The organism is Paenibacillus sp. FSL E2-0177 (genome assembly GCF_037992975.1).
Lineage (GTDB): Bacteria > Bacillota > Bacilli > Paenibacillales > Paenibacillaceae > Paenibacillus_AQ > Paenibacillus_AQ odorifer.
The window spans coordinates 576,716-1,038,088 of the sequence record NZ_CP150307.1 but is presented as its reverse complement, the minus strand read 5'-3'; the positions used below and the strand labels follow the sequence as shown (position 1 = coordinate 1,038,088).

385 protein-coding genes, 15 tRNA genes, 6 rRNA genes, 1 pseudogene and 8 riboswitches (2 of these 415 only partly in view) are annotated in these 461,373 nt (G+C 45.5%); of the genes and pseudogenes, 82 read left to right on the top strand and 325 right to left on the bottom strand.

What is annotated here, in order from left to right; all coding sequences use genetic code 11:
- Window positions 1-769 carry the 5' portion of an ABC transporter permease subunit gene (locus tag MHI25_RS04630; protein ID WP_305953532.1) on the bottom strand. The gene continues 176 nt to the left of window position 1, outside the view, so the window shows 769 of its 945 coding nt (coding positions 1-769); its start codon is at window positions 767-769; its stop codon lies beyond the left edge, outside the window.
- Window positions 770-1,411: 642 nt separating this feature from the next.
- Between MHI25_RS04630 and bglX the strand changes: the two genes are divergently transcribed.
- The 4 genes from bglX to MHI25_RS04610 all read left to right on the top strand — a co-directional run bounded on the left by bglX (window position 1,412) and on the right by MHI25_RS04610 (window position 6,531).
- Entirely contained in the window at window positions 1,412-3,571 is a 2,160-nt protein-coding gene (gene bglX, locus MHI25_RS04625) for a beta-glucosidase BglX (RefSeq protein WP_340395051.1), read from the top strand.
- A 116-nt stretch (window positions 3,572-3,687) separates the two neighbouring features.
- Window positions 3,688-4,656, top strand: coding sequence for a metallophosphoesterase family protein (locus tag MHI25_RS04620; RefSeq protein WP_076302802.1), 969 nt, complete (start codon window positions 3,688-3,690; stop codon window positions 4,654-4,656).
- A gap of 186 nt (window positions 4,657-4,842) precedes the next feature.
- Window positions 4,843-5,595 (top strand): 3'-5' exonuclease, encoded by a 753-nt coding sequence (locus tag MHI25_RS04615; RefSeq protein WP_036686897.1) that lies wholly within the window; start codon window positions 4,843-4,845, stop codon window positions 5,593-5,595.
- Window positions 5,596-5,778: 183 nt separating this feature from the next.
- Window positions 5,779-6,531, top strand: coding sequence for a MerR family transcriptional regulator (locus MHI25_RS04610; protein ID WP_076187440.1), 753 nt, complete (start codon window positions 5,779-5,781; stop codon window positions 6,529-6,531).
- 84 nt (window positions 6,532-6,615) lie between these two features.
- On the opposite strand, the gene aroD is transcribed toward MHI25_RS04610, so the two are convergent.
- Both aroD and rbsK read right to left on the bottom strand, forming a co-directional pair.
- Window positions 6,616-7,380 (bottom strand): type I 3-dehydroquinate dehydratase, encoded by a 765-nt coding sequence (gene aroD, locus MHI25_RS04605; protein ID WP_076130672.1) that lies wholly within the window; start codon window positions 7,378-7,380, stop codon window positions 6,616-6,618.
- Between the two features lie 61 nt (window positions 7,381-7,441).
- The gene (gene rbsK / locus MHI25_RS04600) at window positions 7,442-8,371 is read right to left on the bottom strand and encodes a ribokinase (RefSeq protein ID WP_218641460.1); all 930 of its coding nucleotides are present in this window, start codon (window positions 8,369-8,371) and stop codon (window positions 7,442-7,444) included.
- Between the two features lie 256 nt (window positions 8,372-8,627).
- Between rbsK and glgP the strand changes: the two genes are divergently transcribed.
- Window positions 8,628-10,244 carry an alpha-glucan family phosphorylase gene (glgP, locus tag MHI25_RS04595; RefSeq protein ID WP_076130674.1) on the top strand — a complete coding sequence of 539 codons (1,617 nt, stop codon included), beginning with the start codon at window positions 8,628-8,630 and terminating at the stop codon, window positions 10,242-10,244.
- A 262-nt stretch (window positions 10,245-10,506) separates the two neighbouring features.
- A complete protein-coding gene (gene katA, locus MHI25_RS04590; protein ID WP_340395050.1) occupies window positions 10,507-11,964 on the top strand; it encodes a catalase KatA in 1,458 nt (485 codons plus the stop codon).
- 151 nt (window positions 11,965-12,115) lie between these two features.
- Here the strand turns inward: katA and MHI25_RS04585 are convergent, their stop codons facing one another.
- Window positions 12,116-12,310 (bottom strand): sporulation protein Cse60, encoded by a 195-nt coding sequence (locus MHI25_RS04585; protein WP_036686883.1) that lies wholly within the window; start codon window positions 12,308-12,310, stop codon window positions 12,116-12,118.
- 396 nt (window positions 12,311-12,706) lie between these two features.
- On the opposite strand from MHI25_RS04585, the gene MHI25_RS04580 reads away from it, so the two are divergent.
- Entirely contained in the window at window positions 12,707-13,162 is a 456-nt protein-coding gene (locus MHI25_RS04580; protein WP_036686880.1) for a GreA/GreB family elongation factor, read from the top strand.
- Window positions 13,163-13,231: 69 nt separating this feature from the next.
- Here the strand turns inward: MHI25_RS04580 and MHI25_RS04575 are convergent, their stop codons facing one another.
- The 19 genes from MHI25_RS04575 to MHI25_RS04485 all read right to left on the bottom strand — a co-directional run bounded on the left by MHI25_RS04575 (window position 13,232) and on the right by MHI25_RS04485 (window position 20,228).
- Window positions 13,232-13,696, bottom strand: a complete 465-nt coding sequence (locus tag MHI25_RS04575; RefSeq protein ID WP_076279888.1) for a YdeI/OmpD-associated family protein — start codon at window positions 13,694-13,696, stop codon at window positions 13,232-13,234.
- A gap of 101 nt (window positions 13,697-13,797) precedes the next feature.
- Window positions 13,798-13,868: transfer RNA gene (locus MHI25_RS04570), tRNA-Gly, on the bottom strand.
- Window positions 13,869-13,880: 12 nt separating this feature from the next.
- A tRNA-Pro gene (locus MHI25_RS04565) sits at window positions 13,881-13,954 on the bottom strand.
- A 32-nt stretch (window positions 13,955-13,986) separates the two neighbouring features.
- Window positions 13,987-14,063, bottom strand: a tRNA-Arg gene (locus tag MHI25_RS04560).
- Between the two features lie 10 nt (window positions 14,064-14,073).
- Window positions 14,074-14,148, bottom strand: a tRNA-Gly gene (locus MHI25_RS04555).
- A 7-nt stretch (window positions 14,149-14,155) separates the two neighbouring features.
- Window positions 14,156-14,240 (bottom strand) — tRNA-Leu (locus MHI25_RS04550).
- Between the two features lie 15 nt (window positions 14,241-14,255).
- A tRNA-Lys gene (locus tag MHI25_RS04545) sits at window positions 14,256-14,331 on the bottom strand.
- Between the two features lie 7 nt (window positions 14,332-14,338).
- Window positions 14,339-14,413 (bottom strand) — tRNA-Gln (locus MHI25_RS04540).
- A 16-nt stretch (window positions 14,414-14,429) separates the two neighbouring features.
- A tRNA-Asp gene (locus MHI25_RS04535) sits at window positions 14,430-14,507 on the bottom strand.
- A 25-nt stretch (window positions 14,508-14,532) separates the two neighbouring features.
- Window positions 14,533-14,609, bottom strand: a tRNA-Met gene (locus MHI25_RS04530).
- A 71-nt stretch (window positions 14,610-14,680) separates the two neighbouring features.
- A tRNA-Met gene (locus MHI25_RS04525) sits at window positions 14,681-14,757 on the bottom strand.
- Between the two features lie 15 nt (window positions 14,758-14,772).
- A tRNA-Val gene (locus tag MHI25_RS04520) sits at window positions 14,773-14,848 on the bottom strand.
- 6 nt (window positions 14,849-14,854) lie between these two features.
- Window positions 14,855-14,926, bottom strand: a tRNA-Glu gene (locus MHI25_RS04515).
- A gap of 16 nt (window positions 14,927-14,942) precedes the next feature.
- Window positions 14,943-15,035, bottom strand: a tRNA-Ser gene (locus tag MHI25_RS04510).
- Between the two features lie 5 nt (window positions 15,036-15,040).
- Window positions 15,041-15,116: transfer RNA gene (locus MHI25_RS04505), tRNA-Asn, on the bottom strand.
- Between the two features lie 3 nt (window positions 15,117-15,119).
- Window positions 15,120-15,196 (bottom strand) — tRNA-Ile (locus MHI25_RS04500).
- A gap of 57 nt (window positions 15,197-15,253) precedes the next feature.
- A 5S ribosomal RNA gene (gene rrf / locus MHI25_RS04495) occupies window positions 15,254-15,370 on the bottom strand.
- A gap of 142 nt (window positions 15,371-15,512) precedes the next feature.
- Window positions 15,513-18,438: ribosomal RNA gene (locus tag MHI25_RS04490) — 23S ribosomal RNA — on the bottom strand.
- A 232-nt stretch (window positions 18,439-18,670) separates the two neighbouring features.
- A 16S ribosomal RNA gene (locus MHI25_RS04485) occupies window positions 18,671-20,228 on the bottom strand.
- The 16S, 23S and 5S rRNA genes sit together here with 15 tRNA genes alongside, the layout of an rRNA operon.
- Window positions 20,229-20,700: 472 nt before the next feature.
- Between MHI25_RS04485 and MHI25_RS04480 the strand changes: the two genes are divergently transcribed.
- Entirely contained in the window at window positions 20,701-20,988 is a 288-nt protein-coding gene (locus MHI25_RS04480; RefSeq protein WP_076302934.1) for a hypothetical protein, read from the top strand.
- Between the two features lie 44 nt (window positions 20,989-21,032).
- On the opposite strand, the gene MHI25_RS04475 is transcribed toward MHI25_RS04480, so the two are convergent.
- The 12 genes from MHI25_RS04475 to MHI25_RS04420 all read right to left on the bottom strand — a co-directional run bounded on the left by MHI25_RS04475 (window position 21,033) and on the right by MHI25_RS04420 (window position 51,222).
- Window positions 21,033-23,780 carry an alpha-mannosidase gene (locus tag MHI25_RS04475; RefSeq protein WP_076130107.1) on the bottom strand — a complete coding sequence of 916 codons (2,748 nt, stop codon included), beginning with the start codon at window positions 23,778-23,780 and terminating at the stop codon, window positions 21,033-21,035.
- Between the two features lie 21 nt (window positions 23,781-23,801).
- Window positions 23,802-27,020, bottom strand: coding sequence for an alpha-amylase family protein (locus MHI25_RS04470; RefSeq protein ID WP_340395049.1), 3,219 nt, complete (start codon window positions 27,018-27,020; stop codon window positions 23,802-23,804).
- The gene (locus tag MHI25_RS04465; protein WP_076130111.1) at window positions 26,960-28,279 is read right to left on the bottom strand and encodes a glycoside hydrolase family 125 protein; all 1,320 of its coding nucleotides are present in this window, start codon (window positions 28,277-28,279) and stop codon (window positions 26,960-26,962) included. The genes MHI25_RS04470 and MHI25_RS04465 overlap by 61 nt, the downstream gene beginning before the upstream one ends.
- 36 nt (window positions 28,280-28,315) lie before the next feature.
- Window positions 28,316-31,474, bottom strand: a complete 3,159-nt coding sequence (locus MHI25_RS04460; protein ID WP_340395048.1) for an alpha-mannosidase — start codon at window positions 31,472-31,474, stop codon at window positions 28,316-28,318.
- A 4-nt stretch (window positions 31,475-31,478) separates the two neighbouring features.
- Complete coding sequence (locus tag MHI25_RS04455) at window positions 31,479-33,773, bottom strand: glycoside hydrolase family 3 N-terminal domain-containing protein (protein ID WP_076130104.1); 2,295 nt, start codon at window positions 33,771-33,773, stop codon at window positions 31,479-31,481.
- The gene (locus MHI25_RS04450) at window positions 33,770-34,693 is read right to left on the bottom strand and encodes a carbohydrate ABC transporter permease (protein WP_036684927.1); all 924 of its coding nucleotides are present in this window, start codon (window positions 34,691-34,693) and stop codon (window positions 33,770-33,772) included. The genes MHI25_RS04455 and MHI25_RS04450 overlap by 4 nt, the downstream gene beginning before the upstream one ends.
- A gap of 24 nt (window positions 34,694-34,717) precedes the next feature.
- The gene (locus tag MHI25_RS04445) at window positions 34,718-35,647 is read right to left on the bottom strand and encodes an ABC transporter permease subunit (protein ID WP_036684959.1); all 930 of its coding nucleotides are present in this window, start codon (window positions 35,645-35,647) and stop codon (window positions 34,718-34,720) included.
- A 100-nt stretch (window positions 35,648-35,747) separates the two neighbouring features.
- On the bottom strand, window positions 35,748-37,250 hold the full coding sequence (locus tag MHI25_RS04440) for an ABC transporter substrate-binding protein (RefSeq protein WP_340395047.1): 1,503 nt from the start codon (window positions 37,248-37,250) through the stop codon (window positions 35,748-35,750).
- Between the two features lie 175 nt (window positions 37,251-37,425).
- The gene (locus tag MHI25_RS04435) at window positions 37,426-38,946 is read right to left on the bottom strand and encodes a response regulator transcription factor (protein ID WP_076105357.1); all 1,521 of its coding nucleotides are present in this window, start codon (window positions 38,944-38,946) and stop codon (window positions 37,426-37,428) included.
- Window positions 38,939-40,762: a sensor histidine kinase gene (locus MHI25_RS04430; protein WP_076208103.1), complete on the bottom strand. Its 1,824-nt coding sequence runs from the start codon at window positions 40,760-40,762 to the stop codon at window positions 38,939-38,941. The genes MHI25_RS04435 and MHI25_RS04430 overlap by 8 nt, the downstream gene beginning before the upstream one ends.
- A gap of 178 nt (window positions 40,763-40,940) precedes the next feature.
- Window positions 40,941-45,995 carry an S-layer homology domain-containing protein gene (locus MHI25_RS04425; protein ID WP_340395046.1) on the bottom strand — a complete coding sequence of 1,685 codons (5,055 nt, stop codon included), beginning with the start codon at window positions 45,993-45,995 and terminating at the stop codon, window positions 40,941-40,943.
- Window positions 45,996-46,839: 844 nt separating this feature from the next.
- Window positions 46,840-51,222 carry an S-layer homology domain-containing protein gene (locus tag MHI25_RS04420; protein WP_340395045.1) on the bottom strand — a complete coding sequence of 1,461 codons (4,383 nt, stop codon included), beginning with the start codon at window positions 51,220-51,222 and terminating at the stop codon, window positions 46,840-46,842.
- A gap of 168 nt (window positions 51,223-51,390) precedes the next feature.
- Here MHI25_RS04420 and MHI25_RS04415 point away from each other — a divergent pair, with 168 nt between their 5' ends.
- Complete coding sequence (locus MHI25_RS04415; RefSeq protein ID WP_051491363.1) at window positions 51,391-51,516, top strand: DUF4023 domain-containing protein; 126 nt, start codon at window positions 51,391-51,393, stop codon at window positions 51,514-51,516.
- A gap of 98 nt (window positions 51,517-51,614) precedes the next feature.
- Here the strand turns inward: MHI25_RS04415 and MHI25_RS04410 are convergent, their stop codons facing one another.
- Both MHI25_RS04410 and MHI25_RS04405 read right to left on the bottom strand, forming a co-directional pair.
- Entirely contained in the window at window positions 51,615-52,319 is a 705-nt protein-coding gene (locus tag MHI25_RS04410) for a hypothetical protein (RefSeq protein ID WP_076130101.1), read from the bottom strand.
- A gap of 186 nt (window positions 52,320-52,505) precedes the next feature.
- The gene (locus tag MHI25_RS04405) at window positions 52,506-53,027 is read right to left on the bottom strand and encodes a GNAT family N-acetyltransferase (protein WP_036684918.1); all 522 of its coding nucleotides are present in this window, start codon (window positions 53,025-53,027) and stop codon (window positions 52,506-52,508) included.
- 169 nt (window positions 53,028-53,196) lie between these two features.
- Here MHI25_RS04405 and MHI25_RS04400 point away from each other — a divergent pair, with 169 nt between their 5' ends.
- Complete coding sequence (locus MHI25_RS04400) at window positions 53,197-54,792, top strand: AMP-binding protein (protein WP_036684916.1); 1,596 nt, start codon at window positions 53,197-53,199, stop codon at window positions 54,790-54,792.
- A 91-nt stretch (window positions 54,793-54,883) separates the two neighbouring features.
- On the opposite strand, the gene MHI25_RS04395 is transcribed toward MHI25_RS04400, so the two are convergent.
- Entirely contained in the window at window positions 54,884-55,462 is a 579-nt protein-coding gene (locus MHI25_RS04395; RefSeq protein WP_076305196.1) for an SMI1/KNR4 family protein, read from the bottom strand.
- An 11-nt stretch (window positions 55,463-55,473) separates the two neighbouring features.
- Window positions 55,474-55,911, bottom strand: a complete 438-nt coding sequence (locus tag MHI25_RS04390; RefSeq protein ID WP_076185079.1) for a HEAT repeat domain-containing protein — start codon at window positions 55,909-55,911, stop codon at window positions 55,474-55,476.
- A gap of 227 nt (window positions 55,912-56,138) precedes the next feature.
- Between MHI25_RS04390 and MHI25_RS04385 the strand changes: the two genes are divergently transcribed.
- The 3 genes from MHI25_RS04385 to MHI25_RS04375 are packed head-to-tail and all read left to right on the top strand — an operon-like array spanning window position 56,139 to window position 59,191.
- Window positions 56,139-56,639 carry a DUF4358 domain-containing protein gene (locus tag MHI25_RS04385; protein WP_036684911.1) on the top strand — a complete coding sequence of 167 codons (501 nt, stop codon included), beginning with the start codon at window positions 56,139-56,141 and terminating at the stop codon, window positions 56,637-56,639.
- Window positions 56,640-56,645: 6 nt separating this feature from the next.
- The gene (locus MHI25_RS04380) at window positions 56,646-58,031 is read left to right on the top strand and encodes an MBOAT family O-acyltransferase (protein ID WP_280753828.1); all 1,386 of its coding nucleotides are present in this window, start codon (window positions 56,646-56,648) and stop codon (window positions 58,029-58,031) included.
- 20 nt (window positions 58,032-58,051) lie between these two features.
- Window positions 58,052-59,191 (top strand): DHHW family protein, encoded by a 1,140-nt coding sequence (locus MHI25_RS04375; protein ID WP_076305194.1) that lies wholly within the window; start codon window positions 58,052-58,054, stop codon window positions 59,189-59,191.
- Between the two features lie 171 nt (window positions 59,192-59,362).
- Here the strand turns inward: MHI25_RS04375 and MHI25_RS04370 are convergent, their stop codons facing one another.
- The 7 genes from MHI25_RS04370 to MHI25_RS04340 form a co-directional block, all read right to left on the bottom strand.
- Window positions 59,363-60,772: a HAMP domain-containing sensor histidine kinase gene (locus MHI25_RS04370; protein ID WP_340395044.1), complete on the bottom strand. Its 1,410-nt coding sequence runs from the start codon at window positions 60,770-60,772 to the stop codon at window positions 59,363-59,365.
- Complete coding sequence (locus MHI25_RS04365; protein ID WP_076130096.1) at window positions 60,756-61,403, bottom strand: response regulator transcription factor; 648 nt, start codon at window positions 61,401-61,403, stop codon at window positions 60,756-60,758. The genes MHI25_RS04370 and MHI25_RS04365 overlap by 17 nt, the downstream gene beginning before the upstream one ends.
- 84 nt (window positions 61,404-61,487) lie before the next feature.
- Window positions 61,488-62,765, bottom strand: a complete 1,278-nt coding sequence (locus tag MHI25_RS04360; protein WP_340395043.1) for a cellulase family glycosylhydrolase — start codon at window positions 62,763-62,765, stop codon at window positions 61,488-61,490.
- A gap of 136 nt (window positions 62,766-62,901) precedes the next feature.
- Window positions 62,902-63,837 (bottom strand): catalase family peroxidase, encoded by a 936-nt coding sequence (locus tag MHI25_RS04355; RefSeq protein ID WP_340395042.1) that lies wholly within the window; start codon window positions 63,835-63,837, stop codon window positions 62,902-62,904.
- 64 nt (window positions 63,838-63,901) lie between these two features.
- Entirely contained in the window at window positions 63,902-64,231 is a 330-nt protein-coding gene (locus MHI25_RS04350; protein WP_340395041.1) for a hypothetical protein, read from the bottom strand.
- Between the two features lie 157 nt (window positions 64,232-64,388).
- Window positions 64,389-65,762 carry a Dyp-type peroxidase gene (locus MHI25_RS04345; protein ID WP_340395040.1) on the bottom strand — a complete coding sequence of 458 codons (1,374 nt, stop codon included), beginning with the start codon at window positions 65,760-65,762 and terminating at the stop codon, window positions 64,389-64,391.
- A gap of 240 nt (window positions 65,763-66,002) precedes the next feature.
- A complete protein-coding gene (locus MHI25_RS04340) occupies window positions 66,003-66,557 on the bottom strand; it encodes a hypothetical protein (protein ID WP_280753824.1) in 555 nt (184 codons plus the stop codon).
- A gap of 173 nt (window positions 66,558-66,730) precedes the next feature.
- Here MHI25_RS04340 and MHI25_RS04335 point away from each other — a divergent pair, with 173 nt between their 5' ends.
- Entirely contained in the window at window positions 66,731-66,949 is a 219-nt protein-coding gene (locus MHI25_RS04335) for a hypothetical protein (protein ID WP_076185085.1), read from the top strand.
- Window positions 66,950-67,028: 79 nt separating this feature from the next.
- Here MHI25_RS04335 and gshAB read toward each other — a convergent pair whose 3' ends face one another.
- Together gshAB and MHI25_RS04325 are read right to left on the bottom strand one after the other, a co-directional pair.
- Window positions 67,029-69,359 carry a bifunctional glutamate--cysteine ligase GshA/glutathione synthetase GshB gene (gshAB, locus tag MHI25_RS04330; RefSeq protein ID WP_340395039.1) on the bottom strand — a complete coding sequence of 777 codons (2,331 nt, stop codon included), beginning with the start codon at window positions 69,357-69,359 and terminating at the stop codon, window positions 67,029-67,031.
- A gap of 19 nt (window positions 69,360-69,378) precedes the next feature.
- Window positions 69,379-70,752, bottom strand: a complete 1,374-nt coding sequence (locus MHI25_RS04325; RefSeq protein WP_340395038.1) for an MATE family efflux transporter — start codon at window positions 70,750-70,752, stop codon at window positions 69,379-69,381.
- 298 nt (window positions 70,753-71,050) lie between these two features.
- On the opposite strand from MHI25_RS04325, the gene MHI25_RS04320 reads away from it, so the two are divergent.
- Both MHI25_RS04320 and MHI25_RS04315 read left to right on the top strand, forming a co-directional pair.
- Entirely contained in the window at window positions 71,051-71,956 is a 906-nt protein-coding gene (locus MHI25_RS04320) for a winged helix-turn-helix domain-containing protein (protein ID WP_340395037.1), read from the top strand.
- Between the two features lie 75 nt (window positions 71,957-72,031).
- Entirely contained in the window at window positions 72,032-73,306 is a 1,275-nt protein-coding gene (locus MHI25_RS04315; protein WP_340395036.1) for an MFS transporter, read from the top strand.
- Between the two features lie 318 nt (window positions 73,307-73,624).
- Here MHI25_RS04315 and MHI25_RS04310 read toward each other — a convergent pair whose 3' ends face one another.
- The 5 genes from MHI25_RS04310 to MHI25_RS04290 all read right to left on the bottom strand — a co-directional run bounded on the left by MHI25_RS04310 (window position 73,625) and on the right by MHI25_RS04290 (window position 82,620).
- Entirely contained in the window at window positions 73,625-74,353 is a 729-nt protein-coding gene (locus tag MHI25_RS04310) for an ECF transporter S component (protein ID WP_340395035.1), read from the bottom strand.
- Window positions 74,335-76,005: an energy-coupling factor transporter ATPase gene (locus MHI25_RS04305; RefSeq protein WP_340395034.1), complete on the bottom strand. Its 1,671-nt coding sequence runs from the start codon at window positions 76,003-76,005 to the stop codon at window positions 74,335-74,337. The genes MHI25_RS04310 and MHI25_RS04305 overlap by 19 nt, the downstream gene beginning before the upstream one ends.
- Window positions 75,978-76,868, bottom strand: a complete 891-nt coding sequence (locus MHI25_RS04300; protein ID WP_076130087.1) for an energy-coupling factor transporter transmembrane component T — start codon at window positions 76,866-76,868, stop codon at window positions 75,978-75,980. Before MHI25_RS04300 ends, MHI25_RS04305 begins: the two co-directional genes overlap by 28 nt.
- Window positions 76,868-77,857: a DUF4430 domain-containing protein gene (locus tag MHI25_RS04295; protein ID WP_340395033.1), complete on the bottom strand. Its 990-nt coding sequence runs from the start codon at window positions 77,855-77,857 to the stop codon at window positions 76,868-76,870. Before MHI25_RS04295 ends, MHI25_RS04300 begins: the two co-directional genes overlap by 1 nt.
- Before the next feature lie 71 nt (window positions 77,858-77,928).
- Window positions 77,929-82,620: an S-layer homology domain-containing protein gene (locus tag MHI25_RS04290; protein WP_340395032.1), complete on the bottom strand. Its 4,692-nt coding sequence runs from the start codon at window positions 82,618-82,620 to the stop codon at window positions 77,929-77,931.
- Between the two features lie 162 nt (window positions 82,621-82,782).
- Window positions 82,783-82,984, bottom strand: a riboswitch (cobalamin riboswitch).
- A 341-nt stretch (window positions 82,985-83,325) separates the two neighbouring features.
- Between MHI25_RS04290 and MHI25_RS04285 the strand changes: the two genes are divergently transcribed.
- On the top strand, window positions 83,326-85,047 hold the full coding sequence (locus MHI25_RS04285) for a cellulase family glycosylhydrolase (RefSeq protein ID WP_340393360.1): 1,722 nt from the start codon (window positions 83,326-83,328) through the stop codon (window positions 85,045-85,047).
- A 69-nt stretch (window positions 85,048-85,116) separates the two neighbouring features.
- Here the strand turns inward: MHI25_RS04285 and MHI25_RS04280 are convergent, their stop codons facing one another.
- From MHI25_RS04280 to MHI25_RS04245, 8 genes are all read right to left on the bottom strand, one after another.
- Window positions 85,117-85,410 (bottom strand): transposase, encoded by a 294-nt coding sequence (locus tag MHI25_RS04280; RefSeq protein WP_076310523.1) that lies wholly within the window; start codon window positions 85,408-85,410, stop codon window positions 85,117-85,119.
- 21 nt (window positions 85,411-85,431) lie between these two features.
- On the bottom strand, window positions 85,432-86,013 hold the full coding sequence (locus tag MHI25_RS04275) for a hypothetical protein (RefSeq protein WP_076305183.1): 582 nt from the start codon (window positions 86,011-86,013) through the stop codon (window positions 85,432-85,434).
- A gap of 192 nt (window positions 86,014-86,205) precedes the next feature.
- Window positions 86,206-87,156, bottom strand: a complete 951-nt coding sequence (gene arcC, locus MHI25_RS04270) for a carbamate kinase (RefSeq protein WP_076128616.1) — start codon at window positions 87,154-87,156, stop codon at window positions 86,206-86,208.
- Window positions 87,157-87,192: 36 nt separating this feature from the next.
- Window positions 87,193-88,458, bottom strand: coding sequence for a tetratricopeptide repeat protein (locus MHI25_RS04265; RefSeq protein WP_340393359.1), 1,266 nt, complete (start codon window positions 88,456-88,458; stop codon window positions 87,193-87,195).
- A 34-nt stretch (window positions 88,459-88,492) separates the two neighbouring features.
- On the bottom strand, window positions 88,493-90,034 hold the full coding sequence (locus tag MHI25_RS04260) for a hypothetical protein (RefSeq protein ID WP_036684876.1): 1,542 nt from the start codon (window positions 90,032-90,034) through the stop codon (window positions 88,493-88,495).
- A gap of 89 nt (window positions 90,035-90,123) precedes the next feature.
- Window positions 90,124-91,554, bottom strand: a complete 1,431-nt coding sequence (locus tag MHI25_RS04255) for a DUF1116 domain-containing protein (RefSeq protein WP_076302917.1) — start codon at window positions 91,552-91,554, stop codon at window positions 90,124-90,126.
- 1 nt (window position 91,555) lies between these two features.
- A complete protein-coding gene (gene fdrA / locus MHI25_RS04250; RefSeq protein ID WP_076302916.1) occupies window positions 91,556-93,100 on the bottom strand; it encodes an acyl-CoA synthetase FdrA in 1,545 nt (514 codons plus the stop codon).
- Window positions 93,101-93,103: 3 nt separating this feature from the next.
- A complete protein-coding gene (locus MHI25_RS04245) occupies window positions 93,104-93,814 on the bottom strand; it encodes a DUF2877 domain-containing protein (RefSeq protein WP_340395031.1) in 711 nt (236 codons plus the stop codon).
- A 541-nt stretch (window positions 93,815-94,355) separates the two neighbouring features.
- On the opposite strand from MHI25_RS04245, the gene MHI25_RS04240 reads away from it, so the two are divergent.
- Complete coding sequence (locus tag MHI25_RS04240; protein ID WP_076305179.1) at window positions 94,356-96,053, top strand: PucR family transcriptional regulator; 1,698 nt, start codon at window positions 94,356-94,358, stop codon at window positions 96,051-96,053.
- A 58-nt stretch (window positions 96,054-96,111) separates the two neighbouring features.
- Here the strand turns inward: MHI25_RS04240 and MHI25_RS04235 are convergent, their stop codons facing one another.
- From MHI25_RS04235 to MHI25_RS04200, 8 genes are all read right to left on the bottom strand, one after another.
- Window positions 96,112-96,768 (bottom strand): SprT family zinc-dependent metalloprotease, encoded by a 657-nt coding sequence (locus MHI25_RS04235; RefSeq protein WP_038574107.1) that lies wholly within the window; start codon window positions 96,766-96,768, stop codon window positions 96,112-96,114.
- 80 nt (window positions 96,769-96,848) lie between these two features.
- Window positions 96,849-98,222, bottom strand: a complete 1,374-nt coding sequence (locus tag MHI25_RS04230) for a hypothetical protein (RefSeq protein WP_340395030.1) — start codon at window positions 98,220-98,222, stop codon at window positions 96,849-96,851.
- Between the two features lie 165 nt (window positions 98,223-98,387).
- A complete protein-coding gene (locus tag MHI25_RS04225; RefSeq protein WP_340011932.1) occupies window positions 98,388-100,295 on the bottom strand; it encodes a flagellin in 1,908 nt (635 codons plus the stop codon).
- 203 nt (window positions 100,296-100,498) lie between these two features.
- Complete coding sequence (gene bshB2 / locus MHI25_RS04220) at window positions 100,499-101,152, bottom strand: bacillithiol biosynthesis deacetylase BshB2 (protein ID WP_038574105.1); 654 nt, start codon at window positions 101,150-101,152, stop codon at window positions 100,499-100,501.
- A 23-nt stretch (window positions 101,153-101,175) separates the two neighbouring features.
- Window positions 101,176-101,520 carry a YojF family protein gene (locus MHI25_RS04215; protein ID WP_076128602.1) on the bottom strand — a complete coding sequence of 115 codons (345 nt, stop codon included), beginning with the start codon at window positions 101,518-101,520 and terminating at the stop codon, window positions 101,176-101,178.
- A gap of 233 nt (window positions 101,521-101,753) precedes the next feature.
- A complete protein-coding gene (locus MHI25_RS04210) occupies window positions 101,754-103,634 on the bottom strand; it encodes a PAS domain S-box protein (RefSeq protein ID WP_076276980.1) in 1,881 nt (626 codons plus the stop codon).
- Window positions 103,635-103,747: 113 nt separating this feature from the next.
- Window positions 103,748-105,445, bottom strand: coding sequence for a hypothetical protein (locus MHI25_RS04205; protein WP_340395029.1), 1,698 nt, complete (start codon window positions 105,443-105,445; stop codon window positions 103,748-103,750).
- A 240-nt stretch (window positions 105,446-105,685) separates the two neighbouring features.
- A complete protein-coding gene (locus MHI25_RS04200) occupies window positions 105,686-106,135 on the bottom strand; it encodes a VOC family protein (protein WP_076185108.1) in 450 nt (149 codons plus the stop codon).
- Window positions 106,136-106,235: 100 nt separating this feature from the next.
- On the opposite strand from MHI25_RS04200, the gene MHI25_RS04195 reads away from it, so the two are divergent.
- A complete protein-coding gene (locus MHI25_RS04195; protein WP_340395028.1) occupies window positions 106,236-107,174 on the top strand; it encodes a YafY family protein in 939 nt (312 codons plus the stop codon).
- A 44-nt stretch (window positions 107,175-107,218) separates the two neighbouring features.
- Here the strand turns inward: MHI25_RS04195 and MHI25_RS04190 are convergent, their stop codons facing one another.
- A complete protein-coding gene (locus tag MHI25_RS04190) occupies window positions 107,219-107,656 on the bottom strand; it encodes an Lrp/AsnC family transcriptional regulator (RefSeq protein WP_076185110.1) in 438 nt (145 codons plus the stop codon).
- A gap of 138 nt (window positions 107,657-107,794) precedes the next feature.
- Between MHI25_RS04190 and MHI25_RS04185 the strand changes: the two genes are divergently transcribed.
- The 3 genes from MHI25_RS04185 to MHI25_RS04175 all read left to right on the top strand — a co-directional run bounded on the left by MHI25_RS04185 (window position 107,795) and on the right by MHI25_RS04175 (window position 110,276).
- Entirely contained in the window at window positions 107,795-108,379 is a 585-nt protein-coding gene (locus MHI25_RS04185; RefSeq protein ID WP_076185111.1) for a carbonic anhydrase, read from the top strand.
- Between the two features lie 39 nt (window positions 108,380-108,418).
- On the top strand, window positions 108,419-108,862 hold the full coding sequence (gene cynS, locus MHI25_RS04180) for a cyanase (RefSeq protein WP_076302909.1): 444 nt from the start codon (window positions 108,419-108,421) through the stop codon (window positions 108,860-108,862).
- Window positions 108,863-108,962: 100 nt separating this feature from the next.
- Window positions 108,963-110,276: a purine/pyrimidine permease gene (locus MHI25_RS04175; RefSeq protein ID WP_076302908.1), complete on the top strand. Its 1,314-nt coding sequence runs from the start codon at window positions 108,963-108,965 to the stop codon at window positions 110,274-110,276.
- A 2-nt stretch (window positions 110,277-110,278) separates the two neighbouring features.
- On the opposite strand, the gene MHI25_RS04170 is transcribed toward MHI25_RS04175, so the two are convergent.
- Window positions 110,279-110,953 carry a winged helix DNA-binding protein gene (locus MHI25_RS04170; protein WP_340395027.1) on the bottom strand — a complete coding sequence of 225 codons (675 nt, stop codon included), beginning with the start codon at window positions 110,951-110,953 and terminating at the stop codon, window positions 110,279-110,281.
- Between the two features lie 168 nt (window positions 110,954-111,121).
- On the opposite strand from MHI25_RS04170, the gene MHI25_RS04165 reads away from it, so the two are divergent.
- On the top strand, window positions 111,122-111,745 hold the full coding sequence (locus MHI25_RS04165) for an NAD(P)H-dependent oxidoreductase (RefSeq protein WP_340395026.1): 624 nt from the start codon (window positions 111,122-111,124) through the stop codon (window positions 111,743-111,745).
- A 20-nt stretch (window positions 111,746-111,765) separates the two neighbouring features.
- Here the strand turns inward: MHI25_RS04165 and MHI25_RS04160 are convergent, their stop codons facing one another.
- Genes MHI25_RS04160 through lpdA form a run of 3 tightly spaced genes read right to left on the bottom strand, consistent with a single transcriptional unit; the run spans window position 111,766 to window position 114,921 of the window.
- Window positions 111,766-112,917, bottom strand: coding sequence for an ABC transporter permease (locus MHI25_RS04160; RefSeq protein ID WP_339189579.1), 1,152 nt, complete (start codon window positions 112,915-112,917; stop codon window positions 111,766-111,768).
- Complete coding sequence (locus tag MHI25_RS04155; protein ID WP_076128586.1) at window positions 112,901-113,530, bottom strand: HlyD family efflux transporter periplasmic adaptor subunit; 630 nt, start codon at window positions 113,528-113,530, stop codon at window positions 112,901-112,903. The genes MHI25_RS04160 and MHI25_RS04155 overlap by 17 nt, the downstream gene beginning before the upstream one ends.
- Window positions 113,527-114,921, bottom strand: coding sequence for a dihydrolipoyl dehydrogenase (gene lpdA / locus MHI25_RS04150; RefSeq protein WP_340395025.1), 1,395 nt, complete (start codon window positions 114,919-114,921; stop codon window positions 113,527-113,529). The genes MHI25_RS04155 and lpdA overlap by 4 nt, the downstream gene beginning before the upstream one ends.
- A 193-nt stretch (window positions 114,922-115,114) precedes the next feature.
- Between lpdA and MHI25_RS04145 the strand changes: the two genes are divergently transcribed.
- Window positions 115,115-115,681, top strand: a complete 567-nt coding sequence (locus MHI25_RS04145; protein ID WP_340395024.1) for a TetR/AcrR family transcriptional regulator — start codon at window positions 115,115-115,117, stop codon at window positions 115,679-115,681.
- A gap of 44 nt (window positions 115,682-115,725) precedes the next feature.
- Here MHI25_RS04145 and MHI25_RS04140 read toward each other — a convergent pair whose 3' ends face one another.
- Window positions 115,726-116,568: an aldo/keto reductase gene (locus MHI25_RS04140; RefSeq protein ID WP_076308493.1), complete on the bottom strand. Its 843-nt coding sequence runs from the start codon at window positions 116,566-116,568 to the stop codon at window positions 115,726-115,728.
- Between the two features lie 223 nt (window positions 116,569-116,791).
- Here MHI25_RS04140 and MHI25_RS04135 point away from each other — a divergent pair, with 223 nt between their 5' ends.
- Complete coding sequence (locus MHI25_RS04135) at window positions 116,792-117,781, top strand: DUF4003 family protein (RefSeq protein WP_076308492.1); 990 nt, start codon at window positions 116,792-116,794, stop codon at window positions 117,779-117,781.
- Window positions 117,782-117,806: 25 nt separating this feature from the next.
- A complete protein-coding gene (locus MHI25_RS04130) occupies window positions 117,807-118,253 on the top strand; it encodes a GNAT family N-acetyltransferase (RefSeq protein ID WP_340395023.1) in 447 nt (148 codons plus the stop codon).
- A 163-nt stretch (window positions 118,254-118,416) separates the two neighbouring features.
- Here the strand turns inward: MHI25_RS04130 and MHI25_RS04125 are convergent, their stop codons facing one another.
- From MHI25_RS04125 to MHI25_RS04115, 3 genes are all read right to left on the bottom strand, one after another.
- Window positions 118,417-118,740: a hypothetical protein gene (locus MHI25_RS04125; protein WP_340395022.1), complete on the bottom strand. Its 324-nt coding sequence runs from the start codon at window positions 118,738-118,740 to the stop codon at window positions 118,417-118,419.
- 416 nt (window positions 118,741-119,156) lie between these two features.
- A complete protein-coding gene (locus MHI25_RS04120) occupies window positions 119,157-121,802 on the bottom strand; it encodes an FtsX-like permease family protein (protein WP_340395021.1) in 2,646 nt (881 codons plus the stop codon).
- 13 nt (window positions 121,803-121,815) lie between these two features.
- Entirely contained in the window at window positions 121,816-122,517 is a 702-nt protein-coding gene (locus MHI25_RS04115) for an ABC transporter ATP-binding protein (RefSeq protein ID WP_036684849.1), read from the bottom strand.
- Window positions 122,518-122,755: 238 nt separating this feature from the next.
- On the opposite strand from MHI25_RS04115, the gene MHI25_RS04110 reads away from it, so the two are divergent.
- Window positions 122,756-124,567, top strand: coding sequence for an ABC transporter ATP-binding protein (locus MHI25_RS04110; RefSeq protein WP_256717556.1), 1,812 nt, complete (start codon window positions 122,756-122,758; stop codon window positions 124,565-124,567).
- Window positions 124,554-126,329 (top strand): ABC transporter ATP-binding protein, encoded by a 1,776-nt coding sequence (locus tag MHI25_RS04105; protein ID WP_036684845.1) that lies wholly within the window; start codon window positions 124,554-124,556, stop codon window positions 126,327-126,329. Before MHI25_RS04110 ends, MHI25_RS04105 begins: the two co-directional genes overlap by 14 nt.
- Before the next feature lie 81 nt (window positions 126,330-126,410).
- Here the strand turns inward: MHI25_RS04105 and MHI25_RS04100 are convergent, their stop codons facing one another.
- The 7 genes from MHI25_RS04100 to MHI25_RS04070 all read right to left on the bottom strand — a co-directional run bounded on the left by MHI25_RS04100 (window position 126,411) and on the right by MHI25_RS04070 (window position 135,632).
- On the bottom strand, window positions 126,411-129,776 hold the full coding sequence (locus MHI25_RS04100; RefSeq protein WP_340395020.1) for a HEAT repeat domain-containing protein: 3,366 nt from the start codon (window positions 129,774-129,776) through the stop codon (window positions 126,411-126,413).
- A gap of 175 nt (window positions 129,777-129,951) precedes the next feature.
- Entirely contained in the window at window positions 129,952-130,704 is a 753-nt protein-coding gene (yaaA, locus tag MHI25_RS04095) for a peroxide stress protein YaaA (RefSeq protein ID WP_340395019.1), read from the bottom strand.
- Between the two features lie 96 nt (window positions 130,705-130,800).
- On the bottom strand, window positions 130,801-131,049 hold the full coding sequence (locus tag MHI25_RS04090; RefSeq protein WP_340395018.1) for a hypothetical protein: 249 nt from the start codon (window positions 131,047-131,049) through the stop codon (window positions 130,801-130,803).
- 31 nt (window positions 131,050-131,080) lie between these two features.
- Window positions 131,081-132,637 carry a glycosyltransferase family 39 protein gene (locus tag MHI25_RS04085; RefSeq protein WP_340395017.1) on the bottom strand — a complete coding sequence of 519 codons (1,557 nt, stop codon included), beginning with the start codon at window positions 132,635-132,637 and terminating at the stop codon, window positions 131,081-131,083.
- Between the two features lie 672 nt (window positions 132,638-133,309).
- Window positions 133,310-134,179 carry an aminoglycoside phosphotransferase family protein gene (locus MHI25_RS04080; RefSeq protein WP_076190100.1) on the bottom strand — a complete coding sequence of 290 codons (870 nt, stop codon included), beginning with the start codon at window positions 134,177-134,179 and terminating at the stop codon, window positions 133,310-133,312.
- 34 nt (window positions 134,180-134,213) lie between these two features.
- Window positions 134,214-134,603: a VOC family protein gene (locus MHI25_RS04075; RefSeq protein ID WP_076190099.1), complete on the bottom strand. Its 390-nt coding sequence runs from the start codon at window positions 134,601-134,603 to the stop codon at window positions 134,214-134,216.
- A 141-nt stretch (window positions 134,604-134,744) separates the two neighbouring features.
- Window positions 134,745-135,632, bottom strand: a complete 888-nt coding sequence (locus MHI25_RS04070; RefSeq protein ID WP_254847754.1) for a hypothetical protein — start codon at window positions 135,630-135,632, stop codon at window positions 134,745-134,747.
- Between the two features lie 483 nt (window positions 135,633-136,115).
- Between MHI25_RS04070 and MHI25_RS04065 the strand changes: the two genes are divergently transcribed.
- Window positions 136,116-137,639 (top strand): flavocytochrome c, encoded by a 1,524-nt coding sequence (locus MHI25_RS04065; RefSeq protein ID WP_340395016.1) that lies wholly within the window; start codon window positions 136,116-136,118, stop codon window positions 137,637-137,639.
- Window positions 137,640-137,721: 82 nt separating this feature from the next.
- Here the strand turns inward: MHI25_RS04065 and gnpA are convergent, their stop codons facing one another.
- Together gnpA and MHI25_RS04055 are read right to left on the bottom strand one after the other, a co-directional pair.
- Window positions 137,722-139,884, bottom strand: a complete 2,163-nt coding sequence (gnpA, locus tag MHI25_RS04060) for a 1,3-beta-galactosyl-N-acetylhexosamine phosphorylase (RefSeq protein ID WP_076279450.1) — start codon at window positions 139,882-139,884, stop codon at window positions 137,722-137,724.
- A 12-nt stretch (window positions 139,885-139,896) separates the two neighbouring features.
- A complete protein-coding gene (locus MHI25_RS04055; protein WP_076128555.1) occupies window positions 139,897-140,916 on the bottom strand; it encodes a glycoside hydrolase family 88 protein in 1,020 nt (339 codons plus the stop codon).
- Window positions 140,917-141,338: 422 nt separating this feature from the next.
- Here MHI25_RS04055 and MHI25_RS04050 point away from each other — a divergent pair, with 422 nt between their 5' ends.
- Window positions 141,339-142,280 carry an AraC family transcriptional regulator gene (locus MHI25_RS04050; RefSeq protein WP_076279451.1) on the top strand — a complete coding sequence of 314 codons (942 nt, stop codon included), beginning with the start codon at window positions 141,339-141,341 and terminating at the stop codon, window positions 142,278-142,280.
- 14 nt (window positions 142,281-142,294) lie between these two features.
- Here the strand turns inward: MHI25_RS04050 and MHI25_RS04045 are convergent, their stop codons facing one another.
- From MHI25_RS04045 to MHI25_RS04030, 4 genes are all read right to left on the bottom strand, one after another.
- Complete coding sequence (locus tag MHI25_RS04045; protein WP_076305253.1) at window positions 142,295-143,053, bottom strand: hypothetical protein; 759 nt, start codon at window positions 143,051-143,053, stop codon at window positions 142,295-142,297.
- Between the two features lie 252 nt (window positions 143,054-143,305).
- Window positions 143,306-144,028, bottom strand: a complete 723-nt coding sequence (locus MHI25_RS04040) for an MBL fold metallo-hydrolase (protein ID WP_340395015.1) — start codon at window positions 144,026-144,028, stop codon at window positions 143,306-143,308.
- 113 nt (window positions 144,029-144,141) lie between these two features.
- On the bottom strand, window positions 144,142-144,711 hold the full coding sequence (locus tag MHI25_RS04035) for a hypothetical protein (protein ID WP_076185132.1): 570 nt from the start codon (window positions 144,709-144,711) through the stop codon (window positions 144,142-144,144).
- A complete protein-coding gene (locus MHI25_RS04030) occupies window positions 144,693-145,058 on the bottom strand; it encodes a helix-turn-helix domain-containing protein (protein WP_076128545.1) in 366 nt (121 codons plus the stop codon). Before MHI25_RS04030 ends, MHI25_RS04035 begins: the two co-directional genes overlap by 19 nt.
- Window positions 145,059-145,249: 191 nt before the next feature.
- Here MHI25_RS04030 and MHI25_RS04025 point away from each other — a divergent pair, with 191 nt between their 5' ends.
- Window positions 145,250-145,783 carry an NAD(P)H-dependent oxidoreductase gene (locus MHI25_RS04025; RefSeq protein ID WP_340395014.1) on the top strand — a complete coding sequence of 178 codons (534 nt, stop codon included), beginning with the start codon at window positions 145,250-145,252 and terminating at the stop codon, window positions 145,781-145,783.
- Between the two features lie 73 nt (window positions 145,784-145,856).
- Here the strand turns inward: MHI25_RS04025 and MHI25_RS04020 are convergent, their stop codons facing one another.
- Together MHI25_RS04020 and MHI25_RS04015 are read right to left on the bottom strand one after the other, a co-directional pair.
- On the bottom strand, window positions 145,857-147,023 hold the full coding sequence (locus MHI25_RS04020; protein WP_076185135.1) for a DUF4317 domain-containing protein: 1,167 nt from the start codon (window positions 147,021-147,023) through the stop codon (window positions 145,857-145,859).
- Between the two features lie 202 nt (window positions 147,024-147,225).
- Window positions 147,226-148,758 (bottom strand): MFS transporter, encoded by a 1,533-nt coding sequence (locus tag MHI25_RS04015; protein WP_076128539.1) that lies wholly within the window; start codon window positions 148,756-148,758, stop codon window positions 147,226-147,228.
- Window positions 148,759-149,007: 249 nt separating this feature from the next.
- Here MHI25_RS04015 and MHI25_RS04010 point away from each other — a divergent pair, with 249 nt between their 5' ends.
- Complete coding sequence (locus MHI25_RS04010; RefSeq protein WP_076128537.1) at window positions 149,008-149,460, top strand: Lrp/AsnC family transcriptional regulator; 453 nt, start codon at window positions 149,008-149,010, stop codon at window positions 149,458-149,460.
- A 151-nt stretch (window positions 149,461-149,611) separates the two neighbouring features.
- On the opposite strand, the gene MHI25_RS04005 is transcribed toward MHI25_RS04010, so the two are convergent.
- Window positions 149,612-150,736, bottom strand: coding sequence for an FAD-binding oxidoreductase (locus MHI25_RS04005; protein ID WP_340395013.1), 1,125 nt, complete (start codon window positions 150,734-150,736; stop codon window positions 149,612-149,614).
- Window positions 150,737-150,905: 169 nt separating this feature from the next.
- Here MHI25_RS04005 and MHI25_RS04000 point away from each other — a divergent pair, with 169 nt between their 5' ends.
- Both MHI25_RS04000 and MHI25_RS03995 read left to right on the top strand, forming a co-directional pair.
- Complete coding sequence (locus MHI25_RS04000; RefSeq protein ID WP_076219489.1) at window positions 150,906-152,093, top strand: ABC transporter permease; 1,188 nt, start codon at window positions 150,906-150,908, stop codon at window positions 152,091-152,093.
- 46 nt (window positions 152,094-152,139) lie between these two features.
- Window positions 152,140-152,679, top strand: coding sequence for a helix-turn-helix transcriptional regulator (locus tag MHI25_RS03995; protein ID WP_076128531.1), 540 nt, complete (start codon window positions 152,140-152,142; stop codon window positions 152,677-152,679).
- Window positions 152,680-152,758: 79 nt separating this feature from the next.
- Here the strand turns inward: MHI25_RS03995 and MHI25_RS03990 are convergent, their stop codons facing one another.
- The 17 genes from MHI25_RS03990 to MHI25_RS03910 all read right to left on the bottom strand — a co-directional run bounded on the left by MHI25_RS03990 (window position 152,759) and on the right by MHI25_RS03910 (window position 171,298).
- Window positions 152,759-153,745 (bottom strand): iron ABC transporter permease, encoded by a 987-nt coding sequence (locus MHI25_RS03990; protein WP_162164281.1) that lies wholly within the window; start codon window positions 153,743-153,745, stop codon window positions 152,759-152,761.
- Entirely contained in the window at window positions 153,745-154,785 is a 1,041-nt protein-coding gene (locus tag MHI25_RS03985) for an iron ABC transporter permease (protein WP_340395012.1), read from the bottom strand. Before MHI25_RS03985 ends, MHI25_RS03990 begins: the two co-directional genes overlap by 1 nt.
- Window positions 154,786-154,855: 70 nt before the next feature.
- A complete protein-coding gene (locus MHI25_RS03980) occupies window positions 154,856-155,677 on the bottom strand; it encodes an alpha/beta hydrolase-fold protein (RefSeq protein WP_340393331.1) in 822 nt (273 codons plus the stop codon).
- Window positions 155,674-156,690: an ABC transporter substrate-binding protein gene (locus MHI25_RS03975; RefSeq protein WP_340395011.1), complete on the bottom strand. Its 1,017-nt coding sequence runs from the start codon at window positions 156,688-156,690 to the stop codon at window positions 155,674-155,676. The genes MHI25_RS03980 and MHI25_RS03975 overlap by 4 nt, the downstream gene beginning before the upstream one ends.
- 112 nt (window positions 156,691-156,802) lie before the next feature.
- A complete protein-coding gene (locus tag MHI25_RS03970; protein WP_340395010.1) occupies window positions 156,803-157,915 on the bottom strand; it encodes a helix-turn-helix domain-containing protein in 1,113 nt (370 codons plus the stop codon).
- A 212-nt stretch (window positions 157,916-158,127) separates the two neighbouring features.
- Window positions 158,128-158,985, bottom strand: a complete 858-nt coding sequence (locus tag MHI25_RS03965) for a hypothetical protein (RefSeq protein ID WP_340395009.1) — start codon at window positions 158,983-158,985, stop codon at window positions 158,128-158,130.
- Window positions 158,978-159,556 (bottom strand): sigma-70 family RNA polymerase sigma factor, encoded by a 579-nt coding sequence (locus MHI25_RS03960; protein WP_081383426.1) that lies wholly within the window; start codon window positions 159,554-159,556, stop codon window positions 158,978-158,980. The genes MHI25_RS03965 and MHI25_RS03960 overlap by 8 nt, the downstream gene beginning before the upstream one ends.
- Before the next feature lie 282 nt (window positions 159,557-159,838).
- Window positions 159,839-160,372: an NADPH-dependent FMN reductase gene (gene ssuE, locus MHI25_RS03955; RefSeq protein WP_312148557.1), complete on the bottom strand. Its 534-nt coding sequence runs from the start codon at window positions 160,370-160,372 to the stop codon at window positions 159,839-159,841.
- Window positions 160,372-161,730 (bottom strand): LLM class flavin-dependent oxidoreductase, encoded by a 1,359-nt coding sequence (locus MHI25_RS03950; protein ID WP_340395008.1) that lies wholly within the window; start codon window positions 161,728-161,730, stop codon window positions 160,372-160,374. Before MHI25_RS03950 ends, ssuE begins: the two co-directional genes overlap by 1 nt.
- Window positions 161,731-161,868: 138 nt before the next feature.
- Window positions 161,869-162,876, bottom strand: a complete 1,008-nt coding sequence (locus MHI25_RS03945) for an ABC transporter substrate-binding protein (RefSeq protein WP_340395007.1) — start codon at window positions 162,874-162,876, stop codon at window positions 161,869-161,871.
- Window positions 162,877-163,029: 153 nt separating this feature from the next.
- Complete coding sequence (locus MHI25_RS03940; protein WP_340395656.1) at window positions 163,030-163,800, bottom strand: ABC transporter permease; 771 nt, start codon at window positions 163,798-163,800, stop codon at window positions 163,030-163,032.
- Between the two features lie 75 nt (window positions 163,801-163,875).
- Complete coding sequence (locus MHI25_RS03935; RefSeq protein ID WP_081387204.1) at window positions 163,876-164,685, bottom strand: ABC transporter ATP-binding protein; 810 nt, start codon at window positions 164,683-164,685, stop codon at window positions 163,876-163,878.
- Between the two features lie 263 nt (window positions 164,686-164,948).
- Window positions 164,949-167,363 (bottom strand): restriction endonuclease-like protein, encoded by a 2,415-nt coding sequence (locus MHI25_RS03930; protein ID WP_340395006.1) that lies wholly within the window; start codon window positions 167,361-167,363, stop codon window positions 164,949-164,951.
- Complete coding sequence (locus tag MHI25_RS03925; RefSeq protein WP_340395005.1) at window positions 167,335-169,593, bottom strand: DUF3578 domain-containing protein; 2,259 nt, start codon at window positions 169,591-169,593, stop codon at window positions 167,335-167,337. The genes MHI25_RS03930 and MHI25_RS03925 overlap by 29 nt, the downstream gene beginning before the upstream one ends.
- 50 nt (window positions 169,594-169,643) lie before the next feature.
- On the bottom strand, window positions 169,644-169,967 hold the full coding sequence (locus MHI25_RS03920; RefSeq protein WP_094877046.1) for a nucleoside triphosphate pyrophosphohydrolase: 324 nt from the start codon (window positions 169,965-169,967) through the stop codon (window positions 169,644-169,646).
- Between the two features lie 5 nt (window positions 169,968-169,972).
- Complete coding sequence (locus tag MHI25_RS03915; protein WP_340395004.1) at window positions 169,973-170,659, bottom strand: nuclease-related domain-containing protein; 687 nt, start codon at window positions 170,657-170,659, stop codon at window positions 169,973-169,975.
- 141 nt (window positions 170,660-170,800) lie between these two features.
- Window positions 170,801-171,298: a hypothetical protein gene (locus MHI25_RS03910; RefSeq protein ID WP_340395003.1), complete on the bottom strand. Its 498-nt coding sequence runs from the start codon at window positions 171,296-171,298 to the stop codon at window positions 170,801-170,803.
- A gap of 151 nt (window positions 171,299-171,449) precedes the next feature.
- On the opposite strand from MHI25_RS03910, the gene MHI25_RS03905 reads away from it, so the two are divergent.
- Window positions 171,450-171,698: a helix-turn-helix transcriptional regulator gene (locus tag MHI25_RS03905; RefSeq protein WP_340395002.1), complete on the top strand. Its 249-nt coding sequence runs from the start codon at window positions 171,450-171,452 to the stop codon at window positions 171,696-171,698.
- A gap of 93 nt (window positions 171,699-171,791) precedes the next feature.
- On the opposite strand, the gene MHI25_RS03900 is transcribed toward MHI25_RS03905, so the two are convergent.
- The 14 genes and pseudogenes from MHI25_RS03900 to MHI25_RS03835 all read right to left on the bottom strand — a co-directional run bounded on the left by MHI25_RS03900 (window position 171,792) and on the right by MHI25_RS03835 (window position 191,850).
- Complete coding sequence (locus MHI25_RS03900; RefSeq protein ID WP_340395001.1) at window positions 171,792-174,875, bottom strand: HsdR family type I site-specific deoxyribonuclease; 3,084 nt, start codon at window positions 174,873-174,875, stop codon at window positions 171,792-171,794.
- Between the two features lie 15 nt (window positions 174,876-174,890).
- The gene (locus MHI25_RS03895) at window positions 174,891-176,096 is read right to left on the bottom strand and encodes a restriction endonuclease subunit S (RefSeq protein WP_340395000.1); all 1,206 of its coding nucleotides are present in this window, start codon (window positions 176,094-176,096) and stop codon (window positions 174,891-174,893) included.
- Window positions 176,096-178,660, bottom strand: a complete 2,565-nt coding sequence (locus MHI25_RS03890) for a type I restriction-modification system subunit M (RefSeq protein ID WP_340394999.1) — start codon at window positions 178,658-178,660, stop codon at window positions 176,096-176,098. Before MHI25_RS03890 ends, MHI25_RS03895 begins: the two co-directional genes overlap by 1 nt.
- A 261-nt stretch (window positions 178,661-178,921) precedes the next feature.
- Window positions 178,922-179,968 (bottom strand): restriction endonuclease, encoded by a 1,047-nt coding sequence (locus tag MHI25_RS03885; protein WP_340394998.1) that lies wholly within the window; start codon window positions 179,966-179,968, stop codon window positions 178,922-178,924.
- Window positions 179,955-182,060, bottom strand: a complete 2,106-nt coding sequence (locus MHI25_RS03880; RefSeq protein ID WP_340394997.1) for an AAA family ATPase — start codon at window positions 182,058-182,060, stop codon at window positions 179,955-179,957. Before MHI25_RS03880 ends, MHI25_RS03885 begins: the two co-directional genes overlap by 14 nt.
- 167 nt (window positions 182,061-182,227) lie before the next feature.
- Window positions 182,228-183,562: a hypothetical protein gene (locus tag MHI25_RS03875; RefSeq protein ID WP_340394996.1), complete on the bottom strand. Its 1,335-nt coding sequence runs from the start codon at window positions 183,560-183,562 to the stop codon at window positions 182,228-182,230.
- A 106-nt stretch (window positions 183,563-183,668) separates the two neighbouring features.
- Entirely contained in the window at window positions 183,669-184,196 is a 528-nt protein-coding gene (locus MHI25_RS03870; RefSeq protein ID WP_094877054.1) for a hypothetical protein, read from the bottom strand.
- 19 nt (window positions 184,197-184,215) lie between these two features.
- A complete protein-coding gene (locus MHI25_RS03865; RefSeq protein ID WP_094877055.1) occupies window positions 184,216-184,545 on the bottom strand; it encodes a MazG-like family protein in 330 nt (109 codons plus the stop codon).
- A 364-nt stretch (window positions 184,546-184,909) separates the two neighbouring features.
- The gene (locus MHI25_RS03860) at window positions 184,910-186,475 is read right to left on the bottom strand and encodes a limonene hydroxylase (protein WP_340394995.1); all 1,566 of its coding nucleotides are present in this window, start codon (window positions 186,473-186,475) and stop codon (window positions 184,910-184,912) included.
- A gap of 553 nt (window positions 186,476-187,028) precedes the next feature.
- Window positions 187,029-188,414 (bottom strand): thioether cross-link-forming SCIFF peptide maturase, encoded by a 1,386-nt coding sequence (gene scfB / locus MHI25_RS03855; protein ID WP_340394994.1) that lies wholly within the window; start codon window positions 188,412-188,414, stop codon window positions 187,029-187,031.
- Window positions 188,415-188,536: 122 nt separating this feature from the next.
- Window positions 188,537-188,686 (bottom strand): six-cysteine ranthipeptide SCIFF, encoded by a 150-nt coding sequence (scfA, locus tag MHI25_RS03850; protein ID WP_076098734.1) that lies wholly within the window; start codon window positions 188,684-188,686, stop codon window positions 188,537-188,539.
- Window positions 188,687-189,076: 390 nt separating this feature from the next.
- Window positions 189,077-189,454, bottom strand: a pseudogene (locus MHI25_RS03845) (hypothetical protein); the annotation flags it as partial.
- A 52-nt stretch (window positions 189,455-189,506) separates the two neighbouring features.
- On the bottom strand, window positions 189,507-190,289 hold the full coding sequence (locus MHI25_RS03840; RefSeq protein WP_076128491.1) for a response regulator: 783 nt from the start codon (window positions 190,287-190,289) through the stop codon (window positions 189,507-189,509).
- The gene (locus MHI25_RS03835) at window positions 190,264-191,850 is read right to left on the bottom strand and encodes a histidine kinase (protein WP_076128489.1); all 1,587 of its coding nucleotides are present in this window, start codon (window positions 191,848-191,850) and stop codon (window positions 190,264-190,266) included. Before MHI25_RS03835 ends, MHI25_RS03840 begins: the two co-directional genes overlap by 26 nt.
- Before the next feature lie 272 nt (window positions 191,851-192,122).
- Here MHI25_RS03835 and MHI25_RS03830 point away from each other — a divergent pair, with 272 nt between their 5' ends.
- Entirely contained in the window at window positions 192,123-193,913 is a 1,791-nt protein-coding gene (locus MHI25_RS03830; RefSeq protein ID WP_340394993.1) for a flavocytochrome c, read from the top strand.
- An 828-nt stretch (window positions 193,914-194,741) separates the two neighbouring features.
- Here the strand turns inward: MHI25_RS03830 and rlmD are convergent.
- From rlmD to MHI25_RS03810, 4 genes are all read right to left on the bottom strand, one after another.
- The gene (gene rlmD, locus MHI25_RS03825; protein ID WP_340394992.1) at window positions 194,742-196,307 is read right to left on the bottom strand and encodes a 23S rRNA (uracil(1939)-C(5))-methyltransferase RlmD; all 1,566 of its coding nucleotides are present in this window, start codon (window positions 196,305-196,307) and stop codon (window positions 194,742-194,744) included.
- A 64-nt stretch (window positions 196,308-196,371) separates the two neighbouring features.
- Entirely contained in the window at window positions 196,372-197,262 is an 891-nt protein-coding gene (locus tag MHI25_RS03820; RefSeq protein ID WP_036680719.1) for a diacylglycerol kinase, read from the bottom strand.
- Window positions 197,263-197,492: 230 nt separating this feature from the next.
- On the bottom strand, window positions 197,493-198,263 hold the full coding sequence (locus tag MHI25_RS03815) for a CbiX/SirB N-terminal domain-containing protein (protein ID WP_340394991.1): 771 nt from the start codon (window positions 198,261-198,263) through the stop codon (window positions 197,493-197,495).
- A 3-nt stretch (window positions 198,264-198,266) separates the two neighbouring features.
- A complete protein-coding gene (locus MHI25_RS03810; RefSeq protein WP_019913624.1) occupies window positions 198,267-198,557 on the bottom strand; it encodes a YerC/YecD family TrpR-related protein in 291 nt (96 codons plus the stop codon).
- A 429-nt stretch (window positions 198,558-198,986) separates the two neighbouring features.
- Between MHI25_RS03810 and MHI25_RS03805 the strand changes: the two genes are divergently transcribed.
- Window positions 198,987-199,547, top strand: coding sequence for a hypothetical protein (locus MHI25_RS03805; protein WP_038568686.1), 561 nt, complete (start codon window positions 198,987-198,989; stop codon window positions 199,545-199,547).
- Window positions 199,548-199,629: 82 nt separating this feature from the next.
- Here the strand turns inward: MHI25_RS03805 and corA are convergent, their stop codons facing one another.
- Entirely contained in the window at window positions 199,630-200,589 is a 960-nt protein-coding gene (gene corA / locus MHI25_RS03800) for a magnesium/cobalt transporter CorA (RefSeq protein ID WP_076136897.1), read from the bottom strand.
- Between the two features lie 458 nt (window positions 200,590-201,047).
- On the opposite strand from corA, the gene MHI25_RS03795 reads away from it, so the two are divergent.
- A complete protein-coding gene (locus MHI25_RS03795) occupies window positions 201,048-201,344 on the top strand; it encodes a hypothetical protein (RefSeq protein ID WP_340394990.1) in 297 nt (98 codons plus the stop codon).
- Window positions 201,345-201,733: 389 nt separating this feature from the next.
- Here the strand turns inward: MHI25_RS03795 and MHI25_RS03790 are convergent, their stop codons facing one another.
- The 8 genes from MHI25_RS03790 to MHI25_RS03755 form a co-directional block, all read right to left on the bottom strand.
- On the bottom strand, window positions 201,734-202,126 hold the full coding sequence (locus tag MHI25_RS03790; RefSeq protein WP_340394989.1) for a hypothetical protein: 393 nt from the start codon (window positions 202,124-202,126) through the stop codon (window positions 201,734-201,736).
- An 81-nt stretch (window positions 202,127-202,207) separates the two neighbouring features.
- Entirely contained in the window at window positions 202,208-203,200 is a 993-nt protein-coding gene (locus MHI25_RS03785) for an inorganic phosphate transporter (RefSeq protein ID WP_036686873.1), read from the bottom strand.
- A gap of 13 nt (window positions 203,201-203,213) precedes the next feature.
- Window positions 203,214-203,831 carry a DUF47 family protein gene (locus tag MHI25_RS03780; RefSeq protein ID WP_036686871.1) on the bottom strand — a complete coding sequence of 206 codons (618 nt, stop codon included), beginning with the start codon at window positions 203,829-203,831 and terminating at the stop codon, window positions 203,214-203,216.
- 202 nt (window positions 203,832-204,033) lie between these two features.
- Entirely contained in the window at window positions 204,034-205,131 is a 1,098-nt protein-coding gene (locus MHI25_RS03775) for a DUF3048 domain-containing protein (protein WP_076104156.1), read from the bottom strand.
- A gap of 204 nt (window positions 205,132-205,335) precedes the next feature.
- The gene (locus tag MHI25_RS03770) at window positions 205,336-206,112 is read right to left on the bottom strand and encodes a class III extradiol ring-cleavage dioxygenase (protein ID WP_340394988.1); all 777 of its coding nucleotides are present in this window, start codon (window positions 206,110-206,112) and stop codon (window positions 205,336-205,338) included.
- 85 nt (window positions 206,113-206,197) lie between these two features.
- Complete coding sequence (locus tag MHI25_RS03765; protein ID WP_076195105.1) at window positions 206,198-207,028, bottom strand: alpha/beta fold hydrolase; 831 nt, start codon at window positions 207,026-207,028, stop codon at window positions 206,198-206,200.
- Window positions 207,029-207,130: 102 nt separating this feature from the next.
- Window positions 207,131-207,487 (bottom strand): hypothetical protein, encoded by a 357-nt coding sequence (locus MHI25_RS03760; RefSeq protein ID WP_340394987.1) that lies wholly within the window; start codon window positions 207,485-207,487, stop codon window positions 207,131-207,133.
- Between the two features lie 397 nt (window positions 207,488-207,884).
- On the bottom strand, window positions 207,885-208,085 hold the full coding sequence (locus MHI25_RS03755; protein WP_036680885.1) for a hypothetical protein: 201 nt from the start codon (window positions 208,083-208,085) through the stop codon (window positions 207,885-207,887).
- Between the two features lie 198 nt (window positions 208,086-208,283).
- On the opposite strand from MHI25_RS03755, the gene MHI25_RS03750 reads away from it, so the two are divergent.
- The gene (locus MHI25_RS03750; RefSeq protein WP_340395655.1) at window positions 208,284-208,931 is read left to right on the top strand and encodes a DUF1129 family protein; all 648 of its coding nucleotides are present in this window, start codon (window positions 208,284-208,286) and stop codon (window positions 208,929-208,931) included.
- A 50-nt stretch (window positions 208,932-208,981) separates the two neighbouring features.
- Window positions 208,982-209,920: a hypothetical protein gene (locus tag MHI25_RS03745; protein WP_340011895.1), complete on the top strand. Its 939-nt coding sequence runs from the start codon at window positions 208,982-208,984 to the stop codon at window positions 209,918-209,920.
- An 87-nt stretch (window positions 209,921-210,007) separates the two neighbouring features.
- Here MHI25_RS03745 and ilvA read toward each other — a convergent pair whose 3' ends face one another.
- The 18 genes from ilvA to MHI25_RS03655 form a co-directional block, all read right to left on the bottom strand.
- Entirely contained in the window at window positions 210,008-211,270 is a 1,263-nt protein-coding gene (gene ilvA, locus MHI25_RS03740; protein ID WP_076104158.1) for a threonine ammonia-lyase IlvA, read from the bottom strand.
- 158 nt (window positions 211,271-211,428) lie between these two features.
- Complete coding sequence (locus MHI25_RS03735) at window positions 211,429-212,724, bottom strand: SEC-C metal-binding domain-containing protein (protein WP_076128473.1); 1,296 nt, start codon at window positions 212,722-212,724, stop codon at window positions 211,429-211,431.
- Between the two features lie 287 nt (window positions 212,725-213,011).
- Window positions 213,012-214,277, bottom strand: coding sequence for a phosphoribosylamine--glycine ligase (gene purD, locus MHI25_RS03730; protein WP_076142419.1), 1,266 nt, complete (start codon window positions 214,275-214,277; stop codon window positions 213,012-213,014).
- A 23-nt stretch (window positions 214,278-214,300) separates the two neighbouring features.
- Window positions 214,301-215,848 (bottom strand): bifunctional phosphoribosylaminoimidazolecarboxamide formyltransferase/IMP cyclohydrolase, encoded by a 1,548-nt coding sequence (purH, locus tag MHI25_RS03725; RefSeq protein WP_076279485.1) that lies wholly within the window; start codon window positions 215,846-215,848, stop codon window positions 214,301-214,303.
- Between the two features lie 206 nt (window positions 215,849-216,054).
- Window positions 216,055-216,672: a phosphoribosylglycinamide formyltransferase gene (purN, locus tag MHI25_RS03720; RefSeq protein ID WP_076128467.1), complete on the bottom strand. Its 618-nt coding sequence runs from the start codon at window positions 216,670-216,672 to the stop codon at window positions 216,055-216,057.
- Window positions 216,672-217,712, bottom strand: coding sequence for a phosphoribosylformylglycinamidine cyclo-ligase (gene purM / locus MHI25_RS03715; protein ID WP_340394986.1), 1,041 nt, complete (start codon window positions 217,710-217,712; stop codon window positions 216,672-216,674). Before purM ends, purN begins: the two co-directional genes overlap by 1 nt.
- A 380-nt stretch (window positions 217,713-218,092) precedes the next feature.
- Window positions 218,093-219,589: an amidophosphoribosyltransferase gene (gene purF, locus MHI25_RS03710; RefSeq protein ID WP_036680905.1), complete on the bottom strand. Its 1,497-nt coding sequence runs from the start codon at window positions 219,587-219,589 to the stop codon at window positions 218,093-218,095.
- Entirely contained in the window at window positions 219,574-221,820 is a 2,247-nt protein-coding gene (purL, locus tag MHI25_RS03705) for a phosphoribosylformylglycinamidine synthase subunit PurL (protein ID WP_038568661.1), read from the bottom strand. Before purL ends, purF begins: the two co-directional genes overlap by 16 nt.
- Window positions 221,798-222,487, bottom strand: a complete 690-nt coding sequence (gene purQ / locus MHI25_RS03700; RefSeq protein WP_340394985.1) for a phosphoribosylformylglycinamidine synthase subunit PurQ — start codon at window positions 222,485-222,487, stop codon at window positions 221,798-221,800. Before purQ ends, purL begins: the two co-directional genes overlap by 23 nt.
- A gap of 5 nt (window positions 222,488-222,492) precedes the next feature.
- Entirely contained in the window at window positions 222,493-222,738 is a 246-nt protein-coding gene (purS, locus tag MHI25_RS03695; protein ID WP_036680912.1) for a phosphoribosylformylglycinamidine synthase subunit PurS, read from the bottom strand.
- 124 nt (window positions 222,739-222,862) lie between these two features.
- Entirely contained in the window at window positions 222,863-223,753 is an 891-nt protein-coding gene (locus MHI25_RS03690; RefSeq protein ID WP_076279486.1) for a phosphoribosylaminoimidazolesuccinocarboxamide synthase, read from the bottom strand.
- Window positions 223,754-224,237: 484 nt separating this feature from the next.
- On the bottom strand, window positions 224,238-225,533 hold the full coding sequence (gene purB / locus MHI25_RS03685; RefSeq protein WP_036680917.1) for an adenylosuccinate lyase: 1,296 nt from the start codon (window positions 225,531-225,533) through the stop codon (window positions 224,238-224,240).
- 5 nt (window positions 225,534-225,538) lie between these two features.
- Complete coding sequence (purK, locus tag MHI25_RS03680; protein ID WP_076302861.1) at window positions 225,539-226,771, bottom strand: 5-(carboxyamino)imidazole ribonucleotide synthase; 1,233 nt, start codon at window positions 226,769-226,771, stop codon at window positions 225,539-225,541.
- Window positions 226,768-227,253 (bottom strand): 5-(carboxyamino)imidazole ribonucleotide mutase, encoded by a 486-nt coding sequence (gene purE, locus MHI25_RS03675; protein ID WP_036680920.1) that lies wholly within the window; start codon window positions 227,251-227,253, stop codon window positions 226,768-226,770. The genes purK and purE overlap by 4 nt, the downstream gene beginning before the upstream one ends.
- 305 nt (window positions 227,254-227,558) lie before the next feature.
- Window positions 227,559-227,660: riboswitch (purine riboswitch) on the bottom strand.
- Between the two features lie 233 nt (window positions 227,661-227,893).
- Window positions 227,894-228,328, bottom strand: a complete 435-nt coding sequence (locus tag MHI25_RS03670) for a universal stress protein (protein WP_036680923.1) — start codon at window positions 228,326-228,328, stop codon at window positions 227,894-227,896.
- A 40-nt stretch (window positions 228,329-228,368) separates the two neighbouring features.
- The gene (locus MHI25_RS03665; protein ID WP_036680925.1) at window positions 228,369-228,632 is read right to left on the bottom strand and encodes a DUF1294 domain-containing protein; all 264 of its coding nucleotides are present in this window, start codon (window positions 228,630-228,632) and stop codon (window positions 228,369-228,371) included.
- Between the two features lie 91 nt (window positions 228,633-228,723).
- Window positions 228,724-229,947 (bottom strand): MFS transporter, encoded by a 1,224-nt coding sequence (locus tag MHI25_RS03660; RefSeq protein WP_081387999.1) that lies wholly within the window; start codon window positions 229,945-229,947, stop codon window positions 228,724-228,726.
- A gap of 161 nt (window positions 229,948-230,108) precedes the next feature.
- Window positions 230,109-232,244 carry a DNA topoisomerase 3 gene (locus tag MHI25_RS03655; RefSeq protein WP_076305626.1) on the bottom strand — a complete coding sequence of 712 codons (2,136 nt, stop codon included), beginning with the start codon at window positions 232,242-232,244 and terminating at the stop codon, window positions 230,109-230,111.
- A 127-nt stretch (window positions 232,245-232,371) separates the two neighbouring features.
- Here MHI25_RS03655 and tsaA point away from each other — a divergent pair, with 127 nt between their 5' ends.
- The gene (gene tsaA, locus MHI25_RS03650; protein WP_340394984.1) at window positions 232,372-232,818 is read left to right on the top strand and encodes a tRNA (N6-threonylcarbamoyladenosine(37)-N6)-methyltransferase TrmO; all 447 of its coding nucleotides are present in this window, start codon (window positions 232,372-232,374) and stop codon (window positions 232,816-232,818) included.
- 50 nt (window positions 232,819-232,868) lie between these two features.
- Entirely contained in the window at window positions 232,869-233,786 is a 918-nt protein-coding gene (locus MHI25_RS03645) for an AraC family transcriptional regulator (RefSeq protein ID WP_340394983.1), read from the top strand.
- 106 nt (window positions 233,787-233,892) lie between these two features.
- Here MHI25_RS03645 and MHI25_RS03640 read toward each other — a convergent pair whose 3' ends face one another.
- The 18 genes from MHI25_RS03640 to MHI25_RS03555 all read right to left on the bottom strand — a co-directional run bounded on the left by MHI25_RS03640 (window position 233,893) and on the right by MHI25_RS03555 (window position 259,304).
- Entirely contained in the window at window positions 233,893-235,080 is a 1,188-nt protein-coding gene (locus MHI25_RS03640; RefSeq protein WP_076128451.1) for a DUF4179 domain-containing protein, read from the bottom strand.
- Complete coding sequence (locus MHI25_RS03635; protein WP_076128449.1) at window positions 235,055-235,642, bottom strand: RNA polymerase sigma factor; 588 nt, start codon at window positions 235,640-235,642, stop codon at window positions 235,055-235,057. The genes MHI25_RS03640 and MHI25_RS03635 overlap by 26 nt, the downstream gene beginning before the upstream one ends.
- Window positions 235,643-235,837: 195 nt before the next feature.
- Window positions 235,838-236,590 (bottom strand): acyl-ACP thioesterase domain-containing protein, encoded by a 753-nt coding sequence (locus tag MHI25_RS03630; protein ID WP_340394982.1) that lies wholly within the window; start codon window positions 236,588-236,590, stop codon window positions 235,838-235,840.
- A gap of 238 nt (window positions 236,591-236,828) precedes the next feature.
- Window positions 236,829-236,945, bottom strand: a 5S ribosomal RNA gene (gene rrf / locus MHI25_RS03625).
- 128 nt (window positions 236,946-237,073) lie between these two features.
- Window positions 237,074-240,000, bottom strand: a 23S ribosomal RNA gene (locus tag MHI25_RS03620).
- Between the two features lie 233 nt (window positions 240,001-240,233).
- A 16S ribosomal RNA gene (locus MHI25_RS03615) occupies window positions 240,234-241,791 on the bottom strand.
- A gap of 367 nt (window positions 241,792-242,158) precedes the next feature.
- Window positions 242,159-242,968 carry a transglutaminase-like domain-containing protein gene (locus tag MHI25_RS03610; RefSeq protein WP_081387329.1) on the bottom strand — a complete coding sequence of 270 codons (810 nt, stop codon included), beginning with the start codon at window positions 242,966-242,968 and terminating at the stop codon, window positions 242,159-242,161.
- Between the two features lie 13 nt (window positions 242,969-242,981).
- A riboswitch (cyclic di-GMP riboswitch) is annotated at window positions 242,982-243,062 on the bottom strand.
- Between the two features lie 74 nt (window positions 243,063-243,136).
- Window positions 243,137-243,219: riboswitch (cyclic di-GMP riboswitch) on the bottom strand.
- A gap of 119 nt (window positions 243,220-243,338) precedes the next feature.
- Complete coding sequence (locus MHI25_RS03605) at window positions 243,339-243,998, bottom strand: class D sortase (protein WP_280753245.1); 660 nt, start codon at window positions 243,996-243,998, stop codon at window positions 243,339-243,341.
- A 102-nt stretch (window positions 243,999-244,100) separates the two neighbouring features.
- Window positions 244,101-244,508, bottom strand: coding sequence for a GtrA family protein (locus MHI25_RS03600; protein WP_076130538.1), 408 nt, complete (start codon window positions 244,506-244,508; stop codon window positions 244,101-244,103).
- Window positions 244,495-245,475 carry a glycosyltransferase family 2 protein gene (locus MHI25_RS03595; RefSeq protein WP_038568643.1) on the bottom strand — a complete coding sequence of 327 codons (981 nt, stop codon included), beginning with the start codon at window positions 245,473-245,475 and terminating at the stop codon, window positions 244,495-244,497. The genes MHI25_RS03600 and MHI25_RS03595 overlap by 14 nt, the downstream gene beginning before the upstream one ends.
- A 97-nt stretch (window positions 245,476-245,572) precedes the next feature.
- Window positions 245,573-247,351 carry a phospholipid carrier-dependent glycosyltransferase gene (locus tag MHI25_RS03590; protein ID WP_340394981.1) on the bottom strand — a complete coding sequence of 593 codons (1,779 nt, stop codon included), beginning with the start codon at window positions 247,349-247,351 and terminating at the stop codon, window positions 245,573-245,575.
- Window positions 247,341-249,596, bottom strand: a complete 2,256-nt coding sequence (locus MHI25_RS03585; RefSeq protein WP_340394980.1) for a glycosyltransferase 87 family protein — start codon at window positions 249,594-249,596, stop codon at window positions 247,341-247,343. The genes MHI25_RS03590 and MHI25_RS03585 overlap by 11 nt, the downstream gene beginning before the upstream one ends.
- 400 nt (window positions 249,597-249,996) lie before the next feature.
- Window positions 249,997-251,397, bottom strand: a complete 1,401-nt coding sequence (locus tag MHI25_RS03580) for an NCS2 family permease (protein ID WP_036679893.1) — start codon at window positions 251,395-251,397, stop codon at window positions 249,997-249,999.
- 122 nt (window positions 251,398-251,519) lie between these two features.
- Window positions 251,520-251,619, bottom strand: a riboswitch (purine riboswitch).
- A gap of 202 nt (window positions 251,620-251,821) precedes the next feature.
- On the bottom strand, window positions 251,822-252,286 hold the full coding sequence (locus MHI25_RS03575; protein WP_076106071.1) for a hypothetical protein: 465 nt from the start codon (window positions 252,284-252,286) through the stop codon (window positions 251,822-251,824).
- 144 nt (window positions 252,287-252,430) lie between these two features.
- Entirely contained in the window at window positions 252,431-253,969 is a 1,539-nt protein-coding gene (guaA, locus tag MHI25_RS03570) for a glutamine-hydrolyzing GMP synthase (RefSeq protein WP_076101410.1), read from the bottom strand.
- Window positions 253,970-254,131: 162 nt separating this feature from the next.
- Entirely contained in the window at window positions 254,132-256,471 is a 2,340-nt protein-coding gene (locus MHI25_RS03565; RefSeq protein WP_340394979.1) for a transglutaminase domain-containing protein, read from the bottom strand.
- Complete coding sequence (locus tag MHI25_RS03560; protein WP_076310655.1) at window positions 256,440-257,798, bottom strand: DUF58 domain-containing protein; 1,359 nt, start codon at window positions 257,796-257,798, stop codon at window positions 256,440-256,442. Before MHI25_RS03560 ends, MHI25_RS03565 begins: the two co-directional genes overlap by 32 nt.
- 132 nt (window positions 257,799-257,930) lie before the next feature.
- On the bottom strand, window positions 257,931-259,304 hold the full coding sequence (locus MHI25_RS03555; RefSeq protein WP_339171146.1) for a polysaccharide deacetylase family protein: 1,374 nt from the start codon (window positions 259,302-259,304) through the stop codon (window positions 257,931-257,933).
- A 107-nt stretch (window positions 259,305-259,411) separates the two neighbouring features.
- On the opposite strand from MHI25_RS03555, the gene MHI25_RS03550 reads away from it, so the two are divergent.
- Entirely contained in the window at window positions 259,412-260,080 is a 669-nt protein-coding gene (locus MHI25_RS03550; RefSeq protein ID WP_076106058.1) for a DedA family protein, read from the top strand.
- Window positions 260,081-260,094: 14 nt separating this feature from the next.
- Here the strand turns inward: MHI25_RS03550 and MHI25_RS03545 are convergent, their stop codons facing one another.
- Window positions 260,095-261,357 (bottom strand): MFS transporter, encoded by a 1,263-nt coding sequence (locus MHI25_RS03545; protein WP_340394978.1) that lies wholly within the window; start codon window positions 261,355-261,357, stop codon window positions 260,095-260,097.
- Window positions 261,358-261,507: 150 nt separating this feature from the next.
- Here MHI25_RS03545 and MHI25_RS03540 point away from each other — a divergent pair, with 150 nt between their 5' ends.
- On the top strand, window positions 261,508-262,449 hold the full coding sequence (locus tag MHI25_RS03540; protein ID WP_076130530.1) for a YafY family protein: 942 nt from the start codon (window positions 261,508-261,510) through the stop codon (window positions 262,447-262,449).
- 95 nt (window positions 262,450-262,544) lie between these two features.
- Window positions 262,545-262,850: a zinc ribbon domain-containing protein gene (locus tag MHI25_RS03535; RefSeq protein ID WP_052096752.1), complete on the top strand. Its 306-nt coding sequence runs from the start codon at window positions 262,545-262,547 to the stop codon at window positions 262,848-262,850.
- Between the two features lie 84 nt (window positions 262,851-262,934).
- Here the strand turns inward: MHI25_RS03535 and MHI25_RS03530 are convergent, their stop codons facing one another.
- From MHI25_RS03530 to bcp, 4 genes are all read right to left on the bottom strand, one after another.
- Window positions 262,935-264,446 carry a DHA2 family efflux MFS transporter permease subunit gene (locus tag MHI25_RS03530; protein WP_076106051.1) on the bottom strand — a complete coding sequence of 504 codons (1,512 nt, stop codon included), beginning with the start codon at window positions 264,444-264,446 and terminating at the stop codon, window positions 262,935-262,937.
- Window positions 264,443-264,895: a MarR family transcriptional regulator gene (locus MHI25_RS03525; protein ID WP_340394977.1), complete on the bottom strand. Its 453-nt coding sequence runs from the start codon at window positions 264,893-264,895 to the stop codon at window positions 264,443-264,445. The genes MHI25_RS03530 and MHI25_RS03525 overlap by 4 nt, the downstream gene beginning before the upstream one ends.
- A 216-nt stretch (window positions 264,896-265,111) precedes the next feature.
- On the bottom strand, window positions 265,112-269,395 hold the full coding sequence (locus tag MHI25_RS03520) for an acyl-CoA dehydratase activase-related protein (protein WP_340395654.1): 4,284 nt from the start codon (window positions 269,393-269,395) through the stop codon (window positions 265,112-265,114).
- A 123-nt stretch (window positions 269,396-269,518) separates the two neighbouring features.
- Window positions 269,519-269,986, bottom strand: coding sequence for a thioredoxin-dependent thiol peroxidase (gene bcp, locus MHI25_RS03515; protein WP_076186308.1), 468 nt, complete (start codon window positions 269,984-269,986; stop codon window positions 269,519-269,521).
- Between the two features lie 105 nt (window positions 269,987-270,091).
- Between bcp and MHI25_RS03510 the strand changes: the two genes are divergently transcribed.
- Together MHI25_RS03510 and MHI25_RS03505 are read left to right on the top strand one after the other, a co-directional pair.
- The gene (locus tag MHI25_RS03510) at window positions 270,092-271,138 is read left to right on the top strand and encodes an LCP family protein (RefSeq protein WP_076307387.1); all 1,047 of its coding nucleotides are present in this window, start codon (window positions 270,092-270,094) and stop codon (window positions 271,136-271,138) included.
- 124 nt (window positions 271,139-271,262) lie between these two features.
- Window positions 271,263-272,579: a glutamate-1-semialdehyde 2,1-aminomutase gene (locus MHI25_RS03505; RefSeq protein WP_076186305.1), complete on the top strand. Its 1,317-nt coding sequence runs from the start codon at window positions 271,263-271,265 to the stop codon at window positions 272,577-272,579.
- 566 nt (window positions 272,580-273,145) lie between these two features.
- Here MHI25_RS03505 and MHI25_RS03500 read toward each other — a convergent pair.
- The 9 genes from MHI25_RS03500 to MHI25_RS03460 form a co-directional block, all read right to left on the bottom strand.
- Window positions 273,146-273,766, bottom strand: a complete 621-nt coding sequence (locus MHI25_RS03500) for a hypothetical protein (RefSeq protein WP_076220196.1) — start codon at window positions 273,764-273,766, stop codon at window positions 273,146-273,148.
- A 172-nt stretch (window positions 273,767-273,938) separates the two neighbouring features.
- Window positions 273,939-274,490 (bottom strand): peptide deformylase, encoded by a 552-nt coding sequence (def, locus tag MHI25_RS03495; RefSeq protein ID WP_036679906.1) that lies wholly within the window; start codon window positions 274,488-274,490, stop codon window positions 273,939-273,941.
- A gap of 101 nt (window positions 274,491-274,591) precedes the next feature.
- Window positions 274,592-275,884: a stalk domain-containing protein gene (locus tag MHI25_RS03490; RefSeq protein WP_340394976.1), complete on the bottom strand. Its 1,293-nt coding sequence runs from the start codon at window positions 275,882-275,884 to the stop codon at window positions 274,592-274,594.
- Between the two features lie 105 nt (window positions 275,885-275,989).
- Entirely contained in the window at window positions 275,990-276,247 is a 258-nt protein-coding gene (locus MHI25_RS03485) for a hypothetical protein (protein ID WP_076303431.1), read from the bottom strand.
- 15 nt (window positions 276,248-276,262) lie between these two features.
- The gene (locus MHI25_RS03480; protein WP_036679857.1) at window positions 276,263-277,147 is read right to left on the bottom strand and encodes an inositol monophosphatase family protein; all 885 of its coding nucleotides are present in this window, start codon (window positions 277,145-277,147) and stop codon (window positions 276,263-276,265) included.
- Between the two features lie 268 nt (window positions 277,148-277,415).
- On the bottom strand, window positions 277,416-278,423 hold the full coding sequence (uvsE, locus tag MHI25_RS03475) for a UV DNA damage repair endonuclease UvsE (RefSeq protein ID WP_339281634.1): 1,008 nt from the start codon (window positions 278,421-278,423) through the stop codon (window positions 277,416-277,418).
- On the bottom strand, window positions 278,420-278,737 hold the full coding sequence (locus MHI25_RS03470) for a hypothetical protein (RefSeq protein ID WP_036679853.1): 318 nt from the start codon (window positions 278,735-278,737) through the stop codon (window positions 278,420-278,422). Before MHI25_RS03470 ends, uvsE begins: the two co-directional genes overlap by 4 nt.
- Window positions 278,738-278,782: 45 nt before the next feature.
- Entirely contained in the window at window positions 278,783-279,874 is a 1,092-nt protein-coding gene (locus MHI25_RS03465; protein WP_076130522.1) for a D-alanine--D-alanine ligase, read from the bottom strand.
- Between the two features lie 20 nt (window positions 279,875-279,894).
- Window positions 279,895-280,929, bottom strand: coding sequence for an amidase domain-containing protein (locus MHI25_RS03460; RefSeq protein WP_340395653.1), 1,035 nt, complete (start codon window positions 280,927-280,929; stop codon window positions 279,895-279,897).
- A 451-nt stretch (window positions 280,930-281,380) separates the two neighbouring features.
- Between MHI25_RS03460 and acnA the strand changes: the two genes are divergently transcribed.
- Window positions 281,381-284,122, top strand: a complete 2,742-nt coding sequence (gene acnA, locus MHI25_RS03455) for an aconitate hydratase AcnA (protein ID WP_038568617.1) — start codon at window positions 281,381-281,383, stop codon at window positions 284,120-284,122.
- 1,652 nt (window positions 284,123-285,774) lie between these two features.
- Here the strand turns inward: acnA and MHI25_RS03450 are convergent.
- Entirely contained in the window at window positions 285,775-286,518 is a 744-nt protein-coding gene (locus tag MHI25_RS03450; protein WP_076124389.1) for an IclR family transcriptional regulator, read from the bottom strand.
- A gap of 296 nt (window positions 286,519-286,814) precedes the next feature.
- On the opposite strand from MHI25_RS03450, the gene MHI25_RS03445 reads away from it, so the two are divergent.
- The gene (locus tag MHI25_RS03445; protein ID WP_340394975.1) at window positions 286,815-287,855 is read left to right on the top strand and encodes an alpha/beta hydrolase; all 1,041 of its coding nucleotides are present in this window, start codon (window positions 286,815-286,817) and stop codon (window positions 287,853-287,855) included.
- Here MHI25_RS03445 and MHI25_RS03440 read toward each other — a convergent pair whose 3' ends face one another.
- On the bottom strand, window positions 287,856-289,232 hold the full coding sequence (locus MHI25_RS03440; RefSeq protein WP_076193774.1) for an MATE family efflux transporter: 1,377 nt from the start codon (window positions 289,230-289,232) through the stop codon (window positions 287,856-287,858).
- Window positions 289,233-289,487: 255 nt separating this feature from the next.
- On the opposite strand from MHI25_RS03440, the gene MHI25_RS03435 reads away from it, so the two are divergent.
- Window positions 289,488-290,666, top strand: coding sequence for a Fe-Mn family superoxide dismutase (locus MHI25_RS03435; RefSeq protein WP_076138416.1), 1,179 nt, complete (start codon window positions 289,488-289,490; stop codon window positions 290,664-290,666).
- A 118-nt stretch (window positions 290,667-290,784) separates the two neighbouring features.
- Here the strand turns inward: MHI25_RS03435 and folE are convergent, their stop codons facing one another.
- From folE to MHI25_RS03410, 5 genes are all read right to left on the bottom strand, one after another.
- On the bottom strand, window positions 290,785-291,378 hold the full coding sequence (folE, locus tag MHI25_RS03430) for a GTP cyclohydrolase I FolE (protein ID WP_036676830.1): 594 nt from the start codon (window positions 291,376-291,378) through the stop codon (window positions 290,785-290,787).
- Window positions 291,379-291,423: 45 nt separating this feature from the next.
- Complete coding sequence (locus MHI25_RS03425) at window positions 291,424-291,675, bottom strand: YneF family protein (RefSeq protein ID WP_036676828.1); 252 nt, start codon at window positions 291,673-291,675, stop codon at window positions 291,424-291,426.
- Window positions 291,676-291,777: 102 nt separating this feature from the next.
- Complete coding sequence (gene queG / locus MHI25_RS03420) at window positions 291,778-293,001, bottom strand: tRNA epoxyqueuosine(34) reductase QueG (RefSeq protein ID WP_340394974.1); 1,224 nt, start codon at window positions 292,999-293,001, stop codon at window positions 291,778-291,780.
- A gap of 35 nt (window positions 293,002-293,036) precedes the next feature.
- Window positions 293,037-293,645, bottom strand: a complete 609-nt coding sequence (gene lepB / locus MHI25_RS03415) for a signal peptidase I (RefSeq protein ID WP_076101394.1) — start codon at window positions 293,643-293,645, stop codon at window positions 293,037-293,039.
- 190 nt (window positions 293,646-293,835) lie between these two features.
- Complete coding sequence (locus tag MHI25_RS03410; protein ID WP_036676822.1) at window positions 293,836-294,255, bottom strand: GNAT family N-acetyltransferase; 420 nt, start codon at window positions 294,253-294,255, stop codon at window positions 293,836-293,838.
- 482 nt (window positions 294,256-294,737) lie between these two features.
- Between MHI25_RS03410 and MHI25_RS03405 the strand changes: the two genes are divergently transcribed.
- Complete coding sequence (locus tag MHI25_RS03405; protein ID WP_036676820.1) at window positions 294,738-295,346, top strand: superoxide dismutase; 609 nt, start codon at window positions 294,738-294,740, stop codon at window positions 295,344-295,346.
- A 758-nt stretch (window positions 295,347-296,104) separates the two neighbouring features.
- On the opposite strand, the gene mutY is transcribed toward MHI25_RS03405, so the two are convergent.
- Complete coding sequence (mutY, locus tag MHI25_RS03400; RefSeq protein ID WP_339189413.1) at window positions 296,105-297,388, bottom strand: A/G-specific adenine glycosylase; 1,284 nt, start codon at window positions 297,386-297,388, stop codon at window positions 296,105-296,107.
- 37 nt (window positions 297,389-297,425) lie between these two features.
- Window positions 297,426-297,824, bottom strand: a complete 399-nt coding sequence (acpS, locus tag MHI25_RS03395; protein WP_076186292.1) for a holo-ACP synthase — start codon at window positions 297,822-297,824, stop codon at window positions 297,426-297,428.
- 209 nt (window positions 297,825-298,033) lie between these two features.
- On the opposite strand from acpS, the gene MHI25_RS03390 reads away from it, so the two are divergent.
- On the top strand, window positions 298,034-298,861 hold the full coding sequence (locus MHI25_RS03390) for an alpha/beta fold hydrolase (protein ID WP_036676817.1): 828 nt from the start codon (window positions 298,034-298,036) through the stop codon (window positions 298,859-298,861).
- A gap of 95 nt (window positions 298,862-298,956) precedes the next feature.
- Here MHI25_RS03390 and nadE read toward each other — a convergent pair whose 3' ends face one another.
- From nadE to MHI25_RS03375, 3 genes are all read right to left on the bottom strand, one after another.
- A complete protein-coding gene (nadE, locus tag MHI25_RS03385) occupies window positions 298,957-299,766 on the bottom strand; it encodes an ammonia-dependent NAD(+) synthetase (RefSeq protein ID WP_076124401.1) in 810 nt (269 codons plus the stop codon).
- A 168-nt stretch (window positions 299,767-299,934) separates the two neighbouring features.
- Window positions 299,935-300,369, bottom strand: a complete 435-nt coding sequence (locus MHI25_RS03380; protein ID WP_036676813.1) for a BrxA/BrxB family bacilliredoxin — start codon at window positions 300,367-300,369, stop codon at window positions 299,935-299,937.
- 120 nt (window positions 300,370-300,489) lie between these two features.
- Entirely contained in the window at window positions 300,490-301,992 is a 1,503-nt protein-coding gene (locus MHI25_RS03375; protein WP_081393520.1) for an ATP-binding protein, read from the bottom strand.
- A 394-nt stretch (window positions 301,993-302,386) separates the two neighbouring features.
- Here MHI25_RS03375 and MHI25_RS03370 point away from each other — a divergent pair, with 394 nt between their 5' ends.
- A complete protein-coding gene (locus MHI25_RS03370; protein ID WP_340393286.1) occupies window positions 302,387-303,655 on the top strand; it encodes an NAD(P)/FAD-dependent oxidoreductase in 1,269 nt (422 codons plus the stop codon).
- 449 nt (window positions 303,656-304,104) lie between these two features.
- Here MHI25_RS03370 and MHI25_RS03365 read toward each other — a convergent pair whose 3' ends face one another.
- The 3 genes from MHI25_RS03365 to MHI25_RS03355 form a co-directional block, all read right to left on the bottom strand.
- The gene (locus MHI25_RS03365; protein ID WP_339281631.1) at window positions 304,105-305,364 is read right to left on the bottom strand and encodes an ABC transporter permease; all 1,260 of its coding nucleotides are present in this window, start codon (window positions 305,362-305,364) and stop codon (window positions 304,105-304,107) included.
- On the bottom strand, window positions 305,361-306,101 hold the full coding sequence (locus tag MHI25_RS03360; RefSeq protein WP_036676805.1) for an ABC transporter ATP-binding protein: 741 nt from the start codon (window positions 306,099-306,101) through the stop codon (window positions 305,361-305,363). The genes MHI25_RS03365 and MHI25_RS03360 overlap by 4 nt, the downstream gene beginning before the upstream one ends.
- 160 nt (window positions 306,102-306,261) lie before the next feature.
- Window positions 306,262-307,605: an MFS transporter gene (locus MHI25_RS03355; protein WP_340394973.1), complete on the bottom strand. Its 1,344-nt coding sequence runs from the start codon at window positions 307,603-307,605 to the stop codon at window positions 306,262-306,264.
- Between the two features lie 349 nt (window positions 307,606-307,954).
- On the opposite strand from MHI25_RS03355, the gene MHI25_RS03350 reads away from it, so the two are divergent.
- Both MHI25_RS03350 and MHI25_RS03345 read left to right on the top strand, forming a co-directional pair.
- Entirely contained in the window at window positions 307,955-308,422 is a 468-nt protein-coding gene (locus MHI25_RS03350) for a MarR family transcriptional regulator (RefSeq protein WP_036676802.1), read from the top strand.
- A gap of 242 nt (window positions 308,423-308,664) precedes the next feature.
- Window positions 308,665-308,895: a hypothetical protein gene (locus tag MHI25_RS03345; RefSeq protein ID WP_339246232.1), complete on the top strand. Its 231-nt coding sequence runs from the start codon at window positions 308,665-308,667 to the stop codon at window positions 308,893-308,895.
- 579 nt (window positions 308,896-309,474) lie between these two features.
- Here MHI25_RS03345 and MHI25_RS03340 read toward each other — a convergent pair.
- The 3 genes from MHI25_RS03340 to MHI25_RS03330 form a co-directional block, all read right to left on the bottom strand.
- A complete protein-coding gene (locus tag MHI25_RS03340) occupies window positions 309,475-310,983 on the bottom strand; it encodes an MDR family MFS transporter (protein ID WP_076124409.1) in 1,509 nt (502 codons plus the stop codon).
- A 30-nt stretch (window positions 310,984-311,013) separates the two neighbouring features.
- Complete coding sequence (locus MHI25_RS03335; RefSeq protein ID WP_340394972.1) at window positions 311,014-311,568, bottom strand: GNAT family protein; 555 nt, start codon at window positions 311,566-311,568, stop codon at window positions 311,014-311,016.
- 184 nt (window positions 311,569-311,752) lie between these two features.
- A complete protein-coding gene (locus tag MHI25_RS03330) occupies window positions 311,753-312,034 on the bottom strand; it encodes a hypothetical protein (protein WP_036676794.1) in 282 nt (93 codons plus the stop codon).
- A 228-nt stretch (window positions 312,035-312,262) separates the two neighbouring features.
- Here MHI25_RS03330 and MHI25_RS03325 point away from each other — a divergent pair, with 228 nt between their 5' ends.
- A complete protein-coding gene (locus tag MHI25_RS03325) occupies window positions 312,263-312,742 on the top strand; it encodes a GAF domain-containing protein (protein ID WP_036676791.1) in 480 nt (159 codons plus the stop codon).
- A gap of 81 nt (window positions 312,743-312,823) precedes the next feature.
- Here MHI25_RS03325 and MHI25_RS03320 read toward each other — a convergent pair whose 3' ends face one another.
- From MHI25_RS03320 to MHI25_RS03310, 3 genes are all read right to left on the bottom strand, one after another.
- Entirely contained in the window at window positions 312,824-315,256 is a 2,433-nt protein-coding gene (locus MHI25_RS03320) for a glycogen/starch/alpha-glucan phosphorylase (protein ID WP_036676789.1), read from the bottom strand.
- Between the two features lie 100 nt (window positions 315,257-315,356).
- A complete protein-coding gene (gene glgD / locus MHI25_RS03315; RefSeq protein ID WP_036676786.1) occupies window positions 315,357-316,460 on the bottom strand; it encodes a glucose-1-phosphate adenylyltransferase subunit GlgD in 1,104 nt (367 codons plus the stop codon).
- Window positions 316,461-316,582: 122 nt separating this feature from the next.
- The gene (locus MHI25_RS03310) at window positions 316,583-317,746 is read right to left on the bottom strand and encodes a glucose-1-phosphate adenylyltransferase (protein WP_038568594.1); all 1,164 of its coding nucleotides are present in this window, start codon (window positions 317,744-317,746) and stop codon (window positions 316,583-316,585) included.
- A gap of 475 nt (window positions 317,747-318,221) precedes the next feature.
- Here MHI25_RS03310 and MHI25_RS03305 point away from each other — a divergent pair, with 475 nt between their 5' ends.
- The 3 genes from MHI25_RS03305 to MHI25_RS03295 all read left to right on the top strand — a co-directional run bounded on the left by MHI25_RS03305 (window position 318,222) and on the right by MHI25_RS03295 (window position 321,180).
- Complete coding sequence (locus MHI25_RS03305; protein ID WP_038568592.1) at window positions 318,222-318,905, top strand: response regulator transcription factor; 684 nt, start codon at window positions 318,222-318,224, stop codon at window positions 318,903-318,905.
- Window positions 318,902-320,485 carry a HAMP domain-containing sensor histidine kinase gene (locus MHI25_RS03300; protein ID WP_076186276.1) on the top strand — a complete coding sequence of 528 codons (1,584 nt, stop codon included), beginning with the start codon at window positions 318,902-318,904 and terminating at the stop codon, window positions 320,483-320,485. The genes MHI25_RS03305 and MHI25_RS03300 overlap by 4 nt, the downstream gene beginning before the upstream one ends.
- 128 nt (window positions 320,486-320,613) lie before the next feature.
- Window positions 320,614-321,180: an FAD-dependent oxidoreductase gene (locus MHI25_RS03295; protein WP_076124415.1), complete on the top strand. Its 567-nt coding sequence runs from the start codon at window positions 320,614-320,616 to the stop codon at window positions 321,178-321,180.
- Window positions 321,181-321,570: 390 nt separating this feature from the next.
- Here MHI25_RS03295 and galU read toward each other — a convergent pair whose 3' ends face one another.
- From galU to MHI25_RS03210, 17 genes are all read right to left on the bottom strand, one after another.
- Window positions 321,571-322,491, bottom strand: coding sequence for a UTP--glucose-1-phosphate uridylyltransferase GalU (gene galU, locus MHI25_RS03290; RefSeq protein ID WP_175619984.1), 921 nt, complete (start codon window positions 322,489-322,491; stop codon window positions 321,571-321,573).
- An 18-nt stretch (window positions 322,492-322,509) separates the two neighbouring features.
- Window positions 322,510-323,496, bottom strand: coding sequence for a glycosyltransferase family 2 protein (locus MHI25_RS03285; RefSeq protein WP_340394971.1), 987 nt, complete (start codon window positions 323,494-323,496; stop codon window positions 322,510-322,512).
- 78 nt (window positions 323,497-323,574) lie between these two features.
- Window positions 323,575-325,704 carry a glycosyltransferase family 39 protein gene (locus MHI25_RS03280; protein ID WP_340394970.1) on the bottom strand — a complete coding sequence of 710 codons (2,130 nt, stop codon included), beginning with the start codon at window positions 325,702-325,704 and terminating at the stop codon, window positions 323,575-323,577.
- A 206-nt stretch (window positions 325,705-325,910) separates the two neighbouring features.
- Window positions 325,911-326,456, bottom strand: a complete 546-nt coding sequence (locus MHI25_RS03275; RefSeq protein WP_076186269.1) for a DUF1697 domain-containing protein — start codon at window positions 326,454-326,456, stop codon at window positions 325,911-325,913.
- 28 nt (window positions 326,457-326,484) lie between these two features.
- Window positions 326,485-327,303 (bottom strand): aminoglycoside phosphotransferase family protein, encoded by an 819-nt coding sequence (locus tag MHI25_RS03270; RefSeq protein ID WP_076186267.1) that lies wholly within the window; start codon window positions 327,301-327,303, stop codon window positions 326,485-326,487.
- 14 nt (window positions 327,304-327,317) lie between these two features.
- Window positions 327,318-327,614, bottom strand: coding sequence for an antibiotic biosynthesis monooxygenase (locus tag MHI25_RS03265; protein WP_036676767.1), 297 nt, complete (start codon window positions 327,612-327,614; stop codon window positions 327,318-327,320).
- Between the two features lie 21 nt (window positions 327,615-327,635).
- Window positions 327,636-328,259: a hypothetical protein gene (locus tag MHI25_RS03260; RefSeq protein ID WP_076138393.1), complete on the bottom strand. Its 624-nt coding sequence runs from the start codon at window positions 328,257-328,259 to the stop codon at window positions 327,636-327,638.
- Between the two features lie 23 nt (window positions 328,260-328,282).
- Entirely contained in the window at window positions 328,283-328,801 is a 519-nt protein-coding gene (locus MHI25_RS03255; protein ID WP_076186261.1) for a DJ-1/PfpI family protein, read from the bottom strand.
- A gap of 240 nt (window positions 328,802-329,041) precedes the next feature.
- Window positions 329,042-330,154: an endospore germination permease gene (locus MHI25_RS03250; protein ID WP_340394969.1), complete on the bottom strand. Its 1,113-nt coding sequence runs from the start codon at window positions 330,152-330,154 to the stop codon at window positions 329,042-329,044.
- A gap of 240 nt (window positions 330,155-330,394) precedes the next feature.
- The gene (locus MHI25_RS03245) at window positions 330,395-331,552 is read right to left on the bottom strand and encodes a Ger(x)C family spore germination protein (protein ID WP_076220460.1); all 1,158 of its coding nucleotides are present in this window, start codon (window positions 331,550-331,552) and stop codon (window positions 330,395-330,397) included.
- Window positions 331,549-333,099: a spore germination protein gene (locus tag MHI25_RS03240; protein ID WP_340394968.1), complete on the bottom strand. Its 1,551-nt coding sequence runs from the start codon at window positions 333,097-333,099 to the stop codon at window positions 331,549-331,551. The genes MHI25_RS03245 and MHI25_RS03240 overlap by 4 nt, the downstream gene beginning before the upstream one ends.
- Window positions 333,100-334,314: 1,215 nt before the next feature.
- Complete coding sequence (locus MHI25_RS03235; protein WP_340394967.1) at window positions 334,315-340,695, bottom strand: S-layer homology domain-containing protein; 6,381 nt, start codon at window positions 340,693-340,695, stop codon at window positions 334,315-334,317.
- Between the two features lie 19 nt (window positions 340,696-340,714).
- The gene (locus tag MHI25_RS03230; RefSeq protein WP_081383335.1) at window positions 340,715-341,593 is read right to left on the bottom strand and encodes a carbohydrate ABC transporter permease; all 879 of its coding nucleotides are present in this window, start codon (window positions 341,591-341,593) and stop codon (window positions 340,715-340,717) included.
- Window positions 341,593-342,570, bottom strand: a complete 978-nt coding sequence (locus MHI25_RS03225; protein ID WP_081387232.1) for a sugar ABC transporter permease — start codon at window positions 342,568-342,570, stop codon at window positions 341,593-341,595. Before MHI25_RS03225 ends, MHI25_RS03230 begins: the two co-directional genes overlap by 1 nt.
- A gap of 34 nt (window positions 342,571-342,604) precedes the next feature.
- The gene (locus MHI25_RS03220; protein WP_076220201.1) at window positions 342,605-344,005 is read right to left on the bottom strand and encodes an extracellular solute-binding protein; all 1,401 of its coding nucleotides are present in this window, start codon (window positions 344,003-344,005) and stop codon (window positions 342,605-342,607) included.
- 93 nt (window positions 344,006-344,098) lie between these two features.
- Window positions 344,099-346,513, bottom strand: coding sequence for a hypothetical protein (locus MHI25_RS03215; RefSeq protein ID WP_340394966.1), 2,415 nt, complete (start codon window positions 346,511-346,513; stop codon window positions 344,099-344,101).
- A gap of 67 nt (window positions 346,514-346,580) precedes the next feature.
- Window positions 346,581-347,633 (bottom strand): LacI family DNA-binding transcriptional regulator, encoded by a 1,053-nt coding sequence (locus MHI25_RS03210; protein WP_076193723.1) that lies wholly within the window; start codon window positions 347,631-347,633, stop codon window positions 346,581-346,583.
- A 215-nt stretch (window positions 347,634-347,848) separates the two neighbouring features.
- Here MHI25_RS03210 and MHI25_RS03205 point away from each other — a divergent pair, with 215 nt between their 5' ends.
- On the top strand, window positions 347,849-348,166 hold the full coding sequence (locus MHI25_RS03205) for an MGMT family protein (protein ID WP_076124439.1): 318 nt from the start codon (window positions 347,849-347,851) through the stop codon (window positions 348,164-348,166).
- On the opposite strand, the gene MHI25_RS03200 is transcribed toward MHI25_RS03205, so the two are convergent.
- From MHI25_RS03200 to MHI25_RS03165, 8 genes are all read right to left on the bottom strand, one after another.
- On the bottom strand, window positions 348,163-348,858 hold the full coding sequence (locus MHI25_RS03200; RefSeq protein WP_038568569.1) for a DUF1361 domain-containing protein: 696 nt from the start codon (window positions 348,856-348,858) through the stop codon (window positions 348,163-348,165). The genes MHI25_RS03205 and MHI25_RS03200 overlap by 4 nt on opposite strands.
- Before the next feature lie 150 nt (window positions 348,859-349,008).
- Window positions 349,009-350,772, bottom strand: coding sequence for a SulP family inorganic anion transporter (locus MHI25_RS03195; RefSeq protein WP_076185164.1), 1,764 nt, complete (start codon window positions 350,770-350,772; stop codon window positions 349,009-349,011).
- Window positions 350,773-350,879: 107 nt separating this feature from the next.
- Window positions 350,880-351,206: a metalloregulator ArsR/SmtB family transcription factor gene (locus MHI25_RS03190; protein ID WP_036676741.1), complete on the bottom strand. Its 327-nt coding sequence runs from the start codon at window positions 351,204-351,206 to the stop codon at window positions 350,880-350,882.
- A gap of 74 nt (window positions 351,207-351,280) precedes the next feature.
- Window positions 351,281-351,658 carry a hypothetical protein gene (locus MHI25_RS03185; protein ID WP_076185165.1) on the bottom strand — a complete coding sequence of 126 codons (378 nt, stop codon included), beginning with the start codon at window positions 351,656-351,658 and terminating at the stop codon, window positions 351,281-351,283.
- A gap of 62 nt (window positions 351,659-351,720) precedes the next feature.
- Window positions 351,721-353,289: a phospholipase D-like domain-containing protein gene (locus MHI25_RS03180; protein WP_340394965.1), complete on the bottom strand. Its 1,569-nt coding sequence runs from the start codon at window positions 353,287-353,289 to the stop codon at window positions 351,721-351,723.
- Between the two features lie 175 nt (window positions 353,290-353,464).
- Window positions 353,465-353,758, bottom strand: a complete 294-nt coding sequence (locus MHI25_RS03175) for a putative quinol monooxygenase (protein ID WP_036676736.1) — start codon at window positions 353,756-353,758, stop codon at window positions 353,465-353,467.
- Between the two features lie 58 nt (window positions 353,759-353,816).
- The gene (locus MHI25_RS03170; RefSeq protein ID WP_076101373.1) at window positions 353,817-354,452 is read right to left on the bottom strand and encodes a nitroreductase family protein; all 636 of its coding nucleotides are present in this window, start codon (window positions 354,450-354,452) and stop codon (window positions 353,817-353,819) included.
- Window positions 354,453-354,485: 33 nt separating this feature from the next.
- On the bottom strand, window positions 354,486-354,914 hold the full coding sequence (locus MHI25_RS03165; protein ID WP_076304354.1) for a MarR family transcriptional regulator: 429 nt from the start codon (window positions 354,912-354,914) through the stop codon (window positions 354,486-354,488).
- 164 nt (window positions 354,915-355,078) lie between these two features.
- Between MHI25_RS03165 and MHI25_RS03160 the strand changes: the two genes are divergently transcribed.
- Entirely contained in the window at window positions 355,079-355,858 is a 780-nt protein-coding gene (locus MHI25_RS03160; protein WP_340394964.1) for a carbon-nitrogen family hydrolase, read from the top strand.
- A gap of 102 nt (window positions 355,859-355,960) precedes the next feature.
- Here the strand turns inward: MHI25_RS03160 and MHI25_RS03155 are convergent, their stop codons facing one another.
- Window positions 355,961-356,854: a hypothetical protein gene (locus MHI25_RS03155; protein ID WP_340394963.1), complete on the bottom strand. Its 894-nt coding sequence runs from the start codon at window positions 356,852-356,854 to the stop codon at window positions 355,961-355,963.
- Window positions 356,855-357,093: 239 nt separating this feature from the next.
- On the opposite strand from MHI25_RS03155, the gene MHI25_RS03150 reads away from it, so the two are divergent.
- Window positions 357,094-357,981, top strand: coding sequence for a CHAD domain-containing protein (locus MHI25_RS03150; RefSeq protein WP_076124450.1), 888 nt, complete (start codon window positions 357,094-357,096; stop codon window positions 357,979-357,981).
- 28 nt (window positions 357,982-358,009) lie between these two features.
- Here the strand turns inward: MHI25_RS03150 and MHI25_RS03145 are convergent, their stop codons facing one another.
- From MHI25_RS03145 to MHI25_RS03115, 7 genes are all read right to left on the bottom strand, one after another.
- Window positions 358,010-359,221 carry a Ger(x)C family spore germination protein gene (locus MHI25_RS03145; protein WP_340394962.1) on the bottom strand — a complete coding sequence of 404 codons (1,212 nt, stop codon included), beginning with the start codon at window positions 359,219-359,221 and terminating at the stop codon, window positions 358,010-358,012.
- Window positions 359,218-360,309 carry a GerAB/ArcD/ProY family transporter gene (locus tag MHI25_RS03140; RefSeq protein WP_076179795.1) on the bottom strand — a complete coding sequence of 364 codons (1,092 nt, stop codon included), beginning with the start codon at window positions 360,307-360,309 and terminating at the stop codon, window positions 359,218-359,220. The genes MHI25_RS03145 and MHI25_RS03140 overlap by 4 nt, the downstream gene beginning before the upstream one ends.
- Before the next feature lie 27 nt (window positions 360,310-360,336).
- The gene (locus tag MHI25_RS03135) at window positions 360,337-362,085 is read right to left on the bottom strand and encodes a spore germination protein (RefSeq protein WP_139330149.1); all 1,749 of its coding nucleotides are present in this window, start codon (window positions 362,083-362,085) and stop codon (window positions 360,337-360,339) included.
- Window positions 362,086-362,196: 111 nt separating this feature from the next.
- Window positions 362,197-362,523 carry a thioredoxin domain-containing protein gene (locus tag MHI25_RS03130; RefSeq protein ID WP_076124458.1) on the bottom strand — a complete coding sequence of 109 codons (327 nt, stop codon included), beginning with the start codon at window positions 362,521-362,523 and terminating at the stop codon, window positions 362,197-362,199.
- A 37-nt stretch (window positions 362,524-362,560) separates the two neighbouring features.
- Window positions 362,561-362,953: a MerR family transcriptional regulator gene (locus MHI25_RS03125; RefSeq protein WP_340394961.1), complete on the bottom strand. Its 393-nt coding sequence runs from the start codon at window positions 362,951-362,953 to the stop codon at window positions 362,561-362,563.
- A 145-nt stretch (window positions 362,954-363,098) separates the two neighbouring features.
- Window positions 363,099-363,734: a ThuA domain-containing protein gene (locus MHI25_RS03120; RefSeq protein ID WP_280753273.1), complete on the bottom strand. Its 636-nt coding sequence runs from the start codon at window positions 363,732-363,734 to the stop codon at window positions 363,099-363,101.
- 49 nt (window positions 363,735-363,783) lie between these two features.
- Window positions 363,784-364,506, bottom strand: a complete 723-nt coding sequence (locus MHI25_RS03115) for an SDR family NAD(P)-dependent oxidoreductase (RefSeq protein ID WP_076306878.1) — start codon at window positions 364,504-364,506, stop codon at window positions 363,784-363,786.
- A 228-nt stretch (window positions 364,507-364,734) separates the two neighbouring features.
- On the opposite strand from MHI25_RS03115, the gene ytxJ reads away from it, so the two are divergent.
- Window positions 364,735-365,061: a bacillithiol system redox-active protein YtxJ gene (gene ytxJ / locus MHI25_RS03110; RefSeq protein ID WP_042123836.1), complete on the top strand. Its 327-nt coding sequence runs from the start codon at window positions 364,735-364,737 to the stop codon at window positions 365,059-365,061.
- The gene (locus MHI25_RS03105; protein WP_076124465.1) at window positions 365,058-365,297 is read left to right on the top strand and encodes a glutaredoxin family protein; all 240 of its coding nucleotides are present in this window, start codon (window positions 365,058-365,060) and stop codon (window positions 365,295-365,297) included. The genes ytxJ and MHI25_RS03105 overlap by 4 nt, the downstream gene beginning before the upstream one ends.
- A gap of 99 nt (window positions 365,298-365,396) precedes the next feature.
- Here the strand turns inward: MHI25_RS03105 and MHI25_RS03100 are convergent, their stop codons facing one another.
- The 5 genes from MHI25_RS03100 to MHI25_RS03080 all read right to left on the bottom strand — a co-directional run bounded on the left by MHI25_RS03100 (window position 365,397) and on the right by MHI25_RS03080 (window position 372,849).
- Window positions 365,397-367,721 carry a histidine kinase gene (locus MHI25_RS03100; protein ID WP_340394960.1) on the bottom strand — a complete coding sequence of 775 codons (2,325 nt, stop codon included), beginning with the start codon at window positions 367,719-367,721 and terminating at the stop codon, window positions 365,397-365,399.
- 104 nt (window positions 367,722-367,825) lie between these two features.
- The gene (kdpC, locus tag MHI25_RS03095) at window positions 367,826-368,434 is read right to left on the bottom strand and encodes a potassium-transporting ATPase subunit KdpC (RefSeq protein ID WP_340395652.1); all 609 of its coding nucleotides are present in this window, start codon (window positions 368,432-368,434) and stop codon (window positions 367,826-367,828) included.
- Between the two features lie 55 nt (window positions 368,435-368,489).
- Window positions 368,490-370,523, bottom strand: coding sequence for a potassium-transporting ATPase subunit KdpB (gene kdpB, locus MHI25_RS03090; protein WP_076138246.1), 2,034 nt, complete (start codon window positions 370,521-370,523; stop codon window positions 368,490-368,492).
- A 16-nt stretch (window positions 370,524-370,539) separates the two neighbouring features.
- On the bottom strand, window positions 370,540-372,216 hold the full coding sequence (gene kdpA, locus MHI25_RS03085; protein WP_076141854.1) for a potassium-transporting ATPase subunit KdpA: 1,677 nt from the start codon (window positions 372,214-372,216) through the stop codon (window positions 370,540-370,542).
- Window positions 372,217-372,432: 216 nt separating this feature from the next.
- A complete protein-coding gene (locus tag MHI25_RS03080; protein ID WP_076124472.1) occupies window positions 372,433-372,849 on the bottom strand; it encodes a hypothetical protein in 417 nt (138 codons plus the stop codon).
- Window positions 372,850-373,100: 251 nt separating this feature from the next.
- A riboswitch (cyclic di-AMP (ydaO/yuaA leader) is annotated at window positions 373,101-373,290 on the bottom strand.
- Between the two features lie 419 nt (window positions 373,291-373,709).
- Window positions 373,710-373,874, top strand: a riboswitch (cyclic di-AMP (ydaO/yuaA leader).
- 68 nt (window positions 373,875-373,942) lie between these two features.
- On the opposite strand from MHI25_RS03080, the gene MHI25_RS03075 reads away from it, so the two are divergent.
- The 3 genes from MHI25_RS03075 to MHI25_RS03065 all read left to right on the top strand — a co-directional run bounded on the left by MHI25_RS03075 (window position 373,943) and on the right by MHI25_RS03065 (window position 375,526).
- On the top strand, window positions 373,943-374,497 hold the full coding sequence (locus MHI25_RS03075; RefSeq protein WP_076124474.1) for a hypothetical protein: 555 nt from the start codon (window positions 373,943-373,945) through the stop codon (window positions 374,495-374,497).
- Window positions 374,498-374,511: 14 nt separating this feature from the next.
- Window positions 374,512-375,033: a hypothetical protein gene (locus MHI25_RS03070; RefSeq protein ID WP_051490930.1), complete on the top strand. Its 522-nt coding sequence runs from the start codon at window positions 374,512-374,514 to the stop codon at window positions 375,031-375,033.
- Window positions 375,034-375,166: 133 nt separating this feature from the next.
- On the top strand, window positions 375,167-375,526 hold the full coding sequence (locus MHI25_RS03065) for a hypothetical protein (RefSeq protein ID WP_340394959.1): 360 nt from the start codon (window positions 375,167-375,169) through the stop codon (window positions 375,524-375,526).
- Between the two features lie 585 nt (window positions 375,527-376,111).
- On the opposite strand, the gene MHI25_RS03060 is transcribed toward MHI25_RS03065, so the two are convergent.
- From MHI25_RS03060 to MHI25_RS03035, 6 genes are all read right to left on the bottom strand, one after another.
- The gene (locus MHI25_RS03060) at window positions 376,112-376,300 is read right to left on the bottom strand and encodes a hypothetical protein (RefSeq protein WP_076124477.1); all 189 of its coding nucleotides are present in this window, start codon (window positions 376,298-376,300) and stop codon (window positions 376,112-376,114) included.
- Window positions 376,301-376,334: 34 nt separating this feature from the next.
- Window positions 376,335-377,615, bottom strand: coding sequence for an ABC transporter permease (locus MHI25_RS03055; RefSeq protein WP_076124479.1), 1,281 nt, complete (start codon window positions 377,613-377,615; stop codon window positions 376,335-376,337).
- On the bottom strand, window positions 377,608-378,510 hold the full coding sequence (locus MHI25_RS03050) for an ATP-binding cassette domain-containing protein (protein ID WP_036676693.1): 903 nt from the start codon (window positions 378,508-378,510) through the stop codon (window positions 377,608-377,610). Before MHI25_RS03050 ends, MHI25_RS03055 begins: the two co-directional genes overlap by 8 nt.
- A 4-nt stretch (window positions 378,511-378,514) precedes the next feature.
- Complete coding sequence (locus MHI25_RS03045; RefSeq protein ID WP_340394958.1) at window positions 378,515-379,444, bottom strand: ABC transporter ATP-binding protein; 930 nt, start codon at window positions 379,442-379,444, stop codon at window positions 378,515-378,517.
- 18 nt (window positions 379,445-379,462) lie between these two features.
- The gene (locus MHI25_RS03040; protein ID WP_076185182.1) at window positions 379,463-379,858 is read right to left on the bottom strand and encodes a GntR family transcriptional regulator; all 396 of its coding nucleotides are present in this window, start codon (window positions 379,856-379,858) and stop codon (window positions 379,463-379,465) included.
- Between the two features lie 61 nt (window positions 379,859-379,919).
- Window positions 379,920-380,648, bottom strand: coding sequence for a hypothetical protein (locus tag MHI25_RS03035; RefSeq protein ID WP_076185183.1), 729 nt, complete (start codon window positions 380,646-380,648; stop codon window positions 379,920-379,922).
- Window positions 380,649-381,030: 382 nt separating this feature from the next.
- Here MHI25_RS03035 and MHI25_RS03030 point away from each other — a divergent pair, with 382 nt between their 5' ends.
- The gene (locus tag MHI25_RS03030; RefSeq protein WP_340394957.1) at window positions 381,031-381,171 is read left to right on the top strand and encodes a hypothetical protein; all 141 of its coding nucleotides are present in this window, start codon (window positions 381,031-381,033) and stop codon (window positions 381,169-381,171) included.
- Window positions 381,172-381,736: 565 nt separating this feature from the next.
- Here MHI25_RS03030 and MHI25_RS03025 read toward each other — a convergent pair.
- The 7 genes from MHI25_RS03025 to MHI25_RS02995 form a co-directional block, all read right to left on the bottom strand.
- Complete coding sequence (locus MHI25_RS03025) at window positions 381,737-382,201, bottom strand: DUF420 domain-containing protein (RefSeq protein WP_076124485.1); 465 nt, start codon at window positions 382,199-382,201, stop codon at window positions 381,737-381,739.
- A 26-nt stretch (window positions 382,202-382,227) separates the two neighbouring features.
- A complete protein-coding gene (ctaG, locus tag MHI25_RS03020; RefSeq protein WP_076124487.1) occupies window positions 382,228-383,148 on the bottom strand; it encodes a cytochrome c oxidase assembly factor CtaG in 921 nt (306 codons plus the stop codon).
- A gap of 85 nt (window positions 383,149-383,233) precedes the next feature.
- Window positions 383,234-383,560, bottom strand: a complete 327-nt coding sequence (locus MHI25_RS03015) for a cytochrome C oxidase subunit IV family protein (protein WP_036682505.1) — start codon at window positions 383,558-383,560, stop codon at window positions 383,234-383,236.
- 5 nt (window positions 383,561-383,565) lie between these two features.
- Entirely contained in the window at window positions 383,566-384,192 is a 627-nt protein-coding gene (locus MHI25_RS03010) for a cytochrome (ubi)quinol oxidase subunit III (RefSeq protein WP_038568531.1), read from the bottom strand.
- Window positions 384,189-386,036, bottom strand: coding sequence for a cytochrome c oxidase subunit I (gene ctaD / locus MHI25_RS03005; protein WP_076124740.1), 1,848 nt, complete (start codon window positions 386,034-386,036; stop codon window positions 384,189-384,191). Before ctaD ends, MHI25_RS03010 begins: the two co-directional genes overlap by 4 nt.
- 126 nt (window positions 386,037-386,162) lie before the next feature.
- Complete coding sequence (gene coxB, locus MHI25_RS03000) at window positions 386,163-387,209, bottom strand: cytochrome c oxidase subunit II (protein WP_076124488.1); 1,047 nt, start codon at window positions 387,207-387,209, stop codon at window positions 386,163-386,165.
- 403 nt (window positions 387,210-387,612) lie between these two features.
- Entirely contained in the window at window positions 387,613-387,801 is a 189-nt protein-coding gene (locus MHI25_RS02995; protein WP_019913840.1) for a hypothetical protein, read from the bottom strand.
- Between the two features lie 48 nt (window positions 387,802-387,849).
- Between MHI25_RS02995 and MHI25_RS02990 the strand changes: the two genes are divergently transcribed.
- From MHI25_RS02990 to MHI25_RS02975, 4 genes are all read left to right on the top strand, one after another.
- Window positions 387,850-387,981 (top strand): hypothetical protein, encoded by a 132-nt coding sequence (locus MHI25_RS02990; protein ID WP_340394956.1) that lies wholly within the window; start codon window positions 387,850-387,852, stop codon window positions 387,979-387,981.
- Between the two features lie 313 nt (window positions 387,982-388,294).
- A complete protein-coding gene (locus MHI25_RS02985; RefSeq protein ID WP_340394955.1) occupies window positions 388,295-389,260 on the top strand; it encodes a serine hydrolase in 966 nt (321 codons plus the stop codon).
- Between the two features lie 93 nt (window positions 389,261-389,353).
- Window positions 389,354-389,692 carry a membrane protein gene (locus MHI25_RS02980; RefSeq protein ID WP_036682511.1) on the top strand — a complete coding sequence of 113 codons (339 nt, stop codon included), beginning with the start codon at window positions 389,354-389,356 and terminating at the stop codon, window positions 389,690-389,692.
- 110 nt (window positions 389,693-389,802) lie between these two features.
- Window positions 389,803-390,759: a diacylglycerol kinase family protein gene (locus MHI25_RS02975; protein ID WP_340394954.1), complete on the top strand. Its 957-nt coding sequence runs from the start codon at window positions 389,803-389,805 to the stop codon at window positions 390,757-390,759.
- A 113-nt stretch (window positions 390,760-390,872) separates the two neighbouring features.
- On the opposite strand, the gene MHI25_RS02970 is transcribed toward MHI25_RS02975, so the two are convergent.
- Genes MHI25_RS02970 through MHI25_RS02955 form a run of 4 tightly spaced genes read right to left on the bottom strand, consistent with a single transcriptional unit; the run spans window position 390,873 to window position 393,487 of the window.
- Window positions 390,873-391,466, bottom strand: coding sequence for a xanthine phosphoribosyltransferase (locus MHI25_RS02970; RefSeq protein WP_076101352.1), 594 nt, complete (start codon window positions 391,464-391,466; stop codon window positions 390,873-390,875).
- A gap of 42 nt (window positions 391,467-391,508) precedes the next feature.
- Window positions 391,509-391,811: a hypothetical protein gene (locus MHI25_RS02965; protein WP_038568522.1), complete on the bottom strand. Its 303-nt coding sequence runs from the start codon at window positions 391,809-391,811 to the stop codon at window positions 391,509-391,511.
- 25 nt (window positions 391,812-391,836) lie between these two features.
- Window positions 391,837-392,655 carry a TrmB family transcriptional regulator gene (locus MHI25_RS02960; RefSeq protein ID WP_076124492.1) on the bottom strand — a complete coding sequence of 273 codons (819 nt, stop codon included), beginning with the start codon at window positions 392,653-392,655 and terminating at the stop codon, window positions 391,837-391,839.
- 40 nt (window positions 392,656-392,695) lie between these two features.
- Window positions 392,696-393,487, bottom strand: coding sequence for a zinc ribbon domain-containing protein (locus MHI25_RS02955; RefSeq protein ID WP_076193702.1), 792 nt, complete (start codon window positions 393,485-393,487; stop codon window positions 392,696-392,698).
- Between the two features lie 204 nt (window positions 393,488-393,691).
- Between MHI25_RS02955 and MHI25_RS02950 the strand changes: the two genes are divergently transcribed.
- Window positions 393,692-394,420, top strand: a complete 729-nt coding sequence (locus MHI25_RS02950; RefSeq protein WP_076218890.1) for a GTP pyrophosphokinase family protein — start codon at window positions 393,692-393,694, stop codon at window positions 394,418-394,420.
- A gap of 364 nt (window positions 394,421-394,784) precedes the next feature.
- Here MHI25_RS02950 and MHI25_RS02945 read toward each other — a convergent pair whose 3' ends face one another.
- From MHI25_RS02945 to MHI25_RS02935, 3 genes are all read right to left on the bottom strand, one after another.
- On the bottom strand, window positions 394,785-395,936 hold the full coding sequence (locus MHI25_RS02945; protein ID WP_340394953.1) for a hypothetical protein: 1,152 nt from the start codon (window positions 395,934-395,936) through the stop codon (window positions 394,785-394,787).
- Window positions 395,937-396,077: 141 nt separating this feature from the next.
- Window positions 396,078-396,869, bottom strand: a complete 792-nt coding sequence (locus MHI25_RS02940) for a hypothetical protein (RefSeq protein ID WP_076124497.1) — start codon at window positions 396,867-396,869, stop codon at window positions 396,078-396,080.
- Between the two features lie 33 nt (window positions 396,870-396,902).
- Window positions 396,903-399,998 carry a DEAD/DEAH box helicase gene (locus tag MHI25_RS02935; protein ID WP_339246155.1) on the bottom strand — a complete coding sequence of 1,032 codons (3,096 nt, stop codon included), beginning with the start codon at window positions 399,996-399,998 and terminating at the stop codon, window positions 396,903-396,905.
- A 463-nt stretch (window positions 399,999-400,461) separates the two neighbouring features.
- On the opposite strand from MHI25_RS02935, the gene MHI25_RS02930 reads away from it, so the two are divergent.
- Complete coding sequence (locus MHI25_RS02930) at window positions 400,462-401,229, top strand: TspO/MBR family protein (RefSeq protein ID WP_340394952.1); 768 nt, start codon at window positions 400,462-400,464, stop codon at window positions 401,227-401,229.
- A gap of 93 nt (window positions 401,230-401,322) precedes the next feature.
- On the opposite strand, the gene MHI25_RS02925 is transcribed toward MHI25_RS02930, so the two are convergent.
- The 5 genes from MHI25_RS02925 to MHI25_RS02905 all read right to left on the bottom strand — a co-directional run bounded on the left by MHI25_RS02925 (window position 401,323) and on the right by MHI25_RS02905 (window position 405,637).
- Window positions 401,323-401,703, bottom strand: a complete 381-nt coding sequence (locus MHI25_RS02925; protein ID WP_036682524.1) for a RidA family protein — start codon at window positions 401,701-401,703, stop codon at window positions 401,323-401,325.
- A 93-nt stretch (window positions 401,704-401,796) separates the two neighbouring features.
- Window positions 401,797-402,462: an oxidoreductase gene (locus MHI25_RS02920; RefSeq protein ID WP_340394951.1), complete on the bottom strand. Its 666-nt coding sequence runs from the start codon at window positions 402,460-402,462 to the stop codon at window positions 401,797-401,799.
- Window positions 402,463-402,481: 19 nt separating this feature from the next.
- Window positions 402,482-403,747 (bottom strand): MFS transporter, encoded by a 1,266-nt coding sequence (locus MHI25_RS02915; RefSeq protein ID WP_036682545.1) that lies wholly within the window; start codon window positions 403,745-403,747, stop codon window positions 402,482-402,484.
- A gap of 104 nt (window positions 403,748-403,851) precedes the next feature.
- Window positions 403,852-405,264, bottom strand: a complete 1,413-nt coding sequence (locus tag MHI25_RS02910) for an ATP-binding protein (RefSeq protein ID WP_076179738.1) — start codon at window positions 405,262-405,264, stop codon at window positions 403,852-403,854.
- A gap of 169 nt (window positions 405,265-405,433) precedes the next feature.
- The gene (locus tag MHI25_RS02905; RefSeq protein WP_036682530.1) at window positions 405,434-405,637 is read right to left on the bottom strand and encodes a CsbD family protein; all 204 of its coding nucleotides are present in this window, start codon (window positions 405,635-405,637) and stop codon (window positions 405,434-405,436) included.
- A 460-nt stretch (window positions 405,638-406,097) separates the two neighbouring features.
- Here MHI25_RS02905 and MHI25_RS02900 point away from each other — a divergent pair, with 460 nt between their 5' ends.
- The 4 genes from MHI25_RS02900 (at window position 406,098) to MHI25_RS02885 (ending at window position 410,612) form a co-directional block, all read left to right on the top strand.
- The gene (locus MHI25_RS02900; protein WP_076124505.1) at window positions 406,098-406,991 is read left to right on the top strand and encodes an FMN-binding protein; all 894 of its coding nucleotides are present in this window, start codon (window positions 406,098-406,100) and stop codon (window positions 406,989-406,991) included.
- Window positions 406,992-407,039: 48 nt separating this feature from the next.
- Window positions 407,040-408,920 carry an FAD-dependent oxidoreductase gene (locus tag MHI25_RS02895; RefSeq protein WP_076179739.1) on the top strand — a complete coding sequence of 627 codons (1,881 nt, stop codon included), beginning with the start codon at window positions 407,040-407,042 and terminating at the stop codon, window positions 408,918-408,920.
- A gap of 245 nt (window positions 408,921-409,165) precedes the next feature.
- Window positions 409,166-409,615, top strand: a complete 450-nt coding sequence (locus MHI25_RS02890) for a hypothetical protein (RefSeq protein WP_076124508.1) — start codon at window positions 409,166-409,168, stop codon at window positions 409,613-409,615.
- Window positions 409,616-409,631: 16 nt separating this feature from the next.
- Complete coding sequence (locus MHI25_RS02885) at window positions 409,632-410,612, top strand: polyprenyl synthetase family protein (RefSeq protein ID WP_076124510.1); 981 nt, start codon at window positions 409,632-409,634, stop codon at window positions 410,610-410,612.
- A 569-nt stretch (window positions 410,613-411,181) separates the two neighbouring features.
- On the opposite strand, the gene MHI25_RS02880 is transcribed toward MHI25_RS02885, so the two are convergent.
- The 10 genes from MHI25_RS02880 to MHI25_RS02835 form a co-directional block, all read right to left on the bottom strand.
- Window positions 411,182-412,066 (bottom strand): UbiA-like polyprenyltransferase, encoded by an 885-nt coding sequence (locus tag MHI25_RS02880; protein ID WP_076179740.1) that lies wholly within the window; start codon window positions 412,064-412,066, stop codon window positions 411,182-411,184.
- Window positions 412,067-412,104: 38 nt separating this feature from the next.
- Window positions 412,105-413,391, bottom strand: coding sequence for an aspartate aminotransferase family protein (locus MHI25_RS02875; protein WP_076307930.1), 1,287 nt, complete (start codon window positions 413,389-413,391; stop codon window positions 412,105-412,107).
- A gap of 97 nt (window positions 413,392-413,488) precedes the next feature.
- Entirely contained in the window at window positions 413,489-415,414 is a 1,926-nt protein-coding gene (locus MHI25_RS02870; RefSeq protein ID WP_076220114.1) for a U32 family peptidase, read from the bottom strand.
- 43 nt (window positions 415,415-415,457) lie between these two features.
- Window positions 415,458-416,249, bottom strand: coding sequence for an energy-coupling factor transporter transmembrane component T (locus MHI25_RS02865; protein ID WP_076138201.1), 792 nt, complete (start codon window positions 416,247-416,249; stop codon window positions 415,458-415,460).
- On the bottom strand, window positions 416,242-417,144 hold the full coding sequence (locus MHI25_RS02860; RefSeq protein ID WP_340394950.1) for an energy-coupling factor transporter ATPase: 903 nt from the start codon (window positions 417,142-417,144) through the stop codon (window positions 416,242-416,244). Before MHI25_RS02860 ends, MHI25_RS02865 begins: the two co-directional genes overlap by 8 nt.
- Window positions 417,135-417,989 (bottom strand): ATP-binding cassette domain-containing protein, encoded by an 855-nt coding sequence (locus tag MHI25_RS02855; RefSeq protein ID WP_339246140.1) that lies wholly within the window; start codon window positions 417,987-417,989, stop codon window positions 417,135-417,137. The genes MHI25_RS02860 and MHI25_RS02855 overlap by 10 nt, the downstream gene beginning before the upstream one ends.
- Before the next feature lie 29 nt (window positions 417,990-418,018).
- On the bottom strand, window positions 418,019-418,576 hold the full coding sequence (locus tag MHI25_RS02850; protein WP_076124520.1) for a Gx transporter family protein: 558 nt from the start codon (window positions 418,574-418,576) through the stop codon (window positions 418,019-418,021).
- On the bottom strand, window positions 418,560-418,949 hold the full coding sequence (locus MHI25_RS02845) for a NusG domain II-containing protein (protein WP_340394949.1): 390 nt from the start codon (window positions 418,947-418,949) through the stop codon (window positions 418,560-418,562). Before MHI25_RS02845 ends, MHI25_RS02850 begins: the two co-directional genes overlap by 17 nt.
- Window positions 418,950-419,768: 819 nt before the next feature.
- Window positions 419,769-420,704: an alpha/beta hydrolase gene (locus MHI25_RS02840; protein ID WP_340394948.1), complete on the bottom strand. Its 936-nt coding sequence runs from the start codon at window positions 420,702-420,704 to the stop codon at window positions 419,769-419,771.
- 146 nt (window positions 420,705-420,850) lie between these two features.
- The gene (locus tag MHI25_RS02835; RefSeq protein ID WP_340394947.1) at window positions 420,851-423,154 is read right to left on the bottom strand and encodes a choice-of-anchor A family protein; all 2,304 of its coding nucleotides are present in this window, start codon (window positions 423,152-423,154) and stop codon (window positions 420,851-420,853) included.
- A 108-nt stretch (window positions 423,155-423,262) separates the two neighbouring features.
- A riboswitch (cyclic di-GMP riboswitch) is annotated at window positions 423,263-423,353 on the bottom strand.
- Window positions 423,354-423,743: 390 nt separating this feature from the next.
- Between MHI25_RS02835 and MHI25_RS02830 the strand changes: the two genes are divergently transcribed.
- Window positions 423,744-424,241 (top strand): hypothetical protein, encoded by a 498-nt coding sequence (locus MHI25_RS02830; RefSeq protein WP_340394946.1) that lies wholly within the window; start codon window positions 423,744-423,746, stop codon window positions 424,239-424,241.
- Between the two features lie 198 nt (window positions 424,242-424,439).
- Here the strand turns inward: MHI25_RS02830 and MHI25_RS02825 are convergent, their stop codons facing one another.
- Complete coding sequence (locus MHI25_RS02825) at window positions 424,440-424,853, bottom strand: ASCH domain-containing protein (RefSeq protein ID WP_339246134.1); 414 nt, start codon at window positions 424,851-424,853, stop codon at window positions 424,440-424,442.
- 351 nt (window positions 424,854-425,204) lie between these two features.
- Here MHI25_RS02825 and MHI25_RS02820 point away from each other — a divergent pair, with 351 nt between their 5' ends.
- On the top strand, window positions 425,205-425,561 hold the full coding sequence (locus MHI25_RS02820; RefSeq protein ID WP_340394945.1) for a DUF3221 domain-containing protein: 357 nt from the start codon (window positions 425,205-425,207) through the stop codon (window positions 425,559-425,561).
- Window positions 425,562-425,865: 304 nt separating this feature from the next.
- Window positions 425,866-426,081 carry a hypothetical protein gene (locus tag MHI25_RS02815; protein WP_339246131.1) on the top strand — a complete coding sequence of 72 codons (216 nt, stop codon included), beginning with the start codon at window positions 425,866-425,868 and terminating at the stop codon, window positions 426,079-426,081.
- A 275-nt stretch (window positions 426,082-426,356) separates the two neighbouring features.
- On the opposite strand, the gene MHI25_RS02810 is transcribed toward MHI25_RS02815, so the two are convergent.
- The 6 genes from MHI25_RS02810 to MHI25_RS02785 all read right to left on the bottom strand — a co-directional run bounded on the left by MHI25_RS02810 (window position 426,357) and on the right by MHI25_RS02785 (window position 429,479).
- The gene (locus MHI25_RS02810) at window positions 426,357-427,160 is read right to left on the bottom strand and encodes an undecaprenyl-diphosphate phosphatase (protein ID WP_076138271.1); all 804 of its coding nucleotides are present in this window, start codon (window positions 427,158-427,160) and stop codon (window positions 426,357-426,359) included.
- Window positions 427,161-427,359: 199 nt separating this feature from the next.
- Window positions 427,360-427,539 (bottom strand): hypothetical protein, encoded by a 180-nt coding sequence (locus MHI25_RS02805; protein WP_340394944.1) that lies wholly within the window; start codon window positions 427,537-427,539, stop codon window positions 427,360-427,362.
- Window positions 427,540-427,979: 440 nt separating this feature from the next.
- On the bottom strand, window positions 427,980-428,147 hold the full coding sequence (locus tag MHI25_RS02800; RefSeq protein ID WP_175617348.1) for a hypothetical protein: 168 nt from the start codon (window positions 428,145-428,147) through the stop codon (window positions 427,980-427,982).
- Between the two features lie 428 nt (window positions 428,148-428,575).
- On the bottom strand, window positions 428,576-428,827 hold the full coding sequence (locus MHI25_RS02795) for a hypothetical protein (protein ID WP_340394943.1): 252 nt from the start codon (window positions 428,825-428,827) through the stop codon (window positions 428,576-428,578).
- A gap of 125 nt (window positions 428,828-428,952) precedes the next feature.
- A complete protein-coding gene (locus MHI25_RS02790; RefSeq protein WP_340394942.1) occupies window positions 428,953-429,249 on the bottom strand; it encodes a hypothetical protein in 297 nt (98 codons plus the stop codon).
- Between the two features lie 101 nt (window positions 429,250-429,350).
- Entirely contained in the window at window positions 429,351-429,479 is a 129-nt protein-coding gene (locus MHI25_RS02785) for a hypothetical protein (RefSeq protein ID WP_256715247.1), read from the bottom strand.
- Window positions 429,480-429,596: 117 nt separating this feature from the next.
- Between MHI25_RS02785 and MHI25_RS02780 the strand changes: the two genes are divergently transcribed.
- Window positions 429,597-429,818: a helix-turn-helix transcriptional regulator gene (locus MHI25_RS02780; protein WP_340394941.1), complete on the top strand. Its 222-nt coding sequence runs from the start codon at window positions 429,597-429,599 to the stop codon at window positions 429,816-429,818.
- A 150-nt stretch (window positions 429,819-429,968) separates the two neighbouring features.
- Here MHI25_RS02780 and MHI25_RS02775 read toward each other — a convergent pair whose 3' ends face one another.
- From MHI25_RS02775 to MHI25_RS02600, 36 genes are all read right to left on the bottom strand, one after another.
- On the bottom strand, window positions 429,969-431,231 hold the full coding sequence (locus tag MHI25_RS02775) for a DNA polymerase IV (RefSeq protein ID WP_340394940.1): 1,263 nt from the start codon (window positions 431,229-431,231) through the stop codon (window positions 429,969-429,971).
- A complete protein-coding gene (locus tag MHI25_RS02770; RefSeq protein WP_340394939.1) occupies window positions 431,224-431,421 on the bottom strand; it encodes a hypothetical protein in 198 nt (65 codons plus the stop codon). The genes MHI25_RS02775 and MHI25_RS02770 overlap by 8 nt, the downstream gene beginning before the upstream one ends.
- A gap of 93 nt (window positions 431,422-431,514) precedes the next feature.
- Window positions 431,515-432,399, bottom strand: coding sequence for a hypothetical protein (locus tag MHI25_RS02765; RefSeq protein ID WP_340394938.1), 885 nt, complete (start codon window positions 432,397-432,399; stop codon window positions 431,515-431,517).
- A gap of 148 nt (window positions 432,400-432,547) precedes the next feature.
- Complete coding sequence (locus MHI25_RS02760; protein ID WP_340394937.1) at window positions 432,548-432,826, bottom strand: holin; 279 nt, start codon at window positions 432,824-432,826, stop codon at window positions 432,548-432,550.
- Window positions 432,827-432,839: 13 nt separating this feature from the next.
- Window positions 432,840-433,757, bottom strand: a complete 918-nt coding sequence (locus tag MHI25_RS02755; RefSeq protein WP_340394936.1) for an N-acetylmuramoyl-L-alanine amidase — start codon at window positions 433,755-433,757, stop codon at window positions 432,840-432,842.
- Complete coding sequence (locus tag MHI25_RS02750; protein ID WP_340394935.1) at window positions 433,758-434,045, bottom strand: hemolysin XhlA family protein; 288 nt, start codon at window positions 434,043-434,045, stop codon at window positions 433,758-433,760.
- Window positions 434,046-434,168: 123 nt separating this feature from the next.
- Window positions 434,169-434,756 (bottom strand): hypothetical protein, encoded by a 588-nt coding sequence (locus MHI25_RS02745; RefSeq protein WP_340394934.1) that lies wholly within the window; start codon window positions 434,754-434,756, stop codon window positions 434,169-434,171.
- Between the two features lie 41 nt (window positions 434,757-434,797).
- Window positions 434,798-435,673, bottom strand: coding sequence for a hypothetical protein (locus MHI25_RS02740; RefSeq protein ID WP_340394933.1), 876 nt, complete (start codon window positions 435,671-435,673; stop codon window positions 434,798-434,800).
- 3 nt (window positions 435,674-435,676) lie between these two features.
- Window positions 435,677-438,910, bottom strand: a complete 3,234-nt coding sequence (locus MHI25_RS02735; RefSeq protein WP_340394932.1) for a pyocin knob domain-containing protein — start codon at window positions 438,908-438,910, stop codon at window positions 435,677-435,679.
- Window positions 438,900-439,223, bottom strand: coding sequence for a hypothetical protein (locus MHI25_RS02730; RefSeq protein ID WP_340394931.1), 324 nt, complete (start codon window positions 439,221-439,223; stop codon window positions 438,900-438,902). Before MHI25_RS02730 ends, MHI25_RS02735 begins: the two co-directional genes overlap by 11 nt.
- The gene (locus MHI25_RS02725; RefSeq protein ID WP_340394930.1) at window positions 439,223-439,768 is read right to left on the bottom strand and encodes a hypothetical protein; all 546 of its coding nucleotides are present in this window, start codon (window positions 439,766-439,768) and stop codon (window positions 439,223-439,225) included. Before MHI25_RS02725 ends, MHI25_RS02730 begins: the two co-directional genes overlap by 1 nt.
- Window positions 439,765-440,595, bottom strand: coding sequence for a baseplate J/gp47 family protein (locus MHI25_RS02720; RefSeq protein ID WP_340394929.1), 831 nt, complete (start codon window positions 440,593-440,595; stop codon window positions 439,765-439,767). The genes MHI25_RS02725 and MHI25_RS02720 overlap by 4 nt, the downstream gene beginning before the upstream one ends.
- Window positions 440,592-441,029: a DUF2634 domain-containing protein gene (locus tag MHI25_RS02715; RefSeq protein ID WP_256715244.1), complete on the bottom strand. Its 438-nt coding sequence runs from the start codon at window positions 441,027-441,029 to the stop codon at window positions 440,592-440,594. Before MHI25_RS02715 ends, MHI25_RS02720 begins: the two co-directional genes overlap by 4 nt.
- On the bottom strand, window positions 441,019-441,360 hold the full coding sequence (locus tag MHI25_RS02710; RefSeq protein ID WP_076138588.1) for a hypothetical protein: 342 nt from the start codon (window positions 441,358-441,360) through the stop codon (window positions 441,019-441,021). The genes MHI25_RS02715 and MHI25_RS02710 overlap by 11 nt, the downstream gene beginning before the upstream one ends.
- Window positions 441,361-441,362: 2 nt before the next feature.
- Window positions 441,363-442,343: a hypothetical protein gene (locus MHI25_RS02705; RefSeq protein WP_340394928.1), complete on the bottom strand. Its 981-nt coding sequence runs from the start codon at window positions 442,341-442,343 to the stop codon at window positions 441,363-441,365.
- 14 nt (window positions 442,344-442,357) lie between these two features.
- Complete coding sequence (locus tag MHI25_RS02700) at window positions 442,358-443,008, bottom strand: hypothetical protein (protein ID WP_340394927.1); 651 nt, start codon at window positions 443,006-443,008, stop codon at window positions 442,358-442,360.
- A gap of 2 nt (window positions 443,009-443,010) precedes the next feature.
- On the bottom strand, window positions 443,011-447,204 hold the full coding sequence (locus tag MHI25_RS02695; RefSeq protein ID WP_340394926.1) for a hypothetical protein: 4,194 nt from the start codon (window positions 447,202-447,204) through the stop codon (window positions 443,011-443,013).
- A gap of 179 nt (window positions 447,205-447,383) precedes the next feature.
- On the bottom strand, window positions 447,384-447,794 hold the full coding sequence (locus MHI25_RS02690) for a hypothetical protein (protein WP_340394925.1): 411 nt from the start codon (window positions 447,792-447,794) through the stop codon (window positions 447,384-447,386).
- Window positions 447,795-447,856: 62 nt separating this feature from the next.
- Window positions 447,857-448,300 carry a phage tail tube protein gene (locus MHI25_RS02685; protein WP_060622117.1) on the bottom strand — a complete coding sequence of 148 codons (444 nt, stop codon included), beginning with the start codon at window positions 448,298-448,300 and terminating at the stop codon, window positions 447,857-447,859.
- 3 nt (window positions 448,301-448,303) lie between these two features.
- Window positions 448,304-449,656: a phage tail sheath subtilisin-like domain-containing protein gene (locus MHI25_RS02680; protein WP_340394924.1), complete on the bottom strand. Its 1,353-nt coding sequence runs from the start codon at window positions 449,654-449,656 to the stop codon at window positions 448,304-448,306.
- Window positions 449,637-449,882: a hypothetical protein gene (locus MHI25_RS02675; RefSeq protein ID WP_340394923.1), complete on the bottom strand. Its 246-nt coding sequence runs from the start codon at window positions 449,880-449,882 to the stop codon at window positions 449,637-449,639. The genes MHI25_RS02680 and MHI25_RS02675 overlap by 20 nt, the downstream gene beginning before the upstream one ends.
- 101 nt (window positions 449,883-449,983) lie before the next feature.
- Window positions 449,984-450,238: a hypothetical protein gene (locus tag MHI25_RS02670; RefSeq protein WP_340394922.1), complete on the bottom strand. Its 255-nt coding sequence runs from the start codon at window positions 450,236-450,238 to the stop codon at window positions 449,984-449,986.
- Window positions 450,239-450,343: 105 nt separating this feature from the next.
- Window positions 450,344-450,820: a hypothetical protein gene (locus MHI25_RS02665; protein ID WP_340394921.1), complete on the bottom strand. Its 477-nt coding sequence runs from the start codon at window positions 450,818-450,820 to the stop codon at window positions 450,344-450,346.
- Entirely contained in the window at window positions 450,817-451,305 is a 489-nt protein-coding gene (locus MHI25_RS02660; RefSeq protein ID WP_340395651.1) for an HK97 gp10 family phage protein, read from the bottom strand. The genes MHI25_RS02665 and MHI25_RS02660 overlap by 4 nt, the downstream gene beginning before the upstream one ends.
- A complete protein-coding gene (locus tag MHI25_RS02655) occupies window positions 451,298-451,624 on the bottom strand; it encodes a hypothetical protein (protein ID WP_340394920.1) in 327 nt (108 codons plus the stop codon). Before MHI25_RS02655 ends, MHI25_RS02660 begins: the two co-directional genes overlap by 8 nt.
- The gene (locus MHI25_RS02650; protein ID WP_340394919.1) at window positions 451,621-452,007 is read right to left on the bottom strand and encodes a hypothetical protein; all 387 of its coding nucleotides are present in this window, start codon (window positions 452,005-452,007) and stop codon (window positions 451,621-451,623) included. The genes MHI25_RS02655 and MHI25_RS02650 overlap by 4 nt, the downstream gene beginning before the upstream one ends.
- Window positions 451,985-452,290, bottom strand: coding sequence for a Rho termination factor N-terminal domain-containing protein (locus tag MHI25_RS02645; RefSeq protein ID WP_340394918.1), 306 nt, complete (start codon window positions 452,288-452,290; stop codon window positions 451,985-451,987). Before MHI25_RS02645 ends, MHI25_RS02650 begins: the two co-directional genes overlap by 23 nt.
- Complete coding sequence (locus MHI25_RS02640; RefSeq protein ID WP_340394917.1) at window positions 452,290-453,237, bottom strand: major capsid protein; 948 nt, start codon at window positions 453,235-453,237, stop codon at window positions 452,290-452,292. The genes MHI25_RS02645 and MHI25_RS02640 overlap by 1 nt, the downstream gene beginning before the upstream one ends.
- Window positions 453,238-453,258: 21 nt before the next feature.
- Window positions 453,259-454,482 carry an XkdF-like putative serine protease domain-containing protein gene (locus MHI25_RS02635; RefSeq protein WP_340394916.1) on the bottom strand — a complete coding sequence of 408 codons (1,224 nt, stop codon included), beginning with the start codon at window positions 454,480-454,482 and terminating at the stop codon, window positions 453,259-453,261.
- Between the two features lie 26 nt (window positions 454,483-454,508).
- Complete coding sequence (locus MHI25_RS02630; protein WP_340394915.1) at window positions 454,509-455,339, bottom strand: hypothetical protein; 831 nt, start codon at window positions 455,337-455,339, stop codon at window positions 454,509-454,511.
- Window positions 455,332-456,810 (bottom strand): phage portal protein, encoded by a 1,479-nt coding sequence (locus tag MHI25_RS02625; protein ID WP_340394914.1) that lies wholly within the window; start codon window positions 456,808-456,810, stop codon window positions 455,332-455,334. The genes MHI25_RS02630 and MHI25_RS02625 overlap by 8 nt, the downstream gene beginning before the upstream one ends.
- Window positions 456,811-456,813: 3 nt before the next feature.
- A complete protein-coding gene (locus MHI25_RS02620) occupies window positions 456,814-458,508 on the bottom strand; it encodes a DNA packaging protein (RefSeq protein WP_340394913.1) in 1,695 nt (564 codons plus the stop codon).
- Window positions 458,502-459,380, bottom strand: coding sequence for a phage terminase small subunit-related protein (locus MHI25_RS02615; protein WP_340394912.1), 879 nt, complete (start codon window positions 459,378-459,380; stop codon window positions 458,502-458,504). Before MHI25_RS02615 ends, MHI25_RS02620 begins: the two co-directional genes overlap by 7 nt.
- Window positions 459,381-459,751: 371 nt before the next feature.
- Entirely contained in the window at window positions 459,752-459,961 is a 210-nt protein-coding gene (locus tag MHI25_RS02610; RefSeq protein ID WP_076220554.1) for a hypothetical protein, read from the bottom strand.
- Window positions 459,962-460,092: 131 nt separating this feature from the next.
- Complete coding sequence (locus MHI25_RS02605; RefSeq protein WP_340394911.1) at window positions 460,093-461,130, bottom strand: DNA cytosine methyltransferase; 1,038 nt, start codon at window positions 461,128-461,130, stop codon at window positions 460,093-460,095.
- On the bottom strand, window positions 461,127-461,373 hold the 3' portion of the coding sequence (locus tag MHI25_RS02600; RefSeq protein ID WP_340394910.1) for a transcriptional regulator. 290 nt of this gene lie beyond the right edge of the window; the window shows 247 of its 537 coding nt (coding positions 291-537); the start codon falls outside the window, past its right edge; the stop codon is at window positions 461,127-461,129. Before MHI25_RS02600 ends, MHI25_RS02605 begins: the two co-directional genes overlap by 4 nt.

The following is a 461,373-nucleotide window of genomic DNA, read 5'->3' as shown; positions in this document are numbered from 1 at the left end:
CAGAGTTCGTACCGATCAGATTATAGAAAAGGTCAAAGGATCCCTTGAGAATTCCACCCATACCGAACAGTAGAAGCAGAATAAAGGTTGGCTTCAGAATCGGCAAGGTCATATAACGGATTCGCTGCCAGGTAGTCGCTCCATCCATATAAGCAGCCTCGTACAGATCATGATTAATCCCTGTGATCGTTGCCAGATAAACAATCATTCCATATCCGGTACCCGCCCAGATCTTGAAAGCCACAATAATATATTTCCAGATGCCCGGATCGGAATAGAACTCGTAACGGTCTAGCCCCATTCCAGTTAACATCGTATTGATAAACCCGGAATTGAAATTGAATATATTGTAGGCAAACACACCGACGATAACCATGGAGATGAAATTCGGTAACAGGATAACGGATTGTGATATTTTTTTGAACCACTTGCCTGAGATCTCAGACAACATAATGGCAAATACTATTTGAATGATATTACCTAAAGCCAGGAAGACGATATTATAGAGCAGCGTATTCTTGGTAATATTCCATAGATCCCCATTTTGAACCAGAAACTCAAAGTTCTTAAGGCCGATAAAGTTACTTCCAAAAATCCCCTTATTGAGCTTGTAATCTACAAATGCGACGTAAGCTCCAGGCATTACAGCATAGTGAAAGATAACGAAATATACGATTACAGGCAGCAACATTAGAAAAAGAACTTTGTTCTTAATGACTTCCCGAACAATGTTTCCACCCACAAGCTTCAGCCTCGCCAAAGTGCCCACCTCCAATTTGAAAGATGCATTCAGTCACATGCATAAATTACCTTCCTTTCTTGTCCAGCAGCCAGAATAAAAACAGTTTGCCCAACCTTCATAAAAAAGTGTATCGAGCGTTGTAGAAACGTTTCCAGTGTTTCTGTAAAACTCTCTGTGTGAGAAGCATACTCCCAAAATGTATGCGCTGTCAATTCATTTTATTTTTGAATTACAAGTACTAAAGTTACATATTTCACGTAAAAAAATATAAATTAGCTGTTTTTCTAAAGGCGATTGACTTTTTTTGGTGTTCAGACTAATATCGAGGTGTATCGTTTGTGGAAACGTTTTTATTCTTTTCTTTCATAGGCATGTCAGTCTCCATATGTAACATCTTAATGATGCAATCCTCTTCTAATTTAATTCATGTCTCATCCTGTATCCGAAGAGAGAAATGCTATGATTTTCACAACAATTGAACCTGATTATAGCTCAGGCCCATTCCGCATCTCGGAGCTGTGTGCCAGGAGAGTTAACGGTTCACTCCCATCCTTATCGCCTATCTAACGTAAGTTTTGCTAATAAAATCATGCTTACGCTGCCTGGCGGGGAACTACACATCTATTTAACAAACTAACTTTCAATGCGCTCACGAGGAAGGAGTTAACCATGACTAAAACGTTTATCCAAGATCTTGTGAACGATATGACCCTGGACGAAAAGCTGGCCCAATTAACCCAGCTAGGTCCTCACTATTGGGGTTTGGACGATACCGTGGATTTAACCGGACCATTTAAGGAACTGAACATTAAGCCGCAGGTAATGGAGAGCATCGGAAGTGTTCTGAACGGTATTGGAGCCCGGAATGTAATCGAGCAACAGACCCGACATTTGCAAACCAGCCGACAAAAGATTCCTCTGCTCTTCATGGCGGATGTCATTCACGGCTACCGGACCATCCTCCCGATTCCGCTGGCCATGGGCAGCAGCTTTGACCTTGAAGCCTGTGAAAGGTTTGCTGAAATCGCCGCCAAGGAGAGTGCGGCTGCCGGCATTCACGTCACCTTCTCGCCTATGACTGATCTCGTACGCGACCCGCGCTGGGGACGTGTCATGGAGACATCTGGTGAGGATCCCTATCTGAATGCCCGTGTCACCGAAAGTATGGTGCGGGGTTATCAGGGCAAGGACCTAAAAGAAAAAGGACGCATCGCCGCCTGTGTGAAGCACTTCGCTGGTTATGGTGCTCCCGAAGGCGGACGGGAATACAACACGGTGGATATGTCTTCCGGCGTATTGCGTGAGTTCTACCTGCCAGCCTATAAGGCTGCCGTAGATGCTGGTGTGGCCATGGTGATGGCCGCATTTAATACCATTGACCGTATCCCGGCAAGTGGTAATTCCGAGCTTCTTCGCGGGATTTTACGGGAAGAATGGGGCTTCAACGGCGTTACCATCGCCGATTTCAATTCCGTTAATGAGCTGATTCCCCATGGCGCCGCGATAGATGGCCGTGAGGCAGCCGAGAAAAGTCTGGCTGCTGGGCTGGATATTGAGATGATGTCCACTCACTATCTAAACCACGGCGCTGCTCTGGTCGAGGAAGGAAAGCTTGATATCGCCTTGATCGATGAAGCTGTTATCCGGGTGCTTGAGCTCAAGGACGCGCTTGGCTTGTTCGATAATCCATTTAAGGATGCAGATCCGCTGGTGGATGAGGCTCCGAAACCTATCGCGGAGCATCTGCAGGCCGCACGGGAGCTTGGAGCTAGCTCAGTTGTACTGCTCAAAAACGACAATGATGCTTTGCCCCTTAAACGTGGCATGAAGATTGGTCTGGCTGGTCCTTTCGCCACCTCCATTCATGTGCTGGGCGGTTGGGCCGGGACAGAAAAAGATCCGGCTGTATCACTCTACACCGGCATTTCGCAAAAAACATCTGCCGAAAATATTTTTACGGCCATGACTGGTGAGCTGGGAAGCATGCTTGAGGGTGTTTTTGATGTGAAGGATGAAATTGAAGACGCCTACCAGGCGCTGAAGGATTGTGATGTAATTCTCGCCGCTGTCGGTGAGAACCAGCAGGATACCGGGGAAGGCGGAAGCAAATCCAATCTCCGCCTATCAGCCAATCAGGAGAAGCTGATCTGCCGTCTGAAGGATACCGGAAAAAAGGTAGTCACCATTGTATTCAGCGGCAGACCACTGGAGCTGAAACCCGTTCTTGATGCCAGCGACGCTCTGCTGCAGGCTTGGTTTCTGGGTACAGAGTCAGGAAATTCGCTGGCCGATGTGCTGTTCGGAGATTATAATCCTTCCGGACGTTTATCGATGAGCTTCCCCTACTCGGTTGGGCAAATTCCTGTCTATTACAATGCTTATCAAACGGGACGTCCTTATGATCCTATGTATCCTAATGTGCGTTACGTGACCCGTTATCTGGACTGCCCGAATGACCCGCTGTTCTGTTTTGGTTATGGCCTGAGCTATTCCAAGTTTGCTTACAACAGCTTCAATGTTGAAGCTGCGGATCGGGTGGTTGCCTCCATTGAAGTAGAGAATACTTCGGACATCGCCGGCAAGGAAACCGTTCAGCTCTACATCCACGACGTCAGCGCAAGTGTCGTGCGCCCGGTCAAGGAACTGAAAGGCTTCCAGCAGATTACACTCGCACCGCATGAGAAACAGGTGGTTTCCTTCGAAATCACCAGAGAAATGTTAATGTTCTACGGAAAAGACGATCAGTTGGTCTTCGAGCCTGGGGAATATGATATTATGATCGGTAGAAACTCTGGAGATCATTGCACTCAGCGGATCTGGATCGGCTGACCTGCGTATAGCTATGCTTCTAACGACGTCAGCCCTTATTGCCCTCTTGGCGCAATGAGGGGTTGGCGCCTCCACAGCTTGCTATTCAATATTCGATAGTAAGGGAGATTATTCTAATGAGACACAGTTTATCATTTCAGCAAGATGGCACTTTTAAAATCGTACAATTTACCGATCTGCACTGGATGGATGGAAGAGCTGAGGATCAGCTTACCGAGGCACTGATGGAACGCATTCTGGATGCGGAACAACCTGATCTTGTGGTTTTCACGGGAGATCTTATTTACACGGGTCCTGTATCACCGGGAAACAAGGCATGCGAGCACCCCGCACAAGCTTTTCGTGAGGCTGTCGCTGCCGTGGAGAGATCCGGCATCCCTTGGACCTTTGTATTTGGCAACCATGACACAGAAACTCTGATTTCAAAGAGTGAACTGATGCAAATTGCCCTGGAACATCCCCACTGCCTGACCGAAGCCGGTCCAGAAGAGCTGGAAGGCTCGGGCAATTACACTCTTGAAATTAAAGATCAGGAAGACCACTCGGCTGCTATTTTGTATTTTCTGGACTCTGGCGGCTACTCCGAGTATGAGGATATCCCGGGCTACAATTGGATTGGGCGGAATCAGATCAACTGGCTGACGGCTGAATCTGCGCGGCTGAATCCGAAGACTGCTGAGAACAGGCTGCCTGCCTTGGCTTTCTTCCATATTCCAATTCCCGAATATCGGGATGTCTGGTCTACACAAGTCTGTCATGGGCATAAGTTTGAGCGTGTATGCTCACCTGAGGTGAACTCGGGCTTATTCTCAGCTTTGCTGGAAATGGGTGATGTGCTTGGCACCTTCTGCGGACATGACCATATCAACGATTTTAGCGGCAACCTGTATGGCATACGTCTTTCTTATGGCCGTGCTACCGGCTACAATACTTATGGAAAAGAAGGCTTTATGCGGGGAGCACGCGTCATCGAACTGGTCAAAGGCACTCAAGACTTCAATACCTGGCTTCGTCTTGATGACGGATCCGTTATAAATGAACAGCCGATTCATATGCCTGAACCTGCTGCCGATTCAGGACATTAATCTTTTATAGGATTAAATTTTAATAGTGATTAAATGAACCAGTGCGCAGATGTTACGCTGGTTCATTTTTTTGTGCAAATATTAGCTTGTCTCCATATTCCCCATTACATCACTTTTTTTGTTAAAATAGAGAAGTCGACGTATTAAGCACTACAGCGTCAGTCATGGAAACGGAGGCAAGTACCTGTGGATTATATTATTCTGGACATCGAATTCAACGGCCGTAAGTTTGCCAGCGAGCACCCTATGGAGGTCATTGAGATTGGAGCCGTCCGGTTAGACTCTTCACTGCAGTATAAGGATGAATTTTCTTCCTTGATCAAACCTATATATTTCTCCACCCTGAATTCCTTTATTAAGAAAAAAACGGGTATCCCTCAAGAGGAAATCGACATTGCCGCCCGCTTCCCCAAAGTCATCACTGCTTTTAGAGAGTGGCTTGATCTAAGTACAGACGGAGTTCTGCTGCTTACCTGGGGTGGCGAAGACATGAAGCGAATCATTCAGGATGTGCGCATGCACAAGATGGACGAATCCTACTGGATGTCCGCTACGTATTTCGATTTGCTCAAAGGAGTTCTTCGTGCGCGTGGTCTTAGCAATGATGTCAGCGTGGAAAGCGCGATGGCATTGTTTGAGCTTGAGCCTACTGGATCTGCACACCGGGCGCTGGATGATGCACGGATGACGTCAGAGATCTTCCGCGCCGTGTTTAAGGATCTGGATTTTGAGCGTTCACAGCATTACGTAGATACCTTCTCCAATGCCAAAGAACGCAAAACAGTTAAGGTAGCCATTAAGGCTATGACCTCACAAAAAATTGTACCTACCTGGGACCTTGTCGTTGAACACTACTTCTCAGACAAAGCAACCCTTGCGGACCCTCGTAAGCTGGAGGAATTGCACAATTATTTCACAGCACAGATGGGCCATAAATAAATTCAAGCAGCAAAGCTCAACATAGCTCAACATTATAGACTTATTCATAGCAGCGGCAGACTTCCCCATGATCATTCAGAGGGTAGCTGCCGCTGTTTTGGATATGCTAAAAAAACCATTTGACCTTCACGTTACGTAAAGGTGTACATTTGATTTGTAGGAGGTGATACTACGGAATACACAGTGCAGAAGCTCGCAGAGTTAGCTGGAATCAGCACACGGACCCTGCGCTACTACGATGAGTTTGGCATTCTTAAGCCGGCGAGAATCAACTCTTCGGGGTATCGTATCTATGGCCGTACCGAAGTAGATCTACTACAGCAAATTTTATTTTATCGGGAGCTTGGCTTAAGTCTGGAACGTATCAAGGCTATTATGACAGAGCCCTCATTCGACGGAGCCAAAGCGCTGCGGGAGCATCATGACAAGCTACTGGAAAAAAGACAGCAATTAGATCTATTAATCGCTAACGTCGAAAAGACGCTGGCTCAAAAAGAAGGGAGAATTACCATGAGTGATACTGAAAAATTCGAAGGCTTTAAACAAAAGCTGGTAGATGACAACGAAAAGAAATATGGCCAAGAAATAAGGGAGAAATACGGAGATGACACCATTAATCAATCCAACCAAAAGCTTAAAGGAATGACAGAAGATCAATATGCCGCTATACAACAGCTTGAGGAAGAGATGTTCGAAACACTCTTGCAAGCAATGGAGCATGGAGATCCTGCCAGTGTATTAGCGCAAAAAAGTGCAGACCTACACCGTGAGTGGCTCTCCTTCTACTGGAATTCCTATTCCAAAGAAGCTCATGCTGGTGTTGCACAATTGTATGTTGATGATGAACGTTTTACCGAATACTATGACAAACGCCGCCCTGGACTCGCTGCGTTTCTAAGAGATGCCGTACATGTATATACGGGAAAAAATGCGTAAGCGCACGAACAATATTTTAAAATAGAAAAAGGCATCCGGATACTCCGGATGCCTTTTTTTTGAGGCAATAGCAATCAGCAGAAATCACAGACTGCGGTGCAGCAGCGACAATGTATTCCGAAGCTCAGCGACAGCTACCTGGCCAGGTGCAGAAGGTTTATGTGCAGCTCCGAAGGTAAGCGCTGAACCAAAAACTTCACCTGCCAAACGGCTGATCACCCCGGCTCCCGCCATAGACATCGTTATAATCGGACGGTCTGCATATTTTTCCTTCATGATGTGTGTAGCTTCCAGCAAAGTTAGCACATCGCCTGCATCTTGGGGCATAACGGCAATTTTGGGCAAATCCCCGCCAAGCTCCTGCGCCTTGCACAACCGTGAGATGATCTCCTCTTTAGGAGGTGTACCCTGAAAATCATGATTTGAAATAATGACAGACACGTTATGAGCATGAGCAGCTTCGACCAGTAGCTTTACATCCTGCTCATCATTAAATAGTTCAACATCTATTATATCTACTAGACCGCTCTCGGCAGCAGCTTTATTCAGTGCTGTGTAATATTCCGTGCTGACTTGCTTCTCTCCGCCTTCTTTTGCACTCCGAAAAGTAAAAATAAGCGGCAGATCTGGAATCACAGAACAGATTTCGCTTAGTGCGTTCTTTACAGCTGCAACGTCTTCCACTTCAGCAAAAAAATCCGTCCGCCACTCCACCAAATCAGGTTGCAGTACTTTCAGCGCTTCCGCTTCCTGCTTCAGCTCAGACAAGGTCGCTCCAATTAGCGGAACACATATCTTAGGGATTCCTTCGCCGATGATCACATTTTTAACGGTTACTGTTCTGCTCATTATTTAAGCTCCTTATCCTATCTCATCTAGTATAGATCTTGAATATCCTGTACTGTCTATTCTACAGCGATTTACGTTTTAGAAACTGCTCGACCTCGGACAACTGCGGCAATGAAGGGATCGCCCCTTCTTTCCCTACAGCCAATGCACCTACAGCATTAGCGAAGCTCACGGCTTCCTCCAAGGTCTTCCCTAAGACCAGCTGCTGGGCTAATGCGCCATTAAATGAGTCACCGGCAGCAACTGTATCTACCGCCTTTACCGGGAAACCTGGAACAGCCTTGGCACCTTCAGCATTCACAATCAGGGCACCTTTTGAACCCAAGGTTACAATTACGTTCTGTACTCCTTTTTGCAGCAAAATACGGGCTGCCTGCTCAGCAGTCTCTGCGCTATCCACAGTCATTCCGGACAAAATCCCGGCTTCCGTCTCATTAGGTGTCAGGTAAGATACCTGAGCCAGCATCTCATCCTTTAGCACTCTAGCTGGTGCAGGATTAAGGATGACCGGAATCCCCTTACGATGGGCAATCGCAATCGCCTGCTCACTCATCGCCAGATCCATTTCAAGCTGCAGCACAATGATCTTAGCCTGGCTAATCACAGCCTCCAATGCCTGAATATCCTCTACCGTAAGCTCAATATTCGCTCCAGGTACCACGATAATCCGATTTTCTCCATCTTCTTCAATAACGATTGAGGCGACTCCTGTTGCCTCATGTTCACTTACAGAAATATGCTCTATATGAATGCCTTCATTCCTGATAATCTCCAGCATTTCGCTACCAAAGGTATCTTTTCCAACTCTTCCGATCATACTAACCTCTGCACCCAGACGTGCTGCGGCAACGGCCTGATTTGCCCCTTTTCCGCCAGGAGATAGAGCAAAGGCTTGTCCAATCAGGGTTTCTCCTGCATTTGGTGACCGGTTTGTACGTACCACCATATCCATATTCAAGCTTCCAATCACAACTATATCCAACTTAGACACCACCATTAATTATTTCTTCAATCTCTTTATCTTAGGGGCTTCTTTAAACTTTATCAATCAATTCCGCTCAATTGGATTCAAAATGGTTGTTTTCACCAAATTGACGTTATGCTTTTATTCATCGAGTGTGCTAGAATAGTGGTGCAATCGCTTCCACAATGATTGCCTGCACTATTTTGAGCAAACGTTTGCACCTAAGATAATGCCCGCAGCTTCACTGCAATTTAATCTAATCCGTGATTAGGAGGCTTATCAAGTGAACGAACAAAAATTACCGTCAGTCGCTTATTTTAGTATGGAGTACGGGCTGCATTCCGATTTCAAAATGTATGCCGGAGGTCTGGGCATTCTTGCCGGAGACTACATCAAGGGTGCAAAAGATATCAACGCCCCTATCATCCCTATTGGGCTGAAGTGGAAACAAGGTTACACGGACCAAAAGATTGATGCCAATGGCAATCCGTACGACTCCTATCACAATTATGTTTATGAGTTTCTTGAAGATACAGGGGTTAAGGTAACTGTTAAAGTCCGAAAAACCGATGTGGTATGCAAAGTATGGAAAACTGATTATTTTGGCAACAGCACATTGTATTTACTGGATACGGATATTCCCGAGAATAATGATGCCTGGATCACAGGCCAATTGTACGGCTGGTTCGGCGAAGAACGGATCGCACAAGAGATCGTACTTGGGATTGGTGGAGTCAAAGCTATGCGTGCACTGCAAATCCCTATTGATGTCTATCACTTCAATGAGGGTCATGCGGCTCTAGCGGCTATCGAGCTAATCCGTGAAAAAATGTCCGGAGGCCATACCTTCGAAGAAGCGTGGAAAGCTACTCGCGAAGAAGTCGTATTCACTACCCACACACCAATCAAAGAAGGCAACGAAACCCATCCTCTCGACCGACTTGAGTATATGAGTGCGTTCAACGGCTTAACCCGTGACCAGATGGAGCGGATCGGCGGCGAGCCATTTAATATGACGGTTGCAGGTTTAAGGCTATCACGTATCTCCAACGCAGTAGCCCAGCTACACGCCGATACGGCTAATAAAATGTGGAAGGAAGTAGCCGGAAGATCAGAAATTATAGGCATTACTAATGCCATCCATACTCCTACCTGGGTAGATGATAGAATGACGCAAGCCTACGAACAGGATGGAGACTTATGGGCAGTGCATAAAGAGATCAAGGGCGAACTGATCCAGTTCATCAAAGAACGTTCCGGCATTAGCTTAAATGCTGACAATTTACTCATCGGCTTCTCACGCAGAGCAGCTCCATATAAACGAAGCGACCTGATCTTCTCACAGCCAGAAATTATCGAACCTTATCTGGAGTCTGGAAAGATACAAATTGTATTCTCCGGCAAAGCGCACCCACTCGATGATAACGGTAAAAAAATCGTCAGTAACCTAGTAGCGATGATGAAAAAGTATCCAAAGAGTGTTGTGTTCCTCGAGAATTACGATATGACGATTGGCGCCCAGCTGACGCGCGGTGCTGATATTTGGCTCAACAATCCACGCAGACCATTGGAAGCCAGCGGCACCTCCGGGATGAAAGCAGCTATGAACGGTGTATTGAACTGTTCTATTCTGGATGGCTGGTGGCCGGAAGCCTGCATCGATGGTGAGAATGGCTGGCAGATTGGAGACGGCTTCGAAACTACAGACTTTGAGGTGCTGGATAAGCATGATAGTGATGCACTGTACGACACCTTATTGAAACGTGTGCTCCCAACCTTTTACGAGAATCGTGAACAGTGGGTACAAATGATGAAAAAGAGTATCGAAACCACCCGTACGGAGTTTGCCACCAAAAGAATGTTAGATGAATATTACAACAGAATGTACATTAAAGCCTAAGTACAAGAACCGAATATCTTCTATATCAAAAAATGCAGCGCACCCCTTCAGTGATGGTAGGGATGCGCTGTTTCTTTTTTAATTCTGCTAAGTAATTAATCACTTTGTCTATCATATATATCTGAATGTGCCAACGATGTATTGACGATTACCACATATTGTAATGAGTCAATTATTTAAAAAGTGTTGCAATTTCTCTAAAAAACATTAATATAGAACTTATACTAAATCTAAAATCAAATCTCATGAGGTGATTCTATTAATGAGCTCCAATAATAATAATCTTACAACCAGCTGGGGTGCTCCAGTAGGCGACAATCAGAATTCAATGACAGCCGGTGACCGCGGTTCCACTTTACTGCAAGATGTCCATTTGCTTGAGAAATTAGCCCACTTTAACAGAGAACGTGTTCCTGAACGTGTCGTTCATGCTAAAGGTGCTGGCGCTCACGGGTATTTTGAAGTTACAAAAGATCTAACCCAATACACAAAAGCTAACTTTTTGTCTGAAGTAGGCAAACGTACACCGTTGTTCATTCGTTTTTCTACTGTAGCTGGTGAATTAGGTTCTGCTGATACCGTACGTGACCCTCGTGGATTTGCCGTGAAGTTCTATACTGAAGAAGGAAACTATGATCTCGTAGGTAACAATACGCCTGTATTCTTCGTTCGTGATGCGATTAAATTCCCGGACTTTATTCATACACAGAAACGTGATCCACAGACACATCTGAAGAACCCGAATGCTGTATGGGACTTCTGGTCTTTATCGCCTGAATCTTTGCATCAGGTAACGATTTTGATGTCGGATCGCGGAATTCCAGCTACACTGAGACATATGCATGGGTTCGGTAGCCATACCTTCAAGTGGGTAAATGCCGAGGGCAATGCAGTCTGGGTGAAATACCATTTCAAAACAGAACAAGGCATTAAGAATCTAGATGCAGACCTTGCTGCCAAAATCGCTGGGGAAAACCCGGATTATCATACAGAGGACTTGTTTAATGCTATTGATAAAGGAGATTTCCCTGCTTGGAAGCTCTACGTGCAAATTATGCCAATCGAGGATGCGAAGACTTACCGTTTTGATCCATTTGATGTAACAAAGGTCTGGTCGCAAAAAGATTATCCGTTAATCGAGGTTGGCCGTATGGTATTGGATCGCAATCCGGAGAACTACTTCGCTGAAGTAGAACAAGTTACATTCTCCCCCGGCTCTTTCGTTCCTGGTATTGAAGCTTCGCCGGATAAATTGCTACAAGGCCGTCTGTTCGCTTATGGTGATGCACACCGTCACCGGGTTGGTCCCAACCATAACAGTTTACCTATCAACCGTCCAAAAGTAGAAGTGAAGAACTATCAACGTGATGGTGGTATGGCCTTGGGCAACAATGGCGGTTCCGGTGCCTATTACGAGCCTAACAGCTTAGGAGGACCTAAAGAATCACCGCAGCATAAAACATCGCCGTTCGAAGTCTCTGGTTATGCGGATAGTGTCTCCTACAATAGTGACGATCACTATACACAACCAGGTGACTTGTACCGTCTAATGTCTGAAGAAGAACGTACCCGTCTAGTTCAAAATATCGTTGGCGCTATGACTCCTGTTGAAAGTAACGATATCAAACGTCTCCAGATTGAGCATTTCTTTAAAGCTGATCCAGACTTGGGACAGCGTATCGCATCCGGTTTGGGTTTATCTGTACCAGACGGAATGTAAGATTGTAAATGCACTTATAAACTAAAGAGGACCTTTGCCCGTAGATGGGAAAGGTCCTCTTTTTGCTAATTAGCTGAAAACATAATAAATGATGACAATCACAACGCCCAGCGTGGAGACAATGGATAGACATGAAAAAAACGTGTTCCAGTTATTGCCTTTCATTTGTCTTATACACGACCAGTATAGTGGTTCTTTGGTGCTCTGCCCCATCACGTGATGATTTAACTACCGAACCGTAACAGATATTCACAATCTGTTCCTCCCGTAGTCCTGCCAGGAACTCATTAGCTTTATTCTCTGCATAAGAATTGTCAGCATCTACAAACTCTTTAACTTGAATCATCCTGATCTCCTCCTTTAATAAATTAAGTAGTTATTTTATAGTTCTGGAATCTATATGTGAACTCAACGAAATGTACATGGCGTATCACTCCCCAGGTAACAATTAATGTAAAAATATCTTCAAAATACAGTATAGGCATTTCGCAGTTTTCTACGAAATGCCTATGCATCAGCCTATCATAGCACCCAAGTATGTAATAGTCAAAGGTTTTCATTACAATATTTAGAAGGTTTTAATTCCCCTTTTAAAATGGATTGGATTTACAAATAGAAGCTGGTATACTGATCAGAAGGTCTCCATTGGGGGACCTCTATTTGTATAGGAGGGATTTTAAGATGGCAACACACCATAACAGGTTTACAAGGAATGTGCTACTTAGAGGGGGTGAAATCTACTATGAACCATAGTCTTATCTATGAAGGCTCACGGACACAGCTGCTTCAGCAGCTTATCTATTTTGATGAGGAAAAAATCGCATTTCTAAATCAGTACTTTCCGGTACGGAGCAAGGATAGAAGCAACGCTGAAACGCTGTTATCCCGTTATTGCTCCGAGCTGGAACAATTACTAACTGAGTTCAATGGTGAAGATTTAAATTCACAGGTCTTTATCGGAAGTCAGCTGCAGCTTCGTTACTTGGACGATAATACTACAGATATCTATACCATCGTATTTCCTAACCAAGCAGAACCTAACGATAACAAGATTTCTATGTTGTCACCTATAGGCATGCAGCTGCTGCTGGCTGAGCTCGGCAGTACTTGTCAGCTAGCGATTCCTTCAGGTCAACTAGAGGTGAAGATCGAAAGCATTAAGTTCGTGAATAATGGTGAAGTAGGCGTTCTTATATAAGGACGATCCCTTATATACCCACTACAGCAGCGTCCCTTTCCAGATATTAAGGAGGAGGACGCTGTTCTATTATTTAAGCCTCAAACCTTCTTCCAGCTTATTAACTGACTTCTGGATCCTTGCTGCTCTGGTTTCCGGTCTTTTCGCCCCTTCGATCCAGCTCACATATTCCTTCCGATAGGAATAAGCCAAGCTGTTATAATATACCTCTGCCTGCTCATTGCTGCTTAGTGCGTCCAGAAAATCTTCTGGAGCTTCTATCTCTCGCAATTGATGATCTTGTTCCATTGTCACCCGAACTATATCTCCAGGTTGAGCATGGGCTAAGTCTCGCAGTTCTTTTTTCACGACCATAAAATGTTTCCCATTACCATGCGGCATGAGTGTTCCTCTATAGGGAATGTCATTCAGGCTTCCTTTAACTTGTATCCTTGATTTAGTTTCATATATTTGTTCAGCGTCAAAAGGAACCGTAAGATATGTCCAACTCCCATTCGTATCTGGTCTGACTAACCTTGCTTCAAATTCAAACATTGGCCCCTCCTCAAATAAAATCTCTAGTTCCTATTGTATCCATACGTGCTTAACTATACAAAAAAACACCCGCCTAATACCGGCAGGTGTCTCTCTTTATAAGCGGGTGATGGGAATCGAACCCACGCTATCAGCTTGGAAGGCTGAAGTTCTACCATTGAACTACACCCGCAAAGGTATAAAATCGGGATGACACGATTTGAACATGCGACCCCCTGGTCCCAAACCAGGTGCTCTACCAAGCTGAGCTACATCCCGTTAACAATACTATAACTGCTTAGTAATAAAAATGGCGCGCCCTGAGAGATTCGAACTCCCGGCCTTTTGATTCGTAGTCAAACGCTCTATCCAGCTGAGCTAAGGGCGCAAAATCTATATGGAGCGGACGACGGGAATCGAACCCGCGACCCTCGCCTTGGCAAGGCGATGCTCTACCGCTGAGCCACGTCCGCAAAAACATGGTGCGCGTGAAGGGACTCGAACCCCCACGTCGTGAAACGCCAGATCCTAAGTCTGGTGCGTCTGCCAATTCCGCCACACGCGCACACTTAAAAAAAAATGGTGAGCCATGAAGGACTCGAACCTTCGACACCCTGATTAAAAGTCAGGTGCTCTACCAACTGAGCTAATGGCTCTCATAAATGGCTGGGGATATAGGATTTGAACCTATGCATGACGGAGTCAAAGTCCGTTGCCTTACCGCTTGGCTAATCCCCAATAATAATTAACTAAATGGCGGAACCGACGGGATTCGAACCCGCGATCTCCTGCGTGACAGGCAGGCATGTTAGGCCAACTACACCACGGTTCCATAGACATAATGCATAAGTGTAAATTGGTTGCGGGGGCAGGATTTGAACCTGCGGCCTTCGGGTTATGAGCCCGACGAGCTACCGGGCTGCTCCACCCCGCGTCATTAATAAGTATATACTATTCATTTTCACCATACCAGCTTATCCCTAAACATAATGTATAAGAGTAAATTGGTTGCGGGGGCAGGACTTGAACCTGCGACCTTCGGGTTATGAGCCCGACGAGCTACCGGGCTGCTCCACCCCGCGTCAGTGAAAATAATATGGTGGAGGCTGAGGGGATCGAACCCCCGACCCTCTGCTTGTAAGGCAGATGCTCTCCCAGCTGAGCTAAGCCTCCATGATATGACCCGTATGGGATTCGAACCCATGTTACCTCCGTGAAAGGGAGGTGTCTTAACCCCTTGACCAACGGGCCATGCTAATAATTTTTATGGCGGAGAGAGAGGGATTCGAACCCTCGAGACGCTTGTGGCGCCTACACGATTTCCAATCGTGCTCCTTCGGCCAAACTCGGACACCTCTCCATAAATGGCTCCCCGAACAGGACTCGAACCTGTGACAACTCGATTAACAGTCGAGTGCTCTACCAACTGAGCTATCAGGGAATATGGTGGGCCTTAGTGGACTCGAACCACCGACCTCACCCTTATCAGGGGTGCGCTCTAACCAGCTGAGCTAAAGGCCCTTCTAAGACATATTAATATTAAGGGCAAAAAAAATACCACGGGTAATGTGGTTGTCCGCTTGGCGGCGTCCTACTCTCCCAGGACCCTTCGGTCCAAGTACCATCGGCGCTGGAGGGCTTAACGGTCGTGTTCGGGATGGGTACGTGTGGAACCCCTCCGCTATCGCCACCAAACGGGCATTTACAGCGTAAATGCTCAGGCTTAATCGCCTGAAAACTGAATCCGAAACGAATTTGCGTTTGCCCTTCTTACGGGGCCCCCGGAAAGTATTCGGAATTAGCTTCGCAGCTTCTTCTTCACTTTTTGGGGTATTTTTAGGATAAGCCCTCGACCGATTAGTATTGGTCAGCTCCATGCATTGCTGCACTTCCACCTCCAACCTATCTACCTCGTCGTCTTCAAGGGGTCTTACTAATTGGGAAATCTCATCTTGAGGGGGGCTTCACGCTTAGATGCTTTCAGCGCTTATCCCGTCCGTACGTAGCTACCCAGCCATGCTCCTGGCGGAACAACTGGTGCACCAGCGGTACGTCCATCCCGGTCCTCTCGTACTAAGGACAGCTCCTCTCAAATTTCCTGCGCCCACGACAGATAGGGACCGAACTGTCTCACGACGTTCTGAACCCAGCTCGCGTACCGCTTTAATGGGCGAACAGCCCAACCCTTGGGACCTACTTCAGCCCCAGGATGCGATGAGCCGACATCGAGGTGCCAAACCTCCCCGTCGATGTGGACTCTTGGGGGAGATAAGCCTGTTATCCCCAGGGTAGCTTTTATCCGTTGAGCGATGGCCCTTCCATGCGGTACCACCGGATCACTAAGTCCGACTTTCGTCCCTGCTCGACTTGTAGGTCTCGCAGTCAAGCTCCCTTATGCCTTTGCACTCTGCGAATGATTTCCAACCATTCTGAGGGAACCTTGGAACGCCTCCGTTACTCTTTAGGAGGCGACCGCCCCAGTCAAACTGCCCGCCTGACACGGTCCCCGTACCCGATAAGGGTACTAGGTTAGAACCTAGATACGATCAGGGTGGTATCCCAACGGCGCCTCCACCGAAGCTTGCGCTCCGATTTCTACGGCTCCCACCTATCCTGTACAGATCGTACCCAAATTCAATATCAAGCTGCAGTAAAGCTCCATGGGGTCTTTCCGTCTTGTCGCGGGTAACCTGCATCTTCACAGGTATTAAAATTTCACCGGATCTCTCGTTGAGACAGCGCCCAAGTCGTTACGCCATTCGTGCGGGTCAGAATTTACCTGACAAGGAATTTCGCTACCTTAGGACCGTTATAGTTACGGCCGCCGTTTACTGGGGCTTCGGTTCATAGCTTCGGGTTACCCCTAACCACTCCCCTTAACCTTCCAGCACCGGGCAGGCGTCAGCCCGTATACTTCGCCTTGCGGCTTCGCACAGACCTGTGTTTTTGCTAAACAGTCGCTTGGGCCTTTTCACTGCGGCCCCCTCGTGCTATTCACACTACCGGGGCACCCCTTCTCCCGAAGTTACGGGGTCATTTTGCCGAGTTCCTTAACGAGAGTTCTTCCGCGCGCCTTAGAATTCTCTTCTCGCCTACCTGTGTCGGTTTGCGGTACGGGCACCTTCTCCTGGCTAGAGGCTTTTCTTGGCAGTGTGAGATCATGACCTTCGCTACTATAATTTTCGCTCCCCATCACAGCCCAGCCTTAATGATGTGCGGATTTGCCTACACATCAGCCTCACTGCTTAGACGGACATCCATCAGTCCGCGTCACTACCCTCCTGCGTCACCCCATCGCTCATAGCGGATTACGGTGGTACAGTAATTTCAAACTGTTGTCCTTCGACTACGCCTTTCGGCCTCGCCTTAGGTCCCGACTTACCCTGAGCGGACGAGCCTTCCTCAGGAAACCTTGGGCTTTCGGCGGATCAGATTCTCACTGATCTTTTCGTTACTCATACCGGCATTCTCACTTGTGTAGTGTCCAGCGCTCTTTTCAGTACACCTTCAACCCCTACACAACGCTCCCCTACCCCAGATGCAAAGCATCTAGCCATAGCTTCGGTGGTGTGTTTAGCCCCGTTACATTTTCGGCGCAGAGTCACTCGACCAGTGAGCTATTACGCACTCTTTCAATGGTGGCTGCTTCTAAGCCAACATCCTGGTTGTCTGTGCAACTCCACATCCTTTCCCACTTAACACACACTTGGGGACCTTAGCTGATGGTCTGGGCTGTTTCCCTTTTGACAATGGATCTTAGCACTCACTGTCTGACTCCCGGCAATAAGTATATGGCATTCGGAGTTTGACTGAGCTTGGTAATCCTTGCGGACCCCGCACCCAATCAGTGCTCTACCTCCACTACTCTTATACCGAGGCTAGCCCTAAAGCTATTTCGGGGAGAACCAGCTATCTCCGAGTTCGATTGGAATTTCTCCGCTACCCCCACCTCATCCCCGCACTTTTCAACGTACGTGGGTTCGGGCCTCCAGTGCGTGTTACCGCACCTTCACCCTGGACAGGGGTAGATCACACGGTTTCGGGTCTACGTCCACATACTAAGTCGCCCTATTCAGACTCGCTTTCGCTGCGGCTCCACCTTCTCGGCTTAACCTTGCATGTTAAACGTAACTCGCCGGTTCATTCTACAAAAGGCACGCCATCACCCATAGATCGGGCTCTGACTTTTTGTAAGCACACGGTTTCAGGTTCTATTTCACTCCCCTTCCGGGGTGCTTTTCACCTTTCCCTCACGGTACTGTTTCACTATCGGTCGCCAGGTAGTATTTAGCCTTAGCAGATGGTCCTGCTGGATTCATACGGGGTTTCACGTGCCCCGCACTACTCGGGATCCGTCTCGGAGAGAACACAGTTTAGGCTACAGGGCTTTTACCTCTATCGCGGGCCTTTCCAGACCTCTTCACCTACCATATTCCTTTGTAACTCCATGTGAGACGTCCCACAACCCCTAAGAGCAAGCTCTTAGGTTTAGGCTGTTCCGCGTTCGCTCGCCGCTACTGACGGAATCACTATTGTTTTCTCTTCCTCAGGGTACTTAGATGTTTCAGTTCCCCTGGTCTGCCTCTACATTTCCTATGTATTCAGAAATGAGTAACTGCGAATTACCACAGCTGGGTTTCCCCATTCGGACACCCCCGGATCAAAGCTTGCTTACAGCTCCCCGAGGCAGTTTCGTTGTTCGCCACGTCCTTCGTCGGCTCCTGGCGCCTAGGCATCCTCCGTGTGCTCTTATTAGCTTAACCTTGATTTTTCCAAAGAAAAATCTCACTAATAACATTTACTTGTTTACACAAGTTGCTAAAAGATGTTCTAAAACGCAAATTCGTTTCGGTATCCAGTTTTCAAGGATCAAGTCTTACTTGAGAGCTTAAACTCTCAAAACTGAGCAACGAGTGAGTAACAGGCCTAAACCTGAGTTTTGGAAGTTAAACTTCCGATTTGAATGTTCTCATTGCAGAGAACGATTCTCCATAGAAAGGAGGTGATCCAGCCGCACCTTCCGATACGGCTACCTTGTTACGACTTCACCCCAATCATCTACCCCACCTTCGGCGGCTGGCTCCCTTGCGGGTTACCCCACCGACTTCGGGTGTTGTAAACTCTCGTGGTGTGACGGGCGGTGTGTACAAGACCCGGGAACGTATTCACCGCGGCATGCTGATCCGCGATTACTAGCAATTCCGACTTCATGCAGGCGAGTTGCAGCCTGCAATCCGAACTGAGACCGGCTTTGATGGGATTGGCTCCACCTCGCGGCTTCGCTTCCCGTTGTACCGGCCATTGTAGTACGTGTGTAGCCCAGGTCATAAGGGGCATGATGATTTGACGTCATCCCCACCTTCCTCCGGTTTGTCACCGGCAGTCACTCTAGAGTGCCCAGCATTACCTGCTGGCAACTAAAGTTAAGGGTTGCGCTCGTTGCGGGACTTAACCCAACATCTCACGACACGAGCTGACGACAACCATGCACCACCTGTCTCCTCTGTCCCGAAGGCCGCCGCTATCTCTAGCGGATTCAGAGGGATGTCAAGACCTGGTAAGGTTCTTCGCGTTGCTTCGAATTAAACCACATACTCCACTGCTTGTGCGGGTCCCCGTCAATTCCTTTGAGTTTCAGTCTTGCGACCGTACTCCCCAGGCGGAGTGCTTACTGTGTTAACTTCGGCACCAAGGGTATCGAAACCCCTAACACCTAGCACTCATCGTTTACGGCGTGGACTACCAGGGTATCTAATCCTGTTTGCTCCCCACGCTTTCGCGCCTCAGCGTCAGTTACAGCCCAGAAAGTCGCCTTCGCCACTGGTGTTCCTCCACATATCTACGCATTTCACCGCTACACGTGGAATTCCACTTTCCTCTTCTGTACTCAAGCCACCCAGTTTCCAGTGCGACCTCAGGTTGAGCCCAAGGTTTAAACACCAGACTTAAATAGCCGCCTGCGCGCGCTTTACGCCCAATAATTCCGGACAACGCTTGCCCCCTACGTATTACCGCGGCTGCTGGCACGTAGTTAGCCGGGGCTTTCTTCTCAGGTACCGTCACTCCGGTAACAGTTACTCTACCGGACGTTCTTCCCTGGCAACAGAGCTTTACGATCCGAAAACCTTCATCACTCACGCGGCGTTGCTCCGTCAGGCTTTCGCCCATTGCGGAAGATTCCCTACTGCTGCCTCCCGTAGGAGTCTGGGCCGTGTCTCAGTCCCAGTGTGGCCGTTCACCCTCTCAGGTCGGCTACGCATCGTCGCCTTGGTGGGCCGTTACCCCACCAACTAGCTAATGCGCCGCAGGCCCATCCCTCAGTGACAGATTGCTCCGTCTTTCATTCTTCTCTCAGGAGAAAAAAGAAATTATCCGGTATTAGCTACCGTTTCCGGTAGTTATCCCAGTCTGAAGGGCAGGTTGCCTACGTGTTACTCACCCGTCCGCCGCTAAGTTATTTTGAAAGCAAGCTTTCAAAATAACTCCGCTCGACTTGCATGTATTAGGCACGCCGCCAGCGTTCGTCCTGAGCCAGGATCAAACTCTCCAATTAGTATTGAAAAGAGCGATATGCTCATTTTGAAACATCTGACGAGAAAATTAATTCTCTAATTTTGGATTTCACTTGCGTGATTTCCTACTCACTCGTTGTTCAGTTTTCAAAGATCAAGTTCTCGTTGGCGCCGTTTAATGTCTCAGCAGCAACTCTTATACTATATCATGTTCGGCTATTTAATGTCAAGCTCTTTTTTCAACTTCTTTTTCGAGCTCGGCATGTGTACTTCTTGGCCGGACTTAGAATATATCATGTATAGAGATTCATTGCAAGCTTTATTTAAAAAAACTAAACACATACTTCTCCGCAATTGTATCGCAACCGTATTCCCCTTTTCCGCGTCTATCTATTTAACATCAGAGCCCCTTCATACATAGGTATCAATTCCATTATTTTTTGGCAAAGAGGTGATTCATATAAAGACCTTGCATGATCTCTAGCTTCCCTCTAAAAGGAGGTTGGAGAATCAATGAGCAGAAGTGTGAAAAAGCAACCCGTGTGCAGCGACCAACAGAAAGATGGTTCATCATGGGCTAAAAAACAAGCCAATAAAGCCGTCCGCCGTTACCCTGGCGACATCCCTAAAGGGAAATGGTATCAGAAACTGTATAACAGCTGGAACATTTGCGACTACAGCTTTTACCAAACTAAACAGCAGGCGATTCATGAATGGGAAACAAACAATTGGATCCAGATGAGATTCCCCTCCCGCCAAGAGGCCATTCAAGATTGGCACAAGTCTTATAGAAGAAAGTAAATCAAAAGATGCCCCGGCAGGGAAGCCCCGGGACATCTTTTTACTTAGAAGCTTAATTTCGCACCTACAGTTACAATCTCAGATGGTCCGACCTCTAAGTGGTGAACCGAAGACGTTGCTCCTTGTAAAGCAGGGTTAGGCTGCTCTAAGATATTGCTTTTAAATAAATACTCTTGAGGACTGTTCACTTTCAGTTGCAACTCTGTCTGCTGAGCGGACATATTGTACCAACGCAAAAACAAGTCGCCGGAAGCTCCGTTCATTTTCATGGATGAGAAGGCCATGTTGTCTCCCTCCCAAACCAATGGGGTATATCCAGAGTTCAACTTCCCGCTATGCAGGCCGGTCTGACATACCGTCCAAGGAGTCTGGAATTGATAGGCCTCTGTAAATGCCCGTTGTTCACTTCCCTCACCAGAATGAGGAATCAGCTCCAGTTGTGCTGTGTATTCGCCCAGGCACTGAGCTTCCGGAGTTGGGAACCAGCCCCAATCCCCCAATTCCCCTACGCTGCGTAGCAAGGTGACGGCAATAGTATTGCGTCCATCCCGCAGAACCTCATATTCGTTCAATCCCTGGTTGGCTACCGTAAGTCCTACATTGCCATTGCTGACATCGACAAAGGATTGCTGATGTTGAGTGTTGCTCGGATTTGCCCATTCTGGTGCCGGATTATTGTCCCGTGTAGCCACTTCAAACATAGAATCCACACGATGCACATCGGTAGACAGATCGGTCGGGAACAGCATTCGTATCCGGTGATCCTTGGCTTGGTTATTAATTGTGGATTCAATATGCACACCTTTGCCTTCCCGCTCCAGCGATACGACGGTACGAAGCTTCAAAACCACCGTATTTACACTCCGCTGCGCTTTACGCTCAGGATAATACACAAGTGCACGCTGTTCCGCCTCCAAGGTGTCATCCGCCGAAGCCGGAATCTCCCAATCTATTCGGATCTCAATGGCCGCACGGAAGGGAGAGTCTTCAATCACCTTAATAACTGCAGGCTGGCCTTTGGTCGTCAGCGCTTGTTCACCTTCTGGCTGCTTGTACATGTATTCATTGCCTACGTCTCCGGTATTCTCGTAAATCCCCAACTCACGATAAGTGGTACCGCTATGCTTATCCAATAACGTAAATGAACCATCCTCAGCAACAACTACCTTGAGAGATGCATTCTCCAAGCTGCGCTCTCCTTCTATTAAAGAGCTTCCCTGAGCGGATTCCGTAGTTGATTGTACCCAAGCGTAAGTACAAAGCCCAAGTGCAGGCACATTGCGTGCTTCAAAAGTAAGTCTCACTTTGCGGCACATATACGGCTGACGGAATTGGTCATCAGGCAGATCATAACCAAAGTTTAAACCCAGATCTTCCACTGTAGACGCTAATTCCTCCCCTGTGTGATCGACGAGAATCCTGCCGGACAAATCAACAGCCAGCATTCTGCGGGCGGTCTCATCCAAAGGATAACCCTCGCGCAGATATAACCGTTCAGCATCCAGCTCTATAGTTACCGTTCCCGTACGCTTCCACCCCGTGGTATTCATCACTATAAAAGGAACTGCATCTTCCCCGTATGCGGAAAAGCCAGAAGTCTCCACTTGATCTGCGATAAACTTAGCACTGTCATCTATGATGCTCTCAGCAACATGCCGGCTTTTATCAAAACGAGTTACCATCTCACGATGCACTTCATCCACACTACAACCACAGATACTGTCATGCGGATGGTTCTGCATCAGCGTCTTCCAGGCATAGGTGAATAGATGGTGCGGGTAGTCCTGTCCGGACAGGCGGGCGATGGAGGCCAGCGGCTCGGCTACTTTTTCCAAAAGAGTCTGGCCCAGCTGGTTCATCTGCTTCAAATAAACCCGGGCTGAGGCTGTGTTCACTAAGGTGCCCCATCCGTCAGTACGCTGGCTGCGCAGTTCCCCTGTAACGGTGGAGAGCTCCCGCTGACCCGAGGATAATTGCTGATCCAAGGCTTGCAGATAGTCCGGGAAATTTGAATGCACGAACTTCACTTCAGGGTATAGCTTTTCGGCGGTGCGGATAGCTTCCGGCAAATCCAATTGCAGAGGCTGGTGGTCGCACCCGTTCATGAACAATAACTCCCCCGTTGAAGCATACTTCTCTGCATCCGCAAGCTTACGGTCCCAGAATTCCCGAGCCGCACCTTCCTCAACAGGAACTTCATTGCCGTTAGAATACCAGTTGGCAAATAGGATACCGAGAATTTTGGATCCATCCGGCCCTTCCCAGATCAGCTCGGAGAAAGAGGACTCATAACCTGCATCCGATACAGTGTTGTTAAATCCCGTAGGCTTCACCCCGCGTCCAAAAAAAGCATTCGTAATCCCTGACTGCAACATCAGCTGCGGAGTCTGTCCGACCAATCCAAACGTATCGGGAAAATAGCCGATTTTGGAAGGCTCGCCGTATTTCTCGGCATCCTGATGGCCGATCTGCATATTCCGCACATTTGCCTCGCCGCTCGTCAGGAACGCATCCTGCAAAATGTACCAAGGTCCAATCAAGATTCGCCCATCCCGGATATACTTCTCCAGCTTCTCTTTGTTCTCTGGCCGAACCTGAAGATAATCCTCCAGAATAATGGTTTGCCCATCGAGGTAAAAACTGCGGAAGGCGGAATCTCCGTCCAGCTTCGCAAGCAGTGCATCCACCAGCTGAACCAGACGGACGTGGTGTTTCTCATAGGGCAAATACCATTCACGGTCCCAGTGAGTATGGGACACGATATGGGCTGTTTTGGTTGTTGTGTGGGTCATCTGTGTGTACACCTCAGTTCTTCAGCATTTATTAAGCGTAATGTTAACCTCTTCAGGTCTGTAGACAGCTACCAGCTTGCCCGCTGAATCAGCTGCAAACAACACCGAACGTTCTTTCTCCAGTAAAAATGAGTAATGAGCTCCAGTTGCAGGATCTTTTATTTCAAGTTCGGCATCCCAGGCGTATTCAGATACGAAGATATACAATGAACCTTCTGCAAAAGCAAGCTTTCGCCCGTACACACCTGGCAGGTCTCCACCGCTGATCCATTCCAGCCCGGTTTCGATACCTGCGGCTTGTGCAGCATATTGGTAGAGCGCGGCGATCGGCTCGTCGCGGTCATTCAGTTCTAAAGGTAGCGGGCACCAGATCAGGCGACCTGTGCCAAGCTGGCGTTCGATGAGGTGATCACCCACACCACCTGAGCTAGACGAATCAACATCTGCATTTGCTGGCGTTTCTTTGACTAGCTCCGCGATTCGCTTCTGTCCATAGGACACCGCAAACTTGCGTCCGTTCAATAGAAGCTGCTCCTCACGGCGCATGTTACCAAGTTTACGGGCTCCTACTATTGCGTCCATACGATCCGAAGGCTGCCAATACGCATCAACCCCCAATGCTCCAGTAATGAGCAGAACGGCACCTGTACGCTCCACTATGTCCAGCAATTGCTGAAGGGCGTCATTATCCAGATTGTGCACACTCGGCAGGAGAATCAACTTAGCCGGCTCTGCCTCCAGCGGAGCCAGATCGTATTCCGATACGGCGCGGAAAGGCAAATGAAGCTGATAAGATAAGATCCGCGTCAGGCGGGTAGTCGCATCATAGGCGAGCTTCCGGTTAGAGAAGTCATTAGAGTAAGGGAAAACCACGGCAATCTCTTCCAGCTTCCGCCCGTCAAATAATCCCCCGGCTTCGCCGATGAACCGCCCAAAATCATAAGACACATCCGCTTCCGGCTTCTCAGTCCCATCGGCCCGCAGCGCACCGATCTGTGATTCATTGGCATTATCCATATAAAAGTTCGTGTTCCAGATCCATTGCACAGCCCCGGCACCTCCAGAAGCAAACGCATAGGCATATTTGCGCTCCAGCATGGCCCGCAATTCTTCCTCACTGTGTTTAGCCCGTCCGTCTGGCGTCTCTACGTACATGATGCCGGTCTCCTGAATGAGGTTCGGTTTATGATGGGTTTTGGCAAAAATTCCATCCCAGAGCAGATTGTCATTCAACCACCAGCTGTGAACAGTGGTGTAATCGACATCGCGCTCATAAAAGAACGGCGATGGCCGTTGGGCACCTAAAGCCTCATCCTGCCCTACGGTCACTAAATGATCTGGGCAGAGTTCCTTGATAGTCCCGCTAAGCTCCCTTGCCCATACGTTGTGCATGTCCATGGAGAACAGGCAGTAGTCGAGCCAACGTGTGCCGCGCTTCCCGGAATGAATATCCTGCACACTAAAGTTAATCTCTTCTCGCTCAGGAGGTTGTGCAGCCGCAAAATCCGGCAATTCCAGCGGCGTCATATTCCAGCGCTCTTGCAGCAAAGTTATATCACCATGGCGTTCTTCCAGCCAAGCAGAGAAAGCAGCGTGTTCATATTTATCTCGCGCCGAGCTCGGTCCGTCCGAGAAAATCCGCGGCGGATCGAACATTGACGGTTCATTGATCAAATCCCAATCCACATGGGTTGTCGTGCGATGCCGTGCGATGATGGAGCGGATGAACCGTTTTTGCGCTTCTACACTGCGCGGATCGAGATAAGGATTCGTCCCTTCCCAAGTCTCCGGCGTAAAGGAGAAGAACGTAAAGGTAACCTGCAGCTCATGCCGCTTAGCAGTCAGTAGAAAAGCATCAATCGCCCGCAGCACTTCTTCCGAGGCGTGACCGTCTACCTGCATAATATTCCGGTAGGCTGTCCAGATGCCGGTACGAATCCAGTTGATGCCTGCCTTCCGCATCTGTGCCATATCCCGATTCCAGACATCAGCATTTGGCAGGAATAGAAACTTCCGCGCTACGTCAGAGGTCATATAAGTCATGCCGACAACAGGTAAAGGCTGACCGTCTTTGATAAAATAATCTCTTCCCGCCTTAATCGGTTCCCCCTGCGATAACAGGCCCACGTCATATCCCCAAAAGCCTTGACGCAACATCCGCACTTCGCCTTCTTCCGATACAGCATGGCAAGAAAGATGATACAGGCCAGGTTGAATTTCTACAGCAAGCGGTACACGTAGGAAGTTCAGCTCGCGACTGACCTCAAGCTTGCACTCGTGAGTGAAACATGGGATAGACTCCCCGTCTTTGCTCAGAGTGATGTTCAGGGTCCACTGCGCTGATGTCGGTGACGATTGGCTACGGTTTAGCCGCTGACCCTGCAAAAACAGCAGCGGCCGCTCGCCTTCTTCATAAGAAGCATAGTTAGGCTTCAGCCACAGCTCTGTTACTCCCCGAGCGGCAAAAGTTGCCCAGCGGGTTAATGCTTCCGTTCCGCCTTGATTCCAGAAATCAGGCGTAAGCGGTTGGCCGATGAAGATCCAGCGGCCACCGGCAAAAGGCCCGCCGATATGCTCCCACAGCACTGCTGGAGCTGAAACTTCCCGCCCGGCGGCGGTAATGCCCTTAAGCAGCGGGTAGATCCGCGTGTCCATGGGTCCACTGGAACCCATCTGCTCCGGCAGGTCACTGCTTTTAGTGACATGCGGCACCAGGTTCCAGGTATCCGACAGGGCCAGCAGCTGCTCATCGCCTACGAAGAGCGGAATGTCTCTAAGCGCGACATGCTGCTGTATGCGATCTGCGCTGCTCACCTGCAGCGCTTCATGGATATGCAGCTGGCGGTGATAGGCAGTCTGCTCAGCTTCGACCCGCCACTCTTCAGCGACTAGGCGGACTGGATGCTTAAACGGGGCACCGCCAATGCTGATCAAGCTGCCGCCTCTGCTCAAATAGGCGACGATGGAAGGCCAAGCCTCCTTCGGGAAGTACGGAGCATGGAAGCTAACGAAGCAGTCCCCGGCCTTGGCGCTGTCCAGCGTTTCGGCCAGCTGTGCTGCATGAACAGGAGGGGCAGTATGATGTATTCCTATAGACTGCACCTGTTCCGCTGTCAGTCCGCCCGCTGCGGTATACCCGGGAAAAGACGGGTCCGCGAACAGGATGATACGGCCCCCGCTCACAGAATACCTTCCTTCATCGCCCGATAGACAAGCTGCGAGAACAAACTGTTCGACCATGCAAACCAGCTGCGGGTAAATACACTAGGATCATCCACATGGAAGCCTTCATGCATATATCCGGTTCCAGCATCCGTACTTTCCAGCATCGCAATCAGTTCCAGCTTCTCTTCGGCAGTCTGAGCCGTAATGCCCTGCATAGACAACGCCATATGCCAGATATAGTTCTCCGGAGTGTGCGGGCTGCCGATCCCTTTGGCAGCTGTGCCTTCATAATAGAACGGATTTTCTTTGCTCAATGCGAAACGTCTGGTGTTCTGGTAGATGGGATCATCCGCCGAAGCGTAACCCAGATACGGAATGGAGATCAGTCCGGGCGTTCCCGCATCGTCCATCAGGCAGTAATTGCCGAAGCCGTCGGTCTCATAAGCATAAATCGGACCAAACTCCGGATGGCGATAAATGCCGTAGAGCTTGATGCCATGATCCACTTCAAATTCCAGCTCTTTAAGTTCAGCTAGGAATTCTAGGTCGCGGAAGACCCACTCCGCGAATTCCTGCATCTGGCGCAGCGCGACAACAGCGAACATATTGCCAGGAATGTTGTAGTGGAAATCACAGGCATCATCGCTGGACCGGAAGCCCGACCAGATCATTCCGGTATAGTTCACCGGCATACCGAGACCGCTATTGCGCAGAGAATCTTCCGGAATGCCGTTATTGCGGCTGAACCGGTACGGAGACTGCTCGAAATGCCGCTGCTCTCTTTTGAACAAATCGAAAATCTGGCGCATGGCCGACTTGAACCCAGCGTCGAAGAAATCAGTCAGGCCCGTCTCTTTCCAGTAGGTATAAGCGAGGCGCACAACAAAACATAACGAATCAATCTCAAATTTACGCTCCCACACCCATGGCGACATCTCGGTCACATCCGTAGTGTTCCAGTGCCAGTCATTGGCCGACTCGTTAAATGCATTGGCGTAAGGATCGATATGAATATATTGAATATGGCGTTTGATAAGACCGCCGATAATGCGCTGGAGATCGGGATCGTTTTTGGCCAGAGGCACGTATTGAATTACCTGCTCCACTGAATCACGCAGCCAGGAGGCCGGAATATCGCCGGTAATCACAAAGGTGGTTCCGTCATCCAGCAGTTTAGTCGTCGTCTCCAGCGTATTCGGAAAACAGTTCTTGAACAGCTGCAACAGCTTCGGGCGATGTGCCAGCTTCTCCTCTGCTTCGGCAAGTACTTCTTGTACGGCCTGCGGCAGCGGCAGCTGGGGCATTGCTATTTTGGGTAATCGGAATTGTTCCAAGTGAGATATGCTCCTTTGCATCTGTGATGTGATTATTTAATTTCTGATGTAAATTGTTTTGATCTCGTAAGGGGCAAAGTGAAGTTCCAATTCACCGCCAGCCGTATGTTCGATCAATTCCAGCTGCTCTTCCAGAGCATTGGACAGGTAGACGCTCTGAACTGGATACTGCCATTTGAGCTGAACCCGCTCGCGGCCTCCCGAGGATTCGTAGAAACGGAGAACAGTCCCCTGCCCGTCCTCGGATGGCTTAATCGTATCCAGCACCACATGTTCACCCGAGAATCCAATAAATGAGCCTGTTGGTGGCAGCTGCCCCTGTGTTGAAAAAGCGGCAAAAGTATACAGCTCATGATTTAGCTCTGCTGCACGACGAACAGTATGAGCCTCCCGCCAATCCCCACGGTGCGGATATAGCGAATAGGTGAAGTCGTGCTCGCCGAGATCCGCAGTAACATCCGGCCATTTCGGCGCGCGCAGGAGCGACAAGCGAATGGTACTGCCTTGGATGTCATAGCCGTATTTACAATCATTCAGCAGACTGACGCCATATCCACGTTCGGATATATCGGCAAAACGGTGCCCGCAAACCTCATACTGCGCCTGCTCCCAGCTGGTGTTGCGGTGGGTCGGACGTTCCAGCGCACCAAATGGAATCTCGTAAGTCGCCTTATCCGCGACAACATCAATCGGAAACCCTACCTTAAGCAGCTTATGGGCTTCGTTCCAGCTTACATGCGTCTGGAAATCAATCCGGGGATTATGGTAATGTAGAATCATATCCTGAGTAATCTCGGATTGGCCCAGCTTCCAGCGGAAGCGCAAAATATCCTGCACCGCACCAGTGCGGATCACTCCCTTTTCTATAAGTTCAGCCTCCCCGGCGGGTTGGGCTTCATAACGGTTGTCAATGTCCCAGGCATCCCAAAGCGTCGGACGGTCGTGGAAAAAGTGGAAGCGGTTCGCCGGCTCACCGGATTTTACGATCTCCCGGTTTCCTTTTTTATCAAAAAGACTGGTGATTTCTCCCCGCTCGTTAAAGGTAATACGATAATAGTCCGTCTCCCAACGGTCGCCGAAGGGAACAACTCCTATAGCTGTTTGATTATGTTCAGCAGCGGCAGATTCTGCATTATTTTCAACGGATGTGTTCTGAGACAGATCACGAATCCAGATCGTTTTGTAACCAAAGGCTGGAATCTCCGGAACGAGAACCGAGACACCAGAAACTGCTGTCTCCTCCGTCAGGACATCTGCTTCCAGCAGTACGTTATCCTCGCCATACACCGCAAAGTTTCCGCTAGCGACTCCTTCTTCATTGAGGGCAAGTTCGACCACGGCATCCCGCATCCAACCCAAACCATTAAAAACAATGTAAGGTGTACCCTCGCCTGACGTGTTAATGTTCCCGGCCAATGCCGCAAGCCCCGGCTGAAGCGCATCACGGCCAAGCTCAAATACCTCTGCGTATTCCTTCTCCGAGGTCTCGTAAGCTTCGGTAATCGCCGAGCCCGGAATAATATCATGGAACTGGTTCAACAAAATCAGCTTCCAGCCCTGATGCAGCTGCCCGGCAACTACGGCATGTTGCTCCGTGTCCAGCTGCGGCGAAGCTAATGTCTGCCACAGCTCCGCTTCACGGTACAACACTTCCGCCTTGCGGTTGTTCCGCTTGTTGCGGCCGTGCGTAGTGTAGGTGCCGCGGTGCAGCTCCAGATACAGATCGCCCCGCCACTGCGGCAGCTGCGGCTGACAGCGTGTAATGCCTGCGAAGAAATCCGCGGCATTACTGTATTTACTCTCCGGCTGGCCGACCATTAGCTCGGCACGCTGGATATATTCCAGCATCTCGCGGGTGACCCCGCCGCCGCCGTCACCATGCCCATAGAGCAGCATCTGCTCATTATGTTTATCTTTTTCGCGGAAGGACTGATAGTGTTCATGCACATCTTTGGGCAGCGTATTCTCATTGACCCCATGATTCAGGTAAGACAACATCGGCGTGCCGTCAATGCCGACCCAATGGAACAGATCGTAAGGGAAGACATTTGTGTCATTCCAGCCCAGCTTGGTGGTCATAAAATATTTGATGCCACCATGCTGCAGAATCTGCGGCAGAGAAGCGCAGTAGCCGAAGGTATCCGGCAGCCACTCAATCTGCGAGGTGCGCCCGAACTCTTCGAGATAAAAGCGTTGACCATATAGCATTTGCCGCATCAACGATTCTCCGCTCGGAATGTTCAGATCCGGTTCGATCCACATCCCACCGACCAGTTCCCAGCGTCCTTCACGGATGCGTGCCTTGACCTTCTCATAGAGTACCGGGTCATTGTCTTTCAAATATTCGAACAGCAGCGGCTGGCTCTGCGCATATTGATAGTCAGGATATTCGTCCATCAGGGCATTCACCGTCGAGAACGTCCGGCTCGTCTTGCGCACGGTCTCGCGCGCAGGCCACAGCCAGGCAATATCGATATGGGACTGGCCCACCATGTGGATTGTTCCTTCGGCATGACCGCCGATCTCCCCGACTCTGCCCCGCAGCTTCTGCTCGATTCGCGAAATCTCACCACCCTCGCGCATCTCCTGCGTGGTAAGGCCAACGAATTGATCCATTGCCACATACAAAGCTTCCAGCATCCGCTTACGGCGCTGGTCCTGCTCAGGCAGCAGAATTGCCGAATCGCGAATCACTACTGCCGTGTACATTAGACTCTGCACAGGTCTATTCACCAGCACCAGCTGGCTGTGGATCATCCGAATCGGCGGCTGGATCACCGCCTGTTGATTTAATGGGTCCACCGGCTCGGGGACCGGATCGAAGAGTTCGATTTCCAGGTCCAACGGACGGCCAGATGGATCACCTGTCAGGGTCACAAAGGTATGATTGCGGTCAAGTCCTTGCCGCGATTCACCGTTCACCCGCAGCAGCCCTTCCCCACCTGAAGCAAAAATCAGCCCGATGTGGCCCGGCAGCCAGTTAGCCGGAATCTCCAAAGTACGGCGGAAGAAATAGGTCGTTCCTTGCACACTCGGGAACAGATCATAATTGCTGCCATCCTTATAAGGCTGCAGCTTGTCATACTGTCCCGGCAATTGATACACCGAGGACAGAATCTCCCAATCGCGCAATTCCTGCACCTCTAGCCATTGCTGCTCGGAGAGCTCGCGGATGAAGCGTTTAATGCGTTCCATGTCTTTACCCCCTCACCGTCAAATCGGTGCTCAGTGTATCATTTACATGCTTACCCACCAGCACTTTAAACGCTCCTGGCTCTACAACAGGTCTTAAATCCGGTCCGATATATTGCAATTGCTCCGACCCTACCGTGAACAACACGGTTTGCTTCTCACCCGGAGCCAACTTGATTTTGTCAAAAGCCTTCAATTCCCTAGCAGGACGGGTGACCTTACTGGCGACATCGGAAATATACAGTTGCACCACCTCTGCGCCCTCACGGTCTCCTGTATTCTGAACGTCCACGGAAACTGTAGCCGTCTCCCCAGCCGCAATTACTTCCGGCTCCACCTTCAACCCGGAGTACGTAAATTCAGTGTAGCTAAGCCCGAAGCCGAACGGATATTGAGGCTGGGAATCGGCCTCCAGATATCTTTTGCCACGGGAACGTTTACCGTTGTAATAGACCGGGAGCTGGCCCACATGCTTCGGCACGGATACAGTCAGCTTCCCGGACGGGTTCACATCGCCGAACAGGATATCCGCAACAGCGTGCCCGCCTTCTTGGCCTGGATACCAGGCTTCCAGAATGGCATGTACATGCTCGTCAATCCAAGGCTCACTCACCGGACGGCCGTTAATATAAACAACGATCACAGGTTTGCCGAGCTGATGAACCTGCTGGATCAGTTCCAGCTGCACTCCCGACAGGGTCAATGACACCCGGTCAATGCCTTCGCCGCAGTCCATATCATTCCAGGCATTCTCCGTCACCTTGGACGCGCCTGTCTTAAGATCAATACTGCCTTCCCCGAAATCGCGTGCACTGGAGCCGCCGACGACCATAACAACGGTATCGGCCTGCTCTGCACAAGCGAGCGCGGCTTCAAAACCTTCGCGCGAATCGCCTTTGATCCGGCAGCCCGGTGCATAGAGCACCCGCTCCGGCTCTGCAGCCAGCTTGCTGCGGATGCCGCTGAGCACGGTCGCTACCTTAGCCGGAGGCTGCGGTGAGGTATAATCGCCGAGCTGGTTATACCCGGCATCGGCGTTAGGGCCAATGACGGCGATCGTGCCGGCGGTCTTGGACAATGGCAGCACACCTGCTTCATTTTTCAGCAGGATGATGCTCTCGCCCGCCACTTGCCGGGCCAGCTCTTGATGCGCTTTGCTGCCGATGACGCGTTCAGCCGCATCGGGATCAGCGAATGGCTGCTCGAACAGGCCCAGCCTGAACTTGAGCGTCAGCACACGGCGGACCGCACGATCCAGCAGTGCCGGGTCCAGCTTGCCTTCACGAACGGCATCCACCAGGTATTTGCCGTACATCTCTCCGGACATCTCCATGTCGATGCCGGCTTCCAGTGACTGCACTGCTGCATCCATGCCATCTTCAGCCACATCATGGCCAGAGGCCAGCATCTCTATAGCTCCGCAGTCGGTAATGATTAGACCCTCAAATCCCCAAGCTTCGCGGAGTATATCCTCTAGTAGCTCTGTATTTGTCGTGCAAGGCACGCCGTCTATTTCGTTATAAGCAGGCATAATGGAGACTGCACCCGCTTCGACCGCTTTTTTGAAGGGCAGCAGATCCACTTCCAGCAGTTCACGCCAGCCCATGTGCACAGGTCCGGCATTCCGGCCGCCTTCTGAGCTGCCGTATCCCACAAAATGCTTCAGCGTAGCCCCCACGCTGCCGCCGCTCTGCAAGGATTCCCCCTGCAGACCTTCAACAGCCGCAACCGCCATCTCGCTGATCAGGTAAGCGTCCTCGCCGAAGCACTCCTCGGTGCGGCCCCAGCGGGGATCGCGCACCACATCCAGCACCGGCGAATACGTAACCGCGCCGCCCTGACTGCGTGTCTCCAGCGCTACGGCGCGGCAGACCTCACGATACAGCTCTACATTCCAGGAGCTGCCGAGCGACAGGGGCACCGGGAATACGGTGGCCCCGATCGCCATGTGGCCATGCGAGCATTCCTCGCCGATCAATACCGGAATGCCCAGCCGCGAATGCTCCAGCACATACCGCTGGAGCGTATTCACCGCTTCCGCACCTTCACGCGGAGACAGGCCAGTAGCCAGCGTCACGCCGGTCCACGGGTCAGCGCGCAACATCCCGTAAAGCGAGCCCACGCCGCCCCCGGCAACCTTCTCCTTGAAGCTTTCTGTCAAGGTCATCTTACCGTCTCTATGTTCATAGGCCTGCCAGCCAAAAGGCTGAATCAGCTGACCGGCCTTCTCTTCCAAAGTCATCAGTCCGAGCAGATGCTCCGCCCGTTCTTCAGCAGGTAAATTCGGGTTTGTATAACTCATTCCTTAACAGCCCCTACGGTAAGACCTTGAATGAAATAACGCTGGAAGAACGGATAGGCAAAAATAATCGGTCCTGTCGCCAGCACGACCATCGCCATCCGCGATGTATCCTGCGGCATGGAGCGAAGAGCTTCCAGACTGAGCGAACTGTTCTGGGAGTTCTGCAAAATAAACTGCATACTGGTCTCGATCCGCATCAGCATCGATTGCAGCGGGACTAAATTCGGGTTGTCGATGTACAGCAGCGCATTGAACCAGTCATTCCAATAGCCGAGGGTGCTGAACAAAGCAATCGTAGCCAGACCGGGCAGTGATAAAGGCAACACCAATTTCAGGAAGATACGGAACTCGCCCGCCCCGTCGATTTTGCCGGATTCGATAATGGCATCAGGCACACTCGTGCTGTAGAAGGTGCGCAGAATCATAATGTAAAAAGCATTCACCGCCAGCGGCAAAATCAGCGCCCAGATCGTATCCTTCAGGCTTAGAAACTGCGTAACGATAATATAAGTCGGCACAAGTCCACCGTTGAACAGCATGGTAAAAAACGCGAAGAACGAGAAAAAATTGCGGTAACGGAAGCTTTTCCGGGAAATGGCATACGCATAAAAAGCGATAAACAAAAGGCTGATAATCGTCCCTATCACCGTTACAAAAATCGTCACACCATAAGAACGCAGCAGCATATCTCCGGATTCAAACACATAACGGTATGCGCCGAGACTCCATTTTGCCGGAATCAGCTTATAGCCATCCCGCGCCAGCGCCACCTCATCGGTGAAGGAGATGATCACGACGAACAGAAACGGAAACACGCACAGAAACGCAAAGATGCCGGCTATCAGATTAAAAGTGATATTCCAGGGCGTCGAGAGATGGTGGAAATCACGTTCTTTTTTAGTCTTAGTAATGGAAGACATATGGTCCACTCCTTTCATGAGGTTCTAGAACAAAGCGCTATCCTTGTTGTATTTGCGGACAATATAGTTAGAGGTCATCACTAGCGTAAAGCCGACAACCGATTGATACAGACCTGCGGCAGTGCTCATACCAATCTCACCCGTTGTTTTGAGGCCTTGATAGACATAGGTATCAATAACATTCGTGACACTGTAGAGCGTACCGGAATTACGAGGCACCTGGTAAAAGAGACCGAAGTCGGCGTAGAAGATTTTACCGATGGCCAGCAGGGTCATGATCGTGATAATTGGACTCAGCAACGGCAGTGTAATATTGCGAATCTGTTGGAACTTACTAGCTCCGTCGATCATCGCCGCTTCATACAGCGACTTGTCGATCCCCATAATAGCTGCGAGATAAACTACGCTATTGTAACCAACCGCTTTCCACAGATAGACTAAGATCAGGATGAACGGCCAGTAGGCTTTTTCCGAATACCACTGAATTGACTCTGCGCCAAAAAAGCCCATGATCTGGTTCAGCATCCCGCGTTCGGAGCTCAGGAAACTAAATGCAAAATAGCCGACAACGACCCATGACAGGAAGTAGGGCAGGAACATGCCGGTCTGATACACTTTGGCCAGCTTCTTGTTCACAATCTCGGACAGCACAATCGCCATCAGAACCGACAAGATCAAGCCAAGCAGGATAAATGCTCCATTGTAGAGCAAGGTGTTGCGGGTAATAATGTACGCGTCATTGGTGGTGAACAAAAACTTGAAGTTGTCTAGCCCCACCCATTTGCTGTTGATAATACTCGCCCAGAAGCCATCGCGGCTAAAGCGGTATTCCTTGAATGCAATAATCGTCCCTATCATCGGCAGGTAAGAGAAAAAGAGAAACCAAAGCGCACCTGGTAAAACCATGAGCAGCATAATCTTGTTATTCATAATATTTTTTATAAATCCGCTGATTGTCTTCACACTTAGATCCCTCCTGTATGTCCTTATATTTCAAAAAAAGACCGGGTCCAGAGGCCACGCCCCTGCCCCGATCTTCTCTTACGTTGATGTTTTACTTGTTGTTGGACGCTTTCCAGGCATCAATTTGCGATTGCGCTTCAGCGATAATTTTGTCCAAACCAGCTGCCTTGAATTTCTCAATAGCTTTCGGTAGATACTCGTCAGGATCAACGGTTCCAGTCATCAGTGGTGACCAGTATTCTTCTTTTACGTTCTGAACCGCAGCGATTTCAGTGGTCACCTTGGAAGTGTCGAAGTTAAAACCAAGCAGCGGTGCATTCACACCGGATTCATTAAACTTTTTGAACTCTTCCCATTTGTTCTCAGGGTCACCCTCGTTCAAATAGTTGATCATGATATTGCCCAGCGAGAAGGTTGGCATGTCATAGTTCTTGGATTCGTCCAGGTTCTTCATGGAATTCTCACCAGTCTTCTCGTAGTGCACGCCTTCGATTCCGGAGTCAATCATGTTGCGCAGCACCGGATCGGTGTTGAGCAGGTTCAGGAACTCCATCGCTTTCTCCGGATATGCGGAGTTAGCCGAGATGGCTTGCATCGAACCCATAACGGACCAGTTGTAAATGTAAGGTTTGCCAGCTGGCGTGGAAACTACAGGATAGCCGTAGCTTGCCGACCACAGATTATCCGCCATCGGCTGGGTAGCCGCACGATCCATGAACCAGTTCGAAGATTTATAGAGATCATCCACCGAAGTTGTAGTTGCTACTTCCGGCGAGATATAACCTGCCTTGTAATATTTGCGAACGGTTTCAAGAGTACTTTTGAGTTCAGGTGTTTCCAGAATGTTCACGATCTTGTAATCCTTTGTGTCCATATAAACAGCCATTGGCATCTTTTCAATGATGTAATCGAACGGCAGTACTGGCATGAAATCCTTCACCATAGCGTAAGGCGTGATGCCCGGTTCATTCTCTTTGATCGTCTTCAGCAGTGGTTCAATGCTTTCCATTGTGTTCACCCCGGAAATGTCGAGGTTATATTTGTCGAGCAGCTCTTTATTAAAGCGCCAAACTTCTTGCGCCGGAAGCTCTTTGTTGGCAGGTACGGCATAATTATGTCCATCTACCTTGGAGCCTTCCAGGAACGCCGGATCAATGGTGTCTACGATGCCTTTTCCATATTCATTAAGCAGGCTGTCCAATTCCATAAAAGCGCCTTTGCGGGCATTTTGCACATAATCGAACGCCCAGGAACACGTAAAGAGAATGTCCATGGGTTCGCCAGCGGCTACTTTGACCTGCATTTTTTGTGTATAATCGCCAAAATCAATCATATTCATCTTCAGGGTGACATTTATCTTCTCTTTAGTGTACTTATTGACTTCTTCCACGACACGGTCCAGATCCTTCTGCGGTCCGCCGATCGTGTACCAGATCAGTTCGACCGGTTTCTCGGATGATGCACCGTCGCCGCCCGCTCCTGAACTGTTAGTTGCGGCGTAGTTTGAATCGCCGCCACATGCGCTGAGCGCAAGCGAGAATGCCATAAGTGATGTCAGTAACAGGGAAAACCTTTTTCTTTTGTTGTTGCCCATTCCTGTATAACCTCCCCTTTGTTTACCTCAAGATCGCTGGCCTAATCCGGAATTAAACCAGCAGCTTTCTCCTTCAAGGACTATCTTTACTGTAATTTATGAAAGCATTTTCAAACAGAAGCTAAACTAAATAAATCATGTAGAAAATAAAGAAAAAGCTTGCAGCGGGGGTCCGCTAGACAAGCCCTTTGTACTCCGTAGGAGATATCCCGACATGCTTCTTAAATTGTTTGTAAAAATAGCCGGTCTCCCAATAGCCTACTTTGAGAGCGATTTCATGAACTTTAAGTGAGGTATTCCGCAGCAGCTCCTTTGCCTTCTCAATCCGGTATTTATTGATATATTCGGTGAACGACTCATTCACCTCTTTATGGAACAGCTGTCCCAAATACACCGGGTGAATATGGTATTGGGCACCGAGGGTCTTCAGTGACACATCTTCATTGTAGGACTCATGGATATAATTCAGCACCTGCTGCACGACTGGACTCTTTACGTCCCGAACTAAGGCGTCTACCGTAATGGTAGCGGCTTCCTGAATAATCTGAGTCAGTTCATTTATGGAAACTGTAGAGCGAATGAGGCCAAAACCGTCTGCGAAAAGCTCCGGTTCTTCCACATGACGAATCTCCTGCAGCTGCATCTTGAAGCGGATCAACCATTCCATGGCAATGCCTTGCAGCAGCACAGGTGTAATCCCCTCCATCCGCCGCAGCTGCTCAAAATGATCCTGGATCCGCACCAGCAGCGCTTCCTTATCCTTCGCCATAATCAGCTTGAGATCATCTTCCCAATTCAGCGGCATGCCTTGGACGGCAACCTCATGCCTGTCCTGAACTTCCTCATAATGCAGCAAATTCCGCTCTGGAAACAGCATGAAATATTCCTGAGTCATCTTTGCATGGGCATAACTCTGAGCCGCCGCCTCCTCCATCTCCTCCACCGTTCCTACGGACAGACGCATTGGCGGACCGCCAGTTAGGGATAACAGCAGCTGCGCATGAAGCCTTTCCACCGCTTCTTTACCCTGCTGATACTCACTAAGCAGATGCAGCAGCACGGTATCTCCATCCATATCCCGGAATGCAATCAAAGACGGGTTACCGCCTACAACCTCTTCCACCGCCTGAAATAGCTCGGCAGCGTCCTGTTCAGGGCGAAGCAGGGCTACCTGCACCAGCGGCTTATCTAGTCTAAGTCCCAGAAAATCAGTCCGTTCACTGAATTCCTTAGGCCCAATCTGGCACCGCAGCCAGCGGTACATCACATTATCGCGCAGAATGGAAATACTATGCGCATTGAATTGACTCTCTTGACGGGAGACACCCAGCTTCTCGGCGGCAGTCACTAATGTTGCCCGGAACTCTTGCAAATTAATAGGCTTGAGCAGATAATTTTCAATGCCGAGCGCCATTCCTTCCTTAAGATAACCGAACTCATCATAGCCGCTGAGGATAACAACTTTGATCTCCGGCTGAATCTCCCGTACGGCCCGGATCAGATCCAGCCCGTTCATCAGCGGCATGGAAATATCCGTAATCAGAATATCCGCTGGAACAAACCGCAACGACTCTAGCGCTTCCTGTCCGTTCTCGGCGTGGCCGACAATCTCCATCCCCAGTGCTGCCCAATCCACAATGTCATATAATCCTTCGATAATAAAAGGCTCGTCGTCCACAATGAAAATTTTATACATGGTTTGGATCATCCTCTCCCAGATCGGGAAAATACACAGTCACGGTTGTGCCGGTACCCGCTTCGCTTTGTAATTCAATGCCATACTCACTGCCATAAAGCAGCTTCAAACGTTCATGAATACTGCGCAGGCCGAATGATTCCGATTGTTCATCTGGCTGCAAAAGACCTTCTTTGAGCTGGACCAATCTGTCCGGCGCAATCCCCCGCCCATTGTCTGTAACTACCGCACGCAAATATTGGCCATCCTTGGCCACAGCCACACTGATGTGATTATCATTCTTGTCCACGCGCATCCCATGTAGAATGTAGTTTTCAATGATAGGCTGCAGCGACATTTTGAGTACAACTCTTCCGGTAAGCTCTTTCCCGCATTCCATTGTATAAGAGAATTTATCCTTATAACGGATGCGGAACAGCTCCAGATATAAACGGCAGGCCTCTAGTTCATCCTTCATCGTATGCTTGGGTTTCTGGTGAACATAGCTTTTGAACAACACCGACAAGCTGTAGATCATCTCCCCGACATCTGAAGCTCCTTGAGAGATTGCCCTCATTCGGATCACCTCCAAGGTATTGTAGAGAAAATGCGGGTTTACCCTGGCTTCAAGCGCGGCGATTTCGGTATGTTTTTGCTTGATTTCAGCCTTGAACACACGGTCTATATGAAGATTCAGCTCATCCAGCATATCGTTGAAGCTCTTGGAGATCTGCCCCAGCTCGTCTTCTCTGACATCGGTAATCCGGGCATCCAGGTCACCGTTTTTCACTTTGCGGGTGAACTTGATAATTTTATGAGTCCGTCTGGCAAAATTATTGATAAATAAAGTGGGTGTAATAATCGCAAACAACAGGCAGATCAAGCAGATAATGAAGATCATGTTCCGCAATCCCCTATAAGTGGCGGCTAATTCCTGCTTAGGTACAGCACTCAACACAGTAAATCCGCCTTGGGTGTGAGTCTGCTTAGTAATGATCATCCCGCCGACTTCTTCACCATCTGTATAGGCAGAATTCATCTGCTCGGGATAAGGATAGCGCTTTCCATAATAGGTGCCCGAGGTATCAAATAACACATCCCCATCCGCTGCCAGCACCAGAATCTTTCCCTTGAAGTCATCCTTATAATTGCCCATACTCCCCCAGACCTCGCTGGCATCAAAATAGACTAGAAGCTGACCAATGTTGCGAAGTGATATCTTGTTATTGACCGGGGTACGAACCGTAAACATCGGCCCCTCCGGAGATGAGATCGCCTGACTGACCCAAGTGTTTGGAGCGGTGACACTGCCTTCCTCCTCCAGATACAGCGCATCCGGTACGAAAGAGTGGGCTGCATTAGTGGAAATAATCTGAAATTTGCCTTGGTCATTATAGACATACAGCTGCTGTTCAGCTGCACTGTAGAGCATTAAACTGCGGATATCAGGATCATCTTCAACTTGATTGCGAAAAAACTGCACGGTATCCGTCGTAGCATTACTTTCGTTGAAATAGCGGTCCAGCCGGTACCTCACGTAATCTTCATACGGATGCTCCAGCAAATACGACGTATTAGCAGTCAGCTCCGTGTCCCGGTACACGTCCCGCATCATAGACTGTACAGAGTCATATTTCTGCTCAATATAGCTGTTGATGCTCTCCACGGTACGTTTCTGAATCTCCATCTGCCGCTGCACTACAGCCTGAGACATGAGCAAGAACATCAGGTAGGAGAAGGTGATAATGGTGACCACGGCAATGACTGAGAAGAGCAGGATGATTTTCATAAACAGATTATTCTTCAGATACTTTCTGTACAATTTCCCCGGAAACATCAGCAACCTCCTACAGCAGGGGGAAGACTAAGCTTCGCTGCTTGTAATTATGAATAAAGTATAGCACGAGGTGCTTCCTGCCTGTGGCTGGTAAAAGCTTGCAATCCTCCGCCAAGCAAAGACAGTCTGCCCATGGAGCAAAGGGCTCCTTGGGCAGACCGTGATGAGGCTATATAATCTACCGGATGTAATTCAAGATGAACTGCGCAGCCTCGGCACGGGTCGCCAAGCCACCGGGAACAAACTTCCCGTCCGTGCGGCCATTCACCAGACCCAGTGATGAAGCAGCATTCACGCTGTCTGCCGCCCAGGCTGCTACCTCACCGGAATCGGTGAATGTTGCCGGGGCTGATGACTGAAGCGCTCCATGCTCCAGTACATAGGCACGCATTAGCATAGTGACAATCTCCTGGCGGCTGATGTTCGCACTCGGATCGAAGTGCTCAGCAGTGCGTCCACCTACAATACCTGCCCGGACCAGACGCGCCAGGTCCTGCTCATACCAGACACCAGAAGACACATCACTAAATTTCAATTCCGCCTGATCTTGCAGTCCCAGCACGCCAGCCAGCAGCTTCACAAATTCCGCTCTTGTAATCCTGCGGGCGGGTTCAAATCCATTTTCGGAAGTGCCTTGTACCAGATGTTTAGCCGCCAGCTGGCGGATAGTGTCCGCAGCCCAGTGAGTAGACGGAACATCAGCGAAGGATTTATTGTACTCCAGCACAGCCAGCCTGCCTGTTCCGCTAAACTCCCCTTGCAGGAAGCCATTCGCGTACACTCCGCCGAGATAGGTAAGCGAACCTCCTTCAGCAATAGCATATAAACCAAGAAAATTAGTATTATAATCCGTATTTGCTGCATTCCATTGTAAGGTTACTGGTTTGCTGAAGCTTGGAAGACGGCTAGATGTGCCATTCCCCGCGATGATGCTCAGATCAAACGTCATACCTGTACCCCGCAAGACCACCCCACGCTCTGCTTTCAGTGTGCTCATGTTCAAAGTCTCCGGGCTGAGCTTCACCAGAATCTTGCCGCCTGAAGCTTGGGCTTCATTAAGCAGAGCCTTCAATTGCACCAGCAATTCCGGCGCAATACCAAGTATGGTTCCCGAGGCAGCCAATTCAAGTTGATGGATCCCTAGCAATTCACCTGCATTCACAGGCAGCTCGATAGCTGTAACGCCTGCCGGCACATTTACCGTCACTTTGCCGTTCTCAGTAGATGTACTGAGTGCACTTGCTGGAACTGTCAAAGTTGTGCTAGTAGGACTTGGAAGCGGCGTTGCTGTCGCTGCCGGAGTCGTTCCACCAGTTCCCGTACCTGTCCCTGGAGCCGATGTCGGCTGCGGTGTAGATACAGGAGTATTGTGGACCTTGAAATTAATAATTCCGCTCTTTTGAACAGCCGTATAAGGGTGACCATTCAGTATTTTGGTGTTGGTGACTACGGCCGTGTACTCGCCGCTGTCTGTTTCTTTTGCAGAAGGAATCGTATAATTACGCTCCACAGCACCTTCAATGGCCTGCCCGTCTTTCAACCATTGGTAGCTTAACTCGCCATAAACTGCAGAAGCTACTACGGCAAAAGACACCTTATCACCTACAACTGCCGGATTCTTATCTACACTATTAGAGGTGATAATTGGCGCATCGGGTGCCGGATGTACTGTCACCGTAAGTTCATTACCGGTTCTTGTTGAAGGCTCCGTTCCCTCTTTTCCAGTCAGAACCACACGGAACTGCGTACCGCTGTCTGTTTCAGAAGCAGTAAATGCGTATACCGCCGAAGTCACGCTCTCCGCCACAGTCCATTCCTCTGCGGTTGCTGCCTTCGTCTCCCAGCGAACCGATTCCACATCCCCGCGGATCTGTACGAACAGCTTCACTTCTTCACCAGTAATGACATCAAGTGCAGACGGAAGATCGGTTATGAAATCAGGCGCTTCCCATGGTGCTTCAGCCGGAGTTAAGTTAATTGTGTACTCTGCTTCACTGCTGTCACCAGATTCATTGGTGACGATGACCTTGTACTTATTGCCATCCATCCCGGTAGTCAAAGCAGGGATAGTATAGGAGGCGGACACTCCCAACGCATCTCCATAACCGCTGCCTGTGTCCGCATACCAGGCATAAGTCAGCTGCCCAGCGCCAATGGCAACTGCCGTTAGTGTCGCGGACGTATTTTCACGGAAGGAGCCTTCCCCTACGATCTGCACCTTTGGAGCTTGCAAGGCCCACTTCGCTTGCAAGTTCAGCTCACCGGTTATTAGATCTTCGGCAAAATTCCATCTTCGCGCATCTTCTCCTTCTCCAATGTACCAGCCTTCCAGGTCATAACCCTCTCTGGCAATGCCTGTAGGCTCCATCAGCAAAGTGCCATACACAGCCTCGGCCACAGTATTTGCTGGTTCACCCCCATTAGCATCAAAGAGAACGGGATAGCTTCCTTTCAGATAGACAGGTTTGGAGCGGTTGCCTGCATAATCCTCCATCACCACATGCACAACTTTTGCCGACGAGGTGAAGCTTAAGCTCGCCTTAGTTGTCCGTCCACGGATAATCATCGGCTTATTGCCAGAGCTATACGTTGTGGCAAAAGATTTTGCATTCCCATCCTCATACACATACATATACCGCCAGTCTCTGGTATTCGGCATCGGCAGATTCAGCTTACCGTCCGTCCAGGACCATTCTTCCGCGTAAGGTTCCGCAACCGTGTCGATGAACTGGCCGCTGACCGAGACTGGATCGGTGTTGCCTGCGGTAACGGTGACAATGTAATCATCGCCGTTTACCGGCATCCCCGTGAACAGCGCAGTGCTTGCACCTGCCGGGACAACCACTTGCTGTGACACCGGTTCGGATGTCGTAATCCAATTCAAAGACTGCACTCGAACGGTAATGTCACCGGAAGCTTGGGCGGAGTTCGTCCAGTTCACAGTCAACTCCCCGTCCGCGCTTGAATCCACCTTCACTCCGGAAACCGCCGCATCCAGATCAAAAGCCAGCGTTGCCGCTTCACCCTCCACTCCATCCGCACCCACTGCAACCACTTTAAGGGTTCCGGATTTCACCGGGAGATGCTTCAGGTAGAACACCTCATCGTATTTGCCGCCCATAAATACATCATTCACGTACACATTATATTGCTTGATCTTAGTGTAATCGGGATCTAGCTTCCACTTCACAACCATCTCACCTGTATCTGTAAAAGCTTCCGCAACTGCTAATTCCGCAGGAGCTGTGGGCTTTACGGCAGACCCGTCATAAACGCGCAGCTGTCCGACGTTCATCTGGTAGGTGGACGCTGTTCCTTGCCCGGGATCGAAGACCAGTCCAAGGGCTGCAATATTATGACCCGCGTATGCACTGAGGTCCAGCTCCTTTGTCAACCAACCGTCCGAGTGCTGACCACTGTTTGGAACAGCGACCTCTACGACGGTATTCGGATCATCAGCCAGGATGAGTCCTACTGCCATCGCCGAAGCATCTGTGGCAGATGGCTTGTTGAAGCTGATCGACAGCTTGGAGTTGCCATTGACCCCCAGCTCTGTTTTGTACAGACGCAAGAAGTTCTTCGCATTCAGATTGCCGTTCACCACCAGTGAACTGCCACCGTTATACGCACCGATCTGCTCATAGTTGTAACGGTTTGTACTCGCAAGGTTGTACTCCGGTCCATAATCAAAATCTACAGTAAGCTTATTGCCAGCAGTATCCTGCCACCACTGCCAAGTCACTGGAATATCCTGCAGGCTCATATTAGACCACTCATCCGGGTTCGATACTTCACCGTTCACGGAATAGGACAAGCCCTGTCCAGTGTTAAAATTGGTGTAAAAGTTCTTGTCCTTAATTACCGAACGCTCCGCAATGACGGACGAGATTCCCGGCCAGTAACGGTTGTCGGCATAAACATCGGCAACGGTATTGGTTGCCGATTTGACCGTATTCTTAGGGTCCACGTTCGGGCCTGACCACCATAGCTGCTCACGCAGTTTTGTCATCCATTGGTAGTCATTTTCGGATCTGTGCGAGACCGGGTAAGACAGGTTCATGTCCTCATCCAGACCGGCATGAACAAAGTCCGCACCGAGTGTAGCCAAGCTGAGCCGTGGCAAGCCATTGCTGTCCAGCTTGTTCATCAACGCTGTTCCGTTAACGGACTTGAACCGGTCACGGCCTGCTTCCAGCCCTGCAAAACCAACTTCAAACAAGTTGTAGCTTGTTCCCAGACTGGCATTCAGATTGCTTAAGTAACTAGCCGCGTTGGTAATCTGTGTATTGCCAGCCCCGTAGTCGAAGAAAAACGAATTGGAGACGGGTTCCTTGGTGCTTTTATCCACTAAAAAGGAGATATTGGTATCATTAATCGTCCGGGCGAACGTATTAGCACCGGTATTGGTGTTCAGCGAGTCGTACCACTGTACATACAGGCCGCCCTCTTGCAGCACCTTCATAAACGCGATGTAATCGGGGATATCCTGGGTCGCTACATTCGGATTCATCTCTTCCTGATTTACAAAATAACCGTCAAACCCGAAATACCCGGCCATCTCGATCAGTTTATCCGCCACCGGAAAATTACCATTCTCATCTTTAACTATCATTTGTTTGTACGTCTGCTGTCCACGGTCATTATTGGAAAAAAAGATCCCCGCCAATGACAACACGCCGTTCTTATGCGCTGCATCGGTGTAGGTAGGGTTCGGGATGTTCAGCATGCCGAATTCGAACCATTTTTGCTGCCAGTCCTTCTGGGCCAATTCATCATAATATTCCGGCGGGGTATACGCAGTCGCTGTACCATGCCAGTAGGAGTAGTAATCGATATATTGCCAAAAGTTAAAATGATACTGCGCAAACTTGTTCGTATACGGCGCGTTCTCAATAAAAGCATTCCCGTAGTCGCCAGCAACGTTGATCATCTGTGTATCTGCGCTAAGCGCTGGGTTAGCTTGGGTTGCAGCAAATGGGGCATTCCGCTTCTGCAGCGGCACCCGCGATCTCAACAGCTCTGCATCCGGATCGGTTGCCGGACTCCAGTTCGCAATATGGCTGCTCGTATATCCATGTACATTAGGCTGATTGGCACCCGGCGCACTGTCTCCTGTAAAAGGCCACGTATCGCCGGCGTAAGCCGTTAGGGGAAGTCCTGAAACTAGCAAAGCTGCCGCCAGAACAGCTGATGTCAGCTTACGACGCGCCTTTTTACCGGTGTGAAGGTTCATTTTCCACTCTCCTCGTCCTGTAGTTGTTTCGGTTACTCTCATCCATGAAGCGTAATGTGTCTCACTATGTCGCCGAACAGCAAGTAGATTACTTCTGTTGTCCCGTCCCTCTGCTGCTCCTACTCTCTTCTGCCTACAGATTCTGTATCCAACCACATTCGTGCAAGCACATTCTGTATTCAACCCCGATCGTGCAAGCGCATTCAATTTTGTCGGCAACCCTCCTGCCTTACTTTGATTAGTCCACCCTAATCTAACCCAGATCTTTCCTTACAAATAGCCGCAAAATTAAAGATATGCTGGATAAATTAAAGATTATCGTGCTATCAGGGCTCGATATCCTGGCAATGAGTGGGTCGTTAAACATATGTTGGTTGAAAATATAAAGAGGATGAAGGAGCGTGGTCTCTTTTGCCTCTTATCTCCGCCACTCCGCCGCATTCACTCATTTCAAAGGCATTTTTGCCTCTCTTTTACGCCACTCCGCCATATTCACTCCAATCAGAGGCACTTTTGCCTCTCATATCCGCCAATCGCCGCATTCGCTCATTTCAAAGGCATTTTTGCCTCTCTTTCACGCCCATCCGCCGTATTCGCTCAAATCAAAGGCACTTTTGCCTCTCTTTCGCACCACTCCTCCGAATTCACTCATTTCAAAGGCACTTTTGCCTCTCTTTCACGCTAATCCGCCGCAATCGCTCATTTCAGAGGCACTTTTGCCTCTCTTTTACGCCGCACCACCGTATCGCCGCCTCCCTCACACTACCCAGCTACGAAAAAAAGATTGCCTCTCCGTCATCAACGATGACCTTGAGGCAATCTTTTTTCAAACCATCCGATTTAGTTACTTTCCTTGCTTCTCCAGCAGGTTCAGAATGATTGTTACTGCTTCGGCCCGGGACGCTACCTGGTTTGGTGCGAAACGATTTTGTCCTATGCCATTCACAATGCCCGCTTCTGCTGCTGCCGCAATATATGGTACTGCCCATGCGGGTACATCCTTAGCATCATTGAAGGTTAAGGTCGCTTTTGGATCTACTGTAATACCCAGAGCCCTAACAACCATAACTGCTAATTCAGTGCGAGTAAGCTCCTGCGTAGGACGGAAGGTACCATCATCATAGCCGCTGATAATTTGCAAAGCTACTGCCTGAGCTACAAAGGACTTGGCCCATGCCGGAATCTTCGCTGAATCTTTAAAGCTTGAAGTGCTACCACTGTCCGGCAATTGCAGGGCACGAGCCAGCATAGTGATAAATTCAACCCGATTTACTTTCTGATTAGGACGGAAAGTATTATCCGGATAACCGCTAACGAAGCCCCCTGCTACTGCTTTCTCAATAGCCGCTGCTGCCCAATGGCTGCCAGTATCCGTCAATGATGGTTTGACTACTGGTGTTGCAGTTGGTGTAGGCACCGTTGTTGGTGCTGGTGTAGCTGTTGGTGCTACTGTTGGCGTTGGCGTTGCTGTCGGTTTTGTTGTTGCCACTGGTCCTGTTGATGATCCTGTTGTTGGTGCTGTCGTTGGCGCCGTTGTCGGTTCCGTTGTCGGCGCTGTTGTTGGTTCCGTTGTCGGCGCTGTTGTTGGTTCCGTTGTCGGCGCTGTTGTTGGTTCCGTTGTCGGCGTTGTTGTCGGTTCTGGTGTTGGGTTTACTTCAGGATCTGCTTCCTTAATAATACCGAACTCTTCCAGAACGTATGGTTTAGCATCATTAATATTCTGATCGATCTCATAAGATACAGCTGTTAATTTGCCAGCATCTACAGTAATACCTACAAAGGTCTGAACTTGACCGCGTTTGGGACGCGTAGCATCACTTGGGTCCGGTCCGTATTTAGCTGCTGTATTCTCATTTGCTACTTCGAAGAGATTATAATACGCATCTCCCAATTCTGGTTTCATGTTCTTGTAGTAAACCTTCGCTCCCGCTGTAGCTGGGATCAGATAGATCGTTCCATCTGGATTTACTGTGTACTCTACAGTTTGACCATTGAAGCTTTCCTTGATCTTCACTGTGTCTGCCGCAGTTCCATCAGCTTTAATTGGCTTGGTCCGGGCATAAATATGGTCGTGGCCTTGAAGAACTAAGTCAATGCCCAGTTCAGCCATCATTGGAGCAACCTTCGCTCTTTCTCCATTTGTACCCATAATGTCTTTGTCAGTAGCATGGTTAGAGGTTGTGTATGGACCTTTATGCATAGCTACGATAATCCATTTCGCACCAGCAGCTTTCGCTGCTTTTACGTCAGCCTTCATCCAATCCAACTGTGCTTGGCTGAAGTTAGCAAATTCATCGGAATTCTCATTTGTATTCAGGACTACAAAGTGAGCATTACTGTAATCATAGGAATAATAAGCTCCCGTTTCTGTTGCAGAGCCCGGTGCTTCCTTAATATTGTAGTGCTCATAGAAGGCATTTGCCTTATCCTCATGATTCCCTGCCACTGGCACGATTGTCGTGTTAAGCAGGGTGTCTTGCGAATGACCAAGCAGCCAATTCCATTGGGATTCATTAGTTCCGGTATCCACGATATCTCCGTTAATCGCCACAAACTCAGCATTCGGGAACGTCGTAAGTGCTTTTGCCATCGTTTCACCGGAAAGAATCGCTTCATCTTCGGTCTTAGCCTGTGTATCAGCCAAATCGATAAAAGTAAATGCTCCTGTCTTAGCGGCAGTTTCAAAAGTTCCCACTGCACTCCACAGGCCTAGTGCTTTATCCCCTACACGGAAGTAGTATTTTGTATCAGCTTTCAGGCCAGAAGCTTCCGCTTTATGAACTAATTCATCCTTTGAATTTCTGGAAACCGCCGAACGTCCTGTAAACTCAGCAGCCTTAGCAAAGTCTGGAGTAACGCCCGTATTTTCTACAACCTGCAGATCGTTTCCAGTAGACTTCAACGCTGTGTACCAAGTGAAGCCTTTTGCACTCACTGGGTCGCCATTAAAGGTAACTGTAACTTTTTTAATCGAATCCGTTGAAGCGATAGCAGCTTCTGAATTTGTTCTGTCACTTACAGCTTTGATAACAAATTGATAGGTTTGGTTTGGATTAGTATTTTCTACAGTGTAAGTATAAGAGGCTTTACCTTCTTCATTAGGAACACTGACCGTCCAATTTGCCGATACCAGATCATTTTGCTCATAAATACGATATCCAGACACTGGTGCACCGGAAGCTGGCGCATCCCAAGTCAACGTTATTTTACCACCATCTGCTGCAGTAGCCTTTGCATTTTGCACAGGTTTAACTGCTACTTCCGATTTATGAATGCTGTAGTTATCATACAAGTCTGTAGAACCACCAGTTGTTGTGGTGTAGGCTTCGTAAGAAAGCTCATCATTCGTTACCGTCATCCCCGTGAACATTTCCTTACCAGGCTGTCCGTATTTAGCTGCAAACGGGAATGTTCCTGAAGCTACGTTGTATTTCTTGTTGCCCGCTGCATTTGTAATCAGGTATAAAGTACCCTTAGGATCAGTTACTACTCCGTTTGAGTCCGGAACAATATCCGTCAATGGCTTGTTGTTGTACATCTGATAACTTCTAGCAAAGGTGTGGTCATGCCCGCCAATTACCATGTCAATGCCAAGCTCGTCAAATACCTTCGTTAATTGCGCTCTGTAAAAAAGTACATCTGTATCATTGGTGTGATTGGCAACGGAATAAGGAGATTTATGCAGAAGCACAACCTTCCATTTCTGATTGCTTTTTGCCGCTTCGCTACGAAGCCACTCCACTTGTTTATTGTAAATTTCGTTATTCTCAAGATTCGAGCTTGCACCATAATATTCTGTATTAATTACCATAAAGTGTGCTGAACCGTAGTCAAAAGAATATACAGAACCATCAGGTTTCGCACCTGTATTCGATACGTTCGGCAAATTAAAATGAGAGCTATAATTGCTATAATTTTTACTTTCATGGTTGCCTACCAAAGGAACCAACGGAATATTCGCTAAAATATCCTTAGGCTTATTGAAAAACCATCCCCATTGCTCCTCAATATCACCGTTATCCACCAAATCACCAGAATTCAGGATAAACTCACTTTCCGGGAATTTAGCTAATCCTTCTTGAAGGGTATGATTCCAGATATCAAAATCTTCTTCAGTTGTTCCTTGGGAATCCGTTGTATATAAGAATTTATAAGCCTGATTACTGGAGCCTTCTGTCTTAAAAGTTCCTACGTCGCTCCAGTTATCAGCTTGTCCATCCCCAGCACGGTAAGCATATTCCGTTCCCGGCTGCAGATGATCCGCTATTACCTTATGGCTGGTTAGCACAACTGGTTTTTTAGCTGATTTATCCGCTTTTGTCATATACACACTAGTTGTAACGGATGTCCCTTCATAAGATTGAGCGCCTGCCGCAGGAAACTGGCCATTCTCCAATTTAGAAGCTTCTACTACTTCCAGTTTGGTGCCAGTCACACTTTCAGGTGCATACCAGTTGAATCCCATACTAGTCTGCGGGTTGCCATTAAAAGTAATTGCGATAGAATCAGGCTTCCCAACTCCAGGTTCTACTGTCTCCACTACAGGATAAGCAATCAGGCTCATATCCCAATAAAGGTCAGAGCTAGTGTCGCCCGTCTGGTGAACTTCAGCTGAAAGCTCATTACTTCCATCCTTCAGATTGGCTTTTACGATTTCCGTTAGGTCAACCTTTGTATACTCATTTGGATCACTGCCATTAGTTGTACTAAGTGTCTGATAGTCGATTTCACCAGCTGGCATAGCCTCGCGGTAGATTTCTGCACCATTCAGATACAGCACTACTCCGTCATCAAATGCAAAATTACCTAATACTTTATCCGATTTCGTAATTTCTTCCTTATTCACAGTTACATTTGTCCGGAAATAGGAAGTACGATATTTCTTCTTTTTATCCGTGCCGTAGCTTATATTTGTATTCAGAGCACCAAATTGCTTGCTGCTGACTCCGGCCCCAGAATCTTTATAACCAAGCGGCGCTTGGCCTGATGCCCATGTAGAATCATCGTAAACAGACCGCCATACCGAACCTTGATCCGTTCCGTTATCTAGATATTTCCATGTAGAATTGCCCGCCAGTAGTGTTATTGGCTCTAGCGTTTGTAATTGCAGTAATCCAGCATCCTCATTGCTGTCTTCTGCAAAAGCTGGCATTCCTGTAAATGTAAGTCCCAGTACCATAACGAAGGCTAGTGTCATGGATACTGCTTGTTTTAATAACCTGTTCATAATCAGTCTCCCTTACTGTTATTATGAAATGCTTGCATCCATTCATAGTAACTACTAAATATTTTCACAATGTACGGATTGATCCACTAGTTTGTAAAAACGGCTTGTGTATTTAATCAGGCAAAAGTGGTTACAGTAACGGCAAGGTTATGATCAAGGAGGACAAACATGGACGATACTCAGGCTTTTGTAGACAAAGTACACGACACCCAGAAGAAAGCAGAAAAGAACAAACAGAATCACGGTAAAGGAACACCAAGCCAAAAGCTGCCTAATAAACAGCACAGTAAATAGAACACGCCTACACGAAAACAAAAAAAGCAGCAAGCCCTCCCGGATCGGAGTGACTTGCTGCTTTACTTTTTGTATATTGAGCTTTGCTTTTAAAGGAGTTATTTACTCCATTTCACCACATTCACGGCTACCTTCTCTAATTGTGCCTTGCTCAAAGCCTTGTCTGGAGAACTAATCGTCACAAAACGATCATCCAGTTTATAGGTCAAAAACAATGAATCGCTGGTAGGGCTGTACCACTTAGCTTCTGTACCATTGGAAAGCTTTACGGTATCGCCTTTGTAATCATAGGAGTAGTCACGTGGAGAAACGTTCACCCTCATATGGTCGAACAAAAAGTACACTCCATCTTCAGAGCTAGCTGCTTTTTGAAAAGCATCTCCACTCACCATTTGTGCTGGTGCATAAACCGTTTTAAACCCATCGAAATTTGCAAAAGCTTTAGAAATTTGTTCTTTTTGAGCGTTGCTGTACTGTACTGGTGTTAATGTATCTTTATCCGGCACCACAGTTCCAGTACCCAGAATGACCTGATTCGCTGCCGCATCAAAAGTCACTGGCACCTTCAACACATCAGCCAAGGCACGTACAGGAAGATAGGTTGTATTGTTATAAGTAATCGGAGCTAATGTGTTACCTTTATTATCAACAGGCGTATAAGCTGCACCATTCACTTTAAATCCAATGCTGTGATTGAGGTATGCGGTGATTTTTTGCAGCTTAGTTCCTGCGTACACACCAGCCGAACCTGTAATTGCCATCCCAAATACCATCGTTGCTATAATGAACTTTTTACTTTTCATATGTTATGCCTCCTTAGAAGATCAATCTCGGTTTTTACTTTAGCTCAAGTTTTAAAGGAATATGTCTCTAAGTTGTATTTAACTTGTACCCAATTTGTAAAGAAACTATTCATCTGGAGCTCTGGTTTGTATAAGAAAAACAGCAACCCGCTTATCCCATAAGGATTTAACGGATTGCTGAGGGCTTTAACCTTGATACGGAGTTGTAACCTTATACACTTCTGAATATAAAATTTCTCTATAAAGTTGGAATTCTTCTTCATCAACAGGGTTAGGGTAAGTCATAATTAAGAGTGGTAAATCTTCATTTCCTTCACGCAAAGGAGGCTGCACATAATCGTAAGGGTTCAAATGAAAGCCCAGCCGCTCATAAAAGCCGATTCTCCGCTGCTCCATTTCACCCAGTGGCCGCTCAACTTCCAAAAGGACAGGCTTGTTAGATAGACTGATGTATTCAGTCATCAGCTTTTTGCCAATTCCTCCACCTCTGATGCTCGGGTCGACTGCTATATGTTCTACAAAACGAAAGCCGGGAAACTCCCAGCAGGCCATAAAAGCAACAATTTTACCCTCAGAATTCATCTCGGTAATGAGACGATAATCTGGAACGTCCAATAACTCCTGTTGTCCCTCAAAGGTTCTGATCTCAGAAGTAGGAAATGAGGCTTCCATAATAGCGAATATTTCATCAAAAGTTGTGTGATTCATAACATAAGTTCTCACTTTCTGGATTTGTGGTCTATTATAAGTTTACCTTACACATATTATCTTAACCCGAAATTCATTAAGAACTCAAGGTACTAGTACCTGGTACTAGGATAACGTGATATACTAAATAGAACAGTTATACACATCTTGTTTGATATAGGAGAGGTTCATATTGGATAATCAGCAATGGATCGCACCTGAGTTCTACAATCTCACTTCGGAAATGGAAAGCCATGCTCCTGAGAAGATTGCGCTTAAGTGGTTAAATGAGCAAGGAGATTATGAGGAAATTACTTACGGTGAATTACGCAAACAAGCTAACCGGCTGGCCGGAGGACTTGCGAAGCTTGGGCTGCAACAAGGGGATCGTGTTCTTGTTATGGTTCCACGCCGCATCATCGCTTATGTCATCTATTTAGCTTGTCTGAAACAAGGACTTGCCATCATTCCATCCTCAGAAATGCTGCGTGCCAAAGATTTATCCTACCGCCTGCGCCATTCTGAAGCCAGAGCCGTTATTGCTTGGTCCGAAGTAACCGGGGAAGTTAATAAAATCTCAGAGGATCTTCCTGCTCTCGATTACCGTCTTTCCGTATCTGGCAGCTCAGACGAACTCGGTGAAGGCTGGCTGGATCTAGAAAGTCTGATGGTTGGACAACCAGATACCTTCACAGCAGTCGCAAGCCGCCGGGATGATATGGCTATTCTCGCTTACACCTCAGGTACTACCGGCAACCCTAAAGCGGTCGTTCATAGTCATGGCTGGGGTTATGCTCACTTGCGGATCACCTCACCTCAATGGCTGGATATTCAAGGATCTGACACCGTCTGGGCAACAGCAGCTCCCGGCTGGCAAAAATGGATCTGGAGTCCCTTCTTAACCGTTCTTGGCAACGGAGCTACAGGTTTTGTATATAGTGGATCCTTTCATCCCAAAAAATATTTGCAGCTATTGCAGGATCACAAAATTCAAGTATTGTGCTGCACCCCAACGGAATATCGTCTAATGGCTAAAACAGAAGACTTAGGTCGTTACGACTTGTCTACCCTGCGATGTGCAGTATCTGCCGGAGAGCCATTAAATCAAGAGGTCATTAACACCTTTCAGCGTGAATTCGATATCACGATCCGTGATGGGTACGGCCAGACGGAGAGCACACTGATTATCGGAACACTCAAAGATACTCCAATACGCATTGGTTCTATGGGTAAATCAATCGCACCCGGCTTAGTCGAGGTTGTGGACGAAGACGGTAAGCCACTGCCTGCTGGAGTGGTTGGTGATATTGCAGTACATTTGAGTATGCCAGCCCTGTTCCACACTTATTACAAAGATCCCGGTAGAAAAGAAAGCTCCACACACGGCGAATTCTTCATAACCGGCGACCGGGCAAAGAAGGATGAAGATGGTTATTTCTGGTTCGAGGGTCGTGGAGATGACATCATCATTAGCTCAGGTTACACTATCGGTCCTTTCGAGGTAGAAGAAGCATTGATGAAGCATGCCTCCGTCAAGGAATGTGCGGTCGTAGCCAGTCCAGACGAGATCCGTGGGCACATTGTTAAAGCATTTATCGTGCTCAAGGATGAGATTGTTGGTTCACCAGAGCTTGTAAAAGAGCTGCAATCCCATGTTAAAGAGTGGACAGCCCCTTATAAATATCCGCGCAAAATCGAGTTTATTCAGGATCTTCCGAAGACGACCTCCGGTAAAATACGGCGAGTAGAGCTTCGTGAGCAGGAGAACCAGGCTGCGCAGGAATAAACATAGCCATATAAAATTCACCTTATTAAAAAATAAACAAGAGCAGCAATCCATAATGGACTGCTGCTCTTGTTTATTTGGCATCAGGCCGTTACTCGGACCAATATTTCGCATCCGGGTTCAGTGCCGCACCAACTTCGCCTTCTAATACTAAATCGCAATCGAGGTAGCCCTCTTCATCCAGGAAATAAACCTCCTGCTTGTAGAACTCGCATAAGGTCTCTAGGAATTTATCAGGCGAATCATACATCACAATTAAATCGCCGAAATCATGGAGCAGGTCACATACCTGTTCCACACCCTCAGCAGACTTATAATAACAAATGAAATCACTGCCATAGTTCGTTAAGATAGGCAAGATAACTCCATCAGGATGTTGACCTTTTTCCTCCAATATCCCAGCTAATACCTTCATCTCCTCTTCATATTCATCCATATGAATCAGGCGGTACCCTGGAATAAATTCGATAAGGCTTGGTTCCTCTTCCTCACTGCTTGTCCCTGAGACAGTGCTATAAATAGCTTTCAGCAGTTCAGGAGTCTCCGGCAAAACAGCCGTTATCTTTGCTTCGTTATCACCCTTGCCCAAGCTGGCAATATAATCAGGGCGTAATTCTGCGGACAGCTTAAGGTATTCTTGAAATTGTTCTGTCAATTTATTGGTGTGCATATTGTCATCCTTTACTTATTTGCGGAAGTCCACATCTTCATCAGCCACGTATCGAAGTCAGCGCCTTTTTCACCTTCATAAGCGTCGTACACGTCAACTCTCATCTTCTTTAGCTTCTCTTTGAAGTCCTCGTAAGAATGATCTCTTGGCAGGCTCTTTTTAATTCTCAGCAGGATCTTGGATACGCCTTTAACTAGTTCAGGCTTGTTCTTCGATGGCACCTTAACGTCTTCACCAAAAGCCTTCAGCTTAAGGTAAGCAGCTTCTTGAACTGTATATACAGGATCGCTCTCCATTAAACGCGTCAGGATATCGATAATTTGTTTGTGGTTGGTCTGTCCCAGCTCTTCAACTGCTTCTAGACGCGCTCTCCAATCCGCAGAGCGGTTGGCAGCTTTCTTTAATTCCTCATAATTCTCCGGTAGTTCATTGTTCATTTCTTCGATCATTCCGTTCAATCCCCTTCTATTAAAAACTATCTATCTTACAGTAACAGTATAACCAACCATTGCGCAAGCTAAGAGAGGAAGATCTTTGCATGAATTCATGTGAATATCATATTTCCGCAAAAATATGGGTAAAGTATCCGGAGTAAGTACCCAGCGCAACATTCTATCGACTATATACGTTAGTAACTAGAGAAATTCAGACAATACATCAAGGAGAGTGACCTAAGTTGAAAAAGCATACCTTCATGCTAGCGTTAACCATTGTACTAAGTGTGGTGCTTGGCGCCTGTTCCAGCAACAACAGTAACAATGGAGCTGCCATTGAAACGAATCTAACTGCAAAAGAAATGGTCGATCAAATGCTGAGCAAAGTAGAGCAGCCATCTTTAATGGAGCTTGATGCGGCTACAGTTGAACAGCTATATCATCTGAACCCAGAATTGCTTGAAGATTATAGCATTAGAATGCCTATGATGAATGTGAAGACTAACGAAATCGCCGTTCTGAAAGTTAAAGATGTAAAAGATATGACTACTGTTGAGGATGCCATCAAAGCGCGTGCAACAGATGTTCAAAAACAATTCGAAACCTATCTGCCTGATCAATACGAAAATGCCAAGAACTATAAACTTATTAAAAAGGGTAACTATTTCCTGTTCGTTATTGCTGATCCTGCGGATCAAGATAAACTCGTAGCAGACTTCGATACTTACTTCACAGAAAAATAAATAACCATGGTATTCAGCAGCCTACTTTTCCTATTCCTATTCCTGCCGGCTGTCCTAGCGCTCTATTATGTTTCGCCCTGGCGAATCAAAAACCTCATATTGTTTTTAAGCAGCCTGTTTTTTTATGCTTGGGGCGAACCTGTCTACATTGTAATCATGTTGCTGTCCACCATTACAGATTACAGCTTTGGTCTACTTCTCAGCAGACCAAAGCTGACTGCGGTGCAGCGCAAGTGGATTGTGGTTAGTTCCGTCATTATTAATCTAGGCTTATTGTCGTATTTTAAATACGCAGATTTTCTCATCCAAAATATAAATGGACTCCTCGGTACACATATTCCTTTAACGGATTTACCTTTACCTATTGGGATTTCATTTTATACTTTTCAATCCATGTCCTACATTATTGACGTCTATAGAGGAACTACGAAAGCACAACGCAATTGGATTGATTTCGGTACATTTGTAGCCCTGTTTCCACAGTTAGTAGCAGGTCCGATTGTTCAATATAACACCATTGCCGGGCAACTACGTGAACGTACGGTCGATATCCCCATGTTCGCAGAAGGTGTACGGAGATTCATAATCGGATTAGCCAAAAAAGTACTGCTCGCCAACAACATCGGTCTGCTCTGGCACACCATATCCAGCTCCAATCTAGATTCCCTGCCTGCTTTTACCGCTTGGCTTGGGGTTATTGCGTTTGCTTTTCAGATCTATTTTGACTTCAGCGGGTATTCGGATATGGCTATTGGTCTCGGTCTCATGTTCGGCTTCCGCTTTAATGAGAACTTCAACAAACCTTATATCTCTCAGAGTATTACTGACTTTTGGCGAAGATGGCATATTTCCCTTAGCAGTTGGTTTCGTGACTATGTCTACATCCCGCTTGGAGGCAACCGCCAGGGGTTAGGCGTTCAAGTGCGCAACATCCTCATCGTATGGCTGCTCACGGGTATCTGGCACGGGGCCAGCTGGAATTTTCTGCTCTGGGGATTATACTTCGGGGTCATTCTTATCTTTGAAAAATGGTGGGGATTAAAGCTATTAAGCCGCCTCCCCCGTTGGACAAGACATTTATATGCTGTAGTACTTATACTCATCGGATGGGTCTTGTTCGCTTTTGAAGAACTTCCTCTGGTCATTGGCTACTTACAAGCGATGCTTGGCTTTAATGGACAGCCGTTATGGAATAACACCACTTTATACTTCACTTACACGAACGCAATTCTACTCGTGGTGTTAACCTTTGCCTCTACACCTGTGAAAATCTCCAAGCGGATAGATTCTAGATCGGTTCCTGCTCTTGTTTGGTATGGCGTGTTATTTTTCCTATCTGTTGCCTACTTAGTAGATGCAACCTTTAATCCATTTTTATATTTCCGGTTCTAACCATTAGGGGGTGATTGTTTATGAAGCAGAAGACGGATCGAATCCTGGTTGGGGGATTTGTTGCAACGTTATTTCTGGTCGCTATCCTCTTTTTCTTACTGCCTGTTCAGCGTTTCTCTGAGCTTGAGAACCGGTATTTGCAAAAGGCCCCCCATCTGACATGGGACAATTTATTATCCCATACCTATGCGGAAGAGGCCGAAAGCTTTGTAACTGATCATTTTCCATTTCGGGCCAAATGGGTATGGGTGAAATCGGCGGTGGAACAGATGAGGCTACAGCAAGAGAATAACGGAATCTATAAAGGAAAAGACGGCTATCTTTTCGAAAAATTCGCAGCACCTGATTACACTAAAGTTCAGCAATATGCAGCAGCTGTGAAACGCTTTGCCGATAACAATCCCGATGCAAACACCACTTTCTTATTGGCACCTACATCGGTTGGCTTGTACAAGGAACGTCTACCCTGGTTAGCTCCTGTCTACTCGCAAGCTGAGGTGAATCAAACAATAGCTAAGGATGTAGGAGATAGCCTTACTTTTATAAATGGATTTGATGTTCTTAGCCCACATGCCGCAGAACCCATTTACTATCGGACCGACCATCACTGGACAACCTACGGTGCCTACTTAGCTTATGTAGCCTATGCTCAAAGCATGGGCTGGCAGCCTCTGTCCCAGAGCGAATACCAGATTCAGACTGTGAGTAATTCATTTCTCGGAAGCTATCATACCCGGGGGCAATTTATCGGGGTCACACCTGATTCCATTCAAATGTACAAACCTAATCATGAGGTATCCACCCAAATGTACATTCAAGATACCGGTGAGACTTTAAAAAGTATGTATGACCTAAGTTATCTGGAGAAAAAGGATAAGTACTCTTATTTCTTAGGGGGCGTACATGCGCTAATGAAAATCACCAGCCAGCTTGATCCAACAACGGTCAAACAGAAAAAGCTGCTCGTCATCAAGGACTCTTATGCACATAGCGTTATTCCTTTCCTGACTCAGCATGTGCCTGAAATCCATGTGATCGATATCCGTTATTATAATGGAAACATCAGTGATTATATGGCTCAAAATGATATCAAGGATGTCTTGCTGCTTTTTAATACGGCTACTTTTATTGATAATGCGGCGCTATTGAAGTTAAATTAAAGGCACTCAGGGAATAGGTGTTGTGCGTAACTGCGGGAATGTTGGACTTTCGGTCGCTGTTGTCTCCAGATGTTTTTGATTTTACCGCTATCAGCGGATAACATCCGGAGACAGCTTATGCTTCCGATGCGAGCTTTCCTTCGGAAAGCTTTCAGGCGAACGCTAACGCTCCTACTGTTCCAAAATTCCCTCCTTAACTTCAAACCAAATACTAAAACTAATATATGAGTCCTCTAATCTGGACTCGTATTTCAGATCGTTTTTAGCAAGTATCTCCGCGACGATGGACAGGCCAAGTCCAGTACCGGAGATTTCTTTATTTCGAGACTCTTCAATTACATAGAATGGGTCCCAGATATACGCTAAATGTTCCGTTTTCAGGCGAGTGGTTTTATTGGAGATCGTAAATTTTAATGTACGCGTAGTGTCACTCCGTAGTTTTATTTCAAAAAAATCCTCTTCACCATATTTAATGGCATTACTAATTAAGTTGTTGAATACTATCTCGATTTGGCTGATATCTTCTTCAACGATAGAGGATTCAAGCGAATGAAAGTCGCTCATTAAGGTTATGTTTTTATTTTTTAACGTAATATTATAATGTGAGATCACTTTTAGCAGAAGCTCTTTAAGATCAAAAGGCTCTTTATGCACTTCTGACTTCTGGATCTTGGACAATTTAATTAAATAATCCACCATATCCGACGTATACTTCACTTGCTCCAAAATGATATCCGTATACGTGCCATCATCCAGACCGTCCTGAATGCCAATCGTATAGGCTTGGATTAAGGATAATGGTGTTTTCACTTCATGCGAAATGCTTGAGATAAGGGTATTTAAACTTTGATTTTTCTCCTCTAATTTGGCATGGGTGCTCTTTAGACGCTGACTCATCTGATTGATGCTTTTCGAGAGCTCTTCGATTTCATCCCCCGTTTGAATCGTCACTTGTTTAAAATCGAGATTGGATATATCCTTCGCGACATCCTGTAATTGTTCTAACGGTGTAATGATCTTTTTTGAAAAATAAGCCACTAACAGCAAACTGATAATAATCCCCAGTAGAATGGAGTAAAAGCTGAATTGATTTACGAGGGTCAAGGCATCTGTATTGTGCACAACCACAGTTCCTATGAGGATTAGACTGCTATCCTGCTCGTATATTTTCGTTAACAGACTCGATTTCAATTTGCCCTGATTAAATAAAAGATTAACCGTGTTGCCTTGTTTTACTTTTTGTAATACCTCATCTGTGATCCAAAATTTATTAAGTGCCACCTTATCTTTAAACAACGCAAATTGAATATTTTCGTTAATTTCTGCTGTACTTCCACTGTTTTCAACCCTAACAATCGTTACGTTATTATTGTTCTCGATCCTGCTTTCATTTTCCATGAGTTGATCCAAACGGAGATCCTTTACTTCGTCATAAATGGTGTTGATCTTGGTTTTCATTTTGTATAGGTAATAATCTGCTGTGAAATAGTTGTGCAGGAAATAAGACGTACCAAAAACAATCAGCAAAATAATGCTCACCATGATCAATAACTTCGTACTTATTTTATGAATTTTTATCATGGAAGCTGTACCCCATTCCCCTATGCGTGATCACGTGGTCAGCCCCAATTTTATCGCGCAGCCTCTTAATATGCGTATCTACCGTTCTTTCTTCGCCCAGATAATCCATTCCCCAAACCGCAGACAATAAGGCATCTCTGGATAAAATACGTCCTTTATGCTCATACAGGAAGGTTAGCAATTCAAATTCTTTTTTATATAACGCCAGTTCGGCCCCATTCTTGTACACTTTCTTCCGCTCAAAATCGATTTCTAAATCCCTAATCGCAGCCACTTTTTCAGTGCCTAGCATTTTTTTAATTCTAAGCATCAAAATCCTTGGGTCGAATGGTTTTCTTATATATTCATCTGCTCCTATATCCAAGGCACTGAATTCATCATCATGGGAAGACCTTGCGGTCAGCATTACAACTTTAGCCAAACTAACCTTCTTGATTTCATTACAAACCTCAAGCCCGTTTCGCTTAGGCATCATCCAATCCAGCACCACCAGATCGATCCTATTCGAAAAAAAGAGCTCAAGCGCCTCTTCACCATCCGCTGCTGTCCAAACGTTATAGCCTTCTTTTTCAAAATAAGTCTTCAATATAGTGGTCATATGTTTCTCATCATCCGCAATTAAAATATTCAAAGTAGATTCTCCTTCCTATAATTATCAGAAGAAAAAGGCGAAATCCTTTACAGGTTTCACCTTTTCATATATTTTCATGCTACGTTATTGCAACTTCTCTACACCTAATCCCTTCGTCAGTACGTTCCATATCGGGTTATCGACCGTCTTTCGATCAGGCTGTTCACCCTTCTCTATCGCTTCCCAATACTCCCAGGTTGGAGGCTCAGTGCCAAGTTCATAATCCATGCCATCCCAAGTATCCTCCCGGAACGCATAAAACGCCCAGTGCCAGCCGTAATCATCAAAAATCGAGATTAAATCAGCCAAGTATTGATCTGCACCTTTTACAAGCCGGTTCGTGCCAAATTCTTCAGCGACAATACGATTAGCAGGGATGTTATTTTTTTCTGCCCACTGTGCGATAGGTTCTAGAAAATCCTTTAAGGCTTTCTTATTGAATGCTTTTTCCGTCTTCTCCTCACCTACTTTAACTGTTCCAGGATATTCATAGGTTAAGCCTTTTTTCTTATTTTGGCTGGTGAGTTCGTAGGGTTCGTACATATGAAAAGCATATAATACATTCGCATCATCGATGGGTTTCAAATATTTAAAGGCCCATGGTGTAGCATACAGACCAGAATTGACGATAATAGGGGTTTCCGTATCTACGGTTCGAATCGCTGTCACAATAGTCTCATATAAAAGATTCAAATCCGCCGGAGTATTCTCCACTGAGCTATACCATTCGTTGTAATCCTCTGTCCAGAAATCATTAAATCCAGTAGCTTGTTCAGGATGTGGCTCATTAATAAGATTATAGCCGACCACCGCAGGATGATCTTTTAATCTTTCCGCAAGATCCTTCCAAAATGTTGCCGCTTGTTCATGATAACTGAAATCCTTCCAGATTCGATCATCATTTGTATAATTATTAAACTGCCGCCACCGATCGCCGGGCAAACTAAGGACTGTCAGCACTACTTTTGAACCCCGCGCCTCGGCTGCATCCAAGTCTGCTTTTAACGCTGTAAAATCATCCTCAACAAGCCCCTCGTATTTATCTGCATTCCCTATTAAAAAGTCTTTATCTGGATTAGCATCCGGTTGATCGTTAAACAGGAAATCACTATCTTTTGCCCATTTATCTGGCGCAAGTCTAATGAACTCTATATTATTTTCTTTCGCTGCATCATAATTTTCGGGTATAGATTTGGAATTCATGAAATTTGTTCCTTTACGCTGTTGATCCCAGAAAGCGATCTTCTCATTGACCTCTTTCTTTACCTCCTTCTCCGGTTCAAGATTTGCTTGTGGTATTGCTGCACTGCATCCTACGACTGCCAACAAAATCAATACGATAAATCCTTTAAACTTCTTCATTCTCTCACCTCGTAACCTATCGTAGCCAATCTCTGTTACAAGAGTGTCACAAGACACACCTAAAAAGACTGCCCTAAGGATGTCGGCAGACATTCTAGGACAGCCCGATCATATTCATAGAATATAAAATAAATGCTTACTGATTAGTACTTCGACGGGAATGTGACTCCGCATAGGCATCATGTCGAAAGTTCAGAATAGGATCTTCAGAGCATTCAATGCCGGCAGGTACAACTGTCGGATCGAAGACGTACTCTTGAGCCTTCTCGTCTGCCACGCCGGTGATCGACAAATGGCCGACAACAATCCGTTCCCGGTCTTCAGGCCAAGCAGACGTCGGGTCATCCGTAGGATCTCCCTCCTGTCCGAGGATTACTGTCAATTGAAACGCCACAGGACCTTTGGACAGTCTCTCGATTAGTTCATCCTCCAAATAATCGGGAGATCGATTCTCCACCTCTTCCTGGGCCAGAAAGTGCAGACCCGCTTCCGGTTCCCACTCATATTTAATAGCCCGCCGCTCGCCAGCAGCATTGGTGAAGTAATAGGCATGAATGGAATGATAAAGGTTGGTTGCAAAACTGAGTGGCGGTTGCAGCATTTTCACGGCTTGAAGCCCAGCCCGGCTTTCCGAATACTTCTCCATGACGGCTTTGAATTTGTCTGCAATGGTCGCTCCCTCAAACGAATTTTCTTTAATTGTACGTAAGATATTAATAAAGGATTGCGGTGTTTTGGCAAAAAAGATCGGCAATGTAATTGTCACCAAACTTGTCACGCCCCCATCAGGCAATACAAACTGAACCGTCATTCCTTTTGCAGGCGAAAAAACATCAGGGATGGACGGATTAGTCGAGCTATTGGAGAAGCGTACAAGAGCTTGCACCTCATGATTTTGCAAATGTGGCGCTGTTGTCAAAGGACCCGCTTGGCCGTTAGGGGTGAACACCGCCTGGTAGACAACACCTTTGGCGTGCGCGCGTCGATACCCCGGATATTTGCCTGCTACCTCCTCAATGGAGTTTACCGCTTCTTCTGCGAGTTCAGACGACACTAATTTATTATTGTTCATTTTCGTTCACCTCTTTGTAATTTATCAGGAAGGAAAAGGGGACAAAGCCCCCTTTTCTAGTTATTTAGCTTTGTGATGCGTCAAGCAAGTCGTTCCAGGCCTTCGTAATTCGCTGTCCGCGCCAAATATCTCTGACCGTGGCATCGGGATAAGCACTGTACCAGCCGGATGCAGTGATCTGATGATTGGCGATGAAGTCTTTCGCTTCCGAAGATTCAATTCCCGGAAAATCCTTCACTTCATTAAACATGTTATTCAACAACTCTGGAATTTCAGTTCCAAAATCATCGATATAACTATCCCAATCTCCATCATAAGCCGTCGCGAACAACAGCCGCGTGTCGTTATCAAAGATTACGAAGCGCATGTCGTGAACGGTCGCGATCTTCGCCATCGTTTCGGCTTGTCTTGATGCACTTTTTTTCAGCTTCTCACGGAGACGATCCGCCCCACCTTCTTTAAGCGGCGCAATGATGGTAAGCTCAGATATTTCACCTTCCCGCAGGCCGGCACGTCCAGCGCTTGTAATCGGATTAGTCTGATCTTGTCCTCTAACATGTTAATTCCTCCTTAGATATATGTTGATCCAACTCTGCCATCCACCGTAATGCAGTCATACTGGGAACAAAGAAATACTCCCCGCCTTTGGTGATTGAAAAACTTGGAATTTCTTTCATCCGGTGGCGAATAGGTTTGTCCGGAATGGTAAACATCCCTTCCCCCTCATTCTTACTGGTAATAGGGTCTTTCTCGGTTGACATGCCCGCGAAATTGCCTCCATTTAACCAATCGCTCTTGATAAACTCGAATTGGCGGGACAACGAGCTGCATATACCTGCAAAAATAAGGCCTCTATCCTGACCATCATCCTCCATTACACCTTTTGGCAGTATAGGGCCATACATCGTTGACCGCCGGAGCAACCGGTGAATGTTCACATTAACAACCGAATCCTGCAAGCTGTCTCGGGGAAATGCACGACGGATATGCGAGCTTACCGGACATTTCAACCCTTTATGATCATCCCCATACGTAAATGCGTTCCGTCGGCTGACATCTTCGCCCAGTGCCGGATCATCTGCTTCAGGAGCCAGACTTAAAGGGGCTCCGCTCGGCCATCTTCCTACCATTTTAGCGGCCAAAAGTTCTTCCTCTTCCCGATTATCCGCATGCTCCCGCAAATAACGACGGAAAGTCGCGACCCTCATATGCAATTTACGGAAACTGAGGTAACTTCCATTGTGGCCAAGTTCTGCCGGCTGTGGTCCCTGTGTTATAGTGCCGGATTCATTTAAATGCCCGAACAGGAATTCACCGGCTTTAATCTCCGCTTCCTGCCCCACCGCATTGGGTATATGGTTTCCTTCGATTCTCGGATTGCTGATTCCATCCATGAAGCCCAGATGAGTACGTCCGTCAGGATTCATTCCGACATCCAGCTGGTAAACGACGGATACACCATTCAGTTCGCAGTGGATTCGATGGGCCGCTTCTTCTGCTTGAAGCAGCGCTTCTTTGGTGGGCGCGAACAGAGCAAGCGCCACATCGACTTTGTCAGTACCCAGCGGGTCTTCCCAGTGCTCCGGGCTGCTTTCGTTTACATCCCCTAGCTTAGCTGCCCGGGCAGCCATGCCCTCCCGGAACTCCAGGTCGAAGCTGTTGAGTGACTCCTTGGGAATCCCCAGCTTCTGGAGTCCTTGATAGGTAAAACCAACGTTGACCCAAGCACCTTCGTGAGGATTATTCCACTGTCCGGCCGACGTCACTTCGTCGAGAAGCCGCTTCAGCATCACTTTCCCGTCCTGTTGATGATCGATAGACAGCAATACATAGGTTCCTACGTAGGGGGTAGGCCGTTCTTGTAAGACGATTCCTTGAATGTCATCATAATTCAGTTCTTCCGTTTCTGTACCTATGACGCTCACTCCTCCCTCGTCTTAAAGTTGTTTTCATAATATTAAAAACGGGTATTCTCTCATCCGTCTCTCGATCTAATTAAACTTAGCCCTAAATGGTTAATCAGGTTAACAGTCCTCCCCAACTAGACAATAACGGTACATTGTCTAAAAAATAGACACATCGTTAGATTTGTCTAAAATCGAGACAAAAAAAGAGATATTCCAAAACCGGACCGGCTTTAGAACATCTCTTATCTTCGACTAACCTCACAAATCATATTCATAGTTATCAAACTTGCCATCTGATGCGAAGACATATTCGCAGCTGTTCTCACCCCATCTAGCTATAACACTAAAGACGCGACCCGAAGTGGGAATATCACTGGTGGATGCTGGAGGGTTCACAAATTCATAATTCCCTTCGACGAGTGTTACAGGAACTTCTACAATTGGAAGCTGCGATTCATCAAAGCTCTCAGTTAGATAGGCCATCTTTACTGTGACTTCACTCGGTGCGTAATCTCCAAAGTCGACCTGCAGTTTCTCCCCTGGTTTCAAACGATGCAGCCCCGTTAGAAGCGTAGGTTCACTATGCCAAGCCGTATAGTAAAAGGAAGCCCGATCATAGTCCGCTCCATTCCAGCTCGTCTTTAGAATGACATAATTCTCTATAGCATCTGTACTATTCTCATGTGTAATGATAAGGGGCGATGGCTCAGCAGGGCTTTTGAAAGAGCTCTCGGATTTACTCATTATTCCTCCGCGTTCCCCAAGTACCACCGCACCAATGATAACTACTGCCAACAGCATCAATGAAATCAATAATATCCTTTTAGACTTATTCCTATGTTTGATAATAGCTCACGCCTTTCCTTAAACTTCTAAGCCTTCTTCCATTTAACACTTGATCATCAAGCCATGCAAGTAGGTAGCTGATGAATTATATAGCAAATCCAAGAGTTAACTCTCCTTCTATCATATTCTATTTCTATGAGGTGAATATAATCATTTTCACCACGACATTTGGGGTTGCGATCAGCAGAGAAAATGAAGCTTTCGGTTTTACAGCAGTAGATATTCCACCACCAGCGGCTGTCGCAACAGGTCAAATTCAGTACACAGCAGAGATCTTCACAAATACAGCTGCAACAGATCCCTTTAATAATGTCCAAGCCAGAAACTTTAGTGGCGTTGCAGCTGTGGGTAACTCCTAACATGAACATGTAGTGGGTGGGAAGCGAATTACCCCTTTAAAAACAGAAGCTCAACCAAAGGTACTGGTTGAGCTTCTGTTTATTCCCCAAATAATAGATCTAGAATCCGTTCATCCGCCTTTCGGTTCTTCCCTTTATAAGGATAACAATGAATATGAATCGCTGGATTAAAGTTAATCTCAATAACGCTATAGTTGGTATCATTGGCTTCTTCCTTGATGTCATCAATCATCATATCCACTCCACAAAAAGTGGCGCCCGCAGCTTTAGCCGCTTGAATCGCCAGAGCCTTATAACTTTCTGGGATCTCATCCGTAAAATCCAGGCTGTCACCACCCGTGCTAATATTAGAGTTCTCCCGAAGATAGATGACTTCGTTTAATGGAGGAATATCACTCCAAGCCTGAGCGTGGTTGTTCAAGAACATCGCTTCTGCTTCACCGATCTGAATTTTCTCAAGTGGAGTCTTGTACCCACGACCTCTTAACGGATCCTTATTCTTCTCGTGCACCAGTTGTTCAATCGTATGTACACCATCTCCAATCACATTTGCAGGAACCCGGTGCAATACTCCGACTACTTCATCACCCATGACAAGAAAACGATATTCTTTACCCGTCATGAATTCCTCTAGTAGCACTGTTCGATCAAACTCGAAGGCGATTTCGAAGGCTTTTTGATAATCTTCTTTAGAGAAGTCGTCTGTAAAAATAGTAATGCCGAGTCCAAAATTGGTTGATTTGGGCTTAATCACAATAGCCTTGTTACGGTAAGTGCCATGCGCATTCATTGCCTCTTCCAGATTTCGAAAAGCTTCTCCTGCGGGAACACGAATGACTTGCTGTTTAAGAACTTCTTTCGTAACGATCTTATTCTCCATGATTAATACCGTACTATAAGAATCAAGGGAGGTCTTCGTAGCTTGCTTAATATATTCTTTATGATCACCTTGCGTAAGAACTACAAAGTTCTCTTCCCGATCGATCAATTGAAACTTAATACCACGTTTAACCGCTGCCTTCAAAAGAAGCTGTGTAGATAGCTCCAGATCCTCATATCCCACAAAACGGTATCCATTCGCAAGACTTTTCTTAGCATATTGTTTAGCTTTATTCAGATGGTATTGTACAAAAGAGGATTGTTGAACTTCCGACTTCACAATAGCTGCAAAACTCCGGTCTGGCTCTACAATTTTATTCTTAGCTCCATGCAATACGTTCAAAAACACTTCATTCTCCGGGTTCAACAGTTGGATCATATCCTGCATCTCATGAATACAAGTTAATGCCTGCTGCTCCATCGTTGTACATGAATCCCCGTAATCATGCAAACATCCCTTTATTCCTTCCATGATTAGTTGATCATGATTAAGATTCGCCATTTTCTGATCCTCTACTCCGAACGGTTCGTCCTCCTTCAGCAGCATATACAGGATAAATAGATGAATGAAAATCATCGTTTCTTTGCCGATTCCTATTTTGTAGAGTGGATTCAGATCAATAAACCGAAGCTCCAAATAAGCTATCCCATCTTGCATCAGTTCCTCTAAAGGATGTTTGCCTCTTACTGTCTTCACTCTAACCGGACTATAAAACTCTTTTACACTTAATAATTCTTCCGATTCGATCAAAGCTTGTAAATCATGAACATAATCCTTTAACGAAGCAAAAGATACATAAAGAGGTTTTTCATTTCGATACCCACATTCGCTATTCCGCAGTGAATTCATATTCTGATAATAAAAGCTTTTGTCGTCATCTGTTTCCCCGCGAGCTACACATTGTTCCATATAAGTCTTATCAAAAACAGGGCTGGCGCCTGTTAAATAGATAAGAAGCCAACGGTACCGCAATAGGTTACGGGCTATTTTTAAGTAGATAGTGTCTTTGAATTCTTTAAAGCTCACCTGCTGATCTGCTATGTCATGAAGCTGTCTCAGAAATTGTTCATCAAAAGAGAAATTGTAATGGATTCCGCTCAGCAATTGTCTTTTGCGACCGTATTTGTCTGCTAGCTGATGTCTGTATTCATCCTCAATCGGATTACCCATCTTGGCAATGGGGATGTCCTGATCATTCGGTAGCCTCGGAGGATTACTACTTGGCCACAGATATTCTTCCTTGAGCTCAAGCGACACAATATCCTGCAGCGCCTCCAGAAAGTTATAAGTCTCATCAATAGAATCAAAAGAGGGGGTGACCATTTCAATTTGACTCTCTGAGAAGTCGGTTTGAATATACGGGTTCTCCATTTTGTTGCCAAAAGCTTTAGGATGTGGTGTCAGCGCAAGTCTTCCCTCTGGATCCACTCTGACATTTTCTTTTTCCAGTCCAAATTCGCCGTGAAAAAGCTCCTTATTCAAATGGTTATCCCTTAGAAGCTCTATGAGTTTACGATTTAATAAAGCCATTTCAACGATCATCCTTTGCTTAGTAGTTTATCTGCTGTTTGTTCATTTTGAATAAAGATCTATTAAACCAGAATACAAGAATAACCCCTTTAAACACACTGCTTAGAGCAATCGACATCCACACCCCATTCAAGCCAAAAGGTTCGGATAAAATCAAGGCTAGTGGAATTCGCAGTGCAGTAAATATAATACTGAAGATTGGCGGGATATGAGTTTGGCCAATGCCGTTAAAAGCACCTACAGTCATCAATTCCATACACATAAATAATTGTGAGTAGCCAATGATGCGCATATAATCAGTGCCTAATTCCAGGCTTGTCTGATCTGATAAAAACAAGGAAAATAGCTGCTGCGGGAACGCAATAAATATTAGCGATATGATCACGCCAAAGATGGAGGTTAAGATCAAAGCCTTACGATATCCCTGCCCTATACGGTCCAATCGGCGTGCTCCATAATTTTGACCAAAAAAGGCAGCAATAGCTCCCTGTAGTCCTCCAATAGTCATATAAGAAATAGATTCAATTTGAATCCCTACTTTTTGCACCGCAATCGCATCCGCCCCAAAACGTACAATGATCTTAGCAATGACGATCGATATGAGCGTAAAGGTGACCCGTTGGATTGTGATCGGAAGTCCCATACGGATTACTTCTTTCATTTGACGACTGTCCCATGCTGATGTGTTCGAAATGATTTCTGACTTTCTTGTCTTTATGATAAAAAGAGCCGTAACTAAGATGTTCGCTGTCAATGTTGCCGTGGCTGCCCCCGCTACTCCCCAACCTTCAAAACTGCCCCAGCCAAAAATTAAAAATGGATCAAGGACGATATTAACCATAAGACCAACGGAGTAGATCTGAAACGGTTGTTTACTATTTCCCATCGAGTTTAAGAGTGTGGCAAACAGAGTATTTACGATGGAAAATACCGTCCCGAAGATCGAAATCACTAAAAATTGTCGTGCCATCCGTTCAACTTCATCACTTCCAAGATCAAAAAAACCAATCAACTGATTGTTGGTCAACAGAACTAAACTCATATAGAGAAGTCCTAATAAAATAGACATCGCAAACCCGTTTTTCATATAAGATTTAGCCTTCTCTATCTGGCCAGATCCCATACAAAACGCAACCTTAATCCCTGTACCGATCGTAATCATAGTCGACAATGCAATCGCTAGATTAATGAAAAAACTCGCCGTGCCAATCGCGGCAACAGGACCACTTCCCAATCTTCCAACCCAAATCATATCGACGAGGCCATAGGTTGTGGAGATGAAATTCGTCGCAATAATGGGAAGCGTTAATTTCATTAAGGTAGGCATAATAGGACCCTGAGTCAAATCATTCATGCCCTGAAATTCCTTCAAATCTAAAAACACCTTCTTCATCTGATTTTCAGATTTATTATATAACCAAACACTTATATAATCAATTTATTATATTTGAGCAATCTACTCAGAACTCCTAAAAAGTATATAAATTGTGTAGACATCAAAAGACAGTTCCTAGTGCACAAAATGTGCCCAACGGAACTGTCTTTTTTTCGTAATTAAAATTTCTTTTGTTTTTCAGTCGAAAAGCTATTGAAAATGGAATATTGTTCGTTTACAATAAAACCAATAAAAAGTTCTATAATTATAGAACTAATTAATGTTTCAGTAACCTAACCAAAGGATGGAGAAGCTCATGGAATATAAAGTAGAAGTCGATTTTGCCCCCATGTATGAATGTGTGAACAGTATGACTGCTTTTCTAAGCAAGCAGAACCATACTGCTATGGATTCCGGTAAGCTCTGGGTACGTGAAGTCCAAGCAAGATTTGCCCCGATGTTGCTTCGTAAAATGCAAGAGGTCGTTAAGAAACTTGATGATTTCAGTTTGGCTCCCTACATTTGGTCTTCACCGGGCGAGCGTTCGGTAGACGGCTTTTTGAATTGGTTCGATGGTTTATCTTCGGGTGAACTGTATGAAATATCTGGACGTTTCGGCCAATCGGTTCCCTCTAATCTTTCCGAGCTAAGGGACACTGCCTCTGACATCCTGCGCGAATGGAACGCGGGTTACTTCAATGGAATCGACCCTAATATCCTCAAAGGGCTTGAACAGGAAGCCGAGGCAAGACGAACGACACTGAATGGGAACAATGATATGGAAGTCTTTGAAGCAGCAACCGATGGAATGCGCCTCTATCCAACCGAACGTCTGAAGCAGGTCATTATCATTCCGCAATATCATGCCCGCCCACTGGTCACCACCTCTATGTTTGATGAATTCGTGTTCACTAGCTACTCTTGTGATGTTCTCCCTCCGGAAGCTGGCCGGCCTGCTCCAGCACTACTTCGCCTTACCCGGGCACTCTCGGATGAGACGCGGCTGTATATCCTTCGTCTGCTTACAGGCAAGCAGTTGAATTTCACGGAAATCGTGCGGGAAGTCGGACTTTCTAAAAGTACAATCCACTACCATCTGATCGCGCTGCGCGCAGCAGGGCTGGTCATTGTCCATACCAACGTTAAAAGCACATCGTACAGCCTGCGATTGGAAGCCTTAAATGGGCTACCGCAGCAGATTGGGTCGTATTTGGAGAATTAAGCATAAACGCTTTAAGCGTCCTTATAAGGACGCTAAGCGTATATGCGAGAAAAATAAGAAAGGAGCGAACAGGCTATGATAAAACGCAGCTATTATGGTTTACTCTCAACCATAACTTTAAGTGCTTTTGGGGATGCTTTTGGCTTGTTGGCTATGGAATGGCTCGTCTATGAGCTGACGGGTTCCAAACTAGCGATGGGAGCACTCGCGCTCAGCTCCGGCATACCTGAGCTGCTGCTGCGCTTGCTGGGCTCGCCGCTGTCCGACCGACTCCACCGGGTACGCTTTATGGCCTGCTTGGCAGCCATTCGCCTGCTGGCTATAGCATTACCGCTTGGCATGGGTCTGGCTGGCCAACTGCAGCTGTGGCATCTGTTTGTCGCCGCTGGTCTCAGCGGAGCCTGCGCCGCCCTGTTCATGCCAACAGCCATGGCTGTTATCCCCGGCGTTGCCGATAGCCGGAAGCTGGTGCGGGCTTTTGCTATCATCGATGGCAGCAAAAGTGCAGCAGTCTTGCTGGGCCCCGCCCTGGCTGGGGCGTTGACCGCTGCCAGTGGAGCGCTGCCAGCCCTTAGCATCAACATGTTATGTTACGTTGCGGCCATCACTACCTTGCTGTGCCTGCAGAAGCTACCCAAGCCCTCTCCAGCTCCAGGCCGTTTCTCCATTACCGTCTACGTTCGCGAAATTGCTGAGGGCTTTACCTTCTATAAACAGTTCCCCGCCATGCTTACGATAATGATGATGGCCTCTATTAGTAATCTAAGCTCAATTGCCGTCTGGACCATGATGGTTCCTTTTGTACGCGAAGTGCTCCACCGTGATGCGACGACGATGGGCACACTTAGTACAGTTTTCGCACTTGGAACCTTAGTCGGGCTAAGCGTCATTTCCATGATAGGGGAAATTAAAAAGAGGCGGTTTGTCATGCTCGGAAGTCTGGGGACCATCGGTTTAGTTACAACATTATGGGGGTTATTTCCTAGTTTTTCTTTTGCTCTCGCCGCCGTATTCGCCACCGGAACGATAGGTCCCTTCTTCGGCTCCTTAAGCTCTTCACTCCATGGACGTCTGGTTCCGAGCAATCTGCAAGGAAGAGTCAACTCCATCCGTTTTTTAATCGGTGGCGGTTTACAGCCTTTTGGTGCTTTTGCCGGCGCCGCGATTGCTGAACTCTATGGTGTGCCTGCGCTTTTTGTCATCGCCGGCTTGCTTCCAATGCTCTGCGCCAGCGCAGCCTTGCTGCTCCCCGGACTCAAAACACTGGACGGCGACCTCTCCACACTTGAAGCCACTCATAGGCAGCCCGATGCCGGGGTTCCCCCGCACAAAGTTGTTGCTGAACGTTAAGTGAATCAAAAAAACAGGCGATACCGGATACCGGAACATCGCCTGTTTTTATAAGTTTTCACCTAGGAGCATCGCTACTAGGTATATTCTCTTTTCAGTGGCTTGTCACAGTGGCCTGATTCGTAGCCACTAGTTCCCCTCCCCCTTCCGCTAAAAACTGAAGCGGGAGGCGCTGAGCCTTTAGTTTGTATTTGTGTTTGTGTGTTGGTGTTTTGGAATTCGCGCTGATAGCAGCGGAGAGAACGGACTGATTGTGGAAAAGCGGAGCGTCCGCCAGCGTAAAAAGCGCACAAACCTCCAAAAGCTAATACCAAGAACCTAAGGCTCAATCAACCCATATTTCGTTTTTATCCGATCCAACTTCTCAATCATAGGATTAGCAATAAAAAACAAAAACACCACCGTCGAGATCGCATGCACCATATCAAACCAAAAACCTGAAATATAAGTGGTCATTAAAGCCGGCCATGAGAACTCTGAAGTGAACATCATCAGCGAGCCTATATTGATAATGCCTCCGTATACGAAAAACGTCGCTAAGCCTCCGAATATACACAGCGACAGCTTATTCTTTTTAAGCAGACCCTTCTTGAAGAAAATGCCCGCCAGGAAGCCAATGATGCCAAAACAAAACATTTGCCAAGGCGTCCAAGGCCCCTGCCCAAAGAAGAAATTCGAGACAAAGCCTGCAACAGCGCCAACCAGAAACCCTGCCTCCGCACCCAAGCTTACCCCTGCGATGATGACAATAGCAACCACTGGCTTAAACTGCGGCAACATAAAAAAGGCTGCGCGTCCCGCCACGGCAATGGCTGCTAACACCGCTATAACGATCAGCTCCCTCGCCTGCGGCTTCCGGTTCTCGAATACCATCGCAAAAGGAATCATCGTATAGATAACAATTAATAGACTGATAAAATAATACTTCCGATCATTTAGCATAAAGATGCCTAATAAAATCGTAGCTGGAATGACTATGAGGATTAGTAGTGCCGCTAATAAAGTTCGACGACTCAAACGACGATCCGTTATCTGCTTCTTTGACATAAATCAATCACACCCTCTATCGTTACTCCCTCATTCCATACATGACGCGCCATACGGTTGGCGGCCGTTGTATAGAAGCTGTTTCCCGCAAAAAACTTCTGTGCTTCATTCGTAGTGATGATACTTCCATCAAAAAACATGGCGCAGACCTCAGCGTATTTGGCACAAAATTCAACATCATGCGAGACCATTACAATAGTAACGCCTTCGGCATTGAGCTTTTGCAGGAATACGGCTAGCTTCTCTTTGAAGGGTCCATCCAGTCCTTTGGTCGGTTCATCCAACAGCAGAATCTTTGGTTCTAACAAAAGCACCTTCGCCAACGCTGCACGCTGTTGTTCTCCCCCGCTGAGATCATACGGATGCATGGAGAGGAGATGTTCCAGTTCTGCGAACTTTACCACAGCTTCAACTCTGGCGGTTTTTTCTTCCTTCGTCAAAGAGAGCTGGGATAACATTTCATATAAATCTAGCTCGACTGTTTTTTTCACAAATAAGGTTTGCGGATTTTGCGGGAGGATGCCCAGATTGTTAGTAAACAACGCTTTGGCATTCATCTTCGCAGGGTTGTTCCCACCGATTAGAACTTTCCCTCTGTATGGCTGAAGGATCCCGCTCATCAGCGACAGCGTCGATGTCTTCCCTGTTCCATTCCCGCCAACAATACAATAAAATTGCCCTTGCTTCACTTCAAACGACAAATCTTTAATGATATCCGGTCCATTTTTATCATATTTAAACCATACGTCCTTAAACTTTATGACTACAGGGCCGGCCTCTTTCGTGCTAGGCTGAGTTTCTGCCATCGTTGCAGGAGTCTTACCCTTTAGAAAAGCATCCAACCATTGGCGCCCTTCCTTCACAGTCACAGGCCACGCTAAGTCATGATCTACTCCTGCAACAATCTGCATCGGTGAGGGCATGGACAGAAACATCGGATGGTTCAGCTTACTTAAAGCCTCGCCCACCTTTTGCGGGGTATCATCGGCGATCACAACTCCCTCATTCAGCACAATCAACCGATCTGTAAGCGGAAGAACATCCTCTAGACGATGCTCGGTCATGATCACGGTTGTTCCCAGCTCACGATTTATTTTTTTGACCGTCTCCAGAAAATCGGAAGCCGCAATAGGATCTAGCTGGGAGGTAGGCTCATCGAGGATTAGAATCGAGGGATGCATAGCCATTATGGAGGCTAAGTTAAGCAGCTGCTTCTGGCCGCCTGATAACTCAGTCACACTTTTATGAAACCAGGTCTGGATCCCAAAAAAACTGGCCATTTCCGCCACACGCAGACGAATAGTAGAATGATCATACCCCAAACTCTCCAGCCCAAAGGCAAGCTCATGCCATACTTTATCTGTCACTATTTGATTGTCCGGACTTTGGAGTACATAACCAATTTCCGCTGCCTGCGTTCTTTGATCGATCTCCTCTACAGGTTGACCCTTATAATAAATTGCCCCTTGGCGATTGCCATGTGGGGTTAGAATTGTTTTCAGTTGTCTAAGCAGAGTGCTTTTGCCACAGCCTGACTTTCCACAAATAGTAATGAAGTCTCCACTTTCAATCGTTAGATTAATATTCGAAAGAGCCACTTGCTCTTGTTCAGGAAAAGTAAAGCTTAGTTCTTCGATTCGATAGATTTCCATTTCATTGCCTCCACCATATTGATGAGCACTGGGATCATACATAACGCAAAATAAGCGATATATATAAGAATACTAAAAGGCGTAATTGCGCTCGCTTTAATCGACGGATAGAATCTCATGGTGTTCTCACCCATCACTGCCCCTACGGCTACCAGCGCAATTAAGCCTGTCATGATCAAGAGGGCTACTTTGTCTCGGGCATCTAACCGAAAGATAGAAAAGCTTGTACGGCCCGGCAATCCATACCCTCTCGATCTCATGGAATCCGCTGTCTCAATCGCATTTTCCAAAGCCCAGGTGGTCATAATGGAGAGGATCGTAATGCCATTCCGCGCACGCGCGAGGAGATTTCCCTGTGAGACATCCCGGCCTATACATTTTTGAGCATTAGAAATCACCTTGATTTGCGCTAAATATCTAGGAACAAAACGAAGCACCATCGAAAAAATCAACGACAGTGCCGGCAGTATTTTTCCGAATATATAAATAAACTTATCCGAGGTCATCACGACGTTATAACAGGAGAACCAAATAATTACCGTCACAAACATACACGCCGCTGCCACGCCATAAAGAATCGATTCCTTCGTAATAGGGTTCCCGTTGTTTAAATAGAACAAGATCGTTACCCCTTGGTGATTAAAAACAGGATTCATCACTGCCATAAATAGCAAAAAAGGAATCATGTAAAGCAGATTAAATCGGATGCCCTTTTTTCCTTTTAACATAATTGAGTAGGCTACAGCACTAATAAGGGCAATCACTTGAAATATAGGATGCATGAACACCATGCTAAACAGTAATACAACAACAAAATATAGAAAATTCACAAACGGATGAAAGGTAGAAAAGCTATCCTTCATTATTTCTGAGCTCCTCCTGTGGCTACATAACCACCCACATCTCGACCTAGATCACAAGTGTATACCCAATCAATGACATCGCCATCTTTGAGAACATAGCGGCTACTGCCGTAGTTAGGGAACCAGCCATTTACTTTGTACATCCATCCACTGAGCTCTCCAGCATCGAATTCATACAGATTATTTATACCTTCAATATAATTACTGTTATAGATCGGCGTCATACTGAATTCCATATGGATTTTATTCTTTTTCATTTCTCTTAGTAAAACATCAAACACAGACTCACCTTCATAAAAAGTTACCTTCTGCGCTTTATAAATGATACCATCTGCCGGCAATACTTCAAGCTTATCCTGATTAAAAATATCCATGTTATCTAAAATTGTTGCCGCTGAGACGGACAAGGTAGCCGTTAATTGCTTCTTCTTATCTACCGTTGCATCTTGCCATTCCACTGGTTTAGGTTTCCCGCTTGGCACTGGATCGGTAAGAAATTTATCCTTTTTCGGTTCCTGCTTGGTTTCTGTTGTCGCTACTTTTGAATCAGGTTTTGTTACGGGTTTTGCCGTCGCTTTCGTTTCCGGCACGGACGTTTTAGCCGCTTTCGGCATTGCGGTCGGTTGCTTCGTTGCAGCAGGTTTTGTTGTTGCGACCGGTGTTACAACTTCTGTTGGTGCTGCAGTTCCTGTTGGTGTTACAGCTTCCGTTGGTGTTGCCGATTCATTTGGTTTTAGGGTTTCAATGGGCTTAGCTGTTTCACTTGGCGTAGCTGACGGTGTTATCTCTGTTGTCTCGGTAGCGATTGCCTCAGTGGGTTCAACATCATCATTTGTTGCGGAAGCAGTGTTCTCTGGCTCTATAACCTGTGTCTCAACGCTACTATTTGCGACCTTGTTTGGGCTCTTCTGGTAATCCCCGCCCCAAAAGAAGGCGATAGCCAATACACCTATGATTAGTATCGCGGTTAACCATTTCTTCTTGTTCATTTCTCTAGTCCCACCTTAAATAATAAGCAAGGGTATACACGCTACCCTTGCTTATCTCTCTAAATAAAATTCTATTTGACGTCAGTCATATCATAAAGACGTGTCTGGCCATTAACGAGCCGATCATAGGAAACCAGTGCATACATCGCCTGATCCGTAGCCATAAGATCTACTTCTCCTGGTTGCGCGCCTCCATTGCCTACTCCACCCTGCTTCACGTGATAAAAGCCACCTTCAGGTGCAGCAAAACTAAGCAATGCGTCTACTGCGGAATGTCCATTTTTAATAAATCTGGAATCCTTATGCGGGTCAATACCAAGGCCAGTTAAAGCTACAATCACCTGAGCGATGCTTTCGGAATTTGTAGATTCCCAGCTTGCAAAACCACCGTCTGCAGTCTGTGTTTTGGATAACCAAGCAATCCCCCGGTCCACAGCAGCTGTTACTTTGGCGTTGGTTTTGTAATAAGGCGTTAAGCCTTGAATGACCATCCCCGTGATATCTGGATCAGCCGCTGTAGCATTACTGCCTAGTGCCCATCCACCACCGCTGATCTCTCTGCCCAAAATATAATCAATGAGCCTCTCTCTAGTCGTCTGCGTCTTTACATCCTTAACCACTGGAATGTCGTAATGATTACTGTCCAGTGCAATGAGAGCAAACACAGGTCCGTTAATACCTTGCTTAATTACAGTATCAAAATCCGCGAGCGGTTCCAGTAGGTTATAACCCGCCACTTTATCAATATTTTTGTTGATTGAAGTTAATGCCAAAATAACTCTATCATATTCCGTATATTTTACGCTATGCAGCTTCCCAGCTTTTTCTTTAAGAGTTGCTTCTACATTCGCGTAGTACTTAGTGTAATAACTATCTGGAACCTTCACGCCTGAACGAGCCAGCCCGAACACTGTCCAGTCCCCGCCAACCGAGGAGATAACCGGGTTTGTTACTGTTTTTTGCAAAAAGGCAGCTGTGTTCTGAATATAAGAACTAACTGCTTTATTCTGAATAGTCGGACTAACCACTTTGTTCCCACTCTTATAATCATGGGTTCTAGTAGCTACAACAGCCGCCATTTCTCTAGTTACAAGCTCTTTAGGTTTAAATTGATTATCATCACCTAACATCAAACCAGTCGCAACAACGGTCTCTACATCTGCTTTGGCCCATGCCGATACGGTGTTGATATCTTTAATCGCTGTTCCTGGCTTCGTCGCCGGGATGGCCAATGCTCTGACGATAATTGCTGCCATCTGCTCACGAGTAATCTTGTCATTTGGCTTAAATTCATTATTAAAGCCTGTGATTAGACCTGCCTTATGCGCAGCATTCACATATGGATAGAACCAATCACCTAGAGCGACATCCTTATAGGTAATACCTTTATCACTCTTAATATCAAGTTCTAATGCAGAAACAAGAATCTTAGTGAACTCCGCTCTTGTGATATAAGCTTTCGGATTCACCTGACCATTATTACCTTGGATATATCCTTTTACTGTAGCTGTTTCAATCGCTGAATAAGCCCAGGAAGAGATCTTATCAGCATCTGTATACAGTTGTTTAATATCATTTGTCTGGTTAGGATCCTTAGGAGTCACTGTTGGAGATGGACTCACATTTGGATCAACGCCGGCTTCCGGATTAGTTCCCCCACCAGGAGCAGGAGCAGGAGTAGCACCAGGCTTAGGCGTTGGGGTTGGGGTTGGGCTCATAGTTGGTATCGGTGCATTTAGATCCACACCCAAATTCGTAGTATAACGCCACTGAATTCTGTCCCCGGAACTTAGGTCATATGAAGATGCTCCATAATTAGGATATTTCCCATTCACATTATACATCCATCCACTGCCGCTGCCATGGTCAAATTCCCCATCACCAGCTATGGATTCAACATATACACTTCCAAAGTCACTGTTCCAGGAATCTCTATAGTCGATACCGCGGCTATCCAGCACTCTTTTTAGTACAGACCACACTGTGTCACCAGATTGGAGCTCTACCTGTACAGATGGAACAACATATCCCTTATTAATCGTAAGCTTATCCACGGACAGGATTACATATGGTTTCGATGGAGTGGTTCCGCCACCATTGTTGCCGCCATTGTTGCCGCCATTTCCTTCACCATTTCCGCTACCACCGTCGCCATTACCATTACCACCGTCGCCGCCAGGTGTTTGTACTGCACTGGAAGCATACGCAATGTAGTCAGTGAAGTGATTGGTTTTTACAATTAAGTCATTTCCACTATCATAGGCATACTCAGACTTACCGCTTGCAAAACCTAAGTCATCACTTGCAAATTTTTGAATGGCATGAGGGGTGCCATTTTGAATATAAGCAGCTTCTTTTCCTTTAAGGTCCTTAAAGGTTAACGTAATAAATTGACTGAATTCTACTCTTGCACTACCACCCATGGAAAATGCTTGAAGAATGTTATCAAGCTTCTTGTCCCCAGGAATAATCTGATTCACACTATCTTTTAGTGCAGATTCTGCACCGGTTAAAGCTGAAATCAGTTCAATCGCAGAGGCATCCCCACTTGTAACTTTTGCACCCTTAGGAATGACTACAGATACGTTACCTTTTATGGCCTCTATCTGAGGAAGGTCGCTGTTACTTGGTAAATTGACACTAACCTTCGATTGATTTTCTTCCGAAATAGCTACTGTGATTTCTTTGTTGCTATCTCCAGTGCTGATCGGAACGATATAATCATTAGCGTCATTTGGGATTTCAACTTTCGGGTTCTCCCCAGAAGGTAACGGAAGTTCTTTCGGACCCTCTGGTTGCCCAGGCCCCGGTTCTTCTGGTTGTTCCAGTTGCACATCATTCATATCAAAGAGACGGTTGCTATGATTGATCAGACGATCATAGGACACAAGTGCATACGTACCTTGGTCCGTTGCCATATTGTCTACTTTGCCTGTGAGGATATGCTTAAATCCACCCTCAGGTGCAGCAAAGCTAAGTAATGCATCAATAAGCGAATTTCCACTTTTAACAAATCTAGCGTCCGTGTGCGGATCTACGCCTACACCAGTTAAGGCTACAATTACCTGCGAGATACTCTCGCTGCTAGTGCTTCCCCAGCTTGTAAATCCGCCTTGATTGTTTTGGTTATCGGACAGCCATTGGATGGCCCGATCCACGGCGGCTTTTACATCATCACGGGATGCATAATAAGGTGCAAGAGCTTGCATCGCCATCGCAGTCATATCGACATCGGCTTTAGTTACGCCTAATGCCCAGCCACCAGCTTCTGCTGTACCTTTTTTAACCTCTTTATCTAAAATATACTGAACTAGTTTTTCTCTTGTGGTCTGTTCTGTAACTCCATCAACTACAGGAATCTCATAGTTATGGCTATCTAGCGCAATCAGAGCAAAAATCGGACCATTATTGCCTTGCTTTTGGATATATTGATAATCAGCGAGTGCTTTTCTCAGATCATATCCCGCAACATTTGTGATATCTTTTCCGATAGAGGTAAGTCCTAATATTGCTCTGGAATTCTCTGTGCTTTTATTGGCGTCGAGTTTTCCATCCTCTTTAATGATTGATGCTATTTTCGTTGCTACATTGTTGTAATAAAGATCGTAATAACCGTTAGGTACTGTATAGTTCGCCCGGGCCAGAGAAAGGATTGACCATTCTCCACTGCCAGTTCCAAACGTTGGATTCTTTACAGTATTTAAAATATAAGCAAGGTTTTTATCTAACTGTTGTTTGACGGCAACTGTAGTTTCCAGTTTGTAAGTAACCTGATAAGTTACATTTGTTTTGTTTCCAGCTCCGTCAAGAGCCGTTACAGTAATTGCATTACTGCCTGAATTCAGAGTAGCTTTGTACTCCCCATTTGCAGGTGATAAAGTAACTCCATTCAGCTTCACTTCTGGAGTAATGTCACTATATACATTGTCTGTGACAGCTACTTTGAAGCTTATTTCTTTATTGGATACTTCCTGTTTATCTTGTATGCCACTTACTGTAATAACAGGGGGTTCTATGTCTAATGCATTATTAAGACCGACAAGCGCATGATCTACACTTATTTGAGAGCTTGCCATGTTTTCGAGCACGGAATAGGCTTCATAAACTGCCGATTGCACTACTGGTCTGTCCAAAATAGTTTCTTTATTAGGGGCACTGTTAATCTCGGCGATTTCCGCAGTTAAAGCATCCTTATTGGCAAGTTGAACTGGGATTTCCCCCCAGCCGCCAAGATCAGAACCATAGCCATAAGTGGTGAACTGAGTTCGAATGATGTCACCGTCTTGAGGCTTATAATCGGTCATCCCAAACGGAGGAAACACATTATTTACTGCATACATCCAACCCGACATGGAGGTGTAGTCAAACTGACTTAACCACTCTGAGTCTGCTTTAGTGCCGACTGTATTCCCATCGGCTGAAATCATATCTAAAATATATTGTGGAATATTGACTTCGCTTCTGCCACTATCTTTAACTTCTGATAAATAAAAACCACTATCTATATTTCCTAAATATCTATAATTCCCATCACCTAGCGCACGTGTTATTAAAGATGCGCCATTATCGCCTTCATAAATCGGAACTTTAATAGGTTCCTTAATATACCCTTGGCCTAAGGTGAATTTCTCCACGGATACAGATACATACCCTTTAAGGGTAGAGCTTGCTCCATCTGCTTGAGCCGGGATTACACTTGTAGAGAATGTCGTAATAAATACAGCTACAATAAGTAACCACGCTAAAAACTTATTTTTCTTCATTTTTCCATAACCCTTCCCTTCATACCTATGATAAAAAACAGAATAAACTTTCTCATAACCACAAAAAAACCACTCAACATAAACGTCAAGAGGTTAAGATAGTGAACCACAATAATAGCTGGCAAACACTATTCAAGCACCTCTCTATCGATCGTAGAGTTTGATGGTGTAACAGAAAAAGGCAGATATTCTGGCTCAAGTATCATCACCCTTGCTGCCTTCCCAGTTTCCCAGTGGCATTTTGCAAGGACTCCTCTTTCACAGCGGCGGGACCGCGCGGGATTCACACCCGCTTTCCATTTAACCAATCTATGATTGTACTTCCGCAACATTCATAGTTGGCACCTATTTCTAATTTTAAATTTTCATGCTTCATCATATCTAATATATATGCTTTTGTCATGTTATATTTCTTTTTTGTATAACGGGCAGCTAGAGATAATCCTATTGAATAACCAATTTCTACGAGTAGGGTTATTCAAATAATTTCTTTATCCAACTGTGGGGTAAATTAATTTAAATCACTAATTCTTATATGAATTTACCACAAATTAGTAAGGTACTCGCTAAGTGTATTCTATGTTAGGGTATATTCAGAAAGCGTTTACAAAATAAAACTGGAGGTGTTTGTGTTCATCTAACCACCGAGTACAGCGTCAAAGCCAGGTCCAAGCATCCTAAATTTATCTCACAAAGGAGAATTCAATGACTACGCGAATCCAGAAATCCTTCTTATCATTGACACTTGTCACCGCTCTTCTGCTCTCTCTGTTCTCATCCATGGCCGCAGCTGCAACTAAGGACGAGCAACAAGCTAAGGCAGCGCCAAAGAGTAAGATCCAATCCTATGTAGACGAAATGCAGCCCGGATGGAACCTTGGCAATACTTTAGATGCTACAGGTGAGGATGAAACCTCCTGGGGCAATCCACGTGTGACCCAAGATCTTATTAAAAAGATCGCCGCTCAAGGCTATAAAAGCATTCGGATTCCTGTGACCTGGGATACTCACATGGGTGCGGCACCAGACTATACCCTAGAAAAGGCCTACCTCGACCGTGTGGAAGAAGTTGTCGGCTGGGCACTGGACGCCAAGCTTTATGTCATGATTAATGTCCATCATGATTCCTGGCTATGGGTAAGCCATATGGAAGAAAAACACGATGAAACGCTGGCGCGTTATGATGCAGCCTGGACTCAAATTGCCGATCGCTTCAAGGACAAATCCGATAAGCTGATGTTCGAGAGCATAAATGAGCCTCGGTTCACCGATGGTGGAAGCACAGACGAAGCAAAAATGGAGCAAATGCTTACTGAACTTAATAACTCTTTCTATCAAATCGTGCGGAAATCCGGTGGGAAAAACGACCTCCGCCCACTTGTATTACCTTCATTAGAGTCTTCACCTACGCAAACAAGAATGGATCATCTCTATAAGACGATTACGGCTCTGAACGATCCAAATATTATTGCGACCGTTCACTTCTATGGCTTCTGGCCTTTTAGTGTGAACATTGCCGGCTACACCACGTTTGAAAAAGATACAAAAAACGATATCACTCAAACTTTTGATAACGTTTACAATACATTTGTAGCTAAAGGCATCCCTGTCATCGTCGGCGAATTTGGTTTATTAGGTTTCGATAAAGACACGGGTGTGATTGAACAGGGCGAGAAGCTTAAATTCTTTGAGTATCTGACTTATTATTTGAAAGAAAAGAAAATGACTTCCATGCTCTGGGATAACGGGCAGCATTTCAACCGTAAAACTTATAAGTGGTCTGATCCTGAACTCCACAATGTATTAATGTCTGGTCTGAAGGAGCGTTCCTCCAGCACCGAAAGCGATTTGGTCTACCTAAAAAAAGGTGCACAAATCAAAGATACCAAGGTTAAGCTGAACCTGAACGGAAATAAGCTAACCACCATTAGTGCCAACGGAAAGTATCTGACCAAAGGTAAAGATTACACCTTAAATGGTGAGGAGCTCATCCTCAAAGCCAGCCAACTTAAAAAGCTCACAGCTTCCCAAAAATACGGTGAAAATGCCGTGCTGACTCTGAAATTCAACAAGGGTGTTGCGTGGAGACTTAAGGTGATTGTGTATGACACAGCTAAATTAAGCGATGCAAAAGGCACGACTGAATCCTTTGCCATTCCGACCACCTTTAATGGTAACCAGCTTGCCACAATGGAAGCTGTATATACCGCTGGTGGCAATGCAGGTCCGCAGGACTGGACTCCATTTAAGGAATTCGGCAATACCTTCTCACCTTCTTATAACACTAAAGAAATCAAGCTGCTTCCCGCGTTCTTTAAAGATGTTAAAGACGGCGAGGTAATCCTGAAGTTCCACTTCTGGAATGGTGATATCATCACCTACAAGATCACGAAGAGCGGAACAAACGTTGTAGGAAAGTCCTCTTAACCCCCCGTCCTGTTAACAACACAAATAGGGGTGTCCTTCGCAGGAACATCCCTATTTGTATTGCACCGATCACATATAAACCTCGTCATACGAAATTATCATCAACCGATAAATTAAATAAACGCCAAGATAGGCTCCGGTAATAAGAAACATTGGATTTAAAAATATCGCATGGATCGAGGTCATAAATACAGCATGATCTCTTAATATTTCGTAAATTGCCAAGGCAGAAATATTTCCAAAGATAATCGTACTTAAGATCGAAACAACATTAAAAACCATACGCCACTTTATCGATTTCCCCTGTAACATCAGCATAACAATGGGAACAAGAATACTACCAAGTACGATTAGAAATTTCATCCAGCTCACCTCGGTAATTTTTTAATCGTCCAGTTCCACACTTTCGATTTGTCCGTCTGCATTTACCGTCCACTCGATTTCAACGCCATTGTTCAATCCGAGCTTGTCTTCATCTTCAATGACTATATGATCAGGAATCGTTAAGGTTTGCTCTTTACCGCCCTCCACTTGAACAGTAACCTGTTTACCCTTAACCGCAGTGATCCTTCCGTCATATTCAATCTGCTGCAAAACAATCTTTTGATTCGGATCTGTGATGGTGACCCGCTTGCCTCCGTCAGTTAGCAGCTCAACCTTTTTATGATAGTTATCTTTTAACGAAACCTCCTTGATAACTCTCTGAATGCTAACCCCCTCTGGAAGTTTCCCAGTATTTGAGCCGGGTGACGCAGATGTTAGGGGTTGTTCTGTTGCGTTATTCGTAGGTACAGGTGTAGTTGCTTCTGCAGAAGGTGCTGCGGTTTCTACTTGAGCTGTTGGAGTAGGCACTTGAGTCTCATCCGCTGCTTTAGTGCAACCACTTAGCAATACCGTACATGCACAAATACAACAAAGAATTGTAGCCCTGGTAAAACGTTGTGTTGTTCCTTTATTCGATATCATCTTTTACCCCCGCATTTTAATGTATTTTTTTCTCTATAGTGGACATAGTTTTACCTCTTATCTTCCTTTTATTCACCAGAATATGGCCATCTGAAAGCAACAGTTAGATAACAATTCATGAATATGTCAAAAAACCGCCCTGATTTAGATCAGTGGCGGTCTCCATGAAATGATGAGATAAATTAGATCCTATTAATTTACAATATGTGTGCCAGCCTGTTGGCTCATCGCAGCTTTCATATTTTCCGGATTGGTAATGATAACTCTGCGTCCCTCTTTTTTCAAAAAGCCAAGACTTGCTTCAATTTTAGGCTGCATACTGCCAGCAGGAAAATGACCCTGCTCCGCATATACCAACATTTCTGCCGCTGTAACTTCTTCAAGAGCCTTCTGCTCAGGCGTACCGAAATTCACACATACCTGAGGAACTCCTGTTGTAATGATAAGAGATTCTGCATCGATCTGTTCGGCCAGCAGACTTGTAGCAAAGTCTTTGTCAATGACTGCATCGATACCTTCGTAGGTATTATTTTCGGTTTTGATCACAGGAATCCCGCCTCCGCCAACAGCGATTACCACATAACCCGTCTCAATGAGTGATTTAATGACGTCTTTTTCAACGATATCAATCGGCTTAGGCGATGGAACAACACGGCGGTAACCTCGTCCTGAATCCTCAATGATGACCCAATCTGGCTTGGCACGCTTCATCTCCTCTGCTTGCTCAAGCGTGAAGAAGGAGCCCACTGGTTTCGAGGGAGACTGAAAATTCGGATCATTTTTGCTAACCTCGACCTGAGTAATGACTGTGGCAACCTTTTTGTCTAATCTGCGATGAATGAATTCATTTGTTAAGGCCTGCTGAATTAAATAGCCTATGCCCCCTTGCGTGCCCGCCACGCAATTGACCAGCGGAGTAACATCCATTCCAGTGACTTCCGAAGCCACCTCGCTTCGTCTCAGCTCGAATCCAACCTGTGGACCGTTGCCGTGAGTAACCACCACATCGTTGCCTGCTTGCACCAGATCAGCGATATTCACAGCAATTTCACGTACTGCCTCAGACTGATCCTCTATAGAATCGCGGCCATTGTCTTTCACCAATGAATTACCGCCAATGGCTACAACTATAAATTTACTCATTCCATTCCTCCTGACGGATCAGTTGATCCTCATTTATTAGCGTTTAAGGGCCAGCTGAAATTGTTCCTTCGCGGAGTGAAAATCCGGATTGGCAGGATTATAGCTGATAGCAATATCTATTTCTTGAATGGCCATTTCATGATCACCAAGTAAACCAAGTGACTGTGCCTTATGATGATGATATAAAGGATTGCTCGGATCGTTAGCAATTGCGTTCTCAATCGCCTCAACTGCCTCTTGATGCCGGCCAAGTGATCTCAAGCTGTTCGCCTTATGAAACGAGAAATCATACCGTTCAGGCTGCTGTTCCAGAAGCTGATCCATAACTTTAACCGCTTCCTCATGCCTGCCCAACTCTCTTAAATAATTGGATTTATGATAGCGGAAGAAGCTTTCGCCAGGATCGCGTTCTATCGCTTTGTCATACTCTGCTAACGCTTGCTCGGATCGCTTCATCATTCGGTAGGCATTTGCGGTATAGAAATAGAAATCAAGGTCATCCGGTTCGATAGTAAGTGCCTGTTGATAGGCTGCCAAAGCTTCCTCATATCTCCCGAGTTCCCCTAAGAAGTATCCTTTATAGTAATAGAAGTCTGAATTATTACTGTCCTCTTGCATTGCATGTTCCATAACCAAACTTGCTTTCAGGAAATCCTCTGCCCGAGCTAGCTCTTGAGCGCTTTGAATACTTGGATGAATCGTTAGCTTTTCTTGATTGAGAATACGGATGACCCTCTCCTGTCCCAGCTCTTCTGCATGCTGCAACGATGATTTGCCGTCACGATCCGGCAATTGAACATCCGCTCCAGCATCCACCAACAACTGAATAATATCAGAGTATAAACGGCCACCATTCCCGAGAATTACTGCCTCCAACAAGGCAGACCATCCCAGATTGTTCATATGGTTAACTGCAACGCCTGCTTCCAAGCATTTCTGAACAGTTCTTAGATACCCCTTCTCGCTGGAAGGAAGCAGTGTAGTTCCCCCAAAACGATTTACACTGGTTGTATCCGCACCTGCGGCAAGAGTTAAAGACAGAATCTCATGGAATCCATTGGCACCGGCACACAGGTAGGGTGATAACATAGTGATATCTCTTGCATTCACGTCACTGCCTGCTTCAATCAGCTTTTGAGCGAGAGGAATATGATTTTTTTGCGTTGCCGCCATCAGCGCAGTACGACCACTGGCATCCTTATGATGAACATCGACACCACGAGCTAAAAGCTGTTCTACGGCAGCTAAATCCCCGCGATCCGCTGCTTGAATTAAATCTTCTGACAGAGTTTGATTAGTCATGGCTCTAGCTCTCCTATTTCTTTTTATCAATTATTTATTCGGATTGCAGCTTGTTCGCTGGGTCACGAAGGTCTGAAAAATGCTTATAAACAAATAATCCTGCAACCATCAAATAGGCGTATACGAACGGCATAAGTGAAGCTTGAGCAAATCCAACAGTCGGCGCGTGAATGATCCCAAATAAAGATAGGCCAGACGCGATTACAGCAAAGACAGCAGCCCGCAGTGGTTTATTCAGGATAGAGAAAATAGTGATGGAGCCCCAAATCAAGCTGCTAAGCGGTGCACCATTTCCTAAATGCATCAGGCCGTTGTAATAAACCCCTTTACTTAATAAGAGATCAATCCCCACCTTAGAAGCCGAAGTTTCAGCCGCATTAAAAATGTTGTTCGCAAGCGTTAAAGCCCAGTTAGCAATCCATGGGAACAAGGTGATAAAGATAACGGGCACTTCATTTTTAGGTGTCTCTCGAACCACCTGATTCGCCGTAACGACCCCGACATAGACCAGAATCGGAACAATCGCCACAACAGGTATGATAGACAACAGCAGTGCCCCTATACCAAAGAGACAAATAATTAACATGGAGAAACCAGAAGCTATGGTATAACCAAGTCCAGCCCCAATAGATTTCCAGCCTGCATGACCAATGTACACAGTTACCGGGAACGGATTACCTGTAAAAGCACCAATACTTGAAGCAACCCCGTTCGTTAGCATGACGTTACGAGTGTTATAAGGATCTCCCGCAGCATGTGCGCTCTCAATATTTTCAAGGTCAAAAATATAATTCGCCAGTCCCAATGGAATTGCAGAAGCCAGGTATGGCAAGGCATGCGGAATCCCTTGAATTAAGCTGGTAATATGCACCTCAGGTGGATTAAACCCCAGTGTTGAAAGAGCCGTTGTGATCGCTTCTGGATTCTGCAAGCCGAATATCCAAGCCAGCGCGGTTCCTGCAATCAGCAGCAGGAATCCTGTAGGAATTTTTTTGAATATCGGCGATTTGCCAAACCAGTTAATAAAGATGATCACAAGTACAACAAAAGCAACCACTGGTGTTTCGAAGGATTGCAGCATCGGGTTCATGGCCAGCAATAACAATCCAAGTCCAGATAAACAAGATAAAAGTACGGTTCTTGGAATAACCTTACGCAGCACATCTCCCAGAAATGAGCCGACAATAAGGATCAAAGCTTCGAACAGGCACCATACGAGACCAATTTGCAGCGCAAATGATGCATCATTGGTTTCTCTAAATACGGGAATTAACACTAGAAAAGTTACCGTAAAAATCGATGGAGCACTAGGTCCTGAAGGTAATGCGGTTATATCCGTTCGGCCTGTTTTTTTGGCTAGCTGATATCCAAACCAGCCATAAGCAATACTTGCGATAAAAATCGCGAGTCCAAACGCAGGAACGACTCTGCCGTAAACCATACCTTCCGGAAATCCTACTACAAAAATTAACAATGAAATCATCGTAAGCAGATTGGTTAAATTGTTAGCAAGCAGCCCGAAAAACGCGGCCCAATCTCCCTTTTTCCAGAACATCTTCATAAATACTTGATCCATAATAAATCTCCCCCTAGATCGTTAGCGCTTACATACCAATGGCTTATGAAGCCCTCAGGCCCTTGAATAGGCCTGAAGGGCGGGTGGTTCTATGAATGCATGCTCTGGCTAAAAGCGAGAATGGCTTGCTCGAAACACTCGATTGGAGGATGAGTGATTCCGGCTCCAATCATTCCGATGCCTGGATCCTTATGGGCAATAGCCGTGTTGATCACTGGCATAATGCTGGTTTGACCCACTTTACGAATATCGATTCCAGTAGGAATTCCGCGGAAGTTCAACAAAGGAATCGTCACATTTGGATTCTCCGTCGTAGTAATTTCCTTCATTTTCACAGAATAGTTCATGGCATCATCTACGGTTCCCCCAACTAATGCTACAATCGCCGGCGCGGTTGCCATGGCGAAGCCACCTATACCATACGTTTCGGTAATCGCACTGTCACCGATATCGAGTCCCGAATCTTCCGGCTTATACCCTGCAAACATCGGTCCGACAACCTTTTGCGCAGGGCCGGTAAACCAGGTATTGCCTGGCATTCCACTGACACGAATACCGAATTCCACGCCATTGCGAGCCATCGTTGTTACGATGGTGCTATGCTCGATGCCATGGGCAGCATCAAGCGCACATTTACAAAGAGCCATCCAGGTTGGTCCGGAGAAATAATCACTCATTGCCACAAAATCGAACACTTCGATTTTCTGCTCATTAGTAAAATCCGTTCTCAGGATAAGCGGCGTTAATGCCTGAATCAAAAGAGTCGTTCCAGCGTTGTTGCGGTTATGGCATTCATCTCCCATATGGAGCGCCTGTGATAACATGAGCCGCAGATCAATGCCGTTCTCAGAGAACTTCATCGCCTCACGCAGCATCGGTCCAAGCACATCTCTCATCCAGATCAAACGGGCAACGACCGTTTCATCGTTTGCACCCATCCGCAAGATTTTCGACAGTTGCTCACTAAGGTTCGTATAAGCGATGTTGCCATACGTTTTATTCTCTACAATGTGCATGAACATAGAGGCTGAGGTTACCCCTGCCATGGACCCCACACAATTATGCTCGTGACAAGGGGAGAACGTAATCTCACCTGATGCCGCTAGTTCGGCAGCTTCATTCAGATCCTTCGCCAAGCCCTCAAAGACCAAAGCGCCGGTAACTGCACCTTTCATGGGACCACTCATCTTATCCCAGGTAATCGGAGGCCCTGCATGTAATATCGTAGTCTTAGTCATCCCTGGTACGACATTGATCGCTTGATCAAAACCAACCAATACCGGTTGTGAATTCACGATTCGCTCTACAGCCAGCTTGTTGGCAGCCTCAATCTTTGCAGCAATCCCCTCTTGCTCTAACGCATCCAGTGCGGCAATTAATTCGGGCTTACCTCCACCAGGTGGCTTCCATTCCAGATGGGTTACGTTGCCTTTTTGCTTCAGGATATCATCCTTGAACATTTCTAGGCCGACATTGATAACGTGAAGTTCACTCTTAAATAACTCATTGATTCTGCTCATGTTATACTCCCTTCTCTACAAAACCTCTGGCAAGAAGTCCTGCATTCGTATTACTGCTTGCATAGGTAACGCCCGCGGATACCAGCTTATCAAGCTGTTCTTGGACGAAAGGTGTATCCAGATCGGTTCCAAGTACATAGCCGACAATCTCCAAATGTCTGCCTTCTTGTTCCGCTGCTTGCTTAGCCTCAATAATTGCAGGCACCATAACACCTACTGGATCCTCATGCGATCCATAGCCTAATACAAAATCCATAATGATCACGCCCACCGCCGGGTCCTTTGCTTCCTGCTTGAATCTGGCAATCCGTGAAGAAGGATCAATCATCGGATGTGGTTTGCCGTTAGTGAACCCATCATCCCCAAAGTCAATAAACGTATGCGCTTGGCTGATATGGATATCACCCAGCTGATATTCCGGATCTTTTGGAATATTGCTATAGACATCGTCGTATTTCTCCATCGCTAGATACATTGCTTCATCACATAAAGTACCGCCGCAGAATAACCCACGAATATACTTCTGTTCTGGCTTCAGCTTGACCTTAATCTCCTCAATCAGCGGAAGGTTTAGCGGATGCTTGTCAATTTGACTCTCATCAATGCCGGATAGAATTACCGCCTTTAGCGCGGCCTCTTTGGTTGTTTTGGCAAAATGTCCACCTGCTTCCAGAACAGCTTCCTCCGTTCCTCCGATAAAGCAGACCACGACAGGCTTATGCATATTTTTGATTTCATTCAGCACTTTTTGTTCCACACTTTTGGCGGGTGGCTTGGAAATCAACACAATGACCTTAGTGGCTTCGTCTTCGTTAAGCGCTTTCATCGCATCAAGCATCATTACTCCGCCGACACGTTCACTTAGGTCTCTGCCGCCTGTGCCAATCAACTGTGAGATGCCTCCGCCAAAATCGTGAATCCGCACGCTGATTTCCTGACTTCCTGTGCCGGATGCACCCACGATGCCGATATTGCCTTTACGAACCTTATTGGCAAAACATAAGGCCATATTTCCAATGATCGCGGTTCCGCAATCCGGCCCCATCATCAGCAATCCACGCTCATGTGCTATTTTTTTTAATTCAATTTCGTCTTCTACGCTTACGTTGTCACTGAACATCATGACATGTAGATTATTCTCCAGCGCTTTTCTTGCTTCTCTGGCTGCAAACGCTCCGTTGACTGAAATCACTGCAAGATTAGCTGCTGTCATATTCTTCACTGCCGACTCAATTGTTGGATATTTAAGCTCTGTACCGCCAACTGCACTATCTTTTTTAATAAACAGCTCTTCGATTGCTTCAAAGGCAACTTCAGCCAGCTCAGGGGATGCTGCTTTGATTACGATCATCAGGTCACTATTCTTAGCTTCCTCTAGCTCAGGGGTTATCAGCCCTACATTCGCTAATACCTCTTTATTCATTTGAGTAGCCATTGCGATAAAAGCTTGTTCGACACCCTCTATTTGATTCGCTTTGGTCGACAACGACATGAGCGAGACGGAATCAAAGTATGTGTTTCTTTTAATTACTATTTTAGTCGACATATCTTACCTCCAACGTTGTTCTAGATTAAGATTCAAACCGCTAATGATCCCCAAGGCAATATCTGTTCCGGAAGAAGAACCTATATCCAGCACTGCCGATAAGCCAAGAAGCATATTTTCCTTACTCTCATACATGAGCGAATGCAGCATCTGACCCATTGACTCTCTCACCTGACCCCAAGCCGCTTTTTTCAGAGCCATATAGCTTATTTCATTCGTTAATTCAGCTGCTTCGTTCACGACTTCCCTGCACCACGGCTGATATTTACTAATAGGACTCTGAGGCAGATGGATCACAGCAAACAATCCAACTAAAAAATCATCTCCCGACGGAGTCAGCCCTGGGCCTAATCCCATTAGTCGAATTGCATAATGAGTAGCCTCTTCCATGCTGTCATTCGCCAAGGCATTCAGAAGACCTGAAGATCGCTCTTCCAGCAGCCGCATCGTTTCTCTCTCAAAGCTGCTAGAACCCGCAAACTGCTTTATACCGCCTGGTTTTCCATAGCTATTGATATAAGCCCTTGCCGCAGCCAAATTATCTCTTAGCGTCTTTAGTTCTATTGGAAAAATAGATAATGAGCTCTGCCAAACTGTCAGTTCCTTGATCGATATTGAAAGCTTAGTGCCGATATATAATTGATCATTCTCCGCAAAAACTTCATCTCCCACAACCAGTCCAAGAACCGAAAAACTACTAACCTCTGTAATCAAAGTATTAGGCGCATTATCTACCCTACTGCTCGCAATGGTATATAATTCATCAGTTGCCTTGCACCTTACATTTATCGTCCGCTCAAATATGCTGTGTACATTTCCGAAAAATCTTGATTCTCGAATCCGATAAAAGAACGCGCTATCACTGGATATCCCAGCTTTTAAATAAGAGGTACACTTGCTCTGAGAATGCTCCGTTTGATCGCCCCCTTGAGAAGGAAGTAGATAATGGTTTGGTCACTTACTGTCAGGTTATCCTATATAGAAAGCGTTCTCATAAAAAAACCTTAACGGTTGATGATGAATGATAGAAGATGTTACACTCAGTTCATAAAATTCCAAGAATGATGAAGATTGAGCTGCTTTCTGTGTGAAAAAGGATATTTTTGTGAAATATATCACAGTTTAACGGATAAACGTTACCTGACACCCTTATTGTAGTCCTCCGTACACTGGGGGTCATCATACAAGAACACTAAAAACAACAAGTAATCACTATGCACATTGCACAATGGGCGAAGATGAGAGGTGTGAATTGATGCTAACGATAAAAGATATCTTACAAATCAAATCCATCGAAGGCATAAAGATCGTTGCGGGGCATTCTGGTCTAAACAATCAAATCTCCGTAGTTAATATCATCGAGAATCCGGACGTATTTGACTGGCTGACCTCGAACGAGCTGCTTTTATCCACCGGATATATCTTCAAAGACAGCACGGAGCTGCAGAACAAATTCATTCATGAGCTGGTGGAGAATAACTGTGCAGGACTCTGCATCAAAATGAAGCGATATTTCGATGCTATCCCGCAGAATATGATCGAGCTTGCTGATAAGCATGGACTCCCGCTACTGGAGCTCCCTTTTGAATACACCTTGTCCAGAGTCATTGCGATCATTAACGAAAAGACCAACGCGGATTACGATGCAGTGAACCGACGCTCGCTCGACCTTCATAATGCGCTGTTCAAAATCGCACTCGAAGGAGGCGGTATTGAGCAAATATCGGCGGAATTGTCCGACACGATCCATAACCCTGTTCTTATATTAGATAGAGACTGGAACCTACTCTGCTATACAGATCATAAGGATAACCCATCTCCACTTCAGGAATTCCTGCCACTGGTGAAGAACAGGCCAGTTTTTCCACCAGAGTTCACGGTAGCTTTCCCAAAGTATATTACTGAAATCAAAAAATCCATCAAACGCACCTACTATTCTCAGGGACAGCCGTACAAGTGCTGCATTATGCCGGTTTCTGTATCCAGTAACGCATACGCGTATATCGTCGTTCTGCAAACGGTACGCAAGCTGGTTGAATTTGACTACACCGCGTTAGAGCATGTATCCACGATGCTTGCACTGGACCGGATCAAAGCCAAGGAAATCGAAGAGGTAAAGCATAAAATTAGGCAGGACTTCTTCGACGACTTATTAGCTGGCAATATTACTTCAACAGAAACACTGCATTCCCTATCTGCTATGCATGGGCTTAAAGTTAACTATGCGTATTACTGTACAGTTATCCATATTGAAGCTACACAGCTGGAAAACTACACGGACATGGTTTATAGAAAATACGAAATGGAGCATATGGTCAAAAAATGTGTCAATTTGATCTATGGCTTGTCCAGTAATGCAGGTGGAGAGCTAATCTGTTACTATCGCAATCAGCAAATCATCATCTTGATCGGAAAAAATGAAAATAAACCGCCAATTTCCGTAAGCGATACGAAAGCCTTTGCTCAAGAGGTGCTGCAGTTGCTGGCTCAGGAAATGACTAAAAATCATTTTCTCATCGGCATTGGCAGTCAGTATAAGACACTTGCTTCGCTCCATCGAAGCTTCTTCGAGGCCCAGGAAGCTATGCGGCTCATGCAGCGGTTTAATAAAGACAGCCGGAGCATTGCTCACTTCGAGGATTATTCTGTCTATCATTTTTTGGATTCCAATATTAAGCCTACGGAAATGGAGACATTCTTTAACAAAGTTCTGGGAGGCATCCATGAACATGACCAGACGATGAACACGAGATTCATGTCTACCTTGGAGTACTATTTTATGTACAATCAGAATGTAACCGAAGCCGCCAAAGCGATGTTTATTCACCGCAACACCTTTATTTACCGGATTGATAAAATCAAAGATTTGCTAAATATAGATCTGAAAAACTCAGATGAGTTATTCGAGATTCAACTGGCACTTAACCTCTATCGATTGCTGCAAAGGGGTTAAAATAACGAAGGGTATTCCCGGCAACCATTACTCTAGTTGCACTGGAATACCCTTTTTTTCATAACGTCATAGCCCGTCCATATCTTGCTAAATATTCTTCCTTCTCCTTATAATCCGGCATTAGGCTTCCAACCCGTCGCCAAAAGGAGCGATCATGGTTCATATGCAGCAAATGACATAACTCATGAATGATCACATAATCGATAACCTCCACGGGAGCCATGGCCAGACGATAGTTAAAGGTTAGCTTTTTATCGGAGCTGCAGCTTCCCCATTTGGTCCTGGACTCTACAATCTCGATACTCTTAGGTTTTACTCTAAGCTGCGTCTGGTACCTAGTGATCCGCTCTCCTATAAGCTTCTTGCAGCTAGAGAAGTAGAACTTTTTCAGCTTTAACTGAAGTTGTTCTTCACTTAGCTCCGCTGTCTCTATAAGCTCATGCAGAGAATAATATTTGCCTAGATACAGGAACTTTCCTTCATCTTCGTACGCTCTGATCATCTTTGGCGTTTCACGAGCCGCTTCGAGACTTTGCAGCTTCTCCACAATCATTTTTCCATTACGCTCAACCACACTTTTAATCGTCTCTTCAGATGTTTTCTTAGGTACCTTGAGTGTTATGCGCCCTGACGAATCTATATGAATGGAGATTTTTTTTCCGTTTCCATATTGAACATTAAACTCGATCACCTGATTGTCGTAATCAATCTTCATACCCACCATCGTTTCTATAAGATTATTCGCAATAAAAAAGAAGAACGCACCTAGGCGTTCTCCTATTTTAACACGATTCCTCAATACACCGGATATCCCGCTACAAACATTGCCAAGTACAGTATACTACCCACAACAGATATAACAGTGAGTGCAACATCCTTCGGCTTTTCATTAGTGAGCGCAACGGCAGCAAAAGCTAGCGGAAAGGCAACAAGCAAATAACGCGGGGCTGACAGCAGCCAGGTAGCTCCCACTACGAAAGCAAAATACACGATAAAATAAGCAGTGTAGGATGGCCGTAGTTTTCTTGCTCCCATTAACATGATAATTAGTGCTGAGAATATAGCGATTAAATTAGGCAGCCACATGCCGAGAAAAGAACGGCTATCTCCACTTTTAAAGGTGCCCACCGCATATTCCATCTGATATCTTACGGTATCGAAAAAGAGATAGAACTGCTGTGACCAATGCTCCCTCTGGTAAATACTGAACTGAAAAGCATTTCCCGTAACATAATAGTTGATGTAAAGATAAGCCAGCAAACCCATCGATATGATAGCAAGACAGCCAATGGCGGTGGTCAGTTTATATATAAACGCTTTTTTATCTAGTAATTTATAATTCCCGATAAGTTCCCGTGCAAATTCAATCGCAACCGGTACAATCAACAGCACCCCTGGAGAACGCGTATACGCTGCAAGTGCACCGCATAAACATCCGATGAGCCATTCTTTTTTTCTCACAAAATATAAACACAACAGCGATAAGGCCAGAAATAGAGATTCGGTCATAGGAATAAAGAAAAAGAACGCAGCCGGAAATATAAAAATATACTTTACTACTCGCATAGCACTCTTTCGATGCATGTCTAGTGCGGCAAGCTCATAGGCGACCAAGGCAGCAACAAGCGAGCAAATATTAGAAACGATGAATCCAGCGACGAGATAATTCCCTACAAATACCTGAACTACTTTAATTAGATTTGGAAAAAAAGGAAAAAACACAATATGGTATTTCGGATCTCCCTCCGTCACATACCAATTCTCCGCGATGCCCAAATAATGTGAAGCGTCGATCCCCGATATATGCCAGGTCTCAGCTATTTTGCTAAACAAACCACCGGAATAGCCATTCTGTATGATCAAAAATATATACCCGATAATCATAAGCAAGACCCTACTAGCCACAACCCAGCCGATAATATATAGCCAAGCCTGCTTTCTGTCCCGTATTTTATTTTCCAGAGTTACTTCAGGTGCTGGATTTGTCAGAACAAAATCTGTCAAAACAGGTATAGTGCGGAGTCCCAATAATACAAAAAGTACGAAACAGGCCACGGAAGCAAGGGTACCCATCATAGACCAACTAGTGGTCGAGTTTACCCAGAAAATAGCCGTCACCATCATAATGAACATGAAGATGAAGGAAATGATTTTGTCGTGCTTTTTCATTTGAACCTCCAAAGATAAATTCTTACAATAATCTAGTTAAAAAAGGAAAATATTACGCATAGAAATATAATAGTCTCTGGAAATTTTTTTGTAAATCATTTCTTAGATCATCATAGATTCTAAAAAAAGCCTATGCACTGAAATGCATAGACTGTATGTATAGCCCTATTTTAACAACTCTAACACGCCTTGAGGCTGTTGATTAGCTTGAGCCAACATCGCTTGCGATGCTTGAGATAAGACATTGTATTTGGTAAGCTTCATCATTTCCTTTGCCATATCCGCATCTCTTATTCGTGATTCAGCTGCTGTTAAGTTTACTTCGTAATTGGTTAGGTTATTATGGATATGTTCTAATGCATTTTGATACGCGCCGTACATTGAACGCCTGGATGAAACGGTATTTATAGCTTTGTCTATTTTCGAAATCGCTAATTCGGCACCTTGTCTAGTTGAAAGATCTATATCCGCAATTCCCAGAGCAGTAGTTCTAGCATCTGTTAATTTAACAGCGAAGTTATTCCCAGAGTTTGCTCCCACCTGAAGATTTACTGTTTTGTAATCATATGTGGTACCAGGGTTTGATCCGTAAGATACATTGAAATTGGTTATCCCAGTTGTAGTTGAAAAAGTGTAACTTCCGTCATCATTACTAATAATGTTATTTAGTCTATCCGTAGAGCCCCCACCATTTAGATTAACATTAGCCAATTCATTACCCTGTGGATCAAAGATGGAAAGACGATAATTATTATCTACTATTCCTCCAACGATGTAATTCCCATCTTTCATTTCTGTAATGCTTGTAAGTTGACTGGAGTTGGAAGTTTCATTTGAGATATTCTTCTCCCACAATACGTTTCCACTACTGTCTAGTTTATAGATTAATCCACTAGTTTTAGTAGAGTCGTTATAAGAACCAACAATTATGGCCCCTCCATCACTGGTTGCGATGGCCCGGTAACCTTCATCATCCCCAGCAGCACCGACTCGTGTGTCCCATAACGGATTTAAGTTACTATCATATTTCACAACCCAGCTTGACTTATCGGTATAAGAACCGTTTAGTTGGAGACTTGATGAACCAATAGCCAAATAACCGCCGTCAGCAGTTTCAATAATAGAATTAAATTCTTCGCTTCCATAGCCAACAGGATTGGATTGTGAAGAACCCACTATCGAGGTGGATTGTTGCACACCACTACTATTAAATTTAGCCATAAGGCCATCCCAATTTTGAATACCGGAACCCGTCCCTGCCACAATAAAGGAACCGTCACTAGTCTCAATTACTTCATTCCCCATAATGGAGTAGACACCAGATACCCCTGTACTCCACTGCTCATTCAAATTCGCATCCCATTTAATTATATTTATCCTTTGATCGGAAATTGCCCCTGCTGAGAAATCATTTCCTAATAAAATATAACCACCATCACTAGATTCCTTAATACTATACACATCCATATTAGGAATTGCTTGTGACCAAACCAGATTACCCATACTATCTAATTTGAAGGGATTATTACCGGGAATTCTTATTCCGACGTAACCTCCATCTGAAGTCTTAGATAAATCTCTGGCAGGTATGTTAGCGGTCCAGTTCGTACTTATATTGCCCTGTACTGGGGTAATATTCGTGTTTACTTCGAGGTCATTATTCAATAAATGAATTCCATTAAATTGAGTGTTATTAGCAATATCATTTATCCCAAGCTTTATCTGCTCAACTTCTTTTTGAATCAATGTTCGATCAAAATTTGTTAAGGTATCATTTGAAGCCTGTATTGCAAGCTCCCGTAATCTTAGCAGATTAGGATCTTGTATAGTTCCAAGTCCACTCTCAGCAGTCTGAATTAGTGAAATACCATCCTGTGTATTCCTTGCTGCCTGAGACAATCCACGAATCTGTGCTCTCATTTTCTCAGAAATTGCTAATCCTGCAGCATCATCTGCCGCTATATTTATCCGAAGTCCAGAAGATAACCTCTCTAGTGAACTTGTAATAGATTTATTATTTTTATTTAATCTGTTCAAACTATTTAAAGACGTGATGTTGTGACCGATTCGCATTTAATCACCTTTCAATTGTTAGTATCTTCTATATCGGATAGTCCTTAGTAATTTTTTAGGTCAAATTACCCGTGTCTTAAGGCCTCGCCTTAAATTCCCACCGTCCCCCGCTGAAAAGTTGAATATTCACATACAAAAACGGCGATCTATCACCGGTTAAGCACCGACAACAGATCACCGCTAAAATTCTGACTAGATCATTATCATTCAAACGGATAAATCCAGAAATGTTCTGTTCCAAAACGAGCTTGGATCTCTTTATCATTTAAAGGTTTGCTGCCCAACAGCTCAGCAGCTTGGAATTGGGAACGATGCGCCTGAATGGACGCCATCTTGTGCTTGAGGAAATCTCTCACATCATTGATAACCTTTGGCTCCCCAATCTCTACAATATTATTAGCAAAAGCTATACAGTGAACAGGAGGTCTTTCTTCCTTCGGAAGTCTTGCAACGGTTCGGATCACTGCGGCTCCAGTAGCATCGTGATCAGGATGAACGCTGTACCCAGGATAGAAAGTGATGATCAGCGAAGGTTTAAGCTCTTTCAAGAGCGCATCAATCTGCCCATCGAGCAAGACTTGATCTTCGAATTCTATCGTCTTGTCGTGAAAACCAAGCATTCTTAAATCCTGTATGCCAATAGCCTCGCAGGATTCCTCCAGCTCCTTCTTACGTATTTCCGGGAGGGTTACCCGATTCGCAAAGGGCGGGATGCCCATATTTCGGCCCATTTCTCCAAGCGTTAGGCATGCGTAGGTAACTTGGGTCCCATTTTGTATATGTTTGGCAAGGGTACCTGATATACCGAAGGCCTCATCATCCGGATGTGGCAAAATAACAAGAATATGTTTTTCCACAGAACTCTTCATCTCCTCTTCCATTAGAACGGCTCTCGGCTTAATTGTAACGATACGATCAGTTTGCCTTGAGCATCATGTCCAGCCATAATCAATCTGCCTGTCTCACTCTCTTCATAGTGAGTTAGCCCTTCCGAGTAAACCCAGCCCTGCGACATTTTTAAGCCGACCCGATAAGGACCGTTGCCGGAAATCGAACCATGGGAATATCGAATAACAGCATTGGTAATAAAAGTAGCGGCTGGATGCTTCGAACTATCTAAATGGGCAGCGTAGGCTCCCGTTGTCATCTCAAGATGGATATACAGATCCTGATCTTTAAGCAGGTCGATCCTATCTTGTACTTCTGATTGATTGATTAGCTGCAATGTTGCGCCTCCGTCTCTGACTGAATATATACATACAAAAAATAAGATCCATACCTTATAGAAGGACGGATCTGTTATATGATAAGCGGGTCCGTATTTCTTTTCAAAGTATAACGTGCAATGCTATGTAATTCAATGGATAGAGCGATCCCCTCCAAGTGTAACAGTAATGGACTGGCTTTTTACTGTTCACCTGAAGGGGATAATATCACTGAGAGGTTATGCTGTTTATATTAGATCACAAACTGATCTAACATCTTTATGATGACTTCACGCTTTACAGGCTTGCTGATATACTCGTCCATTCCGGCAGCTAGACAATTTTCACGGTCACCCTTCAAAGCATTAGCCGTGACCGCGATGATGGGCGGACATTTCTCTTGATGCTCATCTCTTAACATCTTCATAGCCTCTATACCGTTCATAATGGGCATGTGAAGATCCAATAAAATAAGATCAAAGGGTTCTTTCCGTGCTGCTTCAACCGCATCTATGCCGTTTGTGACGGCGATAACACTGTGACCCATTTTTTCGAGTATTTTGGTCAGCACTAGCGCATTGATAGAGTTGTCTTCAGCAAGTAAAATTCTTGCCTCACGTGCGGTATGAAGCTTGTTAATGTTAGCCTCTTGGCTAGGAATTACCACTGATTTCTTGGGCCTGATTGTGAAGGTAACCGACGTACCGCTCTTGCCGTCACTCTCCGCATAGATCTCACCACCCATCATTTCGACAATTCTGCGGCTGATGGCAAGGCCAAGACCCGTGCCTTCATGTCTCCGCATCATAAAGCTATCCACCTGCTCAAACGGTTCAAAAATATCAGTAAGCCGATCAGGATCAATTCCAATGCCAGTATCGGTTACCGTAAAGGCCAGCAGGAAGGGATCATCCTTTACAAGCCTCACTTTTACCGATATGCTGCCCGCGGGTGTGAATTTCACAGCATTCCCTAGCAGGTTCAAGAACACCTGCTTCAAGCGTTCCTCGTCACCGTAAATAAAGTCAGGAACATCATGATTTATGATGCTGGTGAGCTCCAGATGTTTTTGTTCAGCTTTTATTGCAATAACAGAAAAGCTGTCCTTGAGGCAAGTTCGCAGATCGAATGTATCCTCTTGTAGCTCGCTGCGGCCTGCCTCAATTTTTGAAAGATCAAGAATATCATTGATTATATTGAGCAGGATTCCTCCGCTTTTGCGAATGATTTCTACATATTCACGTTGTTCTTCATTAAGCTCTGTTTCAAGCAGAATATCAGTCATGCCTATCACCCCGTTCATGGGAGTGCGAATTTCATGACTCATCATAGCCAGGAACTCACTTTTAGCTCTATTCGTGGACTCTGCGGCTTCCTTAGCTAGCGACAATTGCCTTTGCTCGGAAATGTCCTTGCATATAAGATAAAATCCGATATTATGATTGTTCACATAAATAGGTGCAATACTGGTGAGCACTTCAACGACTTCGCTGTCCTTAGTGACAAGCTTATTGATATACTGCTCAACTGTATTATCGTAAAGGGCTCTTTCCAGAATGCGCTGGACATTCTCTTCTCCAATCAGACTCGCAAGCTTCATCCCGATCAACTCGGACTCGATGGCATAGCCCGTTATCTTTTCCGCCATACTATTGGTATTAATGATTCGACCATCAAGGTCAAAAGAAATGACGGCGTCATGGTTATATTTTTTAAGCGACGTATACCGTTCAACAGACTCCTGAAGGCGTTGCTCGGATTCCTTTTGCTTTGTAATGTTAACGATTTGGCAAATGAAGTATGCTGGCTGGTTCGACTCGTCGCTGAATAGGTGGAGCGTGAGCTGTCCCCAAATATAATCTCCATTTTTTGTGATAAACTGCTTTTCCATCTGCACTTCTGTTTCCTCACCCAAAACTGCTTTTAAATCATGAAGGTTGCCGAAATCCTCGGGGTGAGAAAGGTCTTCTAACCGCATACCCTCAAACTCTTCAGTGGAATAACCAAAAGTCTGCTCAAAGGCCGGGTTTACGGTCAGAATCAAACCATTTGGCGATAAAAGGGCGATCCCAAAGGAGGCGTGATTAATCACCTGTTGGTTGAATTGTTCCTGGTTTAGATTTACGCGATGCATAGCGACCTCCATGGGATGATGTAATTTTTGCGTGAAAAAATAGACCTTCTATTTAGAAGGTCCTATTTATAGCTTATAGTCTAATTTACCCACTTTGTTGTTAATTGAATCCGTTAATTTAACGGGATCGAATAGAACACTCTGGATCCTTTATTGTTCGTATACCAAATGATTTTGTCTCCACTAATAATAGGACTGCACTCTGATAAGGCAAAATGCTTGATCGTTTGGATGTCGCTAGTAGCTTTTCCCGCTCCATCTATAAGAACATATTTCAGATCACCCGGATGATTCTCTTTATCAAACTCCTGCCACAGCACCATCATTTTGTCGTCTGTGATTTTTACTAGCTTAGGGATGGACGCGATCAGGTTCGTGCCTACATATTTAGCCAAGGTAATGTGATTCACCGAATTACTGCTCAGGTTGGACTTGGGCAACACACTAAGCATGACATCCCTTTGGTCCGTTTCTAAACCCACCATCTCAAAAGATGTATACTCTTTGACTAGGGAATGATCTACCGAATTCATAGCGACTATATAGTTCGCCGGGGACATCTCAAATCCGCCTATAGAAACACCCGTCGCGTTCGCTCCGATTTTGCCGGGAATATTAAATAAATCCACTTCGTTATAACTGGCTCCGTCTCCTTTATTCAGAACAATCGAACGGGGATAAGCGTCGCCATGATCGACTAGAACATGCGCAGTACCATCAAACAATACATATTGGTCAAAAGAGTGACTGACATGATTCTTCTGGAATCTTCCCAGATCATTGGTCACGGTCATGGTTTTAGTATTTACAATAATGGTAAGCTGGGATTGATGATTTAATTTATCTTCTGTCGTGTATCTTGTACGTGAGGTGTGAAATACAAGCGTATCTCCAGCCTCAGCCATACTACCGGAGCCTGAATCAAACGGGCTAACGGTATAGCTCTCCCCACCCTTTATGGAGACACTGTCTACTCTATTGAAACTTTTATCATAACGGACAATACGAATGACTTCCTTGCTATCATTCTCTTCGCGGTTCTCTTGGCCAAAAGCAATATAGTTATACTTCTCCCCACTAAAGAAGCCACCAAACACCGGAAGCTCAAAAGGAATGCTCTTATTGCCTGTTAGTTCGTACTTCTCATTGTACGTTTCAATCGTAAACTCTTTGTTCGCCTCAATAACACTTACAGTCCCATCCTTATTATTCACAAGATAAGAAGAGGCCGTACTTTTCCATCTAGGAAAATAAGAAGATTCCGCATTACTCTCAGCTACAGCCGCCGTCTTTACCCGGTAAGCATGATCTGGGATTGTGGAGAATAACGATATGCGATCAGACTGAACGTCAAATTCAATATCGAACGGAATTTTACCCGCCAAATCTCTCAACTGAAAATAATTGTTATCATCAATATTGTACGCCGTAATAGACTGCAACTGTCCATTGACCAACACCTTAGAATTTGAAAGCGTAGCTGCATAATTTCTATTGCGGCTATAATAGTTACTTGTTGTTTTCTTTTCGGGCGTATAAGCTTGTCCAGTTATGATCTCAATCGCATTGTTCGCTTTATTCCAAGTGATATCAAACTGGCTGCTCGTTCCCGAGAAATACTCTGCCAAATCGCGTAGTCTGAAATAATTGTTATTCGATATGTTGAACCCATTCAGGTTCCGCTGTTCTCCATCAAAATATGTACTGCTCTCGGTTACCTTAGCCTTCACCGTACTGCTCGCAAAGGTTGTAGTGCCGAGCGCTGGTATAACCAGTAATACAATTAGCAAAACACTAAAAATCCTCTTCATCCGTCTTTCCTCCATTAGATATAATCATTAGCTATTATATTTATCGGTAATTTGCTGTGCCGCCTTAATTTTGAAATGAACGTAAAAAGCACAATCTGCATAGTCTCGCGATCTGCGTTCTATCGTTTGGTTGGGACAACCCGTTTCTCAAGAAAAAAGCCGGCCAAACTCAGGACAATACACCTGAAATTTAGTCGGCTGAATATTAAACTTAGTTTGTTTTAGAAGCAGGAAGCTTTTTTAATGTAATCTTTCATCAAACATGAGTTGGATTTGAATACCAAAGGGATCTTCAATGATACCGTAGGCTTTGCTAAACACATTGCTGGATAAAGGAGCAATAATTTTCACGCGCTCGTCTGTGATTAAGCTTTTATAAAAACCTTCAATCCCCTCTAAGTCAGCACTTTGAATACATAATGAAGTGTTATTGCCCACTGTATATTTCTCATTCGTATTCATTGTATCTTCTGCTATCATTATTTTTGTTTTTCCGATTAACAGGACAGAGTGAGTAATATAATCCTTATTTTCATCCGTAAGCTGTATGGAGCTGTCACGCTCTGCTAGTTGTTGATAGGTAACACGTAACAATTCATCTGCATCAAAATGCTTCTTGTAAAATTCTATAGCTTCCTTAGCTCTTCCATTCATCGATAAAAAAATAGCTACTTCTAGGGTTGTACTCATAGTATAAATCTCTCCTTTTTATATATTTGATATCTGGCCTTAAACTTATTATCCTATATAAAGGCATCAAAACATGACACCTTTATAAGGAGTTTTATATATGAAAAAATCAGAACGGTTAAATGACATGATGAGGTACTTAAACAATCGAGAATTCTTTAATTTAAGTGATCTCATGGATAAATACGCTATTTCAAAAAGTACAGCTCTACGCGATATTAGTTCATTAGAACAATTAGGTATGCCTATTTTCGCGGAACATGGAAGACACGGACGTTATGGACTTTTAAAAAACAGATTGTTATCCCCTATTATTTTCACGATAGATGAAGTCTATGCGCTGTATTTTGCCATGCTGACATTAGAATCTTATCAATCTACACCCTTTCATTTAAGTGTTAACAAGCTAAACGAAAAGTTTGAGCACTGTCTATCGAGTACACAAATCAACCAGATTCACAAAATGAAAAAGGTCCTGCAATTCGAAATGTATCAGCATAAGCATGTCAGCCGTTTTTTAGATAAAATCCTAGCAAGTATTCTAAATGAGAGTGCCTGTAACATTGAATATACAAAAGAAAACCAAACAAAAAGCTACCCTGTTCAATTCTTTAGGATTTCCGCTAAGTTTGGTCAATGGTATGCCACTGGAATAGAGCTTACGACGAATACATATAGAGTTTTTAGATGTGATCGAATAACCTTCATTGAAGAAAAGGAAAACAAAACTCGTTATTCTATAGAAGAACTTCTTAGTCGTTCATTAGAAATCTATCAGTCTGCGAAAAGTATTGACTTTGAAGTTGGGATTGCGGAACAAGCAAAGGATATTTTTTATAAAGAACATTATCCTTCTATGGAAATAGAGGTGGGTCCGAAAACAGTCATTAAGGGATTCTATAATCCAGGTGAAGAGGATTTCTTGGCTAATTATTTTATGCGATATGGTCATGCTGTTACATCCGTGAAACCTGAAGCCTTAAAACAAATGATTCAGAATAGAATAGAGAATCTCTTACATCATTATCAAAAATTATAAATTGGAAAAAAAAGAGGGGTCTACGCCCCTCTTTTTTGTATGGATTAAGATTTTATTTTTCCGATGGATAGACTCACTCGATAATTCCCATGATTCAAAAGTTGAGCCAGAAATGCCTCAAGCTCCTCATTAGAAGCAAAATGTCCGGTTAATACATAACATCCTTCTCCGCTAATTCGATGCACTTCGGTAATAGCATCCTCTGCCATCACGAACTTCTGAAATAAAGGATGATTGGCTGATTCCACAAAAAATGTAATAAAGGCTGTGATAGACAGACCTAGCTTTGCTTTATTAGTAACGATCGTATATTGCTCGATAACCCCCAAATCTTCTAAACGCCTAATGCGATTTCCGACCGCTTGGCCGGTCATATGTATCTTTTGGCCAATGTCCTTCCACTGAATTCTGGAGTTTTCTCTTAGTAATGCTAGTATCGCAAAATCGATATGATCAAAAATAAAAATCAATCCTTTCGTCATGAAAGCAAATGGACATATAGCGTTTCGCCAACTTATTCAGCATTTAAGCATGAATATCTATACTTAGTTATATCCTGATTCACTAGTTAGTAGCCATTGAAACAGTGATAACTAAAACACTTCAAAGGAGGCCCAAGAATGCTATTACAAGAAATTTTGGAGTATAACGATCAGTTCGTAGAAGACAAGGAGTATCTACCTTATGAGGGAACGAAATTCCCTAAAAAACGCATGATTGTCGTAACATGCATGGATGCTCGACTGATTGAGCTGCTGCCTAAAGCCCTAAACATACACAATGGGGATGCCAAAGTCATCAAAACAGCAGGTGGAACGATTACCCATGCATTTGGAAGCATCATGCGCAGTATCGTAACGGCTGTCTACGAACTGAATGCGGAAGAAATTTATATCATCGGTCACCACAATTGTGGCATGAGTCAAAGCAACCCTGAAGGAACACTTCAAAAAATAATGGATCGCGGAGTCGCGACACCAGAAATTCTTTCTTCACTTGAATATGCAGGTATCGATCTTCATAAATGGTTGTTCGGCTTTACGAATGTCGTAGATTCGATTAGAGGAAACATAGATCTGGTGCGTAATCATCCGCTCATTCCGAAAGAGGTAGCTGTTCATGGTCTGGTGATTGCACCAGACACTGGTAAACTCGATCTGATTGTAAATGGATATGAACAAGTAACAGGCCACGACAAGCACTAAGCGATACTCATTATACTAAACTAAAGGGAGCAATGAAATATGAATAGAAAAGAAGCGACACAACAGATATTGGACGCTAAATTTGCAAAAGGATTAACTTGGGGCGAAATCGCAAAGGTAAGCGAGCATTCAGAGAGCTGGGTTGTAACTGCACTGTTGGGTCAAGCAACAATGACACGTAATGAAGCAGATAAAATGGGGGAATTGCTTGAACTCGACGAACAAGTGGTTCAAGCGCTCGCACAAATCCCACACCGTGGTGATGTCATCGATATGCCGCCTACAGATCCAGGATTGTATCGCCTATACGAAATGCTGCTTGTATACGGTCCAACGATTAGAGAACTTGTTTTAGAGAAGCTTGGCGAAGGTATCATGAGCGCAATCGATTTCCAATTCGACGTACAAAAGCAAGAAGATCCGAACGGTGACCGCATCATTCTGACGATGAACGGAAAGTTTTTGCCATATCGCAAATGGTAATAGATTAATAAGCAAGCCACCTTTTAACGATTTCAAATCGAAAGGTGGCTTTCATTTTCCGTATAGATTGTAAAGTTAACAATAGTAAAGGTGAGTTGATATGGAGAATAAACGCGTTACTAATAGTCTCAGTACTGTACAATGGTTTATTTTTTTGCTAGCCAATGCAGTGGCTCTGCCCATTGTCATTGGAGGTATTTTTCAATTGTCGTTTGAACAAATTTCAACCTTAATGCAGCGGACGTTTTTCGTTGTAGGAATCAGTTCGTTTATTCAGGGGTGCTTCGGACATAAATACCCTATTGCAGATGGACCTGCGGGATCATGGGTAAGTATCTTTGTCATATTAGGCAACTTAGCCTTCATTCAAGGGCAAGATCAGATGCATACATTACAAATTCTAGAAGGAGGATTAATCGTAGCCGGTCTTCTTCTCTTCGTATTAGGAACTACAGGGCTAGTTTATAGGCTTCAATTTTTATTTACACCCTTAGTTTCAGGTTCATTTTTGTTCATTCTCTCCTTGCAATTAAGCGGTGTATTAGTCAAGGGCATGCTTGGATTACAGGGAACAAGCGCCGAACCAGATGTTATGGCAGCACTCATATCCTTTTTTATTTTTGGACTTGTTATTTTTCTCTCTATTAAAGGAAGAGGATGGATTAGTAGTTACGCCGTACTGATTGGAATCGGCTTGGGTTCGGGACTATTTGCAGCATTGGGGAAAGTGAGGCTAACATTTACAGCTTCAACTCCCGTCTTGAAGTTCCCTCAAATTTTTGCTTGGGGAGTACCTCAATTCGATCTAGGGATCGTGATTACCTCACTGTTGTTTACGTTTTTGTTAGTATCCAATACAATTTCTTCTATTTCCGCTGTAAAACAAGTAGTTCTGGTTGTACCGAAAGATGAAAAAACAGCATTAAGTCGAGGGATTTGGACGGGAGGGATCTCTCATATACTAGCCGCCCTATTCTCAACGATAGGCGTTGTTCCATTGCCAGCCTCGGCGGGCTTTATGAAATTAACGGGGCAAAAGCGAATTCGGCCATTTCTTATGGCCTGTCTGTTACTAACCGTTATCGCGCTTATGCCGTCCGTTGTCAATGTGCTAGCGTTACTTCCAGCGCCAGTAGCCAGTGCAGCACTTCTAGCTACTTTTGTACAAATCGTAGGGATTGCATTCCAATCCTTGTTGCGGGAACAGCTTGATCATCGCCGATTAACGATACTAGGAATAACGTTGTTGGTGAGCATCGGACTTATGTTTTTGCCTCCAGCGGTATTTCAGAGTCTTCCTTCCACACTTCGATATATTTGCAGTAATGGTCTGCTTGTCGGCACTATACTGGCCATGCTTTTAGAGCAATTGTGGAAGGGTGAAAAGAAAATAAGCCATTATCAAAAAATATAAAGCTAATCAAAAGGGGTGAAAAACATAGCTTGGAGAACTGCCTTAGCCTTTTTGAGGTTACGCGTATCCAGTTGGTTAAGCATGTCTACGATTTGACTCATTTCATCGTTTTTCATTGCCTCAAGAGATTCTCCAGTGTTTAATAGTTCTTCTTCAGCAACCGATTCCGAATGAACCCATGACGCTTCCAAAGTATCCTCGAAGGCTTGGATTATAAATAACAATTCATCTGTGTTATATCTCTGTAGAAACCGGTTTATCCCTTTATTCATCTGCTTATGTAGGGCTAAATGCAAATCGAATATTTCTTTACCTAGAGGTGTTGTAAGAAACAGCACTTCTTTTTTATTATCGGGGAGAAACTCCGTGCGAATAATTTCTTGTTGCACTAATTTTCTAGTGATTTTGGACACGCTGCCTTTCGGAATTCCGAATTGCTTCGAAATGGTAGTGCCATTCACCGGCTCAAGCTGTCCAATCGCATCTATTACATGCAGCATCATGACTGTGGAGTCTTGGAGGAAATCAATGATAAGGGGGTTACTGCAGTTCTGAATCAACCATTCCTTCTCTTCATCATCCTCCGATTGAAATCGCTTTTGTAGTTGGGGAATCATCTCTATCATTTTTTTTATCAAAATATCCTTATTAGGTAAGTTCTCGAAAGAATGCGTCACTGTTAAGTCTCCTCGTAAATTCATCTTATGCACATTTTAACAAGACACAGATCATAAATAAAGTTTCCTAGAAATAATATTGACAACAAGGAAACTTAAAACGTATTATTGTTTCCATGGTTAATATTTTATTTCAAGGAAACAATAATACGAAAAGAAGGTATTTATATGAATGTCTTACTTATTTTTGATCATCCATACGGAGCAACAGCGTCCGAGAATGTCCCCCATCAGCGAAGCTATTCCGCAGCCTTATTAGCCTCCGTAATGCGAGGTCTCACCATCAAAGGCCATACGATTGATCTTATCGATCTGCATGCCGATGGATTTGATCCCGTCATGTCGCACGAAGAACTCACTGCTTGGCGGCAAAAGAGAACCCCCGACCCGCTAGTCGCCAATTATCAGCAGCGTCTTATAGCAGCGGATCATATTGTCTTCATTTTCCCTATATGGTGGGAAGCCATGCCCGCTCTTACCAAAGGTTTCCTTGATAAGGTATTCGCAAAAGGCATTGTCTACGAAGAAACTAAACCTGGGCGGCCCTTCAAATGCTTACTCCCGAATATTAAAGGAGTGTCCCTGCTGACCGTAATGAACACGCCCGACTTCTTTTATCGTTGGATTTTTGGCAACCCCATCACCAAAATTCTATTTAGAGGCACCTTCCGCAAAATGGGAATACGGAAGAACCTCCGTTGGTATAATTATGCCGGGATGTCAGATCGCAGCTTAGAAGAGCGGGTGAAGCATCTTGATAAAACAGAACAACGGTTTGCACGACTGGACTAAACTAGACTAGATCAAATTACTCAAGCGCTGACTGATTCTGAGAACTGAATCTCTGGTTTCTTCATCTCCCTAAGCACCAGCAATCCAATGAATAAGGATACAACGCCGATAATCATCAGCAGCGCCCCCAGCTCCTGACTGTAGGCTGTTAGCGCCCCATCCCGAAAAGCCATTCCACGTATGAGGCGATTAAGCCAGTTCATAGGTAATACCCATGCGGAAATTTGAAAAAACTCTGGAAAGGCAAGTGGACTCAGCTGGATTCCAGTAGCAAGAAACGACGGATACAACACGAAATTGGTTCGTAAATTAACTTTGGATACATCTTTGGCAGTATAACCAATCAACAGACCCATAAGCGACAAGGCAAAGGCATATACAAACAGTGGAATAATAAACAGATAAGGCGCTGCTTCAAAGCGCATTCCCCCCACCTGCTTTAATAAGCCATAACATAGGAGCAGCGAAATAGTGGTCAAAACAGCGTAAGGTACACTGCGAACCCAAATCTGCCAAGGAGACTTCCCGTTTGCAAAGAGTTTCCCCTCCTGCCGCAACCGAGGGACAATTGAACCCGCTGCGCTTGTTGTAATCATCAGCACCACAATATTCACAAATCCAATGACCATAAAACCCACATAACTTGTGGTCGGGTTAAACAACATCCGCTGCTGGAGAGATAACGGAGAAGCAAGCCCTTTAGAGGTTTCGGCATCCATCCCCTTTTGGAGGAACCGGGTCATAGAAAGAGTCACATTTTCCGTCTGGATGACTTCCTGAATCGCAGTCCGGATGCTGGTTAACCCTGATGGCATTGTATTATCCATTAAGATGCCAATATTCGTTGATATCCCCTGCTGCTGATGTTGCCCCAACTCTTTGGGAAGCATGATGACCGCTACAGCCTGCTCATTTGCTAGTAACGTCTCTGGGTTCAGGCGGCTGGAGTACACATTTGTTACGTTCATATATGGAGAGGCATTTATCTTTGAGATCAGCTGTCGTGAATACGAACTGTGATCCTCATCAATGACAACAACATGCGATTCGCTGATTTGGTTCTTCGAGAACATTAAGCCAAAAAATAGGGCCGCAATAAGCGGACCTATAAAAATCAGGCGTAAATACTTACTGCCCGCCACGTACTTCCATTCGTCAATCAGTGACTTCATCGAGCTTCACCTCCGCTGTCATCCCCGGAAGCAAATCAGCATTCCCATCCATAGTTACACGGACAAGAAACATGCTTAAATCGGCTTGCCCTTTTTCACGTGACATACGTAAGCTCGCAAATTGAGGCGCAGCTGCGATAGATGTAATTACACCTGTCACCTCCGTTGGGTGCTCCAAATATGGAAAATGAACGCCAATACTTTGATTCACCTCTAGCTTTTGGATTTCACTTTCTTGTATGTAGAGATCTGTATAAAAGCTGTTTTTTTGCAAAACCGCCATTGGCATTCCTAGCTGGACTAGATCCCCCGGCTTTACAATAATCTTGTTGACTGATCCGTCCTCCGGCGCAACTACATCCGTTTCTCCTTCAGCAGATTTAACCTTAAACAGCACCTCTCCCTGTTTTATAGAATCACCTGCAGCCACACCGACCTCGACAATTGACCCTGGACTATTCTGATAAAATATTGTCTTCTGCTCCGCATCCAGAATCCCTTGTTTCCTGCTCTCAGCCTGACTGACTGCATCCTTTCCTTTTACAGCAAGAAGCGCCCCTCCAACAATCAGCACAATCGCAATTCCTATATATAGCCCTGCTTTTATCTTCATTTTCCACTCTCTTTCATCACCATTTTTTTAACTGCATTTTCAGCAGCCTCCATAATTACTTCTCCCAATGTGGGATGAGGGTGAATGGTCATCCCCAAGTCCTCCACAGTGGCTCCCATCTCAATAGCAAGAGCAAGCTCCGACACGAGTGTGGATGCCTCTACTCCAACGATTTGCGCACCCACTACGACTCCTGAATTTAGGTCCGCTACAAGCTTGACGAAACCTTCCGTCTCCCTCAAGGCCAAGGCTCTTCCGTTAATCCCAAAGGAGGATTTGCCAATAACCAGCGAAATGCCTCTTGCCTTTGCTTCTGTTTCACTTAAGCCGACACTGGCCAGCTCTGGGTGCGAAAAAACAACGAGCGGGATGGCTCGATAATCAACTTCGGAGGAGAGACCTGCAATGGCCTCTGCCGCAATCTTTGCTTCGTACGATGCCTTATGAGCGAGAGTCGGGCCTGCCGTAATATCTCCAATTGCAAAAATATGCGGGATAGCTGTTCTGCACTGTTCGTCCGTCGCAATCAATCCCCTACTCGTCACTGGCAAGCCTATGCGATCTAGTCCTAAATTGCCGTCTGTATTTGGTTTTCTGCCCACAGTAACTAACACATATTCCGCTGTAACATGCTGCTGTTCCTGATTTTTTAAATAATGCAGTGTAATGGTATCTGCACTCTCTACTACGTTCACAGCTGTCGCTCCGGTAATAATCTTCATGCCATCGGCTTTCAGCTGCTTTCCAACAGGGCTCACAAGCTCCGCCTCAAATCCAGGCAGCACTTGTTCTCCCCCTTCCAGAATCGTTACCTTTGTTCCGAATTTGGCATACATCTGCCCCAGCTCGACACCAATATAGCCCCCACCTATAACTACTAGGCTAGTTGGAATCTCAGGGAGCGACAGCGCTTCTGTGGAAGACAAAATACGTCCGCCAACAGGAAAGGCTGGCAGCTCAATCGGACGAGATCCTGTAGCCAGGATAGCGTTTTTAAAGGATAAGGTTTGCTCCTGTCCAGACTGACTGATGATAGCTGTATGTTCATCCACCAAGCTAGCCTCTCCTTCGAAAATGCTCACCCCAGCAGTCTTTAATAAATAACTGACTCCACCTGCCTGCTTATTCACAACTCCTTGTTTAAAATCCTGAGCATTTTTAAAAGATGCTGACGCATCTGCAAAATTGAACGGTCTGAGCAAATTATAGCGATGTGATTCAGCAATTAATGCTTTGGATGGGATACATCCAACATGTGTGCAGACTCCGCCAAGCTGGTTGCGTTCAACAATCGCTGTTTTCAACCCAAGCTGTGCAGATCGCAGCGCCGCCACATAACCTCCCGGACCTGATCCAATGACCAATGTTTCTACGGCTTCAAGCTTACTCATCTCCTGATACCTCCTGTTGAACTTTTTAAAATATGATGATCGTAATATATTATTACCATCATATTTTAAAACAGTCAATAACCTTACCTCGCCTTTCACGAGCTAACTTTCTCAGAATCGCTAAATTGACAGGCTTTATTATGACGCCTATAATATTTTAAAAGTAGAACTATGAAGCTGTGGAGTGATTACAATGCCGTACCCCAAAGGTCATAAAATAAAAGTGCGAAATAAAATCGTTGAAAGTGCTGCTCAGGCTTTTCGCACCAAAGGTATTCACGATGTAAGCGTTCCGTTCATTATGAAGGGGGCCGGATTAACTCATGGGGGGTTTTATTCCCATTTTGACAACAAAGAACAGCTTGTCGCGGAAGCCTGCCGGTATGCCATCAGCGATACCATCGCACTTCTGCAGAAGGTCGCTGACCAGGAAGAGCAGAACCCCAAAATCAATGCTGTCATTGATTATTATTTAAGTCCGTATCACCGCGACAAAATGGAGATGGGCTGCATTATTCCTGCCCTTTCTAGCGAAATATCCCGTTCCTCAGAAGAAGTTCGGCAGGTATTCACGCAGGAACTGGAGCGGATGATTGCTTTTATCTCTAATCTGGCGGGAATTGACGCGTCCAAAGGTAGTGCACTGTTCAGTACTATGGTTGGCTCCCTTGTTCTTGCACGTACGGTTAAAGATCCTGAACTGAGCGACAACCTACTCTCGTCTGGCAAACAGTATGCCAAAGCGATAGTAAGAGCCTAATATAAAAAAACACGCCAATAAATGGCGTGTTGTAGTTAAATTTATTAAAATTCTTCATACGATGCGGGATCTTGATCAGCTATGCGACCTGTTGGCGAGGTTAATGCGGAAATAACGGTCATCTCCGCTTCCGATAATTCAAAATCAAAAATATTCAGATTATCACGCTGATGCTCTAGAGAAGAAGCCTTTGGAATGGGAATAGCCCCAAGCTGTATATGCCAACGTAAGATAACCTGAGATATCGATTTATTATGAACCTTGCCTATTTCCGCTATTTCCTCATTTTCCAGTACACTGCTAGCCCGTCCCAATGGACTCCACGATTCAATCACTACCCCATGCTCTTTGTTCCATGCACGTTGCTCTTCCTGATTAAAATGAGGATGCAGCTCAATCTGATTCATACTCGGCGCTACACCAGTTTCTTGTATCAAACGTTCAATATGCTCCGGCAAAAAGTTACATACACCGATGGAGCGAATCAAACCTTGCTTACGTGCCTCGATCATCGCCTGCCAGGCCTCAACATATAAATTCACTCTAGGGTTAGGCCAGTGGATGAGATAGAAATCATAGTAATCCAATCCGGCTCTGAATAAAGACTCCTGTATAGTAGACAACGCTTCTTTATAAGAGTGATGGCGTCCTGGCAGTTTGGAGGTAATGAGTAGCTCTTCCCTAGGCACAGAACTTTGCCGAACAGCCTGGCCTACAGCACCCTCGTTCTCATAATTAAACGCAGTGTCGATCAGACGATAGCCAACATCAATCGCCTTAGTGATGTTTTGTGCTCCCTCAGTTCCGTTTAACGCGTAGGTACCAAAACCAATCGCAGGCACCTTCACTCCATCGTTCAATACGATTTCAGGTATTCTCTCAGTCATCGTCGCTCTTCTCCTTTGTTGTCATTTAAACCCCAGTCGATCCATCTTATAATTATTATAACATCCTCATAGTAAACTCAATCATCGGGTCACCTGAACAACCTCTAGCCTATTAGTAAGCCGCTTTCGTGGGCATCCGATTTATTTTTTATAGTAAAATGAATCTACAACACAGGATTTTCGTAATGTTATGAATTAAAAGTAGAGATAAGAGGTGTATCCAATGAAGGAGCAATATCCTGCTAGGCTTGAATTGTTCGCAGACAACGCTCAGAGGATCAAAAAAGCTTTCCCATGGCAAAATGCAATGGTTAATCGGTTAGCGGCACTATTGTATGCTGTAGAAGACAAAGTTGCAGATGACGAAGCCATCCGTGCCAGCTATGAGCTAATTAAGGAGAGTACCGGGATTTTCTCTCAATTTAGAGGGACTTCGGTGATCAGCATTGCTGCCCTGCTCTCTCTTTCTGACGAGAAGGAAACTCTGCTTGCAAACACACTTGCCGTGTATGATTTAATGAAGGAAGCCAAATTCAGAGCCTCTGATTATCTCGTCGTTGCTGCCTATCAAATCGCTGCTAATGAAACATCGGATCAATATCAGCGTACGGTAGAACGGGCAAAGCTATTTTACGATAGTATGAAGGCAAAACATCGTTTCCTTACCGGACAGGACGATTATATCTTCTCCGCGATGCTTGGTCTTTCCGATATCGATGTTGAGAGTGGCGTGGACCGCATGGAGCAGCTCTATGTAACACTTAAGCCCGAGTTTATGTCAGGCAACAGTGTGCAAGCCCTGACCCAGGTATTGGTTCTTGGGGAAGAAGCCCCTCAAGCAGCGGACCGTGTATTGGCATTAAGAGATGCATTTCGTGCACAGGGTATCCGGCTAGACAAGGAATATACCCTCTCCTCACTGGGCGTGTTATCCCTGCTCCCTTGCAACAAGGAGGACATCGTTACTGATGTCTCGGAGACTTACGAATTTTTGCGTACAAAAAAGGGCTTCGGGAACTGGTCTATTGGCAAGCAGGAATTACTGCTCTTGTCTTCTGCACTGGTAGCCTTCAGATCTGTGGAGGATGTGCAAAACGGCGTATTAACTACGATGCTTTCTACCAACATTACCAATATTGTAATTGCGCAACAGGCTGCTCTTGCCGGGGCAGCGGCTGCATCAGCTGCGGCTGCAGCTTCTTCTTCGAATTAGATAGATTGAATCGTGAGGGAAAGATATGGACTCAATAAAAATCTTCACAACTAGAAATGAAGAATTGTTAAACCGTCTACTGAACATTTGGGAATCATCCGTGCGGCATACTCATCTTTTTCTATCCGAGCAGGAGATTGATGCTTTGCGGCCGCTGGTCACGCAGGCGCTTGAGGGCATAAGCGATTTGTTTGCTTTTACAGATGATGAGGAACAGTTGCTTGGCTTCATAGGGGTTCAGAATAATAAGATTGAAATGCTGTTCGTAGAACCTGCTGCAATGGGAAAAGGGGTTGGAAAAGCGCTAGTAGCTTATGTCATGCAGAAACTCGCCGTACACCTCGTGGATGTGAATGAGCAAAATCCCCAAGCTTTAGGTTTCTATGAGCATATGGGATTTCAGGTTTTTGAGCGTTCAGCACTCGACGAACAAGGTAATCCTTTTCCTATCCTGCACATGTCGCTGAAGTAGCTTTTTCCTATGCAGGAGACAGTTCAATGCATTTTAATATTGTAAAAAGACAACAGAGCAGCGATTCTCTCGTTTGAGAACGCTGCTCTGTTGTTTAGTTGTCTGCAGTTTAGGTTGGCGAAGCTAGGAGCGGATAGGAGAAGCTAGGCGTAGATAGGAGGAGCTAGGCGAAACGGCTCCGAGTATTCGGTTCAGCTGTATCTTCATCTAATTCTAGCTCTACCCCTACTTCTACTTCTGCTTCTGCTTCTACTTCTACTTCTACTTCTACTTCTACTTCTACTTCTACTTCTACTTCTACTGCTTCTACTGCTTCTGCTGCTGCTACTGATACTGCTGCTACTGCTGCTTCTGCTTCTGCTTCTGCTTCTGCTTCTGCTTCTGCTTCTGCTTCTGCTTCTGCTTCTGCTTCTGCTTCTACTTCTACTTCTACTTCTACTTCTGCTTCTGCAACTACTTCTAAATCTACGCATAAACCCTCATGCACATCGCCGAATCATAGCTCCCTATTGCTTGCGGACTCAGATGACACTATTTGCTCATTTATCGCCTTAGAGCATAGTTTCGGACTCCAGTGGCGCTATTCCATAGAAAGAGCCTCACATCTGGCATTTTTTATGCCAATAGCTGCTGTGGAGTCCGATAACATCCCAAATGGCGGATAATCCGGCGTTTAAGGTCATCTGGGTCCGATAGCGTCCGATAGCGTCAGGCATAGATTCAGATAGCAAACAATATCGTCAGAAATCATCGGATGGCATCGATAGCGTCGGTTCCTAACCATCCCCTGTTGCTTCCGGACCCAGATGACACTATTTGCTCATTTATCGCCTTTGAGGCATAGTTTCGGACTCCAGTGAAGCTATTCCATAGAAAGAGCCGCAGCTCTGTCATTTTTAGATGCTATTCCACCGACTTCAAAGCCTCTATCATATGGATTCGTTTGAGCTTAATATGCATGAACGCCATAACAATACCGGAGAACAAGAGGGTTAGGAGCGCCGCATAAATATAACTTGGCCACTTGATGATCGGAGCGAACATCGTCGCATCCAGCTCGGCCGTCTTCAGGACGAAGCTATGCAGCACTATGCCGAGACCCGATCCAGCCACAATACCGAGTAGGCTAAGCAGCATATTTTCGCGGTAAATATACATGGTTACTTCCTTGTCGTAGAAGCCCAGTACCTTAATGGTTGACAGCTCCCGGATCCGCTCGGACACATTGATATTGGTCAAATTGTAGAGGACGACAAAAGCCAATGCCGCCGCTGAAACAATGAGCACCAAGGTTACAACGTCCATACTCTTCATAGTCTCATCGAAGGCGGAACCTACACTGCTGGAAAAGCTGATGGCAGCGACGCCCTCATTATCCGTCAGCTTCTCACCAAATTTGTCTTCCCATGTTTTATCATGTGCGGTGTAGTTCAGCAGTTCTGTGTTGAATAGCGGTTTTTCTCCGAACACAGAAGCATAATACGCCGGTGTCATATAAACATAGTGCATTACATAATTCTCTGTAATCGCCGCGACCTCAATCTCGAACGTCTCATTATCTTTGTCCACCACGGTCAATTTATCACCAGACTCCAGCCCATACAGCTTAGCCAGCTTCTCTGAGATAATAGCCCCATCATCCGTAAGCATCCGTCCTTCTCCACTCTTTCGATCCCGCAACTCCACGAAATCGGATAGAGAATCAACGGAAGTAGGAACGAACAGATGAACCTCTTGGTCATTTACTCCACTAGCATGTGCGGTCATCCGTTCTTGCGCCACACTCAGCGTCCCAGTTACTGCAGATTCACCAGTGATTAGTTGGTCGTAGGCTTTTAGCACATCGGCAGACACACCTTCATGCAGTGCCACAAGTGCATCATATTTCATAATCGTGCCGAATTGCGACCCGGCGATGCTGCCAATTGAATCCTTGAGACCAAATCCCGTCAGGATCAGCGCTGTACAGCCAGCCACGCCGAATACAGTCATGAACATCCGCTGCTTATAGCGGAATAGATTCCGTGCGGTAACCTTTTGGACAAAGCTCAATCGCTTCCATATAAAAGTGATCCGCTCCAGTAAAATACGCTGGCCACTCTTTGGGGCCTTCGGACGCATCAATACGGAAGCATTGCTGCGTAGTTCTACCCGTGAGGCAATCCACGCCGTCAACGTAGTACATATTAACGCTACGATAACGGATATGATCGAATAGGAAAGATAGAAGTTCTTCGTGATATCCGGTAAATTATAGATTGCACTATACGCATCGTAGATAATACCCGGAAACAGGGTAAAACCAACCGCAAGACCCGCAATTGAAGCCGCCAGACTGGCAAGTGTACCATAGACCAGGAATTTCGCCATAATGTCGCGATTGCCATAACCGAGTGCTTTCAGTGTCCCAATCTGCAGGCGATGCTCCTCAACCATCCGTGTCATGGTCGTCAAGCTGACCAGCGCAGCAATCAGGAAAAAGAACACAGGAAACGCACTGGCAATCGCCGACAACCGATCAGCGTTATCTTTATATTCGGCATATCCCGGATTAGCGCTTCGGTCAGTAACGTAGACCTTAAGCTGCTCCAGCTCTGCAAGCTTTTGCTCCCCTGCCGCCAATTCCTCTTTGGCAGAAGCAAGTCCGGCAGCAATTGCCTTTATACTTGCAGCCTGTTCCTGCTGCACTTCCTCCGGCTGGCGCTGCAAATCCGCAAGCTGCTGCTCGGCGGCGGCCACCTTTGCGCGGCCACCAGAAAGCTCTTTCTCGCCTTCCGCACGCAGTTCAGCAAGCCGTGCTTCCGGCACGCCGGACATCGCCTGCTCTACAGCATGGGTATGCTGTTCGATCAGATCTTCATACTCCGGCGAATAAGCCTTCACCCCGGCTGTATCCTTAAAGGACAGATAGGCTTCCGTATACACCGGAAGCTTGAAATCTGACTCCGGGATCGCGGCGAACGCATCCGCCGTACCTTTGCCGATCCCACTGGTGCCCCGGGTACTTTGCTCAATAAACTGTGGACTTCTAACAAAGCCAACTACGGTATACTCCAGTGTCTCGAAGTTGTTCGACAGCTCCGCATCCGTACCGTTTCCACTGAAAGATACCTTGTCACCCAACGCATATTCTTCCGCTAGCTTATCGTCCAGCACGATTTCACCGGAATGCTCCGGTAGATGGCCTTCAATTATACGGTATTGATTAAGTGGTTTATCCGTGTTGTAAGAATTGACTTTAAGTATTAAGGCATTATCACCTATGAATACATCTGCACTATAGCTCGGCTGAATCTCATCGATCCCCTGTACATTTCTGAGTAACCCGATGTTGTCTTCGGTCAGGCCGTAGTTAGTCTGCACCTTCAGATCCATCAAGCGCTGCTCTTTGTAAAAGGTTCCAGCTGTATTCAGCATATCTGGCCCAGTGGCCTTGATTCCGGCAAAAAAGCTGACGCCTAACATAATAATTGCAAAAATCGAAATAAACCGGGCTTTGGTATGCCCAATTTCACGAAAAATATCCTTCCACAATGCTCGCTTTTTCATAGATGCCTTCTCCTTACCATTCAATATCGTCAACGGATACCGGCGAAGGATTGATCACCATCTTCCGTACCTTAGCGTTGTTAATCTCTATAACCCTGTCAGCCATCGGAGCGATCGCCAGATTATGTGTAATTACGATGACCGTTGTCCCGGTGTTACGACAAGTATCCTGCAGCAGCTTCAGCACCTGCTTGCCGGTGTTATAATCAAGCGCCCCTGTCGGCTCGTCGCAGAGCAGCAGCTTCGGCTGTTTAGCCAACGCTCTGGCGATAGCGACACGTTGTTGCTCACCACCGGACAACTGAGCCGGGAAATTATCTAACCGCGCGCCCAGACCCACATCCTCCAGCACCTTACGTGCATCTAGTGCACGCGGGGAAATCTGCGAAGCAAGCTCAACATTTTCCAGTGTGGTCAGATTAGGTACTAGATTATAGAACTGAAATACAAAACCTACGTCATTTCGGCGGTAGCCTGTCAGCTCCTTGGCACTAAACTTGGCGATATCAATGCCATCCACAATGACCTGACCTTCATCGGCGGAATCCATTCCACCCAGAATATTAAGCACCGTAGATTTACCCGCACCACTTGGGCCGACGATCACGGCAAATTCACCTTTTTTTATCTCAAAATCAATCCCGTCATTCGCGACAATTACATTCTCGCCCATCTTGTAACGCTTGTACTCCCCTTTTACAGCAACAAAACTCATTCCTCTTCCTCCTGTCCCTATCCGAACTAAGTCTAATTACTCTACATTGTCTCAGTTTATCATAATTAGAACGCCCAAGCCCGAATGGCAAACCCTCATTACACAAGGTGAAATTCACATCATTAATAAGTTCATTTTTTTGTAACAATAATGTAACAAGGAAATTTTACCGTAAACGATACTTAGTCATTTGATAATGTTATAATCACTTTGTTTTATTTACTCTTTTCAGGCAAGAGTGAAAGAACAAGAACAATCAGAAACAGGTGATCAGATGTTCGAACTGAAATGGCTATGGCAGAACCTAGAGGGAAACCGGACGCGATACATTCTGGCACTCTGCCTTTCGGTGGTGGGCTCAAGTCTTACAATCGTGAATCCGTACATCAGTCAGCGCATTGTCGATACGTTTATAGCCGGTGACAACGCCCTGCAGAATCTTACACAAGAACGGCAATTATTGATTATGCTCTGTCTGGGCATGATCGGATTTTCTCTACTGCGCACAGGTCTCGCATATTTCACGACCATGCAGTACGAGATATCCTCGCAAAATATGATGTACAATGTCCGCATTTATTTGTACAACAAAATTCAGGGACAGGACAGAAAATACTACGATCATAATCGTACCGGCGATCTCATGACCAAGATGACAGGCGATCTGGACATGGTCCGTCACTCTATGGCCTGGATTTTTAAGACGATCATTGAATCGCTAACGATCTTCCTTGCCGCCGTTATCTATTTTTTCACCATAGATGCGGAACTGACGCTGTGGATGCTTATCCTGTCACCGCCCATTTTTATCGTGGCTTACATATTCGCTAAACGCGTCCGTCCTATGTATATTGACTTGCGTGAACGGCTGTCCCAGCTTAACACGACTACACAGGAGAATATCTCAGGCAACCGTGTGGTCAAGGCTTTTGCCCGTGAGGAATTCGAGGTCGAAAAATTCACAGAGAAGAATGTCAACTATTCTACAGCGAACAAAAAGGCCGCCCTTGTATGGCTTGATTATTTTCCTTATCTGGAATCCTTCGCTCAGGGCTTCAACGTAATTCTTATGTTGGTTGGTGGTTTGTTCCTTATGAACGGCCGGATCACCTTCGGTGAATTTATGGCCTTCTCTTCGCTTATTTGGGCTATATCGAACCCTATGCGCAACATCGGTATCATTATCAACGACATTCAGCGCTTTTTTGCGAGCTTGTCCAAAATCGTAGATATCTATTATGCCCGGCCAAATATTGTTAATGAGCATACTGTCACTGACAAACGCCGTTATGAAGGCCGTATTGAATTCGATCATGTCCGCTTCAAATATGATAGCGCTATCGTACTGGACGATATTAGCTTTACCGTTGAACCCGGTGAAACTGTAGCAATCATGGGCGCGACAGGATCAGGCAAAACAACAATCATCAACCTCATCCCTCGCTTCTACGATGTAGCTGAAGGGCGCGTACTCGTAGACGGTGTTGATGTTCGGCAGCTGGAGCTTGATGAACTTCGTGGAAATATCGGCATGGCGACCCAAGATGTACTCTTGTTCTCTGATACCATTGATGGAAACATCGCCTATGGCGATCCTGATCTTCCGGAAGAAGATGCAATGGGTTATGCAGAGCTCGCAGCCGCACACGACTTCATTACCAAAATGCCTGAAGGTTATGATACCGTTGTCGGGGAACGCGGAGTCGGACTGTCGGGGGGGCAAAAGCAGCGTATTGCCTTAGCGCGTGCTTTGGCGGTACACCGTCCTATCCTGATTCTCGATGATACGACCTCTGCGGTCGACCTTGAGACGGAGGAGCATATCCAAAAAAGTCTACGTGAACTGGACTATCCTTGTACGAAAATTATTATTGCGCAGCGTGTATCTACTACCTCGCAAGCCGACCGTATTCTCATTCTGGATGGCGGGAAGCTAGTTGAGGAAGGGACACACACTGAACTGCTGGCGAAACGTGGTTACTATTACGAAGTGTTTAAACTGCAGAACGAGGGTATTGGAAGGCAGGTGACCGCAAGTGGCAAGGAATAAATTTGACGTCGATGAAAATCTTGAATCGCCGTTTAATATAAAACACTTCCGGCGTGCGATGGTATATATCAAACGAAAGAAAACCCCAATGATTGTTGCGTTCGTGCTCAGTGCACTTTCAGCAGCCATTTCACTGTCGGCTCCGCTGATCATGCAACATGTCATCGACGTGACCATTCCGGCAAAAGAGAAGCTTGCACTGCTGGGTTGGGCTGCACTGATGCTTGTGACCATCGTGGTCAGCGTTTATCTGGCTACGATACGCTCGCGCATCATGACGAGTGTTGGGCAGGATATTATTTTTGACATCCGAACGGATTTGTTTAAGCATCTGCAAGAATTGCCTTTCAAATATTATGACGACCGTCCACAGGGCAAGATCCTTATCCGGGTCGTAAACTACGTCAACGCCGTTTCAGATGTGTTGTCCAACGGGATTATCAACTTTATTCTAGAAATCGTGAATTTGCTCTTTATCGCAGCCTTCATGTTCGCTGTCGATGTACGACTCTCATTTGTCATCCTTGCCGGACTGCCAGTCTTCCTTGGCATCATGCTGCTGATCAAAACCCGGCAACGCCGGGCATGGCAAGCAGTGTCCAACAAAAGCTCCAACCTGAACGCCTATCTGCAAGAGAGCATTAGCGGTATTGGTGTGACACAAATGTTCTCCCGGGAACAACGTAACGAAGGAATCTTCACACGTCTCGCGGGTAATTTCCGTAAAGAATGGATGAAGGCTCAACGTTACAACTTACTTATTCCGTTCTCTGTAGACAACTTGTCTACGATCGTTACATCATTAATTTTCCTTGTAGGCCTACTAACACTGAGTCCTCAAGACATGACCCTCGGTGTCATTCTGGCGATGAGCAGCTACGCTGCCCGCTTCTGGCAGCCGATTCTGAATCTTTCGAACCTGTACAATAACTTCATCAACGCCGTTGCCTATCTTGAGCGTATCTTCGAAACGCTGGATGAACCGGTTACCGTCAGTGATATCCCGGATGCAAAAACACTGCCATCTGTACAGGGCCATGTCACCTTCGACGATGTAACTTTCGCCTATGACCCGGGGCTTAATATTCTGGAGAATATCTCCTTCAAGGTCAAAGCGGGAGAAAGCATCGCGCTGGTAGGACCCACAGGTGCGGGCAAAACAACCGTCGTCAATCTGATCTCACGCTTTTATAACATTTCCAGTGGTCAGATTCTGATCGACGGCCAGGATATCTCGCAGGTGACGTTAAAATCTCTTCGCAGTCAGATGGGGATTATGTTACAGGATAGCTTCATCTTCTCCGGTACCATTCTGGACAATATTCGGTACGGCCGACTGGATGCGACCGAAGAAGAAGTAATCGCCGCTGCAAAGGCCGTTTGCGCCGACGAATTCATCCGTGAATTCGATCAAGGCTACATGACAGAGGTCAATGAACGTGGCTCCAAGCTGTCTCAAGGACAGCGGCAGCTCATTTCGTTCGCAAGAACACTTTTAGCAGATCCGCGCATTCTCATCTTGGATGAAGCCACTTCTTCCATTGATGCGAAGACTGAGCGCTTATTGCAAAAAGGGCTGAATGAACTGCTTAAGGGACGCACCTCGTTCATTATCGCGCATCGCCTCTCCACCGTAAAAAACTGCGATCGTATTATGTACGTATCTAACAAAGGCATCGCGGAAAGCGGCTCACATGATGAGCTTATCGCACAACGGGGCCTTTATTACCGCCTCTACACAGCACAGAAGATGGAAGCTTAATTGAATAAACACCAAAAGAGCTCAGGCCGATTTGCAGCCTGAGCTTTTTTGATGCTTTATATTTTCAAAAAATATCAAAAACTAATCTATCGCCGTCCAAATATTTAGCGCAAGTGAGCGAACCGCAAGGTTCGTGTGATCTCTGTACAACCGCAGACGCTCTGCAGGCTCTGGACTCCACAATAGAGCACTTCCGGCAACTTCAAGCAACGAAAGTCCAATATACTGAGATTCGTAACGACTCTCAGACCCTAGAACATCTACAATTTCCAATAAAGTTTCCGGACTCCAGTATCCCGTGCTCTCTTCTAAATTATACGCGACCTGCTTATAAACATCGCTTAATAGCTGGGGTTGATTTGAAATAGTGGTAACCATCCGATTGAGATAATTGACGGATTCCTTCACATTATTCCAATCTATTGCTGCTATATATAATTTCATCACAGCTTGCTGTAAGGTCTCATCAGATGCCAGACAGTCAATCAGATCCGTATACAAAGGGATAAGGTGCATCCGGGTGATTTTTGGCAACGCTATCAGCTGGTTGACTAATTTCAGTAGACGTTGCCGATGAGGCAAATCTCTTTTGGCAGTGGCGTTCCATTCATCCCTTATCGCTGCACTAACCAGTCTCTGACATACACCAACTACAACCTCATTGATCTTACCATCGCGACAGGTTTCTACCAGCGTGTTCATAGCAGTTCCCCATCTAGTGCTGTCTTCCAAATCCGTAATAGACTGAGCGGTGGCAGCTGCAACAATCCCTTCATTTCCATTTGTCCACCGCATCATAGAAATGAAAGCATATCTGCCAATATACGCATCTTGGTGCCTTGCGATTTCTAGGATTAATCCTAGATAACGTGGTCTAAAGTCTAGCGGAAGAGCATTAGGCTGTTGAGATAATAAACTTCCTGCAATGTCACTTTCTGATGAAGAAGCCATTGTACTTAACATATCCCAAGCGCGTTCATCATCTAAAAGCTGTTTCGCAGCATGCCCTATGGCTATGATTACATCCTTGTGTGCATTGGGTTTCTCGAACTCATTCATCAATAGTGGAAGGCTGTCATCGCTTCTATAAGCGCCCAGTAAGCGGATGGCTTCTTTTCTGACAGTGATCTTCAGCTTATCCCGATTCAGAAGCTCTTTCAGCATGGTAACCAGTAACACCGGATTCACCCTGCGGATGCATCTGGGTATCGAGTACATGGCTACACGGGCCCGGTCCCCATCCAGATTCTCCAGCAGAACGGGAAGTGCCTTCTCCGGTTCTTCCATAAGCGAAAAGGCATGAAGTGCAGCTTCTACTACAGTTACTTCCTTATCCTGCATAAGCCCAAGTAACCTATCCGAACCGAGATCAGGCATGCTTGCCATGATCTTAATAACGCTTGCACGCTCCCAAAGATTACGTTTGGCATCGTATGCAATTTTTTCTAATAAGGCACTTAAAGCTTGTTGCTGACGTGGCAGCCATCTGTAGAATCCATCCGCGGCCGGCACAAGATAGATAGTTTTGCCTGATAGGAACTTGCCCTTAATGACAGCTCCTGAAATAAAAGGATCGAGCCATTCCTGACGCTTCAGATGCAGATGCTGGAACACTTCATGGATCGTAATATACGATTTATCTAAAGCTAATAATTCCTTAACTCTGGCATCACGCGTTGTACGAGGCGCAAGCCAGTATCTGGCCGCTTGTATGGCTGTAGAATCCGCCTTTGCCCTCGTTGCTTCCTTTAACAGATTCTGAAGTTTTATGATGCCGTAACCTCTTTTACCGAAAGAGCTAGCTAGGCTTAACACCAGATTGTAATCTTCTCTTTTGTTGGCCTGTACAGCTAATGTATAAATTTCGTCGAAGATAATCTCTTCTACTCCCCGGGGTAAATTCTTCTCCAAGGATGGAAGGGAAAGCTGCCCATTCTGCTTGGCCAATTTCTGAATCGTATTTAAAGAAAACTTAAACAGCTCACCGTGAGGATGTAATGCGTTATGCCGGAGAATAGCAAACGCCAGTTGTTGAACGGAAAATTTTGTACCATATGAAGTATCTCTGGCCTCTATAACACTATCAACAAGCAAAGTAAGCTCTTGTACATGGGCATCCGTGAACACAGACGCAGGACTTTCCGATAGCTCTTTAAACACAGCGCCCCGGACAGGATCCTGATCATTTTTAATCCGGCCCAGGTACACCAAAGTTTCATTCATGCCCTGTCTCGACAGAACGGTACTTCTGATCAGCTGCATAAGCGCCGTGGCACGTTCGTCTGCACTGGATACCTGTGTTGCTTGTTCAAGTCCCGCTCTTGAATGAAGAATAGAACGGCAAGCAGTAAATCTGACTGTTCTCTCCCGGTCATCATTGATTTCACGAAGGCCAAGCATCCGGGTGGCTTCCTTGTCACGCAAGACATGTGGTAATACATATAGTAATCTTTCCGGAAAAATGCGTTCATTGCGTTTATCTTCTTCATACACAGCATCGAAAATGACCTTGCGGTTAGAGGGTGCAATATTCTGAAGCAGCTTTGCTATGTGCATAGGGTGATCTGCGAGTAGTTTCGCTATCTCCATCCATTGATCCATGGATAAATATTTTTTCCTTTTAAGAACAGCTTCAGGAACACCATAAGAAATCAGATCGCTCCGCGACTCCGTTCGTGTTAACAGCTGATATACCTTATTAGGATTTTGGCGTACAAGCGTGCCAAGCTGTTCTTTTAACGCAGGATGTATGATGCCCATAGGTCCATGGTTCAGCGCACACTCCAGCACCAAATCTGCCTGCAGATTGCATAGGATCTCCAGAGCTGATGAGAATCTCCACCAGACATAGCCTTTTTCCCTGAGTGGTGTGCTTTCCAGTGTTGTTGCAAAGTATTCTGCTACTACGTTAAGATGCCGGCTGGATAATTTCTTCCAGTCTTTTATGGCATACCCGATATCAGCAAGCCATTTACTTACCGTAGCCGAATAACAGGCCTGCAATATAATCGCGGCTTCCTCCGCTCCCCATCGGGCATACACTACAGGCAATAAGCGTTCTGCTAATTCCTGACGGTTAATCTGTGAAATACTATGCAACAGCTTGCGGCGGCAATCATGGGATAAATGGGGGAGCTCACGTTCAATATCAGCATCCGAAGCCACCTTTGCCAAAAGACCCGCAGCCGTATTTCTGATACTTGCCTTGGGATGCCGCAGTGCTGATAGAATAATAGCAGCATCTTGTGTTGCAATGGCGCCGATTAAGGCAAGTCGTGCTTCATAAACACCATCCTCCAGCAAAGAGGCTAGTAATTGGGAGTACTGGACAGATCCGAGATGATCACGGCCTAGGATTGCTACTTTTTTGATTCTGTCGGAATAGCCTAGCGAATCCAATTCTTTAAGTAAGCTCTGTTTATCCAATGGATCTCTTTTGAAAATCATAAGTCCTCCTCGTTAACCTGTTCTTATTCCACCCGAACTTTATTCTCTATACCCTAATCTATCCCCTTTAAAAAAACTAGAATTCAGCATCTGGTTTCGTTGATCAAAAAATAAAGGTAACCCTGAAGCTGGTTATTCAACCCCCTTCAGAATTACCCATCATGTACTGCTTGCTCTAGTCATTCTTTTTCTGAATAAACACATACGTACGCTCATCCGACAGCTCATCAGCAAAGCTGAAATCAAATCCGTCGAAGCCTTTGATATCCTCCACACAGCTGATTTGCCGCTCAGCCATGAAGCGTACCATTTCACCTCTGGCCATCTTGACCAGGGTCGCTCTCTCTACTACCTTACCGCCGATCTCCTGCCCGAATACACAACTAACCATGCGAACATTCCCGCCAATGTAAGAGGAGATGCACTTGCTGTATTCCTTAGAGGCCAGATTCAGAATGATGTCAGTCTCCGAAAACAGCTGATCTGCCAGCTTCCTGTTCCAAAACTCGTAGATAGACTTGAAACCAGGTCCGCTAAGCTTTGCCTGCATCTCCAGCCTGTACGGCACAACGCCGTCAAATGGCCGGACGATTCCATAGAATCCGGATAATATCCGTAAATGCTGCTGAAGATATTCCAGCTCCTCCATTTGAAGTACCCCTGGTGCCATGTACTGGTACTGGATACCCTCATAAGAAAAGATAGCCGGTGTAAGATCCCGTGTTACATCCATATCCCGAATCCGCTCCACATTCAGCGTGGCGATGGCATCATTGCATTTCCATAACGATTTGGCTTCTTCATAATTCAACTTTTGTAATAAGGCCAGAAGAGTCTGCGACTCGCTTATGAATTGCGGCATCTGGCGGCAATCCAAGAAATCCGTATCCATCTTCATCTTCTTGGCAGGCGATATAATGATTCTCATGGTGCTCCCTTTTCTTACCCCCGCGGGGAATTTAAATGTAACCTTATCCTATCACACTTAATCTTCGTAGGCTTGGGGCAAGTTCATGAAATTTGTTCACTGCCGCCCACCTTGTGCGCCACCGCCATCTGTACCTGGGTTGCCGTTTCTCCTTGTCCCACCATTCACGTTGGGAGATCCGCCCCCATCTTTCCCCCGCCCGCCGATGAAGCCCTGTCCCCCGTTCGCTCTTGACCCGGAGTCAGTACTCGTTATCTTCTGTGCGGTAATAGCATCGCAGGAGACGAGCACCATGGAACAACTTAGCACTGCTATGAGCAAAGCGAAATATCGCTTGATCCGCATCTTTGAATCCCCTCTTTCCGAGCGAACATAGTTAACGTGGAAAATATCTTTTTAACATATAATCGTATACGTCCTTAAAACCCATGTAGGATAATACGATCAGCAGCGGATACACCGGGTAAATATACCGGGACTTGATCTCCCATAAAAGATAGAATCCGATAAAGCCCAGCACCACAAGAATCAAAGAGGTCTCTTCAAATCTTTTGGCTCTTATTCCACCCATTAAGCGAACGAGTATAAATACATACATCAGAAAATTCAGAACATACAGCAGCCACAACATTCCGCTTCTATAATTGGAGTCTGCCTTAAACAAATCCGTAGCAGCATTAGTGTAGCTATAACGGTCCATGACAAAGCCCATTCTTCCCCCGTTACTGGATGATCCGTCATTTCCGAGCCCATATCGTTCCATCTGGTAGGTTCCTTCCGTCCAGGTCCAAACGATTTTTTTATAATACATCTTCACTAAGTCACTTAGGCCCGCCTCGGAGAGTTTATTACTGATTTCTTCTTTAAATAACTCCGTACTTTCTGCCTTATTATAATTTGCATCCTGCTGATAGATAGCGTAGCTCTCCCGGTTGTCCCAGAACCCAAACGTCTCCAGATTGATCCCCATATTCAGCCACATGTAGACAGGTGCGGAATTTTCGTTCATCGGTTCATCTGCAACATTCGTCGCCTGCAGCACAGCATTTTGCGTCCAGCCGGGAACATTAAACAATATGGCCGTGATAACCAAAGCGCTAAAAACCTTTTTCACCCCGATAGAACGTATGTTAAATAAAAGACCCGCCACCACGGTAATCAGAAAAATAACACCGATACTGCGGAAATAGTTGCCTATTGCCAGTAAGAGAGCTGCGAAGAGAATATCCTTAATGGACCTTCTTTTAATAAATCTTATGGCAAAATATAAAGCACTTGTCAGAAAGGCGGTAGCGATCACATCGTTATAGATAAAATTACTCATAAACAATGAAGGGATATAGGTTGCAGCAAACACGAGGATGCCATAATCCCTATCCTTAGACTTATAATTGAGCTCTTTATACAGCATGTAAATCATTAATGAGGTTAAGAGTGTAAACAGAATATTAAATATTTTGATTACCAGATAATTATCCGGAAAGATCAACAACAACGTCTTTAAATATAAAACGATCGAAAAATTAAACGGAAACATATGCAGATAGCCGTTCGTGTCAAACGACGAATAATCATTCCTGTACAGCATGTCGAGTGCCAATGAAAGGACTGTCTGTGAATCATCCGTCGGCAAGCGTGGAAACAGAAAGATAATCACCATCTGGATTGCAAAAGAAAACAGCAGTGTGGCTGGAATGACTATTTTCCAACTGTACTTATTAAGCTTCAGGCACATTTTATACAAAATAACGCTTAATGCCAGCACCACTGCGATCACTAGAATAAAAAGACCCAGCTGTTGTCTCTCCAAAATTGGCGTGTCCCCATATACGAAATAATTATATTTCGCCCTAATAAAAAAGGAGGATGCGATAAAAAGACCGATAAAGAATGCAAGTATGAGATACAATGTTTTTTGAATTCCTCTTATCATGGAAAACCTCCTTTGCGCAATCGAAAGCCCTTTACAATCCGCTGCCCCGATTCATAAAAAGCATTATAAACACCCAAACTGAAAATCCAATGAAAATCGGATGTTTGGGAATTCGCAAAGAAGAGATTTAGAAAGAGAGGTACGTCCTACAATTGGGAATCAAAAAGTCGCAAATGTGATACGGAAGTTTCAAAATGGAGAGAGTTGCGGAGACAAAGAGAGGAAATGGAAAACCACTCCAATCCTAGGGAGTATTATGACAAGAGTCTTAATTCTCTTTCAAACGATTATGCTATACTGGTGGAGCAAATAGAATAGGCTTAAAGGGTCGGTCGGCTACCTCTCACCGAAGGGAGGGATGCCTTGTGACAGTGTTTGAAGCAATGATGCTTATGCTAACCTTTGGTTCGCTTATCGTAGCGCTGCTGTCCAATAAACGCAAATAGACCGCCCACTCACAAAGGCATGCGGTCTATCTGTCGTGTCCTATTTGCTGAAGCCTACCGCCCTTAAAAGCGGCTATTGCCTTGGGAGTCGTGTTACAGCACGGCTCTCTTTGCATTTTACGTCTTTTCTACCTTTAATATACCACAAATAATTTAATAACGTAATAATGTACGGTGTTACATTACATTTCCAATCTCCCAGAAAATCCATCCATCCTTGCGTACATCAGAACAATTTACTATCCATCTTTTTTAAAAACCGATTATTAGCGATTAAGCCTTTCACTCTTTTCGTTGTATTAGGCCCTTTCGGTGTGCTACCTCTTCTATTCAGCAAAATCCACCGTAGACATGCCCAAGCTTCAAAGATCTCAAGTTCTTCCTGATCCATATCATTTTCCAATAGATAAGCAGTTCGGAACACATCAGCATAACGCTCAGAGATATATATTTTCAGCAGAATAAGTGACCAGGCAAAATCATATCTAGAGTCTCCCAACTGGCCGTTCGTCCAATCGATTATGGTATATCGCTCTTTATCCTCCACTATATTTCCGATATGAAAATCCCCATGAATGATACAGTCTTGCTTCATTGGAGTTTGCTCAACAAGAGCAGTCAACACATTATAAATATCAGATTGTTCTTTGGCTTCAGGGAAAAAGTAGCCGATGAAATCGTATTTTGGCAGTTGTATATTTCCAATCTCTTCAACGCGAATCTTATGTATTTTTGCTAATAGGCTTGCGAGTTCCTTCATTTTCCTGGTATTCATTTTATGAATAGGGGTTCCGTCAAAACTTGTTAACAACACCTTATGTCCCTCCGGATTGATTCCCCAGCCCACTGGTTTAGAGACGGCTACTCCTCGTTCGGATAGAACATCCAATAAACGATATTGAAACTGGACATCCGGTCTGGATTCCTTATTCCATGTTTTCAGTACATAGCTCTCTTGATCAGAATTAATCCTCATGACCTCAGCTTCAAATCCTTGATCCATTGTATGCGCAGTTAAGCTGTCTTCCTGATTTAATAAGTCGTTTATGATTTCGTTGTGCTCTAGCCAATTTATGATAGATATAGGAGTTTTCAAAAATGGGTCTTCCTTTCGGATGATTGTATAGACTCTATGATTCTTCTGGAATGCCCGCTACGATCTCAAGCAAATTTCCTTCTGGGTCAGCTACAACAGATTCACGCAACCCATAGGGCTGCGAAATAGGTTCTTTTACAGGAGTCGCTCCTGCCTTTACCAGACGCTCAAATTCCTTGTCAACGTCCTCAGGTGAGGGAACGCCAAATGAAATTTCCATAGTCCCGTTTATCCCTCTGGGATAGGTTAGCTGTGACATATTCAGTGCATCCCGCTGACACAAATTAAAGAATACACCACTCTTCAGTTGAACCCCGGTAAATACGCCACCATCCCATTCTATAGCTATTTTCATGACGTCACGATAAAAGGTAACCATCTTTTCCATGTCTTTCACAAAAAAAGTGATCGCGCCGATTTCCATAAAATACACCTACTATTCTAAAATATTCCTTTTACGGTTATAGAAATAGTAACATAGGCTTTAAAATTATGAAATGAACTATAAAATAATAAAAAGCCCTGTAGAAACTCTACAGAGCTTAGTTACTGGGCAAAAGTATTTTTACAAATAACATAAAATAGATTGTTCTATCCAGTACATAAATACAGTATCCGGGCTTTCCTTTTCAAACTTTTTCATTTTTAAATACATATCCATTCCATCAGAAACATCATGCCATAAATCCGTAAATACAAAATCATATTTTTCCTTAGACATATGTTGTTCTGCATATTCGAAAGCATCTGCTTGGATAAGCCTGATCTTGTGAGCATTACTGAATTGTGGCAGTACATATTTATTAAATAAATCAATGACATCTTGATTTTTTTCAACAACCGTTATGCTTTCAACATTAACTTTTTCAGAAACCATATAAGCATAATAGCCAAGTCCAAGCCCAAATGTAAGAACATTCCCAAACGCTTTATCAACAGCTTCTTTCATTGTTTCTATTTCATTTGGTGTGATCGTCATCCATATTCTTTCATTCTCCAAGACAGCCGGGAACATGAATTCAGTTTGAAAAAAACCAACCTGAGGAATTTGTCTTCCCTCTTCTGTCCGGATGATATCATTGCAAACAAAACCTTCAAAAGGTTTATATTTTTCATATTTTAATTCACTATTATTAATCTTTATAGTTGGTATCTTGATATTTTTATAATATGGATTGTCATAATATTCATTTGCATCAAGCTTATGAAGCATATTGCTAAAATATTGGTTGAACAATTCCTTATCATCAACATTATCAACCGTATCCATCCCAAAAGCAGCAGCCAGCATTAAACCAAAAGCGTATTCATAAGATACACCACAGTTTACGATTTCTTCAATTTCTTCTTTGTTAATAAAGTCGGGGGTATTATTCAAATAGCGGCTTAGTAAAGCAAACACTTTATAGTTATCTTCTTTTACTTTTTCTTTTATTACGTTATTAAATTCCATATTCTCACCTATTAATTAGAATTTGTTTCTATGTCTCATGTTAGTCTTTCCAGATTGACTAGTAGGCAATACTCTCATTTTACCATTTAAAAATCCAGAAGAACAAAAACCGCTTTACTAATCCGTGACAGTTACCACTTCTACAGTGAGAAAATCTCACGCCAAATCTTCTAGTTATATGGTTTATGGTCCATTTTCCGCCTAATCCGCTCAATATTTCGTTACCCTATGTTAGAATAGACGACTTGTATAATTTGTGAAAACTTTCACTAATAGTCATGATTGATGGTATACTTAATAAGAAGATGAACTAAAGAGAATAACGATGGAAACTGTGGACGTAACCGTAGAAGATTTGAAGTTAGGAGAACAACAGCGACGCGCGCGCTTCTCCACTTCCAACTCCCTCTGATACTTCCTTTCTTTTTTGTCGGGTTCTTTTGGTACATCTTAATAGAGAAATATAAAAGTGGAGGGTTAACAATGAAAAAGAAAGCAGCTGGTGCTCTGAGTCTCGTCCTCTCTGTCATGCTCGTTATCGCAGGTTGCGGTAATGGAAACGACATGGTGAACGAGAGCAAGAGTAATAACAACGAGAAAAAAGAAGTTGAAGCCGTCTCCGGGGCATCTGAAGCAAGCTACACACCATTCGATCAATTAAAAGATAAATATGATATCATCATTGTCGGTGCGGGTGGTGCGGGAATGTCCGCGGCGCTTGAGGCCAAAGAGAAAGGCATGAACCCTGTTATTTTGGAAAAAATGCCGGTTGCCGGCGGGAACACAACCAAATCCTCTTCGGGGATGAACGCTTCTGAAACGAAATTCCAAAAAGAACAAAACATTGAAGACAGCAATGATTTATTTTATGAAGAGTCATTAAAAGGTGGCCATGACACTAACGACAAAGAAATGCTTCGTTTCTTCGTTGATAATTCCGCGAGTGCGATCGATTGGCTGGATTCCATCGGAATCCGCTTGAACAATATCACCATTACAGGCGGCATGAACGAAAAACGTACACACCGTCCTGAAGATGGCTCTGCTGTGGGACAATACCTTGTCAAAGGTTTAGTGAAAAACGTACAAGAGAAAGAAATCCCTCTTTTCGTGAATGCTGATGTCAAAGAAATCACTGAAAAAGATGGCAAAGTAAATGGCGTCAAAGTCCTCTTTAACCAAACAGAGGAAAAAACAATTACGGCAGATGCTGTCGTTGTAACCACTGGCGGATTCGGTGCCAATATGGATTTGATCTCCGAAGTAAGACCTGACTTGGAAGGCTACGTTACTACTAACCAAATCGGCAGTACCGGGGACGGCATCAAGATGATTGAGAAACTCGGCGGCACAACCGTCGATATGGATCAAATCCAAGTTCACCCGACTGTGCAGCAAGAAAAATCCTACCTCATCGGCGAAGCTGTTCGTGGGGAAGGCGCTATCCTTGTTTCCAGTGAAGGTACACGGTTCACCAATGAATTGGATACCCGTGATAAAGTAACAGCTTCCATCAATACACTGCCTAATAAAGCAGCTACGCTGGTCTTTGATTCCGGTGTTAAATCCCGTGTGAAGGCTATTGAACAATATGACAAAATGGGCTTCGTGATTCAGGCGGATTCCATCGAAGCTTTGGCCAAAGAAATCGGTGTTCCAGAGGATAAGCTGGCAACAACGCTTGATACTTGGAACAGCGCCGTTAAGAATAAAAAGGATGCCGAATTTGGCAGAACTACAGGAATGGACAATGACCTGTCCACTGGTCCTTTCTACGCTATTAAAATTGCTCCTGGGATTCACTACACCATGGGTGGCGTGAAGATCAATACGAACACAGAGGTTCTAAATAAAGACGGTGAAGCTATCCCTGGTCTGTTTGCGGCAGGCGAAGTTACAGGCGGCTTACACGGACAAAACCGGATTGGCGGCAACTCTGTTGCAGAAATCATTATTTTTGGTCGTCAAGCTGGGATCAAATCTGCTGAATTCATAAAAGCAAAATAAGTAGATAACGATACTATAGGCCTCACAGCAAAAAGCCCAAGCATCGGCAAGTTAGCCGCTGGCTTGAGCTTTTTTAATGGGATTAATCGCCAATAGTTCGGATAATAGTATCAAACGGATCTAATTCCAGGGTTTGTTGTCCATATTCCGTATCGATCGTAGTTTTTTGAAGCTGGTCGCTATTGTTAATCACGACGAGTATTTTACTTTCTGGATAATACGCACACTCTGTATATAAATTATCCGTAATATACTTTGTGTCCTTTAACTCATTCCCTGCATAACGAATCACATTTAACAGCAATCTTGTATTCTCAAAGCTTAAGGTGAAAGAAGGCAGGTAGATCCCCTTTCCTTTACCAAAGGCATGCGCAGACAATGTTATCATCCCACTCTTTTCACACAATACCGCCGCTGAGCCATCCGTAAGATAGATGTTATTTTTAGGTGTTATGCTGGCTCCTTCAGGCACTAAACCTTGCTCATCTCTAGCCTCAAATGTCCATCTTCCATGAGCTACCTTGGAGCCTGTATCCTCATCCAGACCTAGCACATGTGCCATTCTGAAAAAGCTGTCATAACCATCAAGCGCCGAAGGCTGATTGATACCTATAAAAGTACCGCCCTCATAAACCCATTCTGTCAGTAAGTCCACGCACTTATGGTCACTCCAATATTCTCCACCACTCCATGCTGAACCTGCCGAGCCGGCATTGATCACTACATCACACTCTTGTAATACTCCCTTACGGATATCTTCAAAATCAATGAACTGCACCTCAACCGGCAACCCGGACAAAGCCTCGTTGATATGAATCAGATCATGCATATACGTTTCATGGAAATGCCCGGACAAGGTCCACGATCTCAATTTGCCCCAAGCGTGCAAAATGGCTACCTTCGTCTTAATGTGATACGGTTTGCCTTTATGATGCAGCTCTTTAATTTCTCTGAATTCATCCGCGATCTTTTCGATATAATCACAAAAATCCGGATAAGGCTCTACAAGATGCAAATATCCGCCCAGTCCAATCCGATCTATAGGCTCTCTGAGCAAGGCGCGCCGGATATTAATCCAATACTTTTTGGCATCGAGCGTAGGGTTACCTCCCTCCATAAACGTAGGAAGCCCTCCCAATCCAACCGGAAATAAATAGGGATGCAGCCGAATCTCATGGGTATCTACTTTTACACCAGAGCAAAGCCTTGCCTCATACCCTGAGAACACACATTTAATCATCCCGTCAAAACCAAACTCCTCAAAACGGTCATTGTAAGGCTCCATGCCAACCCAACTATCATCATAGAAGACATACGCCAGCTTATCGTGCTTATGCACAATATCAATTAATTGCTTACCAAATTCGATGACAAAATCATTGATAAATGCCATATAGTCCAGCTTCCGCTGCTGCGCCGGGATATGACTGACCCGATATTTCCCACCATTCACAAAATCCTCGGCCGTGAGCGAATACCCATATTTCTTGGCAAACAGATCAAGCGCCCTTGAGCTTACCGTAAAATCATATGAACCCCAGTCCGAGAACAAATGGCGATTGCGCTCATCACTGCCCCAGATCCAGGCGAAATTATAAAAGAGGGAGGTGAACCGAACCACTGTTGTTTCCTTATGCTTATGACACCAATCTTCTATCCAATGGAGTAAATATTTTTGCGTTTCTACATAGATGGGATCAATCTGCATCAGATGCTCTTTTTCCCAGTGATTCGTGGTGTGATTGTACATGGAGATCTCTTCCCAAATCCGGTAGACCATGAAGCTGACTGTGTATTTATGCCAAGGCGTTATTCCAGTAATGACTACATTTCCCGATTCCCGCTCATAATTCCACAGTTCTCTTGGAACCTCTTCGCCCGTCGTTCGGTCAAAAACCTGCCAGTACTTAAACGCCTCTTTGGAATCATTCACTCGGAATTGTTCAGCAAAAAAATCCTCCATCAGATAGATGGATAAATAATCTTGTACCGCTACCTTCGGATTTGTTATTAAAAAGCTCTGCTGCAGCTTGTCTGAATTCTGGGACGCCCATTCGTTATGATCTCTGATGATGCAGATTGTAGAATAAATGCCGTATCCTGCGTTGATAATCTCATCGGACAACTGTGTGCCGTCACTGTCACGGATGACATCGGCACCCCAACGTTCAGCTAATTCCAGGGTCAATGCCTCATAACCGGATTCTCCCGGCAGTGTAAAGGCCCCCGTTGTTTGTTTGGACAACTTGGATCCCTCCTATTTAAGCATATCGGATAGAAAAGCTAATGCTAAGCCTTGCCCCCAGCCTTGAATCCAGTCTTTTGGAATATTGCGGTATCCTTCCCGGTCCTTCATAACCGCTGTTCCGCCAGAGACACCCAGTACCCGTCCATCTTCGCTGATATTGTTCAAAATACCTTTCAGGGCTTTTTGCACATATTTGGTATGCAGCGGATTGCCGTTATTGATCATAGCAGCCGCAATGCCGCAAGACGCGGATACTTCTTCATAAGACTCCTCGTCATCGAGTACTGTCCGCCACAGGCCGTTCTCCGTTTGCACCAGCTTGAGTGCGGCCAGCTGATCGCGCAGCGAACACTCCACGTCCATACACTGCGGATACAGATACCATTCTTTTAAAAGCTTTTTGACTTGCGACATGGTGTATGCGCCCCAAGCATTCGCTCTGCCCCAGAATAGTCCAGACATGTGATCCTGCTTCACATTATTGTAGCCATGGTACCAAAACCCGCTGCTAGGATCTTGCAGGTATTTGATATGCCAATAATATTGATTCAAGGCATCTTGAATCATTTCCTGATCCTTTAATTTGCTTCCTACACGGAGCAGGAAAAATGCCGCCATAAACAGGGTATCCGCCCATGCCTGTTCTGGAAAATCATTAGAAATAGAGACGGTATGCTGCAACACATGATCTCCGAATCTAAGCGCATTGTTCTGCAGATAATCTACTTTGCTCATCACAATATCCCAATATTTCTGATTGCCTGTTTCCTCATACAAAGTGATCAGCATATGACCCATGGCACAGGTATTTACCGTCCAATCCGGCAGACCCAGCTCGATATATTCATCTGCCCACTGGACAAGCATATCCAAATACTCTTTATTTCCTGTAGTTTCATAAGCTCTGGTTACCCCATAATAAGCCACACCACAAGGCCAGTCCCATGTTAAATCCATCGCCATTGTTTTTCTGACCACTTTGTCGATGACCCTTAAAATCTCTTCTCTGTCATAAGTTAATTGAAGCATCTTGTTTCTCCTCTCTTTCGCACACGCCCCCAAAGGCGCTTGAGAGCTGTCCGTCCATATTGTAAACGCTTTACTAACTCTATTGTAAGTAGTAAAATGGTCTGATTCTAAGCATATTCATAACTAAACTGTGCAATTTCAACCATTAACTTTTGTTCGCTATATCTTGGAATTAGCCGTGACTACAGAGAATATTTGGACTTTCGACCGCTGTTGTCGTAAGAATTTCTTGATTTGTAACGCTATTAGCGGTTGAAATCCGGAGACAAAGGCGGACGCTACGCCCCTAAAGTTCCAAGATTCTCCTCCGCCACTTTTCCTCAAATTGTATAATATCAAGTTCTCTTTATATAGTTGAATTTGATATAACGTTAACCTATAATCTACTCAACCTACGTAATAAGAATGGGAGTATTGAGAATATGCCCAGAAAAAAGAAACCCATCATTGAATACCGCCACTACAGCTTACCGATAAACTTTCCTATCTTGCTGTTAAGTGGTGAACGTTGGAAGATTTCTGATATTAAAAGTGAACATCTGCATTTCCATAATCATTTGGAGATTGGCATTTGCCATTCGGATAGCGGCATCATGGAGATCAAAGGAGAATCTGTGCCTTTTAAAGCCGGAGATGTGACCTTCATCCCTAGGTATCTCCCTCATACAACTTATAGTTCGCCGAATGAAGCCAGTCTGTGGTCTTATATCTTTTTTTCGCCTGAGGATCTTTTTCAGCAATCCTTCAAAAGCGCTTACAGCAACTTTGAGCCGAATCTGTGGGCAATTAAGGGAACAAACTGTATTTTGAATAAAGAGGAACATCCCAAGGTATATACCCTTGCGACATCGGTCGTAGAGGAATTGAAACAAAAAAATCCTTACTATCAAGAAAGTGCTTACGGCTTATTATTATCGCTTTATATAGAGCTTCTTAGAATTCATTCCCGGAATGAACCCTTGGTTAATCAAGACACAGAGCATAGCCTGAAGGGCGATTTTGTCATCTCACCCGTTCTGGAATACATCACTACAAACTACATGATGCCGATTACCATCGATTTTTTAGCTGATCTGTGCCACCTAAGTACCACTCATTTCCGCAGGAAATTCCATGAGATTATGGGGTCCGCACCTCTCGACTTCCTAAACAGTACCCGTATTGAAGAGGCCTGCAAGCAGTTAAAAAGTACGGATGATTCCATTCTCTCCATCTCTGAGCAAGTAGGTTTTCAGTCCATATCCAGCTTCAACCGATGTTTCTCCAAGCTTATGGGTGATTCACCTAAACAATGGCGTAAAGGCGCACAATCCGAAGCACAATCCGCTAAAGCGTCTATATTGGAGTTTACGGGGTGGGTATGATCCATTGATCTATTCTAGATCATCTTTCTCCCGATTGTTTTATATAACATGGTTCTTATCTTCTTTAACTGCGCAAAGTTTTCTTCAAATGAAATGCTGTGGGTCAGTGCCAGCCCTTTTGAGAAATCTTTTTTATATAGAAAAATTGATTCCAAATACAAACCTATGACATGAATCTGATTCCAAGTAGGATAACTTGAATGATGATAGAAGACAGTCAGCGTTTCTAATGCATAAAAATTATGACACCATCTCGCTTCCTCCATTATGTACTTCATTGCCGGTCCGTTATTGTTAATCATTATGTCTCGGAATTCATCTAAATGATTAGGCTGAACATCGACATATTCAATTGCATAAAATGGCTTTACATGCCGTTTTCGCGCGCCTTCCCCTGGTGTAGGGTACGTGCTGTTTGGTGTGGTTACAAGTAACTCCATACGGATTGTTTCGAGCACGAAAGGTATATTCACATTTTTTAAGTTAGGTAAAATGAATTCGGCATCTTCTTTTTCCTTGATCTGCATTAGGATAAGATAATCCCATATAATGAATTCTCCATGTTTTTCGGCTGTTTTGTTATGACTGTAAACTGAAATATCCTCCACAGCATTATTTTGAGTCATGGATCCTAGAACGTCTGTGAGTTGGCTCTTTATTTCTTTTTTCATATGCTTTTTATACTTCTTATCGACTCCGATACTCCAAGCAATATAATAAGTATCATTTTGTGGGGTCAGTTTTAGATTCTCTACGCTTATTTTCTTATCCATTTCTGTTTCCCTTTCTGTACAAGTCCCCAGCCATCGATGTATAATTCGTCTAAGATTTCTAATAGCTCGGAAGGGGTCTGAAGCAAGGCTGCTTATGGTTAATCGTAACGCTGCTTCCCAATAAACGCAAATAAGCCCCCTCTATGAACTGCCCCATCAAGCACAACAAAAAGGCATGCGTCCGGTACACTACCGAATTCATACCTAACAAGTCGCCTAATAAAATAAGCTGTTATGTGGTAAGGCTAGCCCTTACTTGACCTCACAAAATCTATTTAACAAGGGAATGATTTGTTCCTTGCTCATAGGGGCGTCGTGCCCCGGGATATACGTAGTAAATGAAAGAGTCGATAAAAGCTCAATATATTCTTTCATTTTTATCGGATCAATTTTACCTTCTCCATGATAATAATCCCCGCTATGTGCATCGCCTGCGAATAATACTCCCGCTTCTTTTATATATACAACACAAGAATCGTCTTCATGTGGCCCTCCTACCTTTATAATCTGGCAAGTGGTGCCCCCTAAATCCAGCGTTAAAGCATCCTCGAACATAATATTTCCTGTGCTAACCTTAATCTTATCAAACGTATCATATTCTTTTTTCATACAGTTATAGGCGAATGCTATTTCTTCTTTGGTCTCTAAGCGTTTTACCACAGCTTCTTCATCCCATTCCCATTCTTTCAGGCGCTTTAGTGCCTCATTCGTTGCTGAAGAGACTATAGTTTCCCCGTCAAAAGCATGCATACCAAAGGTATGATCCCAATGCCAGTGCGTGATCAAAGCATATTTGGGACGTGGCAGATTGTTATCATCCAAACACTTTATAAAGGCATCTAAATGCGATTCTGAATTGCCACAATCAATCATAATTGAAAAGCTGTCACCTACAACATATCCCAAAACAGGTCTGTCTGTTTCTCGGACACTTTCCAAATAATAAATAGAGTCATTTATTTTTTTGAGTTCCATCCTATTTTCTCTCCTTTATGGATACAGGTAAAGATACGCTCTATGGGGGAGATGATTACCTATTTATAATGGATGAAGCAGGTGCCATTGAGCAAGGGAGAGTTTAGTTATATTCACAATGTACTACGCCGTAGTTCATAAAAATATTGCACAATCGGATGCTTTAACTGCATCTTCTCGCTCATGTTTAAAATCCGCTTTTTCCCAACCCGTCTGTCCACTAAAGCCAGAATATTCAATAAGATATCATCGCTCTCTATGCTTTCCTCTATAGAAGTAGATAAAAACTTATTAGCTATAACGATAAAATTCGATTTACTTAATGACGTCTGTGCTGACAAAAGCTCCTTTGCAACTTCTGATATCTTTCTGCTTCTTGCAATGACTATTAGACGATCCTCCGGGATGTTCCCTTTACTATCTTTTCTAACAGCTTCAATGTCTTCAGGGTGGATTGGAATTTGGAGTTCTGAATCATTCTTAATCTCCTGCTCCGTCTGATACCATCTGATTGAGTTAGTTCTATCATTCATATTGAGTACGTTCTTTTTATCTACCGAAATATAACAGCTCCCTGATTTATCAGGTAAATAACGGTAGCTGCTTGCGCGATATTCAACCTTGCCGGATAACGCAGGACATAGAAAACTCTCCAGTTGTTGCTTTAATTTGCTCCAGGACATGTATCCTCCAACAAGACGATCTCTTCTCCTCGTCTTTGTCTTATTTTTATATTTTCTTTTCCCCAAGAACACATAACATCCACGATCTTATTGGCTGTAACGCCATATTCCGTGAGGCTGTATTCAACTTTTGGCGGCATCTGCTGGTACACGAATCTTTTGACAAGCCCATCCCTCTCAAGTTCACGAAGCTGCTGGATCAGAACCTTTTGTGAGATGCCCTGAATATTACGCTGTAATTCACTTGTTCTTTTGGCACCGGACATCAAAAAGCAAATGATCAAAGCTTTCCACTTTCCGCCGATGATTTCTAGTGTTGCCTCTATCCCTAAATGATATTGTTTCATAGAATAACACCTCGTTCATGCTGATCAAATTAAGCTTACTCAAAACTTCATTGTTGCATATATTTTTTTCGGAGTCCAGTACACACCTCGAAGTAACCATCTTACTTTATTGTGTGTATTTTCTTTTTTTACAACCTGCAAGATAATAATAATATTCATAAATAATATAGGCCTGAGAATGGAGATTCATCATGAAAACACTAGTGATTTTGGCGCATCCGAACCTTGAGAATTCGAGGGTCAACCAGCGCTGGAAAGAAGAACTGCTGTTATATCCCAACGATATTACCCTTCATGAGATTTATAAAGAGTATCCTGACTGGAATATTAATGTTTCTAGAGAGCAGAATCTAATGGAAGCTTATGACCATGTGATCTTTCAATTCCCGTTGTATTGGTACAGTTATCCGCCGCTATTGAAAAAATGGTTTGACGATGTGTTGGCTTACGGATGGGCTTATGGATCAAACGGGAACAAGCTTAACGGGAAAAAGTTAGGGCTGGCCCTATCCATCGGTGATAAAAAAGAAAATTATCAGCCAGCGGGCTCTGTTTCTTTTACCGTAGACCAAGTGATCGCACCCTTTAAAGCCAGTGCCAAACATGTAGGCGCAGAAGCCCTACCGTACTTTGCTGTTTTTGGAGCTTCATTTCAAGCCAGCGATGAAGAAATTAATACTAGCGCAAAAGAATATATCGAATATATCTTTAATCACCGTATTTGATACAAAACAAATTGGGCTATCCTTAGTCTTGTTCAAAGACTTTAAGGATAGCCCATAGCATTGTTGAAGCAGTCTAAAGATTCTCTGTAGTAAGGGTGAAGCCTTCGATCACGGCATCTTCGTCAACCTCAATCAAAATGCAGCGTCTCCCATGATAATTCACTTGCTTCACATATTTTAAATCCTGCGGGCTGACCGAAATCGTAGCTACCTTTGTATCGATCTTAATCGATTTGGTAGTGAATTTCGGCATTACGCTGCTCGCCTTCATCTCATAATGCTTATCGTCAACGATCGTTTCAAACGCCCGTTCCACTTTTTCCATTGTCACGTTCTCAACGCCACTTACCGTTAGTACACGTTCCAGGTCTCTATAATCGAGCTTTGGAGGTTCTTCCTTATCGTCGTTGGTTTCGATGACCTGATGGATCTCCTCGTACACCTGTGCGAGAGTGGTTGCATCAAGCTGTTCGCCCGCCACTTCCTTCACGATGTCTTCGAATATAGCTCTCTCTTCCAGTGCTGTCATGGATCTTTCGGCATTCAAGACCTCTCCGACAAAATGCGGATCTGGAAAGTTCGATTTCCCCGTACAATACAGAATACGGTTCACATCGGAATAATTGTCCGTCACACTTGGGTAAAAGAAACCTTGCTCCGGTGTGCTTAACTTGACGATCGGATCTACAATGACATTGTACTTGAACTCCCGCTCCACGTAATCAAACAAGAGAGCCTTCCGTTGTTTCTCCGTGGAATTCACGCTGCATAGGATAAAAGGATGCGCGAATAATTCGTTTTTCTCACTTTCCTCGGCTTCATCGTTTCTATCTTTAGTCGGGCGGAAATACTGTCCTCGAACGAAAGTGATCACCGTATCCCGTTCATAATGAGTATCCGCCATCATTCTGTCCACCAACAGTAGCATCAGGTCCTGCCATTCATCTGGATCCCCTGTCACCAAAGCTTGATGAAGCATCACCTGCGCTGGCTCCTCCGCTTCCGCTTGAAACTTCAACTCGAACAATTTCTGATCCAGTTCACCGGTCAGGAGTTTTTTGAAATTGCCCATATACAGCTCCTGCTTCTCTCTGTCCACCATTCCAAATGGCTGGCGCTCCCAATGATAGATTTCGTTGCTTTCCTTCATAATATACACGTTGAGAATATCGTAAATACTCATTAAATCGTGATCCAGCTTAAATTGCTTGCGTATATGCGCGACTTCTTTCTTTATCATGATTCGTTAGACAACTCCTAGGAAGATTAATTGGTCTTTTCAGTATAAAGGATAAAAAAAAGCTTCGCTAGAAGGGGTTTTTAACGTTACTTCATTTCAGTTTTGTTCCAAAGCAATAATACAACGACTTTACGTGATAATACTAGGCGGCTTAATCAGTTGAGACTCACGAATCGCTTGTGGGCGCGATAGTCTTCACTCTCTACTTTTGCAACAATGCTCTCTTGGGTCCAAAAATTATAAAACTGATCGCGGCCAACACCCAGACACCAATACCGCCATAGAGCATCACCAAACCAAAGCCGTGTACAAGCGAGGCATGGACGATAGCTCCAGATGCATCCAGTGAGGATAGTTCTGGAAAACCCTGATTGAGAGACGAAGTGTTTCCGGCCGCTGTTTTTTCGGCCAAAGATCGCAATTGTAAAACATCGACAGTCTCAGGAAAAGCTTTCTTCAAATAAGAAAAGATGCCTTCCTGTAAAATGAAGCCCATTACGGCAATGTTGATGGCTAGACTGATTAATCTGGCACTCATGTCTATGCCGGAAGCCATACCTGCACGAGTACTAGGTACCGAGCCGGTAGTCGTGTTGGTGACAGGCGTGTTGGTTAATCCCAGCCCAATACCAGCCAACAGAGAGCCGGGGAGCATAGTCAACCAGCTGGCGTGATCACCGCTGCTGCCATACTTCATCAAAATGAAGCCCAAGCCGATAACGAATAGACCCAATGGGATAACTATGCGCGGTTGGTAGCGGAGCGAAAATCGCTCTGCCAGAGGCGGAATTACCAGGGTGGGCAGTGCATAAGCCAGAACAGACAACCCGGCACTTACGATGTCGTAATCAAGCCCGCTCTGGAAATAAATTGGAAGATAGATCATGAATGGCCAAAAACTGAAATTCATCCCGACGGAGCCGAGGAGAGCACCAGAAAAATTACGTATCTTGAATACGGAAAAGTCGAACATTGGATGAGCACTGTGCTTCTCCGCAAATAGAAATACTATGAAACTTATTGCCACTGCAACAAGGATGCTGAGGGATGCTGTACCTCTAAAACCAAGTTCCGACCCTTGTGTGATAAAATAGACCAGGCCAAAAACCGTCAACGAAAGCGTGACGATGCCGATAATGTCCAGCTTTTTTGCCTGTGGATCGCTGGACTCCTCCACGCCGCTGAAGACAAGGATCAAAGTAAAAAGGGTCAGCGGGACATGGACCAGAAAAACCCAATGCCAGTTCAATACAGCCACGATCATACCGCCAATGATAGGTCCAAAACCGAGACCGATACCAAACACGATCCCCCATGTGCTAAAGGCTTTGCTGCGTTCTTCTCCTTTCTGAAACCGATGTGAAAGAATGGCTATCTGGCAAATCTGCATCGCGCCAGCACCCACGCCTTGAAGGAACCGGCTGGCGATCAGAACCGATGTGCTTTGCGCCAAGCCACAAATCAAAGATGTAATACCGAACAAGATAAGGCTGATAATAAAAATACGCCTCCTTCCATACCGGTCAGCCAGCGTTCCAACAGCCATCAGAACTGTCGCACAGGCAATGGTGTAGGCGTTCATAATCCATTGCATATCCTTGAGGCTACCGTGCAGTACCTTTTCCAGGGTAGGCAGTATCACAGGCACACTGGAAATTTCGAGGCCAAACATCAATGCGGACAAACATATAGCAGCTAATGTGATTATATTTTTGCGGGAGTGGGAGAGTCTCATTGGGAGTTTCCTCCAGACTCATCAATACGTGCCTGTAAATCTTCTGTACCTACTTTATTTAAATCAAATTTTCTCAATGGTAGCCATCCTCTCTAACTTTCCAAGTGTAGATCATCATTTTGGTGAGAGTCATATTATATAATGTAAATTATTCATTTTACATATTATAATCAATCAATTATGATGATTTAACAAAGTAATTAAAGGAGTTTTAATGAATTACCTTAAATATAAAGGAGGCCATCCAAAGTGGATCATGTAGACAAACAAATTCTCTTCTATCTTCAAAATCAAGCGAGGATTTCAATGACAGAACTGGGGAAATCCGTAGGTCTGTCTCAACCTGCGGTTACGGAACGAGTTAGAAGAATGGAAGAGAAAGGAATCATTGAGGAATATCGCACCATCATCTCCCCTGAAAAAATCGGGAAAAATACGGCAGCCTATATGTTGTTTCGGACTAGAGACTGCCTGGCATTTCTTGACTTTGTCCATGCCTCTCCCCAAGTTGCCGAGTGCCACCGTATAAGTGGAGAACACAGCTATTTATTAAAAGTAGTGACCGAATCTACACATGCTCTTGAAGAGTTTGGCAATCAATGTGATAAGTATGGAACCTATACGATCCTGATTGTTATGTCTTCACCGATAGATCATAGATTTCTCATTCATTCTCTCGAAGAGGCATCTAAAGTTGACTAATGCCAAGCAGAAGGACAACGAGTTTACAGAGAAGTAGCTTTATTAAGAGCGTCTTACAATAAGCAGGAATAAATGTTTAGTTAAAAAAAACGACATCTCTGTCGTTTTAAGGAATACGTATGGTGGCTCGAATCGCTGACCTCCTTTTTTACTACTCATTTATCGCATGCTCTAATGTATAGTCTTCAAGCTGAATATCTACCTGTTGATTCATGGCCAGCTTGGCTAGCTGTTCACCAAGAAAGGGTCCCATCGTTAATCCGGATGATCCTAGTCCATTAGCAACAATTAGTTTATTCCATCCTTGAACCCTGCCCAACACGGGAAGAAAATCTGCTGTAAAAGGACGGAACCCTACTCTTATCTCATTTAGGCTACAATCCGCAAGACCGGAAGCCGTTTGCAGACCTTTATTTAATATTTCTTGCATCCCTCCTGCGGTTACAGCAGTATCATAACCTACGACATCATTTTCGTGAGTAGCACCTACCACGATATTTTGATCCGCAAATGCGAGTATATATTGATCTGTAGGCGGCATTACCACAGGCCATTGCTCTGTACTCGCTTGTTGAGCAAGCTTCAAATGCATAATTTGAGCTTTTTGATAACGCACCTGAAGCATGATCCCAAGCGGATGAAGCAAAGCGTTAGACCAAGCCCCTGCGCACACAATCACTTCATCCGCTGTGAATGTCTGTTCTCCTACACTAACCCCTTTAATTTCATGTTCATTATGTTCTAAAATAGCATCTCCCTCAATCATTTGCGCACCATTACGCTGAGCAGCCCTTAGCAAAGCATCACGTAATTCACGTCCGTTCACTCTTGCTGCACCGGATACATGAAGCGCATGATAGCCTTCCGACAATAAGGGAAACTTCTCTTGCGCTTCAAGATCCGTCAGCATCGTAAGTTCCCCTATTTCAGGGGCGTCCTCTCTGCGCAGCTCCGCTCTTTCTTTCATCGCGAGTAACTTCTTCAAATCCTCATGGATACATATCGCTCCAACTTTTGCGTATCCAGTCTCGGTTTCTCCAGCCTCTTCCAACTCTTGAATAAGTGCCGGATAAAAGCTTGCTCCCGCTTTAGCAAGACGATACCATGCTTTGTTTCTGCGTTGAGACAACCATGGACAAATAATCCCTGCTGCTGCATCCGTTGCTTGTCCAACATCCTTACGATCTATAATGATGACCTCAGCACCTAACTTACTTAGCTGATAAGCTGCTGAAGCCCCTAATATGCCTGCACCAATTACAATAACCTTGTTCATATTCGAAGTCCCTTCAGTTATTCATTTTTTTAATCATTCACTACTTACCCATTGTATCTTAAATTTGACATTTATAATGAATTATCGTACTATAAATATCACTCAGTTAAAAGTACTTTAATTGGAGTACTAAAATAAAAGTGTTATTCAGAAGAAAGAAGGAATACAGTTGAAGTTTTCACAGTTTTTGAAGTCCAAAGGGGCCATTGGTTCTATTTTTATGGGTGTGTTCTATGCCATTGCGATGCTTGGTATTTTCTTACCAGGGTATACAGCACTTCCAGGGAACATGGATGATTTAAAAATTGCTATTGTCAATGATGATGCAGGTCAATATGGGGCTCAGATTTCGAGTCAGTTCTCGGAGAGCTTACCATTCAAAACGATAAAAACCAATGTATCGAATAAAAAAGCGATGGATGAATTAGAACATAATAAGTTAGCTCTAGTTGTCCATATTCCAGAAGAATTTTCAGCCAACGTTCAAAGCGGTAAGGTATCCGCAAGTATTGATTTCACAGTCAACGAAGCTTCTGCCACCATGGTATCTTCAGCCATGTCTTCCGTGGTAGGAGAAATTAACAAACAATTAAGCGCGAACTTCTCAGAGCAAACCGCAAAAGGTGTGTTAATGAACTTTAACGTACCAGAAGAACAAGCCACCGCAATGGCTACACAAATTGAAAATAGCTATGTCGGGAATTATGTTGTCATCAATGATGTTCCGGACGGCATGCACAACAACATGTTACCTATGTTCTTAACTATGGCTGGTTATGTTGGGGCAATGATTGCCTCCATGCAATTAGTTGCTTCTTTTAAAGCGAACCGCGGGAAAGCAAGCAAGACAAAACTGTTTATGTTCGTTCAATTCACAGCTTTATTAATCGCTGTATTATCAACAGTCGTTGCTTTAACCATTGCCTTCTCTGTTGCAGATGTAGACCTATCCTTACTGTTACCAGTTGCTGCTCAACAAATTCTAATGTATATGGCTGCATTCAACGTGTGTGCGATTATGGTCTTCCTAGTTGGCGAAGGCGGTATGGTCTTAAATATTCCAATCCTGCTCATGCAAACCATCGCCAATGGTGCTACCATGCCTCGTGATATGATGTATACACCATACGATTGGTTCGGCCGCATCACCCCGATGTATTATTCTGTGCAAGCTTATTTGGCACAAATGTTTGGTTCTATTAGTCCAGCACCCTTCTTATGGGGATTAGCAGGCGTATTTGCCGGGGCTATGATGATTAACATTGTAATCGTCCGGTTTGTTCATAAACCTGTACCTGTGACTAAAGAAACTATACTGCCCGTTGAAGTTAAAAATACAGCTGAAATAACCGCCTAGGTTTGGTAAGATAGAGTTTAGCCAACAATTAGGAGTGGGTTCTGTGATGTCAATTCAAATTTATATCTTAAGTAAGTTAATGGATGAAAATAATTATCCTTATAAATTAAAAAAAGAACTATCCACCCCTATTCCTTTTGATAAATTGCTCAATCTATCTGAAAGCAAACTATATTATCACTTTGAATCTCTTACGAAACAGGGCTTAGTTGAACAGGTAGAGATTATCAAAGAAGAACATCGTCCAGACAAACAGGTGTTTTCCATTACCGATAAAGGGCGCAAGCAGCTCCCGCTCAAAATTTATAAGGTAATAGAAGATGCAGAATCTATTTCAGATATGATTGTCGCTCTTGTGAATCTTCGTTTTGTAGAGACTGATAAAGTGATCCCAATTATCGAGAAGAAAATTGAACAGTCACTTATAAAAAAAGATCAATTAAATCAAATCTACCAGCAAATAGATGTAGATAGCTCCACTCGTGAAAGTGTAGATTTCATGGAAAGCTACTACGCTTCTCAACTTGAGCAATCTATACACTGGTGGAAAGTTCTTTTAGAAAAGCTGAAAACGAAAACGATATAAAAAAGAATGCCTTGGATTATAGCATAATCAAGGCATTCTTTTTTTATTTCCAGCACCAATCAACAATAGCTTTTTTCAGTTATTCACTTTTAATCAATAAATATAAAAAGTATGGAGCACCGATTAAAGCCACGATTACTCCTGCTGGTATTTCAGTATTGGCTACTACCATTTTACCAAGCGCATCTGCAATAACAACTAATCCGCCACCGATTAATAAACACGCGGGAATCATTATTTTATGGCCACGAAAGAGTCGTCTAACTAAATGTGGAACTACTAGTCCTACAAATCCAATGCTCCCACTGACAGCAACCGCTGGTGCTGCCAATAAGACACTACACACTAAAAACCAAACACGATACTTATTTAGAGATACCCCTAAACTAATGACTACAGGATCGTTAAGCCTTAGTACATCCAATATAAGATGATTCCGAATTAATAAAGGCACAATAAGAAGTAACCAAGGCAGCATAGCATACACGTGACTCCAATTACTATTCCCTATGTTCCCTGCCAGCCACACCTTAATCATCTGATATTGCGAAGGATCTAGTACGAAGGTTAACACAATCATAAATGCACTAATCGCAGCCGCAACAGCAATACCAGTATAAATTAATCGAATGGGAATAATGCCTTGATTGCGATCATAGGAAAGCATAAATAATAGAGCGACAACGATAAATCCGCCCAATAAAGCATACAGTGGCTGAACATAAGTATGTAAGCCGGTTGAGCTATTTTGTAAGAGTAAAAATAACATCATGGATAATCCAGCACCAGCATTTATCCCCAGTATGCCCGGGTCGGCCAAAGCATTTCGGCTTATAGCTTGCAGCAGCATTCCTGCTATTGCCAACGCGCCACCTACTAGAAAACCCAAGATCATACGTGGAATACGGAACTGAAAAAGTACAAGCTCCTGCCTCGGTGTTCCATTTCCCAATACGGTTTGCCATAACTCTTGTAAGCTTAAGCTGCTTTGACCAGTAGATACACTATATATAAAGCCTAGCAGTAAAATGATTGCTATAATTATAAATTTCCATCTTAGCTTCACTATAGTTCCCGCCTTTCTTTACGTGCCAAATATAGAAAGAACGGAACACCAATAACCGCAATTACAGCACCTACAGGGATTTCATAAGGGGCATTTACGATACGTGCCACTAAATCAGCAAGCACAACAAGGATGGCTCCCAGAATTGCGGATAATGGAATAATATAACGATAATCCACACCCACTATGTAACGTACCAAATGCGGAGCAATTAAGCCCACAAAGCTTACAGATCCGGCTAAAGCACATGAAATCCCAGCTAACATAAATGCGGCTAAAAGCGAAAGATTTTTGATAAGTTTTATATTAACGCCTAACCCTTCCGCTGTCTCATCCCCTACAGAAAGTATAGTAATCGACTTTGAAATTACGATGGCAAGTAATAGCGCAAGAAGCATCCACGGCAACATTTGCTGTAGATGGGCCATGCTAATGCCACTTAAACCTCCTCCATACCAAAAAGCCACCTGCTGAGCCACTGAAAAAAAGATACTTATTCCTTCACTTAGGGCAGTTAGCATAGCAGAGATGGCAGCACCCGCCAATACAAGCCGAATAGGCGTCATGCCTCGTTTACTTAATAAACCAACACTAAAGACTAAACCCGCTCCCAATCCCGCACCTAGAATACAGAGCCAAAGTGTACCTGTGAATGAAATCGTCGGCAGGAAAACCATAGCAATAACTAACGTGACCCCTGCCCCAGCATTTAATCCAAGAATCCCCGAATCGGCTAAAGGATTGCGACTAATCCCTTGAATAATCGCTCCACTTACTGCAAATCCAGCGCCTGTTGCCATAGCGGCAAGTACCCGGGGTAAACGAATCGACTGGATCACCTGATGAGTAGACGCCTTATCATCAAAAGCGATGATCGACATGAATACATCTGCGAAGGGTATTTTTTTCGCGCCAAGGGCCAGAGCAAGCACTAATACGCCTATTAATAGGAGGAGCATGAGGATTAGCAATAATAAAAAGGAGAACTTTTTTTCTCCTGCTAGTGATGATTTCTGAACATTTGCGGCCAATGTTTCCAACCCTTTCCCTTCACTTTACAAAAAGAGCCAGCCAAGGGCCAGCTCAGATGCAAACGAATATGATTTCTATCTAACTTAAGTCAGAGGATGTGGTAAGCAAAAATTTGACGGCCCGACTAATCGCACCCGAGATTACGCTCACATGCTCCTCTTGCTCAAGCAATGCCCAGCTTACTTCAAAGCTTGGAAGGTGTAAGGCCATCATGCTGTTACATAAATCCAAGCTATCCTTGACCATATAATCCAGCTCTTCCCCACCGGCAATCATAAGCGTTTTAGGTAACTGACTTAGCGTATTGCTGTGTAAATCAGCTTTAAAATTCTCATACTCCTTTAAAAGTGCGTAATCATTCCACCAGATGGAAGCACTGCTTGCAATATAATGTGAGAACAAGGTGGGTTGTGTAAACAAAGCATGCAGAACAAATAATCCGCCAAAGGAATGACCAAACAATGCTTGCTTCTGCTTATTGATAACGAACCGCTGGGCAATGGCTGGCATTAACTCTTTTTCAAAAAAAGCTAGCAGCTCATCTGCCCCGCCAAATTCAGGCCAAGGCTCCCCGTTGGGACGTTTCGGTAAATTCGCGAGCTCGGCTGGCATGGTTAAATCATAGGTTCGACGCACGGTATCAAACGCCTCACCTCCAGGATAACCAATGCCAACAACAATCGCGGGTGGATAGCCTTTAGGCTTACGCGTCAGCAATCGGGTGATTTCAGCAGCGGTTTCAAAAAGCCCATTGCCGTCAAGAACATAAATGACGCCGTAGCCATCTTTTGCAGACTCATCCAACGGTTTTGCAATAAAGATTTCATAGTCCTTATGATTAGCTTTACTCGTGATCAACATCGTTTCATAGTTTGGTTTTACGTACGGTTTGATAATCATGGCAGCAGGAACGCTACAATATCGTCCATCGTTTTTTGATAAGCAATTAATCCACTGGATCTCCAGTGATCGCCATCCACCTCGAACACTTTACCTGCTTGAACTGCAGGCAGCGCCTTCCATAAAGGACTAGCTTTAATGTCTGCCAGGAAAGCATCTCCCAGACCATCATTATCGTTAATAAAGATATAATCAGCGTCTAAATCAGACAACATTTCCAGCGAAATATCAGCAGACATTTCACCTTCTACAAGAGCACTTTGAGCAAAGCCTAGCTCACTCAGCACATAACCCCCGTAATGGAAGTTACCCACTAAAAAGATTGCACGGGCATTCGCATTAATATAAATTGCTTTTTTACCCGCAGAAACGCTGGCTAACTGTGCTTTAGTTGCTTCTAGCTTTGTATCGTAAGCAGCAATAGCTTCTGTTGCTTTATCCTCTAAACCTAGCAATTTTGCAATCGTTTCTGTGGCCTCCACTACATTGCCGAGTGCATTCTTAAACACGTAAGTTGGAGCAATTTGCGAGTAGTTTTCATAAACACCATTTTGTGCATAAAAAGCAGTGGGGAATATAATTAATTCCGGCTCCAAATCTACTACAGATTCTGGAGAGGGAACACCATTAGCGAAGCTGATTTCTTTTACACCACTTAACGTATCCTGTAGATACTGCTGCGGTCTTTCACCCGTGGACCATTGGGCTACTGGGGTTACACCAAGGGTAACTAAGTAATCCTCTAGACCAGGGGCATACACCTTTTGTACAGTCCCCGGAATGTTTACTGTATTGCCTACTTGGTCTGTTACTACAAACGCATCTCTAGCCGCTACTTCCGGTTCTTGTAAAGCGGGTTCATCCGTTGCAGTTGCACTCGTTTCACTGGTTGTTACTGGAGTATCTGTTGCTTGCTGATTAGCTGTATTATTGCCGCCGCAAGCTGTTAGTAGAATGGATAATAAACCAACCATTACAACATAACTTATTGTTTTTGTATTAAACCCCTTCATGATAGACCTTCCCTCTTTCCTATATTCTCAATAATAATCATTCTCAGTATTGAGTGTATAAGAGATAGGACGCATTGACCATGTAACATCTTATGATTAGACATGTACATTTTCAAGGTATCATCATTACTGCAACTTCCTCTAGCATCCGCTTTAAAGCTACAGGCGAATATTCAAACCAAGGATCGGAGTGAATAACATAGATTTGTTGCTGCTTAATAGCCTCTAACTGTCTGAACCCAACCTCTCTCTGCAAATGATGCCATGTTGCTCGTGACTCATCATCGGGGCAGATAATCGTAAACAGCTTATCTACCTTCAATTTACCTAATTCATCAAAAGTAATCTCAGTATTATATAGACCGGGCTGCTCATAACTAGATTCCGCTCCCAAATCCTGAAATAAAAGATGCTGAATGCCTGTATTACAATAAGCAAAGATTTGCTGCTGATAGATACGTATAACTAGAACTTTAGGTGGTGTAGAGGTCCAGTCTAACCTGCGCCGAACGTCTTCCAATCTTGCCCTATACTGTGTGATCCACTGTTTCGCTTCTTCTTGTTTATTTAGTCGGGCAGCAAGTTCAGTTAAGGCTACTAAACAATCTTGCTTATCATCCAGCCAATAGATTGGAAAATGATCCTCTATCCGTTTTACCAGCTCTGACGACAAATCTTTGGGAGAAATAAGAAGATCAATTGGCAAATGCAATAGCTCATTGGGGCTGCAATAATTTTTGTTTTGTGTCAAGGTTACCTTATGCTCGATTTCTTGCGCCCACAAATTATAGTAGTACGGTGTCCACTTTGCACTTAAGGGTGCAGCAAACGGAATGACTCCTGCCGCATGTAAATACCCCATCATGTTCCCAGTTACAACACCGATATGAGATTTTTGCTGGCTGGAATACATCGTTGGCGAGATCCCTTCAACCTTTTTGAACACTCGGCTAAAATAAAACTCATCACTATATCCAACCGCTTCTGCTATAAACTTCAAGCGAACGTCTTCCTTTTGCAATAATTGTTTAGCCTTTTGAATCCGCAGCTGGGTAACAAACTCCATTGGACTTTGTATATATTCCTGTTTAAACGCCGAGGAAAAATAACTGGAACTAAGTCCAGAAAGATTAGCTAAATGTGCTAAAGACAAGTGCTTCGTGAAATTCTCTTCTATATATTTTCTAACCTCGCTTAAATCCGTCTTTTGCGATTGTTTTTGCATGCTGTCACCTCTTTACTGCTTATATAAATGCACTTAACTCTTTATTCATTCATTAATTGATAATCATTATCAATTATACTTTTGTTTTTGGGGGGTGGCAATGGTTGGGGAACGTTCTATAAAAGTGTGCTCAAAAAGAAGACGCTCAGGGGACTAATCCCCTCGCGTCTTCTGTGTGTAACTATAGGTTGCTGCTGCCCAGAGTAAGTCTTTTATTTTGAATCTACAGCCGGAGCCGGAGCCGGAGCTGCAACTGCTGCGCCATTCTTTTGCGAGTTCTCCTTCACTTGACCTTGCTCTAAAGGCTGAACAGGAGCACCAATGTTAAAGCTATCAATGATTTTCCCTAGTGTAGCTTGGTCAAAGTCTACTTGGGAATACAACTCTACTGTATAGCCATCCTCTTCCCAAATCACAATTCCATTTGCATAATAAACCTTAGTCCCGTTAATTACTTCTGTCTTCACTTCTTCCGTAGTGCTGATCCCATTGTCCCCGCCCTTGGAGATTAGAAAATTCACAGCATTCTCACCGGAATTATACTGCACTTCAACCATGCTGGTCCCCTGAAGAACACAATTCACAAACTCATAGTCTCCCATCCAATCGGGTGCCGGGAAGTTCATGCCAAGTGCTGCACGTGCTTCATCTAGGCTCAACTTAGCTGCAACCGGCAATTCAATGACCGCATTCTCCCCACCTTGGGCATCTTCAGATGGAGTCATTGACTGTGCAGCCGAAGGGATTTCCTTATCGTATTGCGTGATTTCTAGATTTCCCACTTCAAACTTTGCCATGATCGATTGGAACATATCCTGTGCATAGGAGGTTGCAGAGAATGCTCCACCCAGACAAATTACTGCACTGCCAATCACTATTGCATTTCTCCAGCTGCTTTTTTTCATCGTTATCCCGTCCTTTATCTCTGATTGGGGGCTAAGAGCCCCATGGTCCAATTTGTATATCAAGCGGTTATAGATTCTTTCTTTGGCGGTAGTGCTGCCCTGTTCGGCATTCTCAAGCAGTTCTATGGTTTTGCTGAATTTGGTGAGATCATCTTTCTTATTCATTTTTGAACCCTCCTGCCTTTAAGGAAATATGCAGTTTTTTCAAGCTTCTATATACTACGACACCGATATTGGACTCACTAACTCCCATGATCTGTGCAATTTCGGAATTTTTCAGCCCAGCCCCATATTTCATTGCAATGATATTCCGCTCCTTCTCACGCAGCTTGGAGAGCGCCTTGAACAGTGCCTGATTATTATCCTCACGGATCGCCAGCTCCTCAGGAGACGGCTTGGGAAATATAAGTTCCAGCAACGAATCCAGTGAGGTATAGCTTCTTTTCTTCTGCGCCCGAAAGTAGTCCGTCACAGCATTTCTTACAATGGCAAACAGCCACACCTCAAAATTCGATTTTTCTTGTGAAAAACTATAATACTTACACATCACCGTCTCAAACACCTGACTGCATATGTCCTCTGCCGCGTGGTGGTTATTAATCCGATAACAGATATATTTGTAAACACGTTGGTAGTACGTATCATACATCCGGGTAAATTCCTCTTTGGACATGATAGCTTCACGTGATCTTTCGGTATTCATGTAACGCTCCACTTTACCCTGGATAACCTCCATCTCCACCCTCCTTCCACTCACCTTCATCGAAAAGCTAAACAAATTGCGCAATTTGTTGTGAAGAAACTTACATATGTTAATACGGAGAAACGCCTAAACCATTAACAAATCTTTTGATATAATCGTGGGATGGCAAGAAACCATCATACAACTTATAGTTCACCAAATGGAGACTGGGGACCTTTTTCAACGTTGGTTCATGAGATTAACAATCACAACACAAAAAACGCAACCCCGAAAGGCTGCGTTAATGTTAACCCCTAACTTCCTGTTCTCCCTAATCTAATTAGTTATTTTTGCAGGTGCAAGCTTTAGTAATTCCACGGTTAGCCGCTGCTCCGCTTCCTCATCAATACGATACCCATCAGCTTCTAAGCGTTCAATTTGCCGATCCAAGAAATAAACCGTATTTAAAATCTCAGTAGCACCCAGTACAGATAAGACGGGTTTTAATGCATATTCAATCGCTAGAAGATGGCCTAACGAACCCCCAATAGCAATAGGTACAATTCGCTTACCAACCAGCGCTTTTTGCGGAAGGAGATCTAAATAGGTCTTCAAGATTCCCGTATAGGAGGCTTTATAGATAGGCGTTAATACGGCGACAATATCCGCTTCTTCCACTAGCGCATTGGCCCGCAGAATCGCCTCACTGGCGAAATTGGCCGTAAGCAAATCGTCCGCTGGTAACTCATGTACATAGATCGAATGATGCCAAATCCCCTCTTGCGTTAGAAATCTTTCAACCTGCTGATGAATAGCTGTTAATCGAGATTTTCTAGTATTTCCTCCATTAATAATGACTACTTTACTCATTACACATTCCCTCCTGTACTCGCACCGGTTAGTGCTTTTTCAAGTGTTGTTACAACAGGTACAGATAGCCCTAAATTTCCTCGAAGCGTATAACTCTCATATTCAGTACGGAATAAGCCTCTACGCTGTAATTCAGGAATCACTAATTCAACAATATCGTTAAAGCCCTCCGGGAAATGGGGAGGCATCACATTAAATCCATCTGCACCATCGTTTAAGAACCATTCTTCTAATTGATCTACGATTTGTTCAGGGGTTCCAACGATTTCCCGGTGTCCGCGTGCTCCAGCGATACGCTCATAGATTGCACGAATAGATTGCAGATTCTCACGTTTGGCGATATCACGAATAATGTTGTAGCGGATCCGCGGATTGGTGTCATCTTCAATTGAACTGAATTCCGGAAGTGGTTCTTCGACATCATACCCTGACAGATCAATGTTAGTGAAAGACGACAAATACGATAATCCTACTTCAGGTAAAATATAGCTGTTTAATTGCTGCTGCTTCAACAAAGCTTCTTCCTCTGTTTTCGCTACAGTAATAAACACACCCGGCATGATCTTCAAGTCCTCCGGTTTACGTCCATATTTAGCCAACCGCCCTTTCACATCACGATAAAAGGTTTGCGCTTCTTCAAGCGTCTGCCATGCTGTAAAAATAACCTCTGCGGTCTTCGCGGCTAACTCTTTTCCAGATTCAGACGATCCGGCCTGAACAATCACGGGATGCCCTTGTGGTGTGGTTGATGAATCCAGTGAACCCTGTACCTTAAACCAAGCTCCCTGATGATCAACAGGATGTACCTTTTCTACATCTAAATACCGACCTTGCTCCTTGTCGATGACCAGCGCCTCAGACTCAATAGACAACCAGAGTTGTTTGACAACCTCCACAAATTCCTCAGCACGTTCATAGCGGGACGCATGCTGCAAATGTTTATCTTTACCAAACAGGAGAGCTTCACCCTCATTGGCTGATGTTACTACATTCCAGGCGGCACGCCCATTGGACAAATGATCAATCGCTGCGAATTTACGCGCTACATGGTATGGATCGTTATAGGTAGTAGTCAAGGTCGCCGTTAGCCCGATATGCTTAGTCACTGCTGCAAGTGCTGAGATAATAATAACGGGATCTAGCTTTAATGATGATTGTGCATTTCCGGACAGCTTTTGACCTAATACATCTGCAAAAAATATCATATCGAACTTGCCGCGCTCAGCCGTTTGTGCAATCTCCGTTAAATACTCCAAATCAAATGCCCGACTTGCCCCTGAAGAAGGATGACGCCAGCTTGCTACATGATGACCGGGTAGATTAATGAATGCCCCTAATTTCATTTGTTTTTTTGTCATGTTAACCACTCCCTATTGTTTGATTTTCTATTAAGGAAATCCGTACACAAAGGCGGGCGCTCACGCTCCTACAGTTCCAAACTTCCCCTCTGCCACTCTCCCTTATTAGATTGTTTTAGATTCAACTCATATATAAAATTATTTAACAAAAGGATTAAATTCGTTCGTATATAACTCTTCCGGTTTCACTTGGCCTTCCTTTAGCTCCCCATTTGCCACAAGCCAATCAATCCAGACATCGTATTCCGAGGGTGTGATCACACCGCCTTTTTCAGAGATGCCCGTACTCTTCCAAAACTTAAGATTATCTGTGGTTTCCTTTCGTTCACGCTTATTAATAATTTCCTCGAATCGTTTAATTACATCCTCCCTAGGTGTCGTTCGGGCCCATTCAATGGCTTTTGCAACTCCATCTACAAATTGCCTGACGGTATTCGGATTATCCTTGATATACTGATCTGTAAAGAAATAATCACCCGCTGTAAACTCTGTGCCAAACACATCAATATCCTTAAAAATTTCTGCGACCCCACCTGTTGTTAAAGCCCGATCCCGGGCAATCCCGCTTAACATAACCACATCGATCTGATGATTTCGCAGAATCTGTTCTGCACTAGAACTTGGAACTGTCACTAAGGTTACTTGTTCAATTTCCTTTTCGCTCAAGTTGCCTTGGCGTAAATAATCTTTAATGACGAATTCCGAATGGGCACCAAGAATATTCACCCCTACTTTTTTACCAATAAAATCTTTAGCCGACTTTATAGCTCCCTCCTCAAGGGCATATGCACCTACATACGTATTTTTATCACTGCCGTAGGAGCCAATGACCGACTTTATTTTTACATTCTTGGCGTAGGATTTAATAATGGCTCCATTGAATGCTGCACCAAAGTCAATTTGTTTCGTCGCGGTTAACTGAATACTTTCCGGACCACCCACGCTGTCACCTATAGACTCTAGCTTCAAATCTCCTAGGTAACCTAAATCGGCGGCCAGCTCTGGGAAAGAGACACTTCCAGGTGCAGACTGATATTGCAGGATCTGATCTTCTCCACTTTTGGCGGAGGACTTCCCCTCTGAGCAGCCAGATAAAATACCACTAACCAAGCCTACAAGTATAAGCAGTGCTACTGTTTTGTTCATCTCGCTTCTCCTTTTCCAAATGAATTGTATTTTTCTGAGCTACAGTTCCAAACTTCCCTCCGCCACTCTTCCTTTTTAGATTGTTTTAAGTGTAATTAATTCAATTTGTTTAGTTGGTATTATTCCGAAAAAATATCATTCAAAATCATCCTTCTATTCATTCACCGGTTGCTTCCATTTAGAAAATTTACGCTCGAGCATGGTCAAGCCTTGGTTGATTAGCAAACCCAACAAAGCAATGGTTAATATACCGGTGTACATTTGAGGGATCTGAAAGTTATATTGAGAATAAGTGATTAAATAGCCTAAGCCTTCTTTTGCCCCTACCATTTCTGCAGCAATCAACACTAATATCGCCCCTGTTCCTGCCATTCGAATCCCTGTAAAAATAGTTGGCACGGATGCCGGCAAAATCACCTTTAGAAATAACTTAAACGACTTAATATTCATGGATTTGGCCGCTTTTATAAGCAAGGGATCAACGTTACCTACAGCAGCAATCGTATTTAGAAGAATAGGCCATGTGCAAGCAAATAAGACGATTGTAATCTTAGAGGTTTCACCAATCCCTAACAGCAGCATAAATACCGGAAGTAAAGCGAGCGCAGCCGTATTTCGGAACAATTCCAACACTGGATTTAACAGCTCTCGGGCCAATGGATACCAGCCAATCAGTAATCCTAACGGGATCGCAATCACTAACGCTAATGCAAATCCACTGAACGAGCGAATGATACTCGCTAAGAAATGAGTGAATAGCTCACCTGAGACAATCAAATTCCATAAGGCGGTGATTACCTCAGAAATAGGTGGGAAAAATGCTGCGTCAACTAAGCCCGCCCGTGGTGCGATTTCCCATAGTAAGAACAATAAGACTAAAACAATAGACTGTTTAAACACTTTAAGCACGCCGGAAAAAGAAATAGGATTTCGTTTCTTTAGCTGTAACGTTGAATGAACAGACTTAACGGATTCGATGGGAATCCCCCCCTTTATAGATTAAATATATGCACCTTTGTATTCAGGTTCATGCAGATAACCCCATACCTCATGTCGAGCCTTCACAAAATCAGGATGTGAGCGAATATCCGCATCTTCCAATCGTGATTGAAGCGGAATATCTACAATCTTCCTCACCGTCCCGGGCCCTGGTGTCAGGACGACTACCCTCTCCCCAAGATAAACGGCCTCATCAATGCCATGCGTAATAAATATGATGGTTTTTTGGGTCTTCTGCCAAATCCGTAAAAGCTCACTTTGCAGGGATTCACGTGTTTGGGCGTCCAGTGCGGCAAAAGGCTCATCCATTAACAAGACGTCCGGGTTAAAGGCAAGACTTCTGGCAATGGCTACACGCTGCTTCATCCCTCCGGAAAGCTCATGTGGATAACGGTCTCCGAAATCACTAAGCCCAACTAACGAAAGAAAATGTCCAACCTGTTCGCTACGTTCATGCTTCGGGATCCCCTTTGCCTCTAACCCAAATTCAATATTGCCACGCGCGGTCTTCCACGGAAATAAAGCATACTGCTGAAACACAATACCTCGATCAAGGCCTGGACCTGTTATTGGGTGACCATCTATTAAAATGCGACCCTGTGTTGGGGATGATAAACCACTAATCAAATCAAGCAAAGTTGACTTACCGCACCCGCTTGGCCCCACTATCGTTATGAATTCACCTTTTCTTACGGAAAAGTCCAACTCTTTTACCGCCGTGAATTGCTGCGTTCCCTCCTTTTGCTTAGAATCTCGGACACTGAACGTTTTGGTGACACTCTCAAATCTGATTTTTTCAGCAGCAGCCATTGACTTCACCTCTGTTAGTTATTATTACGGGAAAGTGATTGTTCGCCAAAAAGACTCAGATGACAACGACTAGCGTTTGTCCCCTGAGCCTCTGGTTGAACCAGTCAGCATATTCCGTTTCGTACTCACGATCACTAAAATTTAAACATCAATAATTTGTATTAATCTGATGGGATTACTATATTTTAATCCGCTGGGGTTGTCAACAATAAATTCATAATTATGGAATTAACTAAACAAACCTTACTTCATGTTCACTAACCTTAAATATTCCGAACTTCAACAACCTTTCCCAAGTCCACATACTGCTCATGATCCAACTTCACCTTCACTCTGCCCCTTCGGCGTTTCTCACGCCATTCACGAAGATCTCCCTCCGTTTCTAAGCGAAGCTCCGCGATTTCCAACGCACGATCCAGAATATATTTACTCGTATAGAGCACCGTTTGTATTCTTTGACCACCTAGCATGATAGGAGACGTAATTGCTTTCCATTCCTCGACCGTAAATCGTACATACAGATCTTCTTCAGTACCCGGGCGACAAGGAACCTCTTTAATCTCATTACGCCGCAGCACCTTCCAATCCGCTACTTTCCCTACCCAGTGAATCCCCGTTTTTGCAGGATCAATGAACTTTTTACGGGATTGGCACATCGCTACGTATTCAATTTGCGTTAGGATCTTCTGGTTTGCAAGATTCCTTAACGGCATATGATAAAAAGCTTTCCGCAGCGCCACCTCCACTTGTTCGGGTCCCCGGACAGAACCAACAAGCACATTTTTACCCGCGAGTTGGTTGGCATAGTATTCTTTCGTGCCGCGTGGACGAGTCGAGCGTTCATAAGCTTTTTCCGGACTATCCTGAATAATCTCATCCAAGAATCGCTCCACTAGGCTTGTAGAATTCGGTAGGAATGGCAAAGCGCCAATATTCAATAGCTCGATGCTTTTGTAGAATCGGTGGGTCTTATACCGCTCCTCATCCGGGTAGGGGAATAAAACATAGGCGCCAAACATGCTTCGCTCATATTCTTCCGATCCCTTCTCCTGATACACAATGGCATCCCGATAACGGTGCATGGTGTTGATGTCATCCTCTTCAGGACCAGGCTGCCTATAAGTGCGGTGATAGGAAGTCCCTTCATAAGCCGGATTTAATCGGTATTTCGCATCAAAAACATACTTATACTCTTTGATTTTGCCAGCATCCTTCTTCTTCAGTGTCAGCACATTATCCGGACGCTGATTGAGCGTCGGTGCCTTATCCGAGTTAGGAACCGCATTATAATACAGGATGAACTGCTCTCCGTTAACTGGATTCTCGTACACCATCTTAGCGCTCTGCGAGCGGTCAAGGGTAACAAAAATACCATTCCGATTCACCTTAATAATATCCTGCTTCACCAGCTTATACTTCTGACCCAGAAGCTGATTCAACTTGAGGAAGCACCAGTATTCATAGAGCTGCGCGACATCCTTCATAGACAGGCGCAGCAGATCACCTTGGATCGACAAGCCTTTGAGCAGCATTAGATAACAGCGATAGACCTCGCGGTATCCAGGGGCCATCTGCAGCACCAGTGTAACGGACATCTGCCTCAGTACTCCAGCCTCACGCAAAAAATCCATCTTGAGCACCCGCTCTAGTTGAGTGAGCATGTTGTCTAACCTTTTTATAAGTAATGGATCTGGGGTTCGGTTTTTAATCTTCCAGCGACCCTTGAGCTCTTTCAGCTTTCCATGAATGCGTTCCAGCATCCAGCGGATGAACCGGTTCTCATTAGTATCATAGGCGAGGCGTCTTCGTGTCTCCATTAAATGTGTGGCTGTGTAATTTCGGCTGCCGATGGTCAAGAATCCATGGTTCATGTCTTCTCTTAATCGTTCGGGATGCTTCGCGAGCTCGCGGATGTTCTCTCTTCCTGCCTTTTTGACCCGATTGGCATCCACTAGTCGGCAGTCCTGAAGCAGAGCGTAATGGGGATTCTTGTTAATCCGCTCAACCGCATCCAGAAGCTGTCTAAATACATGCTGAAGTATGGTAAAAAACTCCGTCAAGCTCTGATGCTGCGTCTCCCGCAAGCCTGTTAGTTGGTAGGTTTTGCGCGAAAAATCAAAGGCCAAATTATAAATCTGCTCATTCACTTCATTTAAAATATTCTGGTAATCCAGCTTGTAATCCATTTTAGAGGGGAAGATCTCCATCTCTACCCGCAGCAAAGCCTGTCCCGAACTGCGGATCTCCCATTCCGTCAAACCGACCTCATTCCCAAAGTTCAGCACACCCGCAAGAATAGACTCCCCTAGGGGCTTAATTGCCTGCCGAAGCAGCACATTGTCATGATAAAAAGAGAGGTTAGCAGCGGTCTTCCTCTGAATCACCAGCTCATACGACTGTGTCTCATAAAAACAAGGAAAGACCGACTCCCCCGGCTGCCAGTCCACCATCCCGTGAGCTTCAGGAGAAAACACTTTAATCTGAACATTACCAAGCCGTTCGGAGCATGTAATCCCAAACTGAGCATTTACCCACTCCTGACTAGAAGAACGATGAAGCTGCAAGGTCTCCACAGTAGGATGATATGGCCTTCCTTGAAGAAAAAGCGTAAAAAGCTCCGTTTCTACACGGAGCAATTCTACCGCCTGATTAAGAGAGCCAGTATGAGGTGAATCCATCTTCTTCCAGCCTCCTAAGCATAAAAGCCAATTTACGCGCACTTTGTGGATGTTTGGCCGTAGGTGGAGTTTGTCCAGCAGCCCATTTCAGGTAGAGTGGAGAAGCATCATTGTCCATAAGATCTTCAATATTTACCGTCACACCAGATCCTGTACCAATAGCCCCTTTCATCAAGTTCAACAATACCCGGCGAACCGAAGAATGGCTCCCTTGAATGCGCGGCAGTATCTTTTGCAGCAGTTGCCAGTCAAAAGCTTCTTCCTCATTCATCAGCTTGTACCGTTCGTTATAGATCATATAGAAGCAAATCGCATCCCGCACCCGAAAACCGACATGAGCGTGAATATCCTCAAGCAAGGCATTGATCTTAACCAATCTCTCTGTCGTCCGGACAACTAGCTCTTTGTTGGCATCATAGGCATCCACTAGCTGCAAATAATCGGAGCGCAGAAAAAGATGGTTCAGTTCGGCAAGATCAGCGGGATCTTCCGTCTCTTCCTGCTCACTCATGTCCGGATACTGCTGCAGATTGATGTAATTGAACTCCAGTGTGTTAGCTCGGTCCAGTACCTTTTTGCTAAAAGGATGTGTCGTTTCGTCCATGTTCACAGTCCCGATCAAGAACACATTCTCCGGGACACCTAGGCTGCCAAACTTCACTTGATCCTCAGACGTATCCAGCATGGTAGAAGATATGAGATCCTGAGTCTGGATCTTCCCCTCCCGCCAGTCCTGCGTTTCCAGCACACTTAACAGGTCACTGAAGTAATGCTCTACCCGCGCCAGATTCATCTCATCCATACAGATAAAATATGGCTTATGTCCATTCTCCGGCTTCCGCGCCTCTACTAATACTTCCGTAAGTGGACCCGGTTTGAACCTGCCCGAAAGATCCTTGTACCCCAGCAGATCCGCAGGATCACTCCAATCCGGCCGCACTGGGATCAAGGTAAACTGTCCGTTATTCCCCGTTGCACCAAGAGCTTCTGCAAAAAGCTTCACCAACCGAGTCTTCCCTGTTCCGGATATGCCTGCCAGAATGACAAAAGGCTTAGTCTTTAGCGAGAGGTAAAAATTCTCGATAAGGTGCTCAGGGAAGAAGAAACCTTTGCGACGGATGTGGGATTGGATTTGTTGGAGGATAGAGGGGATTTCGGCGTCGTCAATTGGCTCAGGTACCGATTCCATATACTCTGTCACTGGCTCTACCTCCAAGGTGCTTGCCGTTTCATTAAGTATGTGATTTTCAACATAGATTCGATAATCTTCCATTACGTTCTGTAGATCCTGTATCAATTTCTCATCCGACGGCACTTTACCACGTTCATATTTTATATAAGCGACTGTAGATGCCTGATAATCATTCCCTCGACCGTGGCCCAGGAGCTGAATGTTTTCGTCCTTATTCATATTTGCGAGAGGAATGAGCTCACGTATTTCTTGGGTTTTATTGCGTAGATAGGCATACTTATCCTTGCTACCCTTCTCCTTCGGAGCAGTTGTTACTCCTTGGGCAAGTGTTAGATACACGGCACTCATATTTTCGGCAAAAAGATAGACGACATATTCACCGCTTTGAGTGGTTCTAGTAATGCGTTTATCTAATATAGAAAACCAAGGCACATCGGCCCATTTCCCCTGTCCAATGGAGCCTTGAATCTTATAGTACTCCTCATTCAGGAAAGGCAAAGCCCTTAATTCAGCAGGAATCGTCTTTCTCAATAAAGTGCCCAATAAATGATCTTTAAAGGGTTCTCTTTTGGCCTGACCATATTGGGCCATAATATTCTCCAGATGATTTTTCAGCGAAAAATGTTGCATTGCAGTATTATACTTATGTATTTCTTCTTTTGCTAGGTTCTCCAACTGGTGTAGGCCAGACTCGCCGAGTTGATACTTTACCTCCGGGTAAAAACCAATTGAATTATCTTCTGTATCAACAAATATAACCTCTGAAAGAATTTTAACTGGTGTCGTTAATATAGAATTCAGCTGCCCTTTCGTTATCTCATTCCATCGGGCGTGATAGCGAGTAGGTGTCTCATCTACTCTATGCCCAAGATCTTGTTGCTGCATATAGTAATTAAGAAATCGATTCTTCACTTTATCATAAGAAACTCTCTCTTGATCAGTAGTCTTCAGCTCTTCAATTAAAGATAAGATGAGCACCATCTTGTATGATTTTTGTTTTCTTCTAAAAATTTGAGTAATAGATTCTGGTAATGACATGTTGATCCCCCAATAGGAATGAATGAGTACAGTAATTTCTTAATACATGTTTACTCCGTTACTTCAATCAAAAAAATGCGATCTTTAAATCCTCCGCGCTCCTCGACTTTCTTAGCACGCACCTTCTCTACATCTTCTGGAAGGACTTTATGAATTTGAGCAAGAGCACGGACCACTTCAAGAATATCGGCCAGTTCTTCAACCCCCTCTGTATCATCGCCAGCTCGGATATACTCTTCTACCTCTTCTCGAAGCTTCCTTTTTAGTTCAGAAACATAAGATTCTTCCTCTAACTTTATGCAATCGCAGTCCTTACCCGAGCTTCGGATAATATCAGGGATTTTGTCACGAACAAGCTTGTTATAGATTGGCATTCAAATCAACTCCTATTCTTGATTTTGTCCACATGACGCTTACGAATCTCGGCATCAGTAATATTAGTCTGAACCAAATGATTGTATATGGTTTGGACCTGTGCTGTAGTAATAAGAGATCCAGGAGTTCCCGCTTTTAAACTAATCAGCTTCCTGGAGATAAACTCGCTTAATTCTACGTCATAGACAACCAGTTCATCCGATTGAATCTTCCGCAGCTCCGGATCAATACTGAACCTACATCTCATCGTGAATGAAATCATAGAGATGTATTTTACAGTGGCTACATCTTTCATCAGACTTTCAATGGCCTTGATATGCCCATAGTTCTGCTTCAGCGGATTATACATCTTGTACCGGTTACTCACCGACCATTGCTGATCCGCCCGCCCACCTTTAATTTCTCCATTGTAGTTTTTCGTCTCAATTACAAATACGCAATATGGGGAAATAACGACATGATCAATCTGGGCATAGCCTGTTCGAGACTTGGAATTAGGCAGCAGCAGATCGCTTAAGAATTTACAGTCCTTAGATAGCTGGTCAAGCTGAATGTTAATTTTGTGCTCGCCTAGCTCACCAATTCGGGTGGGTGCAACTTTTGGTTTCAATTTTGGAGCTTGCACCTTATGTACAGCTTGTGCCGGCTTAGGGTCGAATTTCTTGAAGAGAGACATTAGTGCTTTAAACATAGCTAGACCTCGTATCACTAGATTTACAATATGTATGGTTATTCGACAATATGGGAATGTATCCCTTCTAACCACAGCACATAAGAAAAGACTGTCGCACGGACAGCCCAGTCAGTTAGTGTACGTATTTTTAATTGTGACTTAATCCGAGAGACTAGAACGCGCAGTAAAGGCATTTGCAAGCTGCATACCATCTTTTAGCCCTTGCAGATAGAGACGTTCATTAAGAGCAGATTGCTTCAATTGCAGCTTATCCTCCCAATACTCAAACTCTGGCATGCGTGCAATATCCATGGAGTCAAACAACGCCTGAAAGGCCTTGCTCTCTTCTTCAAAGGCATGTCTAGACTCAGATTGATATTCAATCTGTGCAGTTACCTCATTCAATCGACCTTGAATCGTTTGTACAAACCACGCCGGAAAACTCACCACATCTCCCCCTGGACAGAAGTTTAAACGCCAAGCCTCCGAATATCCGTTCCTTTCTTGATAAATCTGATTAATAAGTTCATCCACCCTACGACTCTGAGCCTGAAGCGCCTCATTAGTGCTTATCGGAACCCCTTCTTCCAGTAACCTCTGCCCCAGTTCATTTAGCCTACGCTTCTCCTCATCATACATGTGCATCAGATTGTGCATTGCATCCTCACCTTTCTGGCAAAGCTATGGTAGTAGACGATGTATAGACATTTTAATGCGTTTATCGGTTTATTTTATTTTAATTCGATATCCGCATTAAAATAACTCCTACCTCGCATACAATTCAGTTAAATTGTGAGGTGACATGGAAATGAGACATCGCAAAGAGCCCCCAGGTGATAAAAATATCATTGGGACCCGAGTTGTAGCTATTCGAAAAGCCAAGAAAATGAAGCAGAAAGATTTCCTTGCGAGGTTGCAAACCTTCGGATTAGATATTAGTCCGACAAGTTTATCTCGCTTAGAGGGTCAATATAGACTTGTTCAGGATTATGAGGTGGTAGCTGTTGCTAAAGCATTGGAGGTATCAGTTGGAGAGTTGTTGGGGGAGAAAAATTGAAGGACAGTTGTTCTGCCATCTTTAAATAAATGTAAAAGCCAAGGAATACTTCTCCTTGGCTCATAAAATATACTTTTTTTCACCAACATCGATTTAACTATATTTTTGCTTAACTTCAGCAATCCAAGCTGGAAGCATGGAAGTTAGCTTCATATTATGCCTTAACAAATTTCCAGCCGTTTGGTTTGTTGCCTTGCTATAATCAATGCTACTAATAAGTTCATTAATGTATGGAACCACATCAGGCTGCGAAATAGAATATGCATTCACTGATTTTCCAAGCAACTTACTGTCAATCCCCCACTCTAAAGAAAAAGCAATAACCACGTTTGCCAACTTACTTGCTTTCCAAGCTTCAAAGGCCTCATCAAAGTCCAGACTGCTCGATAGGTTACCTTGCATAAGCTCAGTGTCCACAAATTCTTTTAGTAACTGTGCTTGCTCATATTCCCCCATGTTACTCAGCTCTTGAATTTGTTCATAAATAATACGGAGTGTTTCATCATCCACCGTTTGTATACCGTTCGGAGCAGTGACTTTCGAACCAATCAAGCTAAGAATATGGTTGGCATCAATGACCTGTGTTCCCGCTAGCTTCGTTCTTCCAGAAAGAGGATTAATCGGCGTTGGCGTTGGCGCTTCCCCTGGCTTCCAAGTTAAGTTTTTATATGCACCGACATATTGCAGCCAAGTATGCTCATTCATACCAAAAGCTACATCGTCCCACTTGAATTCATAGTATTGTTCCACTAAATTCAATTGCTCAGCAGTATCCTTAAAGGCAAGGAGAAATGCTTCTTTTTTCTCGTCATCATCTTTAATGACCTGCCATTCCGTCGGATCAGGTAACGTCTGAATTATTTCAGTATTTTTTATGGCTAGTTTTTTTACAGCAGTATCATAGGTATCCACAATGGCCTTACTGCTCTTACCACCACTTCCATACAGCTTCAGGGCGTCTTCTACGATTTGCTCCGTAAGTCGTGGATATTGGAAGTTGATAATTGTTCCGAACTCTTTATTGGAACCAAATACACGATTAGTTCGAGAATACGCTTGAATCAAACTTTGAAGTTCAAGGGAACGGTCAACATAAAGCGTGTTAAGCCGCTTAGAGTCATACCCTGTCAACAGTTGGGCTGCTACAATCACGAGATCTATATTCTTCGGATTGCGTCCGCTGCCGCCTCGAGTGGCACGTTCTACGAGATCTTCAAAGTAAGCGTCCTCACCGCGTTTTTTATCCCCAGCGATAAATTCAATGCCCGTAAATTCGGCGTAATCCTTAAACATACCTTTTACAATTTTAGGGTCTAATGGCTTAGAATCATTTTCATTGCTGAAGCTAAAAGTCATTGCCACGTTCAGCTTCGCTCCATTGGCAGTCAATTGCTTCTTGAACTCATCATAATAGGCAATCACCCTATTTTTATAAGCCACTGTTAAGATAGCATTAAATTCTCTACCCTGTGATTGGGATTCCCAGTTACTCAGAATTTCTTCAACTACGCGTGGAATATGCGTTTCATCCTGATATATCAGCAATCCTCGTATTTCAGCCTGTTTCTCAAGTTGAGCTTCTGACATTTCTTGAACTTTACGTTCAATTTCCCTATCCGTTAGTTCAGGGCGTTCTTCCTTCATCTGCTCAATCAGTTGCTCTCTTAAATCTTCATAACTCTTGAACTCTCCAGTATTAATGTAATCAACGTGAAAACCTAATACGTTTTTATCCGCAATGGCCTCGTCAATCGTATATTGATGTAACTTGGGCCCAAATAGTTTTTCGGTTGTATTGATGACCTCACTATTTTCATTGACCTTTCCCTTAACGTTATTTTCATCAAATAAAGGCGTTCCGGTAAACCCATAGAAAAGTCCGTTTTTCTTAAAAAACTTCGTAATGCTTCCCATCATCTGCCCCATTGTTGAGCGGTGCGCTTCATCGATGATAAAAATGATTTTTTTATCTGCTAAACTGTTATCGTGAGCTTCTTCCATTTCCTTCACTAAAGAATTTAGTTTAAATGTTGTCGTTACTACAATTCCATTTTTAACTGACTTAAGTATTTTTTTAAGCTGGTAGGTATGCTTGGTATCATCAACCGAGACAGCCTCGTAGGCAGCGTATGCTTTGAAGTTTTCACTGGTTCGAATGTCTAAGTCACGCCGATCAACAAGGAAGATTACCTTATCAAATCCTGCTCTAGTCGATAAAAATAAAGCCGTCTTAAAACTGGTAATGGTTTTTCCTGAGCCCGTTGTGTGCCAAACAAATCCGCCGTGAGGAACTTTATCATCATTATCCCAACCAAAAGCAGCACTTTCGACAGATTGTAAAGCATACACTTGATAAGGTCGCATTAACATATGACGCCTGTTTTCTTCGTCCTTAGCTTCGTCTATCACCAAATAATCCCCCACCATTTGATGGGCCATGGGTATCATAAGAAAATTCTCCACTACTTTTTGCCAGTTGTTAATCGGTTTATTTTTTTTATCCGACCAATGGAAAACAAAGCTAGGGTTGAAATCTGTTATTGTTTTAGGAGTAGCAAAATAACGAGTAGCAATTTCAGAGGTGATTACCATCATCTGCGAAAAAGCCATAAAGTTATTACTGTATTCGCCATCACGGTAGTAGCGCATGAATTGTCCGAAAGCCTCATCCAGCGTTTTGTCCGTACGTTTTTGTTCGATATTAATTAGAGGCAGTCCGTTAATCAGTAAGACAATATCAAAACGGTTATTGCTTGAAGTCTGCACCTCTCTTGCAATCCTATAACTGGAGTCCCCGCCGCGAACTTCGGCTTTTTTGAATATGGTCAAAGTAATTTGTTTTCTCGTAATCTTAGGATTGTCATCACGGTAAATCCCATCAATCTTTCCTTTGGATTCTTCAATAGCTAGAATCTTAGCTGCCTCGTAGCTGTTGCTGATCCGATTGACTTTAGCCATCACTTGTTTGAATTCGTTGTCCGTTAATTCCACACCTTCAAGCTGGTCGGCATTCATACGATTGAGTTCGCTACGCCAGTGAATAATCAGATCATTAACAGTTACTTTTTTAATATTTCCATTTAAGAACTCGGGCGCTTTCCATTTATACTTTTCTAACTCCTTAACAAAATTCTCTTGAAAAGTTTTTTCCGCCGCATTTTTTGGTGCAATGCTCATAGCTTTCACTCCCCTCTATACAAACATTTCATTTAGATATGCTTTTTTTATATTTTGTAATTTTTCCAGCTTTCGCTGATGAAGGGTGATGAGTTTGTCGAGTTGTTTGAAAAATGCGCCGATACGAGCTTGTTCTGTAAAAGAAGGAATAAATACAGACAGTTCTATAAGTTTATTAACTGCTAGTCCGGGCTGCGCCGATTGACCCGAATATTGACCAAGATTCATCTCACCTAAGAGATAAAATAAAAACCTTGTTTCGTTGTTTTTGTTGCCTTTAACGGCAATAGCATGTTCAGTAAAATAGGCTTTTCCTAAGGAGATATTCATGTTTCCGCATAGTGCGCCTTGCCTTCCGATAAGTGCAAATAATCCATCATGATTATAAGTGTTTGTGTATCCACGAAGTCCATTACCGCCAAACACAGGGTATCTACCCTCACCCCTAATATCCTCTGTTTTGATATACTTTCCACTTTGGAACTCATCACATAGTTCCCCTAGCTTACGCTGTTCCCAAGCTTGAGTAAATCCTGCAAATCTCCGTTTCGGCTCACTTTCACCGTCAGCGGGAAACATTTCAGAGAGATAAGCAGATTTTAACGCTTTCAGCTTGTCTAGCTTACGTTGTTGAAGGGTGATGAGGTGGTCGAGTTTTTTGAAAAGGGCTGCAACCTTGGCTTGTTCTTCAAGATCTTTTGGCAAGGTAACTTTTAATTGTGACAAGGATTTTTGACTTACTCCTTTAGCTGTTCCTCCACTAGATAAAGCAGATAGTTCTGCAAATGTTTTCGGAGAGCGTAAAAGTACAGCAAGAAAGTCATTGGTTATCTTTTCTGGATTAACATCAAAAGCAATCGTCCGTTGACTTAGGATATAGCCTTTATCGTCAGGTACTTGAGCCACATTTCCCATTGGTGCTTCAGTTGTAAAAAGCACTTGTCCTTTTCTTAATTCACGTCCGGTCATCCATTTATCGTATAATTCTTGATTTCCATAATGAGCATCTGCACTAGGGTCAATATATCCATGCTTAACATTCAAAGCAGATAGTGCCAAATAACCAGTTTCGCTCCAGTCTAAACCCAGCTTTTTAGGTGTTCTTCCCCGAAAATCAACAGTACTTTTGATGTTGTCGAAGAACTCACGCTGTTCCCAAGCGTCATTATCTTGAAACTCCCTAAATCGTCTTTTTGGCACTAAGTTTGTTTGTTTCATCATCATTCAACCACCAATTCGTTCAACAAGGCTTCAAACGCTGATTCCAAGTCTCGACTCTCATTATCCATTGCTGACAGAGTAACCGCATAACGATTGTGTAACATTTGCAGAGTGTTCAACTCCGTTTTTAACGACTGCTGTACTAAAGAAACCATAGCATTCACGGTGTTACCGAACCATTTTTCATACATCAAGTTGTCGATTTCTTCGTTGGTTAACGTTAAGATGCGTTCTTGCACGGCTTCTTTAAGCGCCTTTTCATCCTCTTTTACCGCCTTGCTAAGCGCTAGTTTATCTGCAAGTAACTTCTCAACTTTACTCAGTAGATTATATTCAACTGTTCCTTTAATTGCCTTCTTCAATTCGGCTTTGAACAATTTGTTTTCAAAAGCTTCACCAGCTTCATTCAAAACTCCGTTTAACGCATTGGCTTCATCACTGTCTTCCACCTTTGCAGCCTCAACCAAGTCGGATAGTTCCGTTTCAATTTCTTGAATGCGAATATTCTTGGATTCAATTTCTGCTAATTCATCACTATATAATTGTTCCGCAATCAACTTATTCGGTACGATACTGCCGACCCAACCATCCTGCTCTTCACGTTTCTTATCACCGGTTCCTTTAGTAATCATATTGGGTTCGCGGGTACGTCCTGCCGTATAGAAATCACTTAACGCGATGATTTCCGTATCATGTGTCAGGGCATTCTTCCAAATTTCAGCCACAATTTGATATCCATCATAAACATCAATATATTGGAACTCTGACAAGATTCCCTTGATTTCAACAAGCATTTCTTCTTCCATCAATGGAATTGAATCAATGTCTACCTTTCCATTTTTCAAAATACCCCAGTGCTTATCAACATAAGATTTGGTTTTGCTTTCGAGTTTTTTAATTTGTTCAATAATGCGAGAGTCACTCAATATATCAGAAGAAATTTCATCTACAGGTTTCACAAGCTCAGCATAGCCGCTGCGGATTTCTTTCAAAGATTGTTCCATAATATCCGGCACAGTAGACTGCAAAACTTTCAACCCGTTTATGTTCTTTCGGGGAATTCCACCAAGGAGATGAGCATCCACATCGTGAGGAATTTCGCCGTCAACCGCCTCAATATAACGAGGAATATTCATGTTATACTGATTGTTCTGTATTTCCTCCTGAGTCGCTAGATGACTGTACCCGTTCTCTTCTCGACGTTCTACATATGTATCCACGATCTTTGCAATGTCTTTTTCTTGCAGGACGTTTTGTTTTCCGACTTTAATATAGCTGTTAGAAGCATCAATGATTAAGACAGGTTCATCGATCTTCCGGTTCTTCTTCAGAATGATGACAACGACCGGGATGCCTGTATTGGAAAACAAACTACTTGGCAAGCCGATGATGGTATCCATATAGTTTTTCTTAAGCAATCGTTCACGAATTTCCCCCTCAGATGAACCGCGAAATAGAACTCCGTGAGGCAACACAATCGCCATCGTACCACTTTGACCTAAGTGAAACAATCCGTGTAAAAGAAACGCAAAATCTCCTTTGGAGTCGGGTGGCAATACCCCAGCCACTTCAAAACGGGGATCACTGACCTTTAACCCTGCTCTGTTCCAATTCTTCATAGAATAGGGTGGATTCATAACTACTGCATCAAACAGCACACCTTCGTTTGCATGTTCTGGATCTTCTGGCCAGTCTTGAGAAAGGGTGTCGCCGTTTTTAATGGTCATTTTTTCAGGGCGAACACCATGAAGCAACAAGTTCATGCGAGTCAAGTTATAAGTGGCTGTATTCTTCTCTTGCCCGTAATAGCTCAGACTCTTTTGGGTATCTTCATCCAAATGTTTTCTAACCGTTAGAAGAAGAGATCCCGAACCGACAGTGGGGTCGTAGATTGTCTTAATGCCTGGTGTTTTTGCTGCAATTTGAGCCATGACTTCACTGACTTGTCGTGGGGTGTAGAACTCGCCTGCTTTCTTCCCTGACTCCATCGCAAACTGACCAATTAGGTACTCATAAGCATCACCCAGTACGTCGCCCTTCTGTAATGCAACCATGTTCAAGTCTGCAAACAGCAAAATCAGCGCCTTAACACTTTTGCTACGTTCATTTAGGTTGCTGCCTAAAGCAGTATCCGTTAAATCAAGTGTAGAACTTGAGAATAATCCCCTGAAGTCATTCGTATCACCGGACACGGCAATCGTACGCTCGAAGTTATTCAAGCTATCCGTTACTTTTTGAACTTCAAATTCTCCTGAATTGATGTCCTTTAACCAAGTCTGGTAGAGATACTCAGGGGAAACATAATAACCAAGTACATTCTGAATCATTTTATCAAGCTGTTCACCGTATTCCGCTTTTGCCTCAGTGTATTCCTCAACCAATTCGGACTCAGTCAAATTTCCTAAACCACTGGTCACTTTGAATGCTTCTAAAGTCTTATCACTCAAAAATTTGTAGAACATCAACCCAAGCATATAATCTTTATAACGGCTGGCATCCATTGAACCACGTAGTTCAGTTGCTCCGTCCCATAGTCTACGTTTAATTTCTTCTGATGTAATCACTATACTTCCCCCATTGAAATATTTTTACCATTCAAAAATTTAATTAATAACTTTTTCAAGCTAATAAAAAGCCTATTCATTTTTAAGTTCACTCTATCATAGAATGAAACCTAGTTGTCAATTGATTGACAGCTAGGCTTCTCATAGTGAATAATCCCTATATTTATTATAGTAGGAAAGAAAAATTCCCAATATACCGTAAACAATAAAATACCGCCAGTGTTAGCTCTGCTTGTCTGGTTTCTTTATCTCCAAATAAAGCTATTCAAAAAATTGTTTGGCATACGCTATTAAGTTTTCCTTTATGCCGTTAAAATCTTGTTGTAAATCAAGTGATACAATTAAAATTTGATTACCTTTAATAGAATAAATATGGTTAGGTTGATTTAAAGCGGTTGTTCTAGCATAAAGTATCATACCTGCCACAGTCTCATCTCTCTGTTTTTTCCAATTATTAATATACGTAAACATTTGATACAGGTTAGAAGATACTTGCTTTGGAATTCCACCTTCAAACCTTACTGCCATATTCTCAGAATAAAACTTTGCATCCACAATCAATGTTTTTTTATCTTTTCGAAGTACAAGGTCTGTTTGCATAATCGGTAATGCATCTATAAATTCATCATCAACAATCCACTGAATTTGAGGATGAGATACGTTAAATTCCGTTTCACGTCTGAAAAATGCATAGATGAACTTTTCATATAAAGACCATAGTCTTTGTTCTTCTTGAACCTCTTTCATCCTTTGAGATGTTGAGCTTTCATCCAATAATAACTGCTCATAAAGATATCTACACACATCTACAATAAATTGATAGCGAATGTTTTGGCGATTATATTTAAGGTTTTTCCAAAGATTCAAGTTCAGCTCTATATCTGATACTTCTGTGAAATAAGGCAGTAAACCATAAAAAATTCTACGTGTCTTTTTATTTATTTTATTTGAGCGTGATAGGTAAACAAGTGTCGCTTTGATAATTTGATTCAACAATATATTTTCAGAGAAATCATCATAAACTACTGAAACTTTCTTAATTATCAATGTATTTTTATTTAACGTAGAATTGAAATCAATTTTCCCTTTAATAACATTGGAATCCTCTTCGATACTTATATAATCTTTCACTAATCCTCCGCGGATTAAAACGGGTATCCCAATCGCCAAAATTTCTGAATACAGCTCTTCAACATTCTCAAACTTTTCTGTTCCAATTTGTTTGTACTCGGAAAGATGTAACGTTTGATATGCATAAGAAAGCATATAATATATATTACGAATTGGAATATTATTATTTCTCTCCATCGTAACAGCCTCTTAGTCGTTCAGCCCAATCGTCCGCCTTCTGTTCATCATCAAACCAATACTCGAATAGCTGTGGAATAATTTCATATTCAATTACTTCCTCTACACGATTTGCGGTATCTACTTTATAAGCATCGCCTGTAAAGTAGCTATGCCCAATTTGAAATCCTGACCCTAGCTCTTTAACAATTTGATTATTTAATCTTTTAATTTCATCAATGACACGGTTTAAACATTGTGGATTATTTAAATCATTTATATAGGACTTAAATGTATCATTGTGGAACGCTGGTTTAATTTCATAAAACGAAAACCTTCTTCTAAGTGCGTAGTCTAATAAAGCTAAGCTTCTATCCGCCGTATTCATCATTCCAATGATGTATAAATTCGATGGCACAGAAAACTTATCATTAGAATAGAGAAGATTGATCTGCTCGCCTCGCTTATCCGCTTCGATAAGCATCATTAATTCCCCAAGTATTTTACTCATATTCCCACGATTAATTTCGTCAATAATAAAAAAGTAGTCTCGTTCTGGATCTCGTGATGCTTTTCTAGCAAACTTCACAAACGGACCTTGTTTCAGTTCAAATCCATCCCCCTCAGCTTTAGGACGTAACCCTTCAATAAAGTCCTCATAACTATAGCTTTGGTGAAACTGAACCATATGAATACGTGTTTCATCTTTTTCTTCCATCATTACATACGCTAAACGTTTGGAAATAAACGTCTTACCTACTCCTGGTGCACCTTTCAATATAAGATTCTTCTTATTTTCAAGTAGAGAAATTAGACGTACAATTTCCTTTTTTTCGATAAAAACGTCCGAAAGAAAATCCTCCATTGTAAAGGATTCATTTTCTTGAACAGTAGGTTTTGATTCAATAAAACGAATGTAGTAGTCAATTGAACTGCCCGATACACCTTTATATTTTGTGTAGGATTTATCTGATACAACAACATCTTTCAACTGTTTTAGTTGCTCAATATCTGTTTCACCAAAAATTTGAGTATCAAAATGGTGCTCTATATCCTTTAACGCACTTACTTTTTGCGTAACTGTTTTATCATTTAAGCTAACTCCTGTATCCGTAACTTGAATAGATAACCAATTTCGAAATTCATTTACTTCAGTCGTTTTTGGATCAATAAATTCTTCATTCATTACTTGATCAATTTCTTGAATGTAATTTGGATAAGGATTTAGACATGTTAACGCTTTCTGAGCAAAAGTCTGATTTAGTTCCCACTTTCCAACTTGAAGCCAATCTACTTTTCTTCTATGTTTATATTCTGATGCTTCATTATCGAAATAATAATCTCCGGTAACAACTCCTCGGGCGAGGATTTTCTTAATTCCTTCTTTTACATATATAACGTCACCAGCTTGAATTTCCCTATAGAAATCCCATACAGCCTTTGAATCATTTACAGGGCGCACCCCATCCGCTCTTTGCTCAGCTATCTTTCGTTCAACATCTTCCTTTGAATCATAGTGTTTTAGATTCCCTAAATAGTCCCAACCAAGGGCAATCATATTTTCGTTCTGGAACTGATCCCATAATCTCGAATATTCACCTGGAGAAATTAACCAATAATTAATGCTGTTATCAATTTTATCTTCTTGATTTGCAATTTTCTTCTCTTTTTTAGGATAAGTTAAAGTAGGATTCTCATCATAATATAGAAATATTAAATATGATCGCATTAAAACGCCCCAGTCAGGTATCCCACCTATACTATCAGGCCTACTTCTTACGCCGCGACTGTATTCATCTTCCGCATATTTTTTTCTAAACTGATTTTTTTTCATACTAAACTTTTGTGGATATCGTGGCGTACCTTTACCACTTACTAACTTCTCAATATCCTGATCACTTTGTTCTGTCATTTGTTGATAAATATTTTTATATTCTGAATATGATTGATAATCAAAGAAATTTCCCTTAAAACCGCTACCTAAAGCAAACTTTTCTAACAACTGCCCAAGTCTCTCAAGATATGGCGTGTACCATCCACCTGTTTTTTCACCCAAGTTTTCCGTAACCCAAGCTTTATATTTTTCTTTTTGAGTATTTACAACATCATTCATAGTGTACCTCCAAAATAGAAGATAAAATGACTTTCACTAAAAGCTCTGAAGAATAGGTATTTCACCCTACTTATGATATATGTCCATATACCTCGTAGACATTACGGACCCGTATTTTACTTATGTAATCTTGGTAATTAAAATTGGATATACTCCTCTACCTGATACTATTCTTTGTTTGTGAACGCCCTAAGCCCACGTCCAGGTTTATCAGAGTCAATATGGAGCATAGTTTCAATTTCTTTTAAATATCTATATAGTATGAAGATAAGTTCAATCCCTTCTATAATATAACTTTCTAAAGTGTATTTTTTGTATTCGTCTACCTCAGCCTGAATGATATCTCCATCTAACTCTTCTACCTCATCAGAAGACGCAAAATATTTTTTAGGAATTTGATTCATATCTTCAAAACCCTTTTTTGTAAATAACAATCGATTAATTTTATCAATATTTAATGAAGTCGAACTTAATAGGAATAATGAAAAAAACTCATACTTAGATCTCCAAAACCAACGAGAGATATCAACATTATCAGCAAACTTTAACTTTTCTAACTCTGCCATGAAAAGCTCTATTTCAGAAATATCTTCAAAACGAAAATCTTTTGAATCCCTGTAATGCTGATGCACCCACTTTCTTCGAACGGTAACAGGTGTGTCGGGTTGAATCTTATGAGCACAAAATTCAACAAGCAGATCATAACAGTTAATTGCATATTCAACATTTTTTGAACCTGCAAGAATTATTTCTATAATGATATTTGACAGTTTGCGATGCATCTGAACGATCTCTTCAAGTTTTTTGCGATTTGCTTGTGCAATTGCTCTGCGAATAACCCCATGCCTGCTTACAAAATACCCCAGAAATACAAGAAGGACAAGCACGACAACCGCAGAAAGTTTAGTGAAATTCTCCCATATAAATATGGTGTTTTCATTCCATAAATTTATCACTTCATTCTTTACTACATCAAACGATGAACTATTAAAAGTTAACACGGTAATTATTCCTGCAAGAATTGAAGTTTTACTTATTATTATATAAAACAAGCTTTTCAATAACTCAACGATTGTAGGATACCCCAAGTAGTCTATCAATTCTTGACGATTGTTACCTCCACCAAAGTAAAAAGCAATTCTCATTCGAAAACTCAGTTTGTCGAAGCCGTATTTAAATCGGATCAGCTTAATTAGCAACCATTTTTTCTTAATCCATAAATGCGCAAGTTCATCATACATGGTTTCTACCAATCTAGAGAGGCGAAACCAAAACAAGTCCCATATGATCATAATTAGTACAATTTCGATCCAGTATATTGCGAATAATCCCAACCAGGTTGATGCCCATTCGTGATTCCAGCTGTTAATTAATCGTCCAAAACCCACAGGTGTACAATACAAGATAATTCCCACTAGAACTAATAAGATAGTCAAAATAAACAGCCATTCAATAATTAATGGCTTGTTCTCGGACAGAAATTGCTTTTTATTATTTTTCATACGCATTTTAGCACCTTTCGTTAATTGCAAGTACAATATTTAACTCTACTCAAATAAATGTAAACGGATGTATTGTCTACCTCAATAGTTTACCTTGGGTCACGATCTACTTGACAGGATGCAATAAGGGATCATTATCTTTCCGAATATAGTTATGTAGATACGCACAAGGATAGAGTTGGACCGCTTCATTCTGCACGGTTTCGTTATATTCGCTAATCAACCTAGCGTAAGACCATGCTTGAAAAGAAGGATGCGGCGTTCTAGTCTTTGTTCGATTAAAGTAGGTTTTAACAAGACCATCCGCGTCCTCAACCGTTTCAACTTCTGTCCATTGTTTAAGCTCAATGATGACAACGGAATATTGATCCTTTTCGTTCAAGCCCGTAATCATGAAGTCGACTCTTCTCGAGGTCGCTGGAATTTTATATTCAATCGCGATTCCTACGTCATCTGGAATGGTCGATGTGTTTAATACTTTATAAAGGTAGTTCATGGAATTGTTCCATGCGTTGATTTCGCCCATGGAAACTCTGCCGACTTTTTGGACGTACTGGTTATGAATCTTTACCGCAATACTGTCTTCGGCCACATCATTCATAAATTGCTGCTTGGTCGATTCATAGATAATCATGGAGTTCTCCCCTATTCATTCACTGCCGCGTACTTTTTTTCGAACTTCCCTTAGAACTGGATACCGGATATTTCTCTGCGTTTTTGTTTATTTTCTGAAGGATGGCATCCTTTACGTCAATATTTAAATCATGAACGAGCGTTAGCGTGTAGATGAGAATGTCAGCAATTTCGTCCTGCATGTCGGAATAATTTTGCTCTATGGCTTGCTGGCTGTTCTTCCATTGAAAGAGTTCCAACAGTTCGCTCGACTCTAGCGAGATCGAAAGAGCCAGATCTTTGGGATCGTGGAATTGCTTCCAGTCCCTTTCGTCGCGGAATTGGATGATTTTCTCGATTAATTCGTCCATACGTACCTCCGTCATGTTGTTCATATTCAATCTCTAACACTTGCTCTGCACAAAATAATGATAGCCCAATCCTCAATGTAAATCCACGTAATTCCTAAAATTACACAGAAAAGGACTCCTGTTAATTAGAAGCCCTTATTGAATCATATAGAAATTATGGCTTTGAACCCCACAATATCCCCGCCGCAACTCATAAAAAATACCGCGCCTCGGATGCTTCAACACTATCTTCTCAGCCATGCTCAAAATCCGCTTCTCACCAACTCTTCTGATCACCAAAGCCAGAATATTCAATACAATAGTACGTTCTTTTTATATAAGCCATACAACCATTCAACTCCTCCATCATGAATATTTCTCATACTTACAACCCCTTTGCCTCACGGAGTTGGTCTAGCCGTTCTTTTACCGAAGCTTCAGGCTCGACTACTGATGAATGAGTGACCGCGTGAACCAGCTCCTCCCCCCAGGATGAAACGTCCCAGCTCTCCAATGTCTTAATCGCCATGTTCCGGTTGGAGGTCACTGGACTGTTCAGACCAGTGAAAATCAACTCTGTCCCTATCCCCTCGAACCGGTCCAAGCTTTGCAAGATTGCGCCCAGCTTCCTATGTGCTGCATATTCTTCACCGAATCCCATTTCATTTCCGGGGCCAGTGGCGATCTGCTGCAAGGGAAGGTGTTCGATGGCGAATTGTACGAACCTATGAATTCGGTCTGGATCATTCGATTTCATGAGCTGATAGTAATAGAAATCCTGTAGCGGGTTGGCTGCAAGCTGATTGTAGAGAGTGTCCCAAATATCAATGCCAAGCTTTTCAGCACAAGCTACGCCATAGTAACGGTCCGGTGAATCACCGCTGTTAACAGCATCCATAACGATACTCATCCACTTGATGTTAGCCATAATCGATTGGCAAGCATCGCTGATATCGCTTCTTAACTGCTCGCTCCAGCCCGCAGACATCCGTTCGGTCCATTTCTCCTCATCCTCAGCCAGGAAATCGTAAATGCTAAATATAGCTGACAGATGTTTTGCAGTTCCCCCTATCTTCCCAGTGAGCCTCACGTAATCAAATAACACCTGTGGAGCATGCTCATAATCATCTATGTCCTCAGCAGGCCCGCCATTCAATAGCGCTTCAATGATATCGGCTGCCCCATCCAATAATGCACTATCTACCTGGTCAGCAGAAAGTGCCTCCCTCAAGCCACCATTTCTAGCACAAATACAGGCTAAATATTCGTTCATGACGTTGTTGTGGCATCCTTGCCGCAGCAGCCAATCTTTTATCTCCTGACTAGCAGGGTCAAGTCTCTCGACGATATGTATTTTCCCCCATCCATGAACCTGTTGAGCCAATTCAAATAGAACTTGATTGCTGTCTTCCATTCCATTATGAATCGCAACCACGGCATAAAGCGTAAATTCCTCATGTCTCCCCAACGTTAGAAGCAAATCCTTAACTTGCTCGTTTTGAAAAAGGCCCAGTAAGGCAATCCCGAATTTGACGACATTTCGGTGCGCCGCATTCTCCGCTAACCATTTCGCTTCATGGAATACGGAGTCCGGCTGTATCCCGGGCTGCTTGCGTACCTCATCCAGAACGACATCCATCATTCCTCCTATATCTGTCTTCACAAGCTTAGCATATAGGGCCTTTCTTGTTGAATTCTTAGGCTTTCTGGATTGCTTCGCCAGCAGGCGAACCAGCTCTCTTGCCTCATCCGTCATCTTAGCAGGTCCGGCATGATGTCCAAAAGCTCCATCCAAACCGCCCGCTACCCATCTGATTTTATCACCGGACCAGAATTCTTCGTCATCCGGCAGCGATCCGTCCACGGATTCTCCTTGTACCTGAATATGGGAGTAAATGGAGGGCCTGCCCTCCCAAAGCGGCCGTTTAGCTCTATCGAAGAAAATAACCATCGTTCACAACACCTCTTCCTATAATTCCTTCAATAACAATCAGAACAGCTCGATGATTTTTTAAACGGCTGCATTATCGTATCAGCTTCTGTATCTATATTTGCTTATTTTGGGAGTAATGAACATGGCGAAAGTATTACAAATGGGCATATATTTTTCACATTTTATCCAATTCCTATAGCGTTGGACTGAGAAAGCCCTCCAGTTGTTGCTGCAATTAGCTCTAGAACATGTAATTCCGCCTTCAATAACAAAACAGAGGACAGGCTTGTTGGCTCCGGGTTTGCCCCTTCTCCATACATCCGATCCTCAATCTCTTCACTTCTTTAGCCCCGTCCTGCTCCTTGCTTCCAAATTTATCGAGCAACGCACGGAATTCATTCCATAGATTCAGATTAAAAGACGATCAGTGACCTGCCCTTTGCAGAAACTGATCATCTCTCTTGTCTTACAGTCCTTCTTCTCCGTACAAAAAAACCGAGAAAAGTCACTTCATTTAAAAGTGTCTATTTCTCGGTTATAGTATATTCATCCGTTATTTTAATTAGTTAGGTTACCCTTCCATCGCTCTAATAGATTCATCCACTTTTACCATCATAGAACATTCGACTCTTTTGCGGAAGATGTCACAGCTGAAGTCATAGGTACCGACCAGGGAACCCGTCGCGTGCAGCGCATTGGCAGGACAACCACCGCTACAGTAGAGTTTCGCCCAGCAGTCCTTACATTCCGGCTTCGAATAGCAGTTGCTCTCTTTAAATTGACATTGCAGCTCCGGTTGTGTGATGCCATCCCAGAGGTTTCCCATGCTGTACTCTTCATCCCCTACGAACTGGTGGCAAGGAAAAAGCTCTCCCCAGGGGGTGACAGCAAGATATTCTGTTCCTGAACCACAGCCAGTGATTCTCTTCTGGATGCAGGGTCCTTCCGAGAGGTCAAGCATGTAATGATAAAAGGTAAACCCCTTGCCTTCTTCACCGCGCCCAATCATTTCTTTTGCGAGAATTTCGTACTGGTTATATATCTCCGGGAGGTCCTCCTCGGTAAGTGCATAGGGTTCCCTTGGATCACAAATGACCGGTTCCATCGAGATTTTGTCAAAACCAAGATCTGCGATATGAAATATATCATTGGTGAAATCAACATTGTTACGGGTATAGGTTCCTCGTACATAGTACTCTTGGTCTCCGCGCTTACGAACGAATTCCTGGAACTTCGGAAGAATATGATCATAGCTGCCTTTTCCGTTAACCGTTTGGCGAAGCCGGTCATGAACCTCTTTTCTTCCATCCAGGCTCAATACGACATTGTACATTTCCTGATTTAAAAACTCAGTGACCTCATCGTTCAGCAGCATCCCGTTCGTCGTGAAGGTGAAGCGGAACTTCTTTTTGTATTCTTGTTCTTTGCTTCTTGCATAAGCTACGATCTGTTTAACTACTTTCCAGGCCAAAAGCGGCTCACCACCGAAAAAGTCGATGTCCAGGTTGCGATGATGACCCGAATTTTCAAGCAGGTAATCGATAGCTTTTTGTCCAACCTCATAGCTCATGATTGCTCGATCTCCGTTGTATTTCCCTTGGCTAGCGAAGCAATAGTCGCATGATAGATTACAGGTATGCGCAACATTAAGACAGAGCGCCTTAACATAAGTTTTTCGTTTTTTTAAATCAAGCGAGAGGTTCTCATACTCATCTTTTGTAAAGAGCTGTCCATTATTTATAAGCTCCTCGATATCCACGATGGTTTCTCGAATGTCACTCTCAGAAATGCTGGAATCATGCTTATATTTCTCTAACATCATTGTCACGATTTGGTCGACAGAAGTTTTCTCATAATCCGCTATAATTTCATATGCTAGGTCATCAACAACATGCACCGAGCCACTATAGGTATCGAGCACGATATTGTATCCGTTTAGTTTATATTGATGAATCATACTTACTAATCAAGCTCCTTTTGCACACTAGTAGAAACGGCTTCGCCATCCTTTAGGGATAGTATCCATTTCTTAAAAATAGCCGCCCATCAGCAGAGCAATGGGCGGTAAAATTCCGAATCCTATCTGTTCATTGCATTTTCACACTTCTGGTTTGCAACGCCGCAGGAAGTTTTACAAGCGGACTGGCAAGAGGTCTGGCATGCGCCGCATCCGCCGTGTTTTGCGGTATCCATCAGTTTGCGGGTGCTTAGGGTTACGATTCTTTTCACGATAAATGACTCCTTCTGTAATTTCTTGTGATCACTTTCACTTAATTTCCATGGAACATCGTAGCAACCTCACGTAAGTACGTCTATGATTCCCGTCACCCAGCAGAGTAGAGAGGACTTAAACATAAGCATCAACACTAATTTTCGTGCAGTCGTTCATGCTTGTGATCGTAGGATGCGGTAGCGGGAACCAGAGTCAGTGCAATACTAAAAAAGTGAAACAAAAAAGAGACGGCAATGATGCCATCTCTTTAACAACATTTTTTCTCATACTTGTCCGTAAAGTCCAATAAATATAAGGATCTCATAGCACTGTATCCTTCCTTACCAGTAGAGCGACACTCTCCACATACGTGGGTGGACAATGTGAACAAGCTTATATGAGGAGCCCTAAGACACTTCCGGACAGTTTATCTGCTCTTGACGCCTTAGTTCATAAAAATATTGCACAATTGGATGCTTTAACTTCATCTTCTCGCTCATGTTTAAAATACGCTTTTTTCCAACTCGTCTGTCCACTAAAGCTAGAATATTCAATAAGATATCGTCGCTTTCTAAGCTCTCCTCTATGGAAATAGATAAATGCTTAGTAGCTATAACAATAAAGTTCGATTTACTTAATGATGTCTGAGCTGACAAAAGCTCCTTTGCAAGTTCTGATATTTTTCTGCTTCTTGCAATGACTATTAGCCGATCCTCCGGGATGATCCCCTTACTATCTTTTCTAACCGCTTCAATTTCTTCATGGCTGATAGGAATTTGAAGATCTGAACCGAGCATAGCGTCTATGGCGTGCTGCAGAGGGACGAGAATGGCCCTCCTATCCATAACCGAACGGATGCTTTTTGTACTCTAGGGGGCTTGAGCCGACTCTATTTTTGAACACACGACTAAAATAGTACTGGCTCTTATACCCTACCTTCACGGCCAGATCCCCGATTTTGATATTCGGCATTACGTCATCCAGAATCTCCTTCGCCTTCGATATCCGAAGCTCGGTGACATAGTCAAGGAATGAAGCACCGATTTCTTGCTTCATACGCTTACTAAGATAGGTTTGGTTGATATGAAATAGTGCTGCTACTCGAGTAATAGACAGCTCCGGATCCTGATAATGACTGTCAATATACTCGGTCACTTTTTGGATAAGCACTGTTCCATCCCCTGTATACCCGGGAAGCTCCCGCTCCTTATCCACCCTGTCTTCATGTGAATGCAAAGGATATTTTACCTGAAGATGCTCATCGATCCGATGAAGCAGCTTGTTCAGATCACTCTTCGGCACAGGTTTCAATACATAATCGAATGCTTGCAGTTGCACGGCTTGACGCGCATATTCAAAGTTATCGTACCCGCTGATGATGACAACCAGAACCGACGGGCAGCGTTCGCGCAATATGTTCATCAGATCGAGCCCATTCATATTCGGCATGTTGATGTCCACAAGACATACATGTGGTGGGGCTTCCTCCACCATATTCAATGCTTCGTTTGCACTTTTCGCTTCTCCTGCAACTTCAAAAAGATACGGACTCTCCTCAATATATTGTCGCAAGCCTTTGCGAATGATCGTTTCATCATCGACGATGACAATCTTCCACATCTTCATTCCACTCCCCGTCCAAAGGTATTCGAATGACCATAACGGTAATGCCATCTTCGCTCTTCACTGCAAGGCCATATGGCACTCCGTAAGCTAGTCGAATGCGATGGTTTACACTGTATAGCCCAAAGCCTGTGGCAGAACGATCATATGTATCATCAAGAAGGGCTTGATTTATCTGCTCAAGCTTCTCTTCCGGAATCATAACCCCATTATTTTCAACCTTAATGACCAAATAATCGGCCTGTTTATATGCTGTAATCGAAATTTTGCACTTTTGATCCCCAAGTGGCTTAATCCCGTGATAAATCGCATTTTCCACCAAAGGCTGCAGTATGAAGCGAACGACTTGGCACTGAGCAAGCTTTTCATCATATCGAAGCTCGTAGTCCAGAATCTCCTCATATCGCACACCTTGAATATGAAGATAACTCTCGACATGGTACAACTCCTGATCAAGCAGAATGTATGGACTGCCTGTGCCAAGCCCTAATCGGAAATACGCGCTAAGCGCTTCCACCATCTCCACCACATTGTCTGCTCCATGTTCCGTTGCCATCCACTGGATCGTATCCAATGTGTTGTATAAAAAGTGCGGCTTGATCTGCTCATGAATCAGTCTGAGTTCCATCTCCTTTCGGTCCTGCTCCACAGCGTATAATTGAACAAGCATGTCATTGAAGCTTCGTCCAAGATCGCCGATCTCATCCGAGCGCGTAACATCTGCTCGTATGGTTTGGTTGCCGTTCTGCACATTTTCCATTACCTGGCGAAGCGACTGAATTGGACGAATAATGGAAGAAGCAAGCAGCACCAGAAAGACGATAAACGCACTACCGATAAGAACGCCTACCAGCAATGCAGTCCGCTGGGTTTTGATCACCGCTAACGATAGACTTGAATTCGGTACTTTGAGTACTAACTTCCAGCCTTCCACATTTTGAATTGGAGCCTCAAATACACTCATGTTCTTCTTATCTGCTGTATCCTCCGCTCCATCTTCTTCACCCAGCTCTCTGCAATCGACGATAAGCTGGCCTGACTGGTCATATAGCATTACATCTTGAGCAATCTCCCTCATCTTCTTGACGGAGACGGCTGCGGCAATATAAGCTACCTCATCATTCACCGATGGATTCACGCGATAAAGAATGACGACGATTTCGGCTGCATTCGCTTTGGATACGATCGGATTGCTTACCACATAATTGGAATCTGAATTCAGCAGTTTTCGATAGTAGGGTCGGTTTAGTATCGAAAAAGGCTTGTCCCTTGCTGACCAGGAATTTCCGTGAATATCCACCACGCGTATGGATTCGTACTCTACTTTCTTCTTCGCCTCGAACTTATCGAACTCTTGCAGCAATTCATCTCGTGTCCACTGATGGTCCGAAGCTAGAGAAGCAAGCATGTCTATCTCTCCAATGCGCTGATTAAACCAATAATCAATCTGGTCGCTGCGTGCAGTAACCACTTGCTGCGTTAAGTTCTTATTCAAAGGGACAACCGTATGGTTCATCTCCAAATATATTGTTACAAGCAATGCAACGAACAGCAGCAAGAAGCAGCCTCCTGCGATTAACGTAATTTTTAAGTGAATTGATTTCATTGTAATCATAGCCCTTCACAATATCCGTTTCTTACATGCCCGAAAAAGACAAAAAAACACTAATCTGTGCAAATACATAATGCTGTACTAAATCTATAATAGGTCTTGTGCATATTTTCACATGAAATAACATTCATGTCTAGGCTAGAGATAAAGGATTTGCCTAGCAAATCTTCCTCTCCCTAGTGTATGTAACCAATCCACAACAGAATGAAGGAGATATTATGCGAACTCACACGAAAAAGCTGTTATCTATTCTACTAGTCCTCAGTCTTATGTTCACGCTTGCTGCTTGCGGCAGTAAAGATGCAGAGCCCGCTGCAGATGCAAACGGAGTTCAAGTCTTTGAAGGAGTTGGGCAAGGTAAACATGGCGATATTAAAGTACAAGTCTCCTTATTAGATAACAAGATCACTGACATTAAAGTGACAGAGCATAAGGAAAATGAAGTACTTGCAGAACCTGTTTATACACAGCTCAAGCAAGATGTCATGGCAACTAACAGCGCAAAAGTTGATGCCATTAGCGGATCTACAGTTACAAGCAAAGGATATCTCGAAGCCATTCAAGATGCAATTACGAAGTCTGGACTTACCCTTGTCGCTGGCGCTGCAGTCAGTGGAAGCAAAGACAAAGAAGAAGTCGAGCAAACCTATGATGTTGTCGTCATCGGTGCCGGGGGTGCTGGCTTTAGTGCGGCTATCGAAGCGAAGAGCGCTGGAGCTAATGTAGTTCTGCTCGAGAAAATGCCAGCTGTTGGCGGCAACACATTGATCTCCGGTGGTGAGATGAATGCGCCTGACAACTGGGTTGAACGTGCTCTTGGCATCACAGATGACACGGCTGACTTGTTCTATAATGATACGATGAAAGGCGGAGACAACCTCGGGGATCCAAAGATGGTTCGTATTCTTGCCGACAATGCTCTAGCATCTGCCGAATGGCTGCGCGATGATATCAAGGTAGAGTTCTTACCTGATCATCTGTTCCAATTTGGTGGCCATTCCAGAAAACGTGCGTTGATTCCTGTAGGTCATACAGGTGTTGAATTGATTACTAAGTTAAAAGCCAAAACAGACGCTGATCAAATCACGATCAAAACGAATATGAAAGCCGAAACCTTGCTGAAGGACGAAAGCGGCAAAGTAACAGGTGTAACTGCGACTTCGGGTACTGGCGACAAGATCACATTCCATGCGAACAAAGGCGTCATCATCGCTACCGGTGGTTTTGGATCCAATGTAGAGATGCGTAAGAAGTATAACCCTACAATGGATGAAAAATATATGACTACCGATACACCAGGATCTACAGGTGACGGTATCGTTATGGCAGAAACGATTGGCGCCAAACTGACAAACATGGAGAGTATTCAAACGTATCCAATCTGTAATCCTGAGACAGGTGTTATTTCCCTGGTTGCAGACTCCCGCTTCGATGGTGCGATCCTGATTAACCAAGAAGGCAAGCGCTTCGTTGAGGAATTAGAACGTCGTGACGTTATTTCTAAAGCAATTCTTGCCCAAACGGGTGGATATACGTATCAATTATGGAATCAAGGCATTGAGGATATTGGTAAAACGATCGAAGTTCATCAAGACGAATACGATCAACTCGTTAAACAAGGCTTGCTCTTTAAAGCCGATACGATTGAAGAGGCGGCTGATTTCTTTAAAATTGACGTGAACACTTTGAAAGAAACGATTAATAAAGTAAATGATTATGCGAAAACAGGTAAAGACCTTGATTTCAAACATCGCGGTGGATTGAAATCTCTTGAAAAAGGCCCTTACTACATCGAAAAAGCTGTACCCTCCGTTCACCATACAATGGGCGGCTTGGTGATCGACGAGAAGACTCGCGTTTTGAATGAAAAAGGCGAAGTCATCCCTGGGTTGTTCGCTGCAGGTGAAGTAACTGGGGTCATTCATGGTGCAAACCGTCTTGGCGGTAATGCCATCGCTGATATCTTCACATTCGGCCGGATTGCAGGCCAACAAGTTGTAGCAGAGTAATCTTATTTTTTGTGTAACTGCTCTATTAATAAGTTAGCCTTAAAAACGTGCAAGATAACTTGTAGAGTGCCGGTTGACTGCTAACTTTCAAGCTGCCCTCTATGACATAGCAAACCGCCCTGTTCGCAACATTGCGAACAGGGCGGTTTGCTATGTATTCGTGTCATCGGCATGAAAAAAATAAGCACTGTGATCAAAAGTGTGACCACGAAGATCTTCACGATTTTTTTATGGTGGAGCCTAGGGGCTACGCTAGTCTAACTCGCTGCTCTTTTATCGTTCCGATAAAGGAATATTATTCCACTCTGTTTTTGCTTTCATTGCATTTCTCTCCTTTAACTGAATGTGAAAAAGCGCAGGAACTTGTCCCTGCGCCATGCTTCCGCAATTTGCGGAAACAAAAAAAGCCCCATATGGTACCCTCGAAGGTTCCATATGGGGCTGACTTTTTGCAGGATCATTAATAAATGAGAAAGAGCCCTCACGGATAATAGGCATAGACCTACTTCGTAAGAGCTTTATTATGCAGATATGTGGTTGGAGAACGCTTCTAATTAATGGCCAGATATAATGGAAAAGCATATAGCCAACCAATGAATCCAATATATAATCGGATATTAATATTCAGGGAAATCCCTGATAAAATTTAATTCCCCGTGCTCGTCCACAAAAAATAGACGTTTTATGTTACTCGCCAAAATTTTTACAAATATATTTTATGATATTATCCTCTGCTCGGCGTTTCGTAATACTTCAGTGTCCGGAGTTTCCGGTCGAATATGACTGGTCATTGCATACTCTTGCTGCGCTCTCGACTTCGCCTTGTTTTCATTTACATACTTCTGTTACATCCCTCACCAACAAAGCCACCGACTCCACATGCACCGTATGCGGGAACATGTCCACCGGAGTCACCTCCACTGTCTTGTATCCGCCATCTTCCAACACCCGCAAGTCTCTTGCTAATGTCGATGGATTACACGACACATATACCACACGCTCCGGCTTCATAGCCAGGATCGTCTCCAAAAGTCGCGGATCGCAACCCTTACGCGGTGGATCGACAACGATAACATCCGCCGTAATCCCTTGCTCTTTCCAATTCGGAATGACATCTTCAGAGGCACCAACCTCGAACACTACATTCTTCATCTCATTTAACTTCGCATTCGCCCGGGCATCCTCAATAGCTTCCGGTACAATCTCGACACCGTATACCTTAGCCGCATGCTGCGCCAGGAAGAGGGAGATCGTACCGATGCCGCAATAGGCATCGATAACCGTTTCGTTGCCAGTCAGTCCGGCATATTCAACGGTTTTACCGTACAGCACTTCGGTCTGTGCCGGGTTCACTTGATAGAACGAACGCGCTGAGATTGCGAACTGTACATCGCCGATGTAGTCATAGATAACATCTCTGCCCCACAAGACGCGGGTTTCGCCACCGAAGATGACATTCGTACGCTGAGTGTTGACGTTCTGGCAGATGCTGACTACATCTGGCAGCTGTTCGCGGATGCTGCCGAGCCAGGCGTCCAGGTGTGGGATGTCGCGGCCGTTGGTTACGAGGACAACCATCATTTCACCGGTACGGAAAGCTTTCTTCACGACGACATGGCGCAGCAGGCCACGACCGGTTTCTTCACTATAAGCAGAGATGCCAAGTTCTCTGCCGATGTCTTTCACCTTGCGCACAACGTCATCATTATCCTCATGCTGGATTAAGCAGGTTTCCATATCGATGATACGGTGACTTCCGCGTGCATAGAAGCCTCCTACAAGACCGCCTTCGGTTACACCAATTGGTACCTGAGCCTTGTTGCGGTAACGCCAAGGCTCGTCCATGCCGAGTGTCGGGCGGACAAGAATGCCATCTGTATGAGCTACTCCAGCGCCATCAGTCGTACCATCTGCAATGCCGCCATAGTTGGCACTGTCCGTCTGACTCTCAACAGCTTCATTCTCTTTGCTCTTTCCGCTATCCCCGCCACCACTCACCCGAAGCTTCCCAATCCGCTCCAGGTTGTCCACCACCAGCTGCCGTTTCCACGCCAGCTGAGCAGTGTAGTCCATATGCTGCAGTTGGCAGCCGCCGCATTGGTCATAGATCTCGCAAGGCGCCGCGATGCGGGCGCTGCTCGCTTCTACTATATTCAGCAGTTTGGCGTAGCCATACTGCTTTTTGGTCTTGAGCACCCTTGCCCGGACTTTCTCTCCGGGAAGGGCTCCCTGCACAAAAAGGGTAAAGCCTTCTACGCGGCCTACCCCTTCACCTTCATGGGTCATGCCGATAATATCGAGCATAACCTCATCATTTTTATTCACAGGCAGTCCGGCGACAGGCGCCTTGCCGGCTGGGCGGCTGGTGCTGCGTCCACTGCGGTGTTTACTCATTATTTATAGTTCACTTCTTTCATTATCATCGCTGTATAATCCCACACTCTTGCTTTCAATCAACCTAATTATTCTGAGCAAAAATCCGCAGATGCTGCGGCAAAATCCGAAAACGACCCGGCAGCTCTCCGCCAAGTTCTCCATCCAAGTTCAATTGGACATGCCCTGGAGAGATTACATCCATTGCATCCGTACGGAAATACACAACCTTTTTATCCTGCAAATGCTCGCCACGAAGGGCCAATCTAACCAAACGGACAAACTCTGCCAGGTTGCATTTTTTAACCGCAATAACATCTAACAGACCGTCATCGATTCGAGCGCCGGGGGCAAGTTTTTCAAAGCCGCCGACAGAATTCGTATTTGCAATCAGGAACAGCATGAACTCATCATGAATAACCTCCTGCCCATTGGCACGAATGATTAGTTCCTGAGGAGATAGGCTGACCATTTTTTCAATACCTTTTAAATAGTACGCAAGCTGCCCTATCATGGTCTTCAGCTTACTTGGAACTTCATAGGTCAGTTCGGTTAGACTGCCACCGCCTGCTATATTAATGAAATAACGATCATTGGCTTTACCGATATCAATCGGACGCGACTCTTGACGAAGGATTAAATCAACGGAATCTTCCCAATTCTTCGGGATCCCCATCGCACGTGCAAAATCATTGGTAGTCCCAAGTGGCAATACGCCAAGCGGGGGGAGATTAGGTTTCTCCGCCATACCATTGATAACCTCATTTAAAGTGCCATCCCCACCGGCTGCTATGATTAGATCATAACCGCGCTCTACTGCATCCGCAGCAGCTAACATAGCATCGCCTTCTCCGGTCGTTGCATGGCAGGAGGCTTCAATGCCACCCGTATCCAGCCGGTCCAAAATGTCGGCGAGCCGCTTCTTCATTTCTTCCCGTCCAGAAGTGGGATTATAAATCAATCTCGCAGTTTTCATTACCGGAACGCCACCTGTTTTTTATAATAGAATAACCTAATTGATTATACCTAATTCGGACCACTACAATCAATGTCAGAGGACATTTATCGTAAATATTCCATTATACAACAATTCACGACACCTTATTAGGCAAAAACAACTATATATATGTGTATGCGGCAAATCCCGTATTATCCACGGAAATGGGCACTATTTTTCATGATTAAGTGGGCTAAAAAGGAAGCTTTTTAACTCTCTTTTCGAATCTGTTCGAGGAGTGTCTCTACCTGTCTCTCAATCCAATGCGGAAGAAGCGGGTGCGGCAAAAGCGTCTGGCCAGAATACTTATAGGTTAACCCTTTAAGTCTGTTCGGAACCACATGTTTAGTGAAATAACCTTCACTCAAAAAAAGCGGCGCCACCAATACCTCGTGACCCTGCTCCTGCCAATTCTCCACTTTGCTTCTTACACTGTCCGGATTCAGCAGACCATAATCGGCCGCCGCTACGCCGCTCACCTCACGTACACGTCCTGCCAGTGAAGAGATGCCCTGCTGCCAACGCTGGCGGAAGCCATCATAAATGCTGCCATGACCCACTAGCAGAATTGTCTCACGTTCCGGTTTCGTAGACAGCTTACGGAGCTTGTCCCAGATCATCACAGCGATGTCCGGGTCATCGTCGACAGGATAACCATAGTGAACCTTAGCCTTCACGTGGAACGGCTCTAAATCGGTCTCACGTTCAGGTGCAGGTTTAGCCCCTAGTGCATATTCTATTTCATCGACATGTGTGCTACCCGAGGAAACGAACAATGGGATCACAATTATATCTGTGACCCCTGCATGTTCCAGTTCATTTATTCCATCTTGAATCAGACGGCCCTCTACCAGCTCTAAAAAAGAGACCACCACTGGCATCTCTTCATCTAGCGATAATTCGCTTACGGCCTCTTCCACGATCGACACCCAAACCTCGTCGCGGGAGCCGTGACTGATAATAAGTACGCCCGGTACCATAAATTAGCGTCCCAAACGTTCCAGCGTTAATTTATAACCATCATTTCCGTAGTTCAGGCAACGTTTTACACGGGAAATAGTAGCTGTACTTGCTCCTGTCTCTGCTTCGATCTGATTGTAGGTCGAACCTTTGCCAAGCATACGCGCTACTTCCAGTCGTTGCGACAGCGATTGAATCTCGTTCACGGTGCACAAATCATCAAAGAAAACATAACATTCTTCCATATTCTTTAATGTTAAAATGGCTTCAAATAATTGGTCTATACTTTTATCATTTAACTTCTTAAGTTGCATCAATTTTTCATCCCCTAAAAGTTCTATCAGCATTAGTTTCTCTGATTAAGCTCCGTACAAAACTAGCTCCGGAAACATCAACCTAATGTCACTATCCTGCCTTTACTATATTGCACTGGAGCGCATTTTTCAAGCATTAACGATTTCACGCTGTAAAGAACGAAAATGATGGACAAACGTCCACCCCACGCGCACACCATTTATGTACCCCAATACAAGTATTTTTCTCTACATAAGAATTATCGCCTACACTATAGTACTACAAAAGCGCCGAAAATCAAGCTCGTACACGGTTTCTTCACTACTTTAACCTGTTTATAGGCATACGCCCTTTTCCGCTCCTATCCCTATTACCCGGGCATTCGTCTATACCGTATGTTCGCCCATGACATACAGTATAGCAGACCACTAACAAAGGAATGTGATATTATGCCTGATCATTACTATAATCATTCCCGCCGGAATCAGCGTTCACTGAGCGATTCGTATAATGCCTCTGCCTACCCCGGCCTCAGTTCATATGCGCCCTCAGCTCTCCCAGGTGAGACCGGAATCCTTCCTGCTTTAGGAGCAGAAGCTGCCACCGAAACTGCGCTAGCGCTCCCTGCAGCTGAAGCTGCAACAAAGGCAAGCGGCGGGCTTGCCGGACTGCTCAGCGGCTTAGGCGGCGGTGGCGGAATTGGTGGGAATATGGAGCAAATCAAAGGCATCATCGATCGTATGGGCGGCATTGACGGGATCGTAAACTCTATGGGTAAAGTACAAAAGGTGATGTCCGGCTTCCAGCAGATGGCTCCAATGGTTAAGCTGTTCATGGGTAGCTTCGGTAAAAACAAAGGCGCAGCAGGCGCACTAGCCGCCGAAGAGGATGCCGCCCTGTACAGTCCTAATCGCCGCAAAAAAAAGCGCTCCACCTCACCCCGTCGCAAATCTACTACAACTACTCGCCGGCGCTCTACTTCTTCCACCGGAAAACGTCGCCGCAAATAGCGGTGACGTTTTCTAGCTATGTATCAGAAAAACAGCAATTCTCGCAGAAAAGAGATTTGCTGTTAGCGCTTCTGCTCTATTTTTACTTAAACCAGCCACTCCGTCGAAACCATCGGAACATCCCAAAACCAACTACCAGCATAAACAGCAACACACCAAAATAACCATACTTCCACTCTAGTTCAGGCATCTTCACAAAGTTCATCCCGTAGATCCCGGCGATAAGCGTCAGCGGCATGAATACGGTGGTGATTACCGTTAGTGTTTTCATAATCGAATTCATCCGGTTGGAATTGAGTGAAATGTAGCTGTCACGCAAATCCGCTGTCATTTCCCGATCAGCCTCAATCATATCGGAGAGTTTTAGCAGATGGTCATAAATATCGCCAAAATAAATCCGTTCCTCGCCATTGCTCTGGACATGCTGTGAATTCACGATCCGGTACATCAAGTCGCGCATCGGCACAATCGTCCGCCGCATTTTGAGGAGTCTTCCGCGCACGCCAAACACCTGGCTCATCAATTCCTCCACCGACTCACTGCTGCCGCTGCTCTCCAGATCCGCAAGCTCGTCCTCTAAACTGTAGAGACATGGAAAATATTTATCCACCAGCTTGTCCATCACCGTATATGCAGCTGCCATCGGCCCACCCGACCAGCCTTTTCGACTATGTATTTCGCTCTTCACCTGTTCCCACGCTTCATTCATCTCTGCTTTTTCCTGATGGTGATAGGAGACAAGAAAGTTCGCGCTTAAAAATAGGTCAACCTCCTCAGCATCCAACGTCCGCTCATTCAGCGCATGCAGCACAAAAAACTGCACATTCTCATAATGATCCAGCTTCGGCCGCTGCAACACATGCATACAGTCCTCTATCGCTAAGGGGTGAAAATGAAAATATTGATCCAGCAAAAGCGTTTCTTCTGGCGTAGGCGTAGCAAAATCTGCCCATATCCAAGCATAATCCTCCAGCCGGATATTTTGCAGAGGGATCTCTGTCAGCACCTCACCTTTATGTGTGACAACAAGTGTACGTATCATAAATGTTCCTCCGCTTCATCTTCTTCCACGCCTCTATTGTACAGCAAGAAGACAACTCTTCCAAAAAGCAAAAAACATAGCCAGCAGCACCCCTCAAGCTAGACTAAGATACATTTGGTGCTTCGTCGTTCGTTAATGCTCGATTCATTTGTGTAAGGTTGGTTGTGCGGGGGGCGAGCTATCCTTATTCTCCGCTGTCGGTATCGGGTTTATGAGTGAGATGAATTCATAGCTGTGAATTACTATCGCTATTTTTACTAATTAGTTGGTGAAAAAGTGCTCATTAGGGATGGTAAACAACCCTTCGATCGTAAGCAGACTGACCTTGATTTCGCAAAAGTTTGAGTTCAACGCCTCTCGTTCATTACCGTAAGTAACATATGTTTTACTTTGGGCTGGTAGTGACCGTGGGATAGGGATGCAATTCTTGACTGTAAAGTTGAGTGCAGGTGGGAATTATGAATATAGTGATGCTCATGGACGGCAGAAAAGCAGGGAGAAAGAGAATAGGGTTGGGTTGGGTTGGGTTGGGTTGGGTTGGGTTGGGTTGGGTTGGGTTGGGTTGGGTTGGGTTGGGTTGGGTTGGGTTGGGTTGGGTTGGGTTGGGTTGGGTTGGACTAGTTACTTTGCGCAAGATTGGACTGTGTTGCGGTGGATTCCGTTGGAATGTGTTACGTCGGACTGGGCTGAGTTATTTTGTGCCAGGTTACGTTACGATGGACTGGATTAAGGTGCGCTGGATTCCGTTGAAATGAGGTAAGTTGGACTGGGCTGAGTTATTTTGGGCTAGGTTACTTTGTGCAGGGCTGGACTTCGGTGCGCTGGATTCTGCTGAAATAAGGTAACTTGGACTGGGCTTAGTTAATTTGGGCTAGGTTACTTTGTGCAGGGCTGGACTTCGGTGCGCTGGATTCTGCTGAAATGAGGTAAGTTGGACTGGGCTGAGTTATTTTGGGCTAGGTTACGTTACGATGAACTGGATTTAGGCGCGCTGGGTTCCCTTGAAATGTGTTAAGTTGGGCTGGTCCAACCTCATACAAGTCAGGTTCCATCATTCTAAGGCATTTATGCCTTTCTTTTTGCTTCTTCGACGCTATTCCACTAATTCTAAGACATTTATGCCTTTATTTCTGCTTCTTCGACGCTAGTTCACCCATTCTAAGGCATTTATGCCTTTCTTTCTGCTTCTTCGACGAAGTGTCTCCAATTCTAGGGCAATTATGCTCTTCTTTTTGTCAGCATCCTCGAATTTCGTCACTTCTACGGGATTTATACCGTACATTCCCCCTCCAACGCCACACTTCGTCATTTCTACGGGATTTATACCGTACATTCCCCCTCCAACGCCAAACTCCGTCATTTCTACGGGATTTATACCGTACATTTTCCCTCCATCGCCAAACTCCATCATTTCTACGGGATTTATACCGTACATTCCCCCTCCAGCGCCAAACTCCGCCATTTCTGCGGGATTTATACCGTACATTCCCCCTCCATCGCCAAACTCCGTCATTTCTACGGGATTTATACCGTACATTCTTCACCCATCCTCATGTCCACACAACAAAAAAAGATGTCCGCAGCCCAATGGCTAACTGACATCTTTATTAAAGGGTGTTTAAAAAATGATTTTGAAAATCAGACCTGCTAATACCGCACTGATTGGAATCGTGATGAACCAAGTGACCACAATACGTCCGGCTACTCCCCATTTCACTGCAGAGAAACGTTTGGCAGAGCCTACCCCAAGGATCGCTGATGTGATCGCATGCGTTGAGCTTACTGGCAAATGCAGCAGCGTTGCTGAGAAAATAACAGATGCCGCGGAAATATCAGCCGCGAAACCGTTAATAGGTTCGATTTTGAAAATCTTCGTACCCATAGTCTTAATAATCTTCCAACCACCGATGGAGGTACCGAGCGCCATAGCCGTAGCTGCAGCTATCTTAACCCACAAAGGGATAACATCCATAGTTTCTTGACGTCCTGAGGTAACGAGTGCAAAAGTAATGATCCCCATCGCTTTTTGCGCATCATTCGTACCATGTGTGAACGACTGTAACGCTGCCGTAAGGACCTGCATAGAGCGGAAGCCCTTGTTGACCGTATGTGGACTACGCTTAGCAAAGATCCATTTCAGGATGGTCATGATAATATAACCAATAACAAACGCAATGATTGGGGAGAAAATCAGTCCTTCGACAATTTCCACAAACCCGCCCCAATTGATGTGTGCTGAGCCTGCCCCCACGTATACTGCACCCGCTAAAGCGCCGATCAGTGCATGAGACGATGAGGATGGAATTCCGAGCCACCAAGTAATCAAATTCCAAATAATCGAAGCAATCAGCGTGGCTATTATGATATCCAACCCATTTTCAAGCAAGGTCGGGTCGGTGATACTTCCGCCGATTTTTTTGGCCACACCTGTAAACATCAAGGCCCCAACAAAGTTCATCAGTGCTGCCATAATAATTGCTGTTCGCGGTTTTAAGGCACGTGTTGAGACAGAGGTAGCAATTGCGTTGGCCGTATCATGGAATCCATTGATAAAGTCAAACGCAAGCGCGAGAAATATAACAATTCCAAGAATCCATATAGATGTTTCCATATTCTAGTACCCCTTATGAGTTGCGCATGATGATCGATTCCAACATGTTGGCTACATCTTCACATTTGTCTGTAGTGGTCTCGAGCCGCTCATACAGTTCCTTGCGTTTAATCAGCTCAATCGGGTCTTTTACAGTTTCGAACAGGACCTTAGTACAAATACGCAGCACTTCGTCCCCTTGATTCTCAAGGTCATTCAGACGGATTGTATATTCACGGATCGCCAACAATTTCTTCTGGGAGAGCAAATGAACCGCTTTTTGGATTTCATAAGCACACTGACGAAGGATTTCGGCGAATTGTACAATGTATTCATCCGGGTCAAGAAGGTTGTACATATAGAAACGTGAGGCGGATGCCTCCAGACCATCGATGACATCATCCATGCTTGTGATCAAGTCCATAATGTCGTCACGTTCAAGCGGCGTAATAAACGTCTTGTTCAATTCTTTGATGACGGTGTGCGTGTAAGTATCACATTGGGATTCGTACTTTTTCATCTCTGCAGCGAAATTATCGACATTATTCCGGAGATCAGTGATATTCTGAGCAAAATAATCTGCAGCTTGGACAATAGTATCGGCCATATTTTCCAGCGTCTCAAAGAATATGTCCTTTTTTCTCAACTTCATTGTTTTAAACCCCTTTACATAAAATTACCGTGAATACAGAGCCATTCATATGTAAAAAGCATGAAAATGAATGACAACCCTTGTTATCTTATCATATCCGTACAAGGTATAGAAGCTATAGAAATGAACTTTTTTACACTCTATTAACACATACCCATTATTCCGAACACAAATCTGTATAACACTGGATATTCCGACTTTCTTATGTTGTACCATCCGCCCCGCCATATACCACATGACTGCTAAATGAAGGCGCATTAGGGACCACCAAAATATGGGTAATTCCTGGATACATCAGCTCTTCTTTTCCATCCCTCACAAAACGGATCACATCCCCTGGTTCACGCGACCATCTGCCTTTGGTGACCTGTCCCCGCTGAAAAAGCAACGCTTCCCCGCCAAGCTCCACATCAATCTGAAGTCTTCCGACATCATCAAGCACTTTGTGATCGGCTCCTATAACCATCACATTGGCCGCTTCCACCGGATTATCGTTATTTAGATCCAAATGAGGTTTGTCATTCACATAACGCTGATAGGTCTGACGTTTAGGATCATATTTATAGTCAACTTTATAACTTTTGAGCAGATAGTTTATGCTAAATTCAGCGGCTTTCTCTCCGTCCGCCGGTATGTAATCTGGATTGTTAAAAAGATACCCGGGTACCTTCACACTTTGCGCAAACCCAAGCTTCTCGGCACCTTCCCGCAGTTTGGCTGCGTTGCTGTACAGGTTATGTGGTGCTTTTCGCGCTTTATCCCGCCAAAAATAAGCTCCGGCACGGCCGATCTCGTCCATATCTTCTTTTTTCTCTTTTTGCAAAATGGCATAAGCCGCCGGACTCCCTCCTGCATGCACCGTCACACCGCCGTAGCTCTCGCCAATATCCAGCAAATAGGGGCGGATGCTGCGAATCGGTCCGATTTTCACCACACCTGTATGGCTCTGAAAAATACCAATCAAACGCGTAATACCACCTTCGGCAAGAATCTCATACAAAATATCTGCTTCACTAACCCCCGATTGCGGCCGGGCGGCAGGAGCATTATTTATCATTACGGCCAAGGGACGTGGAAGACTGTCTTCAGAAACTGGAAGACCTGTTAATCCGGATACGAGCTCAGCAGCGGGATCAATAGTAGGTGAGGGTTGAATCGTTTCGATAGGCGTGGGCTCTGCGGTAGGCTGCTGTGTCGGGGTGATCTCATTATTTGCACTCTGTGTTCCGCAAGCGGAGAGCAATAGGGTGGTCAATACAATGGCAGATAACAGACGGGAAGAAGAGCAATTTACTTTCATAAGCTTGTAGTTCCTCCTAAACGTTTTATGAAACTCACTGATTCCTTCCATTTAATCACAGTCAGTCCCATTTGTCTTGATCACCTTCTCCCTTTTTTCATAGCGAGCATAAGGAAATTTTATAGCATGGAATAGATAAATTCTCATATTAAAAAAAGGGTACAGCCATTGCGGCTGCACCCTGCGGGTCTCTTATTCATTCAGTTAGTCTAGCTTCCAGCAATTAAGACTTAATGTCCCATACTGATAAGCCTGAAAAATCCGCTCTGCCTTCCTGCTGCCATCCGCTGTTCCCATCGCGTAAAAGAGAGGTGCAAAATGCTCTCTTCCATAAGAAGGAACCGCATCGCGTACATGTGGAGCTTTTTTCTCATACGCAAAAAGTGAAGGCAAATCCCAGGCTTCTAGTCCCTTGGCAATCCAGGCATCGAATTCAAGTGCCCAATCCTCAGGCTGCTCACTTTCACTTAGCATCCGCAAATTGTGAACAAGTCCACCGCTTCCAATCAGCAGTATGCCTTCGTCACGAAGCGGTGCTAACATCCGCCCGATATTGTACTGCTCCTTGGGAGAGCGCAGGGAATCGACGGATAAAGCAACTACCGGAATGTCGGCGTTCGGGAACATTTTTTTCAGTATCACCCAGACTCCATGATCGAGTCCTCGCCCCAGAACGGGCTGATGTGATAGATTGTTATCCTTGAAGAGCTCAGAAATCCGTCTTGTTAGGGCCGGATCGCCCGGGGCCGGATAGGTCAGCGTGTAAACTTCTTCAGGGAATCCGTAGAAGTCATGCTGTGTCTCGTGCAGTTCATCAACGGTAAGTAGCTGTTCAGGGCTATCCCAATGCGCTGAGAAAACTACTATACCGCGTGGCGCTTCAAGTTCTTGACCAAGCCACTCCAGAAAACGGGTATACTCGTTATCCTCCAGTGCGAGGAGCGGAGAACCGTGCGCAATAAAAAATGACGGTAATTTCATAGGATGCCAACCTCCATAACCCAGTATATGGTGTGCATCTTTATTTTACCGCTTATTGCAAGTTAATGCGAATAAAAACCTTCTCCTAAATCATCCAATTCTGCCACTCTGTCTGCAGATGCTCTTGTTCGTTCATCCATTCTATAGTCCGCTTAAGCAGCTGCTGCTGCGCCGGTCCAGAAGAAAAGGTGTGATCCCCTTGAAAAATGATCTCTTTATCGCAACGTCCTTCGGGACGTGTCCAGAACAGCTTCTGGTAAAGAAAAGCGTAATCCACCGGAATGACATCATCAGAGGTGCCATGAATGACGAGTACATCGCCGCTAAATTTGCTCGCTTCTTGGAAGGGCTGAAAAGCCGCCAAAGAATTAAAATATACCGGCGTAAACGAGTAGCCCACATAATCGGCTGATCCATTCTTCACAGCACGATCATACGCCTCCCGCCCTACAATTTTCACAATATCATTGAAAGGATAACCAACAGAGGCCCATAACACGAGATTCTTCACGCGGCGATCGCGAATACTTGTCAGCAGCGCCACCGCGCCACCCAGGCTATGGCCAATCAGCGTCACGCGCTGTGGGTCCACATCAGCAGAGCTAATTCCGTAATCAAGCACCGCTCTAGTCTGAGCGATCATCGATTCCATGTCTTCGCCGCCATAATTCCCGCTGCTCTCGCCGCAGCCCACATAATCAAAACGAATAACCATATATCCCTCTTGTGCCAGCTCACGAGCAGCCTTCACAAAAATCCGGTCTACGCCAATACGATTCCCCACAAATCCGTGGCAGATCACGGCTAATGGCAGTCTATCCTTGCAACGCGAAGAGGTTCCCTTCTCTTTGTTCGGGTAATGTATGCTCGCCGTCAATTCTTCTCCGTTATGCCGGATTACAATATTCCGTTCCATTGCCGCATCCTCCTATAATTATATTTATAATTTAATTTATTTTAATTTATTAGAATTCCGATTAACTTAGTATGGATTATAATCTAATTATAAATATTTCGTTCATATTGTCAACAGCAAGGGACAATTCTTAATAATCTGCGGGGAGTATTGGGCATTAGAGTCTGCACGACAAACAGGGTATCCCGTAAGATATGAACATGACTCTGGGGCTCCCACGTCGAGTGGATTGAAACCGCCACTCCGGGATTCAGCAGCTCTATCGGATTCACTTGCTCCAGCGGACTCAGCGGCTCCTTCGGACTCAGTAACTACATCGAACTCAGCAGCTCCTTCGGACTCAGTAGCTTCAGCGGACTCAGCTGCTCCTTCGGACTCAGTAGCTTCATCGGACTCAGCTGCTCCTTCGGACTCAGTAGCTCCTTCGGACTCAGAAGACCCTATTCGCAGATTTAGCACACTTTTTGAATTCTATCGGACCCCATAGTCGCTATCACCCTGTAAAACAGCAAATAAGAGCTACTTTTCGAGCAATAGCGTCACTGGGGTCCGAAACTGTGCTGAAAAGGCGATAATTTGGCTAATAACGTCATCTGAGTCCGAAAGATCGTGGATACTGACAACCGGGGGTCTGGGAGCTCTGGAGTTCCCGGGGTTCCCGGGGTTCCGGGGTTCCCGGGTTCTGGGGTTCCGGGGTTCCGGGGTTCCGGGGTTCCGGGGTTCCGGGGTTCCGGGGTTCCGGGGTTCCGGGGTTCCGGGGTTTCAGAACCCCACCAAAAAACAAAGAGCAGCGATCCCCAGTATCGGTGGATCGCTGCTCTGTTGTTTTTTCGAGATGAATGACCAGGGTTGTTAATCAATCGTAGCTGTCGTTAAACATCTCATGGGTTTCATGGCTGCCTTCCCAATCCTTAAGCAAGCCCTCGGGAGCATCTTCTGCGGAATCCCACATGCTGAATCCATCGGAGCCGCCCCAATCCCCCATTGAATTATTGGGCGTAGGCTCGAAACCGTTGCCCATGGATCTTCCCTGTTCTTTCTTATTCTCATGTTCCATAAAGCTCCCAACCTTTCCCAATGCTATATTGATCAAGCAACAACATTATCAGTGTTCACTCTTCTAAAAGGATTATGCATATCGCCATAGAAATGGTTGTCCTTGCGTAGACCTGTCATGCAAACGTATACTCTAGGTTAAAGACTATACCGATTAACAACACTGGAGGTTTACATCCAAATTATGAAAGTGAAAGATATGATTAAGGAAAATAACGCCCTGCGTGAGCAGTTGACGCCCTTCAATCGCTCCTATTTAGAAGATATGATCCTTGCGGTGCGAGCCAGTCGAATTGACCCTCTGCGCGGAGAGGAACTTTTGCTGGATGCGGCCAAGCTGCTGTTGAAGGAACAACGTAAAGGGAAAAATGCCAAGCAAGTATTCGGCGAGAATCCGCACGATTATTTTAAAGAAATCATAGACAGTGTTCCCGGGCGCCCGGTGCGCAGTAAATGGAACTATTACTTGATGATTCCCTGCGCAGCTCTGACCTGTCTTTTTGGGATATTGGCAATCGGTGGACTCTTCTTCCAATGGACTGACGATTCACCTGGAATGTTCGGACAGATCAGCCTTTTCACCCTGCTCGCTGTGGGAGTAGGCTCCATTATCTTAATTGAACTCATTATGAAATGGATGTCTTCCTTGTCGGAAAGCGATGCACCCAGTGCCAAACCTTTTGATATAAAAAGCCTTGGCATCTATATTGGCATCGCAGTAGCTGCTGTATTTATCGGTATGTTCCTCGATAGGTTATTTCCGGTCATTACAATATCCCCGTGGGTAAGTTTAATTCTGTGCATCATTGGGGGGTTGGGACTGAAATTTATATTTTTCAAAAAATAAATACCTAGGCTGAAAACATTATTCCATCCGATAGATAGGGGGAAACTTCCATGATTAAGAAGCATCATATTCTCTACTCCGTTCTAGCTATAGCCTTAGGGCTAGGCATAGTGCCCAGTGCTATTCACGCCGAAGGTGCTACCAGCCCTCCTGGGGAAGGCGCTAAGGCAATTCCTCAAGCAGCTAGCAATAATCATGCAGAGGCTGTCTATAAAGCTGCATTACCGCTGTTATCTACCTCTGACAAGTTACCCGAAGCCATAAAATATTTGAACTCCAATATGTATGCGGTAGGGTCGTATCGTGCAACAATGCTGACCCTGAAGCTTGAGAATCTGCATAAAGCTGCGCTGCAAGCCTGGGAAAGTAAATTCAGTACCAATGCTGTCCAGCGGAAGCTCACCGCCATTTATAAAGCAGGCGCCAGCATGTCTTCTCTTGCTGCTATTACTGATGATCTCCAGCTGCGTACACTGCTGAAAAGTGCCAGCGAAAGCGGATATAAGCTGGAGACAGCTGAGGGTACTTTTTTCCCGGTGATCGATTATGGGGCTTACCGCAAGTACAAGCTATACGTCACCAATGATATCAGCGCTTATATTACCATTATGGCCACCGAATCGGATCTGCCCTCTTCCAAGGACAACGGGCTAGTTATCGCCTGGACTGAGGTAGCAGCCAGAGCTTTATCTCAAGAGCAATTCATTCAAAATCATCCGAAATCAAACCGAATTTCTGCTGTAAAAGCCTTGTACACTATGTATGTGAATAATACGTTTTACGGCCAGAATAACACTCCTCTCTTCCATTATGACAATCTGGAAATGGATTTGGAGGCGCAAAAGGCTTACTCCAGTATTCTGACCAAAAATAATGACAGCAGCCCATTTCTACAAAAGCTGGATAGCTTCATGAAATTAATGAAAGATAATAGCTATAAATTGACCGATGAGGTCGAGCAATATCGTAAGACTTCGTTACCTCTCTAATAAAGAAACCACAAAAGCCCGTCCCTGAAATGAATAGGGACGGGCTTGTTTATGTTCATTAACGTGATTATGAAGTGGATGCGAGCCTTAAATAAGGATGTTAAAGAGATTAGAATCCTTATTGATCTCTACATAATCGACGCCCTTCTGCTGCATCCGTTCGATGAGAGGTTCGTAGGCATCCGTTGACAATAATTCAATGCCCACAAGCGCGGGACCATTTTCTTTATCATGCTTCTTGATATACTCGAAACGGGTAATATCATCGTGAGGTCCAAGGATTTCGCCCAAGAACTCACGCAGCGCACCTGCACGTTGCGGGAAGTTCACCATGAAATAGTGTTTTAAGCCTTCGTAAATCAATGAACGCTCTTTGATCTCCTGCATCCGGTCAATATCGTTGTTGCCGCCGCTTATGATACAGACAACTGTTTTGCCGCGGATTTGATCACGATATTGATCAAGCGCTGCGATAGGCAGCGAACCTGCTGGCTCAACCACTATGGCATTCTCGTTATATAGTTCCAGAATCGTGGTACAAGCTTTACCTTCAGGCACCATCACGATGTCATCCAGATGACGGGAACAAATATCGTACGTCAATCCGCCAACACGTTTTACAGCCGCTCCGTCCACGAACTTATTAATTTCCTTTAGAGTCACCACTTCTCCAAGCTTAATCGCTTCCGTCATAGAAGCTGCTCCGAGTGGCTCCACACCAATCAACTTGGTAGAAGGACTAACTGTCTTCACATAGGTGGCTATACCCGCTGCCAGACCGCCTCCACCAATGGTTACGAACATAAAGTCTGCAGGGTTGTCCAGACTCTCCATCACTTCCATTGCAATGGTGCCGTTGCCCGCAATGATTCGTGGCTCATCAAAAGGATGGATCAACGTCATCCCATGATCTATACAAGCTTGCAGTGCTTCATCATAAGCGTCATCAAAGGTATCTCCCTTCAGAATGACCTCAACAAACTCACCGCCAAACCGCCGCACCTGCTTAACCTTCTGGTTAGGCGTAGTGCTTGGCATGTAGACCTTGCCTTTAATTCCAAGCGCCTTACAGGAATAGGCTACGCCTTGTGCATGGTTGCCCGCACTCGCACAGACAATCCCTTTTGCTCTATCTTCTGCTGACAAACTACGAATCATATTATAAGCTCCGCGGATTTTGAAAGAACGTACAATCTGCAAATCCTCGCGCTTCAAATACACATCACAATCATACTTGGCTGACAGCACAGCATCACGTTGTAGGGGTGTCCGGATTATGACTTCACGCAGTACGTGATGAGCCCGCACAATATCTTCCATTCCTACGATTCGGTCTTCCTCTTCTCTCATAACCCTCTCGCCTCACTATCTATCTGTTATTCTACTTCTTGTAACATACTCTCCCGAGGACATTTTTTCAAGCATCCTAATCAGTGATAAAGAAAAAGAGACTAAAGGAACCCTATAGTCTCTTACTAATATTTGCTATCCCTATGCTATGAAACCTACTAGTCCTGTTGCTTCAGCATCCACTTCACCAGGTCTGGTAAGCTTGTCCACAAACGTGAATGTACAATAACATATTCGATAGCCTCGTTAGCGTCACCCACGCCTACAAAATCAGGCAGGTTATGCGGCAATCTTTTGATACCTAACAGATAATCTGGCACATGCTTGTTCACATTCTTCGCCACGCGGTATAGCATTTTGAGCTGGGAAGTAATCCCGTTCTTCTTATATTCTAAAACCATACGGTCATATGCTACTGTTGCTGCTGCATCCTTGCCGAACTTCTCCAGTACCTTCTCGGTCTTCTTAAGCTTATTAGTGTAAAGGTACGTTGCCGTTAGAAGGTAACGTGCACCTGTGTTATCTTCTGGGTTCAATTCTAGAATGTGCTCCAGCGTCTTTTGTGCTTCTTCTGCATTTCCGCTAAACCAGCAGGAGTCAGCGTAGCTTTTGCAGATTCGAATGTACGAACGTGTCTCGTAAAGACCCCAGAAATGTCCTTTGTTCTCAGTGAAAAAGGCTTCTCCAAGCTCACGCGCACCCGCTTCCATCCCTGCTTTCAGATAAGCACGGGCATCTGCTTCATTCTCGGCTTCCTCAGCCAAAATGAGATAGGCGTCCGGACTGTCCGGATAAACTTCCAATGCCGCTTCTGCTAGCTGGATCCGACGATTGGATGCTTTAGTTTCCATTGCTTTTTGCAGCAAAGCCTGTTCCTGATCCTTCGGAGTACCTGAAACGTTGAGCAAAAGTAATTCTTCCTCTGCCCCGCCCATGCCGTACTGTTCGATATAATTAAGCATCTCTTTAACTTTTCTGGAGATGGTAGGTGCAGTAACCTCATGTTTGATCGCTAGATCAGCTTGAGTTTGAAGGAAACCATATTCCTCAGACAAGATAAATTCGATAGCCGCGCAGAAGGAGCCCATTTTCTTCACTGCAGGCTTGATGTGACGGGAATAACCATTCCATAGAACCAGACCTTCCCAGATTAGCTCCCGGTCATAGCTGTCTCTCATGGTCTCAATAAGATGCAGAGCCAATTGTTCATGCGCCGGATGCTCCCATTTCAGATCACGTGACACCTTTTTTTTGAGAGTAGTTAGGGTAAGCTTAGCTTCAGGAATTGCTGCCGCTTCTGGTTTCTCGGCCACAGCCACAGTAGCAGCGGATTCTTCCGTTGTTACCAGTCGCATGATGGATTCCACTGCAGAAGTTTCTTTCCCTAGGCAGCATTTCTTATATTTTTTCCCGCTTCCGCAAGGACACATATCATTTCTTCCAATCTTACTCAAAACGAATTCCCCCTTAAATCTGTGAGTAGCCATTCGCCATAAGCGTATCGCTAGTATGCACTATAAGTATCAACATTTTCAGGCACGAGGCATCCTTTATAAGGTTACTGCACAAAGTCTGAAGGACTCCGATTTAAAAGGGCCTTCCCATGATCGGAAAGGCCCTTATCTGTATATATCCGCACATTTTCCCCCGTACGTGTAGTATTATAGCACTTCTTCTATCACTTGTCAGTCCTTTTTTAGGACTTAAAGCGCAAAAAATTGCTAGATACAGTGCTTTATCCTTATACCAGAGCCTTCATAGCGATGTCGCTGCGATTCTGTTTCCCGGAAAAAGAGATTCCTTCAGCCCTAGCATAGGCTGCTGAACGAGCTTCGGCAATCGTAGCACCCAGGCCTACCACGCCTAAGACCCGTCCGCCGTTCGTTACCCAGCTGCCATCTGCCCCCCGTGCTGTACCGGCATGGAAGATCAGCCCTCCTTGGCTGTCCTCAAGCCCTTCGATCGGCACTCCCTTAGGATAAGAGCCTGGATATCCTCCAGAAGCGAGAACCACGCACACCGCTGCTTCGTCGCTCCATTCAATGTCGATATCCGCAAGTCTACCCTCGGTTACTGCCAAAAAGATTTCTAACAAGTCGCTCTTCAATCTAGGCAGCACGACCTGTGTCTCCGGATCCCCAAACCGGGCATTAAATTCGATGGTCTTTGGTTTACCTTCTGGAGAAATCATCAGCCCTGCGAACAAAACGCCGCTGAAAGAACGGCCTTCAGCTACCATAGCCTTGGCTGTTGGCTTAATGATGGTCTCAATCGCTTCTTGGATAATCGCCTCGTCGATATGCGGCAGAGGCGAATAGGTACCCATTCCACCGGTATTAGGGCCTTTATCTCCATCGTAAGCGGGCTTATGATCCTGAGCGGCAGCCATCGGACGAACTGTCTCTCCATCAACAAAAGCCAAAATCGACATTTCCTGACCCGCTAGGAACTCTTCAATGACAACCTGAGCGCCAGCTTCACCAAACACTTTGGTTACCATAATATCAGCTAGTGCCTGCTCTGCCTCTTCCCGTGAATAGGCAACGGTCACGCCTTTTCCTGCGGCAAGCCCATCTGCCTTGATTACGATCGGCAGCGGTTGCTCGCGTAAGTAAGCCAGTGCAGCTTCATAGCCATCAAATTTTTCATAGGCTGCTGTCGGAATATTATATTTGTGCAAAAGATCCTTCATAAAGGTTTTGCTGCCTTCGATCTCAGCTGCATTCTTGCGCGGACCAAACACAGGAATAGCCTGTGCTTCAAAAGCATCCACAATGCCCCCTGCTAACGGATCATCCGGTCCGATTACAACAAGACCTACTTCCTTCTCTTTGGCAAAAGCCGTCAGACGGTCGAACTCAAACACACCGATAGGCACACATTCTGCTAGCTGCGCGATCCCGGCGTTGCCGGGTGCGCAATAGATTTTACCAACCTTTGGGCTTTGGGACAGGCTCCAAATAATCGCATGCTCCCGGCCGCCGCCGCCAACCACTAAAATATCCATTAGAATAAAATCCTCCCAGCGTTCTAGTGTTTGAAATGACGGACGCCTGTGAAGACCATAGCAATTCCATACTCATTCGCGACCTTGATCGATTCTTCGTCTTTAATGGAGCCGCCTGGCTGAATAACTGCGGTAATGCCTGCTTTAGCTGCCATTTCAAGTGTATCTCCCATTGGGAAGAAGGCGTCAGAGGCAAGGACTGATCCTTTGGACTTCTCGCCAGCTTGTTCAATCGCAATTTTTGCCGCGCCAACGCGGTTCATTTGCCCTGCACCTACGCCAACTGTCATATCATCCGCCGCTAATACAATCGCATTAGATTTCACATGCTTAACTACCTTCCAGCCGAACAACAGCTGTTTCAATTCTTCTTCGGTTGGCTTACGGTCCGTAACAACTTGCAGATCATCCGGGTTCACAGAATGCACATCGCTCTCCTGTACAACCATTCCTCCATCAATAGAGGTAACTACGAAGCTGCTCTTACGCGCGCTAGCCGTGCTAAGATTGCCGATTTTGAGCAAACGCAGGTTCTTTTTCTTCGTAAGGATTTCCAGTGCTTCATCCGTAAACCCTGGCGCCAATACGATTTCGAGGAAAATCTCTTTCAGCAGATTAGCAGTGTCTGCATCGATAATCCGGTTAGCGGCTACAATTCCGCCAAAGATAGAGGTTGGGTCTGCGTTGTAAGCTTTTTGATAAGCTTCGTATACACTTTCACCGACACCTACACCACAAGGATTCATATGTTTAATGGCTACGACAGCAGGTTCTTCAAATTCTTTCACGATTTGCAGCGCTGCGTTAGCATCGTTGATATTGTTGTAGGATAATTCTTTGCCATGCAATTGCTCAGCTGCTGTAAGAGTATCCCCCGCAGCCAAAGGCTTGCGATAGAAAGCCGCTTTTTGATGCGGATTCTCGCCATAGCGCAGATCCTGAATTTTCTCATAAGTCACGGTGTAGCGCTCAGGAAGCGGTTCGCCAGTAACATTAGCCAAATAATCGGAAATTAAGGCATCGTAAGCCGCCGTATGACGGAACACTTTTGCCGCAAGACGTTTGCGTGTTTCCAGCGTTGTATCTCCACCTGCGCGAACCTCTTCAAGCACTGTAGCATAGTCGTTAGCATCTACCACTACACTTACAAAAGCATGGTTCTTCGCCGCAGAACGCAGCATCGTCGGTCCGCCGATATCGATATTCTCGATGGCTTCTTCATACGATACATCCGGTTTAGCAATGGTTTCCGCGAACGGATACAGATTTACTACTACCAGATCAATGTAGTCCAGACCAAGCTCTTTCATTTGACGCGTGTGTTCCTCATTGTCACGAACCGCTAGCAATCCGCTGTGTACAGCCGGGTGCAAGGTTTTGACACGTCCATCCATGATTTCCGGGAATCCTGTAACATCGGAAATACCGATGACTGGAACACCTTCCTTAGCCAAAAGCGTGCTTGTTCCACCTGTGGAAATAATCTCTACGCCTAATGCAGACAACTCGCGGCAAAAATCCACGATACCTTGTTTATCCGATACGCTAACTAGCGCTCTTTTGATACTCACTTTGAATAGTCCTCCTTCGGGTTGTACGTGCGATTTAATGTGATGACATCTAAAAGCTTGGGAAATTACTATAAGAAAGAATCTGACTCTATTACCTACTACACGACACATAATGCCGCTTATGCAATATTTCCCGAGAAATACCCTGAAATCTCTCCGCCTGTCACCAAATGTCGATCCAAAACTTCGAATGGCTACAGTGTGGCTTACTTTTCGCGGATAATCGTCTTTCTTCCACTCAGTTCCACTTTCCCGCTGGCAAAAGCGCCAACCACTTCAGGATACAACTCATACTCAACCTTATGAATCCGTTCCGCCAATGAATCTGCCGTGTCGTTATCCAACACAACTACGCTACGCTGAGCAATAACCGGCCCGGTATCCATACCTCCATCGACAAAATGCACAGTGACTCCCGTCAGCTTCACGCCATAATCCAGCGCTTGTCCGATCGCATCCTTTCCGGCAAAAGCAGGCAGCAGCGATGGGTGAATGTTAATAATCCGACCCGCATACGGCGTTAAAAGCACTGGTGTAATGAGGCGCATATACCCTGCCAGCACAACCAGCCCGATTTCCCGCCGCTGAAGCTCTGCTACAATCTCTGCTTCGTAGAGCTCACGGCTGGCGAAGTCTTTTGGCCGCAGCAAGAGGGCGGGAATTCCCGCATCCTCCGCACGTTGTGCTACAGGCGCTTCCGGCTTGTCCGAGACAAGCAATTCAATCCTGCCGTCTCCAAGCAAACCTGCTTTCTGTGCCTCGATCAGTGCTGCAAAATTGCTGCCCTGCCCCGAAGCAAAAACAGCGATTCGACTTGATTGCATCACACTTCAGCTCCAGTAAAGGTTACTTTGCGTTCCCCTTCCGTTACTTTCCCAATGATATACGCCTCTTCTCCGCTAGCTTTAAGCAGTTCAAGAGCGCGTTCTCCATCAGCAGCGCTAACTACGAGAACAAGACCAACTCCCATATTAAAAGTAGTGAACATATCACAGTTGCTTACATTTCCTTTGTCCTGCATCAATCCGAAGATTGGCAGAATCGGCCACGATCCGTAATTGATCTCCACATCTACATTATCAGGCAATACGCGTGGGATATTCTCGATAAATCCGCCACCCGTAATGTGAGCCATACCTTTTACCGGAAGCTGCTCCAGCAGTGCCAGCAAAGGCTTCACATAAATCTTAGTTGGTGCAAGGAGTACATCCGCCAGCGGAGCGCCAAGCTCAGGAAGCACGTCATTCAGACCATAACCCTCTTGCTCAAGCAAAAGCTTACGCACCAGCGAGAAGCCATTGCTGTGCACACCACTGGAAGCCAGACCAATCACTGTGTCGCCAGCAGCGATGTTAGCGCCTGTTACCAGCTTCGCTTTGTCAGCTACGCCCACTGTGAATCCAGCGATATCATATTCACCTGCTGAATACATACCCGGCATCTCAGCCGTTTCGCCGCCAATCAGTGCACAACCCGCTTGGTGACAGCCTTCAGCGATTCCAGCTACGATAGCCTCGATTTTCTCCGGCACCACTTTGTCGCAAGCCAGATAGTCGAGGAAAAAGAGTGGCTCTGCACCTTGCACTACAATGTCGTTCACGCACATAGCTACAGCGTCGATGCCAATCGTGTCATGGCGATCTGCCGCGAACGCGATTTTGAGCTTTGTGCCTACACCATCGGTTCCCGATACAAGCACTGGCTCTTCATATTTATCTTTATTGAGGCCAAACAGCGCTCCGAACCCACCAAGATCCGTCATTACTTCTGGACGGTAAGTACGTTTTACGTGCTTTTTCATGCGTTCTACCGCTTCATTACCAGCCGCAATATCCACTCCGGCGTTTTTATAAGCTTCCGACACTATTGGACACCTCATCTTTTAATAGTTTAGAGCGCGTTTGGGCGCATTCGGCTTTTGGGTGGTTGCAGGGGAGTTATTGCGAGGAATGTTTGGACTTCCGATCGCTGTTATGGTTGGATTTCCTGATTCGAACCGCTCTTCGCGGTAGAAATCCAACCATAAAGGCGAACGCTACGCTTCTACAGTTCCAAACTTCCTCTCCATAACTCCCTCCAACCACCGGTTTGTCCCTACTGCAAGCCGCAGTGCGCGCCTTGCACACGGACCTCAAGACCTCGGTGCATGAGCTGCGCCATGCACCTCCTTAAGCGAGACAAGCGGCCCTCGTATTTGCGAAGCAAACAGAGGGAAGCTTGGCGAGCCAGTCCCGGCGGGGGATGTCAACACGAGCAGCCATCTTTCTCTGCCCCGCCAAAATCCACCTGCGTCGGGTAATCATTATCAAAGCAAGAAAGGCAAAGTCCGCCTTTGTAGTCGTCTTTGTTGTGTCCACCAATGGAAGAGATTAAGCCTTCCGGCGACAAAAATGCCAAGGAATCGGCGTTGATCTCTTCGCACATTTCCTCAATGGTCTTGTAGGACGCGATGAGGTCGCGGCGGTCTGGTGTATCAATGCCGTAGAAGCAAGGATTCTTGAACGGTGGCGAAGTAATCCGCACATGCACTTCAACAGCTCCCGCTTCCCTAAGCAGATTGACGATTCGGCGTGAGGTCGTGCCACGAACGATAGAATCATCGATCATAACGACACGTTTGCCATCAACTACGCTGCGCACGGCGCTCAGCTTCATCTTCACACCTTGCTCACGCAGTTCTTGGCTCGGCTGGATGAAGGTCCGTCCAGTGTACTTATTCTTAATGAGCCCAAGCTCATAAGGAATTCCCGTTTGCTCGGCATACCCGATGGCTGCTGAAATACTGGAATCCGGCACCCCGGTTACGAGATCAGCATCGACAAAAGCTTCCAGTGCCATGCGGCTACCCATCCGCTTACGGGCGGAGTGCAGGTTAGAGCCGTTCATATCACTGTCTGGGCGTGAGAAGTAAATATACTCCATCGCGCACAGCGCTTTACGTTTGGGTTCGGTAAAACGGTCCTCCAAGAGACCGTTTTTGTCGAGGACTAGCAGTTCGCCCGGCTCAATATCTCGAACCAGCTGTGCCCCAATGACCTCTAATGCGCAGGACTCGGAAGCAAAAATATAAGCTTCACCAATCCGTCCCATCACTAGCGGACGCAAGCCATGGGAATCTGAAGCGACAATTAACTTATCATTTGTCATAAGCAGAAAAGCAAACCCGCCAACGAGCTGCTGCAGCGCATCTTTTGCCGCTTCAACAAAATCCTTTGGCGAACGGGCAATTAAATGCGCCAGCACTTCTGTATCACTCGTAGTTTGAAAGATCGATCCGCTTTGCTCCAGCTGTTTGCGGATCAACGGTTCATTTACTATGTTGCCGTTCGTAGCAATTGCCAAATCGCCGTCACGATATTTAAATACCAGCGGCTGCGCATTGGTTAAACGGCTGTCTCCACTAGTGGAATAACGTACATGCCCAATGGACATGTCTCCAACCAATGAGGCAATTTTGTCCTTGTCGAATACTTCTTTTACTAACCCCATCCCGCGGTGATAGTTGAAATCGCGGCCGTCTGCTACGCAGATTCCCGCACTTTCTTCTCCACGGTGTTGTAAGGCGTGTAAGCCGTAATAAGACATGGACGCCGCTTCCGGGTGTCCGAAGACCCCGAAAACGCCGCATTCTTCTTTTAATGTGTCAAAAATATCTCCCGAGCCCGTTCCTTCATTGTAAAAGTCACCAGTCCACAGGATAGGAGTCTCCTGCTCTTTCCCGGTCTTTATTTCATAAGACATGGAATAGCATCCTCCCAAACGAATTTCAATTCTGCTACAGCTTCATCTAGTGCGGACACGCCGTCCAGATTTACGCGCAGTCTGTCTCCACCTACAGTTCCGATGATTTCCACGGGAACACCACTGGCTGCAATCGCTGCTTTCAGCTCTTCCGCACGTTCAGGAGCGGCTGTCAGCACAATGCGTGATTGGCTTTCGCTGAACAAAGCTACATCAGATCTAAGACCGTTAGCTGAAAGCTCAACGTTTGCTCCGATTCCGCCGCTGATACAGCTCTCTGCAAGCGCTACGGCAAGTCCACCTTCGGACAAGTCATGTGCGGAACGCACCAGACCGCCACGAATTGAGGTAAGGACTGCGTTCAGCAGTTTTTTCTCAGTAGCCAAATCCAAAGCCGGAGGACGACCTTCGGTCACACCATGAACAGCATATTGGAATTCACTGCCGCCCAGCTCAGCCTTGGTCACTCCCAGCAGAAGAATGGAATCTCCTTCTTGCTTGAACCCTTGAGTCGTAATATGATCCGTGTCCGCTACTAAACCAACCATGCCGACAACCGGCGTTGGATAGATGGAACCCGTAGTATTTTCGTTATAAAGACTGACATTACCACCGATAACCGGAGTATCCAGCACACGACATGCTTCAGCCATACCATCAACCGCACGCTCCATTTGCCAGAACACATCAGGCTTCTCAGGATTTCCAAAGTTCAGATTATCCGTAATAGCCAGCGGTTCAGCACCGGAACAAACGATGTTACGTGCCGCTTCGCTGACTGCAATACGTCCACCCACTTCAGGATCAAGATGAACATAACGGCCATTACAGTCTGTAGTCATCGCAAGTCCTTTACGAGTACCATGAATGGTAACTACAGCCGCGTCAGACCCAGGACGTACAGCTGTGCTCGTCCGCACCATGTAATCGTATTGATTGTATACCCATGCTTTACTTGCTACGGTTGGTGATCCAAGTACTGTACGCAATGCACCGCCCAGATCCGTAACTTCCTCATAACGAAGGGTATCTACCTTTTCATTCGCAATATAATAAGCAGGAACCTCAGAAGGTTTGTTATATACTGGACACTCATCCACGAGCGCCGTTACTGGCATGTCACCAACAACCTCGCCGTGATGATACAATTTCAAGCGGCCATCATCCGTAACTTTACCGACTTTACAGCAGATAACACCCCAGCGGTCAAAAATCTCTTGTGCCTGGGCCTCATCCTTCGGCTCAACGACGAACAACATCCGTTCTTGTGATTCTGAAAGCATCATTTCGTAAGGCGTCATGCCCTCTTCACGTTGTGGCACCTGATCAAGATACAGCTCCAGACCATTGCCTGCTTTACTTGCCATCTCCGCACTAGAGCATGTAAGGCCAGCTGCACCCATATCCTGAATCCCGATAACGATGCCGCTGTCGATCAGTTCTAGACAAGATTCCATTACGAGCTTTTCCATAAATGGATCGCCGACCTGTACAGCGGTACGTTTAGCTTCTGATTCCTCACTAAGCTCTACCGATGCAAAAGTAGCACCATGAATTCCATCACGTCCTGTAGGAGGGCCTACATAGAAGACAGGGTTGCCTACACCCTTAGCTACACCACGTTGGATTTTGTCATGATCGATCAGACCCACACACATTGCGTTAACTAGCGGATTGCCGTCATAGCTATCATCAAACATGATTTCGCCGCCAACCGTTGGAATCCCGATACAGTTACCATAACCAGCAATACCAGACACTACATGTTCGAACAAATACTTCACTCGATCACTTTCCAGCTTCCCGAAACGTAGTGAATTGAGGATTGCGATAGGTCTGGAGCCCATGGAGAAAATATCACGAATGATCCCGCCCACACCCGTTGCCGCACCTTGGAAAGGTTCTACCGCTGAAGGGTGGTTATGACTTTCGATTTTGAAAACAACCGCTTGGTTGTCACCGATATCTACAATCCCTGCGCCCTCGCCAGGTCCCATCAGGACACGTGGTCCGGAAATTGGGAAACGTTTCAGGAGGGGTTTGGAGTTCTTATAGGCACAGTGCTCGGACCACATTACGCTGAATACGCCGATTTCAGTGTAGTTCGGCAAACGTCCCATAAAAGACTTGATCAGCTCATATTCGCTGTCCGACACACCGAACTGGCTGTAAATTTTCTGCTCCGCAATCTGTTCTGCGGTCGGTTCCTTAACGGATACTTGCTGCGTCATGACGATCCCTCCAAGTCTTCAGTATGGATGTAAACATTCTTTTGCCGTCTTCTGAACCAAGTAAACTATTAGCCGCGCGCTCAGGGTGAGGCATCATGCCAACCACATTCCCTTGTACGTTACTAACACCCGCAATATCGGCTACGGAGCCATTAGGATTATCGCTATAGGTAAAAATAATCTGATTGTTAGCTTTCAGCTCTGCCAAAGTCTCGTCATCACAGTAGTAGTTGCCTTCACCGTGTGCGATTGGGATGATGATTTCTTCATCTTTAGCATAGTCAATAGTAAATGGGGTTTCATTATTAACAACCTTAAGCACTGTATCGTGACAGCGGAACTTCATCGACATGTTGCGGCGAAGCGCACCTGGCAGCAAACCAGCCTCAGTAAGAATTTGGAACCCATTGCAAATGCCTAGCACGTATTTCCCTTGCTCTGCTGCTTTAGCAACTTCCGCCATAACAGGAGCAAATCTCGAAATCGCGCCACAGCGCAGGTAATCACCATATGAGAATCCGCCTGGAACCAAAATGCAATCATACGCCGACAAATCCGTCGCTGTATGCCACACATAATCGACTGGTTCGCCGAGACTGTCCTCTACCGCCTTGTAGCAATCAATATCACAGTTGGAGCCTGGGAAGACAAGTACAGCAAATTTCATGTCGTTTAGTCCTCCAATTCGTAGCGGTAATCCTCGATCACCGTGTTGGCAAGTAGCTTTTCGCACATTTCCTTGAGACGAACTTCCGCTTCAGCACGGTTATCCGTATCCAAAGTCAGCTCCATATATTTCCCGATACGCAAGCTTTCAACTTCTTGGAAGCCTACCGAATGAAGTGCTCCTTGTACTGCTACCCCTTGTGGATCAAGAACGCTTTTCTTTATGGTGACATATACCGTCGCTTTTAACATATGCTTGTAGTTCCTCCTAAATTTTAATGAGCATACCCTCTGAAACTGAAATTCTACAATGAGTACATTTAGCTTCAAAAATATATACTGAATTTATTCCCATGAGTGCACACACTATGTTGAACTATAAAGACTTGCCAGTAAGACGATGATAAATGTCCAGATAACGCCGTGTAGTTTCTTCTACTACTTCCAGTGGGAGCGGATCAGGTTTACTATTCTTGTCCCAGGAAGATGCAGATAGATACGTACGAACAGGCTCTTTATCCATACTATCAATTTCAATATCAAGCGCGTATTTATCCTTAGCCCAGAAGCGGGAAGCATCCGGTGTAAAAATCTCATCGATCAGAATCACCTTACCGTCCAACAAGCCGAATTCGAATTTGCAGTCCGCAAGAATGATCCCACGCTCAGCACAATACTCTCTAGCAAAAGCGAACAGCTTTAAGCTCTTTTCCTGCAGCTCAAGCGCCAGATCAGCTCCGATTAATTCCTGCATTTTCTCAAACGGAATATCCTCATCGTGACCTACATCATTTTTAGCCGCAGGAGTAAAAATCGGTTCTGCCAGCAGCGCGTTTTTGCGGAGGTTAGCAGGAAGTTCAATACCATTTACCTTGCCGGTTTCTTGATACTGTCTCCAGCCGCCGCCAGTGATGCATCCACGCACTACGCATTCGATATCAATACGCTCAGCTTTACGTACCACCATGACACGGTTTCTGAGAGCCTCTTTGTCCTTAACTACGTCGCCGAGCAGATCCACATCGATATGAACGACATGATTCTCCATCAGCTCTTTAGTCTGTCCGAACCAGAACGCACTCAGACGGTTAAGCACATTGCCCTTTTCAGGGACTGCCGGGTCCAGCACATAGTCAAAAGCAGATATCCGATCTGTAACTACGATCAGTACATTTTCCCCTAAATCGTATAGCTCACGAACCTTCCCTTTGTAGAGCAGCGGCGCATTGATGAGTTCCACGGCTGTGGATACGGCCGATGATGTCATGACCTTTCCTCCCTTGAACTAATGATCTTCCTAAGTTGGGCTGGTCTAGGAGGAAGCACTTCCGAGGAATGTTTGGACTTCCGATCGCTGTTATCCTCAGATTTCTTGATTTGAACCGCTTCTCGCGGTAGAAATCCGAGGATAAAGGCGAACGCTACGCTTCTACAGTTCCAAACTTCCTCTCCATTACTCCTTCGACCGATTTCTTTTATTCCTAGTTCCTTAGTTCACCACTAACTTATCTTTTTTAGAGTCTCAAAGGCGTAACTCCGAGGAATGTTTGGACTTCCGATCGCTGTTATCCTCAGATTTCCTGATTGAACCGCTGCTGCGGTAGAAATCCGAGGATAAAGGCGAACGCTAACGCTTCTACAGTTCCAAAATTTCTCTCCGTTCCTTATCGACCAGTTGCATTTCAATTCTGCACAACCATAACCGCTCGTACTATTCCTAGCTCCTTAGTTCACCACTAACTTATCTTTTCTTAGATAAGTTCTAGCTTGCGGAAGATGGTATCCACATGCTTAAGGTGCCAAGAAGGGTTAAATGCATCTTCAATCTCTTCTGGGGTGAGGACATTAGTGATTTCAGGTGTAGCTTCCACGATATCACGGAACTGCTTTTGCTCTTCCCAAGCTTGCATCGCACGTGGTTGAACAGTGTCGTATGCTTGCTCGCGGCTGAAGCCTTTATCAATCAGCTTGGTTAAGATCCGGCCAGAGAAAGGGACGCCGAAGGTACGATTCATGTTACGCTTCATATTCTCTGGGAATACAGTCAGGTTCTTCACGATGTTTCCGAAACGGTTCAGCATGTAGTTCAGCAGCATCGTTGCATCCGGAAGGATGATACGCTCCACTGAAGAGTGCGAGATATCGCGTTCATGCCAGAGCGGCACGTTCTCGTAAGCTGTAACCATATGTCCGCGAATCACGCGGGACAGACCGGAAATATTCTCGCAGCCAATAGGATTCCGTTTATGCGGCATAGCAGATGAACCCTTTTGACCTTTGGCAAAAGCTTCTTCTACTTCGCGAATCTCACTCTTTTGCAGAGCGCGGATTTCGGTAGCGAATTTGTCTAGCGAGGTTGCTACCAGAGCAAGAGCTGCCATATATTCAGCGTGGCGGTCGCGCTGTAGAGTTTGTGTCGAGATCGGTGCAGGGCTTGTACCCAGCTTACGGCAGACAAATTCTTCTACGAATGGATCGATGTTGGCATACGTACCAACGGCTCCGGAGATTTTGCCAAATTGCACACCGTTCGCAGCATGGCGGAAACGCTCCAGGTTACGTTTCATTTCTTCGTACCACAATGCCATTTTCAGACCAAAAGTAGTTGGCTCAGCATGAACCCCATGTGTACGGCCCATCATCGGTGTATCTTTATAAGCAATAGCTTTATCTTTAAGGATCTCAATGAAGTTAATAATATCCTTCTCTAGAATCTCATTCGCTTGACGCAGCAAGTAACCCAGTGCTGTATCCACCACATCTGTGGAAGTAAGGCCGTAGTGTACCCATTTGCGTTCTGCGCCAAGGCTTTCGGAAACCGCACGAGTAAAGGCGATTACGTCATGACGTGTTTCCTGTTCGATTTCATCAATACGTGCGATGTCGAATTTAGCATCCTTACGCAGCTTAGCAGCGTCTTCATGTGGGATGACTCCCAGCTCCGCCCATGCTTCACAAGCGCATATTTCCACTTCCAGCCACGCTTTGAATTTATTCTCCTCAGTCCAAATGGCCCGCATCTCGGGTCTGCTGTAACGTTCGATCATATTCTTTAGTTCCTCCAAAGTTTAGATTGCTCCACCCAGGATAGGCCGTCTCCGGTATCCTTGCACAGCAGATTGATATGACCCATCTTACGACCAGTCTTACTCTCAGTCTTGCCATATATATGAAGCTTAGGTACAATACCCAGCTTATTATCTTTTTCCTCATGTGTACAGGTCGCTTTAATCGCACCATCCAAATGCTGACCTAATACATTTACCATAACTACAGGTGTCAAAAGCGTTGTATCGCCCAGCGGCAGATTACAAATCGCCCGGACATGCTGCTCGAACTGTGAGGTCACGCAAGCATCCATGGTGTAATGGCCGGAATTATGCGGTCTTGGTGCCAGCTCATTGACGAACAATTCACCGTCCACTGTGACGAACATTTCCACGGCAAGCAGTCCAACCGCATTCAGGCCTGCGATTAAAGTCTCAGCCAGCTCGCAAGCTCTGCGCTGAATGTCCGCTGACACTCTTGCAGGCACAATGGACAGATGCAAAATATTGTTTACATGAATGTTCTCAGAAGGCGGGAAGCTTTTGACCTCCCCAGATGCACTACGTGCAGCAACAACGGATATTTCGCATTGAAAAGCTACAAACTTCTCAAGCACTAGCTCCGGAATCACCTCACCGGGTGCAACCTGCCGGAAGGCTTCTTCCAGCTCTTCTTCCTGACGAATCACAGCTTGACCCTTGCCGTCATAACCGCCTGTGGCTGTCTTGAGCACACAAGGTAGTCCAAGTTCAGCCGCCGCCTCTTTTAGCTCCGCAAGGCTGTCTACCTTCCGGTACGGGGCGACCGGAACGCCCGCCGCCTCGATGGCGGCTTTTTCGCGCAGCCGATGCTGCGTGGTATACAGCAGCGCGCTGCCCTGCGGCACGTACGATTCTTCCGCCAGCAGCGCTGCTACGCCCGCGTCGACGTTCTCGAACTCGTACGTGATGACGTCCGAGCGGCGGGCCAGCTCCCGCGCCGCGTCCCGGTCGTTATACGCCGCCGTAATCTGCGGCGTAACTTGACCGCTAGGCGCATCCGGCGCAGGATCCAGCGCCACGAAGCGGTACCCCATGGCGCTGCCGGCCAGCGCCATCATGCGCCCGAGCTGCCCGCCGCCGAGCACGCCGACGGTCGAGCCGGGCAGCAGCGTCCGGACGGTGTCTGCACCGGACGCTTGTGCAGCTGGCGAAGCTGCGCCGCCAGCCTCCTGCAGCTTCAGCTCCTCCGGCCTCATAAGCTGTCGCTGCTTTCCAATACTTCATCGCGGATCGCATCCCGACGCAGCTGCACACGCTGCTGCACTTCAGGGTCGAACGCTCCGATGATCTGTGCGGCCAGCAGGCCTGCATTTACAGCGCCTGCCTTACCAATAGCTACCGTTGCTACCGGTATGCCTCCAGGCATCTGCACGATGGAGAGCAGCGAGTCCAGCCCATTAAGTGCTTTCGACTGCACGGGCACTCCAATCACTGGCAGGATCGTCTTTGCAGCCACCATACCCGGTAAATGTGCGGCGCCGCCTGCTCCTGCAATAATCACGCGAATGCCGCGGCCTGCGGCTTCCTCCGCATAGCGGAACATCAAGTCCGGTGTACGGTGCGCGGATACTACCTTCTTCTCATAAGACAAACCCAGCTCTTCCAGCACCCCACAAGCGTGCTCCATCGTATCCCAATCCGACTTACTACCCATGATGACAGCTACCTGCACAGACATGATTCGACCTACCTTCCAATCACTAGTATGAGATATCTTTATCTTGTAAATCCGAACAAGCAGAGACTACATTCTCGTCCTTCAGGGATGACTATCGTTTTCCTTAATAATATAAGGTTGATGTATTACGTGTAACTTATTCCTTATATTAAAAAAGCCCGATGTCCAGACGCATTTTGCTGCGGGAGGATCGGACTAGTAAAGGAATTAGGAAAAAACACTCCCGCTTGCCTCTCACCAAACTGGCATTAAGCGCGGAAAGCTGCACAATGCATCACTCCATTATCTGGACTGCATTATCGCATTCTAGCATCCTATTTCCTCGTAGTCCGGTAATTTACGGTTCCCGGGTAGAAACTTCCGGGCCATATTCCCGGTTTTATACGAGCTCTTCATGACATCAGTTTAACAATCCCCTACACATGATGTCAACTCAAACACGAACATTGGTAAAATCACCATAATAAATGTTCGCTTTTGGGCGGATTTGAATTCTCAATAACCTTATATTTTGTGAAGAAAGACTTCTTTCCGTACACTCCTACCTCTAATGCTCTATGATGTTTAAGCTCCAGAATACGACCCTTACTTCCTTAAATTGAAAAAAAGGAACGCTATCAGCGTCCCTTTGAACTCTATATTATTTTACAACCAGCACTGGAATACGAGCGCTTTGTACTACATTATGGCTGACACTGCCCAGAACAAATTCACGTATACCGCCAAGCCCGCGGCTGCCGATAACTATGATGTCTATAGCATTTTCCTTAGCATATTTCAAAATCACTTCCGCAGGAGATCCTTGTAAAAGCTCAACCTCAGCATTCAGGCCTTCAGCCTCAAGGCGTCCCTTCACTTCCTCGGTTGTCTGCACTGCCAAATCATAATATTCTTTATTTACTGAAGCTGGTAGTGGTGCAAGAGCTTCTCCGATAAAAAATCTTGGGAATTCAAATGCGTGTACGACATGCAATATAGAACCTGGTGTGACTTTAGCGAGTTCAATTGCGCGCTCCAATGCTTGATTAGAAGCCTTTGAACCGTCATAGGCTAGCAAAATTTTAGAGAATAACATGTACGCCACCTCTTTTTCTAGTTTGTAATCCTAAAGACTATTATCTTAAAAAATAGCTGTACAAAAAGATATTCAGCAGCAGCAGAAGCGGAATTCCGATCCTGAAGGATGTATGACGCGTCTTGTGGCGCTTACGGTACATGGCAATCAGCACACCTAGTGCGCCGCCCATGGCTGCCAGCAGAAAAAGTGTTTTCTCAGGTACACGTTCCCGCCTTTTGCGGGCTTTGTTCTTGTCCTCGGACATCACTACATACCCGATTATATTAATTACCACAAACCACAACATTACAACCTTGACCATTCTCCCGGGCTCCTCCTCCTTGCTTCCTATCTCTATTATATTCCTCTTTTGCACAAAAAACCAATCATCCTTACACGCTCTGCCAAGTCTGTTAAGTTGCTTTTAGCTGCTTCTGCTTCGTATCCTTCATCCATACCCAGGATAAAATTGTAGCCAACGCCGCCGCAATCCCACCTAACCAGAATCCTCCGGTCAAGCCATATACAGAGCTCATCCAACCTGCTACGAATGGCCCTGCTGACATCCCTATCGCATAAACGGCCTGATAGAAACCCATAGCTGTAGCCCGTTTAAAAGGATCTATTTCTGATACGGATTTACTCAACAGCAGCGGAAAAATAAGTCCCTGCATAAAACCATTCCCCACCTGAGTCAGACAAAGCGCCGCTAACGTCGGCATAGAAGGAATGAGCAGCGTAAACAGTGCGCTTCCCGCAAAGCCTAGCATAAGCTTCCCTCTATCACCCAGCAGCCCTCCAAACAGACGTGAGCCGTAGAGCGTTGCGATGGCATGCGGAATCATAAAAGCGAGTGTTAGCCAGCCCAAGCTTTCTTTGCTTGCTCCGATATTCAGCGCCTGGTTCGGAGTATATCCGAACATTGTTATAAATAGCACACAGTGTGCCAGCACAGACAACAGTGATACTTTTACCAGCAAAGGTTCCTTTACGACACCAGCCAGTTCCTTGATCTGTATGGCATTTTGCCGTTTTTCCTGCTTTTGTTCCGGTAACCGAAGCGCAAGTATTAGTGCCGCAATAGCTACAATTCCACCAATCAGGAAGGGGGCATTCCAGCCCCAATGCTCTACCATATAGCCGCTGATCATCATGCTGGTCAATTGGGCGATTACTGTAGTGAATTGCAGCATGCCCATCGCTTTTCCAGCTTCCTCTTTTGGAAAATAACCTGCAAACATCACAGAGTACACAACCCATGCCGATGCTGCTATCCCGGATACCGCACGTGCTGCCAACGCCCAACCCGGCTGTGCTCCCCACATAAAAAGAAAACAGCTGACTCCACTCGCAATCAATCCCAGATAGATAAACGGCCGCCGCCTATTTAAATAATCTGAACCGATGCCAATGGGTATACGGAATAGGATCTGCATTAACCCATATATCCCAAGCACCATGCCCACCATAAAATACGATGCTCCCAAATGCTCAACATATGGTGAAAGCACCGGCACATAAATATAAGAAGAGAACCAAAACATAAATACAATAACCAAAAAGAAAAACCTGCTGCTTCCTTGCCCCTGTGGGCGATCTGCCGCTTTCAACGGATTCGCCTGCTGCTCAGCTGCCACCTAATCACCTGCTCCACTCATTTGCTTACCATTCTAATTCAAAGCCTATCCGTAGACCACATAAACTTACTAGGATAGAAAAAAGACTGCTGAGCACACTCAGCAGCCTTCATTATTCTAATCATTCGTTTTAATTGAAGCTAACCATCCGATGATTCCTACTACTTATCCTTCTTTTGTCCTTCAAGCGCTGCTTTCAGCAGTTCCCCAAGGTTAGAACCAATGCTTTCCTGCTTGCTGTATTGCTGCACCAGCTTTTGCTGTTCACGTTTATTAACATGCTTGTGATCCTTATCTAAGGTCTCTGTGATTCCACAGCCTAGACATTGTACGAACATGCCTGCTTTACCCTCTTTAAGCTCCATTTTCTTATGGCACTGTGGGCAGCGGCGATTCGATAGTCTTTTCTCACCTGCACGGGTGTAACCACAGTTATCTGCAGGACACACCAGCAGCTTCCCTCGTTTGCTCTTCTTCTCGAGTAGTCTTGTACCGCATTCCGGACAATGACTGTTAGAGACATTATGCGGCTTATATTCTGCTCCGCTAGTTTTCACACCTGTTACCAATTCCTGTGCCATACCGCGGATACCTTGTAAAAAGAGCTCCGGTTTGCCTTGACCACGCGCTATTTTCTCCAGCTCAGCTTCCCAACGTGCGGTTAGATCCGGGGTTCGTAGCTGAGTGGATACCAGCTCGATTAACTGCTTACCTTTTCCTGTCGGATGCAGGAGATTACCTTGCCGCTCAATTGTATCGGAGCTTACCAGCTTCTCAATAATATCCGCGCGTGTAGCCGGGGTTCCGAGGCCGTGCTTCTCCATTTGCGTCAACAGCGAAGCTTCATTATAACGCTTCGGTGGCTGTGTTCGGCCAGCACGCACCATACAGCGGCCAATCGTGACAGTAGCCCCTTCGCGCAGCTCAGGCAGCTTTACACTGCCCGCTGCCGGCTCGTCCGCAGATTCCTCCTCGTCATCACTACTCATATCCCCGCCGTATACTTCGCGCCAGCCGGCATCTTTTACTGTCGTCCCTTTGACATGGAAGCTTTCGCCTTCCACATTGACGGTTACAGCTACCGCATCATAACGAGCTGGCGGATAGAACAAGCTTATAAAACGCCGCACAATCAGATCATACAACTTACGTTCCTCAGTACTCAGACCATTTAACAATACGGTCTGTTCTGTAGGAATAATAGCGTGGTGATCACTGACTTTACTATCATCCACGATTCGCTTCGTAATCGGCAGCTGCTTGCGCAGCAATGGACGTGCTAACGCTGCATATGGACCGACCGCAACACTATCCAGTCTTTCCTTGAGTGTGCCCGTCATATCTGAAGTTAAGTAACGACTGTCCGTACGCGGGTATGTGACAAGTTTATGCTGCTCATATAACCGCTGCAGCACACTGGAGGTCTGCTTCGCGGAGAAGCCGAACTTCCGGTTCGCATCACGCTGCAGTTCAGTCAGATCATAAGCCAGTGGATGAGGTTCACTTTTCTCACTCTTCTGTACCTTAATAATACGGCCGCTGCGTCCTGTAAGCTTATCCTTTAAGCTGGCTGTCTTATCCTTTTCGAATATTCGACCATCACCGTTACTGGCCCGCCATGCCGCTTGGAAATCCCCAAAATCAGCAGTCAGCGTCTCAAAATCGACGGAACGGAAACCCGTAATCTCCTGTTCACGATCCATGATCATCCCTAATGTCGGCGTTTGTACCCGTCCTGCTGAGAGCGGCGAACCGAACTTACAGGTCAAAGCTCTTGTGACATTCAGTCCAATCATCCAATCCGCCTCTGCGCGGCAACGTGCAGATTCATACAACCGATCAAATTCCCGGCCCGGACGGAGTTTTGCAAATCCCTCTTTAATTGCCTTATCAGTCTGCGAGGATATCCATAACCGCCGGAATGGCTTTTTCCACCCTGCCATATTCATAATCCAACGAGCCAGCAGCTCCCCTTCACGGGCAGCATCTGTAGCAACAATAAGCTCCTCAATGTCCTGACGCTTCATTAGGTGCTGGACAGCTTTATATTGCTGGTTGGTCTCCCGCAGCACCTTCAGCTTGGTCTTCTCCGGCAAAATCGGCAGATCCTCCAAGGCCCAAGTTGCAAACTTTTTATTATAATCCTCTGGCTCTGCCAGGCCGACCAAATGACCCAGCGCCCAGGTAACCACATATTTTGGACCTTCAATATAACTCTTCTGTTTATTATTGCATCCCATGACCCGTGCAATCTCGCGTGCAACAGACGGCTTCTCCGCCAATACTAGTGTCTTCATAATGCTCCCCTTTCCACATCAAATTTCATTATAGCATTAAATGAATGTTAGCAAATATCGTCAGGCTTTACCGTATGCCTCTGTTATACACTAGATCATATCTGATACCCGAAAGGAGTCATAGTCAATGAATGAACAAGAAAGCTATAATATATTATCTATAGGATCGGTTAGAGGTACAGCACATAATTTGCGGCTTGAAATCAACCCGGAATTCAGACCAGCGCTTAAAGGTTTATCTCAGTTTAGTCATTGCCAAGTACTTTGGTGGCTGCATGAGTTTGCAGAGGATCATTTCCGGCAGACTACACAGATTCAGCCTCCTTATGATGCGACCTTAACTGGAGTATTCGCTTCCCGTTCCCCTATTCGCCCTAATCCGATTGGGCTAAGTGTAGCAGCAATCCTGTCTGTCGATGTAGACTCTGGAATAGTGGAGGTGGCCGGGTTTGATGCCTATCCGGGCACACCGGTTCTCGACATCAAAGCCTATTTTCCTAGTGCAGATCGCGTAATGGAAGTGACTGTTCCCGATTGGGCTGCTGCTTGGGGCGACTGGACAGCAAATCATTGAAGTAATCGTGCTAGACACCATTTCTATTAACTGTTATGGGAGGACATCTCTTGAACAATCGCCAACTAATCATTCAAGCCTTAGATCTCATTGAGGATCGCTTAACTACGTTTCTTCCTGTAGCTGTCCTCTCCAAAGAAATGGGATACTCCCTTTATCATTTCACCCGTCTATTTCAAGCAGTCACTGGGATAGCACCCGGCGACTATATAGCCAGACGCAAAATCACTGAAGCAGCCTTAGACATTCATCGAATGCCAGAATGTTCATTCCAGGACATCTCATTAGACTATAACTTTAGTAACTATGAGACCTTTACCCGTGCCTTCAAAAGAATGCTGCACACGACTCCCTCTCTTGTTCGAAAAAGACTTACTGAAACGAAACTCCCTTTGCTCCCTAGACTATATGAACAGGATCTACTTCAAGTCCTTTCTGATAGTGATCTCTCCCCCCAGCTCGTTGATTTCGAAGAAATTATACTTCAAGGACCCATAGTTAAAGTAGACCATGATTTCTCCGTCATTTCTGATACTTGGCCTTTGCTTTTCAATAAGGTAGCCACTATATCGGATAGAATACAGCCTGAAAAATATTATCAGCTTGGCTTCTGGCCAGATGACTATGAGAGTAATGGGTTTTCGATCATGTGTGCCTGCGAACTTAGTCCTATAAAAGCAGACCACAATCAGACTTTCCCCCTTCAGATCTTACCACCCATACGTTATCTGAAATTCATCCATAAAGGCCGCTCTTGTGATATCCCTTCTACCTATAAATATATCTACGGAATCTGGCTGCCGAAAACAGAATACAGGATGTCCATTCCATTTGAATTGGAATATTATGGTGAATTGTACCTTGGACCAGATAACGAAAACTCGGTGAGTGAAATCTACATTCCATTAGAATTTTTACAAGAAGAGACTACGTTGTCGTCTTTTATAGATGACAACCGTTACTCTTAGAAATATAAAGATATTATAGTTTTGCAGCTTATAAATTCTCATTTTTTAACAAAAATCCCGTATCTGCTATGCAGACACGGGCTTTTTTTGCTTATGGGATTAATAGTTACTTTTGCTCCACCTGAATCGTTTGTTCAAGCTCCGGATAATAATGTTTAACTTGTTTTCCTTCTTCATCCCTTAATGCTTTATGATTTTCATCAATGGAGTAAGTAAACGGCTTAACTGTAATTGTCTTTGGTGTTTGCGCGAACGGTATGAAATCTTTGTCTACCAAAGGATAGACTATAGCTGGCAAGTTAAATGAACCACCCGATGAGAACGCATTACCTAGTTCATCAACGATTTCATAGAACATTTCAGAGGTTGTGTATCCATCCTTTTCTTTCACAGTTGGCGCTTTACCTTCTTCGCTGAGCTGTAATCTGCTTGTGGCTGGAGTTAATTCCAGCTTGGTAATCGTATAACTGAATTCTTCTGCCTCTTTTGTTTGGTTCAGATCAAGCTTGATAATTCCTTCCGTTACTTTTTTCACCGGCACCTTGATTACAAAAGGCTCTGCAATTTGTGTAACCGGCACACTGATGCTTAATTCAAATTCATCCCCCAAAGCCTCTATATTATTTAGATTTCTGTAATCGTATAAAATAGCATTCTTTTTTCCCTCAACATCACCAAAAGATGACATTTGGCTCTCCAGTTTTTTCCCATTCGGCAATTTCACTTCTGCTGAACCCAACAACCCTTTTTCGGACTGGTTCATTGTCACTTTCGCATGTTGTTCTGTTAGCGATGGATCGAACTCAATCGGTTCAATAATCATCTCAGCCATCATCTTATCATTATCAATGCCTTCCCGTTCAATCGCAAAAGCCAACCGCGAGCCGTCATAATAGGCATCGGTAACCTTTAAGGTCACTCCATCATGGGTAACGCTTTGGTTAGGGGCAGTAGATAATCCTTTTTCCTCAGCAGCATTTAGACCTTTATCGTCAATCCCCTTAAAAATACTTCCTACAACAGGAATCTGCTTCAATGTTTCAGCCATGACCGGGGATACAAATCCGCTACCGATTATCCCCGCACCCAACACTGCTGCTGCCGAGGCAGCCACCAATGATTTTTTCAGAAACTTGTTTCCATTCTTTCTTGACGCTCGTTTTTCCATTCCCTCGTCTCCTATTCGCTTCATAATTGAATCGCTGAAACTGTCTACCGGCATTTCATGATTTTGGAATGTTTGACGAATGTGCTCCATCTTCTGACTTTCAGTTCGATCTTGCCATTTCTCCATGAGGGCTGCCTCCTTCATTCATTCTTTGCCGGACTAACTTTTTGCGTAGACGTTCAAATTTCTTGCGTAAAGTAGCTGAATTACAATCCATAATCTGACCCATTTCTTCAAAGCTGTACTGCTCAACCACCTTAAGAATCAGGAGATTGCTCTCTTCGGCTGTCAGGTCATCCATAAATAACTTCTGCAATGGCTCCTCATCGTTAGGATTATAATAGGCTTTGGGCTGCTGCTCTTTATATAGCGACAACAGACGGTTTCTTCGCTTGCGTTTGCGAACCTGATCCAGACAATGATGATAAGCCACTTTATACAGCCATGCACTAAAAGAGACTCGTTTCTCATAACGTCTGAGTTCCTGATACACTTTTACAAATATATCTTGCACAGCATCCTCTGCTTCTTCATGACTTCTCAAAATATAATAGCAATACGTATAAATCTTTCTTTCATAGGCTTGTATTATAGTTCTATAGGCTTCGCGGTTACCCGCAAGAACCTGATCGATAGCCTCTTCAATTATTGTTTGATTCACTTGGACCCCGGGGCTGCGACGTTCCAAAGAATCACCTCCTTGTTATTGACTACAACTATATAACGAATGTGATCCCTTTAATTGTGACAGGCTCAAAAAAATTTTCCAAATATGTTAGAAACATCATCCGTTTTAATAAAAAAAGCGACTGCCCCGATTGATTTTCGGAGAAATCGCTTTTATAATAATATTCCATATTTATAAATTACTTACTTATTCGTACTATTTGACACTTTTTAACGCTATACATGCTTCAAAATACACAGTATCACTATTCTGACCGCGTACATATATACCATCATCCGTTACAGCTGAACGTAAAATAGTCAGTTCATCCCCAAACTTAGCTTCTTGTAGATAAGTAATCCGGAAGCGTGTGAACTCTGCATTATCCCATTCCGCTAAAGTGAGCGCATCACAACTTAAATCCCCGTATCGGGCATTATTCAAATGTCCGTTGCTGTCCAGCCCACTATATCTTACCTGATACCGATAAGCTTCTTCCATAGTAATATCGGAAGGGATCGTTACCTTAACAGGCATATCGCCTACTGAATCGCCATTATAGTGCTTAACCTGAACTGGAAGGGCATTCGGTCTGAGTATCTTTCTCTTTTCAATATCTACTAAAGCCCATATGGATCGTGCTGTGGCGATTTCTATATGATCTGCATCGAAAATACGATAATCCCGTTGCCACAGTGCCCCTTTAGTGCCTTTACTCCAGGTATGTACGCTAAGCACATCATTAGGGCGGGGAATACGCTTAAAATCAAGATCTAACGTAATCATCATCCAGCCCATTCCTGCATTCAGAATCTCTTCCACACTTATCCCCAAATTACCCACCGCGAAGTCTGCCGCACATTGCATGATATCCAGAATAAAGGATAACTTACCCTGCGAACGATAATCCGTGTCGCTCGCATGTACAGAAAAATCTTCTATCCACACAAGATTGCTACTGTTGTCCATTGTTTATCCTCCTGCCATGCAAAATATCCTTGCATTTACTTGAAGTATCCACATATACCACTGCTCTATCCACATAAATTGGGGACTACTTTCAATTTTGAATATATTTTATTATTTCATCCACATGTTAGTAACTTTTATAATTTCGTTAATTCCCCATAACTTATCCACATTTTTAAAATTAAGCGATAAAGGGAACAAAAAAGCCATTGTTGATAAATCAACAATGGCTTCGTGTGCTTGGCAACGTCCTACTCTCCCAGGACCCTTCGGTCCAAGTACCATCGGCGCTGGAGGGCTTAACGGTCGTGTTCGGGATGGGTACGCGTGGAACCCCTCCGCTATCGCCACCAAACATGCGTCTGTGAAACAAACGCTGCCGCGTGAAATTCGGTTCATCACCAGAAGTGACAATGAATTTCTAAGCGTATTTCAGGCTTGATGCCTGAAAACTGAATCCGAAACGAGTTTGCATTCTAAGTATAGGATAAGCCCTCGACCGATTAGTATTGGTCAGCTCCATGCATTGCTGCACTTCCACCTCCAACCTATCTACCTCGTCGTCTTCAAGGGGTCTTACTAATTGGGAAATCTCATCTTGAGGGGGGCTTCACGCTTAGATGCTTTCAGCGCTTATCCCGTCCGTACGTAGCTACCCAGCCATGCTCCTGGCGGAACAACTGGTGCACCAGCGGTACGTCCATCCCGGTCCTCTCGTACTAAGGACAGCTCCTCTCAAATTTCCTGCGCCCACGACAGATAGGGACCGAACTGTCTCACGACGTTCTGAACCCAGCTCGCGTACCGCTTTAATGGGCGAACAGCCCAACCCTTGGGACCTACTTCAGCCCCAGGATGCGATGAGCCGACATCGAGGTGCCAAACCTCCCCGTCGATGTGGACTCTTGGGGGAGATAAGCCTGTTATCCCCAGGGTAGCTTTTATCCGTTGAGCGATGGCCCTTCCATGCGGTACCACCGGATCACTAAGTCCGACTTTCGTCCCTGCTCGACTTGTAGGTCTCGCAGTCAAGCTCCCTTATGCCTTTGCACTCTGCGAATGATTTCCAACCATTCTGAGGGAACCTTGGAACGCCTCCGTTACTCTTTAGGAGGCGACCGCCCCAGTCAAACTGCCCGCCTGACACGGTCCCCGTACCCGATTAGGGCACTAGGTTAGAACCTAGATACGATCAGGGTGGTATCCCAACGGCGCCTCCACCGAAGCTTGCGCTCCGATTTCTACGGCTCCCACCTATCCTGTACAGATCGTACCCAAATTCAATATCAAGCTGCAGTAAAGCTCCATGGGGTCTTTCCGTCTTGTCGCGGGTAACCTGCATCTTCACAGGTATTAAAATTTCACCGGATCTCTCGTTGAGACAGCGCCCAAGTCGTTACGCCATTCGTGCGGGTCAGAATTTACCTGACAAGGAATTTCGCTACCTTAGGACCGTTATAGTTACGGCCGCCGTTTACTGGGGCTTCGGTTCATAGCTTCGGGTTACCCCTAACCACTCCCCTTAACCTTCCAGCACCGGGCAGGCGTCAGCCCGTATACTTCGCCTTGCGGCTTCGCACAGACCTGTGTTTTTGCTAAACAGTCGCTTGGGCCTTTTCACTGCGGCCCCCTCGTGCTATTCACACTACCGGGGCACCCCTTCTCCCGAAGTTACGGGGTCATTTTGCCGAGTTCCTTAACGAGAGTTCTTCCGCGCGCCTTAGAATTCTCTTCTCGCCTACCTGTGTCGGTTTGCGGTACGGGCACCTTCTCCTGGCTAGAGGCTTTTCTTGGCAGTGTGAGATCATGACCTTCGCTACTATAATTTTCGCTCCCCATCACAGCCCAGCCTTATCGATGTGCGGATTTGCCTACACATCAGCCTCACTGCTTAGACGGACATCCATCAGTCCGCGTCACTACCCTCCTGCGTCACCCCATCGCTCATAGCGGATTACGGTGGTACAGTAATTTCAAACTGTTGTCCTTCGACTACGCCTTTCGGCCTCGCCTTAGGTCCCGACTTACCCTGAGCGGACGAGCCTTCCTCAGGAAACCTTGGGCTTTCGGCGGATCAGATTCTCACTGATCTTTTCGTTACTCATACCGGCATTCTCACTTGTGTAGTGTCCAGCGCTCTTTTCAGTACACCTTCAACCCCTACACAACGCTCCCCTACCCCAGATACATACGTATCTAGCCATAGCTTCGGTGGTGTGTTTAGCCCCGTTACATTTTCGGCGCAGAGTCACTCGACCAGTGAGCTATTACGCACTCTTTCAATGGTGGCTGCTTCTAAGCCAACATCCTGGTTGTCTGTGCAACTCCACATCCTTTCCCACTTAACACACACTTGGGGACCTTAGCTGATGGTCTGGGCTGTTTCCCTTTTGACAATGGATCTTAGCACTCACTGTCTGACTCCCGGCAATAAGTATATGGCATTCGGAGTTTGACTGAGCTTGGTAATCCTTGCGGACCCCGCACCCAATCAGTGCTCTACCTCCACTACTCTTATACCGAGGCTAGCCCTAAAGCTATTTCGGGGAGAACCAGCTATCTCCGAGTTCGATTGGAATTTCTCCGCTACCCCCACCTCATCCCCGCACTTTTCAACGTACGTGGGTTCGGGCCTCCAGTGCGTGTTACCGCACCTTCACCCTGGACAGGGGTAGATCACACGGTTTCGGGTCTACGTCCACATACTAATTCGCCCTATTCAGACTCGCTTTCGCTGCGGCTCCACCTTCTCGGCTTAACCTTGCATGTTAAACGTAACTCGCCGGTTCATTCTACAAAAGGCACGCCATCACCCATTAATAGGGCTCTGACTTTTTGTAAGCACACGGTTTCAGGTTCTATTTCACTCCCCTTCCGGGGTGCTTTTCACCTTTCCCTCACGGTACTGTTTCACTATCGGTCGCCAGGTAGTATTTAGCCTTAGCAGATGGTCCTGCTGGATTCATACGGGGTTTCACGTGCCCCGCACTACTCGGGATCCGTCTCGGAGAGAATACAGTTTAGGCTACAGGGCTTTTACCTCTATCGCGGGCCTTTCCAGACCTCTTCACCTACCATATTCCTTTGTAACTCCATGTGAGACGTCCCACAACCCCTAAGAGCAAGCTCTTAGGTTTAGGCTGTTCCGCGTTCGCTCGCCGCTACTGACGGAATCACTATTGTTTTCTCTTCCTCAGGGTACTTAGATGTTTCAGTTCCCCTGGTCTGCCTCTACATTTCCTATGTATTCAGAAATGAGTAACTGCGAATTACCACAGCTGGGTTTCCCCATTCGGACACCCCCGGATCAAAGCTTGCTTACAGCTCCCCGAGGCAGTTTCGTTGTTCGCCACGTCCTTCGTCGGCTCCTGGCGCCTAGGCATCCTCCGTGTGCTCTTATTAGCTTAACCTTGATTCTTCCGAAGAAAAATCTCACTAATAACATTTACTTGTTTGCACAAGTTGCTAAAAGATGTTCTAAAACGCAAATTCGTTTCGGTATCCAGTTTTCAAGGATCAAGTCTTACTTGAGAGCTTAAACTCTCAAAACTGAGCAACGAGTGAGTAACAGGCCTAAACCTGAGATTGTGGAAGTTAAACTTCCGATTTGAATGTTCTCATTGCAGAGAACGATTCTCCATAGAAAGGAGGTGATCCAGCCGCACCTTCCGATACGGCTACCTTGTTACGACTTCACCCCAATCATCTACCCCACCTTCGGCGGCTGGCTCCCTTGCGGGTTACCCCACCGACTTCGGGTGTTGTAAACTCTCGTGGTGTGACGGGCGGTGTGTACAAGACCCGGGAACGTATTCACCGCGGCATGCTGATCCGCGATTACTAGCAATTCCGACTTCATGCAGGCGAGTTGCAGCCTGCAATCCGAACTGAGACCGGCTTTGATGGGATTGGCTCCACCTCGCGGCTTCGCTTCCCGTTGTACCGGCCATTGTAGTACGTGTGTAGCCCAGGTCATAAGGGGCATGATGATTTGACGTCATCCCCACCTTCCTCCGGTTTGTCACCGGCAGTCACTCTAGAGTGCCCAGCATTACCTGCTGGCAACTAAAGTTAAGGGTTGCGCTCGTTGCGGGACTTAACCCAACATCTCACGACACGAGCTGACGACAACCATGCACCACCTGTCTCCTCTGTCCCGAAGGCCGCCGCTATCTCTAGCAGATTCAGAGGGATGTCAAGACCTGGTAAGGTTCTTCGCGTTGCTTCGAATTAAACCACATACTCCACTGCTTGTGCGGGTCCCCGTCAATTCCTTTGAGTTTCAGTCTTGCGACCGTACTCCCCAGGCGGAGTGCTTACTGTGTTAACTTCGGCACCAAGGGTATCGAAACCCCTAACACCTAGCACTCATCGTTTACGGCGTGGACTACCAGGGTATCTAATCCTGTTTGCTCCCCACGCTTTCGCGCCTCAGCGTCAGTTACAGCCCAGAAAGTCGCCTTCGCCACTGGTGTTCCTCCACATATCTACGCATTTCACCGCTACACGTGGAATTCCACTTTCCTCTTCTGTACTCAAGCCACCCAGTTTCCAGTGCGACCTCAGGTTGAGCCCAAGGTTTAAACACCAGACTTAAATAGCCGCCTGCGCGCGCTTTACGCCCAATAATTCCGGACAACGCTTGCCCCCTACGTATTACCGCGGCTGCTGGCACGTAGTTAGCCGGGGCTTTCTTCTCAGGTACCGTCACTCCGGTAGCAGTTACTCTACCGGACGTTCTTCCCTGGCAACAGAGCTTTACGATCCGAAAACCTTCATCACTCACGCGGCGTTGCTCCGTCAGGCTTTCGCCCATTGCGGAAGATTCCCTACTGCTGCCTCCCGTAGGAGTCTGGGCCGTGTCTCAGTCCCAGTGTGGCCGTTCACCCTCTCAGGTCGGCTACGCATCGTCGCCTTGGTGGGCCGTTACCCCACCAACTAGCTAATGCGCCGCAGGCCCATCCCTCAGTGACAGATTGCTCCGTCTTTCATTCTTCTCTCAGGAGAAAAAAGAAATTATCCGGTATTAGCTACCGTTTCCGGTAGTTATCCCAGTCTGAAGGGCAGGTTGCCTACGTGTTACTCACCCGTCCGCCGCTAAGTCATTTTGAAAGCAAGCTTTCAAAATGACTCCGCTCGACTTGCATGTATTAGGCACGCCGCCAGCGTTCGTCCTGAGCCAGGATCAAACTCTCCAATTAGTATTGAAAAGAGCGATATGCTCATTTTGAAACATCTGACGAGAAAATTAATTCTCTAATTTTGGATTTCACTTACGTGAAATCCTACTCACTCGTTGTTCAGTTTTCAAAGATCAAGTTCTCGTTGGCGCCGTTTAATGTCTCAGCAGCAACTCTTATAATATATCATGTTGTCTTCAGAAATGCAAGCTTTATTTTTCGAAGCTTTTTATCAGCCTCGTCTGTATCGCCTGTACGCTGTCTAACAACGCTTACCTATAATACCCCAACTATTAATAGAAAAGCAACCCCTAATATAAAAATAAACAACTAGCTTAATAATTAAGCTAGTTGTTTATTTAATAGAGTTATGTTTCTAGCGACGAACTTAATAGTATTTTGCCGCAGTATATTTGCTTGAGGCTTTAATTAAATCGGTTTTCTTATCACTCTTTGAAAGTCCTGCATCCACTGTAGTATCAATGGTAACCCACTTCCCATTAAGCAACACTTCGTTCCAGGCATGATATTGCGTAACGTAGCTTGTATTCCCCATTACCAACTTAGCAGGAACATCTACACTCCGCAGCATTGCGGCAAAAAGAGAAGCGTAATCATAGCAAATCCCTTTTTTAGTAGTCAATGTCTTATCGATGCTTGGAATATAATCAGTAGTTACACTATTAGCAAGAGAGTAATCATATTGTACATTCGCAACTACATAGTTATAGATCGCTTTAACTTTCTCTTCGTCTGTTGTTTTGCCTTGTACTAATTGTTTAGCTTTGACAATCGCTTTATCAGAAGAACTCCATTTCACATTCTGTACGGAGCCCAAATATACGGAATTCGAGTCACTCATGGTTACGTCTACTACTTCGGAATATAATGCTTTGTATTTATTGCCGGTTGTATTCTCCAGAACAGAAACCTTATAAGTCCCATTTCCTTGTTGCAAAGGGAAGTCCTCAGCTTGTCCAGAAGCATACAAGTTATATGTATAGCTGCTGTTATCTTTGGTGATCATGAGTTTGATTCTTTTATCTTTCGGAATATCATAGTTAATACCAATAACACCTTGAGCCACTTTGGATGTAATCAACCAGCTGGCATCTGCACTTGCAGCTTGAGCTGTACTTACCGGAACTGAAGTCATTAGGACGAACAACGCCACCAGCATAAAATAAACCTTTTTCACGGATAAAACTCCTTTCGGTAGCTGGCTGCCATCCTTTCGGGAAGGCCCTTTAGCTTTGCGTCCCTACCTTTCGATAGGTTTGCCGTTATCGTATAAGCTCTATCTGTTCTAGCTTTACTAGATATAATTGATAGAATCCATTTGAAACAAACAAAAAAAGCCTCTTCATTCGGTAGCTGGCTGCCATCCTTTCGGGAAAAGGCCCTTTAGCTTTGCGTCCCTACCTTTCGGAAGGTTTGCCGTTATCGTGTTTAGCTTTCATAGTATAATACTATCATATTTATAGTTGTGAACAAGACCTAATTTACTAGATTACCCATTATTTTATAAATATCTCCCGGTATTTGTGTTTTCTTGTCATTCACTATTCTCATTTTGTTAATTTGGCATGAACAATCAGCCGATGCGTTGGATTCACTAGCGGATCACATGTAATCAGAGTAAGAATCTTATCCTTGTCATTCCCGTCAAGAACGGAGACATCACTCGGATCTACAACAGAAATATCGTATACCTCATAGTTAAACACCTGATCACTAGTCTTTACCGTGATAACATCCCCCACAACAACCTCATTCAATCTGTTAAACAAACGACCCGTAGTTCGAGCCCGATGCGCCGCGATTGCAGCATTCCCGATCTCTCCAAGGGGTGCCGTTTCTTTCATATGGGCTGCAGCATGTTTCATATTAGCTTTTGTAGCCCCTTCTAATACAGGCAGCTTCAAATCAATCTTATCGATTTCAATTAGTGCGATTACTTTGCCACCGACTTCAATCTCCGGTTCAGGCTTTTCTGTCTCTTGGGGTTGGGGCTGTGCCTGGGCATCCAGAACCGATTCCTCTGCTAACAGCTGAGTAACTTCAGCATACCTGCTCCTCAGATCTGACTGGGGAGTACTATCGGCAGTGCTTAGTTCAGCCGTTTCTAATAACTTCTCCTGCTGCCTGTCGTTGTACCATTCGTTAGCTGTCGGATATAACATGATAAGTATCCCAGCCAGTATGAGTAGATAGGAGAATTTACGCAATGTTATTCACCTCCGTATATTGTTTCTATGGTTATATACAAATCAAGCAGAAACAGCTACTTGCCTTTAAGCATAGCAACTCCTTCTGCCTGAAATTAATGTTTAAAATACCCATTTACGACTTCCAAAGAAATTGATGATCACCGTGATAAAGGTAACCAGCACCTTCGAGATCAAGACTTGAATACCTAGTTTGTCTGTCAACAGATGCATTAGCAGCAGTGATATTCCGAGCACTACCAGATTCAGCACGATAAACTTGACCAGCTGCACGCGGTCGAAGCCTTCTTTATTCCCCCGGTTGCGATCACGAAAGGTAACTTTTTTATTCAAAATAAAGCTATTCGCCGTGCCTGCACTATAGGAGATCACCTGCGCCAATGCGTATACCATCCCTAGTGAATTCAACAATGTAAAAATCACAAAATCAATAAGCGTATTGAGCAAACCTACGGCATTAAATTTGAGGAACTGTATGAATGCAGCGCGCAAGTTCTTATCTGACATCATTGTGGTCCTTCCGGCGGTCCAGTTGTTCTTCGTTCTGGTAGCCTTTAGTCTCACTAACAATATATAGCGGTCTATCTTTAGACTCGTCATAAATCCGTCCGATATACTCCCCAATCACACCCAACAGCATCAGAACGATACCGTTAAAGAGCAGATTAACGCCTACAATGGAAGCCCAGCCCGGAACCGTCCAGGAGGTAAAAAATATCTTTTGAAACAAGACGAAAAATAAATAGAGAAAGCTAGAGAATGAAAGGAAGAATCCAATATACGTAGCAATCTTAAGCGGCTTATGTGAAAAAGAGGTGATGCCATCTAACGCAAAACGAATCATTTTCTTCAGCGGATATTTGGTTTCTCCGGCAAAACGTTCTTCCCGTTCATATTCCACCATAGTCTGCTTGAAGCCAACCCAGCTCACCAAACCTCTGACATAGCGGTTCTTTTCTTTAAGTCCCCGCAGGACATCACATACCTTACGGTCAATAAGACGGAAATCGCCTGTATCCGTAGGAATATCCACACTTGTCATACTGCTGAGCAGGCGGTAAAAAAGCTTCGCGGTGACCTTTTTGAACATCGTTTCTCCGTGGCGCTTCAGGCGTTTCGCATATACAACGTCGTAGCCCTCTTTCCACTTCTCGATCATTTGCAAAATGACCTCCGGAGGATCCTGAAGATCAGCGTCAATAACAACAACCGCTTGACCTTCGGCATAGTCCATGCCAGCTGTAATCGCTACCTGATGTCCGAAATTACGCGAGAAGTCAATCAGCTTGACATGCTCGTCTCGTTCACAGATCTCCCGAATCATCTGGGCGGAACGATCACGACTGCCGTCATTGACGAAGACCAGCTCATAAGTATCGCCGCACTCGTCCATTACTTTTTTCAAACGTTCATAAGTATGGCTAATTACTTGCTCCTCATTGAACATGGGTACAATCACACTATATCTGGCTTTCACCTTTATTCCTCCTACAAGCTTTTTGGAGCGTTACATCCATCTACACTTCATAATAACGCTGCATTCATAAACTTATTTTATAGATTTTTATTAAATCCTAGAAAACCCAAGTTGGGAACCAACGCAGCATATCTTTCACGTAATCTCCACTGACCTGCATCCCTGACAGTACCGGGTAGAAAGCGATAAAGAGCAGCAAAGCAACGGCTACATAGACATACTGTACGTAACGGGCCTCAGGGAATTTACTATCCAGCAACTTCATTATATATACAATACCAAGAATCATAAATGGTACCATAGCAAAATAATGGTAAATAAATGTTTCTCTTGGGACAAGCATCCACGGAACATATTGCGAGAAGAAGGCGATCCAGATCATGTAGAGGTTCTTATCTTTACGTTTCAGCGTAATCCACAGCGTTGCCAGCATCGCAAAAATACCCGTCCACCAGATAAGAGGATTCCCCATAGTCACTATACTGCTGACCTGACCTTCCGGCAAACCTTCACCGCCGCTAAAGAACCAGACCGGTCTCTTCATAAACGGCCATTGCCACCATGAGGAAGCAAAAGGATGTGTAGCTACAAGCTGGCTGTGGTAGTTGTACATATTCTTTTGGGAATCAATCAAACCTTTTATAGTGAAGCCCTCTGCTGATGCAGATAACCCCGGCACAAAAGATAAGCTATAAATAATTACTGGAATAATTACAAAGAACCCGATACAACTAGCCAACGTAATAATAGTCTTTTTCCAAAAAGAATCTACTGCTTCACGACAGGTGCCCAGCAATTCCTTGTCTTTAATCTTCCCCTCTGCCAGCAGGCGTCCGGAGGCTTGGTATTCTCTGTAGCGTTCAAAAAGGGAGATAGCCAGCATAATGGCCAGCCCTGCTCCTCCATAGAGCACAATCCATTTCGAAGCTACGCCGATTCCGAAGAATAAGCCAGACCAGAATAACGGAATTAATGTTTTTCTTAAAGGCTGCTTGTAGAAATTCATTGTGTAATACCGCTGCATAAAATAGAACATCAACATAATGAAGAATACTCCGTATACGTCAATCGTGGAGATTCTTGTCTGTGTGAAATGCATGAAATCCAGCGCAAACAATCCTGCCGCGAGGGCGGCGTATTTGCTTTTCTTAAACAAACGAAGCGCCATTACATATATGAGAGGTAACATGGCAACTCCGAACAAGGTTCCGATAATACGCCAGCCGAATGGATTGACTCCGAACAGCTCCATACCTATGGCAATCAACAGCTTGCCAAGCGGTGGATGCGTATTCTCGTAAGGCACTATCCCGTGTGTATATTCATAAGCTGTTCGCGCATGATAGATCTCGTCAAAATAAGTGCTATTCATAAAGTTAGAATATTCCGGAATGAGCGACTGCTCGTCAAAAAGATTGGCCGCTGCTCCTCTTTTAGGTACTGCGTTAGCATCCGGTGTCACACCGGCAATAGGAAGGGGGATTCTTTCTCCCCCCTGCTCATAAAAGGCCATTTCGTTCAAAGTGAACCCTGGAGAGGTAACTGTTAACTTCACATATCTCGCTGTAACGTTCAGGGGTTGGCTTTTCCAGATGAAGACATTCCCGACATCCTCACTGACATCCATCGGACTGCTCCAGACCTCAGGATTGTCGCTGAATTCCAGCTTGAACTTACCCGTTCCCACGCCACCAAAGATATTGACCCGTTCCAATGGTTTACTCTGCCCCAAATCTACATAGAAGCTTTCACCACTGGCAGCAGGCTCCCATAAGGTCTCTGGAGATTTAGTAGAGCCAAGATTATATAAAGCAAGCGCTGCGTAAACGGCCGTGATAGCTATTATGCATATCCAATCTATACGCTTAAACTTCATCGTTAAATCGCCCTCCCTTCTGATGCGGTTTAATTTGCCCGACAACTCTCAAATCTTCTTCATACTGTTCTTCCGGTGTAATTGGCGCTGGAAGAGGTTTTATTCCCTTGCGGACATACACATCGTATCCGATATTCAGCATATAAAGCAGCAATGCTAGATTAGCTATAGCAGTCACTAATACGATTCCGTCTGCACCCGGGCTAACATCTGCATTCAGGTGGGATAAGGTGTACGCCACATTGATGTATTGCGTTAAGCTGAATCCGAGAAATAGCGATAAAAAGCGGCGGTCCCGACTTTCTATATAAGTAAACAAACAAAGAATAAGAGCAGGGAACATATAACGTTCATGCATTTTGGTGCCAAGCACAAAGACCACTACTATAAGCACCATCCCGATAAAATAGGATTTGGTCAGATCCAAGCGATCCTTTTTAAAGGAATAAAATGCCGCAACAGCTACAGCCACTAAAATAAATATGAAGCCCCATACACGGTATGGAATGCCAAGCCAGGTTAGATCAAGGGATGACCACATCGGATCAGTCAGTGCATACAGATTAAATGCATTCACTGAAGAATACGGATAGGAAGATAACGTACTCTTGTAAAGATCAATAATCCCTACCAGACCTCCGTTATTCCAGAAAAACGGTGCCGCAAGCAATCCGAAGATCCCTAATCCATACAAAGCTCCGAATCCAAGCTGCTTCCAAGCGCGGTGATGATAAAAAGCAAACAACAATACCGGCGTGAATATCAACGCTTGCGGTTTAATTAGCGTCGCTAAGGCAAACAAAATTGCGGAGCGGACAAACTTTTTGTTCGCAGCGCCATGGATACTGAGCAGCAGGAAGATCAAAAAGAATGAATCTGCTTGTCCCCAAGCCGCTGAATTAATAAGTACCGCTGGATTAAACAGAAACAACAACATTAAGCCGAAAGCTATTCCTGTGCCGAGTTTTTTGCGTGACATTTGATAAATGAAGTAGCCGAGTACCAAATCAGAAAGGATCGCAGGGAGCTTGAAGAGCAAATTCTCTCCACCTGAGCCCTGAGTGAATCCTAAAACGCCACGAATGGCGCTAAGCACGTACAATATGTACAAATAGCCAGGAGGATAATCGGCAAAATAACCTTCTTCATAAAATTTGCCTGGGCCTAAATCCACCATACGCTGTCCCCAAGAAATAAAGGTATTCATATCATTCTGATATCCTTGCGCGGTAAGACCAATCCACACTCTCAGGATAAAAGCGATTCCGATGGCAATGCTCAGCCATTTGGAATAAATATTCTCAGGCTGCTTCATAAGCTTCTCACTACGGAATGCCTTAGTATAAAGCACTGCAAAAAACACGCTAAACAGCGCTGAGATCAGCAACATCTTAGTTGGAGATACTTTATGTGGAGTGTCTGCCTTTTTGTCGCCGGCATCTGGACTAACCGCTGAACTATCCAGCGAAATGACGTTAGCCCCTTCAGGAGCCGCGTCTAATTTTTCTACAGCAAAATCATCAAAATAAGCCTTACCTTGAATCAAGCTAGAGTAGCCGCCCAGACTTGCACCTATGCCAAATGACTTCTGCTCCGGTCCTGTCTGGCCGATATATTCAAGATACTGCCATTCACCTGCCGTATCAGTTACGCTGGGATACCCCCCGCCTACTCCAACGGCAAGAATGTTGGCGCCCATTCCCTCCCCTGCTGTACTTACTACTTTGATCCATCCAGAGATTTTATAATAACTATTCGGCGTAGCCTCAATCGTCTGCACCCATTTCGAATGATTGGGCTCGATATTCTCAATGACTGCCGCCTTGCTGCCGGAATGAACTTCCTCCGATTGGATTGAAAGTAGAGCTGAGTTGTCTCCTGAAATCCACATATCCTTAGTCCAGTTAGAAGGCGCATCATCTCCCCCCTCCTCAAAGCCAGGGTTCTGCAATAGATTCCCCTCTGCATAAATGCTTGTTACAGGAAGCACAAACAATAACAGCATCAATACAGTCATTACGGCCGCACGTGTACTCTTGATCATCGTCCCAACCTCACCTCGTCCTATATTCATCTTAGTCCAGCCAAAAGCATATCCCTTCTGAAAAACAGCTCCCGAATTAGTGTATTTCACCGTTGCTAAGAAATCATTCGGATTGATTTTCTCATAAAAGAGCATATAAATATAGGGTATGTTAACCTTATCTGGATCGCAGACCCTTCCATGCACAATATTCCATTCCATAGGATCGCCCTAAGCTTCAAGGCTCTTATATAGACTCTTATATAGAATAGAAGAATCGCAGTGGCTAAAGCAAATACCGGAGCAAAAAAACAGGCCATTCTATCAGCATAATGCGAGAGAACTAACAAAATGGTAAGACCATAGGACCACCTAGGGGTTTGAAGTATTTTCAGTACAAAATAAACAGAGATCAGGATCAAGGAGGGAACAAATTGGACTCTAACGCCAAGGCTGCCTCGTCCTGAACATCACCTCTTCAACAATATAATCTAAATCATAGATGATGAAAAGCTAGAAACATAGACTAGGCTGAATGGTTAAGTGCCAACAAAAATATAAAAAAAGGGCCCCCTCAGTTATGAAGGAGCCGTTGAATGCACATCTGTATGCTATATATGAGTTAGCCCGCACTACCAAGAAATACATAACGGAGAATAATCAGAATAGCAAGTACCCACATCATCCAGTGAATATCGTATTTTTTCTTGCCAGCAAGGTTAGCTACACAAGCAAGGATTACATAAGTTACGATGCCAAAGGAAATACCATTAGCAATATTATAAGTGAAAGGCATGATTACTAGAGTAAGGAACGCTGGAATCGCAACAACCATATCTTGAAAATCAATTTCGCGAATCGATTGTGCCATGAGCACGCCTACGACAATCAATGCTGCGGCTGTAGCAGATCCAGGGATCAGAGCCACTATTGGTGCAAGGAATAACGCAAGCAAGAAGCACACACCCGTTGTTACAGCTGTAAGACCTGTACGTCCACCTTCAGCAACACCTGCCGCGCTTTCTACAAAAGCAGTAGTAGTGGAAGTACCCAATGCCGCACCACCAGCTACAGCGATGGCATCGACAAACATTGCATTACCTACACGTTTGTTACCTTCTTCAGGGTTGTCCATAATACCAGCGCGTTGAGCAGTACCTACAAGTGTACCAAATGTATCGAACAATTCTACAAAAGTGAATGTTGCGATTGCTGAAACAATACCGGTGTGCAGGATACCATCCCAGTCAAATTCGAAAAAGTTCAATTGCGTCAGGTCAGGCACCCAAGGAGTTGTTGGACTGGACAAAGAGCCAAAATCAACTACACCCATCAGTATACCCGCGAGGGTTGTACCCAAGATACCGAATAAAATCGCACCTTTAACTTGCAGTACCATCAGGATGGAAATAAGAAGCAATCCGATAATTACCAACTGTACATCAGTGTTCTCTAGACTACCCATATGAATGATTGTTTCAAAGGATAGGACATCTGTGAATGTATTGGCGGAAATATCTTTACCAGCTTCGACACCAATCGTCATCAAACCACTGTTCTTAAGCCCAAGGATTGTAATGAACATCCCGATACCTACGGTAATGGCATGCTTTAAGCTGTCAGGAATGGCTGTCAGTAAGATCTGCCGCACTCGGGTAACCGTAAGCAGGATGAAGATCAAACCGGAAATAAATACTGCGGTCAGACCCATTTGCCAAGTGAATGGATGTTCTGAGGTTGCAGAAGACAAAATTACGGAAGCAAAGTATGCATTAAGTCCCATACCTGGTGCCAATGCTACTGGAAAGTTTATAAACACGCCCATTGCAATGGTGAAAATACCTGCTGCCAGCGCAGTCGCTAGAAATACAGAGTACCAGCCCATATCGATGCGGCCAAATGCTGTTAATGTGCTCGGATTAACCGACAGGATGTAAGCCATAGCCATGAACGTAGTCAAGCCGGCCATTATCTCTGTACGTACTGTAGTGCCGTTCTCTTTCAACTTGAAAAACCGATTCAAATTGTTCTCCCCCTAAGGTATGTTGTGGCTGACAGCAACAAAAAGCCGGTATCTGATCGACACCGGCTCGAAAAAAAGAGTAGCACCCATGACTATAGCCCTAGATTCAGGACAATACGGGTTGCTCAGCTCTTCTTAATCGTAGCCAGGTCATTACGGTGACCTCGTAGAAACTTCCAGGCCTATTCCCGGAAATATACGAAAGAATTATGTTGTTGTGCTTTATCATTTTAGGGGGACATCACATAAGTTGTCAATGAAAAAAGCGAACATTTTCGACTTTATTTTTTCTATTGTTCGTAATTCATACATTTTTATCTTTAACTTCAACCCCAAAATCCTTTAAATCATGCAGCTTATTAACTATCAAAAGCCTTATCAAATGGGTATTTTTCCCTATAAAACAATTTCGATGTTCCCTAGCTTATTGTCCTTTGGAATACTGATAGCTATGCCAAGAATTAGCAAAATGCCCTATAGCTAAACAAATCACTGCAATACCCAACCAGAAAGATCTGCCCCATATAGCCGCAAATCCAAATGCACAAACAGGGAGAACTGCCATGGGAATCGGAAGAAACAATAATGGAGCCCATAATAATCTGAATTGCTGTCCCTTAACCATATAACGAATCCATAAACCGTAATAAATCGTGATAAACACAAAGATAAGTGCAGCCCAGATCCCGAATTCTACATTTTCAAAGTTATCCTTTGAAATCGCAAGAATGGCTATACACCCCAACTGCCCTACTCTCTCCAAAAGAGTGTAGACGATGCCGGCATCTTTTAAACCGCTGGGAACATGATCGGGCGGAAACTTAATCATCAGTAAACTTGGGGCAAGAATAACCATAGCTATTAGTGTTCCAATAAGTGAGAATCCCATTCTAATGGCTCCTGTAAGTATATTTTTCCCAGTTTATCACATTCTCTAAAGTTGCTATATAGGGTCCGTCACAAGCTTCACGGTTAATAAAAAACCTGCAGTCCCTTAATAAATAAGGAGCTGCAGGTTTCTTATTGCTATATGCTATTCCCACTCAATCGTTGCAGGTGGTTTCGAAGTAATGTCATACACTACGCGGTTTACATTCTCAACTTCGTTGACAATACGTACAGAGATTTTTTCAAGAACATCCCATGGGATACGTGCCCAGTCAGCGGTCATGCCATCGATGGAAGTTACTGCACGAACACCTACTGTGTAGGAATACGTACGAGCATCACCCATAACTCCGACACTCTTCATGTTAGGCAGGGCAGTGAAGTATTGCCAAATTTCACGGTCTAATCCCGCTTTAGCAATTTCTTCTTGCAGAATGTAGTCAGAATCACGAACGATGGTAAGCTTGTCCTCTGTTACTTCACCCAAGACACGAATAGCAAGACCTGGACCTGGGAAAGGCTGACGCCATACGATCGCACGTGGCATACCCAGCTCTTCACCGAGTTTACGAACTTCATCCTTAAACAAGGTGTTTAGCGGCTCGATCAAGCTGAATTTCATATCTTCTGGCAGGCCGCCCACATTGTGGTGGGACTTAATGGTTTGCGCTGTAGCTGTTCCACTCTCAACGATATCCGTATAAAGCGTACCTTGTGCAAGGAATGAAAAATCTCCGAGCTTAGCTGACTCTTCGTCGAAGCAGTAGATAAACTCGTTACCAATGATTTTACGTTTTTGCTCAGGGTCTTCAACACCTGCAAGTTTGCTCATGAAGCGTTCGCGTGCATCGATTTTCACTACATGAATATCGAATTTGCCTACGAAAGTCTCCATAACGCTTTCTGCTTCACCTTTACGCAGAAGGCCGTGGTCAATAAACATACAGGTCAATTGATCTCCGATTGCACGGTGGATAAGCATAGCCACAACGGAAGAATCCACTCCGCCACTAAGAGCGCAGAGTACTTTTTTATCTCCGACTTGATTACGAATATCTTGAACGGCTTCATCGATAAACGATTCCATTGTCCATTTGCCGTCGCAACCACAAACTTGGTATAAGAAGTTCGAGATCATCTCGTTACCTTGAACGGAGTGACGTACTTCTGGGTGGAATTGCACAGCGAACAGTTTGCGCTCCGCGTTGCTCATTGCTGCAATTGGAGCACTTTCTGTACCTGCATCCAGCTTGAAGCCTGTTGGAAGCTCAACTACATGGTCACCGTGGCTCATCCATACAGTCTGGCGGTTCTCCAATCCTGCAACTAAAGCAGTTCCTTCTGCAAAGTCAACATCAGCTTTACCATATTCCCGTTTAGCCGATCGTTCTACTTTACCATCAAGCTGATGAGCCATCAGCTGCATACCATAACAAATACCGAAGATCGGCACTCCTAGATCATAAATAGCCGGATCTACGTGTGGTGCATCTTCAGCGTATACACTGCTAGGTCCGCCGGAGAAGACAATTCCTTTAGGCGAAAGTGCTTTAATCTTGTCAACTGGCGTATTGTACGGCAAAAGTTCGCTGTATACTCCCAGGTCCCGAATTCTGCGCGCGATAAGTTGGTTGTATTGTCCCCCAAAATCGAGAACGACGATAATTTCATTTGGCTTGTTCATTACGTGCCTCCCTTGATTATTGGATTCATTATACTCATGGTTAATTCTCATCGTCAAGGAAAGGAGGACACGCCTCTCATAATCAGAGAGTGATAAAACTTCATGCAGAACCTTCCTTGCTATGGCATAAATTAGATAGCGGATCTAAGCGTTATTAGCCGTTTATGTTAAACGGAAGGTAATGAGCAGACATTCGCGAATAAACGCGGCCGCATCAGAAGCCGCAGGTTCGCCGCCAAGGGCGGGAGCGGAGTCTACGGGATTGTCGCGGGCAGAGATCACGGCTGTGGAGGCCGAAGCTGGCGCGTACGCCAGGGTCTCCCACTGGCGGACAAACTGCCGGACGGCTACATCTAGTCCGGCATCGTAAATCCGCAGGGAGTCCACATACTCCCTGCCAGTAACGCCGGGCGGCGGCGGTCCAAACCGCTCCGCCAGCCCGTGCCAAGCCAGAGAGGCCGCGCGCAGCTGCCTCTCACGGCTCAAGCTGCTGCCGCGACGCGCGGCCAGCAGCAGAGCCAGGCTGCGCCGCCAGCGCCAAGCGGCGGCGGGAAGCAGCGCCGCGGCAGTCAGCGGCGCTGAAAAGGGCCCGCCCGCCAGCGGCAGGGCGGGCAGTTCCGCGCTGCGCGTTGCTTGCGGTGCGACTGCTGCGGCCGCAGGCCGTGCCGGCGCAGGGAAGCCAGCCGCAAGCGCAGGACCCGGCGTCGGATCGAAAGGAACCCAACCTGCGCCGGCAAAATAAACCTCTACCCAAGCATGCGCATCCCCTTGGGTGACTAAATACTTCGCCGGCATGGCTTCCTCCTGCTGGGTTCCAGGTCCGTAGCCTTGAACATAACGCGCTGGAATACCTGTGCTTCGCAGCAATACGGTCATCGCTGTGGCAAAATGCACACAGTAACCCTGTTTGGTCTCAAACAGGAAATGATCCACAAAATCAGCCCCAGCTGGCGGAACCATGGTATCCAGCGTGTAAGAATACCCGTTTTGCAAATAATCCCGAATAGCGGTTGCGGAGTCATATCGGTTGCCCGAGGAAGCTGTGAGCTTCTCTGCCAGAGCTTTCACTCGCTCAGGTAATAAATCAGGCAGCTGCAAGTATTTATTCTTTATTTCTCGTGGATCAGCGTCACCCAAACCGCGCAGCAGTACTGGATTACTCTCGGGAAGTATAGAATCAACTATATACTCAGTGATCCGAGTTGACCCCACCGAATCTGGCAGACGAAAGGTATCCCTGTCCTTATTCGCCAGAACATAACCAAGCTGGCTGCCATTGGATAGTTGAACTGTCTCAACATCTGTTAGGGTACCCGCATTGAATACAGGAATTCCACCGGAAGAGGGAATAGCAAATTGTATCCGCTGTTGCAAAGTCCGCCCCCCATTAGTAGTGGTTACCGTCGCCGGAATCTGAGGCAGGCTGGACAAGTTAAGCGGAGTAAATTCCTCACCCCCTCTGATCCAACGGCGACCGTCATAATAGGCAATGCTCTCCCCGCGCCAATAGGTACGCTGGCTGGTCAATGCTGTGAAGACTGGCTCGGTATTGCGTGATAATGGAGCACCCAGTTCTCCATCATTTGTACTATACCCTGTTGTTCCTGCAGGTATAGCCTCATTATCTTCCGGCATATGGCCCGAAGCCCATTCCTGCAGCTTTTCAAAGGTTGACTGGAGTGTAGTTTGGTTAGGCGGTCGTACTTCATATACCTGCCCACCAAACCATGCTGTCATCATGACGAATATAGCAGCCGCTAATGCCAAAACTCCCCATCGGGCATACGGCAGGTGAAAGCTGCCCACCCGTTCCCGCAGACGGAGCAAACCACTCATTGCTTGCATCCATACAATAAGCCCCACTGATATTACAACATCCGTTGTCGTATTAACGCCAAAGCCAATATCCAGAACTAATAGATAAATGAGGGTCACCGCTGTAAACAGCAGCGTACTACCTCTGAAAAGTGCAAGCTGCTGCACCGAAGATACCAGCAGCCCCCAGCCAACAATCAAAATCAAAAGTCTGCTGATCTCGCTTAGCTGAGAAACATGCCCGGAAAAGAGCAAAATCAGATCATTTGGAATTTCTAATGCATAAATGCCCAGCCATCCTGTCCCTACGCTCTCGCTGCATAGATATAGCCAAGCTGTTCCGATCATCAAACATTGGATACTTAGCAATAGCCACCCGGGAATCTGAAGGATTCCCCACATCAACAGCACGGCAGCAGAAATCATCAGAACCTGCAGCAATCTAGCAGTATCTTCCAATGAAGTCGTTCTATATAAAGGGAGCAGCCATTCTAAAAACAGCCCCAAAATAGCCAAAGAGAACAGCATGCGATAATACAGAGGTATCTTTCTCTGTTTATCGGCATGACTGTTCTCCAGTTTTTCCAAATGGAGCTGCTTTGGTTCCTTCCCACTGTGCTCATTCATAGAGAAGCTTGTGTCACCCGGTATCCGCTTACCGTAGCGTTGGTTTTCCGGATGATTCATGGTACTCTACCTCCCTGAGCCTGTAAGCTGGCAATGCATCATCCAGACAAAACATCCGTGCTCCCAGACGACCCAGACTATCCCCGACCGTTCCCCGTACAGGCTGGCGGATCTCCTGCAGCATTACCTCAGCAGGCAGCGGAGCTGGCTGATCCCAAGCATAATAGAGCTCAACTTTTACACCTTGCACTAAGAATTTAGCGATAACCTTAGCGGATTGTTCCTCTAATCTTCCGGTCACTATAGCAACGGTCATTCCCGGAATCCAGCCTCTAGAAGCATCCTCCAACAGCTCGGACAGGGTTCTTGTTCCATTCGGAGAAATATCAGTTAGAATATCCAGCACTCTCCCTGGGATTTTACCCAGTCCTTCATGCCTAGCCATTCCTTCCGGCCAGCCTCCGCTAAATAACTGGACATAAGCACCTGACTGCTCAGCAAAGAGCATCAGCCCCATCGCCGTTGACACCGCCTTCTCAAATACCGGAGGCTGCTCCTCCCGACTGCCACGAGGTGTAAGTGCATTGGCTGGAATCTCATAGCTTTTGGGATCATTAGCCAACACGATACAGCTCATTCTTGCCTTTTCACGCTCTGGAACTTTGCTCTGCAGATTTCCTAGCCGGGCGCTGTTCTTCCAATGAATTCGGCTAAGCGGATCACCGGGCTCATATTCCCGCGATTCCATGGTCTCATCATTGCTGCTTCTTCCCCTTCTGGAATAGAGCGAATTACCGCTAATAAAGCCGCTATCCGGGACTGCTCCGCCATAATATAGGGGGGCTGGCAGCACTTTAACGCTATGCTCTTCAGCAGGCTCAGATCGGCCTGTGAACCAGCCGGGCAAATCTCCCCAAGTTACTCTACAGCCCTGCAAATGATGATGTCCCCGCGGCATATTCTCAAGAAGGTAGGTGTATTCAAAAGAGCGTCTGAATCCCGGAAACAGTAGCTTGTGATGTCCTCTATCCCTCCAAAAATCAGCGATAGTCAGCCATGGCAGTGGAAGCCGGGCAGAGAAATTCACCCGTACCTTCACAAGCAGTGTACTTCCAGCTATCGGTCTTACTGGAGTGATTGTCCGTTCAATCTTTATCGCCCGTGGACCTGAAAGTTGAACAATCAGTCCGCCAACCATGATAACGCCTACAGCGATCAGCAGAAATAAGAGTGATGCGCCTCCGCGCCATGCATATAAAACACCTATAATTCCAGCCACAGTCAGCATCCGCAGCCATTCAGCCAACGCACTACGGCTACGCGGATAGCTTCTAACTCTTTCAGTCTTGTTATTTAATTTGTGTTCTACTTTTTTTGAAGAGGACAATGGAACGAACACCCTTCCTTTGGGTCTAGACTTGTTCCCAGCTGAGGAACTTATTACTATCTATTCTTCCCATGAAAAAGGGTGCCCAGACATTGTTTTTTTCTTTTAAAAAAACTGCCTGAGCGCTAAATCTCAGAAGGCTATTATCCGGCGCTCACCTTCCGTCACGCTTATATTTAAAGGAGGATGATCGGCTGTCTCCAGCAGCTCACGCAGCGATACCCAGATAGAACCGCCAATCATCTCCACACTGGCACCGTTTATCTTTTGAACATGATCAGGAAGATTTAACAGGAGTTCCTTGTTCGCCACATCCGCGATGATATCTTTGCCGTTCCAGGCAATCTTCCCACTGCGACTGCCCGCATCCCAACTAATCTGCCCTCCCAGCCGTTCGATCACAGCGCGAAGTGGCACCATATATTTCCCTTTTTGCAGAGCATATTCACCTGGCGCCAGCTTCGTCTCCAGCTTTCCAACCTCCAGCACCAAAGGTTTGCCGGGCGCAAACAGCTCTGCATTCGGTATGATATTCGAGGTGATCCAAGCTTCCGAAGGTTTCACTCTGCCCAAGCTATTTGCTTTTGAGGAGACTCTGAATTGTACAGGCTCCACCGTCTCATCTAAAAGGCCAAAGCTGTACCCAGCAGCCTTATAACGCGCAATAATATCAGGCAGTGCTTTAACACTCTCCTGATGGCCGCCGCCATCATGCAGCAGCAGAATAACCCGAGAGGACTTCAGATCTGCAGTTGACTCTTTTAAGATTTCTGACGCCGGTACCCCTTTGCGTTTAGAATCCCCGCTGTCCACCGTCCAATCCGTAACGATATAACCGGCTTGCTTCAACAAATTGAAGTAGGTATTATCAAAGTGATCAAAGGTTCCGCCCGGGGCGCGGATAAGTTGTGGGCGAACCCCTGTAATGCCCCGAACAATTTCTTCGGTCTTTTTAATCTGGCTCCAAAATTCAGTGAATCCACTATATAAATCATGGTAATTATGATTATAGGTATGATTGCCAATAGCATGTCCTTGTTCCCATATGGCATTAATTAGCTCTGGATGGCTTTTCGCTTGATTACCAAGGACAAAAAAGGTCGCCTTCACACCTTGCTGCTGTAAAATTTTTAGAACGTTGAAGGTATTGTCACTCGGTCCGTCGTCAAATGTAATATAGACCGTTTTTGAAGCTTTCTTTGCGGCCGTAATTGCTGAATATGTTGTCGACACCTTGGATACTTGTGCCGTACTGGAATTCAATTTAACTTCTGGAGAAGCAGTCACAATGGACTCTGCTTTAGGAGGCAATTCTTGCATCGCCACTAACGGGAGATTATTCTTAACAGAGACAGACTCCGCGCTTGCGGAATGTAATGAACGATTCATCCAAGAATCTACACTCTCCCCTGCGTTCCATCCCAGCATTACGATGACGATTACAACCATAACAAGCAATCCGCTTATCAAGTTTCGGCGGCCGTGAGTGTTTTTGTTACCTTTCATCTTCTCTACCTCCAGCATTCTATTGGCTCAAAAGCCATTTGGTAGATTGTATGAAGACAAGCTTCAAAATAGAATAAGGCAACTGCCCCTTGGAGAGTGAGAATCTTATGGAAATGCTGAACTTTATACAAGAATTATTCAGCAAATATGGATATAGCGTATTATTTTTTGGATTGCTGCTCGAATTTGTTGCCTTGCCGTTTCCCGGAGAAACTACCATGGCTTTTGCAGGTTTTCTTTCCTATACGGGAAGACTTGATTTCATAACGTTGATTCTAGTGGCGTTTGCTGGGACCACAGCGGGGATGACCCTCACCTATTTTGTCGGCTTAAAAGCCGGAATGCCCTTCATCCAGCGATACGGAAAGTGGTTGCTGTTCTCCCCTGCCAAGCTGGATAAAACGCAAAAATGGTTCGAGAAATACGGCAGTATCCTTATTTCCATCGGATATTTTATTCCAGGCGTTCGTCACTTTACCGGCTATTTTGCTGGTATAGTTGCGCTGCCCTTCCGTAAATTCGCCCTCTACGCTTATAGTGGAGCATTATTCTGGGTAGTGCTGTTTCTTGGCATAGGACGGGTATTTGGTCCGCAGTGGATGGGTATTTTCCATTTATTCGAGTTATATGCACTATGGATTATCTCTGGCGGTGTAGCTATAGCTGCCCTTGTAATCCTGTATCGCTACCGCAAAAAGATAAGCATCCGCCTGTTCCCGCGCAAAGCTGCCATTAAGCTACAGACTCAGGTTAAAAAAACTTCCAAGGGACGGTGAAGCCACCGCCCTTTTTAAGTACGTTTTTTCTTGCTGCGTACCCCCGCGTATCCTGCGAGTAAAAGCGCAACTATGGCAAATCCCGCTCCCCCAGCAAACCCTACCATTCTTGGTTCTACCCCTTCTAATAGCCACCCGGCGAACAGCATAGATAATCCCAGCAGCGTATTTCCTACTGCAGACAGGAGTCCAAACACAAAGGGCTGCATAGCAGATGGGGTTTCCTGCATAACGAGCGTATCCAGACAGGCATTCCCCGTCCCCCCGGCAAATGACAGCAGGATGTATAACATAAATGCTACCGCAAAATGATTGCTGACACTGATGCCCATCAATAATACTCCTTCTAGTAAAAGCCCTCCGATGGCTACAATCAGCAGCCCCTTTTTTAAATAACGTGAGGTAAAAAAACTAAGGCTAAGACCGATGCCAAGCGCCGCATAAAATGCCCCCACTCCAATATCCCCCGCGTGAAATACCTGTATCGCATAGACACTGATCAGTACATTATCCAGACCATTTAGCAACGGCACCAACAGCTCATAACCGAAAATGACCTGCAACGTTAAGCTTCCGCCAATTACCATTCCCAGAGCACGCAGCCGACCGTATTGTGCTTCTTTATCGGATTTTTCTAAGTCCCCCTCAGGAGAATATGTAGCCTTCTTAGCCACCGTCACCATTTCCGAATGTTGTGGAAAATCGATACCGTAAATTAACATCGCTGCGATTAAAAAAGACACTGCATTCATAATGAACGCTGCCTCCGGACCAAACCACATCGACACCACCCCTCCACTGAACGCTCCAAGGATCAGCACGCAGCCGCTCATTAACTGCTCTAGTCCGTTGACGGTCAGCAGAGAATCTTTGGTGACGAGCAAGGGGATAGTGGACCTACGAACAGGGCTGTAAATGGCTTCACCCGCTGCCAGCAAAAAACTTGCCATATATAACAACCACAGCTTCTCCTCCCCATCCACCCATAAAAAGGCTAAGGCTACTGGGACCCTCAGCATATCTGTAGCTATCATGATATATTTGCGTGGAATTTTGCTGCTAAGTATGCCTCCAAGCGGGGCCAGAAATAAATAAGGAAACAGTCTCACACCTAACGAAATCCCTACCGCCATGCCTGATCCCGTCAACTGCAGAACCAGCGCCAGTACTGCAACGCTAGTAAAACGATCACCAATTCCATTGATCAAGCCGGCTGTGAACAATCGTGAATATCCCTTATGACTCCTAAACATCGCAACAGCTGAGTGATTATTCATAAAATAAACCTCATTTCATCTATTTATACATATATCTAATTAGATATTAATCGAATCATTAATTTATGACAATGCTTTATTTTCAAGGATTTGCTAAGATGAAATACAGCATTACTTCACGGAAATCTCCGGGAAAGAAGGAATTGTCTTTTGAAAATAGATCGATTGCTCTCTATCGTTATCCTGCTAATGAACCGCCGCCTAATTCAGGCGAAGGAGCTAGCCGATATGTTCGAGGTATCTGTGCGCACGATTTATCGTGATATTGAAAGCATTAATGGAGCCGGAATTCCTATCGTCACCTATCAGGGAGCGAACGGTGGGATCGGGCTTATGGAAGGATACCGGCTGGACCGCAATGTTTTGACGGATCGTGAGCTGGCGGATATTTTCACGGCTCTGCAGAGCGTCTCGTCTTATGGAGGAAATGAACATACTCTGCTCATGGAAAAAATCAGCAGCGTAATCCCGCCCTCCCAATCCGCCGCCTTCCGCAGCAAAACGACTCAGCTCATCATCGACTTCTCCCCATGGGGTCTTCAACGTATTCTGGAAGAAAAGCTTGCCACTCTAAAAGAAGCACTTGAGGAAAGCGTGACCGTAAACTTTGATTATGTGGATGCTGCGGGTCAGACAAGCCAGCGTTCGGTAGAGCCCTATACTTTAGTGCTAAAGGGGCAAGCATGGTACTTATATGGATTTTGTCTCAATCGTCAGGATTTCCGTCTATTTAAGCTGTTGCGCATGAAAGAGCTCGTTAAGAATACCCAAGTTTTTATTGCAAAAGATGTGGATGCAAGCGAGCTGCCTTGGAGCAACGAGTATCAGAGATCAACCGTAACAACAGCAACACCCATCGTTTTGCAGTTTAAGGCTGAAAGCAAACATCTAGCGGAAGAGCGGTTTGATTCTACCGAGCTACTGCCCGACGGTAATGGAGGTTACAAGGTAACCATCAACTATCCTGAGGATGGATGGCTGTATGGTTTCCTGCTAAGCTTCGGGATGCATGTAGAAATCTTAGAGCCACCGCATATTCGGCAAAAGCTGGGGCAGCTTGCAGCAGGCATAGCAGCAAAATATACAACCTAACAATAAACCTGACGGAATGCCGTCAGGTTTATTGTTCTATACTGAACTTAAAGCGGGCGCTCGAGAGCTTGCATACCTTTAAAGGAGTGTTAAATATGGGACATGAACATGTAGAGCAAGGAGATCTTAAAATTTGTCAAAGCTGTGGGATGCCAATGCCTACGGCGGAATTGCTTGGAACGGACCAGAATGGCAACAAGATCGAAGATTACTGCGTGTACTGCTATGAGAATGGCGCATTCAAACAGCCTAACATCACGTTGCAAGAAATGGCTGACATTTGTACAGGCTATATGGTCGAAGAAGGAATGGATGAGAATGTTGCCCGTAAACTTCTCGCGGAGCAGCTGCCACATCTGAAACGTTGGAGCGATCCTGCAGCTGTGTCTCCAGCTAACTAATAGCATCACAACAAAAGAAGCGCCCTACGGAACCATAACAGTTCGTAGGACGCTCCTTTTTCCATTCTTTGTTAACCCAGTTTTTTATTGATTGTCCTGCTGTGGCTGCACTTCTTCCGTCTTCAGGAAGTCTGGCTGCGGTGAAGTCTTTTTAATAAAGAAAGCCAATACCAAAGCAACTACAGTGATCCAGGTAGCAATGTTAAAGGCATGCGTAACCCCGCTAATTGTAGCCTCTTGCGTAAGCTTAAGCATCGCTGCTTTATCGTTTAACGAAACCGTTCCGCTCATAAGCGTATCAGTGATTGTGCTCTTCGTCTTATTGGTCATTAGACTGACGAACAACGCCATTCCCAGCGCGCCTCCGACCGTCCGCAACGTATTCGACATTGCTGTACCATGCGAGCTTAAACGCTGTGGAAGCTGGTTAAGTCCAGCCGTTACAATCGGCATCGATAACATCGACATGCCTAACATCCGAACCGTGTAAGTAATAATCATATGCGTATACGTCGTACTGTCTGTAAGCTGGCTGAATTGCCAGGTCGTAATTACTGTAATAATCAGGCCTACCACAGACAGCCATCTTGCCCCGATTTTATCAAATATAATCCCCGTGATTGGAGACATAATTCCCATTAGAATGGCTCCCGGCAACAGCATAAGCCCGGACTCCATTGGCGTAAAGCCACGGATCGTCTGCAAATAAATCGGCAGCAAAATCATACCCGAATATAAAGCCATCGTAATGATGATATTGATTAATGTCGTGAGTGAATACATATTGTATCTGAAAATCCGGAACTCAAGCAGTGGTGTCTCAGCCTTAAGCTCTCTCCATACGAATAAAGCCAGTGCAATCACACCCACAATGAGGCAGGTAATGACTGTTGCACTTCCCCAACCATCGGTTCCAGCATCACTGAAGCCGTACAACAATCCCCCAAAACCAATGGTAGACAGGATAACACCCGTTTTATCCAGCTTCGGAGAAGTTGTTTGCCCTACATTTTGCATTGTTTTCATACCTAGCAAGGTAGAAAGAATAGCCAGCGGAAGAACGATAAAGAACAATACGCGCCAAGAATAGTTCTGAACTACCCACCCTGACAACGTTGGACCTACAGCTGGTGCAAAAATCATGGCTACCGCCATTAGCCCCATCGCTTTTCCCCGCTCTTCAATTGGGAAGATGCGAAGAAACACAATATTCATTAACGGCATCAAAATCCCTGCGCCAACCGCCTGAATGACTCTGCCGACCATGATCATTTCAAAGCCTGTTCCGATTCCACAGACAAGTGTACCTAACGAAAAAAGTGACATCGCGGTGATGAATAGCTGGCGGGTCGTAAACTTTTCCACCAGAAACGCACTAATCGGTATCAGCACACCGTTCACGAGCATAAATCCCGTTGTTAGCCACTGTGCCGTATTCGTTGCGATTTTTAGATCGTCCATTATGCTCGGCAATGCCACATTAAGAAGTGTTTGGTTCAAAAGTGCGACAAATGCACCTATTAAGAGCGCTGCAATAATCGGTCCTCTACGTATTCCCTTAGTTGCCGCTGCAGCGTTACCTGTAATTGTACTCATAAATTCTGTTTGTCTCTCCCCTGCTCTAAGATCTGAATGATTTCGGTATGAATCCTAAGTAATTCGCCTGCATCCTCGGCAGGTATATTGGATAGTGGAAGTAAGTGTCTTCTGAGCGATTGCTTACTTCTTTCCCTGATCTCTCTGCCCTTTTTAGTAATCGCCAAGTTGTATATACGCCGATCTACCTCAGAGCGCTGTCTTGTGATCAAATCGGCTTTCACCATCCGGTCCACTACGCCGCTCGCTGCACTGTTCCCCAAATGTAATAGCTCGGCAAGATCTGTAATGCCAATATCGGGATTTGCAGATATTTTGCGGAGAACCATCAACTGTGTTGGTGTGATGTCCAGCTCTTCGGCATCCTTCCACAGCAACTGCTGAAATGCATGGCTAATCCGGCGAAAAGAGGAGAAAATATCATCTAATTGCTGCTCCTTATCTTCCAAATCTTCACCTCCAAAGAATTAATTAGTTAGACCATCTAATAGTTCGCATGCGTACTATTTTACACCTTAACTAAATTTCGGTCAATATTTTGCTGTAACTTTCTGAAAGGTAATTTTATATTGCAGGAAAAACATGAAAATCATACATAAGTGCACAAAGCATAAAAAAAGCGAACCAAGGTAGATCCTTGGCCCGCTTTTTCGTCTGAACAATGCTCAGGTTAAGCTGTATGAACTTTCAGGTAAAGTCTGCTGCTGAGGCTTATCCTGCAGTTTTAAATTAGATGGCTTAGTCTCTTCCTGGCTGCTGGCAATTGACATCATCAGCTTGATCCGATTCGCTTGGTTGACTACGCTGACTCCAGCATCATAGTCAATCGCCACGATATTTGCACCCGGATATAATTCCTTAAGACCTTTAATCATCCCACGCCCGGTGATATGGTTGGGCAGGCACGCGAACGGTTGAATACAGGCGATGTTGTTCACACCATTATCCAACAAATCCATCATTTCTGCGGTTAAAAACCAGCCCTCACCCATCTGATTCCCTACGGACACCAGTCGGCTGGCCTTCTCGGCAAGACCATAAATATTCTCCCGTCCTTTAGCCAGCCCCGCATCCTCAAGGGCAACCTTAATCGGCTTACGGTAAATTTCCAGATAAGAGATCAGCATGGGATTGATATAGCCGAGCCGTTTGCTTTTGCCGAATTGCTCAGCTTTGTAGATCGGATTATATACACAATAGAAAATGAAATCCAGGAAATCCGGCATTACCGCTTCCCCGCCCTCTGCCTCGATCATCTCTATAATGCGGTTATTAGCATCCGGATGAAATTTGATCAGGATCTCACCGACAATGCCTACTCTTGGTTTAGTAACACCTGTAACGGGCAGCTTGCAGAACTCTGCAACAATCTCACGAATCAGGCGTTTGTATTCTCGGAATGAAAAGTTGGATAAGCTTGCCTTGCAACGCTCCATCCCTTTGCGGAATAGAACTTCCGCACTTCCTGGAACAACCTCATGCGGCCTAAAGTGATTTAACATCCGCATCATAAGATCACCATAACAAGCGGCAGCTATCAACCGATTCGCCAGCTTAAGACTGATACGGAAACCCGGCTGATTCTCCATCCCTGAAGCGTTGAGTGAAATCACCGGAATTTGTTCTAGGTCTGAATCCTTTAAGGCTTTGCGCAGCAAAGAAATATAATTCGTAGCCCGGCAGCCGCCACCCGTCTGTGACATAATCACAGCAGTACGATCCGGATCGTATTCCCCACTTTTCAGCGCCGACAGAATCTGGCCAATCGTCACAATTGCCGGATAACACGCATCATTATTAACGTATCTCAGACCTTCTTCTGTCTCTTCGGGTCCGGTCGTCTCAAGTATCTTCAGACGGTATCCGGCATCGCGAAACACCTGCTCAAACAATTCAAAATGAATAGGCGACATCTGTGGTGCAAGAATGGTATAGGTCTCTTTCATTTCCTTCGTAAATAACACATTAGCCTGCACTTTTGGCGGCTTTTGCGGCACTACCTTACCTTTTTCACGCTCACGCATTGCCGCCAGCAATGAACGAAGCCGAATGCGCGCTGCACCAAGATTGCTGATCTCATCGATTTTGATCAATGTATATACCTTGTTATGTCTTTCCATAATATCCTGTACGGCATCACAAGTGATCGCATCGATCCCACAGCCGAAGGAAGTCAATTGAACAAGCTCCAGATCCGAGCGGACTGCAGCAAGGCGGGCTGCACGGTACATCCGGGCATGGTAGGTCCACTGATTAACGACAGCCACATCCCCTTCGCTGTGGTCCAGATGGCAGACAGAATCTTCTGTCAGCACGGCGAGTCCCATCCCGGTTATCATATCCGCTATCCCGTGATTAATCTCAGGATCGGCATGATAAGGGTGCCCGCAGAGCAGGATTCCTTTGGTTCCAGTATCAGCTAGGTACACAAGGGTCTCTTCCCCTTTGGTACGCACATCACCTTTGGCGTTATCAGCCTCTGTAAGTCCCGCCTGCACCGCGGACGCAATCTCTTCTCGCGGAATGCTGGTAAATGTCTTCACCAGCCCTTTGGTCAGCGCAGAAATATCATCAAAGGTCAGGAATGGACTGACAAGCTTGATTCCATTGTCCTTTAACCCATCCATATTGTTGCGAATGACTTCGGGATAAGAGGCGACCACTGGACAATTGAAGTGATTATCCGCAGCTTCATCTTCTTTTTTCTCATACACCACCGCTGGATAAAAAATAAAATCGACACCTTTACCGATCAGGCTTTGCACATGTCCATGGGCCATCTTCGCAGGATAACATATCGATTCTGAAGGAATCGTATCCATGCCGCTTTCGAAGAGCTTCTTGCTTGATTTAGGGGAGAGAATCACCCGATAGCCCAGTTTGGTGAAAAAAGTGTGCCAGAACGGGTAATTCTCAAACATATTCATGGTACGCGGAATCCCGACGGTCCCCCGCCATGCCCCTGTTTCCGGTAAACTCTCGTACTCAAAAAACCGTTCATATTTATACTGCATCAGATTCGGCAGGACATTTTTCTCTTTTTTGACTCCTGCGCCGCGTTCGCAGCGATTGCCGGTCACATAAAAGCTCTTATCCGGAAAACGACTGATCGTCAGCGCACAGTTATTCCCACAGCGGCCACAGCGGCCTGAGGAGACCTCATATTTAAAGCTGGCAAGCTCCTCTGCTCCAAGCAGCGTACTGGATCCGTTAACCCCTGCTTGCTCACGCGCAATCAGTGCACAGCCGTAAGCTCCCATTACGCCAGCTATATCCGGTCTAACCACCGTCCGCCCCGTCAAGGACTCAAAGGCGCGCAATACAGCTTCATTATAGAAGGTACCGCCCTGAACGATGATATTTCGCCCTAAGTCCTCCGGATTGCGGATTTTAATTACCTTTTGCAGAGCATTCTTGATCACAGAGTAGGCAAGACCCGCCGATAAATCCGCTAATGATGCGCCCTCCTTCTGAACCTGCTTGACCTTAGAGTTCATGAACACCGTGCAGCGCGAGCCCAAATTAACAGGCTGAGTCGTTTCGAGTGCAGTTTTGGCAAATTCCTCGATCCCAAGTCCGAGGGCAGAGGCAAAGCTCTCCAGAAAAGAGCCACAACCGGCTGAACAAGCTTCATTGAGCATAAGGCTGTCGATAGCACCGCCACGGATTTTGATGCACTTCATGTCCTGACCACCGATATCCAGTATGAAATCTACTTCTGGCATGAACTTGGAAGCTGCCTTGTAGTGTGCAACAGTCTCTACTTCTCCGCCATCTGTCCGCAGAGCGGCCTTGATTAACCCCTCACCGTACCCTGTCACATATGATCCTGCGATATGGCAGCCTTCAGGCAGAACCCGGTAGATCTCCTTCAGTGCATCGCTGACCGAATGCAGCGGGTTGCCTTTGTTGCTGCCATAAAAGGTATAGAGAATTTCGTCAGCCGAACCGGTTAACACGAGTTTAGTTGTGGTTGAGCCGGCATCAATTCCTAGATAACAAGGTCCACGATATAAGGCTAAATCTGATCTCGCTGCAGAGGCTTTGCCGTGACGAAGCCGAAATTCTGCAAGCTCAGCGGCATTCTCAAAAAGCGGAGGCAATTCAGCATCCGCAGCTCGATCCGCAGTAAAATCAACCGCCGCAATTCGCGTGATCCAGCTTGAAAGTGGCAATACGACTGGATCAGCTTCGGAGAGCGCAGCTCCAATCGCCACGAAATACTGTGAGCGTTCCGGGAACAGGATATCCTCCTCCGCCAGCTCCAGCGTTTCCGCAAAACGCTGCCGCAAGGCAGGCAGGAAGGTCAGCGGGCCGCCAAGAAAAGCCACCCGTCCTCGAATCGGACGTCCACAAGCAAGACCGCTAATCGTCTGATTAACGATACTCTGAAAGATCGAAGCCGCCACATCCTCCCGGCGTGCTCCTTCATTAAGCAGCGGCTGTACATCGCTTTTGGCAAATACACCACAGCGTGAAGCTATGGGATAGATTCGCTCATGCTTCTCCGCCAAAACATTTAAGCCTGCCGGATCGGTCTGCAGCAGCGCTGCCATCTGATCGATGAACGCTCCCGTTCCGCCCGCGCAGGCTGTATTCATACGCTGCTCAATGCCGCCCCGAAGATATATTATCTTAGCGTCCTCTCCACCCAGTTCAATCGCCGTGTCACATTCCGGGATCAGCGCACTGATCGCCTTCGTACAGGCAATCACCTCCTGAATAAAGGGAACTCCACCTAATTTGGATAAAGACAACCCCGAGGAACCGCTTACAGTAAGCCTAGCTCCCCTCTCTGGGAATCTGTCACGTACATCAGACAGAAGAGAGAGGGCCGCTTTTTTAATATCGCTATAATGTCTTACATAGTCTTGATAAACAATGATGTCCCGCTCTATGACAACTAATTTAGCAGTAGTTGATCCGATATCAAGCCCAATATGCAGCATTATCACTCCACCACCTCTTCTTGCTCCAAATTTGAAGCAATTATGAGGAAACTATATCATGACAACACCTTATATAAGCTGTTAAAAATGTAATAGACATCAATAAAAAGTAATTAGTAAAATTTATGATTCGCTTATTCCTGCTATCGTGTTTGCGACATGCCCTTTTACCCTTACCTTCCGCCATTCTTCCACTAATATCCCCTGCTCATCAATCAGAAAAGTAGATCGCACAATTCCCATAAATTCTTTGCCGTAAAGTTTCTTGAGCTGCCATACGCCGAACATTTCACTTACCTTATGATCCTCATCAGACAGCAGTGGAAAGGGCAAACTATGCTTCTCTGTAAATTTAGCGTGTGATGCCAAAGAGTCCGGACTAATGCCCAGAACAACCGCACCCACCGCCGTGATTTGATCAAAAGCATCACGAAATTCGCAGGCCTCCTGCGTGCAGGCTGGTGTCATATTTTTAGGGTAAAAATATAAGATGACCTTTCGGCCCAAGAAATCACTCAAACTAACCTCATGCCCATTGGAAGAGGGAAGGGTGAAATTGGGTACTTTTTGTCCAATAGCTACTTCGATCAAGATATATCCACTCCTTCTAAAGATTGGGGAATTATTCCTAAATTGCACGTATCCCCAAAAGAAATTATAATGTAGTCAACGTGAATGCGAAAGGAAGAACGAGAAATGCCACCTAGAAAGAAAAGGCACGCAAAGACTGGTAAGTCAAAAAAGAAACCGCTGCTTTGGACGCTGGCCATTATACTCCTCCTTATTATCGGTGGGGCCATTTTCTACATTACAACCATTTACAATGAGCTTGGTAGCATGTCGAATACTGAAGATTCCCCTTTTCAAAATGCAGAGACCGTTGATGTCGACACCCCTGAGCCTCCTAAGTGGGAAGGTACAGAGCCTGTTAATATCCTATTAATGGGTGTAGATGCCCGAGGTGTGAAGAAAGGGGAAATCCCCCGTTCAGATACAATGCTCGTCGCTTCTCTTGACCCTGTGAAGAAGAAAATCAGTGTATTTTCAATACTGAGAGATACGTACGTTCCGATTCCAGATCATGGCGAGAAACGTATTAATACAGCGATTATTTATGGACCTAATACTGCGATGCAGACCGTCAGCGATCTGCTCGGTATCCCAATTCAATATTATGTCTACACGGACTTCCAAGGATTCATCAAGCTGGTTGATGCCGTTGGGGGTGTGGATTATGAAGTCGAAAAAGATATGGTCTACAAAACCGTTGCAGACGGTCCGGAATATGATATTGATCTAAAAAAAGGATATCAGCATCTTGACGGCAACATGGCGCTACAATATGTTCGCTTTCGGCATGACGCTACCTCCGATTTCACTCGAACCGAGCGCCAACGCGGTTTTCTCAAGGCTGTGGCTGATAAGCTGATCAGCACCACCTCCATTGTCAAGCTGCCAAATATCCTGTCGCAGGTTACGCCTTATATTGAAACCAATATGTCAGTTAATGATATGTGGAAGCTGGCAAGCGTAGGGTATAATAGCAGTATGGGTGGCAGTGAGCAAATTCCGCCAATGGATCTGCTCACTGAGGAGACTACAAGTGACGGATCACAGGTTATCGGAATTCGTAGCGAAAAGAAGCTAAAAGAATTTATACAGGATACCATAAATGGTCCTGAGCCAACACCAACCCCTACATCGGAGAACACCTCCAATAGCAGTTCTGGCGGGACCCATTAAGGGCCTGACAAGCAAAGTTCACATGTACACAAAGCAGTGACTTGGTATAATACGGGCGGACAACGGAAAACACCGTTGTTCGCCCGTTCCCTTGAGCACCAACAATCGAAAGGATGATCACATTATGAATCGCTCCACATCTGAACAACTTTATCACGAAGCCCTCCAGCATATCGTTGGGGGTGTAAATAGCCCTTCCCGCTCCTTCAAAGCCGTTGGCGGCGGAGCACCTGTATTTATGAAACGCGCCAGTGGATCTCACTTCTGGGATGAAGACGGCAATGAATATATCGATTATCTCCAAGCCTATGGACCGATCATTACCGGCCATGCCCACCCTCATATTACCAAAGCAATTACGACAGCAGCAGAAAATGGTGTTCTTTACGGAACCCCAACCCAGCTCGAAATTAAACTTGCTAAAATGCTAAAAGAAGCCATTCCTTCTATGGATAAAGTACGTTTCGTCAATTCCGGAACCGAAGCGGTTATGACAACGATTCGTGTAGCCCGTGCCTATACAAAACGCAGCAAAATCGTAAAATTTGCTGGCTGTTACCACGGCCACTCTGATCTGGTGCTTGTAGCAGCAGGATCCGGACCTTCTACACTTGGCATTCCAGACAGTGCCGGTGTTCCAAGCAGTATCGCCCAGGAGGTAATCACCGTTCCCTTTAATGATCTGGACAGCCTGAAAGAGGCGCTGGAGAAATGGGGCGAAGATGTCGCAGCTGTTATGGTTGAACCGATTGTGGGGAATTTCGGCATGGTGATGCCTAAGCCTGGTTTCCTCGAAGGACTTTGCAAGCTGGCTCACGATAATGGCTCCCTTGTTATTTATGACGAAGTCATTACTGCCTTCCGCTTCCATTATGGTTCTACACAAACCTATGCGGGGCTGGATAATCATGAGGACATTACTCCTGACCTTACTGCACTTGGTAAAATCATCGGTGGCGGCCTGCCTATCGGCGCTTACGGCGGCCGCAAGCATGTTATGGAACAGGTAGCTCCACTTGGACCGGCATATCAAGCCGGCACAATGGCGGGCAATCCTGCGTCTATCTCTGCAGGGATTGCTTGTTTAGAGGTTCTGAGTGCAGAGGGTGTATACGAAGAAATGGATCGGCTTGCAATCCGCCTCGCCGATGGACTTAAAGCATCTGCAGACCGTCATGGGATTCCACTGACAATCAACCGCATCCGTGGTTCGTTCTCCACTCATTTCTGTAATCATCCGGTTACGAATTATGACGAGGCTCAGGATACAGACGGCGAATTGTTCGCCAGCTTCTTCCGGCATATGCTGAACCGTGGCATTAACCTTGCCCCTTCGAAATACGAAGCTTGGTTCCTGACCACAGCACATACTGATGCAGATATTGATGCTACACTTGTCGCAGCTGAAGAATCCTTCCGCGCTATGGCGACTGAGAAATAAGAATGGATTATGAAACGCAGTGCTCTATAAGCTGAATAACAGCTGCATAGATTAAGGGGCTGTCCCAGTCCCATAAACCGCAAATGTTAAAAGAGCAGCGATTCTCCTATATTGGAGGATCGCTGCTCTACATTTTTACTCATCCACAGTCTGCATCTGTAGCTTGTGGCAAGCTTAAGCCAGCCGTTCTCAAGCGTCAATTTCTCTAGGCTACGTAACAGGTATCGCCGGACCTTCCCCGTGTTTAGTGCAAGGGTTAGGGAGCTTCGATAGATAATCAGGGAAATCCTCCCTATAATTTAGCTAATTTAGCGGAAAACAAGGAACTTACCCGTTTTTTAGGGAGAAAATCCCTAATTCTGTTCATTTACAGAGAATATAGGTTATTTTCAGGGAGTTTTTCCGTAATAACTCTGTAGCTCACACCGCAAAAAGCAGAAACACACCGTATATAGTCTAGGGGTTAAAGAAAGAATCGTTTTGTAAGAGTGTGAGCGATAGTGACCACCTTTATCTACGGATTTCATCCGCTAACAGCGTTTGGAAGTCCAAATATTCTACTACTCTCATGTAAAATCCACCTGCTTGTCCAACGTAATCTCAGTCATTAACGGTCTTAACATTTGCTCGCTCCCAGGCACTAGTGAAAACTCTACACCCTCCAGATGCTCCGGCAGCGTTGGGGCGACCAAGAATTGCATTTGTGTATGCGCTCCACCTCCATGACCACCATGCGGCTGCACTTCATATTCATTCTCACCCGCCACTTCAAGCGTTAAAGCCGTTCGAAGATGAATATGTCCTACAGCTTCTTTTAAATATTTGATTTCCACAGTAACTATGCTGAAGGCTTCATACTGCATAGCATGCGTAAGTATATACTCGCATTCTTCAACGACCGTCCGCTTCACAATCGGAAGCACTCCCAGCAATAAACCAGGCTCTTCCCAATATTGTCTTCTGGGTACAGTTTCATTCATAAGGTGCAAATGCTGCACAATCTGAGTAGTATTCATCTCGAATCTAGTTGCCCATTCCTCAAGTAGCTTACTATCAGGGGATAATCGTTTCTTGCCTGTTATAGCTTTACGTTCCTGAATCAGACTCAAAATCTGCTCATCAATCTTTTTAACCTCATCATTATATTCGTTGGCGAATCCTCTAATTGGCATTCTGCTCCAGTTCATTTAACACCCTCCTCTTATTACTAATTTAAATCCATTAATTGTAAGGGTACATCCTTTCGATTGATTTGTAAAATATTTGAAATATCATAATCTTGCCGATAGGTAAAAAAAAAAAAGCGACCATCAGCTTTACGCTGTAAGGTCGCCCGCTTTTTAATTCAGAGTTACTCTCCTACTCATATAAGTTCCGGATCTCCACGCCCTGAGGCAGCTTAAACGGATTCTCCTTGTTAATTCGGTCATAGAACATAATCCCATCGAGATGGTCTATTTCATGCTGGATGATGATAGCTTGGTAGCCCTTAAATTTAAGGACAACCTCCTTGCCCTCCAGATCATAACCCTTCACCTTCACGGTTTCATACCGAGGTACAAAGCCATGCACGGGACGATCAACGGACAGACAGCCCTCGCTTTCTGGTAAGTACACCATAGACAAGGAGTGGCTTATGATCTTAGGGTTAACCCAAGCATGCTCTACAGCCCGCCCTCTCTCGTCTGTAAGATACATCGCGAACATACGCTTCTCCAGTCCGATTTGATTCGCCGACAGACCTACGCCAGAGCGCAGCTTATATTCTTCGGAAATCTCCGGGTCCTGACTGTTCTTCAGAAATTGAAGCATACATTGCAAAGCCTCACGATCTTCCGCCTGTAATGGAAGCTCCACTGGTTGTGCTACGGTACGAAGTACGGGATGACCCTCCCGCACTATATCATCCATGGTGATGATATATTCAGCATTATATTTTGAACTAGACAATATTCCATCCACCTTTTCCTTACGGGCTTAATTTAATTTCTTATGATGTATAGTATGCAGCTTTATGGATTTATGAAAGCAGTTCGCAGTTTGCTGCTGTAATTAACATCGAATCCAAGTCCTGTCGCCAAAGCGGCAAGGGGTAAGTAGGTTTTGTCCTCCTTGCCTACCTTTTGCAGAAAAGCTGGAGTATCAATAGCCACGTTCTCTCCATTCACCTTAATAAATTTCGAGCCAATGGTGATCACAACGGTTCTTCCACCATACACGATGGTAGCGCTGGAGGTTTTGTTATCCCACTTCCCGCTTGCGCCCACGGCATTTAGAATATCTTTTAGCGCCAAAAAGTTCTGCCCATTTTTAAGGATAGGCTTATTGGGTGTATTCAACTCCACGCCCTTCACTACAATCGACATCGGTACCGATGCAGTAGCCATTGTAGCTACAGTAGGAACGCGATACTCTCCCCATTGTAACTCCGCAAAGACCTTAGCAATAGTCTCGTATCCAAGCTGCGTCGGGTGAAAATCAGTTTGCCCTGCTCCAATAATATGTGTCAGCGAGCCTTCTACCCCGGCAAACTTAGCCGCAACATGAGCTACAAGCACCTTCGCTCCCTCTTGGTTCACGCTTGCAGCTACACTATCCGCTGCTTCCGTAAATTTGCCCGCTGCCGTCATTAATCTGTTGTACATTTGACCAAGCGCAACCTTAGGGGCAGGCTGATATTGATCGGCCAGTATAATCGTCGTTTGCGGACTTACCGCACGAATATTCTCCAGCACTGCCTTCACATTTGTTTGATAATCCGCTAGCCGCTGGTCCAGCTGTGTTTGGAAATCCGCATCCGTCAGCTCCTTGAACTGCAAGAACAGACTGCTTACATCATTCCCACCAATCGTAATGGTAATCAGATCAGCTTCCTTAAGCTCTGCTGCGATCTGCGGAGTTAGCTTCACGAACTGCTCTATTCGTGGATCTGGGAGACCTGCCTGAACTCCTTCAGCAGTAATCACTGAACCATCCTTGATCGCTCCTGTGTAATTACGTAATCCGGCCGTAGTCAGCCCTAGAATACCATAATTAGTAAGTTCACTTCTGCCATGATACCAGCCCTGCTCAAGCAATCTCTCCGCATAGCCGTATGGCTTAGTATTCACGTCCGTCATTCCTGGCTCGTAGCCAGCAGTAATGGAATCACCTAGAGCTACGATGCGAAAGACATCTTGCCCAGAGTCTTGTATTGCAGTCGTGTCAGCCGCATTTGCCGTGCCTGCTCCTACGCTAATCAGCGCAGATAACAAAAGCAGGCTGCTTATGCCAGCTGCCCAATTTTTTTTCCAATTGCCTAGCATCGTATCCCTCCCAAATTGTTCTAATTCCATTCTACCATCCCAGGATAGCAACGCAAAAGAGCGGCCTCCTATATTCAGGAAACCGCCCTCGCAAATCACTGGCTATTATTGGTCTGAATCTTCATCTGACTCTAACTTCTGCCCTGCACGCTCCAGATATTTATCATAACGGTCATCCAGCTCATATCCAATCTTACGATAACGCAATGTTTCTTCCACAATAGGATCGAGCGTAGTCTGAATACGAATTTCATATTTAGGTGAGATTTCCCGGATTTCCTTAGCCGTACGATCGCCTTGTTCCATCTCACCATCTACCAACATTTCGCTCAGCTTGCGTTCCAAATCATCCTTCTCACTCATGCTGTATCTTCCTCCCTAAAGCTTATATCCTGTTGCTTCAGCATTCTTCAGTGACGAAACCAAATATTCGTGAATGTGGCCATTACTTGCTACTACATGGCGTGTACCAATATCATATGAACGTCCTAGGGTATCCGTAATCTTGCCTCCTGATTCAAGTACAAGCAGTACTCCTGCTGCACAGTCCCAAGGGCTTAAGCCCACTTCCCAATAGCCATCTACACGGCCTGCCGCCACATAAGCTAAATGTAGAGCAGCCGCGCCTCCGGCACGAATACCACGAATCTGCGGAAGAATACTTTGCAGTCCTGCCATATTCACAGGTTGTGCAAACTCACGATCCGGCGGAAAGCCCATAGCAATCAGGCTGTCCCCAAAATCAGTCTCCGTAGAGACCGAGGTAGGAACACCGTGCATGTAAGCTCCCTTTCCTTTTTCAGCGACGAACATTTCATCACGAGTCGGATCATAAATAACGCCTACAGTTAGTTCACCGCGAATCACCAATGCTATGGAGACACAGTAAAAAGGAAATCCGTGTACGAAATTAGTCGTACCATCTACAGGATCTACAATCCACAAATATTCATGCTCACGAGCTTCTTCCAATGCAGCGGTAGCCGCTGCTGCTCCCGGGGAAACCCCTTCTTCCCCGAGAATGGCATGGTCGGGAAAATGTGTCAGGATCAGCCTGCGAATCATTTGCTCAACGCCTTTATCAACTTCCGTAACCAGATCTTGTGCTGAAGTTTTTGTATTCAGCTCCTTCACGAGACCCTGTCTGCTCTTTATCCATTCTCCTGCTTTGGCAGCCGCATTAATGGCCACCGCCGTATGTCCCTTGCTTGTTACTACATAGGGTTCACGTTCATTCTTACCCTCTGGATTTAAAGGACTCATATCTTCACTCCACTTTCTTGAACATAATCGCCAATGGCTTTAATTCTAAAGCAATCCTATTCACAATACCGTGCAATACGTCAAAACGTTCCCCAAGTTCCCAAAGTTCCGCCAAAAGAGGACCCAATTCTCATCTGCGAGCATAAATGCCCCAGGTCCATATAAAGACGATAAGCGATTAAAGTTTCATTCAACGTACCCTATTTCAAGTTACATATCAAGTCATGATAGGACCCGTATTCGGGACCTATCTCCTTATTTTCATTGTTTAAGGTTCAATATTCACGCTTGCCCCATTTAATAAGGAAATTCCGTTACCGGCCTCAGCCAGCTCCTTCATAGCCTCCATCAATCCAAATAACGCGCCATCTTTTAGTTTCGCCTCAATCATAACATCGACAGCAGGCGTATCTGCGGCAATACGTTTCAGAAAAGCCAGCAAAGGCGCAGGTTCCACGCCATCCGCATGGCTGCGCGGATCAGACGGGCTGCGCGGACTGGATACATGAATCTTAGGCGGCAAAAGCTCTCCAGAAGGAACGTCCTTCTGTGCTAGCTCGCTTCGCCATGTCTGCAAAATGTCAGGCCACAGCTCCCAAGGGAGCTCTCCTTCATTATTCACCCATTGGTGGTGAATATCCAGCACCATCGGTAATCCTACGCTCTGACTGACTGCCAGTGTCTCCGGAGCTGTAAATGTCTTATCGTCATTCTCCAGCGTTATACGCTCCTGCAGCGCTGCCGGCAGCGCGCGGAAATGCTCCTCGAATCGCTTCGCCGCTACAGGCTTGTCCCCATAAGCTCCGCCAATATGGATATTGTTCTTCGCCATGGCAGGAAGCCCCATAGCAACCAGCATGTCCACATGGTACTGCAAATCCCGTACGGAGTTTATCAGCACCTCCGGACGGGGTGTACTAAGTACTGTAAAGTGATCTGGATGAAAAGAAACGCGCAGCCCGTGCTTTTTCACATATTGGCCCACTTCCGCAAATTCCTCGGCGAGCACCGCAAACGGATTCCAGTCCTGCAAATCCGGATGCGTCGCCAGAGGAATGATTTTGGAAGTGAGACGGTACACCATGATGTCCGAAGCCACATTATGCTTCATCAACCGCAGCGTATTATGCAGATTCATTCTAGCGATGTTCTCCAAACGCCGAAGTGCCGCTTCACGGTCATCCAGCTTCTTAAAAGAGGCCATCGTCATTGTCTTAGATGGGGAGCAGTCTTTGATAACGGTGGACATCGCTACATATCCGAAGCGGACAATCATCCCTGTGCTCCAAAAAACATTTCCTCAGCCAAAGCTGTCTGCACTCTGGACTCTTCTTCATTCAGCTTACGCACAAGCTCCATCTCGACCGCGGTAACCTCATGCCCTTGAAAATTAATCTCTGCAATCGAGGCTGAAATTTTGACAATGGCTACAGCTACATTCTCAGGGGTGTAAGCAATAACCTTTTGACCCGTCGGATACACACGAAAGCCTTGCTTCACCATTTTGGTGCGCCCATATTCCAGCAGCTCGTACAGCTCTTGTTCACTCTTGAATTTGCAGACGGAGTTGAATTCTGTTTGAAAACCCATGTTTCTTCTCTCCTTCCAGTCGGGATATTCCCGCTATAGCTTCTATTACTCGTTGTCGTACTTAAGACCTTGTTTAAAATTATAGCGCTCCAAGGCTAACTCAATCATTCGGTCTAACAGAGCTCTATAAGATACACCCGTCTCACGCCACAATAGCGGATACATGCTGTAAGGAGTGAAACCAGGCATCGTGTTCACTTCGTTAATTAGAATTTTACCATCCGATTTTCGCAAGAAGAAGTCTGCCCGGGTAATTCCACTGCCCTCAATCGCTCGAAAAGCAACTATCGCGGACTCCCGCAAACGATCGGCCACTTCAGAATCCACTGGTGCAGGAATCATCATTTGCGATTTGCCGTCCGTATATTTGGCTGCGTAATCATAATATTCACCAGAAGAAACGATTTCACCCGGAACAGAGGCTTCTGGTTCATCATTTCCAAGCACGCCAACCTCTACCTCACGCGCATCCACAAACTCCTCAATAATAACTTTGGTATCATAGCGGAAAGCAAAATCAATGGCTTTTACAAGACTATCCTTATCGGCAGCCTTAGAAATACCTACACTTGAGCCTAGATTGGCAGGCTTCACGAATACCGGATACCCCAGTTTATCCTCTACACCAACAATCAACTCATGACGTTTTCTTTTCCAAGCGCTGATATTGAAATAACAAAACTCGCATTGATCCAGGCCGGCATCAGCGAACAGCTTCTTCATGACCACCTTATCCATACCTGCCGAAGAGGCAAGAACACCAGCACCGATGTAAGGAATATTCGCCATTTCGAACAACCCTTGAATCGTTCCGTCCTCACCATACGTGCCGTGCAGCAGCGGGAACATTACGTCCACTGTTTGGTCAGCACCGGATAATCCACTAAATACCACGTTCAGGGCTGTGCCCATATCTTCGGTCGCTTCTGCAAGCTTGAGCTGCTCCACTTGGCTGTAAGGAGCTGATAACTTCTCTCCAACCTTCCACAATCCCTGTTTTGAAATGTAAAAAGGTATAATCTCATATTTATCATAATCAAATGAGTTCATCACGGCAAAAGCCGTCTGTAGCGATACCTCATGTTCTCCTGATTTGCCCCCGTACACCAGCCCTACGGTTAGTTTTGCGTTCCCCATTCCCTTAACCTCTTTCTGTACTATAAGTAGTCGTTAATATGAAAAAAACGGTATTTTGTTTGATCAGTCCATGCGTAGGAATCACGATAATCCCAATAGCGATGACGGCTGCTAACGGTACGTGCATTCACAAGCGGCATGCCTCCTGCATCAAAAGCTGTGACGATTGTGCTGTGCTGATACTGCCCGTTGCCATCCCAGTCATATTGAATGATATCGCCCAGCATCAATTGCTCCGGCCGCTCCATGACTTTCGCACGCAAGCCACTGCTCCGACTTCCGCTCAAATAGCGTTGCAGACTGTCTGATACAGCCCAGCTATAGCTCCACCATTCTTGTTTGCCTTGGTAACCTTTGTACCACCAGCCCGTTTCTCTTTTACCAGTATAGTTGATAGGTGCTCCCCCTGCAAAGAGACATTGGGAGACATAATTTGTGCAATCCACCTCGAAGGTTTCGAACTCCGGATTGCCGTCTTTCCACCAGCGGTCGGCATACGCCACAGCTTCTTCACGGTTATAACGAACCTCTCTTGAACCTGCAATTTCTCCGAGGACATTCCGGTTTAGCAGGGGCTGTGATGGCAGCGGTGCCGGCAAAGCCTCTCCCCATTTGGATAGTCTGCCCGATAGCTCTACCTCTGCCCGATGAACCGTATTTCTTTCAGGGACACTTCGTTCCACACCAGCAATCTCCCAGCCCCCACCGTCCCGTACAAAGGTCAGCCGCTCCAGCTCGATAATATCCTCGCGGTGGTTAACGCCGCCTTTTTCATAATAAAGCGCACTATGCAGTGTAACCTCTGCTACTACCTCAGTCGGAGTCTGCCGGACGGTCCGCAAAGTCTTAACCCCTGTCTCTCCGCGCAAAGGAGTTATCCCACGTTCTTTATACCACTCAGCAAGACGTCTTGAACGCTCCCCTTGTTCTACCAGAAAACGCGGATCTTTAACGGATACGGAAACGGTATGCGATGATGACTTAGGCTCCACCCTGGCCTTATTCACTTGATCAACATATACATAAAGACTTTGCTTCCACTGTTGTTCCATTATACTCGCGCCCCTTCTTTCCCTTTTAACTGCTGTTCTATGTATATGAAAGGAAACAGGCCGCTATACAGATCGGTTGAATAGTTAAGGATGTTTCAGGCAAAAACTCTAACCCCAAGTCCGACATCTCAATCCAACATGGACAACGAGGACCCTATCACCTAATGACTGAGGAAGAGAAATTCAGTGTGTATTTCGCCTAATAATTAAGTAAAACCAAGGATTCCGGTGAATTCTTTCGAATTATCTCCTTTAAATGGCTCTTTTTGAGGTAAAAAGAATATCCCGAAACGATACAATATAACAATGGAAGGGTAGCTTGGGCATTTTCTCAGGCATAATTCGGGCTTTAGATGTAGGAAAAAAAACTTTACTCCCCACTTTGTAACCGTTATAATTAAGCTAGAAGCAATTTGAAATTGGGTTTCATTAGACGAAACAAGGAGGCGCATATATGCCAAGCAAGGATCATTTTTCATTGGCTCGGACCCTGGAATCAGGCGGCAAATCTTATCGCTATTATGATCTGAAGTCCCTTGAGGAACAAGGATTGGGCTCTATTTCTTCCCTGCCTTTTTCGATCAAAGTCCTACTAGAGGCTGCTGTACGTCAGTTTGACGGACGTGCAATTACTGAAGAACATGTGAAACAACTGGCCGATTGGTCAGGTGACATTGACCGTAATAAAGAAATTCCATTTATCCCTGCTCGTATCGTGCTTCAGGATTTCACCGGAGTTCCGGTAGTCGTGGATCTCGCAGCTATGCGTGATACTGTAAAAAAAGCCGGAGGAGATCCTAAACAGATCAATCCGCTTGTCCCGGTTGACCTTGTAATTGACCACTCTGTCATGGTTGATGCTTTCGGTACAGCAGACGCCTTGGAATACAATATGAACGTTGAGTTCGAACGCAACGAGGAGCGTTACCGTTTCCTTCGTTGGGCACAGACAGCTTTTAACAACTTCCGTGCAGTTCCACCAGCAACAGGTATCGTGCACCAGGTAAATCTAGAGTATTTAGCTTCCGTTGCCACTACTAAAACTATCGATGGTGAAACTGTCGTTTATCCAGATTCCCTTGTAGGAACGGATTCCCATACCACGATGATCAATGGTCTGGGTGTTGTGGGCTGGGGTGTAGGCGGTATTGAGGCTGAAGCAGGAATGCTTGGACAACCGCTCTATTTTGTTACACCTGATGTAGTGGGCTTCAAGCTTACAGGCAGCCTTATCGAAGGAGCTACAGCAACGGATTTGGCACTGACAGTAACTGAAATGTTGCGTAAAAAGGGTGTAGTCGGCAAATTCGTCGAATTCTACGGACCTGGCCTTGCTAACATCAGTCTGGCTGACCGGGCAACTGTTGCCAACATGGCGCCAGAATACGGAGCAACTATCGGTTTCTTCCCTGTAGATGACGAGACACTCGCTTATCTTCGCAGCACGGGCCGTCCGGATGATCTGGTGGCGTTGGTTGAATCTTATTACAAAGCACAAGGGATGTTCCGTACCTCGGATACGCCAGACCCTGAGTTCAGCGATGTGATTGAGCTTGACTTAGCTTCTGTCGTTCCTAGCTTGGCTGGACCAAAACGTCCACAAGACCGGATCGAACTTACGCATATGAAGGAAAATTTCGAAGGTATTATCCGTACACCTGTAGACAAAGGCGGTTATGGTCTCAGCGATGAGAAAATCGCTCAAGTCGTAGAAGTACAGCACAAAAACGATACTACCAGCAAGCTCAGCACAGGTGCAGTCGTAATCGCAGCTATTACTAGCTGTACGAATACTTCCAACCCAAGCGTTATGCTTGGAGCAGGTCTTTTGGCGAAAAAAGCTGTGGAACGTGGTCTGACCAAACCAGCTTACGTTAAGAGCAGCTTGACTCCAGGATCCTTGGTGGTTACTGAATACCTGCAAAAAGCAGACTTGCTGAAACCACTTGAAGCACTGGGCTTCTACTTGGCTGGTTATGGCTGTGCCACTTGTATCGGTAACTCCGGTCCATTGCCTGAAGAAGTTAGTCAAGCCATTACTGACAATGACATGACCGTAGCCGCAGTCATCTCCGGTAACCGGAACTTTGAAGGCCGCGTACATGCTCAGGTAAAAGCAAACTACTTGGCTTCACCGCCGCTCGTAGTTGCTTACGCACTGGCTGGTACAGTAAATATCGATTTGCAAACTGAGCCACTTGGATTTGATCCGCAAGGTGAGCCAGTATTCCTGAAAGATATCTGGCCAACCACTGCTGAAATTCGTGAAGCCATTGGTCTCTCCCTTAGTCCGGAGATGTTCCGTAGCAAATACGAAAATGTATTCACCGCTAACGAACGTTGGAATTCGATTCCTGTTCCGCAAGGCGAGCTGTATGAGTGGGATGATAATTCCACGTACATCCAGAATCCGCCATTCTTCGAACATCTGGCAGACGGTCTAGGAGACATTAAGGATATCAAAGATGCACGCGTTCTAGCGCTGCTTGCTGATTCCGTGACAACCGACCATATCTCACCAGCGGGTAATATCTCTACCTCTGGTCCTGCTGGCGAATATTTGCGCGATCATGGTGTAGAACGTGCAGACTTCAACTCCTACGGCTCACGCCGCGGAAACCACGAAGTCATGATGCGCGGTACGTTCGCTAACATTCGGATTCGTAACGCAGTAGCTCCTGGTACAGAAGGCGGCGTTACTACCTTCTTGCCAAGCGACGAGGTTATGTCCATCTATGATGCTTCCATGCTCTATCAGGATGCTGGACAAAATCTGATCGTCATCGCTGGTAAGGAGTATGGTACAGGAAGCTCACGTGACTGGGCAGCTAAGGGTACGCTTCTACTTGGCGTTAAAGCAGTTATCGCTGAGAGCTTTGAGCGGATTCACCGCAGCAATCTGGTCGGTATGGGTGTACTCCCACTTCAATTCCAAGAAGGCCACGGCTGGAGCAGCTTGGGACTGACCGGACGCGAGACCTTCAACATTACTGGTCTCGATAACAACGTGGCACCAAGTCAAGAGCTAACTGTCACGGCTACCCGTGAAGACGGCACACAATTCGATTTCCCTGTCATTGCACGACTCGACAGCACAGTCGATATTGATTACTATCGCAACGGCGGTATCCTGCAGACTGTTCTTCGCCAGATGCTGGCAGATGCTACAGACTCTTCCGCGGTGTCGGTAGAATAGATTTAAAGTAACTTAAAAAGGGACTGTTTCACGGCCATGAGTGGCTGTGAGCAGTCCCTTTTTTATGGAGTCGTTCCAGCAGCCAATTTGTGGCGGGTGGGGTGCCACTGTCTGTTGCCTTTGGGATCTTCACCATTGCTGCGTGAGGCTCAGGGGACATTTAGGATTCCGCGCGCCTCAGGGGACGCCTAGGATTCCATGCTATCGGACTCAGATGACTCTATTCGCTCGATTATCCGACTTTTGGCGCGGGGTCGGACTCAGATGACTCTAAATGAACAAATTTACGAATTTTGGCGTGCGATCGGACTCCATAGTCGCTATTGGCATAAAAAACACGCTGAATGAGCCCATTTCTGCCGAATAGCTGCACTGGGGTCCGAAACTATGCCAAACTGGCTGTCAATTCGCAAATAGCGTCCCCTGAGTCCGAAAGCCTCAGGGGACGCCTAGGATTCCATGCTATCGGACTCAGATGACTCTATTCGCTCGATTATCCGACTTTTGGCGCGCGATCGGACTCCATAGTCGCTATTGACATGAAAAACACGCTACAGGAGCCCATTTTTGTCGAATAGCTGCACTGGGGTCCGAAACTACGACAAAATGGCTGTAAATTCGCAAATAGCGTCCCCTGAGTCCGCACGTCTCAGGGGACGCTTAGAATTCGGCGCTATCGGACCCAGATGACCCTATACGCTCGATTATCCGACTTTTGGCGTGCGATCGGACTCCATAGTCGCTATTGGCATGATAAACACGCTGAATGAGCCCATTTTTGCTTAATAGCTGCACTGGGGTCCGAAACTCTGCCAAAAAGGCTTTAAATGGGCAAATAGCGTCTTCTGAGTCCGGAAGCCTCAGGGAATATCTAAATAACAACCCGAGATTACTTGTGTACGAGTTATGAGATACGTGGGTTCGTGGGTTCGCGGGTTCGCGGATTTGTGAGTTCATTGTTTCGTAAGTTCATTAGTTCGTAGGTTCGTTGGCTCGTAGGTTCGTTGGCTCGTGGGTTCGTGGGTTCGTGGGTTCGTTGGCTTGTTGGCTCGTAGGTTCGTGGGTTCGTTGGTTCGTTGGCTCGTGGGTTCGTTGGCTCGTGGGTTCGTTGGCTCGTAGGATCGTTGGCTCGTAGGTTCATGGTGGGTTCTCTACCTTTCCGTCTTTCCATCCTCCCGCCCCTCCGTCCCTCTGCCTATCTAGACTCTGGGTTCTAACTCTCCAGACTCAGCATTACGAGTTACTGAGGATTCCAAAGAAACGTATATTCACTGAAGCTCACCAAACCAACGCAAGGTAGGGGAGCCGTTAGCCATTAGCTAGCCGTCAGTTAGCTGTTGATTACCCATCAGTTAGCCGTTAATTACCCATCAGTTAGCCGTTAATTACCCATCAGTCAGCCGTCAGTTACCCATCAGTCACTCATCAGTCACTCATCATTCACTCATCAGCCACTCATCATTCACTCATCATTCACTCATCAGGCCATCAATTACTCATCAGTCAACCAGCAATTATCCATCAGTTACCCATCGTTTCCTGCCACTTACCCACAATCGACTAAGCCCTCCCCAAAACAGCAAAGCAGCGATCCTCCAGTAACGGAGAGATCGCTGCTTTGCTGTTTAACAAGGTATGTCTCAGCCAGCGAATTAAGGAATCATCATGCCCATTTCACTAGCCGCTTCCTTCAGTACCGCGGCATATTCCACTAGCGTATCTCGGGATAGGCGACTAACTGGGCCGGACAGTGATAACGCCGCGATCACATTTCCACCGCGGCCCGTAACAGGCACCGCCACCGCGGCCGCGCCGGGCTCGCGTTCCTCGAAACTGGTGGCATATCCGAGCCGGATAATGTCATTAAGCTGCTCTTGATAGACATCCTTCTCAACGTAGTCCGGCCATCCCGAACTCTCCAGCAATTCTTTCAGCACCTCTGGAGGAGCATAGGCTGCCAGCACTTTACTTGATGCGCCCACAGATAAAGGCAATCTCGCACCGATCTGCGCCACTCGCCGGATGGCCTGCTGGCTCTGAACCGCCTGAATCCGCACACGTTCTATGCCGTCGCGTAAGTATAAACTAACGGTCTCCCCTAACCGATCCCGCAGCCGTTCCATTGACGGCAATAATACCGCGGCCGACTCATCAAAAGCAGGCAAATGCGTAGACAATTCCCAAATTCGTATACCCAAACTGTATTTCTCAGTGGCCGGATTACGAATGAGGAAGCCCTTTTCCTCCAAGGTTGCCAGCAGCCGATGGACGGTACTTTTATGTAAATCAATCTTTGAAGCGATCTCCGTCAACCCTAAATCTCTGTCCTGCGTAAAACAAAGCAATATATCAAGCGCACGTTCTACCGCACGCACTGTAAGCTTTCGGTCCTCCATGACAATCTCCCCCTCGTGTTTCATCAAATGAAACTCGGTTACATTATAACTAACTCTATCTTAGTGCAAAACTCTATGGAAAGTCCAGTATATTCACTCCGCCGGAGTTGTGCCAAAAATGTGCCGGAAAAGGTTGGGCCGCACTTTACAGTTACATTACAAAAGCGTCTAATTCATTGACTTTGTAAGGGCTTTTTCATACGATTAACATATTAAATTATCTACTGATGCTTTAGAATCATTTTTACAAATTCTTCTAGGCACTAGTACTCACATCATTCTTAGGAGGGGACCATATGGATCTGGCAACTCGCCAAACCGGCACAACCGTCTCCCGTCGACCTAAACTACCTAAACAAGGCAGTTCGTCCCGGCTATCGCTGCGGATGATTCGTGTGAAGCATATTATCGTTGCACTGCTATTATCTATTTTTTTCTTTTTATCCTTCTGCTTTGTCTCACTTCATGGCTATATCGCCTGGGTGTTATCTAATCCAACGGTCGCACCTCTGTATTCCAATCCCATGCAGGCCAAAGGTCTCGCATACGAGGATGTGACGTTTCCAGCTAAAGATGGAAGTCGGATGATGAGCGGCTGGTATATTCCCTCCGAAGGGGCTACCAAAACTATCGTGTTCAGCCATGGCTATGGCGCCAACCGGGAAGAATCTTGGGTACCTATGTACGATCTCGCTCACTATGCACACAGTCTGAATTTCAATGTCGTGATGTTTGATTACGGCTTTGCTGCCCAAGGCAACAAGGATATTGCAACCGGAGGTAAAAAAGAATCCCAGCAGCTTCTAGGCGCTATTGATTTTGCTAAGGAACGTGGAGCTGAGGAGTTAGTGGTATGGGGCTTCTCCATGGGAGCAGGCACAGCACTGCAAACAGGATTAGTATCAGAGGACATTGACGCGATGATTCTGGACAGCACCTTTTTGTTAGAGCCAGATACGCTGTATCATAATATTAAGCAAAATATTGATCTGCCCCGCCAGCCTTCCCTGGCGATTATGGAAATGCTGTTCCCAGTTCTGAACGGTACGGGGCTGAATCAAATTCCTTATGCAAAGGTCAAATCCGAAGATTATCCTTTCCCTATTCTACTCATGCATGGAACCGAAGATGATAAAGCTCCTTATCCTATTGCCGAAAAGCTGGCCGCGAACCAAAGCAATCCGTTCTCAGATTCCTGGGTCGTAGAGGGCAGCCATCATGAATTGCTATTCCGTGAGCACCCGCGTGAGTATTTGCGGCGAGTCTCTGCTTTCTTAGGAAATGTTCAACTAGCCAAAACCTACAATGGCAACCAGCCGGCGATGGCAAGTAACTAGTTAAGCACTACAATCCGCCTCTGTCCCCTGATGGGTCAGCTGCTTCAACCATTTACCACGGCGAAAACGCACGTAACCTATAACCAATCGAACAGCCTCTTCCAGGGACAGAAAGAAGTATACCCAGGGAAGAGGCTGTTTCCATCCCCATGACAACAGTAGCCCTAGAGGCACCCCAAGCAACCAAGTTGTGGAGGCTTCCATAATAAAGACGAATTTACTATCGCCACCACTCTGCAGGATCCCTCCCGCAATCATCATATTGCCCACCTTTATCCATAAAAAAAGAGCAAAAAAGCAGATAACGGAAGTGACCATTCGGCGCTCTTCCACTGTTAAGTTAAAGGCTGAGACGTAGAGCGGGGCAAGAACAGCAATAAGAACACCAAGCAGCAATGAAATCCCTACTCCTATTCGAACAAAAAAACGAGCATACTGAAAAGCACCTGCATTATTATTCTCTCCCAGCTTATGTCCGACCATAATGCCAGCTGCACCAGAAAGCCCTGCCAGAAGCCCAATCGTCAACCCCTGCAGCGGAAAGGTCACTGTCATAGCGGTCATCTCCGCTGTGCCCATACGGCTATATATTACGGAATAACAAGCCTCCCCTAAGACCCAAACCAATTCCGTTAAAACAATAGGCGCTATCGTTCTTAAAAAAGGTATGCACAGCGCTTTCGAAAACGAACTGAGTTCCTTAATACCTCCGGCACCCGGCAGCTTTCCACGATATACGGCTCCGACAATCAAGGCACTTTCGACTATACGTGAGATTAACGTTGCATATGCCGCACCTGCAAGTCCAAGCTCTGGAAATTCCCAATGCCCAAAAATAAGCGCATAGTTTAAAATAATATTCATTCCTACAGCAGCTATGCTAACAATCATTGGATACTTTACATGTCCTGAACTTCGTAGAACCGCCGAATAGAGCATCGTCAACATCGTTGGAATATAACTGAGGGCAACGATTTTCAGAAAAATGTACCCATTCTCCAACACTTCTTTATCCGTTGTAAAAATAGACAGACATAGCCGAGGGTTGAAAAAAACAAATATCGTAAATGAACCCGACAAGATCAGGCCAATTCCAAGACTTAATCCCAGTAGTGGTGTGATGCTCTTTCGGTCTTTACTCCCCCAATATTGAGCCGCGTATATAGCAAGACCCGTAGCAAGACCCGCCAGTACCACTGAAATCACGCTATAGATTTTACTAGCCATCCCAACCGAAGCGATTGCTACACCCCCAAGCTGCCCTACCATCAATTGATCTACTAAATACAGCACCGCCATGACTAGACTTTGGAGGGATATCGGTACCGCTAATTTTAAAAGCTGATTATAAAATTGCTTCTTCTCAAGCTTGTTCATACCCTCATCTCATTTCTCAAAGTTTTTCTACTACCCCATAGGATTTCATTAATCGGTCCACACGACAAAAAAAGGTACACCCTCCTTTTCGCGAGGTTGTACCTTTCGGTATCATTGCCTTTATTTTCCTGTATTATTTCACCATATCAAACAGTTGTCAACGATATTATTATCGCGTTCTTATGCTCTTCATAAGCTATCATGAGCACACATATAATGGACTGATGAAGACATATCACGGGAGGTTTTCTTGGAATGTTATATGTATACGGGCCGATGCTGCCAGTACGTATTTTAGAAGAAATCGTATTCTGGAAAACACAAGAGAAAGAGCATACCGAGGTTATCAAAGCAATCGTACCTAACCTGGAGGAACCCTATGTTAAACTGCTGGATGAATGGGCAGTGGTCTTCGGTGCCACAGAGATGGCCGCTCAGCAGTTATTGAATTCTGCCCTCTCTGCTTCTCCACCAAGTCAGGCTGAACTCACTGCGGAAACAGAAAAGCTGCTGCATATCTCCTGTACCCAATCCCAAGAATTTGTTCGGCAGCTTTTTGCCATTATGGAAAGTAGCGCAGCCGTCAAAGCCGTCCCCCTTGCTACCACTGTGATCCTGCATATTATTCGCGAATCAGAGTATTTCCTTGCCGTACTGCACACTCTGAGCTCACCCGGACAGCTCACGCAAATTATGAGAGATTATACAGCAGCCGACTATGTCGTAAGAACAGAAGAGGACAATGTCACTCGGAATGAGGGACTTATTCCTTCTACAGATACTATCCTTGATATTCGTGAAATGAGTGCTGTGCCAATTGGCGGACATACGCTGCCTCCATTGCCTTATGCTTATAATGCGCTGGAACCATACATCGATGAGAAAACCATGCGGATTCATCACGATAAACACCATCAAAGTTATGTAGATGGACTAAATAAAGCGGAGAATAAGCTAGCTGAGGCTCGCAAGAAAGGAGATTTCGATCTCGTTAAGCATTGGGAGCGGGAGCTAGCCTTTAATGGGGCAGGCCACTATCTCCATACAATCTTCTGGAACGTAATGTCTCCACAAGGTGGCGGGCGTCCAACTGGAGCCTTACTGGAAGCCATTGAACAAAGCTTTGGCAGCTATGACAGCTTCAAGAAACAGTTCACAGAAGCTGCGAATAAGGTTGAAGGTGGCGGCTGGGCTATTCTCGTCTGGAGTCCACGCAGTCATAGACTGGAGATTTTGACTGCGGAGAAACATCAGAACCTGTCACAATGGGACGTGGTTCCGTTACTGGCTCTGGATGTATGGGAGCATGCCTATTACCTTAAACATCAGAATAATCGGGCCGATTATATTGAGGATTGGTGGAAGGTCGTTAACTGGCCTTACGTCTCAGAACGTTATGCTGCTGCCAGTAAACTGGCCTGGAAGCCTTTTTGATATTATTTCAATTCACAGTGAACATCACTCTTATTCCCACACCCTGACCAAAAAGGACCCATCATTCACATTACGTGAACGATGGGTCCTTCCAATTTCGAGGTATGCACCCCGATATTTATTCCTTAATCAAGCTTAGAAACTCCGCACGAGCGGCGGCATCCTCACGGAAGACCCCTCTAGTAGCCATAGTTACCGTTTTGCTGCCTGGCTTCTTCACTCCGCGTGCACACATACACAGATGTTCTCCCTCCACAACAACCATAACACCGTGGGGGCCTAGCACCTCCGTCATAATATCAGCAATTTGCGCCGTAATGCGTTCTTGAACCTGTAGACGCCGGCTTACTGCTTCAACAAGCCGAGCTAATTTGCTGAGTCCAGCAATACGTCCGCTCGGAATGTATCCTATATGCACTTTACCAAAGAAAGGAGCCATGTGGTGTTCACATTGGCTGTAATAGACGATATCCTTAACAATCACTAGCTCTTCATGAGACTCATCAAAAGTAACGCCGAGCGCCTCGCGGGGATCTATCGAATAACCGCCGAATATCTCCTCGTACATCCGCGTAACACGTGCCGGTGTTTCCAGCAGTCCCTCGCGGCCGGTATCTTCACCGATTAATTCTAATATTTTCTCAACGTGATACTCGATTTGCTCACGGTTCTCTGCAACTTTACCGTTCACATATTCCTTGATGTTCCCCATGATGTCTCCCCCTTCCGCACCCGTATACATGTTATCCGGACCCGGTTACTTACTTCTACGTTTATTCCCTTTAGCTGCTCCTGGGCGCGCACCTGGCTGTCCCTGAGTCTTCATCATTTGCTGGGCACGCTGCATTTGCTTCCCGTTCAGGTTATAACCCATTTGCTTTGCAACCTTTTGCAGCATTTCAGGATCATTCTGCATGTTTGTCATTTGTTTGCGCAGATAATATACACCGATGAAAAAACCACCGATGAGACCTACGACCAATGTAATAATAGGTAATGCGATACTCATCTAAAGCCCACCTCTACACTCTATTGTCTGCATCGCCATATGGCACGCGAATCTATCATAGCATTTCAGGAACTGGACAGCAATTGGCAATATGCAACCTGTCTATGAACTTTTTCCTCCATTAATATCGCTGTCCTCCCGTGCCTTCTTCCCAGTAAGGAGCACATCCTGCGCCCGGCTTAGCATTTCCCTCACCGTGCTATCCTCCTCGCGCTCTAAACCCGCTTCTACAGCCGCTAGAGCCTCATCACCGCCAATACGTCCAAGCGCCCAAGCAGCAGTGCCCCGCATCTCTGGCCGCGGCTCTTTCAGAACAATCTCTGATAGCTTTGGCACAGCCCCGGCTTCCTTAAAATTGCCTAGGGCAATGATCGCATTTCGCTGCATCGGATTTTTGCCTCTCCAGGCTGCTGAGCTATTGCCGAATTTCTCTTTGAACTCACGATTGCTAAGATCAAGGATCGGCAGCAGCAGCGGCTTCACAATTTCAGGATCAGGTTGCATCTGAGGGCGATGATTCCAGTTCTTACCTCTATTCTTGGGACATACAATCTGGCAAGTATCACAGCCGTATAGACGATTGCCGATCTTGGTCATATACTCCTCGCTGAGGAACCCTTTAGTCTGCGTCAAAAAAGAAATACACGCCTGTGCGTTAAGCTGACCCGGACCCACAAGCGCTCCGGTCGGACAAGCATCAATGCACTTAGTACACTCCCCGCAGCCTTCTTCAACAGGTTCATCCGGAGCAAAAGGAATGTTCGTAACCATTTCCCCAAGATAAATCCATGATCCCCATTTGGGTGAGATGATAGAACAGTTTTTGCCGCTGAAGCCTATTCCCGCTCTTTCCGCTACCGCTCTATCTACTAGAACACCGGTGTCCACCATACTTTCCAGCACAGCCTCCGGTACACGCTCGTGAATAAATTCCTCTAGCTTACTTAAGGCTTCCCTCAGCACATGGTGATAGTCCCTGCCCCAAGATGCCCGGGCGAGGATGCCTCTACGTGCACCCGGCTCAGATTTAGGAGGGTTCTCCATTTTAGAAGGGTAAGCCACTGCAATCGAAATAATAGATAACGGCTTGTCTCCAGAAGACAATGCTGGAACTGTCCTTTTATCCAGATCGGGTTCCTCGAAGCCAGATTCATATCCTTTGTCCCGGTGGTCTTGCAGTATATTTTTTAAATATAAAAAAGGTTCTGCTGTTGTAAACCCGATATCATCAATACCGAGTGATGTCGCAGCCTCCTGAATCTCTGCTTTAAGCTGTGCCCACTTGGAAGGCGGGGGAGCATACGATGACTGAAATGTATTGGTCATTTCCGCCTTCTCCTTTCATATCTTCGCTGACTTTCTTATAATCTATTCAGTTTTGACAGAGGCCACCATATATAATCAGCCCTGCCGACAATCATATCCTGTGAAATAGAGCCGAAGTAACGGCTGTCCTTGCTGGCTGAAGCATGACGGTTATCGCCCATTACAAAATAATTGCCACTTTCCACGGTTAACGCTGCAAAATCCGGATCTTCAATCTCAGTATCGATATAGGGCTCATTCACTATTTTTCCATTCACGTATAACTGATGATTCCGTACCTCTATGATATCTCCAGGTATGCCAATCACTCGCTTCACTAAATACTCCTTATGACTAGGTCCAGTACTTGGATCATGAAGAATGACAACATCACCATGTTTTGGATTTACGAAGAGCAATGAAATTTTATTAATGAAGAGCCTCTCACCCTCCCAGAGCGTTGGCTGCATAGACTGACCTTTAACCGTTGATATATTGAACACAAAAACATTAAGAACAGACATCACAGCAAAAACAATCACAGCTGTAAGCAGCCAATCCTTCATTTCCGAGACCAAACGACCGCCCAGGGTAGTCTTGGATCTGGAGGATCTATGTCTTTGTTTCCTATTTCTCGTGTAATCTACTTGGGGCTCCTGATTCAATATGTCACCTCTGTTCTCAATAATTGAAGTCTATACTTGCAGATATTATAACAATAAAAAAGCATATCTCCCAGCCATTAGCAATGGACTTCTGGAAAATACGCTCGAGTATGAATGAAACAGACTATATCGTCAGCTATAGTTCTTTTTTCTAGAAAATGTTTCCGCTTTCGCAGCTGAGTGATCAAAATTACCCAACAATGCTCAGCTTCCGGACAGATTTGAAGATTTGATTCTCGCTATATCCCATAGCTTCATACAATGGCAAAGCAAAAGAATTATGCTCATCGACGGCTACATAGATACCACTGACTTTACGAGCTTGAAACCTGGATTCCATAGCTGATACCAGACTTCTACCGACTCCTCTGCGGCGATAATCAGGATGTACAGCAATCCGGAAATAACAACCGTGGTTTTTCTCAATTGTACCAATCAGTGCTCCAACAATTTCTTCTTCATCTTCCGCAACTACAATGAGATCTGAATCCCAAGAAAGCTGCCTGGAGAAAGGCTCGATAGTGTTCTCGAAACACTCTTCCGATAATGCGGTTTGCAGCAAATCAGTCACAGGGCTAACGTCGCTTAATTGAAAGGAACGAACGTGCATTCTTTAAAATCTCCCTTGTCTATGGCTTATGAATTTAACAAAAAGAAGGGGTTCCCTTAACATAGAGAAAATAAAAAAAAGCATCAAATATCGAGGAATACCTGCTTTTAAATCTATTAAAGCACACTTTTCTCGTGATATCATCATTTTTCTTTTGAAAGCGCTTAATATCAAGCGTTTACATTTCGGATGGGGTTCATTTCTTCATTAAAAGGGTATTAATAAGGATATATGTCTATAGGTTAGGGACTATTTATTTTAACATTCTAAATACAATTGTAAAACCCTTTCCCTCTCCAATTATACTTTATAAACATTTATGTTTGTTTAGTGTTGCATTATTGGTCTAGATACGGTTTAATTAAAGTATCCTATTGGGCGAAACCCTATAGTACATATTTACAATAAAGGATTTTGACGTTAGTTCGCCAGAATTCTTTATCTATAACAAAATTCTAATATAACTCAGGAGGGATTTTTCCATGGCATTTCAATTACCGGCACTTCCTTATCCGAACAACGCACTCGAACCACACATCGACGCATTGACGATGGAAATTCACCATGACAGACACCATAACACATATGTAACTAATCTGAATGCAGCTTTGGAAAAAGCACCTGAATTGCAAAGCAAAAGCATTGAAGAGCTTCTTACAGATCTGAACGCTGTACCTGAAGCTATCCGTACTGCTGTTCGCAACAATGGTGGCGGACACGCTAACCACACTTTGTTCTGGGAAGTTATCGGACCAAACGGCGGCGGCGCACCAACTGGCGCATTGGCTGAAGCTATCGATAAAGAACTGGGCGGATTCGAAAAATTCAAAGAAGATTTCGCAGCAGCAGCAACTACTCGTTTCGGCAGCGGCTGGGCTTGGCTAGTTGTTAAAGATGGCAAACTGGCAGTAACAAGCACACCTAACCAAGACAACCCAATCAGCGAAGGCGCTACTCCAATCCTCGGACTGGATGTATGGGAGCACGCTTACTACCTGAACTACCAAAACAAACGCCCTGATTACATCAAAGCGTTCTGGAACGTAGTAAACTGGGAAGAAGTTGGCAAACGTTACGAAAGCGCAAAATAAGAAATTCCATTTGGCTTATGCCATTTAACTAAAAGAAGGTATCTCAGAGCCGAATAGGCTAAGGGATACCTTCTTTGTTTAGGTTGGAGATATAGAGAGATAAAGATAAAGATTGATTGATTGATTGATTGATTGATTCAGATCCTCCCAGACACCGCATTTCACGCCGCTTGCGTCGCTTAAATGGATGCGCTGGATCGGTATAGATGAGAATAGATCGGTATAGCTGAGAATAAATCGGAATAAATCGCAATAAATCTATACTCGGCTTACGAGAATCTGCGTTTGGAGTCGCTGAGCAATAGATTAGGGAATAACTCCCTAAAATTCTGCGATATACTCCATAAACACGAGTAATTAGGGAAATACTCCCTAAAAATCATCCTTTTTGGGCATAAAACTGATATTTCCCCAATTATTAGGGAGGTTTTCCCTAAAATGATCAATTACAAGCCAATTCGACCTATTTTTAGGGAAAAATTTCCTAATTAAATTCCATTCACTCTCGTAGCCATAGGAACACCAGAAGAATTTAGTTGGAACAAGACTGAACTAGTCTGAGCCAAATAAACAAATATTTGCTACGAACAGACTGAAGTATACGACCCTACTTAGGCGCATACGACCCTACTTAGGCGCGTACGACCATGCTTTGGTGCATACGACCATGCTTTGGTGCATACGACCATGCTTTGGTGCATACATCATACTCAGGTTTTGTACATTTAGCACTTTAGCAACGCAACACGGCGAATCTTCTACTTCTCTAGCTTCGCCCGCTCTTCCTGCTCATCAAAATAAAGGTTCAGTAGCTTCAAAAAAACGTTAGGGAACGCATAGTTAGCCATGTCTTCGCGGCTGATCCAGCGCACAGCTCCGCCGTCCTCTGGACTAGCGGTCCCGTCCTCAAACCTCTCGATAGGCATGCTGCTGTCGATTCCTGAGAACAAGTCCGCTTCCGCGTTGTACACCGCCCGTCCTTCTGCCGCTATCGGCAGCGGAAGGGCGTCCTCTTCGCTGCAGCGGTACACCTGCAGCGTCCACACGATATGGCTGAAGATATGCTCAGCAGCCATCCAGTGCTTCTCAGGCCGGGCAGAGATCCCGGCCTCCCGCAGTGACCGGCGCAGCCGGTCCAGCGCCGCCGCTTCCGGCAACCGCGCGCCTTTGGCGCCGCCTTCCACAGGCGGCGCCGGCCAGTGCGGCAGCTCCCACATGCGGGCTAACAGCCCGCTTTGTGGCCGCTGCCGGATGAGCACTTGGCCCGCGTGGGCACCGCGGCCCTCGATTAAGGCCGCCAGCCGCTCCTCAGGGCGCGGCGGCTTGGCCTTGGTCTTGACGGGCAGCGAGGTCTCGCAGCCCGCCAGGCGCGCGGCGCAATGCTCCATCACCGGGCAGGTTAAACAGCGCGGTGATTTAGGAGTGCATACGAGCGCCCCAAGCTCCATCAGCGCCTGATTAAAAGATGCCGCTTCCCCCTCCGGGATCAGTTCAGCTGCCAGGCGCTCCATTTTTACGCGGGTGGGTCCCTTGGCGATATCATCCTCTATCAGGAAGTATCGGGACAACACCCGCATCACATTGCCGTCGACCGCTGGCTCCGGCCGATTGAACGCAATGCTAAGGATAGCCCCTGCCGTATAAGGTCCCACTCCCTTTAAACTGAACACAGCCTCACGATCATTCGGCACCTGCCCGCCATACAGCTCTTTGACCTGTTTGGCCGCATGCTGTATATTGCGAGCACGAGAATAATAACCTAAGCCTTCCCAGCACTTAAGAACGTCCTCTTCTGGTGCATCGGCGAGCGACTCCACGGTAGGAAACCTTTCGATAAACCGATTGAAATACGGGATTACCGTATCCACCCTTGTCTGCTGCAGCATTATTTCAGAAATCCAAATATAATAAGGATTGCGGTGCCGACGCCAAGGCAAATCCCGTTTCTGCCCTTGATACCACTCCAGCAAATGATAGCTGAAATATTGCTTAGCCTCCCGCAGCTCCTGTTCGTCTTGAACTTGTAGATCTTGTTGTGTCATTATAACGCTCCTTGCCCTTCTATAATCAGGGTTCAATTTATGAACCTGGCCCTTCCACGACGGCAAAAGCCGAAGCCAAATCACGGCCATGTGTTATCGTAAGATGAATGGTGTACCTCTGTCCATTTGGCAGATCTAGTCTGCTCCAAGCTTCACACGATAAAGTTACCTCTGGTTTTCCTTTAACATCAGGCAATATCTCAATATCGTGAAACCCAACTACATTGCCGATGCCACAGCCTAAAGCCTTCACAACTGCTTCCTTGGCAGCAAAACGTCCGGCTACGAACTCAGCCAACCTCCCGCTTCGCTCTTCAGCAAGTTGATATTCTTGCTCTGTTAAGACCCGCTGGTTAAATTTCTTACCCAGTCCTCTATTTATTACCTCTGAGATTCGTTCAATTTCTAACACATCATGTCCGATTCCGTAAATCAACACTTCACGCTCCTTATGGACGTGTATCCCATTTTGCTTCAATAATGGTATGATCAATCATATGAAGTATTATTAAAAGTAATAGTCCTGCAAGATTCTTTCTGCTATCTTAAAAGAAAATGCGCTCTAAGTCTAATAAGACTATCCAGCGACTTCACGATAGACTAGCTGATTTACTTCATTTTTATATATGGAGAGGGGATTACCCTATGAATCATCGTAATTTTGAAATACCTGCCGGAGACGGAGCTGTTCTCCGCTGCTCACACTTCCCAGCCCAAGGCAAAGCCAAAAGCGTTATAGTTATAGCCCATGGCTACAAAGGTTTTAAAGATTGGGGAATGTTTCCTTACATAGCCACAACTCTCAGCCAAGAGCATGAAGTAATTACTTTTAACTTCTCTCATGCTGGCATCGGGGAAGATCTGCTGCATTTCACTGAACTTGAGAAGTTCGCCCGCAACACCTATCGCCGCAGCTTGAAGGACATGGAAATCCTGTTGTCCTATCTTAGTCAACACCCGAAATTCGGCAGCCTGCCGTTATTCCTTCTCGGCCACAGTCTCGGAGGGGGAATTTGTTTGGTCTACACGCTTGATCATCCCAATGAGATCAGCGGAGTAATCTCCTGGAACGGGGTTACGAAACTCGATTTGCTGACGGAAGAACAAAAGCAGCAGATGAAGGAAACAGGAAGAACCTATGTCCTTAATGGACGTACTGGCCAACAAATGCCGCTGGATGCTGTAATTTTAGAAGACATGGAGAACAACAAAGAACGCTATAACATCCTTGAACGCATACAGAAAGCGTCCTTCCCAGTTGTCCTTATTCAAGGCAGTCAAGATGGAGTACATCTCCGCCAAGGATCTGAGCATCTCATCAAACTTCGGCCAGATATTAGCTGGGTGCAGGTTCCTGAGGGTAATCATACGTTCAACACTGTGCATCCTTTTGCTGGCACGACTCCGCAATTAGAGCTCGCGATTGCTGCGACAACTAATTTTATCGATCAGACACTTACGCTTACAGAATAATTATTCTTCTTAGTCTATCCAGCTATCCAACTCACAAAAACCGCCACGAGCGCTGCTGCTACGCAGACCCGTGGCGATTTCTAGTTCAACCTATTCTAAATCCCCGGAATAACATTACGCTTATGTGCCGTTCTCCGGTAATAATTCTCAAGCTTCTCAGCTACTTCAGGGTTAACCTGTTTACCTTCAAGATAGTCGCTGTTATCGTCATAAGTAATGCCCAGCTCGGTTTCATCCGTCTGACCCGGCCATAAGCCCGCCGTAGGTGCTTTTGTGACAATATCCGCAGGCACACCGATATGTGCAGCCAATTGACGTACCTGACGTTTATTAAGTGTGGATAGTGGTGTAATATCTACAGCGCCATCGCCCCACTTCGTGTAGAAGCCGGTAATCGCTTCAGAAGCATGATCCGTTCCTACTACAATCAGATTGTTCTCAAAAGCGAGTGCATATTGCATAACCATACGTGTTCTGGCTTTAACATTTCCTTTGCCTTGATGCGTCATATGGCGGTGTTGGCCTATTGATTTCAGACCATGCTCAACTTCAAGGGCAATTTCATTTACCGCTTCCTCAATGTTGGTCTCCACAGTATGAGTCAGATTAAAAGCTTTGGCAACATCATAGCTATGCTGAATATCTTCCTGAACCCCATAAGGCTGGAATACTCCAAGCGTCATATACTCTGTGCCTTTTTCTGCCGACAGCTCGTCCGTAGCCTGTTTACAAAGACCCGCGGCTACCGCACTGTCCACTCCACCACTAATGGCGATCAATAATCCTTTAGCCCCTGCGTTCAGCACGTACGACTTTAAGAAATCAACCCGTTTTCGTGCCTCAACCTCTACATCAATCGTTGGCTTCACGCCAAGATCCGCAATAATTTCTTTCTGTAAACTCACCAAACACACCTCGTTCCATCAGAAATGGTTCCATATCCATCAAAATATCCACCCAAACGAAGCTCATGCTTCTAAGCATATTCTATCCCATTATTGCTCTTATATTTTGAAAAATCCCGCATGCAGCCGATTTACCGGCTGATGCGAGATTATATGGAATAACTGTTTTTACTGGCACAAACGATTGAAGACTTCTTTCAATTCAGCAGCAATTTCAGCAGCCGAACGATCTTCTACACCATGACGTTCAATAAAGTGAACGAGTTCTCCATCCTTCATCAGTGCGATGGAAGGTGAGGATGGCGGATAAGGAGCAAAATATTCACGTGCTTTAGCAGTAGCTTCTTTCTCTTGACCTGCAAACACTGTGAACAAGTGATCCGGAGTGATTTCATTTTGCAAAGCCTGAGCTACACCTGGACGACATTGTCCAGCAGCACAACCACAGACCGAATTTACGACTACAAGCGATGTTCCTTTTGCGGTTGGAAGAGTTGCTTCCACCTCTTCTGGAGTCATAAGCTCCTGAAACCCGATACTTGTCAGGTCATCACGCATAGGCTGAATTGAATCTCTCATATATTGATTAAAAGACATGGACATTTCTCTGCACTCTCCTTCACATTTCAACTGTTTGTCAGATAATATTACAGCAGTACTTACTAACTTTATTATACATTCATACTCTGTGAAAGCAAGAGATGCTGTAGAGGGTGATTCAATCTACGAGCGAACCCCGCTGGGTTCCTCCTTATCCAATGGGAAGGAGATCGTAAAAACCGTGCCCTCTCCTTCTACAGACTCTACATTTATTTTACCGTTATGCCGCTCCACAATACTAAGACACAAGGATAAGCCTAGACCTGTTCCCTGAATTTTCGTCGTAAAAAAGGGTAAAAACAGCTTCTCGCGTTGACTTTCTGACATACCAACACCGCTATCGGTGACAATCAACTCCACTTTATCATGAGTACTGCGTGTCTCCAGCGTCAGCACCCCCTTGGGTCCCATAGCCTCCATACCATTACGTCCTAAATTGAGAATAAGCTGCTTGATTTCCCGGACATTTAGCTCCAGTTCATGCAGTGATGGGCTCAGCTTCAGTTCCACACTTTGACCGCGAAGATTAGCATCAGCCCACAGCAATGGACTAACTTCTTCTATAATATGGTGCAGCAGCACCTTCTCTTTATCAGAAACCCGGCTCTGTGCCAAGGATAAAAAATCATTAATAATACTATTAGCGCGGTCCAGCTCTTCCATCACAATCTGATAATAAGAATCCAATTCTTGAGCACTCTTTTCTCTCATCAGCTGCAAAAAACCCCGAACTACCGCCATAGGATTACGAATCTCATGGGTAATTCCAGCAGCCATCTGCCCGACCAAGCTCAAACGTTCCACATGATCCAGCTCTACACGTAGTTTTTCCTCATTGGTCATATCCTGCACAATAATTACAGCACCACTTGTTACCCCTGAGCTCTTATGCATTAACGGCGCTGAATAAATCTGATAGATGCGCGACTCATGAATCATTTTTTCACTGGAACGCCGTTTAGAGCGGATATTATCACTTACCCGCATATAGGCCTGTGTATCCACTGAGCTGTGAAAAAACTTTTTTACCGGTTCGTCAATAATATCCTCTTTTCGCAAATTGGGATAATGAGTCCTCATCATTCCTAACATACAATCATTAAGATCAGTTACAACTCCGTGTTCATCCAGAGACATAATACTCAGAGGGACTACATTGGTAATCTGCTGCAGCTTCTCGGACTCCCACTGGAAACTTTCACTGATACTCTCCATTTGTACTTTATCCCGCAATCTACTTCTAACCATCTCAACAAAATATACAAAAACACCACCTAGCGCGATGGTAAAAAACAGATACACCGTAATCAGAAATGCTTGCACGGAATTTGATTCATATATATTTTCCCCGCCTATAATCGGGACTAACGCAATAAATAGCATGCTTGGACAAAGAATCATCCATAACATACCGATCTTCTCAACTACTGTACCTTTCTTAAAAGGTTTGGCCAGTCCAAACAGCAGCGGATATAATAAAACCCCTGAATTCAATATCACATTACTGATTCCTGTAGGCTCCGCAATGATTACATTGCAGATAAGCAAGAAAATGGACAGCAAAATGCCCGAACGGGTAGTTCCATATAAAATACCAATATACGCAGGGATTAATCCTAAATTCAAATAGGCTACACCAAACAGAGTTGTCGAAAGAAGAGAGCACAGGATAAGACTAAACGTACACGCCAAAATTAAAAAGGTCTGATCATTTGGGAGCTTCCCCTTTTTCCGAGTCACAAATCTACGGTCCACCCACCATTGAAAAAGAAAAAGAAAGGAGCATGCTGCCGATATTTGCAATAAGATATCCTTAACCGCACCAATAATTACAATCACACCCCAAAATGGACAAATTACCCTACATGCTTAGATTAAAGCACAGGATTACTCTCCTGACAACGATAATCACCTAATGATTGGACAAGACTGGTTACATGTGAATCAGAATGGTATGATTCCGTTAGGAATACCCGCGGAAATCGCTTCCGTGTCTTAACATGTAAAGGAGTAAAATTTCATGAGCAATTACGATGTGATCGTCATTGGGGGCGGCCCTTCGGGTCTAATGGCAAGCGTGGCCGCTGCAGAACACGGGGCATCCGTTCTGCTAATCGACAAGGGAGCAAAACTAGGCCGAAAGCTCGGAATATCCGGTGGCGGACGCTGCAATGTTACCAACGTCAAGGAAAGAGACGAGCTAATCGCCCATATTCCAGGAAACGGGCGTTTTTTGTATAGTGCCTTCGACCATTTTAATAACCAGGATATCATCGCCTTTTTTGAAGGTTTAGGCATTGCATTAAAAGAAGAAGATAACGGGCGGATGTTTCCCGTTTCCGATAAGGCCTCTAGTGTCGTATCTGCCTTAATTAGCAAAGTACGAAGTCTAGGCGTGCAGATTATGACCGACAGTCCCGTCTCAAGAATAATCTATAACGAAGGGGCTGTTAAGGGAGTCCAGCTGAGCTCGGGCAAGACGATCGCCTGCACAGCTGTTATCATCGCCACCGGAGGCAAGTCTGTACCACAGACCGGCTCCACTGGAGATGGCTACCCTTGGGCAGAAGCCGCAGGGCACACGATCACCGAGCTGTTTCCGACAGAGGTGCCGATTCTTTCACGGGAAGAATGGATTAAGTCAGGCGAGCTGCAAGGCCTGTCGCTACGTGATGTAGCCCTCACTGTGTGGAATCCTAAAGGAAAGAAGGTCATCTCTCATCGAGGAGATATGATATTCACCCATTTTGGATTATCAGGGCCCATTGCACTGCGGTGCAGCCAATTTCTGAGACAAGTCCAACGTAAATCCGGCACAGATACGGTGGAGATGTCCATTGATCTCTTCCCTGATCTGAACACACAGGAAGTAGAATCAATGTTGCAGGATAAGCTGGATCAGGAACCTAAGAAAGCGATCCGCAATTCGCTGAAAGGACTGTTGCCAGAACGTCTCATCCCCCTCTTGCTGACTAAAGCTGACTTAGATGGGGATACAACTGGCTATCATGTCTCCAAGAATGGGTTGCTTCTATTGGCTGGGATTTTAAAACGCATGCCGGTTTATGTGCATGGCACCCGTTCCCTATCCGAGGCCTTTGTTACCGGCGGCGGGGTAAACCTGAAGGAGATCGATCCCAAAAGAATGGAATCGAAGCTTATGCCGGGGTTATTCTTCTGCGGCGAGGTACTCGATATCCATGGCTATACAGGAGGCTACAATATAACAGCGGCCTTCTCAACAGGATATACAGCAGGCAAGCACGCTGCTGACATTCGACTGGGATAATCTCTAATGCAACGTGAATATCCTCCAAGCAGCTTACTACTTTGAAAATGGCGGTCTGCGCGATTCTCTCATTAATTGGAGAATCGCTCCTCTGTTTTGGGTTCCTCAGCTGCTATGTGGAGCGTCTGTCCTAATCAGCTACTGCGGCTTCGGACCCAGATGACGTTATTTGCGAATTTATCACCTTATGGGCAGTGTTTCGGACTCCAACGACGCTATTCATTATAGCGAGGCTCATATATGGTGTTTTTCATGGCAATAGCAACTATGGAGTCCGTTAGCATCCCAAAAGTGGAAAAATAGTATGTTTAGGGGCAGCTGTGTCCCATAGGCTAGCTAGGTACCTCGTACGTACGTGCGCACAATAGATCGAATCAAGACAACAAAAGAAGAGTGCTCCAGCAGCCTTTTCACGGCTTATGAGGCACTCTTCCGTTCTATTTATATCTTTATTTCGCTAAGCGAAATGTTCCAAATATTCTAGAGCTAAACAGTGCAACGATATAACCTAGCGGGATGAACAGGATAATCCCAAACCATCCATATAAGGAAATACAGATCAGCGCAGAACAAATGATTGAAAAAGGAAGCAGTAAGATAGGGACCGCACGCAGCCCCGCTTCGGCTTTTTGTTCCTTTGTAAACGGCAGAATTCCGATGTAATCATCTCCCACGAATAACGACCAGAACGACAACAGCCAATTGGTCATGAGAGAAACTAAAACTATAAAGCCCAGCCATTTGAACCCTGATGGAATGATAAATATCGCTAGAAGGGACACAGCAGTAAACGATAAGTAGAGCTTTAAATGAGCCGGATTCCGTACAAGTGCCTTAATCGCTGCCGCAGAGAAACGACTCTCGGCAGTTTTTGATTTTAGCAAAGGCTGTGATTTCCGGAAAATCCACGGCTTATGGCGGGTCGGACGTGGCTTATCCAGTACGCCGCGGAGTAATAGGGCCGCTATTTTCATCCGCTGCTTATAATCTTCACGCACATCGTTCATGAACGTCCCACGCATCACTATACGCCTCTGAAGAGCGATTACCGCTACGACTGCAAAGAGTGCCGCAATCAGCAGCATAAAAACTGGACTGTTGTTCCAAAACGTAGCTGCACGGAAATAAATCCCACAAGGAACGGAGATGGCCAGGATCAGCCACAGCCAGCGCCGCCAGCCTTGCTTTTGTACTTTTACAATATGCCCCAGTAATTTAATGCACCAGCTACATGCCAGAGTCAGAGCGAACAGCGCCCATACCTCGGATGACAGCATTCCATATCCCCGAACCAGAAAAGGTAATAACAGCACAAAAGCTACACAGAACTTCAACGATGTTACGATCAGGCTGTACAGCAACCCGCGAAACATGATCGTATTTATCCATCGCTGTCGTTGTCTTAGAAATAATAGATCGCCTTCCTGCAATAATAGCACCAGTCCCCCTCTACAGAGCAGGAGCACTAATAATGAAGGAATGAGCATAAACGGCAAATCTCCACTCCAAGCTGGCAATGCCTCGTTCCAGAACCCGTAATATAACCGTCCTCCCAGAAATCCCCCGGGAATCAGTATATATAACAGCACAGTCCAATCGGCAGCCGTACGGATAATAGCAGATTGCTCACGCCAATGAGAAAATAATCGCCGCCAGAATAGCTTTTTGGAGGTAGGAAAAGCAAACCCTCGCTGCTTCTGCTTACTCATGTCAGTTCGTCGAAGCAATCAAACAACGACGCCTCCGGCAACCCAGCATAATCACGTATATCTTCGAGCGTTCCAGCAGCGGCAACCCTGCCACCCGAGATCAGCACAAAATCATCGCAAATTTTCTCAGCAGTATCCAATACATGCGTAGACATTAATACACCAGCTCCGCGCTGCCGCTCCGCTTCCAGCAGCCGCAGGAAATCTTTAGTGGCCCGAGGATCCAAGCCGATAAAAGGCTCGTCCACAATATAAACATCCGGCTGTACCAAAAAGCCAAGCATCAGCATCATTTTCTGTTTCATACCCTTAGAGAAACCAGCTGGAAGATCATCACGGACATGATTCATGCCGAACTGCTTCAGTAACCTCTCCGCCGTTTCTTGAAACTGCTCATATTTTAGTCCATAAGCAGCAGCAGCCAAATCTAAGTGCTCCCATAAGGTCAGGTCCTCATAAAACACCGGCTGCTCCGGTACATAAGCATAGGATTTATTAACTCCATTAAAGGAGACCTTAGCTTTGGTATTCTTAAGCAAACCGAGCAGTGTTTTAATTGTAGTACTTTTTCCTGCACCGTTTGGTCCGATCAGTCCGAGCAGCTGTCCACGCCGCACCTGAAATGAAATATCGAATATGCATGGGGCACCTGCTTCATAGCCTGCTTCATCGATCTCAACATCGAGTACAATCTCTTCGTCGCTCTCGGTATCCCCTGTTATTTCTACATTCTCCATATTCGCCAACTCCTAAATATTTCTAATGAATATTATTATCGAAATTCCAATCCAGAAAGATAGCTTCTCTAATCGTACTATATATACTTTCTCCAAGGAAGCAAACTGATTTTTTCACAGCTCAGAGAACTACTCTCCTATTTAAAAAAGAAACCTCCCATTAAAGAGAGGTCTGTCCGAGAAGCTCTAGGTTATTTGTTGCTGAAATTTCTTCTTCACGTTTAATTGCCGCTTCATCTCTACGCTCGACTTTACCACGCAGCATTAACAGTAACACTCCGAGCAGGGCTGTAAGCAAACCAGAGAGAATGAAAGCCGGGACAGGTCCTGACGCTGTAACTAAAGCCCCACCGGCCACAGGTCCCAAGATAACAGCCGCACTTGTTAGACTGCCTATAGTTCCAAATACACGGCCCGTGTATTCCGCAGGGGTCCGCTGTTGCAGCATAGAATTGAAGGGAATGAACGCAAGGCCTGCTCCCACACCAGCAAACATAAAAGAACCAAATAAAGCGATGTTCATCCATAATCCAGCCTGACCGTGGGCAGTTACAATTCCTGCACTTGAGAAAACAACCCCCATAATTACAGCTCCCAATCCCATGAAGACGAGCGTATGTTTACCACTGCCTATACGGCTTACAAGCAAGGCTGACAGTAAGGTGCCAAGACCACTGGCTGCCACACACCAACCCAGCAGATCACCGTTCACACCCGGAATTTCCCGGAATAACGTTACAATCTGCGAATCACCAATTTGCAGCATTAGCAGCACTAGTACCAGCATAGCAATCCCGCAAAGTACTACTGGCATTCCCACGATCACCTGCAGACCCGCCGACATTTCTTGGCGAAAAGACTTCCGAGCACCATTCTCCCCTGTGTTATCCTCTGCTGCATCTTTCTTCAGTGCAGACGCACGCGGCAGTCCTATTAAGATGACCGCCGATAAAATGAAGGTAGCCGAGTCAATCACATAACAAGCGGCAATACCAAATGCGGCAACCAGCAGTCCACCTAGAGCAGGACCTACAATTTTGGTTATTTGTTCGATAGATGAGCTAAGCGCCATGGCTTTATCCATCTGGGCCGCAGGGACAAGCTCCTTGAGCTTTCCGCTTTTGGCTGGTGAAAAGAGTACATCCATGATCCCTTTAGCTACTAGCAGGACATATACCTGCCAGAGAGAACCTGCAAATACCAAACAAACAACGATTCCGGCACGAGCTAGATCCGAACCAATCATCAGCGCCTTGCGGTTAAAACGATCACTTAAATAACCAGCGAACGGTCCTCCTAAGAGCAACGGCACAGCCATACATAAAGATATAGCCGTAATTTCCCACGGTGTCGCATTCCATTTAAAACCTACCATTGTCAGTAGCGCTAGGATATGCAACCAGTCTCCCACATTCGATACAAGCTGTGCGGCAATAAGCAGCATAAAGGGCTTATTCGCCGTTAGCTTTCCTTCTTTTGAATCATGAGCCAGTTGTTCCTCCATCTTACTTCACTCCCCGTTACTATTTCTCGATGAAGTAATAGTAAAATATTGGAGAACATCAATCATCCGTCTGGAGGCGTAAATAGCGCTTGAACCTAAGACTGAAATTCTTATCCTTTCAAAGACTGAAATCAAAAAAACCTTCGTTTTTATCGCATTCAAAAAATTGTTTGATTTTTAATAATTAAAAGTGTGCTCATTGTGACAAATCACATGTTCTTCATTCGCTCTTTCACGTATTCTAAGGTTATCTCAAGGTTCGTTGCACAGGTAACCCGTGCACTAATGACTATTGATTGCAAACTGTGCGATGAGTTCACACATGATTAACGATAGAGGGTGGAGAAGCATGATACAATCTTACGAACGTGATACGCAATTAACACTACATTTGTACCGGGTATTTGCCAAGTCTTTTAAGAGCATTAATGAACATGCTGTTACCGGCAGCAAAATTGAAGGTTTTAATCCGACTGCCTTTGCCGTTATGGAAGTGTTGTACTATAAGGGACCACAACCCATTCAACAAATTGGCGCCAAGCTGCTGCTGCAAAGCGGCAACGTTACTTACGTAATCGATAAGCTTGAGGAACGCGGCTATTTGCAGCGTAAGCCTTGTCCGAGCGACCGCCGTGTGATTTTTGCGGAGCTGACTACGGAAGGTGAACGTCTCATGAATGAGATGTATCCGAAATATTCAGAACGCCTGCATCTTGCTTTCAGCGGTCTGAATGATGATGAGAAGGAACAAATGATTGTTCTGCTCAAAAAGATGGGTCTACAAGCTGAGAAGCTATCCCCTCTTCCTCGTAAGTAAGAGTCGCTTATTTATGTGTTTTAGACAAGCTGTTATTGATTTCTGTTAATGTTAAAAAGAAAACCAATAGGCGATTCTCCGATTTATTTGAGAATCGCCTATTGGTTTTTTTGTTCTGCGGCGGCTTACTTGAGCAGATGATATAAGTCCTTATGACCCCTCTGAGCAAAATTCGAGTGCCTTTTTACAGCCTCCGTTAGCCGAACATTAGTTGGGAACTGATCAGTTAGGGCAGTAAGTCGATGCCGAAGACGGACTTTGAGGTCCGCTTTTGGCAAACCTCGGATCATCATCATCCTTATTCGGCAGGACTTGCGTGCACGCTTCCGACTGGATTTGGCGTAGCACACCTCCGATTGGACTTGGCGAGCACACTTCCGATTGGACTTGTCGTGCACGCTTCCGATTGGACTTGGCAAACACACTTCCGATTGGACTTGGCAAACACACTTCCGATTGGACGTCCCTTCTAGCTGACCGTAACTACCACCCTCAGTAAAATTCACTTTTGATATAACCCGCTATATTTTCAGCGCCCGATCTTGATGGGAACCTGAGCAGTAGCTAAAGGAATAACTGCATTCTATACAGCTATTTCGTATGCAAATCGGATTATTCTAACTTTAAGTGTATTCTGTACAATTAAAAACCAGAAAAAGTACCCCTAGGCAAGTAAATCAAGAAAATAGATGTACTAAATACAGCTATATCCATTGAAGAGTTAACGGCAGGATTATAGTTGTACAAAATACAACTAAATTTGCCTAACGATTGCTTCCACTGCTTCCATCGACGCTCTACTCTAGAGGTTGCATCAATCTGGCGTGCCACCCATCCGTTATTCCATGTGTCATTCCATATGTCACTCCATGCGTCATTTCATGTGATACTCTCCGTTAGTCCATGCGTCATTCCGTGCGTGATTCCATGCGTCACTCCATGCGTCATTCCATATGCCACACCGTCGGTCATTCCATGCGTCACTCCGTACGCCTCTCCAGGGAGTCAATTCGTATGGATCAAGCACATTTAAACGCTATCTACCTATTAAGTTATGCCTTTTTCAAGGACGATGAAGCATCCTCTACTGAAGGCACACCCTTTCGCAAACCCCAGGAAATTATCAGCGACAAAACAGCGAAAACTGCCATTACGATAAATAATGAATGAAGACCACCTTCAAGGGCATCACGCAGACTGTTTGATACTTCCCCAGACAGGTTGGTTCCTGCATGTGATCCAAGCAGCTTATTAATATCATCTCCTGAGATGTTTGAATCTGGTTGTTTTCTTAACAGCTTATCAATATTCAAGTTCAGCCAGGAGCCAAAAATAGCCACCCCAACAGTCTGTCCTAAAGAACGCGTGAACGCATTAAGCGCTGTAGATGCTCCCCGTTGCTCATACGCAACAGAGGACTGCGCGATAATCGTAAAGACTGTAGAAGAATACCCAAAGCCAACTCCACAGACCAGCATCAAGCATAAGAGCAGCAGCTGTGAAGACTCCCCTGTTAAGAAAGCCAGGCCAATAGCCCCCGCAGCGATCATAATCAACCCAAGCATTGCGGTTCGACGCGAACCTGCTTTTAGAATCATCCGCCCTCCGGCGATCGAACCAAACATCCAGCCTACCGACATCGGCGCCAGTAGCAAACCTGAGATGGCGGCGCTTTTTCCGGATACACCCTGCACCCATAATGGCACATACGTAGAAAGCCCAATAATTAATGTGCTTACCAGCAGGTTAGCCCCAGTAGACACCGCTATGTTGCGGTTCGAGAATAGACCCAGCGGCAACATAGGTTCAGGAGCACGACGCTCCACAAAGAAAAATAAGACTAGCAGGATAACAGCCACACTTAGAGTTGCAATTAGCAGTGGGGATGTCCACTCCAGATTCTGTCCTCCTGTGGAGAGACCGAAGAGTAATGCGCCCATACCAGCAGCGAACAGCAGCACCCCTGCCACATCAATTTGTGCTTTCCGGCGTACCTTCTCTTCCTTCAAATAACGGGCAATAAATACCATTGCTAGTAAACCAAACGGCAGATTAAAGACAAATACCCAGCGCCAGCTTAGGTAATCTACAACATATCCTCCAAGAAGAGGGCCTACCAAAGAGGAAATCCCCCATACAGAGCTAAGTAATCCTTGTGTCTTCGCTCTCTCTTCAATACTGTAAATATCCCCGATAATGGTAAAGGTCATTGGAATGAGCGCACCCGCGCCAATCCCCTGTATTGCCCGGAACAGGATCAGCTGCTCCATACTTTGCGAAATACCGCATAATAATGAGCCTAATAAAAAAACAGCTGCCCCCCACATGAACACCGGCTTGCGTCCAAAGAGGTCACTGATTTTGCCGAAAATAGGAGTAGTAATAGCCATTGCCAGCAAATAAGAAGTGAATATCCAGCTAAGCCACTGCATTCCCTGAAATTCACCTACGATAGCTGGACCCGCTGGTCCTGTTACCGTTCCTTCAATCGCAGCCAAAAAGGTAGCTAGCAGCACCCCTATCAGTATTAATTTACGTTCTAAATCCCCTGTTGACTTCAATGTTCCAAACCCTCTCTTTATGTAATAAAATCATTGCCATTCCCCACGCAGAAGCGCATGTAGAGTCACATCCTGAAAGCCGGAAGGTGTCTGACGATATTGACGTAATATACCTTCCTTCTGAAAGCCGAGCGTTTGAACCAGCCTCTGCGCACGATTATTATCAGGATGACACAGCGCTTCTATCCGATTCAGCCCCATCCTATTGAAGCCGAAGTTGAGCACTAAACCAAGCGCTTCTTTCATATATCCAAGCCCCCAAAAGGCAGGCGCCAGATCGCAGCCAATTTCCCCGCGGTAAGCTCCCTGTAACTGCCAATAGTTATACCCGCAGCTCCCTATAACTTCACCTCCGGGTCCTACAATACTCCAGCGTAAGCTGTCCTCTTCCTGAGCCATCTGTGATAAAAATGCAATCAGTTGCTCAGTCTCTTCGATAGAGGATAATGCTGGAGCCCCCAACCAGCGGGTGACCTCTGGATGAGACCAGATCTGATACAATGCTGAAGCATGTTCAGTAGTCATAGCACACAGCTTCACTCTACTGCCGACCAGTGTGGGTATCACTCCATTGCAGATATACAAGTCTCTGCCCCCCTTCAACTTATCAATTATACATCATTCAAGAGTATATCCTTAAGATAAAAGTTCTAAATTCTTTAACATTGAAAAGAACAAATTCTACGCGTTAACGTAAAAAGACGTCTGCAACAGGGAGCAAACACTCCCTAAATACAGACGCTTTTTATTAAACTTAACTACAATGATTTCATTCCGCTTCATGAATAACTTCACTGCATAACACCTGAAGTTTGGCTCGAATATCCTTGAACTCTTCAATTCCAGTCCCCGTAATACTGTACCCTTCGGTATGGGCAGTCAGAAAGTTGTCCAGTGTCAGCTTTTCCAATTCCTGTTTCACTTCGCGTTCTCCTACACGATACCCCAAATCTTCAAGTCCGAGCAGCATCTCTGAGATCGTCACATCTTTATCCCGTGCACAATAAAGCATATGAATTCCTATGAACAAGTTCTGTACATCAGCGCGCATATTCCACCTCTTCCGGCTATATAGCCTTCGGTATTTATACTAGCATTACCCTCTGACCGATCCCCGGAAACATTATTGTGGCTGTTCCGCATTTCATGGACTTCAAGGAAGATTCCATATTGTTACAGATTGGTATTGTCGCTTGACGTATCATGTCTAGCTGTACTATGTTGATAATTACAGTTAGGAGTTCATATTTGAATTAAAAGTACAGGAAGGTGATGCTTCATGTTTCAAGCTATGCCTTACGATGGAACACGCAACGAGCAGTTTGAAGCGGTTCTAATCCAACTAGAAGCATTAGTAAAGGACGAACCAAGTGCAACGGCCAACCTGGCCAATGCTTCGGCACTGCTTAAACACGCTATGCCGGATACGAATTGGGCCGGTTTTTATTTATTTGATGGCAAGGAGCTTGTGCTCGGGCCTTTCCAAGGTCTTCCTGCCTGCATCCGCATCCCGTTGTCTCGTGGAGTCTGCGGAACGGCTGCTGCGGAACGACGCACGTTAGTAGTTGGAGATGTGCATGCATTCCCGGGACATATCGCCTGTGACGCCGCTTCAAACAGCGAAATTGTCGTCCCGCTGATCAAGGATGATCGTTTGCTTGGCGTACTCGACATCGACAGTCCGCTGAAAGATCGTTTTGATGATGAGGAACGCCGGTTCCTGGAGCGGTTCGCAGCCCTGGTATCGGAAGTTATCTAAAGCAGCTCTATAGAGCATAAGAAATAGGCTGTCTCATTTGTAGGAATCTCCTACTTATAAGACAGCCTATTCTTGTTGAGCCTATAGCCGTACCGGACTGATATTCCAAATCTCCGCCGCGTAGCGGCTAATCGTGTTATCACTTGAGAATTTACCGGAATGACCAATATTTATAATAGACTTTTTCAGCCACTCCTGACGGTTGCGGTATGCCCGGTCAATCTCGACATGAGTCTCGACATAACTTGCGAAATCCTTAAGCACAAAGAATTCATCGTTATTATCCAAAAGAGAATGGAAAATAGTCTCAAACTCCGCACCATGACAGCATATAGGTCCCGGATTAACCAACTGATCCAATACTTCCTTCACACGGCTATCCCCATTGTAGATATCACGTGCGTGATAGCCGCCATGCTGATAATAATCCATTACCTGCTCAGCACGAAGACCGAACAGGAACATATTGTTGTCCCCTACCATCTCATGCATTTCCACGTTAGCGCCGTCCATCGTACCTACGGTTAATGCACCGTTCATCATAAACTTCATATTCCCCGTACCGGAAGCCTCTTTACTCGCTGTAGAAATCTGTTCACTAATATCCGCAGCAGGAATGATCTTCTCGGCCAAAGATACCGAATAATTCTCAAGGAAAAAGATACGAATCTTGCCTTTAACATCCGGATCTTTGTTGACAGCCTCCGCCACAGTATTGATCAGCTTGATAATTCGTTTCGCCAAATGATAGCTTGGCGCCGCCTTTGCTCCGAATATAAACGTGCGCGGTACCATATCCATCGAAGGATTATCTTTGATTTGGTTGTACATATGCAGAATATGCAAAATATTTAGCAGCTGCCGCTTATAAGCATGCAGGCGCTTCACCTGAACATCAAAGATAGAGTCGGGGTCTACATGTACTGAATGCTTGCTGTAAATGTATTCAGCCAACTTGAGCTTATTCCGCCGTTTAATGCTGGCTACTTGTTCCTGAAAGGAAGCATCCTCACAATATTTAATCAAGCCAATCATCTCTTGCGGATGGCTCATCCAGCGGGTTCCTATCGATTGATTGATAAGGTTAGCCAGATCCGGATTGGCATGCATCAGCCAGCGCCGGTGAGTAATCCCATTCGTCTTATTATTGAAGCGGTGCGGGTACATTTCATTAAAGAGCCGCATTTCGCGTTTCATCAATATTTCTGTATGCAGCGCCGCTACCCCATTGACACTATGGCTCGCCACAATCGCCAGATGGGCCATGCGAACCTGATCGTCATGAATAATCGCCATCTGTGAAATCCGGTCCTGATCACCGGGATAACGACTCATCAGCTCGCCGCAGAAGCGGGCATTGATCTCTTCAATAATAAGAAAAATACGTGGAAGCAAGTCCCTGACCATTTGAATAGGCCATTTCTCCAGGGCTTCGCTCAAGATCGTATGATTTGTATAGGACACCATACGAGTTGTAATACTCCACGCTTCATCCCATCCTAATCCATGTACATCCATCAGAATCCGCAGCAATTCAGGAATTACAAGCGTCGGATGTGTATCATTGATATGAAGTGCAACCTTGTCGGGCAGCGATTGTATAGGGAGTCCAAGCTTTCCAAAGGTTCGCAGAATACTTTGCAGGCCAGCGCTGCAGAGGAAGTATTGCTGCTTCAACCGCAACAGCTTGCCTTCGTATTGAGAGTCATCCGGATACAGGAACTCCGAGATGGATTCTACGGAACGCTTATATTCCAGGAATTTATGATAGTCTGATCCGGCAAAAGAGCCAAAGGTTCTGGTAGGCTGGGTGATGGACTCCGCGCTCCAGTTGCGCAGTGTATTCACATGCCGCCGATCTGCACCAATGATAGGCACATCATACGGAACTGCACGAACGGCCTCATATTGACTATGCTCAAAGATAAGCCGCCCGTTCTCCTCCCGAGTCTCAATCACGCCCCAGAACCTTACTTCTACCTGCTTGTCTTCACGACGCACTTCCCATACATTATCATTTTGCAGCCAGTAATCGGGCAGTTCCACCTGATACCCGTCAACGATTTTCTGCTCGAACAGGCCGTATTTATAACGTATGCCGCAACCATGCCCTGCATATTGCAGGGAGGCCAGTGAATCCAAGAAACAAGCAGCTAGACGTCCAAGTCCTCCATTGCCAAGCCCAGCGTCGGCTTCTACCTCCTCAATATCCTGCAGCGAGAAACCAAGATCGGCCAATCCCTCACGCACGACCTCCAGCACGCCCATATTCAGCAGATTGTTCCCCAGAAGTCTTCCGATCAGAAACTCCATAGAAAAATAGTATACCTGCTTATCCTTATCCGTCTTGTACTTTTGATTGGTATCCGCCCAATTTTTCCCGGCATTCTCGCGAATCATGTTGCCTAATATTTTATAGACATCAGCATTCGAGGCTTCCTCCAAAGGTTTGCCCAATTTACTGATGAGCGTCTCGCGAAACACCTGTTTGAAAGTTTCTTTATCGTTAAACAACAGCAGGTTCCTCCTGACAAAAGCTTTTTTTAGGGATGCATTAGACTATGCCTGTAGATCAGATAGGTTATACTGTTTCGTTTCATCTAATCCAGTTGGTTTATATTTTGCTGCTCTTGGCGATCACAAATGGACGTTTACTATCCCCGACGAGAATTCGATTCTTACTTAAATGTACGTCCTTATCCATGATCACATTCTCAATAACAGCATCTTCCTCTATAATGCACTTCTGCATAATTACAGAGTTGATGATCTTCGCTCCTTTACGTACCTGAACCCCACGAAAGATCACGCTGTTCTCCACCGTTCCAGCTATAATGCAGCCGTTAGCCACCAGTGAATTGCTGACATTTGCGCTCTCTAAATATCGGGTAGGAGCCTCATATTTAATCTTCGTCTGCACTGGACTTTCTTTGAACAGACTAAAGTAATTCTCCTGCTGAAGCAGCTCCAGACTATTCTTATAATAGCTTTCCAATGAATTAATTACGGCATGATAGCCATGATACTCATAAGCAGCGATTTTGAATTTATGGCGGTTTTTCTGGATCACATCACGGAAAAAGTAACTCTCCCCATGTGCAATGCAATGTTCCACCTGCTCCAGGAACAGTTTTTTCTCCATAATGAAGATATCGAGATATAAATTGGGATGATCCTTCTCATGATGGATATTGGTCACATTATTCTCTTCGTCCACTTCAATACGCTGGCATAACTCATGCTCTGGCTGTAATTGCTCTATTTTTTTGTATACTACTGTAACATCGGCACCCTTCTCCAAATGGTAGCTGTACAAGTCCTGGAGATCGATAGTATTAATATGCTGGCTGCCGGAAAACACAATATATTTAGCAGATCCCCGTTTAAAAAGATCCAGATTATTATGATAATGCTGAAGGTCGCCAAGAGAAGTATCGGTGGGATCATTCCAGTCCGGAGGCAAAATAAATAGTCCCCCATGCTTGCGATTCATATCCCAAGATTTCCCGTCACCCAAATGGTCCATTAAAGAACGGTATTTACGGCGAACAAACAGGCCCACGCTCTCCAGATCCGCACGCATCATATTGGAAAGCACGAAATCTATCAACCGATAACGACTGGCAAAAGGTACGGCTGCACCACAGCGGAAATAAGTGAGTTCATTTAATTTATCGAGTTCATGATCCAAATTAATTACACCCATGAGTTGCTTCATCGGAATCCACCGTCCTCTTATAATTTATAAGAAAGTATAAGTTTCACTATATACTTTATCCTTATAAATCTCGCATAAACGCTTACCGTCCCTAGAAGGACGTCGAAGGCGTTTTAGCTTGATTATATGGTTTTGGCTACAGCTGATTTACGTTTTTTGCTTTTATTGTCGATCAGCAGAATTTCGTTCTCGTTCTCCCGCTCGATGCCTATTTCCATATAATCGTCGATTACCGTATTTTCACTAATAATCGCTTTATGAATGCGTACGTTCTTACCAATCTTAACCTTAGGCATAATTACGGAGTCCGTAATCACACTGCCTTCACCTACTTCTACGCCATAAAAAAGAACCGAGTGCTTCACTTCACCATGCACAATGCAGCCTTCATTAATAATGCATCCTGACACTTTCGCCCCAGGTGCGACATATTGAGCAGGTTGATTCGGATTGCGTGTAAATATGCGCCAGCTGGGATCATTTAGATTAAGCGGTGGATTATCGCTCAGTAAATCCATATTCGCTTCCCACAGGCTTGCTACCGTACCAACGTCTCTCCAATACCCTTCAAAAGGGTACGCAAATAAAGAGTTCCCGTCTTCCAGCATCAAAGGAATGATATCCTTACCAAAATCGTGAGATGACCCTATATTCTCTCCGTCCTCCAGTAAATGCTTGCGGAGAATTTCCCATTTAAAGATGTACACACCCATAGAAGCTAGCGTGCTTTTTGGCTGTGCAGGCTTCTCCTCAAATTCGTAAATTTTCAGATCGTCCTCCGTATTTAAGATTCCAAATCGACTTGCTTCCTCCAGCGGAACGTCAATCACAGAAATTGTGCAATCTGCATTTCTCTCCTTGTGGTATTGCAGCATAGCATGATAATCCATTTTATAAATGTGATCACCGGATAGAATAAGAACATGCTCGGGGTCGAACTGATCTACAAATTTAAGATTTCGATAAATCGCATCGGCTGTTCCCCGATACCAGCTGCTTCCATTCTCACGTTCATGCGGTGGCAATACGAATACTCCACCATTCTTACGGTTCAAATCCCAATCACTGCCTACTCCGATGTAAGAATGTAGTATAAGTGGCTCATACTGTGTCAATACACCAACAGTATCAATACCCGAGTTGGAGCAGTTACTTAAAGGAAAGTCGATGATCCGATAAGTGCCCCCAAAATAGACAGCGGGCTTGGCAAGCGATTTGGTTAAACCTTTCAATCTTTTGCCTTGGCCTCCAGCCAATAGCATGGCTACCATTTCTTTTTTCTTCATGGAAAAGCCTCCCTTGACTTATGGGTAATATAAAGTTCAGCAAACCTAGGATGAATGAACAGAATTCCAAAAAGAAGTGAATTAGAAAAGAAATACACCAGAAAGAAATGAGCCTTGATAGGAAGATGACAAAGTTGAAAAAACGAGGAAGGAAATTTTACACGTTCGGATGATCTAACCTAAAATAGGGAGAGCATTCTCCAAAATCAGGAGCCTGAATCAGGAGATTATCCTTATTGTAAAGTGTTCTATATTCTTCGTCAAAACCCTTTATCGCAATTCCGAAAATCCGGAATTTTTAACCCTGTTTGTCATTAAACACGTTAATATTCCTTATAACTAGATTAACCAATTTAAAGCCATGTGAAAGAAATTCACTCATTTATTCTAGAAAAAGAATCATTCGGTCTTCAGCAAACATTCAACCGGATATGGCATAATGAAGCTATCTATCACCGATTTGGAGGAACCTATGATGAAAGCAGTACAAGGAGTTCGACTTCTGCTCGTAGATGATGAGCCTCATATATTACAGTTCCTGGAGCTGGGTCTCCTTAACGAAGGTTTTGAAGTACGAACCGCGTCGGACGGGCTAAGCGCCATTTCGATTGCAGCTGAATTCAAGCCCCATGTAGCTATCCTGGATGTTATGATGCCGGGTATGGATGGATTCGAGGTATGTCACTATCTGCGCTCAGAAGAGACAGAGGTAGCTGTCATCATGCTTACTGCAAAAGACGAAGTGGATGATCGCGTAAAAGGACTATCTATTGGTGCTGACGACTATATGGTCAAGCCCTTCAGCTTTGATGAATTACTAGCGCGGATCCAAGCGCGGCTGCGGAATCAGTTTCCGGGGCTGCTAGGTGAGGTCCGCTGCGGTCCTTTCCGAATTGACAGTCGGCGAAAGGAAATTCGCTTCAGGGAGGAAGTACTTGAACTCTCCCCTACGGAATACGAGTTATTACAGTATCTCGTTATCAATCACGGCCTTGTACTCAGCAAGCCTATGATTCTTGATAAAGTGTGGGGCTATGATTTTGGCGGTGAGGAAAATATTGTTGAGGTCTATATCCGTTCGCTTCGTGAGAAGCTCGGAGATAAGGAGCACCGTATTATCCGTACCCTGCGGGGCGCAGGCTACCGGGTGGATCTATGAGCACTCCCATCTTCAGATGGCTTCGCAGACTGCCTGCACCACGTTCCTTGCGTAAACAGCTGCTTGCCACATCGCTGCTTATTCTATCAGGATTGCTGCTGCTAATTGGAGTCTTACAATATATCCTTATGCGAGATTTTATATACAGCAATAGAGCCGAGTCTATGGAAGCGCAAATACGTTCTGTCCCCCGTGAGATGTTTTTTAACTTTTTTAATTCCTATGACGAGGACAGCACAGGTATAAATGACACGAACAACGAGTTTAACAGCAATTTCCCGTTGGAAAGAGAAGACATGAATAAAATGCCAAGTGGGCTGCGAACTGGCGAGAACCGGCGCCCGCTTCTGCTTGATGCCCATACAACTCTCGCCATGTACAGCTCGGATGGCACCTTCAGGGATTTACAGCAATTAACCCTCTCAGATATAGCAGCACCCAGGCTGACCAATGAGCAATACGATGCGCTGCTGATTCACACCACGGATAGGGCAACAGGAAATTACAAGCTCATCCAAGCTGAAGACGGAACTGAACATCTAGCTATATTCATGAATCTTTATAGACCTGGAAATACTAGATTGCTGCTGCAAATGAGTGTGAGCACAGGGCCATTGACGGATGTGATAATGCAGCAGCTGCTGATCTACGCAGGTTTGTCAGTGATTGCTTTATTGACTGGATTATTCCTATACTTACCGGCCCTGCGAAAGACGTTAGTTCCTCTATCTAATATGGGAGAATCGGCTGAGATCATTAATGCCGGTAATTTGGACATTCGGTTTCCAGTTGACCAAGGACAGGCCGAGATCGACAAGCTTGCTCATTCATTCAATGGTATGCTCGAACGTCTCGAAATATCCTTTCATAATGAACGGGAGGCCAAGGAGCAGATGCGCAGGTTCGCTGCCGATGCTTCCCACGAGCTTAGAACTCCGCTTACCTCAATACACGGTTTTCTTGAGGTCTTGCTGCGGGGCGCCGCCGATAATAAAGAACAGTTATATAACTCGTTGCGAAGCATGCATGGTGAATCGAAACGGATCAACAAGCTGGTCGAGGATCTGCTACTGCTCGCTCGAATGGATGGAGCTCCACAACTGCAGATGACTGATCTGATTCTCAGCGAGGTAATTCACGAAATGAAGCCGCATCTGCTTTTGCTCGCAGATCAACGTAAAGTTACCTTTGATATCTCCTATGGCATCCGTGGTAAATATGATCCCTATAAGCTCAAGCAGGTGATTCTGAATCTGTTCCACAATGCAGTTCAGCATACCAATGCCACGACAGGGAGCATTCATCTCTCTTTACAAGCGGAAGGAAATCAGGCTCTATTAAGCGTGCGGGATAATGGCTACGGAATTCCCGGAGAGCACATCCCACATATCTTTGATCGATTCTACCGCAGTGACTCCTCTCGTACACGTAAATACGGCGGATCAGGGTTAGGCCTCTCCATTACAAAATCTATTGTCGAGGCACATCACGGCAAGATTAGTGTAAATAGCACCGTTGGGGAGGGCACAACGTTTACGGTTAGTCTGCCTTGCGAGGAAGGATTAGCCAAGGAAGAGTAACAACCGTTATAATTAAGAGGAACTGGAGCGTCGCTCCACAAAACTTAAGCGTATGCTTTCGTTGCCAGTTTTGCTATGTAGTCCATTCTAAGGAGCATCGCTCCACAAAACTTTTAGGAGGTAAATACATGTACGAAATCGCCGTAATTGGCGCCGGTCCTGCCGGTGCAAGCGCAGCCCTGTTCGCCGCCAAGGCGGGCAAAAAAACGCTGCTGATCGACAACGATAAGGGCATGACCCGCAGAGGTTGGTTTGAGAACTTTTATGGAATTTCCGAAGTAGGTGGTCCTGAGCTGGTCGAAACCGGGCATAAGCAAGCCGTTAAATTTGGCGCTGAGCTGGTTTCCGAACAGGCTATCAACCTCACCTCCAGCGGCAATGGTTTTGTCATTGAAACTGAAGATGGAATTATCTATGAAGCAAAACATGTCATTCTTGCCACAGGCGCCCTTACAGATCTAGCTGCCAAAGCTGGTGTGGAGACTAAGGATGGTACAGAGCCAAGAATCAAAACTGTAGTAGCCGTTGATGCTGAAGGCAAAACGAATATCGCAGGTATTTGGGCTGCTGGTACTGTTGCTGGAGTAAGTGTACATGCCATTATTACCGCAGGCGATGGTGCGAAGGTAGCTATTAATGTAATTAGCGAGTTAAATGGTACGCGTTACGTTGATCATGATGTGCTGAAAGCTTAATCTATACTCAAAACATAAATCCGGAGGATGATTCTTAGGAATCGGTCTTTCGGATTTTTTCGTCACCCAGGAGAACCAAGTTACGAAATTTAAAAATAACTGCACTTGATGCAGCTATTTCATACAATAACACCCACACGGCTGTTTTAAGTGTATTTTATGCAACTAAAAACAAACTAAATGAGCATTCTAGTTAAAATGTGAAGATATAGATGTATCAAGTGCAACTAAATCGATTTGCAGCTGTCCCCCCATACTTTTAATTGTATAAAGTACACTTATTTGCTCGTCCCTCACCGTCCTTTGAACACCACACGCAAAAAAACTGCTTCAAAACCTCATCCCACCGCCAAAGCCGATGTTATGATCGTTTGAAACAGTTCCTCTCCCTCAACTGTGTATACTCCAATGCAAGGAATCCACTTCTTCTTCTCTTCCCTTAAGACTAGCAGCCAGCTCCTGCAAATACGGAACCAATAATGGGCGCAAATCCTCCCGCATCAAACCTACCTCCAGCGTGGCTTTAATGTAACCAAATTTATCACCAATATCATAACGTTTGCCGATTAAATCCAGCGCCAGCAAGCCTTCTTGCCGGGATACCTCGTGCAAAGCATCCGTCAGTTGATATTCACCGCCCGCTCCACGTTTGAGGTTAGCCAGCACTGAGAATATCGAAGGCTCTAAAATGTATCGCCCCATAATGGCGTATTCTGAAGGTGCTGTTTCAGGCGAGGGCTTCTCTACCAGTCCTTTTACTTCATGAACTCCATTTAGTGAGCCGCTGGAGGCTATAATCCCATATTTGTTAACCTCCTGCCGTGGCACCTGCTGCACACCGACGATAGTCTGCTCCTCTTGCTCATACAATCTCATCATCTGCAGCAGCGCCGGGTCCTCCGAAACCATAATATCGTCACCAAGCAAAACAGCAAAAGGTTCATCACCGATAAATTGTTCCGCACAAAGGATGGCATGGCCTAGTCCCAGCGGCTCTTTTTGCCTAATGTAATGGATGCTCGCTAGCTCACTGATTAGCTGGACTTCACGAAGTAGATCCTCTTTCCCTTTTTCCAAAAGCGTCTGCTCCAGCTCCACCGATTTATCAAAATGATCTTCAATCGACTTCTTATTGCGGCCGGTCACGATGATAATACTTTCAATACCAGAGCGGACGGCTTCTTCTACGATATATTGAATCGCTGGTTTATCCACAATGGGCAGCATTTCTTTTGGCTGAGCCTTAGTGGCAGGCAGGAAACGAGTGCCTAAGCCCGCGGCGGGAATGACAGCTTTTCTAATCTTCATCATGAATCCCTCCCTTGCAGTTTATTTACGGAGATGGGTCACAGGGTGCTCACGAATGTTCTTTTGCTGCCCCTTACCTTCATAGAACTCTTGGACAATATAAAGCGGACGTCCCTTAGTTTCGTCATAAATCCGGCCGACATATTCACCTAGTATTCCTAGCATAATGAGTACAAATCCGTTGAAGGTCAGCGTAATTCCAATCATCGAAGCCCAGCCCTTAACAACTGAGTCTGTAAAAATCACCAGGTACAAAACATACATAAGGTACAGAAAACCAGAAGCCGACAGCAGTGCGCCCAAATATCCTGCCAGCTTCAGCGGCTTATAGGAAAAGGAGGTGATTCCGTCCAAAGAGAGCTTCATCATACGTTTTAGTGGATATTTAGTTTCCCCCGCCAGACGTTCATCCCGTTCATATTCAATCGCCTTCTGACGGAAACCAACCCAGCTGACCAGTCCGCGCACAAAACGGTTTTTCTCCGGTAGACGTTTGAGCTCTTCGCAGACCCTACGATCTATAAGCCGAAAATCACCCGTATCCACAGGGATAGAAATATCGGTTGAATAACGCAGAATTCTATAAAAGAGGCTGGCCGTCCACTTTTTGAATAGGGATTCACCGTTTCGCTTCACCCGCTTAGCATATACAACTTCATACCCCTTCTTCCATTCCGCAATCATGTCCAAGATCAGCTCAGGCGGGTCTTGCAAATCAGCATCAATAATGACAACTGCATCCCCAAGGGCATAGTCCATTCCGGCAGTAATAGCGATCTGATGTCCAAAGTTACGTGACAAATCGATCAGCTTCACACTCTCATCCCAGTAGCTATATTCCTCGATCATCTGGGCACAGTTGTCGGTGCTGCCGTCATTCACGAAGATCAGCTCATACACTTCCTCCGTCATTGCCATCACTTTTTTAATACGACGATACGTTTCCTGAATGACTGCCTCTTCATTAAACATCGGTATAATAATGGAATAGCGCACGTTGATACTCATGAGCAGCTCCTCCTTTAATTTAAATGCTGAAGCGTGCCTGTAAATGTATTAGCACGCTTCGTATCCTCAAACACTGAACTAGTTAACTGTAACTTTGTATAACGTTCCGCTGTTGCCAGCGTCATTTCCTGCCCAATCCGCTGCTGGAACCTCTGTGCCATTGTCGGTAATCCAGGTAGAGAGCGTAGAATTCCCTCCACGTCCACCACCCATACCGCCGCTGCTCAGCAGGAAGTATTTCACCTTTCCACTCTTTACTAACGCCTTTAGGGTATCTGTGGTATATACTGTGTCCGAATTGGAAAAACCGTTCAGAATAACAACCGATGCCCCCTTATCGACGATATAAGGAGCTGCTGTGCCATATTCCAATACGGCAAACAGATAAGGCTCCCCAGTATTATTTTCCTCCAGATAGGACAACAGACTCTCGTTCGCACTTGTGGCGCTATTACGCCCAAAGTTGCTAGAATTGCCGCCCATTCCTCCTCTGCTCTCACTGCTCCCTGGTCCTGCTTCAGGGGTTTGGCTATTCAGGCCATAAGTAATTGGGGTAGCTGCCCAGTAGAGCGGGCCAATTAACAATACTAGTACAGCAACAATACTTGCCGAGAAAACAAATGGCTTCTGCTTGCCTTTAAGAACGACCAGCACCAAAGAAACAACTATACCGGCAGCCAGAATGCCAATCGACCAGCCCCTGCCAATCGTATCGTCATAAGGATGAATAATGTACCATTGAAAAACTGCTGTAACCAGCGTCGCAACTGGCAATAGCCATGACAGCCAACCAGAGTGCTCACGATACAGACTCCAGAGCTTTGACCAGCCTGCACCGACCAGCGCGGCTATCGGCGGAGCCATCATCACCAGATAATATTGATGGAAGAATCCCGCAATACTGAAGAATCCCATCACCGGCACCAGCCATGCTAACCAGAATAGAGCTTCTTTATGCCCTTGCGTAAAGTTCCTTCTCCGCAGATTAGCGAACAATCCAATGCAGCCAAACAATACAAAAGGCAGCAGCCAGCTTGCCTGACCTGACAGCTCTGATTGGAACAGGCGCAGTGGACCTGCGGTTCCAGTATTGAACATTCCACCTCCGCCGCCATTCATGCCACCGCGTTGTCCTTGACCTCCACCTTCACCACCAAATTGCCGGTTTTGATTATCCGTTCCACCGCCGGGTGGTTGCCCTGGAGAACCTCCATCATCGGCGCCATTTTGACTGTCTGAGGTTGAATTCATACCTTGCCGACCCGAAAATGCTCCACGTCCGCTATCCGTACCATTTTCAGCATCTGCCCCGTTCATAGCGGGTCTTTCACCGTTCATAGCTGGCATCTCGCCATTCATGTTCGGCATCTCACCACCATTCATTGAAGGCATTCCACCTCCGCCACCACCTGTCCCCCGATCACCCGTCAATCGGGCGACACCATTATAACCAAAGGCAAGATTGAGCACGGAGTTAGTACCGCTGCTGCCGATATAAGGTCGTTTACTAGCGGGAATTGAATCCACTATCACTGCCCAGGATAACGAGACCACGAGTAATATAGCTGTCGAAGCCGCTAATACTCCGGTTTTCCGCTTCCAGTTCACTTTCGCAGCCAAGACATAAAAGAGATAAAATGCCGGCAAAACCATATAAGCCTGCAGCATCTTCTCATTAAACCCAACACCGATTAAAGCAAATGCGGCAAGGAGACTGCCCAGCTTATTACTCTTCGTTCCTTTAAATAAAAACCAAACCGCCAACAGTAACGTGAATACTAACAGAGCATCAATGTTATTCGTCCGGCTAACAGCCGCCGCTACTGGAGTTGTTGCCATGGCCAGCGCTGCTAAACGTGCAGCTGCTTTACCAAAGGTAGGTTTTATCAGAAGGTATACGAGCAACACGGAGCCCACGCCCCCAAGCGCCTGAGGTAAAATCACACTCCAGCCATGCAGCCCGAAAATGAGTGCGCTAAGAGTCTGAATCCAAAAGGTGACTGGTGGTTTATCCACCGTGACTGAACCTGCAGAGTCGAGTGAAGCGAAGAAGAAATTATGAAAGTTTTGCAGCATACTTCCCACGGCAGTGGTGTAGTATGTATTCACATAGTGGTCATTCCAAACTCCATAACCGTACAAAAAAGCAGCGAGTATTAAAATGAGCCACAGTATAAGATCCGAGCTTATTTTTCTAGCAAAACTCATCTCCATTTCACTCCTATCCCTTGATCATTCTATATGCCGGCAGTTCTGTAACTCCGGCCCAAGCTTTCCGTAGGTGTATTATTTCATCCATACCTTAACTCTCAATGAGTGCAAGCTGAATGTTTGCTGAATAAATGAGGCTGCCGGCACGCAAAAAAGACCCCACAATGTGGAGCCTTTCGGTACCCTGTTCAATCTAAACTATGTTATTCCATCTTGCCTATGGCAACAAGCTTATTCACCGTGTTCCAGTTGCGTGCGGTAATGGGCATCCCGAGTATTTTGTCAAAAGGGACTTTAAAAAGCGATGATTGGCTCACACTGACCTCATATAATATATACATCTCTCTGCCGACAAAACGCACTTTATCCGGTCCATTCTCATAAGTGCACAGTTTATCCAATGCTTCCCCTGAAGGCTCGGCTGGTAAAAAAGTAACATACCATCTTTTGAATTCCTCTGGCTCGGACAGCTGAAAGGGATCGTTAGCGATCACATTCTCCATTTCTGCTAAAGTACGGATAATAACAGAGACCTCGAATCCAAAAACCTCATGAATCTGACGTTCAATGACTCCTCTAAGTAGGCTTACCGAACCTTCATCACTCTCAAAAACGACATTTCCACTCTGAATATACGTTCGTACATTTGCAAATCCAAGAGACTGAAACATCGCCTTCAGGTCCAACATTTTAATAATTTTGTTCCCGCCGACGTTAATTCCACGCAGCAGCGCTATATAGGTAGTCATAGAATACGCCTCCGTTTTTGTGCCATGATCAGCTTACCTCTGCGGCTAAGGTGTGTAGACGTTTACGAACTTCTTTTACCAGCAGCTCCTTCTCTGGAGGCGAAAGCCCCTCCACCAGACGTGCGGCAGCGATCGGCAAAATCCAGCGGTCTACGTCCTCATAAGTGTGTCCTGATAATCTGAGATACTCTTGAATGTATCCCTTAGTTAATCTTTTTCTTATAAAACCTAACATTAATTTGGAGAAGGCCGAAGCTCCCGGAGGCATAGCTCCCAAACTGAACATCACTACGGAACGCGCAGCATCTCCAGCAGGTTCTCCCACTACACCCGTCATCCAGTCGATCACCCAGAGCTGTTCATCCATAAGCACATTGTCGGGATGAAAATCCCCATGACATAAACGAGTGCCTTCCGGCAGCTTCTCCAGATACTTCAAAATGACGGATTTTTCCTCTTCGCTCAGCATAGGGGCAACCATGATCTGACTTTTCAGCATATCCTTTTGCTGGCCGATTTCCTCTGTAGTTTCAAGCTTATGTAAATCACAATGAAGCCCCGCCATCAGCCTGGCATATTGGGTAACTTTCCAAGGCTTCTCACCCATCACCTTTAGTAAAGAGGGACCCTGAATTTGTTGAAAAACGATACCTTGTCGATTCTGTTCAGAAATAAGCTCAAAAGGCTGGGGGGTCCGAACACCCCGCGCATGTACAAACTGGCTGATTTTATATTCCCGGCTGACGTGTTGCTCTGCTATATCCTCCCGATACAATTTAAGAATCCTCTGATCGTCATGCTGCCAGATCTCCGCTGTTCTGCCTTCCCCAACAAGCTTGGCCTTCATTCGGTATCCTCCATTTAGTCCAGATTAATGCGGGTAAAATGCTCAACTACCGGAAATGGGTCGTAGTAATGGTGAAGGAGTGCTTTCCATTCCTGATATTGGCTGGATTCTCTAAAACCAACAGTGTGGTCTTCAAGCGTTCTCCACTTCACCAGCAACAGATACTTATGATCATCCTCCAAGCAATGTTGTAATTCATGGCCCATATAACCTTCTATCGAGGAGATTAAGCTTGATGCCTCCTTGAAGCTTTGCTCAAATTCAGTAGTCAAACCAGGCTTCACTTGCAGCATCGCAGCTTCCAAAATCACACTCATCATCTCCTAAAGTTATTAATTTAAAGCATCCCGGAAAAATTCATGATAGAAATTAATGATGACCAGCAGTATTGCTAGTGACTCGTTGACACTGCCTACCTCCAGCGAATGATTGGCATCATCGATTCTATACACCTTCAAATGATTCAGCCCACTAATTTCACCCGAATGCTCTTCACCAAATAAGGGGTCACTGCCACCATAAATTACAGTCCCCCGACTCCGCTGAATCAGCGGCACCGCCTCAGGCAACGGGGTGATATATAGATGAGACGTCTTCTTCTGTATTTCTAGCTCTTCAGCTATTCTACCTGCAATAACAGCTCCCATGCTTTTACTTATAAAAAGAAACCTCTTATAATCCGGCAGAGAAGCAATCACGGCTTTACATTCCTCAATGATAATACTCATTTCTTCACGCTTGAAATCCACCCTAGCACTCTGGTAACCATATTCTAAAAGCAGAACATCACAATTATGCTCCCGGGCAGCTTTAGCCGCATAATCCAGCAGAGAGCGATCAGCTGAATAATTTTTACCCGGAAAAATAACAGCCAGCGCTTTGGAACCTTGGGTGATATATTTATGTTTAACCTCTCTACCCCAATAAGAGGACATAATGATATTGCTAACGTTCATACATGTTTCCCCTCTTCTACTCCTTAGACGGATTTAAAATGTTTAAAGAAATCTATCGTTTCTTGCAAATCTGCCTCATCTTTATAGATACTCATTACTCGCCCAATTTCAAGCGCAAAATCTACATATCCATTCGGCTTAGCGGTAATGATTGTTCCATCGACAACGACGTTAGATACGCCAGATTCATTGTCCACATAAACCTTACCATCCAGTACTCCGGCTGCCTTAAGAATGGATACCCCACCGCAAATGCCCGCGATGACTTTGCCTGCTCCATTCAGGCTTCTGATTAAATCTAATAGAGCCTCCTGCCCTATTAAATTATCTGTTTCCCCACCAGGGATAATCAATAAATCTATGGTGCTAACGTCCACATTTTCAACCAATACGGATGGATTCACAGAAAAACCCTCGCAGGAGATTAACGCCTTATCTTCCAAACCTAAGGTATAAACCTCACCCTTTGTTTTCATAAAATAAGCTGCCAATGTAACCTCAAACTGCACAAAGCTATCATATATAAGAATATATGTATTCAATGATAGATCAGCTCCCCTGTTCTCAAAAAAAGTAATCTCTATTCTATGTATCTATCATTATAGCATCATCGCCCTCTCCTGAAACTTACGGACTCAGAGGACGCTAATCAATAACAACTATGCGCTCCGCTAAGATTCCGAATGTGGGATTTCACCTAATTACTCATAACAAAAAGGACACAAGCACCCCAACAGCCACCTTTTATGGCTCACGAGACACCTGTATCCTCCTATTTAGAGCTATTGCTGCGACTGCGGCGCTATCTGTTTATTTTTACCTCGGCTCACAACAATTTCAGCGCAAATCCATAATATCAACGGAATAATCACCTGGAAAGGAAAGGCGTATATTTTATAAATATGGTAAGAGAAATAGTACATTTCCATAATATCCTTGTACACAAAATCCGCAAAATAGATCATGAGTAGTCCCATCTGAAGCACAACGGAGCGGTAACTCTTGAGCTTGAATACTTTAGCTACTCCAATGCAAGATACGTAAAGGCATAAACTTCCTTTTATAAATGTTGTGATTACAAAAGCCACTGCCGATGACGCTTCAATTCGGGTCAAAAAATCTCCTACATTAATACGCCCTGCAGACACATAAGCCGGAAAATATAAACTAGACAAGACCTCAGGACCCAGCATCAATAGGTTCCGTAGTGTAGCCATAATAATAATTGCCCCAGCAATCGCTACGCCACCAAATAATACCTTCTTCGCTGAGCTCTTCTTCGATAAATTACCGAATACCCCCAGAAAGACTACAACCTCTGCAAATGGAAAAGAAAATGTGCCCAGCGTATCGTTAAATAATGGCTTCCAGCCTTTATCCAACAGCGGAAGTAGGTGATGATATTCCATTTTGGAAAAAGCTAAGGTGACAATGACTAGATTAACAAATATTGCGAACAGTAATAGAAGCTTAGAACTTCTCCCCAGCACTTCAATCCCAGCCTTAACTATCCATATACACAACAGTCCAAGACATGCCATAGGTGCTATCATTGGTGTTTCGGTTAAAGTAACGGATCTACTGAATTCTCCAAAAACCCTAAGAATTAGTGTCCCTAGATGAAAGGTATACCAAATATAGAAACAAGAAATGATTCGACCCAAGACGCCTCCAAACACGGTAATCAACATATCAAATAGATCCTTACCTGGTAATAGGATGTGTAGTCTGGCATATATCAGCAGCAGTGGGACCACCAGTACCATGGCTAATAATACGGCGATCCAGTTACTGTTACCGGATTCTCCCGGCACACCCATAAATATTGAAGTCCCCATAATAAACAAGACAGCAATACTAATAGCATGCCCTGTTGATACGATCTCTTTGTTCATGCTCTATTCTCCCTTTAGGCTTGTCCCCTAAAATAGCATCTTAATCCAGTGTTCTAGGTATGGTGAAGGACTAGGGAGTGACCATCTCATTGCCAATGCAACAGCAATACAGAATGATACCAGACATAGTGCGGAAGAAACATAAAAATCCCGCTTCATCCCCTGTTTCCATAGACCATAAGGATCACTCAAAACAATTACCGCATAGATAAATATGACCACAACAACCAATTTTATCACCTATTTTTGATGAATCTTGATAGACCTTGACGTTTGTGCACTGCTCTCGATAATCACCTTGGAATTCACTACTATCTCTACGTTGGAAAATTCCTTCCCCCAGTTTTTCTCGATTTTCTCCCAGGTCCGTGGCATTTTCTCATGAAGAAGCTCTCCAAATCCAAAAATATCTGCATGGTAATCCTTCTGAACCTTATGAATAACGGAGAGAATCTGCTCCTCCAGTTCTTTTTCAGCCCACCTTTCTATAGTCTTCTTGCTGTCCAGATTATTGAATTCCCCCGAAGATTTGACCTCGTCCAGTCCTGCGTGTGTCAGTGTATTAAGCTTTATTTGGAGCTTACCGTTTATCCATACAGGTTTTATTTTTGTACGATTGGATAAAATTTCGAGGGAAAAGGCAGGTTCTCCACTTTCATCCTTTACGATTAACACACCTCCCTGGATTTGATTGTTGGCAAACAACATGTATTTCGTTTCTTCGCCACTGATCATACCGATCATTTTATCCATCCTGAAAATAGCTGTTCCGCTAACTCGTGCATTCTTCGTCTTATTTTGTTCATGAACATAAATTAATGGAGCGATGGCATATTCACCAGAAGCCTCGAGCTTATCTATGAAGTCCCAAATTTCCACAACCGGCGCTGTACTTACATTTTTCTCAGTCCTCATCTGCTGTGCAAGTGCATAGGACATAATACTCTCAGTCGAACTGCTGAGACTTATGATTTCTTGAGCCGACTTCTCTTTAGCGACAAAAATATACACATCCGATCGGGTTTCCGTATCCCTGTTGTACCAATCTATTACTTTGGTGACTCCCTCCCTTGCAATCTCCTCACTAAGGATAATCGCCTTAGAATGGCTCCAAAATAACTTTTTTCCAGTGATCGAGATCATTCCCCTCACAATATCAAACATGGTCTCGCCCGCGAGCGTGATCATTTTGAAGCCAGCCTGACTTGATTTCATTCCTTCCTTTGTATCTACAATCTCTGTTGTCACCAATAACTGACCGTCTTTTTTCCCCTTATCAATCGCGACCCCGGCAACAATCGACATATCGTCAATTTCAAAGTAGTTCCAGCAGCCTGTATTGCAGATCAGAAGCATCATGGATGTAACAATCAGAAGTATCCTTTTCAGCTTGCTCATGGTCTTCTCCTTATTTTATTGGAACCTTTTCTCCTCATATTTCGTGCCCCAATTAACGCCGGACGCAGATACATATGCCACCACGGCGCCCTGATCGCTGTATCTTTAATGTCCTGAGGACGGATTGAGCCTACTCCAAGCATGTATGGAACCCCAAAACTACGCAGACTCATCAAATGAACTACTAAACCAAGCATTCCAAGAAAATAACCGTATATCCCTAGAAAAAAACTCGCACCCAGCAGCAATGTTCTTACGATAATTAAAGGACCGGTCAACCTAGGGTTAAGTAGCGTCATGATTCCTGTTAAACCGACTACAATAATCATTGGAGCACTAACTATTCTAGCCTCCACTGCTGCTTGTCCTAACACGAGAGCGCCTACGATACTGATAGCCTGTCCTATATAGGTAGGTATCCGCTCACCCGCCTCTCTTAATATTTCAAATATAGTTAACATGAATAACGCTTCTACTATTGTAGGAAAAGGGACTGCTACTCTTGCAGTAGAAATACTGAGCAACAACATGGTTGGGATCATTTCCTGGCTATAGGTAACTAAAGCTACGTAAAGAGCAGGTATACTGATCGACAAAAAAGCTCCAAAAACTCTCAACATTCGATTGAAGGAACCAAAATAAAAGTTAATGTAATAATCCGAGCTGGCTTGAAAATTCTCTACAAATACATAGGGAACAGTCATTGCAAACGGGCTGCCTTCAATGAGCACGGCAACTCTGCCCTCCATCATGTTACTGACTACGGCATCCGGGCGCTCTGTACTTCCTGTCATTTCAAAGGGCGAATAGGGCTCGTCTCTAATTAATTCCGCCAGAGATGCCGTATCTAGAATAAGATCTATGTCAATCTGTTCCATTCGATTCTGTAATTCTTTGAGAATAGCCGGTGATGCTAACCCCTCCATGTAACAGATACATATCGGTGTTTTGGACCGTGTTCCCAGTGAACTAAAAACAAATTTTAACTCGGAATCTTGTACCCTGCGCCGAATAAGAGTGAGATTTACTAACAGTGATTCCGTAAATCCCTCCCTTGGACCTTTCACACTTTTTTCGGTAACCGGTTCCGCAAGAGCTTTCGTCTCCCAACCCTGTGCACCAATGTTCAGAACACCGGCATAACCGTCCATCAACAGTAAGGTCTTGCCAGCTATAATCGCATAGATCATTTCATCAAAATTCTCAGAGGCAACCACATCGCTAATACTAATGACCTGCGTCCGGATGTTCTCAATCAGCTCGGCTTTATTGCCACAATCCTTTTCGGTAAAATCAAATGCCATGACGGGCTTGATAATCCCCTCTTGGATCATATGTTTGTCAACCATTCCGTCAACATAGACTAATCCAAAGCGAAGACTATCACTAAACATGTTGCTAAACACTCTGATTCTAAGCGTTCCATCGTTCTTGAATATGTCTCTAAACAAAGTCATCATTTCATCCAGTGACGTACTCAGAGTCTGCTCAGATTTTGTGTTTTTTTGAGACGTATTGCTGTTCCCACCTGCTGGCCGTTCCTCCACAGTAGTCACTCCTGTCAGAATTAGGTTTCCTAGAAATTATCCCCCGTCTCTCCAAATCCTATCCGCCAAAATTATACTGAAAAGGGATCAACAAGAAAGAAAATGAGACTGCTCCATAGGCTGGGTTCCGCAGGTAAGTCACTAAATCAGCCCTTGGGGTCATGCCAATAGCGACTCACCGCATATATCCTCAGACACTTTCGGCTCAGGCACTCAACACCGCATACATCCTCAGACGCTTACGGACTCAGGAGGCGTTATTGGCTCAATTACCGCCTTTTGGGCACAGTTTCGGACTCCAGTGCAGCTATCTCATCAAAAGTGGCTCTAATCGGGCGGTTTTCATGCCAATAGCGACTATGGGGTCCGATAGCACACCAAAAGTCGATAAATGCAACGTTTAGGGGCTACTGGGTCCGTTGCCGCCGAGTCACACTCATCCTTTGGGCTTACTGACCTAGCGCAATAACACCGGACACATCCCCTGAGGCCTACAGACTCAGATACGATAACACCCAGTGCATCCTCAGACGCTTACGGACTCTAGAGACGCTATTTGCTCAATTACCGCCTTTTGGGCATATTTTCGGACTCCAGTGCAGCTATCTCATCAAAAGTGGCTCTAAACGGGCGGTTTTCATGCCAATAGCGACTATGGGGTCCGATAGCACACCAAAAGTCGATAAATGCAACGTTTAGGGGCTACTGGGTCCGTTAACGCCGAATCACACTCATCCTTTGGGCTTACTGACCTAGCGCAATAACACCGAACACATCCCCTGAGGCTTACGGACTCAGATACGATAACACCGAGTGCATCCTCAGACGCTTACGGACTCAGGAGGCGTTATTGGCTCAATTACCGCCTTTTGGGCACATTTTCGGACTCCAGTGCAGCTATCTCATCAAAAGCGGCTCAAACCGGGCGTTTTTCATGCCATTAGTGACTATGGGGTCCGATAGCACGCCAAAAGTCGATAAATGCTGCGTTTAGGGGCTACTGGGTCCGTTAGCGATCTCTTACGTGCAAATTACATACCATGAAGCAAAGTTTGTTTTAAGAGCGTGGTGGATACGAGCATGAGATTAGGCGTTTGGGGTTGGCAGCAAAAAAACACAGGTGCCCAGCAGTCATGATCATGACTACGGGACACCTGCGTCTTTTTTATATCTTGTATTGCTGCACGATTTTTTATATCTTGTATTGCTGCATGATTATTGAAGCTGCTCAAACAGGCGGAAGATCACGGTCGCTGCTTGCGCTCTTGTAGCCTTGCCGTTTGGTCCAAATTGGTTGGATGTCATACCGTTAATAATTCCACTAATACGCATCACTTCTACAGCTTTGGCTGCATCCGCGGATAACTGGTTCACATCAGAGAATGCTTCACCAGAAGCCTTTGTTCCGTCAGTCAAAGGGATATTAATCGTCTGAGCCAAACGATAAATCATGACCGCCATTTCCTGACGAGTAATCTCCTCGCTTGCACCAAAGTTGCCATCCGCTTTGCCTTTAACAATACCGAGCTTTTGAGCGCTCGCAATCGGACTGGCATACCATGCCCCATCCTTAACGTCTGTTAATGTGCTTACAGCCGTCTCATCTAGTAAATCAAAAGCGTTCATCAATATTTTGATGAATTCTGCACGGGTCACATTTCCACTTGGATTAAAGTGTTCAGCATCCATCCCTTGGATTGCGCCTCGTGCTGCGAGTGCTTCAATGCTGTTTACCGCCCAATTAGCTGTAGCGGTATCTTTGAATGAAACATTCGAGTGAACCACTACATAACTGCCAAGCTGTTGCAAATTTAACTCAAGCATCTGTGTTCCTGTATTAAATCTTCCGTTCTTAACGATCTCTAGTTGCTGATTACTGTTCAAGTAATAAACCACTACTTTATGTGCTTTCTCACCAGACTTCAGCGTATAAGGAAGTGCCAGCTTGATCCCCGATGTCTTCAGTACATCGCCTGGAATAATCACACCATCTACGCTAAGACTGATGTCTTTAATTGTACCTGCATTCAACTGACTGCTTACCGAAAGTGGCAATCCGGATATATCTCCAGTGCCCACAATAAGCTTAAGTTTGCTGTTCTTAGCATCTTTGTAAGTCTTCAGGGAATTTTCCGGCAGCATTATGCTTGCTGTTCCTGTATCAATCTTGAGGGATTTAACATTCCCCGCTGCTGCCAGTGACTGCAGTGGCAGCTCAACTACAATTTGTTTCGCGTTTCCGGTAGGATTCACGACAATGGACAGCATACCATCCTTTGCATCCTTTGCTGCCTTTTCAACATCTGCGGCAGTGAGTTCAGCCAATGCTTTTCCATCTGCTTCTATAACCGTCTGGACCACGATTTCACCACTGCTTACAGCAGGGGCAGCTGTCGCAGACGCGCTAGGCGACGGTTTGGCCGTGGCTACCGGCACATAAGTACCCGCTGCCTCTGTTGGTTTCGGCGTTGACGTTGGCGTTGGTGTCGCTGTCGGTGCAGGTGTTGATGTTGGCGTAGGTGTTGGCGTAACTTCTGAAAGCAACTTCAGGCCCGCAACCGCCGCAGTAAGCTGACTTAATGCCTCATCAATGTCTGCCTGAGTGGCAGTTCCACTCTCCAGCAACATCACTGTACGTGCTACCTCTTTCTCAAGAGTATTCCAGCTCTCCTCTACATAAAGGCTCTTATCCAGAGCCTCTATTGCTCTAAGCTTCTCCTCCAAGGCTGCCGTTATGAGAGGTGGATTTACAGAAACTAATGTTAAGGTATACGTTCTGGTCGTTGTTTTATCCAGTGCCGTCACAATGACCTTGTAACCCGTTTGGATTTCTCCCGCAATAGTAATGCTATCGGGTTCGTACACAGCGAAGGTAACCCCTACCGGAACAGTAAGTCCTTCCTTCAGCTCAACAAGTGTAGTCGTATCCGGTAAAATAATTTCTTTGGCTACCTGATCAATAGATCCGCCCGGAATTGTGATTCCGCTGATCGTTGCATCATGAGCTTCGACAGGCTGTAAGGCTTCAAAGGCATTTTTCAAATTGGAATATGCCACATTAATATCACCATCGGTAGCACCGTCATTTGCATAAGTGGCTTTAGCAGCCTCTAGTGCAATGCGTAGTGCCTCCCATTGCTCAGGCGTTCCGGTATAATTCTCTTCATTTACCGAAGGATCTTCCGCTGTATCAATGGCTGCTTTAAGTTTAGATTTATCGTACCTCACACTGATGCGGCAACTGGCAGCAATATCGGTGCCCGCCACTTTACCAAATATAGTGAAGTCTGTAGCAATGGTGAGTTTGTTAAGGGGAATTTCCTCCCATACCACACTTGCCAAGCCTGTCGTTTTATCGGCGTAAGTTACCGTAACCTTAGCTGGAAGATTAGGCACGACGTTAACTGTCGTACTCACCGCAATCTGTTCAATGCTTACAATCGCACCATGGTCGCCGGGAGCAGGAACTTCTCCTTCTGGCTTAGACGAAATTGCCCGCCATTCCTTAACGCCTGTCCAAATACTAGTGGACTGCTTATTAAGAATCAAACGGAGTTTATCCGTCTTCACCTCGTCAAAGGTTACCTCGTTAAATGCATTTCTTGCTTTGCCTTTCTCGCTCAGGCCCGTTACCGGTAAGTATTTTCCGGCATCCTTATCCCAATATTCGAAGCTGTAATCTCCCGGTACCTGTACACCGCCTTCATCATCATAGAAGTACACGGAGCTGCCTGACAAAGTCACGGGCTCTTTCCAGGTCAGTTGTAGCCAGTGGCTTTCACCGGGACCGCCCCAGTTCCCATACTGAGTTTCTGCTTCGCTATTGTAAATACTTGCTGAAGTATAAGGGATATAACCATCATTAATGCCATATACAGACTCCCATGCCGAAGTGTAAGAGGCACTAGGGTTAGCCAAAAGGGCAGCATTTCTGTATCTAAGGTTCTCCACCGCCATCCGCATTTGACCCGTTGCCACTTTGATCTCTTCCAGCGTATATTCTCCCTGAGCCAGCAATGCCTTGGCAGCAGTCAGCGCAGCTTGCAGCTCTTGCCATGTTGCCGCAGTAAAATCATCCTTGTTCCGGACAAGTCTGCCGGAATCCCGATCCGCAAACTTAGCGATCATCTCTGTCAGTTCTGCAGTAGCTACAAATACGGTGACTGGAACCTTCACGACAGTTTCAAGTTCCCCATCGCTGACAGTCAGGCGGTATTCGTATTCACCAGTCGCCTTAAAGGTTGCTTGCAGCATGGCCTTATCAAGCCCTGTCTCCTCTACTTCTCCTTCACCTGAAATCTTCTCCCAGGTATAAGTCAGCTTGCCACTTGGCAATCCATCATCAACGATTTGCGGCATAATCGTCAGAGGCACATTTTGCTCAACCTTCAATGGTGTTTCTAGATAAACCTTTGGTGCCTGATTGGCAGCCGCCTTAACCTCCAGATTATTGTTGTAGATCTGAATCTCCTTGATGGCGGTCGCAAGTTCCAGCGAATGCGTCACATGAATGCGAATCGCTGCAGTGTTAACCTTTTGGAACTCTACATTGTTATAGTTGGAAGCAATATACTCCGGATAGCGGAATTGCCCCTCCACTGGTTTCCAGCTTCCATCAGCATCCTGATATTCGACACCAAATGTCTGTGGTGTACCATAACCGTTCAGAAGCCGGTCATTATAGAAATAGACTTTTACATTGTCCACAGCCTGGACTCCATCAAATTTGAACGTAACCGTATCGACGGAATTCGGCGAACCTCCGAATAAAGCTGTGTTTGAGGTATGATTAATTGATGCGATTGTCGAATTGTCCGCCAGGTTGCGGATGTTCGAACCGCTCTTGATATAAGTCGATTCAACAGTAGTGCCTGAAGCAACAGCCAGATTCGTACCGTCATTAACAATATCTACGCCTGCTTTATTAAACATATCGACAGTCTTCTCATTGCTGGCTAGGGATGTTTGATCTGCCGCAGCAAGCGTCGTAGCACTGCCTTTTTCATATAATACCTGTGTCTTCGAGTTGTCGCCAACAGCCCCGGTTACATCACCTGAAGGTTTTTCCACCTTACCAGTAGCTGTATCATAAATCAGATGAGACATTTCGTTAGTTGTCATTACTAGTTCATCATTAATGAAGAGCGAATAACCTGCTGGAATACCTTGATAATGAGGATTGTCACTGTATTTAGCAGGATCCTGCCATACGATAGATAAGTTAGCATCATGATAACGCACGTTATCTACAGCAAAATAGTCATAATCGACATTAATCGGCCATAGCTCGATTTTGTCATCTGTCCGTGGCTGAATACCCGCCATATCTTCAACCACAGTGTAATTCATCATGCCAAGCGTATCGTGGTGAATCCATGCCCGTACCATATCTCCACTAGGGTTAGGAGGATTGTCTTTTGTCCATGGTGTGCCGAAGAAGTAATCCTCCAGCCAGAAAAATTCATTAGAGTCCAGGTGGTCCGTATTGCCCGGCTCCACTGTATGCAACCATGCGCCCCAATCAAACAGTGTTTTGTAAACGTCACTGTTGATGTTATCTATAGGATAATAGCGCAGAGAGGCACGAACGGTATTAATATAGTTGCCGAAGTTACACCATGCGAACTGGTCTGTACCGAAGGCATCCGTCTTGCCGTTCTTGAAATCTTCCACCCGCTTCATAATGCTGTTCTGATCCGCTGTAAAGAAGGGAAAGATCGGATAATAATTCGGATCTGCGTAATCAGACAACTGGGATAAATATTTCGCCTCATATCCTTCTTCACCTTCAGTTGGTACTACACCAAAGTTAAAGACAAACATGTTATTATCCCGCCAAGGGTTGAATACATCGGTACCACCCACAACTTTTTTGTGCAAAAAGCTGCCTGTACCATTCGTATCTGCCACACCGTCACCATCAAAGTCAGCCTTGTCGTACCACATCTCATTCAGAATTGAATTCTTAATATTCTGCGCCACAGTGTTCATTTTAGCTGCACCCGCAGTATCCCCAAGCTGCTCGTACATCTTCGCTGTTGCCACTGCATTGGCGTAGGTAGTAGAAGAACCATCCAGCCGGGCATAGTTACCACTGCCATTCCAGTGCATGGATACGGTATCTCCGTCATTACCTGTAATCGGACCGTGGTTATAATAAACAAGATTTGGATTAGTGCCTTTAAAATGTTCAAGTGTGCCGGTAACATCAGTGGCGGAAAAATCAGCGAACTTCTTCAGTATTTCCTGACCACCACCGTAAATCTTGTAAGCATCCCAGCCTACTTGCGACGTGTTCTGCATCATATCCCAAGTCCAGATGTTAGGACGTCCGGGATTATTTTTATAGTTCTTATTCTCGGAATATTCCCCCTGAGCCAGCCAGGTTCCATACAAGTAGGAAGGATCACGCAGCCATTTCAGATCCTGCATCGCCCATGGTACACTGACCGTAATCCCGTTGTTGTAGCCGAGAACGCCCTCCATGTTCATCGGGAACTGCCAGTCATTGCCCGGAATGTTGGCATCCAGCAAATTAAAGCGGTTACACCACCAACGATAATAAAGTACCTTCTTCACATTCTCATCGGGAACATCGATATATGGAATGTTCTCTGCCCACCACTCGTTGTACTCCCGCACCTGTGCGGAGAAGGCTGTATCATTGCTGTCAGCAGCCTTAAAGCTCTCATAATGCAGCTTTGAGCCTGGTATTTCATCCGCGAGCCAACCCATGACTACCTTTTGGTCAACGGAGCCACCGGCGGGCACTGTAATCTCTTTAACCAGTTCATTTCCGGAAGGACTCATGCCGTTTCCGCTCAGGTGAACATCCACGTAGGACATTGCTTCAACTACCTTTTGCCCGGCTTTGCCTATCATTAGCGGAGCAGCCACTCTGTAACCCACCAGCTCATCACCCTCAGCCGCTGAGACGAAAGGTGATTTAACCTTCATCGTCAACGTTATATCGCTGGCTGTAGGATTCTTCAATTGAAGCAGCGTTACAGCACTGTTATAGCTGGAAATAAATTTCCGCTGGTTAATCTCCAGGCCTCCGCTTGTGTAGGTCTGATTCTCATGACTCGGGTAGTTCTTCCGCACATTTTTCTGTTCCGCCAAGTCTCCTGTAGAAAGGGTGATGTTATACATCGTGTCCTTGTTCAAAGTATCCGCGTAATGCACTGTTCCCACAAAACCCAGCTTGGTATTATCCTGAGTCTTCATGTACAAAGCGCTTCCCCGGCTGAACAGAGTATTGGCGCTAACTTCATCGTTGACATCATCCGGAATGACACCTTCGTTAACAAGCAAGGCATCAAGCCAAGGCAAATCGGAATTATCTTTTGCAAAAGCCTCAAAATCAAAAGCTTCAATCGCTTGCATCATTTCTCCGACGGTGACATCGCTGAAATTAACGCCTTCCTTAACAATAGAATTATCCTTCCACTTCGCCTGCTCGTAATCGGTGCCTACACCTTCATGATAGAAATCAGTCGTGTAGTTAGCCGATACGGGAACAATCCCTGCATTTAATACCACAGCCGCGCATAATGCCGCTACAGAAGCTCTTCTGGGCCATTTATGACTTGTCATTTGGATGAATTCCTCCTTTTTATCCCTTGATTCCTGTTAATGTAATGCCCTCAACAAAATATTTGTTGCCGATCAAGAAAAATACTAGACAAGGAGCTGTAACGACGAGCGCCAGTGCCATGACCTGTTCATAGTTCGGAATGCGCATCCCGTTCACAATATACAAGCCCATAGGCAGCGTATAATCTGCTTCAGTCTTCAAATAAATCATGGTGTAGAAAAATTCATTCCAACAGTTGATAAAGCTGAACAACGCCACAACAATCATTGCGGGACGTATAAGCGGCAGCATGATGCGGGAGTAGATACGGAAGTAACCCGCACCGTCAATCTTGGCAGCTTCACTGAGTTCTAGTGGAATCGTCATGAAAAATTGCCGGAGCAAAAAGACAAAATACGCGTTGCCGCCTGCACAGAAAAAGGCCGGAATAATAAGAGCAGGTTTGCCAGCCAGTCCCAAAGAAGTGTACAGAGAATATTGTGGCAGCAGGGTTACGGCACTAGGCAGCATCATCGTACTGATGACCAGCACGAACCACATCCCGCGCAGCGGAAAGTTCAGCTTAGCAAAGGCATACCCCGCAAAGCTTGTCGTCAGCACCGTCCCGATCACATAAGGAACTACAATCGAAACTGAATTCCAGAGCTGCCGCAGGAACTGAATACGTTCCAACCCAAGCCGAAAATTATCGACATTTAGTGACTCAGGGAAAAACACAGGCGGCCGCGCCAGTATTTCTGTATGGCTCACGAAGGCACCTCGCAGCAGCCAATAAAGCGGAAAAGCAAACACCACTGCTAGCAGACAGGAGAGCAGAATCAGCCCGGTATTGATGGCTTTAGCTCTTTTCTTTTTTTTCTGGATACTTGTATAATTCATAATTGCGGTAGCCGCCATTATCTCGCCTTCTTTCTTTTGCCCATCGAATCGTCCCTTTTAAATGCGCCCTGGAAGTAGAACAGCACACCAGTAATGGCCATAGTGATTAGGAAGACGACCCATGCCTCAGCAGACGCCAAACCGCGCATCCCTACCTGAACAAATGAATGGTCATAGATCATAACGTTGATAAAATAAGTCATCCGATCGGGTGCACCATTTCTGGACAACACCACACTTTGCGTATAAATTTGGATAGAGGTCATCATGCACATAATCAATTGGAAAAAGAGGACAGGCTTGATCGTCGGATAGGTTACTTTGAGGAACTTGTGCCAAGCATTTCCCCCGTCCATCTCGATAGCTTCCAGCAATTCTCCCGGAACATCCTGCAGCGTAGCGATGAACACAACAATCGTCCCACCACAGGTCCACAAGCTCATGATAAACAATGTCTCAAAAATACGGATGGGATCTGTCAGGAAATCAACAGGGGCTATTCCTATCTGCAATAAAATCCAGTTAAGCAATCCACCCTTGGCTTGGTTCTGTAGAAGCATCTGCCACACAATTGTTGTCGCCAGCATCGGAACTACAGACGGCAGAAAGAATATAGCCCGCATCAAGTTTCTGCCGATAAATTTACGGTTCAATAAGAGTGCAACAACCAGACAAAAGGTGATTACAAGCGCCACGTTAATGAAGGCATAAATCAAGGTTACCGTTATGGATTTCTTGAATTCGGAGCTGGTATTGGTGAATATGTACCGGAAATTATCCAGTCCAATCCACTCCATAACTTGGCTTCCGCTCATAATCGTTATTTTATGAAAGCTGTAAAACAAACTGGCCAACATCGGATAAAGCGTCAATACCAAAAATCCAATAATGGCCGGTGCTGCAAACAAATATCCAGCCACCGCCTCTTTGGTGACACCTCTGGCATGCTTTTTAACATAGACCGCAGCCGTTTCGGTTTTGCTCTCTGGGTTCATAAGCAATAGCCCTCTTTTCAAATATAAGCTCTAATTAGGAAACCTTGCCGCTCTCGAACAACTGCTTGATCGCTGGCATGATCGCGTCATAGACTTCTTTAACACTTTTCTTACCTGCCAACGCCTGATCAATAGATTTCTCATATTCAGTATTCATCTTGAGGTAGGCAGGAACGTAATATGCAGGCCATTGTGCGATAGAGTCTTTCGTTGTGGAATAACTAAGGATAGTTTCTTTTGCGCTTTCAGGAAGATCGGAGGTCCACTTTTCAACCAAGGTAGGATCGGTATACCAATCTGCCTGGTTCGGCAACCACGCACCACTCTTCAGCAGCTCCAGACTGTTCTCAGGGTTGACCATGTAAGCATAGAATTTCTTGGCTTCCTCAATGTGCTTCGATGTATTGTACACAACAAGCGGAGCACCACAGTTCATCGTTACTGCCTTTTCCATCTTAGGAAGAACGCCAACGCCGATATCTTCATTACCTTTGATATTAGCTAGATCCCAAGAGCCGCTGATTGCCATGGCATAACCACCACTCAAAGCGTCTACCGCAGAACCAATTCCAGAATTCCAAGTGTAATTGAAAGCGGATGCAACCTTGTCTTTGTTAACGAGATCAGCTAGCTTCTGGATGGCATCAACCGTTTTGGGAGAATCCCATTGAAACTCCTTTCCATCCGGGGAAACAATCCCACTACCGTTGGCATAAGCTGCCCAGAAGTGGTGGAACTCCCGTCCCGCTGTCATACCAAGCCCGTAGTTCTCGGTCAGAGCAGCATCAAAGCCTTCATCTGCCGCTGTTTTTCCTTTAGTATCTGTCGTTAGCTTTTTCGCGTTTGTCACGAATGTATCCCAATCCCACGCATTTTCAACTTTGGAGGGTGGATATTCAAGACCTGCTGCATCAAATTTGGACTTGCTATAGTAAAGCAGCTCCAACTGGTTGGATAGGCCGACTCCAATCACTTTTTGCTCAGGTGAATGGATTGTAATCGCTGATAGTTTTTCAGGAATGCTTCCGTCCGCTAATAAATCGCTGATATCTTCGATAATTCCCATTTCATTGTACTTTTGGATATCGCCTTCACCCATATAACTGATATCTGGAAGTTCACCGGATTCGAGCCGGGTCTGAATAAATGTATCAAAGGAGCCATCTGCTGGAAGTACTTGTGCATTGATTTTCACTCCGGTGTCGGCTGTATATTTTTCTGCTGCCGCTTCTACCAGCTTTTTCTGTACATCATCACCCCAATACAATAATTCCAAGGTTACATCTTTATCAGGCGTAGTTTCCTTGTTGGCTGCTCCAGACCCTTCAGATGCCTTTGGAGCCGCGTTGTTGGAATTGCCCGAACAGCCTGCCAGTGCGGAAAAAACCATCATTGATGCTAAAGATAGAACTAGAGTACGTTTTCCAAACTTCATGTTTGTTGCCTCCCTTTTTTTCATATCTATTTATTTCAAGCCAAGCATTTAAAGCTTTAGCCTAAAATCATCATGGTTTGTCATTCTTAGCGATTACAGACAAGGGCTGAATATTCCTCCGCCTGCCAGTCTTACGCGAGGCTCTAGTATCCCCTCAGTTGTGCGATATTCGAGCTTATCCTCAAGCAGCACATATCTTGACGGATATGCAGCGTAACTTGTTACGATCCAGCCCTCCGAGTCTTCTTCAATATAACCGTTAATACAGCGCATCTTTCCGCGTGGATCCCTGTACAAATATGTGGTTGTCCCGAAGCCCATTAGATAGGCCACTAGCTCCTCCCCCATATCCCAATCATCTCCTGTCACACCCGAGAACAGCGAAGCAAACAAGGAATCACTTGCCCCCACAAATACGGATTGCCCAAAACGGTTTCGCGACAATTCTGGCATGTTCAGGTTAGGAGCTGCCACACTATATGTAGAAGCTGCCTCTCCAGGCAACAAACGGCGTGGAGTAGAGCGTACATTCCAATCGTAACAATTGAATACTGCCATCGTAGAACGGTAAGCGGCTTCCAAATATTCAGGGTCTCCAAGGAATTCATAGGCAACCCGGGATGCACCTGCTACCAATCCACCCCAAAGGGAATGAATCATATACGACAAAGCTTCCCACCAACGATCCGGATTCTGCACTCTGTAATCATTGCTGAATCCGATATTTGCCAGAATTAGTTGCCCATAACGCTGAGCCTCCTCTTTATTTCCAAGGTGACACAATGTTTCACAGGTAGGACCAAATCCTGCATTATCGTAAAAATGCTCCGTTATAGCTCCCTCATACTGCTGTATCCCTGTCTCCAGATTTCTGCCAAATTGCTCCCATAAGGTAAGTAGACGTTTATACTCTTCTGAAAGACCGCTCTGCTTCAGTGCCTCTAATAAATCAAGAATATAGAGCACAAATATACCATTTAGACGGCTCTCATCCTGTTCACGCTGCCCACTATGCCGATCAGGGTCTAGGCGAAGGCACATGATTTCGGCAGTCCATTGTAGATATTCTCTAGGAGAATGAATTTTAAGTAATGAACCATCCATTCGTGACAATAGATAAAAGACATGCCCAATATAATCCAGATCATAAATGCGGTAGAATTCTCCATACAAGGGACGCGGATGATTGAAATCTCCGCCTTCAAACCAATGCTCCTTCACATCCAATACTGCGGCAACCTCGGCCTTAGCTACTTGTTCGGGGACAGCCTTGGCCATGCTATTCTTCATCAGAAGAAAAGCAACCTTACCCAGCGATTCTCCCTGATTCGATAGCGGACGGAAGGCATATGGCCTCTCAGCCTCACCTGTCCCTCCAAAGTTGTTATTTACCAACCACTCGGCTCTCTTTTCCAGAATCAGGTCAATCGACTCCAGTACATTCCAGACCAGGATATCGGTCCGTCCATCTTCTAGCCCCAGCTCCAGCTTATGTTCTCCCGGCTCCAAACGCTGTAAAGATATAGTGTAGCTGCTGCCTGACTCCAACCGTACAGCTTCGTTCGTAATATTCTCCTGGCGGATCAGCTCCGTTGCCGTTGAAGTGCTATACAAACGCAGCTCACGTAGAGCCTGGCCCTGCGGCAGATCAACAACAGCTTCGAACCTTCCTCCCCGGGTTAATACAGGCGTATAGCTCCAGCGCGGATGTCCATAGGCCATACCCTGCCTATAGAAATCATCTCGATTCTGACAGGGATGGAATATGTATTCCCAGCTGGAGGTCTCTCCAGCGTCAAGATCCAGCGGACTGTAAGCGCCACCATATATCCAGTCGGCAGCTGCAGATTCGGTCATAGATGATCCGTCCTCCACCAACGATAGCCGATGATACAGCAGACCATCCAAAGAAGGGGAAACCTGCTCAAGAAAACGATTCTTATAACTACAATAAGTACCTAGGGTTACTGTTCTGCCCTGAACACCATAAACACCCAGATGTGGTGCTTCGTTGCTCCGTCGAATGGCAGCAATTTTAGCGAAATCTCCACCAAGATGGGGGAATACTGCACAGGACTGACTCATATTGCGCTGCACATTTTCATCTCTGTACATGACATAAGCGAGCGAAAACCACACATGAAGTCCATTAATTCTTACAGACTGTGTTGAGCGGTTCATAGCTTCAATAGTCCATCTTAGTCGCTCATCTTCCAAAGAATATGTAAGTCTGATTGCAATCGGCGCGCCTTCAAAATCCACAATTACACGGTGTTTTCCTTCTGGCGTGATTTTGGGCAACAGATCAGTGCTTTTTATGATATTCCCGTCTAGCTCTATTGTCCATTCTCCGAATAGCTTATCTGTATCCGCATAACCTGCCTCTTCCAAATAAGACGGATCAACTACCCAATTCATTTCACTAGGGTCGCCCTGTAATATCAGAGACTGAAGTGCTCCGCGGTCGCTTAGCTCCATCCTGAAATTTTCGTTGCCTAGAATCGTCATTGCCTAGCACCTCTTCAATATTTTAAGTTAAACGTTTAGATTTATGAGAAAAAAGGAGCTGTGAAACTTATTTTTGTCTCACAGCATTTTTTAACGTAGCCACAGAATCACGTTCGATCAACCGGCACTCCGGCATGGTCAGTGAATCCATCTTCGTCCCCTTGATTAAATTGAACAACACCTCAATAGCTTGATAGCCCATCTCATGTAGCGGAAGTCCCATTGTTGTTATACGCGGGCGTAAGTAATCACTGAATTCACGATTATCAAAACCGACAACCGACAGATCATCCGGTATTTTAAACCCTTTTTCCTCTGCCGCCTGCAAAATACCTACAACCATTACATCATTCATGGAAAGAATCGCGGTTGGAGGCTCCGGCAAAGCGAGCAACTCGGAGGTAAGACGATACCCTGATTCCCTCTCCCAGTCTCCCATCTTAATTAACAGTGGATCGAACGGTAATTGATATTCAGTAACGGCCTTGTAATAACCGTTCAGTCTTAATCTGGAAGGGATTGAATCCATCAAACCACTGATTACAGCAATTCTGCTATGTCCTTGGTTAACCAAGTAGGACATGGCTTGGTAAGCAGCTTGCTCATCATTATACTGGATAGAGATATCGTCCTGTGTGTAAGAGTAGGTATACACAATAGGCTTACCTTCCGTATCGATTAAACCCGTTAAATCACGGGGATGAACACCGATATAAATAATCCCATCCACTTGATTACTGAGCAGTTCGGCAACCGCATTAGCGGCATACTTTCGATAGTCTTCCGTATTCGAGAAGTTACGGCCGATACGCTTGTCCAAACGAAGATTCACCAGTAAAATATGCAAATCATTACGATCTCCAAAATCATTAATTCCATCGATAATATCGGGGGTGTTAAATACCGTCACATCTTCTGCAATAACACCTATTGTATTCGTACGGTTGAGTTTGAGACTCTTCGCAATAGCATTCGGCTTATAATTCAACTCCTCAATGGCTGCAACAACTCGTTCCCTTGTATCGGAACGTACATTGCGGGTACCATTAAGCACATAGGAGACTGTAGCAATCGAAACATTAGCCTTTGCGGCTATGTCTTTAATGCTGGTTTTCCTCATTACACCTTCTCCTATCTTATTATGGGAACTCTTTTAATCACGTTGTTAAACGTTTAGATTATTTTTACAGTTAAAATATACCACGCGTATTTATTGCTTTGCAACCCCTTTTTTGCTATTCTCAAAAAATCCTCCTGTTCGTCCCCCGTTTCGTTTAGAATTGATTTATCTGTTGTTCATTGGATAAAAATAAGATATAGGAGCTTGAGCTTGCTATGACACCATTTACTGAGAGAGTTATTCATATCATACAGTCTATACCAGAAGGTAAAGTGATGACTTACGGAGGAGTTGCCCGCGCGGCAGGCAGCCCAAGAGGAGCGAGGCAGGTCGTTCGCATCCTTCATTCCATGAGCAAAAAATATAAGCTGCCCTGGCATCGGGTCATTAATGCTAAGGGAATGATCGCACTAACTGAGGATGAGTCTAACTCCCTCCAGAGGCTCTATCTACAGGGAGAGGGAGTTAGTTTTAATGAAAAAGGTGTGGTAGATCTGAAGCAATTCCAGTTTGAGCCGGAGTGTGCCGATTAGTACCCTCTGGTAACTCTTCGTCTTTCTCCTGTGCCAAGGGCATTGAGTAGACAATACATCGTCGCGTAAATGACCAGCAGGACAAAGGCAATGAACAAGCTGAAAAATACGGACTGGAGATTCAGGCTATCCAGAACAAGTTGATACAACTGATGCCTGTCCGTCAGGACGTCCCAGCTATTGAGTCTGTAGACTCGGCCAAGCAGTACACCATATCCCCCGAGCATACATGCCGCAAGCACGAATACCCATGACCACAGCAGGTTGCTTTTACGATAAATGACCGTCTGGAACTGATACAATGAGAAAAAACCGGTCAACCATCCACTCCAAGTGAACAATAAAAGAGTGACCAAGTCATACCAGTAGCGATTCTGAATGGCTCCCTCCACGATATATCTACTTTTTCTTACCGTTAAATGCACCAGATCAGTCATGAGATAAGGCGCGTTGGGAAAGAACAGCAGCCACGCGACACCCAAAGGAAGAAGTAATAGACCGCCTATCTTCCTTTTGTCTAGCTCATAAGCAGCCATGGAGAATAAAAATGGAATCCAAGCTAAGAACAAATTCCAAATTAAAAAACCGTAAAACGAATCCGTCTGAAGTGACACTACACGATATACCGCCAATGTAGCGACAGACAATCCCGCCAAGAGCATAAACACCTTCGGATAATTCAATTCCTTCATGAGCTTATATTCTCCTTATCGATATTGATTACATTAAACTTATACCTAATTGTACAAATTCAGAATTCCGAAGTCCAATTTTAATACAAAAGCCCAGACGCAAGAATAGCGCCCAGGCCGACTTTATTTATTAAGCTCAAGTACCGCTGATTAGTTCAGAGGCAATGCTGGCTTCTTGCGTCCTGTCAGACCTCGTAGTCCACCTGCATCCTCCTGACAGGATAATGCCGTACACTCCCTAAACGCCGCATGACTGCATCCGATACATTTATTGTGATTAATACTGCTAAGAGCTTCATTGATCGCTTCACCGGTATGATGATAGAACTGTGCCTCTCCTATTTTGTCATATAGCCCGGTTCTCTTAAGTAGCTCAAGCGGCTGCGGCTGAACACCGGAGATCATCAGTTTCCCTCCAACAGCATGGAGATGCCGCACCAGCTCCGCCAGATTGGATTCGCCCGTAGTATCCATGAATGGCACTTTTCCCATCCGCATTAATATAATTTTCGGCTGATCGGAGCCATAACCCGGCATGGTGTCATCAAATCTATACGCAGCGCCAAAAAACAGCGGCCCTTCCACGGTATAAATCCCAATCTGCGGACAATCATGACTCTCCGTTACCATATGTGCTCCTACCTTGACGGAATTAGGATCAGGCAATACTTTGGATACCAGATGAACCTCTCCCATCCGTTTCACAAACAAAATCACCGCGAGAATCAATCCCACCTCTACGGCCAGCGTTAAATCTGCAAATATCGTCAACAAGAAGGTGATGAATAATACCAAAGAATCACCTGTTTTGATTTTAAGCAAATGAAGAAATTGTTTACGCTCACTCATATTCCAAGCTACTACCATCAAGATAGGAGCCATCGCTGCCAACGGAATACTAGAAGCATAGGGTGCAAACAACAGAAGAATTAGGAATACCACTACCCCATGAACGATCCCTGAGATCGGAGAAACTGCGCCGCTTTTGATATTTGTGGCGGTTCTGGCAATGGCACCTGTGGCTGGAATTCCTCCAAACAATGGAGCTGCAATATTGGCGATTCCCTGACCAATCAGTTCACGGTTGCTGTTATGGCGGCTGCCCGTCATCCCATCAGCTACGACAGCTGACAATAAGGATTCAATAGCACCCAACATCGCGATGATAAAGGCAGGACGAATCAGCAGTGTAATCCGCTCCCAGGTAATGGTCGGAAAACGGAAGCTTGGCAGTGTATTAGGGATATTCCCATAGGCCAAACCAATCGTAGTCACCTTACCGCTAAAAAATAACGCTGCTATGACAGTCGCACAAAGAAGACCGACCAATGAACCCGGCACCTTCGGAGCGAAGCGAATCGCTAGGATAACAACGGCCAGACAAATCGCGGCGGTCAGGATACTATATCCATTGATCGTCGATAGATGAAGTCCAATTTCTTTCATGTTATCTACAAAGCTCTCGTGTCGTTCAATATCCCTTAACCCAAGGAAGTTAGCAATCTGTCCGGTGAAGATAATAACAGCTATTCCGGCTGTGAAACCAATCGTGACCGGCTTCGGAATAAATTTAATCAGTACACCCAGCCTTAACAATCCCATGAGGACTAAAATAACCCCCGCCATCATCCCCGCTAACAGCAGGTTCTCATAACCATACTGCATCCCAATGGCAAACAAGATAGGAATAAATGCACCTGTCGGTCCACCAATCTGAAATTTCGATCCCCCGAACAATGAAATACATATGCCGGCAACGATTGTCGTATAAATGCCATATTCCGGCTTTACACCAGAAGCAATAGCAAATGCCATCCCTAAAGGAATGGCAATAACCCCGACGATTGTCCCTGATATCAAATCCTTGCGAAAAGCGTTCATGTTGTAGCCTTTATAACGACCCCGCCCTGTCATGTTCAAACCTTCTTTTCTTTAAATATCTGATTATTTGAATATAAGAAGAACATTACTCTAGGACGCGACTGTTGTCAACGCCAAAATAACGTTAATCTGTTCCATTTTCACTCGCCGCGCATGCCTTCCAGCAATGAAATGGTATTCACGAGATGGTTATCAAATATTTGTTTGGCCACAACCAGAAGGTCCTTGATCAGAGGATCACGTAAGGCATAAATGACTGTGGTGCCTTCTTTCACACTGGTTACTACATTTTTGGCGCGTAAAACAGCTAGCTGCTGGGATACAGCAGAACCTTCCGAGCCGAGAATAGCCTGCAGTTCATTCACATTCTTCTCACCTTCGCTAAGCAGCTCCAGAATACGAATACGCATCGGATGAGCCAGCGCCTTGAAGAATTCGGTCTTAAATTGCTGAATTTCGGTGTTCATAGCTTTCTACTCCTCATGCTTAACTTTCTGAATCTAATGTTATCTTTGTATGTTATCTTAGTCCCTAAGAAGCGTCAAATACTGAAGGGATAGATTCGCACATCACGGACCTGCAATTCTACGAACACACCCAGTGCCATAGGTTCACCGAGACACTCGAACATCACTAACCCTTCACCTATTCGTAAAAATCCTGTGCCATCTTCTTCAATATTCTCCAACACGCCCGTAAAAATAACCCTATCCTGTTCGAGCCTGATGTTGAACTCACCTGCAGGCACAGGATGGATATCCACCCACCTCATAAGCAGCTCCGAAAGCTCGAATTCCACATCCATTTCTGCCCCTGGATTCACAGGAGCACCACACCAGATTCCCCGGCCCTCCCCAAATTCTGTGAGAAAAAATACCTCGTCCTTTTTCAAACCACTTTTTGTGATTTTGATTTGCATAGCCCATACTCCACCCTAATGATTTATAACGATCATTATATCATGAGAATTAGCCCAATTTATCAAGTATAATTCTGGGTTGCCTTATTCAGATAAGTACTAGGGTGTAACCAAGGATGCTTAAAGAACTCACTTTTACTGGTAATCTTCCGCGAGACACTCAGGTCATAATCGATCATAGACTTTATCTGCTCTGCAAAGGCCTCCCCTTTTACCAGCATTCCCAGCTCAAAATCGTGGCAGGCACTTCTTTCGTTGATATTATATGAACCATGAAAAACGGCTTGTGATCTATGATCATAGGTAATTTTCCAATGGGAAAATCGACCGGTGGCACTGTAGTCATAGAAGGAAACACCGTTAATAAACGGCATATACATATTGCCTCTTACCGCCGCGCGATTTGTAGGATGATCATTAACCTCCAGCGGGTTACAAATGTTCAAATTACACGAGCATTCCGGACCAAGCAGCTCGAGCCGATCCCAAAAATCCTGATCAATCAAATAAGGATTCACGATGATAGTCTCTTCAGCCGCGTAAGTAATTAAATCCAGATAATATTGTTGAATCAGGTTAACCGGGTTACCTGGAAAGCTTGCTAACAGCGTACATTCTTCCTCACCAAAATGATAATCCACATCCGGATAATACAAGACATCATTCACATCAAAATGATCTCCGCCTAGAAGCAGCCAGCGAGAATAGAACATCGCATTCAAAGGCTGCGCTGCTGCGCCGCGAATCCGGAAGCAGCCATCATGCCACTCAGCCTCTTTACTAGGAATCCCCTGTGGATGTCCATCTATACTCATTGCAGAGGATGCCTGCACTGGGGTCTCATACGTATATTGGTCACCAATATTTACACTGCCTATAATCGAGGTTACCCCATCTATGACCATAAACTTCCGATGATCGATGACATTCAGTCCTGTAACCTCAACATCCTCTTGCACTTTATCCTGCAGAAACAGGATACTTTCCGGCACTCCTTCTTGCTCCAGCGCCTTTCGTTTCACCCGCCATTCAATGGCTGTATAATACGAATTGAAGGTATTCAGCAGCTTGGCGCCTGCATTCTCAAGCTGATCAGCAATCTTGGAGAACTGGCCGTACTCCAGATTATTTCCGTACCCCAAAGCCGTCAATGTGTAATTGACCATAACCCTTACCTTAACGCCACGCTTAAGAGCATAAAACAGTTCATCTGCAACCAGATTGCCCGAGCGATCATTAAAAAAAAGCATGACAGACAGGTGGATATAATGCTGCGCTTTTCTGATCTCCTCTAATATCATTCCTAGACACTCTGGACCATTCACGTAAGGTGTTACTTGATTATTCCACGTAGTCTGCGGAGCCAGAACCTTTAGCTTGCCTGAGTCTAGTCTGCCCAATACTTCAGTAAGTTGTTCCAGTAAGCTTGGGCTAAATCCAGGAAGCTGGAATAGCTGCTGACTTGTCGTAATGACTCCGCCAAGCGTCTGACGATAGGCTCTGGCAGCCTCTAGGTCTATCCCCTCAAGCTTACGCTCCACCTCTTCTCCTGCTACACCCATAATACGGGCAAGCGATCCGCCGGATAGATAATAATTCAAGAAATCAATCATATTTCTCTGTGTCTTCATATGTAAAGTCCCCCATCGTTTATATTGCATGCCTTTGAATCAAGGTAAGGATAGATACCCTAGATCTCCTTTTTATAAACGGGGTGAAATGCAAAATAGGGATGCCCCACAGCCTTTATGGCTATGGAACATCCCTGTTTAGGTTTAAATAGAATTCGCTAAGAATGGAGACAGCTTATTTTACCTGTTCTGCGCTAAATACTTTAACATCTAGAGGAGCAGCCAAGAATTCACCAGCTTTAGCTGAGAAAGCAGTGAAATGAGCGCTCGTATTGTGGCTGGATACTGCTTCAGCATCACGCCATTGCTCAATCATAATAAATGAGTTGGCTTCTCCAGCATTCTCATATAGCTCATAAGAAAGGTTACCCTCTTCAGCATGAGTAGCAGCCAGTAATGCTTTAGACTCCGTCAAAAACTGTTCACGACGCTCTGGATTAACTTTAAGTACAGCATGAATAATGATCATTGTATATTCCTCCTAAGATTAGTGTTTATGGTAGCGCGTTGGCTTACTAACTTTATAATTATTTCCACTCAGCAACTTTATCGATAGGCAGACGAACAGAGGGGTAACCTGCATCAACAGCTTTACCAATGGAGAGTAGCATTACAGGAACATAACGATCTTTTTCCATACCAAACGCTTCAGCGATTTGGTCTTTTTCAAATCCACCAATTGGGTTTGTATCGTAACCATGTGCACGAGCAACCAGCATCAGCTGCATAGCAACAAGTGCGCCATCGATAAGCACGGTGTCTCTATTAATTTCCCGTGGCAGGTTAGCAAAATGAGCGGATAATCTGGTTAATTGATTTTCTTTTACTTCAGCAGGCATAAGTCCACGTTCAACAGCAGTACCGTAAATTTCTTCAGCGTAATCGAAGTTGTTCAAATCACCAAAGATGGCAATCATAGCCGCAGAAGTCTCTACTTGTACGTTATTAAAACGAGCGAGAGGCGCTAAAGTAGCTTTAGCTTCGTCACTTTCAATGACCAGAAAACGCCAAGGCTGCATGTTCACTGAAGATGGAGCAAGTGTAGCTTCGGTAAGGATCTGTGTCATTTCTTCTTTGCTGATTTTAACGGATGGATCATATTTGCGGATAGAGCGGCGTCCTGTAATAATTTCTTGAAAATCATTTGTTTGTGTAGCGTTCATATGATTAATTCTCCTTTGAGTGTGTTTTGTAAGTTACAACAGAATGATATTAGATTGCAGACGATTGAGCATATCAATGAGCACTGCTCGCTCCTGATCGTTAAAACCTGTTAGCAGAGTAGCGATAAACCGCCTTTTCTCTTCGCTATATTTAACCATTCTTTCCCGACCTTGATCGGTTAATGAGACCAATGTGACCCTGTTATCGGCTGGGTTATTGCGGCGAGCGATCATGCCACTCTCTTCCAATCCCTTCAGATGACGTGTGACGGCTGCCGCATCAATATCCATTTCCTTTTGCAGACTGATTTGGCTGACTTCATCTACCCGAAACAGTTCATGCAGGAGGCGAAGCCGTGTGGGACTGATCCCTGCACAACGTTCGAATTTTGGAGAGATTCCTTTGTTTAAGGCCTGCAGCAGTTCAAATATATGTTCTTCCTCAGGACAGTACTCCGTCAAAATATACCTCCTTTCTATATTTAATTGCATGCAATTGTTTTGTATGAAATTATACTAACGCATAATCATTGACCCGTCAACTAATATATCAAATCATTTTTAAAAAATCAACATTGCTTATCCTCATCCGGTGCTATACGCTTGAACAAAAGAGGAGGATACCTATGAGAATATCCCTGATTCAGCTGGATATAGCATTTGGCAATCCCACTATGAATTATGCTGCTGTTGCCCAGAAAATAAATGAAGCCGCTGTCGCTGCCCCCGATTGTCTGATTCTCCCTGAGCTATGGACCACTGGTTATGATCTAACTCGCTTAGAAGATATTGGCGATCCGGAAGGAGAAATTACCAAGGAATTCATCTCCAGCTTAGCTAAACAATATAGCATCAATATCATCGCTGGTTCTGTCGCTAGCCGAAATGATACTGGTGTAACTAATCGTATGTATGTATTTAATCGATCAGGTGAGCTCGTCGGACAATACAGCAAGCTGCATTTGTTCCAGCTGATGGATGAACATTTGTATCTACAACCGGGAGAAGCCAAAGGACTATTTATATTAGACGAAACGTTATGTGCAGGGCTAATCTGTTATGATATCCGGTTTCCGGAGTGGGTTCGCGCCCATACTGCACAAGGGGCGGAAATCCTGTTCGTCTGTGCTGAATGGCCACTGTCCAGAGTGTCCCACTGGCGGGCGCTATTGATCAGCCGGGCCATCGAGAATCAATGTTATGTTGTAGCCTGCAACCGTGCAGGCAGCGATCCTGCCAATATCTTTGCTGGGCATTCAATAATTATTGATCCTTGGGGAGATATTGTGTGTGAGGCTTCTGAAGAGGAACAAATTCTAACCGGAGAGATCGATTTACATCAGGTGCGTGAGATTAGGAAACAAATTCCGATTTTTTCGGACAGACGTCCTGAGTTGTATAATTAAAAGAGCGTGATTGTTGAATATTAAAAAAGACGTTACGTAGGCTGGCTCTAGCCAGCTTTCCGTTACGTCCTTTTTTAACAGACTCCAACCCATGCTTAGATCTCAGGAATACCGCTCGCGAAGCACCCGCGTTGCATCGAGCACACGTGGATCATCATAGTCCAAGTTGTATCCTGTCTCTTGCTGCAAAATGCCGGATGGTCTAAGGGACACTCCCCGATGAATTAAAGCCTGAATAATTCCCTCCACAAACACTTTCGCCACTTCAGGTCCACCGAGTTCACCCAGTCCAGCAATCGTCTCTGGACGAACCCGTGGATATGATAATGAGGAGTCTCCTCCGGAGGCTCGCGCATAGAAATCGCGGATTTGTTCACCGCGTTCTTGTCCCGAGCCAGAAACTACAACAAATGCATGTACAAAATAAGCATTGTTCTGCCTACGCTGAGCAATACCACAAAACTTCCGGCCACCAATGGCCAGATCGAAATCACCAGGGCAGTAAGAACCAACAATCTCACCAGCCTCAATTTGCGCCGCAGCCTGTGGATGACTTATAGCAACCGCTTCCGTGATCAAAGCAGCCAAGAGCCTAAAGTCATCATGAAAGTCCAGCTTTCCACGTCCTTTGGGCAGAACTAGAGAAATATTAATGATCCCTGCATCCAGAGGCACCGCAGCCCCGCCGGAATGCCTAACCGCCGTTCTAATCCCTTGCGCCTCAAGCGTAAGCATCGCCTGAGCTGCACACGGTAGCTTACTGTCCCGAAGTCCAAGTGCCACACCACCAGAATGACTCCACAGATGTAAGCTAGGAGGTATAAGTCCCGCTCCAACATCCCGGCATAAGGTTTCCTCAAAAGCGAACGGGACCAGCATATCCTCTAAGCTCCCTGCTTCTGTACCTTTGCTCTCATCCCTTGCACTCAGATGTTGAAAGAGCCCCATTTCTGAAGGAAGTTTACTAAATATTGAATCATACTCACGAGTATCCACCAAAGCCCCTCTTTCCCGAATATGAGCCACGAGACCTGCTATTCTCTACCAGCTAAAGATCCAAGCCTATCCGTATAAATAATGATAGTAATATTGTAACCGATCTGTCTCCATGCTGTGAGCAGAGAATTGAAATGAGGTTATGATAACGCTATTCTTATAGTAAATGGACTTACCCCAGAGCATAATAGGGGAAGCCCTAAATTCATGCTATCCCAAACGTTAAGGAGTGATGCTGCATGACAGGAGACAAGCTGACCAAAGAACGACAGCTAACCAAAACAAAGCAATGGGAACAAGCCCTTAACCACCTTTATATCAACTTTTGGGATTACAGCCATGACGCATTAAATAAATTCGCTGATGAAGATATCCACCAGGCAAGAGTGAACTGCCGTAAGCTGCTAAGTCTATTATCCATTCTTGATCCGCGGCACACTTCAGGCCTGTACCCTATTTTCAAAAAAGCGCAAAAGAGATTAGGTAAAGTGAGAGATGCAGATGTTCTAATAGAATCTTTCAAGAACAAGCGCAAGCAAGCGAAGGAGAACGGAGATTCCAAAACTGCAGACCTGTTAAAGGCAGTGATTGCTTACCAAAAGGATAAGCGCAAAACTTACCGCAAGAAGCTCGCTAAGGAGCTGCCTGAACTAATTAATGAAGACCTCGAGGAAAAGTGGAAGACCTTCCTAAGCGAGCAGCTTGAAGCCCTAGCCGCCAAAAAGAATGTTAACGTTGTTATGCGTGAGCTTGAGATCGCTTATGAGCAGAAGAAAAAAACCTGTAAAGCTATTTTCCATGAAGACAATGCCGAATCTAAAGAAGCCTTCGACGCTTTGCACCAGCTAAGAATCGCTGCTAAGGAACTGCGTTATACCGCGAGTGCGGCCGATTTTGCGTTAAATCAGAAATTTCATGCGCATGAGGAGATCTATAAGGAGATTCAAGATCAACTTGGGCTGATTAACGACAAACGTCTATGGCTGGAAACACTGAATGCTATTGGACGTGAAGAGCTGGACATCGGTAAAAAAGCATGGAACGCCTTCACATCGCAATTAAAGGATGAAGTGCTCGATGCACTGCATCATAATGATGTCATTCCTATCCAGACACAAACGAAGTAGCTCCATACAACATTGCAAATGGTCCTTTCTATTCAGCCGATGTATCTGATGCACCATACTCTTCAATATTTAGTTTCACTTCATAGGTAATCGGAATCTCACTAAAGGTTTCATCCCAGTTATCCTCTACGCTCCGCCATACGGCTGGATGTTGAATACGTAAAGCGTTGCCGAAACCTGCAACCTCTGTATGCAGCTCCTTCTGCATTTTTTTCACAGTGACCTGAAGCATGTCTAAGACATGCTTCTCTAGCACTGCTTTATCCTCCTTTACAATGCCGTCATGTAACTTCTTTGCACTCTTGGCAAAAGCCTCACCATATCTCCCCGTAGATTCTATTTTCACATGAAAAGAGATCTTCCCATCCTTCACATTAGCTTTATACTTACTACCCAGAGATTTGATTTCATAGGTAATGAGCTTATTGTTAGACGGGTCGTATGCTTTGAGAGCACCCCCCTCTCCCTTTCCAGTCAGCCAAACCATACCTTCCAGCTCCGATGCATCTAAAAAACCAACGAGCTTTCCCGTTTTCCCTTTAATTACGCCTGCTCCATCCAGCTTTGTCTCCTTCTCTTTTTCTAAAGAAATTACATTCTGCAACATGAAACTTCTTTTACCATGCAAAGGACCCGCCACTTTAGCTATTGAAACCGGCTCCCATATCCTCGTGCTCCGACTTCTATTCACAAAAATCCCCTCTAATACAAATGACGGGGTTTGGCCCGGCAGCGCATTTTCCAATACATCTCTGGCTTTTCCCTTGCTGACATATAGTAGAACACTGGGACGGATATCGTTATCCCTGCTAAAGAAATCAATTAACTCAGAAAACTTGGTAGAGCGTGCAAGATTCTCACCGATCACAATGACCTTAAGGTGATGTCCGATTGGAGTACGTCTAGTACGCAGTGAAAGTGCCCGTAATGCTTCAAACATAGAATCACTTACTTCACTCATGTTATAGTAATTTCTGGTTGAGGATGGGGAAGCCCCAGACTTCATACCTGACCCTCCTGAGCCTTGAGGAATCGTAAACTGATAGGTACTCATTATTTGGGCAGGCATGGGATTTCCCCCACCTCCTTGCTGTGTTGCCTCCTCATCCCCTGTCTCCTCCGCACTGTCTAGGGCAACGCCAATCTCCATACTTAACTCCTCAACTGGTGTACTGCTCCAGCAACCGGTCAACAGAATACATACTATAAGAAATGTAATCGACACTCTCCATTTTTTCATGAAGCCGCCCTCCGGAAATGTGCGATGATCAACAGCGGCAATGGAATTAATCCAAATAAAACGATCATCCAATTACCTACGACTGTTCCTAATGCAAATAGAGCATTCACATTTGGTGGCATTCTGGAAACTACATAGGCTACTGGAAGTATAGCCAATAAGCAGCTATTAAATCGTTTATGAAATATTTGAGAAACTCCCAAAGCAGCAGCATAAATAGTGATGCAGAAGGTGCAGAAAATTTGCATAATCCAAATTACCAGTAGCAGCGATTCAAACCTCTCAAAAATAAGATAATTCACCTCAAAGCTTCTCACTAGATCAAGAAATGGCCAAGTTCTTGTGACCACTCCATCTATAGAAAACGCACCAATAGTCATTACAACAGCTAAAAGATAAAAGAACGTTGATATACATGATCCAGCAATAATTACCTTTACTGCTTTTTGTGGCTTATCCATAAAAGCAACAACGAACAGCATCGCTTCACCAGCAGTAAAAGTCAGAATGGTTGGCCTGATGCCCTTCCATACCGGTCCTAAACCATCTCCAAGGAAAGGCCGCAAATTATCGATATCGAAAACTTCAATACTAAGCAAGCATACTCCAACAAAAACTGTCCAAGTAATCGGAACAATCAACCTACACATGCTAGTGATAGCATTAAGTCCTCCTCTGCATAAATAGAAGGCTATCCAAATAAACACAGCAACAATAGCCCAAGGAGGGGTTCCCTCCAACAGAAAAAAAGAGGTCACTTCCTGTACGGAACGTGCTTCAAAACTGGCTATACACAGAAAATAAACAATCACTAATATAGAGAGCATCACTCCAAGTGGCTTGCCAATGATTTTCCCGCTAAATTGAAAAATAGTTTGACCTGGAAACCGTTGGCTAAGTTTCACTATAATTAAACCTGTTAAAAAGGTAATTACTCCCCCTAAAAAAACGGAGATCCACACGTCTGGAGTTTCACTAGCCTCTACAATCGTCCGAGGAAGTGTAAGTATCCCTGCCGCTATAGTATAATTGGCTAGTATGATCGTCGCTTGAACAGCAGTAATTCGGTCCTTCACCTCGGTACTCATATTCGCTTCCTCCTTTACTTCGATCTCTCACCCTTTGCGTCGGGGGTCCTTCGGCTTCAACAGCGTAGGGCGGCCTGTTAGAAATTGCAGTGGCATACGGAATATAAAATCTTTCCAATCCTTAATCTTATACGGTATAAACATGCCAAGATAAGGCATGCCGAAGCTTTTTAGCTTGATTAAATGGGCACTCAGGAAAAGGAAAAATAACACAACTCCATATAATCCAAAGACTGCTGCAGAAAACATCGCTATAAAACGGAGCATACGCAGCGTCATTCCCGCACTATACATAGGGATGGTGAAGGAGGAGATTGCTGTAACTGAAACAACGATGACTAGAATTGGACTCACAATTCCCGCTTCTACCGCGGCTTGGCCGATGATTAGACCGCCAACAATCCCCATCGCGGGACCGATAGGTTTAGGCAGCCGGAGTCCAGCCTCCCGTAATATTTCGATTGAGGTCTCCATGATCAAAGCTTCGATTAATACCGAAAAAGGTACACCTTGGCGGGAGCTGATGATTGAAATGGCCAACTTTGTCGGAATCAATCCCGGCTGAAAGGAGAGGAAGGAAATATATAGTGCCGGTGCAAACATTGATATCAATGCGGCGAGAAAACGCAGTAAGCGCACCAACGACCCCACCATCCACCGATCGTAATAATCCTCTGGCGATTGCAACAGCATCCCGAAGGACACGGGCATGATCAAGGCAAAGGGTGTGCCATCCAGCAGGATAGCTACTCTCCCTTCCAATAACGCTGCCATTACGCGGTCAGGTCTTTCCGTATTCTGAATCTGCTGAAATGGAGTGAAGCTATTATCTTCGATTAATTGCTCCACATAACCAGATTCTTGCACATCATCTATATCAATCGTCCTAATTCTTCGTTTAACTTCTTCGACAAGTTCATCATTCGCGATATCTTTGATATAAGTTAGAACCAGATCCTTCTTCATCCTCTTTCCTACAGTAAAAGAAATCATGGCTAGCTCTGTGCTCTGCCCATGTCGGCGCAGTAATGCCGTGTTATCACTTAACGTCTCATTAAACCCGCTTCGAGATCCCCGCAAGACAGCTTCTGATTCAGGCTCCTCTATCCCTCTTGTGTTCCCCTTCGGGGTGCTGAGCACAATAGCCTCCGGTATCCCTTCTACTAACAGCACTACAGAGCCGAACAATACCTTTTGAAGGGAGAGCTTCACATTATCCGTAAACTCAACTTCCGAAATAAGCACGATCTCATGAATGAGAATATCTTTTAGATCCTTGGCTTCCGGTATCGTATGGGGATCTTTAAAAACCTTATAGGCATCCATTAAAGGCTTCAGAATATTGCGATCCATTTTATCTTTATCTGTCAGTCCATCTACAAATATAAGGGCCGCTTGCAGCTTTATACCTCCGATACGCAACTCCCGAAAACTCACATCATGCATATCTGTGCTCATCTCTTTAAATCTTTGCAAATCCTCCCGAAATTGACCGCTATAGCTTGCTCCTGTAGGAGATTCTTCACTGATTCCAACGGAATCGTCCGCCTTAGTAACCTTTTTCGTATTGCTAGAACCTAGAGATGCTTCTCCGTAAGGAACCCCCCCACCTATGCTGCCGGCAGCTTTTTTTGCTCTAGTACTTATCGTATCTTCCTTTACATTAGCCCAACTCATCATCCGGATTAGAATAAACGGAACGAAAAAGATCATAATAGCTTGGAAAATCACACTCCATTTAGGAATTATCTCTAGAATAATATTCCACACCTTCATCACCTCCTTTATAACTGTGTTCGTATTTTTTACCGAAGATGGGTAAATCATGCACGCAAAAAAGACCCCACAATATGGAGTCTCCCTAATTTCATCTTTAAAATTATCGCCTTATGCTTGAAGAACCTTGTTCAGTATGCCTTGGTAGGCTGCTTTCGGACGCAGACCGACCAGCTTTTCCACGGGCTGCCCCTCTTTATATACAATGACTGTAGGCATCCCCATAACACCCGCTTCTCCAGCCAAATCCGGCAGTTCATCACAATTCACCTTAACAATAGAAACATCGTCTCCATATTCCTGGTGAAGATCTTCCAGAACAGGCAGCAGCACCTTACAAGGGGGGCACCATGGCGCACCATAATCCACCAGTACCGTTCCTCCACCACGTATTTCTGACCGCACCCAATCCGCACTATCGGCATTTATAATAGACATTTGCCATTCCTCCTCATATTTTTCAACACCAGCAGTACTATTCCAAGTTCTCCAGTGGACACGTTCCCAACTTGCTCTCATCCTGCTCCTGCAGAATAGATGCCATTCGTTCTTCCAAATTCCTCTTGATCTGATTCAGCTCTACAAGCTGACGTTCAATATCTTCCAATTTACTGCGGTATAGTGGCATCACTTCTGCGCAGAAAGCTTCTTTGTTCTTCAAGACACAATGTAGAAAGCCCGCGATCTGCTCTGTCGACAGACCCAGGTTCAAATATAGTTTAATCGTTTCTACCGTCTCTACAGCAAGTGAAGAATACTCCCGATATCCGTTGGCCTGACGGGTCGGCGAGATTAATCCTTGACTCTCATAGTAACGAAGTGAACGGACGCTTACGCCCGTCAGTTTAGCAAGTTCACCTATTTTCATAGCATTCTCCCCGGGGTTCATGAGAATTGTTCTACACCAGTATAAACCCTGACACCAATGTTAGAGTCAACAAAAAAAATCCAACCGCAGCTAACCCGCAGTTGGACTCGTGTTTTATGTTACAACAGGTATATCCGCTTATATCCTACAATAATCCTGCCGCCCAAAGTCCACCTCTAAGAATCATCTGGCGAAAGGGCTCTACGGAAAATGACGGCAAATGATGACCAGGCATTAAATAAACAACCCGGCCTAGACCAAATTCATGGCACCAAGCCGCCTGTCTCATTGCCCCATCATGAGGATATTCCATAAGCACAGTTGTTTCGAAATAGGGATGCTGCTCAAAATAATAAGGCTCATCATCGATCACAAATTCTTCGATTCCCTGCATAATGGGATGCTCCTGTACCGGTATGGACATCTGGAGCGAAGTGAATTCTGGATGATGAGTGAAATGCGCTCCCAGCATAGCGCCTAGCTCCTGATTACGCTGTAAGGAGATTCCGTTATGTACCACTAGTAATCCGCCACCGTTAGCCACATAGGAGAGCAATGCGCTGCTTTGTTCCGCCGGTATTTTATCATCAGAGAATTCGGTATAAGAGATCACCAGCTTGTAGTCAGATAATGTTTCTTTATTAAGCAGCCCATAATCCTCCGAGGAGAATACCTGCAGGTCATTGGCAAGGATCTGCTCAATCTCCCGGTCTACTCCCGCAAATGGGTGATATTTAACCTCCGAATAACTTCCGAGTGCCAGTGCTTTTAGTGTAGACATCCTATCATCGCCTTTCTTCGTGTAGTTTTTTTGATTACGGGAAGCCCATCTACCAAGGCCATGTATTTCCATCCACGTCAAGATAGGCCGGCTCATCCCCTAGATACTTTTTATACTCCATAACCTGACTTATAATCTGGTCTGCAGACACATCGGGTGAAATATCCGCTTGCTCATTTTTTTCGCCATGCATATAAGTCTTCATCCAGCCGGGGTGAAACACCATCACTTGACCCCCAAGCGTCTTTAGATGATTGTGCATCAGGGAGGATTGCATATTGAGAGCCGCCTTAGACATGCAGTAGCCGTACATATTAATACGTTTATTTCTGCCAATGCTGCCCGCTTCCGAAGAAATATTAACAATCAATTTATCCTTACTTTGCAATAAAAGTCCCATAAGTGCATTGCTGACTCTCAACGCGCCTAGCGTATTCACATTATAAATCTCCGCCATGCCCTCATCATCCATATCCACCAGCATCGTAGCATCATCTGCGGAATGAATAATTCCGGCATTATTAATAAGAATATCAACATGCCCCGTTCTGCTGGCGATAGCCCTTGCTGCCTGCTTTACACTGTCCTTACTACCAATATCGAGTGGAATAAGTTCCAGCTGTTCCGGATACTCCTCTTTAAGCGCTTTCAATTCATCTGTATCTCTCATGTATTGTCCAGCAAATACTGAGAACTGTTTCTCTAAAAGAGAGTGCACAAGAGACAATCCGAGACCCCGATCAGCTCCAGTCACACATGCAACTCTGTTCATTCTTATCAACACTCCTACCTAGTAAGGATTATTGAAGCAAGTTGTCTTCCTTTCACCTTAGCATGCCATCCCCTTTTTTTCAACGCGCTAAAATGAGGGTTTAGTCATCCTTGGATTAGCTGCTCCAGAATCCTTTTTGTTTTAAATTTAATATATGTTACAATCATGATTACAGGTTGTTAACAACACAATGGTTAGTAAAATAACGATCCCAGGAGGGTGATATCTATGTCTATTCAACAACTTCATACATTGGAAGATCTTGAGCAGTATGTGGCTAAACCTGGCAAGAAGCTGCTGTTCAAACACAGCACTACCTGCCCGATTAGCGCCAAAGCTAATGAAGAATTCCAGGCTTATCTAAAGGATGCGGATACTGCAGCAGCAGTAGTTCTAGTCATCGAGGATCGTCCAGTTTCCAATCAAATTGCCGAGGATTTCGGGATTAAGCATGAATCTCCACAGCTCTTCCTGCTTGAGGATAATGAGGTCCGCTGGAACACTTCCCACTGGAAGATCACAAGAGATGCTATCAAAGAGGCTGTGAACCAATGAGCCAGCAAGTGATTGTTTATTCAACAGCAGGCTGCAGCGACTGTAATCTGGTCAAACAATATCTTACGGAGCAAGGTATCCCTTTTGAAGTAAGAGATGTTATGACTAGCACCGTCTATCAAGAGGAAGTCGAAAAGCTTGGTTTCATGGGTGTTCCTGTTACTGTAGCAGGGGATCACGCCACCAAAGGATTCAATCTTCCCGAGCTGAAAGCACTTCTCGAAGCTGCTCAGTAATTCATTCGTTTAATTATTTAGCACTTGATATATGCTTACAAAAAAGGGGATTCCAGCAGCCACTCGGCAAGGAATCCCTTTTTTTCATTGTTCTAAAGCTTAGGGTTCCTCACGCATAAGATTTGCCACGACCAGTACATCTACATTTCTGGCCGAACGCAAAATCTGTTTAGTGACATCCCCGCGTAGCCATTTGCGCACCCATGAGCGTTGGGACTGGCCGATAATAATCTGTGTGCTCTGTAAGGCTTGAGACCTTTCAAGCAGCAAGGAAGACACTCGTGCCGGGAGCACGTTAGGAATCATCTTAAACGTTCCACCCAGTCGTTCCGTCAATTCTTTCAAATCATTAATTCGTTTATCGTAAGAAGGCCCGCTCTGCTTATATTCCTGTACGTACGTAACATACCAGCAAGCTTTTAGACGATAGGCAATCCGAAAACCGCGCCGAATCAGACGTTCCGCATGATCTCCTAAGGTGATGCACACATAGATCGCTTCCTGCCGCCGCCAAGGTCCCCGCAGCGACCCGACACGTTCCCAGGCCTCCAGACGTTCATCCACATCATCAGCAATTTCCCGCAGCGCCAGTTCACGGAGGGCGATTAGATTGCCGATTTTGAAAAAAGCACCCAGCGCCTGATCCACTTTGGTCATCGCATATATTTTTCCATCCTTCATCCGCTCTTGCAGTGTTTTGGGGGATACATCGATAAGTTCAACCTCGTCGGCCCGTTGCAGAATGCTGTCCGGGAAAGTCTCTCTAACTCTAACTCCGGTAATTTGTTCTACTGCATCATTCAAGCTTTCTAAATGCTGAACATTCACTGTGGAGATTACAGAGATCCCCGCATCCAATAGCTCCATAACATCCATATACCGCTTCTTATGCTTGCTGCCCGGCATATTGGTATGTGCCAGTTCATCTACCAGTACGACCTCCGGATTACGCTTAATAATAGCTGCCGTATCCATTTCCTCAAGGACAGCCCCCCGATAGTCAATGCTCAGTCGCGGAAGGATCTCCAGATCACCGATCTGTTCAAGGGTTTCTTTACGTCCATGCGTTTCTAGTAGTCCAATAACAACATCGATCCCTCTCTTTAAGAGATCATTTCCTTCTCGCAGCATCTTATAAGTCTTGCCCACCCCGGGAGCAGCACCAATGTACACTTTAAATGTGCCCCCACGAATCGCATCGATTTTATCCTTTACTTCCTGAGTACTTAATCTGTGATAGGCATCAGCTTTCCGCTCATTTCGGCTCTGCCGGGTAGGAAGAACACGTTCTCCCTCACGCTCAGCACGATCAGCCACGAAAAACACATCTACTCCGCGGATTTGCTTTAACAATGAGTTAGCAATCGAACCCTTCCACAGCTCCTGCCACGCCGTTTGCTTAGAGTGACCCATAACGATACGGGTAATATTATGCTGGATAGCGTATTTCACTAGAAGTCCCGGAATCTCCCTCTTCGAGCGAAAAGAAATCTCCTCCATCGAGGCCCCAATCTTCTCAGTCAGCTTCCATAGGGATCGCTTGAAGGTTGCTGCTTCCTTAGAGGGCGTCAGGCCCTGCTTCCAGAAGGATACCACCGCCAGATCTCCGTTTAACCGTTTAGCGATTTGCTGCCCACGGCGGATATGAATCGAGCCATTCCAATAATACTGTGCAGACACCAACACTTTTTCGGCAATCCCCGAAGCCCCCAGCAATCCTTGCTCCTCCCGATGCTTCTCCAGCGAACCATTAACATCCTCCGCAACCATTCTCAGCGCCAGCTCCCGCAGCTTGCTTAGATTCCCTTTGTTAAAAAGCGAAGTCCGCTGCTTCTTGCCCAAATGTCCTTCGGACAAACGTTGAAGTATCTTTTCCGGAGTCACATCAATTAGAACGATATCATCTGCAAGGGTGAGCACTTCCGCAGGCAAGGAATATTCCACCTCAATCCCCGTCCACTTCCGCGCAAGATCTGCTGCGCCCTCCAGCTCGTATACGTTTACAGTTGTGATGACACTAATTCCACAGCCCAATAAATATTTGATATCCTCCAGCCTAGTTGATCTCTCCGCACCCTCGCGATTATGATGAGCCAATCCATCGGTCAGTACAACCTCTGGATTAAGCGCCACAATGGCCTCCACGTCCAGATCCTTCTTCTCGATCTCCTTCTGAAACCAATGAATACTTGGAATCCGTTCCAAGTCACCCAGCTGATCCCTTGTTTCTGGACTTTGGTTGGTTGAAACCGCACAGATTACAACATCGATGCCCTGTGCTTTCAGCGCCTGACCCTCACGCAGCATCTGATAGGTCTTGCCTGATCCACTGACCGGACCTATATAGATCTTCAGACGTCCACGATGCAGCTCATAAATAGAGAGCAGCAGTTCCTCCGGCGTCTTCCTCCGATATGTTCCCATCAAGACCACTCCTTAATAACCCGTTCATCCATTCACTCTTCTATGCCAGAAAGCAAGATATCCCTGACCCAGTTTGAACAATCGGGCAGGGATATTAGCTATATTTATTTGTTCGTTAATTTCTGCAGCTCCATGTTCAGCTTCAGAACATTTACCCGCTTTTCACCAAACAGCCCTAGATCGCGACCTTCGGTCTGCTTATTCACTAGCTCTTCCAGCTGCGTGGCTGGAATCCCAGTCAAATTACTGATCCGGGGAATCTGCACAATTGCCGACGCAGGAGTGATATGCGGATCAAGACCTGAACCCGAGTTGGTTACTAAATCAACCGGCAGCTTGTTTACAGGCACATCCGGATTATCCAGCTGCCACTGTGTGATGGAATCCTTCGTCCGCTGCAGCATATCCGGGTTGGATGGGCCGTAGTTATTGGAGCCTGAGGCTTCCGCTTTATAATCAATGCTGGATACACGGCCATGGAATAATGCCGGGTCCGTAAAGCTTTGCCCGATGAGTTCTGAGCCCACAACTACTCCAGCGTCATTCTTCAGCTGACTGCCGTTTGCTTGCGATGGCATCAGAACTTGAGCAATCGCTGTAGTAGTCAGAGGATAAATCACTCCGCAAAGAACAATAAACACTAGACATAGCCGTAATATAATAAAGAAATTAGCACCCTTCGATGATGACAACTGTTCTTCAGCGTCCGCAATCGATTTTCTGTTATTCACGATGCTCTCACCCTTTCAATGATTAGTCAATCCGTTGTTATATCCATACACTTACGAGCAAATCAATAAGCTTGATGCCCGCAAAAGGAACGACAACTCCACCTAAACCATAGATAAAAATATTACGTCCCAGCAGCTTCGTAGAACTCATCGCTTTATACGAGACACCTTTCATAGCCAATGGGATCAGCAGCGGAATAATAATCGCATTAAATATTAATGCAGATATAATTGCCGAGCTAGGTGAACCCAATCCCATGACATTCAGGGCTTCCATTTCAGGAATGGCGAGCATGAACATTGCCGGAATAATTGCGAAGTATTTAGCGATATCATTCGCAATACTGAACGTTGTCAACGCGCCCCGCGTCATCAGTAGCTGTTTACCAATAGCTACAACCTCAATGATCTTCGAGGGATCGGAGTCCAGATCAACCATGTTTGCTGCTTCCTTAGCGGCTGTAGTCCCACTGTTCATCGCTAAGCCCACATCAGCTTGGGCAAGGGCAGGTGCGTCATTCGTACCATCACCAGTCATTGCCACAAGCTTGCCTTCGTTCTGCTCACGGCGGATAACCGCTATTTTATCCTCAGGTGTACTCTCTGCAATAAAATCATCTACCCCTGCTTCACGGGCAATAGTAGCTGCGGTCAGCGGATTGTCCCCTGTACACATGATAGTTTTGATTCCCATTTTTCGCAGCTCATCAAACCGCTCTTTCATGCCTGGCTTAACTGTATCCTTTAAGTAAATAAGTCCATAAATCCGGTTGTCTACCGCAACTGCAAGCGGGGTTCCCCCCATCCGAGCGATAGCATCGGAATTACTGTCGAGGTTCGCGGGAATGACTCCGCCCTTCGACTGTACCCATTTCTTCACGGAATCGACTGCCCCTTTACGAACAGATCGTCCATCACGCAGATCTATACCACTCATCCGGGTCTCAGCCTTAAACTCTACGAACTCTCCGCCTTCAGCAAGTTTGCTGTCATAGCTGCGTTCCAGCTTCTTAGCCAGCTCAATAACAGAACGTCCTTCCGGAGTCTCATCCTTTAGCGAACTAATAGCTGCCCAAGCCGTAAGCTCAGCTTCCGTTTCATCTCCAACTGGCACAAAATCACTCGCCATCCGGTTTCCGAAAGTAATCGTACCGGTCTTATCTAGAATCATTGTATTAATGTCGCCGGCAGCTTCAACGGCCTTCCCTGACATAGCAAGGACATTAAACTGTGTGACGCGGTCCATCCCTGCTATCCCGATAGCGGAGAGCAGTCCCCCGATTGTGGTCGGGATCAGACAGACCAGCAAAGCGATCATAACAGGAATATCTAGATCAACGCCCAGATAAGTCGCAATAGGCCGCAAGGTCACTACTACAATCAGGAAAATCAACGTCAGACTGATCAAGAGTGTATTTAGTGCAATTTCATTGGGTGTCTTTTGACGTTTCGCCCCTTCAACGAGGGAGATCATCCGATCCAGGAATGACTCACCGGGATCACTGGTAATTTTGACTTTAATCTCATCACTGACTACCCGGGTGCCGCCTGTGACTGAGCCGAAATCTCCGCCGGCTTCCTTAATAACAGGTGCAGATTCACCTGTAATTGCCGATTCATCTACGGAGGCCAGCCCTTCAATTACTTCACCATCGCCAGGGATAAGTTCTCCCTGACTGACGATGACGATATCTCCTTTACGAAGCTCGGAAGAAGAAACGGTCTTCACAGACCCTCCAACGAGTTTGTTAGCTGTGATATCCTGTTTCGTTTTCTTGAGTGAATCCGCCTGGGCTTTCCCGCGGCCTTCAGCCAGCGCTTCAGCGAAGTTGGCAAATAACACTGTGAATAACAGAATGAACAACACTGTGATATTGAAGCCTACCGATTTCTCTGCATTAAAATATCCGGGGGCCAGTACCATAAGCAATACAATAATCGTACCGATTTCGACAACGAACATGACCGGATTTTTGATTAACGTCACCGGGTTAAGCTTAATAAAGCTATCCTTTACAGCGCTTAGGAGTATGGGTCCCGTCAGCAGCTTTTTTCTTTTTACAGTACTCATCTTGTTCTCCCTCTTCCTACCGTAAGGTCAAATATTCTGCAATCGGGCCGAGCACAATGACCGGCAGAAACGTCAGCGCACCGATAATTACTACGGTACCAATCAGAATTCCGGTAAACAGACCATTGTCTGTGCGGAATGTGCCAATCGTCTCAGGAACTGGCTTCTTCTGGATCAGTGAGCCTGCTACTGCCAGCATCGCGATTATAGAGACATAACGGCCAAGCAGCATTACGATCCCGGTTGTAACATTCCAAAAGGTGGTGTTGTCCGCAAGCCCTTCAAATCCTGAACCATTGTTCGCGGCAGAAGAGACATATTCATATAACACTTGGCTAAGTCCATGGAATCCGGGATTCGTGATGGAACCGTTGCCCAAGTCCGTTAAGAACGCACCTGCTGTTGGTACAAGGATAATGAACGGATGCACAAGGATAGCAATCGCAATCAGCTTCATCTCCTTGGCTTCTATCTTTCGCCCGAGAAACTCTGGTGTTCTGCCGACCATTAGTCCACATAAGAAGACGCCCATGATGGCATACATCAGCATATTGATTAGTCCGACACCTTTTCCCCCGAAGACGTTGTTGAGCATCATTAGGGCCAGAGGGGTAATGCCACCCAGCGGTGTCAGCGTATCATGCATATTGTTAACACTACCTGTCGTAGCTGCCGTTGTTACCGAAGTGAACAGCGAAGATTGCGGGATACCAAAACGTACCTCTTTACCTTCCATGCTGCCTTGCGAAGACTCGATCCCCAGCGCATTGATAGCTGGATTGCCTTTGGTTTCCGCATAATAATTCAATCCCAGCAGTAATACGAACAAGGTCATCATTGCTGTGAAAATCACCCAGCCCTGACGTTTGTTCTTAGCGAACAATCCGTACATATATGGCAAAGAGGCTGGCAGCATCCACATAGAGAGAATCTCCAGAACGTTCGTAAGTGGATTAGGGTTCTCAAAAGGATGCGCTGAATTGGCTCCGAAGAAGCCGCCACCATTCGTACCTAAGTGTTTAATTGATTCCAAAGAAGCGACTGGACCGATAGCGATTTGTTGCGTCTGCCCTTCGAGTGTAGTGACCTCAAGCGATGGCTTGAGCGTTTGTGGCACATGCAATCCTACCAGCACCAATGAAACTAGCAGAGCTAATGGAATGAATACACGAATATGTGCTTTTACGAAGTCCTCGAAAAAGTTCCCGACTGATTTCTGTCCTGTAATCCCTCTGACAAAAGCAACCGCAACAGAAAATCCGCTCGCTGCAGACGTGAACATCATCATCGTGATGACTGCCATTTGTGAAAAATACGATAGTCCCGTCTCCCCGCTATAATGCTGCAGGTTCGTATTGGTCATAAAGCTGATCACCGTATTGAATGAAAGCGTCTGTTCCATATCGGCAATTCCATTCGGGTTCAGCGGCAATCCCCGCTGTAATCTTAGAAAAATATAACTGAAAGCAACCAGTACGATATTAGTTAAAACAAAGCTGAGTGCATACTTCTTCCAGGACATTCCGTCCCGTTTTTTCAGGCCGATCAGCTTATAAATACCTTTCTCTGTGCCTGCAAACCAGCGATCCGTACGATTCGGTTCGTTAGAAAATACATGATATAAATACGTTCCCATCGGCTTGACCAGCAAGATGAGAATTACAATTACGACGACTATTTGCAAAATGCCCATGAATGCCCCTCCTTAAAATTTCTCAGGATGAATCAACGCGTAAACCAGATATATAAACAACAGTAGGGTAACAGCGATTACTAGAATCACAGCTTATCCCTCCCCGTATCCTCAACTACACCTGCGCACCAGCGCATAAAGCCATAAAATAACCCGTAAATTACAGCTAACGAAGCCACCATATACAGATCCATCATATCTTCCGCACTCCTTCCATTATCCTTGATGAGGTGATCTATCGATTAGAAAATCAGCATCACCACTATGGGAATAGATTACATAGCTCGCACCAAGTCTTTTATAGACCAATCTAGGATTTATTGAACTTGTAATCACAAAAATCGGCTGTGTCGTCCAGGTACGGCACATCTGAATATAGCGGCAGCAAAGCGGAAAGCTGCTCTCAAACAGATATACCCTGCCTACCGGGAACGATGGGCGAAACCAAGTGCTCTGATGGCGGGTATCCACTAGAATAACCTGCTCAATCCCGAGCTCCTCAAGTAAAGCTTTCTCAGCCACATTGTTGGTTAATCCCGCCATCTTAATACCCCTGAACTTCAGAAGTTTAATGAAATGTTCTCCCGCCTTTGTAGGCGCACATACAAGCACATATTCATTCTGATCCGTCATCTTTTTTTCTCCTCCTGCTCATTTACAACAAGGAGGCAACGAAAATCTCCGAAAGGATGTTGACCTATCGTCATTTTCGGGCACAACCTAAAGCTCGGTTGTGTCACGTCATTAGACGCTGCCTTACAAATACCGCTAATGATGAATTTAGCGACCTCTTAGGGGAGGCCTCCATAAATGCTTTGCTTCTAAGAGCACAGCAAAAAGCCACAAAGGATCTCCTCTGTGGCTCGCTAGCGGTCACATTGCACTCATCCTCTCTCCATACGCTTACGAGGTTAGCTGTCGGATTCGGGCGGTGAGAGTCGCCCTACCTGTATAGATGCGAGCTCACTCACACCCTCTACAGGATTCACCCCATAATCGGCTTCCGACTCTCACATCGGCTGCCGATTGTTGGTTCCCCCGCTTTCCTTATCGGAAATTAAGCGGATCAAATATTCGATTGTCGTTGAAACAGGAGTAATCATACTCTTATGCACGAAGACTTGTAAAACCTGAATGATGCCAAAATAATGCAAATTAAAAACTATTTTCCCATTAGATAGCGCTTACTTGATATCTAATCTCTCTATATCTCTTGTTTACTCGAGTTTGGAGCGTTTAATCGCTATCTATAACCCATGTGATTTTATTCACCTTTTTAGAGCGAAAATACTGCAAATTCCCATTATAGGTAGAAACGCAAGAAGCTGAGGCTGAGCGAGAAAGAGGCGCGATAACACGCCATAAATACCTATTTACCTCGTTTTTCAGTCGTAGTCGGCAGGATATGGTTAAAATTGCTCTAAAAGAACATTTTCCGTTTTTTACAGAAAATCTTGAAAAGAGTATGATTCGGGTTGAATCTAATTCATGAAAAACAATCAACGCTGAGTTCCTGCATTCGCAGGGAACGGGGGAACCATCAGGCCACCTGGCCTACTTGGGGTGAATCCAAAGGAGACTGCATAAGTCTCAATAGGTAGGGCGACTCTCACCGTCCGAATCCGACAGCTAACCTCGTAAGCGTAAAGAGAGAGACCCTTGATCCGCCACGCTTTGGCCCAGGTATATCTGCCTGTAATCCAAAACCGCAGCAGAGGTCCTCCTCTTGCTGCGGTTTTTGCGTTACCTGAGCTTATTAGGTGATAGCACGCTGGATGGGGTGAATGTTTTGAAGCACTATTATTTAGGGATACATCAAGGGCTGCTTGAGCCGATAAGTCTAAATTACGTTTGTTTCGGGGCCTTGTGGTTCGAAGAACATAATCACAGGTACATTGTAGGCTATGCATTTGGCCAGAACCAGATCCAAGCCCTTCGCCAGTTCAGCACACCTTCTTCTTGTAAAGACTGTTTAGACTCTAAGATTGTATATGAGATATATAAAAAAATTCGAGAACAACAGCAGCAGCAGGATTGGTCATCACACCAAAAGCTCCCGTGGTTTACAGCCTTCAAGGAGCCTTGGAAAGATGTAAGCGCCGGTTGGTATGTCTTGAGATCCCGCAGCACCTTTCCCTTACATCTATCTGTTATACGAAAAGAGAAGTTCCGACTATGGCTAGAGCATACCGCAGTCTGTGAGAATAAAATGGAGATGCTCGCTTGTGTAGAAAAGGCTAGTGTCACTCATCATGTTGACTTAAAGCTTTTGGAAATCTAAGGAGGAACCCTACTATGGACCAGCGCAGACTATCCCGCATTGAAGTATTTGTATTGGATGAACCCGAGCCTATTCACTATGGAATGGAAGGGGCTGAAGGCTGCCGTTATGGTATTCTGAAGCTCACCTGTAAGGGAGGCTGCAGTTGGGGGGCTTGTCTGATCTCTGCTAACACCAAAAATTTCGATCTTATTAAATGGAGTTCTTTTTTACGGGCCATCTGTCATTGCCGTCTTGAAGAAGCGCTGGATAAGGTCCGCCGCGAAGGTTCAGATTGGGAGCAGGTTAAGCTTGAGCTAGTTCAGGGTGCTTTGCAGGATTTAAAGGCCAAGCTCCAGGGTAAATCCTTGGCAGGGCATATTCAGCAAGGGCGTCTGTACAGTGTTGCAGCAGGGGGGAGCAATTCCAGAAGTGAACGGCTCTACTACAAGCCTTCAAAAGCTTTATCCACTGCCTCCCAGCAGAAACACAGTTGCCCGGAACCAGACACCGCCGATCTCATCAATAAATCCATCTCTTACTTTTCTATATTATAGATTCAAGCAAATCTCTCAATCTGAAAGGATCGTGTTCACCATGCCTGACCCCTTACCTCCCGAGTCCACCTACAGTACTAAATTTGCAGAGTGTGTTCAAAAGTACACTAATGAAGTCTACGTACTTAGTTCCATGTTGTTAGAACAATCTAATGAGGCAGACAAGATTACTATCCGCACCTTCACAGAGCTTCATAAAATATATCGTCAGGATGATTTTGATCCTCAGTTATTCTCTATCCACGCTTACCGCACTTGTATTCACCAGTGTGCTGATTCTTTTGCCCGGCGCTCCCTTCTATCGGCTAAGGCATTACCTTGGGAGGAACAGCTTGTGAAGGTCATGTGGTACGGCCTAAAGCTGCCTCTTTCTCAAATAAGCATTATTCTGCAAAAAAGTGTTCCCGCACTGAAAGCACAGCTTAGAGCTGTACGGGAGCAGATGACCACCCAAACGGATATACTAACGAGCGCAAATCTTTCTATAATTTAGTCACTGACTAGAATTCAGACAATCTTTAAGCGCATGAAGCGACTAATGGACTCAGGAGCCTTTAATTGAAGCTTTTCCTCAAATATGGTCGGCGTTCGGACTCCAGAGTCACTAATTGTTTATAGAGCACCAAATATACGCCTACTTCCACTCAATAGCATCACTGGAGTCCGCACCCCCTTCAAAAGACCTTGAAATCGCCAAATAACGCCTTCTGAGTCCGAAAGTAAAAATCTCGAGCGATGAGCGTCTTGGATCGTCTTAAAGCAAGCCCTAATCATCTTCCACCAAGACAAGGCTTACGGACCCAGATGACGTTACTTACACGTTTATCGCCTTTTGAGCATAGTATCGGACTCCAGTGCAACTATTTGGTTAAAAGAGCTACTAATTCACCATTTTTCATGCCAATAGCGACTATAGTGTCCGATATCTTGCTAAATCTCGATGATTGCTGCATTTAAGTGCTGCTGGGTCCGTTAGCTATATCAGCTCGTATACAAAGAGATTGCCAACTCAAAAACGGGGATATCCCAGCAACCATAAATGGCTGTTAGGATACCCCCGAAAATTCAGTTCCTACTATTACACTTTACTCTTACGCGCCTTACCGTACATCCACAATCCTGCCAACATCCCCACTATAGCAACACCAGTCAATACGCCTTGAACGAAATCCATAAAAGTGGAGCCATCCGGAAGCATTCTACTAACCGTAGCCAGCGATACCGAACTCATTAAAAGCATAATGGTATATTGTTCGCTTGTAGACATCATTAGCACTCCTTAAAAGTTATATGAGGTCTTCTTAGATCTTGTAAGCTTTCATTGCTTTTCTGATTTCTTTAATACTTGGGCGTTTGCCGTACATCAGTACGCCGGTACGATAGATCTTGGCTGCCAGCCATCCGAAGATGAAGGTAGTCACAAGCAGGATCAGCAGCGATACAATGACTTGCCAGATCGCCACCTCGCCGACACCAATTCGGAGCAGCATCGTCAATGGTGAGGTGAAAGGCACATAACTCGCTATCTTAACCACTAGAGTATCTGCATTGGAGATACTGAACAGTGGAACATAGAACGCTACGAAGCCTAACATCATGATTGGCATTACCGCCTGACCGAGATCCTCCGTACGGCTGACAATCGAACCTACAGCCGCATACATCAAGGCATAGAGGAAGTAACCTAATACGTACAAGACAAATCCATAGAGCAGCAAGTTAATATTGAGCTGGCCTAAATCGAGATCAAAATCAGCCAATACAGTCGCATTATGCGGGAGCGTCAAATTGACGACGATCGCTGCGACAAAGATCCCAATTTGCAATATTCCTACTAGGAAAACACCGATAACTTTACCGAACATTTGCGCTAAAGGTGAGGCACTTGTAATCAGAATCTCCATAATCCGCGAGCTTTTCTCAGAAGTTATCTCTGCGGCAATCATGTTGCCTGTCATCATAATGGACATAAAGAACAACATAAGCATGGCATATACGATAATGTAGTTAATGGCTGGAGTGTCCTCCTGAGAGCTTTCACTGCCACCGCCTGCGTTAAGCTGTTGTGTAGTAATCTGCACAGGCGTTGACATTGCAGCAATCTGTTCAGAGGTCAGCTTGTCGCCAACGATGAATTGTGTGTTTGCTTGCTGAAGTGCATTTTGGAGATAAACTTGCACATCTCCGTTTAGTTCCCCATCATTACTATGATAAGTAACGGGTGGAAGCCCTTCACCAGTAGGTTCCGCAAAAGTAACATAACCTTCTACGGTCTCTTCATCTAATGCTTTCTTTAACTCGGCATCCTCCGCAGAAGCATATTGTACTATCTTAGCCTGTGGCATGCCCTCTGGCGCAGTATAAGCCTTCAACAATTCTGCAACCTGATTTCCCTCTTCAGCAATCACAGCAATTTGAGTAACTTCACTTTTGGCCGAATCACCCTTAAACTGATCGATGATATAGGGAAGATTCATCCCTATGCTGAGCAATAATACTAGAATCAAAGTAGTAATCATAAATGATTTCGTTCTAACTTTATTTTTAAAGGTAAAGCCGATAATTGTCCCCATCTTATTCATTAGATTCACCCACCGCTCTGATAAAGATTTGGTTTAACGTAGGTTCCTTGATTTCAAAATGCTCCACTTCACCCTGTGCTATCGCCTGCTGTAAAATACGCTGTGCTGCACCGATCTCACTGATCGATAACAGATACCCACGCTCCAGCCGTTTAACTGCTGTAACACCTGCGATGGACTCCAGACCTTTTACCTCATTAGCTGTACGCAGCAATACTTCTTCCCGCGGGTAGCCATTCTTGATCGTGCGGATATCCCCTTGAACGACCGTATTGGAACGATCGAGAATCGTAATATTACGGCATAGCTCTTCCACATGCTCCATCCGGTGCGTAGAGAAGAGGATACTTGTTCCCGAATCACGTAATTCTTTGACCGTATCTTTCAGCAGCTCCACGTTTACTGGGTCCAGCCCGCTGAAAGCTTCATCTAGAATCAGAATCTGCGGCTTATGAACGACAGCGGCGATAAAGCCCATTTTTTGCTGATTTCCTTTGGAAAGCTCTTCTATTTTTTTATTGTAATAATCCGGAACCTCGAATCGATCCAGCCAATAGCGCAAGCTCTTATCTGCATCACTAGCTGACATCCCACGCAGGCGGGCCAAGTAAACGATTTGATCACTGATCTTCACCTTAGGATATAGTCCACGTTCTTCGGGCAGATAACCCATAAGTTGCTGCAGTTCACTGTTGAAAGGTTTCCCGTTATACAAAATCTTGCCCTCATCAGGGTAGATTAGGCCGAGCACCATACGCATCGTGGTTGTTTTCCCCGCGCCGTTCGCCCCCAGTAATCCGTAAATTTCCCCTTTACCTACGGTTAGGTTAATTCCGTTTACTGCGGTTTTTTCTCCATATTGCTTAACTACACTTTCCAGCTTTAAGGCTTCCATTTCTCTAGTCCCCTCTCTTGTGGTCAATTAGAATAGGACGATGACCCTGTGTCCATAAACTTAATATTTCGTCCAGCTCCAAACTGCGGCTCTTGATAACCTTTACGCCCAAGTCATGAATGCGTTTCTCGTTTTCAGAAAATTGTTCTATGATAAAAGAAGCTACACCCGGTGTATCCATGGTAAAGTGCAAGCCTCCTGGCAACTCAGCCGATAACTCCGCAAGCTCCTCTTCATCCGCAGCATTCACCCAAACCTCGGTCCAAGCACCGAACAGACTGTCTTTTTCAGCCATACCCAGCAGTTCTCCCCGATGCATAAGGACGATATAATCCGCCAGCCGTCGCACCTCATCCACAATGTGTGTGGAGATGATAATCGTTGCGTTGTGCTCATCCATATATTTACGAAGTGTCTCGATCATAATCTTCCAGGCAAAAGGATCAAGACCCGATGAAGGTTCATCCAATAGCAGCAGACTTGGCCGTGCCGCAAGTGCTGCAGCAATTTCGAATTTCCGGTGCTCCCCTTTAGACATCTTCGAAAGTCTCGTATGATACGGAACCTCAAAGCGATCCATCAGCTCGTGAAAATACTGATCGTCCCAATTTGGATACCAATACTTCCGAAATCGCGCTGCCTCCTCTGCATTCCAGTGGTTCTCCTCAGTAATTGACGTTTCAGGAACATAGGCAATGGTCTGGCGAAGCTCCAGAGACAACCCGCTATCATACCTGTTCTCGAACCAATATATCTCGCCTTCCTCTGGATTAGTCAGCTGCATCAGCAGATTCAGCAGCGTACTTTTGCCAGATCCATTCTGACCTACCAAAGCTGTAATATATCCTTTAGGCAGATTCAGGGTCAGCGGTCCTATCGTCTTGTTTCGCCGCCGTTTAAGTACATTCCGCAATTCTATAGCCATCTGTACCATATGAGTAAGCGCCCCCTCTCAATCCTTTTCTCTATACTTGCGTTCTATAATCTCCATAAAAATCTGTTCAATTTCATCCTTGCTGCAATGTACCGATCGGCCGATATCCACTGCACTCTCAAGTGCTTTGCCAACCGTTTCACGTTTATATTCTTCCATGGCTCCGTCACCTACATGGGATACAAAGGTACCCGTTCCTTGTCGCGTTCGCAGCAAACCTTCGTTCTCCAGATCCTGATATACCCGCCGCACGGTAATTACACTGCATTTCAGATCTCCTGCGAACTCACGAATCGAGGGCAGCAGCGTACCTTCTGTAATGACTCCGCTAATGATTAATGATCTAAGCTGAGTCTCTATTTGATGATAGAGGGGCTCTGCACTATTTTCGTTGATTTGTACCGGTATCCACATTATTTACACCTCGCCTTCCACTCTAGCGTGCTAGAGCGCAGTCCTTGCCATTTCCGATTTTTTATATGAGATTGCGACTTTTCAGCCGATGTATAGTCCATTTAGAGAATAACTGCACAGATATTGTTCCCAGCAGAAGTGACCCCCACATGATCGGAGATAACAGCCCCCACTCCTTAGAATAGGAGATACTGTATAAGAACAAACTGCCTCCGCCCAGTGTAACTAGGAACGATGTTGCCCACGATAAAACTACGATAAGCAATGTTAGCCATAGATAAGCTTTGCCGCTAAAAAGATATTCAATAAAAATATATAGACCTGAGACCATGAATCCGAAGCCGAGCCAAGTAATCGCAAAAGCTATATACGATGGAACCGCCAGCTCTGCCCGAAAATTCTCTCCTAACAAGTAAATAATACCGAAGAATAACGTGCCATTTAGAGTAAAGGAGATCACACCCTGAAGTTTTCTCCGCAATAATATTACTGAAGCTGGAATCGGTAAAGTTCGTAAGTAAACCAACATTTTTGTGTATGAGTCTTCACTCCAATATTTCATGGAACGGCGAGAGAATGTTAATCCCAATAAGGGGATAAAGGAAAGAAATAAGAAATCCGCTAGCATCGTCCGATCCTGCTCACCTAGTACATCATTTGCTATCAGGCTAGTCAGTCCACCAAGATAACTCATAAAAACAACTGTTATCACGAGGGTCCCTAATATTTTTAATTTGTCTCCGCGAAAATCAGAGCGCAACATAAACCATGAATCTTTTAATGTTCTCATTAATGCTAACCTCGCTTTACAATGTCTTCAGCGTCTAGCAGAAGCAGGTGTTCATATCCCTGTGCTTACTGTATATATCTATATACACAGTATATGACCTTGGTTTTTCATTGTCAATCCTGTAACTGGAAATTATTCTAAAGAAATAGGAGGTTTGGGCAACCTCATACTTCAAGCTTATGAAGACACTCTCAGACGTTAGGTAACGCTTATTAATTGAGATTAACTACAATGAGGGGGAATTGAGGCAGAATGCTGCTACGGGGGCGAATGTAGCTGGGATAATGGAGTTTATTAGATAATTCATTCTGGAAATGAAGTAGTAAGAGCTCACTCTCTGCTTCTATGCAACGTGTTGGTGTGATGTTCGTTATGGAGGCGAGTGCCGGAGCAGATACTGGTTCGGGTTAGTATGCTGGTGCGGCTGTGGTGCTGGTTCGGGGTTATGATGCGTGCGCGGCGGATGGTGCAGTTCCGATTGTGTGATGTGTGTGCGGCGGATGGTGCAGTTCCGATTGTGTGATACGTGTGCGGCGGATGGTGCAGTTCCGATTGTGTGATGCGGGTATGGCGGATGGTGCGGTATCGGGGGCGGGGTGCTGATTCGGCTGCTGACTGGTTCAGGTTTCGGGTGTGGGATACCGTTTCGGCTGCTAGTGCAGTTTCAGGTATGGGATATGGGCGACTGCCGGGCGGATTAACATTAGGGAAAAACTCCCTAAAATCTGCCCAACCGAGCTTAGATTATTAGTTTTTAGGGAAATCCTCCCCAAAATTTCAGCTATTACTCCGTTATTGAGCTAAATCCATTCACTTTCAGGGAGGATTTCCCTAATTATGGCCTTTTTTAGCTACTTTCGTGCATTATCAGGGAGGTTTTCCCTAATTGCGTCTTTTTCGAGCTAACTTCGTTCAGTTTCGGGACAGATCCCGAAGCTCTACAAACCAAAATAAGCCCATCACCCGCAATCCCTACTCAGGAACATGCAGATATATAGGCTTATTTCATAACTATTTACGGTTCTGCTACTCTAGTGCTGTTCATTCGCTCAACGCACTAAACTCTGTGCTCTATTCAAGCACTTATTTTACGCTCCCAAAATAACTTCCCACACCGGCTTGGTATGTCCACCTGGATACAAAACATACAACAGCACGTACACCATAACGCCTGTAATCGCTGTGATAAACCAAATTATCGATGTCACTCTGCCCCACTTACGGTGCTTGGAATACTTCGCCTTGAAACCAAGAGTTAACGTAGTAAGTCCGAATACCGCAGCTACGGTTGCCAGAACGATATGGAAGATCAAAAACACTTGATAAATTGTCTTCAGTTCATCCGGTCCACCCCATGAGGTATTTCCCACAAACAACGTTCTCGATACGTAAACAATAAAAAACAGCAGCGCAGCGATAGCGGCAGCAATCATCGTTTTCTTATGCGCCTCGCGTTTGCCCTTGATAATGAGCCACCAACCTATAGCCACCAGCACCGCGCTGATCACGATGAATGACGTACTAATAGTCGGAAACACTGTGAAAATATCCATGATTCTCCCCCTCGGCAGTCTACCAGTTATGCACGGTTCAAGTTGCTCTCCTGAAGTGTTGAGGATGGCGTCGACAATTCATCGTCGTCTTGTCCGTTCTCTTTTTTATACCAATGATAGAACACATAAGCAAGCATAGAGGCAAAAATAAATTCCTGAATGAACTTCATCGCGATGCCTCCTACCTGTTGATCCACCTTCGGCGACATCACTTCAAAGAATGCAGGACCTCCAAAATTCTGAAGTAAAACAGAGGGGTCACCCGAGATACAATAGCCCATAGCACGCGCCCAAGTCTCTGGATCACTGTAAGTGGCGTAGAGCGGATGATCGGCAAATATAATCAGCCCGCAAGCCGGCGTCAGCAATACCATGTTCAGAAAAATAAATCCAATCTTCCCAAGCCCACTCGCCATACGATGTTCCGGCAGCGGATTAATCAGTGTCCACCACATTAAAGCAGAAGTCAGGAACAAAACAATGTAATAAATACGATGAACAGTAAAATGCAGCATCACATAATCATGAATAACAGGAATATGGTACAAGGAAAAAAGTCCGTTAAACAATAGAGCAGCTACTACCGGATGAGCTAAAAAAGATAACCGCCGAAGCGGATTCACCTTTAGTATCCTGCGCCAGATAAAATCTGGAATTCCAAGCATAATCAGCGGCACCGCTACCAGATAAGACAAGGCCATACTGACCATGTGGAAGGAAAACATCATATGCCCTAAAAGGCTAATGGGTCCTCCTTGTGCCAGGTAAAGGGCAAGCATCCCACAGACAAATAACGCTCTACGCCAAAATGGCACCGGTAATGAATCGGCATAACGCCCAGCAATCGGACCAATCCACACAAAATAACCTGCTGTCAGCAGCAGCATTACCGCTAGAAAAAGCGGACTCCATAGTTCAGCAAAACTAAAGTATTCTAATCCCAGCATAATCCCAACCTCCTAGCGCAGGAATTCATATATCTAAACATCAAAAAGAGGGGGCATCGCAGCCCACCTCTTTCATTATCGTCCGTTAATTCCACCAAACCCAATACAGCGACATAACAATACAGGTCCCAGCGATAAAGAAGCCACCCAGCATGAAGAGAATCGGCAGAAGATGCCCTTTATCTTTTAGATGCATCCAGAAGCCCATCTGCACAATGACCTGAAGAACAGCCATTACCAGCAGCAAAATAATCGCAAAGGTTGCATTTACGCCCCCAGCCGCAACAGCAGCGAAAGCAATCAATGTTAAGACAATGGAGAAAATAAAGACAACAATATGTTTCTGTGGTCCTTCATGCCGATGACGTTGCTTATACCCGCCGCTATCTGGCATATGCTGATCCGTCGTCATAGTGCCTAGCCCACCTTTCCGAGTAGGTATACAACCGTAAAGATGAAGACCCATACTACATCGATAAAATGCCAGTACATGGCTGACACATACACTTTTGGTGCAGTAACTACCGTTAACCCCTTGCGGGCGAGCTGCCCGATCAAGATGGAGATCCAAGCGATCCCGAAAGCTACGTGCGCACCATGAAATCCTACCAGTGTGTAGAATGCCGAGCTGAATGCACTTGTGGTCATTCCGAATTCTTCGTGTCTTACATATTGAGTAAACTCATAGATCTCCAAAACCAGGAAACCTAAACCTAAACCTACAGTAACTAAAAGCCAATTCCGTAGCAGTGCCGGCCGATTTCTGTGCATCGCTTGAATAGCGAATACACTCGTCAGACTGCTTACCAGCAGGATGAATGTTGCAGCGGCTACAAGCGGCAGGTGAAACAGTTCATTCGCCGAAGGCCCCTCATTCGTCTGATTACGCAGTGCGAGGAAAGTAGCGAACAACGTGCCGAACAATACCGCTTCGCCGCCTAGAAACAGCCAAAAGGCAAGAACCTTGTTGCGTCCTTCGAGCGTAGCTTTTTCCGGCTCGTGCGGAAAGGTATCCTTAGAAGCTTCTGCATGTGCCGTTGTCATGTCCGCTCACTTCCTTCCAGCTCTTCAGGTTCAATATGCCATCCGTGATCATCATACAGCGAACGCATCAGCATGGATCCAAATGTAATAATAAGACCGATGGCTGTAACGATATAATTATTAAACAGGAAGCTCATAAAAGCATTGCCGAATTCATCACGGCTAAACATAAAGCCAAGCCCAGCGATAAAAATTCCGATAGACATCGTAAACGGTAAAATCGTTGCTGACGGCATATGAATTGAGCCCACCGGCTCTGCTGGTGTCATGCCTTTATTCCCTGCTACTTTTTCTTTCCAGAAGGCATCAATCCCCCGAATAAGAGGTGTTTGCTTGAAGTTATATTCTGGCGGCGGTGAAGGAATGGTCCATTCCAATGTACGTCCATCCTCCCACGGATCATTGCCTGCATCCGCTGGTTTTCTGGAAGTCAGGAAGATGTTCACCAAGAAAATAATCATACCAACACCCATAAGTCCTGCACCAATGGTACTGACTAGATTTAGCAAATCAAATTGCTGATTTGGTAAATAAGTAAATACGCGGCGCTGCATCCCCATAAGCCCAAGGAAATGCTGTACAAAAAAGGTCAGATGGAATCCGATGATAAACGTCCAGAAAGTCCACTTGCCCAGCGTCTCACTCAGCATCCTTCCGAACATTTTTGGCCACCAGTAGTGCAGACCTGCGAACAGGCCAAGCACCAAACCACCTACAATAACATAGTGGAAATGCGCTACAACAAAATACGTATCATGGAACTGAAAGTCAGCAGGTGCGGACGCCAGCATCACTCCAGTTACTCCCCCCATAGTAAATGTAGGAATAAATCCTACAGCGAACAGGTTAGGGGTTGTGAAACGTACTTGCCCGCCCCACATCGTGAACAACCAGTTAAAAATTTTAATCCCGGTCGGAACCGCAATTAACATCGTTGATACGGAGAACAACGCGTTAGCTACAGGTCCAAGTCCAGTTGTGAACATGTGGTGAGCCCAAACCATAAAACCTAAGAAGGCGATCAAGATGGTTGCAAACACCATGGAGCTATATCCGAACAGTCTTTTACGCGAAAAGGTTGGGATGACCTCAGAAATAATCCCGAAGGCAGGCAGAATGAGAATATACACTTCCGGGTGACCAAATATCCAGAAGATATGCTGCCATAGCACTGGACTTCCTCCGGCTCCGACTTCGAAGAAATTGGCTCCTAGAATCCGGTCGAATGTCAGCAGTACTAAACCTACTGTTATTGCTGGAAAAGCAAACAAAATAATGGCGGAAGTAATAAATGTAGTCCAGGCGAACATCGGCATCCGCATATAGGTCATTCCCGGCGCACGCATCGTAATGATCGTGGCTAGAAAGTTAATCCCCCCGATGAGGGTCCCTAATCCGGCAATTTGCAAGCCGATCGTATAGAAGTCTACACCGTGTGTAGTGCTGTATGTACTCGTAGATAGTGGGGTGTAGGCGGTCCACCCGGCATCAGGAGCACCACCCATAACCCAGCTAAGATTCAGTAGAATCCCGCCGAACAGGAAGGTCCAGAAACCAAGTGCATTTAGAAAAGGAAAGGCTACGTCACGTGCACCGATCTGTAGCGGAATGACGGCATTCATGAGTGCGAAGATGACTGGCATGACGCCGAGGAAGATCATCGTCGTACCATGCATGGTTATGAGTTCATTAAACGTTTGTGCATCCAAAAAGTTATTCATCGGCTTGATGAGCTGCCAACGAATCAGAAGCGCTTCAATTCCCCCGATGCCAAAAAATAATCCTCCGGCCCATAGGTACAAAATCGCGATTTTTTTGTGATCGACGGTTGTTAGCCAATCCATAAGTCCTGTATGGCGCTTCACACTGTGGCCGTGCCCCAGAGGCTTGGATGAATTCAAGGTATGCGCTGCTTGAGCCAAAGTTCGTCCCCCCTTTTCGAAAGTTCCGCCCGCCTTTAGGCTAAGGCATTAGTCCAGCTTATAGTTGGCCAGATACTCTGCAATGCCATCAATCTCAGCATCACTCAGGCCCAGATCTTTGGGGTTAGGCATCAGATTGCCTGGTTTTACGGATTGCGGGTCGTGCAGCCAGGTTTTGAGATTCTCTTCAATCGGCGCACCATCTTCCCTCGTGTCGTCGTTGAGCAGAATTCCAGCAATCGATTCCCGAGAACCAATTCCGGTCAAGTTCGGCGCATTATTAATCCCTTGATCGCCTACAGCGTGGCAAGTCAGACATGCCGCTTTGAACTTCTCAGCTAAAGCAGGATCCTCTGGCAGCACAGCTACAGGTGCTTTCATCGAATCAATCCACTTTTGAAACTCTTGTTCACTAACTGATTTCACCTTAAATTCCATCAATCCATGAGAAGGTCCACATAGCTCCGCACATTTCCCACGGTAAACGCCTTCATTAGGCGCACTAAAGCTAAAGCGGTTAATCGTTCCAGCTGGGTTGGTATCGATTTTACCGGAAAGAGAAGGGACCCAGAAGGAGTGCAGCACATCTTTAGTTTCCAGTTCAAAGGCGATATCTTTGCCCACCGGAATAATCAAGTCCTGCGCTGTAGTTACCTTATAGTCGGTATACTCAAACTCCCACCAGTATTGGTGGCCGGTTACTTTAACCTTGATCGCATTCTTGTCATTGGAATGATCATCTCCAGCGGCAAACACAGCTTTCACCGTTGGCACGGCCAGTACTACAACAAGGATGAGCGGAATGACTGTCCAGAGAATCTCAAGTTTCATACTGCCCTCAACCTGCTCAGGGATTTCATTCTGACCCGGTCTTCTGCGGAAGCGGATCAGTACATAAGCTGCAATCGTAAAGACAATCAGCAACACCACGATCATAATGCTGATCGACAGCTCCATTAATCCGTAAGATCTGTCTGCTGCAGGTCCCTGTGGTCTGAGTACTGACAAGTCCTCACGACCGCACCCGGCAAGAAAGAGTCCAAACATAGCGGTCATGGGAAGGAGTCGCTTTACAGCCTGCCACGTTTTCATCATTGATCTACCCCGCTTTTCCCGATTTCGTAGATTCCTGTTTTTTTCTGTCAATTATAACAATCACTATTAATATAAGTTTAAGGGAAAGTTTTGTCAATCGTTCACAACTAGTTCACATTGTAATTTTCGACACAATAAACCCTTGTCCCATCTGGATTTTATAGCATTTTATGAAAACGCAAACAAATAAAAAATAATAAAGAAAGCGCATTCAATTTAAAATGTGTCTATTAATTCATTTGACTATTCTATGAGGAAGACTTTTCCTTATTCGTAAATGGGCATACAAAAAAAACCGATTCCAGCAACAAAAGTCGCTCGGGCACGGTTTATAAGAATCCTCGTGGATGTTATTACTCAAAATGATGTCTAAAGTTAAGCAAGTGACAAACGTATCTGTTAGCTAGGAGACGGATGAATTCATCCGTACCAACTCGTGTTCCACGACCATGGTCAGTTCTTCTTCATAGCCTCCTGTAATCCGATACTTTCGGACGTACTCCTTTACGAATTTCTTGGGATCTTTGGGCCGGAAAATGCGTGTCATTTCCCGTAGACTTTCCTTGACTTCGTTATGACCTTTACTTGCCATGATCAGTTCCCTCCCAAAACATTGAAAATGAATGCTCCGTTGTAGAGAATGCATGATGAAAAGTACGCCGTAACCTCGAATGCAAGTGAAGTATCCATTACACATACGTGGCTTGCACTATCCGTCAAAACGTGGAATCTAAAGCTAAATCTAGCCTCTGAGACACCGCCTTGCCGGTGAAGCAGGTTCGTCGTGATTTGGGCTGAGAGTAAGGACGCCTGATGAACGATAGCTCCTTGACACTTTTATTACCCGAAGAGCCACTTACTGAATCACTCCTTTCGGGCCTTATCGTTATATTGTATCATATTCCGGATTAACTTCCACCTTTCCTTGTAAAATGTACTATTTGGAAAATATTATTTTTTACAGCTGTCTTCGTAAGTCAGATGTCTCCAAACTGGTTAAAATACAATAACCTATACAGCAAGCGAAATTGTATTTATCAACAAATGAGAAGGAGATCTTTATGGCCCAGCCTGCAATTCCCCTAATGACTACCGCAACGCCAGAAGACACCGATACACGCCGGGAGGGTCTTGAACAAGCCCATCAAGCTATCCTAAAAGAATACCCCAAGATGCATAGCATGCTTATTGTGCGTCATGGAAAACTTATCTTCGAACGTTATTATAACGACCATCATGCTGGAGCATTAAATGATCTCCGTTCTGCCACCAAAAGTTTTGTCAGTGTCCTTACGGGAATCGCTATCGGCCGTGGAGAGATGCCTGATCTCCATATTTCTGTGTCCGAGGTCCTTCGCAAGCATATTCCATACCTTCACTCCCCACATCTCTCAAAAATCACACTCCGTCATCTTCTTACCATGACTTCCGGTTTTAGCTGGATCACAGGGAAGAAGCTTGGTGAACCGCTTGTTCGGAACCTTCATCGCAGCCGCCGCTGGGGTTCCTTTGGACTTAGCTTGAACATTATTCCAGAACAAATCGGCCAGTTCCAATATCGAAGCATCGACTCACATCTAATCTCGATAATGATTAGTGAATCTACAGGTCTTGATGCATTTTCCTATGCAGCACAGCATTTATTCACTCCACTCCGAATGGCTAATACCGCTTGGTTACCTAGCCCCGAAGGACATAGCATGGGTCATATCGGTTTGCACCTAACGTCTCGGGATATGGCTAAATTCGGAATCTGCCTGCTGAATAATGGAGTGTTTGCAGAGCAGCAAATCATCCCAGAACATTGGTTGCAGGATGCACTTACCGCTCAAGCAAAGGGATATCCAGCGTTTGGTGATTACGGATATCAGTTTTGGATCGGTACGATGAGCGGGCAGCCCTACAAGCTCGCCCACGGGCATGGCGGGCAGCAGATTCTGCTCTTTCCCAATCTGGATGCTGTAGTGGTCTTTACAGCAGAGAGCAAGACAAACAACTGGAAGAACCCTCGCAGGCTGCTTGAAAAGTATGTTCTCCCTTCAATGAGCTAAACATACTTTTTCCTGACAAGTCATAGGCTTGTAAGGAAGAAGGATTCGAACAATCAAGCCCCTTCTTCTCCAAGCAGAAGGAGAGTGAGCCCATTGTCCCCTTTTAAATCATCCACCGGATTGCCCGATAATATAGCGGGCGCGTTATGTTACTTTTTCCCTTTTCTCGGCGGCGTCGTCTTTCTCGCATTGGAGAAACGCAGCCGCTTTGTGCTGTTCCATTCGCTGCAATCACTGATTACCTTCGGGGTGCTGATGATCCTCCACGTTCTAACCGGATTGGTCCCATTCCTCGGTCCCTTGATGAGTGCCCTCGTCTCTCTTTGCAGCTTTGGGGTGTGGCTGTTAATGATCTACCATGCCTTAAGTGGCAGGTGGTATAAACTCCCTTGGGCAGGTGATATCGCAGAAAGTCAGATTCGCCATCTGTAATCCCCCAAAAAGCAGCCCCTCTGATCGCTGAAAAGTATTCCCTTTTGCCCATCCACTCCTTACAATGTAGAAAGGGCATCAATGGAATTCTACAGGCTGGAGGAAATCATATGTATCTATTTATCATAAACCCGCGTTCCGGCGGGGGAGCAGGCGGCCGGACCTGGCATACTGTAGAGGCGCTCATGAAGGAGCGTTCGCTGCCTTTCATGTCCTTGTTTACGCACAGCGTAGAGGGTGCAGAAGCCCTTGTTTTAAATACACTAAAGCATCGCGAGGATTGGAAAGCCGTGATTGTAATCGGTGGTGACGGCACGCTCCATAGCATTTTGGGTGCACTTTGCGGCAAAGATATCCCCATGGGCGTAATTCCTGCCGGCTCCGGCAACGACACGGCCCGGGGGTTCGGCATTCCACTTTCGATAGAAGCCGCGCTGGAGGCCGCCCTTAGCGAGCGGTATATCGAAGCAGATCTGCTTTCAGGAGCAAACGGACTGACCATAACAGCCGTTGCCAATGGCTTTGATGCTCAAGTGGCCGAGAATGTGAATGCCAGCCGATACAAAAGGCTGTGCAATGCCATTGGAGCAGGCCAGCTCGCGTATATCATCGGCATATTGCATACGCTGATGACATTCAAGCCCTGCCGGGTAAGCGTAGTCTGCGACGGCACGGAGCACGCCTTCGAGAAGGCATGGCTGGTCTCGATCTGCAACCTGCCCAGCTACGGCGGCGGGCTTTTGATCTGCCCGCAGGCAAAGGCCGATGACGGCCAGCTTGACGTCTGCGTCGTGCATGGGTGCAGCCGCGGGCAGTTGCTGCGGTTGTTCCCCACGGTACTGAAGGGCAAGCATGTGGCTTTGCCCTTCGTGTCTATGCTGCGCGGACGTAGCGTAGCTGTAGGCTTTGCCGAGGCCCGGCCTGCGATCGGCGACGGCGAGAGCCTCGGCAAAGGGCCGCTGGCCATTCGCTGCGAGCCGGGGGCGCTGCGTGTGCTTTCGCCGCTGGCGGCGGACAGCGTACAGCTGCCCGTCGACACTGCAGCGGCATGCGGCAGCAACGGGTAACCTGACCCGTGCATACCATACACACAAAAAACAGCAAGCGACTGGTTCATTACCAGTTCGCTTGCTGTTTTGTATATCCTATAGCTTTTGTTTGAGAATGCATTCCAAAAGCCTCAAACAAGAGGCTCTTCCTCGTCTTCCACGAAAGTGACTCTTCCGTCCTCCAGTGAAGCAATACGCACAAGTGACTCTACGCGATATCCCGCTTCCTGCAGCAGCCGATTCCCTGGCTGGAACGCTTTTTCGATCACAATACCAATTCCAACCACACTTCCCCCCGCCTGCTCAACAATACGGGCAAGTCCGAAGGCGGCTTCACCATTCGCCAAGAAATCATCAACAATCAGCACCCGTTCTCCGGGAGCAATGAATTTCTTCGAAACGGTAATTTCATTCGTTTCTTTCTTCGTGAAGGAGTAGACCTTCTCCACGTAAATGTCTTCTGTCAGCGTCAGCGATTTCTGCTTACGGGCAAAAATCAGCGGAACCTCCAGCTCTAATGCTGTCATAATCCCCGGAGCAATCCCCGAGGATTCTATAGTCAGCACCTTCGTAATTTCTTCGCCAGCGAACCGGCGGATAAACTCACGGCCAACCTCACGCATCAGGAAGGGGTCCATCTGATGATTCAGAAAAGAATCCACCTTGAGCACTCCTTGCCCGAGTACAATACCTTCTTTCAACACTTTTTGTCTCAACAGCTCCATAGTGCTCCTCCTTCTCCCATCATTGAATCCATTCTCCCCACATTACAGACCTGTCGGCTTCTGAGGCAATAAATTTCCAACGATCGATTTTAAATTATGATCATCCTTGCTCTTTTCCTGACCGTTATCATAACCCGTAATTCGAATCTCCAAGAAATCCCCCGGATTTACCGGTTTAAAAATCAATTTTTCGCGGTCTTCCAGTCTCACGTTAAAATTCATATCCTTAAACATTTCGACTAATTCTGCTTCTCCAGGAGATGCTCCCTTATCCAGAAACAACAGTCCACGCAATTTTTTAGGACCATCATTGTGCACCACTTCAAAATGAACGATACATTCCATGCTTCTCACCTCCCTATGATAATAACTACTGCGCCTGTTCTTCCCCATCATCGCCTTGATCATACATAACATATTTGCTATGAATTTTGCTGTAACGTTCTCCATAACGCTCTACTAATTCTGCGCCCATATCCTGCTCCAGCTCGAACAAGACCATTTCCTGGGTGAAATGATTCAACAACAGCTCCACTAACACCGGGTGCTCTGTTACCACTGCTTGCGCGGATCCATCATCATAACGCATCCCCAGCATACACCAGCTCCGGTCAATCACAAATGAGAACTTCCGTCCATCCGCCCGCTGCGAATTTTTTCCGAATGACGGCCATACCGGGTAAGAGGCAGCAGCAGCATTGCCACCGTCAAAAGCCCATAAAAGCCTAACGCCACGCAGTTCGGCCTGTTCAAGTTCGCTCCGCAGAAGCGACGCTTCCTCGCGCCACATATCCACTACAATTTCCTGCTCCGCCATGTTAAGCTGGCGAATCAGCGCCCCCATTACATTGCGGTCGCCCTCTACATTATAAAAAGAAGGACTAACAGGCCCTCCGCGAGGCATCTCACTTTCCATATAAGCCAGCGAAGCTTGAACTCTTCCCGAGATCATCGTCGCCAGCTCCTCTGGATTGAGAACACTATACCGCGCAGGCTCTCCTTCACCACATCGTACATATCCCTGCTGTGTTAGGCGCTGAAGCGCCGCATACACATTTGATCTTGAAACTCCGAGCTGTTTGGCAACCTCATAGCCAGAAGCCTGACCTTTAGTCGCAAGCTCGACCATGATTTTGGACTCCATCTCCGTGAAGCCCAGATTGCGCAGATGCAGCAGCAGTTGTTCCATCTTGTTGTCCCCCTAAGCCCTAAGCTGACTGATATCTGTACTATATTTGCTCCGATCCACAACGTGGGCACCATAAGGAGCCCTTTGGCAATTCATTCCGACAGATTTGACACTTAATCATATCACGAACACCACTGTCCTGGGTGACTGCGGACTCCTCCTGATGTTCATTCGCGTTCCAATCGCGGATGCGACGATCCAGCTCAAGCTGTCTTTGTCTTTCCCGTTCCAGCTGATCAGCATGTCTGCGATCCCGTTCAATGTCATGTTCGTTCGCCGCATATTCCTCCAATGGCAGCTCATCATCCTCTGAAGGCAGGATCTCAGAATACACCACACTTTGCGGATGGAGCTTCATTGCAATCTCCTTCTCTTCATCCGTTAGCTCATCCGCACCATAGTATTGATCCTCATCCTCTTCGTCCTCATCCACAGTTTTGACGAATACCGGCGGTGACGGAATCTTTCTTGATGTGGTTAGCTCCTCCAGCTTACTTCCACACTTTGGACAAAAGTTTGCATCGAGCGCCACAACATTGCCGCAAGAACATAACCGTTCATTTTTCAGTTCAGCAATTCTTGCGCGTTGGACTTCAATTTTTTCCTGAAGCTTGGAACAGGTCCGTGCCAGTTCTACCATTTTGCCTTCAGCTACAGACATATCCTTAGAGCGATACCCTTCATAAAAAAGCCTGCCCATTTTCGTGAATTCCACTTCCATCTCACGTTCAATATCGGAAATAAGCCCGTTCAGCTTGCCGATCTCAACAGAGCTTTGTGCTTTTTCAGTAACCCGGCTCGCACTATCTTTGATTCGTTTCATAAAACTCATTACAGTTCCTCCCTCTCCAGCGATACGTGTTTCTATCATACCAAATGTATCGAACAGATTCATTAATGTGCTTTAATACGCGATTTAGCGGAGAATGTTCCTATAAATTCTTATTTTCCCTGATTTCAGACGTTATTTTGCGTCAGGGGTTCTACATCGGTTAAAATAGAATTAATCACAAATAACGAAATTGGGAGAGTTTCAGTGGAAGAACATGACAGCACACAGCTTACGCTAAAACAGATGCAGGTACACGTTAAGGATCTGCAACATTGGCAGGATAACGAGGATTTCACAAATCTTATCAATGAGTTCAAGTCTCTGCCAGCACTCTATCGCCATGCACTAAATGATCTTGAGAATAAAATCGATGTGATCAAAACGGAATGGCAGGTCCGTGACGGCTTCAGTCCCATCGAGCATGTTAAATGCCGAATTAAAGAACCCAAGAGTATCCTTCAAAAGATGGAGCGCAAAGGTTTCGAGTTCAACTTGGAAAATATGGAGCAGCACATTCACGATATTGCAGGTATGCGGATTGTATGTGCTTTTGTTAAAGATATTTACCGTCTGGTTGATCACCTCAGCACACGCGAAGACATTCGCGTATTGGAGATCAAAGATTATATAGCCCATCCCAAGCCGAATGGGTATCAAAGCCTGCATCTTATCGTCGCAATTCCGCTCGTCCTGCTGGAAGGAACACGCTGGGTCAAAGCAGAAATACAGCTGCGAACCCTAGCCATGGACTTCTGGGCAAGTATGGAACATATTCTGTATTATAAATTCGATAAGCAGCTTCCTTCGCATGTTGCGGAGGAATTGAAGGATGCCGCACGCGCCGCCGATGAACTGGATCAAAAAATGCTGCGCCTACGCCGCGAGATTCTGGAACTTGCAGAAGGGGAATCCCCTGCCGGCGGGCAGGTTTAAGCTTTCATATTTCTACATTTCTCAAAAATTAAGGGGATGTCTCATAAGCCATGACAATGGCTGCTGGGACACCCCCTTCTTTTTAATCGATTAGGCCGTTTGATCGTTACCCTTCGCCGCCGAAGCAAGGTGCTATCGGACACAGCCGATCTTATTCGCAAAATAATCCTCCATTTTGCATACTAACGGACCCCAAAGTCGCTAACGGCATAAAAAACGCCGGATCTGCGCCCTCCTATATAAAATAGCTGCACTGGAGTCCGAAAACATACTGGATAGGCGATAAATGTGTGAATAACGACTCCTGAGTCCCTAAGCCTCAACCAACGGCTAATCATGACCCGGCGTTCCGCTATATTCAGCCTCAAGGCTTACTAACCAAAGGCTTCCATGTAACGCCGCCATCTGTAGTGGTCTGTAGAAATCCTGGACCCGCCAACCAACCGTTTTTCGGCGTAACGAACTGAATGTTTTCTGCCTTCGCGAATAGCTGTGATGTCGCAATCAACCTCCAGCTTACACCCCCGTTGACAGTCGCCACCAGTTTGCCGCCCTCCTGCAAAGCCCAACCTTCACGAGCGTTCAGCCATGTTGTTCTCGCTGCCTCAGTACCGAGCAATTGAGGGCCAAGCTTCCATGTCCTGCCTCCGTTATCACTTGTGTAAAACACCATACTTCGAATCCCATCGTCAACGATCTCCAGCGGCAGGATGCCTTTCATATTGTCTTTGCCTGAGAATTTAGGCGGATAACTATTACTGTAAGTAAAGGCTGCCAGAGCAGCTGGTTTCTTTAATTGCTCCGGCTTCCAGCTCTTCCCGCCATCCGTAGTTCTGAATGTTAAAATGTATTCTTGCCCATGGTTGCTGGAGGTGATCCAGCCATTCTGGGAATCCTGAAAGGTTATCCCTGTTGGATAGGCTTTAATACTCCCCGTTAGATTTCCGATTCGCTTCCAGCTGTTCCCGCCATCAGCCGTGCGATACAAGGATTTCTCCATCATCCCGAGACCAGGTTCTGAATCCAGCAACACATACCCGTTATTCACATCGATAAAATGAATAAAACCGCCACTGTATCCTTGCTCCCAATCCTCCGTGACGGGAAGTTTTGTCTCCTTCCAGGTCTGGCCCTGATCAGAGGTATGATAGATCTGAATAGGTTGACCCATACCATGACTACTAATAATCCAGCCATTTGTGGCATTCAGGAAAAAGCTTGCTGCGGCAAAGATGCCTGTTTCTTGTGGAATAGGGACGATATTGCTGTCCGGATGGTACCAACTACATCCTCCATCGTTCGTAGTCCATAATCCAGTCTCGTCTATTCCCCATCCAAGCTTTATGTCATTCATGCTAAATTTAGCAGGATACCCCTGCAAAGAATTCATCTTCGTCTTCAGCTCAGCGGTATTTGTCCCCATACTCGAATCTAAACCAAGATTATCGTTTACCATGTAGGATTGCAGAAATAACCCAGCAATGATTATCGGGGCAAAAACGGCATATAGTCTCAAATGAAATCCTCCTTTTTCCATTTCCTTCTATTCTATAATCATAGACAGAGTTTAATGGTAAAAGGTTACAGAAGCATTACACAAAGAAGAAGCCGCCTCCTCAGATAGGATGCGGCTTCTCTAAACTCCACTGCTGTTTAATTACGCCTTACTTGCACGACGGGCAGCAGCTTCTGCTACTCGATTCATAATCAAAGTTAGGCCTTCTAGAGCCTTAGGTGTCTGAGGCAGCAAAGCTCCCCAGTCTTCCGTTACCGCTGCTACTACCGGCGATGAAGGAAATGGCCTAGCCGTAATCTCATGGAACTGCGGTCCCGGCTGGTGAAGCGAACCTTCAGCAGCCGCTTCTGCAAGCCATTCCCCAGAAGAAATTGCGGGGCCCTTGCGCTCTAGCCGTGCTAATTCTGTTGCAAGCTCACTAGCTGGGGCTGCCTCTGTCTCAGAATCATCGGCAGCTATATCAGTTTCAGCCCAAAGGGCAAATATTCCATCCAGGAGTTCTCCCTTAGTAAATCCTCTCAGAGAAAGCGCCAGCAGCGGCTCTTCAGCAAGTCGTTCTTTTATAAGCTGCAGAGTCTCCGCCTGGTTCTCTAACCCTTCCCCCTCAAAGAGGGCTTGCTCCAGCTCAGTATCTGTAGGCAGAAGCTCCAGTTCCGCCAGCCCACCCGTCAATCTCCCTTGCAGCAAGGCAAATACCTCATCCGGACTTAGCGCCAGACGCCGCAATATTTCTTTTCTACGGGCAGCATGCCATACTGGAACCTTCAGAGAGAGAGGTTGCTCCGTTCTTTGTCCCTGAGGAACAGCAGAAGTACCGACATTCCATTCACCTTTTGCCCGCGACCCTCCCGTCACTTTCCCGGGCGAAGCCGTCCATGCTGCTTTTACTAATCCAGGCACAACTTCCAGCCGCATCTCTAACAGTTCACTCATTGTTCGATCCCTCCGTATTGCTCATGTCTTTCTTTACATCCAATCCTGATCCTGCAGTTCAATAAGCTCCTTCAGTTCATGATTAGACATCTCGGTCAACCATGTTTCACCAGAACCAACAACCTGCTCCGAAAGGCTTTTCTTCCGCTCAATTAATTCGTCAATACGTTCCTCCAGCGTTCCTTGGCAAATCAGCTTATGAACTTGTACGTTCTTATCCTGCCCAATTCGAAAAGCCCGGTCTGTCGCCTGATTCTCCACGGCCGGATTCCACCAGCGATCGTAATGAATAACATGATTGGCCCGGGTTAGGTTCAATCCTACTCCGCCCGCTTTAAGAGATAACACGAAGAAGGCTGGACCCTTGCCCTCTTGAAAATCATGCACCATCTCGTCCCGCTCCCGTTTTGGAATCCCCCCATGAAGGAACAGCGGCGATGTACCATAACGCTTAGTAAGCTTGCTCACCAGCAGCTCACCCATCGCTACGTATTGCGTAAAGATCAACACAGATTCGCCAACTTCAGCGACACTGTCCAGCACCTCGAACATAACCTCCATTTTACCGGAATGTTCATTGCGTGGACTCCGTCCTTCTTCTTTCCGGAATAGCTGAGGATGATCGCAAATCTGCTTCAGCTTCGTCAGAGAGGATAACACCAGTCCACGGCGAGCCATACCACTGCTCTCCCCGATCACGCCGAGCATTTCATCCACGACACCCTGATACAGGGCAGCTTGGGTCTCGGTCAGCGGGCAATAAGACTTCAGCTCCAGCTTCTCCGGTAAATCCTTAGAAATATCCGGGTCACTCTTCAGACGCCGCAACAGGAAGGGGGATACCAAGCGATGTAGCTCCCGCAGACGTTCCCCACCTTCACCAGACACATAACGCTGCCGGAAGGAATGATAGGTTCCTAAATAGCCTGGGTTTAAAAAGTGGAAAATAGACCATAACTCACCAAGTCTGTTCTCTACCGGAGTACCTGTCATAGCTATGCGATGCGGTGCCGATAATTTCATCACACTCTGTGCCTGCTTCGTCCGGTGATTTTTAATATATTGAGCTTCATCCAGCACTACTGTTGACCACTGGACATTGGCTAAATCCTCGCTGTCACGCCCTGCCAAGTGATAGGTCGTCAGTACGATATCATGACTGGTTGCCAGTTCTAAGAAGCTATCTCCCCGAACACGGCGTCCACCATGATGTATGTGTACATTAAGCGAAGGAGCAAAGCGCTGCAGCTCCCGCTGCCAGTTGCCAAGAAGCGAAGTTGGGCAGAGAATCAGCACAGGCTCCTGCTTCTCTTCAGGGGGAGCACTTAACGCCCGGTCCAGCAGGCAGGTGATAACCTGCACCGTTTTACCTAGACCCATATCATCGGCGAGGCATACCCCAAAACCCAGACCACTGAGCTCGGCCAGCCACTGATAACCCCGCTCCTGATAAGGCCTTAAAGTTCCATGCAGACCCTCAGGTACGGGACGCACCGGAAGATTACGTAATACATCTCCGCGCATAAGCGATGCCAACAGCCCGGATGTCTCCATCCCAGTGACGGACATTCCTTTCCAGAGCCGATCTTCACCATCCTCGGCTTCTAGACGCATCCAATCCGCGGCAGTCATTTCTCCGTTTTCATGGCGTTTCATATATCTAAGAACCTGGCGGATTTCTTTAGGATCTATCTCGATCCATTCCCCGCGGAAACGCACAAAAGGTACACCGGCCTCTACTAATGCATTTAATTCTTCCTCACTAATCGTACTATCTCCAAGCGAGGCCTCAATACGGAACGAGATCAGTTCTTCCATACCCAGAGCCGCGGGTGCCGGACTATCGCCCCCGTTCACGCCCGGCTGCATTTTCATCTTCATGCCAATGCGGCGGCGTCCCTCACGGCTCCAGCGCGAAGGCATCTGCACCGTTATTCCCCGATCGCGTAGCTGCTGCACCGTCTCCTTCAAAAAGAAATAAAGACGCTCCGGTTCCAAATCCGCCCCCGTAGGCGCAGGCTTAGCAAGAGCGCGCTGAATATCCGGCGATATCTTCGCAGCCCGGCCCAGCGCTATAAGCAGCTGCTGCTGGATATTGCGATAGCGTTTACCCCATAACGTAAACTCTCGTTCTTTACTACTCCAGATCGATTTGGCGGGAAACCAGAATTCCCCTTCTTCCTTATTCTCCGCCCAGAAGGTTAACCGCCAGACTTCATTATTGTTTTCATTGTCTTCTGGCGGCTCCAGCCGTAGCCCAAGACCCAGCTGCCCGCTCCGTGCTTCCTCTGGCTCTGAATGTGGCACATCGCTGCCAGCGGTCTCGTTCACAGTGACCAAAAGGTCTGTCACCTCTGCTGGAGTTCCTTGCACGGGTATATCTCGGCTTCCAGTGAGAAGGCTATTCCACCACAGTTCAGTTAAAGGGGAATAACCCCGGCGATAATTCGCTTTATAAGGGGTTAACTCACTTTCAATGCCCGCAATTACTTTTTTTATCTCAGCAGTCATTACAGCCTGCATAAAGGAGTAAAGCACATATGCTCCAGCCTCATCACGAGAGGATAAATCCCCTGCCTCTGCGATATGCGTTCCTAGTGCAAGAACAGGCATGGATGCTGCCAGCTGCAGAAAGATCTCTTTGTCCTCCTGCTTTCGGAAAGCTGGCGACCAGCAGACCGTCGCCGCCTGTTCGCCGCCGCGGCGACGTGAGCCCACAGGGCGTGGTGGCAAGGCCCCCGGCGTAATCCCGCCCGTACCCATCAGCTCCAGCGCAAAACGTGCCGCTGCTGCCCAGTAACGCAGTTCGCCGCCTGGCTCCACTCCCTGATCTCGGCATAACGTCTCATCCCATGCCAGAAGCAGTTGAAATGCATCGCTAGGAACCAAGGCGAGCCCTTCGAACGTTCGTCCGGGCAATCCGCGCCGGGCTGGCTTCCCCTCTACAGGGGGAGCCGGATATTTCACTTCTGCCAGACGCAGAGCAGCAGTTGCAAAAGGACGCACTCCTCCCTGTAGCTCCATCCGCTTCACTACGCGAGTCCAAGCGTCAACCTTCGGCTCCGAAGTTTCGCCAGAGAAGCAAAATAAAACGTCCCCTAACCATATTGCATACAGATGCTTAGTCATCGGTGATCTCCTGTCTTTTAAGCAAGCAAAAAAAGAACCAGCCCCATACCATCAGGAAGGGTAACTGCAACCTTTTCCGCGAGAAATAAATTTTGAAGCTATACAAGTAGAAGCCGCTTCTTCCTCTTTTATAGAGGCGATGCGCTCCTGCGGTAAATATAAGGATAAAGAACTAGGACAAAACTTATATTTTCTTGAATCTTCATCTCTTCATCTTATACGAAAAAGCGCTGATTTAAAAACATTTCTGCATATTTTCTGTAGATTTTTATGAAATAAAGTTGAAGGATATAGAAACACCCAGTAATTTGATTCATTTAAAATACCCCGCACTACTGCCCTGCTATCCAAGAATGTTATGACTCACTAGTCACTTCTTTTCTTTTTATAGTCTTAATTAGGCCAAAAAGGGGTATATTCTAAATAAGCAACACCCTATTAAAAAAGCTAGGGAGTGAATTATTTGAGACGTTATAATCCTTATAAATGGTGGAACCTCGTATTCTTTGTGGGTGTAATTATCGTAAATGTGCTGGCGGTAACCTTGCCTTTGGGCGGAAACAGTACAGGAGAAATCTCTGACAAATATAAGACTTACATGACTCCTGCTGGCTACGCCTTCTCCATTTGGTCACTGATTTATCTCTTGTTAGCCGGTTTCGTTATTTATCAATTCCGTTCCTATACAAGCTCTAGGGATTCTGTACGAGCTATTTCGTTCTGGTTTATCCTGAGCTGTGTTTTTAATATGAGCTGGCTTTTCCTCTGGCAGTATCTATACATCGAGCTTTCTTTGATTGCCATGGTGTTAATGTTAATTTCCATCATTGTTATCTATCGCCGAACGCGCCAGATCGCAAATCCTACTTCAGGTGAGAAATGGCTGATCAAGCTACCCTTTAGTATATACCTTGGCTGGATCTCTGTGGCGACTATCGTGAATGTTAGCGTTGTTCTGGAGAAAAATCATTGGGATGGGTTTGGACTTAGCGGGATAACCTGGGCCGTGATCATGCTCTGCGTGGGGACACTGCTTGCGGTGTTAGTCAGCTATCCTAACCGAGACAGCATCTATCCTCTGGTCTTCGTATGGGCTTTCATCGCGATCGCCCTGGAACATAGAGAGGCTAATGCAGTCTTTGTAACAGGCACAATAATGGCAGGTCTTCTGCTGCTCTACAGCATTTGGCTATTGCTCACACCACGCCGCAGAAGATACAGCAGATACTGATTGTCCTCTTGATAATATAAAAGGCAGGCTAAGAAGGTGATCCTCCTTAACCTGCCTTTTTTTGTAGAATAATCTAGAAGTGCGAAATCATATTTATTTCTTACGTGCTACCGCTTCGATCTCAACAAGTCCGTCTTTGGGGAGACGAGCAACCTCAATGGCACTGCGGGCAGGATAAGGTTCTTTAAAGAAAGTGCTGTAAACCTCGTTAACTGCTGCAAAATCATTCATATCTTTTAGGAATACGGTGGTCTTCACTACATGATCCAGTGATGCACCAGCTTCCTCAAGAATAGCTTGTACATTGCTAAGTGCTTGACGAGCTTGTTCCTGAACGCCTTCAGCCAAATTCCCTGTCTCGGGATTAAGGCCCAGTTGTCCTGAAGTGTATACCCAACTACCGGTGGTAATGGCTTGACTATAAGGACCAATGGCTCCTGGTGCTTTTGTAGTAGCTACTTGTTTTTTACTCATCTTGTTACCCCTCTCCATTAAACGCTGATCATTTATTGTCCATTGTAAGTCCTGTTCTCACCGTAATGCAAATTTATTAGCAGTCCGAAAAACTTAACGTTTTCCAATCACATGTATTACTTCATTCGTGTAGATATGCGAACCATGCGTGTCAGCAGAGGCAATGTTAACCATAGCTCTCGCCACAGTTACACCAGGTATGGCACGATATTTAGCCGCTTTGCCAACCATCACAAACTCCAGTGCTTTCATCAATCTAGCCGCGACGCGTTCTCCCAGTCTGAATTCCTCACGATGACCCAGCAGCAAAGATGGCCGAAACAAATGCAGCCCTTGAAAACCGATATTGCTTAACGCTTCCTCTGCTCTACCCTTAGTCCGACTGTAGAAATTGCGCGATTTGGCATCTGCCCCCATGGATGAAACAACCAAAAACTGTTTAACACCGTGATCTCTCGCAATAGCAGCAGCTGCAAGCGGATAATCCAGATCGACACGTTCGAACTTCTCTTGTGAACCTGCCTTCTTGATCGTAGTCCCGAGGCAACAGAAGATGGAATGAACGCCTTCGAACGAATCGCTATACTCCGCCAGGTTCTCCCAATCCACAACGATTTGCTTAAGCTTAGGATGTTCTAAAGCTAATGGAGTCCGTACAAGCACTCTCACCTCACCCCAACCTTCACGATTCAGCAATTCCTCCGTAACCGCTTTCCCTACTAACCCAGTAGCCCCTAATACCAACGCAATCCTTAACATGGAATAGTCCCCTTTACTTCTATTCGTCCTTTAGAATACGACGGCCCAGCAGGAAGGCAAGAGCAATCATAAGCGTTCCCACTACCAACTGCATACCGTATACTTGGGTCCATTGCGGCCAGTGGGCAATTTTTTCATACAACTGTCCCCCAATTAGCGGACCAAAAAAGGATGATAAACCCGTAAGCGCCGCATAGGTCGCCATATACATAGGCCGTTCTTTTTTCGGCGTGTCCCCAATAATAAAATTAAAGGCCAGCTGGTTGAAACCGCCTACACCTACACCAAAAACAATATGAGCGGCAAACAACACCAACAGCATCGGCAGCACAGACAAGAGTCCCCACATCAACGAGGACAAGGCAATAATCGGCAACGTAAAGAACAACAGACGTTTATTGCTATATTTTGCATTTAGATTACCCCAAACGTAGAAACTAGCCATCATAAAAAGAGTCTGGGACACATTAAGCAGTGATAACGTTTCATAATTTATATGAAGTAACTGCAACATGACATACGAGTATAGCGGAACAGTTAAATTCTGCAGCAGCAACCAGGCGGCCAGAAACAAAGTAGACTTCATAAATAAAGTATCTTTAAGCGGTTTCTTAAACATCGGCAAAAATTTATGTTCTTCCGATTTCTCGAAAGGCACGTCGGGATAAAAAAAGAATACAACGACGTTAGAGATCGCGAAGATCCACACAACTATATAAAGAATCAGAAAACCATGGCTACCGGGATAACGATCCAAAACGATACCCCCACCGTACATCACCAGACTACCGAGTGCATTCAGGAACGTATTACGAATCCCAAAATAACGTCCACGCACACGTGCTGGAACAAGATCGCTGATCACAGAGCTCCATAGCACACCACCCGCCGTATTAGCAATAAATGCAGTAGTATATAAGGCTATAAAAGCCATGACCCAATACTCTTTAGGAAAAATAAACGGAATTAGCCCCGTAGAACTCCAAAGTATCCTATGCAGGCCGATAAAAGTAACCATAGCCCATTTGCGGCTTGGCAGCTTCTGGATCAAAAAAGCTACCCCGATCTGCATCACGTTAACCAAAGTGGTAAGCGCTAGCACAAATCCAATTTGGCTTGAAGTGGCTCCTAAATATAGTAGGAATCCTGTTAGAAACTGCCCTTGCAGCAGTACCTGGAAAATGGTCGATGGCACACCTTCCCAGGTAGCAATGCGCAAATTTCTGCGATGTACTGAGGTTTTACGGACACGCTTTGAACTAGTAACTGTGTGCTTAGTTTCCATGTTGTTCATAGAAAGGGGTAACACTCCTTTGATGCGGCATTTGCTTCATTCTACTCCGCATCAATCTACTGTCAATACGCCAAATTAACAAATAATATTGGAGCTTACTCTTCTATGAATTCGAGGGGTAAATAAAGCGAAAAACGACTCCCTTTACCCTCCTCACTTTCTAAAGTAATGAACCCTCCGAGCAGTCTGGCCAAATCATTACTAATAGAAAGTCCTAATCCTGTTCCGCCATATTTTCGACTAATTGTTCTATCCGCCTGTTGGAAGGCTTCAAAGATCATGGCATGCTTCTCTGGTGCAATACCTATCCCACTATCTTCTACCTCAAATACAATCCAATGCTTCACAATAGCTCTTTCCCCACGTTCCTCTTGACGAATACGGAGTGCGACATGGCCAGACTTTGTAAATTTAAAAGCATTAGAGAGCAAATTACGCAGGATCTGCTGAATCCGCTGTGGATCGGAATGAATCATTTGCGGGATATTTTCTTCCATTGCAATAGTAAATTCCAATTCCTTTTGTTTAGCCGTGACAGCGAATTGCATAGCCAGGATCTCTGGGATCTCAATAACACTTAAATCTTCATTTATAATATCCAATCGACCTGCTTCCACTTTGGACAGATCTAATATATCGCCAATTATCATCAATAATTCTTCACCAGAACGGCGGATAATGGCTGCATACTCACTCATTTCTGCTTCCGTAAGAGAATTATCATTGTCTTCAATTAATTGCGATAAATTAATGATGCTATTCAGTGGTGTTCGAAGCTCATGAGACATATTGGCCAGGAATTCGGATTTAAATTGCGAAGCCATCATTAACTGATCGGCACGTTCTTCAAGCGCTATCTTATTCTTATGCAGCTCCTCCGTCTGGGCAGACAGTTGTTCATTAGCACGCTGAATCTGCACATTCCGTAAGAGTCCTAATTGAAAGTCACGAATAATTAAGGAGAATAGAACACTTAGAATCAACCCCGCAGGGAAAGTAATCGGCATAATCTCTCTTATGTACTCTGGGGCGGGAATCACACCAAACACCATAATGTTGATTGCATTCATTACATTTACGACTAGAATCACGATCAAACCTTTGTTCACTATACATAAGCTAGATCGTCTGACCCAGTAGCTAAGCGCAGCACAAACAAATCCTAGAATGGACAAATTAATTGTACCAGCCATTGCTGCCTCATTTACTCCAAAAGTTAACCGTGTAAGACCTGTTCCTATACCAATCAAAACAAGAATGAAAGGATGCGGATAAGCCAGCGTTGAAATAATAAGTGGCACAAAACGCAAATCAAAAATCACATGCTCATCCAGCCTATATCCAAAAAGAGTACTAATCCACCCGGCAAAGATGGCCAGTAATACCCAGCTTACTTTCTTTATTCTTACACTTGCATTTGAAATGGTGCTTTTATATATAAGATTAGCCAAATAGGCTACAGCTATTAGCATCGCGGTGTTTCCAAAAAATATTTTAAGATAACCCATAGATTCACTCCCACCTTGGCAAAATAAATTACAACTTTCATCTCATAATACTACCATACTAAAGCCCTATTCGATAACTAACCGCCCAAGGACGCAGAAGAAGAGCGCAAATCAGATGCGATTTGCGCTCTTCTTCTGGAATTTTATTATAAACGTCATTAGTAACGAATTAATCGCGGTAGGAACGTCCCCAAGTTTGGTACTCTTTTTCCGCGTCTTCTTTCGTGTGTCCATAACGTTCTTGTAGTTTACCTACTAATTTATCCTTTTCACCATCAATTACGTCAAGATCATCATCTGTAAGCTTGCCCCATTGCTTCTTGGCCTCGCCTTTGAGCTGTTTCCATTTCCCTTTAAATACATTGTTGTCCATTATAAGCTCATCTCCTTAGCTGAATTAATTAGGGTAGGATCGTTATCCTGTGTTACCTTTACTTACCCTTCCCCATTCGCTATGAATCTTTCCACCATTCATGGCATTAGCAAATTAAGTCGTATTCTGTCACATATATTTTTAAATTTATGTATTCAAATCTTTTAAAATTTGATATAATCCAGATATAAATTAAATATTTAATTTTTTAAGTGATTTATTTCACAAATGTTTTCCTAGTCCATGTGCTAGAATGCCATCGGAGATAAAACAACATCATTAAATTTTTTCCTAATCTATGCCGATATAAGTCATGATACTGTTACAAACGGGTAATGAGGTATGAGATTAAAGTGACAAATATCATTTATAAAGTGATTTTTATCACTTCGCTCGACTATTAAAATGTTTTACATTTTAATATATATATTTTAAACTATATTTTTGGAGGTCATTTGAAATGAAAAAAGCTTCTGTTATCTTGTCGAGCGCACTTATCCTTGGATTGCTCGCAGGTTGTGGTAACAACACAGACAACGCCGCAGCCCCTACTAACGCACCAGCTGAAACAACTGCTCCTGCAACAAATTCCGGTAACGCTGGAACTGAAGCTGGACAGTACAAAGACGGAGTTTACTACGGTACTGCTGACGTTGATGCTAAAACTGGCTGGCAATATTTCGCACTCTTAACTGTAGAAGGTGGAAAGATCACTAAAGCTGACTGGGATGCCTTTAACGTTAACACTGCAGGCGACCTGAAGAAAAAAGTTTCCGAAGATGGTAAATATGGAATGAAAGCTGGCGGTGCTTCTTCTGAATGGCACGAGCAAGCAGCTAAAGCTGAAGAATTCCTGATCGAAAAACAAGATCCAGCAGCTATAACTTTTGATGCTGAGGGGAAAACTGATGCCATCTCTGGTGTATCCGTACACGTATCTGACTTTGTAAAAGCTGCTCAAGCTGCTCTTGCTGCTGGTCCAGTAGAAGCTGGTCAATATAAAGACGGAGGCTACCATGCTGAAGGCGAAATGGACGCTGAATCCGGTTGGAAATCCACTGTTGACCTGACTGTTGCTAACGGTAATGTTGTAGCTGTTAAATTCAGTGGTTTGAATGCTGCTGGCGATGACAAGAAGCAATTCTCCGTTGATGGTAAATATGGTATGAAAGCTGGCGGCGCTTCTGCTGAATGGCATGAAGAAATCGCTTTGGCTGAAAAATACTTCCTTGAAAACAAAGGTACTGCTCCAACGCTTGATGCTGAAGGCAAAACTGATGCAATTTCCGGCGTGAGTATTCATGTTGGTGAATATTTTACACTTGCAGAAAAAGCACTCGAAGGCGCGAAATAATTTCGCAGGACCTTCTGCAGCTAATCAGACGAATGAGGTGAATTTCTCTTGAAGAAAATAGTCATTTTGGGCGGCGGCTACGGCGGCGTACTCACGGCTAAGAAACTGGCAAAGAAATTTAAGAAAAACAAAGATGTTGAAATTACACTGATCGACCGGAATCCATATCACACTCTATTGACTGAGCTGCATGAGGTTGCCGCGAACCGTGCTCCAGAGGATTCAATCAAGATCGATCTTAAGAAAATTTTTGCGGGCCTTAAAGTAGATGTTGTTCTTGATGAGATCAGCAATATCGATTTCAAAAACAGAAAACTTAAGTCCGATAAAGCTACCTACGCGTACGATTACCTTGTAATCGGCACAGGTAGCAAACCAACCTTCTTCGGCATTCCAGGCGCAGAAGAAAACACCTTCTCCTTCTGGTCTTACGATGATGCGGTAGCATTGAAACGCCAAATCCGCGATATGTATACCAAAGCGGCTATGGAGAAAAATCCAGCTGTACGCCGTGCTATGCTAACGTTCGTTATTATCGGTGCCGGCTTTACTGGTGTCGAGCTGGTTGGTGAAATGGCTGAACAACGCGAGGAATTATGCAAGGAGTTCTTTATCGACCCATCCGAAGTAAGACTGATTGTGGCTGATATGGCTCCGAAGATTCTGCCTATCCTTCCAGATAAGCTGATTCAAAAAGCTGAAGCTCGCCTTCGTAAGCTGAACGTGGAAATCGTTACTGGCGCTAAAATCACCGAAGTAGGCAATGGTAGTGTTGCACTTGGTGAGAAAAACGTCGTTGATTCCCAAACAATTGTTTGGACTGCTGGTGTTGAAGGCTCCGAAATCGTTGGTGGACTTGAAGTTCAACAACAAGGCCGCAAACGGATTGTTACGAATGAGAACCTGGAAAGTGTAGATCATAAGAACGTCTACGTAGTAGGGGACAACATTTTCTACATTCCTGAAGGTGAAACTCGTCCTGTACCACAAATGGTTGAGAACGCTGAACAAGCCGCTCCGATTGTTGCTGGCAACATTGCCGCCGACATTCAGAACACTGCTAAAAAAGCTTACAAACCAGGTTTCCACGGTACAATGGTCTCCATTGGTAGCCGCTACGGTGTAGCAAACGTTGGTCTGCCAGGTAAGTTCTTTATGCTTACTGGATTCATGGCAATGCTATCTAAACACTTTATTAATATGTTCTACCTTTCTCAGGTTGTCGGATTCAATAAAGTATGGACATATATGATGCATGAATTCTTCCATGTTGAGAACCGCAAGAGCTTCTTAGGTGGTCACTTCTCCAAACGTTCACCTAATTTCTGGCTCGTTCCACTTCGTGTTCTACTTGGGGGTATGTGGTTATACGAAGGTATTGAGAAGATCCAAAAGATTTGGAAAGATCCAGATAAGATTTTCTTGATTCCAGCTGCTCCTTTTGCAACGGATGCTTCATCAGCAGCCAGTGTTGCAGTAGATGCAGTTAAAGACACCGTAGATGCACAATCTGCAGCTTCAGCAGTATCCACTGCAAAAGAAGCAGTTGAAGCGTTGCCTGTACCTAACTTCGTATACAACATTACAAACTGGTTCATGGATTTGATGTTCTACAACAACGACGGAAGTTACACTTTCCTCGCGAAATGGTTCCAAATCGGTATGGTATGTGCAGAAATCGTCTTCGGTATTATGCTCATCGTTGGTCTCTTCACAGCACTTGCTTCTATAGCGACCGTAGGTATGTCGGTCATGATTTGGTCAACCAAAATGGCCTCGACAGAAATGTTATGGTACGTTGCTGCTGGTATTGCCTGCATCGGCGGATCGGGAAGCACACTTGGTCTAGACTACTATGTACTTCCTTGGCTTAAGAAACAGTGGAAGAGAATTCCGCTCGTCAGACGATGGTATCTATACACCGACTGATAATAAAACCCTGAATTTGTGTAATTTATCATATAGAACATATGTGCAAATTGTATTTTATTAGGGTTAAATATGGATATACTTCAGAGTAATGTGTCCCTAGGACACATTACTCTCCTTATTTACAAGAAGAAAATAACCTTCCTAATCCTAGGAAATGGTGGTTTTTTCTTGAATGAATGGTTTTGTAGGGATGATCGGGGTATGGTTTCTTCCGGCAAAACCGACAAGAAGGAGAGAATCTTGTGAACAAACAACTCATAGAAGATACCCTCCGGTTGTTGCATACTGAAATGTCACCTATTGCCGGAATTGAGCTTCAGCCCTCTCCGGCTGCATGTGAACAGCTAATCTCGGTACTGGAACGCCATGATCTGGAATACAGCCGCAAAGTCAATTTGCTGGGTATTTACACTATTCTCACTTTGGCAGCAGAGCGCCATATGGAATGTATCCCACATCATCCCGACCTTACACGCAACATTTTGGATGGAGATTATTTGTATAGCTTTTACCTGCAGTTTGCGGTGAAATGCCGTGAGCTCGACTTAGTTGCTTATCTAGCTCCTTCGATCAAAAAAATGCAGATTAGACGGTCAAATGGAGACTTCGCGGAACATGATCCAGCTACTGGAATCGAAGAGTTCTTGATTCAAGAGTGCAGACAGCGTAGTCGCACAAGCAAAGCCATTTGACAGGTGGGATCCATAAATGAAGCTGCATGAGGCCTTAAATATAGACATAAATGAAATCAACCGCGAAATCGTAAACCTTGTGACGCGTGATAAAGATGTACCTAAGAAATCTCAGCTCGCGCAAAGTGTTCTAGAGCTTATAAATTCCGGTGGTAAACGCCTTCGTCCCCTCATGGTCATTGTTGGCAGTCGGTTTGGCCGTAAGGATACCGGTCGCAGAGCGCTTCAATTAGCTGCTGCTGCTGAATTTATTCATGCCGCCTCATTAATTCATGATGATATCATTGACCGTTCTGAGTTACGGCGGGGCGTACCCGCCTTACATATTAAGACGGGTACATTGTCAGCAGTACATGTTGGTAATTACATGTCCGCTCGGGTCATCGAGCTGCTGAGCAAATATACAGGAGATAAAAACAGATACGTTCATGACTTATCCTCTGTAGCCACCGCTCAGCTGTGTCTGGGTGAATATCAGCAAATGGAACATGCTTTTGATTATGAAATTACAATGGATCAGTATTTGGAGAAATCCTTAAACAAAACCGCTCTTCTTATGGCAACCTGCTTACGGGTTGGTGCACTGTCCACTGAAAGCACCGAAGAAGTTGCCAATCTCCTTTATAATTTTGGAGAAGCCTTAGGGATGTCCTTTCAGATACAAGATGACTTGCTAGATTTCACACAGTCCGCCGATGTCCTAGGCAAACCTGCCGGTAGCGACCTGCGACATGGTCAAGTCACCCTGCCAGTGCTGTACGCCTTGCAGGACCCTAAGCTCTCGCCTGTGATCCGTGCAATCGGCCCGGATTCTTCCGACGCTGAAGTAGCACATGTGCTCACCCTAATTAACAATAGCGATGCCCTCGCTCGCGCTGAACGGGTCAGCCAGAACTATCTGGATAAAGCTGCAGCTATTGTGCAGCAGCTCTCCTCCTACCCGGCGCATGCTGATCTGGAAACGTTGCTGCAATATTTTGCGGACCGTGATCGCTAAAGCGTACGTTCTAATACAAATAAAAACGGATACCTCCCATTCACTTGGGGGTATCCGTTTTTTTGATTTAGACACATCATTTTATTGATCTTGTCGCAATTCAACTGCTATTTTTCCGCTTCAACAGGACAAGCTAAACACGCAAACGCAGCGTAGCGCACATGAGCTAATTCAGTCATTCTACTCCATCGGATATAATTAGGGAAAACCTCCCTAAAATTAGCTAATAATCGTTCGAAAACCATGATATTAGGGAATTCCTCCCTAATAAAGTCCACTTTAGCATGCTTTTAGGAGTAACCAGCTGTATTTCAGGGACAAATTCCCTAAAACAAAGTCAAAGGATAAAAAAACTCAATAAGATTAGGGAGGTTTTCCCTAATCTTTGCATTCAACTCGTAGCTTCCCCCTTGCAGAGCGGGGAACCGAGTCAACACAAAAAAGGAAAGCTAGCGTAGCCAGCTTTCCGATCCACTTGCCTACCCCTTTTGGGTAGGCTATTGTCTTTTGTTGTTAGTTTGAGGGCAATGCGCCAATGCTCAGCCAGCCGGCTCACCAAAGCCAGCTCCCTAACTAACATAGAAAAAATCAATCAGCGTACACAATAATATCACTATGCTAATTACCTGATTTAGATTATAAGAAGCCACCTTCATCAGCTTACGATTCGAAGGTTTTATAATCTTATGCTCGGTCATCAGGAGCAATGTAGCGATGCCAATCCCAACCAGATACACCCAGCCGAGATCCTGCCATACGTATAGAAATAATAGCAGCATAATCATAATGAAATGTAGACCTTTGGCGATACGCAGCGCATTCTCTAATCCAAAGAAGCTCGGAATAGACCATAACCCATGCCGCCGGTCAAATTCAATGTCCTGAGTGCCGTAGATAATATCAAATCCGGCAATCCAGAGCATAACTACCGTCCCGATCACAAACGGGGTAAATGCGATATTTCCGGTTACGGCAAACCATGCACCAATCGGTGCGGAAGCAATAACAAAGCCTAAATATAAATGGCTTAGAAAGGTAAAACGTTTTGTATAAGAATAAGTCGATATTAACACGATTGCTACCGGCGATAAGAGCAGGCAGAGCAAGTTCAGCATGCCTGAAGCCACAATAAAGATGGCATAATTGACAATAACAAAGACAACCACTTCTTTTTCTGCCAATAACCGTTGTGGCAAATGCCGATGTGCCGTACGAGGATTCTGTTCATCAAACGTACGGTCTGCCAGCCGATTGAATGCATTAGCGCCATTACGGGCACCGATCAATGCAATCAGACCCCAGATCATCACATGCCCTGATGGCCAGCCCCCAGCAGCCCACACCATCGAGATAATGGCAAACGGCAGCGAAAAAAGCGTATGAGAGAACATCACCAGTTCACTGAACATTTTAAGCTTTAGGCCTGCAGTTTTAAAAATGTTTAGAATAGCCATTCGTTTTCCTCTTTCTTCGCTACTTGAAATTCATTATATTAGTCATTAAGCTCCGCAAGGACTTCATTCAGGTTGTAAAGCAGCCCGTCGATATCCTCTTCCGTAATAATCATCGGCGGTTGAAAGGCTAGTACGTTGCGTCCTATGCCATTTTTGCCGATCAGGTATCCTCTGTCTTTCATCGCTTCCAGTACTTGATCTGTAAGCGCCGCAGAGCCTTCTGCATCCTCACCAGCAAGCTCCGCTCCCAACATAAGCCCAATTCCCCGTACATCCACAATAAGCGAAGGATAACGGTCTTGAAGGGTCTTTAGCCCTGCTTTCAATCGTTCTCCGAGCAGCACTGAGCGTTCAGGAAGCCGTTCATCGCGAATATAATCAAGCACAGCCAGCGCCGTTGCAGCAGATACCGGATTGCCTCCAAAGGTTGAAGCCGACGGACGGTTCAGCGCGAGTGCAATCTCATCCGTTGTCGCAAAGGCTGCCACCGGAATTCCATTCCCCAGTGCCTTGGCCATACTTATAATATCGGGCACTACGTCAAAATGCTCCATAGCAAATATTTTGCCTGTACGACCAAATCCAGTTTGAATTTCATCAGCGATCAGAAGCACGCCGTATCTCTCCAGCAACATTTTGACCTCACTGAAATAGGTTGGCGTTGGCATAATCATACCACCATTGCCTTGGATTGGCTCTACGATCATTGCGGCGATAGTATTCCCCTTCTCCTCAAGCACTCGCTCCAGAGATTCCAGGGATAGTGCAGCGGCTTCCTCCAGAGATAGTTCTGGATGATATGGGCGAGGAATAAACTCAACGTCATGATCCAAGTATTTATCGGTACGCCACATCGGCAGACCTGTCACACTCATAGTTAGATTGGTACGGCCGTGTAAACCACTTTCCAGTGCAATGAACCCTTTGCGTCCTGTATACATCCGGGCAAGCAGCAGTGCGCCTTCATTAGCCTCTGAGCCGCTGTTCACGAAAAAGGTTCGGCGTAGACCGCCTGGCATAACCTCTTCCAGACGTTCAGCCAAATCCACATTTGGCTGAGTTAAATAGATCGTAGACGTATGCTGCAGCTGCTGCAGTTGCTCAATCGTACGTTCAGTTATGGCTGGATTGCAGTGCCCACAGGCAACTACAGATACACCTGCGAAGAAATCTGTATATTGTTTGCCATGTTCATCATACACAAACTGCATCGAACCTCGCACAAGCTGAGGCGCATCGCGGTAAAAATGCTGTGTACACGGATAGAAATATTGCTTACGCTTTGCCGCTACGGCTTCTCTTCCGATGAATTCTTGTTGTTCCATGATTGATTCCCTCTCTTCTTGTGAAAATAGTAACTTATTCATAGAGTACTGTGCATTCTTCTTACTAGCAGACGGTATTTTGCCCCAAAAAATAGAATTAGTTAAATTGCAGCGAACCTAGAGTATAACCCGCATAAATGGGCTCAAGACCACCTAGCATATCATCTTTTACTTCAGTACGATTCATAGCTTGTTGATAAGAAATTATAATTTCACGCAACTGCTGAGCGCTATATGTCGCTCCTTCAATACGGAAACTAGATATGCCTAGATCAATCATCTCACCAAGCAACGGTAAATAGCAGAGCTCTTTCGCGAACAAAAGATGGCAACGGCCGTGCTGATCACGATATACCGGATTTTCACCTTTGTCTGTTTTTAGAACCAATACATTATTGTGCACATATTGATTATCCTCTTCAGCGATAGGCTCCATCACTTCAGTATTCTCATAAAGGTCATGTTCCATATACATTAGTGCAGGTGTACCATGTACAACAACTTCCAAAGGCGTGTCACAACGCGAGGCAAAGGTAGCAAAGTGCTCCAGCGTCATTTCCGGTGAAACCGAAAGCTGAGTTAAACCTAATTTTGCATATAATTGGGCTGAAAGATGATTGTAGACATTTAAACTACCATCTCCAATTAACGGATAACCTGTAGAGCTGTATCTGCGAATCGCTCCCAAATTAGTAACGATTAGACCGTCGATCGGCAAGCGTTCTCCACCAAGCAATTGATCATATTGATCAAAATGCAGCTCGGTCATCATGCGTGGCAACCCTAAATAGATTTTGCTATCGCCTTTTAGCTCACCAAGTTCCTTAATATCACGTTTTGTAAAAGGTCTGTCCGGTTCAAATACATCCCCCGGCAAGTATAAACTATCCACACCCAGCTCCAATACTACGCGCGCCTGTTCCATATTATTCACACGTACAGCCAGCTTAGCTTTTGTTGTCTTTGGTTTTTTTTCTTGCGCCAAACGTTCCCGCAATTCCTCTACACGTTTTTCAGATAGCTCACGTTCTGCGGTTGGGGTGCTAAAAACTTTTCCAGTGCTATAGAATTTGCCCGTGCCTTCATAACGACGGTTAATGTTAGCTAACCCTGGTTTACCAAAAGCATAAGCTGTCGAAAAGTCACGCTTGCGGTTGTTGTACAGCTCTTTAGTATCAACCGTACGATCAAAGCCAATCGGATCATCGATATATCGGTCAATGGCTTCGCCGTAGCTATTCGCCAGCATCACCATAAAATCCTTATCACGCATACGGCCTTCTATTTTGAAGGAAGTAATACCTGATTCAATCAATTCCGGAAGATGCTCATACATAAACATATCTTTGACAGCCAGTGGATATTCGGCAGGATATACATATCCGTCTTTTTTAACCCGATAATCCCAGCGGCAAGGCTTCATACATTTTCCCCGGTTGCTGCTCATGCCAAAAACATGGGAACTGAAGTAACAATTTGCACCATGCACAGAGCACATATCCCCGTGAATAAAATATTCCAGCTCCATACCACTCCGCTGACCAAGCAGCTTAGCTGTCTGCAGGTCCATTTCCCGCGAGGTAACTACACGAGTTACACCCAGATCACGCAGCGCATAGATCATCTCCAGGTTGTGAACATTCATCATTACAGAAGAGTGAATAGGAAGGTTAAGCTCCATCTCCCGAATAAGCTCCAACACTGCCATATCCTGAACAATCAAGGCATCTGGCCGAGCACCATCAAGGAAACGCAAGTATTCTCTAGCTTCCTCCACATCTTCCTCACTAAAAAGATTATTCACAGTGATATACACTTTTTTGTCTAGACGGTGTGCGATATCAAGTGCCTCTACGATCTCTTCATGAGTAAGATTATAACCTTTACGCATCATTCTCATATTCAATACAGGTCCACCAAAATAAACTGCATCACACCGTGATTGGATCACTTCCTTGAAAATCTCAAACGTTCCTGCGGGTGCGAGTAATTCGACTTCTCTACCGTTAAAATAACGTGCCATTCAAGTTCCCTCCCAAGTTGATACTACTAATAGGGAATGAGTATTATAACAAAGCTACTGCAATTCCCATGACCACAAACATCCCAATAAAAACAGTATCGAATTTGCCCCACCTTAGGCGGTGATACCGACTGCGGGGAGCATCCATGCGAAAACCGCGGGCCTCCATGGAATACACCAGATCCTGAGCACGCCTAAAAGCACTGGCGATAATCGGGACCAGCAGGGAGACTAACATCCGTCCCTTTTCCTTCAAAGGCAGCTCTTTCAGATCGGCTCCCCTTGAGGCCTGCGCTTTCATTATGATCTGCGATTCATCTAGAATCGTAGGAATGAAACGAAGTGAAATGCTGATCATCAGCGTGATACGGTCAGGGGATAAGCCAAGCTTTTTGAAGGGTGTCAAGATCCCCTCCAGCCCTTGATTCAGCTTCCCCGGCGTTGTTGTGAAGGTCAGAAGCGCTGTAAAGGTGATAAGAAAGAACATGCGGATGACCGAAAATGCCCCTAATCTTAGCCCTCCCTCATAGATAGACCAGGAACCAAGAGTCAGCATTACCTCCCCTGTCTTTACAGACACCACCTGCACAATAAAGATAAACAACATTAAATAACGTAAAGGCTTAGCTGCTTTCAGGAAGTATTTAAGCGGAATCTTCGTTGAAGCCATAACGGCTATCGAAAAAATAGCCAGCACAGCCATGGCCATCCACGAACGTGAGAGCAGGATAACAGCTACGTATAATAGCATGCCAGTGATTTTGGCACGAGCATCCAGCTTGTGCACCCACGAACCGGTCTCAATACTCCGACCTAAGATCAGTTTCTCATTCATGGTCATCCCTCTTTCCATCGGGCTTACCAGTGCTTATTGATTCCGCTGGCAGCGAAGCTATAAGCTCTGCCAGACTCTCAGCCGTCAAGCGGGGGGCTTCATCCACAAGACCTAAATGATCAGCAACTGCACGCCAGTAACGAAGGGACTGCGGAACCGTCAAACCACACTGTTCCAGAATCGAAGGATCATCTGCAAGCGCCTTTACACTGCCCTGAAACACCGTGCTGCCCTCTTTAAGTACAACCCAGCTGTCCGCATAGGGCAATAACTCATCCATCCGATGCGTAACGATAATGATCGTTCTGCCCTGCTCACGACATAATCTCTCCAGCAAGCTGATTAGCTCTGCACGGCTAATGGGATCAAGCGTTGCCGTGGGCTCATCCAGAACGATGACCTCAGGGTCCATAGCTAGCACGGAAGCGATAGCCGCCTTACGCATTTGTCCACCGCTCAATTGGAAAGGATTCCGCTCTAGCAGTGCGAGATCCAGCCCCATATCTGACATGGCCTGACGTGCACGTGACTTTGCCTCTTCGAGACTCATGCCGAAATTAAGGGGACCGAAAATGAGATCCTTTTCGACCGTATCTTCGAACATCTGCTGCTCCGGAAATTGAAATACCAATCCGACTCGGCGGCGCAGTGGCATTAGCTTAGGTGACTTCTCACCAGCCTGAATGGTTACATCAAGTACTTTTACCGTACCCTCGGTTGGTTTCAGTATCCCGTTAAACAATTGCAGCAGCGTCGATTTACCTGAGCCCGTCGCCCCCGCAATACCAACCATCGAGCCAATGGGTACACTGAGGTTAATGTCCCGGAGCGCCGTCAGCTTCCAGAGGCTTCGGTCAGCGTAGGTGTAACTTACTTGCTGTAATTCTATGGCCATAACGTATCTATAAGCTCCTTTTCACTGGTCGGAACATCCACATGAATGCCCTGGTTCTGCAGCTCGCGTGCAAGGCGCCAAGAATAAGGTTCACGCAAATGACATTTTTCCAGAAGCTCCTCGTTCCGGAACAACTCCGCCGGTGTAACATCTGCAGCCAAACCACCTCCATGCAGCGCAAGCACCCGATCCGATGCCAAAATCTCATCTGCATCATGCGTAATCATGAGGATCGTGTACTTCCCTTCTGCCCGCATATCCTGCAGAATACCGAGAAGGTCATTTCTGCTTCCTTCATCCAACATAGAAGAGGCCTCGTCAAAAATGACGATGCCTGGTTCCATAGCAAGAATGGAAGCAATAGCAACACGCTGCTTTTGGCCTCCCGACAGCTCACCCGGATGCTTGGACAACAGATGATTTATTCCTAGTCTCGTCGTATAGGAGTGCAAACGTTCAGCCATCTCTTCGTACGGCAAACAAAGCCCTTCCAGGCCGAATAGGATATCTTCCTCTACAGTGGCTCCAATAAACTGATTATCCGGATTTTGGAACACCATTCCGATACATTGCCGAATGCTTCCGATCGTTTCCTCACTAAGCAGCATGCCACTAACCACAATCTCACCAGCCCCCTTAGGCAGCAGAGCATTGAGCAGCTTGACCAACGTAGACTTCCCGCAGCCATTAGGACCAACCAAGCTAACCCATTGTCCTTGAGAGATAGATAACGTTATATTGTGAAGAATCGGATGCTCGGGATCATAGCCAAACGATACCCCATCCAGAGAGATGACTGCTTGTCCTTCTCCCTCTAAGTCTTGACCTTCGTATGATTCATTCATGTTAGTCATCCTTCCGCTGATGTGACTAATCAGTCCAAAAATTCTTCAAACAGCGATATTTTTGACAATGACGCCACCAAATAACGGACTGCATAGCCCACGGCAATTCCTGTTACTACCCCAGTGATCAGCAGCATGGGAAGATAATAAAAAATACTAAGTGATGCAAATACCATAGAAGCTGCCAGCAGCTGACCGATATTATGCGCAATCCCACCGGCTATACTAATTCCGATCAAGCTTATACTCTTACCTTTGCCACTAATCAGCATCAGCACAAACATAACAACAAAGCTAAAAAGTGAACCAAATAAACTAAACAGCAAGCTTGAGAAGGTACCTAGCAGAAATGCAGTAAGCAGTGTTTTGAGGATGACAAGCAGCAAAGCATCCCGTCCACGTAAAAAGTAAATACAAGTCAAAATCATAATGTTGGCCAGTCCGAGCTTAGCACCCGGCACCAGTCCCATCCCGGATAACGGAATCTGTGCCTCTATTAAACTTAACACTACTGCCACTGCGGCGAAAATCGCAATAATCACTGTTCTTTTTAAAGCTGTTGCAGATTCACTACTGGACATAGGCATCTATATCATCCTCCCCCGACGCACTGGTGATTTCGACTAATACTCTATGCGGTAGACAGACAATCGTCTGTTTGGGCAGGGTAATAAAACCAAAACCTAGGCAAACTTTATCAGCGCAATCGGCATCGTACATTTCAATCCCGTAATCATGCACCTTCAAAATGTTATAGCCGCGTTCCGTGCGGACCTCAATGGTTTGTTCTTCTTTTGTAAGCTTTACCGTTTTAAATAACTTACCGTCCACCGTTACATTGGCTATGAGATTTTTACCGGCCCCACCTTTGTCATCATTGTCCGAAAACCATCTCGGTACGAGAAAAGCGAGCGCAGCAATCAATACGATGGAAATCAGCCACACATCTGCGCGTTTCATAAAAATCTCCCTTATTTTTTAATTAAAATCCAGACTTATTAATTATAACGGTCTACCCTCAATCCTTCAATCAATGTTGGAGTTTATTGTCAGTTTTAGAGAGCTGTTCACAAAATAGGCACGCAAAATAACCCCAGCAGACACAACCCATTCGTCTCTGGCATTTTCAGTTGTAATTTGTAGCGTTTGCAAAAATATCCAACTTACATTTTAGCCCATTTGCACCGAGATCGCCCATCTCCTCTGGTTTACTAGCTTTTCCGGAATAATTCACAATTAACCCAATTTAAGTTACTTTCAAAATCTAAGCGCCCCTTATCGAGGTTTGTTCCTCTCTAGAATCAAATAAACCTTATCTTGGAATTCATTATTATATTTGCCTTTTAAACAATAGTGTGTTATATTTATATGGTATTTGTTTTTCGATATATTGAATATCCCCACCAAGAAGATGTCAGGCCGACTATTATACACATCGGCATTTTGGACAAAGAGGCTTTATGTTTTCTTGCAGTACTCTTCCTTTTTATGAGATTAAATTCGAAATATAGCATTCCGATTCACACTGGCGCGGTCAATGGAGCCGCAAGGGCAAAAGAGAGGTAGGGCTTTTGTCGTATTGGAAGGATTATTCTCGCCACACGGCTGCTGGAAATAACAAGGAATCAAGACACCCGTTACTCACGAACGGCGGGGGATGAATATAACGAGAAAGCATGACGGTACGTTCCTTATTCAAGGACTACGTCATGTGTGGAAAAATATAGGCGCCCGATAACCGCTACCTAGCGGATATCGGGCGCTGTCTACGTTCAGGACTTATTTTACATATCGACTTATAAAAGCTGTTACTACATCTATATACCCCGCCTTATCCGTATCATAAGACAATCCATGCCCCGCTTGCGGCACTATGAGCCTCTCTTTTGGACTCTGGCATGCCTCATACAATTCATTCATCATAGCAAAAGGTACAAAGTTATCCGCATCCCCATGAATAAAAAGAATCGGAGCCTTCGCTTTCCGCACTTGTTTTAATGCAGAGGCTTCACCAAAGCCATACCCCGCCTTCAAGCGGGTGATTAGACTTGCACTTTGAACGAAAGGGAAACTTGGCAAGCGATACATGCGTCGTAGTTGGTAAGATAATTGTGCTTTTACTGAGGTATAAGCGCAGTCCGCAACAATAGCTTTTACCTGCGGCGGAAGATCTTCCCCTGAGGTCATTAGCACTGTAGCACCGCCCATAGAGACGCCGTGAAGCACAATTTGAGCACTAGGCCCAGTCTTTTTAATCATGTATTCAATCCATTGCAAATAATCTTTTCGTTCCGGCCAACCAAAACCAATGTAATCCCCTGCGCTATCTCCATGCCCTCTTGCATCGGGAATTAGGATGTTAAAGCCTAAGTTCTCGTAGTAGATTTTGGCGTACGCCCCCATATCCTTTGCTTTACCTGAATAACCGTGGGCTAGAATGGCTGTGCGTCCCGCAGCACGATTAGATTGGAGTAAGTAACCTCTTAATTTAAGTCCATCTGCAGATACGATCTCAATATTCACGAAGCTCTGGCGAGAGACCCAATCCTTCCCCTCCCCCCAAGAAGCTCCGGCAACCGGAGGATCAGCCTTCAGATTAGGATTATTACTTAGAAATACCTTTGGCGCTCGTTTAATAGCAATACCGTAGAAGAAAAATCCCACATAGATTAGAATCCCTATGATGATTACAGCGCTAATAATGAACCATATCAATTCGCCTTCGCCATCCCCTCTTCATTTCTTTTGCAACAAGAGTATACCATCTACTTAGAATGCACCAAACTATCGCAATCATGACATACAAATAGAGCCGCCATCGGGACATTCCCGAAAGCGACTCTATGTTGATCTACCCTTTATTATTTATTCTTTTTGGAGAACTTGGTTCTCATTAATAATCCGATAAGTGCAAAACCTAAACCTGCTACATAGTAAGGTGCAGGACTTGATTCACCCGTTTTTGGCAATTCCTTCACAGGTGGCTTTCCTAATGGGATCGTATCGTCCACTACGATGATTTCATCAGGTGTTGGTGTTGGCGTTGGTGTCACTGCCGGTACCGGACCTAATGGGATCTCATCATCATCAACAAGTACTTCTGTGCTATTCGACGGTGTTGGTACTGGCGCTGGTGTCGGCGAAGCTACAGGCCCAAGCGGCACAGGATCTTCTGCAAGAACTATAGTGCCAATTACGGATGATGGCGTTGGTATCGGGAACACAGAAGTCTCTGGTGTCGACGTTGGTGTTACCTCTGGCGTTACCGTCGGTGTTGGTGTTGCTTCAGGCGTTACCGTCGGTGTCGGTGTTGCCTCTGGTGTTACCGTTGGTGTTGGTGTTGGCGTCACTGTCGGCGTTGGTGTTGGTGTCGGCGTTGGTGTCACTGTCGGCGTTGGTGCCGGTGTTGGCGTCGGCGTTGGTGTTGGTGTCGGCGTCACTGTCGGCGTCGGTGTTGGTGTTGGTGTTGGCGTTGGTGTCGGCGTCGGCGTCGGCGTTGGCGTTGGTGTCACTGTCGGCGTTGGTGTTGGCGTCACTGTCGGCGTTGGTGTCACTGTTGGCGTTGGTGTTGGTGTCACTGTCGGCGTTGGTGTTGGTGTCACTGTCGGCGTTGGTGTCGGTGTTGGCGTCACTGTCGGCGTTGGTGTCGGTGTTGGCGTCACTGTCGGCGTTGGTGTCACTGTCGGCGTCGGCGTTGGTGTCACTGTCGGCGTCGGCGTTGGTGTTGGTGTCACTGTCGGCGTTGGTGTCGGTGTTGGTGTCGGTGTTGGCGTCACTGTCGGCGTTGGTGTCGGTGTTGGCGTCACTGTCGGCGTTGGCGTTGGTGTCACTGTTGGTGTCGGCGTCACTGTCGGCGTTGGTGTTGGTGTTGGTGTCACTGTCGGCGTTGGTGTTGGTGTCACTGTCGGCGTCGGCGTTGGTGTCACTGTCGGCGTCGGCGTTGGTGTTGGCGTCACTGTCGGCGTTGGTGTCACTGTTGGCGTTGGCGTCGGTGTCACTGTCGGCGTTGGCGTCACTGTCGGCGTTGGTGTCGGCGTCGGCGTTGGTGTCACTGTCGGCGTCGGACATGGTGTTGGCGTCGGTGTCGGCGTTGGTGTCACTGTCGGCGTCGGCGTTGGTGTCACTGTAGGCGTTGGCGTCGGTGTCGGTGTCGGCGTTGGCGTTGGTGTTGGTGTCGGTGTCACTATCGGCGTTGGCGTTGGCGTTGGTGTCACTGTTGGTGTCGGCGTCACTGTCGGCGTTGGCGTTGGTGTCACTGTTGGTGTCGGCGTCACTGTCGGCGTTGGTGTCGGCGTTGGTCCAGGTTCATCACCATCGTATGGATAGTGGTGAAATTCACCACCACCAGTACCTTTGAGTGAAGCCGCCACTAAAGTACCGTTAATCTGACCATTAATAAAATCAACATGAGCATAGGGGGCAAGTATGCTTCCCATTACACCTATGCCTGCCATATCAAGATACGCAGCTTGGCTAAAGTTAAGCAAAATTTTCTTGCTGTTCAACACGTTATTAGGTAGAAATCCGAAGTTTTTCATTTTTACGTTAGAACCATCAATATTAATAATTGCAGTAGATCCTGAAGGAACATTTATTGTAATTCCGTAGGTATTAGAGACGTTATCTCCTGAAACATTAAAAACATTGACCGCAGGATCTGTACCTGTCAGGGTAAGGCTGCCATATCGGTACACTGTTGTTCCATTCGCCGGCAATGCTGCAAGTTCTGCTGATTTGTCCTTCAAAGACTGACCTACTGCTGAAAAGTCAATCGTACTCCCCTGTCTTTTTGTACCACCCTTGAGGAGCGTTACATTCCCTGAAAAATCTCCCCCGTGCACGATATTCCCATAAACAGTACCTCCGTTGAAAGTAAGATTCCCTCCAACAACAAGTGTGTCAGTCAGGGAAACCTCTGCAGCGGTCAACCTATCTCCAACACTATAGTTGGTTAAGTTAACGTTACCTCCAGCAGCAAACCTTCCTTCCGTATCCGAAACTGTTGTTATATCCCCTAGAATAAACACGTTGTAGACCGCTGCAATTCCCAATGTAGAAGAACTACTAGCTCCAGCAACTCCAGCTCCCAATGAGGAAAGCCCACTACCTACCGTCAAAATCCCAGCTAATACAAGCGAGAGTAACGGTTTTATTCTTCTTTTCAAATGGCACACCTCCTAAAACTATGATTTATATTAATCAGAATAATTACCAGAAACTCTAAAGGACCTAACAACAAAAAAGACCGCCAAAAAGAAGTGAAATTCCCTTCTCATGGCAGTCGGACGGTCATTGTGCCTTTAAGACACTTTAGACTCCTGGACTTTGCGTCCCGCCCTTTCAGACGGTTTGCTATTATCATGACTATATATATGTATTACACTGCAAGTCCAGAACTGGTAGCTGAAGCATTCTATCCAATAACAGTCTATGACTTTTAATACTTTTGAATTAATAACAGTTTAGCTCCCGACACCCACAATTGTCAATCAATTCCTTTCGATAATTCCCCGCATTAGTACCACACAAAAAAAGCGCCTAAAGGCGCTTCGCATAAGGTTTTTCATTAAATTTTAAAGTAACTGTATATAGCCCAATATGGATATCCATAAGGGAACACTCAGAATTAAACCAAAAAACAATCCACGCTGGAGGCTGCCCTCTTTTTCCATCATAATTCTCCTTTATTTGCGTTCGATACATTAATTTTTATTATTACAATTTTTAATATAATTTATTCTTCGTTATTTAGTTGTGAATTTTATCACATTGGATAAGCTGTTTAGAAATACCATTGATTATTTTTGGAATATCGGGGTAGAATACGAATATACGTTCCTATTAGAGGTGATGAGATTCATGCATAGAGCAGAAAGCAGGGACAACATGCTGGTGAAATCTTATTTATTGCTTCCGATGATTTTATCAGCTTTCGAACGGGACTCCGCCATTTTATCTACACACTTACGAACACCCGCCCCTTATCTGGAGGTGCTTGGAACAGCTGCTGCAGTAGCTACAACAGATCTAAGGGATGTTCGTGCAGAAATGAGAAGACGGGGAATCAAGGTGTATGAGCAAAACAGACTTAATACTGGAATTGAAGCCAAGTATATATGTCGTGGCTATCATGAACGAATGCTGCTGTTGAATGACATTGTTGCGGCTCAGGCTGCCATCCATATGCGCAGATACCTAGGGCTGGATATTTCATCTTTTAAGAGTTACGAAGAACAGTACCAGATTAAGTAAAGCTGTATAGAAGCCGCTGCGCTCTCTCCCCCAATCAATTAGTGAACAAAAAAATAGGCCTTACCATGGGAGTTGGCAAGACCTGAGAGAGATATACCACAAAACACTGGGGGGTGTTTGGTGTCTCTAATATATACCTCGAACCTGAAAAAAAGCTGATAGGCACATAAAAATTACATTAAAAATATTGTTCGCCGTTCAGAAGTGATTAGAGTGCTCCCACAAGCTTAGCCGACCTTTAGCTGGAATTGGATGGCTTAATGGATGAACCCCTTCAAGCTTCCAGGCAAACCGTCCTTCACTATAGTCGCCAAAATCATATTCGTTCCCATTGATCCATTCCCTTAAATCCACCTCTGGAGTAACCACATAACATCCCGCGAGCTGACCTGTAGCAATAATAGCTCCTGTCGGCAAATTATTCGCTGTATAGCCATGTTTCGCCAATACTGATTTGTACGGTTCCTGTTCACAAATCTTTTTGTCAATCCTCACTCCGGCATGGATGCCTAACTCACCGCGGTAGGCTGTTCTCCATGAACGAGTTTCAAACTCTTTTTCACCAAGAGCAATTAAGGTCGCCCAAGGCTGCCGTATTGTTATACACCGCATGATATTTATCCCCTTCGTTTATGTTGGACGTTTGTCACGGATGCCACGGATCTCGATCTCGCGTTGTGTAATCTTGCTCACCTTGACCTGATAAATAATCCCAACCGTTTGGTCGATACTCTTTTCCATCATTGATCGCCTCTAAAATAAGAACATTTATTTTTATTATATACAAACAAAAGTTCTTATAAAAATATCAATACTACAGACATTCACCTGTAACTCCCCAGAATCAATAAAGGTCGTCATAATGGAAGGGCTGCTGTTTATTCTTATATTGGTAATGTACTAAATGCTATGCCTGTGCAACCGATTTTAAATTAATGTCGTAACCACTGGAGGAGAAGGTCCATGATTCAAAAACCACGTACTACTATTAAATGGACTCTTATTTTTGTTTTTTTGTTATTAGTCACCGCCTGTAGTAAGAATGATGAAGTTTTGAAAGGAATTGTACACACAATAGATGTAGAAAATAAAAGAATTTTAGTAATTTCTGAATTAAAAGAAGAAGACTTGAACAAGGAATATAAGGAGATTCTCGAATCTAATGAGTACTCTCAAGCCATTTGGGTAAATAAAGTTGCACCTTCTAAATATAAAAAAGGCGATGAGATTAAAGTGTTTTTTGAAGTAAGTGATGATTCATTCCCTGCACAAGTTACCGCCAAAAAAATCACCAAATCAAGAATTGAGCAAAAAGAATAGAATCTACTATAAAGAAGCGGCGTCTTCAAAAGGGGCGGCGCTTCTTTGTGTAGATTTAAGGAGAAATCCATATTTATAAATTTACTCTGTGCAAAAAAAGTGACCCCACCACTTCCGGCAGGGTCTAGATCTATTTTATAAGGGGGTTATGTGATTACTATAATCCTCTTAGCTTAAATAAGTATGAAGCCCGTCTAAAGATTTGCTGAATTATTATTATTTTTATCGAAACCGATCAAATATAGTAACGTATCAATCTTAATTTCCAAATTACTACATATACAAAATGGAGGTGTGTATAAAGATGAAAATATTCAGTCTATTGCTTGTAGCATTGTCTTCCATTGGAGTAGTTGCCACATTCGGATTTTCAACATTCAGCTTAATCACAGGAATTATAGGAGGGCTTATTGCAACATTTGCAATTTCAGGCTACTTGCAGTCTGTCAGACGTGATTACCCCAATGAGAGCTATGCGAACAAACATGTTAAGTATCAGTCGAACTATAATACTTGGTAAGCAAAAACCCACCTAAACTGGTGGGGTTTTTCATATTCCCAAACACTTGTAAAATCACTTTGTGATATTAATGGTAGAAGAAACAAACGAGGGATAACGGCTAGCTGTAGAAGTGCTTTCACCGAAAATTCATTCCTTAGTTCATAGATTACTTGAGCTTTGTCTTGTTTGGTGACTTCCCCTTGTTTTGAACCTCTAGTTCAATCTATGCAGGATATGATGTATAGCCCTTTTTAAAAGCTTCTTTCCCATGATGTTCATATTGACTAATCCAATTACTGTATGACAATTAAATAGAAGAGAGCTGCTAAAACAAACCGGTATAGAGCAAACCACTCCAATCGAAGTCTCTTAATCAGTTTGATGAACGTCACTACTGCAATCATTGCCACAAGAAAGGATGTCGCAAAGCCAATTAACATTAGAAGCAAATCGTCAGAACTCAGCAAATCACGACTATCGTACAAATCCAACAAGCTTGCACCAAACATAACAGGCACAGAAATAAGGAATGTAAAATCTGCAGCGGCTTTTTGGCTAGTGCCAAGCAACAGGCCACCTGAAATCGTCGAACCTGATCTCGAAAATCCCGGCCATAACGCCAAGCATTGGAACAGACCAATTCCGAAAGCCTGTTTATAATTAATCCCATCGATAGTACCAGCGGTTTCAGTCCGCCTATTCCGCGCTGCAATGATCATCAACACGCCACCAACAACTAGACCGATCAAAACAGGGGTTGGGCCAAATAATTGGCTTTTTATTGTGTCCTTGAAGAGAAGATATAGGATTAATGCTGGTAACATAGCCAAAATCATATGAATGACATTTAATCCTTTGCTTTTGGAAAAATCCATTCTAATCATATTAACCCCAATCTCCAAATACCTTTTCCAATAAAGAATTAAAACTGCCATCACTGCACCCAACTGAATAACAATTTTAAAAGTTATTGCAGCATCTCCCTCAAAGCTAAGCAAATCGCCTGCTAGAATAAGATGTCCAGTAGATGATACTGGTAAAAATTCAGTTAAGCCCTCTATTATGCCAAGTATTATTGCTTTAATTACATCAGTCATTAGTGCATTGTCCCCTTTCGGAAATAAAATCATTTAATTTCCAGTATAAGGGAGACACGTAAACTTCCCCATCGATTAACCTAACAATATTCAATTCAGAATGACATAATTGTCACATTGCTCATTATTCCAGTCTTAAGTAACTCCTTTATTAAACTATCCTTTCCCGTTAGCATAACAACAGTATCAAACATTAAATTCAAACTGTATCAATAAAAAATCCGTTAACCTTCTGAACTTGCTGCCCGTTATTTTGGATAATCAAGTTCAGAGCATACAGCAGATATGAATACCGAAACGTAACTTCCATTTGATCATTCTGCAGCCGCGTGCGTGGAGCCTCAATGACCATCATGATTCCAAAGCGCTGAGAAACCACACAGAACCGCCACCCCGACCAAGAATAGGGGGTCCTTTTTTTGGCAAAACACAAAATATTAAGTATAATGTTATTGTCGAAACGCTAAGGCGTCTGTACAGGATGGCTACCTGGCACTGATGATGGCAGGCCAAGCGCTTTATAAAGTTTTCTTTATGTGTATTTATACTTTAGGAGCGTGGTTATCTATGAAAATTAATATTACCGCACATTTTAACATTGATATTACTTTATCTCTTCATCTGTTAGCCGTAGCCAGTCTTGCTTGTGAACTCAGTTCACTGACGAGCTCGTGAAATTCGAGCGAAAAGTATCTGTACTAAGACACCTTGTGGTGTCTTTTTTTATTTTTATAGTAATTACCATCTAACCGATCTGCCCCCGCAAGAGAAAAGCAGCTTATGCTGCTCCTCCTCCACCATTCTTCATTCTGATTGCTGTCAGCTTGCGCCACACCTTCCGTCTGCTCGACAGTGACCACTAGTCATACCGTTTTCATTAGCGATTTCGCGCCATGTCTTATCTTCCTTGATACGTTTCTCCAGAAGAACAGGGAACGGCATTGGCTGTCCATCATATTCGACTTCAGGAAAGATTAGGCCATTCATCAATAAATATCACCCTGGGTACTTATTCACATGTTCTCCCCAACTTGCAGGAAGCAGTGCCCCGATGTATCTGAGATTCTATTCTAGGAACCCGAAAAGAAGTGGAGAAAATTGACGAGACACCCACTTTACTCGGATAAAGGGTAGAAGAATGGAAGAAGTCAGGGGGATTTAACGAAAAATGGCACGGTCCCGGAATCCCGGAAAACCGCGCCATTGCGCCATTCTTAGATATGCTGGTGAAGGGAATTGAACCCCCGGCCTACGCATTACGAGTGCGACCAAGCAAGTATTTATAAGGTAGTATAAGGGTTTGCAAGACTTAATTATATACGAGAAATGTTGTTTAGATACTTATAAGGGTTTGTAGATATTTAGTAGCCGTTAGAAGTTTGGTTAGAAGAAATGTTAGAAGAATATGATTGGATTTATCCCCCTCCACTCCTCGGGGCTCTACCTGTTATTCGAAGTGCATCTATCCGGATTCGTAGTTCTTCAAACCATTCATCATCTCGTACATTCATAGCAAAAGCAGAGAGCTGCTGTAGCTTCATCATGTCCCAGCAGTACCGTTCATTGATCTGCAAGCACTGCAGCAGCTCCGGGCCGTGCTCCATTGTGAGCTTGCCTGCCTTGTGCAGATGATACATTTCTGCCAGTCTTACGTGAGCAGGTAGCATTAACGCCGCCCTCTGGCTTTAAGCAGAGCGGCTACAGAGACGATCAGCGCGGCACCAATTATGATCCAGATGATTGTGTTCAGCATGTTGGTTCCTCCTTCATGTTGACGGGCAATAGCCCCATATTATACTGCATTCTCTAAATCCCCTAAAGCTTCTTCAAACTCTGAGAATGTATCCCGTAAGCTTTCCAGAGCCTCTTTTGCACGTTCCAGTGCTTCCATTCGCTCGTTGTATTTATCAAGTCGTTCCTGAAACATTTCTCCTAATTCCTCCATGCCTTCCAAGCGGTCGATCTTTTCCTGCAGAGCATCGGCCGCTTCTTCGTATTGCTCAAATAGCTGCTCAATCTCATCTAATGGATATGCTACCTTCAGCCCATTGGCTGACTTTACCGCTTTTTCTGTCTCACTCTTATTCATCGTACCCCTCCGCGTATGCCCGCTGGCTGATTGTATCGTTCAAACCATTTATGTTATGATTGGGTGGAGAGCAGGGGGCGCAACCCCTGCTCTCCGGGAACCTATTTACGTTTGCCTGCCCGGCGGCGTTTGGTTCCTTTTTCTTTTGTCTCCTTTGTCGCTTTCCTCAGTAGGACTAGTGCTGTTGCCAAGTTTACAATGGAGACTGCTAAGTTTGCCCAATCTTTCATAAGCTCTGTTCACCTCCCCTCTACACTTATAATTATACAACGAATATCGTTGAATGTCAACGAAAAACGTTGAGCTTGTTTACAAGATATTGTATAGTTATGGTGAGGTGAGAAGGTATGTTGAGATTAAAAATTCAAGAACTAAGAGAAGCGGAAAAGCTGAGTGTACGCCAATTAAGTGAGGCCACAAGTATTCGATGGAACACATTAAGTGATATGGAGAAGAACACTGCGAAGCATTGGCCTCTGGAGCATTTGGAAACTCTTTTGAAGTTTTTTAATCTAACCCATATTTCAGAATTAATTGAATATACGAAAGATGAGGAGGATACTGAATAAATAGTAATCGGGTAAAGAGAGAAGTGTAGTAAAACAGTTTAACTCTTATTACAACAAATCCGCGGGATTATATCCCAGTACAACTCAAGTTCCTTTCAAGTATACATTGTAAAAAAAGAAGCCCTGCAGATCATTAAGATCCGCAGGGCATTATTTGTAGTGTCCTCCGATTTTACCAGCTCTGTCCTTGAGCAATCCGGCATCCGAAAAGGATGCTGCCCTGCCGATAATTGCATCACCGTATTTGTTCTTTAGCTCATCAGTTGCCCGCTCGAGCTCGCGGAAGCGAGGTCGCGTTTCGAACATCGTCAACTGATACTGGTCTTCGTCTGTGAGCGTGGAAAGACTAACTCCTACACTCCGAACTGGGTGTCCATCCCAGTGGCGTTGAAACAACGCCCTTGCGGCTTCATATACCAGATTGGTGGCGTTGGTGGGATCAGACATCACGCTTTGCCGAGAAAAACCCGTGTGTGCATCAAAGTCCGCTCCCCTAACCCCTACCGATATCACCGCACCATTCACCTTAAGACGGCGGCAGCGCCGGCACACCAGCTCGCACAGCTCCAGTAGCACGGTTTTAATCTCATATAAGTTGCGATAATCCCTTGGTAAGGTCATTTGGTGTCCTACACTCTTGGGTGGTAACTCATGTGTGTGTTGATTTACTGGACTATCGTCGATTCCGTTGGCAATACGCCAATATAACTCTGCGTCGATATCACAGTTTTTACGGAACTTCTGTTTCATCCTCCACTTCAGCTCTGCCAACTCTAGTTGCGCAAGATGCCCAATGGTTATCAGACCCATGCTACTGAAATGAGCTGTCATACGGCGACCGACCATAAACAAATCCCCAATCGGACGTGGCCAGAGCATTGAAGGCAGTAGCTCTGGTGTAAGTGTAAATATCCCATTAGCATTTTTCTTTGCCCATAAATCGCAGGCTATCTTTGCCTTTACCTTTGTGTTGCCAATACCTACTCTTACATATACCCCAGTGTCCTGCCACACTTTGTCTTGTATTGCCTTGGCGATCTCTATCGGTCCTCCAAACAATGTAAGGCTACCACTAACATCAATGAATTGCTCGTCAATTGAGTATGGTTCAACTTGGTCACTGAAGGTGCGTAGAATGTCGGTTATCTGTGCTGATACATCTATATAACGTTGCATATGTGGGCGGACAATTATAACCTCTGGACACTTAAGTAATGCCTCCCGTATCGTCTCAGCTGTAGTAATTCCGTAGCTTTTGGCAATAGGACAAGCCGCCAATACAATGCCACTCCGGCGTGCTGGATCTCCAGCCACAATGAGTGGCTTTTTGCTGTATTGAGGATTTGAAGATTTTTCTACAGAAGCATAAAAGCTTTGGCAGTCAGACAACATTATTACACGATCTTTAGGCATATCGTCTCTCCTGTATGGGTTGCCATGACAGGATACTGGATTCTAAGAATACACGGGGCGAGTTGGTGGTCAGGCATGTAGCCCGGATACGACCGTCACGAATACCATGGACCTCGATCTTGCGTTGCGTAATCTTTTCCGTTTTGTCCTGGTATATAATCTCAACTGTTTGGCCAACACTCATTTTCATGTGATCGCCTCCAAAAATAAGAACGTTTGTTTGTATTATAACCGAACATTAGTTCTTATTTCAAGATACAAAAAAAACCTCCTAAGAGGGGAGTTAGTAATCTTTATTATTTTTATTGTGATCTCTTAATATCTGATCAGCTTTAAGAACGTCTATTGATCGTGATCTCTCAAATCTGTCGGGATCTTTCGAGACAGCATCTACAATTTTCTTTCGTTGATCATCAGACATATTTGAAACGAATCCATTTACAAACTCTACTCTATGCTTTAAAAAATCTCCTACTCCCAGGGCTGCACAACTTTGGGGAATCTTCACCCTTCCTCCACGATGTATTCTTGTACTTTTCCATCCAGTCATGTTGTTAGGGAGCACATGCGAAACAAAAAATATTCCCGGCATTTTAGAATACACAAAAACAGTATTTTCATTGTTAGCCACTGTAGCATCTACAGTTCGTAAAAAATAAGCGTTTGTGTGGTCAGGGATTGGTTCACCTGCCGGCACGGATTCAAGTCTGTCAAGAAAAAACATATGATGCTTATAGTTTCCAAATTCACTACTTCTACCTAACAAATATTCTCCCCAAGTATCTAATGCTATGTTGAGTTCATGTCGCAGTGAATCAGACATATCATTTTTGGGGTCTAACCTCTCCATAGTACCGACACGCCAACTTAATGAGGTTATGAATTTTATAAGCCATTCATCGTAGTCAAACTTTGTTTGCCCATCTTGGAAGGGTTTAAATATATTTTCTGCAAACAATTTTTCGTTAGCAGAGAAGATTTGTTCGCACGAATTGCATAGCAACGGTGTCTTTTTTAAATCCTGTGTACGCCTATTTACATTCACAGCACTTCTAAGATAACCAGTGGCAGACGTTTCCTTAAGCCACTTACCAATAAATTTCGGGATAATATGACTCTCCATAAGTTCACTTTCTTGCTTACATAATGCGCAAACACCTGAAGCCAAGTACTCCACCCCCATACAGATTAAAAAAGGAGTCCCTTAAAGTGGGACTCCTTTCACCGATTCTTTCGGATTTGCATCATTATATTATATTTGGAATCATTTTGTAAATGAGAAAAAGCCCACCAGCCGAAGCCAGTGGGCAGACGCTTCACTCTTTTGTAGTACCATCTCTCTTGCTAAAAGCCAGCTCAAACAACCCCGTTGCCGATAGCCCTGCAAGCCCACCTGCCCATAATCGAAGAACAAGTCCCAACTCAGTAAACGGTTGAGCAGCTGCACCAATCAATAAGCCGATCATTAAACCAATCATGGGCAAAATATTTTTAGGTACATTAACGGTAGCCTTCACAAATTGTACTCCTGCAAACACAAATGCTGCTAAAACAGATGCAAAAGCTAGAACATTATTCAGTGCTTCATTATTCATAGTAAATTCCCCCTTATTCTGTTGGCATCCCCGCAGCACGTCTCAAATGATCGGCCGTACTTTTGAAGTAATCCATTCCAGACTTATCTCCCTTACGATGAGCAGAAAACCATCCTGGAGAAAGCCATCTAAAAATAAGCTCCTGAGCGTTACTTTTATACAACTGTTTAAAAGGTGCTACTGATCCAGGTTGCAACGGGATACATGAGGCCAGTCTCAGGTTATCAGCTAGGTTGTGCAAATGAGTTGTTTCCACTTGATTACCTGCTTGTTGAGCTACAAACCAAGCTGGAGATACATAATCATCAATTAGACGTTGGGCTACACTAGCCGGTAACTGTACAACAGCAGGTGTATTGATTACAACTGGCTGCTCTTTCATCTCAGCTACCACATCATAAAGGAGATTCTTAAGTGTTTTACCAATTGTAGCTAATGCCTGATCAATATCACTCTTACGTGCAGGATCTAGTTGCTTATGGCTTGGGATGTGCGTCAGTGGGTTAAGTCCCCATTTGTCACAGCAAAAGGCCATATACCACACAAAACGCTTATACGACTCAAGGGCATTTATCTTACCTCCATAGCATAGCTCCACACCTAATGCGATATCATTAGCATCATCTCCATAAAGTTTATTGTCAGTTGTAACACTGTATAGGACATGCCAAGCCTTTTCTGCTGGATCTGGCCCCGTACCTGTTGGGATGATCTCTAATATCTTTTTATCGTCAATGAATGTCTGAGCCGAGGCTGAGCGTTCTTTAAGATTTTGAAAATAAGTAAAGTGGTTATCCGCCGTTGCCCCTGGATTACCTGTATCATGAGCAACTAAAAAACCCGGCGTTCCCGATGTTAAACGGGTGCCGGGTCGTACATTTTGACGCTTATTGATATAACGCCGTTCAATCGGGTATTTATCTTTAATCACTTAATTCCCTCCCATTCTGATAGCCACCACAATGGCCCCTATAATCACTGTAATGATTGCCCCGCCAACAGTCCTCCAAAGCCAACGCTGTGCGTCCTCAATCCTGTCTAGCCTATGATGTGCTGATTTAGTAGATTGCATAGCCTCTCGTGCTAAATCACGTGTAGCCTCGATTGTTGATGCCAATGCCGGTACCGCTTCAAGTGTTTTTTCAATTCTGGCCAACTGAATTTGAATCTCTACTAATTTATCCTCGGTGCCCATAACTCCGCCACCTCCCGACATCATTACTCCCCCTCTTCCTACCTCTGATAAACAGCCCCCGGGGATCCGAGGGCAAAATAAAAACGCCTATATGGCGTAGTTTTAAAACAAACAAGGCATAATAGATTGGAATATTTTGTTGAAAAGTTACGTTCCATAGCTTATCAAGTAGCAGTTTTGTGAGAACCCCGCTGGATTCGTTAAGGTAAAGGAGGGCTTCCCATCCAATAGAGTTATATTACTAACCTCTAACGGGTTTGACTGTCCCTTTACCGTCATGTACTTATAGGATTCCCCAGGTCTTTTGTAAATCACAGAATGTGGTATTTGCGCAACGAAATATGAGTCTATAATCATCATTTCAATGGTATTAAAAGGAGCCGATTCCTTTACAGAAATTGAACTTTGCGCTGGGACGTTTAAATATGTGGAACGCACAACTTTTGCACTAGCAGCAGCCATAGTGCCTTGTATCCCAAACATGATCATGTCTTTAGGGATATTCTCTGGCTGTAGGTTAGGTTCTTCCACTGTGTACTTGGTAGTCTCATCGTGGTAACCGTTGTACACACCGCCTGCCTGTGAAAAAGCCACTCGCCCAAAGGAGGCATCGTACAGTGTGACTGGTACATAGAAGTCTGTTTGTTTCTTCATGGTTCCAGTTCCCTCAAATATCTTAACGCCCTCTATTACCTCTTGGGGTTTTGCGTTACCTACCCAAGTTACCTCTGCCATAACCACATCTCCTCCCTCTCTAAACTAGCAGTTTCCCCGCTCTAAGCAGTCCCATGGATTACTAGAACGAGATTTAAAGTGACCGCGCTGTAGTTTCGTAGCAGTATGGTTGTGGCGCCATCAACATGGGATATCCCTAGCATTGAATCAACGGTAAGCCCTCTGTTCATGCCTTCGAACTTCTCAAAATAGGCATACCCGTAACCGTCTTTCAAGGCTAAGCATTTGAAAAAGTTACCCACAGATGATACGTCTATATTAACGTTACCATTAGGTGGAATGCTTACCGTTTGTCTGCTGAGTTTTAAAATAGACATGACGGTTCTCATTTGCTCTACTGTAACTTTGATTTCCCCCGCACCTGAACCGCCTTTACGGTATCCCTCAGAAGGATATACAGCTAGACCGCCGTCAGGCCACAACCCTACGCCTACTGCCGGGTCTGAGCCACTGGTAATAACGGGAACACTCCCTTTAACACCAAATACTGTTTTAGTAGACAAAAAGCTAGAGGGTACAAAATTTGCGTCTACTGCTAGGAGTGTCCCGTACCCGCCGGAATTAAGTCCAGAAGCATAGTACCCCGTCTGAGGTTCCATGACAAGGCTTCCCATTCCATCGCCTTTAGCTGACAAGGCTGTAGTATAGGTTAGGCTGTCTCCGGCTCTAGTCCTATTGGGCATTGTTCCTGTAACGCCCGCTATTGTCGTATCGTTCAATACCTTTGCGGCTGGGACTGAAACGCCTGCAACTCCTCCCAATCCGTTGTGGTACCCTTCCTCTATACGTTGGGAGTAGATAGACGGGACTATATTAATAGCCCCGTTATTTTTCATTGTTCCAGTACCAGAAAATACCTTAGCGCCCTCAAGCACTTGGGGTGGCTTAGCGTTGCCTACCCATGTTACCTCTGCCATACCTTATGCCTCCTCAATCACCGCTGAGATGTAAACAACATTAGCCACACTAGATTTAACCTCAATTGAGATTGTACTTGCCGAAGTCGCGGCGAGGAATAGTGTGGGCAGGTGGTAGCTCTTAGCTTCCAAAAGCTGTGACGGTAGCATTACTGAGGTTTGAGCTTTACCATCGTAGAAAGTAACGTTCACTTCTACGGTGGCAGGAGATGTAAGTCTCAAGTACCCCTTGGCTTCATACATGCCCGCACCAACTGGCATGTAGTTTAGCATGCTCACATTCGATGTAGTCACTACTAAATTGTCATAGGTGTACCCGCGTGCTAAAGGTACCTCCATGATCTTTTTGTCCGATCCGCGGACTGGTACTGTATTAGCCGCAGTAGCTAGTGCCGGGGCGAATCCGCCTAGGGTGTCAGAGTTACCCCACTTGATCGGCACGTACACAATATTCGCTATCCCTGTTTCACTTGTGAGATTTGTAATCGTCCAGTTACCCGCAGAGGCTAAGGCACTAGCTCCAACGTGAGACGCTAACACCTCTGTTACCTCTATGTGCGGGTACTGCATTACGTTGGTAGTAGTCCCCAAGAGGATACAGCACTTACTGCCATCGTAGGCAAACCGCACAGACGTAAACGGCAAAACCCCTGCCGCCGAATCCGCTAAAGCTGAGGTCATGCTCCAAGCGTTAGTGAAGTTGTATCCGCCAAGGATAAGCTCCCACGCCCCGCGATTAGCTGCGTACTCATACCCCGTTATTTTCATGGTCATCATGGTTGCGTTCCAACCGACCGGAAGGGTTATCTTAATTGTGCCTGTATTATTTTGTGTACTCTTGTAAGAAGCTACGTTGCTTAGTTTTACCGATTCAGCACTATAAGTTCTCGACACAGGCCCGGTAAACTTACCCCCGGCACTGGTGATGTTAACAACCCAAGGAGTCCACGAAGCGCCGATGTTACCCACACGAGAATAAACATCCCCTGTTAAAACATCCATGACTTCTTGCTTTACATAGTTAGTCCCCGCTTTAGATATGGAGAGGACACCATACGTAACAGGTGGAGCATTTGTGGTTCCTGTAGGCTGGTAGATGATGTAGATACCGTTAGCTGTAAGGGTATTAAAGTCTGTGTTATTTGCTATCTGGCTACGAGTCATGTATAGAGGGGCATCATTGTAGCCCGTCCACATAGGAACCCAAGCCGTCCAAGGGGTCACATTTATTTTTCGGCGTACATAGGTGTTGCCGCTGGAACTAAAGAACATCTGCCATATCCAATTAGTCGCGTTGTCGTGGGTATCCCCAGCGCTTACATGTATCAAGACTTGCCCGTACCACGTTTCTGGAGTTCCTGTGGCATTGTTAGCCACTGAGTAAACCCCAGCGCTGTATGCAGTATCTAAGTTAGAAATCACGCCACCGGATCCGCCTAAGTCACTGTACGTGTTAGCGCGCGCGACCTTAGCATTAGCGTCCAGTCCAGCGTAACCACTAGCTACGTTCTTTCTAGATGCGTTTTCGATCTCTATCCACGTAGTCCAAGTTGCTCCGGTGTCTACAGAGTGACGTACAAACGTGCGGTCAGATGCCGCTACTACCGTAACCCGCTGTACAATTTGTGATGCATGTCTCCTAAACACTTCTACAATAGATTCCGCACTTGCTACAGGTGTATTGAGAATTGAACCATTCACATTGTATATCCCCGTAGTTATGAGAGTGTTCAAGTCAGAAGGAGACGCTTTGGCTAATCCGTCATTCTCCGTAAGTTGGTGCTTTTGAAACTCTTTACCGTTTAGAAGCTGTACGTTGTTTTCTAGTACCTGTACTGCTTTTGGAAGTGTAGTAGCAGCTCCAGTGTACACAGGCGACAAAGAGATGGTGGCATCTCTAACAGACGACCAAGTCTCTACAGTGATTGCAAAGGTATTGATGACAGAAGTTCGCGCTTCTATTGGGATGAAGAAACGCGAATTCGCGGTATCATAAGCGACCTCACCTATAGCAATATGTCCTGGTAAGTCATCTGTTGCTTCAATATATCTTGACGGTGCACTGTTAACTACGTTCGGTGGGCTGAGAATAACAGAGTAAGTCTTGACCAGTGCCCCTTTAGCATCATTACCTGCATAAGCCCCTGCTAGGGTGACTTTAATTCTACCGTGTACAGGACCGGAGATAATAATATCAGCCTTCTGGTTACTGACTGCTGCTAACGACAGTAGGAATGCTTGCTGTCCGTAGTAAGGAGTAGCACCTAATCGAATACCATTTCCAAGAATAAGCTTCGCCGCGTCCATAGCAGCAACGCCGTTGGCAGCACCCTTTTCTGTCTTGGGAATAGATGCATTCTTGGCGTTACTCTCTGCTGCGTTCCAAGCAGTACGCTCTGAGGATGTGATGTGCCTTGTAGTGTCGTCAACGTGCGTCTTAGTCGCGGCTAGTGTGATGTCAGGGGCGTCAAAAGGATTGGCTTTGCCTGTGATAGCTTTAAAATACTTAGCTATCCATGAGAACCACTGAGTAATAGTGCCCGTTAAACTATAGGGTGTAGCAATCGAGGGATCCGCAGTACGGTTACCTATCGTAGTGTCTGTAGCCGATCCCGCAGCACCAGCTCCAGGAGTGAGCCCGGCCAACTTCGCCTTTTCGGCAGAAGAATAATCCTCTGTTGAAAGTTGTTTTCCAGATACCTTATCCACTTTGCCCGAAAGCTGATTGGTGACCGTGGCCGCAAAGTTAGGATCATTATTCAGTGCGTCCCCAATTTCTTTAAGTGTATCGAGAGCGTCCGGTGCAGCACCGACCACAGCTTGAATACGCTGGTCCGTCTCCGTTTTGCTGTAAGTGGATGATTTATCTGCCTTTGCAAGTAGCGCAGTATCTGCATAGGTTTTAGCAGCTGATAGAGCAGCATCTGCTTTAGTCTGAGCACCGGCAGGTGTCTCCTTGGCTTTCCATTCCGCTCTTTCAGTAGCCGTTATGTGCTTAACCGCATCTTTTTTATGCGTATCAATATCTGCAGTATTTTGATCCACAAGCTCATTGACGGTCTCAATACCATCCTCAATATGATTCAAGCGTGCCGATGTAATCCTCGTACCCTCCTGGACTAATTCATAAAGCGGGCGCCCTGTCTGTGGATCAGTCTTTTGCTTTCCTGAGGCATCCTTAATCGGCTTGGTCAGATCGGGAATCTCGTCCCTCCATTGCTGCTTGTTATACGCCACCAACATTCGCCTCCAATCTCAAAACTATTTCAAAGGCAATCAAAAACCCCTTATCGTTTTTTGTAACGGTAAGGGGGTGGTCTGCCAGTATGTTACCTTCAGCATCCAGCAAGGCTGCGCCTAAAAGCTGTTTGCCGACGGCTTGCGTCTCTGTTATATAAATGTACTTTCGAACAGAAAGTCCAGCTACAACCGTGTTGTAAATAGGATACGTCGTCTGAACGCCTCCTATATTCACCTGCGCGCTGACGATGTGGCCATTCAAATTCGAAATCAACTTCTCCAGAAGCAACTGCTTAATAACGTCTGCCATTACTCCCCTCCTCCAAACGGCACTTCAAACCCGCAAATCGGGAAGTCTACTCCATGAGAGTACCCAGTACCTTTTATATTAATGACTTGCGTCGGAACTGCTGAACTAAATACTGCTCGACGAATATGAACCGGACGCACGTATTCAAAATCAGCCTGCAGACCCGCCATGTTAAACGGTTGAACTAAGGAAAATTCAAAATGGATCTCTTTTGCTAAAAAGTCCTCAGAAACATTTTTCAGCTTTCCATGCTGATTCCCTAGTTCCCGCAATAGAGGTAGCTTAAAAGGTCGGTCGCCCCAGCGCTTCCGGCGTATCGCCTCTCTACGCTCATCATCACTTCCCTCTTGAGTCTTCCGGAAGTACATCCATTCCCAGATCCACAACGCCCAGGTCGATCTTCGCAGAATAAACTGATTACTCAGATCGTCTATAGTTTGCAAACGATCGTCCATTTCCTTCTCAAAAACTGAAAAATGACGGTCTGCCATATCGATCTCATACCAATACGGTGGCAGCATTTCGCGGTATCTAAGCGGAATCATAGCAGGATCACTTCCACTCTCAAAACAGACGACAAGGGGAGAACAATATCCTCCTCATCCCCATTGAGGGTCAAACTCTCGTAATCATCCACGCCTGGCAATAGTAGCAAGGCAGCCACGTAATTGTATATTAGTTTGGACCGTCCGCTTGCGTAATCCAATACACGTTGCTGAATGGTTGCCGCCAGCACAGTCAGATCTGTACCGCTAGACGTTAGCAAGCGTGTCTCTAAGCGTACATTAAAGACCGGAGCCGGATGTACCAATAAATCATGCCCAGCGATCCGCCGCTCCTCCCACATCCATGCTTTGACCATCTCAGCGAAATCCTCTGTGATGGGCTGTCCATCCAGGTTGGTTAAATAAAGATCGATGGAGTTATCATGGCGTTCTTTTTCACGCGCTATCGCTCCACCAACACCGGACATCTCCGTGGCCCAGGTTTCATAATCTTTGCGACGTCCGCTCCCGATTTCGGTAGCAGCACGCTCCAACATCCGTAGGCGAAATGTATCGTCACTCTCCCCATCCTTGCGGATAAGACCTGCAGCCCATCCGTGACCATCAAGATACTCGGAATCTGCCCAAATCGGAAACCCTTGAACGAATCCATAAGTCCATAGCATTTGCTGCTCCGCAAGCTCTAACGCAAGTGGATACCAAAGATCATAAAAGTATTCTCCTTCTCCTGTTGGCGGCGGTGGTAGCCCTCGTTCAAGCGCCAAGGCTCTGGCACGGTTAACCCAACGTTGATAGATTTCCTCCGGCTCTTCTTCTAGGATAGGCATGTAGGGGAGTGACGGTAAATCACTCAGTTTAATGGTCATACACTAATCGCCTCCTCCAGTTCCACTTGACCCGCTAAGCCAGTTATCAATATTCTAAGATGCATCTCCTGTCCTTCTCGAATCATCGATCGCACCTCAGCACGCACAATCTCGGTATGAGCAGTCAAAGCTTCCTCCATATCTCGTTTGATCTCTACATCCTCCCAAGTAGACCACTCCGATCTCTCCACGCCAACCTCCTCGCCGTATAACACATACCTGAAACGCTCAGTATTCAGAATCTTGAGTGCTGTCTGAACTAGATATTCTTCATAAGTGCTGGTCTTCTTCGGGTAACCATCTTCAGTAAGAACGGCGCGTCGATTACGGTAATCGATTAAGTACGTCCATTTCGTAGCCGATACAACAGATTCAGTAAGTTCGACTTCTCCAATGTCCGATATATCTAACTCAGGAAAAAAACTATCCGCCACTACTGCCCACATCCTTCCCGAGCACATAATACCGCTGGCCTGTCATCCGAGAAACAATAAGCTGATCTCCAACCTTCAGAGGGCTGGGGATCGTTAGGACACCGGTTAACTTTGAAACCTCAAGTTGCTCAACCTCAAAGACTGCATCGATACGGCGTTCCTGCAGATATTCTGCAAAGACCAGTTTATCTGCAAGATAAGGTTCCGGGTCACCTTCTACCTGAATTTTCGGATTACCTGGCCAGCTCAATAATGTCGCTCGTTCGGTATCTCGAGAGTCAATATGACCTTTCGTCTTTTCCTTCAACAAATTCAATGCGTCATTTAGCAACGTTATTCCCTCCTTTCCAGTTCAAGCTTCACAGTGTATAACCCATTCTTAAAACTGCTTTCTGCAGACTCTACAATCCACTTGGAGGTATGGTCCGTTTTGATCAACACCATCCAGCCAGCCCGAAGCCCTGTCAGCGTATGGTCTTCATGCTTGACAGTAATTTTCTTAATCTGCTTCGCCTGCGACAAAGCCTTCAGGCGCTGCGTAGCAATCGTAGCTGGGTCCTCATCTTCTTCCACTTCAATGATCTCTTCCATCCTGCCCATGGCTTGAACTGCACCAGCTGCTGTCTTAGTAACTGATGAAGCAAGCTTATCGTCCTTATACTTCTGTGCGGTGACAACCGTGTAAGTCTCCTCAATGCTATAACCAGCGGTGCTAGCCTCCATCTGTTCCGGGATAAACACAGGAACAAGGGTGTTCGTTCCCTCCCTAACTACCTGCAGATAGAAACTAGTATCCGTCCGGACTACATCTACATGATAACGGTAGCCGCTACGCTCATATGCCTTTTGCAGCACATCCAAGATAACTTCTGAGTGGAACATCGTGCCATAGCGTTCATCCAAGTTAAACCCTAACGAAGGACAACGAAAATCAATTCCGGTAGTTTTGATATAACGCTGCAGCTCCGCGCCGGCTTCACCCTTTAGGTATGGGCGTGTGCCTTTGTTCTTCGCTAAATACCAACTCATCTCCCGAGCTTCAACCTCCCATTCATCCGTGAACTCATTTTGTTCATACTTGATGATGGGTCCATAGAAGAACTGGTTCTTGTGATGAAGCACTCCCATGCCTTTCAGCCGTGACGAAAAGCACATCAGCATACCGGCTACCTTCAGATCAGCAGCGTTACGGAGTCGAACAGTTGCGCTACGTGCGATTTCATCTCGTGCTGAAGACCAGGACAATTCAACTGCCGCATCCGTCAACAGCTGTCGATTACTCTCCTTTCCGTAAAGGATCGCAAAGTTATCCATCTCAACCCCGCCTTTTATTTAACACTAGAGTTCTTATCCAAAATCCGTTCTTTTTGAGCCAGATAATCAAAGGTGCCTTTAGCGTTAGCAGTGGATTTCTTCTCTTCATTTTTCTTCTTTTTTTCTTCTGCTTTCTTCGATTTCTCATTTTTCTTCGTCTTATTCTTCTTGTCCGTTTTCCCCGTTGTATTAGGTCGACTTTTGGATGACTTGGTTATGATTACACCCGGTTTCAAGAGCTGCTTTGTATTGGAATACGAAACAATTTTAACTGGGTTGAACTCTACAAAATTAAATGTGATATGCAGATTCGCCTGGCCATCTTTATACGTGGCCTCGAAACTTTCAAACCACATGGTTTGCGAAAAGAGCGATTCAAAGTTGATCACAACCGGCTTGAGCTTCCATTCCTCCATCAACTTCCAAGCCTGTTCAGGAGACTGGTAAGCGACCGTCTCTTTTCCAGTCTCCCAAAGCTCTTCCCAGACTCGCGGGAAGAGCGTAGAAAAAGAGACCCGCTTCAGCTTCGAAGTGAGTCTCTTACTTGTCTTCTCTTCACCGGTGATTACTACAAAGGAGTCTACCTCATTGCTGCTAATGATCTGTATCTCTGCCGGTGTAATTGGAAAAGTGAAGCGATTCTTATCACGTATCATGGTCAGCATGATTATCCCCCACTTTCCAGAGCATTGTACAACTCTTCGCCGAAAACCTTGCGGAACAGCGCTCGTCCCTGCGGGCTGGTCAGCATCTTAGCGAATTCAGCAAAGTTGGTAATTCCCTTGGCTAGTTCACCAAAATCGATGTTGATGTTCTCAATTACGATATCGCGGATCGCTGCAGGTGCCTGCGCTAATGTCTTCGCTACCGGGATACTGGAAGATCTCATACCTACCGCACCACCATCTGCATAGGGACGAACACCAAGCAGGCTCCCCGCCTGTTCCCACAATGCTCTTCCTCGTTTACTCCGCTGCCGCGAAAGTGGAATGATCATCTCTGGACCAGCTTCACCGACCAGTCCCATATGTGGAGCACTGATAAGCCCACCATCAGCGTACTTCTTCTTGCGCTTTTTCCGACGTCCAAAGAATCCAGAAATGCCATCATACATTTTCGTGGCCAACTTCTCACCGCCGATTGTTCCTAACAGCCCCCCAATTGCACCGCCAACGGCTGTTCCTACACCAGGCATGAGGAAGGTACCAAGCATTGCACCTGTTGCGGCGCCACCTAAGATCCCCCCTCCAATTCCACCAGCTACTTTAGCAGTCTGTCGCCCGCGCTTTCCTTTACCAGCAAAGAGGATATCCCAAGCATCCATGGCGTAGCCAACAGGTCGAACCACTTTGCCAAGTAATTTCGTACTTCTGGCAAAGGTTTTCATCTTGGCAGCCTGCCTACGCAATTGATGACCCGTCGAGCGTATTTTATAAGCATCAGTGAGGCTACTCGCTTTACTCATCGCCTTGGTGTAACGCTTCAGGCCTTGCCTTTTCACCATTTCAAGCGAACCATGGATCCCTTCGGCATAGCCGGCTCCGTAACCTATTCTGTCGTTGTTATCATCAATGTAGGCCTTCGCCTTATAAGCTTGAGTTCGCAAAGGTTGCGCGCCAACAATGCCTCCATTTGCATAAGCCCGTACACCCAGCATCGCGCCAGCTCGTTCCCACAGTTCCACCCCTCGCTGCCGGCGCCCTGCAGAGAGAGGAATAATCGCTTCCGGTCCCGCCTCACCGACTAACCCGATATGAGGTCGAGTAATAATATCGCCGTTTGCATATGCGGCACCACCACTGGATTTCATAAGACTTGGTGCACTAAATGATTTCGTAGACCCTGCTCCAGTCAGGGTATTCAGAATACCCATAGCACCGATTGCTGTCGACTTAAGTTCTGGGAATTTACTCTGCATCCCCTTGGAAATCCTCGTAATAATGGTACTGCCCCAGCTTTCACTCTGACTCGTAACCGTTTCTATCGATAGCAGCTGCTGCTTCGTCTCATCAGTCGCCGTCTTTACTGCAGTCCCGATTCCGAGCATACTCGCTCCCGCTGCACCAGCACCCTGAACAATTCCAGCAGTGCTGATTTTCGTGGTTACACCTAACTGCTGAGTCTGTCCAGCTGTTTTCTGTGCAGCTGCTCCAACAGCCTGCACGTTTTGCTGAGCATTGCCCGATTCTGTGCTTTTCCACGCGCCAACAAATGTATTTTTAATCTTATCGACCGTTTCCTTAACGCCGCTCTCGTTAACAGCACTAGTTAATGCGGTCTTTAATCCATCCTTGGCGACATTGGCCCGGAAAGCGTTGAAGGTCTCCTGTAATTGTTTTTCTCGTTCTGGGGTCAGGTTACCAAAGGTGATCTTTGCTTCAGGTGGGGGTTTAACCTCTGGCTTTTTCTCTTCCTTTTTCTTGGTGATGCCGAGCCATCCACCTATTGAAGCTGCTGCATCCTTAATGCCGCCAGCAGCCGAAACCACTCCATCTACGACAGACTTAGTGATTCCGCTTGAATCAGCCATGGAACCCAGTTTATCGCCAACCCATCCGCCTGCTGCCGCTCCTAATGCAGTGCCTATTGGTCCAGCTAATGAACCAACAACACCCCCGAGGATTCCCCCTGCTGTACCTCCGATTAATGATCCACCTGTAGACGATACTCCAGCTTTAAGCCCATCGTCTTTTGATGCTTGATACAGGTCATACCCTGACAATCCAATACCAGCTACAGTACCTGCAATTCCTAATGCCTTTACGGCTTTGGTACCACCCTTGGCCAAGCCTTTCAATACTCCCCGCCTAGCTGGTACATCTGAAACATCTGATATAATATCCGGGATTGATGATGTCCCACGAAGCCGAGCGGTATTACGGTAAGTAACTCGTCCTCTTCTCGCGGAAACGTCTGGAATTGAGTCAACATCAGGAATATTAGTGGTCCGCGTACCCCGGCGCGCTCTGATTGAGCCTGCACCTCCACTGCCACCAGTTGTTGTTCGGGTGTTAGATCCAGTCGCACCGGTGCGCCCGCGCCGGGTTAACCTACCTCCAGAGCGACTGCCTTGCCCGCCAAGAGAGCCACCCAGACCGCCAGCTTCATTAAGATAAACAACACTGGCATTTACAGTCATGGATGATAAAGAACTCAGGCTGCCACCCAAGCCTCCACTTGATCCACCGGTGGTGCCACGTCTCAGTCTGAATCTACGGAGGGTGGAAGTATTGACCTCTTCAATTGGATTTGAAGTTGAGGTATTGGTTCCCCATCGACCACTTACCTTGCCTAGATCATTTAAAACTCCCTTTCCAAATTTCAGACCCTTTATAGCAGCTACGCTACCTCCGAGGATCATCAAAGAGTTATTGATCAAAGAAAAGTGATCGCTATATATACTTGTTGCTTTGCTGACAAAACCAACAACTTTAGTTCCTAGTTCCTGTATTTCATCTTTATTTTCCGTGATAAGAGTATTGAATTCTTTCAGTACAGGTAAGACAGCCGTCGAAAGGTTTGCCCCCAAATCCTGCATCTGTTGATCAATCTCTGCACGGGTCTGAATGATACTGGTCATCGGGTTGGCATCTTGTTGAGCTTTGACCATCCTATCGGTAGTTCCTGCAATCTCTGCAGGAGCCGGCTGAAATGGAACCTGAAAGGTCTTCAGAATAGCATTCCCGTTGTCCTCTGCAGTAGCTGAGCCGAGCGAAACTAACGAAGCTTTCAACTGGCTCTGTGTTTGACTGGCCAGGTCCCCGACCAGAGCCATCAGAGCGCCCTTCGCCCGCTGCTCATCACCAGAATTTATATCACTGGTAAATGCCGCAGCTTGTTTCGCTGCATCGTTCTTACCCGCTCCGCGCAAAGTGAAGTACTTCTCCATATCACCCGAGTCGAGTGCTTTGACACCAAACGTCTCCTTAATAAAGTCCGCCGGCTTGTCAAAATTGAAAGCTCCCTCCTTGACGCTTTGGGTCAAGAAGTTGGCCATCTGCCCGGAGTTCGCTCCGGTATTTTTGAAATATCCGGAATACTCCCAGAATGTATCGAAGAGATCTTTCTGTGGATCGCCTACTTGGCTGTAGGCGTATGCCATACTGTCTGCAACAGAAGCGTAAGATTCTTTGAAGGTATTCGCGGATTGCGAGAGTCCTCTCCCAATTTCCTCAACACTAGCATCTGGAATAAGAAATTGGAGTTGCGCAGCCGAGGTCAACATGTCACCCGCCTGTGATTTATCCCGAACCATTGGTGCTAAATCTCCCAGCATTCCAGCTGCCTGAGCTTGCGAAGCCACAAGTCCTTTGGCATGCAGCTGATTACCTACTTGAAGAGCATTGATCCGGTCCTTTTCAGGTATGACCGATGCACTGCGGGAGGCCTCGGAATAGTAGTCCATGACATTTCCGAATAAGGCGTCTTTGATTCCGCCGCCGATCAGAATTGCGCCAGCTGTTGCCGCCAAAGTGGTTAATCTTGAGGAAATTCCGTCAATGACTGGACTGACCCCATCTTGCGCTTGTATATGCACCCGCGAATCGCTCATACCGCGGATTTCAGCATCCGCACGAGATGCTGAGCGACGCAATTCATCTGCTCCTGATTGAGCGCGGCGAAAGATATCATCAACGTTTGCGCGCCCCAGTCGACGTACCTCATCTGATGCGTTACCGACCCGGCTCCCCAAATCATCCGCTGCGCTCCGGGAACGCCGAAGATCAGATACCAGGTTATTCCCCATCTGTCCTGCGGCACGCCTGAAGTCGAGCAAATCATCTGTGGCTCCACGGAGTGCTGTTCGTATATTCCGGACAGCACCGGAAATAAGGTCCTGCGCTTCGAACGGGACCGTCACTTTTGTTGTCGCTGCTATGGTTGTTCACCTCCATCCTGCCTATTTCTTGTTAGCCAGGCGTTTGGCTTCTTCTTCAGCAATCATCCCCGCGGCAAGACAGAAATAATACTGCCGCTGTTTATCCACCTCATACGGTAGGATTTCAGCCGGCAGCCGCTTCTGGTTAATCCAAAAGGATGCTACCCAGCTTGCTTCTCCGTCTTGCTTGATGAGTTTTTTGCTTCTTTCATAAGTTCGTCCTTTGTTTCTTGGAAATTACGCACTGCTTTGCTAAGCTCCGAATAATCAGCAGGATTGTCTAGAATACGCGGTGGCAGCTCATATTTACTGGTGCAATTGAAGGCGAGTAGTAAATCTTTATTGTTCCAATCAAATTCATGTTCGGTTGCCTTAACGATCATGACGTCGATCTCGTTATAGGAATCTTTAGGATCACCATTTTCCTCATAAGCCAACTCATAAGACCGGCGTACTTCTATGGTGGTCAGGCGGCGTACAGACCAGTCTTCTCCGTCTGCTGGTACCGTGATGGTATCATCGTTTCGACCTGATTTGCCCTTGGATAGGTATTTTTCTAATTTATCGCTCATAGTGATTCTTCCTCCAATTTTTAATTGATATGAGATAAAGAAAAAGAGACGGTTACCCGTCCCTATGCCATATAATCCGGAAACTGTTCAATAAAATCAAAATCATTCGCCGTACCAGAAAGCGTGATATCGATGCCATTGTTGTCGTCAATCTTGGCAACCAGCAAATCCATTTCATCATGAATATGCACACCGCTGATCATCACCCGTTCTACATTGCCAGTCTGCATGTCCTCAAGAGAGCCTGTGATCCGGTCTAGGAACATCGTCTTACCTGCCTTGAAATCAGCCAGGAGCCTGTAACGAAGAGAGGACTCCAGTTTTGACATAACCAACTTTACGGTGATCTCATACCCGACAATCTGTTTCGTCTTAGACATCTTCCGCGCACGGATAATATCCAGTGTCTCCGGCTTCAGAATAACCTCTACTTCTTTAATGGTCTGAATAGAGTCGCCATTGTCATCCTGTACGGATAAATTACGGCCAATAAGTTCGCGTTCCATCGATTACGCCACCTCCCAATCAATATTAAAGATCTCAATCGCGTCCAGCGGTTTTGCAGACAGGGAGAAGTAAGCATAATCCATATCACTTTTCTTCGTTGGATGTTCGGTAAATGTAAACTCTGAGTCAATCGCCTTCTGTCCAGCACGAGTCTTCAGATAACTAACGACTGCTGCGATAAACATCCCCCGACCATCCTTGTCATTGTCCAGCTTAGCCTTGTTTGCTTTGCCAGCAGCGTAGATGTCATTTAAAATTTGGTCTATCGTCATGGAAACTCGAATCTTACCGAAGTCCTCCCGTTCCCCTGCCCCAAGCGTGGTCAATGTGTTCACTGCCGACTCAATAATATAGTCGTAGCCGTCGCGGGTAGCCATCAGTGTGCCTTCGGCCAACCCCTTCAAAACTTCGCTATGACTCCAGTCCACTAGAGCTTCAGTCATTGGTATCTTAACACCCGTAAATGATTTATTCGCCGGTGTTCCAGCGGCTAAACCAGCTACCCACGCTGCCCACTGCAGGGAAGTATAGATCTTTCCGTTAGAATGTTCGCCAGCTAAAGAGCAATTGATGATAAAACGAGCATTAGCAGCGCGGCTGCGTGTGTTGTGAACTTCAATATCATCATCAGACCCCGATGCTCCTGCAATGACCAGTTGTGCAAGTTTGCGAGCCTTGGTGCGGCGATCCAGCAACCATTGTTTCGCGGCTGCCTGAACCGAAGCTTCAGAAGAAGGCAAGTACACGACATCAAACACTAAACCATCAATCCGATTAAATATACCGCTCCAATTGGCTGCCGTAATCGTTGCAGTTCCAGTGATTCCACCGGCTAACTTCGTGTAGGCAACATCAGCCAACGTCGTTGAACCTGTGTCTTTAAAACGCACCATATTGGACTTTTTCAGAGCATTAATTGCTTCCATTTTATCAGCGACCAAGAACGTCTCAGTATCATAGATACCTTTCGTATCCCGAATGACAATTTCTTTCTTTGTTGCATCCACCAGACTCGTCCGAATTAGGTACTCGAAATCATTTCCGCGAGTGCCTGGATAACGGGCCTCAATGGTATAGCTGCTGGCTACTGCAACGGATGCTGCCACCTCACTGCCGTTGGTGACACGGTAACCGATAACGGTCGCCCCGTTCTCAGCTGCTAGCTCCAACTCATCTACCAACAGTCCAGATTCTTTCAAACGCTCCGACTGATCCGCCATATCCACTGCTTTATTTGGCAATCCCCACTCAGCTTGATACGGTATCAAAACGCGACCAGATACCGATAGAACACGAGACTTTGCAACCGCCTGCAGCTCCACATACGCGCCTGGTCTATTCCGTTGTATCGACATTCACTGTTTCCTCCTTTTTTGTCAGTCCCAAATAGGCCTGCACCTTTTGAATAACTTCCTGCTGAGTCAGCAGGGTATCTTCGTCACAATCAAAAAGAGCACCGGCAATCTCGAAGCGTTCCCGCTTCAAAACCACTGCGCTCTCAATCCATTCCTGCTTTGTTCGCTTGTTCAGGTCATTTAGAACAACATCAGCGCCCTGGCGTATCTGTTTTTTTAGGTTCATGCTTTAAATATTCCTCCCTTTTTCCGGACCAAAAAAACCGCCTCTCCGTAGGCGGTTAGTGCCGTACTAACGTTTTCCGTTAGCGTTAACAACCAATCAGTTTAACTTTCATCTTTGAAATGAAAATGTTCATGATGGATCGCATCCATTCCAACCAACTTACTACTCTTTCTATGGTAGTATGCGAAGTTATTATTTAGCGGCATTCGAAGTAATTGATAATTGTGATCTCTTGGCAAAGCTTCAACTTCATTAATGGCTAACTCACGTGTGGTGTAAACACCTATTGGAAAGAAATTCGGAAAATCAATTGAAGCGTCAGCAACGAAAATCCCCCAAACATAATCATTTGGCACATAATTCACCCTTATCCTTTAGTCGTTCTAAAACCTGAGTTAAGTATTCGGGGACCAGTTGGATTATCCTGCTCATTAGCTTAACAATAGAATCAAATATTAAATTCAACTTCGATCAATAACAAATTCATTAATCTTCTGAACTTGTTGCCCATCATCTTTGATCATAAGTTTCGGAACATGCAGCAAATATGAATAACGAAATGTAACTTCCATCTGGTCATTCATAGGCCGCGTGCGCGGCGTCTCAACGACGAGCATCACCCCAAAGCGCTCTGATACCACACAGAACCGCCGCTGGCGAAGGAAGAGAAAGAAAGGAGATAAGTCTAAGGGGATCGGTTCTCCTTTGTCCTCATCCCCGATACTTTCAATGTCGTAATGAAAGACCAGACCCACGTCCTCAATGATCCGGTTCGATTGGGGTGTATGCGTCTTATCAGACACAAGGTCTGTTTCAATAAAAACGCTAGGACGATCAAATTGACCTGCCAACCATTTCGACTTTTCCCGCAGGATCGGCAAGTCAGGGTACACCCGCTTCACAATATCAGCCCAGGCTTTCAATCCCACATCCATCATGACAGCATCCTCCCCAGCTCTTTCTCCAACCGCTTCGTAATCAATGCGTTCACACCACCTTCCAATTCCTTCACAGCGATGTCAAAGTAATGACGTCCAATAAACGACCGCGGCTTTGCCATAAAGCCAGTCTTTGCAGCCGGATCATATACAAACTGACCATTTGCCTTCCAGAATCCAGGAACATAATGTGCTTTACGGATGGTGTATCCATCATTGAGATGGCGTGCATAAGGAAGGTTGGAACCAACTTCGATAGTAATAGAATTGCGGTCAACATCCCATTCCCAAATGTTATTGTCCTCTCCACGAGTAAAGGAGTTCCACATCAATCCAGTGTCAATCAGATCCTGTTTATCAATCTCATCGATGATCAGGTTCAAAAGTGTTTCGCCCACAGCCTCAGCAATGTTCTTAAGGATCTGACTAACCCCTTCGTCGCTCAGCTTCTTGAATTTCTTCGCTAGGCCGTCAAAGTCATGCATGTTCACTGCCCTTCACCTCGCAAGTCACCAATAACTCACGCCAGTAATGGCGTGGGTTAGAGTCAATCACCAGATACCTGCGTCCGAACAGCAATACTTCGTCACTGATTCGAACGTCCGCTGTCTTCGGAACCCCGATTGTTTTTTTGACAATGTATATGACCGGGGTGGAATCTGCCTTGGCATCAGTCTGCGTCTTAACAACGAAACACTTCAAATCAGAAACCTTTCCAGACTTCCGATCGCTAAACAGGTTGTCCGCATCCTGCTGGCGGCCGACCCGGTACACCGCCAGCGGGGTATTCATACGGTGATTCATAGTAAATAGGCCGTAATGTTTCCATCATCCGGCCCGGACTGCTGCTTTTTGACCCACAGGAAGAGAATAGAATCCACATCGGCATTCCCTGTAGTCTTCCCTTCTACTGCCTGCCGGGTATATGTCCAGGCACCGTCACTTTCCGCTGAATAGCCGCGGGCGACTGAAGCTAGGTATTCCTCGCTGTCCTGCAGTGCCAGTGACTCCGCAAGCTTCACCCAGGCCAACATGAGCTGCTTGTCTGCTATTACTGGGAATGAAATAGGCAAATACAGCTCAATACGGGTCTGCGCATCATCAATGTACTGATCAAGTTGCTTGTCAGTCGCTTCCTGCACGGCGCTGACACGGCTACGTTCCTTAAGGAGTGTCGCTGTCAGCATCAGGCACACCGCCGCCTTCCAGCGCCTTCAGGGCAGCGATCAGCTCCGGCTTCTTCAGGTCGGCAAAACCATCAATTCCAGCCTTCTTCGCCTTGTCCTTCAGTTGGGGAACTGTCAGATCTTCCAGCAGAATGACCTTCTCCGCATTCACTTCAAAATCAGGATGCTCATGCAGTTTTTCCAGCACAACTGAATCTTCCACCAGTACCGGCTTAGCCGGCTCAAAACGAATACTATACAGCCGAAGCGAGGCGTTCTTGCCTCTGTAGGTCACGTATGGCATTAGAATTCCACCCCTTCCACATAGGCCAGAGCTTGTGGCTCTTCAAAAATAGAATCATAGTCAGAATGAATTGCGTAAAAGCGCTTATCAGTCCAGATTGCCTCCTTGCCCTCAGTCGTCTTACGAATTTGCATGTCATAAGTATGGACCATCGCAAAGTTCGGCTGATATGTGAAGAGAATCGCTCCTTCTGGCATACTCCAGACCTCTTCAACATCATAAGCGTTGACTTTCTTCGTGCCCCCCAAGATCTGCAATTGAATAGATGCGCTGGTGTCCTTCTCAGCCAGCATTTGTAGTCGCTCACTGAAGGTATTTGGATGCATGAAGTATTTAAATACCCCACCAGCACGATAACGGGTTGGTATCGCACGCTCAACCTCAAACAAAATTCCTGTTTTCTCTTTAGCCGAAAGTGTCTTCCAATCTAAATAATGACCGGTGGTACGCGCCTTCTTCAACCAACCATCATTTATGCTCAGAAACTCATAATCCGGATCAGTGTTCAGAGTTGCCGTATCACCATTAAAGCCGATGTCTTGCATATTCTCACCGTAGTTGTTAGCCATAGCCCGCATAATGATATCCTCTGCGTTTTGGCCACGCACCCGCTGAGTTTGGCGAATAAATTCCTCGGTAATATCAAATGGAACAATTACTGGCTCTACTGAATATGGAATCTGTGGAAAGGTCAGACCAGGCGTGTTGGAAGCCATAATATTCTCTTTTTTACTCCGCATGTTACGGCCTCGTACACCCACCTTGTCAATAGTCCCTTTGGAACTCTTCCGATTCTCATGACGGATGCCTTTAAGGAAACCATTAACCTCATACGCCATATCGGTGAAGGCTTCCACTTCCTCATAGTTCAAGGCATTTTGGTCCATTGGTGTAACGATGGTTGATTTACGAATGCTCGTACTAGCGATGTTACCGTTCGTTCTCATGATTTGCATTCCTCCTTCGAATTACAGGAAGCGTCCGAAACTAACGGCGCCTTCTGATTTGCTGATTTCTTCTTCATCACCTTGCGCGGAAGCACCACGGCTATTCTTTACCAACTGCACGTCAGCTGCCAGCGTCTGCATCTGCTGACTCAGCGGTTCAAGAGCCTTGGCAATGGCGTCGGTAATTGCAGTCTCTTCTGCGGTAGTAACTGGAGCACTACCACCTACAGGTTGCTCACCGTCGACACCTTCCTCTTTCTTAAGAACCGCAATTTCTGCCGTTAGGCCTTCTACCTGCTTGGCGATCGGGGCCATTGCGGCCGTTACAGCCTTGGCAATATCTTCAGCTTTCAAATCGTTTTCCTCCTCCGACTCATCTATAGGAGCCGTTTTATTTTTCAATTCATTAAGCGCAGCAATCGCATCGTCCACATGTTTAAGATTGCCGGCAGATATCGCCTTTCCAGCTTTGGCGATTTGCTCCGGTGGAGTTCCGATGGCCTTAATGATGTCATCCTGAATCAGTACATTTTGAGCGATATCCACAAAATCCTGCAGCGCCTCCCGAATGATCTCCGCATCGGTTTCCATCCCGCTTTCCCAACTACCCCAACGAAAAAGGACCGAGTTGAGCGCGTCCTGTGCTGCCCAAAATTCCCGGTCCCTTCGATTTTTATTGTATTTGTCAGAGACAACTCCTTTTTCAATTAGACCCAACGCTTTGGCTATCCTATTCAAGAGTCCCTTGGATACCTCCTCTTCTTCCTCGATCTCTTCCCTCTTGCCTACACCCCACATCGAAAATCCGGTGATCTCGCCTTTCTGAATGGCATCCCAGGCATCATCATCCGTGACTTTGACACCAGCAACCCAGGAGCCTTTCACGATGATCTGATCACCAATCTCCATATCGCAAGGAGCAATGTAGGATTCAACCACATACCCTTTGTCTGCTTCCAGGTCATGTTGCTTGTCGATGTTGTAAGTGTGCTGCTTCTCCATAAAGAGGTGTGCAGCCTTTTCAATTTCCTCTGCATCCATCTGGTCATCATGCGCATCTGGCTTGTCTGGTTGATATACAACCCCAATTACGATGTGCTTGCTCTCGTCTACCTTGGCAATCTGCACCTGTTTCTGGATGGCATTTTTCCCGGCAGCCTTGATGATGGCAAACGGTACGCCATTGGCACCCTTATCCACTAGAGATAAATGCGTAATTTTGGCATCTTTCAATTTAAACGTCATTTTGTCTATTCACCTCCTCTCATGAATTAGTCAATCACCGACTGCATCGTGCAGCGGCATTGTATAATTTCCTCTGGTCGCCCACTGGGATCTCCGGGGAACATCAACTTGCTTTTTCCAACGATAAACGGCTTACTTAGCGGTTGAACCTGCTTATTTGCCTTTTTGTGCGTCTTACGGGTGCGGTCTCCCCCAGCGGACCGCCACTCTTTGCCGGTGACCACCTCAGACTTATTCCAGCCCTCCAGCTTACCACCGTTGGCTGCAGAAGTGCTCATTGTTCTGGTAATGGTAACTGCCCGCTCCATGGTAAACGGCCCAGCGTCACCCTTGGCAGCGGCGGCGCTGATGTCTCGGACAAGTACCGCCCGCTCCCCGTTTGTCTTCCCTTCATCGATGGCTTTCTGAAAGGCACGCGTCATAACGTCCTTACTGGTCCCGTTCATATCTGGCACCAGCTTTTGGAGCTTCTTGGAAAAGCGGGAAGCCGCTTTGTTTTCAACCGACCAAACTTTGTCAGGGTCGAGCGCATTTAGCTCTGTTTCGCCGGCCAGATGATAAAGCGGCTGAAAGGCATCATACACGGTCTGTTCAAATTGAACGGTGAACAGCTCGCCGCTCTGAACAGATACCAGCACTTTACCCAGCTCATCAATATCAATCAGTAGTTCCTCGCTAAGTTCCAGAATTGCATCATGCAGCGCCTTGCCCTGCAATTCCAGAATCTCTATAATCTTGTTCTCACCCTGCTTGTACAACTCTTCCAGCACGACTCGCTCCGCATGGGTCAGCTCCAAGCTGTCCAAAAACTCTGTATCGTCCGCTTTTGCGATGCGCTCCCAGCATTCCTTACACATGGCCAACTACCTCGTCATGACTCTGCCGCAGCAGACGCTTGGCAATGATGGATACCTGCTCTTGCAGATTGTCTACATCAGAATTAGGTTCTGGCACGGTTAATGCTGGCTGACTACTTACAAGCTGCGCGATCGGAGTATCCAGATATTCTGCGCTGTATTTGGACTCATCAATGGTGGTATCAAGCACTTCCTCTGCGATCGGTATTAAATCTCGGACCAGCATAATCCCACGGTCTGCGATAAAGTCCAGCAGCGCTTTGCGGTCTTCTGGATCTATAATGCGCGGACCTCGCAGGGCGGCCCGTACTCGAAAGATACCAAGAGCTGGAAACAAACGCTTATTGAAGATCTCATTCATGATCCACTTCCTATACGGCTCAAATACTTGCTCTTCTGCAAACCGCAGAGCTGCATCCGCCGTAGCACGGTTATAGTCGGAACTCTGGCCAACCAGGATCGGCGGCAGCCGGAATGAGGAAAGAATATCCGCCTTCTTATCCTTACCGTATTCGAGAAATAGCGCATCTTGTTGCAGTAGATCATTCAACTTGTCCAGCTTAATAGCGACTTTCTCGACCTTCTCATCCATAGGGCCACCGGTTTCTTCCCCCTTAGCCTCCAGATAAAGAATGCCCCCCTGAGATTGAGAACCCTTCACATTTCTCAGAAGCTCCATGGACTGTTTGGTCAGCCTACCATTAGTTACTGTCAATATCATCGAAAGCATCCGGCCATTGCTGAAATAAGAGACGTTCAATTCCTCTGCTTCTCGGCTACCAACCACCCCTGGAGCGTTTCCAAACCAGCGCGGCTCACCGTATGGTCCATCATTACCTAGCTTCAACGGGATGATCTGATTACCTTGACCCTCGGTTCCGAAGGGATGGAACCACACCACAGACTGCCCTCGCTTCATAGCGTACTTCCGAGCGTATACATCTTGAGTGAATTCTTCGATCTTCTTCGTTGAGCGGATCAGTCGCTTGCGCTTGATCGTTGCCTTATTGGTTTCCCGAGTACAACGGACAAATTTTGGATTAATACGGTATAACGTCGGAAACTCGCTGCCAGTTGGCCAAGCTACTTCAACATTCGCATTTCCAGTACTCTCGATATCTTCAATTAGAGAACTTACAATCTCATCTGGCGTATCCTCAAGATTACAGGTTTCAAGAAACTTTTCTGCACGATCCCATTCTTCTTTTGCCGTTTCGTCGTTTTCACCCGGCAGATACTCCAGCGCAATCCCATAGCCTGCAATATTCCGTTTGTATGCTTCGATGCACTGCGGAATTATATTCGAGTTCTTGACCAGCAACTTGCAGGAAGCAGGGTCGTTACCAGGAGGAAAAGACAGTAGCCCATGCTGATCATAGAGATTGTCGAAGCTGTCTGGCAGTTGTGCGCTGGAAGGGATATGTTTATCCTCTCCTTTAGATATTTGAAACCATTGTGCTTCACCACTCATGTGTTATAACCACCCCACTTCCTCGTTATCATATTCAGAATCTTCCTCCCGTTTCTTCATTTTCTTCTCATACCACTCAAACCATTTCCCGGCCACCTGTCGAACCTGCAGAGCAATGGAATAAGCCATAATACAGTCGTCGTTACAGTTCGTATCCGCCTCCGGTTTCCCGTTGTTATCGATGAAGGTTTGACACTCCATATATAAACGTCTGCAGTTTATCGGAAAAAGCTGATCCCGAATGGCCTCTTTAAAGTCACTTATCATCACTGGCCGGGTTGCTGTATTCGTATTCCAGCCATAGTCGCCCTTTCTCCAGAAGTAAAGCAACGGATATTTACAGGTATTGGCCAACGTATTCAGGACTGATTCACCAGTATTGTTATTTTCAACGGCCAGCAGCGCTATATTGTAGTAGCGTCCCAAGATATCCAGCTTCTTGCCAAATAAGTCAGTGTCCCATCTACCACGAACCATGGCACACATTTCACCGGTTCGCTCCTCTATCACATAAGCGACGTCATAGTCTCCTCCTGGCTTCCCCTTTGCTGTATCAGCTCCAATAATGTACCGTTTGCCTTTCTCGGGCATACAAAATACGCGCAGCTCGCCTGAGTCTGCACGCAAGACCTTCTTCTTCACTTCGTCAATCTCATAACGACTTCCCGGACCAGGCTTACCTAGGGCATCCAACAACTTCTGAATAAACTCATTATCGAAGATACCTTCACCGGAGAGTAGGAATGCCTCCATTGGTTCGGACGGGTACTCCTGGCGAAAGACGCGAGGATCGCCGCCGCAATCATTCCGGATAGTATAACGGCGCCACTGAATCTGCTCATCGTCCAGACCATACTTCGATTTAAGCTTCAGCTCTTCATCAGTCAGTACGAAACCTGGAGGGACTGGTTTACGATAGTCCGGCATTTCAAACCATGCGTAAAACAGCGGGGTGAAGTCATTTTCCCCTTCGACCGCCGCATCCCACATCTGCTTGTATTCGTCCATGCCATTTGCTGTAGATTCAACCACACCCAGCGTGCCAGGTTCTTTGGAAAGCGCAGCGAACAATGACAGCAGATGCCGCTTCTTCTTCTTCGCTGGCCAGAACGCGACCTCAGAAGCATGTAAATAGTGGATCGTTCCAGAACGGGCAAGCACCCGGCTCTCCGCCGTTTGAACAGTGATCTTGGATTTCAGTCCCGGATTACGCCTTTTTTCGTAAGCTTTGACTGAAGGATTCTCGAAAGTGAGCTGCTTCGTATTATTTCGCTTATGCATCGGACGGATTGACTCCGGCACGCGTTCAAAATAAAGCTGGAACATATCATATAAGTTACCTGAAGCTTGGTAATCCTGAGCAACTATAAAGGCGTTCCTTGCTTCCTGCAGGGAAGTTAAATAATAGATAATGGCTTCGGTGACCGTGGAGAAACCCATCTGCCGTGCCTTCAGAATGATAATACGAACCGGCTTCCCGCTTATAATGTCTCTGAAGACTGTATCAGCAAATCTGAGCTGAGCAGCATTTAAGACCAAAGGGACAATATCCCCCGTTTTGGTCTTGATTTTCAGCATCCGGAAGCAGAACTGTTCGAAATCGGATAGAATCACTTTAAGCTCAGCAAGCTTCTCCGGCTTGTTCAGAAGCTTCCGCTTAATCCGCCGACGATGTTCCCTTGCAAGCTTTATTACCATCCTAAATCATCCTCTTCCTCTTCCTCGTCCTCCCCGTCCAGCTTGTCCGGACCGTAAACTTTATATTTCTCTAGCTCCAGCCGCTCACGGGCTAAAGCCAGCTTTTCTTCTTCTTGCTGCATCGATGCAATCTGATTGATCAGCCGGATCTTCTTATCCCGAGTTTTAGTCAGCGCCTCTTCCTGCTTGAGAATCTTATCAAGTTTGGAAGTGACGACCGTTGTGATCTCAGTAACCTTCATACCCTCAGTGATGAGTGGAACCATTTTCTCCACGCCTGTTGCTGGGTTAGTATAAGGAACGCTGTCCTTACGCCGGTGGAGCTCCTCTTTAACCTTACGCTCCTCATCAGACAGTCCCGCTTCCAACAGCTTGACACGCTTCAGATGTCGCCGCTCTTGAAGAGAAAGCATGATCAGTTGCTCCTGAGCTTGAGCAATTGGAGAAGTATCAATCTGGTCCAGCAGATCCTGCTCATCTGCATCAAGGGCATCCATGAAAATTGTTTCATACATTCCAGTCTTGAGGGCCTTGTTATTCCGGAGCGGTCCACCGGCGCCTCCACTATTTCCCTTTGCATTTTGATTACCTGGGGGAGCACCCCCACGATTACCGACAGCGTTCTTATTTCCTTTGGGCGCTCCCCTTGACTTCGGAACGCTCCCATTCGCTCCATTTGGAGCGCTCCCTTTGAAAGAATCCTCAACGCTCCCATTCAAATCATCCTGCCAACGGTCGACAGCCTTCCATTTTCGGACTCTGGACTCAGGAACAGAAAGAGCGGCGGCGATGTCCTTAAGCTTCATCTTTCCGCCGCTCTCCAACCACATCAGTTTTGCCTTGTCCCGCTCGGGACTGCGTTCTCTGGCCATGCTACATGTCACCACCCCCAACAATAGATATCTGACGCTTTCTCGCCAAAGGCTACAAGACAGTATCTTTCGAATACTCGTATCCGAAACTCTTCTGATAGTCTTCCCTGACCACATGCGCAGGTTTAGGCGAGGGATAGCCCCTAACGTCCCTTCCTTTGGCTTGCTGTTCACCGATTCTATCTTGCAGCCATCCGTGGCCATTGGCAGACTCAATCACGTTGAAAATCTTTCTATCGTGGTCTGCAATTAAGAAACATGAAACTTGTCTTCTGTGCATAGATCATAATCCTCCTTATACTTGAGACCATCTTTGAGTCTCTAAACCTAGTATATGGAAGAAGAGGAGTTTTTCTAACGCATCTATGAACTTACAGCTCATCCTTTTGAAGCTCAATATCTATCTCAATCAACTTCTTCAGATCGTCCACCGTCTTAATTTCAATCCGGCCGTCCTGAAAGTCCTTGACCCACTTGGCTATGCCGGCCTTAACAATCTTTCGGTACTGTGCCTTGCTTTCCAGGATACCGGCCATAACTTCGAGCTCATGCTGCAATAAAATTTCATCTTGTGTTCCCATTTACGTACCCCTCGACTTTCCGTTATGATGGAATGCGAGACAGCGGATGACTGTGAATGCCACGCGTGGCGCGCCGCTGTCTCAGCCGGGGGATACCCTGGTTGTTAGGGAGGACGTTCACGCGTCCTCCTTTAATTTGTTTTAAGCCATTGTAAGTGAATTTGTTCAGCTATTTTATTCATCATCAACGGCGGAACACTCATACCGCATACATACTGCACACTAGCATCCATAAAGTCATAGTCCGCAGGGAAGGTCTGCATACGAATCGCATCCATATCGCTGATGTGTTGGGGATGATCCGTCCGAAGAAATACAGATGAACTAGCCAAAGTGTTTGCTACCTTCTGATCTTTAAGCAGAACCGTATTGAAGTTGCTCATCTTACCTTCCTCCCTTTCTGTTACATGTCCCATACTCAAATCAGGTGGGCGTCGTTTATGCCAACGGGTGTATGTCTTGCTATCTGGATTTATCGGAGAACCGTCCCCACTGCGAATATCTCCATATAGTATAGGCGGCTCGTTGAATTCCAATTGCAGCAATGGAAAGTTTTGATCATCCCGAGAAGCAATAAAGAAAAGACGTTCCCTTTTTTGAGGAACGCCCATAGTAGCCGAGTTTAGTAAAAAGAGCTGCACTCTATACCCAAGCTCTCGTAAACGAGATAAGACTAGACTAACAAACCCACGAGCCTTACCAACCATCATTCCTCGCACGTTCTCAGCGAGAATTACTCTAGGTCTGAGTTTCTCTGCAACATCCAAAAAATCAAAGAAAAGATCATCCAGACGCTGCACTGCCTGTCCCTCACGGAAAGCGTACTCTCCACCCCACTTGTCCTCTCGAGCTCCTGCCGTAGAAAACACGCTACATGGCGGCGAACCATCCAGAATGTCCAGGTCAAATAATTCCGACGGCAGCTCTGAATCTGGCAGCTCCTTAAAGTCCTGAATAGGCATATGATACGGATAACGGGGATTATGATTCTGCCGATAGATCCGCATCATTTGCGGGTCGATTTCTACATTACCCAGCACCGTATAACCAGCCAACTTATATCCCATCGTTGAACCACCACCGCAGCTGAAGCAAGAGAACACGGTATGTCCGTGCTTCGGGACGCTGGCAAGATCTGATAACCGCCAATCCCATGCTGGGCGACTCATGATGCGTCCTCTTTATCAAAGACGAATCCACAACGAGGACATTTGCATTCAAATCGGGATTCATCAAATTCACTCACATCCAGCTCACGGTTCTGAAAGTCTCCAAGCTGATCAGCAGCCGGCTCAGCGAAATCAGCGATTAACCTCTCAGCTTCTTCTGTATTAAAACCAGACAGATCCAAATCAGCCCCGCCTTCCTGCAGTTCATTCAGCAGCTGCGCCAGCGCTTCATCATCCCAGTGG

What these genes read in the sequence shown, in the direction of transcription:
- MHI25_RS03350 (WP_036676802.1), top strand. Translation starts at nt 307,955, where the DNA reads ATGATACAATCTTACGAACGTGATACGCAATTAACACTACATTTGTAC.
- MHI25_RS02720 (WP_340394929.1), bottom strand. Translation starts at nt 440,595, where the DNA reads ATGACCATTAAACTGAGTGATTTACCGTCACTCCCCTACATGCCTATC.
- MHI25_RS04315 (WP_340395036.1), top strand. Translation starts at nt 72,032, where the DNA reads ATGATAAAACGCAGCTATTATGGTTTACTCTCAACCATAACTTTAAGT.
- MHI25_RS04580 (WP_036686880.1), top strand. Translation starts at nt 12,707, where the DNA reads ATGAACCATAGTCTTATCTATGAAGGCTCACGGACACAGCTGCTTCAG.
- MHI25_RS03960 (WP_081383426.1), bottom strand. Translation starts at nt 159,556, where the DNA reads ATGGAGGTTATCCAGGGTAAAGTGGAGCGTTACATGAATACCGAAAGA.
- MHI25_RS03885 (WP_340394998.1), bottom strand. Translation starts at nt 179,968, where the DNA reads ATGGAGAGAAATAATAATATTCCAATTCGTAATATATATTATATGCTT.
- MHI25_RS02740 (WP_340394933.1), bottom strand. Translation starts at nt 435,673, where the DNA reads ATGGCAGAGGTAACATGGGTAGGCAACGCTAAGCCACCCCAAGTGCTT.
- MHI25_RS03150 (WP_076124450.1), top strand. Translation starts at nt 357,094, where the DNA reads ATGACAGGAGACAAGCTGACCAAAGAACGACAGCTAACCAAAACAAAG.
- MHI25_RS03830 (WP_340394993.1), top strand. Translation starts at nt 192,123, where the DNA reads ATGCGAACTCACACGAAAAAGCTGTTATCTATTCTACTAGTCCTCAGT.
- MHI25_RS03600 (WP_076130538.1), bottom strand. Translation starts at nt 244,508, where the DNA reads ATGATGTCAGATAAGAACTTGCGCGCTGCATTCATACAGTTCCTCAAA.
- MHI25_RS04185 (WP_076185111.1), top strand. Translation starts at nt 107,795, where the DNA reads ATGCTATTACAAGAAATTTTGGAGTATAACGATCAGTTCGTAGAAGAC.
- MHI25_RS03640 (WP_076128451.1), bottom strand. Translation starts at nt 235,080, where the DNA reads ATGGAGAAATGGCAAGATCGAACTGAAAGTCAGAAGATGGAGCACATT.
- MHI25_RS04255 (WP_076302917.1), bottom strand. Translation starts at nt 91,554, where the DNA reads ATGAGCAGAATCAATGAGTTATTTAAGAGTGAACTTCACGTTATCAAT.
- MHI25_RS03895 (WP_340395000.1), bottom strand. Translation starts at nt 176,096, where the DNA reads ATGATGAAACAAACAAACTTAGTGCCAAAAAGACGATTTAGGGAGTTT.
- MHI25_RS02660 (WP_340395651.1), bottom strand. Translation starts at nt 451,305, where the DNA reads ATGCATGACTTTGACGGCCTAGCGAAGAAATTCAAGAAGCTGAGCGAC.
- MHI25_RS03480 (WP_036679857.1), bottom strand. Translation starts at nt 277,147, where the DNA reads ATGAGTCCTTTAAATCCAGAGGGTAAGAATGAACGTGAACCCTATGTA.
- MHI25_RS04115 (WP_036684849.1), bottom strand. Translation starts at nt 122,517, where the DNA reads ATGAGTTTTGTTGCTGTAAAAGGGGAGTACAAGCGTTACAAGATGGGC.
- queG (WP_340394974.1), bottom strand. Translation starts at nt 293,001, where the DNA reads ATGACCAATACATTTCAGTCATCGTATGCTCCCCCGCCTTCCAAGTGG.
- MHI25_RS03425 (WP_036676828.1), bottom strand. Translation starts at nt 291,675, where the DNA reads ATGAGTATCGCATTACCTATTATTACATTGGTCGTAGGTCTCATCGGT.
- purS (WP_036680912.1), bottom strand. Translation starts at nt 222,738, where the DNA reads ATGTTAAAAGCGACGGTATATGTCACCATAAAGAAAAGCGTTCTTGAT.
- MHI25_RS03565 (WP_340394979.1), bottom strand. Translation starts at nt 256,471, where the DNA reads ATGAATCATCCGGAAAACCAACGCTACGGTAAGCGGATACCGGGTGAC.
- MHI25_RS03205 (WP_076124439.1), top strand. Translation starts at nt 347,849, where the DNA reads ATGACACCATTTACTGAGAGAGTTATTCATATCATACAGTCTATACCA.
- MHI25_RS03915 (WP_340395004.1), bottom strand. Translation starts at nt 170,659, where the DNA reads ATGTTTAAAGCACTAATGTCTCTCTTCAAGAAATTCGACCCTAAGCCG.
- MHI25_RS04425 (WP_340395046.1), bottom strand. Translation starts at nt 45,995, where the DNA reads ATGAACCTTCACACCGGTAAAAAGGCGCGTCGTAAGCTGACATCAGCT.
- MHI25_RS03970 (WP_340395010.1), bottom strand. Translation starts at nt 157,915, where the DNA reads ATGCAAAAACAATCGCAAAAGACGGATTTAAGCGAGGTTAGAAAATAT.
- MHI25_RS03200 (WP_038568569.1), bottom strand. Translation starts at nt 348,858, where the DNA reads ATGAAGGAATTGAATTATCCGAAGGTGTTTATGCTCTTGGCGGGATTG.
- MHI25_RS02770 (WP_340394939.1), bottom strand. Translation starts at nt 431,421, where the DNA reads ATGAAAATGAGTGTTGGCCAAACAGTTGAGATTATATACCAGGACAAA.
- MHI25_RS02760 (WP_340394937.1), bottom strand. Translation starts at nt 432,826, where the DNA reads ATGAATAATGAAGCACTGAATAATGTTCTAGCTTTTGCATCTGTTTTA.
- MHI25_RS03510 (WP_076307387.1), top strand. Translation starts at nt 270,092, where the DNA reads ATGCCACCTAGAAAGAAAAGGCACGCAAAGACTGGTAAGTCAAAAAAG.
- MHI25_RS04140 (WP_076308493.1), bottom strand. Translation starts at nt 116,568, where the DNA reads ATGACTGAGAGAATACCTGAAATCGTATTGAACGATGGAGTGAAGGTG.
- MHI25_RS02615 (WP_340394912.1), bottom strand. Translation starts at nt 459,380, where the DNA reads ATGGCCAGAGAACGCAGTCCCGAGCGGGACAAGGCAAAACTGATGTGG.
- MHI25_RS03785 (WP_036686873.1), bottom strand. Translation starts at nt 203,200, where the DNA reads ATGGAAACATCTATATGGATTCTTGGAATTGTTATATTTCTCGCGCTT.
- MHI25_RS04300 (WP_076130087.1), bottom strand. Translation starts at nt 76,868, where the DNA reads ATGAAGGATAGCTTTTCTACCTTTCATCCGTTTGTGAATTTTCTATAT.
- MHI25_RS03220 (WP_076220201.1), bottom strand. Translation starts at nt 344,005, where the DNA reads ATGAAGTTTGGAAAACGTACTCTAGTTCTATCTTTAGCATCAATGATG.
- MHI25_RS03840 (WP_076128491.1), bottom strand. Translation starts at nt 190,289, where the DNA reads ATGTGGAAGATTGTCATCGTCGATGATGAAACGATCATTCGCAAAGGC.
- MHI25_RS03490 (WP_340394976.1), bottom strand. Translation starts at nt 275,884, where the DNA reads ATGCTAGGCAATTGGAAAAAAAATTGGGCAGCTGGCATAAGCAGCCTG.
- corA (WP_076136897.1), bottom strand. Translation starts at nt 200,589, where the DNA reads ATGATACGTACACTTGTTGTCACACATAAAGGTGAGGTGCTGACAGAG.
- MHI25_RS04030 (WP_076128545.1), bottom strand. Translation starts at nt 145,058, where the DNA reads ATGAAACAATATCATTTAGGGATAGAGGCAACACTAGAAATCATCGGC.
- aroD (WP_076130672.1), bottom strand. Translation starts at nt 7,380, where the DNA reads ATGAGCAGAACAGTAACCGTTAAAAATGTGATCATCGGCGAAGGAATC.
- purB (WP_036680917.1), bottom strand. Translation starts at nt 225,533, where the DNA reads ATGATCGAACGTTACAGCAGACCCGAGATGCGGGCCATTTGGACTGAG.
- MHI25_RS04320 (WP_340395037.1), top strand. Translation starts at nt 71,051, where the DNA reads ATGGAATATAAAGTAGAAGTCGATTTTGCCCCCATGTATGAATGTGTG.
- ilvA (WP_076104158.1), bottom strand. Translation starts at nt 211,270, where the DNA reads ATGAGAGAAGAGGAAGACCGAATCGTAGGAATGGAAGATATTGTGCGG.
- MHI25_RS03190 (WP_036676741.1), bottom strand. Translation starts at nt 351,206, where the DNA reads ATGAACACCGAAATTCAGCAATTTAAGACCGAATTCTTCAAGGCGCTG.
- MHI25_RS03590 (WP_340394981.1), bottom strand. Translation starts at nt 247,351, where the DNA reads ATGAAGTTTAAGCGTATAGATTGGATATGCATAATAGCTATCACGGCC.
- MHI25_RS03435 (WP_076138416.1), top strand. Translation starts at nt 289,488, where the DNA reads ATGTTATATGTATACGGGCCGATGCTGCCAGTACGTATTTTAGAAGAA.
- MHI25_RS03995 (WP_076128531.1), top strand. Translation starts at nt 152,140, where the DNA reads ATGTCAATTCAAATTTATATCTTAAGTAAGTTAATGGATGAAAATAAT.
- MHI25_RS02825 (WP_339246134.1), bottom strand. Translation starts at nt 424,853, where the DNA reads ATGCGGTGTATAACAATACGGCAGCCTTGGGCGACCTTAATTGCTCTT.
- MHI25_RS03050 (WP_036676693.1), bottom strand. Translation starts at nt 378,510, where the DNA reads ATGGAAGCCTTAAAGCTGGAAAGTGTAGTTAAGCAATATGGAGAAAAA.
- MHI25_RS02905 (WP_036682530.1), bottom strand. Translation starts at nt 405,637, where the DNA reads ATGGACAACAATGTATTTAAAGGGAAATGGAAACAGCTCAAAGGCGAG.
- MHI25_RS04195 (WP_340395028.1), top strand. Translation starts at nt 106,236, where the DNA reads ATGAAAAAATCAGAACGGTTAAATGACATGATGAGGTACTTAAACAAT.
- MHI25_RS03330 (WP_036676794.1), bottom strand. Translation starts at nt 312,034, where the DNA reads ATGCGCGCTGATGTACAGAACTTGTTCATAGGAATTCATATGCTTTAT.
- MHI25_RS04375 (WP_076305194.1), top strand. Translation starts at nt 58,052, where the DNA reads ATGAAGCAGAAGACGGATCGAATCCTGGTTGGGGGATTTGTTGCAACG.
- MHI25_RS04005 (WP_340395013.1), bottom strand. Translation starts at nt 150,736, where the DNA reads ATGAACAAGGTTATTGTAATTGGTGCAGGCATATTAGGGGCTTCAGCA.
- MHI25_RS02665 (WP_340394921.1), bottom strand. Translation starts at nt 450,820, where the DNA reads ATGATGGATGTGGGATTGAAAGCCTGGGCTGATATTGTGAAGCGGGTG.
- MHI25_RS02915 (WP_036682545.1), bottom strand. Translation starts at nt 403,747, where the DNA reads ATGGAAACTAAGCACACAGTTACTAGTTCAAAGCGTGTCCGTAAAACC.
- MHI25_RS03765 (WP_076195105.1), bottom strand. Translation starts at nt 207,028, where the DNA reads ATGGAACGGAATATTGTAATCCGGCATAACGGAGAAGAATTGACGGCG.
- MHI25_RS02985 (WP_340394955.1), top strand. Translation starts at nt 388,295, where the DNA reads ATGACTACCGCAACGCCAGAAGACACCGATACACGCCGGGAGGGTCTT.
- MHI25_RS04395 (WP_076305196.1), bottom strand. Translation starts at nt 55,462, where the DNA reads ATGCACACCAATAAATTGACAGAACAATTTCAAGAATACCTTAAGCTG.
- scfB (WP_340394994.1), bottom strand. Translation starts at nt 188,414, where the DNA reads ATGATTCATCAATATAAACTAAACGGATACAATATCGTGCTCGATACC.
- MHI25_RS04360 (WP_340395043.1), bottom strand. Translation starts at nt 62,765, where the DNA reads ATGAAGAAGTTTAAAGGATTTATCGTATTGATTTTGTTGGCAGTCGTA.
- MHI25_RS03500 (WP_076220196.1), bottom strand. Translation starts at nt 273,766, where the DNA reads ATGAACTGGAGCAGAATGCCAATTAGAGGATTCGCCAACGAATATAAT.
- MHI25_RS03535 (WP_052096752.1), top strand. Translation starts at nt 262,545, where the DNA reads ATGGGACATGAACATGTAGAGCAAGGAGATCTTAAAATTTGTCAAAGC.
- MHI25_RS02925 (WP_036682524.1), bottom strand. Translation starts at nt 401,703, where the DNA reads ATGAGTAAAAAACAAGTAGCTACTACAAAAGCACCAGGAGCCATTGGT.
- MHI25_RS04015 (WP_076128539.1), bottom strand. Translation starts at nt 148,758, where the DNA reads ATGAGACTCTCCCACTCCCGCAAAAATATAATCACATTAGCTGCTATA.
- MHI25_RS02850 (WP_076124520.1), bottom strand. Translation starts at nt 418,576, where the DNA reads ATGCCTATGTCCAGTAGTGAATCTGCAACAGCTTTAAAAAGAACAGTG.
- MHI25_RS02645 (WP_340394918.1), bottom strand. Translation starts at nt 452,290, where the DNA reads ATGCCATACGTGACCTACAGAGGCAAGAACGCCTCGCTTCGGCTGTAT.
- acnA (WP_038568617.1), top strand. Translation starts at nt 281,381, where the DNA reads ATGCCAAGCAAGGATCATTTTTCATTGGCTCGGACCCTGGAATCAGGC.
- glgD (WP_036676786.1), bottom strand. Translation starts at nt 316,460, where the DNA reads ATGAAGCAACTCATGGGTGTAATTAATTTGGATCATGAACTCGATAAA.
- MHI25_RS03575 (WP_076106071.1), bottom strand. Translation starts at nt 252,286, where the DNA reads ATGGGATTCTCACTTATTGGAACACTAATAGCTATGGTTATTCTTGCC.
- MHI25_RS04410 (WP_076130101.1), bottom strand. Translation starts at nt 52,319, where the DNA reads ATGAAAAGTAAAAAGTTCATTATAGCAACGATGGTATTTGGGATGGCA.
- MHI25_RS02750 (WP_340394935.1), bottom strand. Translation starts at nt 434,045, where the DNA reads ATGATGTCGGGAGGTGGCGGAGTTATGGGCACCGAGGATAAATTAGTA.
- MHI25_RS03135 (WP_139330149.1), bottom strand. Translation starts at nt 362,085, where the DNA reads ATGAAGGTGTGGAATATTATTCTAGAGATAATTCCTAAATGGAGTGTG.
- MHI25_RS03820 (WP_036680719.1), bottom strand. Translation starts at nt 197,262, where the DNA reads ATGAAAACTGCGAGATTGATTTATAATCCCACTTCTGGACGGGAAGAA.
- MHI25_RS04620 (WP_076302802.1), top strand. Translation starts at nt 3,688, where the DNA reads ATGAGACACAGTTTATCATTTCAGCAAGATGGCACTTTTAAAATCGTA.
- MHI25_RS03300 (WP_076186276.1), top strand. Translation starts at nt 318,902, where the DNA reads ATGAGCACTCCCATCTTCAGATGGCTTCGCAGACTGCCTGCACCACGT.
- MHI25_RS03100 (WP_340394960.1), bottom strand. Translation starts at nt 367,721, where the DNA reads ATGGGAACATATCGGAGGAAGACGCCGGAGGAACTGCTGCTCTCTATT.
- ctaG (WP_076124487.1), bottom strand. Translation starts at nt 383,148, where the DNA reads ATGCTGGGATTAGAATACTTTAGTTTTGCTGAACTATGGAGTCCGCTT.
- coxB (WP_076124488.1), bottom strand. Translation starts at nt 387,209, where the DNA reads ATGATGAAAACGTGGCAGGCTGTAAAGCGACTCCTTCCCATGACCGCT.
- MHI25_RS03965 (WP_340395009.1), bottom strand. Translation starts at nt 158,985, where the DNA reads ATGAATAAGAAAGATGATCTCACCAAATTCAGCAAAACCATAGAACTG.
- MHI25_RS03055 (WP_076124479.1), bottom strand. Translation starts at nt 377,615, where the DNA reads ATGAATAAGATGGGGACAATTATCGGCTTTACCTTTAAAAATAAAGTT.
- MHI25_RS03060 (WP_076124477.1), bottom strand. Translation starts at nt 376,300, where the DNA reads ATGTCTACAAGCGAACAATATACCATTATGCTTTTAATGAGTTCGGTA.
- fdrA (WP_076302916.1), bottom strand. Translation starts at nt 93,100, where the DNA reads ATGTCGACTAAAATAGTAATTAAAAGAAACACATACTTTGATTCCGTC.
- MHI25_RS02790 (WP_340394942.1), bottom strand. Translation starts at nt 429,249, where the DNA reads ATGAATAAGAGTGAGACAGAAAAAGCGGTAAAGTCAGCCAATGGGCTG.
- MHI25_RS03585 (WP_340394980.1), bottom strand. Translation starts at nt 249,596, where the DNA reads ATGGAATGGAATATTGTGCATGGAAGGGTCTGCGATCCAGATAAGGTT.
- purD (WP_076142419.1), bottom strand. Translation starts at nt 214,277, where the DNA reads ATGGATATTTTAGTGGTTGGCGGCGGCGGCCGGGAGCATGCGATTATT.
- MHI25_RS04175 (WP_076302908.1), top strand. Translation starts at nt 108,963, where the DNA reads ATGGAGAATAAACGCGTTACTAATAGTCTCAGTACTGTACAATGGTTT.
- MHI25_RS03875 (WP_340394996.1), bottom strand. Translation starts at nt 183,562, where the DNA reads ATGAAAAATAATAAAAAGCAATTTCTGTCCGAGAACAAGCCATTAATT.
- MHI25_RS03285 (WP_340394971.1), bottom strand. Translation starts at nt 323,496, where the DNA reads ATGAGTATCAACGTGCGCTATTCCATTATTATACCGATGTTTAATGAA.
- MHI25_RS03975 (WP_340395011.1), bottom strand. Translation starts at nt 156,690, where the DNA reads ATGAAGGGGTTTAATACAAAAACAATAAGTTATGTTGTAATGGTTGGT.
- MHI25_RS02630 (WP_340394915.1), bottom strand. Translation starts at nt 455,339, where the DNA reads ATGTGTAAGGAATGCTGGGAGCGCATCGCAAAAGCGGACGATACAGAG.
- MHI25_RS04350 (WP_340395041.1), bottom strand. Translation starts at nt 64,231, where the DNA reads ATGGCGAAGATCGCGACCGTTCACGACATGCGCTTCGTAATCTTTGAT.
- MHI25_RS04085 (WP_340395017.1), bottom strand. Translation starts at nt 132,637, where the DNA reads ATGATAAGAGGAATTCAAAAAACATTGTATCTCATACTTGCATTCTTT.
- MHI25_RS04450 (WP_036684927.1), bottom strand. Translation starts at nt 34,693, where the DNA reads ATGTCTTCCATTACTAAGACTAAAAAAGAACGTGATTTCCACCATCTC.
- purQ (WP_340394985.1), bottom strand. Translation starts at nt 222,487, where the DNA reads ATGAAATTTGCTGTACTTGTCTTCCCAGGCTCCAACTGTGATATTGAT.
- MHI25_RS03070 (WP_051490930.1), top strand. Translation starts at nt 374,512, where the DNA reads ATGGACCAGCGCAGACTATCCCGCATTGAAGTATTTGTATTGGATGAA.
- MHI25_RS04275 (WP_076305183.1), bottom strand. Translation starts at nt 86,013, where the DNA reads ATGATATCGAATAAAGGAACAACACAACGTTTTACCAGGGCTACAATT.
- purF (WP_036680905.1), bottom strand. Translation starts at nt 219,589, where the DNA reads ATGTCTTATGAAATAAAGACCGGGAAAGAGCAGGAGACTCCTATCCTG.
- MHI25_RS03140 (WP_076179795.1), bottom strand. Translation starts at nt 360,309, where the DNA reads ATGAGTACCGAGGTGAAGGACCGAATTACTGCTGTTCAAGCGACGATC.
- MHI25_RS03105 (WP_076124465.1), top strand. Translation starts at nt 365,058, where the DNA reads ATGAGCCAGCAAGTGATTGTTTATTCAACAGCAGGCTGCAGCGACTGT.
- MHI25_RS02730 (WP_340394931.1), bottom strand. Translation starts at nt 439,223, where the DNA reads ATGGCAGACGTTATTAAGCAGTTGCTTCTGGAGAAGTTGATTTCGAAT.
- MHI25_RS04420 (WP_340395045.1), bottom strand. Translation starts at nt 51,222, where the DNA reads ATGAACAGGTTATTAAAACAAGCAGTATCCATGACACTAGCCTTCGTT.
- MHI25_RS03665 (WP_036680925.1), bottom strand. Translation starts at nt 228,632, where the DNA reads ATGGTCAAGGTTGTAATGTTGTGGTTTGTGGTAATTAATATAATCGGG.
- purN (WP_076128467.1), bottom strand. Translation starts at nt 216,672, where the DNA reads ATGCAATCAAGTCGAATCGCTGTTTTTGCTTCGGGGCAGGGCAGCAAT.
- tsaA (WP_340394984.1), top strand. Translation starts at nt 232,372, where the DNA reads ATGAATGAACAAGAAAGCTATAATATATTATCTATAGGATCGGTTAGA.
- MHI25_RS03185 (WP_076185165.1), bottom strand. Translation starts at nt 351,658, where the DNA reads ATGCAAATCAAAATCACAAAAAGTGGTTTGAAAAAGGACGAGGTATTT.
- lpdA (WP_340395025.1), bottom strand. Translation starts at nt 114,921, where the DNA reads ATGAGTAAGCTTGAAGCCGTAGAAACATTGGTCATTGGATCAGGTCCG.
- MHI25_RS02605 (WP_340394911.1), bottom strand. Translation starts at nt 461,130, where the DNA reads ATGAGTCGCCCAGCATGGGATTGGCGGTTATCAGATCTTGCCAGCGTC.
- MHI25_RS03380 (WP_036676813.1), bottom strand. Translation starts at nt 300,369, where the DNA reads ATGTCCATGTCTTTTAATCAATATATGAGAGATTCAATTCAGCCTATG.
- MHI25_RS03670 (WP_036680923.1), bottom strand. Translation starts at nt 228,328, where the DNA reads ATGTTATTCTCTAAAATTTTGCTAGCCTATGACGGTTCAAAGGCTTCT.
- MHI25_RS02870 (WP_076220114.1), bottom strand. Translation starts at nt 415,414, where the DNA reads ATGGCACGTTATTTTAACGGTAGAGAAGTCGAATTACTCGCACCCGCA.
- MHI25_RS03325 (WP_036676791.1), top strand. Translation starts at nt 312,263, where the DNA reads ATGTTTCAAGCTATGCCTTACGATGGAACACGCAACGAGCAGTTTGAA.
- arcC (WP_076128616.1), bottom strand. Translation starts at nt 87,156, where the DNA reads ATGAGTAAATTTATAGTTGTAGCCATTGGCGGTAATTCATTGGTGAAA.
- MHI25_RS04585 (WP_036686883.1), bottom strand. Translation starts at nt 12,310, where the DNA reads ATGATTCAAGTTAAAGAGTTTGTAGATGCTGACAATTCTTATGCAGAG.
- MHI25_RS03305 (WP_038568592.1), top strand. Translation starts at nt 318,222, where the DNA reads ATGAAAGCAGTACAAGGAGTTCGACTTCTGCTCGTAGATGATGAGCCT.
- MHI25_RS03160 (WP_340394964.1), top strand. Translation starts at nt 355,079, where the DNA reads ATGAGAATATCCCTGATTCAGCTGGATATAGCATTTGGCAATCCCACT.
- MHI25_RS03130 (WP_076124458.1), bottom strand. Translation starts at nt 362,523, where the DNA reads ATGTCTATTATAAATGCCGATAGTGCGGATTGGGTGCGGTCAGAAATA.
- MHI25_RS03900 (WP_340395001.1), bottom strand. Translation starts at nt 174,875, where the DNA reads ATGAGCATTGCACCAAAAAATGCGGCGGAAAAAACTTTTCAAGAGAAT.
- MHI25_RS02865 (WP_076138201.1), bottom strand. Translation starts at nt 416,249, where the DNA reads ATGAATGAGAAACTGATCTTAGGTCGGAGTATTGAGACCGGTTCGTGG.
- purL (WP_038568661.1), bottom strand. Translation starts at nt 221,820, where the DNA reads ATGACGCAGCAAGTATCCGTTAAGGAACCGACCGCAGAACAGATTGCG.
- MHI25_RS02910 (WP_076179738.1), bottom strand. Translation starts at nt 405,264, where the DNA reads ATGGGTTATCTTAAAATATTTTTTGGAAACACCGCGATGCTAATAGCT.
- MHI25_RS02640 (WP_340394917.1), bottom strand. Translation starts at nt 453,237, where the DNA reads ATGAGAACGAACGGTAACATCGCTAGTACGAGCATTCGTAAATCAACC.
- MHI25_RS04130 (WP_340395023.1), top strand. Translation starts at nt 117,807, where the DNA reads ATGGACTCAATAAAAATCTTCACAACTAGAAATGAAGAATTGTTAAAC.
- MHI25_RS04310 (WP_340395035.1), bottom strand. Translation starts at nt 74,353, where the DNA reads ATGTCAAAGAAGCAGATAACGGATCGTCGTTTGAGTCGTCGAACTTTA.
- MHI25_RS02680 (WP_340394924.1), bottom strand. Translation starts at nt 449,656, where the DNA reads ATGTCGATACAACGGAATAGACCAGGCGCGTATGTGGAGCTGCAGGCG.
- MHI25_RS03045 (WP_340394958.1), bottom strand. Translation starts at nt 379,444, where the DNA reads ATGGTACAGATGGCTATAGAATTGCGGAATGTACTTAAACGGCGGCGA.
- MHI25_RS04290 (WP_340395032.1), bottom strand. Translation starts at nt 82,620, where the DNA reads ATGAAGAAAAATAAGTTTTTAGCGTGGTTACTTATTGTAGCTGTATTT.
- MHI25_RS04440 (WP_340395047.1), bottom strand. Translation starts at nt 37,250, where the DNA reads ATGGGCAACAACAAAAGAAAAAGGTTTTCCCTGTTACTGACATCACTT.
- MHI25_RS03355 (WP_340394973.1), bottom strand. Translation starts at nt 307,605, where the DNA reads ATGGAGGAACAACTGGCTCATGATTCAAAAGAAGGAAAGCTAACGGCG.
- MHI25_RS02690 (WP_340394925.1), bottom strand. Translation starts at nt 447,794, where the DNA reads ATGAGCGATAAATTAGAAAAATACCTATCCAAGGGCAAATCAGGTCGA.
- MHI25_RS03555 (WP_339171146.1), bottom strand. Translation starts at nt 259,304, where the DNA reads ATGAAAGGTAACAAAAACACTCACGGCCGCCGAAACTTGATAAGCGGA.
- MHI25_RS04460 (WP_340395048.1), bottom strand. Translation starts at nt 31,474, where the DNA reads ATGGAACGCATTAAACGCTTCATCCGCGAGCTCTCCGAGCAGCAATGG.
- folE (WP_036676830.1), bottom strand. Translation starts at nt 291,378, where the DNA reads ATGGGGAACATCAAGGAATATGTGAACGGTAAAGTTGCAGAGAACCGT.
- MHI25_RS02745 (WP_340394934.1), bottom strand. Translation starts at nt 434,756, where the DNA reads ATGGCAGAGGTAACTTGGGTAGGTAACGCAAAACCCCAAGAGGTAATA.
- MHI25_RS04225 (WP_340011932.1), bottom strand. Translation starts at nt 100,295, where the DNA reads ATGCGAATCGGTCACAACATCACGTCTTTAAATAGTTTGAACAGATTA.
- MHI25_RS03945 (WP_340395007.1), bottom strand. Translation starts at nt 162,876, where the DNA reads ATGAACAAAACAGTAGCACTGCTTATACTTGTAGGCTTGGTTAGTGGT.
- ssuE (WP_312148557.1), bottom strand. Translation starts at nt 160,372, where the DNA reads ATGAGTAAAGTAGTCATTATTAATGGAGGAAATACTAGAAAATCTCGA.
- MHI25_RS03470 (WP_036679853.1), bottom strand. Translation starts at nt 278,737, where the DNA reads ATGGGTTTTCAAACAGAATTCAACTCCGTCTGCAAATTCAAGAGTGAA.
- MHI25_RS02935 (WP_339246155.1), bottom strand. Translation starts at nt 399,998, where the DNA reads ATGACTAAGCATCTGTATGCAATATGGTTAGGGGACGTTTTATTTTGC.
- MHI25_RS03980 (WP_340393331.1), bottom strand. Translation starts at nt 155,677, where the DNA reads ATGATTATCAAACCGTACGTAAAACCAAACTATGAAACGATGTTGATC.
- MHI25_RS02655 (WP_340394920.1), bottom strand. Translation starts at nt 451,624, where the DNA reads ATGAATCACCGTATGAATACCCCGCTGGCGGTGTACCGGGTCGGCCGC.
- MHI25_RS03770 (WP_340394988.1), bottom strand. Translation starts at nt 206,112, where the DNA reads ATGAAATTACCGTCATTTTTTATTGCGCACGGTTCTCCGCTCCTCGCA.
- MHI25_RS03245 (WP_076220460.1), bottom strand. Translation starts at nt 331,552, where the DNA reads ATGAGCAAGCTGAAAAGGATACTTCTGATTGTTACATCCATGATGCTT.
- MHI25_RS03345 (WP_339246232.1), top strand. Translation starts at nt 308,665, where the DNA reads ATGCCGAAGACGGACTTTGAGGTCCGCTTTTGGCAAACCTCGGATCAT.
- MHI25_RS02705 (WP_340394928.1), bottom strand. Translation starts at nt 442,343, where the DNA reads ATGGATAACTTTGCGATCCTTTACGGAAAGGAGAGTAATCGACAGCTG.
- MHI25_RS02780 (WP_340394941.1), top strand. Translation starts at nt 429,597, where the DNA reads ATGTTGAGATTAAAAATTCAAGAACTAAGAGAAGCGGAAAAGCTGAGT.
- MHI25_RS04230 (WP_340395030.1), bottom strand. Translation starts at nt 98,222, where the DNA reads ATGAAAAAGCACGACAAAATCATTTCCTTCATCTTCATGTTCATTATG.
- MHI25_RS04025 (WP_340395014.1), top strand. Translation starts at nt 145,250, where the DNA reads ATGAAAACACTAGTGATTTTGGCGCATCCGAACCTTGAGAATTCGAGG.
- MHI25_RS02795 (WP_340394943.1), bottom strand. Translation starts at nt 428,827, where the DNA reads ATGCTACCTGCTCACGTAAGACTGGCAGAAATGTATCATCTGCACAAG.
- MHI25_RS03260 (WP_076138393.1), bottom strand. Translation starts at nt 328,259, where the DNA reads ATGAACGTTAGCAATATCATTATGTCCTCTTATTGGGGTAGAGAGGTT.
- rlmD (WP_340394992.1), bottom strand. Translation starts at nt 196,307, where the DNA reads ATGAGTAAACACCGCAGTGGACGCAGCACCAGCCGCCCAGCCGGCAAG.
- MHI25_RS03195 (WP_076185164.1), bottom strand. Translation starts at nt 350,772, where the DNA reads ATGACAGGGCGGGGTCGTTATAAAGGCTACAACATGAACGCTTTTCGC.
- kdpA (WP_076141854.1), bottom strand. Translation starts at nt 372,216, where the DNA reads ATGGGCATTTTGCAAATAGTCGTCGTAATTGTAATTCTCATCTTGCTG.
- MHI25_RS02800 (WP_175617348.1), bottom strand. Translation starts at nt 428,147, where the DNA reads ATGAATGGCCTAATCTTTCCTGAAGTCGAATATGATGGACAGCCAATG.
- MHI25_RS02610 (WP_076220554.1), bottom strand. Translation starts at nt 459,961, where the DNA reads ATGGGAACACAAGATGAAATTTTATTGCAGCATGAGCTCGAAGTTATG.
- MHI25_RS03370 (WP_340393286.1), top strand. Translation starts at nt 302,387, where the DNA reads ATGAGCAATTACGATGTGATCGTCATTGGGGGCGGCCCTTCGGGTCTA.
- guaA (WP_076101410.1), bottom strand. Translation starts at nt 253,969, where the DNA reads ATGAACAAGCCAAATGAAATTATCGTCGTTCTCGATTTTGGGGGACAA.
- MHI25_RS04380 (WP_280753828.1), top strand. Translation starts at nt 56,646, where the DNA reads ATGGTATTCAGCAGCCTACTTTTCCTATTCCTATTCCTGCCGGCTGTC.
- MHI25_RS02970 (WP_076101352.1), bottom strand. Translation starts at nt 391,466, where the DNA reads ATGGAGCTGTTGAGACAAAAAGTGTTGAAAGAAGGTATTGTACTCGGG.
- MHI25_RS02845 (WP_340394949.1), bottom strand. Translation starts at nt 418,949, where the DNA reads ATGAAACGCGCAGATGTGTGGCTGATTTCCATCGTATTGATTGCTGCG.
- MHI25_RS03755 (WP_036680885.1), bottom strand. Translation starts at nt 208,085, where the DNA reads ATGGAACATGAGAATAAGAAAGAACAGGGAAGATCCATGGGCAACGGT.
- MHI25_RS04430 (WP_076208103.1), bottom strand. Translation starts at nt 40,762, where the DNA reads ATGTTTCCGGGGAAATTGTACAGAAAGTATCTGAAGAATAATCTGTTT.
- MHI25_RS04265 (WP_340393359.1), bottom strand. Translation starts at nt 88,458, where the DNA reads ATGACTAATCAAACTCTGTCAGAAGATTTAATTCAAGCAGCGGATCGC.
- MHI25_RS03905 (WP_340395002.1), top strand. Translation starts at nt 171,450, where the DNA reads ATGAGACATCGCAAAGAGCCCCCAGGTGATAAAAATATCATTGGGACC.
- def (WP_036679906.1), bottom strand. Translation starts at nt 274,490, where the DNA reads ATGGATGATATAGTGCGGGAGGGTCATCCCGTACTTCGTACCGTAGCA.
- MHI25_RS04370 (WP_340395044.1), bottom strand. Translation starts at nt 60,772, where the DNA reads ATGATAAAAATTCATAAAATAAGTACGAAGTTATTGATCATGGTGAGC.
- MHI25_RS04075 (WP_076190099.1), bottom strand. Translation starts at nt 134,603, where the DNA reads ATGGAAATCGGCGCGATCACTTTTTTTGTGAAAGACATGGAAAAGATG.
- MHI25_RS03145 (WP_340394962.1), bottom strand. Translation starts at nt 359,221, where the DNA reads ATGAAAAAATGGAGAGTGTCGATTACATTTCTTATAGTATGTATTCTG.
- MHI25_RS02815 (WP_339246131.1), top strand. Translation starts at nt 425,866, where the DNA reads ATGAAAATATTCAGTCTATTGCTTGTAGCATTGTCTTCCATTGGAGTA.
- MHI25_RS03545 (WP_340394978.1), bottom strand. Translation starts at nt 261,357, where the DNA reads ATGAATAATCACTCAGCTGTTGCGATGTTTAGGAGTCATAAGGGATAT.
- MHI25_RS04135 (WP_076308492.1), top strand. Translation starts at nt 116,792, where the DNA reads ATGAAGGAGCAATATCCTGCTAGGCTTGAATTGTTCGCAGACAACGCT.
- MHI25_RS04480 (WP_076302934.1), top strand. Translation starts at nt 20,701, where the DNA reads ATGAGCAGAAGTGTGAAAAAGCAACCCGTGTGCAGCGACCAACAGAAA.
- MHI25_RS04455 (WP_076130104.1), bottom strand. Translation starts at nt 33,773, where the DNA reads ATGAGTTATACAAACCCGAATTTACCTGCTGAAGAACGGGCGGAGCAT.
- ctaD (WP_076124740.1), bottom strand. Translation starts at nt 386,036, where the DNA reads ATGGATTGGCTAACAACCGTCGATCACAAAAAAATCGCGATTTTGTAC.
- MHI25_RS03065 (WP_340394959.1), top strand. Translation starts at nt 375,167, where the DNA reads ATGTTGTTAGAACAATCTAATGAGGCAGACAAGATTACTATCCGCACC.
- MHI25_RS03655 (WP_076305626.1), bottom strand. Translation starts at nt 232,244, where the DNA reads ATGAAGACACTAGTATTGGCGGAGAAGCCGTCTGTTGCACGCGAGATT.
- MHI25_RS02880 (WP_076179740.1), bottom strand. Translation starts at nt 412,066, where the DNA reads ATGGCTATTCTAAACATTTTTAAAACTGCAGGCCTAAAGCTTAAAATG.
- MHI25_RS04065 (WP_340395016.1), top strand. Translation starts at nt 136,116, where the DNA reads ATGAAAAAGAAAGCAGCTGGTGCTCTGAGTCTCGTCCTCTCTGTCATG.
- MHI25_RS04165 (WP_340395026.1), top strand. Translation starts at nt 111,122, where the DNA reads ATGAATGTCTTACTTATTTTTGATCATCCATACGGAGCAACAGCGTCC.
- MHI25_RS04240 (WP_076305179.1), top strand. Translation starts at nt 94,356, where the DNA reads ATGCTAACGATAAAAGATATCTTACAAATCAAATCCATCGAAGGCATA.
- MHI25_RS03170 (WP_076101373.1), bottom strand. Translation starts at nt 354,452, where the DNA reads ATGAACGCTACACAAACAAATGATTTTCAAGAAATTATTACAGGACGC.
- MHI25_RS03485 (WP_076303431.1), bottom strand. Translation starts at nt 276,247, where the DNA reads ATGAGTGAGAAGGATGATTTGGAACGCAAGCTGAGCGAAATGTTGGTA.
- uvsE (WP_339281634.1), bottom strand. Translation starts at nt 278,423, where the DNA reads ATGATTGTCCGCTTCGGATATGTAGCGATGTCCACCGTTATCAAAGAC.
- galU (WP_175619984.1), bottom strand. Translation starts at nt 322,491, where the DNA reads ATGATGAAGATTAGAAAAGCTGTCATTCCCGCCGCGGGCTTAGGCACT.
- MHI25_RS03015 (WP_036682505.1), bottom strand. Translation starts at nt 383,560, where the DNA reads ATGACGACGGATCAGCATATGCCAGATAGCGGCGGGTATAAGCAACGT.
- MHI25_RS04200 (WP_076185108.1), bottom strand. Translation starts at nt 106,135, where the DNA reads ATGAGTACAACCCTAGAAGTAGCTATTTTTTTATCGATGAATGGAAGA.
- MHI25_RS03280 (WP_340394970.1), bottom strand. Translation starts at nt 325,704, where the DNA reads ATGAGTTTTGCTAGAAAAATAAGCTCGGATCTTATACTGTGGCTCATT.
- MHI25_RS02875 (WP_076307930.1), bottom strand. Translation starts at nt 413,391, where the DNA reads ATGGAACAACAAGAATTCATCGGAAGAGAAGCCGTAGCGGCAAAGCGT.
- MHI25_RS03445 (WP_340394975.1), top strand. Translation starts at nt 286,815, where the DNA reads ATGGATCTGGCAACTCGCCAAACCGGCACAACCGTCTCCCGTCGACCT.
- yaaA (WP_340395019.1), bottom strand. Translation starts at nt 130,704, where the DNA reads ATGAGAATCATTATATCGCCTGCCAAGAAGATGAAGATGGATACGGAT.
- MHI25_RS03125 (WP_340394961.1), bottom strand. Translation starts at nt 362,953, where the DNA reads ATGAAAATAGGTGAACTTGCTAAACTGACGGGCGTAAGCGTCCGTTCA.
- MHI25_RS03275 (WP_076186269.1), bottom strand. Translation starts at nt 326,456, where the DNA reads ATGACTACCTATATAGCGCTGCTGCGTGGAATTAACGTCGGCGGGAAC.
- MHI25_RS04575 (WP_076279888.1), bottom strand. Translation starts at nt 13,696, where the DNA reads ATGTTTGAATTTGAAGCAAGGTTAGTCAGACCAGATACGAATGGGAGT.
- MHI25_RS03115 (WP_076306878.1), bottom strand. Translation starts at nt 364,506, where the DNA reads ATGAACAGAGTTGCATGTGTGACTGGAGCTGATCGGGGTCTCGGATTG.
- MHI25_RS03040 (WP_076185182.1), bottom strand. Translation starts at nt 379,858, where the DNA reads ATGTGGATACCGGTACAAATCAACGAAAATAGTGCAGAGCCCCTCTAT.
- MHI25_RS04055 (WP_076128555.1), bottom strand. Translation starts at nt 140,916, where the DNA reads ATGCTTCAATTAACTTATGACAGAGAAGAGATTTTAAGGGTCATCGAC.
- mutY (WP_339189413.1), bottom strand. Translation starts at nt 297,388, where the DNA reads ATGACACAACAAGATCTACAAGTTCAAGACGAACAGGAGCTGCGGGAG.
- MHI25_RS03080 (WP_076124472.1), bottom strand. Translation starts at nt 372,849, where the DNA reads ATGACGGATCAGAATGAATATGTGCTTGTATGTGCGCCTACAAAGGCG.
- MHI25_RS04210 (WP_076276980.1), bottom strand. Translation starts at nt 103,634, where the DNA reads ATGCATCGCGTAAATCTAAACCAGGAACAATTCAACCAACAGGTGATT.
- MHI25_RS02900 (WP_076124505.1), top strand. Translation starts at nt 406,098, where the DNA reads ATGAAAAAAGCTTCTGTTATCTTGTCGAGCGCACTTATCCTTGGATTG.
- MHI25_RS02635 (WP_340394916.1), bottom strand. Translation starts at nt 454,482, where the DNA reads ATGACGTTTAAATTGAAAGATGCCAAAATTACGCATTTATCTCTAGTG.
- MHI25_RS03365 (WP_339281631.1), bottom strand. Translation starts at nt 305,364, where the DNA reads ATGAGTAAGCAGAAGCAGCGAGGGTTTGCTTTTCCTACCTCCAAAAAG.
- bglX (WP_340395051.1), top strand. Translation starts at nt 1,412, where the DNA reads ATGACTAAAACGTTTATCCAAGATCTTGTGAACGATATGACCCTGGAC.
- MHI25_RS03795 (WP_340394990.1), top strand. Translation starts at nt 201,048, where the DNA reads ATGAATATAGTGATGCTCATGGACGGCAGAAAAGCAGGGAGAAAGAGA.
- MHI25_RS02775 (WP_340394940.1), bottom strand. Translation starts at nt 431,231, where the DNA reads ATGCCTAAAGATCGTGTAATAATGTTGTCTGACTGCCAAAGCTTTTAT.
- MHI25_RS03410 (WP_036676822.1), bottom strand. Translation starts at nt 294,255, where the DNA reads ATGCACGTTCGTTCCTTTCAATTAAGCGACGTTAGCCCTGTGACTGAT.
- MHI25_RS03810 (WP_019913624.1), bottom strand. Translation starts at nt 198,557, where the DNA reads ATGCAACTTAAGAAGTTAAATGATAAAAGTATAGACCAATTATTTGAA.
- MHI25_RS04120 (WP_340395021.1), bottom strand. Translation starts at nt 121,802, where the DNA reads ATGAAAAAGCGAGCATTGTGGAAGGATATTTTTCGTGAAATTGGGCAT.
- MHI25_RS03745 (WP_340011895.1), top strand. Translation starts at nt 208,982, where the DNA reads ATGATTAAGAAGCATCATATTCTCTACTCCGTTCTAGCTATAGCCTTA.
- MHI25_RS02820 (WP_340394945.1), top strand. Translation starts at nt 425,205, where the DNA reads ATGATTCAAAAACCACGTACTACTATTAAATGGACTCTTATTTTTGTT.
- MHI25_RS04155 (WP_076128586.1), bottom strand. Translation starts at nt 113,530, where the DNA reads ATGAAGATAAAAGCAGGGCTATATATAGGAATTGCGATTGTGCTGATT.
- MHI25_RS04280 (WP_076310523.1), bottom strand. Translation starts at nt 85,410, where the DNA reads ATGAAATTTCTAATCGTACTTGGTAGTATTCTTGTTCCCATTGTTATG.
- MHI25_RS03815 (WP_340394991.1), bottom strand. Translation starts at nt 198,263, where the DNA reads ATGGTACCGGGCGTACTTATTATCAGTCACGGCTCCCGCGACGAGGTT.
- MHI25_RS02975 (WP_340394954.1), top strand. Translation starts at nt 389,803, where the DNA reads ATGTATCTATTTATCATAAACCCGCGTTCCGGCGGGGGAGCAGGCGGC.
- MHI25_RS04160 (WP_339189579.1), bottom strand. Translation starts at nt 112,917, where the DNA reads ATGAAGTCACTGATTGACGAATGGAAGTACGTGGCGGGCAGTAAGTAT.
- gshAB (WP_340395039.1), bottom strand. Translation starts at nt 69,359, where the DNA reads ATGGCTTTATTAAATCGTAAACTCATAGAGCTTCTAAGGGATAACCAT.
- MHI25_RS03180 (WP_340394965.1), bottom strand. Translation starts at nt 353,289, where the DNA reads ATGAAGACACAGAGAAATATGATTGATTTCTTGAATTATTATCTATCC.
- MHI25_RS03235 (WP_340394967.1), bottom strand. Translation starts at nt 340,695, where the DNA reads ATGACAAGTCATAAATGGCCCAGAAGAGCTTCTGTAGCGGCATTATGC.
- MHI25_RS04070 (WP_254847754.1), bottom strand. Translation starts at nt 135,632, where the DNA reads ATGGAATTTAATAACGTAATAAAAGAAAAAGTAAAAGAAGATAACTAT.
- MHI25_RS04205 (WP_340395029.1), bottom strand. Translation starts at nt 105,445, where the DNA reads ATGAAGAGGATTTTTAGTGTTTTGCTAATTGTATTACTGGTTATACCA.
- MHI25_RS02965 (WP_038568522.1), bottom strand. Translation starts at nt 391,811, where the DNA reads ATGGAATGTATCGTTCATTTTGAAGTGGTGCACAATGATGGTCCTAAA.
- MHI25_RS03950 (WP_340395008.1), bottom strand. Translation starts at nt 161,730, where the DNA reads ATGACAAAAAAACAAATGAAATTAGGGGCATTCATTAATCTACCCGGT.
- MHI25_RS03250 (WP_340394969.1), bottom strand. Translation starts at nt 330,154, where the DNA reads ATGAACAAAGAGATCGTATCAACAGGGCATGCTATTAGTATTGCTGTC.
- MHI25_RS04020 (WP_076185135.1), bottom strand. Translation starts at nt 147,023, where the DNA reads ATGATAAAGAAAGAAGTCGCGCATATACGCAAGCAATTTAAGCTGGAT.
- MHI25_RS03750 (WP_340395655.1), top strand. Translation starts at nt 208,284, where the DNA reads ATGATTAAGGAAAATAACGCCCTGCGTGAGCAGTTGACGCCCTTCAAT.
- MHI25_RS03880 (WP_340394997.1), bottom strand. Translation starts at nt 182,060, where the DNA reads ATGAATGATGTTGTAAATACTCAAAAAGAAAAATATAAAGCTTGGGTT.
- MHI25_RS04285 (WP_340393360.1), top strand. Translation starts at nt 83,326, where the DNA reads ATGACTACGCGAATCCAGAAATCCTTCTTATCATTGACACTTGTCACC.
- MHI25_RS02725 (WP_340394930.1), bottom strand. Translation starts at nt 439,768, where the DNA reads ATGATTCCGCTTAGATACCGCGAAATGCTGCCACCGTATTGGTATGAG.
- MHI25_RS03870 (WP_094877054.1), bottom strand. Translation starts at nt 184,196, where the DNA reads ATGATTATCTATGAATCGACCAAGCAGCAATTTATGAATGATGTGGCC.
- MHI25_RS03270 (WP_076186267.1), bottom strand. Translation starts at nt 327,303, where the DNA reads ATGAAGGCCAAGCTTGTTGGGGAAGGCAGAACAGCGGAGATCTGGCAG.
- MHI25_RS04295 (WP_340395033.1), bottom strand. Translation starts at nt 77,857, where the DNA reads ATGAACAAGAAGAAATGGTTAACCGCGATACTAATCATAGGTGTATTG.
- MHI25_RS03405 (WP_036676820.1), top strand. Translation starts at nt 294,738, where the DNA reads ATGGCATTTCAATTACCGGCACTTCCTTATCCGAACAACGCACTCGAA.
- MHI25_RS03440 (WP_076193774.1), bottom strand. Translation starts at nt 289,232, where the DNA reads ATGAACAAGCTTGAGAAGAAGCAATTTTATAATCAGCTTTTAAAATTA.
- MHI25_RS02885 (WP_076124510.1), top strand. Translation starts at nt 409,632, where the DNA reads ATGAAGCTGCATGAGGCCTTAAATATAGACATAAATGAAATCAACCGC.
- MHI25_RS03225 (WP_081387232.1), bottom strand. Translation starts at nt 342,570, where the DNA reads ATGAACCCAGAGAGCAAAACCGAAACGGCTGCGGTCTATGTTAAAAAG.
- MHI25_RS04190 (WP_076185110.1), bottom strand. Translation starts at nt 107,656, where the DNA reads ATGACGAAAGGATTGATTTTTATTTTTGATCATATCGATTTTGCGATA.
- MHI25_RS03390 (WP_036676817.1), top strand. Translation starts at nt 298,034, where the DNA reads ATGAATCATCGTAATTTTGAAATACCTGCCGGAGACGGAGCTGTTCTC.
- MHI25_RS03935 (WP_081387204.1), bottom strand. Translation starts at nt 164,685, where the DNA reads ATGGCTGCTGCTGAAAAAATCAGATTTGAGAGTGTCACCAAAACGTTC.
- MHI25_RS03505 (WP_076186305.1), top strand. Translation starts at nt 271,263, where the DNA reads ATGAATCGCTCCACATCTGAACAACTTTATCACGAAGCCCTCCAGCAT.
- MHI25_RS03465 (WP_076130522.1), bottom strand. Translation starts at nt 279,874, where the DNA reads ATGGGGAACGCAAAACTAACCGTAGGGCTGGTGTACGGGGGCAAATCA.
- MHI25_RS03175 (WP_036676736.1), bottom strand. Translation starts at nt 353,758, where the DNA reads ATGATCATTATTCATGCTGTACTTAAAGTTAATCCAGAGCGTCGTGAA.
- MHI25_RS02995 (WP_019913840.1), bottom strand. Translation starts at nt 387,801, where the DNA reads ATGGCAAGTAAAGGTCATAACGAAGTCAAGGAAAGTCTACGGGAAATG.
- MHI25_RS04100 (WP_340395020.1), bottom strand. Translation starts at nt 129,776, where the DNA reads ATGATTTTCAAAAGAGATCCATTGGATAAACAGAGCTTACTTAAAGAA.
- MHI25_RS02955 (WP_076193702.1), bottom strand. Translation starts at nt 393,487, where the DNA reads ATGAGTTTTATGAAACGAATCAAAGATAGTGCGAGCCGGGTTACTGAA.
- MHI25_RS03035 (WP_076185183.1), bottom strand. Translation starts at nt 380,648, where the DNA reads ATGAGAACATTAAAAGATTCATGGTTTATGTTGCGCTCTGATTTTCGC.
- MHI25_RS03120 (WP_280753273.1), bottom strand. Translation starts at nt 363,734, where the DNA reads ATGTCTACACTAAAAGCACTGGCACTCGGAAGTTATTCGGAGGTTAAA.
- MHI25_RS02785 (WP_256715247.1), bottom strand. Translation starts at nt 429,479, where the DNA reads ATGAAAGATTGGGCAAACTTAGCAGTCTCCATTGTAAACTTGGCAACA.
- katA (WP_340395050.1), top strand. Translation starts at nt 10,507, where the DNA reads ATGAGCTCCAATAATAATAATCTTACAACCAGCTGGGGTGCTCCAGTA.
- MHI25_RS04305 (WP_340395034.1), bottom strand. Translation starts at nt 76,005, where the DNA reads ATGGAAATCTATCGAATCGAAGAACTAAGCTTTACTTTTCCTGAACAA.
- MHI25_RS03910 (WP_340395003.1), bottom strand. Translation starts at nt 171,298, where the DNA reads ATGCACAATCTGATGCACATGTATGATGAGGAGAAGCGTAGGCTAAAT.
- MHI25_RS04235 (WP_038574107.1), bottom strand. Translation starts at nt 96,768, where the DNA reads ATGAAGATTGATTACGACAATCAGGTGATCGAGTTTAATGTTCAATAT.
- MHI25_RS02860 (WP_340394950.1), bottom strand. Translation starts at nt 417,144, where the DNA reads ATGGCCATAGAATTACAGCAAGTAAGTTACACCTACGCTGACCGAAGC.
- MHI25_RS03865 (WP_094877055.1), bottom strand. Translation starts at nt 184,545, where the DNA reads ATGGACGAATTAATCGAGAAAATCATCCAATTCCGCGACGAAAGGGAC.
- MHI25_RS02650 (WP_340394919.1), bottom strand. Translation starts at nt 452,007, where the DNA reads ATGCTGACAGCGACACTCCTTAAGGAACGTAGCCGTGTCAGCGCCGTG.
- MHI25_RS02810 (WP_076138271.1), bottom strand. Translation starts at nt 427,160, where the DNA reads ATGACTGATGTAATTAAAGCAATAATACTTGGCATAATAGAGGGCTTA.
- MHI25_RS03790 (WP_340394989.1), bottom strand. Translation starts at nt 202,126, where the DNA reads ATGTACGGTATAAATCCCGTAGAAATGACGGAGTTTGGCGATGGAGGG.
- MHI25_RS02920 (WP_340394951.1), bottom strand. Translation starts at nt 402,462, where the DNA reads ATGTTAAGGATTGCGTTGGTATTAGGGGCTACTGGGTTAGTAGGGAAA.
- MHI25_RS02685 (WP_060622117.1), bottom strand. Translation starts at nt 448,300, where the DNA reads ATGGAACGCGAACTTATTGGCCGTAATTTATCCGTACAGGATGACAAT.
- MHI25_RS03360 (WP_036676805.1), bottom strand. Translation starts at nt 306,101, where the DNA reads ATGGAGAATGTAGAAATAACAGGGGATACCGAGAGCGACGAAGAGATT.
- MHI25_RS02940 (WP_076124497.1), bottom strand. Translation starts at nt 396,869, where the DNA reads ATGAGTGAACTGTTAGAGATGCGGCTGGAAGTTGTGCCTGGATTAGTA.
- kdpB (WP_076138246.1), bottom strand. Translation starts at nt 370,523, where the DNA reads ATGAGTACTGTAAAAAGAAAAAAGCTGCTGACGGGACCCATACTCCTA.
- MHI25_RS03920 (WP_094877046.1), bottom strand. Translation starts at nt 169,967, where the DNA reads ATGCCAATCTATAACAAGCTTGTTCGTGACAAAATCCCTGATATTATC.
- MHI25_RS04470 (WP_340395049.1), bottom strand. Translation starts at nt 27,020, where the DNA reads ATGGTCGAACAGTTTGTTCTCGCAGCTTGTCTATCGGGCGATGAAGGA.
- MHI25_RS04435 (WP_076105357.1), bottom strand. Translation starts at nt 38,946, where the DNA reads ATGTATAAAATTTTCATTGTGGACGACGAGCCTTTTATTATCGAAGGA.
- MHI25_RS03860 (WP_340394995.1), bottom strand. Translation starts at nt 186,475, where the DNA reads ATGGTTATTTTCTTCGATAGAGCTAAACGGCCGCTTTGGGAGGGCAGG.
- MHI25_RS03520 (WP_340395654.1), bottom strand. Translation starts at nt 269,395, where the DNA reads ATGCTGCATATTGGGCTTGATATCGGATCAACTACTGCTAAATTAGTT.
- MHI25_RS02960 (WP_076124492.1), bottom strand. Translation starts at nt 392,655, where the DNA reads ATGGAACAACTGCTGCTGCATCTGCGCAATCTGGGCTTCACGGAGATG.
- MHI25_RS03930 (WP_340395006.1), bottom strand. Translation starts at nt 167,363, where the DNA reads ATGGATTCACCTCATACTGGCTCTCTTAATCAGGCGGTAGAATTGCTC.
- MHI25_RS04090 (WP_340395018.1), bottom strand. Translation starts at nt 131,049, where the DNA reads ATGCGGATCAAGCGATATTTCGCTTTGCTCATAGCAGTGCTAAGTTGT.
- MHI25_RS02620 (WP_340394913.1), bottom strand. Translation starts at nt 458,508, where the DNA reads ATGGTAATAAAGCTTGCAAGGGAACATCGTCGGCGGATTAAGCGGAAG.
- MHI25_RS04045 (WP_076305253.1), bottom strand. Translation starts at nt 143,053, where the DNA reads ATGGATAAGAAAATAAGCGTAGAGAATCTAAAACTGACCCCACAAAAT.
- MHI25_RS03805 (WP_038568686.1), top strand. Translation starts at nt 198,987, where the DNA reads ATGCCTGATCATTACTATAATCATTCCCGCCGGAATCAGCGTTCACTG.
- MHI25_RS03210 (WP_076193723.1), bottom strand. Translation starts at nt 347,633, where the DNA reads ATGAGGAAAACCAGCATTAAAGACATAGCCGCAAAGGCTAATGTTTCG.
- MHI25_RS03295 (WP_076124415.1), top strand. Translation starts at nt 320,614, where the DNA reads ATGTACGAAATCGCCGTAATTGGCGCCGGTCCTGCCGGTGCAAGCGCA.
- MHI25_RS03925 (WP_340395005.1), bottom strand. Translation starts at nt 169,593, where the DNA reads ATGTCATTACCAGAATCTATTACTCAAATTTTTAGAAGAAAACAAAAA.
- MHI25_RS03690 (WP_076279486.1), bottom strand. Translation starts at nt 223,753, where the DNA reads ATGACATCATCGGCCGTATCCACAGCCGTGGAACTCATCAATGCGCCG.
- MHI25_RS03450 (WP_076124389.1), bottom strand. Translation starts at nt 286,518, where the DNA reads ATGGAGGACCGAAAGCTTACAGTGCGTGCGGTAGAACGTGCGCTTGAT.
- MHI25_RS04040 (WP_340395015.1), bottom strand. Translation starts at nt 144,028, where the DNA reads ATGGAACTCAAAAAAATAAATGACTCTATTTATTATTTGGAAAGTGTC.
- purK (WP_076302861.1), bottom strand. Translation starts at nt 226,771, where the DNA reads ATGAGGCCGGAGGAGCTGAAGCTGCAGGAGGCTGGCGGCGCAGCTTCG.
- MHI25_RS04325 (WP_340395038.1), bottom strand. Translation starts at nt 70,752, where the DNA reads ATGAAGAAGGTGTTTTTAGATTTGAAGGAATTTCAGGGCATGAATGAT.
- MHI25_RS03630 (WP_340394982.1), bottom strand. Translation starts at nt 236,590, where the DNA reads ATGGACAACAGTAGCAATCTTGTGTGGATAGAAGATTTTTCTGTACAT.
- MHI25_RS04390 (WP_076185079.1), bottom strand. Translation starts at nt 55,911, where the DNA reads ATGATCGAAGAAATGAACAATGAACTACCGGAGAATTATGAGGAATTA.
- cynS (WP_076302909.1), top strand. Translation starts at nt 108,419, where the DNA reads ATGAATAGAAAAGAAGCGACACAACAGATATTGGACGCTAAATTTGCA.
- MHI25_RS04260 (WP_036684876.1), bottom strand. Translation starts at nt 90,034, where the DNA reads ATGGATCAAGTATTTATGAAGATGTTCTGGAAAAAGGGAGATTGGGCC.
- purE (WP_036680920.1), bottom strand. Translation starts at nt 227,253, where the DNA reads ATGTCTGTGCAGGTAGCTGTCATCATGGGTAGTAAGTCGGATTGGGAT.
- ytxJ (WP_042123836.1), top strand. Translation starts at nt 364,735, where the DNA reads ATGTCTATTCAACAACTTCATACATTGGAAGATCTTGAGCAGTATGTG.
- MHI25_RS02675 (WP_340394923.1), bottom strand. Translation starts at nt 449,882, where the DNA reads ATGAACCTAAAAAAACAGATACGCCAGGGCGCTGATGTTGTTCTAAAT.
- MHI25_RS02700 (WP_340394927.1), bottom strand. Translation starts at nt 443,008, where the DNA reads ATGCTGACCATGATACGTGATAAGAATCGCTTCACTTTTCCAATTACA.
- MHI25_RS04050 (WP_076279451.1), top strand. Translation starts at nt 141,339, where the DNA reads ATGCCCAGAAAAAAGAAACCCATCATTGAATACCGCCACTACAGCTTA.
- MHI25_RS03775 (WP_076104156.1), bottom strand. Translation starts at nt 205,131, where the DNA reads ATGAAAGTAAATTGCTCTTCTTCCCGTCTGTTATCTGCCATTGTATTG.
- MHI25_RS03215 (WP_340394966.1), bottom strand. Translation starts at nt 346,513, where the DNA reads ATGACGATTCTAGGCAACGAAAATTTCAGGATGGAGCTAAGCGACCGC.
- MHI25_RS02625 (WP_340394914.1), bottom strand. Translation starts at nt 456,810, where the DNA reads ATGAGTGGTGAAGCACAATGGTTTCAAATATCTAAAGGAGAGGATAAA.
- MHI25_RS02855 (WP_339246140.1), bottom strand. Translation starts at nt 417,989, where the DNA reads ATGAATGAATCATACGAAGGTCAAGACTTAGAGGGAGAAGGACAAGCA.
- MHI25_RS04415 (WP_051491363.1), top strand. Translation starts at nt 51,391, where the DNA reads ATGGACGATACTCAGGCTTTTGTAGACAAAGTACACGACACCCAGAAG.
- MHI25_RS04035 (WP_076185132.1), bottom strand. Translation starts at nt 144,711, where the DNA reads ATGTCCTGGAGCAAATTAAAGCAACAACTGGAGAGTTTTCTATGTCCT.
- MHI25_RS03010 (WP_038568531.1), bottom strand. Translation starts at nt 384,192, where the DNA reads ATGACAACGGCACATGCAGAAGCTTCTAAGGATACCTTTCCGCACGAG.
- MHI25_RS03025 (WP_076124485.1), bottom strand. Translation starts at nt 382,201, where the DNA reads ATGGATATTTTCACAGTGTTTCCGACTATTAGTACGTCATTCATCGTG.
- MHI25_RS03780 (WP_036686871.1), bottom strand. Translation starts at nt 203,831, where the DNA reads ATGAAGTTGAGAAAAAAGGACATATTCTTTGAGACGCTGGAAAATATG.
- MHI25_RS04475 (WP_076130107.1), bottom strand. Translation starts at nt 23,780, where the DNA reads ATGACCCACACAACAACCAAAACAGCCCATATCGTGTCCCATACTCAC.
- MHI25_RS03530 (WP_076106051.1), bottom strand. Translation starts at nt 264,446, where the DNA reads ATGAGTACAATTACAGGTAACGCTGCAGCGGCAACTAAGGGAATACGT.
- MHI25_RS04405 (WP_036684918.1), bottom strand. Translation starts at nt 53,027, where the DNA reads ATGAATCACACAACTTTTGATGAAATATTCGCTATTATGGAAGCCTCA.
- MHI25_RS04355 (WP_340395042.1), bottom strand. Translation starts at nt 63,837, where the DNA reads ATGAACAATAATAAATTAGTGTCGTCTGAACTCGCAGAAGAAGCGGTA.
- MHI25_RS03310 (WP_038568594.1), bottom strand. Translation starts at nt 317,746, where the DNA reads ATGAAGAAAAAAGAAATGGTAGCCATGCTATTGGCTGGAGGCCAAGGC.
- MHI25_RS03230 (WP_081383335.1), bottom strand. Translation starts at nt 341,593, where the DNA reads ATGGCGGCTACCGCAATTATGAATTATACAAGTATCCAGAAAAAAAAG.
- MHI25_RS04145 (WP_340395024.1), top strand. Translation starts at nt 115,115, where the DNA reads ATGCCGTACCCCAAAGGTCATAAAATAAAAGTGCGAAATAAAATCGTT.
- MHI25_RS03550 (WP_076106058.1), top strand. Translation starts at nt 259,412, where the DNA reads ATGGAAATGCTGAACTTTATACAAGAATTATTCAGCAAATATGGATAT.
- MHI25_RS02990 (WP_340394956.1), top strand. Translation starts at nt 387,850, where the DNA reads ATGCATGATGAAAAGTACGCCGTAACCTCGAATGCAAGTGAAGTATCC.